386 protein-coding genes, 4 tRNA genes, 2 rRNA genes and 2 pseudogenes (1 of these 394 only partly in view) are annotated in these 461373 nt (G+C 61.8%); 232 read left to right on the top strand and 162 right to left on the bottom strand.

The genetic code is table 11. From position 1 onward, the window contains the following. Positions 1-213 precede the first annotated feature (213 nt). From ACQY7R_RS13895 to ACQY7R_RS13880, 4 genes are all read left to right on the top strand, one after another. Positions 214-1059 (top strand): SDR family NAD(P)-dependent oxidoreductase, encoded by an 846-nt coding sequence (locus ACQY7R_RS13895; protein ID WP_428306189.1) that lies wholly within the window; start codon positions 214-216, stop codon positions 1057-1059. A 467-nt stretch (positions 1060-1526) separates the two neighbouring features. After that, positions 1527-1775 carry a helix-turn-helix domain-containing protein gene (locus ACQY7R_RS13890; RefSeq protein WP_428306188.1) on the top strand — a complete coding sequence of 83 codons (249 nt, stop codon included), beginning with the start codon at positions 1527-1529 and terminating at the stop codon, positions 1773-1775. A 658-nt stretch (positions 1776-2433) separates the two neighbouring features. Then, positions 2434-3369 carry a DUF4142 domain-containing protein gene (locus ACQY7R_RS13885; protein WP_428306187.1) on the top strand — a complete coding sequence of 312 codons (936 nt, stop codon included), beginning with the start codon at positions 2434-2436 and terminating at the stop codon, positions 3367-3369. A gap of 67 nt (positions 3370-3436) precedes the next feature. Then, positions 3437-4111: a Crp/Fnr family transcriptional regulator gene (locus ACQY7R_RS13880; RefSeq protein WP_428306186.1), complete on the top strand. Its 675-nt coding sequence runs from the start codon at positions 3437-3439 to the stop codon at positions 4109-4111. Between the two features lie 384 nt (positions 4112-4495). On the opposite strand, the gene ACQY7R_RS13875 is transcribed toward ACQY7R_RS13880, so the two are convergent. Further along, on the bottom strand, positions 4496-5395 hold the full coding sequence (locus tag ACQY7R_RS13875; RefSeq protein WP_428306185.1) for a family 2A encapsulin nanocompartment shell protein: 900 nt from the start codon (positions 5393-5395) through the stop codon (positions 4496-4498). Between the two features lie 676 nt (positions 5396-6071). Continuing rightward, a complete protein-coding gene (locus tag ACQY7R_RS13870) occupies positions 6072-6257 on the bottom strand; it encodes a hypothetical protein (RefSeq protein WP_428306184.1) in 186 nt (61 codons plus the stop codon). A gap of 258 nt (positions 6258-6515) precedes the next feature. Between ACQY7R_RS13870 and ACQY7R_RS13865 the strand changes: the two genes are divergently transcribed. From ACQY7R_RS13865 to ACQY7R_RS13855, 3 genes are all read left to right on the top strand, one after another. After that, positions 6516-7007, top strand: coding sequence for a hypothetical protein (locus ACQY7R_RS13865; RefSeq protein ID WP_428306183.1), 492 nt, complete (start codon positions 6516-6518; stop codon positions 7005-7007). A 93-nt stretch (positions 7008-7100) separates the two neighbouring features. After that, positions 7101-7499 (top strand): DUF2171 domain-containing protein, encoded by a 399-nt coding sequence (locus ACQY7R_RS13860; protein WP_428306182.1) that lies wholly within the window; start codon positions 7101-7103, stop codon positions 7497-7499. Between the two features lie 118 nt (positions 7500-7617). After that, on the top strand, positions 7618-8130 hold the full coding sequence (locus ACQY7R_RS13855; protein ID WP_428306181.1) for a hypothetical protein: 513 nt from the start codon (positions 7618-7620) through the stop codon (positions 8128-8130). A gap of 297 nt (positions 8131-8427) precedes the next feature. Here ACQY7R_RS13855 and ACQY7R_RS13850 read toward each other — a convergent pair whose 3' ends face one another. From ACQY7R_RS13850 to ACQY7R_RS13835, 4 genes are all read right to left on the bottom strand, one after another. Further along, entirely contained in the window at positions 8428-8670 is a 243-nt protein-coding gene (locus ACQY7R_RS13850) for a hypothetical protein (RefSeq protein WP_428306180.1), read from the bottom strand. An 11-nt stretch (positions 8671-8681) separates the two neighbouring features. After that, positions 8682-8870 (bottom strand): hypothetical protein, encoded by a 189-nt coding sequence (locus ACQY7R_RS13845; RefSeq protein ID WP_428306179.1) that lies wholly within the window; start codon positions 8868-8870, stop codon positions 8682-8684. A 731-nt stretch (positions 8871-9601) separates the two neighbouring features. Next, complete coding sequence (locus ACQY7R_RS13840; RefSeq protein WP_428306178.1) at positions 9602-9838, bottom strand: hypothetical protein; 237 nt, start codon at positions 9836-9838, stop codon at positions 9602-9604. A gap of 319 nt (positions 9839-10157) precedes the next feature. Next, entirely contained in the window at positions 10158-10343 is a 186-nt protein-coding gene (locus tag ACQY7R_RS13835) for a hypothetical protein (RefSeq protein WP_428306177.1), read from the bottom strand. Positions 10344-10575: 232 nt separating this feature from the next. Here ACQY7R_RS13835 and ACQY7R_RS13830 point away from each other — a divergent pair, with 232 nt between their 5' ends. Beyond that, positions 10576-11451, top strand: coding sequence for a Ku protein (locus ACQY7R_RS13830; RefSeq protein WP_428306176.1), 876 nt, complete (start codon positions 10576-10578; stop codon positions 11449-11451). Continuing rightward, positions 11452-14088, top strand: coding sequence for a DNA ligase D (gene ligD, locus ACQY7R_RS13825; protein ID WP_428306175.1), 2637 nt, complete (start codon positions 11452-11454; stop codon positions 14086-14088). 29 nt (positions 14089-14117) lie between these two features. On the opposite strand, the pseudogene ACQY7R_RS13820 reads toward ligD, so the two are convergent. Together ACQY7R_RS13820 and ACQY7R_RS13815 are read right to left on the bottom strand one after the other, a co-directional pair. Beyond that, positions 14118-14402 (bottom strand): annotated as a pseudogene (locus tag ACQY7R_RS13820) (DUF4385 family protein). A 59-nt stretch (positions 14403-14461) separates the two neighbouring features. Continuing rightward, a complete protein-coding gene (locus ACQY7R_RS13815; protein ID WP_428306174.1) occupies positions 14462-14932 on the bottom strand; it encodes a hypothetical protein in 471 nt (156 codons plus the stop codon). Positions 14933-15244: 312 nt separating this feature from the next. Between ACQY7R_RS13815 and ACQY7R_RS13810 the strand changes: the two genes are divergently transcribed. Both ACQY7R_RS13810 and ACQY7R_RS13805 read left to right on the top strand, forming a co-directional pair. Next, positions 15245-16621: a DEAD/DEAH box helicase gene (locus tag ACQY7R_RS13810; RefSeq protein WP_428306173.1), complete on the top strand. Its 1377-nt coding sequence runs from the start codon at positions 15245-15247 to the stop codon at positions 16619-16621. 362 nt (positions 16622-16983) lie between these two features. Further along, the gene (locus ACQY7R_RS13805; protein WP_428306172.1) at positions 16984-17583 is read left to right on the top strand and encodes a CHRD domain-containing protein; all 600 of its coding nucleotides are present in this window, start codon (positions 16984-16986) and stop codon (positions 17581-17583) included. Here the strand turns inward: ACQY7R_RS13805 and ACQY7R_RS13800 are convergent. Continuing rightward, on the bottom strand, positions 17580-18230 hold the full coding sequence (locus tag ACQY7R_RS13800) for a hypothetical protein (RefSeq protein WP_428306171.1): 651 nt from the start codon (positions 18228-18230) through the stop codon (positions 17580-17582). The genes ACQY7R_RS13805 and ACQY7R_RS13800 overlap by 4 nt on opposite strands. Before the next feature lie 297 nt (positions 18231-18527). Next, positions 18528-19478, bottom strand: a complete 951-nt coding sequence (locus ACQY7R_RS13795) for a DUF1559 domain-containing protein (protein ID WP_428306170.1) — start codon at positions 19476-19478, stop codon at positions 18528-18530. 229 nt (positions 19479-19707) lie between these two features. On the opposite strand from ACQY7R_RS13795, the gene ACQY7R_RS13790 reads away from it, so the two are divergent. The 4 genes from ACQY7R_RS13790 (at position 19708) to ACQY7R_RS13775 (ending at position 22938) form a co-directional block, all read left to right on the top strand. Then, entirely contained in the window at positions 19708-20268 is a 561-nt protein-coding gene (locus ACQY7R_RS13790; RefSeq protein WP_428306169.1) for an RNA polymerase sigma factor, read from the top strand. An 8-nt stretch (positions 20269-20276) separates the two neighbouring features. After that, positions 20277-21041, top strand: a complete 765-nt coding sequence (locus tag ACQY7R_RS13785; protein WP_428306168.1) for an anti-sigma factor family protein — start codon at positions 20277-20279, stop codon at positions 21039-21041. A gap of 220 nt (positions 21042-21261) precedes the next feature. Next, positions 21262-22704, top strand: coding sequence for a PQQ-dependent sugar dehydrogenase (locus ACQY7R_RS13780; protein WP_428306167.1), 1443 nt, complete (start codon positions 21262-21264; stop codon positions 22702-22704). A gap of 9 nt (positions 22705-22713) precedes the next feature. Further along, complete coding sequence (locus ACQY7R_RS13775; RefSeq protein WP_428306166.1) at positions 22714-22938, top strand: hypothetical protein; 225 nt, start codon at positions 22714-22716, stop codon at positions 22936-22938. A 147-nt stretch (positions 22939-23085) separates the two neighbouring features. Here ACQY7R_RS13775 and ACQY7R_RS13770 read toward each other — a convergent pair whose 3' ends face one another. Continuing rightward, entirely contained in the window at positions 23086-24984 is a 1899-nt protein-coding gene (locus ACQY7R_RS13770; RefSeq protein WP_428308928.1) for an ATP-binding protein, read from the bottom strand. Between the two features lie 429 nt (positions 24985-25413). Between ACQY7R_RS13770 and ACQY7R_RS13765 the strand changes: the two genes are divergently transcribed. After that, positions 25414-25905, top strand: a complete 492-nt coding sequence (locus ACQY7R_RS13765; RefSeq protein ID WP_428308927.1) for a hypothetical protein — start codon at positions 25414-25416, stop codon at positions 25903-25905. Positions 25906-26001: 96 nt separating this feature from the next. Here the strand turns inward: ACQY7R_RS13765 and ACQY7R_RS13760 are convergent. The 3 genes and pseudogenes from ACQY7R_RS13760 to rho all read right to left on the bottom strand — a co-directional run. Next, a pseudogene (locus ACQY7R_RS13760) lies at positions 26002-26619 on the bottom strand (ATP-binding protein); the annotation flags it as partial. Between the two features lie 4 nt (positions 26620-26623). After that, positions 26624-27868, bottom strand: coding sequence for a metallophosphoesterase family protein (locus ACQY7R_RS13755; RefSeq protein ID WP_428306165.1), 1245 nt, complete (start codon positions 27866-27868; stop codon positions 26624-26626). A gap of 499 nt (positions 27869-28367) precedes the next feature. Continuing rightward, on the bottom strand, positions 28368-29717 hold the full coding sequence (gene rho / locus ACQY7R_RS13750) for a transcription termination factor Rho (protein ID WP_428306164.1): 1350 nt from the start codon (positions 29715-29717) through the stop codon (positions 28368-28370). 1165 nt (positions 29718-30882) lie between these two features. On the opposite strand from rho, the gene ACQY7R_RS13745 reads away from it, so the two are divergent. Then, entirely contained in the window at positions 30883-32151 is a 1269-nt protein-coding gene (locus tag ACQY7R_RS13745; protein WP_428306163.1) for a thioredoxin family protein, read from the top strand. A 232-nt stretch (positions 32152-32383) separates the two neighbouring features. On the opposite strand, the gene ACQY7R_RS13740 is transcribed toward ACQY7R_RS13745, so the two are convergent. Further along, positions 32384-33046, bottom strand: coding sequence for a tetratricopeptide repeat protein (locus ACQY7R_RS13740; protein ID WP_428306162.1), 663 nt, complete (start codon positions 33044-33046; stop codon positions 32384-32386). Positions 33047-33259: 213 nt separating this feature from the next. On the opposite strand from ACQY7R_RS13740, the gene ACQY7R_RS13735 reads away from it, so the two are divergent. After that, entirely contained in the window at positions 33260-34438 is a 1179-nt protein-coding gene (locus ACQY7R_RS13735; RefSeq protein ID WP_428306161.1) for a hypothetical protein, read from the top strand. A 43-nt stretch (positions 34439-34481) separates the two neighbouring features. Here the strand turns inward: ACQY7R_RS13735 and ACQY7R_RS13730 are convergent, their stop codons facing one another. From ACQY7R_RS13730 to ACQY7R_RS13715, 4 genes are all read right to left on the bottom strand, one after another. After that, complete coding sequence (locus tag ACQY7R_RS13730) at positions 34482-34787, bottom strand: polyhydroxyalkanoic acid system family protein (RefSeq protein ID WP_152100578.1); 306 nt, start codon at positions 34785-34787, stop codon at positions 34482-34484. A 206-nt stretch (positions 34788-34993) separates the two neighbouring features. Next, positions 34994-35233 carry a hypothetical protein gene (locus ACQY7R_RS13725; protein WP_428306160.1) on the bottom strand — a complete coding sequence of 80 codons (240 nt, stop codon included), beginning with the start codon at positions 35231-35233 and terminating at the stop codon, positions 34994-34996. A gap of 161 nt (positions 35234-35394) precedes the next feature. Next, positions 35395-36099: a (5-formylfuran-3-yl)methyl phosphate synthase gene (locus ACQY7R_RS13720; protein WP_428306159.1), complete on the bottom strand. Its 705-nt coding sequence runs from the start codon at positions 36097-36099 to the stop codon at positions 35395-35397. Further along, entirely contained in the window at positions 36096-36638 is a 543-nt protein-coding gene (locus ACQY7R_RS13715; RefSeq protein WP_428306158.1) for a hypothetical protein, read from the bottom strand. The genes ACQY7R_RS13720 and ACQY7R_RS13715 overlap by 4 nt, the downstream gene beginning before the upstream one ends. 181 nt (positions 36639-36819) lie before the next feature. Here ACQY7R_RS13715 and ACQY7R_RS13710 point away from each other — a divergent pair, with 181 nt between their 5' ends. Then, positions 36820-38433: a sodium:proton antiporter gene (locus ACQY7R_RS13710; protein ID WP_428306157.1), complete on the top strand. Its 1614-nt coding sequence runs from the start codon at positions 36820-36822 to the stop codon at positions 38431-38433. A 143-nt stretch (positions 38434-38576) separates the two neighbouring features. Next, the gene (locus tag ACQY7R_RS13705) at positions 38577-39758 is read left to right on the top strand and encodes a ribonuclease D (RefSeq protein WP_428306156.1); all 1182 of its coding nucleotides are present in this window, start codon (positions 38577-38579) and stop codon (positions 39756-39758) included. Positions 39759-39866: 108 nt separating this feature from the next. Here the strand turns inward: ACQY7R_RS13705 and ACQY7R_RS13700 are convergent, their stop codons facing one another. Together ACQY7R_RS13700 and ACQY7R_RS13695 are read right to left on the bottom strand one after the other, a co-directional pair. Continuing rightward, on the bottom strand, positions 39867-40745 hold the full coding sequence (locus ACQY7R_RS13700) for a DUF6655 family protein (RefSeq protein ID WP_428306155.1): 879 nt from the start codon (positions 40743-40745) through the stop codon (positions 39867-39869). A gap of 185 nt (positions 40746-40930) precedes the next feature. Next, on the bottom strand, positions 40931-42004 hold the full coding sequence (locus ACQY7R_RS13695) for an anhydro-N-acetylmuramic acid kinase (protein ID WP_152100572.1): 1074 nt from the start codon (positions 42002-42004) through the stop codon (positions 40931-40933). Positions 42005-42367: 363 nt separating this feature from the next. On the opposite strand from ACQY7R_RS13695, the gene ACQY7R_RS13690 reads away from it, so the two are divergent. The 13 genes from ACQY7R_RS13690 to ACQY7R_RS13630 all read left to right on the top strand — a co-directional run bounded on the left by ACQY7R_RS13690 (position 42368) and on the right by ACQY7R_RS13630 (position 64544). Then, positions 42368-43534, top strand: coding sequence for a substrate-binding domain-containing protein (locus ACQY7R_RS13690; protein ID WP_428306154.1), 1167 nt, complete (start codon positions 42368-42370; stop codon positions 43532-43534). An 814-nt stretch (positions 43535-44348) separates the two neighbouring features. Then, positions 44349-45440: a dockerin type I domain-containing protein gene (locus ACQY7R_RS13685; protein WP_428306153.1), complete on the top strand. Its 1092-nt coding sequence runs from the start codon at positions 44349-44351 to the stop codon at positions 45438-45440. 388 nt (positions 45441-45828) lie between these two features. Further along, a complete protein-coding gene (locus tag ACQY7R_RS13680) occupies positions 45829-46710 on the top strand; it encodes a PEP-CTERM sorting domain-containing protein (protein ID WP_428306152.1) in 882 nt (293 codons plus the stop codon). Positions 46711-46972: 262 nt separating this feature from the next. Further along, positions 46973-48694 (top strand): glycoside hydrolase family 10 protein, encoded by a 1722-nt coding sequence (locus ACQY7R_RS13675; RefSeq protein ID WP_428306151.1) that lies wholly within the window; start codon positions 46973-46975, stop codon positions 48692-48694. Positions 48695-48700: 6 nt separating this feature from the next. Beyond that, positions 48701-50572 (top strand): hypothetical protein, encoded by a 1872-nt coding sequence (locus ACQY7R_RS13670; protein ID WP_428306150.1) that lies wholly within the window; start codon positions 48701-48703, stop codon positions 50570-50572. Continuing rightward, the gene (locus tag ACQY7R_RS13665; RefSeq protein WP_428306149.1) at positions 50569-52137 is read left to right on the top strand and encodes a glycoside hydrolase family 3 protein; all 1569 of its coding nucleotides are present in this window, start codon (positions 50569-50571) and stop codon (positions 52135-52137) included. Before ACQY7R_RS13670 ends, ACQY7R_RS13665 begins: the two co-directional genes overlap by 4 nt. 126 nt (positions 52138-52263) lie before the next feature. Continuing rightward, entirely contained in the window at positions 52264-53382 is a 1119-nt protein-coding gene (locus ACQY7R_RS13660; protein WP_428306148.1) for a DUF1611 domain-containing protein, read from the top strand. Between the two features lie 112 nt (positions 53383-53494). After that, positions 53495-54517: a dipeptide epimerase gene (locus tag ACQY7R_RS13655; protein ID WP_428306147.1), complete on the top strand. Its 1023-nt coding sequence runs from the start codon at positions 53495-53497 to the stop codon at positions 54515-54517. A 117-nt stretch (positions 54518-54634) separates the two neighbouring features. Continuing rightward, on the top strand, positions 54635-56653 hold the full coding sequence (locus ACQY7R_RS13650) for a serine hydrolase (protein WP_428306146.1): 2019 nt from the start codon (positions 54635-54637) through the stop codon (positions 56651-56653). Positions 56654-56718: 65 nt separating this feature from the next. Then, positions 56719-57960: a dipeptidase gene (locus ACQY7R_RS13645; protein ID WP_428306145.1), complete on the top strand. Its 1242-nt coding sequence runs from the start codon at positions 56719-56721 to the stop codon at positions 57958-57960. A gap of 125 nt (positions 57961-58085) precedes the next feature. After that, entirely contained in the window at positions 58086-59405 is a 1320-nt protein-coding gene (locus ACQY7R_RS13640) for a DUF5690 family protein (RefSeq protein WP_428306144.1), read from the top strand. 327 nt (positions 59406-59732) lie between these two features. Then, the gene (gene metH, locus ACQY7R_RS13635; protein WP_428306143.1) at positions 59733-63521 is read left to right on the top strand and encodes a methionine synthase; all 3789 of its coding nucleotides are present in this window, start codon (positions 59733-59735) and stop codon (positions 63519-63521) included. Positions 63522-63743: 222 nt separating this feature from the next. After that, positions 63744-64544, top strand: a complete 801-nt coding sequence (locus tag ACQY7R_RS13630) for a hypothetical protein (protein WP_428306142.1) — start codon at positions 63744-63746, stop codon at positions 64542-64544. Positions 64545-64620: 76 nt separating this feature from the next. Here ACQY7R_RS13630 and ACQY7R_RS13625 read toward each other — a convergent pair whose 3' ends face one another. Further along, positions 64621-64746, bottom strand: a complete 126-nt coding sequence (locus ACQY7R_RS13625; protein ID WP_428306141.1) for a hypothetical protein — start codon at positions 64744-64746, stop codon at positions 64621-64623. On the opposite strand from ACQY7R_RS13625, the gene ACQY7R_RS13620 reads away from it, so the two are divergent. The 9 genes from ACQY7R_RS13620 (at position 64746) to ACQY7R_RS13580 (ending at position 76527) form a co-directional block, all read left to right on the top strand. After that, positions 64746-65165 carry a MarR family transcriptional regulator gene (locus ACQY7R_RS13620; protein ID WP_428306140.1) on the top strand — a complete coding sequence of 140 codons (420 nt, stop codon included), beginning with the start codon at positions 64746-64748 and terminating at the stop codon, positions 65163-65165. The two genes, ACQY7R_RS13625 and ACQY7R_RS13620, sit on opposite strands and share 1 nt — an antisense overlap. After that, positions 65162-68137, top strand: coding sequence for a TolC family protein (locus ACQY7R_RS13615; RefSeq protein WP_428306139.1), 2976 nt, complete (start codon positions 65162-65164; stop codon positions 68135-68137). The genes ACQY7R_RS13620 and ACQY7R_RS13615 overlap by 4 nt, the downstream gene beginning before the upstream one ends. Positions 68138-68194: 57 nt before the next feature. After that, positions 68195-69790 carry an efflux RND transporter periplasmic adaptor subunit gene (locus tag ACQY7R_RS13610; protein WP_428306138.1) on the top strand — a complete coding sequence of 532 codons (1596 nt, stop codon included), beginning with the start codon at positions 68195-68197 and terminating at the stop codon, positions 69788-69790. Between the two features lie 59 nt (positions 69791-69849). Further along, positions 69850-70545 (top strand): ABC transporter ATP-binding protein, encoded by a 696-nt coding sequence (locus ACQY7R_RS13605; RefSeq protein WP_428306137.1) that lies wholly within the window; start codon positions 69850-69852, stop codon positions 70543-70545. A gap of 3 nt (positions 70546-70548) precedes the next feature. Beyond that, complete coding sequence (locus ACQY7R_RS13600) at positions 70549-71859, top strand: ABC transporter permease (protein WP_428306136.1); 1311 nt, start codon at positions 70549-70551, stop codon at positions 71857-71859. 169 nt (positions 71860-72028) lie between these two features. Further along, positions 72029-72805 (top strand): lysophospholipid acyltransferase family protein, encoded by a 777-nt coding sequence (locus ACQY7R_RS13595; RefSeq protein ID WP_428306135.1) that lies wholly within the window; start codon positions 72029-72031, stop codon positions 72803-72805. A 524-nt stretch (positions 72806-73329) separates the two neighbouring features. Beyond that, positions 73330-73599 carry a flagellar biosynthesis anti-sigma factor FlgM gene (locus ACQY7R_RS13590; RefSeq protein WP_428306134.1) on the top strand — a complete coding sequence of 90 codons (270 nt, stop codon included), beginning with the start codon at positions 73330-73332 and terminating at the stop codon, positions 73597-73599. 421 nt (positions 73600-74020) lie between these two features. Further along, positions 74021-74524: a Fur family transcriptional regulator gene (locus ACQY7R_RS13585; RefSeq protein WP_152100550.1), complete on the top strand. Its 504-nt coding sequence runs from the start codon at positions 74021-74023 to the stop codon at positions 74522-74524. A gap of 353 nt (positions 74525-74877) precedes the next feature. Next, positions 74878-76527 (top strand): DUF7453 family protein, encoded by a 1650-nt coding sequence (locus ACQY7R_RS13580; protein WP_428306133.1) that lies wholly within the window; start codon positions 74878-74880, stop codon positions 76525-76527. Here the strand turns inward: ACQY7R_RS13580 and purB are convergent. After that, positions 76524-77948 carry an adenylosuccinate lyase gene (purB, locus tag ACQY7R_RS13575; RefSeq protein ID WP_428306132.1) on the bottom strand — a complete coding sequence of 475 codons (1425 nt, stop codon included), beginning with the start codon at positions 77946-77948 and terminating at the stop codon, positions 76524-76526. The two genes, ACQY7R_RS13580 and purB, sit on opposite strands and share 4 nt — an antisense overlap. Positions 77949-78275: 327 nt before the next feature. Continuing rightward, positions 78276-79694 carry an HD domain-containing protein gene (locus tag ACQY7R_RS13570; protein ID WP_428306131.1) on the bottom strand — a complete coding sequence of 473 codons (1419 nt, stop codon included), beginning with the start codon at positions 79692-79694 and terminating at the stop codon, positions 78276-78278. Positions 79695-79830: 136 nt separating this feature from the next. Between ACQY7R_RS13570 and ACQY7R_RS13565 the strand changes: the two genes are divergently transcribed. The 3 genes from ACQY7R_RS13565 (at position 79831) to ACQY7R_RS13555 (ending at position 84594) form a co-directional block, all read left to right on the top strand. Then, the gene (locus ACQY7R_RS13565; protein WP_428306130.1) at positions 79831-81627 is read left to right on the top strand and encodes a PQQ-binding-like beta-propeller repeat protein; all 1797 of its coding nucleotides are present in this window, start codon (positions 79831-79833) and stop codon (positions 81625-81627) included. A gap of 107 nt (positions 81628-81734) precedes the next feature. Next, complete coding sequence (locus ACQY7R_RS13560; protein ID WP_428306129.1) at positions 81735-83435, top strand: hypothetical protein; 1701 nt, start codon at positions 81735-81737, stop codon at positions 83433-83435. A 187-nt stretch (positions 83436-83622) separates the two neighbouring features. After that, entirely contained in the window at positions 83623-84594 is a 972-nt protein-coding gene (locus tag ACQY7R_RS13555; RefSeq protein WP_428306128.1) for an LLM class flavin-dependent oxidoreductase, read from the top strand. Positions 84595-84657: 63 nt separating this feature from the next. Here the strand turns inward: ACQY7R_RS13555 and ACQY7R_RS13550 are convergent, their stop codons facing one another. The 3 genes from ACQY7R_RS13550 to ACQY7R_RS13540 all read right to left on the bottom strand — a co-directional run bounded on the left by ACQY7R_RS13550 (position 84658) and on the right by ACQY7R_RS13540 (position 89852). Then, complete coding sequence (locus ACQY7R_RS13550; protein ID WP_428306127.1) at positions 84658-85743, bottom strand: HEAT repeat domain-containing protein; 1086 nt, start codon at positions 85741-85743, stop codon at positions 84658-84660. A gap of 175 nt (positions 85744-85918) precedes the next feature. Further along, positions 85919-89428: a carboxypeptidase regulatory-like domain-containing protein gene (locus tag ACQY7R_RS13545; protein ID WP_428306126.1), complete on the bottom strand. Its 3510-nt coding sequence runs from the start codon at positions 89426-89428 to the stop codon at positions 85919-85921. A gap of 37 nt (positions 89429-89465) precedes the next feature. Continuing rightward, on the bottom strand, positions 89466-89852 hold the full coding sequence (locus ACQY7R_RS13540) for a BlaI/MecI/CopY family transcriptional regulator (protein ID WP_428306125.1): 387 nt from the start codon (positions 89850-89852) through the stop codon (positions 89466-89468). Between the two features lie 206 nt (positions 89853-90058). On the opposite strand from ACQY7R_RS13540, the gene ACQY7R_RS13535 reads away from it, so the two are divergent. The 5 genes from ACQY7R_RS13535 (at position 90059) to ACQY7R_RS13515 (ending at position 95583) form a co-directional block, all read left to right on the top strand. Beyond that, entirely contained in the window at positions 90059-91171 is a 1113-nt protein-coding gene (locus tag ACQY7R_RS13535; RefSeq protein WP_428306124.1) for a peptidase, read from the top strand. Positions 91172-91305: 134 nt separating this feature from the next. Continuing rightward, the gene (locus tag ACQY7R_RS13530) at positions 91306-92964 is read left to right on the top strand and encodes a carboxypeptidase-like regulatory domain-containing protein (RefSeq protein WP_428306123.1); all 1659 of its coding nucleotides are present in this window, start codon (positions 91306-91308) and stop codon (positions 92962-92964) included. Positions 92965-93111: 147 nt separating this feature from the next. After that, positions 93112-94389 (top strand): phosphopyruvate hydratase, encoded by a 1278-nt coding sequence (eno, locus tag ACQY7R_RS13525; protein ID WP_428306122.1) that lies wholly within the window; start codon positions 93112-93114, stop codon positions 94387-94389. Between the two features lie 31 nt (positions 94390-94420). Beyond that, on the top strand, positions 94421-95185 hold the full coding sequence (locus tag ACQY7R_RS13520) for a hypothetical protein (RefSeq protein ID WP_428306121.1): 765 nt from the start codon (positions 94421-94423) through the stop codon (positions 95183-95185). 35 nt (positions 95186-95220) lie between these two features. After that, positions 95221-95583, top strand: coding sequence for a hypothetical protein (locus ACQY7R_RS13515; protein ID WP_428306120.1), 363 nt, complete (start codon positions 95221-95223; stop codon positions 95581-95583). A 78-nt stretch (positions 95584-95661) separates the two neighbouring features. On the opposite strand, the gene ACQY7R_RS13510 is transcribed toward ACQY7R_RS13515, so the two are convergent. Then, positions 95662-97194 carry an HTTM domain-containing protein gene (locus tag ACQY7R_RS13510; protein ID WP_428306119.1) on the bottom strand — a complete coding sequence of 511 codons (1533 nt, stop codon included), beginning with the start codon at positions 97192-97194 and terminating at the stop codon, positions 95662-95664. Between the two features lie 173 nt (positions 97195-97367). On the opposite strand from ACQY7R_RS13510, the gene ACQY7R_RS13505 reads away from it, so the two are divergent. Continuing rightward, positions 97368-97940 (top strand): hypothetical protein, encoded by a 573-nt coding sequence (locus tag ACQY7R_RS13505; protein ID WP_428306118.1) that lies wholly within the window; start codon positions 97368-97370, stop codon positions 97938-97940. Between the two features lie 141 nt (positions 97941-98081). Here ACQY7R_RS13505 and ACQY7R_RS13500 read toward each other — a convergent pair whose 3' ends face one another. The 3 genes from ACQY7R_RS13500 to surE all read right to left on the bottom strand — a co-directional run bounded on the left by ACQY7R_RS13500 (position 98082) and on the right by surE (position 100782). Continuing rightward, entirely contained in the window at positions 98082-98900 is an 819-nt protein-coding gene (locus tag ACQY7R_RS13500) for a hypothetical protein (RefSeq protein ID WP_428306117.1), read from the bottom strand. Between the two features lie 232 nt (positions 98901-99132). After that, entirely contained in the window at positions 99133-99936 is an 804-nt protein-coding gene (locus tag ACQY7R_RS13495; RefSeq protein ID WP_428306116.1) for a hypothetical protein, read from the bottom strand. A 63-nt stretch (positions 99937-99999) separates the two neighbouring features. Next, on the bottom strand, positions 100000-100782 hold the full coding sequence (surE, locus tag ACQY7R_RS13490) for a 5'/3'-nucleotidase SurE (protein WP_428308898.1): 783 nt from the start codon (positions 100780-100782) through the stop codon (positions 100000-100002). Positions 100783-101102: 320 nt separating this feature from the next. Here surE and guaA point away from each other — a divergent pair, with 320 nt between their 5' ends. Then, entirely contained in the window at positions 101103-102686 is a 1584-nt protein-coding gene (guaA, locus tag ACQY7R_RS13485) for a glutamine-hydrolyzing GMP synthase (RefSeq protein WP_428306115.1), read from the top strand. Between the two features lie 92 nt (positions 102687-102778). Beyond that, the gene (locus ACQY7R_RS13480) at positions 102779-103378 is read left to right on the top strand and encodes a transposase (RefSeq protein ID WP_428306114.1); all 600 of its coding nucleotides are present in this window, start codon (positions 102779-102781) and stop codon (positions 103376-103378) included. A 96-nt stretch (positions 103379-103474) separates the two neighbouring features. On the opposite strand, the gene ACQY7R_RS13475 is transcribed toward ACQY7R_RS13480, so the two are convergent. Next, entirely contained in the window at positions 103475-104023 is a 549-nt protein-coding gene (locus ACQY7R_RS13475; protein WP_428306113.1) for a DUF456 domain-containing protein, read from the bottom strand. A 200-nt stretch (positions 104024-104223) separates the two neighbouring features. Here ACQY7R_RS13475 and ettA point away from each other — a divergent pair, with 200 nt between their 5' ends. The 3 genes from ettA to ACQY7R_RS13460 all read left to right on the top strand — a co-directional run bounded on the left by ettA (position 104224) and on the right by ACQY7R_RS13460 (position 106496). Next, positions 104224-105903, top strand: a complete 1680-nt coding sequence (ettA, locus tag ACQY7R_RS13470) for an energy-dependent translational throttle protein EttA (RefSeq protein WP_428306112.1) — start codon at positions 104224-104226, stop codon at positions 105901-105903. A gap of 73 nt (positions 105904-105976) precedes the next feature. Next, positions 105977-106135, top strand: a complete 159-nt coding sequence (locus ACQY7R_RS13465) for a hypothetical protein (protein ID WP_428306111.1) — start codon at positions 105977-105979, stop codon at positions 106133-106135. 73 nt (positions 106136-106208) lie between these two features. Beyond that, positions 106209-106496 carry a hypothetical protein gene (locus ACQY7R_RS13460; protein ID WP_428306110.1) on the top strand — a complete coding sequence of 96 codons (288 nt, stop codon included), beginning with the start codon at positions 106209-106211 and terminating at the stop codon, positions 106494-106496. 500 nt (positions 106497-106996) lie between these two features. On the opposite strand, the gene ACQY7R_RS13455 is transcribed toward ACQY7R_RS13460, so the two are convergent. The 4 genes from ACQY7R_RS13455 to proC all read right to left on the bottom strand — a co-directional run bounded on the left by ACQY7R_RS13455 (position 106997) and on the right by proC (position 109482). Next, positions 106997-107560: an elongation factor P gene (locus tag ACQY7R_RS13455; protein ID WP_428306109.1), complete on the bottom strand. Its 564-nt coding sequence runs from the start codon at positions 107558-107560 to the stop codon at positions 106997-106999. Between the two features lie 217 nt (positions 107561-107777). After that, the gene (locus tag ACQY7R_RS13450) at positions 107778-108365 is read right to left on the bottom strand and encodes a hypothetical protein (RefSeq protein ID WP_428306108.1); all 588 of its coding nucleotides are present in this window, start codon (positions 108363-108365) and stop codon (positions 107778-107780) included. Between the two features lie 55 nt (positions 108366-108420). Then, positions 108421-108663: a hypothetical protein gene (locus ACQY7R_RS13445; RefSeq protein WP_428306107.1), complete on the bottom strand. Its 243-nt coding sequence runs from the start codon at positions 108661-108663 to the stop codon at positions 108421-108423. A 9-nt stretch (positions 108664-108672) separates the two neighbouring features. Further along, positions 108673-109482, bottom strand: coding sequence for a pyrroline-5-carboxylate reductase (proC, locus tag ACQY7R_RS13440; RefSeq protein ID WP_428306106.1), 810 nt, complete (start codon positions 109480-109482; stop codon positions 108673-108675). A gap of 313 nt (positions 109483-109795) precedes the next feature. On the opposite strand from proC, the gene ACQY7R_RS13435 reads away from it, so the two are divergent. The 6 genes from ACQY7R_RS13435 to ACQY7R_RS13410 all read left to right on the top strand — a co-directional run bounded on the left by ACQY7R_RS13435 (position 109796) and on the right by ACQY7R_RS13410 (position 116714). Then, entirely contained in the window at positions 109796-110236 is a 441-nt protein-coding gene (locus ACQY7R_RS13435) for a hypothetical protein (protein WP_428306105.1), read from the top strand. Between the two features lie 100 nt (positions 110237-110336). Further along, complete coding sequence (locus tag ACQY7R_RS13430; protein ID WP_428306104.1) at positions 110337-110561, top strand: hypothetical protein; 225 nt, start codon at positions 110337-110339, stop codon at positions 110559-110561. An 84-nt stretch (positions 110562-110645) separates the two neighbouring features. Next, the gene (locus ACQY7R_RS13425; RefSeq protein ID WP_428306103.1) at positions 110646-111974 is read left to right on the top strand and encodes a hypothetical protein; all 1329 of its coding nucleotides are present in this window, start codon (positions 110646-110648) and stop codon (positions 111972-111974) included. Between the two features lie 403 nt (positions 111975-112377). Next, the gene (locus ACQY7R_RS13420) at positions 112378-114552 is read left to right on the top strand and encodes a carboxy terminal-processing peptidase (protein ID WP_428306102.1); all 2175 of its coding nucleotides are present in this window, start codon (positions 112378-112380) and stop codon (positions 114550-114552) included. Between the two features lie 355 nt (positions 114553-114907). Further along, a complete protein-coding gene (locus ACQY7R_RS13415) occupies positions 114908-116122 on the top strand; it encodes a choice-of-anchor tandem repeat NxxGxxAF-containing protein (RefSeq protein WP_428306101.1) in 1215 nt (404 codons plus the stop codon). A 124-nt stretch (positions 116123-116246) separates the two neighbouring features. Continuing rightward, on the top strand, positions 116247-116714 hold the full coding sequence (locus ACQY7R_RS13410; protein WP_428306100.1) for a hypothetical protein: 468 nt from the start codon (positions 116247-116249) through the stop codon (positions 116712-116714). Positions 116715-117491: 777 nt separating this feature from the next. Here the strand turns inward: ACQY7R_RS13410 and ACQY7R_RS13405 are convergent. Together ACQY7R_RS13405 and trpD are read right to left on the bottom strand one after the other, a co-directional pair. Continuing rightward, on the bottom strand, positions 117492-118298 hold the full coding sequence (locus tag ACQY7R_RS13405; RefSeq protein WP_428306099.1) for an MBL fold metallo-hydrolase: 807 nt from the start codon (positions 118296-118298) through the stop codon (positions 117492-117494). Positions 118299-118670: 372 nt separating this feature from the next. Next, positions 118671-119693, bottom strand: a complete 1023-nt coding sequence (gene trpD, locus ACQY7R_RS13400; protein ID WP_428306098.1) for an anthranilate phosphoribosyltransferase — start codon at positions 119691-119693, stop codon at positions 118671-118673. Between the two features lie 230 nt (positions 119694-119923). On the opposite strand from trpD, the gene ACQY7R_RS13395 reads away from it, so the two are divergent. After that, the gene (locus ACQY7R_RS13395; protein ID WP_428306097.1) at positions 119924-120853 is read left to right on the top strand and encodes a nucleoside hydrolase; all 930 of its coding nucleotides are present in this window, start codon (positions 119924-119926) and stop codon (positions 120851-120853) included. A gap of 88 nt (positions 120854-120941) precedes the next feature. Here the strand turns inward: ACQY7R_RS13395 and ACQY7R_RS13390 are convergent, their stop codons facing one another. The 5 genes from ACQY7R_RS13390 to ACQY7R_RS13370 all read right to left on the bottom strand — a co-directional run bounded on the left by ACQY7R_RS13390 (position 120942) and on the right by ACQY7R_RS13370 (position 125069). Next, positions 120942-121610 carry a hypothetical protein gene (locus ACQY7R_RS13390; protein ID WP_428306096.1) on the bottom strand — a complete coding sequence of 223 codons (669 nt, stop codon included), beginning with the start codon at positions 121608-121610 and terminating at the stop codon, positions 120942-120944. A gap of 4 nt (positions 121611-121614) precedes the next feature. Further along, positions 121615-122235, bottom strand: coding sequence for an RNA polymerase sigma factor (locus ACQY7R_RS13385; RefSeq protein WP_428306095.1), 621 nt, complete (start codon positions 122233-122235; stop codon positions 121615-121617). A gap of 2 nt (positions 122236-122237) precedes the next feature. Then, positions 122238-123218, bottom strand: coding sequence for a hypothetical protein (locus ACQY7R_RS13380; RefSeq protein ID WP_428306094.1), 981 nt, complete (start codon positions 123216-123218; stop codon positions 122238-122240). 131 nt (positions 123219-123349) lie between these two features. Beyond that, the gene (locus ACQY7R_RS13375) at positions 123350-124519 is read right to left on the bottom strand and encodes a S1C family serine protease (protein WP_428306093.1); all 1170 of its coding nucleotides are present in this window, start codon (positions 124517-124519) and stop codon (positions 123350-123352) included. A 109-nt stretch (positions 124520-124628) separates the two neighbouring features. Further along, positions 124629-125069: a TraR/DksA family transcriptional regulator gene (locus ACQY7R_RS13370; RefSeq protein WP_428306092.1), complete on the bottom strand. Its 441-nt coding sequence runs from the start codon at positions 125067-125069 to the stop codon at positions 124629-124631. Between the two features lie 695 nt (positions 125070-125764). Here ACQY7R_RS13370 and ACQY7R_RS13365 point away from each other — a divergent pair. Continuing rightward, complete coding sequence (locus ACQY7R_RS13365) at positions 125765-128476, top strand: hypothetical protein (protein ID WP_428306091.1); 2712 nt, start codon at positions 125765-125767, stop codon at positions 128474-128476. Here ACQY7R_RS13365 and ACQY7R_RS13360 read toward each other — a convergent pair. Continuing rightward, positions 128473-129483, bottom strand: coding sequence for a sugar phosphate isomerase/epimerase family protein (locus ACQY7R_RS13360; RefSeq protein WP_428306090.1), 1011 nt, complete (start codon positions 129481-129483; stop codon positions 128473-128475). The genes ACQY7R_RS13365 and ACQY7R_RS13360 overlap by 4 nt on opposite strands. A gap of 27 nt (positions 129484-129510) precedes the next feature. Further along, positions 129511-129867 carry a preQ(1) synthase gene (gene queF, locus ACQY7R_RS13355; protein WP_152100509.1) on the bottom strand — a complete coding sequence of 119 codons (357 nt, stop codon included), beginning with the start codon at positions 129865-129867 and terminating at the stop codon, positions 129511-129513. A gap of 102 nt (positions 129868-129969) precedes the next feature. On the opposite strand from queF, the gene queC reads away from it, so the two are divergent. The 3 genes from queC to ACQY7R_RS13340 all read left to right on the top strand — a co-directional run bounded on the left by queC (position 129970) and on the right by ACQY7R_RS13340 (position 132562). Further along, the gene (queC, locus tag ACQY7R_RS13350) at positions 129970-130659 is read left to right on the top strand and encodes a 7-cyano-7-deazaguanine synthase QueC (RefSeq protein ID WP_428306089.1); all 690 of its coding nucleotides are present in this window, start codon (positions 129970-129972) and stop codon (positions 130657-130659) included. Between the two features lie 85 nt (positions 130660-130744). Next, positions 130745-131431, top strand: coding sequence for a 7-carboxy-7-deazaguanine synthase QueE (locus tag ACQY7R_RS13345; RefSeq protein WP_428306088.1), 687 nt, complete (start codon positions 130745-130747; stop codon positions 131429-131431). A 240-nt stretch (positions 131432-131671) separates the two neighbouring features. Further along, the gene (locus ACQY7R_RS13340; protein ID WP_428306087.1) at positions 131672-132562 is read left to right on the top strand and encodes a hypothetical protein; all 891 of its coding nucleotides are present in this window, start codon (positions 131672-131674) and stop codon (positions 132560-132562) included. A gap of 19 nt (positions 132563-132581) precedes the next feature. Here the strand turns inward: ACQY7R_RS13340 and ACQY7R_RS13335 are convergent, their stop codons facing one another. The 5 genes from ACQY7R_RS13335 to purD all read right to left on the bottom strand — a co-directional run bounded on the left by ACQY7R_RS13335 (position 132582) and on the right by purD (position 139945). Continuing rightward, positions 132582-133697, bottom strand: a complete 1116-nt coding sequence (locus tag ACQY7R_RS13335; protein ID WP_428306086.1) for a hypothetical protein — start codon at positions 133695-133697, stop codon at positions 132582-132584. 192 nt (positions 133698-133889) lie between these two features. Then, positions 133890-137264: an FtsX-like permease family protein gene (locus ACQY7R_RS13330; protein ID WP_428306085.1), complete on the bottom strand. Its 3375-nt coding sequence runs from the start codon at positions 137262-137264 to the stop codon at positions 133890-133892. Positions 137265-137707: 443 nt separating this feature from the next. Beyond that, on the bottom strand, positions 137708-137929 hold the full coding sequence (locus tag ACQY7R_RS13325) for a hypothetical protein (RefSeq protein ID WP_428306084.1): 222 nt from the start codon (positions 137927-137929) through the stop codon (positions 137708-137710). A gap of 132 nt (positions 137930-138061) precedes the next feature. Continuing rightward, a complete protein-coding gene (locus tag ACQY7R_RS13320; protein ID WP_428306083.1) occupies positions 138062-138529 on the bottom strand; it encodes a hypothetical protein in 468 nt (155 codons plus the stop codon). 141 nt (positions 138530-138670) lie between these two features. Next, positions 138671-139945: a phosphoribosylamine--glycine ligase gene (purD, locus tag ACQY7R_RS13315; protein WP_428306082.1), complete on the bottom strand. Its 1275-nt coding sequence runs from the start codon at positions 139943-139945 to the stop codon at positions 138671-138673. Positions 139946-140659: 714 nt separating this feature from the next. Here purD and ACQY7R_RS13310 point away from each other — a divergent pair. The 19 genes from ACQY7R_RS13310 (at position 140660) to ACQY7R_RS13220 (ending at position 163545) form a co-directional block, all read left to right on the top strand. Then, positions 140660-141691 (top strand): ubiquinol-cytochrome c reductase iron-sulfur subunit, encoded by a 1032-nt coding sequence (locus ACQY7R_RS13310; protein ID WP_428306081.1) that lies wholly within the window; start codon positions 140660-140662, stop codon positions 141689-141691. 124 nt (positions 141692-141815) lie between these two features. Continuing rightward, positions 141816-142589 (top strand): cytochrome b N-terminal domain-containing protein, encoded by a 774-nt coding sequence (locus ACQY7R_RS13305; RefSeq protein ID WP_428306080.1) that lies wholly within the window; start codon positions 141816-141818, stop codon positions 142587-142589. 130 nt (positions 142590-142719) lie between these two features. Next, on the top strand, positions 142720-143133 hold the full coding sequence (locus ACQY7R_RS13300; RefSeq protein ID WP_428306079.1) for a four helix bundle protein: 414 nt from the start codon (positions 142720-142722) through the stop codon (positions 143131-143133). A gap of 33 nt (positions 143134-143166) precedes the next feature. Beyond that, positions 143167-144585 carry a hypothetical protein gene (locus tag ACQY7R_RS13295; protein ID WP_152100498.1) on the top strand — a complete coding sequence of 473 codons (1419 nt, stop codon included), beginning with the start codon at positions 143167-143169 and terminating at the stop codon, positions 144583-144585. A 110-nt stretch (positions 144586-144695) separates the two neighbouring features. After that, positions 144696-149621, top strand: coding sequence for a hypothetical protein (locus ACQY7R_RS13290; protein ID WP_428306078.1), 4926 nt, complete (start codon positions 144696-144698; stop codon positions 149619-149621). Between the two features lie 44 nt (positions 149622-149665). After that, positions 149666-150457, top strand: a complete 792-nt coding sequence (locus tag ACQY7R_RS13285; RefSeq protein ID WP_428306077.1) for a hypothetical protein — start codon at positions 149666-149668, stop codon at positions 150455-150457. Positions 150458-150530: 73 nt separating this feature from the next. After that, the gene (locus ACQY7R_RS13280; protein WP_428306076.1) at positions 150531-151433 is read left to right on the top strand and encodes a hypothetical protein; all 903 of its coding nucleotides are present in this window, start codon (positions 150531-150533) and stop codon (positions 151431-151433) included. Positions 151434-151518: 85 nt separating this feature from the next. Continuing rightward, complete coding sequence (locus ACQY7R_RS13275) at positions 151519-152898, top strand: c-type cytochrome (RefSeq protein WP_428306075.1); 1380 nt, start codon at positions 151519-151521, stop codon at positions 152896-152898. Between the two features lie 46 nt (positions 152899-152944). After that, on the top strand, positions 152945-153736 hold the full coding sequence (gene coxB / locus ACQY7R_RS13270) for a cytochrome c oxidase subunit II (protein WP_428306074.1): 792 nt from the start codon (positions 152945-152947) through the stop codon (positions 153734-153736). Positions 153737-153831: 95 nt separating this feature from the next. Further along, complete coding sequence (locus ACQY7R_RS13265) at positions 153832-155637, top strand: cytochrome c oxidase subunit I (protein ID WP_428306073.1); 1806 nt, start codon at positions 153832-153834, stop codon at positions 155635-155637. Positions 155638-155775: 138 nt separating this feature from the next. Next, positions 155776-156804, top strand: coding sequence for a COX15/CtaA family protein (locus ACQY7R_RS13260; protein WP_428306072.1), 1029 nt, complete (start codon positions 155776-155778; stop codon positions 156802-156804). Continuing rightward, the gene (cyoE, locus tag ACQY7R_RS13255) at positions 156801-157751 is read left to right on the top strand and encodes a heme o synthase (RefSeq protein ID WP_428306071.1); all 951 of its coding nucleotides are present in this window, start codon (positions 156801-156803) and stop codon (positions 157749-157751) included. Before ACQY7R_RS13260 ends, cyoE begins: the two co-directional genes overlap by 4 nt. Before the next feature lie 66 nt (positions 157752-157817). Beyond that, positions 157818-158861 carry a cytochrome c oxidase subunit 3 gene (locus ACQY7R_RS13250; protein ID WP_428306070.1) on the top strand — a complete coding sequence of 348 codons (1044 nt, stop codon included), beginning with the start codon at positions 157818-157820 and terminating at the stop codon, positions 158859-158861. Between the two features lie 48 nt (positions 158862-158909). After that, entirely contained in the window at positions 158910-159368 is a 459-nt protein-coding gene (locus ACQY7R_RS13245) for a cytochrome C oxidase subunit IV family protein (protein WP_428306069.1), read from the top strand. 231 nt (positions 159369-159599) lie between these two features. Beyond that, positions 159600-160571, top strand: coding sequence for an ATP-binding cassette domain-containing protein (locus tag ACQY7R_RS13240; protein WP_428306068.1), 972 nt, complete (start codon positions 159600-159602; stop codon positions 160569-160571). Between the two features lie 150 nt (positions 160572-160721). Further along, a complete protein-coding gene (locus tag ACQY7R_RS13235; RefSeq protein WP_428306067.1) occupies positions 160722-161531 on the top strand; it encodes an ABC transporter permease in 810 nt (269 codons plus the stop codon). Positions 161532-161631: 100 nt separating this feature from the next. Beyond that, positions 161632-162312, top strand: a complete 681-nt coding sequence (locus ACQY7R_RS13230; RefSeq protein WP_428306066.1) for an SCO family protein — start codon at positions 161632-161634, stop codon at positions 162310-162312. Between the two features lie 267 nt (positions 162313-162579). After that, positions 162580-163182, top strand: a complete 603-nt coding sequence (locus tag ACQY7R_RS13225; protein WP_428306065.1) for a DUF420 domain-containing protein — start codon at positions 162580-162582, stop codon at positions 163180-163182. A gap of 72 nt (positions 163183-163254) precedes the next feature. Further along, on the top strand, positions 163255-163545 hold the full coding sequence (locus tag ACQY7R_RS13220) for a hypothetical protein (protein ID WP_428306064.1): 291 nt from the start codon (positions 163255-163257) through the stop codon (positions 163543-163545). A gap of 23 nt (positions 163546-163568) precedes the next feature. Here ACQY7R_RS13220 and ACQY7R_RS13215 read toward each other — a convergent pair whose 3' ends face one another. After that, positions 163569-164033: a DUF983 domain-containing protein gene (locus ACQY7R_RS13215; protein ID WP_428306063.1), complete on the bottom strand. Its 465-nt coding sequence runs from the start codon at positions 164031-164033 to the stop codon at positions 163569-163571. A gap of 449 nt (positions 164034-164482) precedes the next feature. On the opposite strand from ACQY7R_RS13215, the gene ACQY7R_RS13210 reads away from it, so the two are divergent. The 7 genes from ACQY7R_RS13210 to ACQY7R_RS13180 all read left to right on the top strand — a co-directional run bounded on the left by ACQY7R_RS13210 (position 164483) and on the right by ACQY7R_RS13180 (position 174867). Further along, a complete protein-coding gene (locus ACQY7R_RS13210) occupies positions 164483-165970 on the top strand; it encodes a GGDEF domain-containing protein (RefSeq protein ID WP_428306062.1) in 1488 nt (495 codons plus the stop codon). A 150-nt stretch (positions 165971-166120) separates the two neighbouring features. Next, positions 166121-166459 carry a hypothetical protein gene (locus tag ACQY7R_RS13205; protein WP_428306061.1) on the top strand — a complete coding sequence of 113 codons (339 nt, stop codon included), beginning with the start codon at positions 166121-166123 and terminating at the stop codon, positions 166457-166459. 584 nt (positions 166460-167043) lie between these two features. Beyond that, positions 167044-169959, top strand: a 23S ribosomal RNA gene (locus ACQY7R_RS13200). A gap of 137 nt (positions 169960-170096) precedes the next feature. Then, a 5S ribosomal RNA gene (gene rrf / locus ACQY7R_RS13195) occupies positions 170097-170205 on the top strand. Positions 170206-170405: 200 nt separating this feature from the next. Further along, a complete protein-coding gene (locus tag ACQY7R_RS13190; RefSeq protein ID WP_428306060.1) occupies positions 170406-171512 on the top strand; it encodes a DUF4328 domain-containing protein in 1107 nt (368 codons plus the stop codon). Between the two features lie 266 nt (positions 171513-171778). After that, entirely contained in the window at positions 171779-173524 is a 1746-nt protein-coding gene (locus ACQY7R_RS13185) for a CAP domain-containing protein (protein WP_428306059.1), read from the top strand. A 197-nt stretch (positions 173525-173721) separates the two neighbouring features. Further along, positions 173722-174867, top strand: coding sequence for a hypothetical protein (locus ACQY7R_RS13180; RefSeq protein ID WP_428306058.1), 1146 nt, complete (start codon positions 173722-173724; stop codon positions 174865-174867). Between the two features lie 479 nt (positions 174868-175346). On the opposite strand, the gene ACQY7R_RS13175 is transcribed toward ACQY7R_RS13180, so the two are convergent. After that, a complete protein-coding gene (locus ACQY7R_RS13175) occupies positions 175347-176213 on the bottom strand; it encodes an inositol oxygenase family protein (RefSeq protein WP_428306057.1) in 867 nt (288 codons plus the stop codon). A gap of 331 nt (positions 176214-176544) precedes the next feature. On the opposite strand from ACQY7R_RS13175, the gene ACQY7R_RS13170 reads away from it, so the two are divergent. Then, positions 176545-176694, top strand: a complete 150-nt coding sequence (locus ACQY7R_RS13170; RefSeq protein ID WP_428306056.1) for a hypothetical protein — start codon at positions 176545-176547, stop codon at positions 176692-176694. A gap of 97 nt (positions 176695-176791) precedes the next feature. Here ACQY7R_RS13170 and ACQY7R_RS13165 read toward each other — a convergent pair whose 3' ends face one another. Then, a complete protein-coding gene (locus tag ACQY7R_RS13165) occupies positions 176792-177202 on the bottom strand; it encodes a 6-pyruvoyl trahydropterin synthase family protein (RefSeq protein WP_428306055.1) in 411 nt (136 codons plus the stop codon). Positions 177203-177379: 177 nt separating this feature from the next. Between ACQY7R_RS13165 and ACQY7R_RS13160 the strand changes: the two genes are divergently transcribed. The 5 genes from ACQY7R_RS13160 to ACQY7R_RS13140 all read left to right on the top strand — a co-directional run bounded on the left by ACQY7R_RS13160 (position 177380) and on the right by ACQY7R_RS13140 (position 182629). Beyond that, positions 177380-178462, top strand: a complete 1083-nt coding sequence (locus ACQY7R_RS13160) for a M24 family metallopeptidase (protein ID WP_428306054.1) — start codon at positions 177380-177382, stop codon at positions 178460-178462. A 47-nt stretch (positions 178463-178509) separates the two neighbouring features. After that, positions 178510-179013 (top strand): acetyl-CoA carboxylase biotin carboxyl carrier protein, encoded by a 504-nt coding sequence (accB, locus tag ACQY7R_RS13155; RefSeq protein ID WP_428306053.1) that lies wholly within the window; start codon positions 178510-178512, stop codon positions 179011-179013. A gap of 105 nt (positions 179014-179118) precedes the next feature. Beyond that, positions 179119-180465 (top strand): acetyl-CoA carboxylase biotin carboxylase subunit, encoded by a 1347-nt coding sequence (gene accC / locus ACQY7R_RS13150; protein WP_428306052.1) that lies wholly within the window; start codon positions 179119-179121, stop codon positions 180463-180465. Positions 180466-180661: 196 nt separating this feature from the next. Then, positions 180662-181999, top strand: a complete 1338-nt coding sequence (locus tag ACQY7R_RS13145) for a 6-phosphofructokinase (RefSeq protein WP_428306051.1) — start codon at positions 180662-180664, stop codon at positions 181997-181999. An 18-nt stretch (positions 182000-182017) separates the two neighbouring features. Continuing rightward, a complete protein-coding gene (locus ACQY7R_RS13140; protein ID WP_152100469.1) occupies positions 182018-182629 on the top strand; it encodes an inorganic pyrophosphatase in 612 nt (203 codons plus the stop codon). A 139-nt stretch (positions 182630-182768) separates the two neighbouring features. Here the strand turns inward: ACQY7R_RS13140 and hisB are convergent, their stop codons facing one another. The 10 genes from hisB to ACQY7R_RS13090 form a co-directional block, all read right to left on the bottom strand. After that, the gene (gene hisB / locus ACQY7R_RS13135; RefSeq protein WP_428306050.1) at positions 182769-183362 is read right to left on the bottom strand and encodes an imidazoleglycerol-phosphate dehydratase HisB; all 594 of its coding nucleotides are present in this window, start codon (positions 183360-183362) and stop codon (positions 182769-182771) included. A gap of 168 nt (positions 183363-183530) precedes the next feature. Further along, the gene (locus ACQY7R_RS13130; RefSeq protein WP_152100467.1) at positions 183531-183758 is read right to left on the bottom strand and encodes a hypothetical protein; all 228 of its coding nucleotides are present in this window, start codon (positions 183756-183758) and stop codon (positions 183531-183533) included. Positions 183759-183873: 115 nt separating this feature from the next. Beyond that, positions 183874-184782, bottom strand: a complete 909-nt coding sequence (gene rsmA, locus ACQY7R_RS13125) for a 16S rRNA (adenine(1518)-N(6)/adenine(1519)-N(6))-dimethyltransferase RsmA (RefSeq protein ID WP_428306049.1) — start codon at positions 184780-184782, stop codon at positions 183874-183876. A 59-nt stretch (positions 184783-184841) separates the two neighbouring features. After that, positions 184842-185435, bottom strand: coding sequence for a riboflavin synthase (locus tag ACQY7R_RS13120; RefSeq protein ID WP_428306048.1), 594 nt, complete (start codon positions 185433-185435; stop codon positions 184842-184844). A 3-nt stretch (positions 185436-185438) separates the two neighbouring features. After that, positions 185439-186299, bottom strand: coding sequence for a CDP-diacylglycerol--serine O-phosphatidyltransferase (gene pssA / locus ACQY7R_RS13115; protein WP_428306047.1), 861 nt, complete (start codon positions 186297-186299; stop codon positions 185439-185441). A 51-nt stretch (positions 186300-186350) separates the two neighbouring features. Then, positions 186351-187322, bottom strand: coding sequence for a phosphatidylserine decarboxylase (locus tag ACQY7R_RS13110; protein ID WP_428306046.1), 972 nt, complete (start codon positions 187320-187322; stop codon positions 186351-186353). 4 nt (positions 187323-187326) lie between these two features. Further along, positions 187327-188781: a glucose-6-phosphate dehydrogenase gene (gene zwf / locus ACQY7R_RS13105; protein ID WP_428306045.1), complete on the bottom strand. Its 1455-nt coding sequence runs from the start codon at positions 188779-188781 to the stop codon at positions 187327-187329. A gap of 208 nt (positions 188782-188989) precedes the next feature. Then, the gene (gene gnd / locus ACQY7R_RS13100; protein ID WP_428306044.1) at positions 188990-190432 is read right to left on the bottom strand and encodes a decarboxylating NADP(+)-dependent phosphogluconate dehydrogenase; all 1443 of its coding nucleotides are present in this window, start codon (positions 190430-190432) and stop codon (positions 188990-188992) included. Positions 190433-190692: 260 nt separating this feature from the next. Continuing rightward, positions 190693-192492 (bottom strand): M12 family metallo-peptidase, encoded by a 1800-nt coding sequence (locus ACQY7R_RS13095; protein ID WP_428306043.1) that lies wholly within the window; start codon positions 192490-192492, stop codon positions 190693-190695. 46 nt (positions 192493-192538) lie between these two features. Continuing rightward, positions 192539-193225, bottom strand: a complete 687-nt coding sequence (locus ACQY7R_RS13090) for a transglutaminase family protein (RefSeq protein ID WP_428306042.1) — start codon at positions 193223-193225, stop codon at positions 192539-192541. Between the two features lie 857 nt (positions 193226-194082). On the opposite strand from ACQY7R_RS13090, the gene rny reads away from it, so the two are divergent. The 4 genes from rny to ACQY7R_RS13070 all read left to right on the top strand — a co-directional run bounded on the left by rny (position 194083) and on the right by ACQY7R_RS13070 (position 197817). Continuing rightward, complete coding sequence (gene rny, locus ACQY7R_RS13085) at positions 194083-195687, top strand: ribonuclease Y (RefSeq protein ID WP_428306041.1); 1605 nt, start codon at positions 194083-194085, stop codon at positions 195685-195687. Between the two features lie 41 nt (positions 195688-195728). Further along, on the top strand, positions 195729-196547 hold the full coding sequence (locus ACQY7R_RS13080) for a TIGR00282 family metallophosphoesterase (RefSeq protein ID WP_428306040.1): 819 nt from the start codon (positions 195729-195731) through the stop codon (positions 196545-196547). A 145-nt stretch (positions 196548-196692) separates the two neighbouring features. Continuing rightward, complete coding sequence (locus ACQY7R_RS13075) at positions 196693-197121, top strand: DUF2752 domain-containing protein (protein WP_428306039.1); 429 nt, start codon at positions 196693-196695, stop codon at positions 197119-197121. A gap of 30 nt (positions 197122-197151) precedes the next feature. After that, positions 197152-197817 (top strand): hypothetical protein, encoded by a 666-nt coding sequence (locus tag ACQY7R_RS13070; protein ID WP_428306038.1) that lies wholly within the window; start codon positions 197152-197154, stop codon positions 197815-197817. Positions 197818-197883: 66 nt separating this feature from the next. On the opposite strand, the gene ACQY7R_RS13065 is transcribed toward ACQY7R_RS13070, so the two are convergent. Beyond that, positions 197884-199863, bottom strand: a complete 1980-nt coding sequence (locus tag ACQY7R_RS13065) for a vWA domain-containing protein (RefSeq protein WP_428306037.1) — start codon at positions 199861-199863, stop codon at positions 197884-197886. A gap of 218 nt (positions 199864-200081) precedes the next feature. On the opposite strand from ACQY7R_RS13065, the gene ACQY7R_RS13060 reads away from it, so the two are divergent. Next, positions 200082-201044 (top strand): alpha/beta hydrolase, encoded by a 963-nt coding sequence (locus ACQY7R_RS13060; RefSeq protein ID WP_428306036.1) that lies wholly within the window; start codon positions 200082-200084, stop codon positions 201042-201044. A 107-nt stretch (positions 201045-201151) separates the two neighbouring features. On the opposite strand, the gene ACQY7R_RS13055 is transcribed toward ACQY7R_RS13060, so the two are convergent. The 6 genes from ACQY7R_RS13055 to ACQY7R_RS13030 form a co-directional block, all read right to left on the bottom strand. Beyond that, positions 201152-201703 carry a LysM peptidoglycan-binding domain-containing protein gene (locus ACQY7R_RS13055; RefSeq protein ID WP_428306035.1) on the bottom strand — a complete coding sequence of 184 codons (552 nt, stop codon included), beginning with the start codon at positions 201701-201703 and terminating at the stop codon, positions 201152-201154. Positions 201704-202004: 301 nt separating this feature from the next. After that, positions 202005-205484 carry a protein translocase subunit SecD gene (secD, locus tag ACQY7R_RS13050; protein WP_428306034.1) on the bottom strand — a complete coding sequence of 1160 codons (3480 nt, stop codon included), beginning with the start codon at positions 205482-205484 and terminating at the stop codon, positions 202005-202007. 142 nt (positions 205485-205626) lie between these two features. After that, positions 205627-206025 carry a preprotein translocase subunit YajC gene (gene yajC / locus ACQY7R_RS13045; protein WP_428306033.1) on the bottom strand — a complete coding sequence of 133 codons (399 nt, stop codon included), beginning with the start codon at positions 206023-206025 and terminating at the stop codon, positions 205627-205629. A gap of 219 nt (positions 206026-206244) precedes the next feature. After that, positions 206245-207369, bottom strand: a complete 1125-nt coding sequence (tgt, locus tag ACQY7R_RS13040) for a tRNA guanosine(34) transglycosylase Tgt (protein WP_428306032.1) — start codon at positions 207367-207369, stop codon at positions 206245-206247. A gap of 71 nt (positions 207370-207440) precedes the next feature. Further along, positions 207441-208766 (bottom strand): DNA-directed RNA polymerase subunit alpha C-terminal domain-containing protein, encoded by a 1326-nt coding sequence (locus tag ACQY7R_RS13035; protein WP_428306031.1) that lies wholly within the window; start codon positions 208764-208766, stop codon positions 207441-207443. 122 nt (positions 208767-208888) lie between these two features. Further along, positions 208889-208962, bottom strand: a tRNA-Thr gene (locus ACQY7R_RS13030). A 591-nt stretch (positions 208963-209553) separates the two neighbouring features. Between ACQY7R_RS13030 and ACQY7R_RS13025 the strand changes: the two genes are divergently transcribed. From ACQY7R_RS13025 to ACQY7R_RS13000, 6 genes are all read left to right on the top strand, one after another. Next, on the top strand, positions 209554-209781 hold the full coding sequence (locus ACQY7R_RS13025) for a hypothetical protein (RefSeq protein WP_428306030.1): 228 nt from the start codon (positions 209554-209556) through the stop codon (positions 209779-209781). 265 nt (positions 209782-210046) lie between these two features. Continuing rightward, positions 210047-210967: a bifunctional riboflavin kinase/FAD synthetase gene (locus ACQY7R_RS13020; protein ID WP_428306029.1), complete on the top strand. Its 921-nt coding sequence runs from the start codon at positions 210047-210049 to the stop codon at positions 210965-210967. Between the two features lie 128 nt (positions 210968-211095). Then, entirely contained in the window at positions 211096-212094 is a 999-nt protein-coding gene (locus ACQY7R_RS13015) for a DHH family phosphoesterase (protein ID WP_428306028.1), read from the top strand. A 70-nt stretch (positions 212095-212164) separates the two neighbouring features. Beyond that, the gene (locus tag ACQY7R_RS13010) at positions 212165-212776 is read left to right on the top strand and encodes a ubiquinol-cytochrome c reductase iron-sulfur subunit (protein ID WP_428306027.1); all 612 of its coding nucleotides are present in this window, start codon (positions 212165-212167) and stop codon (positions 212774-212776) included. Then, entirely contained in the window at positions 212773-214734 is a 1962-nt protein-coding gene (locus tag ACQY7R_RS13005) for a cytochrome b N-terminal domain-containing protein (protein WP_428306026.1), read from the top strand. The genes ACQY7R_RS13010 and ACQY7R_RS13005 overlap by 4 nt, the downstream gene beginning before the upstream one ends. Positions 214735-215022: 288 nt before the next feature. Beyond that, complete coding sequence (locus tag ACQY7R_RS13000) at positions 215023-215805, top strand: hypothetical protein (protein ID WP_428306025.1); 783 nt, start codon at positions 215023-215025, stop codon at positions 215803-215805. An 87-nt stretch (positions 215806-215892) separates the two neighbouring features. Here the strand turns inward: ACQY7R_RS13000 and ACQY7R_RS12995 are convergent, their stop codons facing one another. Next, entirely contained in the window at positions 215893-216774 is an 882-nt protein-coding gene (locus tag ACQY7R_RS12995; RefSeq protein ID WP_428306024.1) for a hypothetical protein, read from the bottom strand. A gap of 142 nt (positions 216775-216916) precedes the next feature. On the opposite strand from ACQY7R_RS12995, the gene ACQY7R_RS12990 reads away from it, so the two are divergent. The 6 genes from ACQY7R_RS12990 to ACQY7R_RS12965 all read left to right on the top strand — a co-directional run bounded on the left by ACQY7R_RS12990 (position 216917) and on the right by ACQY7R_RS12965 (position 222637). Continuing rightward, entirely contained in the window at positions 216917-217966 is a 1050-nt protein-coding gene (locus tag ACQY7R_RS12990) for an ABC transporter ATP-binding protein (protein ID WP_428306023.1), read from the top strand. A gap of 13 nt (positions 217967-217979) precedes the next feature. Then, positions 217980-218795: an ABC transporter permease gene (locus ACQY7R_RS12985; protein ID WP_428306022.1), complete on the top strand. Its 816-nt coding sequence runs from the start codon at positions 217980-217982 to the stop codon at positions 218793-218795. Positions 218796-218889: 94 nt separating this feature from the next. Further along, the gene (locus tag ACQY7R_RS12980) at positions 218890-219729 is read left to right on the top strand and encodes an ABC transporter permease (protein WP_428306021.1); all 840 of its coding nucleotides are present in this window, start codon (positions 218890-218892) and stop codon (positions 219727-219729) included. 92 nt (positions 219730-219821) lie between these two features. Further along, positions 219822-220061: a hypothetical protein gene (locus tag ACQY7R_RS12975; RefSeq protein WP_428306020.1), complete on the top strand. Its 240-nt coding sequence runs from the start codon at positions 219822-219824 to the stop codon at positions 220059-220061. Then, positions 220058-220474: a type II toxin-antitoxin system VapC family toxin gene (locus ACQY7R_RS12970; RefSeq protein WP_428306019.1), complete on the top strand. Its 417-nt coding sequence runs from the start codon at positions 220058-220060 to the stop codon at positions 220472-220474. Before ACQY7R_RS12975 ends, ACQY7R_RS12970 begins: the two co-directional genes overlap by 4 nt. A gap of 75 nt (positions 220475-220549) precedes the next feature. Next, entirely contained in the window at positions 220550-222637 is a 2088-nt protein-coding gene (locus ACQY7R_RS12965; protein WP_428306018.1) for a prolyl oligopeptidase family serine peptidase, read from the top strand. An 88-nt stretch (positions 222638-222725) separates the two neighbouring features. On the opposite strand, the gene ispH is transcribed toward ACQY7R_RS12965, so the two are convergent. From ispH to ACQY7R_RS12950, 3 genes are all read right to left on the bottom strand, one after another. Further along, positions 222726-223688, bottom strand: a complete 963-nt coding sequence (ispH, locus tag ACQY7R_RS12960; RefSeq protein ID WP_428306017.1) for a 4-hydroxy-3-methylbut-2-enyl diphosphate reductase — start codon at positions 223686-223688, stop codon at positions 222726-222728. Between the two features lie 249 nt (positions 223689-223937). Further along, positions 223938-224135 carry a hypothetical protein gene (locus ACQY7R_RS12955; protein ID WP_152100438.1) on the bottom strand — a complete coding sequence of 66 codons (198 nt, stop codon included), beginning with the start codon at positions 224133-224135 and terminating at the stop codon, positions 223938-223940. 223 nt (positions 224136-224358) lie between these two features. Continuing rightward, positions 224359-225252 (bottom strand): EF-hand domain-containing protein, encoded by an 894-nt coding sequence (locus ACQY7R_RS12950; protein WP_428306016.1) that lies wholly within the window; start codon positions 225250-225252, stop codon positions 224359-224361. Between the two features lie 560 nt (positions 225253-225812). Here ACQY7R_RS12950 and ACQY7R_RS12945 point away from each other — a divergent pair. From ACQY7R_RS12945 to ACQY7R_RS12930, 4 genes are all read left to right on the top strand, one after another. Further along, positions 225813-226826 (top strand): aspartate-semialdehyde dehydrogenase, encoded by a 1014-nt coding sequence (locus ACQY7R_RS12945; RefSeq protein WP_428306015.1) that lies wholly within the window; start codon positions 225813-225815, stop codon positions 226824-226826. Positions 226827-227005: 179 nt separating this feature from the next. After that, positions 227006-227830, top strand: coding sequence for a tRNA pseudouridine(38-40) synthase TruA (gene truA, locus ACQY7R_RS12940; protein ID WP_428306014.1), 825 nt, complete (start codon positions 227006-227008; stop codon positions 227828-227830). Positions 227831-228085: 255 nt separating this feature from the next. After that, the gene (locus tag ACQY7R_RS12935; protein ID WP_428306013.1) at positions 228086-228970 is read left to right on the top strand and encodes a serine/threonine protein kinase; all 885 of its coding nucleotides are present in this window, start codon (positions 228086-228088) and stop codon (positions 228968-228970) included. Positions 228971-229074: 104 nt separating this feature from the next. Beyond that, complete coding sequence (locus ACQY7R_RS12930) at positions 229075-230049, top strand: acetyl-CoA carboxylase carboxyltransferase subunit alpha (RefSeq protein WP_428306012.1); 975 nt, start codon at positions 229075-229077, stop codon at positions 230047-230049. A 477-nt stretch (positions 230050-230526) separates the two neighbouring features. Here the strand turns inward: ACQY7R_RS12930 and ACQY7R_RS12925 are convergent, their stop codons facing one another. Together ACQY7R_RS12925 and ACQY7R_RS12920 are read right to left on the bottom strand one after the other, a co-directional pair. Then, a complete protein-coding gene (locus ACQY7R_RS12925) occupies positions 230527-231033 on the bottom strand; it encodes an O-acetyl-ADP-ribose deacetylase (protein ID WP_428306011.1) in 507 nt (168 codons plus the stop codon). 16 nt (positions 231034-231049) lie between these two features. After that, complete coding sequence (locus ACQY7R_RS12920) at positions 231050-231763, bottom strand: CvpA family protein (RefSeq protein WP_428306010.1); 714 nt, start codon at positions 231761-231763, stop codon at positions 231050-231052. A gap of 378 nt (positions 231764-232141) precedes the next feature. Between ACQY7R_RS12920 and ACQY7R_RS12915 the strand changes: the two genes are divergently transcribed. Beyond that, positions 232142-233053 (top strand): metal-dependent hydrolase, encoded by a 912-nt coding sequence (locus ACQY7R_RS12915; protein WP_428306009.1) that lies wholly within the window; start codon positions 232142-232144, stop codon positions 233051-233053. 452 nt (positions 233054-233505) lie between these two features. Here the strand turns inward: ACQY7R_RS12915 and dtd are convergent, their stop codons facing one another. Then, positions 233506-233952 (bottom strand): D-aminoacyl-tRNA deacylase, encoded by a 447-nt coding sequence (gene dtd, locus ACQY7R_RS12910; RefSeq protein ID WP_428306008.1) that lies wholly within the window; start codon positions 233950-233952, stop codon positions 233506-233508. Between the two features lie 125 nt (positions 233953-234077). Here dtd and ACQY7R_RS12905 point away from each other — a divergent pair, with 125 nt between their 5' ends. From ACQY7R_RS12905 to ACQY7R_RS12895, 3 genes are read left to right on the top strand one after another with little or no spacing between them, the layout of a single operon-like run. Then, positions 234078-234314 (top strand): ribbon-helix-helix domain-containing protein, encoded by a 237-nt coding sequence (locus ACQY7R_RS12905; RefSeq protein ID WP_428306007.1) that lies wholly within the window; start codon positions 234078-234080, stop codon positions 234312-234314. Continuing rightward, positions 234311-234643 (top strand): type II toxin-antitoxin system RelE/ParE family toxin, encoded by a 333-nt coding sequence (locus ACQY7R_RS12900; protein WP_428306006.1) that lies wholly within the window; start codon positions 234311-234313, stop codon positions 234641-234643. The genes ACQY7R_RS12905 and ACQY7R_RS12900 overlap by 4 nt, the downstream gene beginning before the upstream one ends. A gap of 33 nt (positions 234644-234676) precedes the next feature. Continuing rightward, complete coding sequence (locus tag ACQY7R_RS12895) at positions 234677-235570, top strand: ZIP family metal transporter (RefSeq protein WP_428306005.1); 894 nt, start codon at positions 234677-234679, stop codon at positions 235568-235570. Between the two features lie 479 nt (positions 235571-236049). On the opposite strand, the gene ACQY7R_RS12890 is transcribed toward ACQY7R_RS12895, so the two are convergent. After that, positions 236050-237054, bottom strand: coding sequence for a YheT family hydrolase (locus ACQY7R_RS12890; protein WP_428306004.1), 1005 nt, complete (start codon positions 237052-237054; stop codon positions 236050-236052). Between the two features lie 614 nt (positions 237055-237668). Here ACQY7R_RS12890 and ACQY7R_RS12885 point away from each other — a divergent pair. Beyond that, a complete protein-coding gene (locus ACQY7R_RS12885) occupies positions 237669-238376 on the top strand; it encodes a hypothetical protein (protein ID WP_428306003.1) in 708 nt (235 codons plus the stop codon). 83 nt (positions 238377-238459) lie between these two features. Here ACQY7R_RS12885 and ACQY7R_RS12880 read toward each other — a convergent pair whose 3' ends face one another. The 3 genes from ACQY7R_RS12880 to ACQY7R_RS12870 form a co-directional block, all read right to left on the bottom strand. Beyond that, the gene (locus ACQY7R_RS12880) at positions 238460-238642 is read right to left on the bottom strand and encodes a hypothetical protein (protein WP_152100426.1); all 183 of its coding nucleotides are present in this window, start codon (positions 238640-238642) and stop codon (positions 238460-238462) included. 161 nt (positions 238643-238803) lie between these two features. Further along, positions 238804-239388, bottom strand: a complete 585-nt coding sequence (locus ACQY7R_RS12875) for a hypothetical protein (protein ID WP_428306002.1) — start codon at positions 239386-239388, stop codon at positions 238804-238806. Positions 239389-239409: 21 nt separating this feature from the next. Continuing rightward, positions 239410-239649: a putative signal transducing protein gene (locus ACQY7R_RS12870; RefSeq protein WP_428306001.1), complete on the bottom strand. Its 240-nt coding sequence runs from the start codon at positions 239647-239649 to the stop codon at positions 239410-239412. A gap of 250 nt (positions 239650-239899) precedes the next feature. On the opposite strand from ACQY7R_RS12870, the gene pdxA reads away from it, so the two are divergent. Next, positions 239900-240964 carry a 4-hydroxythreonine-4-phosphate dehydrogenase PdxA gene (gene pdxA, locus ACQY7R_RS12865; protein WP_428306000.1) on the top strand — a complete coding sequence of 355 codons (1065 nt, stop codon included), beginning with the start codon at positions 239900-239902 and terminating at the stop codon, positions 240962-240964. 155 nt (positions 240965-241119) lie between these two features. On the opposite strand, the gene ACQY7R_RS12860 is transcribed toward pdxA, so the two are convergent. Further along, the gene (locus tag ACQY7R_RS12860; protein WP_428305999.1) at positions 241120-242139 is read right to left on the bottom strand and encodes a hypothetical protein; all 1020 of its coding nucleotides are present in this window, start codon (positions 242137-242139) and stop codon (positions 241120-241122) included. 334 nt (positions 242140-242473) lie between these two features. Here ACQY7R_RS12860 and ACQY7R_RS12855 point away from each other — a divergent pair, with 334 nt between their 5' ends. The 3 genes from ACQY7R_RS12855 to ACQY7R_RS12845 all read left to right on the top strand — a co-directional run bounded on the left by ACQY7R_RS12855 (position 242474) and on the right by ACQY7R_RS12845 (position 246221). Then, positions 242474-243817 carry a hypothetical protein gene (locus tag ACQY7R_RS12855; RefSeq protein WP_428305998.1) on the top strand — a complete coding sequence of 448 codons (1344 nt, stop codon included), beginning with the start codon at positions 242474-242476 and terminating at the stop codon, positions 243815-243817. Between the two features lie 101 nt (positions 243818-243918). Then, on the top strand, positions 243919-244689 hold the full coding sequence (locus ACQY7R_RS12850; protein WP_428305997.1) for a hypothetical protein: 771 nt from the start codon (positions 243919-243921) through the stop codon (positions 244687-244689). A 95-nt stretch (positions 244690-244784) separates the two neighbouring features. Next, positions 244785-246221, top strand: a complete 1437-nt coding sequence (locus ACQY7R_RS12845; RefSeq protein ID WP_428305996.1) for a hypothetical protein — start codon at positions 244785-244787, stop codon at positions 246219-246221. A 65-nt stretch (positions 246222-246286) separates the two neighbouring features. On the opposite strand, the gene ACQY7R_RS12840 is transcribed toward ACQY7R_RS12845, so the two are convergent. Next, positions 246287-246589, bottom strand: a complete 303-nt coding sequence (locus ACQY7R_RS12840) for a type II toxin-antitoxin system RelE/ParE family toxin (protein ID WP_428305995.1) — start codon at positions 246587-246589, stop codon at positions 246287-246289. Next, entirely contained in the window at positions 246586-246813 is a 228-nt protein-coding gene (locus ACQY7R_RS12835) for an addiction module protein (RefSeq protein WP_428305994.1), read from the bottom strand. The genes ACQY7R_RS12840 and ACQY7R_RS12835 overlap by 4 nt, the downstream gene beginning before the upstream one ends. A 122-nt stretch (positions 246814-246935) precedes the next feature. Between ACQY7R_RS12835 and ACQY7R_RS12830 the strand changes: the two genes are divergently transcribed. Together ACQY7R_RS12830 and ACQY7R_RS12825 are read left to right on the top strand one after the other, a co-directional pair. Next, positions 246936-247850, top strand: coding sequence for a DMT family transporter (locus ACQY7R_RS12830; protein ID WP_428305993.1), 915 nt, complete (start codon positions 246936-246938; stop codon positions 247848-247850). A gap of 99 nt (positions 247851-247949) precedes the next feature. Then, positions 247950-249062 (top strand): pyridoxal phosphate-dependent aminotransferase, encoded by a 1113-nt coding sequence (locus ACQY7R_RS12825; protein ID WP_428305992.1) that lies wholly within the window; start codon positions 247950-247952, stop codon positions 249060-249062. Between the two features lie 168 nt (positions 249063-249230). On the opposite strand, the gene clpX is transcribed toward ACQY7R_RS12825, so the two are convergent. After that, positions 249231-250511, bottom strand: a complete 1281-nt coding sequence (gene clpX / locus ACQY7R_RS12820; RefSeq protein ID WP_428305991.1) for an ATP-dependent Clp protease ATP-binding subunit ClpX — start codon at positions 250509-250511, stop codon at positions 249231-249233. Positions 250512-251444: 933 nt separating this feature from the next. Between clpX and ACQY7R_RS12815 the strand changes: the two genes are divergently transcribed. The 4 genes from ACQY7R_RS12815 to ACQY7R_RS12800 all read left to right on the top strand — a co-directional run bounded on the left by ACQY7R_RS12815 (position 251445) and on the right by ACQY7R_RS12800 (position 258014). Then, a complete protein-coding gene (locus tag ACQY7R_RS12815) occupies positions 251445-253460 on the top strand; it encodes a hypothetical protein (protein WP_428305990.1) in 2016 nt (671 codons plus the stop codon). A gap of 479 nt (positions 253461-253939) precedes the next feature. Next, positions 253940-254986: a hypothetical protein gene (locus ACQY7R_RS12810; protein ID WP_428305989.1), complete on the top strand. Its 1047-nt coding sequence runs from the start codon at positions 253940-253942 to the stop codon at positions 254984-254986. Between the two features lie 166 nt (positions 254987-255152). Then, positions 255153-256244 carry a DNA polymerase III subunit delta gene (gene holA / locus ACQY7R_RS12805; RefSeq protein ID WP_428305988.1) on the top strand — a complete coding sequence of 364 codons (1092 nt, stop codon included), beginning with the start codon at positions 255153-255155 and terminating at the stop codon, positions 256242-256244. Positions 256245-256358: 114 nt separating this feature from the next. Continuing rightward, the gene (locus ACQY7R_RS12800) at positions 256359-258014 is read left to right on the top strand and encodes a hypothetical protein (protein WP_428305987.1); all 1656 of its coding nucleotides are present in this window, start codon (positions 256359-256361) and stop codon (positions 258012-258014) included. 147 nt (positions 258015-258161) lie between these two features. Here ACQY7R_RS12800 and ACQY7R_RS12795 read toward each other — a convergent pair whose 3' ends face one another. Continuing rightward, the gene (locus tag ACQY7R_RS12795; RefSeq protein WP_428305986.1) at positions 258162-258824 is read right to left on the bottom strand and encodes a hypothetical protein; all 663 of its coding nucleotides are present in this window, start codon (positions 258822-258824) and stop codon (positions 258162-258164) included. A gap of 227 nt (positions 258825-259051) precedes the next feature. After that, positions 259052-260887 carry a cation:proton antiporter gene (locus ACQY7R_RS12790; RefSeq protein ID WP_428305985.1) on the bottom strand — a complete coding sequence of 612 codons (1836 nt, stop codon included), beginning with the start codon at positions 260885-260887 and terminating at the stop codon, positions 259052-259054. A gap of 206 nt (positions 260888-261093) precedes the next feature. Between ACQY7R_RS12790 and ACQY7R_RS12785 the strand changes: the two genes are divergently transcribed. Together ACQY7R_RS12785 and ACQY7R_RS12780 are read left to right on the top strand one after the other, a co-directional pair. Then, positions 261094-261321, top strand: a complete 228-nt coding sequence (locus tag ACQY7R_RS12785; protein WP_428305984.1) for a hypothetical protein — start codon at positions 261094-261096, stop codon at positions 261319-261321. A gap of 41 nt (positions 261322-261362) precedes the next feature. Next, on the top strand, positions 261363-261944 hold the full coding sequence (locus ACQY7R_RS12780) for a tetratricopeptide repeat protein (RefSeq protein ID WP_428305983.1): 582 nt from the start codon (positions 261363-261365) through the stop codon (positions 261942-261944). A 15-nt stretch (positions 261945-261959) separates the two neighbouring features. On the opposite strand, the gene ACQY7R_RS12775 is transcribed toward ACQY7R_RS12780, so the two are convergent. Continuing rightward, on the bottom strand, positions 261960-262472 hold the full coding sequence (locus tag ACQY7R_RS12775) for a hypothetical protein (protein ID WP_428305982.1): 513 nt from the start codon (positions 262470-262472) through the stop codon (positions 261960-261962). Between the two features lie 267 nt (positions 262473-262739). On the opposite strand from ACQY7R_RS12775, the gene ACQY7R_RS12770 reads away from it, so the two are divergent. The 4 genes from ACQY7R_RS12770 to ACQY7R_RS12755 all read left to right on the top strand — a co-directional run bounded on the left by ACQY7R_RS12770 (position 262740) and on the right by ACQY7R_RS12755 (position 267598). Continuing rightward, positions 262740-264122, top strand: a complete 1383-nt coding sequence (locus tag ACQY7R_RS12770; RefSeq protein WP_428305981.1) for a Gfo/Idh/MocA family protein — start codon at positions 262740-262742, stop codon at positions 264120-264122. 445 nt (positions 264123-264567) lie between these two features. Beyond that, complete coding sequence (locus tag ACQY7R_RS12765; RefSeq protein ID WP_428305980.1) at positions 264568-265587, top strand: SMP-30/gluconolactonase/LRE family protein; 1020 nt, start codon at positions 264568-264570, stop codon at positions 265585-265587. A 54-nt stretch (positions 265588-265641) separates the two neighbouring features. Next, entirely contained in the window at positions 265642-266553 is a 912-nt protein-coding gene (locus ACQY7R_RS12760) for a hypothetical protein (protein ID WP_428305979.1), read from the top strand. After that, positions 266546-267598 carry a DUF1559 domain-containing protein gene (locus ACQY7R_RS12755; RefSeq protein WP_428305978.1) on the top strand — a complete coding sequence of 351 codons (1053 nt, stop codon included), beginning with the start codon at positions 266546-266548 and terminating at the stop codon, positions 267596-267598. Before ACQY7R_RS12760 ends, ACQY7R_RS12755 begins: the two co-directional genes overlap by 8 nt. A gap of 115 nt (positions 267599-267713) precedes the next feature. Here the strand turns inward: ACQY7R_RS12755 and ACQY7R_RS12750 are convergent, their stop codons facing one another. The 3 genes from ACQY7R_RS12750 to ACQY7R_RS12740 all read right to left on the bottom strand — a co-directional run bounded on the left by ACQY7R_RS12750 (position 267714) and on the right by ACQY7R_RS12740 (position 271000). Next, entirely contained in the window at positions 267714-268385 is a 672-nt protein-coding gene (locus ACQY7R_RS12750; protein ID WP_428305977.1) for a hypothetical protein, read from the bottom strand. Between the two features lie 364 nt (positions 268386-268749). Next, positions 268750-269841, bottom strand: coding sequence for a glycoside hydrolase family 43 protein (locus ACQY7R_RS12745; protein ID WP_428305976.1), 1092 nt, complete (start codon positions 269839-269841; stop codon positions 268750-268752). Between the two features lie 7 nt (positions 269842-269848). After that, positions 269849-271000, bottom strand: coding sequence for an aminotransferase class V-fold PLP-dependent enzyme (locus tag ACQY7R_RS12740; protein WP_428305975.1), 1152 nt, complete (start codon positions 270998-271000; stop codon positions 269849-269851). Between the two features lie 219 nt (positions 271001-271219). Here ACQY7R_RS12740 and ACQY7R_RS12735 point away from each other — a divergent pair, with 219 nt between their 5' ends. From ACQY7R_RS12735 to coaD, 5 genes are all read left to right on the top strand, one after another. Beyond that, positions 271220-272491 (top strand): protein-L-isoaspartate(D-aspartate) O-methyltransferase, encoded by a 1272-nt coding sequence (locus ACQY7R_RS12735; RefSeq protein WP_428305974.1) that lies wholly within the window; start codon positions 271220-271222, stop codon positions 272489-272491. Between the two features lie 268 nt (positions 272492-272759). Continuing rightward, positions 272760-273800, top strand: coding sequence for a TIGR03000 domain-containing protein (locus tag ACQY7R_RS12730; protein ID WP_428305973.1), 1041 nt, complete (start codon positions 272760-272762; stop codon positions 273798-273800). 237 nt (positions 273801-274037) lie between these two features. Next, the gene (locus ACQY7R_RS12725) at positions 274038-274829 is read left to right on the top strand and encodes a hypothetical protein (RefSeq protein WP_428305972.1); all 792 of its coding nucleotides are present in this window, start codon (positions 274038-274040) and stop codon (positions 274827-274829) included. Further along, positions 274826-275797 (top strand): HTTM domain-containing protein, encoded by a 972-nt coding sequence (locus ACQY7R_RS12720; protein WP_428305971.1) that lies wholly within the window; start codon positions 274826-274828, stop codon positions 275795-275797. Before ACQY7R_RS12725 ends, ACQY7R_RS12720 begins: the two co-directional genes overlap by 4 nt. Before the next feature lie 126 nt (positions 275798-275923). Beyond that, positions 275924-276409, top strand: coding sequence for a pantetheine-phosphate adenylyltransferase (gene coaD / locus ACQY7R_RS12715; protein ID WP_428305970.1), 486 nt, complete (start codon positions 275924-275926; stop codon positions 276407-276409). 107 nt (positions 276410-276516) lie between these two features. Here coaD and ACQY7R_RS12710 read toward each other — a convergent pair whose 3' ends face one another. Then, positions 276517-277680, bottom strand: a complete 1164-nt coding sequence (locus ACQY7R_RS12710) for a substrate-binding domain-containing protein (RefSeq protein ID WP_428305969.1) — start codon at positions 277678-277680, stop codon at positions 276517-276519. A gap of 321 nt (positions 277681-278001) precedes the next feature. Here ACQY7R_RS12710 and ACQY7R_RS12705 point away from each other — a divergent pair, with 321 nt between their 5' ends. Next, positions 278002-279123 carry a Gfo/Idh/MocA family protein gene (locus ACQY7R_RS12705; RefSeq protein WP_428305968.1) on the top strand — a complete coding sequence of 374 codons (1122 nt, stop codon included), beginning with the start codon at positions 278002-278004 and terminating at the stop codon, positions 279121-279123. 84 nt (positions 279124-279207) lie between these two features. After that, complete coding sequence (locus ACQY7R_RS12700; RefSeq protein ID WP_428305967.1) at positions 279208-284538, top strand: PVC-type heme-binding CxxCH protein; 5331 nt, start codon at positions 279208-279210, stop codon at positions 284536-284538. Here the strand turns inward: ACQY7R_RS12700 and hemP are convergent. Beyond that, positions 284522-284710: a hemin uptake protein HemP gene (gene hemP, locus ACQY7R_RS12695; RefSeq protein ID WP_428305966.1), complete on the bottom strand. Its 189-nt coding sequence runs from the start codon at positions 284708-284710 to the stop codon at positions 284522-284524. The two genes, ACQY7R_RS12700 and hemP, sit on opposite strands and share 17 nt — an antisense overlap. Continuing rightward, entirely contained in the window at positions 284707-285498 is a 792-nt protein-coding gene (locus ACQY7R_RS12690) for a tetratricopeptide repeat protein (RefSeq protein WP_428305965.1), read from the bottom strand. Before ACQY7R_RS12690 ends, hemP begins: the two co-directional genes overlap by 4 nt. Positions 285499-285835: 337 nt before the next feature. Between ACQY7R_RS12690 and ACQY7R_RS12685 the strand changes: the two genes are divergently transcribed. The 21 genes from ACQY7R_RS12685 to ACQY7R_RS12585 all read left to right on the top strand — a co-directional run bounded on the left by ACQY7R_RS12685 (position 285836) and on the right by ACQY7R_RS12585 (position 313559). Then, complete coding sequence (locus ACQY7R_RS12685) at positions 285836-286528, top strand: PEP-CTERM sorting domain-containing protein (RefSeq protein WP_428305964.1); 693 nt, start codon at positions 285836-285838, stop codon at positions 286526-286528. 96 nt (positions 286529-286624) lie between these two features. Next, positions 286625-287935: a dockerin type I domain-containing protein gene (locus tag ACQY7R_RS12680; protein ID WP_428305963.1), complete on the top strand. Its 1311-nt coding sequence runs from the start codon at positions 286625-286627 to the stop codon at positions 287933-287935. Positions 287936-287952: 17 nt separating this feature from the next. After that, positions 287953-288927, top strand: a complete 975-nt coding sequence (locus ACQY7R_RS12675; protein WP_428305962.1) for a DUF1559 domain-containing protein — start codon at positions 287953-287955, stop codon at positions 288925-288927. A gap of 74 nt (positions 288928-289001) precedes the next feature. Next, a complete protein-coding gene (locus tag ACQY7R_RS12670; protein ID WP_428305961.1) occupies positions 289002-290717 on the top strand; it encodes a Kelch repeat-containing protein in 1716 nt (571 codons plus the stop codon). A gap of 311 nt (positions 290718-291028) precedes the next feature. After that, the gene (locus ACQY7R_RS12665; protein ID WP_428305960.1) at positions 291029-293971 is read left to right on the top strand and encodes a 2-oxoglutarate dehydrogenase E1 component; all 2943 of its coding nucleotides are present in this window, start codon (positions 291029-291031) and stop codon (positions 293969-293971) included. Between the two features lie 134 nt (positions 293972-294105). Further along, positions 294106-295296, top strand: coding sequence for a 2-oxoglutarate dehydrogenase complex dihydrolipoyllysine-residue succinyltransferase (gene odhB, locus ACQY7R_RS12660; RefSeq protein WP_428305959.1), 1191 nt, complete (start codon positions 294106-294108; stop codon positions 295294-295296). A 385-nt stretch (positions 295297-295681) separates the two neighbouring features. Beyond that, on the top strand, positions 295682-296332 hold the full coding sequence (locus tag ACQY7R_RS12655; RefSeq protein ID WP_428305958.1) for a cytochrome c3 family protein: 651 nt from the start codon (positions 295682-295684) through the stop codon (positions 296330-296332). 55 nt (positions 296333-296387) lie between these two features. Next, the gene (locus tag ACQY7R_RS12650) at positions 296388-299390 is read left to right on the top strand and encodes a TAT-variant-translocated molybdopterin oxidoreductase (protein WP_428305957.1); all 3003 of its coding nucleotides are present in this window, start codon (positions 296388-296390) and stop codon (positions 299388-299390) included. A gap of 28 nt (positions 299391-299418) precedes the next feature. Continuing rightward, a complete protein-coding gene (gene nrfD, locus ACQY7R_RS12645; RefSeq protein WP_428305956.1) occupies positions 299419-300810 on the top strand; it encodes an NrfD/PsrC family molybdoenzyme membrane anchor subunit in 1392 nt (463 codons plus the stop codon). Beyond that, positions 300803-301360: a DUF3341 domain-containing protein gene (locus ACQY7R_RS12640; protein WP_428305955.1), complete on the top strand. Its 558-nt coding sequence runs from the start codon at positions 300803-300805 to the stop codon at positions 301358-301360. Before nrfD ends, ACQY7R_RS12640 begins: the two co-directional genes overlap by 8 nt. A gap of 49 nt (positions 301361-301409) precedes the next feature. After that, entirely contained in the window at positions 301410-302045 is a 636-nt protein-coding gene (locus tag ACQY7R_RS12635) for a c-type cytochrome (RefSeq protein ID WP_428305954.1), read from the top strand. Next, positions 302042-303313 carry a hypothetical protein gene (locus ACQY7R_RS12630; protein WP_428305953.1) on the top strand — a complete coding sequence of 424 codons (1272 nt, stop codon included), beginning with the start codon at positions 302042-302044 and terminating at the stop codon, positions 303311-303313. Before ACQY7R_RS12635 ends, ACQY7R_RS12630 begins: the two co-directional genes overlap by 4 nt. Before the next feature lies 1 nt (position 303314). After that, a complete protein-coding gene (locus tag ACQY7R_RS12625) occupies positions 303315-303782 on the top strand; it encodes a hypothetical protein (RefSeq protein ID WP_428305952.1) in 468 nt (155 codons plus the stop codon). Beyond that, complete coding sequence (locus ACQY7R_RS12620) at positions 303779-304711, top strand: SCO family protein (protein ID WP_428305951.1); 933 nt, start codon at positions 303779-303781, stop codon at positions 304709-304711. The genes ACQY7R_RS12625 and ACQY7R_RS12620 overlap by 4 nt, the downstream gene beginning before the upstream one ends. Before the next feature lie 45 nt (positions 304712-304756). Continuing rightward, a complete protein-coding gene (coxB, locus tag ACQY7R_RS12615; protein ID WP_428305950.1) occupies positions 304757-305815 on the top strand; it encodes a cytochrome c oxidase subunit II in 1059 nt (352 codons plus the stop codon). Continuing rightward, complete coding sequence (ctaD, locus tag ACQY7R_RS12610; protein ID WP_428305949.1) at positions 305812-307458, top strand: cytochrome c oxidase subunit I; 1647 nt, start codon at positions 305812-305814, stop codon at positions 307456-307458. Before coxB (ACQY7R_RS12615) ends, ctaD begins: the two co-directional genes overlap by 4 nt. Next, positions 307421-308122 carry a cytochrome c oxidase subunit 3 family protein gene (locus ACQY7R_RS12605; protein ID WP_428305948.1) on the top strand — a complete coding sequence of 234 codons (702 nt, stop codon included), beginning with the start codon at positions 307421-307423 and terminating at the stop codon, positions 308120-308122. The genes ctaD and ACQY7R_RS12605 overlap by 38 nt, the downstream gene beginning before the upstream one ends. Positions 308123-308188: 66 nt before the next feature. Further along, entirely contained in the window at positions 308189-308662 is a 474-nt protein-coding gene (locus ACQY7R_RS12600) for a cytochrome C oxidase subunit IV family protein (RefSeq protein ID WP_428305947.1), read from the top strand. Positions 308663-308924: 262 nt separating this feature from the next. Beyond that, complete coding sequence (locus ACQY7R_RS12595) at positions 308925-309800, top strand: DUF4189 domain-containing protein (protein WP_428305946.1); 876 nt, start codon at positions 308925-308927, stop codon at positions 309798-309800. A 337-nt stretch (positions 309801-310137) separates the two neighbouring features. After that, positions 310138-310956 carry an ABC transporter ATP-binding protein gene (locus tag ACQY7R_RS12590; RefSeq protein ID WP_428305945.1) on the top strand — a complete coding sequence of 273 codons (819 nt, stop codon included), beginning with the start codon at positions 310138-310140 and terminating at the stop codon, positions 310954-310956. 152 nt (positions 310957-311108) lie between these two features. Next, positions 311109-313559 (top strand): FtsX-like permease family protein, encoded by a 2451-nt coding sequence (locus ACQY7R_RS12585; protein ID WP_428305944.1) that lies wholly within the window; start codon positions 311109-311111, stop codon positions 313557-313559. Between the two features lie 46 nt (positions 313560-313605). Here ACQY7R_RS12585 and ACQY7R_RS12580 read toward each other — a convergent pair whose 3' ends face one another. Beyond that, positions 313606-314577, bottom strand: coding sequence for a hypothetical protein (locus tag ACQY7R_RS12580; RefSeq protein WP_428305943.1), 972 nt, complete (start codon positions 314575-314577; stop codon positions 313606-313608). A gap of 306 nt (positions 314578-314883) precedes the next feature. Further along, positions 314884-317622 (bottom strand): aconitate hydratase AcnA, encoded by a 2739-nt coding sequence (gene acnA, locus ACQY7R_RS12575; RefSeq protein WP_428305942.1) that lies wholly within the window; start codon positions 317620-317622, stop codon positions 314884-314886. Positions 317623-317824: 202 nt separating this feature from the next. On the opposite strand from acnA, the gene ACQY7R_RS12570 reads away from it, so the two are divergent. The 4 genes from ACQY7R_RS12570 (at position 317825) to ACQY7R_RS12555 (ending at position 324077) form a co-directional block, all read left to right on the top strand. Beyond that, positions 317825-319348 (top strand): Nramp family divalent metal transporter, encoded by a 1524-nt coding sequence (locus ACQY7R_RS12570; protein ID WP_428305941.1) that lies wholly within the window; start codon positions 317825-317827, stop codon positions 319346-319348. 102 nt (positions 319349-319450) lie between these two features. Beyond that, a complete protein-coding gene (locus ACQY7R_RS12565) occupies positions 319451-320953 on the top strand; it encodes a Gfo/Idh/MocA family protein (protein WP_428305940.1) in 1503 nt (500 codons plus the stop codon). A gap of 268 nt (positions 320954-321221) precedes the next feature. After that, complete coding sequence (locus ACQY7R_RS12560) at positions 321222-322604, top strand: POT family MFS transporter (RefSeq protein ID WP_428305939.1); 1383 nt, start codon at positions 321222-321224, stop codon at positions 322602-322604. Positions 322605-322640: 36 nt separating this feature from the next. Continuing rightward, positions 322641-324077 (top strand): aldehyde dehydrogenase family protein, encoded by a 1437-nt coding sequence (locus ACQY7R_RS12555; protein WP_428305938.1) that lies wholly within the window; start codon positions 322641-322643, stop codon positions 324075-324077. A 6-nt stretch (positions 324078-324083) separates the two neighbouring features. On the opposite strand, the gene ACQY7R_RS12550 is transcribed toward ACQY7R_RS12555, so the two are convergent. Next, on the bottom strand, positions 324084-324440 hold the full coding sequence (locus ACQY7R_RS12550) for a hypothetical protein (protein WP_428305937.1): 357 nt from the start codon (positions 324438-324440) through the stop codon (positions 324084-324086). Between the two features lie 130 nt (positions 324441-324570). Here ACQY7R_RS12550 and ACQY7R_RS12545 point away from each other — a divergent pair, with 130 nt between their 5' ends. Continuing rightward, positions 324571-325140, top strand: coding sequence for a response regulator transcription factor (locus ACQY7R_RS12545; protein ID WP_428305936.1), 570 nt, complete (start codon positions 324571-324573; stop codon positions 325138-325140). A gap of 11 nt (positions 325141-325151) precedes the next feature. Here ACQY7R_RS12545 and ACQY7R_RS12540 read toward each other — a convergent pair. After that, positions 325152-325223, bottom strand: a tRNA-Gln gene (locus ACQY7R_RS12540). Between the two features lie 179 nt (positions 325224-325402). Here ACQY7R_RS12540 and ACQY7R_RS12535 point away from each other — a divergent pair. Next, complete coding sequence (locus tag ACQY7R_RS12535) at positions 325403-327088, top strand: SpoIIE family protein phosphatase (protein WP_428305935.1); 1686 nt, start codon at positions 325403-325405, stop codon at positions 327086-327088. 138 nt (positions 327089-327226) lie between these two features. On the opposite strand, the gene ACQY7R_RS12530 is transcribed toward ACQY7R_RS12535, so the two are convergent. The 7 genes from ACQY7R_RS12530 to ubiE form a co-directional block, all read right to left on the bottom strand. Further along, positions 327227-327457 (bottom strand): BON domain-containing protein, encoded by a 231-nt coding sequence (locus ACQY7R_RS12530; protein WP_152100361.1) that lies wholly within the window; start codon positions 327455-327457, stop codon positions 327227-327229. A gap of 395 nt (positions 327458-327852) precedes the next feature. After that, the gene (gene serA / locus ACQY7R_RS12525) at positions 327853-329484 is read right to left on the bottom strand and encodes a phosphoglycerate dehydrogenase (RefSeq protein ID WP_428305934.1); all 1632 of its coding nucleotides are present in this window, start codon (positions 329482-329484) and stop codon (positions 327853-327855) included. A gap of 117 nt (positions 329485-329601) precedes the next feature. Continuing rightward, positions 329602-330696 carry a 3-phosphoserine/phosphohydroxythreonine transaminase gene (gene serC / locus ACQY7R_RS12520; protein WP_428305933.1) on the bottom strand — a complete coding sequence of 365 codons (1095 nt, stop codon included), beginning with the start codon at positions 330694-330696 and terminating at the stop codon, positions 329602-329604. Between the two features lie 367 nt (positions 330697-331063). Then, entirely contained in the window at positions 331064-332200 is a 1137-nt protein-coding gene (mqnE, locus tag ACQY7R_RS12515) for an aminofutalosine synthase MqnE (RefSeq protein WP_428305932.1), read from the bottom strand. Between the two features lie 108 nt (positions 332201-332308). After that, positions 332309-333349 (bottom strand): UbiA-like polyprenyltransferase, encoded by a 1041-nt coding sequence (locus ACQY7R_RS12510; RefSeq protein WP_428305931.1) that lies wholly within the window; start codon positions 333347-333349, stop codon positions 332309-332311. Between the two features lie 165 nt (positions 333350-333514). Then, on the bottom strand, positions 333515-334216 hold the full coding sequence (locus ACQY7R_RS12505; RefSeq protein ID WP_428305930.1) for a UbiX family flavin prenyltransferase: 702 nt from the start codon (positions 334214-334216) through the stop codon (positions 333515-333517). A gap of 160 nt (positions 334217-334376) precedes the next feature. Beyond that, positions 334377-335090, bottom strand: coding sequence for a bifunctional demethylmenaquinone methyltransferase/2-methoxy-6-polyprenyl-1,4-benzoquinol methylase UbiE (gene ubiE / locus ACQY7R_RS12500; RefSeq protein ID WP_152100355.1), 714 nt, complete (start codon positions 335088-335090; stop codon positions 334377-334379). A gap of 159 nt (positions 335091-335249) precedes the next feature. Between ubiE and ACQY7R_RS12495 the strand changes: the two genes are divergently transcribed. Both ACQY7R_RS12495 and ACQY7R_RS12490 read left to right on the top strand, forming a co-directional pair. Next, complete coding sequence (locus ACQY7R_RS12495; RefSeq protein WP_428305929.1) at positions 335250-336014, top strand: 2-phosphosulfolactate phosphatase; 765 nt, start codon at positions 335250-335252, stop codon at positions 336012-336014. Positions 336015-336226: 212 nt separating this feature from the next. Beyond that, positions 336227-337849, top strand: coding sequence for a glycine--tRNA ligase (locus tag ACQY7R_RS12490; protein ID WP_428308897.1), 1623 nt, complete (start codon positions 336227-336229; stop codon positions 337847-337849). A gap of 51 nt (positions 337850-337900) precedes the next feature. Here ACQY7R_RS12490 and ACQY7R_RS12485 read toward each other — a convergent pair whose 3' ends face one another. The 3 genes from ACQY7R_RS12485 to ACQY7R_RS12475 all read right to left on the bottom strand — a co-directional run bounded on the left by ACQY7R_RS12485 (position 337901) and on the right by ACQY7R_RS12475 (position 343462). After that, the gene (locus ACQY7R_RS12485; RefSeq protein ID WP_428305928.1) at positions 337901-339220 is read right to left on the bottom strand and encodes a 3-deoxy-D-manno-octulosonic acid transferase; all 1320 of its coding nucleotides are present in this window, start codon (positions 339218-339220) and stop codon (positions 337901-337903) included. A gap of 49 nt (positions 339221-339269) precedes the next feature. Next, positions 339270-342959 (bottom strand): preprotein translocase subunit SecA, encoded by a 3690-nt coding sequence (gene secA, locus ACQY7R_RS12480; protein ID WP_428305927.1) that lies wholly within the window; start codon positions 342957-342959, stop codon positions 339270-339272. A gap of 326 nt (positions 342960-343285) precedes the next feature. Next, entirely contained in the window at positions 343286-343462 is a 177-nt protein-coding gene (locus ACQY7R_RS12475) for a hypothetical protein (protein ID WP_428305926.1), read from the bottom strand. A 123-nt stretch (positions 343463-343585) separates the two neighbouring features. On the opposite strand from ACQY7R_RS12475, the gene ACQY7R_RS12470 reads away from it, so the two are divergent. Continuing rightward, on the top strand, positions 343586-344026 hold the full coding sequence (locus ACQY7R_RS12470) for a GNAT family N-acetyltransferase (protein ID WP_428305925.1): 441 nt from the start codon (positions 343586-343588) through the stop codon (positions 344024-344026). A 135-nt stretch (positions 344027-344161) separates the two neighbouring features. Continuing rightward, positions 344162-345943, top strand: a complete 1782-nt coding sequence (locus ACQY7R_RS12465; protein WP_428305924.1) for a DUF5060 domain-containing protein — start codon at positions 344162-344164, stop codon at positions 345941-345943. Between the two features lie 3 nt (positions 345944-345946). Here the strand turns inward: ACQY7R_RS12465 and ACQY7R_RS12460 are convergent, their stop codons facing one another. Next, positions 345947-347014 carry a class I SAM-dependent methyltransferase gene (locus tag ACQY7R_RS12460; protein WP_428305923.1) on the bottom strand — a complete coding sequence of 356 codons (1068 nt, stop codon included), beginning with the start codon at positions 347012-347014 and terminating at the stop codon, positions 345947-345949. Between the two features lie 114 nt (positions 347015-347128). Here ACQY7R_RS12460 and ACQY7R_RS12455 point away from each other — a divergent pair, with 114 nt between their 5' ends. From ACQY7R_RS12455 to ACQY7R_RS12440, 4 genes are all read left to right on the top strand, one after another. Continuing rightward, positions 347129-348397: a MotA/TolQ/ExbB proton channel family protein gene (locus tag ACQY7R_RS12455; protein ID WP_428305922.1), complete on the top strand. Its 1269-nt coding sequence runs from the start codon at positions 347129-347131 to the stop codon at positions 348395-348397. Positions 348398-349002: 605 nt separating this feature from the next. Beyond that, positions 349003-350532 carry a hypothetical protein gene (locus ACQY7R_RS12450; protein WP_428305921.1) on the top strand — a complete coding sequence of 510 codons (1530 nt, stop codon included), beginning with the start codon at positions 349003-349005 and terminating at the stop codon, positions 350530-350532. Continuing rightward, a complete protein-coding gene (locus tag ACQY7R_RS12445; protein WP_428305920.1) occupies positions 350529-352727 on the top strand; it encodes a hypothetical protein in 2199 nt (732 codons plus the stop codon). Before ACQY7R_RS12450 ends, ACQY7R_RS12445 begins: the two co-directional genes overlap by 4 nt. After that, entirely contained in the window at positions 352711-353769 is a 1059-nt protein-coding gene (locus ACQY7R_RS12440) for a hypothetical protein (protein ID WP_428305919.1), read from the top strand. Before ACQY7R_RS12445 ends, ACQY7R_RS12440 begins: the two co-directional genes overlap by 17 nt. An 84-nt stretch (positions 353770-353853) precedes the next feature. On the opposite strand, the gene ACQY7R_RS12435 is transcribed toward ACQY7R_RS12440, so the two are convergent. The 3 genes from ACQY7R_RS12435 to ACQY7R_RS12425 all read right to left on the bottom strand — a co-directional run bounded on the left by ACQY7R_RS12435 (position 353854) and on the right by ACQY7R_RS12425 (position 355645). Continuing rightward, positions 353854-354291, bottom strand: coding sequence for an RrF2 family transcriptional regulator (locus ACQY7R_RS12435; RefSeq protein ID WP_428305918.1), 438 nt, complete (start codon positions 354289-354291; stop codon positions 353854-353856). A 329-nt stretch (positions 354292-354620) separates the two neighbouring features. Continuing rightward, entirely contained in the window at positions 354621-355211 is a 591-nt protein-coding gene (locus ACQY7R_RS12430; RefSeq protein ID WP_428305917.1) for a signal peptidase II, read from the bottom strand. A 197-nt stretch (positions 355212-355408) separates the two neighbouring features. After that, positions 355409-355645, bottom strand: coding sequence for a TraR/DksA family transcriptional regulator (locus tag ACQY7R_RS12425; RefSeq protein ID WP_232536187.1), 237 nt, complete (start codon positions 355643-355645; stop codon positions 355409-355411). A gap of 353 nt (positions 355646-355998) precedes the next feature. Here ACQY7R_RS12425 and ACQY7R_RS12420 point away from each other — a divergent pair, with 353 nt between their 5' ends. The 7 genes from ACQY7R_RS12420 (at position 355999) to ACQY7R_RS12390 (ending at position 363530) form a co-directional block, all read left to right on the top strand. Next, entirely contained in the window at positions 355999-356205 is a 207-nt protein-coding gene (locus tag ACQY7R_RS12420; RefSeq protein WP_428305916.1) for a hypothetical protein, read from the top strand. A gap of 177 nt (positions 356206-356382) precedes the next feature. Further along, positions 356383-357798: a threonine synthase gene (gene thrC, locus ACQY7R_RS12415; RefSeq protein ID WP_428305915.1), complete on the top strand. Its 1416-nt coding sequence runs from the start codon at positions 356383-356385 to the stop codon at positions 357796-357798. 71 nt (positions 357799-357869) lie between these two features. Next, on the top strand, positions 357870-358331 hold the full coding sequence (locus tag ACQY7R_RS12410; protein ID WP_428305914.1) for a type II toxin-antitoxin system VapC family toxin: 462 nt from the start codon (positions 357870-357872) through the stop codon (positions 358329-358331). A 237-nt stretch (positions 358332-358568) separates the two neighbouring features. Further along, entirely contained in the window at positions 358569-359363 is a 795-nt protein-coding gene (dapB, locus tag ACQY7R_RS12405; RefSeq protein ID WP_428305913.1) for a 4-hydroxy-tetrahydrodipicolinate reductase, read from the top strand. Between the two features lie 4 nt (positions 359364-359367). After that, positions 359368-359718, top strand: coding sequence for a hypothetical protein (locus ACQY7R_RS12400; RefSeq protein ID WP_428305912.1), 351 nt, complete (start codon positions 359368-359370; stop codon positions 359716-359718). Between the two features lie 31 nt (positions 359719-359749). Beyond that, complete coding sequence (locus ACQY7R_RS12395) at positions 359750-360124, top strand: hypothetical protein (protein ID WP_428305911.1); 375 nt, start codon at positions 359750-359752, stop codon at positions 360122-360124. Positions 360125-360266: 142 nt separating this feature from the next. Next, positions 360267-363530, top strand: a complete 3264-nt coding sequence (locus ACQY7R_RS12390) for a hypothetical protein (protein ID WP_428305910.1) — start codon at positions 360267-360269, stop codon at positions 363528-363530. A gap of 210 nt (positions 363531-363740) precedes the next feature. Here ACQY7R_RS12390 and ACQY7R_RS12385 read toward each other — a convergent pair whose 3' ends face one another. From ACQY7R_RS12385 to ACQY7R_RS12375, 3 genes are all read right to left on the bottom strand, one after another. Beyond that, entirely contained in the window at positions 363741-365237 is a 1497-nt protein-coding gene (locus ACQY7R_RS12385; protein ID WP_428305909.1) for a sodium:solute symporter family protein, read from the bottom strand. Between the two features lie 661 nt (positions 365238-365898). Next, the gene (locus ACQY7R_RS12380; RefSeq protein ID WP_428305908.1) at positions 365899-366873 is read right to left on the bottom strand and encodes a PmoA family protein; all 975 of its coding nucleotides are present in this window, start codon (positions 366871-366873) and stop codon (positions 365899-365901) included. A gap of 48 nt (positions 366874-366921) precedes the next feature. Then, positions 366922-368322 carry a glycoside hydrolase family 28 protein gene (locus ACQY7R_RS12375; RefSeq protein WP_428305907.1) on the bottom strand — a complete coding sequence of 467 codons (1401 nt, stop codon included), beginning with the start codon at positions 368320-368322 and terminating at the stop codon, positions 366922-366924. 175 nt (positions 368323-368497) lie between these two features. Between ACQY7R_RS12375 and ACQY7R_RS12370 the strand changes: the two genes are divergently transcribed. Continuing rightward, entirely contained in the window at positions 368498-369655 is a 1158-nt protein-coding gene (locus tag ACQY7R_RS12370) for a substrate-binding domain-containing protein (RefSeq protein ID WP_428305906.1), read from the top strand. A gap of 29 nt (positions 369656-369684) precedes the next feature. On the opposite strand, the gene ACQY7R_RS12365 is transcribed toward ACQY7R_RS12370, so the two are convergent. Beyond that, positions 369685-370980: a tagaturonate epimerase family protein gene (locus ACQY7R_RS12365; RefSeq protein ID WP_428305905.1), complete on the bottom strand. Its 1296-nt coding sequence runs from the start codon at positions 370978-370980 to the stop codon at positions 369685-369687. Next, on the bottom strand, positions 370977-372326 hold the full coding sequence (locus ACQY7R_RS12360) for a hypothetical protein (RefSeq protein WP_428305904.1): 1350 nt from the start codon (positions 372324-372326) through the stop codon (positions 370977-370979). Before ACQY7R_RS12360 ends, ACQY7R_RS12365 begins: the two co-directional genes overlap by 4 nt. Before the next feature lie 645 nt (positions 372327-372971). Here ACQY7R_RS12360 and ACQY7R_RS12355 point away from each other — a divergent pair. The 9 genes from ACQY7R_RS12355 (at position 372972) to ACQY7R_RS12315 (ending at position 383414) form a co-directional block, all read left to right on the top strand. Next, a complete protein-coding gene (locus ACQY7R_RS12355) occupies positions 372972-373781 on the top strand; it encodes an SDR family oxidoreductase (RefSeq protein WP_428308896.1) in 810 nt (269 codons plus the stop codon). Between the two features lie 249 nt (positions 373782-374030). Beyond that, positions 374031-375116: a PfkB family carbohydrate kinase gene (locus ACQY7R_RS12350; RefSeq protein WP_428305903.1), complete on the top strand. Its 1086-nt coding sequence runs from the start codon at positions 374031-374033 to the stop codon at positions 375114-375116. A 155-nt stretch (positions 375117-375271) separates the two neighbouring features. Then, complete coding sequence (locus tag ACQY7R_RS12345) at positions 375272-375856, top strand: DUF3826 domain-containing protein (protein WP_428305902.1); 585 nt, start codon at positions 375272-375274, stop codon at positions 375854-375856. Positions 375857-375982: 126 nt separating this feature from the next. Further along, on the top strand, positions 375983-377608 hold the full coding sequence (locus ACQY7R_RS12340) for a pectate lyase family protein (RefSeq protein WP_428305901.1): 1626 nt from the start codon (positions 375983-375985) through the stop codon (positions 377606-377608). 171 nt (positions 377609-377779) lie between these two features. Continuing rightward, the gene (locus ACQY7R_RS12335; protein ID WP_428305900.1) at positions 377780-379345 is read left to right on the top strand and encodes a serine/threonine-protein kinase; all 1566 of its coding nucleotides are present in this window, start codon (positions 377780-377782) and stop codon (positions 379343-379345) included. 160 nt (positions 379346-379505) lie between these two features. Then, the gene (locus ACQY7R_RS12330) at positions 379506-379925 is read left to right on the top strand and encodes a hypothetical protein (RefSeq protein WP_428305899.1); all 420 of its coding nucleotides are present in this window, start codon (positions 379506-379508) and stop codon (positions 379923-379925) included. Between the two features lie 243 nt (positions 379926-380168). Then, complete coding sequence (locus ACQY7R_RS12325; RefSeq protein WP_428305898.1) at positions 380169-382064, top strand: CocE/NonD family hydrolase; 1896 nt, start codon at positions 380169-380171, stop codon at positions 382062-382064. A 66-nt stretch (positions 382065-382130) separates the two neighbouring features. Beyond that, a tRNA-Val gene (locus ACQY7R_RS12320) sits at positions 382131-382203 on the top strand. Positions 382204-382736: 533 nt separating this feature from the next. Then, entirely contained in the window at positions 382737-383414 is a 678-nt protein-coding gene (locus ACQY7R_RS12315) for a hypothetical protein (protein ID WP_428305897.1), read from the top strand. Positions 383415-383510: 96 nt separating this feature from the next. On the opposite strand, the gene ACQY7R_RS12310 is transcribed toward ACQY7R_RS12315, so the two are convergent. After that, on the bottom strand, positions 383511-384575 hold the full coding sequence (locus ACQY7R_RS12310; protein WP_428308895.1) for a DUF1559 domain-containing protein: 1065 nt from the start codon (positions 384573-384575) through the stop codon (positions 383511-383513). On the opposite strand from ACQY7R_RS12310, the gene ACQY7R_RS12305 reads away from it, so the two are divergent. Beyond that, positions 384465-384878, top strand: coding sequence for a hypothetical protein (locus tag ACQY7R_RS12305; protein ID WP_428308926.1), 414 nt, complete (start codon positions 384465-384467; stop codon positions 384876-384878). The two genes, ACQY7R_RS12310 and ACQY7R_RS12305, sit on opposite strands and share 111 nt — an antisense overlap. Before the next feature lie 117 nt (positions 384879-384995). On the opposite strand, the gene ACQY7R_RS12300 is transcribed toward ACQY7R_RS12305, so the two are convergent. Then, positions 384996-385997, bottom strand: a complete 1002-nt coding sequence (locus ACQY7R_RS12300) for a PEP-CTERM sorting domain-containing protein (protein ID WP_428305896.1) — start codon at positions 385995-385997, stop codon at positions 384996-384998. Positions 385998-386093: 96 nt separating this feature from the next. Further along, positions 386094-387848 (bottom strand): PEP-CTERM sorting domain-containing protein, encoded by a 1755-nt coding sequence (locus ACQY7R_RS12295; protein WP_428305895.1) that lies wholly within the window; start codon positions 387846-387848, stop codon positions 386094-386096. 668 nt (positions 387849-388516) lie between these two features. Here ACQY7R_RS12295 and ACQY7R_RS12290 point away from each other — a divergent pair. Continuing rightward, positions 388517-388699: a hypothetical protein gene (locus ACQY7R_RS12290; RefSeq protein ID WP_428305894.1), complete on the top strand. Its 183-nt coding sequence runs from the start codon at positions 388517-388519 to the stop codon at positions 388697-388699. Positions 388700-388848: 149 nt separating this feature from the next. On the opposite strand, the gene ACQY7R_RS12285 is transcribed toward ACQY7R_RS12290, so the two are convergent. The 3 genes from ACQY7R_RS12285 to ACQY7R_RS12275 form a co-directional block, all read right to left on the bottom strand. Next, positions 388849-391851 (bottom strand): fibronectin type III domain-containing protein, encoded by a 3003-nt coding sequence (locus ACQY7R_RS12285; protein WP_428305893.1) that lies wholly within the window; start codon positions 391849-391851, stop codon positions 388849-388851. Between the two features lie 91 nt (positions 391852-391942). After that, positions 391943-394957, bottom strand: a complete 3015-nt coding sequence (locus tag ACQY7R_RS12280) for an N-acetylmuramoyl-L-alanine amidase (RefSeq protein ID WP_428305892.1) — start codon at positions 394955-394957, stop codon at positions 391943-391945. Between the two features lie 195 nt (positions 394958-395152). Further along, positions 395153-395812 carry a hypothetical protein gene (locus ACQY7R_RS12275; RefSeq protein WP_428305891.1) on the bottom strand — a complete coding sequence of 220 codons (660 nt, stop codon included), beginning with the start codon at positions 395810-395812 and terminating at the stop codon, positions 395153-395155. A gap of 74 nt (positions 395813-395886) precedes the next feature. On the opposite strand from ACQY7R_RS12275, the gene ggt reads away from it, so the two are divergent. From ggt to ACQY7R_RS12240, 7 genes are all read left to right on the top strand, one after another. Continuing rightward, positions 395887-397650: a gamma-glutamyltransferase gene (ggt, locus tag ACQY7R_RS12270; protein WP_428308894.1), complete on the top strand. Its 1764-nt coding sequence runs from the start codon at positions 395887-395889 to the stop codon at positions 397648-397650. Positions 397651-397710: 60 nt separating this feature from the next. Then, positions 397711-399288: a sensor histidine kinase gene (locus ACQY7R_RS12265; RefSeq protein ID WP_428305890.1), complete on the top strand. Its 1578-nt coding sequence runs from the start codon at positions 397711-397713 to the stop codon at positions 399286-399288. Then, the gene (locus ACQY7R_RS12260; protein WP_428305889.1) at positions 399285-400730 is read left to right on the top strand and encodes a sigma-54-dependent transcriptional regulator; all 1446 of its coding nucleotides are present in this window, start codon (positions 399285-399287) and stop codon (positions 400728-400730) included. Before ACQY7R_RS12265 ends, ACQY7R_RS12260 begins: the two co-directional genes overlap by 4 nt. Before the next feature lie 295 nt (positions 400731-401025). Then, entirely contained in the window at positions 401026-402003 is a 978-nt protein-coding gene (locus ACQY7R_RS12255) for a bestrophin family protein (protein ID WP_428305888.1), read from the top strand. A 134-nt stretch (positions 402004-402137) separates the two neighbouring features. Continuing rightward, positions 402138-402737: a universal stress protein gene (locus ACQY7R_RS12250; RefSeq protein WP_428305887.1), complete on the top strand. Its 600-nt coding sequence runs from the start codon at positions 402138-402140 to the stop codon at positions 402735-402737. Between the two features lie 510 nt (positions 402738-403247). After that, positions 403248-404348: a DUF1559 domain-containing protein gene (locus ACQY7R_RS12245; RefSeq protein ID WP_428305886.1), complete on the top strand. Its 1101-nt coding sequence runs from the start codon at positions 403248-403250 to the stop codon at positions 404346-404348. A 62-nt stretch (positions 404349-404410) separates the two neighbouring features. Next, entirely contained in the window at positions 404411-404848 is a 438-nt protein-coding gene (locus tag ACQY7R_RS12240) for a carboxypeptidase-like regulatory domain-containing protein (RefSeq protein ID WP_428305885.1), read from the top strand. A gap of 62 nt (positions 404849-404910) precedes the next feature. Here ACQY7R_RS12240 and ACQY7R_RS12235 read toward each other — a convergent pair whose 3' ends face one another. The 7 genes from ACQY7R_RS12235 to ACQY7R_RS12205 form a co-directional block, all read right to left on the bottom strand. After that, on the bottom strand, positions 404911-407397 hold the full coding sequence (locus ACQY7R_RS12235) for a glycoside hydrolase family 127 protein (RefSeq protein ID WP_428305884.1): 2487 nt from the start codon (positions 407395-407397) through the stop codon (positions 404911-404913). Positions 407398-407581: 184 nt separating this feature from the next. Further along, positions 407582-408832, bottom strand: a complete 1251-nt coding sequence (locus ACQY7R_RS12230; RefSeq protein ID WP_428305883.1) for a hypothetical protein — start codon at positions 408830-408832, stop codon at positions 407582-407584. Positions 408833-409067: 235 nt separating this feature from the next. Continuing rightward, a complete protein-coding gene (locus ACQY7R_RS12225) occupies positions 409068-409445 on the bottom strand; it encodes an RNA recognition motif domain-containing protein (protein ID WP_428305882.1) in 378 nt (125 codons plus the stop codon). A gap of 154 nt (positions 409446-409599) precedes the next feature. Next, on the bottom strand, positions 409600-410352 hold the full coding sequence (locus ACQY7R_RS12220) for an alpha/beta hydrolase (RefSeq protein WP_428305881.1): 753 nt from the start codon (positions 410350-410352) through the stop codon (positions 409600-409602). A gap of 210 nt (positions 410353-410562) precedes the next feature. Next, positions 410563-411711: an esterase/lipase family protein gene (locus ACQY7R_RS12215; protein WP_428305880.1), complete on the bottom strand. Its 1149-nt coding sequence runs from the start codon at positions 411709-411711 to the stop codon at positions 410563-410565. A gap of 299 nt (positions 411712-412010) precedes the next feature. Next, positions 412011-413156, bottom strand: a complete 1146-nt coding sequence (recA, locus tag ACQY7R_RS12210; RefSeq protein ID WP_428305879.1) for a recombinase RecA — start codon at positions 413154-413156, stop codon at positions 412011-412013. 351 nt (positions 413157-413507) lie between these two features. Next, positions 413508-413798 (bottom strand): hypothetical protein, encoded by a 291-nt coding sequence (locus tag ACQY7R_RS12205; RefSeq protein WP_428305878.1) that lies wholly within the window; start codon positions 413796-413798, stop codon positions 413508-413510. 1133 nt (positions 413799-414931) lie between these two features. On the opposite strand from ACQY7R_RS12205, the gene ACQY7R_RS12200 reads away from it, so the two are divergent. The 3 genes from ACQY7R_RS12200 to ACQY7R_RS12190 all read left to right on the top strand — a co-directional run bounded on the left by ACQY7R_RS12200 (position 414932) and on the right by ACQY7R_RS12190 (position 417538). Then, complete coding sequence (locus ACQY7R_RS12200; RefSeq protein WP_428305877.1) at positions 414932-415804, top strand: RluA family pseudouridine synthase; 873 nt, start codon at positions 414932-414934, stop codon at positions 415802-415804. Positions 415805-415897: 93 nt separating this feature from the next. Beyond that, entirely contained in the window at positions 415898-416038 is a 141-nt protein-coding gene (locus ACQY7R_RS12195; RefSeq protein WP_428305876.1) for a hypothetical protein, read from the top strand. A 108-nt stretch (positions 416039-416146) separates the two neighbouring features. After that, positions 416147-417538, top strand: a complete 1392-nt coding sequence (locus ACQY7R_RS12190) for a serine hydrolase domain-containing protein (protein ID WP_428305875.1) — start codon at positions 416147-416149, stop codon at positions 417536-417538. Positions 417539-417619: 81 nt separating this feature from the next. Here ACQY7R_RS12190 and ACQY7R_RS12185 read toward each other — a convergent pair whose 3' ends face one another. Continuing rightward, positions 417620-418222: a TetR/AcrR family transcriptional regulator gene (locus ACQY7R_RS12185; protein ID WP_428305874.1), complete on the bottom strand. Its 603-nt coding sequence runs from the start codon at positions 418220-418222 to the stop codon at positions 417620-417622. Positions 418223-418296: 74 nt separating this feature from the next. Between ACQY7R_RS12185 and ACQY7R_RS12180 the strand changes: the two genes are divergently transcribed. The 3 genes from ACQY7R_RS12180 to ACQY7R_RS12170 all read left to right on the top strand — a co-directional run bounded on the left by ACQY7R_RS12180 (position 418297) and on the right by ACQY7R_RS12170 (position 421200). After that, positions 418297-418662 carry a CidA/LrgA family protein gene (locus ACQY7R_RS12180; protein WP_428305873.1) on the top strand — a complete coding sequence of 122 codons (366 nt, stop codon included), beginning with the start codon at positions 418297-418299 and terminating at the stop codon, positions 418660-418662. Next, positions 418659-419366, top strand: coding sequence for an LrgB family protein (locus tag ACQY7R_RS12175; protein WP_428305872.1), 708 nt, complete (start codon positions 418659-418661; stop codon positions 419364-419366). The genes ACQY7R_RS12180 and ACQY7R_RS12175 overlap by 4 nt, the downstream gene beginning before the upstream one ends. A gap of 193 nt (positions 419367-419559) precedes the next feature. Then, positions 419560-421200 carry a PEP-CTERM sorting domain-containing protein gene (locus tag ACQY7R_RS12170; protein ID WP_428305871.1) on the top strand — a complete coding sequence of 547 codons (1641 nt, stop codon included), beginning with the start codon at positions 419560-419562 and terminating at the stop codon, positions 421198-421200. Between the two features lie 65 nt (positions 421201-421265). Here ACQY7R_RS12170 and ACQY7R_RS12165 read toward each other — a convergent pair whose 3' ends face one another. Beyond that, positions 421266-421688, bottom strand: a complete 423-nt coding sequence (locus ACQY7R_RS12165; RefSeq protein WP_428305870.1) for a VOC family protein — start codon at positions 421686-421688, stop codon at positions 421266-421268. A gap of 345 nt (positions 421689-422033) precedes the next feature. Between ACQY7R_RS12165 and ACQY7R_RS12160 the strand changes: the two genes are divergently transcribed. Next, a complete protein-coding gene (locus ACQY7R_RS12160) occupies positions 422034-423107 on the top strand; it encodes a hypothetical protein (protein ID WP_428305869.1) in 1074 nt (357 codons plus the stop codon). Here the strand turns inward: ACQY7R_RS12160 and ACQY7R_RS12155 are convergent. Further along, the gene (locus ACQY7R_RS12155) at positions 423055-424476 is read right to left on the bottom strand and encodes a peptidoglycan-binding domain-containing protein (RefSeq protein ID WP_428305868.1); all 1422 of its coding nucleotides are present in this window, start codon (positions 424474-424476) and stop codon (positions 423055-423057) included. The genes ACQY7R_RS12160 and ACQY7R_RS12155 overlap by 53 nt on opposite strands. Positions 424477-424816: 340 nt before the next feature. Between ACQY7R_RS12155 and ACQY7R_RS12150 the strand changes: the two genes are divergently transcribed. Next, positions 424817-425986 carry a heparan-alpha-glucosaminide N-acetyltransferase domain-containing protein gene (locus tag ACQY7R_RS12150; RefSeq protein WP_428305867.1) on the top strand — a complete coding sequence of 390 codons (1170 nt, stop codon included), beginning with the start codon at positions 424817-424819 and terminating at the stop codon, positions 425984-425986. A gap of 312 nt (positions 425987-426298) precedes the next feature. Here the strand turns inward: ACQY7R_RS12150 and ACQY7R_RS12145 are convergent, their stop codons facing one another. Then, on the bottom strand, positions 426299-427126 hold the full coding sequence (locus ACQY7R_RS12145) for an endonuclease/exonuclease/phosphatase family protein (RefSeq protein WP_428305866.1): 828 nt from the start codon (positions 427124-427126) through the stop codon (positions 426299-426301). A gap of 144 nt (positions 427127-427270) precedes the next feature. Here ACQY7R_RS12145 and ACQY7R_RS12140 point away from each other — a divergent pair, with 144 nt between their 5' ends. After that, entirely contained in the window at positions 427271-428941 is a 1671-nt protein-coding gene (locus tag ACQY7R_RS12140) for an ABC1 kinase family protein (protein ID WP_428305865.1), read from the top strand. Between the two features lie 115 nt (positions 428942-429056). Here ACQY7R_RS12140 and ACQY7R_RS12135 read toward each other — a convergent pair whose 3' ends face one another. Next, complete coding sequence (locus ACQY7R_RS12135) at positions 429057-429308, bottom strand: hypothetical protein (protein WP_428305864.1); 252 nt, start codon at positions 429306-429308, stop codon at positions 429057-429059. Positions 429309-429538: 230 nt separating this feature from the next. Between ACQY7R_RS12135 and rpsU the strand changes: the two genes are divergently transcribed. Further along, a complete protein-coding gene (rpsU, locus tag ACQY7R_RS12130) occupies positions 429539-429742 on the top strand; it encodes a 30S ribosomal protein S21 (RefSeq protein WP_428305863.1) in 204 nt (67 codons plus the stop codon). Between the two features lie 193 nt (positions 429743-429935). Here rpsU and ACQY7R_RS12125 read toward each other — a convergent pair whose 3' ends face one another. The 3 genes from ACQY7R_RS12125 to nadC form a co-directional block, all read right to left on the bottom strand. Further along, complete coding sequence (locus tag ACQY7R_RS12125) at positions 429936-431135, bottom strand: Lpg1974 family pore-forming outer membrane protein (protein ID WP_428305862.1); 1200 nt, start codon at positions 431133-431135, stop codon at positions 429936-429938. Positions 431136-431592: 457 nt separating this feature from the next. Then, positions 431593-432438, bottom strand: coding sequence for a PEP-CTERM sorting domain-containing protein (locus ACQY7R_RS12120; protein WP_428305861.1), 846 nt, complete (start codon positions 432436-432438; stop codon positions 431593-431595). 657 nt (positions 432439-433095) lie between these two features. Then, complete coding sequence (nadC, locus tag ACQY7R_RS12115) at positions 433096-434028, bottom strand: carboxylating nicotinate-nucleotide diphosphorylase (protein WP_428305860.1); 933 nt, start codon at positions 434026-434028, stop codon at positions 433096-433098. 192 nt (positions 434029-434220) lie between these two features. Here nadC and ACQY7R_RS12110 point away from each other — a divergent pair, with 192 nt between their 5' ends. Both ACQY7R_RS12110 and uvrB read left to right on the top strand, forming a co-directional pair. Next, the gene (locus tag ACQY7R_RS12110; protein ID WP_428305859.1) at positions 434221-434616 is read left to right on the top strand and encodes a ComEA family DNA-binding protein; all 396 of its coding nucleotides are present in this window, start codon (positions 434221-434223) and stop codon (positions 434614-434616) included. A gap of 32 nt (positions 434617-434648) precedes the next feature. Beyond that, positions 434649-436706 carry an excinuclease ABC subunit UvrB gene (gene uvrB / locus ACQY7R_RS12105; protein ID WP_428305858.1) on the top strand — a complete coding sequence of 686 codons (2058 nt, stop codon included), beginning with the start codon at positions 434649-434651 and terminating at the stop codon, positions 436704-436706. Positions 436707-436794: 88 nt separating this feature from the next. Here the strand turns inward: uvrB and ACQY7R_RS12100 are convergent, their stop codons facing one another. Beyond that, positions 436795-436962: a hypothetical protein gene (locus ACQY7R_RS12100; protein WP_428305857.1), complete on the bottom strand. Its 168-nt coding sequence runs from the start codon at positions 436960-436962 to the stop codon at positions 436795-436797. Positions 436963-437446: 484 nt separating this feature from the next. On the opposite strand from ACQY7R_RS12100, the gene ACQY7R_RS12095 reads away from it, so the two are divergent. Further along, the gene (locus ACQY7R_RS12095; protein WP_428305856.1) at positions 437447-437848 is read left to right on the top strand and encodes a hypothetical protein; all 402 of its coding nucleotides are present in this window, start codon (positions 437447-437449) and stop codon (positions 437846-437848) included. A gap of 277 nt (positions 437849-438125) precedes the next feature. Here the strand turns inward: ACQY7R_RS12095 and ACQY7R_RS12090 are convergent, their stop codons facing one another. Together ACQY7R_RS12090 and ACQY7R_RS12085 are read right to left on the bottom strand one after the other, a co-directional pair. Then, the gene (locus tag ACQY7R_RS12090; protein WP_428305855.1) at positions 438126-438464 is read right to left on the bottom strand and encodes a hypothetical protein; all 339 of its coding nucleotides are present in this window, start codon (positions 438462-438464) and stop codon (positions 438126-438128) included. 18 nt (positions 438465-438482) lie between these two features. Next, positions 438483-438821: a hypothetical protein gene (locus tag ACQY7R_RS12085; protein WP_428305854.1), complete on the bottom strand. Its 339-nt coding sequence runs from the start codon at positions 438819-438821 to the stop codon at positions 438483-438485. Between the two features lie 235 nt (positions 438822-439056). Here ACQY7R_RS12085 and ACQY7R_RS12080 point away from each other — a divergent pair. Beyond that, positions 439057-439128, top strand: a tRNA-Cys gene (locus tag ACQY7R_RS12080). Positions 439129-439187: 59 nt separating this feature from the next. Here the strand turns inward: ACQY7R_RS12080 and ACQY7R_RS12075 are convergent. Further along, on the bottom strand, positions 439188-440372 hold the full coding sequence (locus ACQY7R_RS12075) for a tyrosine-type recombinase/integrase (protein WP_428305853.1): 1185 nt from the start codon (positions 440370-440372) through the stop codon (positions 439188-439190). Positions 440373-440470: 98 nt separating this feature from the next. Between ACQY7R_RS12075 and ACQY7R_RS12070 the strand changes: the two genes are divergently transcribed. From ACQY7R_RS12070 to ACQY7R_RS12055, 4 genes are all read left to right on the top strand, one after another. Further along, entirely contained in the window at positions 440471-441154 is a 684-nt protein-coding gene (locus tag ACQY7R_RS12070) for a PEP-CTERM sorting domain-containing protein (RefSeq protein WP_428305852.1), read from the top strand. Positions 441155-441164: 10 nt separating this feature from the next. After that, a complete protein-coding gene (locus tag ACQY7R_RS12065; protein WP_428305851.1) occupies positions 441165-441326 on the top strand; it encodes a hypothetical protein in 162 nt (53 codons plus the stop codon). 350 nt (positions 441327-441676) lie between these two features. Next, positions 441677-441829 carry a hypothetical protein gene (locus ACQY7R_RS12060; RefSeq protein ID WP_428305850.1) on the top strand — a complete coding sequence of 51 codons (153 nt, stop codon included), beginning with the start codon at positions 441677-441679 and terminating at the stop codon, positions 441827-441829. Between the two features lie 91 nt (positions 441830-441920). Continuing rightward, positions 441921-442256: a hypothetical protein gene (locus ACQY7R_RS12055; protein WP_428305849.1), complete on the top strand. Its 336-nt coding sequence runs from the start codon at positions 441921-441923 to the stop codon at positions 442254-442256. 390 nt (positions 442257-442646) lie between these two features. Here ACQY7R_RS12055 and ACQY7R_RS12050 read toward each other — a convergent pair whose 3' ends face one another. Beyond that, positions 442647-443216, bottom strand: coding sequence for a hypothetical protein (locus tag ACQY7R_RS12050; protein ID WP_428305848.1), 570 nt, complete (start codon positions 443214-443216; stop codon positions 442647-442649). Between the two features lie 614 nt (positions 443217-443830). Here ACQY7R_RS12050 and ACQY7R_RS12045 point away from each other — a divergent pair. Beyond that, positions 443831-444052 carry a hypothetical protein gene (locus ACQY7R_RS12045; RefSeq protein WP_428305847.1) on the top strand — a complete coding sequence of 74 codons (222 nt, stop codon included), beginning with the start codon at positions 443831-443833 and terminating at the stop codon, positions 444050-444052. 13 nt (positions 444053-444065) lie between these two features. Here the strand turns inward: ACQY7R_RS12045 and ACQY7R_RS12040 are convergent, their stop codons facing one another. Then, a complete protein-coding gene (locus ACQY7R_RS12040; RefSeq protein ID WP_428305846.1) occupies positions 444066-444338 on the bottom strand; it encodes a hypothetical protein in 273 nt (90 codons plus the stop codon). A gap of 320 nt (positions 444339-444658) precedes the next feature. On the opposite strand from ACQY7R_RS12040, the gene ACQY7R_RS12035 reads away from it, so the two are divergent. Together ACQY7R_RS12035 and ACQY7R_RS12030 are read left to right on the top strand one after the other, a co-directional pair. After that, on the top strand, positions 444659-445015 hold the full coding sequence (locus ACQY7R_RS12035; protein WP_428305845.1) for a hypothetical protein: 357 nt from the start codon (positions 444659-444661) through the stop codon (positions 445013-445015). 89 nt (positions 445016-445104) lie between these two features. Further along, on the top strand, positions 445105-446709 hold the full coding sequence (locus ACQY7R_RS12030; protein ID WP_428305844.1) for an arylsulfatase: 1605 nt from the start codon (positions 445105-445107) through the stop codon (positions 446707-446709). A gap of 557 nt (positions 446710-447266) precedes the next feature. On the opposite strand, the gene ACQY7R_RS12025 is transcribed toward ACQY7R_RS12030, so the two are convergent. From ACQY7R_RS12025 to ACQY7R_RS11940, 18 genes are all read right to left on the bottom strand, one after another. Next, complete coding sequence (locus ACQY7R_RS12025) at positions 447267-447476, bottom strand: hypothetical protein (protein ID WP_428305843.1); 210 nt, start codon at positions 447474-447476, stop codon at positions 447267-447269. Positions 447477-448067: 591 nt separating this feature from the next. Then, positions 448068-448301, bottom strand: coding sequence for a hypothetical protein (locus ACQY7R_RS12020; protein WP_428305842.1), 234 nt, complete (start codon positions 448299-448301; stop codon positions 448068-448070). Continuing rightward, on the bottom strand, positions 448298-450049 hold the full coding sequence (locus ACQY7R_RS12015; RefSeq protein WP_428305841.1) for a hypothetical protein: 1752 nt from the start codon (positions 450047-450049) through the stop codon (positions 448298-448300). Before ACQY7R_RS12015 ends, ACQY7R_RS12020 begins: the two co-directional genes overlap by 4 nt. A gap of 61 nt (positions 450050-450110) precedes the next feature. Further along, entirely contained in the window at positions 450111-450836 is a 726-nt protein-coding gene (locus tag ACQY7R_RS12010; RefSeq protein WP_428305840.1) for a hypothetical protein, read from the bottom strand. Positions 450837-450841: 5 nt separating this feature from the next. Next, on the bottom strand, positions 450842-451558 hold the full coding sequence (locus ACQY7R_RS12005) for a hypothetical protein (RefSeq protein WP_428305839.1): 717 nt from the start codon (positions 451556-451558) through the stop codon (positions 450842-450844). Between the two features lie 37 nt (positions 451559-451595). Next, positions 451596-452048 (bottom strand): hypothetical protein, encoded by a 453-nt coding sequence (locus tag ACQY7R_RS12000; protein ID WP_428305838.1) that lies wholly within the window; start codon positions 452046-452048, stop codon positions 451596-451598. 38 nt (positions 452049-452086) lie between these two features. Continuing rightward, complete coding sequence (locus ACQY7R_RS11995) at positions 452087-452332, bottom strand: hypothetical protein (RefSeq protein ID WP_428305837.1); 246 nt, start codon at positions 452330-452332, stop codon at positions 452087-452089. After that, positions 452325-452771, bottom strand: a complete 447-nt coding sequence (locus ACQY7R_RS11990) for a hypothetical protein (RefSeq protein WP_428305836.1) — start codon at positions 452769-452771, stop codon at positions 452325-452327. The genes ACQY7R_RS11995 and ACQY7R_RS11990 overlap by 8 nt, the downstream gene beginning before the upstream one ends. Positions 452772-452907: 136 nt before the next feature. Then, positions 452908-453114 (bottom strand): hypothetical protein, encoded by a 207-nt coding sequence (locus tag ACQY7R_RS11985; protein ID WP_428305835.1) that lies wholly within the window; start codon positions 453112-453114, stop codon positions 452908-452910. 147 nt (positions 453115-453261) lie between these two features. Beyond that, entirely contained in the window at positions 453262-453690 is a 429-nt protein-coding gene (locus tag ACQY7R_RS11980; protein WP_428305834.1) for a hypothetical protein, read from the bottom strand. Beyond that, a complete protein-coding gene (locus tag ACQY7R_RS11975) occupies positions 453680-454987 on the bottom strand; it encodes a DnaB-like helicase C-terminal domain-containing protein (RefSeq protein WP_428305833.1) in 1308 nt (435 codons plus the stop codon). Before ACQY7R_RS11975 ends, ACQY7R_RS11980 begins: the two co-directional genes overlap by 11 nt. Beyond that, positions 454984-455802, bottom strand: a complete 819-nt coding sequence (locus ACQY7R_RS11970) for a hypothetical protein (protein ID WP_428305832.1) — start codon at positions 455800-455802, stop codon at positions 454984-454986. The genes ACQY7R_RS11975 and ACQY7R_RS11970 overlap by 4 nt, the downstream gene beginning before the upstream one ends. Before the next feature lie 53 nt (positions 455803-455855). Continuing rightward, entirely contained in the window at positions 455856-456107 is a 252-nt protein-coding gene (locus tag ACQY7R_RS11965) for a hypothetical protein (RefSeq protein WP_428305831.1), read from the bottom strand. Positions 456108-456180: 73 nt separating this feature from the next. Beyond that, positions 456181-456390 (bottom strand): hypothetical protein, encoded by a 210-nt coding sequence (locus ACQY7R_RS11960; protein WP_428305830.1) that lies wholly within the window; start codon positions 456388-456390, stop codon positions 456181-456183. Between the two features lie 174 nt (positions 456391-456564). Continuing rightward, a complete protein-coding gene (locus tag ACQY7R_RS11955; RefSeq protein ID WP_428305829.1) occupies positions 456565-457020 on the bottom strand; it encodes a hypothetical protein in 456 nt (151 codons plus the stop codon). Between the two features lie 106 nt (positions 457021-457126). Then, positions 457127-457363: a hypothetical protein gene (locus tag ACQY7R_RS11950; RefSeq protein WP_428305828.1), complete on the bottom strand. Its 237-nt coding sequence runs from the start codon at positions 457361-457363 to the stop codon at positions 457127-457129. 368 nt (positions 457364-457731) lie between these two features. Then, positions 457732-458547 carry a hypothetical protein gene (locus tag ACQY7R_RS11945; RefSeq protein WP_428305827.1) on the bottom strand — a complete coding sequence of 272 codons (816 nt, stop codon included), beginning with the start codon at positions 458545-458547 and terminating at the stop codon, positions 457732-457734. Positions 458548-458827: 280 nt separating this feature from the next. Then, positions 458828-460135 (bottom strand): MFS transporter, encoded by a 1308-nt coding sequence (locus ACQY7R_RS11940; RefSeq protein WP_428308893.1) that lies wholly within the window; start codon positions 460133-460135, stop codon positions 458828-458830. A 301-nt stretch (positions 460136-460436) separates the two neighbouring features. Between ACQY7R_RS11940 and ACQY7R_RS11935 the strand changes: the two genes are divergently transcribed. Both ACQY7R_RS11935 and ACQY7R_RS11930 read left to right on the top strand, forming a co-directional pair. Beyond that, positions 460437-461165: a hypothetical protein gene (locus ACQY7R_RS11935; RefSeq protein ID WP_428305826.1), complete on the top strand. Its 729-nt coding sequence runs from the start codon at positions 460437-460439 to the stop codon at positions 461163-461165. Positions 461166-461208: 43 nt separating this feature from the next. Continuing rightward, positions 461209-461373 carry the 5' portion of an aminotransferase class IV gene (locus tag ACQY7R_RS11930; RefSeq protein WP_428305825.1) on the top strand. It continues 735 nt past the right edge of the window, so only the first 165 of its 900 coding nucleotides appear in the window; it begins with the start codon at positions 461209-461211; its stop codon lies beyond the right edge, outside the window.

The raw sequence follows: 461373 nt of genomic DNA, 5'->3' as shown, positions 1-461373 counted from the left end.
AGACCTTCATCGCCATCTTCTCAGCTCCGGACGCCCCGTACCCTCTCGATTGAAGAGGTACGGCGATTGCGGTCCGCCAGATAACCTAACGCTCCAACCGTACACGGAGTCGTCCAAATGAACGCGTCGCGACCCGCAAATGACCAGACTGGGGCCAAACCCAAGGCGCCGCTCCCGGACCAATCCCAGCCCAAACCAGGGCTGGATTCAAAGATGACGCCTCGGCCGCAGTACATGGCGCCCAACTACAAGGGGTCGGGGAAGCTGGCCGGCAAAGTCGCGATCATCACTGGCGGCGACTCGGGTATTGGCCGATCGGTGGCAGTCCTCTTTGCTCGGGAAGGAGCCAATGTCGCCATTGTTTACCTCCCGACCGAACAGTCTGACGCTGAAGAGGCGGCCGAAGCGATTCGCGGCGAAGGTCGCGATGTGCTCCTACTCCCCGGGGACGTTTCCGAGTCATCGTTCTGCCGCGGTGCGGTGGATAAGACCGTCAAGAAATTCGGCAAGTTGAACATCCTTGTGAACAACGCGGCTTATCAGGAGACGCGAGAGAAGTTCGAGGATGTGAGCGAGTCGGATTGGGATCACACGTTCAAGGTGAACATTTACGGCTACTTCTATATGGCAAAGGCGGCGCTACCGCACCTGAAGCCGGGAAGCGCGATCATCAACTGCGGCTCGATTACCGGGCTTGAGGGCCACAAGACGCTAATCGACTACGCTACGACAAAAGGTGCGATCCACGCCTTCACCAAGTCACTGGCGCAGAATCTCGCCAAGCGAAAAATTCGGATCAACTGCGTATCGCCAGGGCCGATCTGGACGCCGCTGCAGCCTGATTCGAAGCCGGCGTCGGACGTCGCCGAGCATGGCGCCGACAGCCGATGCAGCGGCCGGGCCAGCCGGAAGAGGTGTCGCCTGCATTTGTCTTCTTCGCTTCAGAGGCCGATTCCAGTTACATCAGCGGTGAAATACTCACCGTCCTCGGCGGAGAGACGCGGGCCGCATAGCAGTGCCTGCAGCAATGAGCTAATTCGTCCATCAAGATCACTCTGACAAAGCAGGAATATCATGGTCGCGAGCAATCAAGATTCTCACTGGGGAATGTGCGTCGAATGCAAATGGTGGCAATTGGAGCCGCAGGCTCCCGTTGAGAATTTGACCGCCGGATACTGCATCGAAGAAAGCCTTCAGCCATTCTTACTGAGAGTTACGGGCAACGGCGGGTGCAACAAGTTTGTCAGCGGCAATCCGGCGCGGGGAGAAGGCTCTAGCGAGAAGCCGCCCACGGCCACGCCCGCTAGGTAGGGACGTGGGTGGGTAGGGTGCGAACGACGCCCTTGTGATCGCGACGAGATCACCCCTCGCTCGGGGGCGATATGCTATAAAATGCCAGATTGTCCTGCCATTTCGCCGTGCCTCTGATCTACTGAGACCGTCGCGCCCAACAAGAGTCGGGACTTCAATCACAGAATCTGTTGCCAGATGGTCTGACGGCACCTTCTCTGACGGAGGGTCGTTTGATGAGTGTGCCTTCTATCGAGCAGATAGCCGCCACGTTGGCGAGTGCTGGGTTTGGTGGAGTCACGCTGAGCGCACTGGAACGCGCGGGCATCTTCAATGCACTGCTCTCTAGCCGCGGGAATCGCACGCACGCCGCGCATCAGTTGGGAGTTTCGGTGCGGACGATCCAGCGAAAACTCAAAGCTTCGGATGATGCCAGTTTCCCCGATCAATCGCCTGACGACGTCGAAGGTGCTACCTTGCGATGAGCAAGCGCCCCTGAGTTAGTTCACTGAAGATCGAGTCTGAAGTACAAAGCGAATTTTTCTCGATTGCTCCGCTTGGGCTACGGGTGGATTTGGGCGTCCGCTCTTTAATCCCGCCTCGCCGGCGGGTCGTTGCTCCCTGATCCGCATCCTGCCTGGCAACGGCCGCCGGCGTCTTTTATTTCCGCAGCGACATATTGTCGCAGTGACAACTGTGGGGCTATGTGCATACTGACGAGCGCTTTCGTGTAGCCGCCCGCACTTCGAGCTGACATCTTTGCATCCGCTGGCAGGCCGCTGCAGGTTTTTCGTAGGCCGGTCTGCAGCGGTCGCCAGTGGCGGGCGCAGTCCTTGGGATCTATCGGATGCCCTACGCAGGGCGCCTTTGCCGCCAGCTGGCGTCCATCTTTCCAAAGAAGACGCCAGCTGGTTTTTCTCCGACGCCAATTGCGGAATACCTCAGTGAGGGTCCGACTGCGTGAACTTGCAGAACCTACTCTGCTCGCAGCTGCGACAGCGACAATTTGTCGCACCGCATCTCTCCAGGCCTCTGAAGCCAAGCACGCCCGCATGATCTCAGCGCGATCGCGCGGAGCGACTTAAACGAACCAGTGCGGGGCGGCGGCCCCGTTAGCGGTCGAACGCGAGCACTCCCGATAGAATGCTTTGCCCTCGGCATGTTCATTGCACGGTTAACCAGTCCTTGCTTCGTTTGCACCTGATCACGCAGATCTTCTCGTGGATGCAATCTTTCAGAAGCATATTTCTTGCACTGGAGACTTTTAGTATGTGTCGATTTAAAAACGTAATAGCGTTTACCACCGCAGTAGCGGTTTTCGCATCGCTAGCAGCATGCGCAAGCGCGCAATCGGCAATCGATGCCACCACCGGAAAGCCGGAAGCCCACCAATCCGGAATTAACGACGCTGGAGTGCCGGGATCTCAGCCAGCTGCTTTCAGCGCGGCGCCACGGAATGTGGCAGCGACGAGGGGGCCAGCTAATGGCGTACTCGCCGCAGGGGACCTCAGCGAGAAGATTGCTGCATGCCTCGTCCTCGGCAATCAGGAAGAACTCGCCCTGGCAGAGATCGCGCAGCAACGTGCTGAGCATCCCGAGGTCAAGAAATTCGCTGCTCACATGATTGAGCAACATCAGGCGGCAGTCGCCAAATTGCAGCAGGCTGTGCCTCAAGTCGCTGGCGTCGCTTTGGGCGATACTCAGCATGGCAGCGCTCAGGCGCAGAAGCCGGCCCAGGCGGCTGGCCAAACTCAGCCCGCCCAGCCTTCCCACGAGCTCGAGATGGCGAAAGCCGTCAAGCAGCAGTGCCTACAACTCACCAAGCAAGAAATGGAAGGCAAGCAGGGCGCTGAGTTTGACAAGTGCTACATCGGACAGCAGATCGGCGCCCACGTCGCGATGCTGGCTGAGCTGCGTGGAACGAAAAGCTACGCCAATCCGCAGCTTCAAGCCGTCATCTCGGAGGGAGAGAAGATGGCGACTCATCATTTAGAGCAAGCGAAAGAGATTATGAAAGCTCTCGATGCGCAAAACGCCACGAGCCGTACGACGCAACGGCCGGCGCCGGCGACTCGCTAGTTTCCGAAACGTGAATGAAGAGCGGCGGCAGCTTTGGCTTCCGCCGCTCTTTTTCTTAGGAGCTTCGATGTCAAATTCTCAGAATGCCCCGTTGGCCAAATTGGACGCGAGCTCCCGCGAGGCCCTGCAACTTACTCCTACCGAGTTCGTCGTGGATCAGAGAATCTACGAAGCAGGCCAGCCGCCAGAATGGGTTTACTTTCCCGACTGCGGCGTGATCTCAGTCGTTGAGGTGTTTCACGACGGCTCAATGGTGGAGGTAGAAACGATCGGCAGGGAAAGTATAGTCGGCTCTTTTCTGCTATTGGGTGCAGAGAGCATCCCCTTTCGCGCATTCGTGCAAGTGGCGGGGACCGGCTTCAAAACGACTGCGGCCCGATTTTTAAAGGCAGCGTCTACGGATAGCGCGATTCGGGCCACAGGGTTGGAAGCTGAGTATGCGCTGCGCGTGCAATCAATGCAGAACAGCGCTTGCAATGTGATGCATTCGATTGAGCAACGGTGCTGTCGCTGGTTGTTGATGGCCCGAGACAGAGTCGACTCGAACGATCTGAAGCTGACGCACGAATTCTTGGCGATGATGTTGGGCGTGAGACGGGCAAGCGTGTCCGAAGTCATCCGCCCGCTTCACGATGCGGGGGTGGTTCGAGGTGGTCGAGGAGTGATATCCATCCTCGACCGTTCCGCGTTGGCGAGAATGGCATGCGAATGCTACGTCCGAATTGCCGCTAATGAAGATTAGCTTCCGAATCGCTGGAAAACCCCAGAAGCTCCGATTTGTCGGTACGCTAACGTACAGACAGCTAAAAGCGCGACGACTAATCTTGCCGACTGTTAATTGCACCACGGTCCTCGCGAGTGACGTCTTCGTCATCAGCTCGATATGCCTCGTCCGGTCTTGCGTCTTTCATGCGATTCAGCGATTCGAGTCGATGAACTGAGCGTTTCGATTAGCGTAAAATTGCATTCTGAAGATGATCGAGAAGTTGAACGATTCTTCAGAGAGAGCCCCGATTGCCGTATCATTCACAACGGGGAGTACATTGGCGTGAAGCTGGTGCAGTTCCAAATGAAGGACGAGCGCGTGGTGTGGCTCGCCGTCCCGCGCGCGTGAGCTAATGGCTCGTCACGCTTCGTAAGCCGTTAGATCAGCGTCCTCCAGAACACCGATCGCGTCTTCCGTCAGAATCGCTGCCGAGCAGTAGAGCGTTAGAAGATAAGACGCAATCGCCTTACGATTGATCTCCATAAAACGGACTGAGAGCCCTCGCCCACGCTCGTCCGGAAGGTTGGGCTGATAAAGCCCGACGATGCCTTGTCGCTCTTCGCCGAATCTCATCAACACAATGCTGGACTTGTCTCTAACTGTCGCCAGCTTGTTCGAGGGTATGAGCGGGATCCCACGCCAGGTGAGGAATCTGCCGCTGAAGAGAGGCGTTGTCTGAAGCGTGATTCTCCGCCGAGTGCATTCCCGTCCAAAGGCCGCGATCGTCCTTGGGTGCGCGACGAAAAAGCTCGGTTCCTTCCAGACGAGACTAATGAGGCGATCTAAATCATCCGGCGTCGGCGGACCCGATGCCACGATTCGCTGGGATGGAGCTGCATTCGCAAGTAGTCCAAACTCAGCGTTGTTGAGAATTTCATCTTCTCGACGTTCCTTTAATATCTCGGTGACTAATCGCAGCTGCTCGCCAAGCTGGTCATGCGCGCCGTTATACAGAGCCGACACCCGGGAACTAACGCCGACGGTGGTCGTGACAGCGCTAAGTAAGTGCTCCGGCGGACGCTCCGCGTAATCTACGAAGGTTTCTGGAAGATCATGCTGAGTGCGCTGCGAACAGGCGACGGTGACGCGAGAGGCATCGCGGACTTTATTGACGCGGTAAATGCCCGACTCGACCGGAACCCAAGGGAAAAGCTTACTGAACCAACGGGGCGTGATGTTCGAAAGCTGAGCTCTGGTCTTCGTCGCATTGGCGAGAACTCTCGCTGCTTGATCGTCCAGAGCCAATTGCGGAGCAGACATATCGACCATCGCTCCGCTGTGAGAATGTATTCGCCGTGGCTGTACGCAGGTGGGCAGGATAGCAGGTCGCGTTCTGAAGTATCAATCCCATGACTGCTTTGCGTCCATCGCATTTCACGGGACTATCGACAGCGACTCGATTGTCTCCGCAGAGTCTTTCGCTTGCGGATCTCCCGACGGCTTTGAGGAGTTCTCTCTGCTCACCAGCGAAACCGACTGTTGTCGTTTTACTTCGAGCTTTCTGCTCGTCGCCGGCGCAGGGTTCAACGATGACAGGTTGCTAATGCGCATAGGGGCGTGACTCCCTCCTCTTTTGAAGTTGAGCAAACCTGAATTTCCGCTGGACCCACGAGCGGCATGCCACTAGCAACGCTGATCAACGGAATTTAACCCTCAGGAGGAATTGGCATGTCAAAACCTAAGAAACCACTCGTTGGCAAGGGCGAACCCGGTGTCGGCGTCCCGGCATCTGAGCACGGCGTTCCCACGAAGGTGGTGAAGGTTGGGCAGGATGAAGCTACAGAGGTTCCAATTCGTACAGGTCCTGGTAGCGGGAGAGCTGGCGGCGGCGCCACGGGAGAACTCAGCCCGGGGCGCGATACGGCAGCTCAACGCGGACACGGTGAGAAACGATGATGCGTTGCAGCGCAGCATGCCGAGTCCGGTTGGATGCTGTTTAGCGTTCTTTAATATTACTGGCTGCGATGATTAACGCATTTCGCGCCCAAACGGTGAGCTTCAGCGCAGACTGCGCGGCGGCATCTTCGCAAGCTTGCCGCTCGGATCTTGTTAATCGAATTTGAATTGGGTCGCCACGAAGCTCTTCTGGTGGCTTTTTCGGTGCGCCGGGTTTGTTAGCCATGGCGAATAATGTAGCGCAACAATAGCGACTCTTCGGTACGGTACCGTACCGACTACATGGGCGTAACTCATTGAAAAGTCCGCCCACCAAATTGCTGCTGGCGCAGTCGAGCGGCGTCCATATGCCACACCGTGACGGAGCCGCGTGCGACCGCTATGCCGACCTCTGCGGTCGCTGGCACGATACTTGCCCGACTAATGGGTTCATAAGGGGGTAATGAGAACCTCCGACTCAATGAAAACAAACTAGGGGCGGATCATGTCTACACATCGAGTCGACCAACGAGCTGATGCCAACCGTGATGCGATTACGGGCGAACCTGGGGCTCACCCCGTCGGGGCTGGCCTAGGGGCCGCGGCGGGTGGGGCTGCGGCTGGGATTGCAGCCGGCGCTGTTGCCGGCCCGGTGGGCGCTGCGGTAGGAGCTGTGATCGGCGGCGTCGCCGGCGGCTTGGCGGGTAAAGGCGTAGCAGAGCAAATCGACCCGACGAGGGAAGATGCATATTGGCGGGAAGAATATCCGAAGCGCGGCTACTACGAAGCAGACGTCGCCTACGACGAGTACGCACCCGCCTACCGCTACGGCTGGGAATCGCGTGCACGTTGGCCCGACAAATCTTTCGACGAAGCCGAGCCGACGCTGAAGCAAGAATGGGAAACCGGTAAGACGGAATCGGACCTGCGGTGGGAGAGGGCGAGGCACGCTTCGCGTGATGCGTGGGATCGAATCGAGCGGCGAGAGAACCACTGAGGTGCCTCAGTCGGCACTCCAACCTAGCCGTTTCCTCACTAAGCATGGGATACGGCAGCTCATTGCTGTCGGCCCTTTTGAAGGAGAATCATCATGGCAAATACAATCAAGAACAATGTCGCCGATGTGGGCGACGCAGTGGCAAAGGCAGCGAAGGACGTGGGATCGCGCATCGCCACCGGCGCGGAAGACGCAGTGGACTTCGTGAAAGAGAAGACGGGAATGAGCGATCCCGGCGAAGGAACTGACCGCGGCGTGGCCGCGATTGAAGATCACATGGACGTCATCGCTTCGTGCGGCAAGAAGGTCGGCGTTGTCGACCACGTCGAGGGCGGTGCGATCAAACTAACGAAAAACGACAGCCCAGATGGGCAGCATCATTTCGTTCCCGTGAACTGGGTCGCACGCGTCGATCGGCATGTCCACTTAACCAAGAATTCCAAAGAGACAGAGGAGAATTGGAAGCCCGACGCATCCTCATGTGCATGTTGAACCTGGCCTAGTTCGAGCCAGCCATCTGTCAGCTCTTTACGGGGCCCGGCCAATTTTGGCCGGGTCTTCTTTTATTTGGCTGATGGTGCATCCAAGAGGACCGATAACGGCGCCGAACATGCATCGCGCAGTCGACTGGCGGTTCCTAAACCTCATTAAGGCGAGGATCATCATGGCTAAGAAGTCGGTTCAGAAGAAATCAGCGGCGAAACGCAACCTTCCCGAAGTCTCGAAGCAAACGGCAGGCGGGATCGGCGGCGCCGTTATCGGGGGTATGATCGCGGGACCAGTAGGCGCCATTGCAGGCGGGGTAGCCGGCGCGTTGATCGGGAATGCGTCGGCCGAGGGAAAAAGACCAATTAAGCGAGCCGCCGCCACGGTCACTGCCGAGAATATTGGGAACGCTGCTGCCGTGACGAAGAAGGCGGCGGTGAATGTCGCGTCGGCTGCCACAGCGCTCGTCAAAAAAGCACCAACGAAGAAGGCTGCCAAGAAGATTGCGAAAAAGAAGGCTGCGGTGGCCAAGCCCCGCGCAGCCGTGAAGAACACGAAGAAGAAAGCGAAGGCTGCGAAACTCACAGCGAAGTCGTCGCCGCGCAAAGCGGTAAAGAAGAAGAAAGCTCCTCGCTAGTTCACCTCTTCAAACAGCTTTCACAGCCAGAAGAGCCGGAGATGCAATCGGCCATCGCCGGTCCCACTTTCCCTCTACACCCGTACCGGGCAGTATTCCTCTCGCGCAGCTCGGTTTACTTCTACCGTCAGCAAAAATCGCCGTTCGATGTAATCAGCCGATCGTCTGGGTTATGTACTAATCTCGAATTTGTAAATTGACAGTCGGCCCGGCCATTAACCCTCCAAGAGCGTCCTGGACCGGGCCGACCATCGGTTGCCCTGGGCACCATCCCGCACAGGGCAACTTACGTAGAAGTTAGGGCCGCTCTGCCTCGTCGCACCGCTTCGCCAATTCGGCGGTTAACTGGGCAAGCGAGGTGAGCTCGTACTGCTCACAGACTCGGCTCATCTGAGTTAGTTCGGTCGAGGGATGTTGGTCGCAGTCTGAGCGATGGCCGTCCAATAAGATCGCCGATTGCAGCAGCTTTCGATCGTCGGCTGATTCGCAGGGAATCATTTTGCCCTGGTATTCCAGCGGGTAGAGTGTTTCGGTGTCCATGGCGTATTTCCTTATTCGATCTTCTCGCTGCGGCGGTGCTCGATTTCCTTGACTGCCTTCGCAGCTTCAGATTCAGAATCTTTCGATGCGGTATTTTTCAACTCGCTGAGAAGCGCCTCGCCATCTGAGTCGAGGAACGTGTCACCGCGAACCTTCAGGCGTTCGCGAACTTCGTCGAGGATGGTCTGGGTAGTGGCCATGGTCGGTTCTCCCTGAAGGGCAAAGTCGAGGCGCATAATAAATACGCAGTGCAAGCTGCGCGCCAGGATTCGTGGGAGAATTCCGCAGTCGCAATAGCCCCGGAAGTCCGGACAGCCCTACCAGCAACTTCGAGCTGGGCAACTAGTCAGCGACAGAGACAAACCTCCGAAGATACCGCCCCTGGCAGGCCGAGAGTTCGCTAGAGTCAGTCGACGCCTTGAACAAAGGGTCGTCATCACGGCACCGGCTGATGCAGATGGGTGGTGGATGTACACCCGAAGGTCACTGCCCGTATTCGACGGTAACCGGTAGGGACACACGTGCAAGCACTCGCGGAGGATTCAACCAGAACCGCAGGATCGTAGAGGGTTTGCACCACGTGTCATCGTGAGCAGGCTGGCGTGTTCGAAGCGATGCCGCACCGAGGGGCAGCTCGGTACCGCAATCAACTTCGCAACGCCATCGCCGCAGGAGTGTGGAAGTAGCGGCGACAGTGATTTGTATATCGTATTAGGGTCTGCTGTAGGGTCGAAAAAATTCGCTATTCGGGATGGTTTGCGGCTAGCACTACAGAGATCTCGCGAGCATCTGTACGGAGCCGTACAGTAGAAGTTACTGAAATCGTGAGCCGGTTAAATGAAGAACACCAGCCGCCGTAGTCTTTGGAGAGCAGAAGGACCGACGGCGACTGGCGAGGGTGTACTATCGGTTTCAACGTCGTGAACTACAGCTAAGAGTTATCGCTGATCACGCGCCGTGCGTCAGAGGGTGAGCAGCAGATGATCCTTAGTACAGCCGGCGACTTGCTCTTATCGACGTCAATTTCCGTCACGGTGGCGGAGATAAAACGATCGCCATCTGTGGAGATCATAATCTCGGAGCCATCAACGGGGATAATCGGATCGCCCTCCGCTTGGAACTCGTCGCAGTAAACGCCGTCGAGCAATGTTTTGACAATCCATCGCATTGTTAGTCGCTCCGTTGCTTGTTGGCGTATCCCGTCGCAATTCTCGGGCCGGTTTTCAAATGCTGTGACGCGCGAGTGGCGAACTTGACGTTAAATCCTTCTGCGATCTATCGAAGTATCGTTGTTTGCGATTTCCCCAAGGCCGAGTTGTTCTGGCGTGACAGTTGAGCTTACAGCACCCGCGACATTTGGCGCAGCACACGTTCATTCTCGTCCGCCTCATTCCACTACATAGTCGCGCGGGACGAAAAGTTGCAGGTTCCGCATGTAGGCGCGGTTGGCAATAAAATTGTCGTTCACGCGCCACAGGAATGCCGAGTCACTTGGCATTTGACTTCAGCGCCGCAATCCGACGCGCCATGGGAAGCGCGTGTTGTAAAAACTGCTTCCTTTCAGAAGATCGAAAGGATTGACGACGTCGATCAGGACGAGAGCCGAGACCGGCAACAAACATTCCTGAGCCAAGATAAATTGGCCGTCGAATGCCGGCCAGTTCTTGCTCCATTGGGCACCGCTCAAAATCGGGCGGCGACAGCGGCCATTTGGTCGCCGTAGCGACAAATAGAGTCGCCGCCAACCACGAAGCCGGTGGGCGACACTAGCGAAGCCGCTTTCCGCGGGATACGTAGCGTCGCCCCCGTAGCGAAGAGTTTCGGCACACGCCGTGCTAGCACTGCTGACAGGATGCCGTCGCGTTGCCAGGAGGGTTGCCCCACGCCCAGCCCACGAGCCCTCCCATGCCCCGTCCAGTCTGGAAAGGCCACATCTCCTTCGGCCTCGTCAATGTGCCAGTCGTGCTCTACGCGACCGAACGACGTGCAGAGCAAGGATTCAAGCTCATTGATAGCCGTAATGCCGCCCGAGTGCGCTACGAACGCGTCAACGAAGAGACCGGCGAAGAGGTTCCCTGGGACCAAATCGTCAAGGGCTTTGAGTTTGAAGAGGGCCAGTACGTTCTCCTCAGTAAGGAAGAACTAGAGAATGCTTCCGCGGAGATGACGAAGGCGATCGAGATCGAGCAGTTCGTCGACCGTGAAGAGATTGGCATTCGCTACTTCGACCGCCCGTATCTCATTGCACCGACAGGAAAAAGCGAGAAAGGGTATGTGTTGCTTCGCGAGGCGATCAGCGGCGCTGAAAAGGCGGGGCTCGCACGAGTCGTCATTCGCGCACGACAGTATCTAGCTGCGCTTGTCGTTGAAGGCGATGCGCTGATCCTTGAGCTACTTCGCTACGCCGATGAGTTGCAAGCGATCGACGACTTCGAACTCCCCGGCAGCGATTTGCGCGAATACAAGGTAACGAAGAAAGAAATCGAACTGGCGTCGAAGCTGATCGAAGGAATGAGCGGCGAGTGGGATCCAGCTCAGTTCAAGGATGAGTATCGCAATGCCATCGATAAGATGATTCAGAAGAAGATCAAATCGGGGCAAACCGAAGCGATCACGGACATTGACGCGGATGAACCGAAGTCGGCGCCAGCGAGCGTCAACTTTATGGAAATGCTCAAGAAGAGCGTAGCCGGCGCTACCAAGAAAGGTTCCCCCAAACCGCGCACGAGTCGACGCACAGCCCCGCGGAAACGCGTTGCCAAGAAGAAGCAGGCGGGATAAATGAGTCTTGCCGAATACCAACGGAAGCGCGACTTCCGGCGCTCACCCGAACCAGCGGGCAAACGGACGCGGTCGCGAGGTGCATCAAAGTTCGTGGTGCAGAAGCATGCTGCCAGTCACTTGCACTACGACTTCCGACTGGAAATCGACGGCACGCTGAAGAGTTGGGCCGTCCCTAAGGGCCCTAGTCTCGATCCAGACGTGAAGTCGTTGGCCGTGCAGGTGGAGGACCATCCACTCGACTATGCAGATTTCGAGGGAGTCATTCCTGCTGGTGAATATGGCGGCGGCACCGTGATGGTATGGGATCAAGGCACTTGGCAGCCGGAGGGAGTGGACGATCCGCTTCGGCAATGGAACGCGGGCAAACTGAAGTTCACGCTGCACGGCAGCAAGCTCAAAGGAAGTTGGGCGCTAGTGCGCATGGGAGGGAAGGGGGGAGCTGACGGGAAGAACTGGCTGCTAATCAAGCACCATGATCGCTCAGCAAAGGCCACAGCTGACTTCGACGTTCGCGAGGAGAAGCCTCGGAGCGTCGTCAGTCGCCGGACGATGGAGCAAATCGCTGCATCGTCGGATCGAGTGTGGAGCAGTGGCAAAATGCAGCGTCGCAACCCTTCGTCACCTAGTCGGCCGACGTCGAAGGCTTCAGCCAAGCGTCAAACCACAATCCGTTTCGAAAAGATCGCGGGCGCTCAAGCACGGCAATTGCCGCGACATTTTAGCCCGCAACTCGCGACGTTGGTCAAACAGGCGCCCGAGGGCGAAGAGTGGTTGCACGAACTGAAGTTCGACGGATACCGCATCTTGGCGCGCCTCGCTGCCGGCAAGGTGCAATTATTTACCCGCAACGGTCACGACTGGACGCACCGCTTTCCGTCGCTTGCCGCTGCGGTGGCGGGTCTTCCGATAGGGAGCGGCATCATTGACGGCGAACTCGTCACGCTCGACGACAAGGGCGTATCCGACTTTCAGAAACTCCAAAATCAACTCCGGCACGGCGACGACAGCGGGCTCGCTTACTACGCCTTTGACTTGCCATTCGCCGAAGGCTACGACCTGACGAACGCAACGCTTCTGGATCGGAAGAAGTTGCTGCAAAAGGTTATCACCCCTACGGCCGAAGGCATCATCCGCTTTAGCGAGCATATCGACGGAAACGGCGATGAGGTTTGGCAGCAAGCATGCAGCGGCGGCTTGGAAGGAATTATCAGCAAGCAGGCAAAAGGACGGTACGTATCGGGGAGAGGCTCGGGATGGATGAAGGTGAAATGCGCTCAGCGCCAAGAATTTGTCATCGGCGGCTTTACACAAGCCGAAGGCTCGCGCAAAGGCTTTGGGGCATTACTGCTGGGATATTACCAACGGGATAGGCTTCTCTACGCCGGCCGCGTTGGTACCGGATTCACGCAACAGTCGCTGCGTGACATTCATGGGGCGCTTGCGAAGCGAACGCGAAAGACTGCGCCATTCGCCGTCCCGCCAACGGGTGCCGAGGCGCGCGACGTTACATGGGTAACTCCAGAGTTGGTGGCTGAGGTGCAGTTCACCGAGTGGACGGACGACGGTCACCTTCGTCACCCGTCGTTCCAGGGACTGCGCGAGGATAAGCCGCCAACTTCCATCAAACGCGAGAAACCGATGGCAACCGCAAATCACCGTGATCGCAAGGCGACTTCACCGAAACGGAGCAATCGGCGACCATCTACCACCACATCGACTCGCCTCGTCGTCCACTCCGGCTCCGGCGATGCGAAGGTTGCAGGGATCACCATCACGCATCCCGACCGCATTGTCTTCCCCGACATCGGGCTGACGAAACTCGCGTTGGCGGAATACTACGAACGAGTCGGTGCGTGGATCTTACCACATGTCGCCGGTCGACCGCTCACATTAGTTCGCTGCCCCTCGGGCCAAACGGGGCAGTGCTTCTATCAGAAGCATCTCAACGACTCGATGCCGGATTCAGTTAGAGGGATCGCCATCCGAGAGAAGATCGGAACCGATGAGTACGTGGTCGTTGATGACCTGCCGGGACTGATTTCACTCGTACAGTTTGGCGCGATGGAGTTCCACCCGTGGCCAGCTCGCGAGGATCGAGTCGAACGCCCCGATCGCCTAGTGTTCGATGTCGATCCCGATGAAAAGGTGAGCTGGGCGGCTGTGCGTCAGGCGGCGCTCGATGTTCGCGACTGCTTGGAGTTGCTCGGACTGCAAAGCTTCCTACGGACTTCTGGCGGGAAGGGCTTGCATGTCGTGGCGCCGATCGAACGCCGCAGTGACTGGGACGAAGTAAAGGCGTTCGCGCGTGGCGTGGCCGAGTTGATGGTTCGAACTGCTTCCGATCGTTACGTCGCCAACATGAGTAAGGCGAAGCGTCGTGGGAAGATTTTTATCGACTACCTCCGCAATCAGCGTGGAGCGACGGCGGTGGCGTCATACTCAACCCGCGCCCGCGAGGGCGCCCCGGTGGCCACGCCGTTGAGTTGGGAAGAGCTTTCCAAATTGCAGTCTGCGGATCAGTATGTCGCTACAAATCTCGACAGTCGGTTGGCGCGACTGCGGCGCGATCCGTGGGATGAATTCTTTAGCGTCCGCCAATCGATCTCACGGAAGGCAATCTCACAGCTCAAGTAGGCGAAGATCTTGCGTAAGTGCGGCGCGGCCTATGCAGATGGCTCATTCGTCTCGAACATGCCGATGTGCTGCTGCTTCAGACGCTTATATATCGCGTGTTCGCGTGCCCGCACATACTGTTCGTAGAATACCACCGTCGCTTCCGCCTTCTCGAGATCGTTCACACGAGGCAGAATCGCTCCGGTCGCAAGGTCGTATTTGTTCCCTCCCGTGTGGTTGGCGTACCGTCTCGCTCTAGTCTAGCCCATTCGCAGGAACTTGCGCGCCATGTCAGCTCCCGGGAAGTCTCCCGCCCTCAAGTAGGCGCTAAACATCCGTCCCATCCGTCCCCCCGCCTACTGTAACACGTGAAATCGTGCCAAGCCCCGAACTCTTAGTTGATCAGTGAGGCCGCGTAGGCAAGTCTCCATCGCTCCACTTGAACATGCTGCTGTAGAGCACGCGCACACAACGCATCGAAATCGTGGGTTTGAAGTATCTGGTTGCCCGGCGCAATCGCTAGGAGCGCCTTCCACAATGCCAGCTTGCCGAGGATACCAATGCTCAGCAGTTCCAGCGACTCGAAGATACTGAATCGATCGTCGTCGATCTGCAACTTCGCACGACCCACCTTCTGAGCGAGCCACGCGGATGCGTCCTTGAGAATGCTACGTTTCGCGTCCAGCTGCGAGAGGATCTGCTCCACAACGTGCTCGTCCGATTCAATCTCTTCCAGCAAGTTGCCTGCGAACCCCGCCAGCTCCTTGTCGTAACTCTGAGCCGCCATATCGGCGAGTAGAGACGTGGCGAATTGAGCACCCGCAAGGTGGTCGTGGAGATAGGTTTCCAGATTACCTGGCATCAACCGGCTCCTATTCGAAATCCAGGGCGGGGAAACGGCGTCCGTAGCACCGACATTCGCTCAATCTGTTCGCAGCTTGGAGCGGCGTCCCGCTCACTTCAATGCAAGTGCGGCGCCGCTTTCCCTCAACTCCAGCAGCATCTCTCGCCACCCTTCGCGGCTAGCCGGTCATTGTAGTTAGCCGAGAAAGTGGAGGCGGGCGGCGATGGATGCGGCGATTGACCGTTAACGTATCTCTAGTATTGCCTGGATTTTGTCCTCGCCAGTACACTGGACGCACGTTTAGTGCGACGAAGGAACGATGGGACTGGCGTCATGGATGTTACAGCGCTAATAGAACGCGTGAAGATTCGGCGAGATTACGCCGGGCAGTTGGAGCACATCGAAACGCTGCCGGAACGCGTTGGTAAATATGCGGAACCGTCCACGCCACTGGCAGTGCCGCTTCGGCGTATGCTCGCCAACCGCGGCATCGATCGTCTCTACTCGCATCAGGTTGCCGCCTTGGAGGCCGCCCGCGCTCGTCGCCACGTTGTCGCAGTCACAGGAACGGCTAGCGGCAAAACGCTCTGTTACAACCTTCCCATTTTGGAAACGGCGATTACCGAACGCGGCGCGCGAGCACTCTATCTCTACCCCACTAAAGCGCTAGCGCAAGACCAACTGAAGGTGCTGCTGGAATTGAAGTCCGCAGACCCAGAACTTGCGGCCGCTATTCGTCCTGGCGTCTATGACGGCGACACGCCCACCGCCCAGCGGCGCCGGATTCGCAACGAGGCGAATTTGGTGCTGTCGAATCCCGACATGCTCCATGCGTCGATTCTCCCCTACCATCCAAAATGGGCCGACTTCTTCACGGATTTGCGGTGCATCGTCATTGATGAGGTGCACACGTATCGCGGCATCCTCGGCGCGCACGTTTCGGCAGTGCTCCGGCGGCTGCTTCGAGTTTGCCGGCACTACGGTAGCTATCCGATTTTTCTGGCGACCAGCGCAACGATTGCTAATCCTGGCGAACTCGTCAGTAAGTTGATTGGCCAGCCGGTGGAGGTAATCGACGACGATGGTTCGCCCCGAGGTCGTAAGTACTTCGCCCTGTGGAATCCGGCGCCGTTTGGCGCCGACGCGCTCGCTCGACGGAGCGCGAACGATGACGCAGTGATGTGGCTCGAAGAAACAGTTGAGGCGGAGGGGCAAGCACTAGCGTTCACCCGCACGCGGCAATCGGCAGAACTCATCCACCGCTACCTCCGTGATTCACTGGATGCGAAGCGGTCCAAGCATGCCGACAAAGTTCGAGCTTATCGCGGCGGGTACTTGCCAAACGAGCGCCGCGAAATCGAGCAAGACTTGTTCACCGGCCGGCTCCGCGCAGTTGCGACGACTAACGCACTCGAACTGGGAATCGACGTTGGCTCGCTCGACGTAGCGATTCTCGTCAACTACCCTGGCACGATCGCCAGTTGCTGGCAACAAGCGGGGCGTAGCGGTCGACGTCATGATGAGAGCCTGGCTGTACTGCTCGCTGGCAACGATCCCGTCGATCAGTACCTTCTCCGCCGTCCGGAGTACTTTTTCGCTCAATCGCCTGAGCACGCGGTCGTTGATCCCGAGAATCCCTACGTGCTCGCCCGGCATCTCAAAGCCGCCGCGCAGCCGATTCCGTCGCACGCGACGTCGCGGCGACGATGAGCTGCGTTTCAAGAGGTAGCGGCAGATGGCATGGACATGTCGCTGCCAGACGGCGCCGGGCAATTCGAGGGTCGATACGAGAACGCACGGTCGCCGTCAGGCACACGACGGAGAAGGCGCTCTATCTATTGCGAGAATGCCGAACAAGTCAGGCGAGCGCACCTCTCTCTAGTGCAGATGTGCCGAGCTACTGCACTCCTTGCGGGTAAGCAGAATAAACGTCGAAAAATCGCCGATTCGCGAGCTGCAGTGATTCACTCTGCCGTTTTTAAAAAAAAAGATCTCCGTGGCGCTGCAAGATTTGAGGACTGCGGCGACATACGCTCCGCGTACCCACTTCACTCCACGGAGGTTTCTTGCTTATGAAAATCAAGCTTGTGTTAGGCTGCGCGACAATCGCTTTTGCTTCAATGCAGGGGGCATTCGCGCATACGTCGATCTACACCACCACCTTGAGCGGCCCCAACGAGTTTCCGGCTAACCCATCGCTGGGAACGGGGACTGCGAAAGTCACCGTCGACTACGACCTGCTCACAATGCGAGTGCAAGCGACGTTTAGCGGGCTAACTGGTAACACGACGGCCTCGCACATTCATGGCCCCATTCCGGATCCGCCGGCTAACCCGCTTGCCGGGGTCGCGACGCCGACGCCTTCGTTCCCTGGTTTTCCGCTCGGCGTTCAGTCGGGAAGCTATGATCAGACGTTCGATATGACGCAGACATCGAGCTTCAACCCAGCGTTCGTCACGGCGAACGGCGGTACGGTCGGTTCGGCGATGAATGTATTTTTTGCCGGGCTCGATTCCGGCAAGATGTATCTCAACATTCACACGACGAACACGCCGGGCGGCGAGATTCGAGGCTTCTTCACTCTTGTGCCAGAGCCTTCGGCGTTCGTTCTAGGCGCCATCGGACTTTTGACGAGTGTTGCGTTCCGCCGACGAGTACCGTCAATCACCTAGGAGCTATTTCTTCTTCGCCGTCCACGAAACCGGCCGGCGCTTACTACAGCGACAAACGCCACGGTAAGCGTCGCCGGCTCTGGAACAGCGACCACTGGCGCAGAAGAGCCGAACGCTCGTTGCCAAATCAGGAAATCTGCTCCGTCGGTGTCTCCATCGCTATCGGCGTCTGACTCTTGATTGACGCCGAAATCGCCTTTCCAACGCTCAAGATCGGACCCATCAACGACTCCATCTTTGTTGAAGTCGCCAGCGAGGCTTGGCCCCTGGAGCATGAATTCGAGGCTGTAGCTGACGACATTGTCGGTATCTTGAATCAGCAGCGTATACTCACCGGCGGCTAGTGGTCGCGCAAATCCAGGCGTGAAGGGAGCCACGCTCATGCCGATGAGCAAGTCGGCGCCCACGCCGGAGCTTCCTTCTGCGGCGATGTGGCTCCAGCCCAAAAGTTTTGCCGGATCGACGTCGAAATCGAGTCCCGCGGTCCAGGATGTTCCCGCTCCCAGGCCGATGAAGGAGACGGCGTTAAATGGGTTGACGTACGACGAGAGCCTCAGCGACGTTAGCCCACTCCCAACCGGAATCGAAAAGTGAACCAGATCGAAATCGCCCGCGCCAGCGCTGCCGGCGACGAGATTCGATCCCACGCCGAGAGCGAGCGTAGTGGGAAGGGTTGGCGTCCCAGAGAGGTCTCCCAGCATAGTTTCGTCGTAATTTGCGCCGATCGTCGTTCGTGGCGCGAGAAGCAGACTGGACATCAACAACGGAGCGATAAGAGAGCGGCGACGCATTGGTTTTGGCCCTGAAAGTTTCTCGGAGTACCGATAAAACTATGTCGCTATGAGTCACAGGCATTGCACGCACATGCCGACAACGCCTTTTACTAGCGACGAGTCGGCGTCAGGGCGCCGCTCATCGCGTGTACGCACGCGATAGGAAAGAGATCATTCGTTACCAGAAATCGTCGATTTGGCGCGATAGATTTCTAGATCGATCTGATCTTCCAGAAACTCAACATGTCCATCGCCGAAGGCGAACAGCGCACCGCCAGGATGGTAGCTTCCCATGGCGCCGTTTTGGCGCTCGTACGAGGTGCCCTGGCCAGGCGGAGTGTTGACGGCGTACTCCGTCGTGCGCAGGCAATCAGCATTCAAGCGGGCGTAGGTCCATGTGTTCGAAGACTCCCAAATATCTGACATAAGGACTTCGCCGAGTAGCATCGTCTGGGATAATCCGTCGCCGACCTCGCTTGCGCGTCGCGGGAGCACGTAGAGGAACATGCCGTCGTTTTCGTATTTGGCAACGGCCCGCAACGCCGCAGGCCCTTTCGTTCCTTGGACGAAGCAATAGCTACCGGTGGCGGCTAGGACGGGAGCGTAGACTTCGCTGATGGCCGTCGAGTCGTCGCTTGGGCAAACGAAGATCGAAGGGCGCTGCATGACCCCTTCAGCTTTTTCAGGACTTGAGAACCAACCCAGGTCGTCAATGTTGCGGTTCCATAATCCTCCCTGACTCACGTTAAGTTGCGCGTAAAGCGGCTGCTGTTCCAGGTGCGGAAGGAGCGTCACAAAGCCGCTCGCCGCTGTCTTGCGGGCAGCAGGCAGTCCTGGCGGACAGGCTGAAACGCCGGTCGTGTCGTCGCAACCAACCCGTCCTGCCGGGAAGTGGCGGATCGCAGCCTCGTACTCAGCCGTCGCTAAAGACAACTGCCGGAGATTGTCGCCGCAGAGTTGGCGCCGCGCGGCTTCTCGGGCCGCTTGAATGGCAGGCATGAGGATCGCCGCCAAGCTGCCAATAATCGCAATGACTACTAGCAATTCAACCAGCGTAAAGCCTCGCTTCCCACCGACGTTTCGCCCCCGATCAGCGTTTGTCGTCGCCGTGGAGTTTTTCATCGCAGGCACCGCCGCAACTGTCGCTGTTCGCCCGCGTTAGCGGTGGAGCATGTCGAGACACCTTTCCGTCAGACTAGCAGATTCATCGTTGAAATGCAGGTAAATTCGCCTGCACGGAATTCTGCAAGATCGAAGGCGACTGGGCACATAAGTACGGCGGATCGATAGAATTTGGGCAATGACCCTACCGAGCGACGCCACAGCAGAAGTGCCCGCCGGGGTTCCTGACATGACGGACCCCGTCGTTTTTGCTGCGCATTTTCAGGACGTCTATCGTCGCTTGACGCTTGTCGCGGCGGGCGTCACTGGAGAGCGGCAGTCTGCTGAAGACATCGTGCAAGAAGCAGCGATTGTCGCGTTCGAGAAGATTGAGCAATTTGAACCAGGCTCCAGATTTTCTGCATGGATGGCGGAAATTGTGCGACGGTGCGCATTGAACTATCGACGTAAAGTTCAACATCGGCGGACGTACTCCACCGATCCGGCGATTATCGCGGAAGTGGAAAGCGACGCCTCCGTCGACAAGCGATCGCCGATCGCCAGCAACGGCGGCGAGCTGGTTCCCGACCAGACGGCTTTCGACGACCAAGTCGCGAGCGCACTCCAAACGCTCAGCGCCGAGGCGCGCTCTTGCTTGCTACTCCGAGTCATTGAAAATTTAACGTATGCGGAGATCTCCGAACTGCTGGGCATCCCGGAAGGGACGGCGATGAGCCACGTCCATCGGAGCAAATCGGCGTTGAGAAAGCAGCTTTCTGAAGAGCCTCAAGCGAAGCGTCAGCAGCGATAATTCTTGCTATGTCCCAGAATCAAGCACAACCCGACGACGAATTGCTCGAGAAATTTCTCGACAACTTGATGAACGATGACGAGCGCGCGTCGTTCTCGGGGGCGCTGCAAGAGAATCCGGCACGGCAGGCGGAAGCGAAGCTCCAGCAGCGCATCGACGATTCGCTGCAGCGAATGTTCGCCATCACAACGCCTCCAACCACTAATCCAATCATTACGCCGACGCTAGATGCGAAATCTGGCGAGCGCCTCGCGAGTCGGCCTGTTGGCCAATGGCGGCGAGGCGCCGTTGTGGCATTAGCTGCGTCATTGATGATCGCTGCCGCGCTGACCTTGGCGTGGCAGAGCGCTCGGCGGGGCGGCCTCGACGTCGCAGCGCGGCCGCTGGTTGATATCTACCGCAATGCCGTAACGAGTGGTTTCGAGCCGACGTATGAATGCCACGAACCCGAGCGGTTTGCAGCGACGTTCGAACGTCGACAGGGCGAACCGCTGCGATTGCTCGAACTGCCCGCTAACATGCGCATGCTCGGGTTGGCGTACACGGGCGGCCTAAGCCGTAATGCTACCGCGATGTTGGCGTACGTTGACGATGCGCCTGTTATGGTATTCGTCGATCGATCAGAAAACGATCTGCAGCAAGCAGTTCAAGAGGCGGGCGGTATCCATGTATTCCGCGAAGAAAGGGACGGGTTGGTTTTCTACGAAGTAACGCCGTTGGAGTCGCCGCGGGTGACTCCCTTTCTCGCTAGAGCAACTGAAAACGCCCCGTAGCAAATTTGCCGGGCGAGCTGTTCTGGCGTGAGCGTAGGGCTTCGACCTACTTGCTGAACGAACGTCCCTTCCCTTTGGTGTGCAAGATTCTTCGCCCGTCAGCACATTCTTCATTGCAACGCCGAGAGGTCTTGTCATTCAGCAGAATCTACTAGGGGGGGCTGCCATGCGCCGGAGCAGTGCATGCATCGCGTTGACTGGGGTAATCGTCGCTCTTGCAATGCAGAGCGAGAGCGCTGCTGCGCCCTACACGACTCCGATCGCCAAGGGAGCGATCTCCGTACGACTGGAGCCCGTGGCCACAGGAATGGCGGCTCCGGACTACGCGATTAGTCCGCCGCATGATGCTGCGAGATTGTTCGTCGTCGAACAGAGCGGCCTGCTGCGAATCATCCAAAACGGCGCACTACTGCCCGGCGCAGCGCTCGATATAAGGAGCAGAGTGAGCCCCCCCTTCAACGCCGGCAATGCGAACGATGAGCGGGGGCTGCTTGGGCTTGCGTTTCATCCTGGTTTCAACGACAGCGCGAGCGCCGGCTATCGCACGCTTTACACCTATGCAAGCGAGCCGATTCTAGCCGGAACCGCGCCCACGTTCATCGCTCCGAACAACGCGACGCAGGCGTACAAGAACGTCGTTAACGAGTGGAAGGTCAGCGCCGCGGATCCTAATGTCATCGATCCGGCTTCTCGGCGTGAAGTCGTTTCCTTCGGCAAGAACGCAGGCAATCATAACGGCGGAACGCTCGCCTTTGGGCCCGACGGCTACATGTACATCGGGCTTGGCGACGGCGGAAACGCCAACGACACGGGCGCTAGCCACATCGAACCGGGGGGAAACTCGCAAAATCTTTCGACGCCGCTGGGCAAAATGCTGCGGATTGATCCGGTGAGCCCCGCGCTGACTGCAACCAGCGGCGACGCCGTTAGCGGCAACGGTCAGTATAGACTGCCGACGACGAACCCCTTTCAAGGAGCGAATCAGCTGCGAGAGATTTACGCCTATGGATTTCGCAATCCCTATCGTTTCGCCTTCGATGCGGCAAACGGCGAGTTGATCCTGGCGGACGTTGGGCAAAACAGCATTGAAGAAATCAATCGCATCACGTTGGGAGGCAATTACGGCTGGGCCGTCAAGGAAGGGACGTTTCTGTTCAATCGCTCCAACGGCGCGATTGGAGCCCCTCCAGGCAACAACAGTCCTGGGTCGCCCGCGGGGATGATCGATCCCATTCAAGGAACTCTCGGAACTCTGCAATACGATCACGGCGACGGAATTTCGATCACCGGAGGATTCGTGTATCGCGGCTCAGATATCCCAGCGCTATTTGGCAAATACGTTTTCGGCGACCTCGCGCTGCGTGGGACGCCCATTCGCGCTGACGGGCGGTTGTTCTACGCCGATTTGAGTACGGGAGTGATCAATGAATTTCGCATTCCTCAGTTCGCCAATGATCAATTGCCTAATGGACTGACGGTGCATGGATTCGGCCAAGATGGCGAAGGCGAACTCTACGCGCTGGTGACGAACACTCCCGCCAGCGGCGCCGGAGGCATCGTCTACAAGTTCGCCGCGGTTCCTGAGCCCACCGCTTTGCTGATGGGCTGCTTGGCGGGACTTGCGATAACGCTCGCACGATGGCACCGGCAACAACCGGAATAGGGGCTCGAAATGAGTGGTCAACTCCCTTACGCCAATCTGGAAGGCGGCCCGGTGAACTACTCCCTGTCGATGTACGCGCAAACGGCGTTGAATCTCACCAACCCGGACGAGTTTGCCAAGACGACGTTCGCGGACATTCATTATTCGTCGACGCCGGTTCGCGAACCAACCGCCATCGTGATGGCGGCGCTCACTTCGCTGCGATTGATCAGCATTCGCCGCACCCGGGGGTAGTATGGGCTAGGCGACAAGCACACGCATAGGGCTCCTAGCGGATTCGCGAGGAGCGCTTTTTCGTTGAGATACCGACTGTCTCGAACGCAAGCGTCGCCACTGTAACCACCGCTCCAAAGCCTTGGAATCCGACAAGGAAGCCAACGCCTAAGCGGAAATCGGACGATTCCAGTCGGAAACGACATTGCATTGGGCATCGGCGCCTGTCGATTTGGCGACGTCACGCGCCAGCGAGGCCACATGCGCGTGATGGGTGAAGAGCAGGACCTGAGTCCGCTTCGATAGTTCCAGCAACGCTTCGAGCGCTGCGGCAGCGCGTTCGTCGTCGAAGGTCAAAAGTACGTCGTCCACTATGAATGGAATTGGTTCGTGTCGCTGGAACCAGTGTTCCAACGTCCCTAGCCGCAGCGCAAGATAAAGTTGATCACGCGTGCCTTCGCTCATCGCTTCCACTGGCAGCGGCATGCTACTCTCCCGGACGCCGATCAAGACCTCCTGGCCGGCATCGTCGTAATCCGAGCGAAGGCCTCTGAACGCATCGCACGTCAGCTTCGCAAAGTACCTCGAAGCCTCTGCTAGGACCGGCCCCTGAGATTTCTCTCGATATCTTTCCACCGCGAGTCGGAGGAGGCGGCTCGCTACCGTGGCAACGGCGTACTCTCGCGCATCATCCTCCAGTTGCCGCAGCAGAAACTGTCTTTCGTCGGCCTTCTCCGCGGCGGCTGCAGCGCCAGCGAACTGGCTGAGACTCCCCTTAAGATGCTCGATTGATTTGATCGCTTCGTCGCGCTGCAGGCCCAAGTCGGTAATCTTTGATTCCAACTCGTCGATTGCCGACTGCAAGCGATCCGCGTCTTCGGACTCCGCTTCAGCATTGAATTCATCGAGCGTCTTCCCGGCGCAGAACGGCAGGAGCTGATTCTCCAACTCCTTCAGGCTGGATTGCAGATTAGCCCTGATCGCGGCGTTCGCGATTGCGGCAGGTAAGGCAGCCAGCGATTCGCATCCCGCCTCCTGCAGCAGTACGTCGAGCACCGCCTGAGAAACTGCCAAGTCACTTTCCGCATTGGCCAGATTCTCTCGCTCAGTAAGCAGTTGCTCCTCTAATGATTTGGCTTGCTGTTGGGCCTCTTTGGCAGCAGCGAGGCGGGCGTTGAGGGTCGCCACGATCTGGGCTACTTGGCCTGCTGCTAGGTCAGGGGCTATGGTCGCAGAGAGTTCGACGGCGGCATCAGTAAATTCCTTGGCAGTTTTGTCGATTCCCCAAATTCGAGCCTTGTAACTGTCGCTGCTGTCCAAATCGCGGAACAGATCATCCAAATTCGTGAGGACAGCTTCCGCCTGCTCTGGGAGTGCGTTGGCATCGAGCCGCAGTGGAACTAATGCCGCGTTCCATTCCTGCTGCCAGGCGCCGAGTTCGGTTTGAGCGATTTCAGCCTCGCGCTCCGCGACGGCAATCTCTTCTTCAAGCCGATTCGTTTCCGCTTGAAAAGCGCTGTGCTCGTGCTGCAGGGCTTCCGCCTCGGCCACGCGCTCCGTCGCGCGAGTCAGCAGTGAATCGAAGCCGGAGCCCTGCGGCGGCTGAATGCCGCAGGCAAGAAGTTCGACGGAAAGTCGCGTGCAGAGCGCTTCGATCCCTCTGTCGTCGGCTGCGAGTGATTCGGCTGCTGCTGCAAATTCATTGCTGATCGCCAGCAGTTCCGCGTGCTTGCGGAGCCAAGCGCGCATCTCGCTGGGCGTCGTCGGCTGGATGCTTGCTTCCTTCCAGGCGTGACTCCACTCCGACCGCCAGCGTTCTTGCCGTGAGTCGAACTCTGCAGCCTCTTGGGTGATCGCTTCGGCCTTCCGTTCGAGAGCATGGAGTTGGGCCAGCAAAGCAGACTTCTTTGCCACGCGATCAGATTCGCGACGCAAGCGATCGACGAGGGCATCCGATGTACGGACGCTAGGTTCAAGCGAGGATGCCGCGTCGGCGCCCTCCGCCACGTCGCTAACAAACGCGGCGCTCGCCTCCCGGTCGATTTCCTGTCCGCTCAGCGCCTGCACTGCGATGCGAATTCCGCGATCGCGAACGGCTCGCGCTGTGGATAAGTCGTCCTCAGTAGGGACAGACTCGGTAAGCTCAAGGGTTTCCAGTTCCTGACGCAGCCGCTGCGTTTCAGACTGACAGAATGCTCTCTGCTCGTTTAGGTGCTTGGCAGTTCCCTCAAGCCCTCTCAGCGATTCATCAAAAACCTCGATCGTCTCGACGCTGGGAACTTTGAGTAAGCGAATTTGATCAAGCGAGCCAGCGCAAAAAGGTAGACGGGCAGCAGCGTCGTTCGCAGAGTCCTGCAATTTTTTAACGGCGCGTCGTCGCTCTTCTAGACGACGGTATGTTTCCACAGATGCCGTACCCGCCGCCACCACCTCTTTTAGGGAAGGTGCAAACGACACCGAAGGCATGCCAGCCTTTTTCTTCGCGCACGCTTCGAGTTGGCGCCGCAGTCGCTCGACCGCCTGTTGTTGCGAAGAGCAGCGTTGCGCGACCTCTCCATGCCGGTTGGCGAGCGCGCGAACACGGGCTTTTTTCTCGTCAGGCAGCCTTCGCTCGCCGGCGTCCTCAAGCGACAATGCCCACCCCAGTTTTTCAATCGACTGCTTAGCATTATCGCGAGCCGTTCGCTGTTGGCCCGCGAGAACGGCTCGGTCGGCAACCGCTTTCTCGTGACTTCCGAGCCGTCGATACAGGTCGTCAATCTTTACCGCGTTCTCGATCAGGCTGACCGGCACCTGAACGCCGTCGAATTTTGCTCGCAGGATTTCAATCTGTTTTTCTGCTTTAGCCTTAGAATTTGCCGCGAGGATTCCCTTCTCGCGAGCGGCCTGAAAACGCTTTTCCGCGTCGGCAGGCAACGAAGTTACATTAGCGAGCAAAGCCAACTCGCCCTTCCTCTGCTTCCAGGCGGCAAGCAGCGCAATTGCTGAGTGAATTCTACTGAGTCGCGCTTTCATCGACTCGGACTCGTCGAGTCTCGATTTCAGCGAGCGTTCTAATTCTGTGGCTTGCCGAAGTTCTTCTTCGCGGCGCGACCACTCTTCCGGCGAGCGCTGCAGATCGCGGATCTCGTCGTTCAGTTGCTTAATCTGGGAGAGGGTCGCATTGATGCGAGGGTTTCTTCCCAACGGTTTGTAGAGCGAACTAGCGGCTTCCTCTAGAACAAGCTGCTTCTCGCGTAGATGGGTAACGCCGCCAGCCGCGAACAGCAATTCGCCGATCCGGCCTTGACCTCGCACCACATCCTGGCCGCCTTCTCGCAAGCGGGCATGGTCAATTCCGAAAACCGTGATGAAAAACTCTTCGCTGACGCCCCCGAGCATCGATTGAAGCAGCGCTTCGTCAACGGGCTTATCGTCAGCGGCGTCTCTCAACGTCGTCGTGCGGCCTTTTCGCCGTACGCATTCGAGGCGATTTCCTTTCGAATCGACTAGAACTCCCCCGACCCGCAACTGCTGGTAGTTGTGAATGAAATCATCTGGGGTCTTTTGATCGAAGCCGAACAGCAGCGAGCGGACCGCTCGCAGAGCAGAGCTTTTTCCAGCCTCGTTCGGCCCGTAGAGGACGTTCATGCCAGGCTGCAGCGTTATTTTGCATGCCGTGAATGGCCCGCATGCAGTTAGTTGAAGTTGTTCCAGGCGCATGCCATCACCCCCTCAACTCGGCAAACAACTTGGCTTCCGCATCCGCAAGGATTTTTCGCCACCACTGAGGATCGGCGGTAGTGATCGCCTCTCTAATTTCAGGCGGAAGCTTCCGCTCAAGATCAGCGAAGTCGATCCCGAGTGCGCCGGCCGTATCTTCAGATGCCGCTAACTGAGCAACAATTGAAGCTACTTCGGCAAGCGGCGTGTCGTCGTCTTCGACGGCGGCGGTCTGTCGCGGCGCCGACAGTTGATAGATCACCTTCTCGACCCACAACTTTTCAGCATCGACGTCAATTGCGGTCGCACGAATGTCAGCGCTCCACTGCTTCGGATTGGCCGCAATGTCCGCGGCTAGCGGCGTTGTTCCAGTCAGTACGAGCCGAGTGGCTGTCAGACGATTCTCGGAATCTTGCACGACGCGACGGAGGGCATCGTCGAGGCGTTCAAATGCTGCGTTCTTCTCTTCGATGCCGTCAAGCGAAACCGTCGCGGTCGCCCAGCGCAGCACGTCGAGCGGCACAAACTCAGGCGTCGCCTCGTTTTCATCGTTCACGATGACGCGGAGGCATCCTTTCGCGCCGTCTTCTCGGATATGCCTCCCCTGGATGTTGCCGGGAAACGCGATGGTCGGCCTTCCCGGCAGAACTTCGCGCTGGTGAACGTGCCCCAACGCCCAGTAGTCGTAGCCGCTCTCTCGCAAGCAAGCTTCTGAACAAGGGGCGTAGCTCCCGTGTCCGTCGTGACCGCTCATGCTCGTGTGAAGCACCCCAATGTTGAACCATCCAGGAACGGCCGCGGGATAGTTCCGGGCTAGGTCGGCGGTAGTGCACTGGCTTGCGAAACTCTGGCCGTGAATGGCCACGTTTAATTTCTCGATGCGTTGAGTACCAGGATCGCTCGCCGAAAAGATGTGAACATTCGAAGGGAGCCGAAGACTGCGAGTAATCTTGCTCGCGGCGTCATGATTGCCCTGGACCCCGTAAACCGGGATCTCCGCCTCGCGCAGGCGGCTCATCTGCCGCACGAAGAACAATCCCGTGTCGAAGTCCTTCCAGTCTCCGTCGTACAAATCGCCTGCAAGAACGACGAAATCGACCCGCTCGCGAATTGCGTACTCAACGAGATTTTCAAGGGCTCGCCGACTAGCGCTCCGGATCTCGTCGATCGGCGCACCCTCATAGCGGTCAAGCCCTCGGAGAGGGCTGTCGAGATGGATGTCGGCAGCGTGAAGAAAGGTGAACGTCATGAGCCGGCACCATTGTCATTCTCCCAGATCGAAGATTCAAGGTGCGCCGGCTATTTCGACGAGCTACGGTCGTATTGCAGGCGGTTCCACGTTGCACGCCACAGCTTCACTAAGCAACACCTGACTATCAACGGCCTCGCAGCCGATCCGCGACAAAGCGGGCCGTCACGCCCGCACCGCACTCGGCGTGGCGCAGCTTCCGCTCGATTTGTCGGTGGAGGTGGAGACGATTCTGAAGAAGAAACGTCGCTGGTCAGATGACTTCTTGGCCGTCAAGAATTGTGCGCTGACCGCTGGCTCGTACGTTTGGCCTCGTGCCGTGATCGTGCCTTCGAGACGATCGCGAACATATCGATCCGGCAGATCGTGCATGCCCCGCCGTCATCAGACAAGGTCATTAGGTTTTACGACGCTATGACTTCTCGGATGCCGCCTCGCAACTAAGCGGCGATCGCGTTTAGCCTGAAGCTCGCTCCAGACGCCAACGGTAGGACCGCGATCAGTCGACGCCGCCCTGGATCAACGAGACAAACTCTGAGTTCGATTTGAACTTGCCCAGCTTGCTTGTCAGTTGTTCCATCGCGTCGACGTGGTGCATCGAAGAAAGCGTCCGACGCAGCATCGTGGTGGCGTGCAGCATGTCGGCCGGTAGCAGTTTCTCTTCGCGGCGGGTGCCCGACTGTTCGATGTCGATGGCCGGGTAAACGCGGCGGTCGGAAAGCTTGCGGTCGAGCACCAGCTCCATGTTGCCGGTACCCTTGAACTCCTGAAAGATGAGCTCGTCCATGCGGCTGCCGGTGTCGATGAGGGCGGTGCCGACGATCGTCAGCGAGCCCCCTTCTTCGAACGCGCGAGCCGTAGCGAAGAGCTTCTTGGGGATGTCCATCGCTTTAATGTTCACGCCGCCTGACATCGTAGCGCCGCTGTTGCCGACCCATTTGTTGAAGGCGCGGGCCAGACGGGTAATCGAGTCGAGCAGCAAGAAGACGTCCTTGCCCATTTCAGAAAGTCGCTGAGCGCGAGCAATCGTCAACTGAGCGAGGCGGACATGGCTTTCCACGTCCTTGTCGAGGCTGCTGGCGAAGACCTCGCCGTTAACGTTCCGACGCATGTCGGTGACTTCTTCGGGACGCTCGTCGATTAGCAGCACCATCACGGCGACTTCCGGATAGTTCTGCGAAACCGCTTGGCTAATATGCTGCAGCAGCACCGTCTTGCCGGTGCGCGGCGGAGCGACGATGAGCGCCCGCTGCCCCTTGCCGAGCGGCGTCAGGAGATCCATCACGCGCGTGCTGAGCGGTTGGGCGCCCGTTTCGAGCTGCAGCCATTCCTCGGGATTGATCGGCGTGAGCTGCTCGAACGACTTGACGTTGAGGTAATCCTCGGGGGCCATGCCGTCGACGTCGAGGATCTCGCGGAGACGCGGTCCTTGTTGCTTGCGGTGATGCTGCACCAGGCCGCTGATCAGCACGCCTTCGCGGAGACCGAACTTTTCGATCATCGTGCCGGGGACGAAAGGATCGGTCCGCTCACGATTGAAATTCGTCGCCGGGTCGCGAAGAAAACCGTACCCGTTGGGGTGCATTTCGAGAATGCCCGAGCCCGCCGTCAGCGGCAGGTAGTCGCCGTCTGGGCCGTCGAACTCGCGGCGTTGATCGTTGTTGTTGAACTGTTGCCGGCGCCGCTGTCCTTGACCGCCGCCACGGTTCTGTTGACCGCCGCCGTATCCGCCGCCACCGCCGCCGCCACGATTGCGGTTGCCCTGGTAGCCCCCGCCTTGGTTTTGGCCGCCGCCATTGTTGTTGTTCCGTCCGCGGAATCGCCCGCCAGACCGTTGCTTCTTAGCCATGCGAAAGAAAATCCTAAATCCTGATCAGAAATGCCCGAAGCTCGGGCGGCGTCGCAAAACGCCATGTGTCCTAAAAATGACTCGTTGGCCGAGACGACTCGCGCCTCGAATCAACTTGCCGCTCGCGCGTGCTACGAAAGGTTGGGCGGAGACGCTGCCGCGAAAAAAAATGGCATCGCCGCTGCACCACTCCTCGTGCTCGCGAAGCTAAGCGATCATCGTCTTGGTTCGACCGCCAAAACAATCGCCGATGAAATCCGTTAGCGGACGCCGAGAAATCGCGTCGGCTGTCGCAAACTTGCCTGTCTTCAACTGACGAAGGCTTTCTTCATCGGCTGGCGGCGCGACCGACGTTTTCGACGATCGTCTCACCCAGTCGTGTTGACGTTCGACGCGGGCGGCAAAACCTGATGCCGTTTCCTGCGTGGACGTCCTAAAAACTGCAGCCCGCGACGACTCGAAGCGTTGTGTCTACAAAACGCTGCCATCGCAGATCGCTTCAGTGCGAACGCATGCTCGCCGGAACAATCCGAGCGAATGAATCTGCACCAGATCTGGCGGAGGCCAAGTGCTCGCGGGCGTCCTCTCGACGTAGCTCGCTTACGGGAGCAACTTACCGGTCGCGGACCTTGGCTGGGCGACGCACCATGTGCCCGCACCAAACGCGACCCAATCCCCATGCCCCGTCCACGCCCAACAAGCCGGCGTCTATCGGGGGAGCCAAAGCTGGCTTCAAGAGCCTGCCGCAAACTTGCCAGCAGGGTTCTGAACTACGCGCTAATATTAGCCACGCCAACCCCTTTGTCAAGCTGGCTTAACGTCGACGCCCCATCTCTCCCGGGCCAATCTGCTGGCATGGAACACTCAGAACTCATTGAATGGAAACAAAGGGGATTGGCGCCCCACGCCGGCGGGCTGCGGGGGGGCGCGAATCGCGGTGTAAGTGTTTATTCAGTAAATACTTGCGGGTTTTAGGGGGCGGCGCGGCGGTAGCGACCACCTAGGGCAAACAAGCGGACCATCCGGCGTCGCCATCGCGATTGGTAGAGTTTCCCAAAGTTGCCGAACCGCTTCAGCCGATATCAACAGAGGGCGATAGTCCGTCATCTTCGGCGTTTCGCTCGCTCTTCGCTTCTATTCATCAATTTCAGCGGATGGATTCGCAATGTTCAGCCGACTCTTCGCGCAAGGCGTCGTTGCTCAACTCGCCGTGGCGTCACTTTCGCTCGCCGCGTACGCCCAAGCGCCCTACGGCCAGCAGCAAGCCGCTCCGGGAGTGAATTGGCGGACGAATCTCGACGCCGCAAAGGTTGAAGCGGCGCAATCGAATCGCCATCTGCTTCTCCATTTTACGACGCGCACCTGCGGGCCTTGCAAGGCGCTCGATCAAACCGTTTTCAACCAGCCGCAAGTCGCCGCGGTAATCGAACAGCAGTTCGTCCCTGTGCGGATCGACGCCGATCTCGAACGGGCTATGGCCGGTCGATACCAAATTGACCGCGTGCCGACGGAAGTCGTCATTACTCCAGACGGCACGCCGGTCGCGAAGCCGCCGATTCCGGACAAGCCAGACGCATATGTCGCGCAGCTCCAGGGGCTTGCTCAGCACCTGCAACAATCGCAGGCTCCGAGAAACTCGGTCGGAACGAACCCAGCCTACGCGAACTTGCCGGGCGGCGTTCCGGTCACCCCGGCGGCTGCGATGCAAGCTGCTCAGCAGTCTGCTCCTGTGACGCCCCAGGCCCAAGTAAATCCTTACGCTGCGGCGCCGGCGAATCCGCAAGTGCACGGGCAAGCCCAGAATGTGTACGCTGCTTCGACGCAGGGTACGGCGCCGCCGGTCATGCCGACGCCGTACTTTCCGGCAACCAACGCGCAGCCGCCCGCCGCTCAGCAGCCTTCGATGACTTCGGGCAACGGGACGCCGAACAGCTATCCGAATTCAGAGCAAGGAGCGCCGGCCGCCGTCGCTGCCGCTCATCAAATGGTCGCGGCGAAGCCAGCGGCGCCTGCCGTGAAGAAGCCGACGCAAGCCGATTTGCCGCCCGGGTCGCCTTCGCTCTGCTTCGACGGCTACTGCCCGGTCTCGCTGAAAACGCTCAGCAAATGGGTCGTTGGCAATCCGCAGTTCGGGGCTGTTCATCGCGGCCGCACGTACCTTTTCGCTGGTCCGCAGCAACGCGAGCAGTTTCTAGCCGCTCCTGACAGCTACAGCCCGGTCTTCGCCGGCAAGGATCCGGTGCTGTTGCTCGAGAACCAAGTGTCGCAGGACGGCGTCCGCGACTACGGCTTCAAGTACGGCGACGAGTTCTATCTCTTCTCGTCGAAGGAAACGATGCAGAAATTCCAGGCTTCGCCGCAGACGTACTCAGCGGGCGTGAAGCAGGCGATGAGCCAGCTCAATTCGGCTGGCGATGGCGTGATCCGCCGGTAACAGCGGATCGCGTTCGAGGGGCTGAAATCGCGGCGAATGTCCGCCGAGTTGACCTCACGCGTTCAAACGACGTAGGCTCAATTCGTGGAGCCCTTTCGGCAGCAACTGCCGCCGGCTAACTGGACCAAAGACTCAGTCTGTTTGCGGTCGTGCGGCTCGAGCGCGCGACACCTACCGTAGGCGGCAAGACGAAAGGGCTCCATTCTTTTCGCCTGCCCGCCATTGCAAGCGCTTACTGGTTCTTGAGCGCGCGTTGCAACTGAATCACCCGAGCACGGACTTCTTCCATGTTCGGATTGAGTCGCAGGGCGCGGCGGAACGACTCAAGCGCCGCAACGAGGTTCTGTTGCAACTCGTAGGCTTCGCCCATCACGGCTGCGGCCTGGAAGTGGTAGGGGTTGATCTCCAGCGCCTGGTGGCAATCACGCGTCGCCGCGTCGAACTGCCCCAAGTGGAAATAAGCCTTTCCCCGCTGGAACCAGCTTTGAGCGATCCAGGGGGCGTCCTGAATGATCTTACCCGCCAGCATCGACGCCCGGTCGTAATCGCCGTCGTCAAGCTGCTCGCCGACGGCGGTCAGCCGCCGCTGATGAACCGTTAACCCTACGCGATTCCACACGAGGCCGATGGCATGCTCCGCCAGCGTGCGGACGCCGCGGTCCAAATCGACCATCGCCCGGCCAAGAACCGAGTTTGATTGGTAGTCGCTCAGCCGCCCGAGCGCCAGCACGGCCCCCCGTCGGGCCATCCGTTCGCCGTTCAGGGCGAGCCGCTCGAGCGTGCCGATGAAATAGCGTTCAGAGGTGAGTCGCAGGAACTGCGCGATGTCGTGGTCGTCGAGGTATTGCTCGAAGAAATCGACTAACAACGGGCCTTGGCGAAAATCATCGTTCACGGCGTATACGCTGCAATTCGAGGAGCGGGGATCGTCGCAAAAAAAGCGGGTTTCGCCGACGCGCAGCGAAATCCGTTGGGACGATAAATTCGAGTGTAATTGCAAACTCCATTTGCTCAACGAGAATGTCAAAAAGGGATATTTGCCCCCATCGGCGGTATTGACGCCGTTGAAATGCGAATTACTTTGCCGCGCCGTCGGCGCGATTACCGGATGCGTTGGGAACCTTTGCAAAGTCGTTTCATCAATTCGCTGATCGTCGGCTTTTGTTGGTTGACGATGGTCGGCGGCGATGCAGCGTGCGCGCAGACAGCACGCAGCGGCGCTGGGCGCACAACGCAGCAACTCGCGCAGCCTGTCTCGCTCACTTGGCAAGAAGTGCCGCTCGCAACGGCGCTCGATCGCCTCGCCGCGACGCAGTCGATTGCCGTGTGGCTCGACCGCCGCATCGATCCGAGCATGCCGATCAATCTCACGGTTGCTGATCAGTCGGTCGCCGACGTCCTTAAAGAGTTGGGCGAGCAAGTTAGCGCCGTGGCGATTCCCTTCGCGGGGGTGGTGTACATCGGCCCGCAGCAAACGGCCGACGAGTTGACGACGCTTGCCGAACTCGCTCGCGAGCCGCTCGCCAAGGCGCCGGCAGCGCTGCGCAATGCATGGCTCAAGCCGCAACCATCGTCCTACGCGCGACTGAGTCGGCCACGCGAACTGCTCACGCAACTTGCCAAGGACGCCAGTGCGACGGCAATCGATCTCGAGCAGATCCCGCACGACCTCTGGCCCGCGCGCGAACTACCTGCGATGGCGGCCATCGATCGAGCCGTGCTTCTGCTCGCGGGATTTGATCTCACGTGCCGGCTTTCGGCGGATGGCCGTCAACTCGCCGTCGTACCGATCGAACGGCCCGTCGTCGTCAGTCGCGAGTATCGCGTCGTGCCTTCTCGCGCCGCGGCCTTTCAGGAGGTGCTCTCTCAAATGCCCAGCGCCGCAGCCAGCGGGGAGAAGAGCCGACCAATCGTTGTCGCGCGAAGCGAAGAGCACGATCAGCTCCGGGCAGCGCTGGCGGGACGTTCGTCCGTCGCCGGCGCCTCGAGCGCAGCGGCGCCTCGCCGCCTCGTCAAGCCGAGTGGCGCCGACTCGCTCGCATCTCGTCGCTTCACGCTGACAATCGAGAACAAGCCGCTCGCTCCGGTCCTCGCTCAATTAGCGTCGCAGTTGAATTTGCAAATCAACTGGGATGCTGCGATTCCAGACACAGCCGAGGGCCGTAACACGCTCGTGTCGTGCCAGGTCGACCGAGCGAATCTCGACGACTTGCTGAATGCACTGCTCGCCCCAGCCGGCTTTGCATACGAGCGGCAAGAAGCGAGCATTTCGATTCGACGGCAATAAACGCCGCTGGCGGTGCGGCGTTGCAAGCTCACGCACTACGGGTTCAAGCCCGCATCAGGCGCGCCAGCTGCTCTTTGACTTCGCCTTCAATCTTGCCCTTGAACATCATCGCCGTCAGCGGGATTTCGCCTTTGACGTCGAGCTTCTGATCGAGGGCCTCGATGGCGCCGGCGATCTTGAAGCCAAACGTCTTAAAGCCAAACGACAGTTTGTTGCCGGCCCAACTTTGGTCGAGATCGCTTACCTTGTCGCCGAATCTGGCTTGGAGCGATTCGACGAACCGCTCTAAGCGGGACTTCGCTTCGTCAGCGGACAGAGTGTGCGGGATCTCTACATGAAACTTAGGCACGCGATCGGCTCCTACGGATCTCGGTCAACTCGCCGCAACCATGGCGGCGAGAGAAGGCAAGCGGGCAAGGACTGGCGACAAGGAAGCGGCGCCAGTGACGCTACGCAATCATACGCGAGCGCGTTGCGCACGGTTAGAGGAACTTTGAGCGGGTGGCGCCAGAAACTGTTGTCCCGACACTCAGATCAACTGCCAGTGCGTCGAAACTACGCCCCGCAGTCGTCCAGGTCAGTCCGATCTCGGCCATGCCACAGCGGCAGGCCAGCCCGCACTCTCTCGGCGAGCACCTCGAGCTTTTCGTCAGTTCCAGGCATTGCCCGCGTCGAGTCGAATCGCTTTTCCTCGATCGACTCGGGCTCGAAGTCCCAGTGGCCCTGCTTGATCGCTTCCAACACCGACTTTGGCACGTCTTGATCTCCCCCCACGAGAAATCCGATGAGATCCACGACGGATGGTGACAGACATCCTCCAGGACGTCAGCCCGTCAATATGGCGGAACCGCGCGGGGTGTCAAGGAAATCTCTTGCCATCCGAAAAACGGCGATACTGCGGGACAATTTGCGCCGAGCGGCCCCCTGCGATTGGGGGATACGGCGAGTGGAAGGAACTAGAAGATCGCACAGCCCCGAAGCAGCGTTTGCAATGCGGCGACGCTATGCGTGTTCACTGTTCCGCGACGATCTCCGCCGCAGGCTGCGCTGCGCACGGCCACAACGTCGATCGCGTCCAGCGGCAGCGCCTCGATCGCCGCTGGCGTCAGCCGACCTGCGGCGGCCGTCGTCAGACCGAGCGCTTGGGCACGCTCAAACAATGCACGAAGTTGCGTTGCTTCGAACAATTCGAGCAGCGTACCGGAGCCTTTGTCGAACGTGTCGATCAGCAGCCAGCGCGCCCTAGCCGCAGCGGCAGCTTCCAACACATCGAACGGGGCAGGGGAGTGGGCTCGATCGGCGTCGGCGTACACGACCGCGACGAGTTCCTTGCCAGCGTCGATGATCTCGCGCTGCGCGGCGAGCCACGCTTGCTGCCAGTCGCCGTCAGCACACGCTGACAAGCCGAGCTTCAATTGCGTGACGCCATCTACCGCGAGCAGATCGCGCGCCGCCGAGTGTGGCCAATCGAGCAGCTCGCCCGCCGCAGCCGAGAGCGAAGCCCGTCCCTCAGCGACTTCGGCAACGTTGCGAGCGACGATCGCCGTCACGGCGCCGAGCGGACCGCTGGTCGGTTCTTTGAGGTCGATCCAATCGGCGCCGCCGTCGAGCGCAGCATGTGCTTCTGCCGCGTCGCGCACGCTTACCAGCAGCTGCGTCACGTCGCCTCTCCCGCTGACGCCGCGGCGGCCTCGCGCAACTCACGCAGCCGCCGGTTCAATCGCCGAATAACTTCGACCGTGAGCGGCTCGCACCATGTGCCGCGAATCGTCACGTACCCTTCACACCATTGGCCGAGCGCCGGTTTTACTTCGACGCGCGACCACTCGGGCGCCTTCTCGGATAAGCGTGCGATGAGATTGACGCACTCGGGGATCTCGGAGTGGATCGTCGGTAAGTGAGCGGGGCCTTGGCCAAGGAAAAACGCTTCGACTACTTCAGCAGGGACGGCCGCGGGGGCGCTCCCGCGTAGGTTGAACAGGACTTTGCCGTCGCGGTAAGCGATCCGCGGCCGACGCAACTCGACTGCTGCGGCGCCGACCATCAGCAGCGCGATTAGGGCGAGCAACCCCGCGATAAGCTGCACCGCGATCGACTCGAACTTCCACACCGCAAACAGCGCGAGTCCGCCGAGCGCAGCAAACGTGGCAAGCGTCGACCAAAGTGCGCGGCGGTTGGGGTGAAGCCAGATTTCAGTCATCGTGAGCGGAAGCCGACCAAGCGATGTCCAGGGCGAGTTGAAGGGCCACAGGCGAAGTCTAGCGGAAATTGCCGCCGCTCGCAGGCGGCTAGGGGCATGGACTCTCGTTTCGATTCGATTTACCCTGCGTTTTCATGGAAGCATTCGCACAGCGGCGATGAGGTGAGGAGGAGCCCACAGGATGACGACCCACGCCGAGACGCCGCCGCCGAGCGAACGCAGCAAGATGCTGTGGGCGATTCTCGCGCTGCTCGCCATCTATGGGCTGAGCTTCGCGGCCGGCTGGCCGCAACGGTGGACGGCCGCCGCGCTCGACGGGCATCACGCGGAAGAGCCAGCGGCCAACACGGAGGCGGAACCTCACGAAGCCGCCGATGATGCGGCTCACGCTGCGGACGCGCATCGCGCTGGTTCGCCGCCGCCCTTGTGGGCGGTCGTACCGTTCATACTGTTGCTCGGCGCCATCGCAACATTTCCGCTTATCCACGCGACCGAGCACTGGTGGGAGCACAATCGCAACCGCTTCATCGTCGCGGCGGGGCTGGGCGCGCTCACGCTCGCCTATTACGCGTTCCTCCACCGCGAGCCAGTCGAAGCCCACTGGCCCGGCCATGCCGTCGTCGCTGCGCAAGAGGGACGGCTGCAGACCGGGTTCGTGCATGCGATCCTTGGCAACGCACTGCTGCAAGAGTACATCCCGTTTATTGTGCTCCTCTTCAGCCTCTACACGATTGCGGGCGGCATCCGCATCGCGGGCGACCTAGAAGCGACGCCGACGATCAATGCCGCCTTCATGCTGGTCGGCGGCCTGCTCGCGAGTTTCATCGGCACCACCGGCGCCGCGATGCTGCTCATTCGCCCGTTGCTCGAAACAAATCACGAGCGGAAGCACGTCGCTCACACAATCGTCTTCTTCATCTTCATCGTCTGCAACTGCGGCGGCTGCCTGCTGCCGATTGGCGACCCGCCGCTGTTCCTGGGATACTTACAAGGCGTCGACTTTTTCTGGACGCTCAATCTGTGGCCTGAGTGGCTCTTCGTGAACGGCATGCTGCTCGTCGTTTACTGGTTGATGGACCAGTTCTATCACCACCCTCGCGAAACGCTGCGGGACATCGAACGGGACGTATCCCGGCTTCACCGCCTCCGCGTCAGCGGTCTGAAGGTCAACGGCTTACTCCTGGTTGGCGTCGTGATTGCCGTGGCGATGCTCGATCCGAGCAAGGCGTTCCCGGGAACCGATTGGCATCCGTGGCTCTACTTCCGCGAGGCGGTGCAGTTGGCGCTCGTGGCGATGTCGCTCGCCTTTGGGCCACGCGAGTCGCGGTTGGCGAATCGTTTTACATATGACGCCATCGTCGAAGTGGCGGCGTTGTTCGTCGGCATCTTCATCTGCATGCAGCCGGCACTGCAGATCCTTAAAGCGAACGGAGCCCATCTAGTCGAGCGCTTCGACATGGGCCCCGGCAAGTTCTTCTGGGCGACTGGTACGCTGTCGTCGTTCCTCGACAACGCCCCAACCTATCTCGTCTTCTTCCAAACGGCCCAAGATCCGGAACGCCTCGGCGGGCCTACGGCCGGCGTGCCGGAGCCGTTGCTCGCCGCCATCAGCCTCGGCGCCGTGATGATGGGCGCGATGACTTACATCGGCAACGGCCCGAACTTCATGGTCAAGGCGATTGCCGAGAAGTCAGGCGTGCGGATGCCGAGCTTCTTTGGCTACATGGGGTACAGCCTGCTGATTCTGCTCCCTATCTTGGCACTGATGGATTGGATTTTCATTCTGCGGCCGTGAGTTCCGAGCGAGTTTGATTGCCCGCCAATCGGCGTTCTGCTCGCACAATCGCAGCTTTTCGCGGCCCGCCTATCTATTTAGAATGGTGGTTTCCCGCCCCCGGCCGCCCGCGGCCGCTCTCAGCCCTTTCCGAACTGCTCGCCGTGCCTGCCCCCATCGTCACCAAACAACGCGATCTCGACGAGCTCTCCGAGCGCCTCCAGGCCGCCCCGATCATTGGATTCGACACCGAGTTCGTCTCCGAGGATACGTTTCACCCCGAACTCTGCCTGATTCAGGTCGTTAGCCCTGACGAGATGGCGGTGATCGATCCGCAGACGGTCGACGTCCTGCCATTTTGGAAGGCGGTTGCCGCGCGGGAGAAGACGACAGTTTTCCACGCCGGCCGGGAGGAGCTGAGCTTCATGCTCCGTGCCGTCGGGGCAATTCCGCAGCGGAGCTTCGACGTGCAGTTCGCCGCGGGGTTTTGCTCGAATGAGTTCCCCGCCTCCTACGGGTCGGTCGTCGGCAAGTTCCTCGGCAAGCAGCCGATGAAGGGGGAGCAGCGGACTGACTGGCGCCGCCGGCCTCTGACCGACGCGCAAATCAACTACGCGCTCGAAGACGTCCGTTATCTGTTGCCGTTGTTCGAGCGGCTGACGGAGATTCTCAACAAGCGCGGCCGGCTGACGTGGCTCAAAGACGAACTCGCCAGTTGGCAGCAATCGATCGTTGAAGCCCAGGACCGCAAAGATTGGCGGCGTGTTTCGGGGATCGGGACGCTCAACGCCCGTAACTTGGCGGTTGTTCGCGAGCTGTGGCTCTGGCGGCAGGACGAAGCTCGTCGGCTCAACCAACCGCCCAAGCGGCTGCTCCGCGACGACCTGCTCGTTGAAATCGCCAAGCGTAAGACTGACCAGCCTGATCAGATCCTCGCGATCCGCGGACTGCAGCGGAGCGATCTCCGCCGCAAAGCGACTGAGTTGGCCGAATGCGTTCGCCGCGGGCTCGACGCGCCACTGGAGCGGGGCGAGCGTCTGACCCAGCGTGAACCTCCGCCGCAGCTCAACTTGCTGGGGCAGTTCCTCACGCCGGCCCTCACCTCAATCTGCCGGCAGCACGAAGTCGCCGCCAGCATGGTCGGCACCGCGACCGACGTTCGCGAGCTGATCGCCTATCGCTACGGCTTCGGCGGTATCGACCCATCCGAAACGCCGGTCTTGCTGAAAGGATGGCGGGCTGATCTCGTCGGCAACTTGCTCGATGATCTGCTGAGCGGCAAGAAGTCGATTCGTATCGCCGACCCGAAGAACGAAGACCCGCTCGCCTTCGACGAGGTCAAGTAGCCGCGGGTCAACGACCCGCCGGAGCGGCGCTCAAATGGGGAATGCCGAATGTGGAATAGGGCGAAGCTATTCCTCCCCATTCAGCATTCCACATTCCCCATTCGCTCCTCACCCCGCAGTAGTCGCCGGATCCTCGCCACCTTCCACCGGCTTCGGCGCCTCGGCGATCGGTCGTGCCGGCGGCGGCAGAACGGGCGGTCCGCCTCCCTGGTCGAGAGGAAGTTCCGCCGACGCTTGCACGACGCCGCTCGGCGCACGATGTTGAATCTGCGGCGGCGCGCTGGCGAAGACCGCTTCCGCTTCAACCTCGACGGGGGCCTTGGCGTTGGCGTCTTCGTCCTTCTTCTTTTCGATGCCGGCGAAGCGCGTTTCGTCGTAGATCGTCCCCTTCTGGAACGGCCCGGCGCCGAAGAGCCAAATGTCGTTGGCCGTGCTCTTATTCATCGCCATGCCCGACTGCCAGACTGGTTCGCCCGTCTCGCGGCGATAGGCGAAGACGGCGATCTTAGCCACGCCCATCTGGTCGCGGCGTTTGGCGAACGCGATTTCCGGCACCGACGACGGTATTACGCTGCCCGTCGCGAGTTGCGGCACGCTGAACGCCGGAATGCCGAACATGAGGTCGTGATTGTCAGTGCCGATCACGCCGACGCGCGGCTCGATGATGTACGTCGCATCTTCGCGTTTCTCCTTCATGACGCAGCCGCTCGCGAGCAGATGCTGCCGCATGCAGCTGATTAAGTAGCCTTTGTCGACCACGTCGCCCATCTGCGCCGTATCGAAGAAGACGTTCTCGCCAGCCAGCACCTTGAAGTTGATCTGCTGCACCGTGCGATCGACGGCGTCGGAGATCAGTAACTGCTCGGTCGCCGTGCGGGCCGTGTTGCTGGTGCGCGTCGTGCCGCAACCGCTCGCCGTGCAGACGGCGAGCAGCACCATGGCGATCGCCAGGCGGTTCGGATTGCAGCGGAGCGACCGCGCGTTCATGGAGAGGCAGGGGTTCGGGCATGTGCGAAGGACGAGGACTGTCTCGGCCTTCGTTGGGGGCGAGGAACTATAACGGCCCGCCGCCCGCAGCCAAACCCCAGAACCGCTAGCACCGCCTGCGCATCTTCGCGCACGGCCGCTAGCACGCGTTTACACCCTGCATCCAGGCGAAAAGCCTGAGTTGCTCAACCGAACTTCGTCGCGGTACCGCCGCTGAGGGGGGCGTCGCAGCCGGTCGTTTCGGGGATCGTCAGCGGCAATCCCCGCTGGTGCCGGACGGCGAGCCACGCAAAGCACTCCGCTTCGAGGGTATCAGGGTTCAGCCCAAACTCGCTGACATTCTTCAGCTCTCCCAACCGCTCGCTGAGCTGCTTCATCAGGAACGGATGGTGGACGCCGCCGCCGGTGACCCACGTCTTCTTCGGCATCGCCGGCAGTCGCTTCACCGCGCGGAACACCGCCTCGGCGGTGACGGCGCAGAGCGTCGCAGCGCCATCTTCGACGCTCAGTGCAGAGACGTCGACGTGGTCGAAGTCGAACCGGTCGGCCGACTTCGGCAGCGGCAGATCGAAGAACGGCGAGTCGAGCGCCTGCTCGACCGTCGCCCAATCAACCTTGCCCGCCAGGGCGAGGTGCCCGTCGCGGTCGTGCGGCAAGTCGGCCATCGTTTGGGCCCACTCGTCGATCAGGCCGCAGCCGGGTCCGGTGTCGCCGGCGATGATCTCTTCCTTCTCGCCTAGCCAGGTGACGTTCGCCACGCCGCCAAGGTTGAGGACTACGGTCGGGCGCGGCTCCTTGCTGAACAGGGCGCGATGGAACATCGCCACCAGCGGAGCGCCTTGGCCGCCGCCGGCGATGTCGCAGCGGCGGAAGTCACTGACCACCGGCACCTTCAGGTCGCGGGAGAGGATCCAGGGATTCCCGATTTGCATCGTGATCCCTTCGCTGGCGGAGTGGCGGACGGTGTGGCCGTGAAAGCCGACGACTTCGACCTTTTTGGCGAGCTTGGGGTACTCGGCGAGGAGCTTGCGGACGGCTTCGACGTGATGCTCGGAGATCTCTTTCTCGACGCGGAGCATTTCCGAGATCGGCACGTCGTGCTGCGAGGTCTCAAGCAATCGGCCGCGGAGATCTTCGTCGTAGGGGAGGGTAATCCCGCCCAGGAAGCCGATCTTGTTCTCGCCATCTGTCTCAAGCAGGGCGGCGTCGACGCCGTCGCCGCTCGTGCCGCTCATTAGTCCCACCGCAACGGTCGCCATAGCGCCAAGTCCTTGCCGCGTGTGAAGTTCAGTGCTCCCCGGCTCCCGAAATCGGAGGGATCCCCCGATCGTGGGACGTGGGGCGGAGCCTCGCCGCTGGCCGCGACCCGGCTGCCGGCAGCTCCCAAATTCCCCCGCCTGCACCGCCTCACAGGGCTGGGGGAGGCCAGTTTAGCACTAGCTTAGCGGTTCGTCCGGCCCTAAACAGCAAAGCCTACGCAGATTCCTCTCGAAAATGCGCAGATTTCTCGCTTCTGCGTGCTTACAATGAAACCACTGCCGAGCACTCGCTGTTTAGCGGGCTAGTCACGGCTCTCCGCGGTTTCGCGGTCCCACCTTGCGCATATCCAAGAATTCCTGAGCATGGATTCACGCCCCAAGACTCGCCAAGTCGCCGTCCTCGTGGAAACCGACGATAGCTGGGGATGCAGCGTCATCCGCGGCATCGCCGACTACTCGCAAAACCACGGCCACTGGAACCTCCTCCTCGATCCCCAAGATCACGATCAGCGCTCTGCGCTCCCCGACTTGTGGAACGGCGACGGCGTGATCGCCCGCTTCGGTAATCGATTGCAAGTCGATCAGGTTCGCAAGCGCAAGGTGCCGACGGTCAACGTCGACACGCTGTTCGAAGGCCTTCCAGGCGTGTGCGACGTGATCACCGACGATTCTGAACGCGCGCACCTCGCGTTTCACCACCTGCGCGATCGCGGGTTCGAGAAGTTCGCTTACTTTGCTCCGCCAAATCATCGCTACTCCGTCAAACGAGGCGAAGAGTTTATTCAACTCGTGCGGCGTTCGGGGCTCGAGTGCCACGAATACAAACCTGGCTATCGCGTCGGCCGGAAACTTGGTTGGGAGGAGCAGCAACGTCGCGTGAGCCGTTGGCTGAACTCGCTTCCGCGGCCGATGGCGATCTTTACAGTCGACGCCCAACGCGGGCGGCAACTGGCGGAAATCTGCTACATGGCGGGGATTCGCGTGCCCGACCAGATCGCGATTCTCGCTGGCGATACCGATGACCTGATGTGCGAAGTTTGCACGCCTCCTCTCTCCAGCGTTGCGCTGGCTGGTCGCCGCATCGGGTACGAAGCAGCCGCCGCTCTCGACCGGATGATGAACGGCGAACGCCCGCCGACGCAGCCGATCAAGATTCCACCCCACGGCGTCATCAGCCGGCAATCGACCGATATTCTGGCGATCGACGACGATACGGTCGTGCGAGCGCTCCGTTTCATCCAGCAGCGAGCATTTCAGGATATTGTCGTCAAAGATATTCTCCACGAGGTGCCGGTTTCGCGCCGGAGCCTCGAAATCCAGTTCCGCCGTTATCTCGGCCGCAGCCCGGCCGAAGAGATCCGCCGCGTCCGCCTCGACAAAGGACGCGAACTGCTGGCCCGTACCGACATGTCGATCGGCGAAATCGCCTCGGCGTGCGGCTTTGCCAATGGGACGCGATTCGGCGTCGCGTTCCGCAAACGGTTCGGGAAAACGCCGCTAGCCTATCGGAAGCAGCTCACCCGCAGTTAAGTGAGTGGAACCGCCGATAGACGCAGATGAACGTGGATAAATTTCTCGCGTCTCCGGTCGATCGCGCCAGTAAACGTTGTCGTGGGGATTTGTGTCGCGTTTCGCATTTTTGGCGACACAATCGCAAGTCCTTTATTTGGAACACTTTGCGGTGAATTCTATAGTGACGTTCTTTCGCGGTTGGTCGGCAACCGGCTTCTGGCATCTCGCTAGTTAAAGGTTCGGTGGTTATCGGTCTGGGCGGCTGCGATTGCTTGACGCTTGGGTCCAAGCGAGCGCGCACGAGTGACTGGCCTTTTGTCCACCTTAGCAGAGCGGGCTCGGTTGGGGGCAATCGATTTTCGGCCACCCCGAGCGGGGACGACTGGCTTTGAAAGCCGCCGGCTTTGCCAGTAGACGATGTGCTGGCGAGCGTCGGCATCGCTCGCGCCGGTGGCTTCCCAACGGCGAGCTTACGGCAGTGGGATCACACCGCATGGTAATGGCTAAAAACGTCTGGATTTGGCGTGTGGAGGCGGCGTTTTTAGGCTTTTGTCATATTATTTCGCTGGCGGAACGTCGTTGCCTGGCGAGCGATGGTTGCGCCAAAGCGAGAAAAAATAACGCACCGCTCCATGCGCCTTCCCGCAAGCCCTCATTAAGATGAGATGAGATGAACGATAGCTCCATCAGAGTATGGGATACCCATTCGCGCCGCTCGTAGCAGCGACGCTTTTACTCGCAGCGACGCGCTAGTTGAATTCCGCGTTCAACCTCTTCGCTTGCTTGTCACGCCGACCAGGTCCACAACAGGTTTCTCGGAGGGTAAGGGATAATGGCTTCTAGATTCGCCTTGGCACTTGCGCTTGGCTCGCTCTTCGCATCGTCCGCGATGGCTCAAACGGTGTTGGTGGACGACAAGTTCGATACCTACACCACGCAAGCTGAGTTGGAGGCTGTTTGGCCCGTATTTTTCAATACGACTCTCAACGCCAATCATCCCTCGATGACGTTGTCGACGGAGCAAGCTAAGAGCGGAACCAACTCCCTGAAGAATCCTGGCGTGACGACGGCTGCAGGCACTGCCGCGTCGCCGCGGAACTATCGTTCGTTTACCGATAGCGGTCTGCCGGCAGCAGAGAATTTGGTTCATTTTGAGTTCGATTTTTACGACGCCTTCCCCACGGTTGCGCCGTATCGCGCATTCTCGGGGATGTTCAACAACGCCGCCCCGTCGTCCAGCGGCGGATTGGTCCAGATGGGCCTTAACAATAATCAAGCGTTGGCGGCGAACGGCGGCAATTACTACATGGGGCGTATCTTCGGGTACGATCCGCAAGCCGATGGCGAAGTCATCACCGACGCCAACCCGAACGGCGCATTTTTTAAGCTGAACGGCCCTGGAGCACCGCTTCGTTCGGAAGGTTGGCACAAGCTGGGAGTGACGGTCAGCGACCTCGATTTCAAATTCTACGTTGACAACATTCTGTCGCGGACCGTGCTCCGTTCGAAGGGCGTGGCTTCGACTCCGAACATCACCATTCGAAGCTTCGACGAAATTCGAATCGGCTCCGGCGTTTCTAACGGCGACCACGCTTCGTACGTCGACAACGTGTCGGTCGTACTCAATCCGGTGATCGTCGCGCCGCCGGCTAATAACGCTGACTTCAACGGCGATAACATCGTCGATGGGAAGGACTTCTTGATCTGGCAGAGAGGGTTTGGTTTGACTGGCCAGCCGAATAAGTCGACCGGCGACGCCAATGGCGACCAGAACGTCGACGCGGCTGACTTGGCAATTTGGAAGACGAAGTTCGGCGGTCCGCCCGCGGCAGACGTCGCCGTCGCCGCTGTTCCAGAACCGGCTGCGTTTGCTCTCGCCGGCGTCGCCCTGTTAGCGGGTTTGGCCGTCAAGCGTCGTCGCTAGGTTCGCGTTTGGCGCCCTGGAAGCCGCTTCGCACGATCAGTGCGAGGTGTTGAGCGTCCGGAGCGTCGCCACCGGAAGAAGTTGAATGCACCCAGCCCGCATCGTGGTTTTATCCCGATGCGGGCTTTTTTATGGTTGCCTTCGGAGTCGACGGCGCGCGCCGAGTATGAGAACGCATGGTGACGAATCATCGAGCCGTGAATAGTTATCCGCCAATCGGGTCTGGCTTTGCGCAAATTGGAGAAAATGATGCGCGTAGATTCTTGAGGTGGGGGAAAGCCGCAAATAGACTGCAGAGTGGCTGAACAGAGCCGCGGGCAATTACTTTACTTACTTATCCGTTTTTGGTTTTTGCAGCGCTGAACAACATCAGCAGGAGGGGAGACTAATGAAGGTTACCCGGTGCGTTAAACTCTTCGCGGTCGCCGCGCTGGCGACCGTCGGCATCGCCGCCGATTCGTCCGCGGCGATCATCGTCAGCGAAAATTTCGACGGCTACGCCAATCAGGCCGCGTTCGAAGCTGCTTGGACTCCGATCGGGACGGTGGCGCCGATTAGCGGCGAACTATCTTCCGCTCAATCCGTGAGCGCGTCGAATTCCATCCGGTTTGCCGGAACGGGGACGGTCGGCCAGAATCGCAATCGCAAGACGTTCACTGACACGACGTTGATTGGCGTCGGCGATCAACTCGTTTTTAGTTTCGATTTTTACGATTCGGCTCCGACGGGTGCGCCCCAGCGGAACTATGCGAACTTGCAAGACACGATCGCGCCTGGGTCGACCAACCAGCTCATTTCTATGGGCATGAATAACAATCAAACGGGTGCGAACAGCGGCGGGCAGTTTTATATGGCCCGCATTCTCGGCTACACGGTTCCGACGACCGCCGATCCCGATGGCGGGCCGGCTGAATCGGTTGGCGGCGCCGGCATCTACTTCAAGCTGAACGACTTTGGCGCTGGCGCCCGTAGCCTGGGCTGGCACAACTTGAAGGTCATCTTGAGCACTGACGATGGCCTGAGCACCGACTACGCTTTCTATGTAGACAACGTGCTTGCTGAGCGAGTTTCCAATCTGGGCACCGCTGCCTCGATCCGCCAGTACGACAATATCGCGATCGGCTCCGGAAACTCGAATGCCAATACCGAGGCGTTCATCGACAACGTCCGTTTGGAGTTCATTCCGGCAGTTCCAGAACCCGCCACGCTGAGCTTGGCTGGCTTGGGAGTGCTAGGCCTGGTTGCCGCTGGTCGTCGCAAGAACGCTTAGCTTTCGACTCGCGACCGACGTTGGATAGATAACGCAACAGCCGCTCGAGCGCATGGCTCGGGCGGCTGTTTTTGTTGTCAGTCGTGAGTCGGTAGCGGCGGCTTTGTGGGTTGCGGTAACTTGCGGGTGCGTTCGCAAATGCGCGAGCAGCGTGCGCATGCGACGGCCGGCTGACTGTCGCGATGCATGCGTGATATGATGGCCTTTCTAAGCTGCGAATGCGGATCGCATGCGAGTGCAGGAACCAATGGAGAGTTTGGTCGTGATTCATCGAACGGTAGGTTGGCTGGCGGCGCTCGCAACTGTTGTGGCGATGTGCGTGAATGTCGCGGCAGTGCGTGCGGACGAGATTCCGGCGGCGCCGCGGGAGTTTCGCGCGGCGTGGATTGCGTCGGTCGCCAACATCGATTGGCCGTCCAAGAAGGGGCTGTCGACCGAGAAGCAGAAGCAGGAATTGATCGCGCTGCTTGATAAGTCGGTCGCGCTCAACCTCAACGCCGTCATCCTGCAGATTCGCCCGTCGGCCGACTCGCTCTATGCGTCGCGGATCGAGCCGTGGTCGGAGTATCTGTCCGGGCACATGGGCCAGCCGCCGAAGCCGTTTTATGACCCGCTGCAGTTTGCGGTCGACGAAGCCCACAAGCGGGGGCTGCAACTGCACGTGTGGTTCAATCCGTACCGTGTGCGCAACACCGATGCGACGAGCGAGCCGACGCCGGCCCATGTGAGCCGTTCGTACCCGGAGATCGTGCGCGAGTACGGCAATTTCTTGTGGTTTGATCCGGGCGAGCCGGAGGCGCTCAAGCGGTTCATCGACGTCGTGACCGACGTGGTGAAGCGATACGACATTGATGGCGTCCACATCGACGACTATTTCTACCCGTACCCGATCAACGACGAGCACGGCAAGCCGTTGCCGTTCCCTGACGATGACAGCTACGCCCGCGCGATGGCGGCGCTGGAAGCGGAAGGAGCGCACGGTGAAGGCGGACATGGCGCCGAAGCGGGCCATGGCGAAGCGGCCGCTCATGGCGAGGAAGCGGCGCACGAGGAAAAGCCGGCTCATGGTGAAGAGGAAGCCGCCCATGGCGAGGACGCGGCCCATGCGGAAGCTCCGGCTCATGGCGAAGAGGCCGCGCACGGCGAAGCAGCGGCCAAACCGAAGATGTCGAAGGATGATTGGCGTCGGAACAATTGCGATCGTCTCGTCGAAGAGATGTATAAGGCAGTGAAGAAGGAGAAGCCGTGGGTGCTAGTGGGGATCAGCCCGTTCGGCATTTGGCGGCCGGGACATCCGGAGGGAATCGCGGGGCTTGATCAGTACTCGGTCTTGTACGCCGATGCGAAGAAGTGGCTCAACGAAGGTTGGGTCGATTACTTCACGCCGCAGCTTTATTGGCAGATCGAAGGGGCGCAGAGCTATCCGAAGCTGCTCGAATGGTGGGAGAGCGAGAACACGAAGCACCGCCACATGTGGCCGGGCAACGGGGCGCACAGCGTCCGCAAGTCGGCCGAAGTGACGCCAGCCCGTGGTGCGTGGCCCGCGGAGGAGTTGCTTAAGCAGATCGAGATCACGCGCGAGATCGTGAAGGATGGTCCGGGCAACGTCTTCTTCAGCATCAAATGCATCTTCGACAACCGCGATGGGCTGACGGAGAAGCTGGAAGATGGTTTGTACAAGGAGCAGGCGCTCGTGCCCGCGTCGCCGTGGCTGGGCGAAGAGACGCCGGCTAAGCCGGAAATCGTCGCCAAGAAAACCGGGAAGGGCGTGGCGCTCAATGTAAAGTCGAGCGACGGCAAGGCGTCGTGGCTGTGGGTGGTGCGCACCCGCACGGGCGACACGTGGGCGACGAAGATCGTTCCCGGTCGCGAGACGCGCCAGGTGATCGAAGCCGCGGGCGATGCGTCGCCGGAAGAGATCGCGGTGTCGGCTGTGACGCGGCTCGGCCGCGAGGGCGAGGTGGTTCGCGCGGAGGTGAAATAGCTGCTGGTGGAATCGCCGACTTCCAACGCCGAACGAACGCGCAGCCCCTGGGCTTGGGTGCCGAGCCTGTATTTCGCGCAGGGGATTCCGAATATCGTCGTAACCGGCGTTTCGGTCGTCATGCTGAAGCGGCTGGGGTTGGAGAATGCGCAGATCGCATTCTATTCGAGCATCCTCGGCCTGCCGTGGGTGCTGAAGCCGCTGTGGAGTCCGATTGTCCAGCGTTTTGGCACGCGTCGCGCGTGGACGGTGGCGATGCAGTTGTTGGTGGCCATCGGGTTGGGCGGCGCGGCGGCGACGCTGCCGTTGGAAAGTTGGGTGACCTACCTGATGGCAATGTTGGCGTTCGTCGCGTTGGCGTCAGCAACGCACGACGTCGCCGCCGACGGTTTGTATTTGCTGGCGCTATCGAGCCATGAGCAGGCGTGGTTTGTCGGGATTCGCAGCACTGCGTTTCGCTTGGCGGTGATTACCGGATCCGGCGTGCTGGTGATGCTGGCGGGGAGTTTGGAATCGAGCACCGGCCTGCCAACGGTGCCCATTCATGCGTCTGCCGTCGATAAGGCGGCGAGTGCAATCCTGTTCGCACCAATCGCGGACAGATTGCAAGCGTCCGGCCAGGCCGGCATCGTCGTGCTGAACGATCGCGTCGAACTGAGTCTCGGCAATCAAAAGTTGGAAGACGTTGAAGCGCTCGCGATGCAAGTGCGGCGCTGGAACGTGGAACATGGGTTCTACAACGCCTCGCTTGAGGATAAGAAGAAAGCGGCGGATGCACCGCCGCCCACTGGGTTTGTGGCTGGGCTTGAGGCTTGGATCAAAGAGCGATTCGGTCCGCCGAAGCCTGATCCTAACGCGCTGGCTCGTGCCGGCGACGCCGCTCCGGTGTTGATGAAGCTGGCGAATCCGGTGCCTCCCGGCGAAGAGCTTGTCGTTCAGTTTGGTCTCTCGAAGGGAGATCCAGGCTTCAAGGTGATCGAGGGCGAGCGGTTCGTCATTACGGCCAAGAATTGCGATGAGCCGTTTGCGGCGGTGATTCAGGTTGAGGACAAGCTGGATCAGCCGTCGGAGGCAGAGTTCGAGATTCGGTCCGGCAACATCACGCTGGCCTGGATGACAGCGCTCGGAATTGCGGCGGCTGTGTTCGGCGGGCTTTGCCTCTATCACTACGTTGTGCTGCCGCGGCCGGCTGGCGACGTTCCAGTGATCGGCGGCGAAGATAACGCGGCGATTGGTTTTCTTGAGCCGTTCATTTCGTTCTTCCGCAAGCCGCGGATTCTCGCGCTGCTGGCCTTCCTGTTGCTGTACCGATTGCCTGAAGCGCAATTGATGAAGCTTGCTTCGCCCTTCCTCATCGACTCGCGCGAGAAGGGGGGGCTCGCCCTCACGACAGGCGAGTTGGGATTCGTGTACGGCACTGTTGGCATCGCGATGCTGACGCTGGGGGGAATCGTCGGCGGCATGGCGGCTGCGAAGGGGGGGCTGAAACGGTGGCTCTGGCCGATGGCGCTCGCGATTCATTTGCCGAACATCGCTATCTTGCTGCTCGCGCTCATCCAGCCCGACAACCATTGGGTGATTACGGCGGCCATTGGCATCGAGCAGTTCGGCTACGGCTTCGGCTTCACGGCGTACATGCTGTACTGCATCTACATCGCGCGGGGCGAGCATCAGACCGTCCACTACGCACTCTGCACTGGCTTCATGGCGCTTGGGATGCTGATTCCTGGCATGTGGAGCGGCTGGCTGCAGGGTTTGATTGGCTATCAGAATTTCTTCATCTGGGTGATGCTCTGCACGATCCCCAGCTTCGCGAGCGTGGCGTTCATTCCGCTCGACGGCGATTTCGGTAAGAAAAAGAGGGAGGAAGCGGCGTGACCGCGAGCAAGCAAGCATTTCAGTTTCCCGCCGACGCAACGCTGCGCGACAAGCTTGCGCAGCTAATGTTCGTGCGGATCGGCTCGAACTTGCCGCCGGTGAAAACGGTGGAAGAAGATGAAGCCCGCGTCGCGCAGCTGCTGACGGAATGCCCGATCGGCGGGCTGATCGTGTTCAACGGCAGCTACGCCGCGACGCCGGCGACGCTCGCGCGGTTGCAGGCGCAGAGTCGTTATCCGCTGCTCGTGTCTTCTGACTTGGAGCGTGGCGCTGGGCAGCAGCTGCGTGGCTACCCGCTGTTTCCGCATGCGATGGCGTTTGATGCACTCGGCGGCGGGGCGGGCGAGGCGGTGTTCAAGTTCGCCGAGTTGACGGGGCAAACGTCGCGGGCGGCGGGCGTGCATATCACGTTTGGGCCGGTGGCCGACGTGAATTCCGATCCGCGCAACCCGATCATTTCGACGAGGGCGTTTGCCGTGGATTCGACGCGAGCGGCGGAACTGGCGGCGGAGTTCGTGCGCGGTTGCGGCGCTGCTGGGTTCCTGTCGACGGCCAAGCACTTTCCCGGCCACGGCAACACGCACGAAGATTCGCACCACGCGCTGCCGACGGTCGACGCGACTCGCGAGGAGATGACGGCGCGGGAGTTCCCCCCGTTCCAGTCATCGATCGGCGCGGGCGTGCCGCTCATTATGTCCGCGCATGTGCGCTACCCGGCGCTCGACCCGGCCGGCGAAGCGGCGACGCTGTCGAAGCCGATCCTCACCGACGTGCTGCGCGGGGAACTGGGCTTCCAGGGCGCCGTCGTCAGCGACAGCTTGCTGATGGAAGGGGTGAAGGTCGGGTGCGCCAACGAAGGCGAGCTCGCGCTGAAGGCGGTGAACGCCGGCATCGATATTCTGCTCGACGTGGCTGATCCAGTCGGTACGTTGGCGGCGCTTGAAGCAGCGGTCGCGGCCGGCAAGTTGAGCGAAGCCCGCGTCGACGAAGCACTCGGCCGCGTGCTGCGGCTGAAGAACGCTGCGTTCAACGGCCAGCCGGCGCATGCGTTCGACGTCGCGGAGAATCGCCGGCTGACCGAGTCGATGGCGCTCGACATTGCCCGCCGAGCGACGGTGACGCCGCGCAACGACGGCGGGTTGCTGCCATTCAAGCCAGAGCGGTCGCTCTGTGCGGTGCTCGTGAATCCGTTCCCGCTGCCGTCGAACGCCGAGGCGCCGCCGCTGGGGAAGATGTTGGCGGAGAAGTTTCCGCAGGTCGACTATTTCGAACTCGGCGCCGAGCCGAGCGACGCGGAACTCGCGCGGATCGCAGACCTCGCGGCCAAGGCTGACCAATTGCTGGCGGCGTTCGTGGTGAAGCCAGCGGCGTGGCATCGGTTTGGGCTGCCGCCGCGACTGCGCGATTGGCTGGCGGGGCTGATGGCGAAGCGGCCAACGGTGATTGCCTGCCTGGGAGCGCCGCAAGGTTTGGACCCGCTGGCGGAGGCGCCGGTGCAAATTTGCACCTTCAGCGACGTGCCGGTGTCGCAGGCGGCGCTTGTCGAGCGGTTGCTGGAGGCTTGATTCCCCGGAAAACAGCGGCCGGAGGCGGTTGCTTGCGCGAAAATTGATTCGCCTTGCGCACTGCGTACCTTTCCCGCCGGCAGCGGCCCTACTACACTCAATTTGGTTAGCGCAAACGGAGGAGCGATGCTCCCCTTCGCGCAAACGTATTTCGTAAAACCAGCGTTACCAGAGAGCGAGGCCTTCGTGGCAGTGGAACAGAGCGGACGTCGTTTGGCGATTCTTACCGAGGGGTATACGGAACCGGTCACCGGGAAGACGGCCTCGAGCGTTCTGCGTTACCGTCCGGAAGAGGTCGTGGCGCTGATCGACAGCACCCAAGCCGGCCGCACCACGCAAGAATTGCTTGGCGTCGGCGGCAACACGCCGGTCGTGGCCACGCTGGCCGAGTGCAAAGGCGCCAATGGATTGATGATCGGCATCGCTCCCTCGGGCGGCCGCATCCCGCCGGCGTGGAAGGCGATCATTCTCGACGCGCTCAACCAGGGGATGGACGTCGTTTCCGGTCTGCACGAGTTTATCTCGAACGACCCCGCCTTCGTCGCCGCGGCGGCGAAGGGCGGCGGCAAAATCATCGACGTTCGCAAGAACGACGAACATGAAGTCGCTCACCGCCTCAACATCCGCGAAGAGTGCCTCCGCATTCACACGGTTGGCCAAGACTGCTGCGTCGGCAAGATGCTCGCTGCGATCGAACTGACCAACGCGGTGAAGGCCCGCGGCGTCGACGCCAAGTTCATCGCCAGCGGTCAGACCGGCATCATGATCGAAGGGGACGGCGTGCCGGTCGACTGCGTCGTGGCCGACTTCGTCAATGGCGCCATCGAGAAGCAGATCCTCGCCCACCAGCACCACGAGATGCTGTTCATCGAAGGGCAGGGGAGCCTTGTTCATCCGAAATACTCGGCCGTGACGATGGGCTTGCTGCATGGTTGCGCCCCGCACGGCATGGTGATGTGCTACGAAGCGGCTCGTCCCGCGATGCACGGCATGGAGTACATCGAACTGACTCCGCTGCCGAAGCTCGTCGAAGTCTTCGAGATGATGGCCAACTTGATGGGCCCGTCGAAGGTGATTGGCGTCGCAATGAACAGCCGCCTGCTGAACGCTGAGCAAGCCGAAATCGAACGCGAGAAGGTTCGCAAGGAACTCGGCGTGCCAGTGTGCGACGTCATTCGCCACGGTTCGGACGAGTTGGTCGAGGCGGTGTTCGCGCTGCGTGCGGAGCGAGCGAAGGCTCGCTAGTCGCTTTGAAAGCCACCGGCTCCGCCGGTGGACGCAGTACTAGACGAGTCTGGCGATAGTTCGTCCACCGGCGGAGCCGGTGGCTTTCATTTTGGACGACTGATTGGACGCCATGATCACGCTGAAGACCTACGACTTCCAGTTGCCGCTGCGGCATGTGTTCTCGATCGCTCGCGAATCGACGAGCGTTCAGCCGACGCTAATTGTGGAGCTAACGGACGGCGTTCATCGCGGCTTCGGCGAGGCGACGACGAACAAGTATTACGGCGCCACGCTGGAACTGATGCGGGAGTCGCTGGAGTCGGTCCGATCCATCGTTGAATCGGCTGAGCCGCTCGATCCCGAGAAGCTGTGGGACAAGACCTGGCCGCTGCTCAAGGGAAACCCGTTCGCCCAGTGCGCACTCGACCAGGCGGCGAACGACCTGTGGGGCAAGCAGCAAGGCGCCCCGGTTTACAAGCTGTGGGGTCTCACGACCGATCGCATTCCGCAGTCGAACTTCACCATCGGCATCGACACGGTCGAGGTGATGGTGAAGAAACTGCTCGAAATGCCGGGCTGGCCGATCTACAAGATCAAGCTCGGCACGAAGTACGACCTCGACATCATGCGCGAGCTGCGCAAGCACACCGACGCGGTGTTCCGCGTCGACGCCAACTGCGGCTGGACCGCCGATCAGGCGATCGAATACTCGCACGAACTTGCCAAGCTGAACGTCGAATTCATTGAACAGCCGTTGCCGGCCGACCAGTGGAGCGAAGTCAAACGCGTCTACGAGAAGTCGGCCTTGCCCATCGTGGCCGACGAGAGCTGCATCTGCGAAGCCGACGTGAAGCGCTGCGTGGGCCATTTCCACGGCGTCAACGTCAAGCTGACCAAGTGCGGCGGCCTGACGCCGGGCCGGCGGATGGTGACGGAAGCTCGGCAGCTTGGCCTGAAAACGATGGTTGGCTGTATGACCGAGTCGACGGTCGGCATCTCGGCGATCGGCCAACTTCTGCCGCTGCTCGACTACGTCGACATGGACGGCGCGGCGCTCCTGGCGAGCGACATCGCGACCGGCGTCGTCGTCGATCACGGCAACTGCATCTACCCGGCGGCGAACGGGACGGGCGCCCAGCTCACCGCGAGCTAAGGCGACGCTCCCCACAATTCGAAAGTACGTCGGCGGCACGACGGACGCGGCGACAGGCATGACGAATGCCCTGGGCGGCGATCCGTCGAGATTCCTTTGGACCTGCGAGGAACTCCGATGCGATGCTTCGTTAGCGCTGTGGCTTGTCTGCTCCTGCTGCTTCCTGCGGCGGCCCCGGCCGAAGATCTGGCCGAAGTGGTGCAACCGCTGATCGACGCCCACCGGGGCGACGTCGCCGTGAAGATCAAGGATCTCGCCACGGGCGAGACCTTCGAGTATCACGCCGACAAGACGATGCCGACGGCGAGCCTGATCAAGTTCCCGCTGATGATCGCGTCGTTTCAAGAGTTCGCAGAGGGGAACGTCACGCCCGACGCGATCGTCGAACTCGACGAGAAGGACAAGGTGCCCGGTTCGGGCGTGCTGACGGCCCATTTCTCCGGTGGCGCCAAGATGCCGCTGCGAGACGCGATTCGGCTGATGATCGTCTACTCCGACAACACCGCGACGAACCTCGTCGCGAAGAAGGTCGGCCTCGACAAGACGGCGAAGCTGATGGAGAAGCTCGGCTATCCGGAGACGAAGCTCCATTCGTACACGTTCAACCGGCCTTCGTCGCTCTTCCCGGAGCGGAGCGTGAAGTACGGCCTAGGTAGCACGACGCCGGCCGACATGGTCTCGCTGCTCGAGAAGCTGTGGAAGAAGGAGCTTGTCAGCGAAGAGGCGAGCGAGAAGATGCTGACGAATCTTTACGCCTGTGCCGATAAGTCGACGTTCCCGCGGTATTTGCCGGATGTGAAGTTCGCGCACAAGACGGGCGCCACGGAGCTGGTGCGGACCGATGCTGGACTGATGGAACTCCCAAGCGGCGGTCCGATCGCGATGTGCGTGATGACCAACGAGAACGAGGACCAAAGCTGGAGCCCCAACAACGAAGGGGACGTGCTGTGCAGCAAGATTGCTCAGGCGGTTTATCGCTACTACACCGAAGGGTCCAAATCAGATTCGAACATGCTGAAGAAGGGATCGGCCGGGCCGCTTGTCGCATCGCTGCAGCGAACCTTGAACGAACAACTGAAGCCGTCGCCTGAGCTTGATGCCGACGGCGATTTCGGTGCGATGACCGAGACGGCCGTTACTGCGTTTCAAAAGGCGAAGAATCTGAAGCCGACGGGCGTTGTCGGACCAGAGACTTGGGAAGCCCTCGGCCCGTTGGTGGAAGAGGGCCCGAAGGCGCCGGCGCCCGCTGTCGCCAATGCGGAAGTCTTCAAGAAGGCTGACGCGGAAGCGCTCGATGGTCCGCCCATCGTCGGCTGCCGAGTTTGGGCGATCGCCGACGGCAAGACAGGCGAAGTGTTGTGGGGCTTTAATGAAGAGAAGCCGGTCGATATCGCCAGCACGACGAAGATGATGACGGCGTACCTCGTCGGCAAGTTGGCTGAAAAGCATCCCGAGGTGTTGAAGGAAAAGCTCACTTTCTCGAAGCGGGCCGATGAAACGATTGGCTCGACTTCCGATTTGCGTGCGGGCGAGGTCGTCACGGTTGAAGAGTTGCTCTACGGGCTGATGTTGCCGTCGGGGAACGACGCGTCGGTGGCGTTCGCCGAGCACTTTGGGTCGCGCGCGGCGCCGGGCGGCGACGGCAAGGCCGGCAAAAAAGAATCGGCGAAGGAAGCGTACGACGAGTTTATCGAAGCGATGAACGCCGCGGCGAAGGAGTTGGGAATGGAGCATAGCCACTTCACCAACACGCACGGCCTGACTGACAAAGAGCACAAGGCCAGTGCGGCCGATCTGGCGAAGCTGGCACTCGCGGTGAAGCAGATTCCCATTCTGCAAAAGGTCGTCGCCACGCCGCAGCATGGCGCCACCGTCACAGGCCCCGGCGGGTACGAGCGCAACGTGCTGTGGAAGAATACGAACAACCTGCTAAAGATCGAAGGTTACGACGGCGTGAAAACCGGCACCACCGATGCGGCGGGTGCGTGCTTGGTGTCGAGTGCGAAGCGCGGCGATGATTCGCTGATCGTCGTGGTGCTCGGCGCCCCGTCGAGCGATTCGCGGTACGTCGATTCGCGGAATCTCTATCGCTGGGGATGGTCGCAGTTGGAGAAGCAGAAGTCGGAAGGGAAGTAGCGGCGGTCCCTCGGCTCGGCTGCTTCATTCTTCAATTAACCAGCACTTCACTCGAGAGTCGCAAGATGAACTCGCTTCGCGCGTTGGCAGTCGTGATGGTCGTTTCAAGCACCTGGGCGAGTGTGTCGTCAGCTGAAGAGCCGGCCACCAAGCCGCCGATTGTGCTGACGGACGAAGCTCGGAAGCTGCATGCCGAGACGCTGCTGATCGACGGGCACAACGACCTGCCGTGGGAACTGCGGCAGCAGGCTCGCGGACAGTTCGACAAGCTCGACATCTCGAAGGACCAGAAGACGCTGCAGACCGACATCCCGAAGCTTCGCAAGGGGGGCGTTGGCGCTCAGTTCTGGTCGGTGTGGGTGCCGGGCGAAACCTCGAAGCGGGGAGCGGCGCTGTCGACGACGATCGAGCAGATCGAACTCGTCAAAGCGATGATCGCGCAGTATCCGGATACGTTCGAACTCGCCCTCACGGCCGACGACATTGAGCGGATCGCGAAGACGGGCAAGATCGCGTCGCTCATCGGCATGGAAGGGGGCTACTCGATTGAAGAGTCGATTCCCGTGCTGCGGCAGTTGTACGCGCTTGGCGCCCGGTACTTGACGCTTACTCATTCCGATTCGCTCGCTTGGGCCGACTCGGGGACCGACAAGCCGCGCAGCGGCGGGCTTTCGCCGTTTGGCGAAGAGGTCGTCCGCGAGATGAATCGGCTGGGGATGATGGTCGACATTTCGCACGTCTCGCCCGATGCGATGAAGGCGGCCCTGCGGATCACAAAGGCGCCCGTCATCTTTTCGCACTCTTCGGCTCGCGGCGTCGCCGATCATCCGCGCAACGTGCCGGACGACGTGTTGAAGCTGACCGCCGAGAACGGGGGCGTCGTGATGGTGAACTTCTTCTCGGCGTTCATCGTGCCCGAATCGGCCGAACGCGACGTGCGGAGGATGGCTTACCGACGCGAGATCGACGAGAAGCTCAAGGACGAGGGCGAGATCGAACAGGCGATGAAGCGGTGGGATGCCGAGAATGGCCGCGGCAGCCGCGGGACGGTCCACACGCTGCTCGATCACATTGATCACATTGTGAAGATCGCCGGCGTTGACCATGTCGGCATCGGTTCCGACTACGACGGCGTGACGATGCTGCCGGAGCAACTCGAAGACGCAAGCACCTACCCGTACATTACGCAGGGGTTGCTCGATCGCGGCTACAGCCATGAGGACATCAAGAAGATTTACAGTGGGAACATTTTGCGGGTGATGCGGGCGACTGAGCAGGTGGCTCGCGAGATTCAAGCTGCGAAGTGATTGCGAGCCGCTGGCATCTTGCCAGCGGGATTCGAACGTTTGGAGAGGGGCGTAGTTTGTCGGAACGCGAAACAACTTCATCCCTCGCGCACGCTCCGCAACGGCCGCTCACGCGTTGGCTCGCCGTGGCTCCGCCGGCCGTGCTCAACGGCTATGCGATCATCTGCTCGTTCGCGGCCTACTTCGCGATGTTCGCGTTCCGCAAGCCGTTCGCGTCGGCAACTTACGAGCGGGCATCCGCGGAGGTGGGCACGCTCGGTTTGAAGAGCGCGCTGGCCATTGGCCAAATCGTTGGGTACGGGCTCGCGAAATGGATTGGCGTGAAGTTCGTCTCCGAGACAAGCCGCTCGCGCCGGGCGCCGCTGCTCATCGCGATGATCGTCGCGGCCGAAGCGGCGCTCCTGATCTTCGCCGTGGTTCCGGACGGCTGGCGGCCGCTCGCGATGTTTTTCAACGGGTTGCCGCTCGGTATGGTCTGGGGGCTCGTGGTGTGGTACCTCGAAGGCCGCCGCACGTCGGAAATTCTGCTGGCGGCTCTCAGCTGCTCGTTTATCATCGCGAGCGGCGCCGTGAAGGACGTTGGCCGCGCGGTGCTGGCAGGCGATCCGCTGCCGCTGCTGGGCGCGACGCTGCCGAACCCGTTCACCGGGCCGATCGGCGAACTCTGGATGCCGTTTGCCGTCGGGGCGCTCTTCTTTATTCCATTCGTCGTCGCGGTCTGGTTGCTTGACCAACTTCCCGAGCCGAACGCCGCCGACGTCGCGAGCCGCTCCATTCGCGAGCCGATGGACCATCGGCAACGGATCGAGTTTCTCGCGAGGTTTTTCCCTGGGTTGATGCTGCTGTTTGCGACCTACTTCTTCATCACGGCATTCCGCGACTACCGCGATAATTTTTCCGTCGATCTGTTCAACGAGCTCAAGTACGCTTACGAGCAAAACAAATCGATCATCACCCGTTCCGAGCTGTGGGTCGGCCTCGGCGTGGCGGCGGCGATGGCGATGATCTACCTCGTTCGCGACAATCGGCGGGGCTTGCTAGCAGTGTTCGGCGTAATCGCCGCCGGTCTCGCGCTGCTGGGAGTCGCCACGTGGTTGCGAACGCACGGCGTGATCGATGGATTCTGGTGGATGATTCTTATCGGCCTTGGTTCGTATTTGGCCTATGTTCCGTATAATTCGGTCCTCTTCGAACGGTTGATTGCATCGACTCGCATCGCCGGCACCGCCGTCTTCGCCATCTATGTGGCCGATTCGTTAGGCTACGCCGGCTCGGTTTCGATGTTGCTCTACAAGGAGTTCGGCGCCAGCTCGGCGACGCGGCTCGAGTTCCTCGATTCGTTCTGCTATGCCCTCTCGATCGGCGGCGCTCCGGTGTTGCTCATCGCGGCGATCTACTTTATGCGGGTGACGCGGCCGCAGAAGGTCGTCTCAGAAGATGCGTGAGCGACTGCTCAATGATCGGTGGGGCGACGCCGATGCGGTCGCGGCTTAGGGCCCACAGTAGGGCCGACTCTCCTGAAAGCTGTAACGCAGCGGCGATCTGTCCAACGCCAATGGCCCAGTTGCTGCTTTAGCCTTGGGCTCTGCCAAGAGTGCCGCAACGCGAGATTATGCCGATCGGAATGGAGGCCGACCCCCCGGGCGGAGCCCAGGGCTAGGGGCGACAATAGCCGGCGCGGGCTCCTTGAACCTTCGGCCTCCCTGTTGGCTCTTGTCTCGTATAGATATGATGGAGGGTCCTTTCAACCACCGTCCTCAGCCGACTCTGCCATGCCGACTCCGACTGTCGAAGACAAGACCGCTCAACTCGAAACGCTCCTCGACGAGCGAATCTTGATTCTCGACGGCGCGATGGGGACGCAGATCCAGGATTTGAAGCTGGACGAAGCCGCCGTGCGCGGCGAACGATTTGCCGGCCACGACAAAGACCTCAAGAACTTTGCCGATATTCTCTGCATCACTCGGCCGAAGGAGATCACGGCGATACACCGCCGGTATCTGGAGGCGGGCGCCGACATCATCGAGACGAACACCTTCGGCGCCAGCCCGGTGGGGATGGAGGAGTTCGGCCTGCCGCTTAATTTGGTGGCCGAGATCAACGCCGCCGCGGTGAAGTGCGCCCGCGTCGCCGTTGAGGAGATGAACGCGAAGACGCCCGACCGGCCGCGGTTCATCGCCGGCTCGATCGGTCCGACGACGAAGCAAACGGCGATCAGCACGAAGGTCGACGATCCCTCGTACCGCGGGACGACGTTCGACGAAATGTCGGAGTCGTACTACGCCCAGGTGAAGGCGCTCGTCGAGAGCGGCGTCGATATCCTGCTGCCCGAGACTTTCATCGACACGCTCAACTTGAAGGCGTGTTTGTTTGCGATCCAGCGTTACTTCGACGAGTCTGGCAATCGCGTCCCCGTGATGGCGTCGGGGACGTTCGACAAGGGCGGGGCGACGTTCGTTTCGGGGCAGTCGATCGAGGCGTTCTGGAACGCGGTCTCACACTTCCCGTTGCTGTCGATCGGCATGAACTGCGCACTCGGCCCCGATATCATGCGGCCGCACATCGAGGCGCTCGCTGGCGTCTCGTCGACGCGGATCAGCTGCCACTCGAACGCCGGTCTGCCGAACGAGATGGGCCTGTTCGATCTTGGCCCTGAGGCGATGGCCAAGATGGTCGGCGAGTATGCCGACAATGGCTGGGTGAACATCCTCGGCGGCTGCTGCGGCACGACGCCCGATCACATCGCGGCGTTTTCGCGGCGTTTGGCGGGGCTGAAGCCGCACAAGCGGACGACCGTGGCGCCGTGGCTACGGCTCAGCGGGACGCAGCCGATGACGCTGCGCCCTGAAAGCAACTTCATGATGGTTGGCGAGCGAACCAACGTCACCGGTTCGAAGAAGTTCGCCAACCTGATCAAAGCCGAGAAGTACGAAGACGCAATCGAAGTCGCCCGCCAGCAGGTGGAGGGGGGCGCCAACGTCATCGACGTCAACATGGATGAAGGTCTGCTCGACGGCGAAGCGGTGATGACGAAGTTCCTTCGTCTGGTCGCTGGCGAGAACGACATCGCCGCCGTGCCGGTGATGATCGACAGCAGCAAATGGTCGGTCCTCGAAACGGGATTGAAGGCCGTTCAAGGGAAGTCGATTGTCAATTCGATCAGCATGAAGGATGGCGAGGCGGAGTTCATCCGCCGCGCACGGCTCTGCCGGCAGTATGGCGCCGCCGTCGTCGTGATGGCGTTCGATGAAGAGGGGCAAGCCGCGACGGAGGACGACAAAGTTCGCATCTGCAAGCGGGCCTACAAGATTCTCACCGAGCAAGTCGGCTTCCCGTCGCAGGACATTATCTTCGATCCGAACATCCTCACCGTCGCGACCGGCATTGAGGAACACAATAACTACGCGGTTGATTTCATCAACGCCACGCGGCGGATCAAGGCCGAGTGCCCCGGCGTACACGTCTCGGGCGGCGTGTCGAATGTCTCGTTCTCGTTCCGCGGCAACGACGCGGTGCGCGAGGCGATCCACTCGGCGTTCCTGTACCATGCGATCAAAGCCGGCCTCGACATGGGCATCGTCAACGCCGGGCAACTGGCGGTGTACGAAGATATCGAGCCGCAGCTAAAAGAACTCGTCGAAGACGTCCTGCTCAATCGCCGGCCCGACGCGACGGAGCGGCTCGTCGATTTCGCTGAAACGATCAAGGGGCAGGGGGCCGGCGCTAGCTCCGCAGCCAATGACGCCGAGTGGCGTAACGGGCCGGTCGAAGAGCGGCTCAAGCACGCGCTCCTCAAGGGCATCGTCAAGCATATCGACGAAGACACCGAAGAGGCTCGCCAGAAGTACCCATCGTGCTTGGCGATTATCGAGGGGCCGCTCATGGCCGGCATGAGCGTCGTCGGCGATCTGTTCGGCGAGGGGAAGATGTTCCTGCCGCAGGTCGTGAAGTCGGCCCGTGTGATGAAGAAGTCGGTCGCTTACCTCACGCCGTTCATGGAAGAAGAGAAGGCCGCCGCCGGTTCGGCCGGGCAACCACGCGCCCGCGTGTTGCTCGCGACGGTGAAGGGCGACGTTCACGACATCGGCAAGAACATCGTCGGGGTGGTGCTCGGTTGCAATAACTTCGAAACGATCGATCTGGGCGTGATGGTTTCCTGCGAAAAGATTCTGGAAACCGCCGTCGCCGAGGGCGTCGACCTGATCGGCTTATCGGGACTCATTACGCCGAGCCTCGACGAAATGGTGCATGTCGCCCGCGAGATGAAGCGGACAGGGATGACGATGCCGCTGCTCATTGGCGGCGCCACGACCAGTGCGAAGCACACGGCGGTGAAGATCGCCCCGGGGTATGACGGCTGCGTGGCGCACGTGCTTGACGCGTCGCGTTCCGTGGGCGTCGTCGAAAAGCTGATCAATCCCGAAGCTCGCGAGAAGTTTTACGCGGAAAATCGCGAGTTGCAGAAGCAACTCGTGGCGTCGTACTCGCAGCGGCAGGCCGTCGATCTCGCTCCCTATGCGGAAGCCAAGTCGAAGCGGCTTGTCACCGATTGGAAGACCGTCGACGTCCCACGCCCAGCCTTCATCGGAGCCCGGGTCTTATCGTCGGCGCCAACGGCGACCGCGCTTGGCTCGAACGGCGATGACGCCGCGGCGGTGAAAAAGGTCGACCTGAGCGAACTCCGCGCGTATATCGACTGGTCGCCGTTCTTCATGACCTGGGAGATGAAGGGGAAGTACCCCAAAATCTTCAAAGATCCGAATCTGGGCGCGGAAGCGAAGCGGCTGTTCGACGATGCCAACGCGCTGCTCGATCGCATTATCGACGAGCAACTGCTGGAAGCCCGCGGCGTTTACGGCTTCTGGCCGGCGGCGGCCGATGGCGAGGATATCATCGTCTACGCCGACAACACTCGCACGGCCGAGCGGACTCGCTTCCACGGCCTGCGGCAACAGTGGCGTCGCAAGGGGCAGGAGACGTTCTACTCGCTCGCCGACTTCATCGCGCCCGTTGGCGCCGTCGATGGGAACAAGCGTCCGATCGAGGATTTTGTCGGCGCGTTCGCAGTGACCACTGGTTTAGGCTGCGACGAATTGGCGAAGAAATTCGACGCCGATCACGACGACTACAACTCGATTATGACGAAGGCGCTAGCCGACCGCTTGGCTGAAGCGTTTGCCGAATGGCTCCACCAACGAGCCCGCCGCGACTGGGGCTACGGCGTGACGGAGGAGTTCAGCAACGAGCAATTGATTGAGGAAGGTTATCGCGGCATTCGGCCAGCGCCGGGCTACCCGGCGCAGCCCGACCATACCGAGAAGCCGATCATCTTCGATTTGCTCGATGCCCCGAAGCAGACCGGCATGATTCTCACCGAGTCGCTGGCGATGCACCCAGCGGCGAGCGTCAGCGGGTTGTACTTCGCTCATCCGCAGTCGCGGTACTTCTCGGTCGATCGCATCGATCGCGAGCAGGCCGAAGACTACGCCCGCCGCAAGGGAATGACGCTGGCTGAGGTGGAGCGGTGGCTGTCGCCGAATCTGGGGTACGAGCCGTCGTAAGTTTGGCGATACACGGTCGCGCGTTCCTCTAGCCCCTGGCTCCGCCAGGGGGTGGCGTCACGTGTGGCAATGCCTACCGGAATGGCGGGCGACCCCCTGGCGGAGCCAGGGCTAGAGCGCTGCGTAGCTTATTTTCTGCGGGCGGAGCAGCAGCGTACGCATAAGGTATGCTTTTCCGAAGTCGCCCAGTGGAACCATGGCGATGCGTAGGAAGCTGCCCCCATGCTTGAGTCAACGCTCAGTTACATCTTCGCCAGCCAATGGCGCGTGCTGCCCGTCTGCTTGGTGCTGCTCGTTGCGGTGACGGAGCTTGGCTATCACTTCGGCTTGAAGCTGCATCGTGCCGACGACGGCGCCCGCAAGGGGCAGATCGCTGGAATCCAAGGGGCGATCTTGGGGCTGCTCGCGCTGTTGTTGGGTTTCACGTTTGCGCTCGCGGTGCAGCGTTACGAAACGCGCCGCACGCTCGTCGTCGAAGAGGCGAACGCCATCGGCACGACGTACTTGCGGGCCGGTTTTTTGTCGGACGAGCAGAGCGATGCAGTGAAGAGCTTGCTCCGCCGTTACGCCGACGTGCGGATTGAGTACTACGAGGCGGGGCAGAATGAGACAGAGATTCTTGCCGCTGAAGACCAGGCCGCGATTATTCAAGCGGAACTCTGGACGCACGCCGTCGCGGCCGCGAAGGAGGCGCCCAATCCAGTGGTCGCCACGTTCATCACCTCGCTGAACGAACTGATCGATCTCGACGCGACGCGGCTGAACGCGCTCCGCACGCACGTGCCGGGCGCTGTGTGGATCATTCTTGTCGTAGTCGCGGGCTGCGGATGTTACGTGAGCGGCTACGGCTCCGGCGCTAGCGGGGCTCGCACGACGTTTTCAAGCTTCGTGCTGCCGGTGCTGATCGCACTGGTGATCTCGCTGATCTCCGACATCGACCGTCCTCGCGGCGGACTGATCAGCATCAAGCAGCAGCCGATGTTCGATTTGCAGGACGCGATTTCAGGCGAAGTGGCTCCCTGATCCCCGTGCGCGGCGACGCCAGCGGTTGCGGGAAGCCAAAAACCGTTCAAGTTCGAACGATTCACCGCCGAATGATTTAGAGGCGAAGCGTCGCCGGCGCCGGTTCAGCCTGCGCGACGACGCCGAGCAGGGCGAATGCTCGCCTCTCATCACTCATCCCCGCGGCGGTAGGGACTTGGCATGTCGTTTGGCGGCGATTCATTGGCAGAAAGCTTCCGGCCGTTCGTTGCTAGCGGGCTGACGGCGGCCGAGCGGGTTGACGCTGCTTGCCGGCTCGCGATCGTCGGCAAGCTAGCATGCCGCGACATCGCGACGTGGTTGCGTGGCGCGGCGATCAACGAGCCGGAGTTCCGGTTGCTGTGGCTCCTGTCTGGGAGCGGAAACGGCGCCGCGGAGTGTTCGCTAGATCAGGCCGATCTCGCGGAGCGGCTCGTCGTGTCGCCCGCGCAGGTGAGCGGGGCGGTCGAGCGGTTGCGGAACTTGGGGTTGCTGGAGCGGGTGCAGCATGAACGCGATCGTCGCCGTCAGTTGTGGCGGGTGACGAACACTGCCGGCGAGTTGCTCGGCCAAATCGTGAGCCAAGTTGCTTGCCCCCATGAACGACGGGAGGAGGCGGCATGAATACCAGCCTGCGACTTCTGCTCGTCGTCTCGATGCTGCTGGCCAACGGCTGCAGCCGCCCATTTTATCGCAAGCAAGCTGACGCCGATGCGTATTGTCTGACGGATCAAAAGGCGGCCGTCATCGGTTCCGATCCGCAAGAGTTCCGGATCAACATCGATCCGCGCTCGCGCATGTACGATCCGAATAATCCCGACATCGAGCCGCAGCCGCCCGACGATCCGGCGTCGCATCGCTACATGGAGTGCGTCGACTGCAAGAAGGGTTCGAAGTGTTGGAAGTGCCTACCGCGGACCTCGTACGTCGACAATCCAAACTGGCAGGAGTATTTGCCGCGCGACGGTTCGGGGCGCGTACTGCTTGATTTGCGCAATGCGGTCGAAGTAGCGCTCCGCGATTCGCCGGAGTACCAATCGAATCTGGAAGATCTGTACCTGTCGGCGCTCGACGTTAGCTTCGAGCGTTTCCGCTTCGACACGCAATTTTTCGGCGGAACGTCGTTGTTCCTGACGTCGCAAGGGCGTGACGCGACGGGCACTGGCAACTCGTCGACGGAGTTCGTCGTCTCGCCGAGCAATCCGGCCAATCGCCTCCGCGCCACGCGGCTCACCGCGACGGGCGGCGAACTTGTGACAGGCGTCGCCAACTCGTTTGTCTGGCAGTTTGCCGGGCCGAACGATCAGACGAGCACAACGCTGCTTGATTTCTCGTTGCTGCAGCCGCTGTTGCGCTTCGGCGGGCGGACGCGGGTATTGGAACGGCTGACGATTTCCGAACGGGCCTTGCTCGCCAACGTGCGGCAGATGGAACGCTATCGCCGCGGCTTCTATCTCAACATCGCCACGGGCCGCGATTCGGGCGGCGGGCCGTCGCGTCGCGGCGGTTTCTTCGGCGGCAGCGGTCTTGACGGCTTCGCCGGCGTCGGTGGCGGCGGCTTCGGCAACGTCGGCAATTTTGGCTTTGGCGGCGGCTTTGGCGGTTTCGGCTTCAACCAAGGCGTCGGCGGCGGCTTCACCGGCGGCGCGGGAGCCGCGGGAGCGGGCGGTTTTATGGGTCTGCTGCAAACGCAGCAAACGATTCGCAACCAGCGTTCGAACGTCGGATCGCTGCGAGATAGCTACGAGCAACTTCAAGCGTCGTACGATGCCGGCCGCATCGACTTGTTCCAAGTCGACCTCGCGCGCCAGGCCCTTTACAACGCGCAGAGCCAGTTGCTCACCGCCGAGGCTGGCTACCAAACGACGCTCGACGGCTTCAAGATCACGCTCGGCTTGCCGCCGGAGCTCGACGTGCGCATCCAAGATCCGCTACTCGAACGTTTTAATTTGCTCGATCCACAGCTAGAGAAGGTCGAAGAACGCGTCACCGATGCGCTCGTCGGGCTGCGTGAGTTGCGGCAACGGCTTCAAGACGAGAAGAATCCGCTCGATCCGAACTCGCCCGAGGCGGCGCAACGATTCGAGCGCTGGCTCAACGAATGCGTGGCGCTCGAATCGCTCGCCAACGAACGGCTGATGGCGGTCGAGGCCGACATGAAGGCGGTCGAGGCGTCGCTGCCGAAACGCCGCGAGTACCTGCGGGCGCTCGCTGGCCGCGAGGAAGTGCAGAACGCCCAGATCGATCCGCGGCTGTTCAGCGTCGAGGAACTCGACCGCCGCGTCGCCAAGCGGCAGGCCGAGTACGAGATGCTCAAGGGAAATCTGGCCCAAGTGTGGGCGGAACTCGATAAGCTCGACCAAGCTGGCGCCGCCGATATGGCGACACTGTTGCCTGGGGTGATCGACTCGATGGCCGATCTGTCGGGCCGGCTGCTCGAACTCTCGCTCGTGCAGGCGGCGGCGCGACTCGATGCAATTTACTTCGCGCCAGTCGAGCTGACCGATGACGAAGCAATTCTGATCGCCAGCGCGTATCGCCGCGACTGGCAGAACGCGCGGGCCGCGCTCGTCGACTCGTGGCGGCTGATTTACTTCAACGCGAACGCGCTGCTCAGCGACCTCAACTTCATTTTCAGCGGCGATATCAGCAATGTCGGCGACAATCCGTTCCGCATCCGCGACACGACGGGCCGGCTCCGTGTCGGCATGCAGTGGGATCCGCCAATGACGCGGCTCGCCGAGCGGAACATCTACCGCCAGTCGCTTATCGAGTATCAACAGGCCCGCCGCAACTATTACCAATACCGCGATCGCGTCGCGCAGGGGCTGCGGGCGAACCTGCGGCAGACGCGGCTCAACGAGATTAACTTCGAGTTGCGCCGTGCCGCCGTACTCGTGGCGATCTCGCAGGTCGATCTGACGCAGCTGCGGCTTTCGCAGCCGCCACAGGTTGGCGTCGAAACGCAGTTCGGCGACACAACGGCTCGCGACTTGGTGCAGTCGCTCTCCGACTTGCTCAATGTGCAGAACGACTTCCTCAGCGTGTGGGTGAACTACGAAGTCCAACGCCAAGCCCTCGATTTCGACCTCGGCGTCATGGAACTCGACTCGGCTGGCATCCGCCGCGAGCACGAGGCGCCGTTGACTGCGTACATCGCGGGGGCGGTAGCGATTCGGGCGCAGCTTTGCAGTTCGTCCGACATCGTGCCGACGCTCGCGAAACCGTTGGCGAAACCGCAGGCCGAGCCGATTCAGCCGTTGCCGCTCGACATGCCCGATTCGCTGCTCCCGGGCGAGGATGGCCCGCCAGACAGTCCGTTGCCGCCGGGCGAGTTGCCGGTTCCATTGCGGAATCCCGCGGCGGGCTACAAGGATCTCAATCCTGCGGACGCTCAGCGGATTTCGCACGACCGAATTTCCGCTAGCGATGGCCGGATTGCCCTGGCACTGGCCGAAATGCCGGGATTCAAGACGGCGGACGAGGCTCGGGCGGCCCGCGACGGAGATGGCGGGGTTTCAGCTAAGCAGACGGCCGAGGGTGAAGCGGTTCGCGATGACGCCGTTCAGCCAGCCTCGTATAATGAAGCCGAGTGATTGGCCCAAGGGTCGGCCGACTCAAGAGGCTGATCTCCAGCGTTCGCAACGATCATCATGAAGCAGTTACAGGCGGATCGGCAAAACCCCAAGCATCATCTACGTGCACGGCATGTCGCGCAGCGCCGCGGCTACGTGTTGTGGGTAGTGCTCGCGCTGGTTGCCTTAGTCGCCGTCGCCGGCTGGTCGTACTGGGGCGCCAGCGATGGTCGGCCCAAAGATTACAACATCGTGCTCCACAACGTGGCGCGTGATGATTTTACGCTCAGCGTCACGGAGCGTGGCGAGGTCGAATCGGCCGGCGTCACCGACGTGATCTCCGAGGTGAAGGCGAAGAACACGCCGGGTCTCAGTATTCTCCGGATCGTTCCTGAGGGAACGGTCGTGAAGAAGGGGGACTTTCTTGTCGAGCTCGATTCCTCGGCCCTGCGCGAAGAACGCACCGCTGAGCAAATTCTCGTCAATACGGCGGCGGCCCTGGTGGTCCAGTCGCGGAATATCTACGAGACCGCGCTGATCGCGAAAGAGGAATATCTCAACGGCACCTACGTGCAAGAGCGGCAGACGATCGAGAGCGAAGTTTTCGTCGCCGAAGAGAATCGGAGCCGGGCCGAGGAGTACCATGAGTTCAGCAAACGGCTCGCCGCGAAGGGATACATCAACCAGCTGCAACTGGAAGCCGACAAGTTCGCCGTCGAGAAGTCGCAGAAGGAACTCGACGCGGCGAAGACGAAGCTGAACGTTATCGACAACTACACCAAGGCGAAGATGCTGAAGACGCTGGAGAGCGACATCGTCATCGCGAAGGCGAAGTGGGAGTCGGACAAGAATAGCCTGGAGCTGGAAGAGGGGAAGCTCAAAGAGATGGACGACCAGATTGCCAAGTGCACGCTGGTCGCGCCGAAAGACGGCACCGTCACCTACGCCCACAATCGCGAAAACTGGGGGGGCGACGAGTTCGTCGTGAAAGAGGGCGCCGTCATTCGCGAACGACAGGCGGTGATTCGGCTTCCCGACCCCGCCAAGATGCGGGTGGCGCTCAACGTCAACGAATCGCTCATTCAGTATGTGCGCCCCGGCATGCCGGCGACGATTTCGCCGATTGGCACCGGCGGCCGCGCGTTGCGTGGCAGCGTCGACAAGATCAATCAGTACGCCGAGCCGGGCGGCTGGCGGAAGGCGAACGTCAAGGAGTACAAAGCGCTGGTGACGATCGACGATCCGGGCGCTGAGCTACGTTCGGGGATGACTGCGTCGGTGACGATTCGCTGCGAAGAGATTCCGGAAGCGATTCAGGCGCCGGTGCAGGCGGTCTACGCTCACGGCAAGGACTACTACGCGTTCGTTTTCAACAACGGTAATTGGGAAGCGCGGCCGATCAAGGTCGGGCCGACGAACGATAAGTTCTTCGTGATTGAAGAAGGGCTGGCGGAAGGGGATCGCGTTGCGATGAATCCGCGGGCTTATCTCGATCAGGTGAAGCTGCCGCAATTGGCGCCTGAGAGTAAGCAGCAAGTAGTGAAACTAACTCCGGAACTGCCGGCAGCGAAACCTGTGGCAGGCGGTGCAGCCGTGGCGTCGAAGGACGAAACGCAGCCGAAGCCCGCCGCCGAATCGGCCGACGCCACCACGACCGAACCCACGGCCGGCTAGGGCGTGGAGAGCGCCGTTATCGACTTCCCATTCAGTATTCCACATTCCCCATTCACTGAGTGCCCGCCACCGCCATCCTCGCCGCTTCAATCCGCGAACTCCGCAAGGACTACGTCCTGTCGGGCGAGACGGTTCACGCGCTGCGCGGCGTCTCGTTCGACGTGCCGGAGGGGGATTACATCTCAATCATGGGGCCGTCGGGCTCTGGGAAAAGCACGCTGCTCAACTTGCTCGGCTGCCTCGATCGCCCCACGGCCGGCAGCTTTCTGCTCGGCGGCGAGGACGTCGCTCAGATGAACGACGATCAGCTCTCCGAAACGCGAGCCAAGCGGATCGGTTTCGTTTTTCAGTCGTACAACTTGCTGCCGGCGCTCACGGTCGTGGAAAACATCGAGATGCCGCTCTACTACGGCGGCCGGCTCGATAGCGATACTCGTGACCGCTGCGTTTCGCTCGCCAAGCTCGTCGGCCTCGGCAACCGGCTCGATCACCGCCCGTCGCAGCTCTCCGGCGGTCAGCAGCAACGCGTCGCGATCGCCCGCAGCCTGGTGAACGACCCGCGGTTCATGCTCGCCGACGAACCGACCGGTAATCTCGACTCGGTGATGACCGCCGAGATTCTCGATTTGCTCGCGTCGCTTAACGCCGAAGGACGGACGATCATCCTCGTGACGCATGAAAACGAAGTCGCCGAGCGAACTTCCCGTACGATCGTCCTGCGCGACGGCCACATCCTCACTGACGAGAGACGGTAAGCGATGACGCGCTGGTGGCGAACGCTGAAGCTCTCGATCAAGAGCCTGCTGCTCCATCCGCTTCGCTCTGCGCTGACGGTGCTCGGCATTTTCATCGGCGTCGCCGGCGTCATTTGGTTGCTGTCGATCGGCGAAGGGATCGGCCGCGCTGCGGAAGAGCAGATCGCCGGCCTCGGGGCCCGCAACATTATCGTCCGCACGATCAAACCGTCGGCCGACGAGGTGCAAGACGCCGGCTACGGCCTCACTCGCGACGACTACATTCGCCTGCTCGCCACGGTGCCGACGATCGACAAGGCGATCCCGATCCGCGAAGTCTCGCGCGAGTTTCGCCATGGCACCCGCAAGTTCGAAGGCCGCTGCGTCGGCTGCACGCCCGACTATGCTGAGGTAACTCGGCTCATCCCAAGCCAGGGGCGATTCCTCACCGACGGCGACCTGATCAACCAAAGCAACTTCTGCGTGCTGGCGGCCGAGACGGCCGACCGCCTCTTCCCGTATGGCGATCCTATCGGCCAGAAGATCATGGTCGACGAGCACTTTTTCGTCGTCGTCGGCGTGATGCAGTCGCGGGCCCCTTCGGCCGGCATCGGCGGCTCAGTGGCGGCGGAAGATTTCTCCCGCGACGTCTACATCCCGATCACCACCATGGAGACCCGCATGGGCGACATGGAAGTGGTGATGAAGCCGGGCCAGTTTCAGCGCGATCTCAAAGAGCTGAGCCAGATCACGATCCAGGTGAAGGATCGCGATCTCGTTCTGCCGACCGTCGATGTGGTGCGCGATACGATCGCGCGCAACCACACGCTCGCCGACTACGGCGTCACCGTACCGTTGGAACTACTGCAACAGGCGCAAACGACGCGGTTGATGTTCATGCTGTTTCTAGGGTTGATCGCGGCGGTGTCGCTCGTGGTCGGCGGCATCGGCATCATGAACATCATGCTCGCGACCGTCACCGAGCGGACCCGCGAGATCGGCATCCGCCGTGCCCTAGGCGCCAAACGCCGCGACATCACCCAACAGTTCCTGGCCGAGGCGGTCGTCCTGTCGGTCGTCGGCGGCCTGCTCGGCATTATCGGCGGCTTGCTTTGCCGGCCGATCTCGATCCTCATCCGCGGCCGACTGCTGGAGTGGTTTCCCGAGCAGATGTCGACGCTGCCCGAGGTGGTCCGCACGGTAGAGCCGATGATGGTCTCTTGGTCGATCCCGCTGGCGTTCGCGATTAGCGTGATCGTCGGGGTCACCTTCGGTGTGTACCCCGCCATCCGGGCGGCTCAACTCGACCCGATCGAAGCTTTGCGGCACGAGTAATGTAGTAGGCACACTGAGCGTGCCTGGTACAAACATCCTGGGCAACCGCTACCGGTTGTGGTAGCCTGCGGCCCATGTCGTTTGTCGAGTTTTCGATCCGCTGCCCCGCTCCGATCGCGATTGTTCGCGGCGTGGGGGATTGCGCGTGCTGAAACGGTGGTGGACAGCTTTGCGGCTCTGGTTTCGCCTGTTCGCGTTCGTCGTCGGGACGATCTTCTTTTGGTGCTGCATGGAGGTCGACTTCCTCCTCCACCGCCGCACGCCGCGGATCGACCTCATCAATAAGTGGGTCCCCCGCTGGGCGAAGACGCTGCTGTGGTTTTTCGGCATTCGCGTCGAGGCCCGCGGTCCGCATGCCGACCAGGGCGAAGTCTTCCCCGGACGCGACGCCCGCGGCGTCGGGCGCATCTTTGTTGCGAACCATCAGTCGGGCGTTGACATCCCCGTGCTGCTGTCGGTCATTGCCGCGCACGCGATCAGCCGGCATGACTTGGCGAATTGGCCGCTCATTGGCGCCGGCGGCAGGCGGATCGGCACGTTGTTCGTCGACCGCGAGTCGCGTCGCAGCGGCGCCGCTGTGCTGCGGCAAATCGCCGACGCCCTCGCGGCAGGGGAGGGGATTCTCATGTTCCCCGAGGGGACTGCGTTCCCCGGCAACGGCGTTCACGAGTTCAAGTCGGGCGCGTTCAACGCCGCCCAGCGTAGTGACGCCGAAATCATTCCGATCGGCGTCGCCTATGGCGATCCGGCTGCGTACTACTTCAAGGAACCGTTCCTCAACCACATGAAACGCATCGGCAGTTGCCGGCGGTTGCGGGTGGCGGTCGAATTCGGGACGCCGTTGTTGCCCGGCGCCGAGGGTTCGCTCGAGATGAAAGACCACGCTCGGGATGTGGTCGAGTCGCTAGTGGAGCGAGCGAAGCAGCGGCTTGAAGCGGAGGCTTAGGCGGCCGCCGCAGCCCGTGTTCTCCCGCCTCGCCAATCTGCCCACACTTACTGCCAACTGATGTCGACGGAAACGCCATTTGTAGAAATGGCATGTCAGGTTCACCGTTGAGCGCGACGTTTCTACCTGCCGAAAAGTCTCAACCCGCCCCGCTAGCATGCGAATCGTGCGGAAAAAGCGGCCTGCGATCATTCTGGCGCCGGTCTCACAGTCACATTCCACGCCCTAGTCGTAGACGGTATAGGAGTTGCTTAAGTACTGATCCGACGTTCAACGATTTCGGTCGACTGCTAGCACCGAGATCGTCGATATCAGGGGTACCAACGCTGAATTCAGCCGGAAATTCAATCTCCTCTCCAGGCTGACATTGAGCGATCGGACCATTCTCGTACACAATGACTTTTCAGGCATCGACTGGGCTCGCCGGATCGAACTCGACTCGAACCGTTGACGCCGCCTGATCGAATGCCGCCCGGCTGCTGCCGGCAGACCTAACGACGCTCGCTGAGCGGGGAACACGAATCATGCAAATTTACGGCGCTACTCAACTTCACGGTGCTCAATCGCTCCAAGGTCCGCACTGGAACCGTTCGACGACTCCTGCGTCGAGTACCCAGGCGGCCGACACGGTGGAATTTTCGGCTGCGGCCGAAGCGGCCCTCAGCGCTGCCGACGGCGGCGACTTCCGCGCCGACCTGGTCGCCCGCGTGAAGGCTCAGATTGCCGACGGCACCTACGACACCGCCGACAAGATGGCGATGGCGTTCGATTCGATGCTGGACGAAATGGCGTAAGCGGCGGAGGCCGACGCCCCTGGCCCGGCAATTTCTTGAAGCGCCGCTATGCCTTCCAAGCCGCCGGACCCATTTACCCGCGTGCGATAGCCCGCGTGTCCTGCGCCGATCTGGCTCACCCAGCCCTACAGCGCTCCCCGCCCGCCGCGAGCGGCGGGGCTAAATGGCCGTGGCGACGTGGTGAGGGGGATTCGCGGGCGGATATTCCCGTATGACGCCCACAATTCGACCCCGGCATATGTGCTGCCGGCCCTGCATCTTGAGACTGCAGCGGCAATGGGGTAGAATCAATAAGCTCCGCCGGACATGGGTGGATGTTGCTGTTTCCCGCGATTCTCGTGGGTTGGTTCTCTCCGTCGTGTCTCAATTAGCTGCCGAGGATGTGGCTTCCTGAGACTGAAAGGTCTGTCGAAAGCCCGTCATGGAAGCTGATTTCGCGTTAGGCGCCGTCCAGGTCTCCAGCTCCCCCCAGGAGCGGTTCTCGGAGTACCTCCAAAGCCGCGGCAAGCGGATCACCCAGCAGCGGCGAGCCCTGATCGACCATGTCTTCGAACGGCACGACCATTTCGACGCTGACGAGCTGATTGCCAACCTCTCCCGGACCGAACTCGGCGATAAGGTGAGCCGGCCAACCGTCTACCGCACCCTCAACGAGCTGGTCGAAGCGGGCCTCCTCCGCCGCATGAACCTCGGCGGCCGCGCCGTTTACGAGCACGACTACGGCTACCCTCAGCACGACCATCTCCACTGCACGATGTGCGACACGCTCATCGAATTCCAGAGCGACGAGCTGCAGCGAATCCGCGACGCCGTCGGCCGCGAACATCGCTTTCGCGTGACGGGCCACCGGCTGATCGTCAGCGGCGTCTGCCAAGAGTGCAGCACGAAGCGCCATCGGCGGGCCAGCCCGCTCGACTTGGTGTAGTTCGTCGCCACTGCGTGATGATCGCATTTCCGCGGCCAACAAATGCCCGATTTGTGGGTATTTAGGCGATCGGTTGTTGATTGGGGATGTTACGATAGCCATTCGTCCCCTCCGCAACCTCTCGTGACGGCTGAGTCTTCGTGATGCGATTGTCGTTTTTGTGCAGCGACTACGGTCGGGCCCTTGTCGTTCTGTTGATGCTAGTCGGCGGTCCCGCTTCCTTTGCTAGCGAATACCGACTGGTCGCTCGCTCGGGGCAAGTATGGGGATTTCCATCTCGCCCGTCACCGGCGCCTGGAGGTCCCGAATCACCGCCATTCACCGGAGCGTTAGGACGCATCGATTCATTCTCGATGAACTACTCCGGTCATGTTTCATTTGCTTCTTCGGGAGGCCCCTCCGCCGTGTGGAGCGAACTCAGCGGCTCCACTGCCATTGCTGCAGGACAGAGCAGCGCTCCCGGTTTGTCGCCGAACTCGGTGTTCAGTCCGTTTTCGTTCATTGGGCTGCCGATCAGTCCGTGGGTTCGCCTCGACGATCATGGACGGACGCTTATCAGCGGTCTTTACGATACCAGAGGGACTGGCGCCAGCGTCTACAGCGCGGCAGGGTTCTGGTCATATGACGGCGACAAGCGAGAATTGATTGCTGCTGAGTACGCTCAGGCGCCTGTAGGATACCCTGGGCTCTACTTTAATAACTTCGGACCACTGCAATTTAGCAGCCAGCTACCCTCGTTGACCCCCTCCGCGTTCGGAGGATCGTACTGGACGGTCAATGCGCAGCTTCGACAAATCGGCTCAAACTCGAGTTTTGACATTCCGTCGTACTGGCTAATGGGGCCAGAGGGAGCGAGGCTGCTCTACATGCCTGCGACGACGGTCCCAGCTTATGCGACGTTGGATACGGCTTCCAATCGCCTGGGCGAGGCTGCCTACGAAACGTTCGACGCCCCCAATAGTCCAACGCTAGTGCGCGAGCATGCAGGCCTAACGCAAACGATCGTCGGGCCGTCGACGCTTCTACCTGGATTCTCATCGACGCTGGAAGGGGGGGAAGTCAGCAGCCTCAAGCTAAACGATGCGGGTTCGCTCGCCTTCGCTGCAAGGAAATATCATCCTCAGCAATCAGTGGTGGAAGGCGTCTTCGTTGCCGATGCCGCCGGGACGATCCGCACCGCGCTCATCGACGGCATGCCCGTGCCGGGCGTGCCGGGATCAACGTTCTCATCGCTTGGTTCCCAAGGAACTACGCTCTCAATCCTGGCGCAAGAGGAGCATGACGAGTTGGTGATCAACGCTCGCGAAGTCGTCACGGCGACGCCGTCGACGTCGCGACGCTCCCTGTGGCTGGAACGCAACGGCTCGCTCCAATCACTGGCGACGGAAGGTCTCACGCTGCCAGGTTTAGACGCTGCTGAAATCATCAAAGGGCAGGGGAGCGTCCCTATCTTCAGCCAAGCACAGGTGAATGGTCAGGGACTTGTTGTGTTTGGCGCCGGCATTCTGAGTACGACGCGAGCCGGAACTGGCGTCTGGGCGCTACTGCCGGGGGCAAGCGAAGTGACGCCGATCGCTCTGCCCGGTCAGACGATCACCCTCTCAGACGGATCGGTCGAGACGCTAGGCTCGATTGCCCTGGGCGACGTGAACGATCGCGGCCAAATCATTCTGAAGTCGCGCCGGAACGACGTCGACGTTCTTTTCGTGGTCAATTCGCTCGCTACGCTGAGCGACTTCGACGGCGACGGGAACGTTGATGGAGATGATCTCGCCATTTTGAAGGCAGGCTTCGGCGGAGAGATCCCGACGCTCGCCACAGGCGACGGCAACGGCGACGGCGTCATTGACGGGGCCGATTTCCTTCGCTGGCAGCGCGAGGCGACGATCACGGCGCCGCCCGCGGCCACGGCGGGAGTTCCTGAACCGCCGTCACTAACGCTTCTCGCCGTGGCGGCGCTGGTGGGACATTGTTCGCGGTACCGCCGGCGAGCTGGCGGTTAGACCCGTAGCGATTCGCGTTCCGTGCCCGCGGCATAGCGATGGCGAATCGGCGCCACAACTTCCGCCAGGAATTCATCGACCTGTTCCGCGCTCCGGCCGGTGAGCTTCGACGCGTCAACCGCTTCCGCGAGGTCGACGCCGGCGAATGCTTTGTCGCCCGCCAGCCGTTCTAGCAGGTCGTTCGAGCGGCCATGCTGCTTCACTTCGGCGGCGGCCGCTTGGCTGTGCACGCGGATTCGTTCGTGGAGATCTTGCCGGTCGCCCCCCGCCTGCACGGCAGCCATCAGGATGTTTTCGGTCGCCATGAAGGGCAACTCTTCACGAAGGTTGCGGGCGATTACCTCGGGGTAGACGACCAGCCCCTCGGCGACGTTGCGGTAGAGGAGCAGCACCGCGTCGACGCCCAGGAACGCCTGCGGCAGCACGAGCCGGCGATTCGAACTGTCGTCGAGCGTCCGCTCCATCCACTGCGTGGCGAGCGTATCGCCGGGGTTGGCTTGCAGACTCAGCACGAAGCGGGCGAGGCCGCAGATCCGCTCGCTGCGCATCGGGTTCCGCTTGTAGGCCATCGCCGAGCTGCCGATCTGCTGCTTCTCGAACGGCTCTTCGAGTTCCTTGCGATGGGCGAGGATCCGCAGATCGGTCGCCGCCTTGTGGGCCGACGCGGCAACGCCCGCCAGCACGTCGATCACCTGGGCGTCGATCTTGCGCGGGTAGGTTTGGCCCGTGACGGCGTAGGTCGCTTCGAAACCCATCTTTGCGGCGACGCGGCGTTCGAGTTCGCGGACCTTCGCGTGGTCGCCGTCAAACAGATGGAGGAAACTGGCCTGCGTGCCGGTGGTTCCTTTCGTGCTGCGGGCCTTTAGCTGTTCGATGCGGTGCTCAACTTCGGCGAGGTCGATCGTGAGGTCGTAGCACCAGAGGGCGGCCCGCTTGCCGACCGTCACCGGCTGGGCCGGCTGCAAATGGGTGAACCCGAGCGTCGGCAGATCGCGGTACTTCTCGGCGAACGTCGCGAGCGCATCGATCGTCGCCGCCAGTCGCCGGGCGACGAGTTCGAGCGACTCGCGAATGAGCATCAACTCGGCGTTGCAGTTGACGTACTGGCTCGTGGCGCCGAGGTGAATGATCGGCCGCGCCGTGGGGCACTGATCGCCGTAGGCGTGGATGTGGGCCATCACGTCGTGCCGCAACTCGCGCTCGTACTTGTCGGCCGCGGCGAAGTCAATCGTGTGGATGTGGGTCCGCAGTTCCTCGATCTGCGCCTGCGAGACTGGCAGACCCATCTCCGCTTCGGCCTCGGCGAGCCAGACCCACAGTTGCCGCCAGGTGCTGTGCTTGCGCTGAGCGCTCCACAGTTGGCTCATCTCAGCGGAGGCGTAACGGGTTTCGAGCGGATTTTCGTAGCGATCGTGCGACATGAATCAGAGCGGTGGGATAGAAGTAGCCGCGGGTCAACGACCCGCCGGAGCGGTGCGGGAAACGCTCCATTCTACCCGTCTCGTGCGGGATCTGATACCGCCGCCTAAGTCGCTGAAATACGTAGTTTGACGGACTGACCACTGAGGCACGAAGATCGCGAAGGAGCACAAAGGAAGGCAAGGAAAAGATAGATCACCAACTAGGGGAACGAAGCCCATGCGTAGATTGGCGTTTTCTTTCCCTTCTCACTTCTTGGTGCGTCTTAGCGCCCTTCGTGTCTTCGTGGTTCGCTATTCTCACCGCTCCGGCGGGTCGTTGACCCGGGGCTACATGTTGGTGAGGTCGTCGTCGCCGCCGCTGCCGACGAGTTGGTCAAGGACTGCGCCGATTGCCGCCCGCTGCTCGCGCGTGGCGTCCTTCCGCAGGTAAACGCGGCACATTCGGTGCGACACCGGCAGCTGACGAAAGAGTTGATCGTCATCGAGCCGCCGCGTCGCGCCGGCGGCGGTGTAGAGAAAGTTCTGCCCGGCGGTCGCTTTGCCTTCATGGGGGCGGTAGATATGCCGCGGCAGGTCGATCTGCATTTCGATGTCGGCGATCTCGCTCGGCAGTTTGCTGCGGATGGCATGCTCAACCATCTTCGCATCGCTAAAGATGCTCGTTTGCTCCGAATCGCCGGTTCCGAATGTGAGGTTGCGATCATAAACCGCTTCCCAATCGACTTGCCGTTCGAGCAGCCGTTGCCAACGCTCGCCGAGGGCCCGCTTCGCCACGTTGTCGCTCTTATGCCAGTGGGCGACGTCGACGAGCAGAGACCACTCCGTAAAGGTTTTATAGTCTTCGAGATGCTCCAGCGGATTGCCTGGGAATAGGAGTCCCTTGCTGTCGCGGAACAACCCTTCGAGCGTCTTGTCGATCGCCCGCACCGTGCGATGGAAGTAGACGGCGCGGAACAGCTCACTCTTTGTCTGCATGAACCGCAACAGCGCGTTCAGCCCGCGGTGGTGGATCGTGAGGCCACGCTCGCTGAAGAAGCTGTAACGCAGCAACCGGTCGAGATCGTACGCCTTCATGCTGTAGCCCGACATGAAGGCGTCGCGCAGCACGAAGTCCATGTTGTCGACGGTGTAGAGGCCGCAGAATAAACTTCGCAGCAGCGCGAGCCAGCGCGGATGTTCTTGCCCGTCGTGCTCGGTTGGTCGCGTGATGAGCCACGCGATTTGCTTGGGATCAATCCGTTCGTGCTCGAGCAACTCGCTGTTGGGGCAACGGCGGATGCCGCGGAGCGTTTCGCCGAGTTCGTCGATAATGATGTGGGCGCCGAGCGTTTCGTGCGTGAGCCGCGAACCGTCGGCCTGTCGGAACGCACTCAAAAAATGGGCGTCGAAGAAGTGTCCAAATGGCCCGTGGCCCACGTCGTGCAACAGCGCGGCCAGCCGCATCGTGCATTCGACGAAGCCTCGGCTCGGCACGTCGGGGCAAACTTCCTTGAGGCTCGCGTACAATGCCTCGACCGCGCGGCTGGCCATGTGCATCGTGCCGACCACGTGCTGGAACCGCGTATGCTCGGCCGACGGGTAGACCCACCACGCCGTTTGCAGCTGGTGAATTTGCCGTAGCCGCTGGAGCCAGGGGTGGTCGAGCAACGTCCGCTCGGCCGTTTCGCCCGGTTCGGCGACCGAAATGAACGGGATGTAGCCGTGGATCGGGTCGTGGATCAAACTTTCGCGCTGAATGTGCTTCATGGCCGCCATTGTGCCGGTCGTTCGGCAGCCTTGCAACGCTTGCATTCGTTCGGCGCCGCCATATCGGGCCGCGAGCGGCGAACGGTATATTGAACGGCGTCCACTACGTTAAATGCAATCGAGAGTTTCACGCGATATGAACGAACAGCAACTAAGCGAGACGACCGCCGCTAAGCCGCGAGCGATCAGCCCCGTCATCCCGCTGGCGATTCTCGCCCTCTACTGGGGGGCGTTTCTGACGATCAACTATCTGGAACTCGCGGTCTTCCAGACGTTTCTCTACCGTCTCGCAACGACGCTCGCGCTGGTGATCGTCTTCGCCGGCTGGTGGGTGTTCAATCGCGGGGCGTCGTGGCGTGAAAAGCTCGCCATTCCGCTAGTGGCGATTGCGAGCCTCTTCGCCACCATGGCGATTAGCAGTCCCGAGTTGGAAGCAAAACCGCTCGTCGCGCCAATCATGTTCATCATCGGCGGCGCCGTGACGCTCGCGACGTTGTGGATTGTCGTCACCCGCCACGCGAGCCCCGCCACGCGGCGGTGGGGCTTTATCGCGCTGGCGATCCTCATGTGGTCGCCGCTCGCGCTGATCCGCACCAGCGGCATGAGCGGCGGCGCCCTCCCCGAAATGCACTGGCGCTGGACTCCCACGAGCGAACAGGAATTCTTGGCGTCCCGCCAACAAAAAGCCGCGACCGCCGGTCGCGGCGAACCCTCCACCGATTCAGCGATCAAACCAACTGCCCCACTAGTCGCCAACGAAAACGACTGGACCAACTTCCGCGGCCCCAACCGCGACGCCGTCCTCCACAACATCAAGCTAAACACCGACTGGAAGCAGACGCCGCCAAAAGAACTGTGGCGCCATCGCATCGGTCCCGGCTGGTCGTCGATCACTACCGCCGGCGATCGTCTCTTCACGCAAGAACAACGCGGCGATCTAGAAGCGGTCATCGCGATCGATGCGAAGACCGGCGAAGAGGTCTGGTCGCACGAAGACACGGCGCGCTTCTCCGAAGAACTCGGCGGCGACGGTCCCCGCGCCACGCCGACGTTCGCCGACGGCCGGCTCTACACGCTCGGGGCCACCGGCATTCTCAACTGCTTCGACGCTGCTAACGGCTCACTCATTTGGACTCGCGACATCGCGAAAGATTCTGGCGCGAGAATTCCCGAATGGGGCTTCACGAGTTCGCCGCTTGTGGTCGACGGAAGAGTGATTGTCTTCGCTGGCGGCGCTGAAGATCAAAGCCTGCTAGCTTACGCCGCCGATGACGGCCAACCGGCGTGGAACATCGCCAGCGGCGGGCATAGCTATTCGTCGCCGCAACTCGCATCGTTCGGCGGCGTGCAGCAAGTCCTCTATCTCAGCGATAAGGAATTTACGTCGGCTGATCCAGCGACCGGCAAAAAGATTTGGGGCTTCCCCGCCGGCCAAGTCCGCACCGGCATGCCGGCCACGCAGCCACACCTCATCGGTCCCGACGAAGTGATGATCGCCTTTACCGAAGCGGGCGGCACGATGCTGCTCGAACTCGAACCAGGCGCCGAAGGCGAGGAATGGAAGATCGACCCCAAGTGGCAATCTCGCGATCTGAAGCCTTACTTTAACGACTACGTCCGCTATGAAGACGCAGTCTACGGTTTCGATGGCAACATCTTCGCCTGCATCGATCTCAAAACCGGCAAGCGACACTGGAAGAAAGGCCGTTACGGCGCCGGGCAAGTGCTATTGATTGCCGACCAAGGACTGTTGCTCGTTCTGTCAGAAGAAGGGGAAGCGATCCTCGTTGAAGCAAATCCCGAAGAGCTGAAGGAAGTCGCTCGCTTCCCCGTGCTTGAAGGGAAGACTTGGAACCATCCCACAATCGTCGGTGACCGGCTTTACGTTCGCAACGCCGAGGAGATTGCTTGCTACGAGCTGAAGCTGCAGTAATTCGCGGCGTTCTAGGCCCAAACTTCACTCTGGCGACTTCGCGGCTATCATTCACCGGTGCTTCGGCGCCGCTTCGGTTCCACACCTCGCCCGCAGGCCCCACCGCAATGGCCAATCGCCAGACTCTCGGCGGCGTCATTCACGCCTACCAGCAGTACGACCCCAAGCGGTTTCCCAGCCCGACGCAGCCGCCGCCCGATATGACCTCGGCCGCGTTCGAGCACATGCTCATGTATGGCCAGCGTCGCGAATTGACGCCGGAGCAACTTGCTCGTGCCATCAAGATCGACCCGAGCCAGATCTCCGGCCTCGGTCCCAGCATCGACGCGCTCATCGCGATTCTCAAAGAGCGAAAGCGAAAGATTCTTGAACGCTTCGAGACGAACCGCGTGAGCAAGTCAGCGGAGCGCGCGGTCGCCGAGGAAGCCCAACAACTAAAGCCGCCGAAGAATCTGCGCGAGCGGTTCTACTCGGCGGTGAAGAACGAACAGATCCGCGACCTCGAACGGCTGTGGTACGCAGCGGGGAACGACCAATCGGCATTCGCCCGCGGGCTCGTGTCGCTCATCGAAACGCTGGGCGACAAATACCTCGTCGAGCAACTGGCCGCGAAGTACGAGTTCACCGGCCGCGAGTCGCTTACCGTCCCGCAAGCGCTGCAGGTGAAGGAAGAGCTCGAAAAGATCGACGACCTCATCAAGCAACTCGAAGAGGCCCGCGAGACAGCGCAAATTGGCCTCATCGATATGGAGGCCCTCGCCGAGTTCACCGAGCCGGGCGACGTCGACCAACTCAGTGCGCTGCAGCAGCAGATTCAAGACTATCTTCGCGAGATGGCTGAGCAGCAGGGGCTCGAACAGCGCGGCGGCAGTTTTCAGTTGACGCCGAAGGCGTATCGCATCTTCCAAGCGAAGCTGCTCGAAAAACTCTTCAGCGAGCTGGCTCCTTCGCGCAGCGGCCGGCACCAGAACAACGTCATCGGCGAAGGCGCCGTTGAACTCCAGACGACGAAGCAGTACGAGTTCGGTGACTCCGTGGCGAACATGGATATCACCTCCTCGTTCGTCAACGCCCTGATTCGCAAAGGCCCCGGCACGCCGGTGCGGCTCGATCAGGAAGACATCGAGATCCACCGTACCCGCAACACGCCGAAGTGCGCCACCTGCGTGCTGATGGATATGAGCGGCTCGATGCGCTACGACGTGCAGTACATCAACGTCAAGCGGATGGCGCTCGCGCTCGAAGGCCTCATCCGCGGCGAGTACCCGGGCGATTACCTCCAGTTCATCGAGATGTATAGCTTCGCCAAGCCGGTGCCGCGCGGCAAACTGATCGAACTGATGCCCAAACCGGTGACGGTGCACGACCCGATCGTTCGACTCCGCGCCGACATGAGCCGCGACGACGTGAGCGAGCACCAAGTGCCGCCCCACTTCACGAACATTCAGCACGCCCTGTCGACCGCGCGGCGGATGCTCTCGACGCAAGATACGCCCAATCGGCAAATCGTCCTGATTACCGACGGGCTGCCGACCGCTCACTTCGAGCAGCAGATGCTGTATCTGCTTTATCCGCCCGATCCCCGGACCGAAGAGGCGACGCTCCGCGAGGGGCAGCTCTGCCGACGCGACGGGATCACGATCAATATGTTTCTGATGCCGAGTTGGTCGCAGACGGAAGAGGACGTGCGTTTCGCCTACCGTCTTGCCGAGTCGACGAAGGGCCGCGTCTTCTTCACGGCAGGGCGTGATCTCGACCGGTATGTGGTGTGGGATTACCTCAGCCGGCGGCGGGATATTGTGAGCTGATCGCCTAGGTTCTCCATTCGATTGTGGGAGGGGGCTCCGACCCCGAAAACGCTCTGCGACTGTAACCGCCACGCCGTGGTAACCGTTATCTGCGTCGGAGACGCCTCCCACACAATTTGTTAACTAGCACTTCGTCCACCCGCCGCGGCGGGTGGCTCGGATTGCTCCCGGCCAACAACTTCCCGCCATGCCTCCCCTCTCGATTCTCGATCTTGCCTTCATCCCCGCCGGTTCGACTGCCGCCGTCGCGCTGCAGCGTTCGCTCGACCTGGCCCAGCATGCCGAACTTTGGGGCTACCGCCGCTTCTGGCTGGCCGAGCATCACAACATGGTCGGCATCGCGAGCGCCGCGACCGCCGTCGCCATTGGGCACGTCGCCGCCGGCACGCAGACGATCCGCGTCGGGGCCGGGGGCGTCATGCTGCCCAACCATTCGCCGATGGTGATTGCCGAGCAGTTCGGCACGCTCGAGTCGCTCTTCCCTGGCCGCATCGACCTCGGTCTCGGTCGCGCGCCGGGAACCGATCAACTGACGCTGCGTGCGTTGCGTCGCGATATCAACGCAGCGGACACGTTCCCGCAAGACGTGCTGGAACTGCAACAATTCTTCGCGCAACCCGAGCCCAACCAGCGGATTCGCGCTGTCCCCGGCGCCGGGCTCGAAGTGCCGCTGTGGATTCTCGGTTCCAGCCTGTTCGGCGCCCGCCTCGCGGCGATGCTCGGCCTGCCGTACGCGTTTGCCTCGCACTTCGCTCCGGCGGCGCTCACCGACGCTGTGAAGATTTATCGCGCCGAATTCAAGCCGTCGAAGCAACTGCAAGAACCGTACGTGATGGCCGGCGTCAACGTCGTCGCGGCCGAAAGCGAAGCCGACGCCCGCCGCCACTTTACGAGCATCCAGCAGCAGTTCACCAACCTCCTCCGCGGCACGCCAGGCCAACTGCCGCCGCCGATCGACGACATCGACGCCTACTGGTCGCCGGAAGAAGAACTGCGCGCGGCGACGATGCTGTCATGCTCATTCGTGGGCACGGCGAACCAAGTCCGCGAGCAGCTCGAAAGGTTTGCGGTGCAGCACACGCTCGACGAACTCATCGTCGCCTCCGCCATCTACGACCACGCCGCCAGACTCCGCAGCTACGAGCTCCTCTCCCAGTAGCCGCGGGGCAACGCCCCCGCCGGAGCGTTTTTAAAAGTAGTCACCCCCGCTGCAGAGGTACGATCAATCGCCATCCCCATCACTGCTCTTATCTTGAAAGCTCTCGATCGCGCCGTTCGCTTCTGCTCGAACAAACGCGTCGTCGTCCGCAAGGAACGGTTTGATTTGAGGAATCGCTTCTCGGCCGCTGATCGCTGCAAGTGCCGAGACCGCGCCGCCGCGTACGTACGGGTTGCGATCGTGCAGGCAGGCCGTGACCTGCGGCAATGCGCGCGACGCGACAGGGCCCAGTTCGCCTAGCGCAAAGAGCAGGTCACTAACGCGCATTGAATCTTCGTCGACTGGCCGGTCATCGAGCGTTTTGATCAAAAAATCTAATCCCGTCGAATCGGCCCCTTCGATTCGCGCGAGTGCCAGCGCGGCTTCTTGCTGCACTCGCGAGTCGTCGTCTTCTCGCATCATCCGCAGCAACGACGGCGTCGCCGACTTGGCTTTGGGACCGATCATTCCCAGCGCGGAGGCCGCGCCTTGCCGCACTGGCCGACTATCGAGTGCGTGGTCGCTAATAGCCACATAGTAAGGCGCGTCGTCTCCGAGCAACGCAACCAATTGGTCGACGGCGGGCAGTGAGTCGGCGCCGAGCTCTCCGAGTAGTTTCGCCGCGTGGGCTCGCATGCCGGGCAATTCGTCTTTGAGCCGCGCCGTAAGGTACGCAACGGCGTCGGCGTTTTGTTCCCGAAGCGTTGCCCACGCCACGAGCGCCGCGTACCGGATCGATTCCGTTTCGTGAGTTTCGACCAGTTTCTCAAGTCGGGGGACCGCTTCCGGCGCTGGACCGCCGATCTTTCGAAGCGTTTCCAAGACGCTGTGCAGTTTGGCCTCGTTCGCAGCCGCGTTCAACTGCGCTACGAGTGCTGAAGTCGCCGGCTTGCCAATCTTGACTAGCGACTCTGAGGCCGCGACGCCGACCGTCCGGCGTGGGGCGAAGGAAGGATGGCCATCGCCCACATATTCCCTGTCGTCGAGCACAGTGATGAGAGCGGGGACGACGACTTCCGCCTCCGCGGCACGCTCTCCGAGCGCCTCCGCCGCCTGCAGTCGCTCGCCAACGTCGCTCGATTTGAGCTGCGTAAGGAGCGTGTCGGTCACGACAGGCTCAGTGGCTGAACCAGTCGCGCTGCCGACAAGTGCGGCCAATGCCAGAACTGCTCGAATGTAAGCCACCCAGGATCGCATGCTCAGGTTCTCGGGTGACTCGATCCTAACGCCTCGCGGCGCCAGGTTCAAAGTGAGCCGCGCTCGAGCCTGGAAGTCGCGCTCGAACCTAGGGCGTTTCTCTATCCTTCAAGTTGACGGTAGTCGTCTCGCCGGACTTTACTTCGACAGGTTGCCGATGGATCACCTCGATGTCGTAGCCATCGGTCTGTCGGGCAGGGGCGATTGGCTTGCGGATATAAACCTGCAGCTCGTACTTGCCGGGCGGCGCGTTGCCGATCTCGTACGACTTGCCGTCTGGCGAGATCTCTCCGCTAATGATGTCGTCGCGGCCGCTGATCGCCACATCGTTGAGGCGCGGGTAGGCCGCTGGATCGATCGTGCCCGCAACCGTCCCGGTCGCCGTGGCGGTGAAGGTCGTTCGCTGTTGAGTCGCGTCGAACGGGCTTTTCGCTCCGCCCAGCCGCGTTTGTGCGACTCCCGGTCCCCAATAGACTAACTCGACGTCGCGGGCGGGGAGGACGTCGCGAAACTCGAAATTCCCCTGAGCATCAGTCACCGCCGTGAGGAATTGCTTCGCATCGGCTTGGTCAGCGAGTTGACCGGTGCGAATCATCGTCCAATTGAAGGGGAACGGATCGTCTCGCCGCCCGTCGCGGATTCGATCGGACATGATCAAGCGCACTTCAACGCCGGCGATGCCTTGGCCGGCGTTGTCGACCAACTTGCCGGCGTACGTTCTAAGTTGGCTCTTGTCGATTGGCTTGAGCGAGAACTCGACTGGCTCCGCAACGTCGGCGGCCGCCGCGACGACGCGCCGGACGACTTGCCGCTGATACCCAGTGGCGTCGACCGTTACTTGCAGCGGCATCCCGCGGGTGAAATTCCCCACTTCGAACTCGCCCTGGTCGGAAACAAAGGTCTCGCCGCCGCCGACGGCGGGACCCATCAACGTGCCGTTGGGATCCTCTGGGGTGCGGTCGGGCGAGAACGTGACGTGGACGATGAACTTTTTAATGCTTTCGCCGGTGACGGCGTCGACGGCCCGGCCGCGGACAACTCCCTGCGAGGCGAACTTGATGACGATCTCTTCGTCGCGATCGAGCGGCAAGGCCTCGTCATTGATCGGCGAGAAGCCTTGCTTGCGCAAGTTAAACCGGGCGCCTGCGGGGAGCGTGTCGAATACAAAACGACCGTCGTCGGCGGTGACGACCAAACTGCCGTCGTCGCGCCCCGCCATGCCGAAGCGGCCCCCTTGCTCGACGTAAACGCCGGAGATGGGCGCGCCTTGTTCGTCGACGACGCGCCCTACCAGGCGATGCCCTAGCGATAGTTTCACGTCGACGACGGTTGGCTTGTCGTGCGAGCCGGGGGAAAACTCAACGATCCCCGGCGCGTAACCTGGCAGCTTGAAGATCGCGACGTGCCCTTGCGATCCTTCGAAAACGTCGTCGAGTCGGTAGCGGCCCTCGGCGTCGGTGGTCGTTTCGCGGAGGTCGCGAGAGGAGTTGCCGCTATTGGTGATTTTAACTCCCGCCAATGGTTTGCCGGCGTTATCGACGACCTGTCCCGTGATCGAGCCGCCGTCGGGGCGCTTCAGCAGCGTAAAGTTGCCCTCCTGCGTTTCTCCTGCTGTCACCAACGGCGACATATCGAGGCGCAGATCGCTGTACCCGGTCTTGTCGAGGTACAGTTTCAATCCGCTCAGCGGCAGATTCGCAAAGCGATATTTTCCAGCGTCATCTGTTTTTAGATACTCGATCTGCGGGCCGCGATGATCGCCGGGGAAGACGCTAATCCCCACCCCTGCGAGCGGTTGCTGCTGTTCGTCGGCCACGACGCCCGACAATTCAAAACCGGGATCGAGCGCGATCGTTACCGGCGTTTGCCCGACTCCTTGCAATTGAATTGCTTCGTTGCCCTCAGCATAGCCTTTCGCGAAGACTTCCAGCGTCCAAGTTTCGTTGGTCAGTCCGCGAATAGTGGCGATGCCCTCGGAGTCGGTATGGTAGTCGCGCGGGATGTCGGCCCAGGTGAGTAGCACCATGGCGTCCTTGAGCGGTGCTTGAGTCGCGCGGTCGATCACCTGCACTTGCAAGCCGGGGGCCGGTCGCATGCGTAGTTCGACCGCTTCGTCGCCAGCGTTCACCTGTTGGCCCTTGTAGAGCGACGTGCGCGAGGCTGTGTCATCTTTCAAGGCGATGATTTGCAGCTTGCCGGTCGGCAACTCGTCGATGCTAAAACGCCCTTCACCGTTGGTTATCGCCGTTTTCGTATCGTATCTAGTCCGCCCTTTGTTCCAGCCAGAAAGGCGAACTTCGGCGCCGGCCACTGGCTGGCCGTCGGCGTCGTTGACCACTCGGCCCGCGACGTGCGGCGAAGTCGCAGGCGGGGTCTGCGCTGGCTGCTCAGCTTTTTCCTCCTCGGCCTTCGGTGAGGTTGTTTCGCTGACTGCTGCTGGCTTTGGGGCGTCGGTCGGCGGTGTATCGGCGCCATCCGCCGGCGAGGGGCCGAGCATCGCCGTTATTGCGATGAGCGGGGCCGCTAAGGCGCCCAGCACGATCGTGCGGCCCCTTCCAAAGCGCTGCGCGAGAGGGCGCGTCTCGTCGATGATCGCGATAATCCGCTCCTCGACTTGCGCTTGCCGGGCCATTGCGACGAATGGCGCACAGACCCAGCCGCCCCCCGCCAGTCGACTCGCTATGGTCAGCAACGTTTGGGCGTAAGCATGCCGATCTCGATGCTCGCGCAGCACTTCGTCGTCGCAGGCTTGCTCCGCAAGGCTGGCTAGCTTGCGACGTAGGAACCAGGCCAACGGATTGAACCAGTAGAGCGCCGAATTGACGTGCGCCGCGAGGGCGATCAGCGCGTCGCGACGATTCGAATGGATCGTCTCGTGTGCGACGACCAAACGCAGCGTTTCGTCATCCCAGGTACTCCAGTCCCGCGGCAAGAGAATGGCCGAACGCCAGAAGCCGACAGTGACTGGAACTCGCACGTCGGGCGACTCAAGCACGGTTGCAGGGCAGGGGGTTGAGAACGCACGGATCCGTGACTCGGCGTCCAACGAGCGTCCTCGACGGACTAACCGGCGCGCCATCGCCAAGCCGAGAATTAATCGACCGATGCGGCTGGTGGCGACGATCGCGTAGAGCATCGCGAGCAGGCCGCTCCATGTCATCGGTGCGCGCTTGACGTCACGAGTTGCCGTTGCAATCGGACGAGCGTGCTCAGCGCTAGATGGCGCCTCATCGGAGGCGCCAACAGCTGCGGCGGAAGCACTCGCGACGTCGTCGTTTGCTGTCGCCGGATACGGAACGTCGATCGCGGCGACCGGCGTCGCGGCGGTTGTTGCTGCTTGCTGCCATGCGCTCGTGCTCGAGGTGTACGCCGTTTCTGTCGGCAACCAAACGGGCGCTGAGAGTCGTGGCAACGCAGCGGTGAACAGCGGCATTCCGAGCATCGCCGCCAACATCAACGTCCAGACGTGGTGGCGTGCGTTCGCATCCCTTGTACGCGTGACCTTGAGGCCGGCCCAAGCGATTGCCGCCACCAGCAACGACTTGAGCGTTACGTCAACGAGAAACCAGCAGAACTCGATCGAGCTAGCGGCAACCATGGCGGCCTCGGGAATGTGAAAAGGAGAAACGAACGCTTCAACCTCGACGCTTGCTGTCCGCGATCTTCTGCGCAAGTTGCGCGAGCTTCTTCGGTGAAATCACGGCCCCGTCGACCATGCCAACCAGCAAATTCTCGACAGAGCCCTGGCAAAATTGGTCGATGACCTTCCGCACGGCGGCGGCGGCGACGGTTTGCGCGGGCGCCGTTGGCGAGTAGCGATACGTCCGCCCCTCGATCGAATGTTGGGCGTATCCCTTCGCCTCAAGCCTGCGCAGGACCGTGCGAATGGTCGAATCTTTCAAGCTGTGGCCCGGCTCTAAAGCGAGCCGCACTTCCTCGGCAGTCGCCGCTTGGCGCTGCCAGATCACTTGCAGAATGGCGTTTTCCAACGCACTGAGCGGCGGTTTGCCGATTTTAGCCATAGGGATCGCTCTCCGTGACGCGGTGTAGCGTTACATTTTGTAACATATTGCGCTCCGCCGTCAAGAGCGGCAGGCAAGCAACGTGTTACAAGTTTTTAGCGCAGCTCCTATTCAGCCTGCGCCACTCCATGCCGCGATTGCTGTACAATCAATCTCGACCGCCTTCTCAAAAAAACTATTTCAACGACGCATTAGGATCAAACCTCATGTCGCAGTCTGACTCTTCTCTCAATCGTCGCGCGTTCACGAAGCAAGCTGCAGCGGGCTCGCTGGCCGCCTTGGCCGCACCCGCCATTCTTTCCGCCGCGAAGACCGATTCAAAACGCCCCATCGTCGGCGTCGGCGAACACCAATACGAAGTCGATCACCAGTGGGCGAAGCTGCCGGAGAAGTTCACCTGGCAGACGACCCACAACGTCGCCGTCGGCAGCGACGGGTCGGTTTACGTCATCCACGAAGGTCGCGCGAATCAGCCGGAGCATCCTGCGATCTTCGTCTTCGACCCCCAAGGAAACTACATCCGTTCATTCGGAAGCCAGTTCCAAGGGGGCGGCCACGGCCTCGATCTTCGCAAAGAGGGGAACGACGAGTTCGTCTACGCCACGGCGTACCATGCGAAGCGATCGTTCGCCAAGCTGACGCCGGAGGGCGAAACGGTGTGGCATAAATTTGCGCCGATGGAATCGAAGCGTTATGCCGAGGGCGAAGACAAACCGCCGGTAAAAGACAACCCGTGGGGCCGCGATCGATTCCTGCCCACGAACTTTGCGTTCTTGCCGGACGGCGGCTTTTACCTTGCCGATGGATATGGCGGCTACTGCATGCATCGCTACGACGCCGACGGCAACTGGAAGAGCAGCTTCGGCAAAGTTTCCGACGGGGCGAAGCCGGCTGACGGCACGTTCAACACGCCGCACGGCGTTTGGATCGACGCTCGCGGCGCGGAACCGCTCGTCGTCGTCGCCGATCGCGCGAATGCGCGGCTGCAGTGGTTCACGCTCGATGGCGAACATCGCCGCACGCAAGACGGCTTTCTCCTGCCGGCGAACGTCGATTCGCAAGGCGAACTATTGCTAGTTCCTGATCTCGTCGGCCGCGTGACGCTGCTCGATGGCAAGAACGAAGTGATTGCCCACCTCGGCGACGACAGCGAGCGGATGAAGGCCGACGCCAAGCATGCCATCCGCGGCGATGAATCGCAGTGGCTCGACGGCAAATTTGTCCATCCTCACGACGCCTGCTTCGACGCCGACGGCAACATCTACGTCGCCGAGTGGGTCGGCAGCGGGCGGGTGAGCAAGCTGACGAAAGTTTCGTAACGGCTGCAAACGCTGCTCACTTCCGATCGGCGCGGCCATCTGGTCCGAAATATAATCGCATTTCGCATCGCGAATGTGTAATATGGCTGGCTGCTGAGATCTGTTACCACAACGATCGCGGGAGCGTGCGCCGCATGAAATCTACCCACATCTTGCTTGCGTTGGTTGCTCTTTCAGTGATTGCGACGCCGGCCTCCGCGCAGCAGGAAGTCCGCTTAAAGTCGGGCGGCGTGCTGCTCGGTTCCGCCACCATCGACGGCGAGCACGCGATCGTTCTAGTGGGCGATTCGACGTTGAAGGTGCCGCTCGCCAATGTGGCGGAGATTTCCGCGGTGGCGAAGGCCGACCAGCCGCAGCCGCGGCGCATGCTGCTCACTGCGCTCGAGTCGCGAATCCTCAACGGCGCTAGCAAGGAAGTCGTCGGCATTTTGGCCGAGGCTTCTAGGCTCTCGCCGGAGGATCCGCAGATTGCCTTTTGGTATGCCACGAGTCTGCTCGACGCCGGTTACGGCAAAGCGGCTCACGAGGCGCTTCAGTCGAACCTCGCGGCGATTCGCAAAGCGTATCCCGGCGCCGCGGATCAGTTGGCGTCCCGCGTCGAGCAGCGCCTCGCCATCGAGAAGCTGCCCGGCGATTTAGTTCAGCGGCTCGACCATCTTGCTGCGCATGGGCGGCAGCGCGAGTCGGGCGGCAGTCGAGATCAGCGCGCCTGCTATGCGGTGTTCCGCGTCGTCGATCAGCGCGGCGCACCGGTGCAAGTCACTCGCCAAGCAATCCAGGCAAGCGGCAACGACGAACAGCTCGAACCCTTTTCCGGCGGTTACTACTTGTTCAGCTTTTTTCAATATTCAAACAATCATCACGAGCCCTGTCTGTTGAATATTCGCGACATTGGCGTTCGCCAGGAGACATTGCAATTGCGCATCGGCGAGTCGGCATATCGATTGCCGCAGGAGATCGCCGTTCACCGCTTTGACGAGAGCGACAAGCGTCAACTCCTGGTTAAAGCAGTAGGCCGTGACGGCAAGCCGTTGAAAGGAGCGCGAGTCGTCCTGACTCCGCTCAGTTCCAACGGCAACGTCAGCGACCAGGAGCTTGATTTCAAAGCCAATGCAAAGGGAGAAGCGAGCGTCCAAGCCTTCCCCGGCTCGTACCAAGTTCGCGTCGAGCGTCCTGGGTTCGTCTCCGTTGCGGAAAACGTTCAAATCCGGAATGAAGACGATTCCCAGCAGCAAGAATTCAAGCTCTATCCGCAGATTGCCGCCGCGGCAGACGTCGAATGGCGTTGGCTGTCGATGGTTGGCGGCGAGACGCTGCAAGGCGAAGTCAGAGCGGCGTTTTCCACCATTTCCGGTATGCAGCAACAGTTTCCTTTCCCCATTCGTTTTGAGCAGGAAGCAGACTCCCTCTTCATTCACATGATGGGTCCGCAGATGGGGAGTTGGAACGGCCGTCCGCATAGCCGCATTCCGTCGATTAAGGAAATGGTCGTCGAAACAGACAACGACCAACCCGCCGATAGAGAGGCCCAGCAGAAGGCGTTTGATGCGCTCGATCTCAAGAAACTGAGCGACTCGTCGGCCAAGTTTAAAGAGATTGAGTTCAATCAGGGACGCACCAGCACTCGGGCGCCGATTGAGATCGGGAAAATCTACGTCGTGACCGTTACCACGATCAACCATCAACGTGGCCAGCCGGGAGAGTTGGCGTTCAAGGTTTGGGTCGATCGAGACACCAGCGTGCGAAGCGAAGGGGCCGCGCGAGGCGAAGACAGCCCCTTCAGCGGGTTCTAGGCGAGAAGGGTTGCCGGCGGCGGTGATTTCCGGGCCTTTGGCGCCCGCTCGACAGCCGCCCGGCAAACCCTAAAATGGCGGGTTCTACGCATCTCGAAACAGATCGCTAAGCGAACCAACCCACCGTCCATCCAAAAGGACCCCGCCATGAGCACGATTGTTGACATCCGCGGCCGCCAAATCCTCGATTCCCGCGGCAACCCGACCGTGGAGGTCGACGTCACCCTGTCGGACGGCACCACCGGCACCGCCGCCGTGCCGAGCGGCGCCAGCACCGGCGCCCACGAAGCCAACGAACTTCGCGACGGCGATAAGGGCAAGTGGGTCGGCAAGGGCGTCTCGAAGGCCGTTGCCAACGTCAACGACAAGATCGCCGACGAGCTGATCGGCATGGACGCGATGGACCAGATCGCGGTCGATCGCCGCATGATCGATCTCGACGGTACGCCGAACAAGAAGGAACTCGGCGCCAACGCGATCCTCGGCGTCTCGCTCGCAGTCGCCCACGCCGCGGCCCGCTACTGCGAGTTGCCGCTGTTCCGCTACCTCGGCGGTTCGAACGCCCGCGTCCTGCCGGCGCCGATGATGAACATCCTCAACGGCGGCCAGCATGCCGACAACTCGGTCGACGTCCAAGAGTTCATGGTGATGCCGCTCGGGTTCGACAACTTCAGCGAAGCTCTTCGCTGCGGCGTCGAGATCTTCCACAACCTGAAAAAGGTGCTCCACGATAAGAAGCTGAACACCTCCGTCGGCGATGAAGGCGGCTTCGCTCCCGATCTGGCTGCCAACGGCGATGCGTTCGGCATCATCCTGAGCGCCATCGAGAAGGCTGGCTACAAGCCGGGCGAGCAAGTCTGGCTCGCGCTCGACGTCGCCAGCACCGAATTCTACGACACGAAGAAGAAGGTCTACACGATCGACGGCAAGGAACTCGACTCGGCCGCCATGGTCGACCTGCTCGCCGGTTGGGCCGAGAAGTACCCGATCTGCTCGATCGAAGACGGCTGTGCCGAAGACGACTGGGCCGGTTGGAAGCTGCTGACCGAGAAGCTCGGCGACCGTTGCCAACTGGTCGGCGACGACCTGTTCGTCACCAACGTCGAGCGTCTTCAGAAGGGCATCGACGAAGGGATCGCGAACAGCATCCTGATCAAGGTGAACCAAATCGGCACGCTCACCGAGACGATCGACGCGATCAACCTCGCCCACCGCAACGGCTACTCGAGCATCTCGAGCCATCGCAGCGGCGAGACCGAAGACGCGACGATCGCCGACCTGGCCGTCGGTTTGGCCACCGGCCAGATCAAGACCGGCTCGGCAAGCCGCAGCGACCGGATGGCGAAGTACAACCAGCTGCTCCGCATCGAAGAGATGCTGGGCGATGGCGCCATCTACGGCGGTCCGCTGTTCAAGAAGAAGTAGTCCTGCTTCACCGCTGAATCACGGAGGGTCGATGCGTGAAGCCATCAAAGTGCTGAGCGTCGTGGTGCTTGCCATCGCGGTGATCGTTACCGCTTTGGCGTGGATCGATGATCGACCTAATCAAACGACGTGGCTGCTGCGGACGATTCCCATCGCCGTGGCCGTCGCGTCGGTGATCGTGTTTTTGTCGATGCATTTTAAGAAGGATTTAGCCCCCGATCTGCTGCATCGGAATTTCGGCGGTTACTTCGAACGTGATGGATTTTGCTTCGTGGTTTTCCCAGATGCGGAGGATGGTCGTTGCATCCTCCGCATCTTTTTTCAAAATCGGTTCGAGCGTGAGTGCGAGGCGAGGATTGCCCTACGGCCATCGAAACTTGTTGGCTTCAAAGGTCCGCCAATTCTTAAGATTGCCGTCGCATGTCCAGGGGCTGCGTTCGGCGTTGTGGAGCGGGCCGTCGCTCTGCCGGAGGAACTGCAAGGACGACTCGTCAGCTTGGACGTCGGCGCAGATACGACCTATCCGCACGGCAAGGGGGCGATGGTCCGTTTCAGAGATGCACTCGTGCTGCGCAGCGACGTCAACTTCGTGGACAATTTCGCAACGGCGACGTCAATCGTGGGACTGGTCACCGGTAGGATCACCTTTCACCGTCCCGCGCATGTGAAGGCGAGGATGCCTCGCGACGTCGCGACGCTGCTGGCCGATGACGAGCAGCAGCGAATGGAGATTCTCTGGCAGCCCGGTTCTCCCGCTGCCGAGGCCGTGGCGACCGGCCCCGCCAATCTGAGCTGACCCGCTGCTCAATCAACATCCAAGGCGATCTTCGCGTGAACGCATCAAGCAAGCCGCCGATCACGGATTCGCCATGGCTGTGGTTCTCGCTGTTCACGGCCGTGGGCTTGGCGGCGCTGCTCGCCACCGGCGGCAAGTTCGGCAAGCGGCAGGCGAGCATTGAGAACAAGTACCAAGCCCGCACGGCGATTGCGAGCGGATCGCTGGAGATCAAGGCAGACGGCGACGGCGAGAAGCGGGCCGTGGGCACGCCGAACTATTCGACGCCCGACAACCCGGTGATTCCGATCTGGCCGCTGGAGATCTTGCTGGCGGTGATGTTCACCGGCTCGCTCACCATGCTGTTACGTGAGCGATTTCGTCGATTGAATAATGGACAGGATAACAGGATGTCATAGATCGACAGGACAAGGCGATGCGACGCTTAGATAACATCCTGTCGATCGAATCAATCTTGTGATCCTGTCCAGTCTTCCTCAAAAGTCTTCGCCATTGCGTAGCGCCTCGGCAAAGTTGCCCCCTTCGCTCAGCACCTGCTGGGCGAGCATTTTGCGAATGTGATCGCCGCCGATGCCGTTCTGGTCGAACGCTTGCAGGTAGTAGTAGAAGTCGAGCCGTACCACTTGCTCTTCCTCAGGATGCGTCGCATTCCATCGGCGGACGAAGTACTCGGCCATGGGTTGCCGGTAGGGCGTGCAATTGTCGGAGCAGATCCGCAGGTGGAGTTTCCGCCAGCGATGGTTGGCGAACTGCCGCGATGAGAGCGCGGGCTTGTGGTCAAGGATCTCGCTGCCGCCGCTGAGCAGATCGACCGACTCGCCATTCTTCAGACGTGCCTGATACACGAACCAGCGGTCTTCACGCGGCGGCCGGCCGAAGACGCCCCAGTTTTGCCGCAAGTTCGTCAAATGAGCAGCAGCCCGCATTCCCCAGTCGAATTTGTTCATCGATCGAGGCGAAATCTCGCTGGTGACGTTCCAGTAGATTGTCACGAAGAGCAGCGCCAGCACGCCGGCCGAACCGGCCCAACGAAGTTTTCCTCGCGTCGGTAAAGCCTGAGCGGCGCAATCGACCGGAGCCAGTGAATCGAGGCGGAATCTGCTCCAACGATTCCAAAAATCGCTGGGCAGCATCCCCATCCACACGGCAATCGCCGCGTACGAAAACAGACCGACCGTCATCGTCACGGCAATGCCGACGTGCAGCAGCACGAAGCCGATGATCGCAATCATCCGCAGCCGAGTCGTTTGCCAGGGGATGAACAGTAGCAACGGCCCAAGAAGTTCAAACCAGACCGTCGCCCGGCTGAAGAATAGCGTCAGGGCAGGGTAGTCGCTCAGCGCCGCCCCCAGCGGCAGGCCATAGAGCCCAAACTTAAATACATTCCCCAGGGCATCTTCCTGCAGCCAAGCATCGTTCCACTTCGCCCACCCCGCGAACCAATAAACGAGTGCTAACTGCACGATAAGCGCAAATGCCGCCGCCGAGAAAAACGGATTTCGGTAACGACTCAACAATGAAGCGTCAGGCGAGCCTGAGGGTTTATCCCTCTGGTCTTTACCCCTACGGTACGAATCCAACGACCAAACCGCCCCCAGAGGCAAGAACATCCCCCAAAACAACGCCACCCGCAGCAGCGTATCGCCCGCATTCAGCACCAGCGGCATCCGCACCTGCACCGACGACAGCAGAATCCACGAACCAACCACCGCCAACCGCGTTTGCCAGCCAACAAGCAGCGCGACCGCCAGCAGGGCCGCAATCACAAACAGCGTCGCCTGCCACGCGTCGGAACCGCTCAATAGATGCAGCGACCAAGCCGGAACCCGTTGCAGGCTGCGCACCATCTCCACGGGCGCCATGCCGCTGGAGGAATACATCGCGCCGAAGTCGCTGAACCGGATCGCCAAGTCGGTGAGTACGACGCTGGCGAGGCCAACGCGCATGACGGCGAGCGACCGGAGGTCGAGACTAAAGACGTCGCGGAAGGCTTCGCGTGCTGCTCGCATCGTAACTTCATTCTATTCGGTTGCCGGCAGTTTGATTTTGCGGCAGCGTCCGTTTCGGGACGAAAGATGTGGCGGCGGCTGGCCAATCGTCCTATCATCGGTAAGGGCCGCACGATGCGACGAATGAATGCGATCGCACCGTCCGCTGCGGCGAGGAATCAGGAGGCGAGGCGATGACGTTCTTCACCGAAAACGAGTTGGGAATCGCGGTTATTGGCGGGCTGGCGATTACGTTGACGCTGATCTTTTTCATGACGCGGCGGAGCGGCGAATCGCTGGGCGCGTTCGCGGCGGCCGTCGGGGCTACGATCGGGTTGCTGGCGATCGAATGGTTTGTTCAGACCGACCGCGAGCAAGTTGCCGCCGCCGTCCATGGCATTTATGCCGCGATCGACCGGAATGACGTCGACGGCGTTTTGGCGCTGATCGACCCTGGTGCTACTCAGATTCGCGCTGATGCCCAGGCGGTCATGCCGCAGTACAAGGTGGAGAGCGCCGGCAGCGGTCGGAACATCGAAGTCACGTTGAATGAAGCGGCCAGCCCGATGACGGCAACGTCCTCGTCGAGGGCGTTTGTCAATGGAACTCACGCTCAGGCTGGTCACATTCCCTACGTCAACCAACGAGTTGACCTCGAATGGGTGAAAAGCGGCGACGGCTGGTTGGTGACAGGCTACACCGCGTACCACGACGGCAAACCAATCAACGTTCGCGCGAGTGTCAACGCGAATCGTCCGGTGCCGTGAATCGAGAGAGCTGAACCGCGCTGTTCGTTTGTGGGAGTTGGCTCCGACCCCGCTGCCGCGCTCCACTCCCGCAATTTTGCGGTCGGCGGTACGTCATCGGCGTCGGAGACGCCTCCCACAGAACCGTCACGGTAACCATCCTCAATCGTGATGCCCGCCGCCATGGTGGCCGCCGTTGCCGAAATCTTGAGCTGGCGTGTCGTAGTAAAACTCACGATTCGGCGTGCGGTACTGCGGTTCGCGGTAGCCGTCGGCGCCATCGGGGTCGAGCCGGCCAGCATCCGGCACGCCATAGCCCGGGCCGTACCCGTAGCCATACCCAGCGCCGCCGGGACCAGCCCACGGCGGCACGCCGCCCGGACCATAACCTCCGCCTCCGCCCGGTCCATACCCGCCGCCGCCGTAACCCCCGCCGGCATAGCCACCGCCTCCGTAACCGCCAGCGCCGCGGTATCCCCCGCCGCCGCCAAACCAGCCGCCGTATCCCGGGATGTACATCTGGCTCTGGCCGCCGGCGATCGTTGAACCGCGCCACGCGTCATGAAAACGTTCCCACTCGGCGTCCATCCCGCCGCGGCCGTTGCCGAAGCTGGTAACGCGATAGATCGTATCGACCGAGCCGTCGCCGCCGCGGAGGATGATCCGATTGCGCGAGTAACCGCTCGTCACTTGGCGCGGATCGCCCAGCGGTTCAATCGGCGGCTTCATCGCGTATTGTGCGACGCGAGCCCCAGTGGCCGGATCATGGGTGAACCGGCTCGGCATGAAGATCCAGCTATCTTGCGCGGGCGGGCATGCGGGTGGCGCTGGCGGCGTCCGCAACGGCGTCACGGCACAGTTGTCGGGAGCGGCCGCATCAGCGCGGTTGAACAACATCACGGCGAGCACCGCCGCGGCGAGGATCAACTTCCACGCGAATGTGGGAATGCCGAACAGTGAATTGGAGTCGGAGCGATTCATGGCACGTCAAGGAAGCGAAGTCTTGGGGGACGAGGCGTTCGCTTCCGTGCGGCTTGTAGGAGAAGGCTGCCGGCTTTCAGCGTCGGCGGCTGCCAGACCTTGGTGCATTCGCGGCGTGCGAGCACCCGTCTGGCAAGGCAGCCGGCGGCCAAGAGCCGATAGCCCCCTCCCAGTTCTCTCCGTATCTCTCTCACTCCATGCTAATCAGCGCGGAGCGTTGTTCAGAAAAGCGTTATTCCGACAGTCCGTCGGTTGGCGAGACGCCGCCAAAGCCAGCGGCCCGTTCGCGTAGATCGAGCGGATTGCCGGCGTCGTCGCGGCCACCCTCGGGTTCGCCGGGGGCGGGTTCAGCGGCCGGTGCCGCTGCGGCGGGGGCAGTTGCAGGATCGGCCGGAGGCGGGCTGATTTGAGTGGTCGGCGGGACGTAGGCTGGTTCTTCTGGTTCGAGGCTGCCGCCGAGTTGTGCGATGGCTTGTTGCGGCGTCGTACCGGCTGCCACTTTCGAACGCGGGCTGCCCGGGACGAGGCGAATCTGCAGGCCGATTTCGCCTTGTTCCGGCACGTAGCAATACTCTTCATCCTCCGGAATCTTCGGCAGTGGTTGCCCGTTGAGCGCGAGAGCGACGACGTCCTTCATGAACGATTCTTGCGTCTTGGGGAACTCGAAGTCGTGTTGCGGATTATAGAGCTGATTCGCATGATCGATGGCGACGATCATCATTTCATGCTTCGCATAGAAGCCGGCGGCGGCAGTCGTGCCGAGGCCAAAAGCATTCGTTCCCTCAGCCTGGCGACGTGAACGGCGGCCCTGGATTGGATCATGCGAATTGAACTTTCGCGGAATGTCGGTGACGGGAGTTTCGTCCTCCGGCATCTCCTCGCCGGGAACGCCGGCAACGATCGGCTTCGGCTTTTCGACCGGAGCTTGAGCCGCCGGCGGCGCCGCCGGTCCAGTCGGCAGAGCAGGGGCGCCGCCGCAGCCTAGCGAGGCGGCGAAGGCGAGAGCGACGGCGGAGCGATAAGTCGAGGCGTTCATGCCAATACTCCTGAAATGTCCTGAATGTGTCTGCCTGGGGAGGCGTGATTTGTGTCGATCGAACTAGGCGGTCGTTTGATTTCCAGCGTTCGCCGCGAATTGCCAGCGTCGCATCTCGGCCAGCTTGTCGCGGCGAGTGAGGTCAAAGTCGAGCGGCGTCAGCGTAATGTTTCCAGCACGAAGTTCAGCCAGGTCGGTTTCCGCGTCGTTCGCCGGCGCCGGTTGTTTGCCCGTGGCCCAGTAGTAGGGGCGACCGCGGGGATCGTCGCGGCGCTCGTAGCTTTCGCCCCAGGGGGCGATGCACATCGGCGTCACGCGAACTTCCGACGGCCGGTTCAAGGCCGCGAGCGGAATGTTCAGGTTGTAAAGTTGTGGTTCCGGTCCCTTTTGGGCGAGGATTTGCGAAATGATCGGCACCGCCAGTTGGGCCGCGATGTCGTAACGAGCTTGCTCGTCCCACTCCAGCGAGACGGCGACGCTGGTGACGCCGAAAAAGGCGCCTTCGATCGCCGCCGACACCGTGCCGGAGTACAGGACGTTGATTCCCGCATTCAGTCCGCTGTTGATCCCGCTAACCACGAGCTGCGGGCGAGCCGAGCACAACTCGGAGATCGCCAGCTTCACGCAATCGGCGGGACTTCCTTCGACCGCCCACCCTCGCTGCCGCGTCCCGTCGTAAGCTTCGCGGGCCATCAGCGGCGTGCGGTAGGTGATCGCGTGGCCGACGCCGCTCTGTTCGGTCAGAGGGGCGGCGACCTCGACGGAGCCGATCTTTCGCAACTCGTGTTCCAGGGCCGCCAAGCCCGGTGCATAGATGCCGTCGTCGTTCGTAAGCAGAATCTGCATGCCGTAAACCGCGGTGAAATAGGGCGTTACTTCGCTGGCCGTTAAAATCACTATAAGCGTTCGCGTTGCGGAGAAGCAACGTGGCGTGGCAAGGAGGCAACAGTAGCCGCGGGTCAACGACCCGCCGGAGCGAATACAAATGGGGAATGCTGAATCGGGAATGGGGGAGGGGAAGGCCTTTCCCCATTCCCCATTCGGCATTCAAGTCACCGCTCCGGCGGCTCGTTGAGCCGCGGCTACCAGGAAACCCAGGCGCCTAGACCTTCCCCGCCCGCAGGCCCTACAATCACTGGTTTTCCCGAAAGCCAACGGCGAGATTCATGACGACCGCCTCTCCCAGCTCCGTCGAACCGCGAGGAGGCGCTGCCGGGCAGCGCGTGCTCGTTCTCGATTTCGGTTCGCAGTACGCCCAACTGATCGCCCGCCGCGTCCGCGAGCAGAACGTCTACTGCGAGATCGTGCGGCATAGCATCACCGCCGAGCGGGTGCGGGAACTGGCGCCGATCGGCATCATCCTGTCTGGCGGTCCGTCGAGCGTGTACGCCAAAGGGGCGCCCCTCTGCGATCCGAAGCTGTTCGAGCTCGGCATCCCGGTGCTCGGCATCTGCTACGGCATGCAGTTGATGTGTCAGGCCCTTGGCGGGAAAGTCGACAGCGCCCCCGCCCGCGAGTATGGTCGCGCCGAGTGCGACATCGTCGAAGCCGACGGCCTGTTCGCTGGCGTCCCGAAGCAGACGCAAGTGTGGATGAGCCACGGCGACCAAGTGGCCGGCATTTCGAACGATTTCACGCCGCTCGCCAAGACCTCGACCTGTCCCTACGCCGCGGTGAAGCACAAGCGGCTGCCGTTCTTCGGCCTGCAGTTCCACCCCGAAGTTACCCACACGCCCGAAGGCTCGACGGTCCTCCGCAACTTCCTCCACGGGGCGTGCGGCGCCGAAGGAACTTGGAAGCTCGGCGACTTCGCGGCCGAGACGATCGAGCGGATTCGCCAAGAAGTCGGCAACGACCGCGTCATCTGCGGCCTCTCCGGCGGCGTCGATTCGTCGGTGGTGGCGGCAATGCTCGCTAAGGCGATCGGTCCGCAGCTTTCCTGCATCCTTGTCGACAACGGCTTGCTGCGTCAGGCCGAGGAAGAGGCGGTCGTCGCCGAGTTCACGCAACACTTCAAGACCGACCTCCATGTGGTGAAGGGCGAAGAGCGCTTCCTCTCTGCCTTGGCTGGCATCACCGACCCGCAAGAAAAGCGTCGCCGCATCGGCCACACGTTCATCGACTGCTTCGTCGACGAAGCGAAGAAGATCAAAGGCGCCAAGTTCCTCGCTCAGGGCACACTCTATCCCGACGTCATCGAAAGCGGCGCCGCCCCCGATGGCCCGGCCGATACCATCAAGCTCCACCACAACGTCGGCGGCTTGCCGGCGGAGCTCGGGTTCGAGCTGATCGAACCGCTCCGCGATCTGTTCAAGGACGAAGTCCGCCGTCTGGGCCTGCAACTCGGCCTGCCGGAAGAAATCGTCTGGCGGCATCCATTCCCCGGCCCGGGCCTCGCGGTCCGCTGCCTCGGCGAAGTCACCCGCGAAAAGCTCGACACGCTGCGGGCGGCCGACGCGATTGTCGTCGGCGAAATTAAGGCGGCCGGCCTCTACCGCGGCACGTCGCAAGCCTTCGCGGTGCTGCTGCCGGTGCAAAGCGTCGGCGTCATGGGCGACAGCCGCACCTACGACAATGCTCTGGCCGTGCGGTGCGTGAACACCGACGACTTCATGACCGCCGACTGGAGCCACCTGCCGTACGAAGTGCTGGCACGAATCTCGACGCGGGTCATTAATGAAGTGAAGGGCGTGAACCGCGTGGTGTACGACATCAGCTCGAAGCCGCCGGCGACGATCGAGTGGGAGTAGAGGAGGGCGTTTTTCGGGTTTGAAGTGCGGAAAAGCCGGAAATCAGGGTTCGGACTGGTCGCTTAAGCGACCAGTCCGGTAGATTTTCCGTTATGAGCGACTTCAAGCCTATTCGAAAGAGTTCCTCCTCTTCGGTTGAGCACTTCAAAGGCCGCCACCGTTTCGAACACTGGTACATCGACAATCAGGTCTACTTTCTCACCGCCCGCTGCCGCGACCGCCGTCCCGTTTTCGCCACCGAGCAGGCAAAAGCGATCTTCTGGGACCGCTTCGACCATTACGCCGCGAAGTACGGCTTCGTCCCGTGGATCACGAGCCTCCTCGACAACCACTACCACACGCTTGGCTATCTGCGCATCGGCAAGAATCTCGGCCCGATGATGCAGCGCATTCGCGGCTCGGTGGCAAAGCTCGTGAACGACACGCTCCCGGAACGCCGCGTTCCATTTTGGAGCGAAGAGGGGCACCGCGATTACTTCGACGGCGCCATTCGCGATGAGAAGCAATGCCGGCGGGCGTACAAGTACACGCTACAGCAAGCGGTGCGGCATGGCATTGCGGCGGATTGGGGGGACTATCCGCACACGAGAGTAGCGATCGATCTCGACCGTGGCGTTAAGCGGGCGCTGGAGTTAAAAGCCTTCCTCGAAGGCGTCCCCTACAAGCGGTACCAAAACCGGAAGCCTCGTTAGCGCTTCAATAATGCTTCGGCCTAGAGGCCGCATTGGACTGGTCGCTTAAGCGACCAGTCCGAACCCTCGTTTGACTGCGCCTTCCCAAGCCCCCTGTCACCCCACCAGCGCATCGACTGTCATCACCCCCAGCATGACGGCCCCGACCGCAAACTTCCCCACCGTCCCCCACAGCCGCCCCGCGAACGCCCCGCGCGCCACCGCCATGCTCTCGCTATGCGGCCGCTCGATCGATTTCTCGCCCAGGTAGGCGCCGGCGAACGCCCCCAGCGATCCCCCCAGCAGCGCCGCAATCACCGACCCGATGATCGGCACCGGCAGCCCCAGCATCGCTCCGCCGATGCTCCCCGCCATCCCGCCGATCAGCGAGAAGATGATCGACCGCCGGCTCGCCCCCTGTTTGGCGGCGCCAGCAGCCCCGGCGAAGAATTCGATCACCTCGCCCAGCACCGCCAGACCCGCCATGATACCGACGGTCGTCCAGCCGATGCCGTGCCCGTCGATGTCCGACGCCAGCCAGGCGAACAGCGCCGCCATGCCCAGCAAGATCCAGTTGCCCGGCAGGCTAAACAGGTTCGTCAGCCAGCAAAGGCCGCCGCAGCAGATCAGCAAGATCGCCAGAGTGTAGTAAAGCCAGGGATTCACGGCGCCTGCACTTCGGGGAGAGAGATTGGTAAAATCACATCCTGCGCGGCCAACCGCGCGGCGTGAGCGATTGTACCCATTCATTCGCTCCGCCGCGGCCCGTCTTGGCTGGCAGTCCTCCGAACATCGCTCCCGCCCGCGGCGCGTCTGCCGCCAGAGTCGCACACCACCTCCCCACACAAACGAAACAGTCGCTTCGCATGGGTCAGAAATTCATCTACCAAATCTCGAATCTCACGAAGAAGATTGGCCAGCGCGAGATTCTCAAAGAGGTCTATCTGGCGTTCTACCCGGGCGCCAAGATTGGCGTGCTTGGTCGCAACGGCGCCGGCAAAAGCACCCTGCTGCGGATCATGGCGGGGATCGACAAGGAGTACGACGGCGAGGCGAAGCTGACCGAAGGCTTCACCGTCGGCATGCTGACGCAAGAACCGCACTTGAACCCTGAAAAGGACGTTCGCGGCAACATCGACGAGGCGGTGGCCGGCACGCTGGCGCTGCTGAAGGAATTCGAGGAGATCGGCGACAAGTACGCCGAAGTCGCCGACGATCCCGACGCGATGGAAAAGTTGATGAACCGTCAGGCGGTGCTGCAAGACAAGATCGAAGCCTGCAACGCCTGGGAACTCGATCGGCAGATCGAAATCGCGATGGACGCGATGAATCTCCCGCCCGGCGACGCCGACGTGACGAAGCTCTCCGGCGGCGAGAAGCGCCGCGTCGCCCTCTGCAAGCTGCTGCTCGAACATCCGGACTTGCTGCTACTCGACGAACCGACGAACCATCTCGACGCGGAGAGCGTCGCATGGCTCGAACGCCACTTGGCCGACTACACCGGTACGATCGTCGCCGTGACCCACGATCGTTACTTCCTCGACAACGTCGCCGGCTGGATTCTCGAAATCGAATATGGCCGCGGCTTGCCGTTCGAGGGGAACTACACCTCGTGGCTCGAGCAAAAGGCCAAGCGGCTGAAGCTTGAAGAGAAGCAAGAATCGGCCCGCCAACGCGCGCTGGCGAAGGAACTCGAGTGGATCCGCATGGCGCCGAAGGCTCGCCAAGCCAAGAGCAAGGCCCGCGTGAACGCTTACGAGAAGATGGTCGCCGAGCAGATCGAGCAGAAGGTCGAAGAACTCGAAATCCAAATCCCGCCTGGCAAGCGGTTGGGCGATCGCGTCGTCGACGCCGTCAACCTCGGCAAGTCGTACGGCGACCGCGTGATTTTCGAGAACGTCAACTTCAAGCTGCCTGCGGGCGGAATCGTCGGGATCATCGGCGCGAACGGCGCCGGCAAGACGACGATGCTCCGCATGCTCATGGGACAGGAGAAGCCCGACACCGGCGAACTGATCATCGGCGAAACGGTGGAACTCGGCTACGTCGACCAGTCGCGCGACGATCTCGACCCGAACAAAACTGTCTACGAGGAAATCTCCGGCGGCCTCGACAACCTGCAGATGGGCAAAGTGACGATGAACTCGCGGGCTTACGTCTCGCGGTTCAACTTCACGAAGACCGACCAGCAGAAAAAGGTCGGCGTCCTCTCCGGCGGCGAGCGCAACCGCGTTCACTTGGCGAAGCTGCTCCGCAAAGGAACGAACGTCCTGCTGCTCGACGAACCGACGAACGACCTCGACGTCGACACGCTGCGATCGCTTGAAGAGGCCGTGGCGAACTTCGTCGGCTGCGCCGTGGTCGTGAGCCACGATCGCTGGTTCCTCGACCGCCTCGCAACGCACATTCTGGCGTTCGAGGGCGACGGTTACGTCCACTGGTGCGAAGGCAACTTCCAGATTTACGAATCGCAACGCCGTGAGCGCCTCGGCGTCGACGCCGACTCGCCCCACCGTTTCAAGTACAAGAAGCTGCAACAGGGCTAAGCCGCCGTTTCACCCAGTTCATCCCCCTTGAGCCCCCGGTTCTTCAAACCGGGGGCCGGAGCGCATAAACCCCATGAGCATCATCCGCGTCGGTTCCACGCAAAAGTTCTCCGACAACTGGGAGAACATCTTCAGCGGCAAGAAGGCGAAGCCAGCCGAAAAGGCGACCGCCAAGAAGGTCAAGAAGAAAGCCGCCAAGCCGAAGGCGGCGAAGAAGAAAGCCAAAGGCTAGCGGCAACGAAAGTCCGTTCGGCCCTATGCTCTCGCCCGCAAGGCGTGAGCATGCGTGGCCTAAGGATGTTGAGATGGTGCTCTCCAAATACGGCAGCATCGCATTGTTCCGCGATGCGAATGCAGCGATGTCCGAGCTTCGCGTCGTCATGCTCGACGCCAGCAGCTTAGAGGACGCCGCTCAAAAAGCGCTTGAGCTGATGGAGAAGTACGCAGCCGACTGCGACATGCAGTTCGACGGCGTTAACGTCTACGAATGCGACATGGACTCGCTCAAGGAAGAAGGCGAGATTTTTTCCATGACGTGGGAGAGCGACTCCGATTTCGACCGTCAGTTGGAGCATCGAATCGTCGGAGATTAGCGGCTGACTGCAGAGGGGGCCAAGCCGCTGCAGCATGGAGACGCTCCTTGACGACATGCCGCAAGCTTCGCGGCATGAGAGCAAAACGTTGTCTTATCTAATTTCTATCGCCGTTTTCGTCATAGCGGCGCTTGCCGTCGGTCCGAGCGTCTTACGCATGCACCGCCGTACGAAGGTGGTTTGGAGTCGAGCCGAACTGCGAATGAGAGGTCGCGAACGCCTTTCCTCGCAGGAATTTGCTGGTAAATTCTTTGCGCCTTCCCAACGCGATGCGGCGACAAAAGCCCACGAATTCCTTGGGGAGGAGTTGCTCGTTGACGTCGGGCGAATCCGCCCTGACGATAGGATTTACGTCGATCTCGGGTTAGGCGCCGTCGACTGCCTCGATGGTCCGTTCTTCGCTCGCCGCGTGGAGGTTGCGTTCGCCGCAGACTTGAGAACGATCCTGCGCGACGAAAACCTCACCGTGCGGCAGCTAATTGAGGCAGTTGCGCCCGATTCTACGCCCGCCCCAAAAACGCCCCCGTCCGCGTGTCGACCTTAATCGACTCGCCCTGCTTGAGATATTCCGGCACCTGCACAAAGAAGCCCGTCGAGAGCTTCGCCGGCTTATTGCGAGAAGTCGCCGAGTTGCCCTTGATGCCCGGATCGCACTCGATGATCTCTAGCGTCACCGCTGCCGGTAGTTGCAGGCCGACGCACTGGTCGTTGTAGATCAGGGCGAGCATCCCTTCGAGCGATTCGGTCACATACTGCATCTCGTCGGCAATGTCGGCGAGGGGCAAGGCGTACTGCTCGTAGTTCTCCGCGTCGAGCAAGTGGACCTGCTCGACGTCGCTGTACATCAGCGTGACGGCCCGCTTTTCGAAGTCGGCGTCGGCGAGATTATCGGTTCCCTTGCAGACAAGGTCGACCTTTTGCTTCGTTACCAAGTTGCGGGCGCGGAACTTGTAGAGCGTCGTGCCGCCGCGAGCCGATGGCGATTGAACCATGATGGTTTCGATAATGATTGGCGCGTCATCATGTTTGACAATTCCGCCTGGCTTGAGATCTTTTGCGAGCATAATAAAAGCCACCCGGCTTTGCCGGTGGACGAATTAATTTGGAGTGAGTGTTTGACTTCTAGCCCCTGGCTCCGCCAGGGGGTCGGTTCCCATTCCGATAAGCGTCGCCTTACGCGGCGCGACCCCCCCGGCGGAGCCGGGGGCTAGGGAAGCGGAACGCTTTAGTTTATGGGCGCCGTTTGCCACCGCAAGTCGGGCTGAAAGCGCAACCCACGTGTTAGACGATTTCGCCGGAGGCGGGGTCGAAGATGATCCCCTTCGTCAGCCCCTGCAGGGCGTCGACCACCGTCAGCAGGCAGGTTGGGTCGAACACTTCCATCGCCGCTTCCATGTCGACTTCGTCGTCGTCGCCAAACTCGGCGTCATCCCAGGACAACTCCGATGCAAACTCGGCGACTTCCGCCTCGCGGGTGACCGGCTTCGGCTGCGAACCGGCGCCACCCTTCGGCACGCGCTCGAAGTGGGCCACGTCGAGCCGGGCATCGGCCGAGACGATCGCTTGCAACTGCTTCGGCGTCATCTTCGACTGCAGTTCCTTCGCCCACTGCATATTCTGTTCGGCGATCGTGTCGCCCATCTCGAAGCTCACCTCGACGGCGGCGTTGTCCTCGGGCGATTCAATGAGCACCGAGGCGAACAGCCCGTCTTCGTCGGCCAAGAGATTCTCAAGCCGCAATCGCGGGTTGGCCTCGGTGAGCGCGCGTTCCACTTGCGTGAGCGTCGGCCGCCGCTTGGCCGGGAACAAGATGAAGTAGGTTTCCAGCCAGAGGAGTTCATCTCCCTTGCCGCTTGATTGTTTTGCCATCGCTCTTCTCCTGCTGACGTTCCTTTGCCCAGGGCGTCGTTACCAGGGCCCGGGTTTACCAGGGCTCTTCGTCCCCTTCTTCCTCGGGGCCGGGGTCGCCTTGCCACGCCTCGATTTGGGCGAGCATCTTGTCGCGTTCTTCCGGCTTCGCCCACACCGATTCATCTTGCTCCAGGCGAATCTCGTAGAAGCCTTCACGCTGGCATTCTTCATCGCCGCAAAAGTGGGGCACTGCCGCGATCCACATGACGCGGTAGAGGGGAACGAACTTATCGTCGATCTGACAAAAGATGGACATGAACAACCCTTACGCTTTTCCTAACTCAATTGAACGATTCGTAGCCGCCTCGACCGCCGCTTGGATCGCGGCGGCTCCGTCGCGTGCAGCAAGCGCGTTGAGCCCGGCGAGCGTCGTGCCGTTAGGGCTCGTCACATGGCTCCGCAACTCGGCGGGCGAGAGCCCCGTTTGCGATACCATCGCCGCGGCGCCTGCGGCCGTTTGCGTGGCGAGTTCCAGCGCCAATTCCGGCGACAACCCGCCAGCCACGCCGCCCGCGGCCATCGCCTCGATCACGGTGTAAATGAACGCCGGGCCCGAGCCGCTTAGGCCCGTCACCGCGTCAAGCAGCGGCTCTTCGACTTCGTACGACTTGCCAACGCTCTCCAGCAGCCGTTCGACGGTCGCCGCATCGTCGGCGGTGGCGGTCGTGTCGAGCGCGAACGCGCTGGCGCCGAGTCCAATCAGGCAGGGCGTGTTCGGCATCACGCGAATGATGCGCGTGCCGGCCGGCAGTTGCTCGGCCAGCCGTTGGAGCGTCACGCCCGCGGCGATCGATACCAGCAGGTGCCGCGGCTCGACGTGCGGTTTGATGCCCGCCAGCACGCCCGACATCATCTGCGGCTTCACGGCGAGGACGACCGTATCGCAGGCGGCGAGAATCGCGGCGTTGTCGGCGGTAACTTGGGCGCCTTCCAACTGACTAGCGAACTTCGTGCGCGACTCTTCGTGCGGATCGCTCGCTAGCACTTGCTTGGCGGCGACCAAATTTACCTCGACGCACCCGCGTGCTAGTGCAGTCGCCATGCGGCCGGCGCCGATAAAACCTATGTTTTTCATGCAGTGTGGCGGATGACGCAGCTCGTCGCTGCCGACGAAGCGTGAATTACGAAGGATGGGGGCGGAAGCGGGCCGATTTCTACGGCATTCGCCACGCTTTCCGACGGACTTATCAACGAGATCGCAGAGGCCATCGTAGGCCAATTGGGCGGGGGGGACAATCGCCCGATCGCCTCCCTTTCCTAACCGCCCTGGAACAATTCCAGGGAATTTGGAACACTTCGCCGCCGCTCGCTGGCGTCTCCGCTCGGAGACCGCGCCGCAGGCCTAGCGTCACACTCAATTTCGAGTCGAGAATTCAAGGAACCACGACATGAACGTCGCACGACTTCTGCTGTGGATTGGCATCACGGCGGCCATCGCCGCACCCCGGTTGGCCGTCGCTCAAGAAGCGCCGGCCCAACAGCAAGCCGACGACATCACTCCGACCGAGGAGTCGGCGAGCCCATGGGGTTGGATGAAAATGCCAACCATGACCATGCCGAAAATCAGCTGGCCCAAAATGCCGGCTGATCCGCTGGCCCCCATCAAGTCGAGCGCCAAAAAGGTGAGCGACGGCGGCAAGAAGGCCTGGGAAGGGACCAAGGAAATCTTCACCGGCGGCAAATCGGACGAGCAGCCGGCCACTCGCGTCGCCGATGCGAGCGCTTCGCCCTCGTGGTGGGAACGCATGACCGGCGGCGGCGAGAAAAAGCAAGAACCTGAAGGCCCCGCCACGATCAACGAGTGGATGGCCCAAAAACGCGTCGAGTAGTTCCGATGCAGCGAACTCCTCCAGCGAGCCGGGGCGTCCTCGCCCCCGGCGCACTCTTTTCAAGCTCAAGATCGCCTCGTCGCCGTCCAGAGGTCCCAAGATGCAACGCCTGCAGTTCAACGCCGCCCGCTTTTATCGCACCGCGGTAAGCTGCGGCCTGCTGGCCGCGAGCTGCGCGTTCATCGGCTGCCAAAGCATCGCCCCCAAGGGCCTCGGCAGCCTCACCGCCCACCAACGCGACCAAAAGGCGATCAAGCAGGCGAAGAACGATCCGTTCCCCTCGCCCAGCGACGTCGGCCTCGGCGAACGGTCGAAGACTTTCTGAGCCGGCCGATAGACGGCGCTCCTGCGGCAGCGGCATAATCACGGGCAGACGATTTGCCCGTAATCCTCCGTCGCGGCGCCTGCCATGAAGTTCGAGCCCCATCTGCCGCAGCTCCCCTCGCTGAGCGAGCTGCTGGAACACCCCCGCGTCAAAGGCGCCGTCGAACGGATCAATCGTTCGACCGTCGCACAACGGGCTACCGGGTTCCTTGACGAACTCCGCGCCACCGTCGCTGATCGCGCTGGCCGCCTCGAAGTCCCGTCGGTTGGCCACCTGGCTGAACGCCTCGTCCGCCGTCTGCTCGGCGAACCGGCCGGCGGCGGACTCGCGATCAACGCCACCGGCGTCGTCATCGGCGCAGGCGACCTGTCGCCACCGCTCGCCGACGCTGCGGCGCAAGCGATGCTGCAACTTGCCGGCGAATTCCACCACCAGGGGGGAGCGTTGCCTCACGCCGCCCAGCGCGAGCTGGCCCAACTCGTCGGCGCCGAGGCGGCGCTCGTCGTCAGCAGCTTCGAAGCGGCGCTCACGCTCGCCGTCGCTTGCAGCACCGGCGGCCGCGACGCGCTACTTGTCGGCGGGATCGATCAAGCCGCCATCGGCATTGATTGGCGCGGCATCGCTGCTCGCAATGGCGTCGTTCTTCGCAACGTCGCCGACGCTGGCACGCTCGCCGGAGTCGACCCCGCTCCCGCCGTCTTTTTGCGGACGCCCGACTCTGAACCGTGGCTCACGATCGAAGCCGCGGCCGCCGCTGCCAAACGCTTCAGCGCCCCGTTCATCGACGTCGCCCCGTTTGCGGGCGTAATCAATCCGCAAGCGCACGGCCTCGCCCCGGTCGAGACGATTGCCGAACGCCTCGCCGCTGGCGCCGATTTGGTTGTCATCGACGGCGGCGGCCTGCTCGGCGGCCCCTCATGCGGGTTGCTTATCGGTAAACGCAGCCTTATCGACGCGGCCGCCGCTCATCCGCTCAGTCAACTCGCTGCGGCGAACTCGCTCATCGCGGTTGCGCTCCACACGACGATTCACGCCTACCGCGACGACCCGCAGCAGGCCATCTTCAGCATCCCGGTCTGGCAGCTCCTCTCGGCGCCGATCGCCAATCTGCAACAGCGGGCCGAACGCCTGGCTGCGCTCATCGCCGCCCTGCCAAACATCGAGTCGGCAACTGCCGCGTCGATCGAGTCAACCTGGCTCCGTCTGGGCGAAGTCGAACGCCGCGACGCCGATTGGATCATCGACGTCCGCCCCCGCGACAAATCGGCCGCGAAGGTCGTCGCCGAACTCGCCGCCGCGTCGCAACCGATCGTCGCCGCCGAAGCCGACGGCGCCGTGCGGCTCCACCTTCGCTCGCTCTTCCCGCGGTCGGATCAGCGGCTGGTCGCCGAACTCGAACGCTGTACCGCGTGACGAGCTGTCTGGTTCGTAACGACTGATTGCGGAAAACGGATCAGAATCGCGTGGCGCCGCTGGCACGCGTGCCCAGCCGGGGCCGATTCTCCCCGGCGTTTGCGACGACCCGCAAGGCCCGCACAGCCTGTAAAACCTGCGCGATTACAGCGATCTTGCCGCCACTGGAGGGCCCCGTTACGATGCCCCATAGATTCCGCAACTGGTTGCCGCGTAAGGGGCATCGCACCGTTCAGCCCCCTTTTCGGTCCCGCCAAGAGTCGCGGACGGAGAGCCCCCTCTCCACCCTTTCCTGAGCCTCGTGCCGGCGCTGGCCGATCCACTTCGCTCCTGATCGCGTAGAGGGATAGCATAGCCGCTGCTACCTGCACAAATTCTCGTTTACTTGAAGAGGCACATACACATGTTTCGATCAGCCATGAAGGGCGCCGGAGCGAAGACGCGCCGGAGATTGCTGGGACTCGCTCTCGTCGGCGTGGCAACGTCGACCCTCGTCGCGCCGCTCGCGACGGCTCGTCCGACCGATCCGGACGCGCGTGAGAAGATCAAGCAGAAGAACATCACGATGTTCGTCTCGGGTCTGATCGGCAAGCGTCACATGGCCCAGCTCGGAGTCGACGACGAAATCTCCCGCCGCGCGCTGGAGATGTACTTCAAGACGCTCGACCCGATGAAGCTCTACTTCTTCCAGAGCGACATCGACCAATTTGCTCCCGAGTCGACCAAGATCGACGACTACATCAAAGCCGGCGACGTCACCCTCGCCAAGAAGATCTTTGATCTCTTCCTGACTCGCGTCGCCGAGCGGACGGCCGTTGCCCAAAAGCTGGTCGACGCCCCGCACGATTTCACCGTCGACGAATCGATGGAACGCGACCCCGAAAAGCTGTCGTGGTTCAAGACCAAGGAAGAAGCCGACGAACGTTGGCGCAAGCGGGTGAAGTACGACCTGCTTCTCCAAACTACCGACAAAGAAACGCCCGCCGACCAAACGCTCGATCGCCTCCATAAGCGTTATCGCAGCATCGACAAGCGTTGGGATCAAACGAGCAACGACGAACTGCTCGAAATGTTCCTCACCGCGGTGACGATGAGCTTCGATCCCCACAGCAGTTACATGTCGCCGGAGAATCTCGAGAACTTCTCGATTCAGATGCGGCTGGAGCTCGACGGCATCGGCGCGTCGCTCGAATCGAAATACGGCGAAACCGTCGTTCGCCACATCGTTCCTGGCGGCGCTGCCGACAAAGACGGCCGCATCAAGGTCGACGACGTCATCACCGGCGTCGCCCAGGGTCCTGATGGCGAGATGATCGACATCACCGACATGAAGCTCAACGACGTCGTGATGAAGATCCGCGGCAAACCGGGGAGCGTCGTTCGCCTCGAAGTGAAGAAGGCCGGCGGCGCCGAGCTCGCCAATTACGACATCACTCGCGCTCGCATCGAACTGAAGGACAGCGAAGCCCGCAGCGCCGTCGTCGAACGCGGCCCGAAGGGCGAAGTCGTGAAGGCCGCGGAAGGTTCGTCGCTGAAGGTCGCCGACGATCCGAACGCCGCCACCGGCAACGTCATCGAGCAGAAGAGCGCTGACGGCACGGTGTTCCGCATCGGCGTCGTCAACTTGCCGAGCTTCTACATGGACATGGAAGGCCGCCGTAACGGCCGCGAGGACTACAAGAGCGCCGTCCGTGACGTTCGCCGACTCCTCGAAGAACTGAAGCAACAAAAGGTCGACATGATCGTGATGGACCTCCGCTTCAACGGCGGCGGTTCGCTTCCCGAGTCGGTCGAAATGACCGGCCTGTTCATCGACCAAGGTCCCGTCGTGCAGGTGAAGGGTCCCGATGGCCGCGTGATCCCGCACGACGACGACAAGCCAGGCGCCGTTTGGGATGGCCCGCTGATGGTCGTGATCAACAAGTTCAGCGCCAGTGCCAGCGAGATCTTCGCCGGAGCGATCCAAGACTACGGTCGCGGCATCGTCGTCGGCGACAAGGCGACGCACGGCAAGGGCACGGTTCAGGAACTTGAAGAACTCGGCCGCTACGTCAACCAGTTCGCTCCGCCGAACTACGGCGCCCTGAAGATGACGATCCAACAGTTCTACCGCCCCGGCGGCGACAGCACGCAAAACCGCGGCGTCGTCTCCGACGTCGAACTGCCCTCGCAGACCACCCACTGGCCGGTCGGCGAATCGGATCTCGACTACGCGTTGAAGTTCGACAGCGTGCTGCCCCGGCCGCACGAGAACTATCCGAACGCCTCGCCGAAAACCCTCGACGAACTCCGCAACCGCTCGACCGCCCGCGTCGAGAAGAGCAAGGACTTCGACAAGGTGAAGAAGCAAATCGCTCGCTACCTGGAACGGAAGGACGAACCCCTCACGCTCAACAAGGAAAAGTTCATCGCTGAACGCGACGAGCTGAATACCGAAAAGGAGCAGGAGGAAATGTTCGACGACCTGGCGGCAGGCGACAAGCCAGTCTTCCCGCAGAACTTCTATAACGACGAGCTGATCGCGATCGCTCTCGATTATCTAGAACTGCTGGGCGACGGCCGCTTGGCTGCTCGCTAAGCAACGAGCCGGTTGTTAGTTTTCAAAAGGACCGCGAACGAGCCATCGTCCGCGGTCTTTTTTTGCGCATAGTAGCCGCGGGTCAACGACCCTCCGGAGCGTCACGTAAACTGGTTTCGACCGCATCGGACGGGTGGCATGCTTTCGCCCCCAAAGGCGTAGGCATGCTGAACCCAAATTCGAGGCGACGCGCCGCTACCATGTCGACGCTCCGCGACGACATGCCGCCCGCCCGCTTCTTCCGGCTGGCAGATCGCTGGCTTGGTCGCGTACCAGAATAGTTTGACTTTTGGTGCGCCATCTTCTAAATTCGCACTTAGCTGTCCGTGGGGGGAACAACACGGGAGCTAGAGGCATGAGATACAATCTTTTCTCGACGACTTCTTCGTCAACTGCGCCAGTTTGGTCGCGATTAAGCCATATAAGGTTATGGCTCATCCCAGTCATCTTCGCAGCGACGCTTTGCGCGACTTTAGGCGATCTCAAAGCGCAGCCGTACAAGTTCACTCGCATCGCGGACACCGCATCCGGCTATCAATGGCCTGTAACTCCTGCCATTACCAACTCGGGAAGCGTGGTGTTCAAAGCGAAAATGTCAGACGGTAACGTGGGGATTTTTCGTAGCAGCGGCGATGGCGTCGAGACCCTCGTTAACGGCAGTGGCGTCTTTGATGATATCGGCGAGTTTGCAACCAACGACTCTGGCCATGTAGTGTTTACTGGCCGGAATGCTTCGGCATACGGCGTCTACAAGTTCGTGAATGGGATAGTCAGCTTAGTTGCGGATGAATCGGGAGGGATGAGCCTGTTCCGCGGAGTTACGATTAATGATTCGGGCGAAGTGGCCTTCGTCGCTCAGGTTGCGAATGGATTCGGCATTTTCACTGGTCCCGACGTGACGACCGATCGAGTAGCCCGCGATAACGGCATTACATTGCATCCTTGGTATTCATTTCCAGAGATGGATGATGACGGTTCGATTGTATTTCGCGCTAGGAGGAGTCAACCTTCGCGCACCTTCGGCGTTTTTCGCGCGTCGGGCGACTCGGTTGATCTGATCGCACCAATGCCGGGAGAGGCTAACGAAGATATTGCGATTGGAACCGATGGCAATGTGCTGACGCTTTCGAAAGACGAATTGGGTGTTGAGAGCATACTCAGTCATCGCAGCGGAGTTGTCCAAACAATAGTAGACAATTCGGGAGAGTTTTTGGTTCTTCGGTCGCCTCAGATGAACGCCAAAGGCCAGGTTGTGTTCCAAGCTCAACTAGATAACCACGCGAGAGGAATCTTCATGGGGCCGAATCCGACTACGGATAAGGTGATACTCTCCGGTGACTCACTCTTCGGCGGAGTCGTCGACTATTTTCAACTTGGCAGCGGCTTCAACGACGCCGAACAGGTTGCTTTTTCCTACGTTCTAACGAACGGAGTAAGCGGAATCGCACTAGCGACACCTGTGCCAGAGCCTTGCGCGGCAGCCCATTCGGCGTTTCTCTTCATGTTGATTGCATGGCGGCGATGCGTGGCGCGCCCTAATCTTCGATCATGCAAGCTTGACGGCTTTTGAACACTTGGATATCGCCGGAGTGTTCAATTCCTTCACAAAGCCAGCGAGTTTGCTAACATCCACTAATCGCCGCCCCATTAAAAAGCGGCCGATCGCGCTTGCCAAACGTGAGGAGGATCTCGCCATGACGACGTTACTACTCGCCGTGTGGATGATTTGGCCCGGAGCCGCCGCCGCTCCCCCCACGCAAAGTCCCACGGCCACCGTGCTCGGCCCGAAGAACTACTGCGACGGCGACGTCATCGAGATCACCGACGTCCGCTCCACGTCCCCCCGGCTGGAGCAAGGCGATTCGATCACCGTCCGCGGCCGCTACCGATTGGACAGCCACGCCGACGCTCAACTGGCGCTCTACCTCACTCAGACGGAAGGCGACGGCCACGAAGAAACCGAGCGGACGCAAACGATAAACGTCAAACAAGGCTCCGGCGAGTTCGAACTAAAAATCACCATCAAACACCGCGGCGCCCTCCATCTCTCCTACTACAACCTCAAGAGCGGCAAACCCTTCGGCGGCGTCTACTTTGGTACCGCCGAACAGATGGAGCGCATCAAAAGCTGGGAACTCGGCCCATACGCGGTCAATGATTAGCAACGGCTGTTTGGGTTCGATGGGTTAATCGAACAGGTGCCACTGCTGGCTTGTCCAGCAGTGCGAAGCGCGTACCAGGAGACCACTGCTGGGCGAGCCAGCAGCGGCACGCATTCCACTGCTCCACTTGCCTAGCACTTCGGACTGGTCGCTTAATCGACCAGTCCAATGCGACCTCCATCCCAGATTCGCTCGCGCTTGGCGAACTCAGGCATGGGTGGCCGAAAATAGCAAATTGTCGACGCCCGCTCGATTCGCTAACGTGAATCAAAGAGAGTGCCGCGTTGCCCCATGCCTGCAGGCGTAGCCTGCGGACCGACCCGCAAGCAAGGGCACGCCGTGCGATTAGTCTTTCGTCAAAGGGGATCGCTTAGGGGCGTTTTGTGAGAGGAGCAACGCTTCATGTCGCGTTCCAAGATAATGTCGCCGCGACAGTCGTCGCCGCAACTCACGTACGTGAAATCACTTATGCTTAATGTCGCCAGAAATGAAAATGCGACACAACGCGACCAACTCACGACAGGCAGGTTTGTGTCGTTCACTTCGCTCGTTGCAATTCCAGTCCCTAAAGCAAGTTAGGAGTTCTGTCGCCAAAAACGCGATTCGCGACAAAATGCGACGCGACAAAGTGGGAGGAGCTTAAGAAGATTTTGACAGGATCACAGGATCACAGGATCACGCAGGTTAACAGGATAGGACGTCGGGTTGAGCGTCCCTATAGCTTTCATCCAGTCGATCCGCGAAATCCTGCAATCCTGTCGAAAAAATAAACAGGCGTCACGTCAGTTCGATTTCCAACCCGTCGAACGCCAGTTCGACTCCCGCCGGCAACTCGGCGTTCATCGTCGCGTGATCAAAATAATGCGACAAGTGCGTCAGCAACATTCGCCGCGGCTGCAACTCGCGCCACACGCCGAGCGCTTCGTCGAGGCCAAAGTGGGTTGCGTGCGGTTCGCGTCGCAGGCAGTCGAGGATGAGGACGTCGAGGCCGCGCAACCGTTCCATGCTCTCAGCCGGGATCGCGTTGACGTCGGTGCAATAAGCGACGTTGCCGATCCGAAAACCGAGCACCGGCACCCACGGCCCATGTTGCAACCTTACCGGCGTGATCGTCGCCCCAAGGACGTTGAAGGGTTCCAGCCCGATGGTTTGCATCGTGAGTTGTGGAATCGCCCCGGCATGCAATCGCTCGGGCGATTGAAACGCATAATCAAACGACTTGCGAATCCGCGCTTCGACCGGCGGCTCGCAGTAGAGCGGCACTGGCCCGCCCAAATAAAACTGCATCAACCGCAGGTCGTCGAGGCCGAAAATGTGGTCGGCATGCTCATGGGTATACGCGACGGCGTGAACGAGCCCGATCCGCTCGCGCAGCAATTGATGCCGCAGATCGGGCGGCGTGTCGATCAACAGATTCCCTTCGGGAAGGCCGATCGCGAGTCCGCAACGCGTACGGTTGTTCCGCGGATCGCTGCTCGTACAAACGTCGCAGTCGCAGCCAATCGCCGGCACGCCGACGCTGGTTCCCGTGCCGAGAAACACCAGGCGTCCGGAAATATCTCGGCTGGCAGGCTGACGCGACACGGCGGCGGGAACTCACAAGGTGCGGGGGCGAGGCGGGATGTCCCCAAAGTCTAACAGCCGATCCCCCCGGAGAAAATCACGGCAGGCACGTCAAAATACTTAACCGCCAAGGACGCCAAGAGCGCCAAGGAAATTACGGGGAATTATTGAACCACGACGGAACAACGAGCACGACGAACGGCAACAACTCAATCCACTCCAACTCTTCGTCTTCCTTTGCGCCTCTGCGCCTTTGCGTGAGATCTTTCTTCGGAATTTAAAAGCGCACGCAAAGGCGCAGAGGAGATGCAGGAAAGCTGGACTCCACCTTGGCGCTCTTGGCGTCCTTGGCGGTTCAATCTGCGAACTCAAGCAGCGGCAAAAGTAGCGAGGTTAGTCCGCATGCGAAACCGCGACCAACTTCTGCAGCAGTTCGGCGGCGGCGCCCGAGTCGATTGCCTGCGCCGCTCTGTGCGCGGCGTCGATTGGTTGCAACGCCGGCTCGACGGCGATCAGTCCTGCCGCCGCATTGAGGACGACGATGTCGCGGCCCGGTCCCGCTTCGCCCGCCAGCACGCGGCGGACGATCGCGGCACTCTCCGCGGGGCCGTCGATGCGGAGCGAATCGAGGGACGCCGGCTGCAGCCCGAACTCCTCAGGCTTGAAGCTCAGCTCGCGCGTCGAGCCGCGCGTCACTTCCGAGACGTTCGTTTCGCCAGCGATCGTCAACTCGCCCAGTCCGTCAGCGCCGCTTACCACGAGTGCTCGCTCGACATCGAGCAATTGCAGCGCCTCAGCGAGCAGCGGCCGCAGATGGGGCAAGCCGGCGCCGAGCAACTGATGCGACGCGCCCGCCGGGTTCGACAGCGGCCCCAGCATATTAAAAATCGTGCGAATCCCGAGTTCCTTCCGCACGGCCGAGACATGCCGCATCGCCGGGTGCATCAGCGGGGCGAAGCAAAAGCAAATGCCCAACTCATCGAGGCAGCGTTCGATCTGCGGGACCGAGGCGGCGATGTTCACGCCCAATTCCGCCAGCAGGTCGGCCGAGCCGCTGCGGCTGGTGACGCTCCGGTTGCCATGCTTGGCCACCGGGACGCCCGCCGCGGCGATGACGATCGCCGCCGTGGTGCTCACATTGAACAGATTGCTGCCGCTGCCGCCGGTGCCGCAAGTGTCGAGCAGTACCTTGTAGCGGCTGCGGATCGGCGTCATGTGCTCGCGCATCGCCCGGGCGGCGCCCGCCACTTCCTCGGCCGTTTCACCCTTCGCGGCGAGCGACGTGAGGAACAGGCCGATCTCGCCGGCCGGCCGTTCGCCCGACATGATCGCTCCCATCGCTGCAGTCATCTCGCTGGCGGGGAGATCTTCGCCTGCAGCGAGGCGGCCGAGAAGCGTCGTGAAAGTGTCGGGCATGGGCGAGCCGATGATGGGCGTAAGCAAAACAGGGCGGAAGCTTCCATTCTAGCTGGCTGGAACTCCAGGCAGTATGGGGGGAAGGGCAGGGCGGGCAGGCTCGCGGAGCGGCGGCAGTCGGGGCGGGCCAAGCCGCCCGTCGGGTTGTTGCCGTGCTGGCATCCTCCTAGAATGCGCAGCCAAACCGTCGGCGAATTCCCGCTCAAACTGGCCCCTACGGCACGAAGCCCATGCCTCGCAAAGTGATTCTCGACGTCGACCCCGGCGTGAGCGACGCCCTCGCCGTTTGCTTGGCGATCGCCCATCCCGACCTGGAGGTCGTGGCCGTCACCGCGACCGGTGGCAACGTGGCGCCGCGCCAGGCGAGCCGCAACGTCCAGGCAATTATCGAGCACCTCGATCCGCCCCGTTGGCCCCGCATCGGCGTCGCCGACGAAGAGCAACCGCTGCGGACCGATGGCCGTGAGCTATGGGGCGCCGACGGCTTCTGCGGCGCCACGCTCGGCATTGCTGAGCTCCACCAGCAGCATCCGGCGCTGAAGGTGATTGCCGAGGAGATTCGCAACGATCCGGGCGGCGTGACGATCATCGCCGGTGGGCCGCTTCACAACATTGCGGCGGCGTTCCAGCTTGATCCTGAACTCGCGCTGCAGGTCGGCCACCTGATCATCGTCGGCGGCACGCTCGAAGGCCCCGGCGACGTCACCGCCGCGGCCGAGTTCAACATGTACTGCGACGCGGAATCGGCGCAGCGGGTCTTCCGCTCTCATGCGACGACGACGCTGCTGCCGCTCGACGTCACGAGCCGTGCGGCCCTTACCTACGAACTGCTCAGTAACTTGCCGAGCGAAGGCTCGTCGCTGGGCCGGCTGCTGCGAACGCTGCTGCCGGGCGCCTTCCAGTCGTACCGGCAACGGCTCGGGCTTGAATCGATGTACGCTGCCGAAGCGGTCGCGGTGATGTCGATCCTGCGGCCCGAACTGCTCGTCACCGAAGCGATGCCGGTCGACGTCGAAACCGAGGGGATGATCACCTACGGCGCCACCGTCATCGATCGTCGTCCACGCACGTTAGATCGACCAAACATGGACGTGGCCGTCGAGATCGACGCGCCGGCGATCGTCGAGGGGATCATGCGCGGCCTGCGGGCAGGCTTCTAGCCCCGGGCTCCGCCCGGGGGTGGGTTTCCATTCTGGAAGACATTGCCGCGCGTGGTGCGACCCCCGGGCGAAGCCCGGGGCTAAACCATCAGTTGATCGTCTCTGCCGTCGCTCCCAGCGGCAGACCGACGACCTTAGCGGCGCTGTTCGGCAAGCGATACGCAAAGAACGCCAGCGAAGCGTTCACCTGGCTGCCGAGTGCATCGCGCTGTCGGCGGACCTGATCGTCGACGGCTGCCAGCGCGCGTCGCGTGGCGGCGCCGGTCGCTGCTCCCAGCGTCGCCGCGGGCGAGCCGTGCAGCGGCGGTTCGAGACGCGGCCACTCGGCGAACGGCTCTCCGAATGGCAGCAACTCGTCGGCGGCGAACCAGCCCTCTTCGACGACCGCGACGAGCAGCGCGGCCTCTGCCGGCGTGGCGGCGATGCTGCGTGGCTGTGGTTCCGCTGGTCCGCTCGTCGCGAGCCACAGGGCGCCGATGACAGCGGCACTGCCGGCTAGCAGGCCCGTCGCCAGCCAGCGGCGTGGTTGTGGCGCATTAGCGGTGACTGCGGCCGCCTTCCGCTCGCGGCCTGCTGCGGGATCGACGGCACGCCACGAGGCGGCGTCGGTACGGAGCGAGGCCGCCAGCGTGCGAGCATCGTCTTCAAAGCGAGCCGCTTCCTCGTCGCGCTGCAGCCAGCCTCGCAACCAACGAGGCGGCTCTCGGCCCGCGTCGAGCGAGCGGCTAACCAACCATTCGGCAATGAGGCGACGCATACGTTTACCGCTCCCGGCGGGCAATTTGCCTCGCCTCCTCATGGGCCGTTTGATGGGCCGACTCTCGCACCAAGATCACCCGCGCTCGATGGAGCAGCACTCGCACGCCGATGCGGCTGCGGCCCATGCGGCGGGCGATTTCCTCAACCTCGCAACTCTCGGCGAAGCGGAGCCAAGTGGCCGTGAACTGCGGCTCCGTAAGCACGGCTCGCGCCAGCCGCCAGATGTTCCCCGCTTCCTCGCGTTGCTCGACGATTGCCGTCGGATCGTCCGCCGCGTGGGCGGGTTCGATCTCCGTCTCCGCCAGCGAAACATGCTGCGGCCGGCGGTTCCGTTGCCGGACGCGATCGATTGCCGCGCGGCGGGCAATCGTGTGGATCCAGGTCGAGAATTGGTATTGAGGATCGAACTCGTCGAGCCGCTGGTGCGCGCGAGCAAATGCCTCCTGAGCGAGATCTTCCGCCTCGTGGCTGCTAACGCTGCAGCGGCTCTCGAGGAACGCGATCACCCGCGGCCGGTAGATGTGGACGAGCGCCGCAAACGAATCGACGCAGCCCCCTTGCGCGCGGCGAACCAATTCGCCGGCGTCGAGGGCTGCGTCGGAATCCGAACGCTCGATCAGCATCGCTACTTGTTCTTCAGCTTCTCTTCGAGCAACGCCGTCACTTCGGCCGCGGGGATCTGCAGGCCGACCTTGACGGTGGCGCCATCGCGGGAAGTCACGGCGTCGTTCACGAGGCCGCTAATCTTCTGCAGTTTGTCGTCGTCGGGGTTGGCCGTTTTGGCGAACTCGATCATCGCGACGAACCCTTGCGCCATCTGGCGGAGTTGCTCGGCTTGCTGCTCGTTGCCGGCAACCAGCGCGAACTCGATCGCCATCCGGCCATCGGCCTCGTCGATGTTCATCGTGGCGTCTTTGAGGATCTTGGCAATATTGGCCGGCGGGCCTTCTTCCTGAAAATCTTCCGGCAGCTTCACCGTCTTCAGCGACAGCAGGCGGTCTTCGGCCTGCTCGATAACGAAGTCACGCGACGCTTCGCTGCTGGCCGCTTTGCCGGCCGCCTGATCGATCAACCCCGTGACCGCCTCGCGTTTCGGCGAGAAAAGGATGCGGCGATTGCCCGCTTCGTCAGTGACGAACGCGACGTACAGCGTTTGCCCAGCATCCGGCGCGGCTGAGTGGATCTGCTGGCCTTCGTATTCGGTCACCTGATATTCCGGCAGGCCGAGGAGCAGGCCTTCCAGATTGCCGGTCGTCTTGCCGAGTTGCACGACGGCGATGAGCGACGTTTCAGGCTTCTCATAGTCGGCCGCCGAGACGGCGAGGGTCTTCACCTCTTCGAGCGGGTTGAAGCCAACGATCTGCTCGACTTGCCGCAGGGCTTCTTCACGGCTGGTGTTGCCTTTTTGAGCGAGCTTCTCGACCGCCTTCTCCATGGCTAAGTCGAGGATCTTGCCGCCGACTTCGGAGTTGCGAACGGCCTGCAGGTTGAGCTCCAGTAAGAACGCCGAGTCGCTCGGCAGGCGGTAGGTCGTTTCGGCTGCGAGCGCCGTGCCGGCCCAGGGGCCGTTGAGGAGCGCGAATGCCGCGAGGAGGAGATATCGCATCATGGACGCCTTCCAAGTGAAAACCGTGGGAAAAATCGGCTCGGCTACCGGTATTCGCCGGGCCGTACGCGATCTTTTACGCCAGGCGGGGAAGGGCGTTACAGAATCTGAGAAAATTCCCGGCTGCGCTGCTAGCGGGCTTCTTTGAGGGCCGCTTCGGTGTCGGCAGTGAAATCGTCGAGCCGGCCGATCTGCGCCTTGATGTTCAGCATCTGGCCGTTCCGCAGGACGACGAGGTCAACCGGCCGGCCAACGTCGGAAAGCTTCACCAGATTGATCAGGTGCTGATCGCTCTCGATGTTCGAGCTGTTGAAGCGAAGGATGACGTCGTTCGTCTGGACGCCCGCGAGCGCGGCGGGCGAGCGTTCCGTCACCTGTTTTACGAGGGCGCCCATCAGACGTGGCAGGCCGACTGTCTTGGCGGCATCGAGGTTGAAATTGCCGTCGAGCATCACGCCGAGAAAACCGCGGTCCACCCGGCCATGCTCGACGAGCTGACGGGTGATGCTCATCGCGATGTTCATCGGAATCGAGAAGCCGATGCCATCGTTGCCGCCCGAGTTGCTGGCGATCGCTGTGTTGAGGCCGATCACTTCGCCGCGGAGGCTCACGAGCGGACCGCCGCTGTTGCCGGGATTGATCGCGGCGTCGGTCTGCATGAAGTTTTGGTAATCGACGCCGCCGTCGCCGAGGTCGAGGTTCGAGCGTCCCATCCCGCTGATGATGCCGCGGGTGACGCTCTGGCGGAGGTTGAACGGATTGCCGAACGCCATTACGACGTCGCCGATCTCGCACTGGTCGCTGTCGCCGACGCGAGCAGGAATGAGGTCGGGCGCATCGACGGCGAGCGCGGCCACATCGGTTTCGGGATCGGTGAAGATCTCGGTCGGCTTGATCTCGCGGCCGTCGTGAAGCTCGAGGCGAATATGCTCGGGGTCGGAGTGCTTCACCACGTGCCGGTTGGTAAGCACGTAGTTCTTACCGCCGACGGCGATGATAACGCCGGAGCCCGCTTCTTCGACCTCGCGACGGAAGCGGAACTCCGCGAGCGGCTTCGCCTGCACATGCACGACCGAGGGCGCCACGAGGCGAACGACCCGCTTGTAGATGCCGAGCTCGCGCTCCATCGCGGCGACGTCGCGGTGGAGTTCGTCGAATAGCAGATCGCGTTCGGAGGGGAGCGTCGCCGGCGGGGGCGCCTGCTGGGCGCGCAGCGTTGCCGGCAGCAAAAGCGTGCTAGCGGCTGATAGCCCGGCAAGTAGCGACAGCCGAACCAACGGGGACGCAAAACGGTGCGACATCAGCCGACGACTCCATCGAGAACGAGCTCGCGCGTCGACTCCGACCGACGCGTTTTCTGCGTCGATTGTAACCCCCCGGAGGCATGCCGGGAAACGCTGGCAGCGATTTTCAGCCGGCTTCGAGGTCGCTGAACGACACGTCGACGTCGGCGCCGCCGTCGAGGACGCGGCTCCAGTCGCCGGCATAGCCGCTGCCGCCGCCCGAGGATTCCATCGCCCGCTGGCATTCGATGCAGCTGGTGGCGTAAGGGAGGGCGTTCAGGCGAGCGAGCGGAATCTTGCAGCTGCAGATTTCGCAGACGCCGTAGTTGCCGGCACGCATCCGCTCGAGAGCGACTTCGATGCTGCCTAGCTCGCGGCTTTCCACCTCGGCAAGCTTCGAGCTGATTTCATCCTGCGCGGCGTCGAGTGCAGCGTCGACGACGTCGCCGCCCGATTGCTCGCTCAGCGATTTGAGCATGCTCAAGTCACCGGCCAGCGCACGCCGGAGGGCGTCGCGGCGCTTGACGAGCACTTCGCGCATTTTTTGGATGGAGTCGTTGCGAGCCATGGTGGTGTACCTTCTTAGTAGCGGTGCGACGCTTGATTCATTCGCAGGGCAGTACGTCTCCGACTGCCAATCGCATCGTTGTCCGCCTCGTTCGAGTGCCTCTTCGTTCAATCAGTTTGATCGCGGCGACTGTTCCGATTCGCCGCGACGCCAGCTTGGTTAAACCGCCCGAATGGGGGATACCGCCGCTGGCACCGTAACTATAGTACGCACCTCGACGCAAAAGGGTCGCAGCCCCCGTTGAGAATCGAGTTCCTCCGTTGCAACCCCCAATTCTGGGGAAACATTGCTTGTTTTTCCGGCCAATTCGTGCGGTTCGATCCGCAAGTCGTGGATTGCGGTCGCCCGAACCTCTGGACTGGACATTCGCCGTTGCGTCGGAATTTACGATTCTTCCGCGCGATCCGACGGGCTTCGCCGTCTCGTTCCATCGGCTTTATCGTCAGTGGGCGTGAGCGAATTTTACGGTTTTAACCGCGCGTCCGAATGTGCTGGCTTTGGCAGCAGGTGAAATGAGCGTCCGGTGAGCAAATTCACTCCCAGGTCGCAAATCGAGCCTTCAATTCCTGAACTAACCTTTCTTGACTTGTTGGCCTCTCTCTAGGGAGCGGACCGCCGAGCCTGCGCTCGCACTCCGTCTCTGGCGGCGCCGGCGCATGATCGAAATCAATCGCCCACCTGAAATTTGCACTCTGATGTCGCTCCTGACGAAGCCTGAGAATTCGACGACCGCCACGACGCCGTTGCGGAAGCCCGATTCGCTGCGCATTCGCCAGTGTGAGGGAGATGCTGCGCGCGTCGTGCCGCTGAGCGACGGCAAGATGACGATCGGGTCGAGCCCGCAATGCACGATTGTGCTGCCCGCGAGCGAATGCCGGCCGCTGCAGTGCGTCATTTCGCTCGATGCGCATCGCGCCGAAGCGACGCGTTGGGGCGCTGGCGTACAACTCAATCGTCGCGACTTTACGAAGTCGATCGTCGGCGTGGGCGACAAACTCAACATTGGCTGCTGCGAACTGGAGTTCAGCGCCGCCGAAGTGGTGGCGCCGAAACAAAGTGAACTTCAGCAGCCTAAGACTGCCGTCGCCGCTGAACCAATTCAACCACCGGTCGCGAAGCTTGAGGCCGCACCGCAGCCTGAACCCGCGGCGCTTCAGCCTCCGACGCCCGCTGCGGTCCCGCTGGCTTCGGCTCCGGTACGCACGGAAGTGAAGCTACTACCAGCGCCGCCGGCTCCAGCGTCCCTTGCTGTGGAACCTAAGGCCTCGCTTCCTATTGCTGAATCAGCCGCTGCGACAGAGGCCTCTCCGGAACCAGCCGTAGAGCAGGCGCCTAACGTTCACGCGGCCGCGCTGCCCAAAGCGATCACCATACCGGTCCTGTCGTCGCCGACGCTTGTGGCTCTGGTCGCTCCGTTGGCTCCGCCCGCGCCGCAGTTGCCGTCCGCGCCGGCTCCGACGGCAACGGCGGCCACCGAGACGCCGGTGACAACGCCCGCCGTCGAGGCGCCGAAGACGGCTTCTCCAGCGGCCGAACCGCAAGCAACCTCCAGCCACCAATTCGCCGACGAACTGGTTCTGCAGCTTTGGCAAACGGGCGATTCGTCGCGCCGACGCGCCCGTTCGCTAGTAGCCGCGGCGCGCGACGCACGCTTGCGCGCCGACGCGATGAACGACGATCTCTCGGCGATGGAAGTCGAACTCGACTTGGCACGCGCTGCTTACGACTCGCACGCGGCGAACCACGAGAAGCTCCATCTCGAAATCATCGAGCGCGATCGGCAAGCTGCTGAACGCCTGGCGCCTCTGGTCAATGAAGTCGAATCGCTCCGCTCGCAACTGCAAGAATCGCAGATCGAGTTGGCCGAGCAGGCCGCTCGTTGCGACGAACTGAGCGCGACGCTCGACGTGCAGGCTGCTGACAAAGCGGCCACCGACGCCCAAGCCGCTGAAGCTCATCGGGCCAGAGAACTTGAGCAGAGCCTCGCTGTTCAAATTGAACAAGCCACGCTGCTGGCCCATGAACTCGGCGCGGTTCGGACTGAACTTGAATCAGTTCGCAACGAGCTGGAACAACGCTTCGCTCGTCAGCAGGAGCTAGAGTCCGAACTTGCCGGCGCCCGCGAGCAGCACGAATCGCTGCAGCACGCGGCCGGTCAGCTGGCCGATTGCGAAGCGACGATCGCCCACCTCCGCGGCGAGGTTGAGGGACTGCACGGCGAGCGTGAAGAACTGCACGGGAAGCTGGCTGACTCGGAAATCGAGTTACACCGGCTTGCCGAGATGTACCTGGCGCACAGCAGTCAGGCGGTCGTTGAAGATCAGCATGCAAGCGTCGCCGAAGAACACGCCGCACTGACGGAGCCGGCCGACCAGCTTCCGGAATCGAAACCGGAAGTGAGCGCCGAGCTCCCCGAGTCGCACGAGTTCGCCGACCACCAGGAATTCCCAACGCACGAAGCCGAACCAGAGTACGCTCCAGTCGCCGAGGAGTCGTTCGACCACTCGGCATGGCCGGCGGCGACCCCGCTCGACCTAGAGCTCGACGCAGAGCCCTACGCTGAATCGCACGCGGAAATCGAGCCGACGCCGTCGGTGTTCGCGCCGCTCGCTCCGTTTCCGCTCGTTGCGGAGCCAACGCCTGAGCCCGCGCCTGCGGAAGAAGAATCGCACGAGGCAGCCGCATTCGCACCGCCGCCAGAAGTGAAGACCATGCCAGTCGAGTCGGAGGTCGCGACTTCGTCGTTCATCGACAAGTACCGCCACCTGCTCGACGACGAACCGAGCGAACCGACGCCGGCCTCGCTCGCGTCGCCGCTCGGTGCATCGCGCCCGATGCTCGACGACGAGTTTCTGTCGCCCGCGAAGGCAGCGGAACGGACGGCTCACGCTGATGATTCGGACGAAGCGCTCGAAGCGTACATGGCGAACATGATGGCCCGCATGCGCGGCGTCTCGGCCAGTTCGATGGTCGAACCGGCGCTACCGGAGCCGGTTGTGGAGCTGCCCGTTGTGGAGGAAGCTCTCACGTACGACCCGAGCGTGCCGTTTGAAATCGAATCGATGAAGCAGGGCCGTCGGGCGCCGATTTCAACCGATCTCGCCGCGTTGCGAGAGATTGCCAACACCTCGGCCCGCACCGCCATCGCCACGCATCGCAACAGGCGGAAGGTCGAATCGGCGATCGGCAAGATCGTGATCGCCATCGCCGCGTTCGGAGCCTCGGGCTTCTTGATGTCGAGCGCTCCGTCGCTTACCGGGTGGCAGTTTGGCGCAGGGGTCGCCGTAGCGATCATCGGCTGCGGCGCTGCGGCGCTCGCCGTGCGAGGTCGTTCCGACGTCGACCACTTGGTCGATTCTCACCGGGCATACTTCGCCCCGGACGAGTCGGCCCACGGCGACGCCTAGAACCCGCGGGCGGCTTTGACGTCGTCGAAGTCGCGCAGGTGGTAGTCGATGCCGACGAAGTCGAGCACTCGCTGCAGGGCCTTCAGCGCGATCGCCATGCCGTCGGGGCCGCTGAAACCGCCGTACTGGCCGCCGCCTTTGAGGTGCGGCTCGAGGTCGAGAATCACGCCCGGAATGCCACGTTTGGTGAGCATTTTTTCGAGGGCGGGGATCTCACGGGCGAAGTCGGTGAGAATCTGCACGTGCCCCGAATCGCCCTGGTCGCACGGCACGAAATGGCTCAGCGCGTCTTCCTCGACGTGGCCAATCGGCTTGTCGACGCGCGGGTCGAGGTAGTCCTTGATGTGCATCCAGCCGATGCTCGGCTTCATCACTTGGTACTGCTCGAACGTCGCCATCGTGTCGTAGCCTTGGCAGACGATGTTGGCGCCGTCGAAGATCGTCACCAGGGCGGGGTGGTTCACGCGGCGGTGGAGTTCGGCGACGAGCTGACCGTTCTGGCCGACCAGATTCGCTTCGACCTCGAGGCCAAAGGTGAGGTCGCTGCGGTGGCAGGTCTCGGCGATTTGCGCGAGTTGCTCTGCCGCTTGCGGCAGGTACTCCCACGGATCGCCGCCCTTGGGATGGTAGAACGAGAAGCCGCGGATCAGCTTCGTCTCGAAGGCATGAGCAAGCTCGCACGCCTTCTTCACGTCGTCGAGATACTTCTTGAACGGGACGAAGCGGTTCTTTGTACCGTCTTCCTGGTCGAGCAGCTTTACCTTGCCGATCGGCGAGCCGATCGAGGCGACGTTCATGCCGTACTCGTCTTCGGTGTGGCGAAGCTTCGTGACCTCGGCCTTCGTCAGCTCCATGACATTCTTGATGCCATTGCCGACGTCGATGAACCGCAGGCTGTAGTATTGCAGACCCAAGGCGGCGAACGCAGCAAACTGCTCGACCGCCGTTTTGTTGTTGGCAGCCTCGTCGGCGAACCCAGAGAGAATCACGCGGGGCTTGCTGGACATCGTCTTCTCTCTTTTGGCTTTTAAGGTTTAGACCGCCGACGCGTGCTGCACGATGATCTTCGACGAGATCCCGCCGCGGGGCGTGAACGCCGCTTCGATTTTCATCCAGCGAGGCTGCAGCACCGCCGTGAAATCGTCCATCATCGCGTTGGTGACGTTCTCGTAGAAAATGCCCGCATTGCGATAGCTTTGCAGGTACATCTTCAGGCTTTTCAGCTCGACGCACTTCTTGTCGGGGGTGTAGATGATCGTGATCGTCCCGTAGTCGGGCTGGCCCGTTTTGGGGCAAACCGACGTGAATTCCGGGGCGACGATCTCGATTTTGTAGTCGCGCTGCGGGTACTGGTTGTCAAAAACTTCGAGCAAACTGCGGGAATCTGGCATGCCGGACGGCTCCTTTCGACGAAACGGCCATTGTGGCATGATGGAACGGCGGCGGAAAGTGCCCCGTTCGCCTCCCACCAGACGCTTAACGCCCACCAACCGATGAAGCCCGCCGTCGTCCTGCTTTCAGGCGGTCTCGATTCCGCCACCACCGCCGCCGTCGCCCGCGCAGAAGGGTTCGCCATTCACGCCCTGAGCGTCGACTACGGCCAGCGGCATCGGTTTGAACTCGAATCGGCGGCCCGCGTTGCTGTTGCGCTCGGAGCGGCGGAACATCGCGTCGTGGCGATCGATTTGGCCGGCTTCGGCGGCAGCGCCCTCACCGCGGACATCGACGTGCCGAAGGATCGCCCGGCCGACGAAATGTCGGCCGGCATCCCGATTACCTACGTGCCGGCTCGCAACACGGTGATGCTGTCGCTCGCCCTCGGTTACGCCGAAGTGATCGGCGCCGCCGACATTTTCATCGGCGTCAACGCGGTCGATTACAGCGGTTACCCCGATTGCCGGCCCGAGTTCATCGCGGCGTTCGAGCGGGTGGCGAACTTGGCCACGAAAGCGGGGGTCGAGGGAACGCTGAAGTTCCACATCCACACGCCCTTGATTCAGCTCACCAAGGCCGAAATCATTCGCCGCGGAGTACAATTGGGAGTCGACTACGCCCTCACGCACACCTGCTACTCGCCGGATGCCAAGGGCGTGAGCTGCGGCCGCTGCGACGCGTGCCAACTCCGCATCAAAGGCTTTGCCGAAGCAGGGCTCACCGACCCCATCACGTATCAAGCGTCCTAACCGCCTAAGCGCGAACCGCCGTTTCTCCTTATTGATCCTTTCGTCGTGTCCTTTGTGCCGTCGTGGTGAGTCTTCGCCGAATTGAATGAGAATCGCCGAGCTATACAAATCGATTCAAGGCGAAGGGCTCCTTACCGGGATGCCGAGCGTCTTCATTCGCGCTAGCGGCTGCAACCTCCGCTGCTGGTTTTGCGATACGCCGTACGCCTCATGGCAGCCCGAAGGGCAGGACTACGCGGTCGACGAGATTATCGCGGAGGTCGAGGAGTGGGACGTTAAGCACGTCGTCATCACCGGCGGCGAGCCGATGTTGTTTGCCGAGATGATTCCGCTCTGCCGCGAGCTGCGGCGTCGCGGGCGGCACATTACGATCGAAACGGCCGGCACGCTTTACCTCGGCGTCGCCTGCGATTTGATGTCGATCTCGCCAAAGCTTTCGACCAGCGGACCCGATCCGGAGCGCCACGCCCATTGGGCCCGCCGGCACGAACGGCAACGCTACCAGCGCGAAGTCCTCATGCGGCTGATGGCCGAGTACGAGTATCAGCTGAAGTTTGTCGTCGACTGCGTCGACGATGTGGCGGAAGTCGATGCGATGATCGCGGAATTGCCGGGCGTGACGGCCGACCGCGTGCTGCTGATGCCGCAGGGGCGGACAATGGAAGAGATGGCGTCGCGTTCGCTGTGGCTGGCGGAACTCTGCCACGAGCGGGGCTGGCAGCTTTGTCCGCGCCGGCAACTGGAATGGTTCGGCCCGGTCCGCGGCACCTGATACAATCATCTTCTGCTCGCGACGTCCGCCCAGCCGATCAGAAGGTCCAGCATGCCAGGAAGTTCTCGTCTCGCTAACCGCGCACACGCTTGGGCATCGTCTAATCTAAGCGTGGTGCAGTGTCGGCGTGGTATCGCAGCGATTGTGATTTTGGCACTTAGCTCGCAACCAGCGGCTGCTTGGTGGGGGCAAGTTCACTCGCATATCACGGTTGGGGCCATTTCCCATTTGCCTGAACCGTTGCGTGGTTTTTTCGCAGAGCATAGCGGCTACTTGAGTAGCCAGGCGGGCCTAGAGCCGCCCGGTTCGCACTACATCGACATCGACAACTATCCGTCGTTCTTAGCCGGAACCTTCCCTCGCAATTACGACGATTTGGTCGCCCTGCATGGCGAGCAGTATGTGCGATCGCAGGGAACGGCACCTTGGACTTTCGCCGGTCAAGTCGAATCGCTCGCCAGCTCGATGGCCGCCGCCGTCGACGTCGATGATTGGGAAGAATTGCTTGATGCCGCAGCCGCGCAGGCGCACTACATCGAGGACTTGCACAATCCGCTTCATCTGACGCGGAATTACAATGGGCAGTACACCGGCAACTCCGGCATTCACGCTCGTTACGAAGGCGAGATGATCTTACGCCACTTCGATCAAGTAACTTACTCGCCCGCGAGTGCAGAGTACCTCACCTCGCCGCTCGACTTCGTCTTCGACGGCATCGATGAGCACTACCCGTATGTTGCGGATATTTTGGCGGCCGATGATCGTTACAAGGGACGACCGGCCGCGGAATACTACGCGGGCATGTGGTCTGATACGGGCGAGTTCACGCTTGAGTTGCTGCAGGAAGCGTCTGAAGCCGTCGCCGCGTCGTGGTCTACCGCCTGGGTCGACGCTGGCTCGCCGATGACGTTTTTGCCTGCCGTCGAGGGGGACTTCAACGGTGATCGCTACGTCGACGGCGCCGACTTTTTGGTCTGGCAACGCGATCCGAATGTCGGCGAACTATCTGTTTGGAAAGCCAACTTTGGCGGTGGTTCGAGCCCGCCCGCCGCAACGAACGTACCCGAACCAAGCGGACTGGCGCTGGTCGCGGTGAGCGGCCTGTTGATGTTGGCTCGTAAAACCCGGTAGCGGCTGGAAGTTCCGCGGCTCACGCGATGCCGGTTTCTCCGGCGCCAGGCTTTTCTTCTTCGACCGGTTTGGGCTCGGGCTTCGGAACCGGCTGCGGAGCTGGCGGGTGGCTCTTCGGGGCGAAGACGAGCACCATCGCGGCGCCGGCGATTACCAGCATCAAACCGGCGATGAAGAACGAGTTGATCTCGCCCCATAGGCCGTTCACTTTCGTCGTGATCAGCGTCGAAACGACCGGCGCCCCGCCGAAAATGAGGGGCATCACGAAGACCGGTTTGCCGCCAAAGTTAAACGCCATGATGATGCCGAGCGCCCCAAACGCTCCCGCGGCGCCGGCCAGCAAACTCCACATTGTGCCGGAGAAGCTGTACTCGCTGGCCTCGGGACTCACGACGAGGAACAGGTTCGGCACGATCACCGCAATGATGAAGTACGCCATGCCGACGCAGATAAACGGCCGCAGCCGGCTGTGCATCATCGCCGCTTGCCCCTTGTGGAGCGTCGGGCCGTAGGTTCCCCAGCAGACGATCGCGGTGGCGATCGATGCCAACAGCAGTGCGTAGCTGGTGCTGCGACTGCCGAGCGACGGTCGCGCGGCGGGAGCGACTGCATCCGCAGCAGCCACGGCTGGGGCATCGGCGGCGGGAGCCGCAGGCTTCGGCTTCGTCGGGGCGCAGGTCATCACCACCACGGCGCCCATGATCACCATCACGAGGCCCGCGAGGAAGAACGGGCCAATCTCGCGCATCTTGCCGGCGAGGTAGATCGTCATGAACGAGTTCACCACCGGCGCCCCGCCGAAGACGAGCGGCATCACGAACACCGGCTCGCCGCCGAAGTTGAATGCCAAGATGATGCCGAGCGCTCCGCCCGCGCCGAGCGCGCCGGCGATGAGGCTCATCACGATGCCGCTCATCGTCCAGGAGCCCTTCTCGCCCTTCATGGCGAGGATCGCCATCGGCACGAGCACGCCGATGAGGAAATAAGCGAGTCCCACGCAAACGAACGGCCGCATCCGCGCGAAGCCGCCAATGGTCGACATGTCGTGTTGCCCGTTATGGAGCACCGGTCCGTAGATCCCCCAGCACAAAATCGTGAGAAGGAACGAAGCGACGATTAGCAGCATGCTACGCATGAAGGAAACTCCCGGTATGATCGATGCGGCGACCGCAACTAAGAAAACTGTAAACGGGCCGCTGGACGCCCGCTAGGGCAGGTTTCAGCGACGGCAGGCCGCAATCGGTCATTCCGAGCGAAGCGGGGAATCTTACAGCTCGTTTGGGACGCCAGATCTTTCGCTCCAGTCAGGATGACCATTTAGTAATTCTCAATCCCCCCGCAACGCCGGCAGCAGCGGCGCCCGCAGCACCGCTCGCGAGGCGAGCCATCCCGCCAGCGACCCGACGCCGGCGATAATCGCGAGCAGCGTCGCCAGCGTCAGCCAGGGCGTGCCCGCTTGCCCCGCGAGGGCGTGGGGCAGTACCGCCGTGAGGGCAGCGAGGCTGCCGATCGCCAGGCCGCCGACGAGCAGCACTAGGTTTTCCGTGAGGACCATCGTTGCCAATCGGCGGCGGCGGAAGCCGGTCGCTTGCATCAGCGCGAGCTCGCCGCGACGTTCAACGATGCTGCGAAGCTGCACCACCGACAGGCCGACGCCGCCGAGCAGCAGCCCGAGGGCGCCGAGGCTTTGGAATGTCGATAAATAGGTGTTTTGAACGGCGAGCAATTCGGCGAGCCGTTGGCGAGCATCGACGGCGTCGAAGCCATAATCTTCGAGCTGCGTTTCGAGGAGAGCGGCGAGTTCTGCGGTCGGCGGCGAGTTCGCGCCGCGGCGGATGAGGAAGAAGCGGCGGCCAGAGGTTTCGGGGAAGAGTTTGATGAAGTTCTTTTCGCTGATGAGGACGTCGCCTTGGAGGACGCTGTTTAGCAGCATAAAGCGGGGGTGTAGCGACACAGGCTGATTCGCTTCATCGCGTACAACCAGCGAATCGCCGGGGCGATAAAGCTGGAGGCTGTAGTAAGCCGTGTTTCTGTCCAAAATCATCTCTACGTCTGAGCGATTTTCAGGGCCGCTATCTCCAGCAGAACCTAGGCCCTGCCACATCTTCTGATTGATGGCTCGATTGCTGGCGAAGTCGGCAGGAAATCCAACCCAGTCGAACTGCGCAACGTCGGCTAGCTCAAGCGGCACGCCGAGGATCCGCGGTTGCGTTGGCTTGTAGAGATTAAGACAGCTCGCATCCTGCCCGTCGCGGACGCGGAAGCTGATGATCGTCGCATCTTTTAGCTTCGCTTCGTCGTCGGCGGAAAAGCCAAGCTCGCGGCGGCCGGCTTCGCTGCCGAGGTCGAATAGCACCGGCAAATCGGCGGTCGCCAGCAGATCAAAACCGCCGACGCCGCGTTCGGTAGGCGCCAAGCGAAACGCGCTCATCGCGACGATCAGGAAGCTAGCCGTGGCGGCGAGACCGAGGGCGAGCATGGTGCGGCTCGGGTTTCGCCGGGCGTTGCGAGCAGCTAAGCCGCCGAGATTCAGCGACGTCGGCCGACCGACCACAGGCCGCCGCAACCTGCCGCGTATGGCGGCGAGGATGCCGATCAGCACCAGCGTTCCGCTGCCGAAGAAGGCGCCCCCTTGGGCTTCCCCCTCCAGCTTCGAGGCTGCGGTGGCGAGTCCGAAGGCTGCCACGATGACGCCGATGGGGAGCCAGGTTCCGGCCCAACGGCTGGCGCCCTTCGTCGCTAGCGCCGGTTCGGCATCGCCGGCTAAGAGTTGCCGGGCGGGAAGTTTCGAGAACCTCCGCAGCGACCAGGCGATCGTCGCGAGCGCGACCAACACCCCGACGGCGAACCCGATGGCAAGGCTGCGCGGCGTGACGTGCAGCCTCAAAAATGGCTCCGCCGTCGCCGCGACCCACCACGTGTTGAGCCCGTGGATCATCAGCCGTGCGTAACCGACGCCGAGCGCAACGCCGACGAGGGCGCCGACGGCTGCGACAATCGCAGCCTCGGCGAGCAGCAGTCGGCGGAGCTTTTTCAGCGGCGTGCCGAGGGCTTCGAGCAGGCCGACTTCGCGGGCCCGTTGTTCGACGCCGAGGCGGAAGAGGAGGGCGGTGAGCATCACCGCGGAGGCCATCAGGAAGAAGCTGAAGCCGAGGAACAGCCCGTCGAAGGGCGTCGTGCCGCTGGAGGCGGCGAGCGCGTTTTGCCGCACCGCGACGAGCGACATGCCGAGCTTCCCGGGATTGAGGCTTTGCTCAAACGCCGTTGTGACCGATGCAACCGTCGCGCCGTCGGCCAGCGGCAAACGCAACACGCTGTCGGTTCCCCAGCGGGTGCTCCAAAGCTTGGCGGCCAGCGTGTGAGAGACAAACGCCTTCGGCGTCGTGCGGTAGTCGTCCCAGTATTTTTCGTCCTCGTCGCGAACCGTTTCGACGAGATCGAACGGCAACTCCCAGTCATTGATCGACGCCTGGTCGGTCACGCCGGGAAGTTCGGGAGCGAAGTCGGGATCGGCAGCGGCCGTTGGTTTGCCGTTGGCGTTGGCCAGCGGCAAGATCGCACGCACCTTGAGCGTCAGCGGGGCGTGCTCGCGCAGTTCGCCATGCGTCGTTTCGGGATCGTACCAAGTGAACGTCACCTCGTCGCCGACGGCGACGCCGAGGTCGTCGGCAGTCCAATCGTTGATCGCGACTTCATCGACGGCGAGTTCGATCGGCTGGCCTTGTTCGTCGACGACCGGGCCAAGAGCGGCGGTGGAATCGACGCCGGCAATCGTCGAGTAAGGGACGCGGCGGTTGCCGGCCGACATGCGGTTGGCGAGGTAGGTGACGACCGGCTGCAGGCCGCGCTGGCCGTCAAGCTGTTGGGCGACCGCGACCAGTGCCGGTGGCAGCACCAAGCGGTCGGCGGCAATTTGCAGATACCGCGGCTCGCCGGCGATGGCGACCTCTTTTACGGTGACTCCGAAGTCGGCGAGCGTTGGCCGCAGGTTCTCGAACGAAACGTCGCCAGCGATGGCCAGGCCGTTCGCTTGGTCGGGCAGATCAAGCAAACTCTGCATCGTCGCCAGCGGCACGAAGGCGTTGCGCGGCGCCGTTTGGTTCGGACGCATCGAGAACCGGGCAAGCGACGCCTGATCGTCCGCGTCGAGAATCGCCGACACGGTGAGGCGGCGGGTGGCGGCCGTCTCTTCCTTCTCGCCGAGCGTGCTGTCGGCGGGAATGCTCTTCATAATCGGAATCCGCAGCAGCACCGCATCGCCGACGGCGACGCCGAGTTCGTCGGCGACGTCGGCGGTGAGCGCGATCTGGTTGCCGCGCTCGACGGGGGACTGCATGGGTGGTTCGGCGAACTGCCAGAACTCGGGCGTCACGCCGAGGACTTGCAGCTGAGCGGCGCGGTGCGACTGTCCCTCCTTATCGCGAAAGAGCGCCGAGCCTTGCGTCAGCAACAGCGGCGCGGCTTCGACGTCAGCGTCCTCAGCCAGCAAGCCTTGTTCGCGGAACGGGTGCTCGGCGATGAGCACCGAGTCGATCCGCCCCAGGCTGCCGAGGGCCAGATCGCGGAGGCTGCCGCGCATCGAATCGCCGACCAGCAGAGCGCCGGTGATGACGGCGGTCGTCACGGCCACGCCGGCAGCGACGGCGAGGTGAACCCGTCTGTATTGGCGCAGACTGGCGGCGATGTACGTCCAGGAGTTCACGTTCTAGACCTTTAATTCGGCCATTCCCCAGGCGAGGGAATTTTGAGTTTTGCACGCCGGCCGGGGGGCCCCATTAAAACGGTGCAAAAGTCGGGAGCTGGTAAGACGCTAGTCTTGCAGTTCGCACGGCGTTTATCGAGGTGAAACGGCGGTTGGCGGGGGGCGCAGGCGATGCGACTTTTGCGCTTTTCGTTCGCTGAGTTTGGCGTGCAAAAGTCATCGCGGGCAGGGCGCCACGTCGTTTCGCTCAGCAGACGCTTGGCGTGCGAACTCAATCCATCGCACCATAGCAGATTGGGGAGCGGGGGTGTGGAGCGATTTTCTGCCGCGTTGGGGCGAAGGGCCGCTCGTGCCTGGCAACGAAAACGCCCCTCGACGGATCGGGCCGTCGAGAGGCGTCGTTACGAACTCAACAACAAGCGAACTACCCGCAGGCCGGTCGCTTACTTGCCGCAGCTGTCGCCGCAGTTGCAATCTTCGCAACCGCAAGCGTCGCATTGGCAATCGGTGCACTTGCCGTCGGCGCAACCGCAATCTTCGCACTTGCAGTTATCGCCGCAGCAGCACGCCGCGGTCTTGGCTTCCTCGGCTGCATTGACTCCGGCGGTCAGGCCGAGAGCACTGGCGGCAAGGGCGGCGACGGCGGCAAACATGAACTTTGACATGATAGATATCTCCAATGTGATGCGAGGCGCGCAGCCTCGCGTTTGGTACGAAAACTTGAAACGTACAAACGAACGGAATCAGAAAGGACGCGACCGCTCACGACGCGAAAGCGTTGAGAGGCCGTGGCGCTGTTAATTCCGCCACACGGAGAGTAAGGCGTGAAGCCTAATGCTGGGCATGCCGCCCGACGATGCGAGATCAAACGCATTGTGCCACGCCAAGCCGTTCAGGCCGGCATGGGCGACAACCTCGCTGGGGGCAATATACGCGAGTGCCAGGTGGCTGTCGTCCGCTTGAACCGTCGTCGGAGACGCTGGCAGCGGCGATTTGTCGGCGGCGACGCAGCAGTCGCAATTGTCGCAATTCGAGTCAGTGTCGCCCGGGCTGCAGCAAGTGGCAGACGTGGACTCGCTGTTCGATTCGGTCGAACAGCAGCTACCGCCGCAGGTTTCGAGCTCAACCGCTTCCTCTGCAAACGACTGCGGGATCGTGAACCCACAGGTGCAGGCCGAAAGCATCGGCTGCACGCCACCCATGACCACAATGGCCAGCAGGGCGACGCAGCGAAGCATCAGGCGGTGGAGTGTGGAGCGACGCATGGGACGAGACTTAAGGGAAACGGCGCTAAGAGACTGCTCCGGTATTGGCCGTACGGATCAAGCTTAGGAAAGGTTCGCTCGGCAAGGCAAGGGGATTTTGTGGCAGCAGCATTTGAAAGCCACCGGCGGAGCCGGTGGCTTTTATGCGTTGGCCTTGTCGGAAATATCCTTTCGGCCCCAGGCCCCTTCCCAGCGGATGCACTTCACCGCAGTGTAGGCCGCCAGCTTCGCTTGCGCGATCGTATCGCCGAGCCCGGTAACGCCCAGCACGCGGCCGCCAGTGGTGACGATTTGATCCCCCTTCATCGCCGTGCCGGCGTGGAAGACTTTTACGTCCGGCACCTTCGCGGCATCTTGGAGCCCGCGGATCGGCCGGCCCGTTTGGTACTTCCCAGGGTACCCTTCGCTCGCCATGACGACGCAGACCGAAGGGCGATCGTCCCAAACCATCGGGGCAATTTCGTCGAGCTTGCCGTCGACGGTCGCTTCGAGCACGTCGACCAAGTCGCTCTTCAGCCGCATGAGAATCGGCTGGCACTCGGGATCGCCGAAGCGGACGTTGTACTCCAGCACCTTCAGGCCATGCTTGGTAACCATGATTCCCGCATACAGAATGCCGCGGAATGGTCGCCGCGAGCGCTTCATCTGATGAATCGTGGGAACAAGGATCCGCTCCTCGATCTGCTGCAACATCGCCGGAGTGACGAGCGGGGCAGGGGAGTAGGCGCCCATGCCGCCGGTGTTGGGCCCTTGGTCGCCGTCGTACGCCGCCTTGTGATCTTGCGCGGCGGGAAGCGTAATGATGTGGCGGCCGTCGGTGATGGCGAGCACGCTCGCCTCTTGGCCCACGAGCCTTTCCTCAACGACGAGCTGGCTGCCCGCGGCGCCAAACTCACGGTCGCCGGCGATTCTCTGCACCGCTTCGAGCGCCTCGGCCTTCGTGTCGCAAACGATGACGCCCTTGCCGGCGGCGAGGCCGTCAGCCTTGATGACCATCGGCTGGTCTTCGCGCTCGACGAGGTAGGCGGTGGCGCTGGCGGCGTCGCGGAAGGTGCGGAAGTCGGCCGTGGGGACGTCGGCGTGGCGGAGCAGGTTCTTGCAGAAGACCTTGCTCGCTTCGAGTTCCGCCGCCTGTTTGCTGGGGCCGAACGCCTTGATGCCCGCGTCGCCGAGCGCATCGACGATGCCGACGGCGAGCGACGATTCCGGGCCGATCACCGCGAGGTCGATTTGGTTGTCCTTGGCGAATTTCACAAGCGCCGGGACGTCGGTATCGCTGATGGCGACGTTCTCGGCGTCCATGGCGGTGCCGGCGTTGCCGGGAGCCACGAAGACGCGCTTCACGCGCGGGCTTTGCTTGATTTTCCAGGCGAGGGCATGTTCACGCCCGCCGCCGCCAACGACCAATACTTTCATCGAACCAACTCCTACGCCGCCTGCGGTTCAGGCTAGCCACTCAATTCATTCTAAACTGCCAAGGACGCCTGGACGCCAAGGGAAGGCGGGAAGTACGCACCACTAATGGACGCTGATGCGGCGCTAACCAGAGAAAGGAATTCATACCTTTCAATTAATTAACGCTGCTCAGGGTTTATTAGCCGTGAGGAAATTCCTTTGCGCCTGCTCGGCGGTCCTCGCGGTTTGTCTTTAGTAAGCTGCGTTCAGCAAATTTCGAACAGACGATTCTAGGCGGGGCAGGGGAGTCGAGATAGGCGGTGCGCGTGCCGGTAGTTCGCAGTTTGATGGCGATGTCGCGTGGACAGAGCGGAGCGGCGCGGTTTTGAGTCACTCCGCGCAGAAAGTTCTCGATAAAGTTGCCGCGCGCCCATGGCATGGCGCGGCGGCGTTGGTAGAATCCGGACCGACTCGCATGATGCAGCGCTCTTCGGTTTGATGCGCACCGCCTCAAGGGAGTTGACATAAGTCGAGCGCAGGGGTTACCTTAGGTCCCGGTTACATTGTGAAAATGATCACAATGTGGTGGAACCAGTTTCGGCGGTGCCTTTTCCGCTTTCCCATCGCAGCGGGCGAAGATCGATGGGAGCGGCTTTTTGAAGGTCGGCGGCGGCGGACGATCTGCCGTAGCGCGACAGCGGTGGTCTAGGCAGCGCCTCATCGAAAGCGCCACCCATGGCTGACAAGAAGAAATTGACGGTCGCCGAGATGCTCGCGGCCGCCCGAGCTGTCGATGGCGGCGCGGCGAAGCCGGCCGATGCCCCGCCGTCTTCAGAGGTTCCGCCAGCCGCAGCCACTCCCTCTCCCGCTGAATCAGCGGCCGCCCCCGCGGCGCCGATCAAACCAGCCGTTGGTCCCGGCGGCGCTCGACCAAGCGTGGCCGACATGCTCGCCGCGGCTCGAGCCAACAAAGGGGGCGCTGCCCCGGCGCCCGCCGAGCCTGCGGCCGCTGCTCCCAAGCCAAAACCAGCCGCAGCCGTCGCCAAGCCAGCTGAACCGACCGCTCCAGCGGAACCGCGCGACACGGCCAGCATTCTCGGCGCTGCCCGCAAGGGCGAGAAGGCGGGCCCGATTAGCAAGGCCGAGGCTGCCGCGAAGGCCCCCGCCCCCGCTCCGCCCAAGCCGACGATTGTCGTGCCGCCGATGCCGCTGAAGCCCGACTACGCCAAGCCGAAGGTCGCCGTCGCTGCCAAGGCGATCGACGACGAAGCCGATCGCCGCGATTTCGTCGGCATCATGCTCGCCGTCGGTTTTTGGATGACGGGCATTATCGGCACGCTGTGGACGCTGCTGACCGTGAAGTTCATGTTCCCGAATGTCCTGCGGGAACCGCCGAGCAAGTTTAAAGTCGGCTTCCCTGACGCTTTCCCGGGCGGGCAGGTGCAGGAGAAGTTCAAAGCCCAGTTTGGCATCTGGGTCGTCAACGCCGAATACAACGGCCAGCAACAGATCGTCGCCCTCAAGTCGGTCTGCACTCATCTGGGCTGCACGCCCAACTGGCTCGAAGCGGAGCAGAAGTTTAAGTGCCCCTGCCACGGCAGCGGTTTTTATAAGGATGGAATCAACTTCGAAGGTCCGGCGCCGCGGCCGCTCGAGCGCTATGCGATTCGCTTAGCCGACGACGGGCAGATCGAAGTCGACAAGAGCCGCACTTTCCAGGAAGAAATGGGCGCCTGGACCGATCCAGGGTCGTTTATTCCGGTGTAGGGCTGTCAGCTATCGGCTCTCGGCTGTCGGCCAGACAGTCGACAGGGCTGGGCTGCAGCGAGGATGCAGAATTCGTTGGACGACACTTTTCTGGCCGAGAGCTGCCAGCCGATAGCCAAAAGCCATGCCTCTAAGCGACACAATCCGCGAATCGCAAATTTGGAAAAGCATCTTCCGGCATCCCATGCCGGTCGATCGCCGCAATCGCATTGTGGTGATGCTGACCAACTTCTTCCTGCATCTTCACCCGGTGTCGATCAAGAAGCAGGGAATCGCGCTCAGCTACACGTGGTGCATGGGCGGGGTGACGTTCTTCCTGTTCCTGGTTGAGACGGTCACCGGCGTCTTGTTGATGTTCTACTACCGCCCGACCGTAGAGTGGGCGTACACCGACATTCAGGCGCTCCGCGACGTCACTTCGCTCGGCCTTTTACGGGAAATTCATCGCTGGGGCGCCCACGCGATGGTCATTACCGTTTGGCTCCACATGTACCGCGTTTTCCTCACCGGCAGCTACAAGCCGCCGCGGGAATTTAATTGGGTGATCGGCGTCATCCTGCTGCTGCTCACGCTGCTGTTGTCGTTCACCGGCTACTTGCTGCCGTGGGATCAGCTCGCCGTCTGGGCCATCACGGTCGGTTCGAATATGGCCCGCGCAACGCCGGTGCTCGGCCACGAAGGTCCGCTACAGCAACTCCTCTCGGTGGGAGGGGTCGACATGATTACCAACGCCTCCGACGCCCGCTTCGCGCTCCTCGGCGCCCGCGAGGTCGGCGAAGAGACGCTCAATCGGTTCTACATTTTGCACTGCATCGCGATCCCGCTCGGCGTGGCATTGCTGCTGGCGATCCATTTCTGGCGGGTGCGTAAAGACGGCGGCATTAGCGGGCCGTTGTAGGGTTCAGGTGTTGGGGTTCGGAGTTCAGGAAGAACAAAAGGCAGGAGGAAGAGGAGAAACATCGGAGCGAAAGGAAGCATTTGGGGAAGGATCGTAGACGGCGGCTAGTTGTTTTGCCGGAGGACGATCGATGCCCGACTACTTGCGAATCGAAGATTTGCTCGTCTACCAGAAGCTTTGCGATCTCCATTTGGACGTTTGCGAATTAACCAGAAGTTGGCCTGCGGAAGAACGCTTTGAACTCGCGTCGCAAGTGCGGAGGTCGTCGAATAGCGCCCCGGCCCAACTCGCGGAGAAACACAGCGATCGGCACCTGAAGAACAAAATCGAAGGTACTAACCGAGCCCGCGGAGAAGCGGCTGAGACGATACATCACCTGTTCATGGCGAAGCGAAAGAAGTATTTGACAGAAGAAGCGTTCGAAGTTTTTCGGAGTAGGTACCACGAGTGCATCAGGATGCTGAACGGCCTGGAGCGAAAACTGGAGATGCAACTACCCCCAGAAGCTCGCCGGTTCACCCCCGCTCCCTCGTCTTCATCCTGAACCCCGAACCCTGAACCCTGACCACTCCCGTCCATGACTCACGGACTTACAGACGCGCAGTTCTTGAATATGGTCGCCTCCTTCTTGGGGCCATATTACCTCGTGCTTGCGCTGATGAACGGCGTCGCCGCCTTGTACCTGTGGCAATCGGGGACGGCGAAGACGTGGTACAACATTCGCGCCGGCGAGCAGACGTTTCCGTTCACCAGTGCGATCGTCTGGCTGTTGCTTGGGTTCATCTTTGTGATCCTTGCTCCTCTGGCTTGGAGCGGCCACGGCGCCTGGATGCCTTCGTTGCCGGAGTCGGTTCGCGAGGCGATCAATCGCAGCACTGGCCCGGTTGTTTACAGCGTCGGCACCGTGGTGCTGCTCAGCATCTTGTTCTTTTGCCGGCGGTTCTTCGTCCAGCCGACGGTCGCCTGGATTGTCTGGAACTTGATGCTGTTGCTGCTCGGGCTGTCGATGCCCGATCGCGACTTCTACGAAATCATCGCGAAGCCGGACAACGTGCCGATCGTGATGCTCGTGTTGCTGCTTGCCTATTTTACCTGGCTGGCGACCTACCGCGCGGTGATCAACGATGATCGAATTGCCCGCGGCGAAGCGCCGCTTGAGGCGCTCGACAACGAGAAGGTGCTCGTCTGGCCCGATCTCGTCTACACCGAGCTGATCTGCATGATCGGCCTGACCGCCTTCCTCATCTTCTGGGCGATTGCGCTCCCCGCGCCGCTCGAAGAGCCGGCCAGCAGCGTGAAGACGCCGAACCCGTCGAAGGCCCCGTGGTACTTCCTCGGCTTGCAGGAAATGCTCGTCTACTTCGACCCCTGGATGGCGGGCGTCGTGCTGCCGAGCATGATCGTCGTCGGCCTGATGGCGATTCCCTACATCGACTTCAACAAGGCTGGCAACGGTTACTACACGATCAACCAACGGAAGTTCGCCTACGTGATCTTCCAGTTCGGGTTCCTGGTGATGTGGGTCACGCTGATCGTGCTCGGCACGTTGCTACGCGGCCCCAACTGGAACTTCTTCGGGCCGTACGAATTCTGGGATTCGCACAAGGTCGAGGCGCTCAACAACGTCAACCTGTCCCAGATTTTCTGGGAGCAGTGGCTCGATCGCCCGCTGCCAGCCAAGCCAGAAATGGCTTTCGTTCCTGCATACCTACCATCGTGGCTGCATTGGCTTCAGCCTGTAGGTCAGTTCTTTGGTGTCGTCTTCGGCCGTGAAATTCTTGGCACGCTGCTGGTGCTTTTCTACTTCATTGCGTTGCCGCCAATCATGGCGCTCACTGTGTTCCGTAAGTATTACCAACGGATGGGACTGATCCGTTTCATGTTGATGGCGAACCTGATGCTCTTCATGGCGTCGCTCCCGATCAAGATGGTCCTGCGTTGGGTCTTTAACTTGAAATACATCATTGCGATTCCGGAGTACTTCCTGAATTTTTAGCACGCAGCGGTTAGTAGTGAGCGATCAGCGGTCAGCCACAGGAAATGGCATGGCGGCTAATTCGACCTCTGGCTGACCGCTGAAAGCTGATAGCTGAAAGCTTTCTTCCTATGCCCGCGACGGAACAAACTTGGCGCAATCAACGGACGATGCACGTCATCTTTGGCGCGAGCGCCATCGTGATGGCGATCGCCACGGTGATGCTGATGGCCCGCGATCACAATCGCGAGTGGAAGGACTGGACGCTCAAAGACCGAAAAAAAGACGCCTGGATGATCGAGTCGCGCCGTGACGCGATCGCCGAGCAGTACGCCAAGGAGATGAACTCGTACGAGGACGAACTGCGGAACTACGACAGCCAGCCGATTCCGCGGAATTTTATCGACCAGTTTGAATCGCTTGTCGACAAAGAGGATCAGCGCCTCAAGAGCAACCCGGCGGCGAGCGAGCCGAAGCCAGCGTCGAACGACTCCGTGAATGCGGCTCCTCAGTCGGAGATCACGCTGGTCGCTTTCCAAGAGGAAACTGCCGCGAAAGCCGAGCCGCAATTTGACGGACTGGAACAGGCCTACGCCGATCTTGCCGCGACGGCTCCCGGCATCGCTGAGGCCCAGGCGACGCTCGTCAAGCTGAAGGCCGATCTCGACGCAGTAAAGAAGCAAGCGGCCGAGCGGGCCGCGGCTCCGGCGCCGAAGCCCGAGGAAGCCGAAGCCGCCGCGCAGGCCGCCGCCGAACTCACCGAAAAAGAGCAAACGCTGACTGACGAGATCAAAACCGCCCAGTCGGCGCTGTGGGCCGCGCAAGACAAAGGCGTCGTCGCCCGCGGCAAGGTCTTGGGGCAGTTCAACGATTTCATCCGCGCCGCCCGCTTCCGCGAGAATACCCTGGTCGCCCGCAAGAAGTCGCTCAACGGCGAACGGACCGCCAAGGTGAGCGAGCTCGGCATCAAGATCGGCCACAGCAGCGATGAGCAGGTGATCGCGGATCTGCAGGCGAAAGTCGACGATCTCGACGCGGGCATCGCCGAGCTGACCGCCGGCATTGCCGCCGCCAAAGAGTATCGGATGAGCCTGGAGCAGGTCGTCTCCGAGGTCGGCGCCGAAAAGGTCGTTGCGGCGAAAGAACTCGACGCGATGAAGACCGAGCTCACGCGGCTGGACGAGCAGGTCGCGCTCAACACGTCGAACGCCGGCGAATGGTTCACACGGTTGCCGATTCTCAACGCCCTCTACAGCGGCAACGTGAAGATCGAGCAGAACTGGCTCCCCGATCTGACGATCAACTACAACTTCTCGCAGGTCGCGCGGTTCGATCGCTGCATCACCTGCCATCGCGGCATCGCGAAGACGGCGCCCGGCACGGCCAGCGACCCGATGTACCCGACGCTGCCCGAAGAGCTGCGTAACCTCACGGTGCAGATGATGACGCCGGAGACTCAGCCGCTCGCAGGGACGACGCTGCTCGAAGCTTACGGCATGCAGCTATCGCCGACCGGTATCATCAATGACGGCGACGTCACGGTGCACTTTGTGATGCCGGAATCGGCCGCCGCGAAGGCGGGAATTGAATCGGGCGACGTGCTTCAGTCGATCGCCGGCTCCCGGGTGTACAGCCCGGCCGAAGCCGATGAACGTCTGCTAACGCTCGTTGATTGGAACAAGCCGGTGGCGATCTCACTTCGCCGCGGGTTGAATCATCCGTTCACGAGCCATCCGCGACTCGACCTGTTCCTCACCGACACCAGCCCTCATCCGCTGAAGGACGTCGGCTGCACCGTCTGCCACGACGGCCAAGGAAGCGGTACGTCGTTCCCATGGACCTCGCACACGCCGAACGATGCGAAGGAACAGAACCGCTGGGCCCAGGAATACGGTTGGTTCGACAACCATCACTGGATCTTCCCGATGAAGCCGGCCCGCTTTGTCGAGAGCAACTGCCTAAAGTGCCATCACGACAAGGGCTCGCTTGAGCCGAGTCAAGAATTTCCCGAACCGCCAGCGCCGAAGCTCGTCGAAGGTTGGTCGCTGGTCGAGGAGTTCGGCTGCTTCGGTTGCCACGAAGTGAACGGTTGGGACAGCCCCACCGCCAGCGTCGGCCCCGACGTTCGGTTGGAGCCGAACTACGCCGAAGTCGCTGCCGCCGTTCTGCGGAGCAAGAATCTCTCGGACGGTCAGCGCGAGTTGGCTCAGCAGCTGCGATTCCAACCGAGCAACAACGAGATTCGTTTGCAGCTGCTCAGTTCGATCGCCGCGAAGCCGACGCCGCCGGGCGAAGACGCGGAAGGGGCGGACGAGCAGACTCCCGAACAACAGCAGGCCAGCGCCGATCTGCAGCGGCTTTCGACGTTGCTGAAAGACGTCGAGATCCCCGGCGAGTACCGCAAGGTTGGCCCCAGCCTCCGCTACATTAAGTCGAAGGTTGACTACGAGTGGCTCTACAGCTGGGTCCGCAAGCCGGCCGACTTCCGGCCGTCGACAAAGATGCCGCAGTTCTTCGGGCTGTACGAGCATCTGAGCGAAGTGAGCGACGCTGCTCAGTTGGCCGATAGCGAGCGTTTCGAAGCGATCGAAATCCGCGCGATCACCGAGTACCTGCTGAACGCGAGCGACGAATTCCAGTATCTTTCGCCGCCCGAAGGAATCACCGAAGAACCGTCCGCCGAACGCGGCAAGTGGGTCTTCGAATCGCGCGGCTGCCTGGCGTGCCACTCGCATGATGAGTTCCCCGGCATCGCCTCAACGCAAGGGCCGAATTTGTCGCGGCTCGGCGCCAAGCTGAATACGGAGAAAGGCCGCCGCTGGCTCTACTCGTGGGTGAAGGAGCCGAACCGCTACCACGCCCGCACGGTGATGCCGCAGCTCTATCTCGACAAGATCGTCGAGAAGAACGCCCAGAATCAGCCAACCGGCGTCGTCAGCGACCCGGCCGCCGATGTGACCGCGTTCCTGCTCAGCGTGCCGACCGATTGGCAGCCGCACGACGTTCCGGCCGCTGGCCAGTGGACCGACAAAGAAAAGAACGACCTCGTCGATCTCGCGCAGCTGTGGCTCACCAGCGACGCGATTCCGAAGGCCCGCGCTCGCAAGTATCTCGAAGGCGAAGGGTTTGCCGAGTCCCAACGGGCCAAGCTGAAGACCAACGAACGACTGCTGATCGGACTCAACGACCAAAACCGTACGGAGCGGCAGTTGGAGTTCGTCGCCCGCAGTACGATTGGCAAGTACGGCTGCTTCGGCTGCCATGACATTCCGGGCTTCGAAGATGCGAAGCCGATCGGCACCGCGCTCGCCGACTGGGGCCGCAAAGAGACGTCGAAGCTTGCGTTCGAGAACATCCACAAGTTCCTCGAAACGCACGGCATCAACCCCGAGAATCCAACGCACGACGCTCAGGCGATTGTCGATGCCGAAGCTTCCAAGCAGACGGCGACGATGCCCGAGGGCGCCGATGGTCACGACGCCGAGCATACGGCTGAGGGCGATGATGCCCGCGCCGCGAGCCATGGGCACCTCGATCCGGCGACATTCAGCGCCGACGACGGGTACTTCGTCCAGTCGCTCAACAGCCACGGTCGCGACGGCTTCATTTGGCAGAAGCTTCGCTATCCCCGCAGCTACGACTACAAGACGACGCGGAATAAGAACTTCAACGAACGGCTGCGCATGCCGAAGTTCCCGTTCAACGACCAGCAACGGGAAGCGATCATCACGTTTGTGCTCGGCCTCGTGAAGGAACCGCCGGCGACGAAGTTCTTGTTCAATCCCAACGACCGCCAGCGAGCGATCGTCGACGGCCGGCAGGTGCTGGAACGCTTCAACTGCGGCGGCTGCCATACGCTCAAGATGGAGCAGTGGGTCTTCAACTACGGCAGCGACACGTTCGAGGATGCCTCGGAAGTGGTCGATTTCCCCTTCCTCGATCCGAAGTTCAGCCAGCAGCAAGTTGCCGCGTCGCTCGCGAAAGACTTCCGTGGGCTGATGCACGCCAACATCGCCGGCCAGCCCGTCTTCGACGAGGAAACGGGCGAACCGACGTGGGTCGACGAAGATCGCCAGCCAATCACCGCCGAGGAAGTCCTCGAAGCGGAACGCGAAGATGGCGAGACGATTCCGGTCTTCTACCGCTTCGGCCTGTGGGCCAACGAGTTGATCAACGGCCAGCCGCGACTGCGCGGCATCGACGAACTGCTGATTCCCGCCGATCGAGCGAAGTACGGCCCGGCCAACGGCAACGCCTACCCGGCTTGGGGCGGCGACTTGGCGCGGTACCTCTTCCCGAAGGTGATCGAGCGAGCCAAAGAGAAGAATCCGCAGGTCAACGGCCGCGAGGCCTGGGGCTGGCTCCCGCCGCCGCTGATGGACGAAGGGAAGAAGGTGCAGACCGACTGGCTACACGGCTTCTTGATGGACCCGTCGGCGATTCGTCCCGCCGTCGTCATGCGGATGCCTAACTTCCACATGTCGAGCGAGGAAGCGGAGAAGCTGGTGAACTACTTCGCCGCGATGAGCGACGCGAAGTACCCCTACGAGTACAAGCAGCAGCAACGGGCTAGCTACCTGACGAACCTCAACGCTGCCGGCGGCGACCCGCTCGGCGAGGCGATGACGATCGTCACCAACGGCAACTACTGCGTGAAATGCCACGCCGTTGCCGACTTCGCTCCGCAGGGCGATCCGAACACGTTTGGGCCGAACCTAGCGGATGCGCAACGCCGCTTACGGCCGGAGTTTACGCGCAATTGGATCGCGAATCCGGCCCGAATTCTGCCGTACACCGGCATGCCGGTGAATATCCCGTACCGGCCAGACGACCCCCACCTGGGGGGAGTGGCCCAAGACCTGTATCATGGAACTAGTATCCAGCAGCTCAACGGATTGGTTGATTTGCTGATGAATTTCGACGCCTACGCCCGCCGCAACACCTCGGTCAGCTCGCTCGTGGAGCAGGCCGTCGCTGCCCAGTCGGCGAGCGGGGCGAATTCGCCCCCGGCCAATGGCGGTTCTGCGGCCGACGCGTCGGGCGAATCCACGCCATAAGGGCTCCCGCCTTCCGGCCCGAAGAAACGAAAGTGAGTGATTCGATGAATTGCATCATTGCCAAGCGTTTGCTCTCCGCCTGTGCCGCGGCCTCGCTGCTGGCCGGCTCGACGTCGTTCGCTGCTGATTGGGGAACGATCAAAGGGAAGTTCGTGTTCAAGGGCGACGCGAAGGCCGAGAAGATTGTTCCGAACAAGGACACCGCCTATTGCTCGGCCCACCCGCTGGTCGACGAAGCGGTCGTCGTCGGCAGCGAGGGCGAACTGGCCAACGTGTTCGTCTTCCTGAACGCCGGTCGCGGCAAGAAGGTTGACATTCACCCCGATTACAAAGCTGCGGCCGAGCCGAAGGTCCTCGACAATCACTTCTGCCGGTTCGAACCGCACGCGATGACGCTCTGGACGGCCGACAAGCTGGAGATCCGCAACTCGGACCAGGGGATCGGCCACAACACGAACGCCTCGATGCTGTTCGCGAATCCGAAGTTCAACGAGCAAGTCACCGTCGACGCGCCGATCGTCAAAGAGTTCACGAAGACCGAAAGCTACCCCTCGAAGGTCGCTTGCAACGTTCACCCGTGGATGAACGCCTACGTCCTGATCCGCGACAACCCCTACGCGGTGGTCTCGGCGGCGGACGGTACGTTTGAAATCAAGAACGTCCCGGCAGGCAAGCACGACTTCGCCTTCTGGCACGAAGCGAAGGGCAACCTCAAGGACCTCAAGGTCGGCAAAGAGAAGGCTGATCGCAAGGGCCAGTTGCAAATCGAAGTCCCAGCCGGCGAAACGGTCGACCTCGGCGTAATCGAAGTCACCCCCGCCATGCTCGGGAAGTAGTAGTTACTGACGACACTCGGCGACTAGCCCCGACCAAACTTGGTCGGGGCTAGGGCCACAACTTCACGGCGCCATGAACCTTATTCCCGCTGATCGCTTGTCCGCAGCTTTGGCATTAGCCGTCGTTACGCTCAGCGCGGTCGGCTGCTCGCGATCAAGCGACGAGCCGGTTTATGCCAACCTCGCCGCGGCCGAGAAAATTCGCGTCGCGCTTGGCGGCGAAGCGGGAGCCGTGGAAGAAGTCGCCGCGACCGGCACCGGCTGGGCGACCCTCAAAGGGAAATTCACCTTCGACGGCGATCCGCCGACGATGCCTCCTTACGGCGTGAACAAGGATCAGGCAACCTGCGCTCCCGGCGGGCAGGCCCCGCTGCAGCAGTACTTGCTCGTCGATCCCAACAGCAAGGGAATTGCAAACGTCGTCGTCTTCGCCCGCAAGGCGTCGCGCGTCCACGAGGGCTCCGGCCCGAAGACAGATTCGATTCTCTTCGATCAGAAGGTCTGCCTGTTCCTCACGCACGTGCAGGGAATGACGACCGGCCAGTCGCTCGACATTCGGAACAGCGACAACGTCGGCCACAACACGAACATTTCGGGCCAGAACGGCTTCAACCAGACGATCGCCAGCGGCGCCACGACGCCATTCCTCGTCAAAAAAGAAGAAGCGGCGCCAGTGCCAGTTCGGTGCAGCATTCACCCGTGGATGCTCGCTTACCTGTTGCCGCGCAGCAACACGTACTTTGCCGTGACGGCGGAAGACGGCTCGTTCGAAATCCCGAATCTGCCGGCGGGCGAGAAGCTCGAGATTCAGGTCTGGCACGAAAACGCCGCCGGCGGCAACGGTGCGTTGTTCGTCAACACGCCCGAAGGCAAGAAACTCAACTGGTCCAACAAAGGCCGGTTTATCGTGACGCTCGAAGAAAACGAAGAGCGTGATCTGCCGATCGTCGTCCCCGCCGCCGCGTTTGGCGGTTAGTCGATCGCGCGGATGCGGGCGGCGCTGTCGCAGGCGGCCGTCAATCGTTTCACTACAAATCAACTCCGCGGTCGACGATCGTGCAATGAAGTCACTCCCTCACATCTCCGGCTTGCTCACCGTCGTCGCCCTCTCGGCGGCGCTCATCGGCTGCGAACAGGCGCCTCCGCCGCGGTTCGGACTGAACCCGGTCGTGATGGTCAACAATGAGATCAGCCCCGAGTATCAGCAAGAAATCGCCAACGTCTTGGCGGCGATGTTCGGCACGCCCGACGCCCCGTATGCCTTGCCGGAGTCGGGGCTCAACCAGCAACGCCTCACGCTCGCCGCCGGCGCCGCCTGGAGTGACAAGCAAGGGGTCGATCGCGGTCTCTACCGCAAACACTGCGTCCACTGCCACGGCATCAACGGCGACGGTCGTGGCCCGACGGCCCGCTTCCTCAACCCCTACCCGCGCGACTACCGCCAGGGGGTCTTCAAGTTCAAGACGACCTATAACCCCGCGAAGCCGACCAATGGCGATCTCCGCCGCGTGCTCAACAACGGCGTCCCCGGCACCTCGATGCCGTCGTTCTCGCTGCTCACGGAATCCGAACTCGACGCCTTGCTAGAGTACGTGAAGTACCTGTCGATCCGCGGCGAGATGGAAACGCAGCTTTCGCAGTACGTGTACGACGAACTCGGCGAAGCAGAAAAGGAAGACGCGAACGGCGATCCCGTCCTCGACGACGACGGCAACCCCGTGATGGAGCGTCCGCCGCTCGATCCCGCCACCAACGCCGAACAGGCCGAGGTGGTGAAGGAACTGCTGGCCAACGTCCTCGGCCCCTGGCAGGAAGCGAACGATCAGGTGATCAATCCGGCCGAGGAAGGCCTGCCCGCCGACAACCGTACGCCGGAAGAAATTGGCGAGTCGATCGCGAAGGGCCGCGAACTTTTCTTCGGGACGAAGGCCAACTGCTTTACCTGCCATGGCCCGACCGGCCTCGGCGACGGCCAGCAGAACGATTTTGACATTTGGGCCAAAGAGCAGAACACCTTCGATATCGCCAACAAAGATCTCGCGGAGTCGATCAAGAGCCAGCACAAGGCGATCGCCGCATTGGTGCGTGAGGGCAAAGACGTCGCCGAAGATGAGGCGACGCTCGAAGGCGACGAGGCTCGCCTCGCTTTACGGGAGCCGATCGCGCATGAGTTCTACCCGATTCGCAATGCCATCCCGCGGAACCTCCGCAAAGGCGTCTATCGCGGCGGCCGCCGTCGGCTCGACATTTACTGCCGCATCGCCGCCGGCATCGCGGGCACGCCGATGCCAGGCGTCGGCGCCGCCGGGCCCGGCGCCCAAGGCACGCTCAGCGAAGAGGAGATTTGGAACATCGTCGACTACGTGTTGAATCTCCCCTACGAGCCGGCGAGCAATCCGCAGCCCGCGCTCCCGTGGAACAGCGACCAGATCGCCAACTAATCACCGACCGTAACGCCCATTCAGCCTCGGGCCAACCGTACCAACCATGATCAAGCGATTCCTACGCTGGATGCCCAATTTCTGGGCGCTCCTCTTCCTCGCCGTGCCGGTGATGGGCGTCGCCACGTTCGTCCTTGCCGATCGCTACAACATCTGGCTGCCGCGCGACGTCTCCGAGCATGGCCGCACGATCGATCAGCTCTTTTACTTCATCCTCTACCTCACCGGCGTGGTCTTCATCGTCACCGAGGTCGTGCTCTTCTATTTCGCTTGGAAGTACGAAGCGAAACACAACAACAAACCGGTTGAGTTTTCGCACGGCAGCCACTCGCTGGAAGTCGTGTGGACGATCTTGCCGGCAGTGACGCTGCTGTTCATCGCGATTTACCAGATGGACGCCTGGGCCGCTGCGAAGATGCGTCCGCCCGAAATCCCGTTCACCTGCGAAGTGACCGGCCGGCAGTTCAATTGGGACTTCCGCTATCCGGGCCCCGACAACGTCCTGTATACGCCCGACGACATCGTCCGCACCGACGGCAACCTCTACCTGCCGTACGGCGAAGAGGTGCTGCTGAAGATCACCAGCGCCGACGTCCTTCACAGCTTCTTCCTGCCGAACCTACGGTTGAAGCAAGACGTGATACCCGGCATGGATCAGAAGATGTGGTTCCGCGCCACTGACGGCGGCAGCTTCGACATCGTCTGTGCCGAGCTGTGCGGTTGGGGCCACTACAAAATGAAAGGCCGCATCCACCTGCTGAAGCCCGAGGAATACCAGGCGAAGCTTGAGGAACTGCGGCAAGAACAGAACACGATGCGCGTTGCGGAAACAAAGTAGAAGCAGGTCCGTGGTCAGTCGTCCGTTGTCAGTCGCAACGGATCCTGAACCTACGAGGCAACTGACGACGGACAACTGACTACGGACAAATAAACATGAGCACCGTCCCCTACGATCATCAACACGAAGCGCATGGCCACGCCGCTCACGGGCATGGCCACTCGCCGAGCTTCCTGTCGACGTACGTATTCTCGCTCGATCACAAGATCATCGGCCTGCAGTTCCTGTTTAGCACGCTGATCTGGTTCATCGTCGGCGGCATGCTCGCGCTTGGCGTCCGCTGGCAGCTCGCGTGGCCCTGGAGCCCGATGCCGATCATCGGCAACCTTGTCGGCCATGCGGAAGGCGGCCAGATTCCGCCCGAAACCTACACGATGCTCGTCACCATGCACGCGACGGTGATGATCTTCTTCGTGATCATTCCGGTGCTTGCCGGCGCCTTCGGCAACTTCCTGATTCCGCTGATGATCGGCGCCGACGACATGGCGTTCCCGACGCTCAACATGCTGAGCTACTGGTTCATGTGGCCGGCGTTCATGGTGATCGGCGCCAGTTTCTTCGTGGAAGGAGGCGCCGCCCAATCGGGCTGGACGTCGTATCCGCCGTTATCTGCGCTAACAACTGCCGCGCCCGGTAGTGGGACAGGGCAGACATTGTGGCTGATCGGCGTCACGTTCGTCGGCGTCTCGTCGATGATGGGATCAGTCAATTACATGACGACCATCATCCAAATGCGGGCGCCAGGCATGACGATGTTTCGTCTGCCGATGACGATTTGGGCGATGTTTATCACCGCGACGCTGCAAGCCTTCGCGCTGCCGGTGCTCACCGCGGCCGGCTTCATGCAGGTTACCGACCGGCTGATTGGCACCGGCTTCTTCCTCGCGGACGGCGCCACTGCGAACAACGCCGCCGCCCAAGCCGGCGGCGGACAACCGTTGCTGTGGCAGCATCTCTTTTGGTTCTACAGCCATCCGGCCGTGTACATCATGATTCTGCCGGCGATGGGCATGGTCTCCGACATGCTCAGCTGCTTCAGCCGCAAGCCGCTGTTCGGCTACAAGCCGATGGTTTACTCGATCGCCGGCATCGCGGGCCTCGGGTTCATCGTCTGGGGCCATCACATGTTCGTCTCGGGGATGAACCCCGCGCTCGGCCTGACCTTCATGGTGTCGACGATGATGATCGCGCTCCCCAGCGCGATCAAAACCTTCAATTGGCTCGGCACGATGTGGGGCGGCAAGATCCAGTTCACCACGCCGATGCTCTTCTCGATCGCGTTCGTCTCGATGTTCATCATCGGCGGCCTGTCGGGCATCTTCATGGCTGCCACGCCGGTCGACATTTTCATTCACGACACGTACTACATCGTCGCCCACTTTCACTACGTGCTGTTCACCGGCACGGCGATGGCCGTCCTCGGGGCGATTTACTTTTGGTTCCCCAAAATGTTCGGCCGGATGATGAACGACTCGTGGGGAAAGGTCCACTTTTTCCTGACGTTCGTCTTGATGAACTGCGTCTTCTTCCCAATGCACATTCTCGGCATGCGGGGCTTCCCGCGGCGGCTGGCCGATCCGTACCACTACGACACGTTCCGCGACCTCATGCCGCTCAACCAGTTCATGAGCTGGTGTGCGTTCATGCTGGTGGGAGTGCAGATCATCTTCGTGATCAATTTCTTCTGGAGCATTTTCTTCGGTCCCCGCGCGGGCCGGAATCCTTGGCACGCGAACGGCCTCGAGTGGCAAGCCCCGAGCCCGCCTGGCCACGGCAACTTCGATTTCCAACCCGTCATCTACCGCGGCCCGTACGAGTACGGCTCGCCGGAGGTTGACGTTGATTACTACCCGCAAACGCAACCGCCGACGGGGCGAGATGTTCCGCCGCCGAAGCACTAGCTTGCTGATTAGTTCATGTTGAAAAGATCTCTCGCAGAGACGCAGAGACGCAGAGAGGAACAGAGAGTAACAACTCTCTGCTGAATTCCTCTGCGTCTCCGCGCCTCTGCGAGAGACAGTATTTGCCGCCGTTAAAGAATGTCCTCCACCCTCACATCGCCGCCGTCTCGTTGGCCCCATCGTTGGGCTTGGGCGCTCGCGTGCGCGACGTTTCCGCTGGTGTGGTGGGGGGGCTTCGTCACGGCGACCGGTTCGGGGATGGCCTTCAAGGATTGGCTCACCTCCGACGGCGTCTTCATGCCGATCTATCCGTGGCTCAGCGCGACGGGCGATAAGTTCATTGAGCACGGGCATCGCCTGCTTGGGATGTTAGCCGGCATCCTCACGATTGCGCTAGTCGCGTCGTTGTACCTCGGCGAGCCGCGCCGCTGGGTTCGCCGTTACGGCATTGCATTGCTGATTGGCGTGATCGCTCAGGGCGTGCTGGGCGGGATGCGCGTCATGCTCGACGAGCGCGTGCTGGCACTCATCCACGGGTGCACCGGGCCGCTCTTTTTCGCTGCTGCTGCGGGGATGATTCCGGTGACGTCGCGCCGCTGGCTCGCTGAAGCGATGCCAGCCGAGGGCGTACCAGTTGAGAGTGCAGCATCGAAGGCGACGCCCAAGCTCCTCCGCCTCGCCATCCTCACAACCGCCCTCGCTTACCTACAACTCTGCGTCGGCGCCGTTGTGCGGCACAGCCCGCTGATGCTTACCGAGGGCGCTCCGCGGATCTTCCAGATTGCTGTCTACTTCCACCTGTTGCTCGCCGCAGCGGTCACGTTTCACGTCCTGCTGCTCTCCCACAAATGTTTTTGGGGGCGGGTTTGCCGCATTCCGGCCGTTTCGCTGGCATTGCTCATTGGCTTGCAGTTGCTGCTTGGGGTCTCAACCTGGATGATGAAGTATGGCTTCCCGCAATGGGCGGCCCGCTACGTCGGCGAGACCGGGCACTTCAACCAGGCAGACGGCATGGCCAGCGCGGTCATCGTTACTGCGCATGGCTCCGTCGGTTCGTTGATCGTCGCGCTCGCCGTGGTCGTCGCTCTGCGCGTCGGCCGACAACTTGGCATCCACCATCCCGCCTCACGCCCCAGCAGCATCCGCGTCGCCGGGGTCCTCGCATGAACCGCCCAAACCGTCCCCAAATCATTGCCGAAGCCGCCTCTGCTGACCCCCGTTCGGTCGGCGTCGTGAGCGTGCTCGCCGCCGTCGCCGCCCGACTGGCCGACTACCTGGAGCTGACCAAGCCGCGCATCGTCGTGCTGGAGTTGATCGTCGCCGGCGCCGCCGCGGCCCTCGCTTCGCCGCAGGGGATGAACGTCCCGGTGGTGATCCAGGCCCTCGCCGCCACGGCCCTCGTGGCCGGCAGCGCGAGCATCGCCAACCAGTGGCTCGAACGCCGCATCGATCTCCGCATGCGGCGCACCGCGAACCGGCCGTTGCCGGCCGGCCGCGTGTCGAGCGCCGAAGCGCTCGTCCTCTCCGCCGTGACGCTCATCGCCGGCGTCGCTTGGCTCGGCGTGCAGGTGAACTGGACGACCGCGCTGCTGGGCATCGCGAGTTGGATCACCTACGTCGTGATCTACACGCCAATGAAGCAACGCTCGTCGGCGAACACCGCCGTCGGCGCGGTCGCGGGGGCGATTCCGATTCTCATGGGCTGGACCGCCACGGGGGCGCCGCTCACGCTCACCGCGTGGACGCTTGCCGGCGTCCTGTTCCTCTGGCAGTTCCCGCACTTCATGGCGATCGCGTGGCTCTACCGCAGCGAGTACGCCAAGGCGGGGCACCAGATGCTCACCGTGGTCGACCCAACCGGCGCCCGCCCCGGCGCGCAGGCAATCCTCGGCGCCGCGCTGTTGATTCCCGTCAGCATGATCCCCGCGACGCTGCCAACCAGCGGCAGCCCGGTCCTCTACAGCCTGTGGGCGATCGCCCTCGGCGGCACGCAGCTCGCCATCGCCACGCGGTTCGCCCTCCGCCGCGACGACGCTTCCGCTCGCTGGCTGCTCCGCGCGTCGCTCGTGTATCTGCCGGCGTGGATGACGTTGTTACTCATGGTCTCCGTTTAACGTTCACTCTCCAGGAATCGGTTTCGCCGCCTCTGAACCCCGAACCCTGAACCCGAATCTCTTCTTATGAGCGATCACGCCCATCCCCCGAAGCTCGAGTACCAGCCGGCGCTGCCGATTCCCAACGGCAAGCTCTGCCTGTGGCTGTTTCTCTCGACTGAAATCATGTTTTTCGCCGGGCTGATCGGCGCCTACATCGTGCTCCGCTTCGGCGCCCCCGCTTGGCCGAGCACGCACGACGTTCATCTCGTTGAATGGATGGGCGCCGTCAACACGGGCGTGCTGATCGCTTCCAGCATCACCGTGGTGCTCGCCCTCGAAGCGGCCAAACAAAACAACGCCTCGCTTGCCAAAGGCTGGATCTTCCTGACGCTGGTGCTCGGTTCGATCTTCCTCGGCGTGAAGGGTTTTGAGTACCGCGCCAAGTTCTCGCACGGTATTTATCCAGGGCTGCCGCACAGCCAGATCTACGAAAGCGCGAACGTCAACTACGCAGCCGCCGTGCGATTGCGCGTCGCCGAGCTGAAGAACCCGCTTGCCGCCGAGCAGAAGCGGACGCCCGAGCAAGACGCTCAGATCCAGGTGCTCGATTCCGTCGCCGCGGAACTCGACGCCGCGGAAAAGCTGCTCCGCGACGAACCTGAATCCCCCGCCGGCCGCGTCGCGCTGTTGCGGTTGGCCGATCGAATCTACCCGCGGGCGAGCGTCCACTCGCATCAGCACGAAGTCGAAGAGCAGCAGATCGAAGACAATCGCGACGAACTCGAAGAAGAAATCGAAAAGGCCGCCTCCGCCAGCGCGCCCGTCCTCACGCTCGCCTCAGCCGAAACCAGCCACGCCGACGCCGGCCACCTGCTCGGCCTCAACGACCTCCACCCGTGGCTGAAGCTGCCGATCATGATTCCCGGCGGCAACACCTGGGCCAGCACCTACTTTTTGGTCACCGGCTTCCACGCGATCCACGTGATCGTCGGCCTGCTCGCCTTCGCCATCCTTTGCACGAAGACGCTTGGCGCCGCGAAGGTCGGCGTCATCGAGAACGTCGGCCTCTATTGGCACTTCGTCGACCTCGTCTGGATTTTCCTGTTCCCGCTCCTGTACCTCTTCTAGAACCGCCCATCAGCCGCGGCTCAACGAGCCGCCGGAGCGATCACCGCCATGGCCAACCTTTCTCACGATCCGGCCCATCAGTCGTTCGACGCCAACGATCCGCACGGCGCCGAGCATGGCCACGGCGGCAGCATCCGCACCTACGTGATGGTGGCCATCGCGCTGGTGTTCCTCACCGCCTGCTCGTACTGGACCTACACGCCGTTTTGGCCGTTCGGCGACAACATCTCCATCAAGCGGATCTGGATGATGGCCGTCTCCTGCACGAAGGCAATGTTGGTGATCCTGTTCTTCATGCACTTGAAATGGGAAGCCAACTGGAAGTGGATCCTCACCGTGCCGGCAAGCATGATGTCGCTGCTGCTGGTGCTGGCCCTGGTCCCTGACGTCGGCCTACGGATGAATCACGCCTCCCGCGAACGCTTGAACAACGCCGCCCAGCAACCGGCCCCCGAAGCCGCCGGTAAGCCGGGCGCGGCGCCGCATTCAGTCGGCGAAAAGCACTGACCTCTTCCACTTTGTATGCTCCGGCTCCCTCCCCCTGGAGGGGAGGGCTGGGGAGGGGGGCTGCGCTAACAGACGCTTCGATCACCCCTCCCTAACCCGGTGCTCCGCACGGACTACCGCCTGCGCTAGGTCGCCTCTGGCGATCGTGCTCGTTGCTTCCCTCAAGGGGAGGGAACCGGAGGTCGGGACTAAGGCCTTGCGTTGCCACTTGCCGGCATCGACATTAGTACGATGCCCGCCATCTCCGCCCACCACGTGTCTTACCGCTACGGCGACCGCCTCGCCGTCGACGATCTCTCGCTCGACATTGCCGAGGGCGAAGTTTTCGCCTTCCTCGGCCCCAACGGCAGCGGCAAGACGACGCTGTTCCGGCTGTTGTCGACGCTCATCCCGCTGCAGCAGGGCGAGATCGCCATCCTCGGCCACGACCTGACGCGCGACGCGACCGCCGTCCGCCGGCAACTTGGCGTGGTGTTCCAGTCGCCGAGCCTCGACAAGAAGCTGACGGTGGCTGAGAACCTCCGCCATCAGGGCCGGCTTTACGGACTCTCGACGAGCGAACTCGCCGCCCGCCGCGACGAACTCCTCGCCGCCGTCGGTCTCACCGAACGCGCCGGCGATCTCGTCGAAACGCTCTCCGGCGGCATGCGGCGCCGCGTCGAACTCGCCAAAAGCATGCTTCACCGTCCGCGGCTGTTGTTGCTCGACGAGCCGAGCACCGGCCTCGACCCCGGCGCCCGCAGCGATCTCTGGAAGTACCTCCGTCAGGTGCGCGAACGCGAGGGAACGACAATCGTCCTCACGACGCACTTGCTGGACGAAGCCGACCGTGCCGATCGGATCGCGATCATGCACCAAGGCAAGCTCGCCGCGCTCGACGCCCCCGACGCCTTACGGGCCGCGCTTGGCGGCGATGCGATTACGATCAAGACCGAGCGGCCGGAGCAACTCGCCGCCGGCATCCGCGAGAAATTCGGCTGCGAAGTAAAAATCATCGACGGCGCCGTGCGACTCGAACAGGCCGACGGCCACCAGTGGATCCCCCGGCTGGTCGAAGCCTTCCCGGCCGACGTCCAAACAATCACCCTTGGCAAACCAACGCTCGAAGACGTGTTCATCGCCCGCACGGGGCACCGCTTCTTCGGCGATGTTCCCGCCGATGCCGAAACCTCGGGAAAGAAGAAACGAAAGGGACGCGGATGAACGCGGATTTAGCGGATCGACGCGGATTTTCATTCGAGTCGCATCTGCCCGATCCGCGAAAATCCGCCAAATCCGTGTCAATCCGCGTTCTATTCGTCGAAGAGTCATATGAGTAACGCAGCTGCTGCCTCTCCGTCTTTGCCAGTCATCATGACGCTCGCACACCGCGAGCTTGTCCGCTTCTTCCGCCAGCGGAATCGCGTCTTCGGCGCCCTCGGCCAGCCGATTATTTTCTGGCTGCTGTTCAGCGAAGGGCTCCGCGGCAACCAGCTCGACTACGCCCATTTTTTCCCGGGCACGCTGGTGATGATTCTGCTCTTCACCGCGATCTTCGCGACGATCACGATCATCGAGGACCGCAACGAAGGGTTCCTGCAATCAGTCCTCGTGGCCCCAGCGCCGCGGTGGGCGATGGTGCTCGGCAAAGTCTTTGGCGGCGCCGCGATCGCGATGATCCAGGGGCTGCTGTTCCTGCTGCTCGGGGCTCTGACGCTTGGGCTCGATAGTTCGCTGGCGGAGATCGCTTTAGCGATCGTCCTGATGGCGCTCATTTCCGTAGCGCTCACCGCGCTCGGCTTTACAATCGCGTGGCGGATGGAATCGACGCATGGCTTCCACGCCATCATGAGCGTCTTCCTGCTGCCGATGTGGCTCCTCTCGGGGGCCTTTTTCCCCGGCGGCGGCAGCGGGTGGCTGGCTTGGATCATTCGCTTGAACCCGCTCACCTACGGCGTCGCGGGACTTCGCCACTACCTGCAATTTGCCCCCAACGCGAGCCGGGGCGTCCCCGCCCCCGGAGCCGCAGAATCAACCGCTGCAGACGTAGCCGCAGCCATCCCCCCCGTCGACGCCCTCCCGCCCCTCGCCTTATGCTGGGGAGTAACGATCGCCTTCACCCTCCTAATGCTCGCCGCCGCCTGGCGGATCGCCGCGACGCGAACGACGGGAGACATGAAGTAGGGGGTTCAGGTGCGAGGGTTCGGGGTTCAGTAAAACCGCTGACACCGCTCCCGACTCGCATTTCCTGAACCCGAACCCCACCCCCTGAATCCTCCCCAAAATGAAAACCTCCGCCTTACCCTACTGGCTCGCATTCGCCGCCGCGGTGGGCGCTCTTTACGCCGGCTTCACGCTCTACCGCCATGAGCAACAGCGGCAGGCCCTCATCGCCGCGGAGCAGGAGATCAGTCTCCCGCCGCTCACCGACTTTGAACTCACCAAAAGCGACGGCACGCCCTTCCGCTCGGCCGAGATGAAGGGGAAGGTTTGGGTCACGACCTTCTTCTTTTCGACCTGCCCCGGCAGCTGCAAGCGGCTCAATCAGAACATCAAATACCTCACCTCGCTCGACGAAGTCGCCGACGCCGACTGGGTGAGCATTAGCGTCGACCCCGAGACCGACACGCTGCCGGTCCTTGCCGCGAAGGCGAAGGAACTGAACGCTGACCCCGAGCGTTGGTTCTTCTGCCGCGGCGAATTTGACGACGTCCGCCGCATCGCGCACGACTACCTCCACGTCGGCGGCGTGAGCCTCAAGGGGCACAACGACTTTGCGGTGATCATCGACAAGCAGGGCGAAATCGCCGGCATGTTCAACGCGGTGAGCACGCAAGAATCGAAGAAGGGACTGGAGATTATCAAACGCGAGCTGGCGAAAGAGTACGTGCCGCCAAAGGAGTCTGAAGCAACTCCACCAGCCACGGATGAAAAGCAGCATAAGGAAGTCGCGGCAGCCAATTGAGGGCGGAACGCACCCGAATCGGTATTAGCCCCGTGAGGGGCGAAATGATGTAGCCGGGGGCGTAAGCCCTCGGAAAGCATCGCTACAAAGGCCGTGAGCCCCGGAGGGGCGGCACAACTCCCGCATCAACCACGAATAGTGCCGCCCCTCCGGGGCTCGATTCAATTCTTAGGACGCACCGGGGGCTCACGCCCCTGGCTACAACATGCCGCTCCTTCGGAGCTAATCCAGAAACGCGGGATTCCAACGCCCGCCCAAAAACCAAACATGCCCGCAACTCTCGAACTCGCCGCGCTATTTCCCATCGGCAGGGCAGGGGAGTGGCTCCCGACGCTCCCCCTCGCCGTCGGCGGCCACCCGCTCGTCCACCTCAACGCCGCCCTCAACTCGATTGCCACCGTCCTGCTGATCGCGGCGCTGATCCAAATTAAGCGTAAACGCGAGCTAGCCCACGGCCGCCTGATGCTGGCGGCTCTCGCCGTTTCGGCTGCGTTTTTGGTCAGCTATGTGACGTACCACCTAATGGTCGGACGGGTCAACTTTACCCATCCGGGCGTGGTTAAGCTGATCTACTACGTCATCCTGGCAACGCACGTCGTGCTTGCTTTCACCGTGCCGTTTCTGGCCATCGCCGCGACGATTTACGGCGCCAACGCCGTCGGCTGGGGCCGAGCGGCCGCGTGGCCGGCGGAGAAAAAGGCCGAATCTCGGGCCAAACACCTAAAAGTCGTCCGCTGGGCCTTTCCGATTTGGCTTTATGTCTCGGTGACCGGGGTGGTCGTGTACCTGATGCTGTACCACATCTGGCCGTCAGCCGAGCTAACGCCTACACTAAACGCTGATCCGCCGCCGGTTTCGGCCCCCGGCTGATCGACGTTTTGCAGCCCTCGGCTCCGCGGCTTTTTTTAAGCGGGCCAGGGGTAGCCCCGCGCGAGGCTTCCCATGCTCAAGCGACTCTTCATCAATCACCGCTCACGGATCACCGATCACCTCGTGGCCGGCGGTCTTGCCCTACTCGTTGTCACGCTCCTCGCCAGCGACGCCCACGCCTGCCCCACCTGCCGCGAAGGCCTCGCCGAGAACGACCCCCACGGCCAATCGATGGCGGCCGGCTACTACTACAGCATCCTCTTTATGATGTCGATGCCCTTCATCATCATCACGACGTTCGGCAGCTTCGCCTACCGTTCGGTGAAGAAGGCCGAAGCCGAGCGGGCAGCCACGCAACAGTAGCCGTGCGCTGGAGTAGCCGCGGGTCAACGACCCGCCGGAGCGTCCGTACCTTCCGCTCCAGCCCTAACATCCTTCTCCACGCGCCGAGCCTCTTCCTCATTCGGCCAAGGATCCCAGCGTTCATCAAACGCGATCCACAGTCCCCGCGCATACCGGAAAAACCAGAGCGGAAACACCACCCCGAACGCCGTCAGCAACCACAGCAGCTGTTTGCCGCTGAGCGTCTCGGTAAAGTACAGCGAGAAGTAGGCAATCACGACCAACACGGCCGTCACGCCGTAGTTGAAGTAGATCGACCCCAGCAAATAGCCGGGCGCCCGGTCGAATAGCCTGCCGCATTCAGGACAACGTTGGTTCATCGTGAACCAACCGCGAAAGATGGCGCCCTTGCCGCAGCGGGGACAGCGGAGTCGCATTCCCCGCACCATCGTTGCGAGGCCGCCCGCCGGAATAATCGAATCATTCCGCTTCTGCTTGATTTCCGCCATCACTCGCTCCCTTCCAAGCGGTCGCCAAGGAATCAGCGGCGTCCTGAACCGTCCTAAGAGATCCGGGACGCCAAAATGGCTTCCCAGCGTCTCGAATTCGCGCATCGCCAGCCCGCCCGCCGCGCGTTGCCGCAACCAATTCAACGCCCCTAGCTGTTTTACTCTTCGAAATCGTCGGGAAACAGGTTTCCCCGTTGTGGATTCGTGCGGCGCCATGCGGGAAGTCCCCTAAATAGGCCCCGATTTGCGCGATTGTGACGGGCTCCCGCGGCGCGGCAAGACTCGGTGCGGAATTGTGCATTGGCGACGTTTGACTCCCCCCCCATGCGTCGTATCGTTGCTGAGCCGCGTGCTTTTGCACCATCAGAAGCCGCAACTATAGCCAGCCGACAAGCGTGCGAAGGCGCTGTCGCTAGCCATGCGTTGATTCACGACTATTGAGCCGTTGCATGAACCTGTTACTAGCTGTCACCGTTGCGAGAGTCGCGTCTGACGTGGCGTTGGCGTTTGCTGCCTTCTTCGTGGGATTCTGCGGCGCAGTGATCTACATGCGGTTCATCGCCGCTCGCCACGCTGCGCCCGCCATCCCGAGCGAAACCGCTTCCGGCGAGATGTCGGCGAACGACGCCGCCCGTGCGAGCATGGCCGCCCAACAGTTGCGTGACTTGGCCCGCAACGTCGCGTACGACGTCGGCGCGCACAATTCATTCGTCGAATCGATCACCGATCAGCTCGAAGAGATCGAACAAGGTGGCGCTGGTGGCGGCGCTGTCGTGATGGACGTCGTCGCCAAGATGCTCGACGCCAACAAACGGCTCCAAACCCGCCTTGAGGACGCCGAACAGAAAATCGCAACGCAGGCCGAAGAAATTCGCAATCAGCAGTTCGAGGCCCGCACCGACGCGCTGACGCGACTGGCCAATCGCCGCGCTTTCGATGCCGCGTTGCTTGAATCGACTGAACTGTTCGCCTCGAAAGGCCAATCGTTCGCGTTGATCATGCTCGACGTCGACAACTTCAAGCAATTCAATGACGTCCACGGTCATCCGGCTGGGGACGAGGTGCTTCGCACGGTTGGCCGTACGCTCGGCCGTGTCGTGAATCCCGGTGATCTCGCCTGCCGCTACGGCGGTGAAGAATTTGCAGTGATTCTCGCGAATGTGACGCTCGACGACGGCCAATTAGCCGCCGAGCGGATTCGTAAGGCGATCGAGGCAATGAACGTCCAATTCGGCGGCAACGCCCTCCGCGTGACGGCCAGCGTCGGCGTCGCCGGCTGCTTTTCCGAGGAAGAGACCGCCGCCCTGGTTCGCCGTGCCGACGAAGCCGTTTACGGCGCTAAGAAAAACGGCCGTAACTGCGCCTTCTGGCACGATCGTGAAATCGCTCGTCTGATTTTGGCCGCCAAGACTGCCGAACCAGCGGCCAAGACGCCTGCGGCGACTGAAGTGAAGAAATTCCCGAATCGGGCGATCTTCACCGACGAACTCCACCGTCGGATTGCCGAGAGTCGCCGCTTTGGCGTGCCGATTACGCTCGTCCACTTCCGCGTGCGAGAGTTCGCGGAGCTCGAGCACAACTACGGCAATGCCGTCGGCATGTTGCTGATTGATTCGCTCGCGTCTTTCGTCCAATCGACGCTACGCGACATGGATCTGCTCGCCCGCCTGGAAGGGGGCGAACTAATCGTGATGCTTCCCGGCAGTTCGGCCAGCGCCGCGAAGATCGTCGGTCAGCGAGTTCGCACGTCGATTTCGCTCTGCCCGGTTCCGCTTGGCGACCATCAGATTCGCCTGGAACTCGATATGGGCGTTTCGAGCGTGCAGCCGGGCGAAGACGCCACCGGCGCCATGGAGAGTGCTCGCGCCGATCTGGATGCCACCGCGGCCGCTGAAGCCCAGCAACGGCTGCAAGAAGCCGATTTGGCCGCCGTTTGAGCTGCCGTCTCGCCGTGGTAGGCTGCCCGCACGATGGACGATCGCCCAGCTAAGTCAGCAGCCGCGCCGCCGAAGCCCCCACATGGGCCCCCAATTCGGTCGACTAGGTCTCGAAGGCCGCAGTTCAGCCTACGAGCGATCTTGATCGCCATGGCGGCGTTTGCCGTCGTCGCCACCGCAATGCGACTGATTGGCCGCGAGGCCGTTGAGTTGGCGTTTCTGCTGTTCACGCTCTGCACGCTGCCCGTCGCGGTGGGCACGCTCGCGGTCTTTTGTCAGGGCTATCGCCGCACCTTCTTCGGCGGAGCCTTGGCCGGGCTCATTTTGCTGTTGCCGTTTGCTGATTCGGTTTACCGCGGTTGGTTCGGCGGAATTATTTCGGCCCTGATTCTTGAGATTGCGGCGATCGGCGTGGGAGGCGCGACGGCTTATTGGTGTCGGCGACTAGTCGAACATCGCGGTTGGGATCGCGAGCATCAAGACGAATAGGGCAGGGGCCAAAGCCCCCGGAATGCTGTGCGCAAAAAATAAAGTCGCACAATCTTCACACCCCCCTTGTGGCCAAGCCGTCCCGCCCTACAATTGCCTCTTCACCGGCCAAAATGACCTCAACTTGAGGATCAGAACTGGCCGATGATCGGTGGTCAAAACAGTTTTGAAATTTTCAAAACACCCTTTGACAGCCACGACGAAGTCCCTACAATACGGGACTCACACCCAGTCGCGAGGATCAGCTGGTTGCAGTTGGTTTGAGCGGCCGGGTTTTCGCGGCTCCCTTGCGGAGTCGCGCCGATCTCTGGTCGGGTCCGTTCTTTGACAATTTGGTGTTTTGAGCAAGAGTGGCATCTGAAACCCACTACTAGCCAACGGGCTTGTCCCTGCGGTGAAGTATTTGGGTCTCCTTTGCCTTAGACAACGAAGATCAAGCGTTACTCGAAGTGATCTGTTTGCTAGTTGGGTCTTTTCGGCCCCGACTAGTAACGCAGGTCGACTTCTTTGTAGCAGCATTTATCTTTGCTCAAGTTCCCCTAACTCGTTCGCGGGTTAGCTGTTCGAGAGCGTTAGATAAATGTGGCCAAGCTACGAAGGGCGTATGGGGGATGTCTTGGCATCAGAAGGCGATGAAGGGCGTGGAAGTCTGCGAAAAGCTCGGGGGAGTTGACAAACAAATGATGATCCCGAGATGCCCGAATTGACGTGCGGTGAATACATAGCCGTACGTGGCTAACCCAGGAAACTGAAACATCTAAGTACCTGGTGGAAGAGAAAGAAAAATCGATTTCGTTAGTAGCGGCGAGCGAAGGCGAAACAGCCCAAACCGCGGAGGTTTCCTCTGCGGGGTTGTAGGGCTTCTCACATGAGAGTTACAAAACTGCCAACTAACAGAATGGCTTGGAAAGGCCAACCACAGAGGGTGACAGTCCCGTAAGTGAAAGATGAGCAGTCTCTCGAGGAGTACCTGAGTAGGTCGAGCCACGTGGAATCTCGACTGAATCTACGGGGACCATCCCGTAAGGCTAAATACTCTCTGATGACCGATAGTGAACTCAGTATGGCGACTGAAAGATGAGAAGAACCCCTGCTAGGGGAGGAATGTGAACCTGAAACCATACGCCTACAAGCGGTCGGAGCACTATGCCCTTCGGGGAATGTGTGACGGCGTGCCTTTTGCATAATGATCCGGCGAGTTACCGTTAGCGGCTCGGTTAAGGCCTTACGGGCCGAAGCCTCAGGGAAACCGAGTCTTAATAGGGCGATCATTGGTCGCTGGCGGTAGACGCGAAACCACGTGATCTACCCATGAGCAGGTTGAAGCGCAGGTTATACTGCGTGGAGGACCGAACCCACTTGGGTTGAAAACCGAGGGGATGACTTGTGGGGAGGACTGAAAGTGTAATCAAACGTGGAGATATCTCGTTCTCTCCGAAATAGCTTTAGGGCTAGCCTTGAGCCACTACGCAGTGGGGGTAGAGATACTGATTTGGTTTGGGGCCCTTCCCGGGGTACCCTGCTGAGCCAAACTCCGAATACCATTGCGACTATCTCAGGAGTCAGTCCGCGAGGGATAAGCTTCGCGGTCGAGAGGGAAACAACCCAGATTACCTGCTAAGGTCCCGAAGTCGTACTCAGTCACTAAGGAAGTTGAATTGCCGTGACAACCAGGATGTTGGCTTAGAAGCAGCCACCATTTAAAAAGTGCGTAACAGCTTACTGGTCAAGCAATTCTGCGCCGATAATGAACGGGAGTAAGTACGACACCGAAGCAGTAAGTTCGTCGCAAGACGAGCGGTAGGAGAGCGCTGTACGTCAGATACAAGCGGTACCGTAAGGAGCCGTGTCGGGGCGTACAGGTGATTATGCCGGAATGAGTAACGATAAGACAGGTGAGAATCCTGTCCGCCGAAAACCTAAGGTTTCCTGGGGAAGGTAAATCCGCCCAGGGTTAGCCGGTGCCTTAGTCGAGGCCGAAAGGCGTAGACGATGGACAGCAGGTCAACATTCCTGCGCTAGCTATGTGGACCGATGGAGGGACAGCGTCCGAAAGGTGAGCGGTACGACTAGAAATGTCCGTCACCCCTTGCAAGATGCCTGGTAGGTAAATCCGCCGGGGTAATTCAAGTTTGGGGTGCGAGCGCGTTTATGTTCGCGAAGTCATCGGAAGGACGTTCAAGAAAAGCTTCTAAGGGTTGAAGCATAGCTAACCGTACTAAAACTGACACAGGTAGGTGAGACGAGTAGTCTAAGGCGCTCGGGAGAATACTGGTTAAGGAACTCTGCAAAATGGCCCCGTAAGTTCGCGATAAGGGGTGCCCTCGGCGGTGCAAGCTGCTGGGGGCCACAGTAAATCGATTCCTCCAACTGTTTATCAAAAACACAGGTCTCTGCTAACTCGCAAGAGGATGTATAGAGACTGACGCCTGCCCGGTGTCGGTAGGTTAAGGGAGTAGGTTAGCCGTAAGGCGAAGCTTGCGACCGAAGCCCCGATAAACGGCGGCCGTAACTATGACGGTCCTAAGGTAGCGAAGTTCCTTGTCGGGTAAGTTCCGACGTGCATGAAAGGCGTAATGAGAGGAAGACTGTCTCAACCAGTAACCCGGTGAAATTGTAGTCGTGGTGAAGATGCCACGTTCCCGCAGCTAGACGGAAAGACCCCGTGAACCTTGACTGTAGGCTGATATTGGGCTCGTGTATTGACTGTGTAGGATAGGTGGGAGGCTATGAACCTTGGGCGCAAGCTTGAGGGGAGCCATTGGTGAAATACCACCCTTTTAATGCATAAGTTCTAACGCTGATTCCTGTGAATCCAGGCAGCGGACAGTGTCAGTTGGGCAGTTTGACTGGGGCGGTCTCCTCCTAAAGAGTAACGGAGGAGCCCAATAGGCGACCTCAGCCTGGTTGGCAATCAGGCATCGAGCGTAAAGGTATAAGGTTGCTAAACTGCGAGACCCATGAGTCGAGCAGATGTGAAAGCAGGGCTTAGTGATCCGGTAGTCCCGTATGGAAGGGCTATCGCTCAACAGATAAAAGGTACTCCGGGGATAACAGGCTTATCGCTCCCGAGCGTCCATAGCGGCGGAGCGGTTTGGCACCTCGATGTCGGCTCATCACATCCTGGGGGTGGAGAAGCTCCCAAGGGTTTGGCTGTTCGCCAATGAAAGTGGTACGTGAGCTGGGTTCAGACCGTCGTGAGACAGGTCGGTCCCTATCTACTGTGGGCGCACGAGACTTGAGGAGGTTCTTCTTTAGTACGAGAGGATTTAGAAGGACGACCCTCTGGTGTTCCTGTTGTCGCGCTAGCGGCACGGCAGGGTAGCTAAGGTCGGAACGGATAAACGCTGAAGGCATCTAAGCGTGAAGCCCGCTCCAAGATTAGGTCTCGTTGGGTAATACCCGAAAGTCCCCTGGAAGACGACCAGGTTGATAGGCCGGATGTGTAAGTGCAGTAATGCATTCAGCTAACCGGTACTAACGGACGAACGCTTGGCCACATTTATCAAACGCTCTCGATTTTCGATCGAAGGCAAAGGCTGATTCAGATTGAGTTGAGGCTCACCCCTCGACTGCCACTCTTGCAAATACACCAGAATGTCAAGCTCGTGCGGGCTTTACCGCCCCACGAGCTTTTTCTGGCGACCATACCGTAGTGGAAACACCTGTTCCCATTCCGAACACAGTAGTTAAGCACTCCGGGCCGATGATAGTGAGAGCACTCGCGAAAGTAGGTATCGCCAGATTTATCAAAAACCCCGTGGGGATCACCTCACGGGGTTTTTGTTTGCGCTGAAATGACAGTTCGATTGTGGTATATTGGCGATTTTCGAGCTCACGCATATTGCTTGAGCGCGACGGCCTAATCATGCTCGGAAGCGGCTAACTATCCGAAGGCATCTGCTTCCGGGGCTAATTCCCATCTTCTTGTCTGCGGCGTGTTTCGATGGCCGACCCTCCCGCACGTATTAGCTTCGTCTGCAAGAGTTGCGGAAAGAAGTACGCGGTGAAGCCCGAGCTAGCGGGCAAGTCAGCGAAGTGCGGCTGCGGCGCGAAGCTCGTTATTCCCACGCCGCCGTCGCCCGCGACTGCGGCCCTAGCGTCGAGCTCGAATCTGAGCACCGAATTGGTGCTGCCGCCAGATATCGTTGGCAAGCCCGATCCCTCGGACGATGAGTATGAGATTGAACCGCCCGTCGCGCGGCCGGTTCACGAAGCGCTCCGCCGCGCCGCCGAGGATTTAGCCGCGTCCGATGCAGCACCGTCGGCAAGTGAGGCGAGCCCGACCCGCGCATTCGAAAGAACTTCGCAGCCAACCAATGGTCCGTCTCTCGTCGGCAGTTTTTTTCTGGCCGCCATTATCCTCGTGAGCGTCGCTACCCTAGCGGAAGCTTGGGCCGGCTGGCGGCTGACGAGCGCCGTCGATGAATTCTCCGCGGTTTATCGGAAATTGCCTTCCCCGCCGCATTTGCAACTGTGGCGTGTTAGCGAGCAACAGACGGAGGTCGATCGCGCGTTTACAAAGTTCGCGCTTGTGGGCTCGATAAAATCCCTTGTTTCGCTCGTCGCATTCATCGCCTACCTCGTTTGGCTTTATAAGTCGCACTCAAGATTGCAGGGCATGAGCGTTGCGAATCTCCGATTTACGCCAGGGTGGGCAGTGGGGTATCAGTTCATACCGTTCTGGAATCTCATCCGTCCGTACCAGATCATGCGTGAAATCTGGCACGGCAGCGATCCGGATGGCGAGCCGCTCAATGATTGCAGCCCGGAGGAAGTCCGCTCAAGTTGGCTGGTTCGCTTATGGTGGGCGTCCGTATTCGTGGGCGGAACCGTTTGCACCGTGATGTTTTTCAATATCGCCAGCGCAAGCAGCGCACTTCCGCCGCCGCAGAACCATGCTCAAGCGCTCGCTGCCGCGACTCGCTTCGTTCCCGTCCAGCAGGTTGGCCTGCTGTTCACGCTAGCCTACTACGTTCTGCTTGGCCTGGTTGTATGGAAAATTGAACGCCGACAGGCCGAACGCCTCGCCGCGTTGTATTCGATCGCTTAGTCGGCGGAGCCCGAAGCCCGGTTCGCCGGCGAGCATTGCCCACAGACAGCTCCGACCTGGCCGAAGCCATCTTTCGAACGACTCGATCGGTGGGGCATTTTCGGCCTCGGGAAATCTTGCAGGCCCCTGCAAACGGGCCAATTTCCGGCCGTTTTCCCCCATTCCAGTCCTTCAAGGCGACCCCGCGCTTGCAGTCTCGCCCACTCTTCGCCACGCTATAGAAACCGTCCTTTTCGCCCCGAATGCCGTCTGGCGGAGACCAGCCGATGCGATCTCGTCATTTAGCCGCATTGCTTTTGCTCGCCGTTACCGCGCCATGGTGCATCAGCACGGCGCGGGCGGACGTTCTCTGGACCGAAAACGCCGAATCGGGCGTCGGCGGGATTACGACGAACGTTGTCCCCGCGAACTATTCGCTGATCCAATCGTCGATCGTCGGACAGGGCGGCAATTCCTTCCACCTCGCCAACCCTGGCTTCGCGGACAATTGGTTTGCCAGCAATTCGGCGTTCACGATTCAGGCCGATTCAAAACTCTTCTTCCTCAGTCGACTAGGCTTCGCCGCCTCGGGACAGGTCGCGCGCGTCGAGATGTCGACGAACAACGGCGCCACTTGGCCGATATCGCTCTACGCGCAAACCGGCACGAGCACTGGCTCGGCGCCCGTCGAAAGTAACTTCGCCCTGCGAACGGTCGACCTTTCCGCCTACGCAGGCCAATCGGCGAAGTTCCGCTTCAACTTGGACTTCATCGGCGGCACCGCCTTCACGCAAACGAGCGCCGGCGTCGGTTGGTACGTCGACGATATCCAACTCGCCGATCAATTCCAAAAGAGCCTCTACTCCATCGGCCAACCCTCCGCTGAAGAGCAGCTTTATCTTGAGTACGTCAACCGCGCCCGCGCCGACGCGATCGTCGAAGCTAACCGCTTGAAGAATGAGAACACCCCCGGCGTGCAGAGCGCGTACAGTTTTTTCGTCATCAATCCGCAGAACATCGTCAATCAGTTCACTGCTTCGGTCTCCAATGGAGTGATCGATCAGTTCGCACAACCTCTATCGTTCAATGCAGCGCTCAATCAAGCCTCGGAACTTCATTCGCAAGACATGCTCGCGAAAGGATTCCAAGGGCACGTCAGCTCGAACAGCCCGCCGGCGCCATTCACCTCAGGCATGACGCTCGGCCAGCGTGCCCAAGCGGTCGGCTACGTCGGGAGCCTGGGCGAAAACGTCTACTCCTACAGTTCGAGCGTCGCAGAAGGGCACGCGGCATTCGACGTCGATTGGGGCAGTTCGGACAATTCGCTCGATCCGAACTACAACCCCGCCTTCGTCGGCCAGGGGATGCAGAACCCCGCCGGCCATCGCATCTCGATTCACAACAACGATTTTAAGGAAGTCGGCATCGGTCTGGTGACTGGCAGCGGCCCGAACGGCGTCGGCCCGCAAATCGTCACGCAAGATTTCGGCAACGCCGGCCCCGGCTCCTTCATTACGGGCGTCGTTTACGAAGATCTCAACAACAACAATTTCTACGACGTCGGCGAAGGCCGCTCCGGCGTTCGAGTCGACGTTCCCGGTTCCGCCTACTATGCCCTCTCGTCGCTCTCAGGCGGGTACTCGATTCCTGTCACCGCGAACGGCGTCTACGACGTCCTTTTCAGCGGCGGCGGCTTCGCGAACTACGGCACGTCAATTACCATCGCCGGCGGGCTGAACGTGAAAGTCGACTACCACGCAGTCGCCGCCCCGTCGTACGCCGCCGACTTCAACGACGACGGTCGCGTCGACGGCCTCGATCTTGCCAAGTGGAAAGGCGATTTCGGCGTCAACGCATTCAGCGACGCCAACAGCGACGGCAAAACGGACGGCGCCGACTTCTTGGTGTGGCAGCGACAGTTCGGTTCCGGCGTAACGCCCGCCGCCGCGGTCCCTGAACCGGCCGGCGGGGCACTCCTCGCATCCGCCGCGCTCGCTCTCTGCGCCGGCTGCAACGCCCGCCGTCGTAGCTAGTCGCTGCGGGCAAGCATCTTCTCCCAGCGAGCCGGGGCGTCCCGCCCCCGGCGATCCTCTTTTCGCGCCAACCCCCAAACACAATCTATCTCCCTCGTTCTGCCATCGAGGAAATCGAACCCTATCGGATCGAATTGATTGAAATCTTCACGCCGAGCCTCTACACTCGCGGCTCACCCCCAACAGGCGTTTGAAGCATGAATGTCAGCCGTTCAAGCATCTTTTCCGCATCGTTTGCCACCGCGCTCGCCATCCTGACGGCGGTTAGCATAACTTCGCAGCTCCAAGCGTTCGAAGTAACGTCGCAGACGCAGACCCAAGCTGCATGGAGCGGGTTTGGCTCGAGCTTCAATCCTCAGTGGTATGGCGTTACCAAACGTGTTGACTGGCAGCCCCCGAGCAGCTCAAGCGGCGTCATTCTTTGGGCAGGAGGGGGCGGCATTACTTTCGGCCCTCCAGCCTCCCCTAAGCCTATTCGGCTGGTCTCCTCGACTCGCCAGCAGAGTTACACGGCGCAGTCGTCCGTTTTTAGCGTGATCGCTGAGACGGGGAACACGAGTACGAGTAAGGAGGCGGGCGTTTACGGTAGCAACGTAGCGCAATACTCGCAGATATTGAACCTCCAGAACCTCGAACTCGCGAAAGCCCGGACCGTCAGCGAGCAGAGTTCAACGCTCACCGACAACTCAATTTCAGCCAGCGGCCGAGTGAGCACGTCGGCAACGCTTCACGCGCAGCTAGCCGGTCAGGGCGAGTCGATTGCCTACAGTCAATCGCTTCTCTCGGCGAACTATTATGTGACGGAGCGCATGCCGTTCACGCTGAGCGGTTCGCTCGCCGGCGCCGGGGCGTTGGATATCGAGTTTTCCATCGTCGATCAAACGTCTGGGAAGTCGATCTTCCAAGTGAAGCCCACGATTGCCAACGTCGGACGTTCGTGGAACTTCGACTTGTCAGGCTCGTTGGTTCCAGGCAGCTACCAAATCAAAGTCGACGCCCATACTTCAGCCTCTTCGAAGACTCCACTGCAGTCGGCTGGCGGTTCCGGCGAATATAAGTTGGCGTTCTCGGCCATCGTGCCGCCGGTGCGGGGAGATTTGAATGGCGACTCCGAAGTCGACGCCGCCGACCTCGGGCTCTGGAGATCGAACTTCGGGAAGAACGCATCCGGCGACTTGAATGCTGACGGTAGAACCGACGGCGCCGACTTTCTCGTGTGGCAGCGTAGCCGTCGCAATAGCACCCCTACTGCTGACGTAATCGCAATCGCAGTTCCCGAGCCGGCCGCACTGTCGCTTCTCGCTTGCGGTCTGGCAACGTTCGCCCTCACCCGCAAGCGGTAACGGCGTCGCTTGCCCCGGTCTGCGAGCCGGGGCGTCCCCGCTTCCGGTCGAAGAGCCGCTCGCTCCGCGCCGACGGATTCGCTGGTCAATAAGGCTAAAAGCTCGACCGCCTCGGAACCATCGCCCTCAACTTTTGGCATCGCACCGAAGGCTTCTCGGCGCACGATGGCGCGTGGCCGAAAATCGCAGCTAGAAGTGGCCACGCTTTTTGCTAAGCTCGCATCTAGGGGCTATTTGTCCTGTATCCTCGCCGCGCAATTGTCGGATCCAGCGTCACGACTAACGAAAGGGTGCGTAGGGTCGCGTTGCGTCGGCCGGCAGAGCGCAAACACTCTGCTGGCGGCATTGACTGTGGCCCCGTTTTGTCGCCGATTGGTTCGCCGTAAAGCGTTGTCGACAAGCGGTTTGCGAATTCTGTCGCCAAAATCGCGGATCGCGACAAAATGACAAAATAGCCGAGCTTTCCGCCAAAACGTCCATTAAAACGCAATCGCCGCCGGCAGGTACTTGTTGATCAAGTCGGTGTAATACGGCCGCAGTTGTTCCCAATTCGGCGGGTTCGGCGACTTCGAATAAAGATCGTAAGGGTTGAATTTCTTCACCCACGGCAGCATCGCCCGGTCGTGATCGTCGCACAGCCAGTCGTACTCGTGCTCGCGGTGCCACGCGTAGAACGAGTGGTACCGGATCATGTAGAGGGCCGGTTCCGGCAGGTAGTCTTTCATGACGTGGTAGAGGTACTCGTCATGCCCCCACGACATCAAGATGTTCCGCAGGCCGCACCCCTCGCGGTAAACGCCCAGCTTCGTGTTGTAGCGCGGATCGCGCGAGTCGGGGTTCTGGTTGAAGTATTCGGAGTAAACGATTCGCTCGCTGAAGCGGCAGCCGACGGGGAACGTATCGCCGACGACGCACCACTGCGGCTCGCCATAGAGGCAGAGGACTTTGCCGAGGTCGTGCAGCAGGCCGACGAGGACGAACCAGTCTTCATGGCCGTCGGCGCGAATCGCTTCGGAAGTCTGCAGCAGGTGCTGCAACTGATCGAGATCGATATCGGGATCGGAATCGTCGACGAGCGTATTGAGATAGTCGCACGCTTCGAAGACGCTCATTTGGCTGCGATTGAGCTGCAGGAACTCGGCCCGCTTGCCCTGCACGAATTCGTAGGTCTGCTTGCGATGGTTCTCTTCGTAGAACGCCCGTACCGTCTCGCGAGCGGGATTCTCATAGTTGCGGTAATCTTCCTTCGCCTTCGTCCCAGGCTCGGGATAAACCTGCTCTTGAACGAATTCTTCCCAGGCTTCGCCGACTTGGTGAGGCGAGACGCCCTTGGTCGATTCACTCATCGAGAACTCCGGAAGAGAACAGGCTGCCGACACCGTACTTCGCAGCGTTGGCTGAAGGCTGTGAACGAGTTTCACACTAACACGTTCCCACTGGAGCGACAACATGAGCGATGCGGGCGGCTCATCCTACCTTTGCGGCATTTCACAGATTCTCTACGCGAAAACTTGCAGACTCTGGGAAGCAGCGTTACAAGTGGGCTGGGGTCCCCCGGCGGAGGGGGATGGACACCCCCGGTTTACGGCCAGCTCCCAGCCAGAGACCACCAACCATGCGTTACTTCATTGACGTCACTGTGGAGACGACCCGAAGCGTTCAGTCGAGTTGAAAGGAATGCCCGCGATCCCCTCAGCCGGAGATACCGTAGCCATCGAAGCGCCAGGAGTGACCGCCTATGGAGTCGTACAGCACCGGCACTTTCAGTACGAGTCGCCGAACGTCTGCCGCGTGTCGCTCGTTTGCCGACATGACAATCCCGAGTGATCGGAGCCGGAAAGTGGGGCAGGACCGCAGGTTTGATCCGATCAGCAAGATTAAGATCCTGTCGATCCGCCCGTGATCCTGTGATCCCGTCCATCTTTCAATCAGGTCGATAGGTCGCGAAGCACTTGGGCGTTTCCCAAAGCTTCACTTCGATAATTGGCACTGGCAGCTTCAGCTTCAGGCTCTCGTCGTAAATCAGCCGGGCGATGTTCTCGGCCGTTGGATTCTGGTCGAGTAGATAGAGCGGCTCGCCCATTTCCTGCAGCGTCGGCACCACGGGATCCTCGCGATGGAGGAGCATCCGGTGGTCGAGGTTATCGTCGATCCAAGTGCTCACCGCCGATTTGATGTCGGAGAAGTCGACCAGCATGCCGCGGTCGTCGAGGTCGGGGCCCTCGATCGTGATGATCGCAACTCCGTTGTGGCCATGGAGATAGCGGCATTTGCCGGCGTAGTTCAGCAGGCGGTGGCCGTAGCAGAATTCGATCTCTCGCGTGACGCGAAACATGGCGGTTCCGAAGCGATGGGGGCGGGGTAGGGGAGGGCGTGAGCGGCTCCACTTGGGTTCCATTCAGGATGACGCGCCCGGGCTGCCGGTTCCACCCCATTTCCCGAGCTTGCCAGCATCTCCTTCTACTCCGATACTGGGGCCAACTCAGCATTCACCCTTAGGGAAGAGGCCACCATGTCTGATCGCCGCCAGAAGCTTCGCCGCCAGCTCAAGCAGGAGGGGCTCGACGCCCTGCTGGTCACGAACTTCAAGAACGTCACCTATCTCACCGGCTTCACCGGCGACGACAGCTACCTGCTCGTCGGCAAGCAGGGCGACGTTCTCATCAGCGATCAGCGCTACACCACCCAGCTGGAGCAGGAATGCCCAGGGCTGGAACTGGCGATCCGCGGTCCGGGCTCGAAGATGCTCGAGTTCACCGCCAAGGCCATCGAGAAGTCGAAGGTGACCCGGCTAGGGATCGAAGGCGATTCGATCACGGTGGGAGTCCGCAATGCCCTGGCCGACGCCCTGCCGAAGGTCGAACTCGTCCCCACTTCCGGTTGGGTCGAGGAACTTCGCATCATCAAGGATAAGGAAGAGATCGACCGCACCCGCCGGGCGTGCGATCAGGCTCGGCGAGCCTTCGAGGTCGTGCGGGCCAAGCTAACCCCTGAAATGACGGAACTCCAAGTGGCGGCAGAGCTTGAGTACCAGGCCCGCCAGTTCGGGGCTAAGGGGCTCAGCTTCGAGGCGATTGTCGCCGTGGGGACCCGTGCCGCCCTCCCGCACGCCCGCCCGACGACCAAGCGGATTGGGGAAGATGACTTTACCTTAATCGATTGGGGCGTGAACGAGGGGCTCTACATGAGCGACTTGACGCGTATGGTGCCCACAGCTAAAATTTCGCCCAAACTCCGTAAGCTGTATGGAGTTGTGTTAAAAGCACAGTTGGCTGGCATCGAGGCAATTCGCCCCGGAGTCACCTGCGAAGAGGTCGACCGCGCCGCCCGCAGCGTGATCGAGAAAGCGGGCTACGGCAAGCAGTTTGGCCATGGCCTGGGACACGGCGTCGGGCTGGAAATTCACGAGGCGCCCCGGCTAGCCCAAGGCCAAACCAGGGAACTGAAGCCGGGGATGATCATCACGGTCGAGCCGGGGATCTACTTCCCCGAGTGGGGCGGCATCCGGATTGAGGACGACATTCTCGTCACGCGAACCGGCCACGAAGTGCTGACCTCGGTGACGAAAGACCTCGACGAATGCCTCGTCGCGTAGCGAACCTGCAAGTGTGTTGAATGAACGACAGCAAAGGTACAAGCAACATGGCTAGTAGTGGATCGAATTCTGAGGACGTCTTCGATGTGCGTCGCGTGCGGCGGCTCGTCGAATTGATGCAGGAGTTCGAACTCGCGGAGATCGATCTGCGGCAAGCAGAGCAACGGATCCGCCTGCGGAAGGATCAGGAGCCGGTCGTGGTCCAGGGTGGTTACGCCCCGGCGCCGATGGCGGCCGCTCCAGCGCCCGCACCCGCGGCAGCAACTCCGGCGGCCCCTGCGGCTGCCGCCCCCGCGGCGCCTGCCGTCGAGACGGGCCACTTCATTGTCAGTCCGATGGTCGGCACGTTCTACGTTTCATCGAGTCCCGACACGCCCGCCTTCGTGAAGATCGGCGATCAAGTCGGCCCCGAGACGGTCGTCTGCATCGTCGAGGCGATGAAGGTCTTCAACGAACTGCCGGCAGAATGCTCCGGCAAGATCGTCGCCGTGCTGGTCGACAACGGCGCCGCCGTCGAATACGGCCAAAAGCTGTTCCGAGTCGAGAAGTAAGCGTCGGCCTCTGGTCTCGCCGCCGACGATCAACGTAACGGACGCGGCGGCAAGCTTCGGCCGGGACGAGCTCCCCGCCTCCACCTACCGTCTAGTTAGTTCGCTATGTATCAACGCATCCTAGTCGCCAATCGAGGGGAGATCGCGCTGCGGGTCATTCGCGCCTGCCGCGAACTCGGAATCGAGACCGTGGCGATCTACAGCGAGGCCGATCGCGGTTCGCATTACCTTAGCTTGGCGAACGAAGCCTACTGCGTCGGCCCGGCGAAGGCGTCGGAAAGCTATCTGCGGATTGCCAACGTGATCAGCGCCGCCGAAGTGGGGAACGTTCAAGCGATCCACCCTGGTTACGGCTTCCTCGCGGAAAACGCCCACTTCAACGAGATCTGCCGCAGCTGCAACATCGACTTCATCGGCCCCTCGCCCGAGGCGATGGCCCAACTCGGCGACAAAGACGCCGCCCGCAAACTGGCCAAGAAGGCTGGCGTGCCGGTCGTCCCCGGCAGCGCGGGGATCATTACCGATCCCGAAGAAGCGCTGCGATTTGCCCACGAGGTCGGTTTCCCAGTGCTGATTAAGGCGGTCGCCGGTGGCGGCGGTCGCGGCATGCGGGTCGCGGCGAACGACCTCGCGCTGAAGTCGGCCCTGCAGCAAGCCCAGCAGGAGGCGGAAGCCGCCTTCGGCAATGGCGCCGTGTACCTCGAAAAGTACATCGAACAGCCGCGGCACGTCGAAGTGCAGGTGCTCGCTGATAGCCACGGCAACGCGGTCCATCTGTGGGAACGCGATTGCTCAGTCCAGCGTCGCCATCAGAAGTTGATCGAGGAAAGCCCCAGCCGCAGCATCTCGCAAGAGACGCGCCTGGAAATGTGCGAAGCAGCTCGTCGGCTGATTCTCACCGCCAACTACGTCAATGCGGCGACGGTCGAGTTCATCGTCGATAAGGATGGCAAGTACTACTTCATCGAAGTGAACGCTCGCATCCAGGTCGAACACCCTGTCACCGAAATGGTCACCGGCATCGACCTGATCAAGCAGCAAATCTTGATCGCCTCGGGCGAGCCGCTGCCGTTCAAGCAGGAGGACATCGTTCACCGCGGCGCTGCGATCGAGTGCCGGATCAACGCCGAAGATCCGAAGCGCAAGTTCCAGCCGTCGCCGGGCAAAATCGAGCGGCTCATCGCACCGGGCGGCTTCGGCGTGCGGTTCGACTCGCACGCCCACAGCGGCTACGTCGTCCCGCCGTACTACGATTCGATGATCGGCAAGCTGATCGTCCACCGTCCCACCCGTGAAGAAGCCATCAGCACCATGCTCCGCGCCCTGGCGGAAATGCGGGTCGACGGCATCAAAACGACCATCCCCATCCACCAAGAAATCCTCAGCCACAGCGCGTTTGCCGAAGGTCGCATCGATACGACCTTCGTCGAGCGGACGTTTGGGGCTGATTGATCGACCGAAGGCGAGGGCGTCTGGCCCAGCCATTCTCGGTTTGTCTCCGGCGCCTTAGAATGCCGGGCTTCCACGAACAGAAAAGACCCGACCAGTCGTCGAGCGAACCTTTTCGCCTCGCCGACGCGGTCCGCCGCTCGATGGTATCCTGCGATGCGTTCGACGGCGTTGAGCAAGTGAGAGAAGAGAGAGACCCATGGCTAAGAACAGCACGCTTTCCAGCCCGCCGCGGACCCCGCATAACTTCCGTCGCGCCGCGATTTTATTCGCTGGCGGGCCAGCCCCGGCGGCCAACGCCGTGATTTCCGCCGCGGCCGTTTCGTTCCTTCGTGACGGCATCGAAGTCGTCGGCGTGAAGCACGGCTACTCGCAGCTGCTGCAGTTCGGCCCCGATCGCCCGCTGGTCGAAGGGCAAGACTATGTGATGATCGATCACAAGATGCTCCGCCGCACCCGCAACTCGCAGGGGATCATCATCGGCACCGCCCGTGCGAACCCCGGCAAGAATGTCTCCAGCCCGGCTCACTTGGACGACGTCGAACGCGTTGCTCCGCTCAAGACCGTCTACGATGCGCTCCGTTCGCTCGGCGTCGACATGCTCGTCTCGATCGGCGGCGACGACACGTTGAAGACGGCGAACAAGTTCCGCTTGTTCCAAGAACGGCTGCCGCTCGAAGCTCCGCGGATCCCGGTCGTCCACTTGCCGAAGACGATCGACAACGACTATCGCGGCATCGACTTTACGTTCGGTTACTTCACTGCCGTTGATTTTCTCGGAACCGAAGTTCGCAACATGCTGGCCGACGCCGAGGCCAATCGCAGCTACTTCCTCGCTGAGTCGATGGGGCGCAGCGCAGGCTGGCTCGCCTACGGCGTGGCGATCGCCGGCGAAGCGAGCTTGGTGATCAGCGTCGAGGACATTGTCGGCAAGTATCGGATGTCCGAAGAATCGGTCAATCCGACGACAGGCGAGAAGAAGGTTCGTGAGATCATGAACCTCGACGAAGTGATTCCGCGCATCGTGGCGACGATTACCGCCCGCGAGAAGGAAGGCAAAGAATACGGCGTCATCGTCATCGCCGAAGGTTTGGCAGAATTCCTGCCGAATAAGTTCCTGGAAGGCGTCGGCCGCGACGACCACGGCCACATCAACATTTCGGCGATTAACCTCCACGATTTGTTCGCGGAGCTGATCGCGAAGGAATACCATAAGACTACTGGGAAGAAGCGTAAGATCACGCCGGTGCAAATCGGGTATGAAGGACGTTGTGCGAAGCCGCACGCGTTCGACGTGATGCTCGGCAGCCAGCTCGGCGTCGGCGCCTACCGCGCCTTAGTCGAGAAGCGACTCAACGGCGTGATGGTTTCCGTTTCTGGCCAGCTCCAACTCGAATACGTGCCGTTCGACGACCTCGTCGATCCGCAAACGTTGGTCACCGTGGTACGGTACATCGAGACGGACAGCGATTTCCACCGATTGACGCGTTTCCTGGAAACGCATGTGCCGGAAGGCGAACCCGGCGGGCCTCTCTAAGCGACTGCAGGATCAACCATGAAGTTTCCCTCGCCGTTCTACCGCTGGCGCCCCCACCCTTGGCACGGCCTCGACGTCGGCCCTGCGGTGCCAACGGTTGTACACGCTTACATCGAGCTCACCCCGTTCGATCGTATCAAGTACGAACTCGACAAGCAGACGGGATACTTGCGGGTTGATCGCCCGAACCGCACGTCGTCGTTTTGCCCGACGCTGTACGGCTTCGTGCCGCGGACGTTCTGCGGGTCGCGCGTCGCGGCGCTGATGCCCGAGGCGAAAGCCGGCGATCACGATCCGCTCGATATTTGCGTGATCAGCGAGCGGCCGATCACGATGTCGGAAATCATCCTGAAGGCGCGGATCGTCGGCGGCTTGCCGATGTGCGACAACGACGAGGCCGACGACAAGATCATTGCCGTCCTCGAGAACGACAACATGTGGCAGGACGTCACCGACGTCACCCAGTTGCCGAAGGTGATGGTCGACCGGCTGCGGCACTACTTCAGCACCTACAAGATGCTGACGCCGGATGACGCGAAGGTCCACATCGCCGACGCTTATGGTCGCGAGCATGCCGAGGAAGTGGTGAAGGCGGCGATGGCCGATTACCTCGACCACTTCGGCGAGTAAGCGACGGCTGGTTGCGCTGATCTAGCCCCGGGCTCCGCCCGAGGGTCGCGCACCACTCCGGTGGAACGTCGCCTCTACTTCACGCCAACCCCCGGGCGGAGCCCGGGGCTAGGGGAGCGGGCGGACTCGTGAAGGCGTCTCAGCCGTCCAGCGAGCCTTTGGTGCTCGGCACGCCAGTCATCCGCGGGTCGGCTTCAACCGCCATCCGCAGCGCTCGGGCCGTGCCTTTAAACACCGCCTCGGCGATGTGGTGGCTGTTCCGCCCGTAGTGCAGGAGCACGTGCAGGTTGCAGAGCGTGTTTGCCGCGAACGACTGCCAAAAGTCTTCGAGCAGCTCGCTATCGAACGCCCCAATCTTCGGCGACGGCAGCGGGGCGTTGAAGGCGAGCGCGTATCGGCCGCTCAGGTCGACGGCGACGGTCACCAGCGTCTCTTCCATCGGCAGCGTGAAGTGCCCGTAGCGGCGGATGCCACGCTTATCGCCGAGCGCCTCGCGAAACGCCTGCCCGAGGCAAATACCGGTGTCTTCGACCGTGTGGTGCTGATCGACATGCAGATCGCCGCGAGCGGCAACGTTGATATCGAACGCCCCGTGCTTGGCCAGCAGCTCGAGCATGTGATCGAGGAAGCCAACCCCCGTTTGCACGTTGGCGACCCCGGAGCCGTCGAGGTTCACTTCGACGACGATTTCGGTTTCGGCGGTCTGGCGTTCGATGCGGGCGGTGCGACTCATCGGCTCTTCGGCGGGCTAGGGCGGAGGCGGGGTTTGTAGCGTCCTCACGACTCTACCATGGAGCGGAGCCGCGCACGAACGGTTCGCCCAGTCGGAACGAGCCGATCCGCCGGCAGGGGCCGGAGCAGGCTGCGAGTCTGCTATAACCGGCAAAAAACGCCCGGGAAACTAGGCCCAATCCAGGCCCGTCTCCTCACGAATGCGGTCTTCAAACCCGCCCAGCAGCCCGCCGACGACTTCCCAGCCACGTGGGCGGCGAACCTCGACGTCCCCTTCGTGATTCACGCGGACAATCGTTTCGTCCGAGACGTGGGCCCGCTGAAACTCGTCCCCTTGCAACTCGTCTTCGTGGAGGGCGCGGCGGAGCGTGGCGCCGGTCATTTCAATGAAACTCATCGCGGGGGCTCCTCGCGGCCTGGGGACTGTCTGAATGGGTAAGCCCCGATTTTACTTACCGGCTGCGGCCGCGGGTAGTTCCCTGCAATCCCGTCGAATTCAGCAACCGCCCTGCCTAGCTCATCGTCCAATCAGGCGCCAGCTTGCGGACGAGTTCTGTCAGCTTCAATAGGGTCGGCACGTCGAGCTGCTCAGTCCGCACATCTTCAGCGAACTCCATCTCGGCCATCACCTGATCGACCTGAGCTTTGTTGAACACGCCTTTCATCGCCGCGACGATGTTCGCCCGGAGGAACTTCCGGCGATGCAGGAAGATCGCTTTGGTGAACTGATGGAAGTAGCGGAGATCCGGCACGGCGGCCCGACGCTCGGGATCGATCACCGTCTTCACGATCGCCGAGTCGACCTTCGGCTCCGGCCAGAAGACCGACGGCGGCATGATGCGGACGATCTCAACGGTCGCTTGGCACTGGAACCAGGCGCTCAGCGCGCTGTAATCCTTCGACCACGGCTGGGCCGCCATCCGCTCGCCAAGTTCCTTCTGGATCGTGGCGACCATCGAGTGCGGCGTGAACTCCCATGACAGCAGGTTGCTGAGGATCGGCGTGGCAATGTTGTACGGCAGATTCGCCACCAGCTTGAACCGGCTGCCAGGAATGGCCGCGAGTTGGGCGCCAACCGCTTCGATCACGGCCGGATTGAAGTTGTTCTTGTTGCGGAGCGCGTCGACGTGCAGCATCGTCACGTTCTCGCGGTCGATCAGCATTTCGCTGGCGAGCTCGAACATATGCCCGTCGATTTCCACAGTGACGACGGCCCCGGCGCGATCGGAAATCATCTGCGTGATAGCGCCGGTGCCGGTGCCGACTTCCAGCACGACGTCGCGGGCGTCGAGTTCCGCCGAATCGACGATGAGGCGATGGAGATTGAGATCGATCAGGAAGTTCTGACCATGCCGCGTGGCGGGGCGGATCCCCATTTCGCGGAAGCGGGAAATCAAAAATGACTTAGTTTGACGGCTCATCAGTCGCGGGCGAACAGGCCCAATTCTTTCGTTAAACGTGTTGGCTGGCGGCGTGGCAGCTATGACTTCCACGCGAGTTGTCGTTCGACGTACTTCGCCAGTAGATCTGTTTCGAGGTTAACTTCATCGCCTGGCTTCAGGCGGCCAAGCGTGGTGACGCTCAGCGTGTGCGGAATGAGGGCGACGCTGAACGCGTCCCGCGTCACGTCGACGAGCGTGAGGCTGACGCCGTCGATCGCGACTGATCCCTTCGACGCCATTTGGCGAGTCAGCTCGCCGGGGACGCTGAACCACATCGTCGACCACTGGGAGTCGTCCTCGCGGCGGGCGAGCTTGCCAACGGCGTCGACGTGTCCTGCAACGAGATGGCCGCCGAGTTCGTCGCCCACTCGCAGGGAGGACTCCAGATTCACCGCGGCGCCAGGCTGCAGCTTGCCGAGGTTGGTGCGGCTGAGCGTTTCGGCGCCCGCTTCGAACGCCATGTCGCCGCCATTCAGCTCCACCACCGTCAGGCAGCAACCGTTGATGGCGATGCTGTCGCCGATCTTCGCGGCGGCGGCGATCGCTTCGTCGCGAATCGTTAGCCGCACGCCGGGGCCATCGGGCTCGATGGCACGCACCGTGGCGAGGCTTTGCACAAGGCCGGTGAACATCGCTCAGCCCGCCTTCCGATGGAGCAAGTGGCGGCGACGCCAACTCCAGCGCCAGCCGTGGATCGCCGGCGGCGTCAATGCGTACAGCACGCAGAGCATGGGAATCGCATACTCGCCCACGGTCAGCACGGCCATGATCACGAAGACCATCGCCACGAGTTGCGGAAAGCTCTTCTGCCCGCGGATCATGTGCGTGACGAGATGCGGGTAGCGAATCCGCGACACCATCAGCATCGCGATCGCCAGAGCCACTAGCGGCATGAACCGCTGAAGCCACCAGTCGAACCCTTCAAAGTTGGCGAAGTTCGTTTCGTTCCGCACCTTGTAGGAGAAGATCGCAAAGCTTGCGATCACCGCCGCCGCGGCGGGGGAGGGCAGTCCTTCGAAAGACGAGTGGTCGTCTTCGTCGTCGGTTTCGACGTTGAACCGGGCGAGTCGCATCGCCGTGCAACAGGCGTAGAACGCGGCGATCGTCCAGATGCCCATCGGGTGGATATGCGTGAACTGCGGGCACATTTTCACGAGCAAGATGCCGGGCGCGACGCCGAACGAAACGACGTCGCAGAGGCTATCGAGCTGGGCGCCAAAGTCGCTCGTCACCTTCGCCAAGCGGGCGACTTGGCCGTCGAACATGTCGCACAGCATGGCGATGAAGATCAGCGTGCCGCACAGCATGACGTTGTGCGTCGGATCGGAGCTAAGGAAGAGCTCGCTAGCCGAATCGAGCTTGGGCGACGGCACAGGGACGAACGTATCGCCCGGCTTGGCAATCCGCGAAGCGGCGACGATCGCGAAGAATCCGCACACAAGATTCCCCAGCGTGAACAGCGTGGGGAAAGCGGAGATGGCTCGAATGCGTCGCATAGAAAAATCACCGGGCGAGTTCGCCGCGGAGCATGCCGGCAAGCGGCGGTTTTACTTCAGTCGGGCGAGAATGGTAGCGCCGGCCAGCACCTTCTGGCCCACGACAACGTTCACCGTCACGGCGTCGCGGGGGAGGATGAGTTCGGTCCGCGAGCCTAGCTTGATCATACCAAAGTCTTCGCCCCGCTGGACGGCCTGCCCGGGCCGTAGGGCACAGACGATGCGGCGGGCGAACAGCCCCGAAATCTGCCGGACTGCGTATTTCAGACCGGGGCGGTCGGCGTCTGCGAAGCCGATCCACATGAACTCGTTGCGGATCGCGCTCTCGGGGTTCATTGCGTTGAGGAACTCGCCAGGCTTGTAGTCCATCGCGACGACGCTTGCGGCCCGCGGCGCGCGATTGATGTGGACGTTGAAGATCGACAGGAAGATGCCGATCCGCACGGCGGGGCCATCGAGGAAATCGTAATGGTCGAGCTCCGTCACCTCGGCAATGACGCCGTCGGCGGGCGAGATGACGGCGTCGGCGTCGGTCGGCACATGCCGCCACGGATCGCGGAAGAAGTAGAGGATTTCCGCGAGGATCGCCAGCGGCACGACGGCGGTCCACTTCCACGGCGAGTGGAGCGAACTGATCATCAGCACCGCGACGAACAGCGGCCAACCCATGAGCTGCAGTTCCGCGAGCCCCCAGCGGGCGAACGGCAGATTGCCACGCCAGCGGAACGGATCGTCCTCGGGGGCCCAGTGGGCGGTGCACTGGTTCGAGCAGAACTTCAAATCACGCGGATCGAGCACCTCGTGCGGCGCGCCGGCCAAGCTGCCGCGGCGGAGTTCCGCCATCTTCGCGACGTACTCGCCGCGGAAGGTTTTGAGGAACCAGCGGCGGACATGCCCCCAGGCGAGTTCGATGCTGTAGCAGACGCCGCCGCCCGGCTGCACGCTGCGGATGTTCTCGGGAAGCGGCGGATAGGCGGGATCGGCGTCGATGGCGGGGGCTCCGGAGGCGGGAGTCGAATCCACCAGTTTACGCCAGTACCGGGCAGGTGTCGAACCACTGCCGACCCTGGGCCTCCAGCCACTCGTTGCACTCCACGGGGCCCCAGGCGCCGGGTTCGTAGGTCAGCAGCGGCGGGGCGTCTTGCTCGGCCCAGGCCTTCAGAATGGGGTCGCAAACCTTCCAGGCGGCCTCGACCTCGTCCGCCCGAGCGAACAGGCTGGCGTCGCCCTCGAGGGCGTCGAGCAGCAGCCGTTCGTAAGCCTCGGGCATCGGCCGGCGGAATTCGCGGAGGTAGTTGAAGTCGAGATCGGTCTGCCGCAGCTTCATCCCGGCGTCGGGAACCTTCGTCTGGAAGTGCAGTTGAATCCCTTCCGATGGTTGCACCTGGATGATCAGGCGGTTCGAGCCGCACAGCCCGCTGGCGCCATTGCTGAAGAGCCGTTGCGGCGGTTCGCGGAATTGGATGACGATTTGTGTCGTGCGGCACGACATCGCCTTGCCGCTGCGGAGATAAAACGGCACGCCTTGCCACCGCCAGTTATCGATCGACAGCTTCAGGGCGGCGAACGTCGCCGTCTTGCTGCCGTTAGCGACTTCCGGCGAATCGGCGTAGCCTTGGTACTGCCCGCGAATCGTGTCGGTGGCCACCGCCTCGGGCGAGAGCGACCGCAGGGCATGCAGCACCTTCACCTTCTCGTTGCGAACGGCGTCGGCTTCGTATTTGAACGGCGCTTCCATCGCCGTGATCATCAGCAACTGCAGCAGATGATTCTGAAACATATCGCGCATCACGCCGGCCGTGTCGTAGTAGCCGGCCCGCTTGCCGACGACCACTTCCTCGGCCACGGTGATTTGCACGTGGTCGATGTAATTGCGATTCCAAACCGGCTCGAAGATCGTGTTCGCGAACCGCAGCACGAGCAGGTTTTGCACCGTCTCTTTGCCGAGGTAGTGATCGATGCGATAGACCTGATGCTCGCTGAAGACCGAGTGGACGATCTTGTTCAGCTCCTTCGCGCTCTGCAGGTCGATGCCAAAGGGCTTCTCGATCACGACGCGGCGCGGGCCGTTTGCTTCGTCGGCCAAGCCGCTGCGGCCGAGCTGCTCAACGGCGGGACCATAGAACTGCGGCGCCGTGGCGAGGTAGTAAACCCGCGTGGCCGCGGCGCCCTTCTCGAGTTCGCCGAGGAACTTTCCGAGCGAATCGAAATCGCCTGGCACGCCGATGTCGCCGGCATGGTAGAAGATGTTTGCCGAGAACTCTTCCCAAGTCGCATCGTTGAACTCGTCGCCGGCATACTTCTTGGTGGTCGCCGTCAGTTCCTTGCGCCACTCTTCGTGCGTAAAGGGCGAGCGCGAGAAGCCGATCACCCGCAGGCCGTCCTTCAGTCGCTTCTTGCAATGGAGCTTGTAGAGCGCCGGAATGAGCTTGCGGCTCGTGAGGTCGCCCGAGGCGCCAAAGATGACGAAAGTGGCCTGCATCGTGTCGATCCTTCAACGGGTGGGGGGCTGCGTGCTGAGAACTAGCAGAGGTGATCAATCCGACGCCGCGTGGCACATAAATTGAATCTTTTGGTTCCCTCCCCTTGATGGGGAGGGTTAGGGAGGGGTGATTGAAGCCGTGTACCAGCGTTCCACCCCCTCCCCAGCCCTCCCCTCAAGGGGGAGGGGGCCAGAAGTCGGTAGGGACTTACGCCTGTGGTTCCTTGCGCAACCGCAACCAATCGGCGTGGAACACGCCTTCCTTATCCGTCCGCTGGAACGTGTGCGCCCCGAAGTAATCGCGTTGCGACTGCAGCAGGTTCGCCGGCAAGTTCGCCCGGCGGTAGCCGTCGTAGTACGCCAGCGCCGTCGAGAACGCCGGCGTCGGCAGGCCGAGCAGCGCGGCCGAGGCGATCACATGCCGCCAGGCGTCTTGCGCCTTGTCGACCGCTTCGGTGAAGTACGGCGCGAGCAGCAAGTTCTCCAGATTCGGATCGGCGTCGAACGCTTCCTTGATGCGGTCGAGGAACACCGCCCGAATGATGCAGCCGCCGCGCCACAGCAGGGCGCAGTTGCCAAGATTAAGCGGCCAGCCAAGCTCGTTCGCCGCGGCTTGCAACTGCACGAAGCCCTGGGCGTAGCTGCAGATCTTCGACGCGTACAGGGCGTGGCGAATCTGCTCGATGAACGCCTTCTTGTCGCCCGTATACTTTTGCGACGGGCCCTTCAGCTTCTGACTTGCGCGAACGCGGGCGTCCTTCACGTCGGACAGGCTGCGAGCGAACACCGCTTCGGTCACCAGCGTGCTCGGCACGCCGAGGTCGAGGGCGTGCTGGCTCATCCACTTGCCGGTCCCCTTGGCGCCGGCGCGGTCGAGCACCTTGTCGACCAGGAAACCGTCGCCTTGGTCATCCTTCACGCTGAAGATGTCGCGGGTGATCTCGATCAGGTAGCTATCGAGCTCGCCCTTATTCCACGTGTTGAAGACGTCGTATAGCTCGTCGTTCGTGAGGCCGAGCGCTTCCTTCATCAGGAAGTAGGCTTCGCAGATCAGCTGCATGTCGCCATACTCGATGCCGTTGTGCACCATCTTCACGTAGTGCCCGGCGCCGCGGGGGCCGACCCATTCGCAGCAGGGGATGTCGTTCTTCGGTCCGACCTTGGCGGCGATCGCCTGGAAGATTGGCTTCAAGTGGGGCCACGCCGGTTCGCTGCCGCCGGGCATCATGCTGGGGCCGAGCAGGGCGCCCTCTTCGCCGCCCGAGACGCCGGTGCCCGAATAGAGCAGGCCTTTCTCTTCGACGTACTTCGTGCGGCGCTCGGTGTCCTCGAAGAAGCTGTTGCCGCCGTCGATGAGGATGTCGCCCTTCGACATCAGCGGCAGCAGCGAGTCGATCAACTCGTCGACCGGCTTGCCCGCCTTCACCATCATTAGAATCTTCCGCGGCGACTTGAGCGAGCCGACCAACTCTTCCAACGAATGACAACCGACGAAGTTCTTTCCTTTGGCCCGGCCGTTGATGAAGTCGTCGACCTTTTCGGTCGTCCGATTGAACACCGCCACCGAGTAGCCGCGGCTTTCGATGTTCAGGGCGAGGTTCTCGCCCATAACGGCCAAACCGATGAGCCCGATGTCACATTGCTTCGACATACGCGTCATTCCTTGAGCAGGAGAGTGTTGTATGGTGAGCGCTGGCGGTCGATTGGCCTTTCAAATTTGGCCGACCGAGCAAGCGTGTTTATTCGCAGTAATGGTGTGCGGCGTGTGCGGCAACGGCCGGACCACGCGCCTTTCCGTTGTGCGGAGAAGGCCGAAGTCGAATCGCCAGCGTAGGGGAAGCGGAAGGCCTAAGACCTCCCGGCAAGCCGGATAGAGTTTATCGTTGCCGGCGGGCAATCACAATTGACCGGCTATTTGGGCAAGGCAGCCGGCTGCTGCTGATAGATGGGCAGCGACAGAATGCTCGTTTCGATCCGCCCCAGTTCGGCTTCAAGTCGCTGGTCCCCGACGCCGCCGAAGGCTTCGGTGAACTCCTTCGCCTGCAGCCCTTCCCGCAATCCGTCGATGGGGGGCACGACGGCTGCGGTGGTGAACTTGCGGGCGACGTCGTCGAGCGAGAGGCGGTCGGTGAGCAGCGCGATCGCGAACGAGATGCCTGCGCGATTAGCGGCCATGTCGGCAAAGCTGAAGCCGGAGCCGCCGTTCGAATCGAGCATCTCTTTCACCATCCCTGCACCGCGTGCCGGTTGGCTACCCAACAGCGCCACGAGATGGGCCGACACGACGAAGTGCTTCACTAAATCGGAGCGGCCGTGGATCGAGAGAGGCGGCATTCCCGCGAACGCCGCCTGCCGTGCCGCTCGGCGGGCCTCCGGTTCGATCGCCTCAATGGCGCCGCTCGCCATTGGCAACTTTCGCAGCGAATCGGTCGAATCGAACGCGATGCCGAGCGCCAAGATAAAGGCCCGCGCGGCGTTTTCCTTCCGAACTTGCTTGGCCGCGAGCGCGGCCTGCCGCACGTACAGCTGTAGCAACTCATCGCCCGTCGGCGGCGGCTGGTCTTTCGCCTGCTCGACCATTTTCTTCTTGAGTTCGGCGACGCGGACGATTTGCTGCAAGACCTTTGCCGTGTCTTCGATCATCGGCCGCGCTCCCGCGACTCCCATAATCTGCACATATTGCGCTGCGGCTGGATCATCAGGCAGCGCCGGATTCACCGAGGCGTAGATCTCCTGCATCCGCCGGCGAGTTTCGGGGGAGAGCCCCGTCACGTCGGCGATGTTCTTCTGCCGGAGTTCTTCGGCGAGCATCGACATCAAGAGCGCGTTCGGCGCATCGTACTGTAGTCGGGCGCCGGCGACGCGCTGCACCCCTTGGCCGATCACCGGCCGCATGACGCTCTTCGGCTCGGGGCTATGCGTGGCGCCCAGGTAATGGCCGAGTTCGTGCGCCAGCAGTTCGGTTCGCTCCGGTTCGAGCACGTTGCGCGAGCGTTCCTTCAACAAAATGTGCGTGTGCAGCGGCTGCCGAGTGCCACCGAGGTGGACCCGCCCGCTGGCGATGTCGTACTGGCTGCTGAACGCGATCGCGACGTCGGCCGGCGCCGGTAGCACCTCGCGTTCGAATTCGCCCAGCGTCGTGAAGAAGTCGCGTTGCGAATCGTCCGAATCCCATTCTTCGATGGCAACGACGCGCAACCTCATGCCGCAGGTCGCTTCGAGCGCCGCGGAGACCTTGTCGATCCGCGCGCGGATGATCGGTTCCCAGACGCGGCGATGTCGAACCTCGTCGTCGTCGACGACGATTTTCACTTTGATGACGTCGGAATCGGGAAGCTCTAGCGGAGTCGTCGGCGTCGCGGACCAAGCGGCCGGCGGCGTTTGCCCGAGCTGAATTGGCTGCAGCGTCCGCAGCCCACCCGCAGGGTTCGTCGAAATCGCATAGGCCGAGTTCGGCGCGAGCGCTTGCTCCGGCGTGCGAATGGCGCCCTCGACAACGCTCGCATGCACGCCCGAGGTCGCGACAAGCGAGATACTGTCGCCTGGTTCGATTCTGCGCCGCACGGCGGGCGCATCGTCGAGGCGGGCGTCAACCTCGGCGGGACGATCGGTCCGGTTCGTCAGCACCACGACGTCGGCCCGCGCATCGGAGCACGCCGTGCACCACATGGCGGTGCACAAGAGAATCAGGAGTGAGCTGCGGCGTCTCATCAAATCCATTTTACACCGCGGCGCCGCCAGGGCGACGGCGGGCGAATCAGAGCAATCCCTGCATTTCCTGCATTGCGTACATGTCGCGTTCGCGGCCCGTCGAGGCGAAAACAGCTTGCAGGTTGTTCAGCATCCGGCCGAGCCACTGCCGAGGCGTCGCCCGGGCGAGGTGGTTGCCGCTGCGAGCGAGCTTGCGGCCAGTGGCCTGCAGGATCCGTTCGTAGACTTCCTCTTCGTGCAGTAGCCCGCCGCCGAAGAACGGATCGACGTAAATCGACTGGCCGCTTCCGCTGTCGGTTTCCACCTCGGCGAGAAAGTGCCCAGGGGCGTTTACGCCATGGACAGTCAGCCCGATGCCCTGCGCCACCTGCCGGTAGAGCAGGGTGAGCGTGATCGGCAAGCCGCGGCGCGTCTTCAGCACGTCGCCGAGGTAGCTGTTCGACGGGGCGTAGTAGTCGTCGATGTTGCCGCGGAAATCGAGCAGATCGAACATCACGTCGTGCAGGTGGGCGAGCTTCGCCTCGACGCTGTTCGAACGGACGCGCCGCTCGATCGTCGAGATCATGTTTGCGAGCGTTGCTTCGCCCTCGGCAACGTCGGCATCGGGATGTTCATGCTGCGAGATCGCCCATGCGGCGCGGAACAGACCGTCGGCGGAGTTGATTTCCGACAGCTCGTCGCGAAACGAACGGTAGGCAAGCGTGCGGCAGTAAGCTGGGCGCGACAGGTCCATGCCTACAATCATGCTTGGATTGGCGGACGGGGCAAGAATTCGGCTGGAGGAATCGGCAACTTTGTCGATGGCGCAGAAACGGGCGCGTCGTTCCACCGCGCCGCCGCTCTAAAGTGGTCGCTGTGCGTAGTTTGGAGAGACTTGTACGGCATGGCCTCTGGTTGAAGTCTGCCGCAATTTTGATACGATAGCGGTCTCTCCTCGGCAGGCGTCACGGCGCACAAAACGGTCGTCGTAAAGCTTGGCTAGACGCTGCTTTAAGCGTTAGCTGCGTGGAGGGGATTCACTTTGCGTATTTTTACGCCTCCATCGCTGGCATTGAGTTGCTCGGCGCGGAAAGCGTTGCGGTTTTGAGTTCGTTGAAGAGTCTCGTTTAGACGCTCGCTCGTTAAGTTGTCCTTGGGATTGTGGTGCTGACGTGTTAGGGATTCTGTGGATCATCGCGACGCTGGCGACATGCCTATTGGCTGTTCGCTCGCTGCGCGGCCCGAGTGAGAGCAACGCTCTCGCTCCGATCCGGTCCGGCGCACAGGCACGATGGGTTTGCGGCGACGTTCATCGCAGTGGCCACGGCGGACCTTGGTCCCCGGGGCGGGAGCGGTGGACGGAGCTGGCCGCGGCGCTTGCTCGACCAGCGCCATACCGGCAACGCCCCTAGCTCGATTCCATCAGGCTGCTTAATTTCGCGGGAGCTTCCGTCGTCGACTTGTCGACGGCTCGGGACTTCAACGCGTACTTCTTAGCCGCGACCGTTGCGCACATTCGCGACGGTTGGCCCGCTCGGCGGGTCGACGCTTCTCTGGTCGCCGGCGCTCGCCCTCCAGCGCGCGATTTATAGGGAAGGATACTCGGGACGCATGGCTCATCTCATGGCAATGGCAGTAGCGCTGCCGCTTCCCCCGCTGGCTGATGTCAGCCAAACCGTTCTGATTGTCGCCGTCGGCATTTCAGCGGTGGCGGGGTTTGGCGTCGTCAAATTCCTCGACTACCTGCGTAAGCGCGACGCCGACAAAGAAGCGGCGCAAATCATTGAACGCGCGGAAATCGAGGCCGCAACGCGACGTAAAGAAGCCGCCGTCGAAGCGCGCGAAATGGCGCTTCAAGAAAAGTCGAAGCTGGAAAAGGCCAACGAAGAGATCCGCCGCGAACTCCACGACCGCGAACGGAAGCTCGACAAGTCCGAAGACGCGATCCAGTCGCGCAACGATCAACTCCTCAAGCAGGAGAAAATGGTTGAAAGCAACCAGCGGCGCTTGGCGGAGAAGATGGACGACGCCACCCGCCGGCAGAAGGAGCTCGACGATCTGCTCGACCTCGAACGGCAGACGATGCACCAACTCAGCGGCCTGAGCCGCGAGGAAGCGGAATCGCGGCTGCTTGGACGCCTTGAAAAAGAGCTGATGAAGGAGCAGGGCGCCATGATCTTGCGTTACGAACGCGAGGCCGTGGAAAAGACCCAAGCCAAAGCGAAGGAGATGCTGATCACCGCCGTGCAGCGGTTCGCCGCCGCTCACACCGCCGAGTCGACCACGAGTACGGTCGATATCCCCAACGACGAAATGAAGGGCCGCATCATCGGCCGCGAAGGCCGGAACATTCGCGCCCTGGAAAAGGCGACCGGCGTCGATGTCATCATCGACGACACGCCTGGCGTCGTCATCGTCAGTGCGTTCGACCCCGTCCGCCGCGAAATCGCTCGCATCGCGCTCAACAAGCTGATCGCCGACGGTCGTATTCACCCTTCGCGGATCGAGGAGCTCGTCGCCGAAACGGAGAAGGAAGTCGAAGGCGAGATTCGCCGCCACGGTGAAGAGGCGATGCAGGAGGCCCAGGTCTTCGGCATTCACCCAAAGGTGGTCGAACTGCTCGGCCGGCTCCGTTACCGCACCAGCTATAGCCAGAACGTATTGCGGCACTCGATCGAAGTTTCGTTCATTACCGGCATGTTGGCCGAAGAGATGGGCCTCGATGGCGAACTCGCTCGCCGCGCGGGCTTGCTGCACGACATCGGCAAAGCGGCCGACCACGACTTAGAGGGCGGCCACCCGAAGATCGGCGCCGATCTGCTCAAGCGTTTCGGCGAAGGCCCGGAAGTCGTCCATGCCGCGCTCGGCCACCACGACGACATCCGCCCCGACATGCCGTACACGGTGCTGTGCGCCGCCGCCGACGCATGCAGCGCGTCGCGGCCAGGCGCCCGTCGCGAGACGCTTGATCGCTACATCAAGCGGATGCAGGAACTTGAATCGATCGCGACGAGCTTTGCCGGCGTGCACCAAGCGTTTGCGATTCAAGCCGGCCGCGAAGTGCGGGTCATTGCCAGCTCGCGCGACACGACGGACGAGTCCGCGGCGAAGGTTTGCCGCGACATCGCCCGCGCGTTCGAAGAACAGTTGACGTACCCCGGCGAAATCAAAGTCACGCTCATCCGCGAGACCCGCATCATCGAAACGGCCCGCTAGACGTTGCCGCTGTTGTTCGACGCCATTCAGGTGGGCCTTTCATGCGATTGCTGTTCATTGGCGACATTGTCGGGCGGCCAGGCCGCGACATCGTCCGGCGCGGCGTGCCAGGGCTGATCGTTGATCGCCAACTTGACCTGGTGATTGCGAACGCCGAGAACGCCGCCGGCGGATCGGGGCTCACGCCCGAGATCTATAAGGAACTGGTCGCGGCCGGCGTCGACGCCGTCACGCTCGGCGACCACATCTATCGCCGCCGCGAGATCTTTCCGATCTTGCAGCGCGAAGAGAACATCGTCCGTCCCGCGAATTTGCCCGACGAAGCGATCGGCCGCACCTGGGCGACGGTGAAGGCTCGCAACGGCTCGCTGGTCGGCGTCGTTAGCCTGATGGGGCAGCTCTACATGAAGCCGATCGACAGCCCGTTCACGGCCGCCGACCGCGTGCTGGCGGAAATGCCGTCCGACGTGAAGGTTCGCTTCGTCGACTTCCACGCGGAAGCGACCGGCGAAGCGCAACTGTTAGGACGGTTTCTCGATGGACGCGTATCCGCCGTACTCGGAACGCATACGCATGTGCCGACGGCGGACGAGACGGTGTTTCCAGGCGGCACGGCGTTCCAATGCGACGTCGGCATGACCGGTCCGTTTGATAGCGTCATCGGTCGGCGAATCGATCGCGTGTTGGAAACGCGTTTAACGGCCAACCCGACGGCGTTCGACGTCGCGACGGGCGATGTGCGGCTTTCCGGCTCGATCGTTACGATCGACGACGAATCAGGAAAAGCGACCGCCATCGAACGGATCTGCGTTCGCGAGGAGGAATTGCCTGCTCTCGAAGCCGCCGCCAAACGGAGCTAGCACCCAGCGGCGCCGCACTTCTTACTCTGAACTCTGAGCCCCAGCGCCTGAATCCTCCTGTTCCCAACTAACCTTGTCGCGCGGCGGACCCTTCGCTACCCTCCGCGTCGTTTGTAGCGGGCGTTCCGCCTGCGGCGGTGATTTGGTGAACAAACGAAGGCTCTTCTCGCTTCGATTGCGACTCGCACTCGCGGGAATTAGCCTCGTCGGCGCCATGCTGTTGTTCACGGCATGGCGATTGGCGCCAGATCCTCGCGGCTACGGAACGCACGAGCAACTCGGACTCGCCCCCTGCGCCTTTTACGCTTGGACGGGGTGGAAGTGCCCGAGTTGCGGCATGACGACGGCGTGGGCTCACGCAATGCACGGCGACTTGCCGAACGCATTGCACGCTAACGCCGGTGGAACGCTCCTGTGCGGATTCGCCGCCGTGACGACCGTGTGGGCCGCGGCTTCGGCCGTCATGGGAACTTGGTTTATCGTACGACCGTCGCCTCGTTGGCTGCTAGGGATTGGCAGCGTGGGGTTGATGATCACCATACTCGACTGGGTGCGCCGCCTTGCGGCCGACTAGTCGAGGCTTCGAATAAAGAAGGAAAGAAGCATGGATCGTGCTTTCCGACTAATCAGCGGCTGGGCGATGCTCGCCTGCATCGGCCTGGGATGCGTCGCGTCGACCGGATGCATTTCGATGCTGATGGCCACCGGCATCTACATGTGGAACGGCGGCAACACGGTCGAAGCCGAGTGCGACAAGCTGGAAAAGGAGCGGGTCGTCGTCCTTTGTCGCCCGCCCGCCTCGCATGAGTTCCGCAACGCCGGCGCTGCACGTTCGATCGGCTCGACCGTGAGCGGCCTCATCGCGGAGCACGTGAAGGGCGCCGAAATGGTCTCGCCCAAGGAAGTCGACAACTGGGTCGACGAGCAAGATTGGGAAAACTTCAAAGACCTCGGACGCGCAGTCAAGGCGACGCGCATCGTCTATATCGAACTCGATGACTTTGAACTCTACAAAGGCAAAACCCTCTATCAGGGTCGCGCGGAGATCACGGTCAGCGTTTACGACATGGAAGACCGCGAACGCCTCGTTTTCGAGCGTCAGTTGGGACAAGTCCTCTTCCCCCGCAACAGCGGCATTCCCTCCTCGGACAAGCCGGTCCAGCAATTCGAACGTCAGTTCGTCGACGTGATCTCGGTTCAGATCGCCGAGCACTTCTACCGGCACACGGCGAACGCCGACTACGCTCTCGACTCGGTCGCCAATCACTAAGACGCTTCTAGCCCCGCGCTCCGCCGGGGGGTGGCTCGCCATTCAGCAGGGCCTCGCCCCTCCCACTCACAGCGGCGGCGGGTCGCGCCGCGGCGGACCTTGCGGCTCCGGCCGCGGCGGTCGCGGGGGATTGTTGTTCGGCGGTTCGACCGGCGGCAGCGGGGTGAACGCCTCCTCCCAACGCCATCCTAGCGGCGTCGACAACTCCCGCTCGGCGAGCGCCGCCCACGGCGTGCCGGGATGATCCGTCGTGACGCGCGTCAGATACTCGTTGGCTTTCGCAGCGAGTTTTTCAAGCGAGGTATTGGCAAACGCCTTGTCGGGACGCAGCACCCAGGTGTTGTTCCGTTCGTCCTTGAACGACTTTCCCTGCTTCACTTCGGCGAGCAGCACGTTGTAGCCGTCAGTCCGCGTTTTGACCGCTAGCGCGCGGCCAAGGGCCAAATCGTACCCCGCCTGCCAACGCGGCTCCTCGAGCTTCGCACGGTCCGTTTCGCCGGCGAGCAATATTTGGCAAATTGCATCGAGCTTCGGCTGCAAAATCGCCGCCGAGCGTTGGGCCAATGAAAGCGCTTGTGCGAGTTCCGCTTCATCGCGCTTGGGGAACCGCAGCCGTACGTTCTCCATCGGCGAGGTCCACGACATTTGCGCGGCTTGAATCAGGGCGCTGCGCGCTCGGTTCGTTTGCAATAGTCGCGAGTACTCCTGCGCCGGCACGTAGTCGGGCTGGTAGCGCCGCATTGCGTCGGCGTCGAAGAACATCGCGATATGCGCCGAAAGGTTGCTCGTTTCGTCGCCGCTCACTCGACGGCCGACGACGCGGTTCGGATGCGACGTGAAGTAGAGTCCGCCCGTTTCGTAGCAGAGTCGCGTCAACGCGTACGGGCCGAAGCCGGAATCGAGGAGTTCCTCGTCGTTCCCCTGATCGGCGAAGCGGAGCCGTAGCGCTTCGGGCATCAACGACTCCGGCCCCAACGACACCGGCACCCACTGCGGCCGTTGATCGAACTTAGGGTCGGGATCGATGTACTTCACGTACGCCGTGTCGCGCCCAAACGGCGCCGGCCGACCGACGACGTACACCGGCATCGCATACTTGCGGCAGACGCTTACCGTGTCGTCGACGAGCGGAACGTCGTCGCCGGCTTCGTCGGTGAAGACGACGATCATGACATGCCGTTTGCCATTCTTCGCGGAACGGTACGTGCGAAACTTCTCCGCCACCATCCCCACAGCGCGGAAGACGTTTTCCTGCCCTGTTTCGTCGTCTTGGATTTTATCGACCGCCGCGCTGATCTCCTCCATGCGGTCCGTCGGCTCTTTCGTCAACATCGTCGGTTCGGCCCCGAAGCCGACGACGGCCGTGAGCAATGGTTTGTCTTGATGGCGTCGGAAGGCCGGATTGTCGGCGGCGTCGATCACCCCCAGCTCTTCGTAAATGCGCTGAAAGCGTTTGATGACGCGTTTGCGTTCCTCGCGCAGACTGCCCGATTGGTCGAACATCCAGACGACCATCGTCGGGCGTTGCTCCAGCGAGGTAAGAATCTCGTGCGTGAGGCGATCGATGGCGCCCTCCGCTCCGCTCGAACCAACGCTGCCGGCGCCTTGTACGGAGACGCTGTTCAAAAATTGCGGCCCCTGCGAAATCTCCGTGCCGAGCTCCACCGCTACGCGGTCGCCCGTGTCGGCGAGCAAGTCGGCCTGTTCCATCACCACCGACTGTTCGCTGAAGCTGACTCCCGATGCCAACGCCCCGTCGAAGCCGCCGCTCCCCATGGCGCCGATCGCCGGACTCGGGACGTCGCTGGAGGCAAACTCTTCCGATAGCGGAACCGGTTCAGGGATGTCGAAGCTTTCGAGCGCCAAGTCGACCGGCGCCTGCACGATGGGGATCGCCAGCGACGCGACGGTCATCGCCGTCAGCGCCGCAGCATGGACGATCAAACTCGTGGCCCACGCCGCCGAATCACCCCGAATGAAGCGCGTCGATCGAGGAATATCGACGTCGCCATCGGCCAACGGCGGAGCGATAAGATTGCCGGCCATGGGCGAACTCGAAAGAGAAGGGCGTGAATACTTCCATTTTGCCTGTTGGGAGGCGATCCGGCAAGAAAAGTCGCCTACCCCGGCCGTGGCGGCGGGAGGTTCTCGACTTTCGTGAAACAGAGCAGGCGGCGCGTTATCATGGACGGCTCCGCCAGCGTTGCTTGTCGCCGGTTCCATGCGGTGATGAACGCTCGCGGATTCAGCCGTTGGAATGAACTATGAAATCGCCGGTCCGTCGTCACTTTTGGGTTTTCGCGTTCGCGCTCACGGCCGTTGCGGCGGCGCCGGTCGCCGCACAGCCAGCCCGGCCAAAGGTTCCCGACCCGGTGGAGGTCACGCTGCCGACCAAGGACGGCGTCCAGCTGCGGGCGACGTACTACGCCAGTTCTGCAGGACAGCAGGCGGTGCCTGTGGTCATGCTGCACGACTTCAACGAGACGCGGGCCGTTTTCGACCCGCTCGCACGGCGGCTGCAAAATCCACCCGTCTCCGAGAATCCGGCGGCGCCGCGAGTCGCTTCGCGGGCCGTGTTGACGGTCGATTTGCGCGGTCACGGTGGCAGCAAAATCGCCCAATCGACGAGCGGAGCGGCGCAGGAACTCGAGTCTAACCGCTTCCAGCAGCAAGACTTCCGCGCGATGGTCGACCTCGACATGGAGGCAGTCCGCGCGTTTCTCGTGAGGGAGAACGACGCAGGCAAGCTGAACCTGAACGCGCTCGGCATCGTCGGCAGCGGGATGGGCGCCAACGTCGCGGTGATCTGGGCTGCCAAGGATTGGTCGGCGCCGCCGCTGCCCGTTCGTAAGCAAGGCCAAGACGTGAAGGCTCTCGTCTTGCTGTCGCCGCATTGGAACTTTAACGGACTGCTGCTCCGCGATGCGCTAAAATTCCCGCCGATCCAGCGGCAGCTCTCGGTTTTGATCGCCTACGGTGCGGAGGACAAGGCGATCGCGAAAGACTGCCAGAACATGATCAACATCTTCAGCAAGTACCACCCCGAGCCGGCGGCGGATCGCGTCGAGCAGCTGAAAGACTTTTTCGTCTACGCACCCGAGACGAAGCTGCAGGGGACGAAATTGCTGACGAGCGACGCCTTCGGCATTGGTCCGAAGATTGTCAGCTTCTTGGAAACGCGATTGGGCAGCCAACCGTTCCCCTACTCGATTCGCAAGCACCCCTGAGAGTCTCTAGCCCCGGGCTCCGCCCGGGGGTCGGTTTCCTTCGCGCTGAGCGTTGCGGCACCCGGGCGGAGCCCGAGGCGAGGCATGCCGCACGAACGCGACGCGTTCTAGTGGGCCTGCGCCGTCGCCGCGGTTTCAGAATTGGCTGGGATCGCCAACTCCGCTCCGATGGGCAGGAGATGGGGATTCTCCAGCACCTCGCGGTTGAGGTCGAACAGCTCGAGCGCTCGCGCTTCGTCGCCGAGGTAGCGTTTCGCCAGGCTTTCGAGCGAATCGCCGGCATGGACGACGTGCGTCCGTTCCGTCGGGACCGTTTCGATCTCTGGTAGTGGCGCGAGCGCGAAGGGCAGGGGAGCAACGCCGTCGGCAACCGGCGGCTTTGCCGTCGTGTGGAGCTGCGGCGCCTGCAGGCTCACCGATGCGAAAGGATTTTGCTCGGGCGGGGCGGCCAGTTCAGCCAACGCGGCCGGCGATACGTCGGTGGGCGACGCGGCCATGAGATCTTTCGACGGCGCGGCGGTCGCATTCGGAGCGACGGTTGCCGGAGACGCTGCCGGCACGACGTTCGTCGGGCGATCGCGTCTCCAGGGCCAAGCAAGGCAAACGCCCACGCCGAGAACAGCGCAGGCCGCGATCAGTTTGGGTGTGCGCGGGACCACAGCGAGCCGCCTCTGGGAGAGAGGGTAGACGACGAACCGCCCGGCGGCGCCGGCCAGTTCCCCTCTAAGATTCCCATCGGCGTTGCGTGCTAGCAGCCATCAGTGACGGATCGCCAAATGACGCAGAGCCGCGCGATGCAACGCCGGATGACGCCGGCTAGGCAAAGCCTAACGCTCCCGCTCTGAATGTTGTGACGTCCCGCTCCTAGCCCCGGGCTCCGCCCGGGGGTGACGCAACGCATGGCAACGCTTAGCGAGATGGAAACCGACCCCCGGGCGGAGCCCGGGGCTAGAAAACGCTTTAGCTCTTCGTTGGGGTGCTCGGCGCCGGGCCGCTTTCGAACCGCTCCGCCAGCCACAGCAGCACCGGATTGGCGATGAAGATCGTGCTGTAGCAGCCGGCGATGAAGCCGACGAGCAATGCAAAGGCGAAGGCATGGATGCCGTCGCCGCCGAAGATGTACAGCACGACGACGCTCGTCAGGGTGGTGAACGACGTCAGAATCGTCCGCGCCAACGTCTGGTTGACCGAGAGGTTGATGATCTCCTTCGTCAGTCGCGGGCTCTTTCCCTTCACTTCGCGGATCCGGTCGAAAATAACGATCGTATCGTTGAGCGAGTAACCAATGATCGTCAGGAACGCGGCGACGAGCACCAGGTTGATCTGGAACTTGTCGACCAGGAACATCGACGCCACGCCCTCGGCGCCGTTGACGAAGTACGCCGACAGGGCGACGAAGCCGAGCGTCACGAGCACGTCGTGAAGCAGCGCGATCACCGCGGCGATGCCGTAGATCACGCCGTGGAACCGGAACCAGACGTAGGCGATGATGCCGACTAGGCAGAGGATCATCGCCGCGGCCGCCGAGGTGGCCATCTGGCCGGCGACGCGGCCGCCGATCTTGCTGGAGAGCGGGAAGATCGGCTTCGCGTTGGTTTCGGTCGCGATCTGATCGAAGATCGCCTGAGCTTCCGCCGGCGGCAGGGCGATGGAGACTTGCCATTCTTCCATCGCGCGGTTGCTGCCCTGGCGATAGTCTTCGTTGGTGATTTCGTACGCTACTTCGCCCTTGCCAGCTTTCTTCAGGGCGTCGCCGATCATCTGATCGAGCGTGTCGTGGCTTACGCCCGAGGCGTCGCCATCTTTGTCGGCGGCGAACTTGAGCTTCGCGGTGGCGCCGCCGGCATAGGGATTTGCTTCCGCATTGGCGGCCGCAGGTTCCGCGGGCGTCGCGGGAGTCGTCGTCGCTGCCGGAGTTTCCGCAGCAGGCGCCGGCGGCTCGGTTGCTGCGGGCGTTTCGGCGGCTGGTTCCGCAGCGGGCGTTTCCGCCGCCGGAGCAGCTTCCTCGGCGGGCTTCGCTGCTTCAGCGGCTTCGCCTTCCGGCGCCGCGGTCACCGATTCATTTTCGGCGGGCGGCGTCGCTTCTTCGGTTTCCGCCGGTTGCAGCAGCGTGATGTACGACAGCGGCGAGGCGAAGCCCAGGCCGCTCACCACGTCGAGCGACTTCACAGCCGGCAGCAGCGAAGTCTGCTCGGCCGGGGCAAATTCCTTCACCTCTTCGACGTTGACCTGGTACTTCTTCAGCTTGTCGCCGAACGCTTCCTTCAGAATGTTTTCGACCTCGACGACATCGTCGTTGATCGTCGTCACGGTATAGCGGGTGTCGTCGTCGCCCATCTCGACGAGCGAGAGATTCTCTTCGCCGAGCGGAGTCCCTTGCAGCGTTTCGTAGACCTCGGCGTAAGGCGTCGGCTTGTCGTCTTCGAACACGATCGTCACCGAGCTGCCGCCGGTGAAGTCGATGTCGAACAGGTCTTGGCCGCGCTTGGCGACGGCGAACAAGCCGATGCCGATGACCACCAGCGAGGCGATGATGCTCGGCAGGCGCCAGCCGACGAAGTCGAAATTCGTTTCGCCAATGAATTCCCGCATGCTCATGTTCTTGAGCCAGCCGCGGCGTTCGGCGACGTCGAACACGATGCGAGTGAGGAACACCGCCGTGAAGACGCTCATCACGATGCCGAGCACGAGCGTGACGCCGAAGCCCTTCACGCTGTCAGGAGCGATTTTGTAAATGACGACGCCGGTGATCAGGTTCGTCACGTTCGAGTCAATGATCGTGATGCTCGCCCGGTCGAAACCGTTGCGAATCGCCATCCGCAGCGCGGTCCCCTTCTTGAGCTCATCGCGGATGCGTTCGTAAATGAGCACGTTTGCGTCGAGCGACATACCGACGGTGAGCACCAAACCAGCGAGACCAGGCAGGGTGAAGGCCGCCTTGATGAGCACCATGCTGCCCAAGATCAGCAGCATGTTCGCCGCGAGGCCGAGCCACGAAATGAAGCCCGCCTTCTTGTAGTAAATGACCATGAAGATCGCGACGAGCACGAGCGAGATGAGCAGGGAGTTCTTGCCCTTCTCGATCGTCAGCTGGCCGAGCGTCGGGCTGATCTGAGCGCGGCTGATCGGCACCTTGTTGAGCGCGGCAGGCAAGCTGCCGGCGTTGAGAATGCCAACCAGGAAGTCGACTTCGCCCTGGTCGTCGAGGCCTTCGATGATGCCGCGATCGGAAATGACGGCGTTCAGATTCGGGGCCGAGAGCAGTCGGTTATCGAGCAAAATGCCCAACTGGTACTTCGCTCCCGACGGCGCCGGTTGATGGGCGCGGGTCAGGCGTTCGAACCGACGAGCCCCTTGGCTGTTGAACGTAAACGAAACCGCTGGACGCCCCGATTGATCGATGTCGCCCGCGGCGCTCCGCAAGTACTCGCCCGTCACGTCCCAACCGTCGTTCGTCATGACGAGAACTTGCGGCACCTTCGAGGTCGTCCGCACGACCAGCGCGCGACTTGCTTGTTCCGGCGTGCCGAACTGCTTCTCGTCGAACTCGATCCAGCGGGCGACTTCCTTGCCGTCGACGCGGACGATGTTCTGATTAGCCGGCAGACGCTCGGCCAGATCGATGATCGCCCGGTGCTGATCGAACTGCCGCGAGGCCGTGATCCGGAACTCAAGCACGCCCGCCGTGTAGATGCGGCGTTCGATCGCTTCCAGCTCGGCCTTCTCGGCCTTCGGAATGATGATTTCGATTTGGTCGTCGCCGAACCGCTTGATCGAGACTTCCTTCGTGCCAGCCGGATCGACGCGCTCGATAAGCGCCTTGATCAGCGCGGCCATCGTGTCGCTGCGGCTCAGGTTGCCATACGACTGGCCGTCAGTGGCGGCCTTCTTCTCTTCGGCGACTTCCTCGGCGCCTTCGCCTTCAAGTTCCGCATCGTCGAGTTCCGTGTCGTCGACGGCGACGTCCTTCTCGCCCTCCGTAGCAGCAGCGTCGTCGGTCTTCGCCGCCGGCTCTGGGGCGGCCCCTTCGCGCTTCTCGACTTCGTAAATCAGCGTGATGCCGCCACTCAGATCGGGACCGAGCTTGATCTCGCCAAGGGCGACGATGACGCCCGCTGCGGCCAGCACGCCGATTGCGACCGCAAACTTCCAGGCGTAGTCGGGCATGCGCAGCGACTTCGCCAGCATGTTACCGATGAGGATCGGCACGACGAACAACGCGATAATGATCGCGATGTTACGGACGGCGATCATGTTCACGCCGCCTTCGACGGGGGCGTCGGCAGGGGCCGCGGCCGTCGCCGGCGTGCCGCTCGGCGCCGCTTGCGCGAAGCAGGGCGAGGCGAGCCACGTCGATGCGAGAACGACAGTCGCGGCGAGCAGACCGCGAAACGCCTTCATGGCGGGCGACGAGCGGCGGACGAGAGACTCGAATTCCATGGCCTAAAACCTGTCTATAACTTGCTCAGGTGACGTTCGCCGGGCGGGCAACCTTGCCGGGCAGGCGACGCATGCGTTGAGTTGTGATGATTTGTGTTGTTAGGAGGCGAGTCCGCAGACCCGGCACATTGCTCTCGCGAGATTAGGCTGACTTCTCTTCATCCGTCAGGACGCGGGCGATCGCCGAGGCGCCGACGCGAATCTTGGCGCCAGTCGACTCGTCGACGCGAATCGTCACGATCGCGCCGTCGGGATTGCGTTGGACGTTGGTGACGATCCCGTGGATGCCGCCGATGGTCACCACGCGATCTGTTTCTTTCAGGCTGTCGAGCAGCGACTTGAACTGCTGATCCTTCGCCTTCTGCGGACGCAGAATCACGAAGTAGAACAGCACCATGATCAGCGATATGGGGACGAGCAGGCTGCCAAACGGCGAGGCAGACTGCTCCGCAGCGGCGCCATCGGCGGCCGGCGCTTTCGGCGCCTCAGCCGTTGCGGCCGTTTCAGCCTGTGCGAGTAATCCCCACGACGTAAATTCCATCACTTGCACCCAATTCGCCGCGCGCGGCCGGAGCCGCAAAAGAAGACGGAGGCAGGCGCAGCCGCTGATGGCCGCGGAACCCTAGACACCAAGATGACTTGCGCCGTAGAAAACCGCCGCCGGCGGATTGGCCGAGATCGCCGCGAAGCGCCTAGCGACCCTGCTGGCCAGCCTGCAAGCGAGCCATCATAAGTCTTGGCGGCGCAACGAACAAGGGCGTCAACCCGCCTCATTCCAACCCCTCATCCGCTCCTCCCGGAAGGGGGCAAACGAGTCCGCTGCGATCGCCTCCCGGGCGCGGGTCATCAGGCGTTGGTAGTAGGTGAGATTATGGATCGAGGCCAGAATCGGCCCCAGCATTTCGCCCGCCTGGAACAGGTGCCGGATGTACCCGCGGCTGTGTTGGCAGGCAGGGCAGGGGCAGTCGGCGTCAATTGGCTGGCGGTCGCGTTCGTGGGAGGCGTTCCGCAGCCGCACGGGGCCCCGATCGGTGAAGACCAGGGCATTTCGCCCGTTACGGGTCGGCATGACGCAGTCGAACATGTCGATCCCGCGGGCGACCCCCTCGATAAGATCCTGCGGCCGGCCGACCCCCATCAGGTAGCGCGGGCGATCGGCGGGGAGTTCGGGGACGACCACGTCGAGGGCGGCGTACATCTCGGCCGGCGGCTCGCCGACGCTCAGGCCGCCGACGGCGTAGCCCTGGAAGTCCATTGCCACCAGTTCCTGGGCGCACCGGCGGCGAAGGCCCGGATCGAGGCCCCCTTGGACAATCGCCAGCAGCATCTGGTCGCTGCGTTTCGCGGCCTTGCGGCAACGCTCGGCCCAGCGGACGCTCCGCCAGGTCGCCTCCTCAACCACCGACGCCTCGTTCGGCAAGGCCACCACATGGTCGAACGCCATGATGAAATCGGCGCCGAGGGCTTCCTGGATCGCGATCGAGCGCTCCGGCGAGAGTTGGATCTTCGAGCCGTCGATGTGCGAGCGGAATTCGACTCCCTCTTCGCTCAGCTTGATTCGATCGGCGAGGCTGAAGACCTGGAACCCGCCGCTGTCGGTGAGGATCGGCCCCTGCCAGCCGGTGAAGGCGTGCAGGTCGCCGAGCGCTGCGACGGTTTCCTCGCCCGGGCGAAGCGCGAGGTGGTAGGTGTTCGCGAGGATGATCTGGGCGCCGGTCTCACGGACGCGGTGGATGTCGACGCCTTTCACCGTGCCGAGCGTACCGACCGGCATAAACGTCGGCAATTCCACCGTGCCGCGCGGGGTGTGCAGGCGGCCGAGTCGCGCCGCCGTCTGGGCGTCGGCGTGGAGGAGTTCGTAGCGAAATGGCGATGAATTGGTCATGAAATGAATAACCCCCGGCTTGAAGAGCCGGGGGCTAAGCGTTGGTTTTTAAATTGTCGCTTCGCGCGAGATCAGTCGCCGCGGAGCTTCAGGCTGTTCGCGGTGAGCTTTTCGCGAACTTCGTTGAGGCTCGTCACGCCGAAGTTCTTGCACTCCAGCAGATCGTCGCCGGTGCGGCGAACCAGTTCGCCGATCGTCGTGAGGCCCAAGCGGACCATGCACTTGCGAGCACGAACCGACAGGTTGAGGTCGGCGATCGGGCGATCGAGCAGGGCCCGTTCGTCGTCGCTCATCGGATTGGCTTCGTAAACGGGCTCTTCCTGCCACTTCGTCGAAGCGAATTGGCCGAGTTCCAGGCCCTTCGACGACAGCATTTCGCGAATCTCGACGAGCGAGGTTTCGCCAAAGTTCTTGCTGGAGAGCAGCTCTTGCTCGGTCGTCTCGGTGAGATCGCCGAGGGTCATGATCCCCATCTTCTGCAGGCAGTTGCGGCTGCGGACGGAGAGTTCGAAATCGGTGACCGGCACGCTGAGGATTTGCGACAAGCGATCCTGACGACGGCGGGCTTCCTCGTCGTAGTACATGTCGCGCGAGGCGTCGGCGTCCTTGAAGTAGAGCCGAGCCCGTTCGTGGCCGGGGAAAATGTCGAGGATCCGCAGATAGCACTGCTTGGCCCGTTCGAAGTGTTCGATGTCTTCGTACAGCAGGCCGAGGTTGAGCAGCGTGCCGACGTTGGTCGGAAACTGCTTGGCGGCCCGCTCGTAAAGCTGACGAGCGTAGTCGTCGTTGCCGTGGCGATCGTTCTCAAGGGCGAGGCCGAACAAAACGCCCGCGTGGGTCGAATCGGAGTCGATGGCCCGTTCGAGCAACGCGATCACTTCGCCGCGATTATCGCCCATGGCGGCGACGGCAGCCGAACGCTGGTAGAGATATTCGGCGGTTTGCTCGACGGCGCCTGAGAGGCCGTCGAGAACCTTCAACGCGCCGGCGGGGTCGCCGTTGTAGCGCATCGCCTCGGCCTTGGCGAGGTTGACGTCGTCTTTGTTGTAGCCGGCCCGCTCAGCCGATTCGTAAGCCTTCAGGGCGTCGGCGTACTTGTCGAGCGCGAGGTAAGCCTTGCCCAGGTAAAAGTGCGTCAGCGCGCCGCCGTCGGCGCTGGTGAGCGTTTGGATCGCGTCGGTGTAGCGGCCGATCAGGAACTGGCAGACGCCCAGGCGGGCGGAGGCGGCGGGGGTGCGGCCGCTCTGCTGAGCCAATTCGTTGGTCGCGTCGCGCAGAGTGCGGAAGTTGTTGTAGTCGCTCGAGATAGCCTGGGAGATCTGCTTGATCTCGTTCGGTCCGAACGTGCTATTGGAAATGACAGTTTGACGCAGGTCGAATTCCAAAACTGGCGACATCTTCGAATCTCTCTCCGTGTGAGTCAGGCATGCTTGCCCGACGGATCTCCGCTCCGGGCGGTGCGTAGGCCGGCAACCCGATCTACGCACCGGTCAGGCTCGGAAGCCTGACCGACGGGAAGAGCCAGCGGTCGGAGTCGAACCGACAACCCCCGCATTACGAATGCGGTGCTCTGCCAATTGAAGCTACGCTGGCGTGGCGAGAGCCGGAGAGACAGACGATAGTCGCCGTCAGGCCAACCCGGCCAAGCTACGCATTGTGGCGCAGCAAGGGCGGAAACGTCAAGGCGGCGTCTCGTGAGTCTGAAATGTAGGTCGTAGCAACGCCTTGCGGCGATTGCCCGACGGGAGAGAAAGTCGGCTGGCGATGGGCCAGGACTCGTGGATTTTTTCTCGGATTCGGTTCTGACGGCTGGAAGGCAGGGGAGAGCGCCAACATTGATGTCGCGTCGCTCCGTCGGCAGGAATGCGATTTTAGGCGACATCAACGACTTTTCCTAAGTTGTTTGCTGGTAATTGCTTGCGATTTTATGTGGCCGCTAAGTGTCGTTTTTAAGGCGACATGGGCCTGTGCTAGCGTCTTTTAGGCCGTTTGAAGCTTGTTGGCCCACTGGCTAAGGGTTTTGCATCTGAATGTTTAAATGGCAGCCAATTTAGGTGCAGGCGTTAGATTGAAGGTGCCGCTTAACGACGGGGCGATGCCGAGCGAGTGTTTAGCCCCGGAATCGGAGTTAACATGTCCACCTGAGAATCGCGGTGCAGTCGCTGTTCTAGGGGAGGCATTCTGATGGGGGAGCCAACGGTACTTGAGTTAACTAGCGACGAAGCGCTCGTGCTCTTCGAGTTCCTCTCGCGATTCTCTGAGAATGACACGCTCGCGATTGAGGACCAAGCCGAGGAGAGGGTGCTATGGAAGTTACTCGGCCTGTTAGAGGAGCGACTAGCTGAACCATTTGATCCCGAGTGGGCGGCCATCATCTCGGCAGCGCGGAATAGGCTTCGGGGCGAGATTTAGCTCGCGAATTTAGGTGCAATGCCACTGGTTGAGTGGACGTCTGTTCATTGTGGCGGGTTGGGTGGCCGAAAGCAAGTCGCGAAGTGGATGTTTTCTGGGTGGCACGCGGGCTGCGCCACGCGGCTAAATGGCCGGGAGGTTGTAGGGCGTCGCGCTTAGGGCAGTTGCGGGCGGTCGTTGACCGCTCGCGTGGGCAATTCGATAATCGCTAGCTTGCTGCGGCGCTTGCCGCATCCTGCCCACGAATTCCCGCCGATTTTGCCGCGTGCCGATCATTCGACATCTTGAGCAACTGCCCGCCGCCGCTCGCGGGGGGGCGATGGCGATCGGCAATTTCGACGGCGTTCACCTCGGGCACCGGCGGATCGCCGAGCGGCTGCTCGAACGGGCCCGCGAGGTTGGCGGGCCAGCGGTCGTCTTCACCTTCGACCCCCACCCGGTACGGTTGCTGCGGCCGAGCGAATCGCCGCCGCCGCTTACCTGGACTGAGCGCAAAGCCCAACTGCTGAAGGAGATAGGCGTCGACTGGGTCGTCGCCTATCCAACCGATCAACGGCTGTTGCAGCTTACGGCTCAGCAGTTTTTCGACCAGATCGTCGTCGACGCCGTCGGGGCGAGGGCGATGGTCGAGGGGCCGAATTTCTACTTCGGTCACAACCGCGAGGGGACGATCGAACGCCTCGGCCAAATGACCGAACAGGCCGGAATGACGCTCGATATCGTGCGACCGGTCAAACTCGATGGGCAACTCGTTTCGAGTTCGCTGATCCGCCGATTGATTGGCGCGGGCGAGGTCGCCGCGGCGGCCACGATGCTCACGGAGCCGTACCGAATCCGCGGGATGGTGACGCACGGGGCAGGGCGGGGGAGTCACATTGGCTTCCCGACCGCCAACCTCGAAGCGATCGACACGCTGCTGCCGGCGGTGGGCGTTTATGCGGGGCGGGTTCCGCTCGGCGGGAAGTTAGTGGGAGCTGCGATTAACATTGGGCCGAATCCGACGTTTGGCGAGCACGCCCACAAGGTCGAAGTTCATCTGATCGACCGCGAGGAGTCGTTGTATGGCGAGCCGCTGGAGGTCGAGTTTCTAAGTAAACTGAGAGACGTGCGGGCGTTTGGTTCGAAGGACGAATTGATCGCCCAGCTGCGCGAGGACGTGTCGCGGGCGCGCGAGATTGCAGGGTAAAGTTTTTAAACCACGAAGGCACGACGGCCACGAAGGAGCACTAAGCAACGCATTCGCTGCCTCGCCTATCCCTTCGTTACTTTCGTGGTCAATCGCATTTCAAATCCCATCAGCAGTAAGAAACAGATATGAAGATCGATTGGCAGCCGCTGGTGGAGATTATTCAATCGCATGAGCGATTCTTGCTGACAAGCCATCAGCGCGCCGATTGCGATGCGGTGGGTAGCGAGATGGGCCTCGCGCTCATTTTGGAAACGCTCGGCAAGCAGGTGGCGATCGTCAACTCCGACGCCGTGCCTGAGCACATCGCGTTCATGGACCCATACGGTCGCGTCGCGGTGATCGGCGCGTCGGCGCCGCTCGAAGCGATGCGGGCGTTTGAGGTAATGATCGTCGTCGACACCAGCGCTTGGGGGCAGCTTGGCGGCATGGCCGAGGTGCTGCGAAGCTTCAAAGGAGTGAAGGCGGTCATCGATCATCATGCGAGCGAAGACGACCTCGGCGCCATCGTGTTCAAGGACAGCACGGCGGAAGCGACGGGCCGGTTGATTCTGCAATTGGCGAAAGAACTTGGCGTGCCGATTACGCCGGAGATTGCGGCGCCATTGTTCGCGGCGATCGCCACCGACACCGGTTGGTTCAGGTTCCCATCGGTGACGGCCGATACGTTCGCGGCCCTGGCGAAGCTCACCGCAGCTGGCGCGAGCCCCGCGCAGACGTTCTCGCTGCTGTACGAGCAACATAGTTTGTCGCGTCTGCATCTTCGCGGCCGGATTCTCGATCATGTCACGCCGGAGTGCGGCGGGCGGATGATGTGGACGCAGGTCTCGGCCGCAGACTTCCGCGAAACGGGAGCGCAGAAGACCGACACGGAAGATGTGATCAACATGTTGCTCACCGTGAAGGGTGTCGAGATCGCGGTGCTGTTCGTCGAACTCGAGCCGGCGGTGACGAAGGTGAGCTTGCGGAGCCGCAGCGGTTTCGACGTCAATCAATTCGCATCGCAGTTCGGCGGCGGCGGGCACAAGGCCGCGTCAGGCATCAGTTTTCCTGGGACGATGGCCGACGCGCAGCAAGCGGTGCTTTCCGCTCTGAGAACGGCCGTGGAACAAACTCCGCAGAAATAGCGTAAAAAACGGGGCACTCGCGCCGTTACCGAGTATCAAATCCTCGCATCGCCAGACGAGCAATCTCTTTATGTCTGACCATGGCTTCGAAGTTCCGCCGCAACTGGCAAGCAAGCCGACCGCGCCGCCGGCCAACAGTCGCCGATCGTTCTTCGCGATCACCGCGGCCGTCGTTACCGGCAGCATTGCCGTGCTGACGCCGATTGGCGTCGGTATCGCCGCGTTTCTGACGCCGCTGTTTCGCAAGAGCAAGTCGCCCGAGGTGCGGATCGCGCTGCTCGATCAGGTACCCGACGACGGCATGCCGCGTTACTTTCCCGTGGTGGCTGATCGCGAAGATGCGTGGACGCGCTATCCGGCGCAGCGCGTTGGCGCGGTGTACCTCATTCGCAACGCCGGCGAAGAGAAGCCGACGGCGTTCACGGCGAAGTGTCCTCATGCGGGCTGCTTCATCGGCTACACGCCGGGGGCGAAGATCTTTCAATGCCCGTGCCACACGAGCGCGTTCAAGCTCGACGGCTCGCGGGTGAACGGCGACGCCGAGGTGGCGCCGCGCGGGATGGATACGCTTCCGGTGTCGATTCGCCAGGCGCAGACCGGCGACGGCAATTCAATCGCTGAGGTGTGGGTCGAGTTCATCGACTTCCAGACCGGCCACAAGGAAAAGATTCCGACGGCATGATGAAGCTCTTTCGAAGCGTTGGCGACTGGCTCGACGATCGGGCCGGCGTGCGGAAGCTGATCCACGAATCGCTCTACGAGCCGATCCCCGGCGGCGCGCGGTGGCGCTACGTCTGGGGAAGCACGCTCGTGATGGCGTTCATGACGCAGCTGATCACCGGCATCTTCCTGTGGATGGCGTACAGCCCGAGCACGCAAACGGCTTGGGAAAGCGTTTTCTACATCCAGTACGAGATGAACGGCGGCTGGTTGCTGCGCGGCATTCACCACTTCATGGCCCAGGCGATGGTGGTGCTGCTGGCGATTCACTTCCTGCAGGTGGTGTGGGACGGGGCGTACCGCGCGCCGCGCGAGCTGAACTTTATTCTCGGCCTCGTGCTGATGTTGATCGTGCTGGGGCTCGCGCTCACTGGCTACCTGTTGCCGTGGGATCAAAAAGGATATTGGGCGACGAGCGTCGGCACCAACCTCGCCAGCCAGACGCCGGCCGTGGGGCCGGAGGTGAAAAAGCTCGCCATCGGCGGCAGTGAGTATGGGCACCAAACGCTGACGCGGTTCTTCGCACTGCACGCGGGCGTGTTGCCGGGGGCGCTGATGGCGTTCCTGGTGCTGCACATTGCGCTCTTCCGGCGACATGGCTTGCACGCGCGGAAGCCCGATCCGGCGAAGGATGCGATGTTCTGGCCCGACCAGGTGCTGAAGGACAGCATCGCGGCGCTCGCCGTGCTAACGGTGGTGCTACTGCTAACGATTTACTTCGGCGGAGCGGAACTGACCGCGCCGGCCGATCCGGCCAATCCGTACGACGCCGCGCGGCCCGAGTGGTACTTCTTGTTCTTGTTCCAGTTTTTGAAGTGGTTCCCGGGGGAACTCGAAGTCTGGGGGGCGTTCATCATCCCTGGGCTAATCATGACGGTGCTGTTTCTGATGCCGTGGATCGGCCGGACCCGCACCGGACACCTGATCAACATTGCGATGCTCTGCGTGCTCCTCGGCGGCGCTGCGGCGCTGACGGCGCAGGCAATTCACGAAGATTACTTCGCGGCGTGGAATTCGAAGGAAGAGATCCTCAAGGCGGGCGATCCGGTGCAAGAGGCTCGCTACGAAGCGTCGGAGCGGTTCCTCAACGCGAAGGAAGAGGCCCATCGCGAGGCGCAGCGGGTGATCGAGCTGGCCGAGTCGCCAATGCGGATTCCGCCGGCGGGGGCGCTGTCGCTCATGTACGACGATCCGCTGCTGCAAGGGCCGAAGCTGTTCGCGCAAAACTGTGCGAGCTGCCACAATTACGTCGACCCGAGCAAGCCGGCGGAGGAGCAGCCGCATGCGATCGTCAACGCCGAGCCGACGGCGCCGAATCTGTTCGGCGTCGGCAGCGAAGCGTGGGCGCTGGGGATTCTTAATGCCGAGACGATCGCCAGCAAGCACTATTTCGGATACCCAGGTTCGCCGTTCGTCGACGGCGACATGGTGACGTACGTCACGGAAGCGGTTGGCCCCGACGTCGACGACGAACAACGGGCGAAAGCCAAAGAGGCGTTCGCCAAGATTGCCGAGACGCTGGAAGCCGAAGCGGCGCTGCCGACGGCGCCGAAGACGAACCAGGAGCGGCAGAACCGGATTGCCGAGGGCCGCGAATTGATGACCGGCGGACTTGCCGACATGCTCGACAGCGGCATGAGCTGCACAGACTGCCACAAGTTCCACGACGCGGGCGACCTCGGCCCGGCGCCCGATCTCACCGGCTACATGTCGCGGGAGTGGCTGCTGGCGTTCGTGCGGAACCCGTCTAGCGAGCGGTTCTACGGCGACAACAACGACCGGATGCCGGCGTTCGGGCCGCACGACAACCCGCAGCTGAACCAGCTGGACGACAAGTCGCTGGGGCTGATCGTCGACTGGCTCCGCGGCGACTGGGTGCGCGTGAGCGAGCCGGCGGAGAAGTTTGACGAGGCTCCTTAAAGATCTCTCGCAGAGTCGCAGAGACGCAGAGGAATTACAGAGAAAGTCCGTCACTAAGTGAGTGAAGGGGAGGCGATCGAGGGCCTTCTAACGTTTCCCTTCAGCTCCTCTCTTTGCATTTCCTCTGCGCCTTTGCGCCTCTGCGAGAGACTTCTCTCCTCGCCATGCTGTTCGGCGGGAAAGTTCGCGGAATCGTTACAGCTTCACACCCCGCCCACCCGATAGCAGGGGAGGATGCCGCCCATCGTGCGCGGTGCTTGCACTCGTTTCCTCCTCGTGTTGACCGCCATGTGGTGCCGCCATTGCCAGCAAGACGTTGCTGCCGCTCGCGAGGCGAGTGGTCCGGCGGCGTGCTCGCGCTGCCGGCGGGAATTCGTGGCGTTGCCGGGCGGTTCGCCGCCGACGCTCAAGCTGGCCGACGTGGCTGATTGCGGCGTCGCGCTCGAAGAGTTCGATCGGGCGGCGAGCGAGCGGGCCGCGTTGGTGCGGCCCAAGCTGGCCGGGGGCGAGGACGAACTGCGGCGGCTCGAACGGATGTTGCGGCCGACGCTGCGGAGCGATTTTTCGCATGGCTCGCCGCTGCTGCAGGAGCCGACGCCGCTTGATTCGAACTACGGCGAGCAGGCGTTCGCGCTGCCGCCGACGCTTCGTGTTGGTTCGCATCAATCTACGGCGGAAGGCGGCGCATACAACAAGCCAAAGTCGGCGTGGGGCGTGACGCTGTTGCTTACGCTCGGGGCGCTCGCCTTCTTTGCGGGCGTGGGGCTGCTCGCACTGGCGAATCTCTCGGGTGATGCGTTCGCCGCACGTTGGGGCCTGCCGGCGACGCTTGCCGGTGAAGGGTTGCTCACGTGCGGATTGGCGTCGCTGGCCGTACGACTGTGGCGTCGCGGCCGCAAGGTCGACGTGCGACTCGATTCCATCGACGAACGCCTCGGCGACGTGCAGGCGACGCTTGACCGGGCCGTCGGCGGAACGCTGCTATGGGGCGACAACACGCTGCGGATCGACGCCGTCGAACCGAACGCCGGCGGACTGCGGCGTTCTGCTCTGGGTAGCAGCAGCTTCTAGCCCCGGGCTCCGCCCGGGGGTAACGTCGCGTCAGGCAGCGCGTTGCCCTGTGGTGCAAGACCCCCGGGCGGAGCCCGGGGCTAGTAGCTACACCACCGGTTCTTTGTCGACCACGTGCTCGTGGTCGCGGATGTGATCGGGGCAATAGCAGCGCTGGCCGGAGCACTTCGAGCAATAGCGAAACAAAGTCCGCGGCGATTCCGCGCTCGAGAGTCCGCACACGGCGCATGCGTGCTTCGCCGGCGAGACGGCCCGCTTGGCGGCCGACTGAAAGCTCCGGCGGCGGTGCCCCTGTTTCCACTCACGGATGTGATCGCGGCCGAAAAATACGAGGTAGTTCAGCACCGACGCGAGAATCAACATCCGCGCCATCCAATCGCCGCGGATCATGCCGTAGGCGTAGACAATCCACATGAGGAGCGCCAGCCACTTGATCCTCAGCGGCAGCAGCAAATAGAGATTGAGCGTGTAGTCGGGGAAGAGCCGCGCGAACGCCAAAAAAATACTGCCGTAGAGAAACCCGTTCGATGCGGTAATCGACGCGAGCTGCAGCGTCTCGTTGACCTCGTCGCCAAGTTGTTGCTCCAGCACATAGTAAGCGATGAACGCTGCAGCAACGTTCGCGACGTAACCAATCAGCAAAAAGAAGTTGAACTTAAACGCCCCCCACTGAGCCTCGAGAATTGACCCGAAGCGATACAGCAGGATGAAGTAAAACAACGCGAAGAGAGGAACTTGCGTCGGCGGGGTGAACATAAACGTCGCCAGCCGCCAAACTTCGCCCTGCATCACCTTGGCCGGATCGAGTTCGATTCGATCAAGAGAAATGCCGATCGGGAGACCGCCGCTGCTCGCCAGATAGCTCGCGACGAATAGCACCGCCTGCCCCACGATCAGCGTGATCATCACATGCGGGACGGCAAGCCAGCCGAAGCGGCGTTCCAAACGATCGAGGAGAGTCAGCGGCATCGTAGTCAAGCAGGGGAGGGGAGGGCGGCGCCGCGTGACGACGCTGCGACCAACCAGCCATTATGGGCCGTCGCGCACGCATTGACCACCTGCCTCGCGGGCGTTTGCCGCCCTGCACAGTGGCGCCTATAATCACCTCCCTATGAGCGTCATCGAGATCCGCGGACTGCGCAAGTCCTATCGCGTTTATCAAAAGAAGGAGGGGCTGCTCGCCTCCTTTCGCGGGCTGCTTCACCGGGAGTACCGCGAAGTCCACGCGGTGAAAGGGATCGACCTCAACGTCGAGAAGGGCGAATTCGTTGCGTTTCTCGGCCCGAACGGCGCCGGTAAGACGACGACGCTCAAGCTGCTTTCCGGCGTGATTACGCCAACTTCCGGCGAGGCGAAGGTTCTCGGCTACGTGCCGTGGGAACGCGACAACGACTATCGCCGCCGCTTCGCCCTGGTGATGGGGCAGAAGAACCAGCTCTGGTGGGACTTGCCCGCGCAAGAGTCGTTTCAGCTTCACCAAAAGATCTACCGCATCGATCCGGTCGCGTTCAAGCAAACGAAGGACGAACTGGTCGACCTGCTCGACGTAGCGAAACTGCTTGGCCGACCGGTTCGCGAGCTGTCGCTCGGCGAACGGATGAAGATGGAACTCATCGCCGCGCTGCTGCACTCGCCCGAGGTGTTGTTTCTCGACGAGCCGACGATTGGCCTCGACGTCGTCGCGCAGCACAACATTCAGAAGTTCCTGAAGCACTACCAGCAAGTGCGCGGCATCACGATCTTGCTGACCAGCCATTACATGAAAGACATCGCGGCGCTCTGCAAGCGCGTCGTGATCATCGCCGGTGGCGAGATCGTGCACGATGGTTCGCTCGAAGGGGTGATCGATCGCTTCAGCGACTACAAGATTCTGACCGTCGACTTTGCCGACGATCGCATGCCGAGCGACCTCGCGCGCTTCGGCGAGATCCGCGAAATCGCGCCGCCGCGGGCGAAGATCGAAGTTGATCGCAACCAAATTGCCAGCGTGCTCACCAACGTGCTCGCCAATTACTCGATCCTCGACGTCAGCGTCGAAGACCCGCCGCTCGAAGAGGTGATTGCCAGTCTGTTCGCGCTCAGCGAAAAGAAGGACGGCGATTCATCCGACTCCAACATCGCGGCCGCCGCGGCCAACGTCGCCGCCGCCGGCAATCGGTAGGAACCTCGCCCGCATGCTCGCCCGCGCTCATATCTGGTGGACCATCTTCACGATGTGCGTCGCCGAACGGCTCGCCTATCGCGGCGACTTCGTGCTTGGCACGACGATGCGGTTCTTGCCGATCATCACGCAGATTTTTCTGTGGACGGCGGTCTTCGCCTCGTCGGGCAGCGGCACGATGGTCGGGTTCACGCGCGACGACATCGTCGCCTACTATCTGCTGACGATGGTCGCCCGCGCGTTTTCGAGCATGCCGGGGCTGGCGAGCGGCATCGCCGGGCAGATTCGGAACGGCGAGATCAAGAAGTTTCTCATCCAGCCGATCGACCTCATTGGTTTTTCGTTGCTCGCGCGGCTGGGGCACAAGATCGTCTACTACGGCGTCGCCATCGGGCCGTTTGCGCTCGTCTTTTGGCTGTGCCGCAGCTACTTCCCCGGTTGGCCGCCGGGCGAGTACTTGGCGGCGTTCCTGTTGTCGCTGGTGATGTCGTTCTTGCTCGGCTTCTTTCTCGAAGCGTCGCTCGGGCTGGCTGGGTTCTGGACGCTCGAAATTAGTTCGCTGCTGTTCGTCTACATGCTGTTCAACTTCTTCTTCTCGGGACACATGTTCCCGCTGGAGATTTTGCCGGAGCCATGGCGGACGTGGGTTGGCTGGATGCCGCTGAAGTACCTCGCGTACTTCCCGGCCGCGGTGTTCTTGCAGAAGATTCCGGCCGATCAGCTCTGGCAAGAGATGGGCGTGATGGCGCTTTGGACGTTATTCTTCTTCGTCCTCTGCCGCCGCATGATGCACGCCGGGTTCAATCGTTACAGCGGATATGGAGGATGAGAGTGAATGTCGAATGCTGAATGGGGAATGGGGGCAGAGCCTCCGTCACGTTGAATCGCCCCATTCCACACTCCCCATTCCCCATTAATTTCCGATGCACCGCCCCTCGTATCTCGCCGTCTTTTGGATGTTCGCGCGGAACAGTCTCATCCGCGACATGACGTTCCGGACGAACTACATCATCGAGGTGATTTTTGGCGTCTCCTGGGCGCTGATGAACCTCGGTTTCTACACGCTTATTTACCGGCTGATGTACGCCGACGGCGATGGCCACGCGAGCATCGCCGGCTGGTCGCAGTACGAGTTTTTCGTCTTCATCGCGACGACGATTCTCGTGAACAGCCTCGTCGAAGGGCTGTTCATGGCGAACGCCGAGGAACTGAGCGAACTGACGCGCACCGGCGGGCTCGACTTCGCGCTGCTCAAGCCAATCGACACGCAGTTTTTGGTGTCGCTGCAGCGCATTAACTGGTCCGCGATCCCGAAGATTGTCCTCGCGATCGCGTTGCTCGCTTATTCAATTCCGCGAATTGAGGGGCTCACGCTCAGCCCGATTCAGTTCGTGCTTTATCCGCTCTACGTGATCATGGGGACGCTCATCCTCTACAGCGTGATGATCGCGCTTGCTGCCACCAGCATCTGGCTCGGCCGGAACCAGTCGCTCTACGACTTCTGGTTCTACATCACCAACTTTTCGCGCTACCCGATGGAAATCTACGCCGGTCCGTTCGGCAGCCCGCTGCGGTATGCGTTTACTTACTTCATCCCGATTCTGGTGGTGATTAACGTTCCTGCCGCGACGCTGGCGAAGCCGCTGAGCGCCGCCGACTGGCCGCTCGCCGGCTTCGCCCTGTTCGCAACCGTGGCGAGCCTCGCCTTCAGCCGTTGGGTTTTTCAGCGGGCGCTGTTGAGCTACCGCAGCGCGAGCAGTTAGTGCCGGTTTGGGCCTAATTTTGCCATTTGCAACCGGTACGGTACAATTTAGCCGTTGTAGAACACCGCTCCTTTCGTCTCTCAGGATTCCCTATGGTTCAGACATTTGACGCCATCGTCGTCGGGGGAACCCTCCATCCAATTGGCACGCCGCAATTGGCGGAGAACGAGCGGCTGCGAGTCACAGTCGAGCCAGCTACCGCTGCTGAACCGGCGATCGAGAAAACGATCCCGCCGGGAGTCGATCCGCTGGCGGGCCTGGCTTGTGATACAGGAATCAGCGACTTGGCGGAAAACTTCGACGACTACCGCTTCGGCAGACGCCAACCTTGAGTCCGGTTTTTCTCGACACCTCCGGGTTGATCGCCGTCGTCAACGCAGACGATTCCATGCGCGCCGACGCACTGCAGGTTTGGCATCGCCTGATCGCGGCTCGCGTCCCGCTCATTACGACCTCGCTGGTATTGGTTGAACTTGGCGACGGTCTCTCTCGAGTCCGCCTGCGGCATCTAGCCATCGAAACTCGTCGGCGCCTCTTAGAATCCCCGACTTGCGATGTTATACAGGTGACTCTTGAACTTGAGGCGGAAGGTTGGGACTTGTTCGTCAATCGCAACGACAAGTCTTGGGGCGTCACTGATTGCATTAGCATGGTCGTCGCTAAAGAACGTTCAGCTACGAGCGTATTCACATCTGATCGTCACTTTGAACAAGCCGGTTTCGAAGTTCTACTTCGCCAACCGTAAATCTCTTCGCAGCAGAGGTAGGTCATGCATAGAACGACTCTCCGAATCCTGTTCCTTGTTGCGATGAGCTTTAGCATGCCAGCCGCCCACGCCGAGGACGCCAAGTTGAAGTACCCCGACACCCGCCGCGTGGAACAAAGCGACGACTTCCACGGCACGAAGGTTCCCGATCCTTACCGCTGGCTCGAAGACGACGCCCGCACTTCGCAGGAAGTCGCCGAGTGGATCGCCGCCGAGAACGAGGTGACCCGCGCGTATCTCGACGCGATTCCGGAGCTGCCGGTCATCCGCAAGACGCTCGCCGACATGTGGAACTTCGAGCGGTACTCCGCCCCCTGGCAGGAAGCGGGTAACTACTTCTACTTCAAGAACGACGGCCTGCAGAATCAATCGGTCCTCTACGTTGCCGATAGCTACAAGGCCGACGGCCGCGTGCTGCTCGATCCGAACAAGTGGTCGACCGACGGCACGATTGCGATGGGCCAAACGGTCGTCACCGACGACGGCAAGCTGCTCGCCTACACCCGCCAGGAGGCTGGCTCTGACTGGTCGAACATCCACGTCATCGAAGTCGCCACCGGCCGCGAACTTCCCGACGTGCTGAAGTGGGCTCGCCACGGCAACATCGTTTGGAACGCCGCGGGCGACGGGTTTTACTACGCTCGCTATCCGGAACCGGCGAAGGACGAGGTCTACCAGGCCCTCTCGCTGAACCAGTCGATCTACTTCCACAAGCTCGGCGAGCCGCAGTCAGCCGACACGCTGATCTACAAGAACCCCGAGAACCCGACCTGGAGTTTCTGGATCGCTCGCACCGAGGACGACAAGTATCTCGTCCTCTCGATCGCCCGCAGCACCGACCCGCAGAATCAAGTGCTCATCCGCCCCGTCTCCGCCGCGGCCGACGCGCCGTGGACGACGCTTATCGGCGACTTCGACAACGAGTTTGGCTTCGTTGGCAATCTCGGCGACAAGTTTTTCTTCCTCACCGATCTCGACGCTGCGACGAAGCGGATCATCGCGATGGACGTCGCGAAGCCAGGCCGCGAGCATCTCGATGAAATCGTCGGCCCCGTGAAGGCGACGCTCGAAAACGTCAGCCTGCTGGACGGCAAGCTGATCCTCCAATACCTCGAAGACGTCGCCACGCGCGTTGAGCTCTTCACGCCGACGGGCGACCCGCTCGGCGACGTGACGCTTCCCGGCATCGGCACGGCAAGCGGCTTTGGCGGCGACCAGGACGACAAAGAAACGTTCTACACGTTCACCAGCTACACGACGCCGCCGTCGGTTTATCGCTACGATCTCACCGATGGGAAGTCAGAGCTGGTTCGCGCTCCGCAGGTGGCGTTCGATCCCGAGGCCTACGTTTCGAAGCAAGTCTTCGCCACAAGCAAGGATGGCACGAAGGTCCCGATCATCATCGCCCATCGCAAGGGGCTGAAGCTCGACGGCCAGAACCCGACGCTCCTCTACGCCTACGGCGGGTTCAACATCTCGATCACGCCGGCGTTCTCGGTCGAGTACGCGGCGTGGATGGACCTCGGCGGCGTGATCGCAGTCGCCAATCTCCGCGGCGGCGGCGAGTATGGCGAAGAGTGGCACCAGGCGGGCAAGCAACTCAACAAGCAAAACGTCTTCGACGACTTCATTGCCGCGGCCGAGTGGCTGATCAAAGAAAAATACACCTCGTCGCCGAAGCTTGCGGTGATGGGGGGGAGCAACGGCGGCCTGCTCGTCGGCGCCGTCGAAACGCAACGGCCCGACCTGTTCGGCGCCTGCCTCCCGGCGGTCGGCGTGATGGACATGCTTCGCTACGACCAGTTCACCGCCGGCCACTTCTGGCGGGACGAGTACGGCGTCTCCAGCGATCCCGAGCAGTTCAAGGCGCTGTACGCCTATTCGCCGTACCACAACATCAAGCCGGGGACGAAGTACCCCGCGACGTTGATCACCACGGCCGACACCGACGACCGCGTCGTGCCGATGCACAGCTTTAAGTACGCCGCGGCGCTGCAGGCGGCCCAAGCGGGCGACGCGCCGATCCTCATCCGCATCGAAACTCGCGCGGGTCACGGAGCGGGGACGCCGATCACAAAGCGGATCGACCAAGCGGCGGACAAGTGGGCGTTCCTGTGGAAAGCCCTCGGCATGAGTAAGTGAAGCCCATGAAAGCCACCGGCTCTGCCGGTGGACGTATTTCGATTGGCTATCGTTTCCGTAGTTCGTCCACCGGCGGAGCCGGTGGCTTTTAACGCGTTAGCCCCGACACCACATCCCGCGGCGCTGCAATCGACCGCAACTCCCGCGGCAGCGGAAACGACACCGCCTCCTCGCGGAGCGACCGGACTTCCACGGTCGCTTCGAACTTCTCGCGGAGAAAATCGAGCACGCTCTCGACGACAATTTCCGGCGCACTCGCCCCGGCCGTGACGAGCACCGTATTGATCCCCTCGAACCAGTCGAGATGAATGTTCTCGGCGCCGTCGATGAGGTACGCCGGGATGCCGCGTTCCGCCGAGAGTTCCGCGAGCCGTTGGCTGTTCGAGCTGTTTTGGCTCCCCAGCACAAGCGTCAGCTCTGCCTCGGGCGCTAGCTTCGCGACCGCTTCTTGGCGATTTTGCGTCGCGTAACAGATGTCGTCCTTCGGCGGCGAATTGATCTGCGGAAAGCGTTCTCGCAGCTTCGTGATGATTCGATTCGCGTCGTCGACGCTAAGCGTCGTTTGCGTCAGGTAGGCGAGTTTCGCCTCGTCGGAGACTTCCAGCCGGGCGACGTCTTCGGGCGATTCGACTAAGAGGATCGCCTCGGGCGCCTCGCCCATCGTGCCGATCACCTCGTCGTGCCCTTCGTGACCGATGAGCAGAATCGTGTAGCCGTCGCGGGCGTAGCGAATCGCCTCGAGGTGGACTTTGGTCACTAGCGGGCAGGTAGCGTCGATCGCTTTCAGATCGCGGTCGCGGGCGACCTGCCGGATCTCGGGCGACACGCCGTGGGCAGAGAAGAGCAGGGTGGCGCCGTGCGGTACCTCGGTCAGGTGGTCGACGAACGTGACGCCGCGGGCTTTGAAGTGCTCAACGACGTACTTGTTGTGGACGATCTCGTGGTAGACGTAGATCGGCGGCGGCAACGTCTGCAGGGCCAGCTCAAGCGCCTCGATCGCCATGTTGACGCCAGCACAAAAACCACGCGGACTGGCGAGAATAACTTTCATGGCGGCGAGCAGTTGCGAACGGCGGGGCAGGGCAGGGCAGGGGGCGAAAACCGCCCACCGCTTCATGATACCCCCGCCCGATCAAACCCGTCCATTAGCCCCAGGTTCTTCAAACCGGGGGCGAGCGGCCAACCATCACACGGCGTCTCGCCCCATCCCCCGGCATAGAGTGCCGGGGGCTAGTAAACAAAAAAAGCCGCCGGCAATTGCCGGCGGCTTTTAAGTGATTTCAACGCGATAAGCTACCGTTCAGCGCGGCCGGCGCGAGGCCCCGCGGGCTTCGCCCAAAAACAAACGCGGATGTTGCCGGGGAACGACGAACCGGGCTTCCAGGTCCTTCAGCTGCACGCGCATCTCGCGGCTGAACTTCAACAATGCGCCGTCGCTGAATTCGAGCGGCGGCAAGCTCCTGTAGGCCCCTGCGGGGAGTGGTATTTGATCCGACATGATAGTGCCCTTCTCGTTCGAGCTGGCCGGGACTTGTCTGCTAGATGAAGCGTGCAAGTGCTGCCAGCGTTACCGTCTGTACGGTAGACACTCCGCCGGTGTTCGCGGTTCGGAGGGGTTCCAGTCCCTCTAAACGGACGAGCGCCGACGCAGAAAGTTCCGTAGCAAACGAGCCGAAGCGTTGTTCCGAAAAGCGCTTCGCCAGGGGCGGAAAAGAATTGCCCTAAATCGGGCCGTTTTTCTTCGACCGCTCCGACTTCTTTAGCTTACGCAGAGATTTCCCACTTGGCGAGTCTTCGTTCGCTGCGGGACGCCCCGGCGCGTTGCGGGTTTCCGCGTTCGGCGCCATGCGGGCCATGCGGTCGCCGACCTTCGCCAATTCCTTGTCGCGAAGTTGGCGGTCGCCGTCGGCGTCGAACTTCTCGAATTGCCGCTTCAGTAGCGGCGGCGCCTCGCCCAGCGAGATCGCACCATCCTCATTGCGGTCGAACTGTTTCAGCAGCCGCGCGACCGCGAGTTCGCCCGGCTTGGGGTAAGCGTCCATCTGCTCCATCGACGCCATCGTCTCTTCAGGGATCTCGCTCATCTCGGCCGAGACGTCGAGCCCCATCCGCCGGGCGGCGAGGTTCGCCACGGCCGTCAGCCGCGGCGAGCCCTGGGCGATTTCCCGCCGATCGAGCCGGCCATCCTTATTGCCGTCGGCCGCGGTGAGCATTTGCTGGAACGCCCGTTCGCAGTTGGCTGGAATTTCGTCGGCCTTGAGTTGGCCGTCGGCGTTCGCATCCATCCGGGCAAGCAACACGACCAGGGCGTCGGCGCCCGGCAGCCGGCTCCCCTGCTTTTCGACCGTCGGCTTCTCGGCCCGCACCGGCTGGATCGCCGTAGCGAATTCCTCCGCGGTCAGTTGGCCATCGCCATTTTCGTCGCCTGTGCGAAGGAGGCGTTTGAAGAGCAGCTTGTGATCGGCCTCGATTTCGCCCGCCGCGAGTTGGCCGTCGCCGTTGGCGTCGAGCTTGGCGAATAGGCTCACCTGGCCTTTGTCTGCCGCCGAGATCACATGCGGCAACGCCAGCATCCAAGAAATCGCCAGCAGCGTCGAAATTACCATACGCGACATCTATCACCTCCTAGGGCAGGGCGGTAAGTCTATTCTATCAACCCCGCCGCCCCGGCACTGTCTCGCCTTACAGCTAACTGCCGCAGCAAGCCCTCCATCAGTCACTTAAAGCAGTAGGTGAAGGCATGAAAAGCAAATACCTCGCCACGATTTGCATCGCGATCTCACTCTGCTGTCTCCTTGGCTTAATGGGCGGAAGCCTCACGTCATACGCTCCCACCGTTTCTGCCACAACGATGCAGAACCTCTACCTTTCTCGCATCTTTTGGTTGGGTGGCGCCTCTCTATTCTTCCAGGCCTTGGCTCTGGTCGCGGTTTTAAAACCATCGACGCGCCCCTAGGGCGGATCCTGGTATACACCGACCCCTTCAACGCCGCGATCCGCAACGGCCAATTTGCCAACTCGCCAGCAGATCCAACGGCTCGCGCGAACATTGTCCGGCCTAGGCGGGTCGCCTATACTGCGAGGTTTACTCGATCGAGCCAGGATGAAGCTGTAGGCGGCCCGCCCAGGTTCGAGCATCACTTTGGTCGCCCCGCGTCCTGGGAGATTTTTCGCCGTGTTCGAGACGATCGCTATCGTGGGCGCCACCGGCGCCGTCGGACGCATCATTCGCCAGCTCCTTGAGGAGCGCGAGTTCCCCTACCGGAACATCCGCTTTCTCGCCTCGAAACGCTCGGCCGGCACGAAAATCACGTTTAAGGGCGAAGAGCACGTCGTTGAGGAGATGACCCCCGAGATCTTCTCCGGGATCGACCTCGCCATCGGCAGCACCCCCGATGAAACCGCCAAGGAGTTTTGTCCCTGGGCCGTCGAGCGCGGCTGCGTCGTCGTCGACGAGAGCGGCTACTGGCGGATGGATCCGAATGTCCCGCTCGTGGTGCCGGAAGTGAACCCCGAGGCGCTCGAAAATCATCGCGGTCTTATTAGCAGCCCGAACTGTTCGACCACTCAGATGGTCGTGGCGATGAAGCCGCTCCACGACTTCGGCCGCATCCGCCGCGTCGTCGTTAGCACCTACCAGGCGACCAGCGGCGCCGGCGTGAAGGGCCAAGAAGATTTGAAGGCGGGCGCCCGTGCGTTCCTCGCTGGCGAAGATTACCAGTATCAAGCCTTCAAGCACCCGATCGCGTTCAACCTGGTTCCGCAGATCGGCTCGCCGAAGTACCAGGGGTACACGAGCGAAGAAATGAAGATGGTCCACGAGACCCACAAGATCTTCGGCGACGATTCGATCCGCGTTTGCCCCACCTGCATTCGCGTGCCGGTCGATAACTGCCACAGCGAAAGCATCCTCGTCGAAACCGAGAAGAAGATCACCGTCGCCCAGGCCCGCGAGCTGTTCGCCGCAACGCCGGGCATCAAAGTGGTCGACGATCTCGACAGCGGCAAATACCCGATGCCGGCCCAATGCGACGGCGACGACGCCGTGTTCGTCGGCCGCATCCGCGAAGACCTCTCCAGCGACAACGGCCTCGCCTTCTGGTGCGTGAGCGACAACCTCCGCAAAGGGGCGGCAACGAACGCGGTGCAAATTGCTGAGTTGCTCGTCAAATCGCAGGCGGCGGTTTAAAAGACTTACCACGAAGGCGCGGAGAGCACGAAGAAGTCACGAAGGGCATGAATCGCGGTCGTTAATCGTATGTTTCATTAGCGGCAATTCGCGAAGATTCGCGGGCTCTGCTTTGGAATTTCTTCGTGCGTCCTCTGTGTCGTCGTGCCTTCGTGGTTCTCCCCGATCCGCCAAGCCAAATGGCAAGTTTCAAGATCACGCTCGCCTACGACGGCGCCGAGTTTTCCGGCTGGCAAGCGCAGCCCGGGCGGCGGACGGTGCAGGGGGAGCTCGAACGGGCGTGGCTTGAGATCACGGGCGAAACGGCGCGCCTCAATGCCGCCGGCCGCACCGACGCCGGCGTCCATGCGGCAGGGCAGGTCGTGAGCGTCGAGTCGGCGACGAACATCCCGCCTGAGTCGCTCGTTCACGCGCTCAACTCGAAGCTTCCCGACGACGCCGCGGTGCAGCTCGTCGAATGCGTCGCCGACGGCTTCCACGCCACGCACGACGCGAAGTTCAAACGCTACCGCTACACGATCTTTAACGATCCGCGGCGGCCTGTCTTTGCCCGCAAGTACGCGTGGCACATCCCGACGCCGCTCGACGTGGCGGCAATGCAAGTCGGCGGCGCCCACATGGTCGGCACACACGATTTCGCATGCTTCCAATCAGTCGGCTCCGAGCGCGAGTCCACCGTCCGCACGATCTTCGCTGCAGAGATCACGTCCGCTCTAGCCCCGGGCTCCGCCCGGGGGTCGGCTCGCCTCTCGAATACGCTCGACCCCAACGAACTGCATGCCGACCCCCGGGCGGAGCCCGGGGCTAGAATCGTCACCATCGACGTCGAAGGAGATGGTTTCCTCTACAATATGGTCCGCACGATCGCCGGCACGCTCGTCGAAGTCGGCCGTGGCCGACGTTCCCCCGAGTGGGTCGCCGAAGTGATCGCCTCCAAAGACCGCTGCACCGCCGGCCAAACCGCCCCCGCCCACGGCCTCTGCATGCAATGGGTCGCCTACTAACGCAATTGCACTGAACGCGAGTAGCCGCGGGTCAACGACCCGCCGGCGCGAAACGAGAAAGACTCACCACAAAGCCACAACGGCCACAAAGAGTCGCAAAGTACACATGAGCAGGGCAGGGGAGCGCATTCGGGCGAGAAAGCCCCAACCCACGCCCGTATTTCGCCATCCGACTCTACCGGTTAAACTGGTTATACGTCGTCGGCTGCAGTTGCGTCCGGCTTGTCGAACCCAGCCTCGATCCCAGCCGTCGCCATGTCTGCCGGTCGCGAATTCGTCGGTCCTTACCGGATGTTTCATCTCATCCGCGCCGGCGCTATGTTCGAAATTTGGGCCGTCCGCCCGATGGCCGAGACGACGGCGCTCGCCATGAAGTGGCTGCCGCCCGGTTCGCGGTACGACCGCACGACCGTCGCCCAGCTGAAGCACGAATACGAGGTCGGCAAAGCGCTCGATCATCCGTCGATCATCAAAACGTACGACTACGGCGACAGCAAAAAGGATGGGGCGTTCGTCGTCATGGAACTCTTCAAGACGCCGAACTTGAAGCAGCAAATCCACGACCAGCTCGACAGCCTTCACTGGCGGCTCGATACGATCCTGATGGAGTGCGCCCAAGCCCTCGAGCACATGCATCGCCAGGGGTGGGTCCATCGCGACATCAAGCCCGATAATTTTCTCGTCGACGAGAACAACCACATCCGGCTGATCGATTTCACGCTGACGATGAAGATTAAGACCGGCATCAGCAAGATGTTCGGCAACAAGATGCCAGTCGCCGGCACGCACAGCTACATGCCGCCCGAGCAGATCCGCGGCCAAGCGTGCGACGCCCGCGCCGACATCTACAGCTTCGGCTGCATGGTGTACGAACTGATCACCGGCAAGCTGCCGTTCACCGCCACCAGCCCGGCCGAGTTGCTCAACAAGCATCTCAAGCTGAAGGCGCCGTCGGTGCAAATGCTCAATCGCAACGTCCACAACGACTTCGCGAACTTAGTCTCGCGCATGCTCGCCAAAGAACCCAAAGACCGCCCCGAGTCGCTCATGGAATTCATGCGCGAGCTCAAAGCGGGCCGAGTCTTCCAAATCAAACCCAAAAAGCCAGTTCCGAAGGTTGAAGAACCTAAAGACGATTAGCAGCCGCAGAGCCCTCAGGGTTCAGGTGTCAGGGTTCAGGGATTCGCTGAACCCTGAACCCCGACACCTGAACCCTCGCGCTCGGCCCAAACGAGACTCCACAAATGGCCAGCAGCTTCCAGCTCCCGTTCGAACAGCCGATTCACGAGATCGAAGCCCAGATCCGCGATCTTGAGAGCGTCGATCCGAAGAGCGACGACGTCCGCGAGCAAATTCGCGAGCTGCGCAAGCAGCTCAACGAAACAATTCGCTCGATCTACAAGAATCTCGATCCGTGGGAAACGGTTCGCGTCTCGCGCCACCCCCAACGCCCAATGTTCACCGACTACGTCGACCTCGTGTTCGACGAATTCGTGGAACTCCACGGCGATAAGTTCTTCGGCGACGACCGCGCGCTCCGCACCGGCTTCGCGAAGCTCGATGAGTTCAAAGTGATGCTCGTCGGCCACCAGAAAGGCAAAACGCTCAAAGAGCGGAACGAGTGCTATTTCGGCTGCGCCCATCCTGAAGGCTATCGTAAGGCGATGGAAAAGATGGAGCTCGCTGCCAAGTACGGCCTGCCGATCATCGCGATGATCGACACGCCCGGCGCGTACCCCGGGATCGGCGCCGAGGAACGCGGCCAAGCCCAAGTGATCGCCGAAAGCATGCTCGCGATGTCGCGACTGCCGACGCCGATCATCTGCATCGTCATCGGCGAAGGCGGCTCCGGCGGCGCACTCGGCATCGGCGTCGGCGACCGAGTCGCCGTGCTTGAGAACGCTTACTACTCGGTGATCAGCCCCGAAGGCTGCGCCGGCATCCTCTGGAAGAGCCACGACTACGCGCCCCAAGCCGCCCGCGCGCTGAAGATCACCTCGAAGCATCTGCTCGAAATGGGCGTCATCGACGACGTCGTCGAAGAACCCTTGGGCGGCGCACATCGCGACCACTACCAAATGGCAGCCAAGCTCAAGCAGTATCTCACCAAGACGCTGCGCGAACTTCAGAAGTTGCCGACCGCGGAACTGCTCAACCAGCGGTACGACAAGTTCCGCAAGATCGGCCCATACATCGAGAACGGCGTCGCCAGCGCCTAGCCGTTCGCGGCTTAGGCCGGCACGTCACCGGCATCGTGTGCATTCCTAGCCCTGGGCTCCGCCCGGGGGTCGGTTCGCAGTTCGTCGAAGCCAAGCTTTTTCGTAAAGCTGGCCGACCCCCGGGCAAAGCCCGGGGCTAGAAACGCGACCGATGTTCAACCAAAACGAGCACCCAAAGTTCAACTCGCCGCCGTCGCCAGCGAGCAACACTTTGCGCCGCGAACATCGCGCCGAAGCATTCTGAATCGTCGCCGCGAACGTTAATTCTCAGAGTTCAACGCGACGCAAATTCAGCGTGCGTAACAGCCCGCCAAGAGCCCGGGCAGGGAAGGCGCCGATGGCCGGCATCCCGGCTGCGAGCCCCTGAAACCTCCATACCAGCAACGTCCGATAATCGTTGTTATGTTCGTTTTTGGGCGGTTTTCGCCCGGGAAAACGGCCCCTGCACTATTTCGCTTCCCGCCACGCTGGTCTTCATCAGGCTTCACTGCGGGCCTTTTCAAAAGTCGTTAGCACGTCGTACTCAAAGCAAACAACGACGACGGAAAGCGACGCCTGTTCCTTCAGCCCTGCCATCAATTCTTCCACGGCGATTCGAGCTGCGGCGCGGAGCGGATAGCCAAATGCTCCGGTGGCAATCGCAGGAAAAGCGATCGATTGCACGCCTAACTTCCCTGCCGTCTGCAGCGAGTTTCGATAGCACAGGCGCAAGGTTTCTTCCTCGCCAGACTTGCCGCCGCGCCACCGGGGGCCGACTGTATGGATTATCCACTTTGCTGCCAGATCGTATCCAGCGGTTGCTTTTGCTTCGCCAGGTCGGCAACCGCTGAGTCGGCGACATTCGTCGAGCAGCCGAGGCCCAGCGGCGTCGTGAATGGCTCCGTCAACGCCGCCGCCGCCTAGCAGCGTTTCATTAGCAGCGTTGACGATTGCGTCGACGTCGATCTGAGTGATGTCGCCGTGAATGATGGAGAAGCGGTCCATTGAACTTCGCTTCCGCTTATCGGCGTTCCCCGCCGCTGGAGATCGGCCACACCGGCGTGCTTTGCGGCGGCGTTGGCGATGCGTTGTTCGGCGCCGTCGGCCAGCCGATGTTCGCCCCGGCCGGCAGCAAGCCCCCTGCCCCGGCGGCCCCCCCTGCTCCTTCGCTCCATAGCTTCTGGAGGTCCTGCAGGTCTTGCTGGGGGTTCGGTTGGTAGCCGGGAGTCATCCGCTGGTTGATCTTCTCGATGTACGGGCCGATCACCCCTTGGATCTCCGGCGGCGCCACGGCGTCGGCCTTGTCGAGCACCTGGACGATGTAGTGTCCGCTCCGCGAGGCGATGATTTGATCGCGTTGCTGCTGGCCAAGCAAGGTGACCGCGACGCAGGTGATCGCGATGCACAGCAGCACGCCTTTGGCGAAGCCAACCAAGGCGCCCATCTGGCGATCGAACTCTTTCAGCTTGATCCCGTCGATGACGCCGGCGACGACGCGGAACAACATCCAAATCGCCAGCGAGCTGCCGGCGTAGATGATCAGCATCGCGGCGAATTTGTTGAATGGGGCGTGCTCGCTCACCATCGGCGCGAGCCGATCGGCGAACTTCAGCGCGGCGAAGTAGCTCACGACGAGCGACGCCAGCGAGGCGACTTGCCAGGCGAGTCCTTTCCAAAATCCGAAGATCGTGGCGAACCCGAGCACAGCTAGCATCGCGATATCGTAGGTCTGCATGACGCACCCAGGGACGGGCAAGGTAGGGGGTGATTGCGGGACGGCGAAGTATATCGACGCATGGCAGGGGGGCGAAGATCAGTTGTGCTAGCAGCACCATCCCCGATAGCCGCGGGTCAACGACCCGCCGGAGCGAACCTCGAAAGGCTAACCACAAAGACACAACGGCCACAAAGAATCACAAAGTAAGCAGAAAGCAGGGGGCCTATCGCACGCATTCTGTCGTCGCTGCCAGCAAAGCTAGCGGCATCCGCCACTGCGCATTTTCCTTCGTGCGTCGTCGTGCTCTTAGTGTCTTCGTGGTTGCTCCTGTAAAGAATTCGCCACGCCACGGCTGCACTTGGCGGAAACGCCACGTTTTGCGACATTCCGCCCCCCATGGCCGGCTTCAAAACCCACATCACGACCAGCTGCTCGCTCGGCGCAGGCTACGCCTGTCTCGGCGTCTATCACGGCTTGTCGGTGGAAGCGAGCCTGGTCGCCGGTTGCCTGTGCGGCGTTGGCGGGATGCTGCCCGACATCGACAGCGACTCGGGCGTGCCGCTTCGCGAGACGCTCAACTTCTTCGCCGCCGTGGCGCCGATGATGCTCGTCGACCGCTTCCAGCACCTCGGCTGGAACTACGAGCAAATGGTGCTGGCAGGGGCCGTCACCTATCTGACGGTCCGCTTCGGCATTGGCAAATTCATTAAGAAATACACGGTCCACCGCGGGATGTTCCACAGCATCCCGGCGCTTCTCATTTTTACCGGGCTAGCGTTTCTCTTAAGCAACTCGACAAATCTTCATTTGCGATATTTTAAGGCAGGGGGCGTCTTTCTAGGCGTCTTCTCGCATTTGATGCTTGACGAGATTTGGGCGATCGAATGGGGCCGCGGGCGCTGGCGCTTCAAGAAATCGTTCGGCACGGCGCTCAAGCTGTGGGGCGACGACATGTGGGGCAACTTTTCCGTCTATTGGAAACTCGCCCTCATCGTCGTGATGATCCTTAGCGAGCCGATGGTCATGGAGCGCTACGGGCAGCTCTCGCCGATCGTCATCAACAGCGAGGTTCTGAAGCAACGCGCCGTTCACGGCATGATGCCCGACCAAGCGCTGCCGCAACTCGCCGACGGCGCGAACGGCACGGCGCCGCGAGCGTTTAGCATCGGCTACCAACAGCAATGGGCGACAGCCAATGGGGTCGCGCCCACCGGCGGCACCGCGCCCGCGGTCGACGGGCCGCAACCCGACCGCAACATTTACGACACCGCCCGCCGCATCATGCGGCGCTTCAACTGGACCAAGTAGCCGCGGGTCAACGACTCGCCGGAGCGACGCTCAACAGGCGCACCACGAACAGCGAACCACAAAAGCACAACGGCCACAAAGAAGCACTAAGCCCGCGTAAAGAATTTCGAAGTGAATTCTCAACGCCAACGGCGTTGCATCATCCAGCCCAGGGTTCAACGCGCAGCGTTGTACCCTGGGATAGCCGTCGCGTTAAGCACGCCAACCCTGAAAGGGTTGCAGCACTCTACAAGGTCTTTCGATTCAACCCTTTCAGGGTTGTTAGGAGAATCACCAAATCTAACCCAGGGTACGCCACTGCGCGGCGAACCCTGGGCTGAAATCTTTAACGCTTTCAGCGTACTAGCCCCTCGCGGAGCACACGTCCCCGCATCCCTTCGTGCGTCTTCGTGCCCGTCGTGTCTTCGTGGTTCGTTTTCCGGTACTCGCTCCGGCGGATCGTTGACCCGCGGCTACCGGTCGGTTGAGTCGATTAAGATTGTGACCGGGCCGTCGTTTACTAGTTCGACTTCCATGTTGGTGCGGAACCTGCCGGTGGCCGTCGTCACGCCGGCTGCTCGCGCCGCGGCGACGAACTCGTCGTACATCCGCTCCGCCATCTCCGGCGCTGCCGCGCCGATAAAACTCGGCCGCCGGCCCTTGCGGCAATCGCCGAGCAGCGTGAACTGACTCACCACGAGCAACTCGCCGCCGACGTCAGTCAGCCCGAGGTTCATCTTCCCCTCGCCGTCGTCGAAGATCCGCAGGCCGAGCACCTTGTCGACCATCCACCGCAGCTCTGCCGGCCCGTCGTCCGCCGCGACGCCCAACAGCACGAGCAGCCCGCGGCCAATCTCGCCGACCGTCTCGCCCGCGACCCGCACCCGGGCCGAAGAAACGCGTTGAATGCAGGCTTTCATGAGTGGGTTATCCATCGAAAATGGCGATTTGCAGCTAAACCGTCTATGATGAAATGATCGGTAAGCGGATTCAACGTCCGTCTGCCGGCGGCCAGATGATCTAGCGTAGCGCGAGGGAATGTCGGATGTCAGGCGAAATCTCATCAGCCAACGAACTCTTCATCCAGGAAGCGATCGTCGCTGGCCGCTACCAAGACCGGGCCGAACTACTCGACGCCGCCGTGACACTGCTGCGTGATGAAGAAGAGACGCTGACCGCCATCCGTGCGGGCTTGGAATCGATCGATCGCGGCGAAGGAATTTCGCTTGCGGAGGCCGACCTCCGCTTGCGCACCAAATTTGGCTTCGCCCCCCGCCAATGACTTATCGCGTCATCATTCAGCCGAGTGCTTTCGCCGACTTGGAAGAAACGCTCGACTATTTGGCGAAGCACTATTCTTCAGCGTCCTCGGAAGCGTGGTATGAGGGTTGTCTCGTCGCCATTGAATCCCTCGCTGAAAATCCCCATCGCTGCCCCTTAGCGAAGGAATCCGCGAAAATCGGCGTCGAAATCCGCCAATGCCTCTACCGGCGTCATCGCAGCGTCTACCGAATCCTGTTCACAATTCGTGACGACGCCGTTCGGGTCCTTTACGTCCGTCATTCGGCACGCGACGATATGACTCCCCGTGATCTAGGCGACCAGCCATAGCGCCCCGCCAACCGCACCAGCCAACCGCACTCCATGTCCCCCATCGTCCCCCTCGCCTACTACTCGATCATCATCCTCGCCGCCTCCGTGGTCGGCGGGATGCTGCCGTTGTGGTTCCGCCTCACTCACCGCGGCATGCAGCTGGCCGTCAGCTTCGTCGCTGCGATGATGTTCGGCGTCGGCATGCTCCACATGCTGCCGCACGCTCTGGCCGAGGCCCACGCCGTGAAGGCCACCGCCGACGAAGCGGTCGACTTCACCGTGATGATGTGGGTCGTCGCCGGCTGGCTGACGATGTTCTTCATCGAACGCTTCTTCTGCTACCACCACCACGATCTCGAAACCGACGCCGCCGGCGAGTTGCACGAACTTCACGAGCATGAACACGACTGCGGCCACGATCATGGCCATCATCATCACGACATCACGTGGAGCGGCGCCGCCTTTGGGCTGACGATCCATAGCGTGATCGAAGGGGTCGCGCTCGCCGCAAGCGTCTACCACCGCCACGATAATTTGCCGCTGGCCGGCTTCGGGACGTTTCTGGTGATCGTCCTGCACAAGCCGTTCGATTCGATGACGATCGCGATGCTGATGGCCCGCGGCGGCTGGTCGCCGCAGATTCGCTACGCAGTGAACGGCCTGTTCGCCTTGGCGATCCCCGTCGGCATCGCCCTGTTTCTGCTCGGCATCGGCGCCGAATCGTCGACCGGTCCCCTGCTCGCCTACTCGCTCGCGTTCTCGGCAGGGACGTTCCTCTGCATCTCGCTGAGCGACCTGCTGCCGGAACTGCAGTTCCACGACCACGACCGCGGCAAACTCTCCGTCGCGCTCCTCTTAGGCCTAGCGCTCGCCCTCGGGGTCGGCAAACTGGAAAGTCTAGTCCACCGCCACGCCGCCAACGCCACGACAACGGCCCCTCAGTAGCCGCGGGTCAACGACCCGCCGGAGCGGCGCTCAAAAGGCGCACCACAAAGAGCTAACCACAAAGACACGACTGCCACGAAGAAGTACAAAGGACGCAAAAATGTGGCGGTGAGTGGCATGTCGTCTGCCAAGCCCCAACGGGGCGTCAGTTAATAGCCAGGGGCGCAAGCCCCTGGTCCCGGCACGCAACGCAGAACCGGAGCCCCGGAGGGGCGAAAGAACTCCCGCGTGCGGCGGCCGATCGCACTACCGCCCCTTTGGGGCTAGATGCAACGCTCGACGCGAAATTCCAGGGGCTGTCGCCCCTGGCTATTAACGCTCGCCCCGTTGGGGCTTAAAACGACATTCTCGGCCATTTAACGGAATCGCACTCATTCGCTTAAGTCTCGCGCGAACTCCTTCGTGCGTCTTCGTGCCCGTCGTGTCTTTGTGGTCCGTTTCTTCGATCACCGCTCCGGCGGGGCGTTGACCCGCGGCTACTAGTGGCCGGTCTCAAGCCACTCAATGATCCGCCAATCGAGCCACCGCCGATCGGGGTCGCCGTTGCCGCCGCCGATGAAGCCGAGGTGCCCGCCGCGCGGGACGATCACCGCTTCGACGCCCGGCCCGCGATCGTATTCCAACAGCGGCGCCGTCGGCACCACGGGGTCGTCTTCCGCGGCGATGATCAGCACCGGTTGCGAAATGCGGTGCAGCTTCGGGCCCGGCTGCGTCTTGGTGTAGTAGTCGTCGGCGCTGGCGAAGCCGCCCGACGGCGCCGTCACGGTTTCGTCGATCTGCCGCAACCGCTTCGGCTGCGGCGGAATCACCGCCGGCGCGATCTCCGGGTAGCGGGCCCAGCGCGCCGTGATCTGCTGCCACAGTTTGAACGTGAAGAACTTGTCGTACGCCCGGCCGCCGCGCGAATCGAACCGCCGCTCGACCGCGAACAAATCGATCGGCGGGCAAATCGCCAGCGAGCGGACCAAGTTCCCAACCCTCTGCTCTTCTGCTTCGGCGAGCAGGTTCAGCGTGAGGCAGCCGCCTAGCGAAAAACCGATCGCGTACGTCGGCGACTCGGGATGCTCGGTCGCGATGAACCGCAGCGCCGCGGCGACGTCGCCCGAGCGGCCGCAGTGGGTCGGCAGTTTGGCGATCCCCTCCCCTGCCCCGCAGCCACGCATATCCATCCGAAACACGCGATACCCGCGCGCCGTCAGCCGCTCGGCCATCCGGCACATGTAGGCGCTCGTATGGCAACCGGCGAGGCCGTGCACCAGCAGCACCGACGGACCGTTGGGCTGCCAGTCCTCGGGGCAATCGTCGTGCAGTGCGAGACGATCGCCGCCCAGTTCAGGCGCCACGTCGTCGGCTTGAATGAAGTGCAGCTTCGCGCCGTACGGCGCGTGCTTCCGCGGCAAGTAGACCGCGGCGAACGTTTGCAGATGCCCGCCCCGCAGCAACAGGTGGGGACGAAACTTCCAATGTTCCGTGCGAACCGGCATAGCAAACTCGACAAGGGAGATTCCAGCTGTCAGCCCACCGCCGGCAGCGCGAGCCAACAATTTAGCAGACATTCAGGCACGATAACACCGCGGTCCGTCTCGTTCCCACGCTCCGCGTGGGAACGAAGATTTAGCTCCGGAGGAGCGGCATCTTGTAGCCAGGGGCGCGAGCCCCTGGTGCAAACGCCAAGTAGAACCTTCAGCCCCGGAGGGGCGAAACAGCTCCCCGGGGCGTTGCTGTGCCGCTGCGAGTGCCGCCCCTCCGGGGCTCCGTGCCGTTCTCGGCGTTCGGTCCAGGGGCTTACGCCCCTGGCTACAACATGCCGCCCCTCACGGGGCTAGTTATTACATCCTGTCGATCCAACCAATCCTGTGATCCTGTCTAGCTTTCAATCCACTCACTACGCCAATCCTTCCGGTGCGTCACGCGACCCCCGAGCAGAGCCCGGGGCTAGGAAGATCGTCACCCCTTCCCCAATCGGCGCCCTTCGCCTCACTCGGGCGACCGCTGCGTGGCACGATAGCATCGAGTCGGAACCGACCGACGCCCGATCCTCCTACATGGCGGCCAAGGGAGTTTGGCCTTCGCTCGCGACCACCCGAGGGATCACGCTATGTCGAGCACCCCGCGCAATGCGCCCCCTGTTTGCCTAGTCATTCGCTGGTCAAACCACGTGGCGGCCGACGCCGGCCCGGCTCGACTTCTACGCCGGCTCATTGAAGCCCGCCTTCCCGCCACGTGGGCGATCGAGCAGCCCGCGCAATCCGCACACCTTGCCACGGCGCCGCAATTGGTCGAACACGCGCTGCTGCTGCCGCGGGTCGACGTGAACTTCAGCGATGCCCTCGCCGACGGCCTCCACCGCTTTAGCGCCGCGGGGCACGACGTCGCCACGCTTGCCGTCGCCGGCCAACCGCCGCGCGGCCAGAGCGAACGGCAACTCGCACAACTTGGCGTTCGGGCGATCGTCACCGAGTCGAATGCGAGCGGCTCGGGGTCGATTCGCCCCCTTCCCTTCGGTCTCTGGCAGGCCTCCGCACATGGCACGCTCCCATCGCGACGGCGCTGGCTCCGCCGTGTTGGGGGCGTGCCTCAGGAACTCGTCGCCGGCGCCGTAGGTCCGGCGATCATCACGGCCGACGCCGCCGAACTGATTCGCCAGGGCGCCCGCGCCTGGAGTGAGCTGGAACTGGCGATCGATCAGCTGGAAACGGCCAACGAACGGGGCGCGATCCGCATCGCCACCGTCGCTGACCTTGCGGCGGAACTCACCCGTCAGGCTGCGCCGAAACCGCAGCGTTCAATCCTCCGCGCGGCGTAAGGGCTGGCCGTTCCGCGCAGCAGCGACCGCAGCGAATCCATCGGGGGCTCGGAGGGAACAGACGGCCCAAAGCAAAAACCTGCCTACCGCACGTCTTTCATGGCGTCCCAGCTCAGATAGCCGAGGAGCCCGGCGCCGAGAAGTGCGCCGAGGTTCATCCGCCAGTCGGCCCCATGAAAGGGGAAACCGGCCACCCAGTCCACGGCGAACAACAGGCCAATAAGCCCTGCGACGACCATACCAACGATCGTCAAAGCCTTCGACATGGGCGACCCAACCTGCAACCGCGGCGCGAAAGTGGAGAATCCAGGGGAACTATTCATAGTCTGCCGGAACTCCCAAGTATAGTTACTCTCGCTAGCATGTCATGGCCCGATTTCAGCGAGATTCTCGCTTCCAGTGGCGATTCTAGCGAATATGCCGGCTCCTAGCCCGCAGAGGCGGAAATCGCCTCATTTGCGGCCGGCGAATCGAGTCCCCGTTCGTCCCGAATACGCCGGACTTGGGCCACGATTCGCTCGATCACCTGCTGATTATCGGCAATGTTCAGCCACGCCCGGTAGTAGGTCCAGGCCACCAGGCACAGGCCGCCGATCGCCGCGGCGAGGTGAATGTCCGTCCAGTCGGCGGTATCGGCCCGGCCGGTCCCGGGGTCGGAAGCCGCCCCCAGCGAGCCGACGGCCACGACCGTCAGCATCCCCAGCACGCACCAGGGGAAGGTTCGTCGCTTGAGCCGGTTGCTTTCCTTCAGATCCTCCGGCGGCAGGCGGTAGGTTTCCGTCACCTCTTTGCACCACCGGCTCGTTCCGATGAAGTAGGTGACCGCGATGCATTCCACCAGGACGACGGCGAGCGCCGCCGCGACGCCGGTCATCATGTGCCGGCCCCGCCAGTCCAGCGTCGCCTGCGTCACCGGCTCGGCGTAGAGGTCGCCGATCGTGAACCCCATCGCGACCGCCACGCCCATCAGCATGAGCGACAACGACGCGAGCATCGGGAAAATACGGGTCATTCGAGCCGCTCCGCTGGGCGATTACTCGTCGTATTCCTGCCGCCACTGCTCGATGAGCGGCTCGGCCTTCCCGCGGTCCTCGCCCGCCACCCACACCTCGACCGTGTCGAGATTCCCAGCGTCGATGCCGGCAAACGCCCCCTGCAGAGCCTCGCCGAGGACGCGGGCCTCGATCCCTTCGTTCGCCAAGAACGCGGCCAAGGCATGGGCCTCGATCGCGTTCGCGGCGGTGTAGGCCAAAATCGACTCTGAATCAGACACAAGAAGCTCCTTTCCCAGCGCCCCGACAAGCCGCTCGCGGCTTAGCGCTCTGCAAGTTCCAGTGACAAGTTTCCACATTCTACCCCCCCGCCCTCCCCCGCGGCAGGCCGTTGCCCGGGGGGCTGGAAAACCTAGAATCACAACGGGCCCCGGGCGGCCGCGACCCCCGATTGCTCCGCTCCGGCGGGTCGTTGACCCGCGGCTACTCGCTCCGATCACCAGTCACCGATCCCCGATCACTTCCTCCCGCATGCCCGACCCCGCTCAAAAGCCGCTCCTCGCGATCACCCTTGGCGACCCCGCCGGCGTCGGGCCCGAAGTCGTCGTCCGCGCCTGGAACGATCCCCGCATCCACGAGGTTTGCCGCCCCGTCGCCCTCGGCCATCCCGAAATCCTTCGCCGCGCGGTCGCCCTGACCGGCTCGTCGACCCGCGTCGAAGTAATCGACTCGGTGAGCACGATCGCCCAGCTCGGGCTCGATCCCTCGGCAACGCACAACATCCCTTGCCTACCGGTCGGCAGCGACGACGTCCTCGATGCCCCGCAGGCGAAGCTCGACGCCCGCTCCGGGCAGGCCGCGTACGAAGCGGTCGTGCTCGCCACCCGCCGCTCGATCGCCGGGCAGTTCGCCGGCATGGTTACGGCGCCGCTCAGCAAAGCCGCACTGCACGCCGCCGGCCATCACTACCCCGGCCACACGGAACTCCTCGCTGAGCTTTGCGGCGTCGACGACTTCGCGATGATGCTTTACTTGCCGAAGTCGGAACTTCCCGACTCGCGCGCGGGGCTCGGCGTCGTTCATACGACGCTCCACTGTTCGATCCGCTCGGTGCCGGGCCAATTGAATCCCGGCCTGATCGCCGCCAAGTGCCGCCTCGCGAACGCGGTGATGCGCGACGGCTTCGGCCTCGTCGATCCGCGCATCGGCGTTTGTGCGCTCAACCCCCACGCCGGCGAAGAAGAACTCTTCGGCAACGAAGAAAATCTGATCATCTCGCCCGCCGTCGGGATGGCCCGCGCCGACGGCATCCTCGCCACCGGCCCGCTGCCGGCCGACACGCTGATGGTCCGCGCCCGCGACGGCGAGTTCGACGCCGTGGTGGCGATGTACCACGACCAAGGCCACATCGCGCTGAAACTGCTCGCAATGCATCGCGCGGTGAACATCACGCTCGGACTGCCGATCGTCCGCACGAGCTGCGCCCACGGCACGGCGTTCGATCGCGCCTGGCAAGGCACCGCCGAAGGGAGCGGCATGGTCGCCGCGATCCTTGCCGCCGCGGAGTTAGCCCGCCGCAACTTCCGCTTCCGGTAGCCGCGGGTCAACGACCCGCCGGAGCGCCACTGATTGACGCTTGCCCCCAGCATAAAAGCCACCGGCTCCGCCGGTGGACGCAGCGGGTACATGCCGAACCAGCACTTCGTCCACCGGCAGAGCCGGTGGCTCGCATTCCCGAAGTACAGCCGCCGCTACTGCCGCAACGTCCCGTCGCGCTGCGTCATCTGCTCCGCCGGCTTCGCCACGGCCCGCAGCTCCTCAATCACCCGCCCCGTCACATCGGTATACGACGGATCAGGCGGCGTGTACTGAAACAGATTCGGCGGCATCGTCGCGCCAAAAAATTGGACGTCGTGGAACTCAAACAACGCCAGCGGATTGCGTGTTGCGAACACGCCGCTCGGATCGGAAACCAATCCCGCATCGATCCCCGCGCGGTACTCGATCAAGTAGGGAAACAACTCGCTGCTGTCGATGTACATCAGCACGTGATGCGGCAGATGCGCGGGCCACTCATCGGGCGGCTTCGTGGAAAGGCCGGCCCATTCTTTTTCGAGTTGCTCCGGCCGCCAGGTGCCTAGCACCGCGAGCATCGTCCGCTCGCCCAGCTGCATCGCCTGCGGGGCCGAAAAGGTGTAGCAGCGCGCTAGGCTCGCCACCAACTGGGAGAGTCCGCCCCGCGCCGCCGCGTCGCTGAAACTCGGCAGCCCGCCCCCCTGCCCTGCCGGCTCTTGCCCCACCAGGGCCCGCCGCACGCCTTCGAGGTGCACCCGCGTCACTTTGCGCGTGCCGGGGAGCTTGCGGTCGGTCCACACATACTCGCCGTCGTAAACCTGAGTGACATAGGCGGCGTCGGCGCCGACCATTGTTTCCAGTTCCCACCGCGTTCGCCGCAGGTTGCCGACTCCTTGCTGCCAGTAGCTTCCCTGGCCGCTGAGTCGTTCGTCGTCAACGCGAACAACCTGCCGCACCTGCGCTGCGATGTTCGGCCGCCGCTCCAGCGACCGGTTGATCACTTCTTGCACCAATTGGTCGCCCGAGGGGCCGACGCTTGGCACGCTAGCATTAGTGATCGTGGCGCTCGGCGCCGCGGCGGTCACGGGGCCTGCTGGCTGCGGCTCCCTCAGGAGCGGCGCCACTGTTTGGGCCACCCAAAATCCGCCGCCGATCGCTAGCACCGCGATGACCAATTTGGGTGTTAAACGGCGCAAAGTTTTCTTCCTCTGCCGGTTTTAGCGGATTTGCCAAAGATTCCGGCTCGCGTCTGTCGACTTTTTACCCGGAAGCGTCTCGCGCCAGTCCGGCTGCAGATGCTTACAGGCTCGTGGTGCGGGCAGGATTGTAATGACGGACGGCCAACACCGTCCATCGCAACTCTCCTCACCCCCCGGCGAGTCTGGTCGCGCCGTCCACACACTTTTCAAGTTCGACGACTTGCCCCTTCGGGCCGACGCCATCGCGGCGTCGCCGAGGCTGGCCTTTCGTCCGGCTCGCGTCGCGGGAAACAGTCAGATGGCCTGGGTGCCAGTTTTGAGGGGGAAAACCATGAGAGTTCAGAGGTACTTATTGACCTTCGCAGCGATCGCCTGCGTTGCGTCAATTGGGTGCGTGGGTGGCAAAGCCGCCTACAATCTGCCGCCCGCCCAGCGGCTGCTCGAACCTGGACCCGGCGTCGACGGGCCAGGCCCGGGCGTCATCCAACCAGCAGGCGCCATGATGCCGATGGGCCCCATGGGCGGGATGGGCGGTCCTCCGATGGGCCCGGGCTGCTACTGCGGCCCAGGCGCCGGTCCGATCGCGCCCTGCATGGCCATTGGCGCCGGCGGCACCTCGCAGATCGCCTTCCTGGGCGTCGAAGGGGCTGAAGTCGCCTGGGACGTCAGCGGTACCTGCATGTTCGACTCGGCTCCGCTCGTGATGCCGGGCCGGCAGAACTTCCAGCAAGGCGCCATCTATCGCCTGAAGCTCACCAACATCCCGGATCGTCCGGGCGTCGAACTCTATCCGACGCTGGAAGTCGCTCCGGTGACGCCGCGGACCGATGCGTACCTGTCGCACTCGCCGATTCCGGTGCAGTTCACCGACGAAGATCTCGACCAAGTGCTGGCCGGCAACTTCGTGACCAAGGTGATCTACCTGCCGGATCCCGAGTTCCAAGACCTCGCTCTGGCTGGCGTCGAAACGCTCGTCAGCACGCGGCTTGATCCGGGCGTCGATCCGATTGCCGAAGCTGACCGCCGCGGCTCGATCCTCGCGATCTTGCGTGTTGGTAACCTCGACCTGCAGTTGCCTGGCCAAATGCTGGCCGCCAACGGCGGAGTCGAAACGGCCGACTACAATCCGGGCGCCCCGGGCGTAGCTCCTGCTCAGTATGGTCCTGGCTGCCAAACGTGCCCGACGGGCCAAGGCGGCTACGGGATGGGTCCGCAAGGGATGCCGACCGCCGGATTCGCTCCGCCGGTGACTCCCCCGCACTACATCTCGGGAGTGAACGGTCCGCAATGGGGCATGCCGAGCGTCGGCACCCCGATTGGTCTGCCTGGTCCGCCGCACATTCCGCTGGGTCACCAAGCTGGTTTGAAGTCGCATACGATGACCAATCGTACGCGGGTCCTGATGCCGCCGCCGGTCGCTCACATGAAGATGACCGTCAAGCAACGTCCGGGCATGAACTATCCCCGTCCGGTCAACCACGTGAAGGTGAGCGAAACCAATCGTGCACCGTTCAAGTTGTTCGGCGGCACCTTGCCCGGCGCCGTGCCGAGTGCGATCCACCAACTCGGAGCCCACAAGCACGCCGAAGGCGAGCCTTGTAACGACGAGTGCTACGAGGGTGGCGCCTACGAAGGCGAAGTCCAAGGCCCCTACGAAGGCCAGATCGTCGAGTAAGTAACGCCAGGTCCAAGTTGCGAGCGACAGGGTGAAACCTGCTCGCTCGCAACAACGACCTAACTAATAGCCGGAGGGCCACGCCCTCCGGAAAAGAAGTCATGACAACGGTTCGTTCCACAACACGCCCAGTCGAAGGCAAACTGCGATTGGCAGTCTTGCTCGCTCTGACGCTCGCTGCTCCGGCAGCGGCCCAAGAGCCGGTAAGACACTGGACCCATGCTGGGGCCATGCCACCGGGAGCGATTGGCCGCCAACGACTGATGCGCGGCGAACCGTTGTCAGGGTATTGTCAGGCCGTCGAACTTCGCGCTCCGCAAGGAGCGCGGGTCGCGCCGGCCGCGGGAGCCGGGTTTGCCGAAGGGCAGCCCGACTCGCTGATGGTCGGACTGGTCGTCGGACCCGTCTACCGTTTTCGCGTGACCGACATTCCCGAGCATCCGGGGCTCGAAGTTTTCCCGACCGTCGAAATGGTCGACCGCATTTATCCGCCGGAGGGCGAATCGCTTCGCTTCCCGGTGCCGGTCGATTTGACGCTCGATGAACTCGTGATGGCCTCGGAAGGGAAGTTCGTCACTCGCGTCATCTATGTCGAGGATCCAGATCTCGCCGTGCCGATCGCGGAGAAGACGCCGAGCGAAACTCGTTGGTTCGAAGTTCGAACCGGCGAAGACCCGCTCGTCGCCGCCGACGAACTCGGTCGACCGATCGCGATCCTCCGCATCGGCGGACGCGTGCCGGAAGCGGATCAGAATGACGTGAATTTCGTGTACGGTGCGGCGCCAGCAGTCGTGTACGACCGGGCGAACCGGGGGGCTCGCCCTGGCGTAATGCTGACGCCGCATGAGGAACAGATCGTGCCCGTGCAATAACGGACGATCGACATGCTGCCAGCACTTCACTGCTGGCGCACCTTTTCAAATGTTCTTGTCAGTGGTCAGTAGTCCGTAGTCAGTGGTGAAGACAGATGAGCGATCAACGGATTCACAACGGACCACTGACGACTGATAACGGACCGTGCAGTGCACCGGCTTGGTTCCGTTACGGCATCATCGCCGCCGCGGCGATCATCATGTGCTCCTGCCGCGCGGCCGAGCCACGCTATCGCATTGCCGGCAATCAACCGGCGACTCCGCCGCAATTGCCGTCGCCGTCGTTCATGACCGACGACGTGCAGTATTACGCTCCTGGCCCGAGCAACTCGGACATCCAGCAAGTCGCCTACGCCGAAGACTCGGCCGAGGCGTCGCTCGAACTCCAGCAGCCGGAAGATCTCGAAGCGATCGTCATTGCCGACGATTCCGAGCCGACTCCCCCGCTGCAACCAGCGCCGAAGGCTTCGCAGCCCGGGCCTCCGGCTCGCTTCGCTGCTTCGCAGCTGCCGACGCATCTCACCAGCGCCCAACTGAAGCAGGCCCAGTGCCTGCCCGAAGGAAACTGGCAGCCGATGTGCAGCGGCTCGGGCTGCGGTTGCTGCAGCCATGAACCCGCGACTGGCCCTTCGGACGAATATCTCTGCGACGGCGGCGACATGCACCTGCCCGCCGGCGTCAACGTCGACTGGAAGATCACCGGCCTCGAACAAGAAGACACCGTCGCTCACTACGACACGATCGACGGCCGCACGATCATCACGCCGAGCAACAAGGTTTGCTTGTACGCCCCGCGCTTCGCAGCGGCTCGGCAAGTGGTCGACCTTCGCGCCTACGCTCGCATCGACGCTCCTGGCGGCACGATCCAACAGATCAACCCGATCAAGATCGAAGAGACCGAAGACGTTTCAACGTCGCTCGCCGAGATCAAGCCCGACATCCATCGCGAGAAGGAACCGCCGAGCCTGTTGCGTGAACGCGAGCAAGCGGGCGAACTCGACCGCGATCGCCGCGTCGCCGTCACCATCGGCACGCTGCAGCCTTACTGCAACGTGCAGTTGATTCGCAGCGGCGAAGTGATCGGCACCGACATCGTGAAGATCGCCCGCGCTTCGCTTGCCGCGATCGCGTGGTCGAACGTCGAAGCCGCTCAGGTGGTGCTCGACAATCGTCAGGCTCAAGCCGCCGTCAGCGAGCTGACGCCCGGCACGATCTACCACACCTTCGAACCGAACAACCCGAAGCTCCGCCTCGTGAAGCTCGCGTCGAAGGGCTCGGCCCTACCTGGCGAAGAGGTCGAGTTCACCCTGCGGTTCGACAACGTCGGCGACAAGGTCATCGGCAACGTCGTGATCGCCGACAGCCTCACGACGCGGCTCGAGTACGTCGAGGGAAGCCAAAAGACGTCGCTGCCGGCGAACTTCACCACGCAAGCGAACGACGGCGAGTCGCTCGTCCTGCGGTGGGAACTGACCGAACCGCTCGAAAAGGGCAAAGGCGGCGTGATCCAATTCCGCTGCAAAGTTCGGTGATCGAACGGCCACGTCCCTCAAAAAGCCGCGACCGGTGGTCGCGGGCATTCGAACCGCCGGCGTTCTCACCCAACGCGCCCCTTCCAGTACCCCGGCCGCCGTTTGCAATGGGCGACGGCAACAACCTGAATCAATTCCGGTTGTTCGTTATAGACAACAGCGTAAGGGTATCGCTTCAGCAAGCAACGACGCGTGCCATGTAAGTAGCCGACGAGTAGCTGCGGCTGTTTGCTGATTCGAGCCACCGCCGCGTCAAGCTCAGCGATGAATCCATCTGCTGCTCGTTGACTCCGCTTGGCGTACCACCGATACGCCTCCTGGGCCTCGGCGATCGCCTCAGGATCGAACTCAACGCGAACGTGGCTCATCGCTCGCCAATAATCCGGGCACGAGCCTCGCTCCACGGCACGGTTTGCGTCGCTCCGCTTTTCAGCAAAGCCAATCGCCGGGCGATCTCGTCCCCCCAAGCAGATTCATGATCCGCGTCAAACGCGGGATCAAGACTGTCGATAAGTTCGGCCGCCAGAACCGCGCGTTCGCGGTCGGGAAGCGTGAGCGCCGTATCGAGAAGTTGTCGACTGAGTGCGTCCATGGCCCAATTATAAGCTCAGGGGGCGCATGCTCGGCAACCCGAACCTGTCTTACCGCGTGAGAAACCGCTAAATTGCTACCGATTACCAGTCACCGATCCCCGATCACCTCTCCTCCCGCCCCGTGCCCTACCTCGCTTTCCTTTTCATCTGTCTCTGCTGGGGCACGAGCTTCATCCTCATGGATCGCGCGTCGCTCGCGTTCGGCCCCGCCGAGATCGGCATGTGGCGGATGACCAGCGGCGCCGCGACGCTCGCCGCGTATTGTTTGCTCAAACGGCAGTGGACGCGGCTCACGCCGACCGAGTGGCGACAACTCGCCGTCATCGCGTTCTTCTGCAACGCCTACCCGTACGTCGTCCAACCGTTCGCGATGCAGTCGACTGGCGAGCATGGCTTCATTGGGATGATGGTGACGCTGGTCCCCATCGCGACGATCGCCGCCGTGGCTATCATGCTGAAGCAGTGGCCGACCCCAAGACAATGGGTCGGCGTCCTCGGCGGACTCGGCTGCGCCGCGCTGATCGTTTTTGACGGCACCGAGCGCGGCATCGCACCGTGGCTGCTCGCCCTCGCACTCAGTTCGCCGATTAGCTACGCCATCGGCAACACCTATCTCAAGTGGAAACTCGCGCACCTGCCGACGGCGCCGCTGACGGTGCTCTTCCTGCTGATGGGCGCCTCGCTGGTGGTGCCGTTCGAGTTCATCCCCGCGCTACGCGAAGGAATGCACCTCGGCCCGCCCGAAACGCCAGAGCATTTTTGGTATGCCCTCGGCTCGCTGCTGCTCCTGGGCGTCGGCAGCACCGGCGTCGCCATTTTGCTGTTTGTGTGGCTGGTGCAAACGCAGGGCCCCCTCTTCGCCGGCATGGTGACCTACGTCGTGCCAATGATCGCCCTCCTCTGGGGCCAGGTCGACGGCGAACGCCTTACGAGCCGGCAATTGGCTGCGATTGGCGGGGCGCTGGCGATGGTTGCCATTGTGCAGTGGCGATCGGCGAAGCCAGTGGTTGCCGCGACGGCTGAACCTCCTGCGTGACGGTTTCGTCGGTGCGGGCGATGGCGTAAATTGTTGGGGCGCCCGCGACCACCGGTCGCGGCTTTTTCCCGCATTCAGCATTCCCCATTCGGCATTCGCATGTCCCATCCTTGGCTCGCCGCTCGCACCGCTCAATTCGATAGCTCCGGCATTCGCAAAGTCTTCGACCTCGCGGCGAAGATGAAGAACCCGATCAACCTATCGATCGGCCAGCCTGACTTTCCGGTGCCCGACGCGATCAAGAACGCCGCCTGCGAGGCGATCCACGCCGACCGCAACGGCTACAGCCAAACGCAAGGCATTCCCGACCTGCGCGAACGCCTGCAAGCCGACCTACAGGAGGAGTACGGGCACGACGACCGCCGCGTATTGGTCACCAGCGGCACGAGCGGCGCGCTCGTCCTCGCGATGATGGCGCTCGTCGACCCCGGCGACGAAGTGATCGTGTTCGATCCCTACTTCGTGATGTACCCGGCGCTCGTCGCGATGGTCGGCGGCAAAGCGGTGATGATCGACACTTACCCCGACTTCCGGATCGATCTCGACAAGGTCGCCGCCGCGATCACGCCGCGCACCAAACTCATCCTCTTTAACAGTCCCTCGAACCCCACCGGCGTCGTCGCCAGCGAAGAGGAAGTCCGCGGTCTCGCCGCCCTCGCCGCCAAGCACAACATTGCGCTGCTCAGCGACGAAATCTACCGCCTCTTCTGCTACGACGCCCCCCTCCCCTCCCCTGCTCATCACAACCCCGACGTGATCGTCGTCGACGGCTTCAGCAAAGCGTACGGCGTCACCGGCTGGCGTCTCGGTTGGGTTCACGGCCCGGCCGCGATCATCGACAAGATGACGATGCTGCAGCAGTACACGTTCGTCTGCGCGCCCCATCCGCTGCAGTGGGCGGCCGTGGCGGCGCTCGACGTCGACATGAGTCCGCAAGCCGCCGAGTACGCCCAGCGCCGCAACCGCGTCGTCGACGGCCTCCGCGACGCCGGCTACGAAGTCGCCGACACCGGCGGCGCGTTTTACGTGTTCCCGAAAGTGCCGAAGGGCCGCGGCACTGCACAAGAGTTTGTGGCCAAAGCGATCGAAAACGAACTCCTCATCATCCCCGGCGGCATCTTCAGCGGCCGCGACACGAACTTCCGCATCTCGTACGCCGCGAGCGAAGCGACGTTAGAACGCGGCCTCGAAGTACTGCGAAAGATTCGTTAACCGTAGGTTGGGCTTTCAGCCCGACAGCGCCACGCACGACGTCGCCTCAAGCAAATTGCTAACCAAACAGAAAAACGAGCCCGGCTGGATCGCATCCAACCGGGCTCGTTCGTTATACGCAGCGCGACTCGAACCAACAGGACCCTACAAGCCCCGCCAGCCTGAACGTCACGCGCTTTTGGCCGTCGATTCGTCGCTGAACAGCTTGGTGCGTCCTTCGACGATGTCGTCCGTCACCACGTAGCGGCTGCCGCGTGGTTGGTCGGGCAATTCAAACATAATGTCGAGCATCACCCCTTCGATGATCGACCGCAGGCCGCGGGCGCCCGTCTCGCGTTCGGCGGCGCGGTTGGCAATCGCCTCGAGCGCCTTGTCGGTGAACTTCAGGTCCGCCTCTTCCATCGCAAACAGGTGTTGATACTGCTTGGTGAGGGCGTTCTTCGGTTCCTTCAGCACGCGAATGAGCGTGTCGGCTTCGAGCGGACGCAGCGAGCTGATCACCGGCAACCGGCCGATCAGTTCCGGAATCAACCCGAACTCGATCAAGTCGTCGCTGTTCACCTGAGCCAGCAAATCGCCGACGCTCAGATCCGAGGCGTTGTCCGTCGATTGGCCGAAGCCCATCGAACGCTTGCCGAGCCGCTTGCTGACGATGTCTTGCACGCCGTCGAACGTACCGCCGCAGATGAACAAGATGTTCGTCGTGTCGATCTGGATGTACTGCTGTTCGGGGTGCTTCCGCCCGCCTTGCGGCGGCACGTTGGCCGTGGTCCCTTCGAGCATCTTCAGCAGGGCTTGCTGGACGCCTTCGCCCGAGACGTCGCGGGTGATCGAGACGTTGTTGCTCGTCTTGCCGATCTTGTCGATCTCGTCGATGTACAGCACGCCGCGCTGGGCCGCTTCGATGTCGAAGTCGGCCGCATGCAGCAGCTTCAGCAGCAGGTTCTCGACGTCTTCGCCGACGTAGCCCGCTTCGGTCAGCGTGGTCGCGTCGCCAATGGCGAACGGCACGTTCAAGCTGCGAGCCAGCGTCTTGGCCAGCAGGGTCTTGCCGCAGCCGGTCGGGCCGACGAGCAAGATGTTTGACTTGTCGATATCGACTTCGGCCTCTTCCTCAGCGGCCATCAGTCGCTTGTAGTGGCTATGCACGGCCACCGCCAGCACCCGCTTCGCCGCATCTTGCCCGATCACATACTGATCGAGCTCGCCGACGATCTCGCGAGGGCTGGGGACTTTGGTGAAGAGCGTTTTGCTCGACCCGCGGCGCTTGCGCTCCTGGTCGAGAATCGATTGGCAAAGCTCAATGCATTCGCCGCAGATATAGACGTCGCCCGGTCCTTCGACCAGCGGTCCCACATCGCGATAGCTTTTGCGACAGAACGAACAGAAGGCGTTCTTTTTCGAGGCGCCGGTCCGTCGTCCGCCGGTTAGATCCCTGCTAGAGGGCATGCGAGTCTCCTTCCGAGTGTGCGGTGCTCGAGGGGCATCACCGACCCTCTTGCTTTCGCGATTTCGTCCAAAGTTGTCGCTCGATGGGAGTCTCGTCAGCCAGCCGGGACGTTTCCCTTTTCAGGAAGCCCCCGTTCAGAAGAGCCAGGCTCCTCCGCCGCTATCTGCCGTTTCGCTCCGTCATCTGGCCTTGCGCTTCGTCCTTGGTTGCGCCGGCTTCGAGCCCTACACGCGTTCAACTACGCAGCACCTGTGCGAGTCGTTCATCGACTCATCTCAGACGTTGCATCAACATCTGCTTCGGCCGCCGAACAACCGCGATAGGCGGCTTTGGCGGCAGCACGGGGGTTTTAGGCCTAACCCGCGCCGCTGTTATCCTTTAACTCTGCTCGAAGTTCCGTTGCTAGCTTCGACTTTATTGTTCGGAATTCTTCGTCGCTCAAACCACCCCGGTCATACAGTTCCCGGAAGTTTGACATCATCTCGTGCGGGTCCAGCTTGTCTTGTGCGGAGCGACCCCGATACCTTCGCGCAACGGCGAGCACTACCGCCGTCAAACCGAAGATGGCTGCAAACAGTAGCGCCGCCTGAACCAGGCTATCGTACGCCGAGGACATGCCGTTGCGCGCCGCCGTCTGGCGCGCCTCATTCTCTGGAACCGCTACTTCTTGCCCTAACTCACATTATGGCGGCGCCGCCAGCACGAGTCCAGCGCAGCCACCGTCTCCCCTCCCCGCTCTTCTCTCTACATCTCCCAGCGAGCCGGGCCGTCCCGGCCCCGGCGTCCCCACGCTCACTCCTACCCAACCCGCAAGCGCCCCAACCCGCCCCCGAGACTTATCTGTAAATGCCCCCTTCGCACTCGCCGATACACGCCATGAGGCGCTGCCACTGCGCGCACCGCCCCCCTGCCCTCCCCCGCCCGGACCCGCCATGCGACGCCCCATCGGCGATTCGCTGCCCTTCAAGCCAATAGCCGGAAGCGCAAGCGCCCGGATCGGCCATCCGCGCGCGCATCTACTACTAGTAGTCACCCTCACGCTTGCCGCCACCCTCGCCGCAAACGCTAGCGTCCACGCCCAGCTCACCGAACCGAGCTACTGGCGGACCCGCGTATTTTTCATCCCCTACCAATCCACCGCTCCCACCGTTGGCTTCGCTAACCCGGTCGACAAGGTGCAACTCCTGGTCTCCCGTGGCGGCGACACCCAGTGGGCCGTCCTCCAAGAAGCCGAACCCCAAGTCCGCGGCTTCAGCTATCACGCCCCCGTCGACGGCGAGTATGCGTTCGCGGTCCGCACGATCAACCGCAAAGGCGAAGCGAGCCCCGCGACCATCTCGCAACCGCAGCTGCGCGTCGTCGTCGACACCGTGCCGCCGACAATGCAACTTACTGCCGCCGCCGACGCCAGCGGCCGAATGGTCCTCCGCTACGACGCGAGCGACCAGCAACTCAAACCCGAAACCGTCCGCCTCGAAGCCTCGACCGACGGCGCCACCTGGCAACGGATCGCCACCGGCCCCCCCGACGTGTCGCAGCCCGACCGCGTCGCCGGCCAAGTCGCTTGGAAGCCGCCGACCGCCACCGGCGCCGTGAAGTTTCGCGCCACGGTCGACGATCGCGCGGGCAACCAATTCAGCGCCACCGCCGACGCCTCGATGGTCGGCGCCTTCGCCCCCACGCCCCAGTACGGCGGCGTCGCGCAGTCTCCCACGCCCCCGCAACTCGGCCTCGCGCTCAACGCCCCCGCCCAATCCAATCCCTTCGTATCCCAACCCACGAGCGAGCCGGGCCGTCCCGGCCCCGGCGCCCCCTCCACACCCCCCGGCGCGCAAGAATGGACCGCCGCCACCCCCGCTCTCTCCGCCCCCAACAACGCCCCAGACAGCAAGAGCGTCTTCCTCAATAACGCCCCCCAAGCTCCACAAAACAACAACCCCTTCGCCGCGGCCCAACCGCTCGGCGCGAACTCGACGCCTCCGCCCCCGCTCTGGCCCGAAGACCGCACCCCCGCGCGGCTCGTCGCCGACAACGGCGGCGCTCCAGCCAACAACGGTTCGAACAACGGCGCCAACCACCCCTTCGCCGCCCCGCCGCTCGTCGGCGGTCCAGCGAATGGCATGAACAACTCCTGCGGCTACAACAGCCAGTTCCAATCGGCTAGCGCACCGATGAACCCGCCAGCGCCGTTTGGCAGCCAGTTCGGCAATCAAACGCCCCCCGGCCCGCCGAGCTGGTCGGCCGTCCCCACCGAACAACCCGCCGACGCCACCGGCACCCGTTGGGTCAACTCGCTCACCTTCGACGTCGACTACGACCTCCAAACCGTCGGCCCGTGGGGCGTCTCGAAGGTCGAACTCTTCGGCACCCGCGACGGCGGCGCCACCTGGACCAACTTCGGCGCCGACCCCGACAACCGCAGCCCGATGCGCGTCACCGTCCCCGCCGCCGGCCTCTACGGTTTCTGCCTCGTGGTAAACGGCGCCAACGGCTCGCAAGCCCCCACGCCCACCGCCGGCCAGCAACCGGAACTCGTGATCGGCGTCGACCTCGCGGAACCGCAGGCCCAGCTGAACGCCGCCGAAATCGGACAAGGCAATCTCGCCGACCACCTGATCATCCGCTGGACCGCCGCCGACGAGAACCTCGACAGCCGACCCGTCGGCCTGTTCTTCGCCAGCAGCCCCGACGGTCCCTGGTCGACGGTCGCCACCGACCTCGACAACAACGGCCAATACGCCTGGCGACTGCTGCAGCAAGTTCCCGAACGGCTCTTCCTGCGGCTCGAAGTTCGCGACAAAGCGGGCAACGTCGCGATCCACCAATCGCCCGCCCCGGTCGCGCTCAACCTGCCGCAACCGACGGGCAAACTCCGCAGCGTCCGCCCCGTGCAAAGCGAACCTCAACGCTTCCGCACCGCCACCGGCCAAGCGATCCGCAATCAGTAGCCGGTGCCCTTCTCGCGCCCCTCGCTCGCCAGTAGCCGCGGGTCAACGACCCGCCGGAGCGAAACTCGATTCGCGTCGCTCCCTCCTCCGATCGCCAATACTCAATTCTCAGCCGCGCATCCGTTTTCATTAGCCCCCGGTTCTTCAAACCGGGGGCGCGACGCTACGCCAAACGGGGTCGGGGGCCTTTTGCCACTGGGTGCGTTCCACTGGATTGACGCCCCCTAGTGGCAAAAGGCCCCCGACCCCTTCTCACGCCGCCAAAAAATACGAAGTGGCCAAATTTCATTGTCGAAACTGGGCCACTACTTTTGCTAACGTGAACTCGCGTCCGCAAGGTGCACATTCTAGCCCCGGGCTCCGCCCGGGGGTCGGTCGCCACGCCGGCCATCGTTGCCGTAGCGTCAACGCCAACGTCATCCCCGGGCGAAGCCCGGAGCTGGCGACTCATATTCACACAGAGCCAGGGGGTGAAAAAGATGATCCTAGAAAACCACATCCGCGGCCGGCGCCGCGTTCTCGACGAGGCCAAGAAGGCCCGCCTCTGCGAGCTCGTCGCGCTGGAAAGCTACACCGTCGAATCCGCGGCCGAGTCGCTCGACGTGTCGCTGCGAACCGTTCAGCGCGAACGCCGCTCCGATCAAGATTTCGATCATGAACTACGGCTCGCGCTCCAACAGACTCCCGATCCGCGCAAGCTGATGGAGCAAGCGGCCCGCACCCACTGGCGAGCCGCCGCGTGGCTTCTCGAACGAACGAAGCCCGAAGAGTTCGCCCGCAAGCCGGTCAACATGACGAGCCTCAAACTTGTCGCGACCGCGTTCCGCTACATCCAAGAAGCGGCCCTCGCGGCCGTTCCCGCAGAATGCCGCGAAGCGCTCTATCGGCAAACGCAAGCCGCGATCGAAAAGTCGACCGACTGCTGCTTCCCGATGCGCGGCCCGTGGGGCGACCCGCGGGTGAAACGGCTTCCGTTCGAGACGCCGCTGGCCGACGTCGAGTGGCGGAAGGGTTGGGGCGACGAAGTCGGCGGCGTGCTGCACGATCGTGACGACCAAGGGAACGTCCTCACGCCGCCGGCGGATCCGACGGAGGTCGCTGCGCGCCAAGCGCGAGAGGCGGCGCTCGCGGCGAAGCGCGTCGAACTCCGCTGGCGTCTCGCGGAGCGCTTCCGCGTCCCGACTCTCGACGAGCAGTCGGCCGAGGGAGTTTTGTCGCCAGAAATCGCTGAAACGACAAAAAGCGACGCGACAAAACAACCGGAGGCGGCCAATTCTCCGTCCGCCGGCTATCTCGAATTCGTCGTCGCGACGGTCGAGCGCACGATCGACGACGAATGCCCGGAGGTTTGGCGCGATACGGACGAACTCGAGCATCCCGACGCCCAAGAGCCGCGCGTCCGGCTGCAACTTCTCAGCGAGCGGCTGCACCGTCATCGCCGTCGCGAACGACGCGCGCAACGGGCCGCCGAGAAGAAGGCCAAAGCCGCCAGAAAACGCGCCGCTTACTCGCGCCGCGCGGCGTAGCTTCATGGCGTCTTGCCGACCATTGCCGACGTCAACTAGCCCCGACCTGGCTAGGTCGGGGCTGACGCCCAGCGCGCTGCCGGCGCGATCACGCCACTCAAACGCACCGCCGTCGGGCTAAAAGCCCAACCTACGCAGCGCCGCGCCGTCGCGGTATGATGTCGCCATGGCCAAAAAGTCCGCCGCCACGCTCTCGGGATTCGACGTCCTCACCGACCCCAAGTCGGTGACCGTCCCCGCTGTCGTCGCGATCGTCGGCGACGACGGCTTCCTCCAGCACGAAGTCCGCCGCGCCCTCGTCGCTCAACTTTGCGGCGACGATCCCGACGCGGCGGCCGAGCATCTCGACGGCAGCGAGATCGAGTACCGCGACCTCCACGACGCCCTGTCGGAACTGTCGCTCTTCGGCAGCGGCCGCCGGGTGATCGTCGTCGAAGAGGCCGACGACCTCGTGAAGCACTACCGCGATCGACTCGAAGATTACGTCGCCAAGCCGCGCAGCGACGCGATTCTCATCCTCGAGGTCACCACCTGGCCGAGCAACACGCGGCTCGCCAAAGCGGTCGCCGAGTCGGGGCTCACGATCCGTTGCGCCACCCCCGCGCAAGGCAAAGAACTCACTGAGTTCACGAAGCAGCTGAAGGATTGGCTCGTCGTCGTCGCCCGTCGCGAGTACAAGTGCGAACTCGTCCGCGCCGCGGCCGACCAGTTGCTCGAACAGATTCCGCCCGAGCCGGGCATTCTTTACCAGGAGATCGCCCGGCTCTCGCTGCTGGCCGAGCCAAGCCGTAAGATCGATGTGAAGCTTGTGCAAGAGAACGTCGGCGGTTGGCGGGCTCGCAAGACGTGGGACATGATCGACGCCGCCGCTGAAGGTCGCGCGGCCGACGCGCTGCAGCAACTCGACCGCTTGTTCGCCGCCGGCGAAGAAGCCCACGCGTTGCTGCCGCAAATGGCGTCGACACTTCGCAAGTTCGCCCTCGCGGTGCGGTTGTTCGACCAGGCCGAACGTCGCCGCCAGGCGATCTCGATTCGCATCGCGCTCGAACGGGCCGGCATGCCGCCGTTCAAACTCAACGACGCCGAGCGGCAGCTCAAGCAGATCGGCCGCCCCCGCGCTCGTCAGCTCTACCGCTGGCTGCTAGCAGCCGACCTGGAGCTGAAGGGCTACAACTCGACGAAAGATCGAGCCCGCCGGGTGATCGAAACGCTCATCATCCGCCTCTCGCAGCACGCCGCCCCCGTTGCCGGCCGCTAGCACTTCGCTGAACTTGCCCACGTTACGGCGTTCCACTACCATCCGCGGCCGCGCGGACCGGCGAACTGCCCGCCGTTCGGCGCGCCGTGCATCGATGTCCAACCTCGACTGAGCATGACTCAATCGCCAGCCACACGACCGTCGCATCTCGCCGCACTGTTGCTCGCGGTGTTCGCGAGCGGCTGCGCCGCGCCATTGGGCTCGGCGTTCAAGCACGATGCGAAGTCCGAGCAGGTCGTCATGCATCGCGACGGCGTCGAAGAGCAGGCTGCCGCCGAGCTCAAGGCCCACGCGCTCGAGAAGGCGATGGCCGGCGGCGTCGATCCGCCGCTCACGGCCTCGGCCGACGTCCTGCAGCAGTTGCAGGAAATCCGCGAGATCGATCCCGCCGCCGAGCGGCAGTTACTCGCCGATCTTAAGGAGGCGAATCCTGAAAACCATGCGATGATGGTCAACACGTTCCGCACGGCGCTTGCCTACCGGCAGCAGCTGGCCGAGCGCGAGCGGACCGCGTTTGCGGGCGAGACGCCGGAGAACGAGTTCGACGTCGCGACCCAGCAGATGCGGAGCAACGCCCCGCCAACGCAGCCGAAGATTCAACGCATTTCCGCAGCGGTCGACCCGTCGCAAGAAGTCGATCAGGCCGACCACGCGCATCACGAGGCGGCGCCCTCCCCCGCCGCCGCGAACTGGCCGCCGTCGCAGTCGCCGCAGGCGGCGATCACGGCCGATCCGCACGTCTCACCCGCTGCTCATCAAACTCCCGCCGGCGCTCCGCCTACAGTTGATGCGATCCATCCGCAAACGCCCGCTGCCGTGCGCTCCATGCCGCCCGCCGCGATCAGTTCTCTCCCAGCGACGACCGACGAGCCCGACGAACCAGACGCCGCCGATGTAGCGATCGCCTCGGACGATCAACCGCTGCCGCTCCCCGCCGCCGCCGTCGCCGCGCTGCCGAACTCGACGCCGCAACAGCCGCTCACGCCCGTCTCCGTTCCGACGGCTCCCGGCGACTGGCACGCTCAGCTCAACGCCACGATTGCCGACCTGCAGCAAACGGTCGCGCCGCAGCCGACCACCGTCGCCGAGCTCCACGACCACATGCGGCTGCGAACGTTGCAACTGCTCGCCGGCAACGAGAAGGAAGCCTACAGCCCGATCCCCGGCGCCTCGCCCGCTCAGCAAGATTTCTGGTCGAAGCAACTCTTCGCGATCTCCGCCTACCTAAGCGCAACGACGCAACTCGACGAGAAGCAACGGGCCATCGCCGCGCTGGCGCCGCTCGACGAAGCCCGCTCGCGGCTTTCGGAACTCGCCTCGCTCCGCGTGCGCAACATCACGTTCGTCGACAAGGTCGACGGCTTCGGCGCGTACGAACCGAGCAAAGTCACCACCTTCCGTCCCGGGCAGAAGGTGATGTTGTACGCTGAAGTCGAGAACTTCACGAGCAACGCTTCGGAGCAAGGCTTCGCCACCTCGCTCGGCACGAGCTTCAAGGTGCTCAACGAATCGGGCCGGCTCGTCGACGGCAAGCAGTTCCCCGACGTGCAGGACCAGTGCCGCAATCGCCGCCGCGACTTCCACATGCAGTACGAGCTCGCCCTGCCCGAGCGGATCTATGCGGGGCCGTACGAGATTGAGTTGACGATCACCGACCACAACTCGGGCAAGCTCGGCCAAGCGACGATCTCGTTCGAGATCGCCGACGACGCGCCACAGGCGAACGTCGCCGCTGCCCCTGCCGCTCCCGCCGCGAGCGCAAGAAAATAGCCCGGCCATCCTAGGCGGGCTATCAAGCGTTTGTATTCTAGCCCCGGGCTCCGCCCGGGGGTCGGTTACCATTCCGAGCGACGTCGCCCCGCGAAATGGCTACCCCGGCTTGAAGAGCCGGGGGCTAATTGGCTCTTTGGGTTCGGTTTAGTGGAAGTGGTAGTGCACCCCGCCGTAACCATACCCACCGTAGCCGCCATACCCGCCGTAGAACGGAGCCGTCTCCAGCGAGGTGTCGGCCGCGTCTTGGTCGGCAGTCTTCTGCAGCGAGTTCTCCTGAGCAAACTCTTGTTGCTGCTTGATCGAACCTTCGGCGGTCTTGGCAGCCGCCGTCTCGTCGGCGTTGATGTCGGCGTCCGCCTTCTTCATCTGCTTGTGCAGCGCCATCGCCTGGCTTACGTCGGCCTGACGCGAGTTGTTGAACATCTGTTGCTGCTGCTGGATCATCTCTTCTTCGTGCTGGAACTTCAACAGCCAGAGCTTCATCTGCTTCGGCGAGAGGTTCGCGAGTTCGGCCTCGTATTCCTTCGCTTCCGCCGGCGTGATCTTCGCCGAGTGCGAGGTGTAGTCCTTCACCCAAGCGCGGGCCCGCAGCATCTGGGGGCTGTCCCAAATCTTCTCGCGCTCGGCGTCTTGAGCGGCGTTAGCGCCTGGGTGATACGGAGCCGGCGCGGCAGTCGTCGCAGTCGGCGCGGCAGCCGGTTTGACCGGCGGCAACCCCGCCGGAGCAGCGGGCTGACCTACAGCGAAACTTGTGAAGCTCACACCCACCGCCGCCAACATCGCAGCAGCCACCAGCAGACGTTTCATGGCAGACTCCTCAGCTAAAAACCATCTATGTCGATTGGAAACGAGCGACCACGGGCGCACGCGCCGCGCGGTTGGCCGCCTCCGGGATCAGCGGCAATCTCGCTAAGTGTAGCTCCACCGGCGCACGCGGGGCCGCTGTTCAGCCTATGCCGATTGTAACGGCCGTTGCCAGAAAAGAGGGAGCGCTGAGGGATTCGTGGGGCGATCCGTAGCTTCACTTCCCAGCGTCATATGCCCACATCATAATGCGGCGCGAACCCATCCTCTTCGATCCGGTGCACCCCCAGCTCCTGCTGGATTCGCCGCACCTCGCAAGCCACCCGCTCCGGATCGGCGCCGACCTCGCTGAGCAGCAGCTTCGCCAGCCCCACGGCAGTCTCGGCCTCCTCGATGCAAATCTGCGTGGCGCCGACCTCTTCAAGCCACGCCCGTTCCTTGAGATAGCGGGCCCGCGCGAAGACCTTCAGCTCGTTGTTGAGCTCCTTCGCCGAGATGATCACCAGCGTCCGCACGAGCACGTCGGGCACGGTCACGAGCAGGTACTTCGCTTCCTTGATGCCGGCCGCTTCGAGGATATCGTGCCGAGTCGAGTCGCCGTACACGCCGAGCTGGCCGTGGTTGGCCAACTCGCGGATTGTGTCGATGTTCAGGTCGACCACCACCGTCTCGACGCCGAAGCCGCGCAGAATCCGCGCGGCCGTCTGGCCCACCGGTCCGTAACCGACGATCACCGCCCGCGTCTTCGGAGCGCTCGACTCGCCATTCGCCGCGAGCCGTTCAGCCATCTCTTCATTCAAGCGCAGGCCGCCCGCTTCGGCGCGGCTCCCCAGCACCTTCCATAGTTTGGGGCGTGAACGGAGCCAGCCTTCCATCGGGCCGATCAAGCGGAAGATCAGCGGGTTGAGCGTGATCGAAATGATCGCCGTTGCCACGAGCAGGCTGCGGCCTTCCTCAGTCATCAACTTGTGATCAATCGCTTCGGTCGCCAGCAGGAACGAGAACTCTCCCACCTGAGCCAGTGCGATGCCAACGGTAAGGGCGTTGCGGAACGAGTAACGCAGCATCCAGACGATGCCAATCGCCGTGAGCGGCTTGGCCACCAGCACGATCGCCAGCAGCACGGCCAGATAGACGGGCTGATCTCGGATCACCGCCGGGTCGAACAACATGCCGACCGAAACGAAGAACACGACCGCGAAGGCGTCACGCATCGGCAAGGCGTCGGCCGCGGCCTGATGGCTCACCTCGGTTTGCCCCACGACCATGCCGGCGAGGAACGCCCCGAGGGCGATCGACACGCCCAAGTAGAACGCCCCCGTGGCGATAGCGAGCGCCAGCGCCAGCACGCACAGGGTAAACAGCTCGCGCGAGCGAGTACGAGCCACGAAGTTCAGCAGCGGCGGAATGAGCCGCTTGCCGGCGCCCAGCACCAGCGCCGCGAGCAGGCCGATCCGCAGCACCGCCATGCCGAGCGCCTTCGCAATCCCGCCGCCAGCCGCATGCTTCGCCGCTTCGCCCACGACTTCGCCGCCGTCGTTGAGAATGTCGGCCACCGCCGGCAGCACGACGAGCACGAGCACCGTGAAGATGTCTTCGACGAGCAACCAGCCGACCGCGATATGCCCCTGCGAAGTGTGGAGCACGTCGTTATCGGTAAGGACGCGAATCAGCACGACCGTGCTCGCCACCGAAATGGCGATGCCAATCACCACCGCCTCGGCCGCCGGCCAGCCGAGCGCGATCGCCCCTACAGCTCCGAGCGCGGTCGCCACCAAGATCTGTCCCACGGCGCCCGGAATGGCGATGTTCTTCACCGCGAGCAAGTCGCGCATGTCGAAGTGCAGCCCGACGCCGAACATCAGCAGCGCGACGCCAATTTCCGCGAACTGCAGCGCGATGGCGGGATCGCCCTCGATCCCCGGCGTGTGCGGCCCGAGCACGAATCCCGCGAGCAGATACCCCACGATCGGCGAGAGCTTCAGCTTCTGGGTCACGAGCCCAAACGCGAGGGCGACGATGAGACTGACCGACAGGCTAATCAGCAGGGCGTATTCTTCGTGCATCGATCCTGCAGTGGGGGTAGATGTTGCGGCGGGCGGTTAGCAGGGGCCCCCAGTGTAGCAGAAATCGGCCGAGTTTTGTTGCGATAAATTGCCGCACGCCAGCTTGGGGCGGTTCGTATCGTTAACATAGCGGCAGCCTGGCCGAATAAATTAGGTCGACGTAAGCCATTCCGTTTCCCCGCTATTGTTCTTTGTCGAGTTTCATGATGCCCAACCCCACCGGCCATTCATCGAAAGTGACGCTCGACTTGCTCGTCAACGGCGCTAAGCTTGGCTTGAGCCAAGTCTGCCCCGACGAACTTTTCTTGGAAAGCGCTTGCGAACCTGTCCCGCCGATGGATGGTCAGGTGGTCATCGGCATCGACGGCGTCACCAAGATTATGGACGTTTTCCTCCCCCACGGCATCACCGGGCGGCGGATTTCGTACTACTAAGCTTGCGTGACGAGCAGCCAGCACCCTCTCGCATCAATCGCATGTCCCAAGCTGCGCGATTAGCACGCCTCAAGCGTCTTTCTCACAGCCACAACACGGCCCTAACAATTTGTTACGGGCGGCGTTACCTGCGCGCCTTTCCGGAGGATGGCTTAGCTTGGCTTTACGTCGGAATTGCCTTGGTAGAAGTCGCTCGCTACGAAGAGGCGGAACAGGCTATTGCCCGCGCCATCAGTCTTTGCCCGACGGAGATGCGGCATCACCCTCTGTCGCACATGGGCCACCTATTTCGCGAGGCGGGGGACTACGATCAAGCCGCTGAGTGGTATCGTCGAGCGATCGCTGCGGGGCCCGATCTCCCGCATCATTACATCTTCCTCGGAGCCCTACTGGCTAAGCAAGGTCGATTCGCAGACGCTGAAGAAGCGCACCGCAACGCTATCGCCTGCCCCGAAGGCGAGCTAGACGAAGCCTACCTCAACCTTGGCTTCGTCCTCCGTGCCCGGGAACAGTTCGTTGAAGCCGCCGAGTGCTTTCGCGAAGCTCTTCGCCTTGATCCCGAGTACCGTGCCGCTCGACGGGCGCTTCATGATGTCGAGCGTTGCATTCGCTACAAGCACTGAGGCTGAAGCTGGGAGTTAGCCTCCGACCATTCTTCCTCCGTCCTCGCAGTAACTGACGCAGAACTGCAACTGACGCTGATAACTGAAACTTGCCATGTTGTTGGCCGCGCCCCTAGTTCTCGCCGGTATTGCCGCCTTCTTGCGCCACCACATGAAGAGCCAGTCCCAAGGTCTACTCGTCACTTCGCTGCAGTAGAGCCCACGCAGCAAGAGTCGCCCGGATTCTAGAATCGGCGACGCCGCTGGGAGTGCGTGCCGGACGACCACATCAGGAAACTCCCGACTGACAAACTCGCAGCCCGACCATTCGTCGCCTTGCCAGAAGGCTGATTGCAAACGCCGATTCAGGTCGGGGTCGTCCGTCATTGGTTCGACGATGTAGCTGTCCCAGAACATCTCCTCATGCTGGCAGTCGCTAAGCGATGCAATCCGCTCGCCATCACGGATAACGAACCACCCGAAATCGCGACCATAGTCGCTTTCGATAATCCGCAAGCGTCGCTCATGTGATTGGGAAAGAACCTTCATGCCCTGCTTTCGCGCGTCGCCGGAGGAGAACTGCCGTACTAACTGACACAGAACTGCAACTGCCACTCGCAACTGACTCAAGCCCCGCCGCTCGCAGCATCCACTAGTTTTAGCGGACCTTTCGCTTCAGGGGAAAGCGAATCGAGGTCACTACGCTGAGAATCGCCACCCGGCCGATTCCAGTAACTTGCGAACGCCGCCGTCCCCCTTCACAATGAACGGATCGCTTGGCGAATCCTTTTCAACATTGCGGAGCCTCTCCCGGTTATGAGCCAGAACAAGCGTCTCTCATCGCGTCGGTCGTTCTTCAAGCAAACTGTCGGCGCTGCCGGCGCCGCGGCGACTGGCGGCGGGTTGGTTCCCTACTTCCTCACTGCCTCGCGGGCTCAGGCGGCGACCGCGTCGAGCGACCGGCCGCTGATTGCCTGCATCGGCAACGGCGGGCAAGGGAATCACAACATGGGGCTGGCGATGAACTTTGCCGACGTCATCGCCGTGTGCGACGTCGATTCGGGACGCGCGGCCGCGGCGAAGCAGGCCTCCGGCGGCAAGGCCGACGTGTACGACGACTACCGCAAAGTTCTCGATCGCAAAGACGTGCAGGCGGTGAGCATCGGCACGCCCGATCACTGGCACACGAAGATCGCCATCGAAGCGATGAAGGCGGGCAAAGACGTCTACTGCGAGAAGCCGCTCACCCTCACGATCGACGAAGGCAAGAAAATTTGCCAGGTCGTGAAGGAGACTGGCGCCGTGTTCCAAGTCGGCACGCAACAGCGGAGCGACTTCGACCGGTTGTTCCTCCGGGCGGTGGCGATCATCCAGAGTGGCCGGCTCGGCAAGGTGAGCAAGGTCTCGTGCGCCATCAATTCGGCGGAAAGCTCGCCGCAGCTGCCAGTCATCGCGCCGCCGAAAGAACTCAACTGGGAACGCTGGCTCGGCCAAGCGCCGCTCGTCGACTACCGTTGGCAAGGAGGCAAAGACGCCGAGGGCGCCGACATTCCGTACAAGTCGCGCGGCCACTACGAGTTCCGCTGGTGGTACGAATACTCCGGCGGCAAGATGACCGACTGGGGCGCTCATCACGTCGACGTCGCTTGCTGGGCGCTCGGCCTCGACCAGACCGGTCCCAACTCGGTTCGCGTGGAACTTTGCGAACATCCCGTGCCGTTCGAGAAGGGCTATCCCACGCGCGACGACATGTACAACACGGCGACCGCGTTCCGCGTGGTGAACACGTTTGACGACGCGGGCGTCGAACTGACGATTCGCCACGATACCGACAACGGCGTCCTCTTCGAGGGGGACAAGGGCCGGCTCTTCGTCAGTCGCGGCAAGCTCGCTGGCAAGCCGGTCGAGGAACTCGCCGAGAACCCACTGCCAGTAGACGCACTGCGCAAGGCCTTCAAAGGTTCGGAACCAGTGAGCCATATGCAGAATTTCTTCGACTGCGTGCGCAGCCGCAAGGAACCGCAGTCCGACGTCTTCTCGCACCATCGTTCGCTGTCGAACTGCCACTTGGCGAACATCGCGCTGCGGCTCAATCGCGACCTCAAGTGGGATCCGGTGAAAGAAGCGATGATCGGCGACAACGAGGCCCAGTCGTTCGTCGCTCGCGAGCAGCGGAAGGGGTACGAGATCACGGTGTAGCACGGCTCAGGCACTGAGCCGAATCCAAGCCACCGGCTTTGCCGGTGGACGAAGTACCAGCTCGCTCTCTTGTTGCTGCGTCCACCGGCGGAGCCGGTGGCTTTTATCCAAGAAGCGGCGTTGATCCGACGCTTGGAGGCAGCGGCTGGCGAGAAAATCGACAGCGCGCTGCTGCTATCGCCAGGCGCGTGCGGTTCCCCCCCAGCGCCGCCGGCGGCGGTTTGTCCCCAGCTGCGCCCGCAGGTATACTCGGTTCCGTTCGTGAGGCGGACTTCCGCCAGCCTACCGCCGCGTGTGGAACATCGCGGCAACCTTCCCCGCAGATCGCGATCGCTAGGATCCTGCATTCGCCAGGCAGCCAGCGTTCAGCCAGCCGCGTCTCGCGATCTCAATTGGCGCACCCTTCCGCTTCACCCTCAGTCTCACACCCAGGATCGCTACTGAAATGAAAACCTCCACTCTGTTGGCTCGCGCTTTCGCCTGCGTGGCGGCGCTTGCCTCGCTCAACATTCTCGCTGCCGCCAGCCAGGCGCAGCAGCAACTTCTCGTCGCCGACCGGCTCAGCAACAGCGTCTTTCGCTACAGCGCCAGCGGCACGCTTCTCGGCACGGTGTTGACCGACAATGTCAACTTGCTCGGTCCCTCGGGCATCACTCTCTCGCCAGACCAAACGAAGCTGTTCGTGACGAGCACGGGCAACAACGTGGTCGTCCAGTACGACTACAGCGTCGCCACCGGCTTGGCGACGAACGGCTCGGTCTTCGCCGACGCGGCTGACGGGCTCTCCTTCCCGAGCTCAGTGAAGTACAGCCAAGATGGCTCGAAGGTCTACGTTTCGAACCTCGGCGGCACGGGCGTCGCTCAGTTCAATCTGAACGGCACGAGCGCAGGCGCCCCGATCAACGGCCTCATTGGCGGCGGCACGTACTTCCAATTCTCTGGATTGGAATACGCACCGAACGGCGAACTCCTCGTTGGCGCCTTCCAGAACTTCCCCGCGGGTAACGCTGGCGCCGTTGCAAAGTCGAACGTGCCGATCACCGGCCTCTCGGAATTCATCCCGGGCTCGGCATCGCTCAACGGCGCGTCGGGCCTGTTGGTCCGGGGCAACGACCTCTACGTCACCGGCATGTTCGCTGGCACGATTGGTCGCTACAACGTGCTCACCGGCGCCGTCGATCCCAGCTTCGGCGTCTCGGGCCTCGCGTTCCCCCAAGGATTGATCGCTTCGCCGGACGGCAACGGCTTCCTCGCCGGCATCTTGGGCGTTTCGAACGGCAGCGGGAACATCTCGCACTACGCCTACGATGGCACGCTGATCGGGACGTTCGCGCTCCCCGGCGGCGGCGGTTTCATCGAGCCGACCGCCTTCGCCACGGTGGCGATTCCCGAGCCGGCCACGCTTGGCATGTTGACCGTCGCGGTCGCTGCGCTAGGCTTAACGGTGCGTCGCCGGATGGCCTAACGCCATCGCCCTGCCCTGGCGGCATCAACTAGCCCTGGAGAATCGACAGTGCGGATGCGGATCGAATGCGTCGTTCCCGTTTGCCTGGCGGCGCTCGTCGGCTGGGGCGTGCTGCCAGCAGTTCACGCTGAAGTAACTCCGTACTTCGGCGGACCCGATGCTTCCAAACTGACGATGACGAATTCGAGCGCCGCCAGGAACCAGTTCCTGGCGGCGCTTTCGTCGTATGGCGTCGAAGACTTGGAAGACAACTCGGGAGCGAACCCGACGCTCACGTTCGGCGCGACCGGCGTCACGGCGACGACCGGTTTCCCGAACGGCGTCAATTCGCTTGTCACCTACTCCGTGAGCGGTCAGCGCTTCCTTTGGGATACCGAGGGCGTCGACGACTGGCTACAGTTTTCCGAGCCGGTGACGGCGTTCGGCAGCTACATCGTGCAGGGAGGCGACGGCTCCTCGGCGCCGCCCGTATCCGCTCCTGCCAATCGGCTGACTTTCACGCTGCAGAACACCGCGCTCGGCACGTCCAAGGAAGTGGTCATTCACGACCTCGGCCCCGACTGGCCCTTTTACAATGTGATCTTCGTCGGCGTCACCGACACTCAGCCGTTTGATCGCATCTCGTTCCACGAGTCGTACGACTACGACGGGCTGCTCTGGGACGATCTCGTTGCTGGGCAGTTGAAGCAGCCAATTCCCGGCGACTTCAATGGCGATGATCTCGTCGACGCCGCGGACCTCGGCATCTGGTACGAAAGCTTCGGATCGAGTGGGATGCCCGCGAACACGCTTGGCGACGCGAACGGCGACGGCATTGCCGATGGCGCGGACTTCCTCGTGTGGCAGCGGAACTACAACGCGCCGGCCGCGCCTGCAGCGGTTGCGGCCGCTGCCGTACCGGAGCCGACTGGGCTCTGTCTGCTACTCGCCGGGCTCAGCATTGCGAGGGCCTTCCGCCGTGCGTAAGCCCGCCGGATTTACGTTGGTCGAACTGCTGGTGGTGATCGCCATCATCGGCGCCCTCATCGCCCTGCTCCTCCCCGCCGTGCAAAGCGCCCGCGAGAGCGCTCGCCGCGCGCAGTGCCTCAACAACCTCAAGCAAACCAGCCTCGCGCTGCAGAATCATCACGCGGCCAAAAACGCCTTCCCCTCGGCTGCGATGTCGAAGTCTTACCCGCCGGACGAGCGACATCCCCATAGCTTCTACCGCTGGTCGGCGCTCGCCCAGTTGTTGCCGTACATGGAGCAGCAGTCGCTCCACAACCTGCTCGACCTTTCGTTGCCGCTCTACATGCCCGGCGGCGGGTATCCGATCTCGACGCCGAACAAGCCGGCCGTCGTGCAGATGCTGCCGGTGTTCCTCTGCCCTAGTGACTTGCAGGAGCGCGTGAAGCCGGAGACGGGGCCGACGAACTACGCCGTTTGCGGCGGATCGGGCGCCGGGGGGGGCACGCCGTTCGATACCGACGGCGTTTTCTACGTCAATTCGGCGACGACCTTCGGCGACATCACCGACGGCTCGTCGAACACGATGGCGGTTTCGGAAAGCCTCATCGGCGCCGACACGGTGCTTGATGGCCAGGGCGCCTACAACGGCGCCACGCCCGAGCGGAGCTACAAGTTCGTCCTTTCGTTCGCGGGGCCGACCGATCTCTCCGACTTCAAATGCAACGGCTCGATGAACTTCAACTCGTCGGCGAGCACCGGCAACGATCCCCGCGGCTTCGCGTGGGCGAGCGGCGAGTATCGCAGCGCCACGTACAACCATTACTACCCGCCGAACTCCCAGCAGTTCGATTGCGCCGCCTCCGCGACGAGCGACCCGACGCCGCCTCCCGCGCAGCCTATTCTCTACTCGGCCTACGGCTGGCGTGCCGCCCGCAGCGCCCACCCCGGCGGCGTGAGCGGCTCGACCGCCGACGGCGCCTGCCGGTTCTACAACGACGGCGTCGACCCCGTTGTGTGGAAAGCCTTGGCCACTCGCGCGAGCGATGAAGTCGCTGCGGAGTAAAGCCAGTGGGTTGATTTCTCCCCGTCAATAAGAAGAGCGACCTGCAGCCGTAGCCGTAGATCGCTCAGTGGGGGGCGAAATCACGAATCGGTCTTCAGGATGATTGCCGGCACGCTTACTTCATCGCGAACTGGCGTTGCTCCCACTGGTGCGGGAACTCGCTCGGCGACATCATCGCCAGTTGGTGGAGTTGCTTGATCGCCCGCACCGCGTCGACGCGGCTGGTGAAGTCGAGGCTGCGGTCGGCGGTGACGCGAGCCTTCAGCACGCCCAGTTCCGTCGCCAAGGCGGAGCGGTAAACGTCGCTCGACGGATGCTCGGGCGACCAGTTGCGAAGCAGCGAGCTGACCGTCGCGACCGAACCGGCGTAGCGAGCTTGCGTCAATGCGGTCGGCCAGGCCCCGGCGCCCCGTTGCACGGATTCATATAGCTTGAGGGCGGCAGCTAACTCGGCGTTCGCGTCGGCTTGCTGCTTCGCGCGATTCGCGTCGGCCTTCTGCTCGCGGTTCTCGGTTTCCATCCGCTTCACGTCGTTGCGGTAGGTCGCGCGGTTGTATTGGATTTGGTCCTGGGCTGCGGTGACGCGAGTCCAGGTTTCGGCGGCGTCGGCTTCGTCCTTCAGGAACTGGCCATTGGCTCGGACGAGTTCCGAGGCGCCGGCGAGGTGGTCGCCGAGCACGGTGCTGCGGTGATCGTAGGCAATGGTTTGGGCAGAGGCGTGTTGCTGGAGACCGACGGCGGCGAACGTGGCGACGGCGGCGAGCGTGATGACGGCTGTGCGTGGCATGACATGGTTCCCTTACTCGGCTACTCATCCGGCTGCAGGCGGCGCCGGTTGATTGTGCGAGGAGGTGAACGCAAGCGCGGCGCCAATTCATTTCGCGGTGCGAATGGCGCTCTTCATGCAGTCAGTTGACTGCATCAATCGCGGGGAATCATGCGAATCTGCAGAATCTTTCGGCGAGCGCGTAACATCCGCGTTTGAGCGCGGGAATCCGTTTGACGACGACGGTTTTGCATTTTGGGACGAGCTATGGATCGCCGTCGGCAACCGCATCCCTAGCCCCGGGCTCCGCCCGGGGGTCGCGCTCCATTCCGGTAAGCATCGCCCCGCGTTGCGCCACCCCCGGGCGGAGCCCGGGGTTAGAACGCTAAGGCGCTGGCTCGTCGGTGCCGCGCGTCACCTTGCCGTGCAGCACGCCATCATCGTCGAACCAGAGAGGGTCGATTGCTAGGAACCGCCGCCAGTTGATCTCGCCGTCGTGCTTCTGGTGGTAGATCATCCACAGCTTCCCTTCGGGCGTCGCGACGACGCAGTGGTGGCCGGGCCCGAAGAGTGTTTCGCTTTGCGAGACGATCGGGTTCTTCGCGTACTTTTCGAACGGCCCGAGCGGCGATTTCGACGTGGCGTAGCCAATGGCGTAGTGGCGGGAGTCGGCGCCGCTGCCGGAGAACATCAGGTAGTACCGCCCGTCATGCTTGAGCACGAACGGCCCTTCGGTGACGTGGCCCGACGCCATTTCCCACGGCTCGGTCGGCTGGATGAGCAGCACGCGTTCGCCCTCGGGCGTGACGGGATCGCTCATCTGCTGGCCGTAGATCTTGAAACCGTCGAGGATCTCGACGTAGTAGAGGTACAGCTGCCCGTCGTCGTCCTGGAACAAGTGGGCGTCGATTGAACCGGGGGCGAGCACCGCCTTATCGACGAACGGCCCGCGCGGGCTGTCGGCCACGGCGACGCCGATTTGCTTCCGCGCGCCACCCTCGTCGTGGGCGGGGTCGTTGTCGGTGTAGTAGAGGTAGAACTTGCCGTCGCCGCGGACGTTGTGGAAGACGTCGGGCGCCCACGCCCCGCCGCGAGGGTCGTCGAACGCGCTCCCCTTGTTTTTCCAGTGAACGAGGTCTTGCGACGTGAGGACGTCGTAGCCGCGGCCGTGCGTCGTCGCGTAGAGGTAGTAGGTATCGTCGACGCGGATCACGTGCGGATCGGCAGGATTACCGGTGGTGACGATCGGGTTTTTGTAAGTGGGGGGTGCCGACTCATCGGCGACTGCTTGAGCGGCTGCGAGCAACCCCACCGCGAGCGATGCCGCAAGCAGGATTTTGTGGGAGGCGTCTCCGACGCCGAGTACAGATCGCCTGCTGAAGCAACTTAATTGGCAACGCGAAATCGGCGTCGGAGACGCCTCCCACAATCGATCGCTCTTGGAACCGCTGAGGGCTGGGTATTCATCGGTCTTCATCGGGCGTTTATCCTTGATAGCTGCGCAGCGCATTGATCAACTGCGCCACGTCGTCATGGCTGTTGTAGGCGTGCGGGCTAACGCGAATCCGCCCGGCACGGGTGGCGAGGGCCACGCGCTGCTCGAGGCAGTGCCGCCGCACGGCGAGCAGGTCGGCGCCGGGGAACTCGAACGAAACGATGCCGCTGCGCTGTTCCCCCGCACGCGGCGAGATCACCCGCATGCCGAGCTGCTGTAGTTCGCTTACCAGATGATCGCTGATCTCGAGCACCGACGCGGCGACGCGGTCGATGCCGAGCGACTGCAGCAAGTCCAGGCTCGCCCCCAGCCCGAGCATGCCGGGAACGTTGAGCGAACCTCCCTCGTATCGTGAGGCGTCTTGCTTCAGCTTCAACTCGATGTGGGCGTAATCCTGGGCGTGGACGACGCTGTGGGCGCCGACGGCGATGGGGGTCAGCAGCGGCAGGCGGTCGCGGCGGATGTAGGCAATGCCGGCGCCTTCGGGGCCGAGCATCCACTTGTGCCCGTCGGCGGCGAGGAAGTCGATTGGCGTTTGGCTCACATCGAGCGGGAAGGCGCCAAGGCCTTGGATTGCATCGACGAACAGCAGCGTCCCCTTCCGGGCGGCGACCTCGGCGATGGCGTTAAGATCGCGGCGGCAACCGTTCGAGAAGGCGACCCAGCTGACGGTGATGATTCGCGTTCGCTCGTCGCAGTGAGCGGCGAGTTGGTCGTAGTCGACGACGCCGTCGGCAGTCGGCACGCGGCGGGTTTCGACGCCGTGGTCGGCGAGGTTCATCCAGGGGTAGAGATTCGACGGATACTCGTCGGCGAGCGTTACGACGTTATCGCCGGCGCGCCAATCGAGCCCCTCGGCGACGAGGTTGATGCCGGCCGTCGTGTTGGGGACGAGCGCGATCTCCGCCGGCGTGGCGCCGATGAGCGTCGCCGCCGATTGGCGGACTTGCTTCAGCTGCCGGGCCCACTCGGGCCACATCGTATCGCCTTCGTGGAGCGACTGATCGATCCAAGTGCGCATCGCCGCGGCGGCAGGCGCCGTCACGGGGGCGACGGCGGCGTGGTCGAAGTAGGCCCAGTTTTGGGCCACGGGCATCGCCGCGCGAAGTTCGTTGCGTACCGCCTCAATCTCGCCGTTCACGCCCAATCTCCGGTTTATGCGGCTGTGCTAGAATCTATGAATGCACGGCCTTGCCAAAAAATCTGTGGGAGGGGTCTCCGACCCCGAAGCGGCGCTGAACTGTCACGACCGTATGTGGCGGTGACCTATTTCGGCGTCGGAGACGCCTCCCACAAAATTCTGATCGCTTCCTGCAAAAGTTTATCGTAGCCGTTTAACGCCTCGTTCGTGAGTCCGACCATGCGGAAGCCCACCGCCAGCACTCTGAAAAACGCCTGTTTTCTGCGGGTTTTTGCGATTGTCGCGCTGCTCTGCCTGGGGCGATCAGAGGCGATCGCGCAGTCCCCTGCCCCAATCGAGCAGGAGTATGCCGCCAAGCGCGCGAAGATGGTCGCCGAGGAAATCGAAGCGGCTGGCGTCAAAGATCCGCGCGTCTTGAAGGCGATGCAGGCGACGCCGCGGCATCAGTTCATGCCAGCCGCGTATCGACCCTACGCCTATCTCGACGGGGCGCTGCCGATTGGGGATCGGCAGACGATCTCGCCGCCGTTCGTCGTCGCCTACATGACCGAGCAACTGCGGCCCAAGTCGACCGACCGCGTGCTCGAAATCGGCACCGGCAGCGGCTATCAGGCGGCGGTGCTCAGCCCGCTCGTGAAAGACGTCTACACGATCGAGATCGTCGAACCGCTTGGCAAACGGGCGAAGCGAGCGCTTGAGCGACTTAAGTACGACAACGTCCATGTCCGCGTGGGCGATGGTTTCAAGGGTTGGCCCGAGGCGGCGCCGTTCGACAAGATCATCGTCACCTGCTCGCCGGAGAGCGTGCCGCAGCCGCTCGTCGATCAGCTGCGCGAGGGGGGCGAGATGATCATCCCCGTCGGCGAGCGCTATCAGCAGAACCTCGTGCGAATGACGAAGCGAGACGGCAAGCTGGAGAGCGAACCACTGCAGGCGACCCTGTTCGTGCCGATGACCGGCGCCGCCGAAGATTCGCGAAAGGTGCAGCCCGATCCGCTCCACCCGACCGTTCGCAACGGCGGCTTTGAGAAGGTCGTTGGCAAAACGAGCGACCCGGTCGGCTGGCACTACTTGCGGCAGGCGACGACCGTGGATGGTTCGGCTGGCGAGCCAGCTCCCGAAGGCAAGCGGTGGATGCGGTTCACCAACAGCGAGCCAGGGCTCATCAGCCAGGCGCTTCAGGGGACGGCGATCGACGGCCGGAAGGTGAGCCAAATCGAGGTGAGTTGCCAGGTCGCCGCCAAGGGGATTACGGCCGCCGCTGGCGAGCATCCGGGCGTGATCGTCAATTTTTACGACGAGCGGCGGGCGGTAATCGACATGATCGAGCTCGGACCATGGACAGGAACATTTGCGTGGCGGAACGAACAGCGAACGTTCCGCGTGCCGCTCGCAGCGCGCGAGGCGATCGTTCGCATCGGCCTCAATGGCGCGACTGGGCAACTCGATCTCGATGACCTCGAATTGCGCGCGGTGCAGGCCGGCAAATAGGCTAGCGGAGGGCCGTTGGCGCCGGTCGTAACGACCGTGACGCCAGCATGGGATCAATACCCCTATCGCCCAATATTAGCTGGATTTCCTAATCGCCAGAACCGGTTAATTCTTCGCAAGTTCCTTGAATTACACCCCCCCGCTGCTATGTTACCGATGTGTCGGTCGAGTGCGGTTATCCGCTCGGCGTCTTGCCGTCGACCAGGCAGGGATCGTTGCCCAATTTGAAATGATCCAAAAATTCAAGGTCCTCAGGGGGAATGAAGAGATGAGATTCGGCAACACTAAGCTGGTCGCGGTGGCGGTCGTTGCGGCAGGGATGGTCGCGGTTGCTGCTGGCGAAGCCTCGGCTCGTTCGCGCGGCAGCTATGGTTCCAGCGGAAGCTACGCCTCGAGCGGCAGCTACGCGTCGTCGGGCAGCTATGCCTCAAGCGGCAGCTACGGCGGCAGCTATGCCACCTACAGCGCTTACAGCAGCTCGGGCAGCTACGGCTCCTCGTCGGGCAGCTACGCCAGCTACAGCAGCAGCGGTTCATCCGGCAGCTACGGCCGTCCGGGCTTGTTCTCGCGTTGGCACGCCCGCAAGGCTGCCCGCTACTCGTCCTCGGGCAGCTACGGCTCCTCGTCGGGCAGCTACGCCAGCTACAGCAGCTCGGGTAGCTACGGCTCGTCGTCGGGCAGCAGCGGTTCGTACGGCGGCGCCGTTTACGAGTCGTACCCCGCCGAAGGCGAAGTGACCTCGCCGGAAGTTCCGGTTGAAGCCACCCCCGCCACCCCGAGCGCCTCGGCCACCGAAGCGACGATCTTCGTCAACCTGCCGGCCGACGCCAAGGTCTTCGTCAACGACCTGGCCACCAGCAGCACTGGCGCCGAGCGTCACTACGTGTCGCGCGGCCTGAAGCCGGGTCGTTCGTACTCCTACAAGCTCCGTGTTCACTTCGAACGCGATGGCAAGCCGATGACCGAAGACAAGGTCGTCCGTCTGACCGCCGGCGAGAACGTCCAGCTGGCTTTCGGCGGTGCCGATAGCAGCGACAAGACCGCCCAGACCGAGCTGAAGCTCAACGTCCCGGCCGGAGCCAAGGTCACCTTGGCTGGCGCCCCGACGGAGCAAACCGGCGAAGTCCGCAGCTACACGACCAACAGCCTGAACGCCGGCCAGATGTGGAACGGTTACACCGTCCGCGTCGAGCTCGAGCAAGACGGCAAGACCTTGGTCGAAGAGAAGACCCTCGACATCGAGGGTGGCAAGACCTACGAGCTCGCCTTCGAGCTCGCTGGGAACGCCCTGAAGGTGGCGGCTAACTAAGTTCGCCATTTTTCGCTCTTGACGCAGTTTTACCCCCGCATCGGCGTTGACCGATGCGGGGGTTTTTCGTTTGCTACACACATACGGAACTGCAGCCTTTTTTAGCCCCGGGCTTCGCCCGGGGGTGGCGCACCAGTCGACGAGCCAACTCGTCGCGGCGAACAACCCCCGGGCGAAGCCCGGGGCTAGAAATACGGTCTGGAACGCCCTCAACGGGGCGTCGCACCTGTGGCATTCATGAGTAAGCAACGTCCTGAAACTCCCCCTCAGCCGGCGGCAGGCGAGAAAAAGCCTGCGCCCGCCCCTGCGCCCGAGGCCAAGCCGAAGCCGGCCAAACCTGCGAAGCCAAAGACTCCGTCGCCGTGGCCGTGGGGGCCGTTCGCGCGGGTGCTGGTGAGCATGCTGGTGGCGTTTCACTTGGTCGCCGTGTTCGTCTCGCCGTGGCATCTGCAGCTGAGTTCGTCGGTGGTGCCGATGATCGAGCCGGGCGGCACGCCGCTGAACGCTCAGGGGCAGCCGATTCCGCTGGAGCAACTCGACCCGCAGCAATACCCGCCGCAGTTGCCGGTGATTCCGATCGCGCTGGCTAAATACCTCCATCACTACGCGAACTTGGTGTTCGTCAACCACGGCTACAACTTCTTCTCGCCCGATCCGACGGCGAGCCATCTGATCAAGTACGAGGTCTACAACGCCGCCAACGAAAAGATCGCTGAAGGGCGCTTCCCCGATCGGCGCGAGCAGTGGCCGCGGCTATTTTATCACCGGCACATGATGCTGGTGGAGCAGTCGCGCGATCAGGCGACCGCCGGTATGGGGTGGGAGAACAAAATCGCCGAGTACCTGATCAAGAAGCATGACGGCGAGTGGGCGAAGCTGACCATGTTTCGGCATCACCTGCTGACGCCGCAGCAAGTGAAAGACGGCATGCGGATTGACGCCCCGTCGACCTACGAAAATCTCGGCGAGTTTCAGCATCGGCTCCCCCCCCGTCCCTCGGAACCAGCTCCCGCAGGAGGGACGCCATGACGACGCTCGTCGCTTCGACTCGCAACTATTTCGCCGAGCTTTGGCGGGCGTGGAACAACTTTTGGTTCACGCCGACCGATCCGGCGACGCTCGCGCTCATCCGGCTGCTGGCCGGCGGGATGATGTTGTACACCCACTTCATCTGGTCGTTCGACTTGGCGGGGTTCATCGGCCGCGACGGCTACACGCCGGTCGAGATGCTCAAAAGCATGCCGGGCCGCGAGGTGACGGTGTGGAGCATCTTCGATTGGATCGGCCCCAACTGGCTGCTGTGGACGGTGCACATTCTGGCGCTGTGCGTATTCGCGTGCCTGTTCCTGGGGCTCTTTTCGCGGGTGTCGGCGGTGCTCGCCTACTTGCTCGCGGTGTCGTACGTTCATCGCGTCACCCCCGGCGCGTTTTACGGGCTCGACAAAGCCAACTGCATGATGGCGATGTACCTCATGCTCGGACCGTGCGGGGCGCGCTACTCGCTCGATCGGCTCTGGCGGCTGCGACGTGGCGATGCGAGCGAACCGGCGCCGAGCACTGCGGCGAACGTTGCAATCCGGCTGCTGCAGTTGCATCTGTGCGTCGTTTACTTCTTCTCTGCCTTGGCGAAGATCGAAGGCAACACCTGGCGCGTCGGCACGGCGATGTGGTGGGCCGCGGCGAACTACGAGTACCAATCGCTGCCGCTCACCTGGATGGCTGATTGGCCATTCCTGATTGCGTTCTTCACCCACCTGACCGTCTTCTGGGAACTCTCGTACGCCTTCCTGGTGTGGAACCGGTTCACCCGGCCGTGGATGATTTGGACAGCCGTGGCGGTGCATGGCGGCATCGCGATGTTCATGGGGATGATCACCTTCGGACTGGCGATGATTTTTGCGAATTTCTCGTTCCTCAAGCCGGAGACGGTGCGGCGGTGGGTCGATCCGGTGGCGAGTCGAGTCTCGCTAGCGCTGGTTGGGAAGAGGGTGGGCTAAGAAGCAAGCGGCGGGGACCGCGGGGATGAACGCCGCGGCTCGCTGGAAGCGATTGCGAAGTGGCGTTGCGACAACGAGAATGGGGTTTGACTCCGCTCCATCCCCCCTGCCCTGGAACTACCGCGCATGGCCCGTCGCGCCGTTTACACTGGCTCGTTCGACCCCATTTCCCTGGGGCACCTGAACGTCATTGAGCGGAGCAGCCGGCTCGTCGACGAGTTGATCGTCGGCGTCGGTCACAACATCGACAAGCAGTCGCTCTTCACGGCTCAAGAACGCGTCGATTTGATCAAGCTTGCGACGCGGCATCTGGCGAACGTCGAAGTGAAGATGTTCTCAGGACTGGCCGTCCGCTTCGTCCGCGAATGCGGCTCACGGGTAATCGTCCGCGGCGTCCGCTCGCTGGGCGACATCGAGTCGGAGTTTACGATGACGCTCGCGAACCGACAGCTCGACTCCGACATCGAGACCGTTTTTCTGATGGCTGACGATCAGTTTTCGCACGTGTCGAGTTCGCTCATCAAGCAGATCGCGTCGCTCGCGGGGGACGAGGAATTGGCGCGGTTCGTACCGAGCGTGATCATTCCGCATTTGCGGGCGAAAATCGGCTGATCGATTTGGTGGCCATAAAGCCGCGACCGATGGTCGCGGTGGCAGCGCGAACTGGCAACGCCGATCGTGGGGATCGCGACCACCGGTCGCGGCTTTGTGGGGGCGTGTTACCGCACCGAAGTGCGGCTGTCGCGGCGGTAGCCGCGCGGGGTTTGGCCTGTTTGGCGTTTGAACGCCACCGACAGATATTCCGCGTGCGGGAACCCCGTACGGGTGGCGATTTCCGCCAGCGTGAGGTCGGTCTCACGGAGCAATCGCGAAGTTCGCTCAATGCGGATCCGCATGATCTCGGCGTGCGGCGTGCGGCCGATGAGCTTCTGAAAGCGGTGCTCCAGCATCCGCCGCGAGAGAGGCACGACGCGGAGGACGTCGCCGACTGAGATGCCGTCGCAGGCATGCTCGCGAATGAACCGCAGGGCCGCGACGACGTCGAGGTCATCGACCGCATAGACGTCGCTCGATTGCCGCTGTGCCACCCCGCGGGGTGGAATGAGGATCGCCTCGCCAACGATCCGCTCGCCGCTCATCATCCTATCGAGGAGTTTAGCGGCCTCGTAGCCGGCGCGGTGAGTATCGGGAATGACGCTGGAGAGCGGCGGCGTGCAAAGCCGGCAGAGGCGGGCGTCGTCGTCGACGCCGATCACCGCCACCTGCTCCGGCACCGCGATGTCGAGTTCGCGGCAGACGTCGAGTAGTTGCTGACCGCCAAAATCGTAGCAGGCCATCACGCCAATCGGCTTCGGCAACTTGCGGACCCACGCGATCAGCCGTCGACGCTCGCGAGCCCACGAGAAGCCCTTCTCCACGCGCGAGGCGGCGCGGAAGACCTGGCAGTTGCAACCGCTCTGTCGCGCGAAATCAGTGAAGTGGTCCTCACGCCACTGTGACCAGTTGAAGACTGGCTCGCCGTAGAAGGCGAGTTCCCGGAAGCCGCGCTCAATGAGGTGCGAGGCGGCGAGGCGCGCGATTTCGCGGTCGTTCGTTTCGACCCACGGCAGGTGAGGAACGCTGCGGGCGGCGCTGACGTCGACGGCGGGCAGGCCCGAACGCTTCACCGCGGCGGCGATCGCCTCAGTCTCGATGCGGGCGATAATGCCGTCGCCTTGCCAGTTGCTGAACCACGCCGGCGGCTTCGCGCCACGCTGTTGCTCGCCGATGTAGATCGACCAGAGTTCATGCTCGCGCTGGTAGGCGATGATGCCGTCGAGCAATCCGCGCGAATAGGCATTCGACGTTTCCAACAGCAGGGCGACGGAGCGTCGTTTGCGCATCGAATCAGCCAAAACACGCGGCGAGTTGGTGAACGTTAAGGTCGAGGGCAAGCGCGTGCGACTCCGTGGATGCGAGCCGCCCTGTAGTGGGCGGCCCTAGCTTCCGAATCCGGCGGGCAAAGTTGCATTTTCTGCCGGCGGATGCGAGTCTACAGCGCTCTCTCCTAGTCTAATCGCGAAAGTGAAAGATCGAAGCTCTTCTGCGCTATTTCTCATTCTGGCTTGCGAAACCGGCAGTTAGTATCGATATTTTGGGGACTTCTATACTCCTCGCGGCGATGGGCCGCAAACTCTCTCTTGGACTGAAAAAGGGGCGGCGACATGGCAACCCGAAGACCAGTGCGCGTAGCGATGGTCGGTCTCGGATTCGGGGCCGAATTCTTACCGATCTACAAGAAGCATCCGGACGCGGAAGTGGCCGCCGTCTGCCGCCGCGACGTGGCGGCGATGAACACGCTGGCCGACGCGCTCGAGATCAATAAGCGATACGCGAAGTTCGAAGAAGTTCTCGCCGATCCGGAGATCGACTTCGTCCATATCAACAGCCCCATCCCCGATCATGCGTGGATGAGCATGGAGGCCCTGAAGGCCGGCAAGCACGTCATGTGCACCGTGCCGATGGCCACCAACATTGCCGACTGCGAAAAGATCTGCCAGTTGGTCGCCGACACCGGCCTGAAGTACATGATGGCCGAGACCGTGGTCTACAGCCGCGAGTTCTTGTTCATCAAAGAACTTTACCAAAAGGGCGAGCTCGGCGAGATCCAGTACATGCAGGCCTCGCATCCGCAAGATATGGACGGCTGGCCCGATTACTGGGAACGGATGATTCCGATGCACTACGCGACGCACGTCGTCAGTCCGGTGCTCGGTCTCGTCGACGGTCGCGCCGAGTACGTCTCGTGTTTCGGCTCAGGCCGGGTGCGCGATGACATCCGCGAGAAGTCGGGGAACTCGTTCGCCGTCGAGTCGTGCCACATCAAGATCGCCGAGAGCGACGTGAGCGCTCACATTTGGCGGTTCCTGTACGACACGGCCCGCCAATATCGTGAAAGCTTCGACGTTTACGGCACGAAAAAGTCGTTCGAGTGGTCGCTCGTCGAGAACGAACCGCACGTCCTGCACACGGCCAAGAAGCCGGAGCCGGAGATTGCCGAGAAGGTGGAAGTCCCCGACTACGCCCATCTGCTGCCGGCGGAAATTCAGAAGTTCACCAAGTCGATCGAAGACGCCGACCATCTTTCCTTCCTGCAAGGGGGCGGTCACGGCGGTTCGCATCCGCATTTGGTGAACGAGTTCGTCCGCGCCTTGGTCGACGACCGCGATCCATGGCCGAACGCCGTGACCAGCGCTAACTGGACCTGCGTCGGCATTCTGGCCCACGAATCGGCCGTGGCCGGCGGGGCGATCAAGCATTTGCCCGAGTTCACCCGCACGCGATAGTTCAAATGCCGCCCCGCTGCGTCGGGGCGGCGTTTCATTCCTTTCCGCGATGCGGGAAGGTGCGCCTCTCAAGGAACTTCTGCGATGATGAAGCTTTCTCGCGCGTGCTGCGCGCTCTTGTCGTTCGTTGCTCTGACCTCGCTCGCGACGGCCCACGAAGGCCATGCAGGGCACGACAAGTTCGTGAAGCACTCCTTCAAGAAGGAGCAACTCTCGAAGGAGTTTTACGGCGAGGGCGCCAACTTCGGCGACTTCAATCATGACGGCGTCAACGACATCGTGTCCGGGCCCTACTGGTACGAAGGGCCGAAGTTTCTCAAGCGGCACGAATACTACCCGGCCAAGCCGTTCGACATCGCTGGTTACTCCGAGAACTTCTTCGCATTCACGCACGATTTCAACGGCGATGGTTGGGACGACATTCTGATCATCGGCTTCCCCGGTGCGGAAACGTCGTGGTTCGAAAATCCGCAAGGGAAAGAAGGCCCCTGGAAGCGGCACATTGCCCTCGCGGTGACCGACAACGAATCGCCGACCTTCACCGACGTCACCGGCGACGGCGTGCCCGATCTTGTCTGCATGAGCGGCGGACAAATTGGCTATGCCGAGATTCCGCAGGATCCGACCCAACTCTGGAAGTTCCATCCCGTCTCGCCAGTGCGCGGGTATCAGCGGTTCACGCACGGCATCGGCGTCGGCGACGTCAACGGCGATGGCCGCCTCGACCTGCTCGAACAAAACGGCTGGTGGGAGCAACCCGAGAAGGTGACCGACGAGCCGTGGGCGTTCCACGAGGTGAAGTTCAGCGAGCCGGGCGGTTCGCACATGTTCGCCTACGACTTCGACGGCGATGGCGACAACGACGTTCTCACCGCGAAGGCGGCTCACTCGTACGGCCTCGCCTGGTTTGAGCAGGTGAAGAACGGCGACAAGATCGAGTTCATCGAACACAAGATCATGGGCGAGAAGCCCGAGGAAAACGACTACGGCGTCGCCTTCTCGCAACTCCACGCGGTCGACCTCGTCGACATGGACGGCGACGGCGTGCTCGACATCGTCACCGGCAAGCGGTGGTGGGCTCATGCGGAGCATGACCCCGGCTCGCTGGAGCCGGCGGTGCTGTACTGGTTCCAAACGGTGCGCGACAACGGTTCAGCCCGCTTCGTGCCGCATGAAATCGACAACAACTCGGGCGTCGGCACGCAGGTCGTCGCGCGCGACATCAACGGCGACAAACTGCCCGATGTCGTCGTCGGCAGTAAGAAGGGGACGTTCGTCCTGACGCACAAGGCGGAAGAAGTCGACGAAGCGAAGTGGAACGAATCGCAGCCGAAGCTGCGCGACGGCGTCGAGAAGCCGACGCTGCCCGAGCACGCTGCCGACAAGAAAGCGGAAACGGCGGCCAATCCCGATGGCTTTCCCGCGACGGCAGCCGACGGCCGGCGGTTAAATCTCGACTTTGAAAAAGGCGACCTGAGCGACTGGACCGCCACCGGTACCGCGTTCGCGGAGCTTCCGGTCGAAGGCGATACGGTCGGTAAGCGGTTGGTCGATCAGACGAGCGGCCAGAAGGGGCAGTATTGGATCGGCACCTACGAGCGCAAGGGCGACGGTCCCCAGGGAGAGTTGACCAGTATTCCGTTCAAGGTGACGCACCCCTACGCCAGCTTTCTGGTTGGCGGCGGTTCCGGCAAAGCGCTCGGCGCGCAGATCGTCGACAAGCAATCAGGCGAGGTCATCTTTCACGCCAGCGGGCGGATGACTGAACTGATGTCGCAAGCCGCGGCCGATTTGTCGAAACATCTCGGCAAGGAGGTCTTCATTCGCTTGATTGATCACGGTAGCGCTGGTTGGGGACACGTTAATTTCGACCACTTCCGCTTTCACGATGAGAAGCCGGCGATCGCGAATCAACCGGTCGGCGAATTGACGGACGACCTCTATCCCTACGCTGGTCTTTCCGGCGAAGAGGCGGTTGCGGCCATGAAGCTACCGGCGGGGTTCAAGGCGATTCTCTCCGCCCAAGAACCCGACGTGAAGCAGCCGATCGCGATGGCGCTCGACGACCGCGGCCGGTTGTGGGTCGCCGAGGCGTACGAGTACCCGATTCGCGCTCCGGAAGGCAAAGGGACCGACCGCATCCTCATCTTCGAAGACTCGGATGGCGACGGAAAGTTCGACTCGCACAAGGTCTTCGCCGACAACCTGAACTTGGTGAGCGGCATCGAGCTTGGCTTCGGCGGCGTCTGGGTCGGCGCGGCCCCTTATCTGTTGTTCATTCCCGATCGCAACGGCGACGACGTGCCGGACGGCAAGCCGGAGATTTTGCTCGACGGCTGGGCGTATCAAGACACGCACGAGACGCTAAACACGTTTATCTGGGGGCCGGACGGCTGGCTCTATGGCTGCCACGGCGTGTTCACCCACTCGCGCATCGGCAAGCCGGGAACGCCGGACGACAAGCGGATTCCGCTAAACGGCGCCATCTGGCGATACCATCCTACGCAGCACGTCTTCGAAATCTTCACCGAAGGGACGAGTAATCCGTGGGGAGTCGACTTCGACGACAACGGCCAGGCGTTCACCACCGCCTGCGTCATCCCTCACCTCTACTACAACATTCCGGGCGCACGCTACCAACGTCAGGCGGGAACGCACTTCAATCCGTTCACCTATGCCGACATCCAGACAATTGCCGACCATCGCCACTATCTCGGCGAGAATCCCCACGGCGGCAACGGCAAGTCGGGCGACGCCGGCGGCGGACATGCCCACTCCGGCGCGATGATTTACCTCGGCGGTGCGTGGCCCGAGGAATATCGCGGTCGCATCTTCATGAACAACATTCACGGGCAGCGGCTCAACACCGACATCTTGAAGCCGCAAGGCTCAGGCTTCATTGGCAGCCACGGGCCCGACTTCCTGCTGACGGGCGACTTGGCGTCGCAGATTCTCAACTTCCGCTACGGGCCAGACGGGAACTGCTTCCTGATCGACTGGTACGATACGAACGCCTGCCATCACAACAACGTCGAAGGGCACGATCGCAGCAACGGCCGCATTTACAAGATCGTCTACGGCGAGAAGAAGGCGGGGAAGGTTGATCTCGGCAAGCTGAGCGACGTCGAACTGGCGAAGCTCGCTCTCGACAAGAACGATTGGTATGTCCGCCACTCTCGCCGCATCCTGCAAGAACGGGCCGCCGCGGGAAAGCTAAGCGTTGACGCACGAAATGAACTCGTTTCAATCGCCAAGAACAATGCCGATTCGAGCCGCGTGCAACGGGCGATGTGGGCCCTGCACGTCACCGGCGGCATTCCGTCCGACCTCGCGGCGACGCTGCTGAAGCATCAGTCGCCGTACGTTCGCGGCTGGGTGATTCAATTCACCTGGGATGGCGGCAAAACGCCCCAGCGAGACATGGTGCAGCAGTTTGCCGCGATGGCCCAGCAAGATTCTTCGCAGGTGGTGCGGCTCTATCTCGCCGCGGCGCTGCAACACGTGCCGCTGGCCCATCGGTGGGAGATCCTTGCGGCCCTCACGCGGCACGCCGAGGACGCCGACGATCACAATCTTCCGCTCATGTATTGGTTCGCCGCCGAACCGCTCGCTGCGGAGAATCCCGAACAGGCGCTGAAGTTTGGCCTGTCGTGCGGCAAGACGATTCCGCTGCTGAGGAAGTTCATGATTCGCCGCATCGCGAGCATCGACTCGCCGGAGGCGCTCGCCACGCTCGTGCAGGCCGTCGCCGAGTCGGACAACGCTGGCGAGCAACTTGAACTCATCGCCGGCATGCGCACCGCCCTGCAGGGCCAACGGCAAGTCGCCCAGCCGAAGAGCTGGCCTGCCGCGGCTGCCAAGGCGGCGAAGAGCAGCGATGAAAAAGTCCGTCGCGAGGCAACGGCACTCGGCGTGACGTTCGGCGACAAGGATGCGATGGCCGCACTGCGGGCTGTCGTTGTCGATGGCAAGGCGAGCGACGGGGCTCGTCGGCAGGCTCTCGACGCCCTACTCCGCGTGAAAGACCCGGGCCTGGCGCCGGTGCTGCTCAAGCTGCTGGCCGACCCCGGCCTGTGCGAGCCGGCCCTTTCCGGCCTCGCGCTCTACGAGGACGCTGCAGTTCCTGCCGCCGTTCTGAAGATTTACGGCAACGCCTCGCCAGGGGCCAAACGGGCGGCGCTGGCGACGCTCTGCTCGCGTCCCGGCTATGGCGTCGAACTGCTTAAGGCGATCGAAGCCAAGCAGATTCCGGCCGCCGACCTGTCGGCGGACCTCGTGCGCCAACTGCAGAACCACAAAAACGCGGATCTCGACGAACTGCTCGCTAACGTCTGGGGGCAGGTGCGCAGTACGCCGGCCGACAAGGCGGCGATGATCGTCGCGCTCCGCGAGATGCTCAAGCACCCGCCGGCGACGCCCAACGTGGAGGTTGGCCGCGCCGTGTTCGTGAAGACCTGCCAGCAGTGCCACACGCTGTACGGCGTTGGCGCCAAGATCGGTCCCGATCTCACGGGTTCGAACCGCGCCGACGTCGAGTACTTGCTGTCGAACGTGATCGATCCAAGCTCCGTGATTTCGAAGGATTACCAACAAACGGTCATCCTGACGGTCGACGGTCTCGTCATTTCAGGTCTCGTGAAGGCGGAAGACGACAAGTCGGTCACGATTCAAACCACGACCGAAACGATTGTTGTCCCCCAGGATGAAATCGAGGACCGCCAATTGAGCGACGCCTCGATGATGCCCGAGGATCAACTGAAGCAGTTTTCGCCGCAGCAAATCGCCTCGCTGTTCGCTTACCTGCAGGCTAAGGGCCAGAACCCGATCCAAGCGCAAGCCGACAACCAAGAGCTGTTCTTCAATGGCAAGGACCTCGCCGGTTGGAACGGCAATCAGGAGCTGTGGTCGGTCGAAGAGGGCGAACTCGTCGGCCGTAGTAAGAATGGGCTAGCGAAGAACGAGTTCCTGTTCAGCGACTTCGCCGTGGGCGATTTCGAGCTGACGTTCCAAGTGAAACTTGTCGACGACGCCGGGAATAGCGGCGTGCAGTTCCGCAGCCAGCCTGCCGAAGGGGGCGAAGCGAAGGGCTACCAGGCCGACATCGGCCCCGACTGGTGGGGCAAGCTCTACGAAGAGTCGGGTCGCGCCCTGCTGTGGGACAAGTCGGGCGAGGAGTTCGTCCGCAAGGGCGAGTGGAACGACTACAAGATCGTCGCCGAGGGAAGCCACATCCGCACGTGGATCAACGGCAAGCCGTGCGTCGATCTCGACGATCCCGATGGCGACCGTCGCGGCGTGTTCGCGCTGCAACTCCACTCGGGCGGGCCAACCGAGGTTCGCTTCCGCAACCTGAAGCTGAAGGTGCTCGACGCCCCTGCTGCTGCCGAGGCGGAGAAGGTTACTTCTGCAGAATAAGGCGGTTGTTCCGCGTCAGCAGCAGTCGATAGGTTTCGCCCGAGTGGGTGATTTCGACGACGCGCGCGCCTTGGAACAGCTCGGCAGATTGCAAGTTGCGCGGCTCGCTTGCTGGCTGGGAAGGGACGACTGGCGCGATCGACGGGGTCGGCGGAGTGAACGATTCAGTCATTGGTGGCCCTCCTGAGCTTGGGAGTTTGGCGCGGCCGCACTCCGCTTGGCGAGCGAGATCATCGCTAGTCGGCTCGCGAGCCACGACGATCGGCCGGCGTCGCCGCGATCGATGCAAAGCTGCAGCGCCTTCTGCAGGCAGCAGCGGCAGCTGATGCCCTCGACCTCGTCGCGCGTCAGCTCGCAGAACGTGCGGTAGGCATCGTCGATCTGCCCCATTCGCACCAGCTGCATTGAGAGCGAGACGCGATAGCGCGGCTCGGCGGGGTTCAGGCCGATGGCCCGCCGAAGCATCGCGAGCGACAGTTGCGGCGGGCGGCCCAGGCGGGCGAGCGTGTTCGCGGCGGCGAAGCAGATCGCGTCGTCGTCGGGGCGTAGACGAGCGGCCCGGCGGCAGACAGCCAGCGCCGCTTGCCACCGCTCGATCGCGCAAAGCGAGTTGTAGAGCGGTTCCCACAGCTCGGCGGGGAAATCGCCATCGGCCGTCAGGTCGGTCAGCAGGCTTGCCGCCGAGGCCCGATGCCCTTGCCGCAAGTAGCCGGCCGCCAACACGAGCAACCCCTCGTAGCCGAGCGGAACCAGGGCGAGTGCCCGCTGAATGTTGTCGAACGCCTCATCGAGCCTCCCTTCGCGTTGCAGCATGACGGCGCGCAGCCGCCACAAAGCCCCGGCTTCGGGTTGGAGGCGAAGCTCGGTCTCAAGAACGTCAATCGCCGCCCGCGAAAACCCGCGTTCGTAGAGGTCTGCCGCCCGTAATGCGGCGTCTGGCTTGGTCGCCGGCTCGGTCATAGGTAGCTCACTTCGAGAGGATTTTGCTGGCTGGCGGCGGCCGCTGCAGGCTTCAGATAACGAAAAATACAGGGCGAAACACGGGCCGCCCCCATTGACGCGGCCGTCAGGTCGGATAATCTATCGCTACTGAGACTCGATATCAAGACCGCCGATCGCAAGATCGCTTCGCCCGGACGCCGGTCTCGCAGGAGCACATAGGAGACTCGCCGTTTAGTAGCCAGCCAAATGCATTGCTGATCATTCGCATGCGTGAGGGCCGGTTCCGTCAATCCACGCACTCGTTCGTTCAAGGTTAGCGAGCTTGTGCACCCACCCACTCTGGAGTGACCGTCTAATGATTCGCCGCTTTGCTCTCGCCTCGATCGCTTGCGCCGCCATGTTCGCCGTTGCGAACGTCGTTTCGGCCAACACGCTATTCACCGATCAGGCCGTTCCTTCGACCGGTTCGTTCGAATGGGACAACTTCGTCGTGACGACGAACGCCGTCTCCGACTACTCTGCTTCGCATGCTCCGAACCTTTCGTCTGGCGTTGGCGCCGCGACGGTGAAGGGCGGCGTGGTTCCTCCGCCGACGTTCGCTCCGCCGGCCCAGGTGGCGACCGGATCGCTCTACACGGGCAGCAGCAAGGGGCGTTTCACCACCTCGTTGACCGGCGCCTCGACGACCGAAGCCAACACGACGGTTGTACTGCAAATCGCCTTTGACTCGGCGGGCAACAACTCGATCACCAACTCGACGCTGCTGCTCAATAGCACCGCCCCGACGGAATTCATCGATCGCGGCGTTGCCAGCGGATTCCACTACTACTGGGCCGAGTGGCAGCTTCCGGCTGCTGCGGCCTACACCGCCCTCTTCGACACTGCCGCCAACCACTCGGCGCTCGCAGGGGTGCAACTCGATTACTACAACGGCGCCACGACGTTTAACGCCGTTGCACCGGCGATCGTTCCTGAACCGGCCACGCTGGCGATGGCTGGCTTTGGGCTGTGCGGCCTCGCGGCGCTTCGCCGTCGGATCGCCGGCTGATTGACACGACAGCTTTGATTGGCATTCAAGCCGCCGGCGTCGAAGTCCTTTCGACGCCGGCGGCGGTTGCGTTTAACGAACAGACGACACTGCGACATGAACCACCCTGCACAGACTGGCCGCCGACCGCACGTTGCGATGCTGACGCTCGCCAGGGCGGCGCTCGCAATCGCTGCGTTCTGCTGCTGCGACGCTACGAAGGCGTCGGCGCAGACCATCGCCTACTTCAACGACCTTCCTGAAATCCAGATGTGGTCGTACCCAGTGCCGAGCGGGAACGGGCCCGGTTCTGTCCGCGATCGCGGATCGCTGTTTACCGCTTACTCGTCGACGCAGGATGGCACGCCGACTTTCTTTCAAGGGACCGGCTCAGAGCCAACCCGGCGCGGCAGCGTCTTGGTCGCCGCCAATACCTCGACGACGGTTCCGGTGGTCGCTGCGTCGCGATATCAAATCAATTCGCTCAAAATCAAGATGACCCTGCTCGGGTCGCTGATTCTCCCCGAGTTTGGCTATACGCTGGCGTACGACGGCACGCTCGACGAATCGGCCGCCGTCGTGGCGGGAACGGATAGCGACGTCGATCACCCGATCGAAATGTACGGCGTTGCGTTTAACAACGGACTAACGACGTTCGGTTTCGGCTCCAATCCGGCTACCGGAACGTATTCGCTCCGGCAGCCGCGCTGGGCGGGCTCCGCCCCTTACAACTACTACGCAATCGACTTGAATGGCCGCGATGCAGAAAACTCGCTCGTCGGCGGATACAGCGCGACGGAAGCGACCCATACGACGGCGGCGTTCACGCCATCGCCTTTCGCGATCGGCAAGGCGTACAACAGCCAAGGGACGGAACTCCAGCCCGGCGACATGCTCAGCAGCGGCGACTTGTTCGAGTTCACGCCGAATCTGAGCAACCCGGCGGTGTTAGCCTACATTCAGAATTCGCTCGCCCAGGGACACCTCGGGTTTACGTTTTCGTCATTGTTTGAGCCCGATGGACAAAGCAGTTCAGTCGCCTATCCTGACTTCTATCTGGATGATCTCGACGTTGGCGCCAACCCTAACGGCGCTGGCCCGACGATCGCGTTGAACGTCACGATTCTTCCTGAGGGACCTGCAGGGCTTGCCGGCGACTACAACGGGAATGGATCGGTCGATGGCGCCGACTTCCTGGCCTGGCAGCGCAGCTTTGGGACCGCGGCGTCGCCCGCTGGGTCTGGTGCGGATGGCAATGGAAACGGAAGCGTTGACGCGGGCGACCTAACTGTTTGGAAGGAACACTTCGGGCAAACGACCAACTCGCCGGTCGCCTCTGTCCCGGAACCGACCGCCGGCTTGCTGGCAGTGTGCGGCGCCGCCGCACTGCTGCGAGGCCGCCGGTCACGATTTTCCTCTCGCGGGTAGATTGCGCAGGATTATCTATGCAACAGGGAAGCCGATCGAATCGCGGGTTCACGCTCGTCGAGTTACTGGTGGCAATTGCCATCATCGGCGCGCTCGTCGCGTTGCTGCTTCCTGCTGTGCAAGCGGCTCGCGAGGCGGCCCGGCGGACGTCGTGTCGCAACAATCTGAAGCAGATTGGCCTCGCAACGCTGAATTTCGAAAGCGCTCAAAAAACGCTGCCGCCTCCCCAGGTGCTAGGCGCGGGCGGCGGTTTGGCGGCTGGCGATACGTTCTACGAGCATCTGGGAAGCACCTTCATTTTGCTTCTCCCCTACTTGGAGCAGGGAGGGCTGTACGCGCAGTACGACGTCACGAAGGATCCCTCGGCTCAGGACCCCGCCAACGGCGTCAATAACCGGAAGTTCACCGAAACGTCGCAGCCGATGTATATGTGCCCCGGGATGAATCTGCCGCGTAATGTTCCCGATGCGTGCGGCGAAAAGCTGGGGCCCGGCAGCTACGTGATCAGCACGCGCGTGATGTACAAGCCGGAAGCTCTGTTGAACGGGGCGTTCACCGCCCCCCCCACGGCCAGGGGGAAACGTTACGACCTCGGCATCGAGATGATTACCGACGGGACGACCCACACGCTGCTAGTCGGCGAAACGAACTACGCGTGGGAGGGTTACCACTGGGATACCCACTACGAATCGAGTTGCACAGGCAACGGCGGATCGTGCTACGGCGACTTCGCGTGGGCCCAGGGATATTGGCACCATGCTTACGGGCATTTAGGGCTGATGACCGGCCAACTGGCGAATTACAATTTCAACGATTCCAATCGTGAATGGGATACCCGCTACCGTACGACGTTCCGCAGCGATCATCCGGGCGGCGTGCAGTTCGTTTTGCTCGATGGTTCCGTGCAGTTCATTCGCACCGAAATCGATCGCGATGCGATGACGGCGCTGGTGACCCGCAACGGCGAAGAAGCCAATCCTGAAATCAATTAGTCCCCGCAGCGGCTCGACGACTTTGTGCGGGCCGTGGGCGCGACGCGTGTTTTTCTAATGTTTGAGGAATGAAAATGTCTCTCTCGGCGGTTCGTTTCCGCTTTGCTCTGGCCCTGTCGGCGCTGTGCCTTGCGGTTGGTCAGGCTCAGGCCCACTTCCCTTGGCTGGCCGTTGACGGCGAGGGTCGGGCGCTTGTGTTCTTCGGCGAGAGCCCTGAAGAACGGAACTATCATCTGCCCGAGGCCCTCGCTGAAGCGAAGCTGGCGGCCCGCGTCGGCGACGAGGCGGCCGACGTCGCGCTTGAGAACCTGGAAGAAGACGATTTCGTCGGTCGCCGCTCGGAGAAGCCGGTCGCCGAAGACGCGGTGCTCGAACTGACTGCTCAGTACGGCATCTACCACGGCATGCTGCTGACCTACTACGCGAAGGAAATCCCGGGGACGACCGTCGCCGCTTGGGAGAAAGCCGGCCCCTCGAAAGGCCTGAAGCTCGACGTTTCGCCGAAGGCGTCGGACGAAGGGCTCGCTCTGCTCGTCACGTGGGAAGGCCAGCCGCTGGAAGGCGCCGGCATCGCACTGACCGACTCGAAGGGCGACACGCAAGAAGCGAAGACCGACGCCAAGGGCATCGCGACCTTCGAAGAACCGGCTTCGGGGCCGGTAAGCGCCATCACCAGCTACATGAAGAAGGGTGAAAAGGGCGAGCACGAAGGCAAGGCCTACACGAGCGTTGGCAACTACGGCACGCTTCTCTTTAACCACAAAAGTGCGACCGCGGAAAAGAAGAACCCGCACGGTCACGCCCACGGGGGCCATGGCGGTCACGGCCAGAACGCCAAGAAGAAGCCTGCTTCCGACGAAGCGCTGAGCGCCTACCCTGCCCTGCCGGAAGCCGTCTCCAGCTTCGGCGCGGCGGTGAGCGACGGTTACCTCTACGTCTACAGCGGCCACACCGGCGGCGAGCACGAGCACTCGAAGGAGAACCTGTCGCAGAAGTTCCTCCGCATCAAGCTCGACGGCGGCAAGGAATGGGAAGAACTCCCCATGGAAACGCCGCTGCAGGGTCTGCCGCTTGTGGCCCACAACGGCAAGCTCTACCGCGTCGGCGGCCTGAACGCCAAGAACGCCGACGGCGAGGATGAAGATCTCCACTCGGTCGCCGAATTCTCGAGCTTCGATCCGGCCACGCAAAAGTGGACCGCCCTCGCCCCGCTGCCGGAAGCCCGCTCGTCGCACGACGCGGTGGTGATCGGCGACAAGTTGTACGTCGTTGGCGGCTGGACGCTCGATGGCGACCGCAAGGGAACTTGGCTCGACACGGCCTGGGCGTTCGACCTAACGAATCCGCAAGGTAAGTGGGAAGCGATCGCCAAGCCGAACTTCCGCCGCCGCGCGCTGGCCGCCGCTCAGTGGAACGGCAAGCTGATCGCCCTCGGCGGAATGGACGCGGACGTCAACATCTCGCGGCAGGTAAGCTTGCTCAATCCCGCCACCGGCGAGTGGACCGAACTGGCGGAACTGCCGGGCGAGGATATGGACGGGTTCGGCGCCTCGGCGTGGAACCTCGACGGCAAGCTGTTTGCGAGCGGCACGCAAGATTCGCTCTACCGCCTTTCGGACGACGGCAAGTCGTGGGAAGCGGTTGTCGAGCTGAAGCAACCGCGGTTCTTCCACCGGTTGGTTCCGGCTGGCGGGGAGATGCTGCTGTCGATCGCTGGCGCCTCGTTTGACGGACACTTGGCGAACATCGAAGAGATGTCGACCGCCGGCCAAGCGAAGAAGACCAATTAGTTTAGTGGCAAATCGAGGGGCGGAAGTTTTTCCGCTGACAGACTGGCTAACCAGCCAGTCTGTTAGTGGCTGAAAACTTCCGCCCTTTTGTCGTTTATCAGTTTCGCGTCGCTGCGCTAGGGCAGCGAATCGTTGCGCAGCGGCGGGAGCTGGCGTGAGCGATGTCTAGCGCGGCTGCGCAAAAAAGCGGCAAAAACATCCCTCAATCCGGCCCAATTGCCGGGTAGTGCGGTTCCAGGGGCGGGGCAAAAAATATAGTATACTTATTGCTCAACCGGCACCTCTTACCGCAATGCCCGACTCCATAGCAAATGGCCACTCCTGCCGCGGACGTCGACGGTCCGCAACTTCAACTCAATAGTCAGAGCCTCGACTACGTCGAACAGCTCTACGCTCTTTATCAAGACAATCCCGACGCTGCGCCGGCCGACTGGCGTGCGCTGTTCGGAGAATTGGCCAATGGGACGGATCACAAGCCCTCCACGCCGAGGCTGACTGCGCAGGCTTTGCCTGCGCCGGTCGTCGACGCGCGGCTCGCTGATCCAACGCTGGCCGCGTCGCAATTGGGCGAGCCGAAGCTGGTGCTCGAATCGCACCGCGTGCCGGGGCTCGCTCCGCCGACGGCGCCATTCAGCCCCGCCTACCCGGTGAACGGAAACGGCAGCGGCAACGGGAAGCACGAAGAGCTCGCCGCTCGGCAAGAACGCGTCGACCAGCTGATTCGCAACTACCGTGTCCGCGGTCACATCATTTCTGACATCGACCCGCTTGATCAGTTCCGCCCGCGGCCGCCGGAACTCGATCCCGCGTACTACGGCTTCACCGAAGCTGACTACGATCGGGTCTTCTCGACTCGCACGATGCAGGGGCCGAAACAGCGGACGCTCCGCGAGATCGTCAGCTGGTTGCAAAACACCTACTGCCGGGCGATCGGCGTGCAGTTCATGCACATTGACGACCTGGTGATTCGCGAGTGGCTGCAGTCGCGGATGGAAGAGACGGAGAATCGCACGGAGCTGTCGCGCGACGAGCAACTCCGCATTCTCAAGAAGCTGAATGAAGCCGCTTCGTTCGAACAATTTCTGCAGACGAAGTTCACCGGCGCCAAGAGCTTTTCTCTCGAAGGAGGCGAGAGCCTCATTCCACTGCTCGATATGGCCCTGGAAAAGGCTGGCAACGACGGCATTAATGAAGTCGTCATCGCGATGGCTCACCGCGGCCGGCTAAACGTGCTGGCCAACGTCATCGGCAAGCGTCCACGCGAGATTTTCCGGGAATTCATGGACCTGGAGTCGCCGCAACGGACCGGCCCCGGCGACGTGAAGTACCACCTCGGCTACTCGGGCGACTGGGTCACCGGCAAGGGCAACAAGGTTCACTTGTCGCTCTGCTTCAACCCGAGCCATCTGGAGTACGTCGACGGCGTGGCGATGGGACGCATGCGGGCCAAGCAAGATCGCTACGGCGACGCTCAGCGTCAAAAGGGGATGGTCGTCCTCGTCCACGGTGACGCGGCGTTTGCCGGCGAAGGCGTGGTGCAAGAAATTCTCAACATGAGCGAGCTGCCCGGCTATCGCGTCGGCGGCACGCTGCATGTGATCGTCAACAACCAAATCGGCTTCACGACGACGCCGATTGAAGCCCGTTCGAGCGCCTACGCGACCGACGTGGCGAAGTTGCTGCAAATCCCGATCTTCCACGTCAACGGCGAAGATCCTGAAGCGGTCGCGCAGGCCGTTCGCCTGGCGCTCGACTTCCGTAAGGAATTCCAGCGCGACGCGGTGATCGACATGTACTGCTACCGTCAGCGCGGGCACAACGAAGGCGATGAGCCGTCGTTCACCCAGCCGTTGATGTACCAAGCGATCGGCGCCCAGAATTCGGTCCGCGAAGGCTACCTGAAGCGTCTGCTCGCTCTCGGCGGCATTACTGCCGATGAAGCGGAGCAAATTGCGAAGGACCGTCACGCGAAGCTCGAAGCCGATTTCGCCTCGGCGAAGGCCCGCGACTTTCAATTGGCCAACCCAACGCCGACCGGCCCCTGGGCCAATTACTACGGCGGTCCATTCGAGAAAGCGCCGAACGTTGTTACCGGCGTCGAGCAAGAGCGACTCGTCGAATTGCTCGAAAAGCTGACCGTGGTGCCGGAAGGTTTCCATATTCATCCGAAGCTCGTGCGGGCGATGGAGCGGAAGCGGCAGATGGCCTCCGGTGAAGAACCGCTCGATTGGGCCACGGCCGAATCACTGGCGTTCGCCAGTCTGGCGGCGCAGGGCGTTCGCATTCGGCTGAGCGGTCAGGACTGCGAACGCGGCACGTTCAGCCAACGCCACGCGGTGCTGCACGACGTGAAAGACGGCAACAAGTTCATGCCGCTCGCCCACCTGTCGCCCGAGCAGGGGCCGGTGGAAATCGTCAACAGCCCGCTGTCGGAAGCCGGCGTGCTCGGTTTCGACTATGGCTACAGCCTCGACTGCCCCGAAGGGCTCGTGGCTTGGGAAGCCCAGTTCGGCGACTTCGCCAATGCTGGGCAGGTGATCATCGACCAGTTCATCGCGAGCGCTGAAGTGAAGTGGCGCCGGTTGAGCGGATTGACGCTTCTCTTGCCGCACGGTTTTGAAGGACAGGGGCCAGAGCACTCCAGCGCCCGCTTGGAGCGATTCCTCACCCTCGCGGCTGACGACAACATTCAGGTCGTTTGCCCGACGACGCCGGCGCAATACTTCCACTGCCTCCGCCGTCAGGTGGTTCGCCCGTGGCGGAAGCCGCTGGTGATCATGACGCCGAAGAGTTTGCTTCGTCATAAAGAGTGCGTCTCGACGATGGCCGAGCTGTCGCGCGGTCGCTTCCACGGCGTGTTGCCGGAGTCGACGAGCCGGCTGAGTGATCGCGATACCCGCGTCATCCTTTGCTCGGGCAAGGTCTACTTCGATCTGCGTGCACGACGGCAGGCGCTCGGCATCGATGGGCCGCCGATCATCCGCATCGAGCAGCTTTACCCGCTGCCGATGAATCAGCTGCTCGCCGCTTTGGCTCCGCTGCCGAAGGGGACGCCGTTGGTCTGGGTGCAGGAAGAGCCGGAAAACATGGGCGCTTGGCGATTCCTCCGTTCGATGTGGGACGACAGTCTGTGCCTGCAATACCCGCTTAAGTGCATCAGCCGCCCGGCATCGGCTTCGCCGGCCACTGGTTCGAAGACGGCTCACGAACGTGAGCAGGCCGAACTAGTTGATCGCGCTCTGCTGCGTGAATAGACACTGCTTTCAGCGACCGGCGCTCAGTTTACTGACGAGCCGGTCTTTTTTGTTGGCTTCGACGCCAACTGACTTACATACATCCCCACCGCGGCTCCGATTGATCGCTGGCCGCCCATCGTCAGAGAGTTGAAATGCCCATCGAATTGAAGGTCCCGGTAATCGGCGAGTCGGTTTCCGAAATTTTCATTGGCCAATGGTACAAGGGCGAAGGCTCCACGGTCGCCGTCGATGAGAACCTCGTCGAGCTGGAATCGGAGAAGGCGACGCTCGACGTGCCGTCGCCGAGCGCGGGCGTGATCACGAAGATCTTGAAGCAAGCAGGCGACACGGCGGAAGTCGGCGAGGTGATCGCCTATCTCGATGCAGTCGAAGCCGCTCCCGAAAAAAAGGCTCCCGAAAAGGCCCCGGAAGCTCCGGCTCCAGCGCCCGCTCCTGTCGCCGAAGCGCCCAAGCCGGCTCCTGCCCCGGAGCCGCCGAAGCCCGCCCCGGCACCCGCGCCCGCCCCGGCTGCGAAGGCCGAACCGGCCAAGGCCCCTGCTCCGGCGCCGATCGTCACGCAACCGGTCAATCACACCGCCAAACCGGCCAACTACTCGCAGTCGCTGCAAGTTGGCGCCGGCAATCGGACCGAAGAAGTCGTCTCGATGAGCCCCGTGCGTCGCCGCATCGCGGCGCGGTTGCTCGACGCGACGCAGAACGCCGCGCTACTCACTACCTTCAATGAAGTTGACATGACGGCGGTGAAAGAGCTTCGCGGCGGCCTCGGCGAAGCGTTTGAGAAGCGGCATGGCGTGCGTCTTGGCTTCATGTCGTTCTTCGTCAAGGCGGCCGTCGACGCGCTGAAGCAATGCCCCGAGATCAACGCGATCATCGAAGGCGATAAGGTGGTCTATCGCCGTTACTTCGACGTCGGCGTCGCGATCGGCAGTGAACGCGGGCTGTTTGTGCCGGTTCTCCGCAATGCGGAAGAAATGTCGTTCGCCACCATCGAGAAGTCGATCAACGATCTCGCCAAGCGGGCCCAAACCGGCAGCCTCCGCGTCGAAGAACTGCAGGGCGGCACGTTCACGATCACCAACGGCGGTGTGTATGGTTCGCTGTTGTCGACGCCGATCGTCAATCCGCCGCAGAGCGGCGTGCTCGGGATGCACTCGATCGTCAATCGCCCCGTCGCCATCGACGGCCAGGTGGTGATTCGTCCGATGATGTACCTCGCGCTCACGTACGATCACCGCATCGTCGACGGTCGCGAAGCGGTGACGTTCCTTCGCAGCATCAAAGAGGCGATCGAGAACCCAGCCCGCATTTTGCTCGAAGTTTAAAGTCAGGGCGTTGCGGCGTCCGACTGATTGAATTCCTTGGGTGCGCGCGGCGGTTGAGTCGGTTTTCGCCGGTCAGATTACGCGCTCGTAATCCCGAGCTGCTCGGCGCCGCATCAGACGAGCCGCTCGATCAGCGAGACTCGATCTCAAGAACAGAGGGCTCTTGCGTGACGATGAGCGGATCATCGTTTCGCTGCTCGCGGCTTTACGCAATGAATTGAAAAACCCGCGGAAAGTCGAGCCTTCCCAGCCCATTTGGCCCTTGCAGACATTACCCTTCGCCGCGCATTATAGTGCTTCGGCGCAACCCACCTGAATTCATCCCACCTGCCCGCAGAACAGAGAGCTCCGCGTCGCATCGATGGCTCAGATATTTCATCCCAGCATGAACACAATTGCCCGCGCCAGCATTTTTGGCGCGGTGTTCATTCTCGCTGGCGCCGGCGGAATTTTATGGACCCTGCTTCGTTCGTCCTACGCGACGCAAGTCGGCGTGGTGCGACCTCAGCCGGTTGAATTCAGCCACGAGCATCACGTCTCCGGCCTCGGCATCGATTGCCGCTATTGCCATACGTCGGTCGAGTCGAGCCCGTTCGCAGGCATCCCGCCGACGGCGACTTGCATGACCTGCCACTCGCAGATTTGGGCCGACAGCCCGAAGCTGGAAGTGGTGCGAGCGAGCTTCCGCAGCGGCGAATCGATTCCGTGGACGCGCGTGCACGACCTGCCCGACTTTGCTTACTTCGACCACAGCATCCATGTCGCCAAGGGCGTCGGATGCGTGTCGTGTCACGGTCGCGTCGACGAGATGCCGTTGATGTGGCGTGCGAAGACGTTGCACATGCAGTGGTGCATTGAGTGCCATCGCAATCCCGAGCCAAACATCCGCCCGCGAGACAAGGTATTTTCGATGGAGCCGCTCCCCTCGGCCCCGGAGAAGACCGACGCCGAACCAGGCGTTTCCAACGTCGCTATCGATCTGATGCAAGTTCATCAGATTGCCAGCGAGACGAATTGCTCCGTTTGTCACCACTAAGAAGCGGTGGCCGTCGTTCGATTTAAGCGACGGTGAGCTACTAGAAGGACCAGTCGTGAGTTGCCATCATAAGCCGCCCCAGAGCGAGGCTCCCCAAGAGTCGTCGATGCCGAAGTTCTGGCGGAGCTTCGAGGAGTTAGCCGGAGATCCCGCCTTCGAGGAACGCCTCGTGCGCGAGTTTCCGCGCCTGGCCTCGGTGTGGGAGCAATCGCCGACAGATCGCCGCCGCTTTCTGCAGTTGATGGGCGCCTCGGTCGCGCTGGCTGGCGCCACGGGTTGCAACCACAGTCCTTCCGAACAAATTATGCCGTACGTCCGGCAGCCCGACCGGATTACCCCGGGCTTGCCGAATTACTTCGCCACGGCGATGCCCAACAGCGACGGCGCCATCGGCCTCGTCGCGACCAGCAACATGGGCCGGCCGACGAAGCTTGAAGGCAACAAGCTCCACAGCGCCAGCCTCGGGGCGACCGACGCGTTCGCTCAGGCCTCGCTGCTAACGATGTACGATCCCGACCGTTCGCAAACGGTCAAGCATCTCGGGATCATTGCCACGTGGGGCGATTTTGTCGGCGCCATCCGCGGCGCTCTGCCGGCCGGCGGCGATGGCGCCGGCTTGCGGATCTTGAGCTCGCCGGTGACTTCGCCGACGCTGGCTCGCCAACGCGAAGCGCTGCTCGCCGCGTTGCCGCAGGCCCGTTGGCATCAGTTTGAGCCAGTTAGTAACGACAGCGCTCGCCAGGCAGCGCAGCTTGCCTTCGGCGCCGATCTTGCGCCGATCTACGATTTCACCAATGCGGATGTGGTCGTCGCGATTGATTCGGACTTCCTGTCGCGCGGCGGCGCTTCGGTGCGTTACTCGCACGACTTCATGTCGCGCCGCGGCGTGGAGAGCGAGACGCAGTATCCCGGCCTGGGGCCGAATCGTCTTTACTCGATCGAGAGCACCTACACGCCGACTGGGGCCGCCGCCGACAACCGGTTGCCGCTGAGCCCGTCGCAGTCGGAGCAGTTCCTCCGGGCGCTCGCTCGCAAACTCGAGATTGCCGGGGCTCTGCCCGCCGACCTGCCGGGCGGCGTCGACGTGAAGTGGCTCGATGCGGTGGCCAGCGATCTGCAGAGCAAGCGCGGCCGCTCAATCGTGATTGCTGGCGACCACCTGCCGGCGTCGGCGCATGTGTTGGCCTACGCGATCAACGCGGAACTCGGCAACGTCGGCCCGACGGTTAACTATATCGAATCGATCGCCGCCGGCGGGGAAGACTCGGCCGCCTCGATGCGCGAACTGACCGACGCCCTGAACGGCGGTCAGGTGCAGGCGCTGATCATTCTCGATGGCAACCCGGTCTACGACGCTCCGGTCGACCTGAACTTCGCCCAAGCGATTCGCAAGACACCGCTCGCCGTTCACCTGAGCCTGTTCGAAGACGAAACGTCGGAGTTGTGCCACTGGCACATTCCTGCGGCTCACTACCTCGAGTCGTGGAGCGACGCTCGCGGTTACGACGGCACGGCGGCGATCGTGCAGCCGATGATCGCCCCGCTCTACAACGGCAAGACGTCTCACGAAGTGGTCGCGGCGATTGCCGACCCGACGATCGAGTCGAGTTACAATCTGGTCCGCGCCACGTGGCAAGCGGCTTTGGGCGGCGGCTTCGAAGAAGGCTGGCACAAAGCACTCGCCGACGGCGTCATTGCCGATACCAAGTTCAAAACGCAAACGGCGACGGTCCAAGGCGACGCCGTGGCGAACTTGCCGGCGATTCCGGCGGTCGCGGGCAACCTCGCATTCGAGATGGTGCTGCTGCCCGATCCCACGATCGGCGACGGTCGTTACGCCAACAACGGCTGGCTGCAAGAAGCGCCGAAGCCGATGAGTAAGCTGACTTGGGATAATGCCGTCCTGATTGGCAAGGCGGACGCCGACGAGCTGAATCTAAAGACCGGCGATATTGTCCGCATCGAATCGGGCGGCCAGGAGGTGAAGGCCCCCGTTTGCATCATGCCGGGCCACGGTCCGGGCAGCATCACTTGCCACTTCGGTTACGGTCGAACGCTGGCAGGGAAGATTGGTTCGAAGATCGGCTTCGATGCGTACAAGTTCCGCACGTCGCACGGCGGTTACATTGCCCGCGACGCCGAGCTGAAGAAGACCGGCGAAAAGATGGCCCTTGCCATCACGCAGACGCATCACGAAATCGACGGCCGCAACATCGTTCACTCGACGACGGTCGAAGAGTTCAAGAAAGACCCGCAGGGGATTTTGCCCGACGCCGTTCGTGGCCCATTCGCGTCGTTGCTTCCGCTGTGGGAAGACTACGACAAGGAAAACTTCGCCTGGGGCATGGCGATCGATCTGACCAAGTGCTCGGGCTGCAACACTTGCGTCATGGCCTGCCAAGCGGAAAACAACATCCCGATCGTCGGCAAAGAGCAAGTGCTCAACAACCGCGAGATGGCCTGGATTCGGATGGACCTCTACTATTCCGGCGATCCGGAGAGTCCCGAGGCGATTCACCAGCCGATGCTCTGCCAGCATTGCGAGAAGGCGCCGTGCGAAGTCGTCTGCCCGGTCGCTGCGACGACCCACAGCGACGAAGGTCTCAACGAGATGACCTACAATCGCTGCGTCGGTACGCGGTACTGCTCGAACAACTGCCCGTACAAGGTTCGCCGTTTCAACTTCTTCCAATATTCCGACACGACGACCCCGGTGCTGCAACTGATGCGGAACCCGGAGGTAACGGTTCGCAACCGCGGCGTGATGGAGAAGTGCACCTACTGCGTCCAGCGGATCAATCACGCTCGGATCGACGCCAAGAAGGAAGGCGTCGAGAAGGGTGAGAAACCATCGCTAGTCGACGGTACGCTGCAGACGGCTTGCCAACAGGCATGCCCGTCGCAGGCGATTGTCTTCGGCAATATTAACGACTCCGAGAGCCGCGTCGCCAAGTTGAAGCAGGACGCCCGTAACTACGGAGCGCTTTCGGAACTCGGCGTTCGTCCCCGCACCACCTACCTGGTCCGCTTGCGGAACCCCAACCCAGCGCTCGCTTAGTTAGAGCGGATACTTGAAGGCGCCCTCGATGGCCACATCCCATAGCGATCAACGATCGGCGACAGCCGCAGCGGCGGAAATCCCCGTTCTTGCGCCGGGCCATAGCTACGGCTCCATCACCGATCAGATCAGCTCGATCGTCCTTACCAAGGGGATGTCGCGCGGCTGGTTGTTCGGTCTGGCGGTTTCGTTTCTGCTCGTTCAAGTTTTGCTGGTCAGCGTCGTTTATCTGATTGCTCGCGGCGTCGGCATCTGGGGCATCAACGTCCCGGTCGGCTGGGGTTTCGCGATCATCATCTTCGTCTGGTGGGTCGGCATCGGCCACGCTGGAACGCTGATCTCCGCTGTGTTGTTGCTGCTGAACCAGTCGTGGCGGACGAGTATCAATCGCTTCGCTGAAGCGATGACGCTGTTTGCCGTCGTGTGCGCCGGCATGTATCCGCTGCTTCACTTGGGTCGCATCTGGCTCTTCTACTGGCTGATGCCGATTCCGAACACGATGGGCATTTGGCCGCAATTCCGCAGCCCGCTGCTGTGGGACGTGTTTGCCGTTTCGACGTACATGACGGTGTCGTTCTTGTTCTGGTACACCGGTCTGATTCCCGACCTCGCGACCCTTCGCGATCGGGCCCAAAGCAAGGTCGGCAAGTACACCTACGGCATGTTGTCGTTCGGCTGGCGGAGTTCGGCCCGCCATTGGCGCCGGTTCGACGCCGCCTACCTGCTGCTCGCCGGCATCGCGACGCCGCTCGTCGTCTCCGTGCACACGGTGGTCGGTTTCGACTTCGCGATGTCGATCATCCCCGGCTGGCACAATACGCTGTTCCCCCCCTACTTCGTCGCCGGCGCCATTTACTCCGGCTTCGCGATGGTGCTGACGCTCGCCATTCCGCTGCGAGCTGCTTACGGCCTGCAAGACTTCATCACTGATCGCCATCTCGACAACATGGCGAAGGTCATGCTCGCGACGAGCCTAATGGTGTCGTACGGCTATGTGATGGAAGTCTTCTTCGGGTTCTACAGCGCGAACACCTACGAAGAATATCTGACGATGAATCGCATGGTCGGCCCCTACGCTCCGGCGTTCTGGTCGCTCATTCTGTGCAACACGTTGACGCCGCAGTTGCTGTGGGTTCGCAAGATCCGCCTGTCCCCAGTACTGCTGTGGTGCATCGCGATCGTGGCGAACATCGGCATGTGGCTCGAGCGGTTCGTGATCGTGATCACGAGCCTCCATCGCGACTACCTGCCGTCGTCGTGGGGCATGTTCTACCCGACCTTCTGGGACTGGTCGACGTACATCGGCACGATTGGCGTCTTCCTGTTCTTGCTGTTCCTGTTCATCCGCTTCCTGCCGGTGATTTCGATCTTCGAAATGCGCGAGCTCCTGCATAAAGAGGAGGAGCACCACCATGAGTGATCACCACGGCGCCCCTGAAACTCCCGCTCTGTACGGCGTCCTCGGCGAGTTCGCCGACGCCGACCACCTGCTGGCAGCGGCCCACAAGGTTCGTGAAGCGGGCTACGTGCGGACTGACGCCTACGCTCCGATGCCGGTCCACGGCCTCGCGGAAGCGCTCGGCGCCAAGCGGACGAAGCTGCCGTTCCTCGTGCTGCTCGGCGGCATCGTCGGCGGGTTGGCCGGGTTTGGGCTCTGCTACTATTGCTCGGTCATCGCCTACCCGATGAACATCGGCGGCCGTCCGGTGAACACCTGGCCGGCGTTCATTCCGGTGACGTTCGAAACGACGATTCTCGGCGCTGCGATTACGGCGGTGCTCGGCATGTTGGCCCTCAACGGGCTGCCGATGCCGTACCATCCGCTGTTCAACGTTCCAGAATTCAGTCAGGCGTCGCAGAGCCGGTTTTTCATTTGCATTGAGTCCAAAGATAAGAAGTTCGACGAGGTCGCTGCGAGCGATTTCCTCCGCAGCATCGGCGCCACGCATGTGACGACGGTCGACAACTAACCGCATCCCATTTTTCAACAAGCGCCCAGCGCCCAACCACCAGCGCCCCATGGTTTCGCGACCGCGACAACTCGCACGCCCTTCCCTCGCGTGGGCGCTTTCTCTGCCGGCGCTGCTCGCGCTGGCTGGGTGCCATCGCGATATGTACGACCAGCCGCGCCTTGAGCCGCTGGAGAAGAATACGTTCTTCGACGATGGCCGTTCCTCGCGTCCGCTCGTCGAAGGAGTGGTCGAGTACGGCGCGATCTCGCCGAACGACGTCTTTAACAGCGGCAAGGTCAACGGTCAGTTCACCGACGAACTGCCCGAGTCGATCGAGTTGAACGCCGCATTGCTGAAGCGGGGCGAACAGCGATTCAACATCTTCTGCAGCAACTGCCACGGCTTCTCCGGCGACGGCGACGGCATGATCGTCCTCCGCGGTTACCGCAAGCCGCCGACGTATCATAGCGATCGTCTCCGCGGGATGCCGCTTGGTTACTTCTTCGACGTCGCCACGAACGGCTTCGGCGTTATGCCGAGCTATGCGTCGCAGATTCCAGTGAAGGATCGTTGGGCGATGGCCGCTTATGTGCGAGCGCTGCAACTCACTCAGTACGCCAAGCTTGACGACGTCCCCGAGGCCGAACGTCAACAACTCGAAAACGCCCAGCCAGCTACCACCCAGTCGCCGAGCGCTCCGTGACCGCCGCATCGAACCCACAACCCGCCGCCCGTTCGCCGCTGCCATTCGCCGCCGGCGCGATTGTCGTCGGCGCTATCGTCGGTGCGGTCGGCTGGTCGCAGAACCATCACCAGTTCTTCGCGTCGTACCTAGTTGCGTGGCTGTTCTGGAACGGCCTCGTACTGGGCAGCATCGCGCTGCAACTGCTCCACAACCTTTCGGGAGGCAAGTGGGGCGACGCGATTCGGCCCTACCTGCGCGCCACCACCGGGTTGCTGCCGGTCACGGCGATCTTGTTCATCCCGATCGCGTTGAACTTGTCGCAAGTCTACGAATGGGCCGACCCCGCAATCGTCGCGGGCGACGCGATGCTGCAGTACAAGGCGAAGTTCTACCTCAACGTCGAATTTTTCCAGATTCGCGCAGGGATCTACTTCACCCTCTGGTTCCTGCTGCTCGGCCTACTCAGTTGGCAGGCTCGCACGAACGCCGCGCCTGATAGCCCCGCGCACCATCGCTTTCGTCGGTTTAGCGGCGTTGGTCTGGGCCTGCATGGCTTGGCGGTGACGTTCTCGGCGATTGACTGGATGATGTCGCTTGAGCCGCACTGGTTCTCGGCGATTTACGGCGTGATCATCTTCGCCGCGCAAGGCGTCGGCGCCTTGGCGCTCGCGATCTTCCTCGCCACTCGCGACGCTCGCCGCGCTCCGTCGATCACTCCGTACCAGATCGATCAATTCCACGATCTCGGCAAGCTGATGGCCGGCTTGATCATGTTCTGGATGTACGTGAATTTCTCGCAGCTCTTCATCATCTGGTACGGCAACCTACCAGAAGAGGTGGTCTGGGTGATCCGACGCCTAGATCATGGCTGGTTGTGGGTCGCGATCTCGCTGCTGGTCTTCCACTGGATCGTGCCGTTTTTCGGTCTACTCAATCGCGACTGGAAGCGGGATCCGGCCCGGCTCGGCTTCATGGCGCTGCTCGTGGTCTGCATGGAGTGGGTGATGTACGTTTGGTACGTCGAACCCTCCGCTCAGGCCTACTTCGCACATCTTGCTCACTTGGCCCACGAAGCTAGCCACGGCGCCGCGGAAGCCGCGCACGATGGCGCCCATGCGGCCGCCGAGCACGAATATCACGGCTTCTTCCCCTGGATCGACGCTGGCCTGACGGTTGGCATCGGCGGCGTCTGGTGGCTGGTCTTCAATCGTCGCCGGCCGAAGACCTTCGCTCAGGCCGAGGCCGCTGCTTCGAAGCAGAAAAAGAAGAAGGGGGGGCACCACTAAGATGTCCGACCACAAGACAGACGACCAACGTCACGAAGAAGAACTGCCGCATCTCCATACGACGGCTGCGCACGTCCATGAAGATAGCGACGTCAGCATTAGCTCGCTCGGCATGTTCCTCGGAGCGCTCGCGATCACGATGGTCGTGACCGGCGCCGTGGTGGTGGGCCTATTCGATCTCTTCCTCGACCAAGCAGAAGAGGCCGACATTTCGCCGTCGCCGCTCGCCGAGTCGGGCGAGCCGCCGGCGCCTCCCGGACCGCTGCTCCAAGTTGCCGAGCGGCTCGACTTGCGGCTCTACCGCGCGTCGCAGGAGAAGCAGATTCACGAAACCGCCTGGGTCGACCGCGATCGTGGCATCGTTCGCATCCCGATCGAGCGGGCGATCGAAATCACCGCCGAGCGCGGGCTCCCCGATTGGCCCCCCGTCGCGCAAGGCGTCGCGGCCGAATCTGGAGCCGCCCAATGATTACCCACATAGCGAATTTGAACTCGCGTGCTGCACGGCTCATCGGCATGGTTGCTCCGGCGATCATGCTTGCGATCGCCCTGTTCGCAGCGCCGCTCCAGGCGGCGACCGATGAAGAACTCTCGCCGATGTTGATGTCGCCCGATGCGGTCGCCATCAAGGAAGTACAGTTCCATCAACGCCTCGACAACCAAGTCGACGTTGACGCCAAGTTCACAAATTCTGACGGCAAAGAAGTCACGCTCGCCGACTGCATGGACGGTAAGCCGACCGTCTTCGTGTTGGCTTACTACCGCTGCCCGCGGTTGTGCAACATGGTCCTCAATAGCGCGGCGAAGACGTTGCAAGCGATCGACTTTGAAGCAGGTAAGGATTTCAACATCGTCGTCGTCAGCTTCGACGCTACCGACACAGTCGAGATCGCCGCCGACAAGAAGAATTCAGTCGTTCATGCGTTCAATCGCAATGGCGACGCAGCCGGCTGGAACTTCCTCATCGGCGATCAAGAAACGGTGAAAGCCGCAGCCGATTCCGTCGGTTTCCAATACGTCTACGACAAGAAGAGCAACGAATACGCCCACGCCAGCGGGATCGTCATCCTCACGCCCGAAGGTCGCGTTTCACGCTACTTCTACGGCATCGATTACCCGACGCGCGACGTGCGGCTCGGCTTGGTGGAAGCCTCGCAGGGGCAGATCGGTTCGCCGGTCGATGAACTACTGCTGCTTTGTCTGCATTACGATCCAACGAATGGCAAATACGGCTTGGCGATTTTGAACTTGGTCCGCGCCGGCGGATTGCTGACCGTCGCTGCGATGGTGGGCTTCATTGGCCTCTCAATCCGCCATGATCGGCAGGCAGCGCCCGTAGCCAAGACGCCATTCGAAACAGACTCGCAGCCTGGCGCTCCGCCCAGCCACGATAACTAACGTCAGGAAACGCTAACCCCTTCCTTCAGGAGGGGGGATTGTGGAATGAATACTGAATTCCAAATATTCCCCGACGCCGCCTCCACCGCCGCGGGCCAGGTCGACGCGCTCTACCTGTTCCTCGTCGTGCTGTCGGTCGTGCTGTCGGCGTTTGTCGCGGGGCTGATCACCTACTTAGCGATCCACTATCGCCGCGCGAACAAGGTGAATCGCGAGTACGTTGACCACGGCAACACGATCGAATTCGTCGCGATGGCGATTTCGTTCCCCATCCTGATGGGCATCTTCCTGTGGGGCGCCAAGGTTTGTTTCTTCCTGTTCCGTGCTCCTGAACACGCGATGCCGATCACCGTCGTCGCGAAGCAGTGGATGTGGAAATTCCAGCACGCTGACGGCCGCCGCGAAATCGACACGCTCCACATTCCGACCGGCCAGCCGGTGAAGCTGACGATGGTCAGCCAAGACGTGATTCACAGTTTCTTCGTGCCAGCCTTCCGGACGAAACAAGACGTGCTGCCGGGGCGTTACACTTCGACTTGGTTCGAAGCGACTGAGCCGGGCGAGTATCGCCTGTACTGCGCCGAGTATTGCGGCACGAACCACAGCCGCATGATCGGCAAGGTGATCGTCCAGTCGCCCGACGACTTCGCTCGTTGGATGAGCGGCGACGCCGCCAGCGACGAACCGCCGGCCGAAACGGGCCGCAAATTGTTCGAGCAGTACCAATGCGGCACGTGCCATCGTCCTGCCAACGAAGAAGGCGCTCGCGGCCCGACGCTTGAGGGGCTCTTCCAAAGCCGCGTCCCGCTGGCTGGCGGCCAGACGGTGGCTGCAGACGAAACGTACATCCGCGAGTCGATTCTCCGCCCCGCTCAAAAGCAGGTTGCCGGCTACCAGCAGATCATGCCGACGTATGAAGGCCAGATCAGCGAAGAAGGAGTCATGCACCTGATCGCTTACATCAAAACGCTGGGAGCGCCTGCTGCGACGTCGTCGCCGGCAGCGGCCGCTGCGGGAGGCCAACCGGCTGCTCCTGCCGCGGAGCCAACTGCTCCCGCCACCCAAGACAACGCAGCTAACGACAGCGAAGGGACCACGCCATGAGCGCCGTTATCGAACACGAAACGGCCCCCGCCCCGACTGACCGGGAGCCTAAAAACTATCTGAATGCCGCGTGGACGGTCCGTTCGTGGTTGCTCACCGTCGATCACAAGCGGATTGGGTTGCTGTACTTGGCTGGCATCAGCTTCTTCTTCTTTCTAGGCGGCGCCGCTGCGGTGGTGTTCCGTTTGGAGTTGATGACGCCCCAGTCTGATCTCGTGGAAGCGGAGACTTACAACAAGCTCTTCACGCTCCACGGCATCATTATGATCTTCTTTTTCTTGGTCCCCGGCATTCCGGGCGTACTAGGAAACTTTCTCGTGCCGATCATGATCGGCGCGCGCGATATGGCGTTTCCCAAGCTCAACTTGATGAGCTGGTACTTGTTCATGATCGGCGGGTGCTTCACGCTGTTCGTCACCGTCTCGGGCGGCGTCGACACCGGTTGGACCTTCTACACGCCGTACAGTAGTACCTACAGCAACACGTACGTGATGGCGACGGCGGTCGGTATTTTCATTACCGGCTTCTCGTCGATTCTCACCGGTTTGAACTTTATCGTCACCGTTCACAAGATGCGCTGCCCGGGCATGACCTGGTTCCGGCTGCCGCTGTTCATTTGGGCCAACTACGCCACCGCGCTCATCATGGTTCTCGGCACGCCGGTGCTGGCGATCACGATCTTGCTGGTCGCGCTCGAACGCGGCCTCGGCATCGGCATCTTCGATCCCCGGCTCGGCGGCGATCCGGTGTTGTTCCAACACTTGTTCTGGTTCTACTCTCACCCGGCCGTGTACATCATGGTGCTGCCGGCGATGGGCGTGATCAGCGAGCTGGTCGCCGCGTTCTCGCGGAACCGCGTCTTCGGTTACAAGCTCGTCGCCTTCGCGAGCCTCGCGATCGCGGTCCTCGGCTTCCTTGTCTGGGGCCATCACATGTTCGTGTCAGGCCAAAGCTTGTACGCCGGTATGGTGTTCTCGGTCCTCAGTATGCTGATCGCGATTCCGTCGGCGATCAAAGTCTTCAACTGGGCCCTGACGTTGTGGCGCGGCGAGGTCTCGTTCAACACGCCGCTACTCTATGCCTTGGGCTTCTTGGGCCTGTTTACGATCGGCGGTCTGACCGGCCTATTCCTCGCCACGCTTGGTGTCGACGTTCACGTTCACGACACCTACTTCGTCGTCGCTCACTTCCACTATGTGATGGTCGGCGGCACGGTGATGGCCTACCTCGGCGGCATCCACTACTGGTGGCCGAAGATGACCGGCCGCATGTACCCCGAAGGTTGGGCACGCTTCTCGGCGGTGCTGGTCTTCGTCGGGTTCAACCTGACGTTCTTCCCGCAGTTCATTCTGGGCTACCTCGGCATGCCGCGGCGGTATCACGTTTACGACGAAGGCTTTCAGGTGTTGAACGTCATGTCGTCAGCCGGCGCTTCGATCCTCGGCATCGCGTACTTGTTCCCGATTACCTACCTAATTTGGTCGCTGAAGTACGGCGAAAAGGCCTCGGCCAATCCTTGGAACGCCGTTGGTTTGGAGTGGATGACCTCCTCCCCTCCCCCGACCGAAAACTTCACCGAAACCCCCATCGTCGATTTCGAGGCCTATGAGTACCACCGCAACCCTGCCGACGCCCACGGCTAAAAAAGGCCCGGTCGTCGCGCATCACTTCGACGACTGGAACCAACAGTACGATGCCTGCGTCCTCGGGATGTGGGCGTTCCTGGTCTCCGAAGTCATGTTCTTCGGCGGCGCGATCGCCGTCTACATGATCTATCGGTGGCAGTATCCGATGGCGTTTGCTCACGCGAGCAACACGCTCGATCCGTACCTGGGAACGTTCAACACGTTCATCCTGCTGACGAGCAGCCTGACGGTCGCGCTCGGCGTCCGCTACGCCCACACCGGCGAGAGCCGTAAAGTCGGTTGGATGTTGCTCTCGACGATCGTGCTCGGCACGGCGTTCCTCGGCATCAAGATGTTCGAGTACTACACCAAGTTCCATCACAACTTGGCGCCGCTCTTGAACTTGCCGTTCGACTGGGCGGGCGAAGATCCGGGGCCGACGAAAATCTTCTTCGGCCTCTACTTCGGCATGACCGGCATCCACGCGCTGCACATGATCATCGGCGTCGTGTTAATGGCCCTGTATATTCCGGCCGCGTTCCGCAATGAATACCGCGACGGCAATTCCTTGGCGGTCGAAGTGATTGGCCTCTATTGGCATTTCGTCGATCTGGTTTGGATCTTCCTGTTCCCGCTGCTGTATTTGGTCGACCGCGCGATCACGACGCCGCCGGCGTTGTAAGCAGCGTTCAGCGTTAGCGACCGGCGATTGCCCTGACTTCCGACCTCTGACCTCTCCCGCACTCCCATGTCCAACGCAGACGAACATACTGGCCTCGGCGCTTACTTCCTCGTCTACGCCTTGCTGATGGTCGGCTTGTTGGCGACGGTGGCGGTGGCGTTTGTGCCGCTGGGGAATTGGAATCTTGTCGTTGCGCTGACGATTGCCTTCACCAAGGCAATCCTCGTCGTGCTAATCTTCATGCACGTGTTAAACTCACCGCGGCTGACGTGGATCGCGGTGTCTGCTGGACTGATCTGGCTGGCGATCATGCTCAGCCTGATGATGGCTGACTATCTGACTCGTTCGTGGCTCCCGACGCGGGCGCCGGCCGACATGGCTCTGCCGACTTACCGCGAGCTTGTCCCGCTGTCGGAGAATGCCGTTCACGCCCCGCATGGGCACGATGAGCACGCCGAAGAGAAAGATGGCGCCGCCGCCCATGCCGATGAAGCCCACGAAGAGGCGGTCGTCGATCCGGCCAATGCCGACGAGGAATAACCTCACGGGGGCTTTCCCACTACGGGCCTCTTTTCGCCTCAAACGGGCGAGGTTACCCCGCGAATTACGCTAAGCGATGCAAATTCGGGGGCGGGAGTTCTGTTGGAATTTGCGATAGTTTGCGGCATTCGTGGGCGAATCCGTTGGTTCGTCGCTGATTGCCTCCCGCCGCTATCGGGCTTATCATAGCGGGCGTCTGGCATTCTCTTCTCCTTTTCAGACCGCCTCCCGACTCTCTCTTCCTCGTCCGTGGAGCATCTTCATGTCGCATGCTAGCCGCTGCGCGCGTTTTGCCGCGCCCCTCTCGACCTTGCTGATTGCTGTACTCGCCGCGTTAGCTGTTGCCGCGCCTCAAGCGGCGCACGCTCAAACCGGCTACGTCGCCGCAATCGCTTACTCGCAAAGCACCGGTAAGGTCGGCCACTCGGCCCGCCAGGCCCGCACCGAGCAAGCGGCCAAATCGCTTGCCATCCGTGCGTGCAACGAGCCCGACGCCAAAGTCTGGATGTGGGCGCAAGACCAATGGGTGGCGATTGCGACTGCCGATAAACTTATCGGCGCCGCTGGATTCGGCCGAGGCAAGACGGCCGAAGAAGCGCAGCAGAAAGCGCTCGACGAGTGCGCCAAGCGGGCCCACGGCGCCCCCTGCAGCGTGGCGCTCTGCACGCACAGTAGCGGCGCTCGCCCCCGGCAACTTCTGAAGCGCGAGGGCGATCCGGAACTCGTCGCCGCACGGCAAGCCGGCTATGTCGCCGCGATCGCTTATTCGCCCAAGACCGGTAAGATTGGCTCTAGCGCGGGCGTCGCGCGCTCGAAGAAAGAAGCCCACGAGTTCGCGCTCAAGGAGTGCGACGCCGACGATGCGAAGGTTTACATGTGGGGGCCTGAGTGGGTCGCCGTCGCCACGGTTGAAGATCGGCCCGGCGTCGCCGGGTTTGCCCCGGGCGCCACTCGCGAAATCGCGGAACGCGCCGCGCTTGAGCAGGCGCAAAAGCTTTGCCGCGACGGCAAGTGTCAAATCACGCTCGCCGTTCACGCCGCCGGCGAACCGAAGCCGAAAACAGCCGCTAAACCTGTCGCGGAGAAGGTTTCGACCGAAGCCGAGGCGCCCACGCTCAGTTTCCCAGCCGGCAACTAACGCGAGTTGCATGAAATAACGTCACCATTCTGAGCGGAGCGAACAATCTCGACGCTTGTTCGCTCCGCCAGTTTATTTCTACGCCTGGTATCGGAAGTATTGCGGCCAGCCGCGATCTGTTGCCGGACCTCCGCGAGTTGCATTCAGCTCGTCGCAGCACCTTCGCCAAACCCCGCAAAGCGCACATCTCCACGGCGGAGCGTCCCGCGGCCCATTACGGCAACACCACCCAGCCGCGCCATCCCTGCTAAACCGGCATGATCCTTGCTAAATTGATGGGCTAGGAGTGCAGCTCAATGGCTGTCGTCCTCGTGCAACTTACCGCCTCGGATCCACCATGCCGCCCGTCACTGCCGCCGCTGAAACTCGTCAGGTCAAGAAATCGTTCGCCTCCGGCGAGGCGGCGGTTCAAGCCGTTCGCGGCGTGACGGTCGCCATCCATTCGGGCGAACTCACCGCAATCGTCGGCCCATCGGGTTGCGGTAAAAGCAGCTTGCTGAGCATGCTCGGCGCCATCGACACGCCAACCTCTGGCCAAGTTCTGATCGGCGGCGTCGACGTCGCCACGCTCAGCGATTACGAGCGGACCCTCCTCCGCCGGCGGCAGATCGGATTCGTTTTTCAAGCGTTCAACCTGATGCCGACGCTTTCTGCATTGGAGAACGCGGCCCTTCCTTTGGAACTCGACGGGGTCTCGCAGCGCGAGGCCCATGAACGCGCCCGCGTAGGACTCGAACAAGTTGGCCTTGGCAAGCGGGTTGACCATCTACCGAGCCAGATGTCCGGCGGCGAGCAGCAACGCGTCGCCGTCGCTCGCGCGTTGGTCACCAATCCGACGATCCTCCTGGCCGACGAGCCGACCGGTAATCTCGACACCACCGGCGGCGAGCAGGTAATGAAGCTCCTCCGCGAGCTCGTCGGCGAACATGGCCAGACTGTCGTTATGGTGACGCACGACAATGAAATCGCCGCCGCCGCAGATCGCGTGCTGCGGATGCGCGACGGGTTGCTCGCCAGCGACTACCGCCCGAGCGCGATCGCCGCCGTCCCGGCGCCGATGTCGATCGTTCCGGCCGCCAAATCGGCGGTTGGGCAAACGGGCTCGAAACCCGCGCCGCAGACGCCGAAGAAGAAAACCACGAAACGCCGTAAGTAGGCATTAGTTCCGACGCCGACGCTTCCGGTTCGAGAACATCCTGCGTCCTGTTTCTCCGCACTCCCCCCATTTCCGCGTTTCGCCCCGCCATGATTTATAAGCGCTTAGGTCTGCGTGAAGCCCGTCAGCATCCTGGGCGCGCGATCCTCACAATGGCGAGCGTCGCCATCGGCGTGGCGGCGTTCGTGGCGGTGACGTTTACGACACGTTCCACGCAAACCGCGTTCGACGAAATCTTCCAATCGCTCGCCGGTCGCGCTTCGCTGGAAATCGTCGCCCCAATCGGTCAGGCCATTCCGGCATCCGTCGCGGCCGACGTCGCCGGCATCTCGGGAGTCGAGGCGATCGCCCCGCGGCTGCAGCGGCCGGCGATCATGATCGTCAAGGAAAAGGACCGCGTTCAACTCGTCGCCGCGGCGATCGACTTGCAGCGGGACGCGAAGGTTCATGAGTACAAAATCGTCGATGGACAGCCGCTGACCGATTCCAAAGGAGCCCTGCTTAGCAAGCTCCTCGCCGAGAGCCTTGGAGTTAAAGTTGGCGACGAGGTGGGGCTGCTCACCCGCAGCGGCATGATTCCGCTGAAAATTGTCGGCCTGTTTGCGTCGAATACGTCGACGATGTCGGCTCAAGGCGCCGGACTGTTGATCCCCCTGCGCGGCGGCCAGGTCTGGTTCCGCGCGAAAGGCCAACTCGACACGATTCAAATCGTGCTGGACAAAGAGGCTGACGAGGAACAGGTCAAGAAAGAGATCGAATCGCGCCTGCCAAACAACGCCGAGTTACGGCTGCCGACCGGCCGTAGCGAAATGGCCAAAGCGACGGTCCTGTCGACGAATCAGGCGCTGTTCATGGCGCGAGCGTTCATTCTGCTCGTCGCCGTGTTCGTCATCACCAACACCTTTTTAATCAGCGTGACCCAACGCCGCCGCCAACTTGGCATCTTGCGAGCAATTGGCGGGGCCCGCGGGCAGATTGCGGCGCTGGTGATGAGCGAAGCGTTCGTCATGGGCGTCGCCGGTACGATTGTCGGCTCGGTAATTGGCGTGCTTATCGCGCGGTATCTCAACATGGCGATGGGAGCAATGTACGGAACGACGCTTCCGCCGCTTCACCTTGATAAAGAGCCGTTCCTGCTGGCGGCCTTATTCGGCATCGGCATGTCGATGGTCGGCGCTATTGTGCCGGCGCTGAAGGCCTCGCGGCTCAATCCGCTCGATGCTCTCCGCGATGTGCTGCCGGATGAAATCGAAGGCGGATCGCGCTGGTTGGTTGCGTTCGGCTTTTTCACGGTTTTTGTCTGCGCCGTTTTGCTCGCGCTCAGCATCACCGGGTACCTACCCAGCAGCGTCGCCGTCTACGCCGGCGTGCTAGGCCTCGTTGGATTGGTGCTCATTCTACCCGCCGCGCTACCGACGATCACGCGCACCGTCGCGGCGATCCTCCCGCCGCGGATGCGCGTCGAAGGCCGCATCGCGAGCCGGCAATTGCTGATCCACCGTTCGCGGACGACGCTCACGGTGGGCGTCGTATTTATCGCTGCCAGCGCGGCCATCGGCCTCGCCAGCACGGTGCTCGACAATGTCCAAGACGTGAAGGATTGGTACAACAAAACGTTGATCGCCGACTTCTTCATCCGCGCGACGATGCCTGACATGGCGACCGGTTTGGCCGCCGACTTGCCGGACGGTCTGGGCGACGAAATCCTGGAAGTCGACGGCGTCGAGGGAATCGACTCGATCCGCCTGATTAGTGCGAAGGCGGAAAAGGAAAACGTGATCTTGATCGTCCGCGGATTCGACGACGATTCATTGCAGCAGTTCGACGTCGTTCGCGGCGACGAATCGAAGATTCGCGAGCAGATGGCCGACGGCGAAGTCGTCATCGGTTCAGTTCTCTCGCAACGTACGAATCTGAACGTCGGCGATTCGCTGCCGCTCGAAACGGACGAGGGAATCAAGCCATTCCGCATTGCGGCGATCGTCACGGACTACCAGGCGGGCGGCCTCACTGTCTACATGGATCGCGGCACGGCGGAGAAGCAACTCGACATTGGCGGCGTCGACGTGTACGTCGTCAAAGCCGACCGCGAAAAAATCGATACAGTGCGGCGAGACCTTTTGGATCTCGTGCAAGACAAGGGCCTGATTTTGCAGTCGTTCTCCGAATTGCAAACTCAGATCGAGGGCATGATGGCCGGCGTCGACGCCGGCCTCTGGGGGTTGGTGGCGCTTGGGCTGCTGGTGGCGACCTTCGGCGTCGTCAACACGCTGATGATCAGCGTGCTGGAGCAAACGTTCGAGTTCGGCTTGCTTCGCGTCGTCGCCGCCACGCGTGCTCAGATTCGAAAGATCATCTTCGCTCAGGCGTTGATCGTCGCGGTGATGGCAATGGCGCCGGCGGTGATCACTGGTATGGGCATCGCGTACCTCATCAACTTGGCGACGTACTCCGTGACTGGGCGCATCATCGACTTCCAGTTCCACCCCTCGCTGACGTTCGGAGCATTCTTCGCCGGGTTACTGACGATCGTGATCGCCGCCTGGGCGCCGGCGGAACGGGCGTCGCGCGTGCCGCTGGGCGGGATGTTGCGGGTGCGGTAGTCGAGGAACCCTCGGCCGCTTGTCGATGGTCGATGGTTAAGGGTGGCTATTCGTTGAGTGCTGGGGCGTTCGGAGCGACTAGCTCGACGCCTGCTCGGCGGCTAGTTCGCAGCGTCATCGACATCAGCAGCACCGTGAGCGCGAGCAGGACGCACGTACGATAAGTTTGCCGTCGATCGCTGCCGCCCCACGCAAGCGCGGCGAGCGACTGCATCACGCCGAGGGCGACCCACACGCCGCCTGCCAAGCCGACAGTTGCGAGCCAGTTCTCGCCCATCATCGACTGCTGAGCGGCCTCGTCGCTCGCGAGCAGCAGCCAGATGCCGACCGGGATCTGCAGTGCGGTGGCGCCAAGGGCCCAGGCCGCCAATCGTCGCGTGGTGAGGTCTTCGTCGGCCGCTGTTGACGAAGCTTCAGCTGTGTCAACAGCGCGCATGCCGGCGAGCGCGATCACCGCCGTGCAACCGACGGCGACTGATGCGAGGGCGAAGTGGGCCCATAGCGAAAGAATCTCCGGTCGCCCCCAGAGCTTGAGAAGCGCATCGCGATCGATCACCTCCACGTCGGTCCAATCGGCGTCGGCCGCGAGTTCGCCGATGACGCCCATGAGCGGCGGGAAATGGTAGACGAGGTTGCTCGTAGCGAAAAGCGCGAGGAACCAAGTCGTCTTTGGCCAGCGCGTTAGTTTCCAAGCGGCGCCGAGGCTGCCTAGCGAGACCAGGATTTCCGCCCCGGCGAACCAGTAGGTGTTCTCGGGGAATCGCGCGAGGGCTGCACGCATGCCTGCGCTCGGCGCTAGGAGCATCGCCCCGCCGACGATGGCTCCGATGGCGAGGGCGCCGATAGAGGCGGCGAGGGCTCGTCGCGCGCCGCGTTCCAGGCGCTCGCGGCGTTCCCCTTCATCATTCGGCAGCCGCAAGCTCCGCCGCCGCAACCACGCCCCGGCAAGCGGCGCCGTCGATGCGATGTTCATCGCCAGCAAATGGACCGCCAACAAGAGCGTCGTCAACGCTTGCACTTCTCTTTGCTCCGCATGCTGTGAAAAGAACCATTGTAGCAGCTGCCGTAGAGTCTTTTTGAGCGTAGGGAAGAAGTCTCTCGCAGAGACGCAAAGGCGCAGAGGAATGCGGGAGCTCTGGTATGTGTCGAACGTTTTTCGTGTCCTTTCGTGTATTTCGTGGTTAAATCTCCTTCGCTCAATGACCGAATAGACGCGGCGATTAGGGTATGAAAAAAGCGATCCTGGAGACTCGCTCCAGGATCGCTCGATACTCAACTCAATTAAACTTCAAACCAGCGCCCAGCATCCAGCGCCTCGCAACTTCTACCCCTTCAGCAACTTCCGCGTCACCGTGTGCAGAATGCCGCCGTTGCGGTAGTAGTCGAGTTCCACCGGCGTGTCGATGCGGACCGTCACCGGGAAGGTGAGGGTCGTCTCACCGTCGGTTCCGAGCTTGCGGTGGGCGACGACGTTCATCGTTTGCCGCGGCTTGAGGTCGTCGTTCAGTTCGGGGAAGTCGAAGATCTCTTCGCCCGTGAGTCCCAACGACTGCCACGACGTGCCGGCCGGCAGTTCCAGCGGCAGCACGCCCATGCCGACGAGGTTGCTGCGGTGGATCCGCTCGTAGCTCGTCGCGATCACCGCACGGACGCCCATCAGGAATGTTCCCTTGGCGGCCCAGTCGCGGCTCGAACCGGTGCCGTACTCAGCGCCGGCGAGGATCACCAACGGCGTCCCCTCGGTTTTGTACTTCATCGCCGCATCGTAGATGCTCAGCACTTCGCCGTCCGGTAGGTGGCGAGTGACGCCCCCCTCGGTGCCGGGAGCCATGTGGTTGCGAATGCGGATGTTTGCGAACGTGCCGCGGGTCATCACGCGGTCGTTGCCGCGGCGGGCGCCGTAGCTGTTGAAGTCGATCGGCTCGACGCCGTTCTCGACCAAAAACTTGCCGGCCGGGCTCGCCTTCGCGATCGAACCGGCAGGCGAGATGTGGTCGGTCGTCACCGAGTCGCCCAGCGCCGCCAAGCAGCGGGCGCCGGTGATCGACTTGATCGGGCTGACTTCGGGGGTGAGATCGACCAGGAACGGCGGTTCCTGGATGTAAGTGCTCTTCGGATCCCACTCGTAGAGTTCGCCGCCCGTCACTTGGATGGCGTTCCACTTGGGGTTCTTTTGCCAGACGTTGTCGTACTGCTTCTGGAACATCTCCGGCAGCACGCTCGCGTCGACGACCGACTTCACTTCGGCGTGGGTCGGCCAAATGTCGCGGAGGTAGACCGCCTTGCCGCCGGTGCCCGTGCCGAGCGGCTCGGTCGCCATGTCAACGTCGGTCGTGCCGGCGAGGGCGTAGGCCACCACCAGCGGCGGGCTGGCGAGGTAGTTTGCCTTCACGTGGGGATTGATGCGGCCTTCAAAGTTCCGGTTGCCCGATAGGACGCCCGAGACGATGAGGTCGTTCGACTGCACCGCGTTGGCGATCGGATCGGGCAGCGGACCGCTGTTGCCGATGCAGGTGGTGCAGCCGTAGCCGACCGTGTTGAAGCCGATCTTGTCGAGGTACGTGTCGAGGCCCGCCTTCTCGAAGTAGTCGGTCACGACGCGGCTACCGGGGGCGAGGCTCGTCTTCACGTGCGGCGGCACGGTGAGACCGTGCTCTACGGCCTTCTTCGCCACGAGGCCGGCGGCGATCATCACCGACGGGTTGCTCGTGTTCGTGCAGCTGGTGATCGCCGCAATGACGACGCTGCCATGCTCCACGGGGAAGGTCTTGCCGTCGAGTTGCACGTCGACGGCGGTGGCATGACCGTTCGGCGCCGGCTTCTTGTAGGTTTCGACGAGGTCGCGCGACCAAGCCGACTTCATCGAGGCGAGCGGAATCCGATCTTGCGGCCGCTTCGGACCGGCGAGGCTCGGCTCGACCGTCGAGAGGTCGAGTTCGACCGTTGACGTGAAGACCGGCGCCGGCGAATCGTCGGTGCGGAACAGCCCCTGCTCCTTGGCGTACCGCTCAACGAGCTGCACTTCCGAGGGCGTGCGCCCGGTCCGCTCAAGGAAGCGGAGCGTTTCGTTGTCGATGGGGAAGAAGCCCATCGTGGCGCCATATTCGGGCGACATATTTGCAATCGTCGCCCGATCGGCGAGCGACATCGTCGAGACGCCACTGCCGTAGAACTCGACGAACTTGTTCACCACGCCATGCTTGCGGAGCTGTTGGGTGACCATCAGCACGAGGTCGGTCGCGGTCGCCCCCGGTGGCAGCGAGCCGGTCAGCTTCATGCCGACGACTTCGGGCATGAGCATGTAAATCGGCTGGCCAAGCATCACGCCTTCGGCTTCGATGCCGCCGACGCCCCAACCAACGACGCCGAGGCCGTCGATCATCGTCGTATGGCTGTCGGTGCCGACGAGCGAATCAGGATAGGCGACGTTGCCGGCGTGATCTTGGCCGATGAAGACGCCCTTGGCCAAGTATTCCAGGTTCACTTGGTGAACGATGCCGGTCCCCGGCGGCACGACGCGGAAGTTATCGAACGCCGTTTGGCCCCAGCGGAGGAACTCGTAACGCTCGGCGTTGCGGGAGAATTCAAGCTCGATGTTCTGGTCGAGCGATTGGCCGGTGCCGAAGAAATCAACCTGCACCGAGTGGTCGATCACGAGGTCGACCGGCACGAGCGGATTGATCTTCTTCGGATCGCCGCCGAGACGCTGCATCGCAGTTCGCATCGCGGCGAGGTCGACGACGCACGGCACGCCGGTGAAGTCTTGCAGCACCACGCGGGCAGGCTTGAAGGGAACTTCGACGCCGTCGCTGCCGGGGGCGAGGACGCCGCGGCTCTCGGTCCAGTTGGCGAGGTTCTTGACGTCTTGTTCGGTGACGACATAGCCGTCGCAGTTGCGCAACAGCGATTCGAGCAGCACGCGAATCGAGAAGGGAAGTTCGGCCACCTTGGTCAGGCCAAGTTGTTCGAGCTTGGAGAGCCGGTAGATTCCCGCTTGACCGGCGCCGGTGTCAAAAGTGTCGCGAGCTTGAAAGGGATCTTGCTTGAGGGTGGGGGCTGCCATCGAGGCGCATCCTTCCGAGGACCGAAGAATCAACTGGTAAGAGGTAGCCCCCCATTTTATCGCGAAAGCCGGGCCCTGTCTGGTCCTTCTTCTAGGCTGTTTTCGGGGCTTTGGGCGGCTTGTTGGCTGCCTCTCGGCCGCCTAGATTCGAGACCAGCGTTTTCGCACTCTTCTCCCCCTGCTCTCCTCGCCGCCAAACGCCATGCCTGCGCGCGACCCTTACGTCCTCGATCCGTCGCTTGTGGAAGATCCGCCGACCCGTTGGCGGGACAAGCTGAAGTTTCTTGGCCCGGGGCTCGTCCTCACCGCGTCGATCGTCGGCTCTGGTGAGTTGATCGCCACGACCTCGCTGGGAGCAAAGGCCGGATTTACGGCTCTCTGGATCATCCTGGCGAGTTGCGCCGTGAAGGTGGCCTTGCAACTGCAGTTTGGCAGGCACACCATCCTCACTGGCGAGACTTGCCTTACGGCATTCAACAAACTCCCTGGCCCCTCGTGGCGCGGCGCCCACTGGACGATCTGGTGCTGGCTGTTGATTCAGCCGCTGAAGCTGCTGCAAATGGGCGGCATCGTCGGCGGCGTGGCGATGATCATGCACCTCGTGCTGCCGCAGGTGGGAGTCTTTTGGTGGTGTTGGATCACGGCGATCGTCTCCGCAATGATGGTGAGCGGCGAGAGTTATCGCTTCATCGAGCGCGTTTGCGTGGCGCTCGTCGCCGCGTTTACGGCGACGACGCTCATCAGCGTTTTTTCGCTGCAGTGGACCGAGTACGCCATTTCAAGTGGCGACCTCGTCGATGGCCTGCGATTGAAGCTGCCGAGCGACCTGATGATTGCGATGGGGGCCTTCGGGCTCACCGGCGTCGGCGGCGACGAGATCATGCAATACACCTACTGGTTGATCGAGAAGGGTTACGCCGCCCGCACCGGCCCCCCTTCCCCTGGCGACGCCGCCTGGGAACGTCGCGCTCGCGGCTGGATCAACGTGATGTATCTCGACGCCCTCGTTTCGATGGCGGTCTACACCACCGTCACCGCGGCGTTCTACGTCTTGGGCGCCGCGGTGCTGCATGCCCGTGGAGAAACGCCGCAAGGGTACGCGACCATCAACACGCTCGCGCTCATGTACACCGAGTCGCTCGGCGAGTGGGCCCGCAGCATTTTCATGCTGGGGGCGTTCGCCGTGTTGTTCTCCACCGTCTTCTCCGCGCTTGCGGCGTGGACGCGGGTTTTCGCAGACGCAGGCGGCAAGCTGGGGCTGCTTGATTTTCAGAACTCCGGCCAGCGGCGGCGCGCGATCACCATCCTCGCCTGGTTCTTTCCGATCTCGTGGGCCGTCGTCTTCCTGGCGTACAAAGAACCGGTCTACATGGTCACGCTCGGCGGCATGGCGACGGCGGCAATTCTGTTGGTGATCGTGTTCGCAGCGATTGTCTTCCGCTACCAACGCGAAATCCCCGCACTACGTCCCAGCCGGTTCTACGATCTCGCCCTCTGGCTTAGTATTGCGGCCATCGTGGCGATGGCGCTGTATGGCGCTCAGGACGGCATTCGCAAATGGCGAAATGAGAAACCGGCGCAAAACGAGCAGCTTGAACTGCCGCCCGCAGCCGGCATCTCCGCAAAAACGCAAGCATTGGGTTCGAAATCGCAACCGAAATACGACCTGCTCATGCTGGCAACTAGCGGCGAATTGACTCACAATGGCTATTGGCGTCCGCACTAACGCGACGCGATGCGACGTGCATCGTAGATGTTCGACCTATCCTCCGCGCAGCCCCTTCCTCGTCACGAGCGCTCGCGGCCACTCGACAGGAGTTCGACGACCATGCAACGGCGGCAATTCATTGGAACCGCGATCGGAGCTGCAGCTGCGGCGGGAATGGTGTGGAGCAGCCGCGCCTCGGCCGCCAGCGACGTCGCCGACATCCGCGTCGCGCAAATCGGCTTCCGCGGCCAAGGCTCGGGGCACATCAACAACCTTGGCAAGCATGTGGTCGCCCTGTGCGACGTCGACGCCGACGTGCTTAATAATAAGGCCGCCGAACTCAAAGAGAAGCACAATCAAACCGTCGATAAATTCTCCGACTACCGCAAGCTGCTCGAGCGCAAAGACATCGACGCCGTTTCGATCGCCACGCCGAATCACACCCACGCCCTTATCGCGATCGCTGCGGCCCAAGCCGGCAAGGACGTGTACGTCGAGAAGCCTGTCTCGAACAACATTTGGGAAGGCCGACAATTGGCGGCGGCCGCGCGGCGGTTCGACCGCGTCATTCAATGCGGCACGCAGTCGCGGTCGAGCCCGAGCCTGAAAGAAGCCGTCGCCTGGGTGCAAAAAGGCGAACTCGGCCCGATCAAGTATGCCCTCGGCACCTGCTACAAGGGGCGCCCCTCGATCGGCAAAAGCGAAACCGCGTTCAAGTTCCCGTCGACGATCGATCGTGATCTCTGGATTGGCCCCGCCGCCGACGTGGCGTTCTATCGGCCGGAAAAGAATTCGCAGGGGGGCAAGAACCCGCACTACGATTGGCACTGGGATTTCAACACCGGCGCCGGCGACCTCGGCAACCAGGGGATCCACCAGATGGATATCGCCCGCTGGTTCCTCGGCGAAGCAGGCCTCGCGCCGCGGGTCTTCAGCGTTGGCGGCCGCGTTGGCTACGACGACGCCGGCAACACGCCCAACACGCAAATCGTGTGGCAAGGATATGAGAAGGCGCCGCTGCTGTTCGAAGTCCGCGGCCTGCCGCGAGCAAAGCAGTTCCAAGCGAAGGGTTGGGGCGACAACATGGACCGTTTCCGAGGTTCAGGCGTCGGCGTCGTCGTGCAGTGTGAGAACGGCTACGTCGTCATTCCCAGCTACTCCGACGCGATTGCCTTCGACAACAAGGGTGAGAAAGTGAAGGAGTGGCACGGCGGCAGCGGCCATCACGACAATTGGCTGGAAGCCGTCGCCGCTCACGATGCGAAAAAGCTGAATGCCGAGGTACTCGAAGGGCACCTGTCGAGCGCGCTCTGCCATACAGGCAACGTTTCCTATCGCCTCGGGGCGAAAACGCCAACGCGCGAGATTGCCGACCAGCTTGCCGCCAACGAGTTGCTCTCCAACTCGTTCGAACGGATGCTCGGCCACCTGCGGGCGAATGACGTCGACGTCGATGGCGACGCCGTCCTCACGATGGGCGAGTGGCTCACCCTCGACCCGGAATCGGAAAAGTTCGTCGACAACGACAAGGCCAACGAACTGCGGACGCGCGTCTATCGCAAGCCGTTCGTCGTGCCCGACGTGGAGAGCGAACTGGCGTCGCAATCGGCTGCCGCGAGCTGAGCCAAGGGGGTCGGGAGCCTTTTGCCACTGGAGGGTTTGCCTTCGGTGGAACATCGCTAGTGGCAAAAGGCTCCCGACCCCGTCATGCGTACCACGCAATATCATCATGCGGCGTACTAAAGCCCTCGGTCGACGACCGGGGGCTACTTTTTTGCATCGCCGCCAATCGAAATGCGAGCGCCCGCCTCGAACCAAGGCTGCGATCGCATCGCACATGCGGTAGACTGGCGACGCGGCCCGTCCCCTGCCCTCCACCGCGAATCACGCCATGTCGAACTCCGCCTACCGTACGACGCCCCAGCAGATCGAAACGATGCCCCCCGGCATTGGCTACATCATCGGTAACGAGGCGGCGGAGCGATTTAGTTACTACGGCATGGGTGCCGTGCTCTATCAGTTTCTCACGGAGTACCTGCGTGATTCCTCGGGCGCCATGGCGCCGATGACTGCCGAGATGGCGAAGGCTTGGCAGCACTATTTCTACGCGGCCGTTTACGCGTTGCCGCTGTTGGGCGCCATTCTGAGCGATTGGTGGCTCGGCAAGTACAAAACCATTGTGCTGATCTCGCTGCTGTACTGCGTCGGGCACGGCGTGCTCGCGCTGGTCGAGGTTCCCGGGCTGACCGGCTTCGAACCGAAGTGGCTCATTGCCGCTGGGCTCGTCTTGCTCGCCATCGGAGCGGGCGGCATCAAGCCGTGCGTCTCGGCTCACGTCGGCGATCAGTTCGGCGAGCGCAATAAGCACCTCATCAACAAAGTCTTCGGCTGGTTTTACTTTTCGATCAACGCGGGTGCCGTGGTTTCGACGCTGCTCTGTCCCTGGCTGCTAAAGCACTACGGGCCCGGATGGGCGTTCGGCATTCCCGGCATCATTATGGCGGTCGCGACGTTCGTATTTTGGCTGGGCCGATATAAGTACGTTCACATTCCGGCCGGCGGCGCGAAGTTCGTGCAAGAGACATTCAGCGGCGAGGGCCTGCGAGCCGTCGCGAATTTGATTCCGTTGTATCTCTTCATCTTTCCGTTCTTCATGCTGTTCGACCAAACCCACACGGCTTGGGTCGAGCAAGCCAAAAGCATGAACGGCAACTTTGGCCTCTTCACGATGTTGCCGGCACAACTGCAGGCGGTGAACCCGTTCCTGATCCTCTGCTTTATCCCCCTCTTCGCCTACGTGCTCTATCCGCTGATGGGGCGCTGGTTTGAGCCGACTCCACTACGTAAGATCGGCATCGGCCTGTTCCTGACGGCGCTGTCGTTCGTGATCATTGCCCTTGCCGAACAGCGGATTGTCGACGGCGAGCGGCCCCACATGCTGTGGCAGATCATCGCGTATGTCGTCATCACCGCCGGCGAGGTGATGGTGTCGGTCACTGCGTTGGAGTTCTCGTACACGCAAGCCCCCAAGAAAATGAAGTCGCTCATCATGGGCGTCTATTTGCTGGTCGCCATCGCGCTCGGTAATATCCTCACCGCGAAGGTGAACGAATACATCGACGCGCAGAAGAAAGTCGGCGCCACCATCCTCGACGGCGCCAACTATTACTGGTTCTTTGCCGCCGTAATGCTCGTCTCGGCAGTGATCTACGTCATCTGGTCGCAGTTCTACCGTGGCCGCGTCTATATTCAGGGCGATGAAGGCGTCGCGTAGTCAGCGACAATCAGCGGTCCACGGAGGCGATCAACGATGCAGCTTCAAACCAAGTACCCTTATTACCTCGCGAATAAGCCGGAGCAGCCGAACGCCGACTTGGAAGTGATCGACAAGTTCACCGGCCAAGTCGCCACGCGCGTCGCCCAAGCCGATGCGAAGGCGATCGATTGCGGCATAGCCGCCGCCGTCGCCGCTGCGGAGCCGATGGCCCGCTTCGCCCCCTACGAACGCCGCGCCGTGCTTGAGCACTGCGTGAAACGTTTTCGCGAGCGCCAAGACGAACTCGCTTATTCTCTTTGCGTCGAAGCGGGCAAACCAATCCGCGACAGCCGCGGCGAGGTCGCGCGGCTCATCGACACGTTCGATTACGCCGCCGCCGAGGCGCTCCGCTTCGGCGGCGAGGTCCTCAACCTCGAAATCTCCGCTCGCGCCCGTGGTTACGCTGGCATGACGAAGCGCGTGCCGATCGGCGCCTGCTCGTTCATCTCGCCGTTTAACTTCCCGCTGAACCTCGCGGCGCACAAAATCGCCCCCGCCATCGCCGCCGGTTGCCCCTTTGTGCTGAAGCCAGCGAGCCGCACGCCAATCGGGGCGTTGCTTATTGGCGAGATACTGGCCGAAACCGATCTGCCGCCTGGCGCCTTTTCGATCCTCCCCTGCCACCGCGACGGCGCCGATCTCTTTACCACCGACGAACGCTTGAAGCTGCTCAGCTTCACCGGCTCCCCGTCGGTCGGTTGGGATCTGAAGGCCCGCGCCGGCAAGAAGAAGGTGATCCTCGAACTCGGCGGCAACGCCGCCTGCATCGTCGATGGCGACGCCGACGTCGCCGATGCCGTGAGTCGGCTGATCACCGGAGCCTTCTACCAATCGGGGCAAAGTTGCATCTCGGTGCAACGGATTTTGGTGCATGACGCCATTTACGACGAGCTGCGCGAGCGACTCGTCACGGCGACCAAGTCGCTCAAGATGGGCGATCCGAAACTCGAAGAAACTTTCATCGGCCCGATGATCGCCGAGAGCGAAGCCAAGCGACTCGACGAGTGGATTCAAGCCTCGGTGAAGGCGGGCGCCAAACTCCTCTGCGGCGGCAAACGCGAGGGAGCCATGCTGCAGGCGACGCTCCTCGAAAACGTGCCGCGCGATCAGCCCCTTTGTGCGAAGGAGGCGTTCGGCCCCGTCGCAATCCTCGACCGCTTCAGCGACTTCGACGCTGCCCTCGACGAAGTGAACGACAGCGTCTTCGGTCTGCAGGCTGGCCTCTTCACCCGCGACATCTACAAAATCCAGCGGGCGTGGGATCGTCTCGAAGTCGGCGGCGTCGTCATCGGCGACGTGCCGAGCTGGCGCGTCGACAACATGCCCTACGGCGGCGTGAAGGACAGCGGCCTCGGCCGCGAGGGCGTTCGCTATGCGATGGAAGACATGACCGAACCGCGGCTGCTGGTCATTCGCACGCCGCAGAACTAATCGATGTTAGTCGCCGGAATTCGCGCGGTGGATGGTCGTCAGAAGCAGTTCGCTACTGCAAGGCTTGCTCAGGATGGCGAACGCCCCCGACTCGCGCCACGCCGGCTCAACGGACTCGGTGGCGAGGACGATCACCTGCAATCGCGGGGCGCATTCGCGTATCGCAGCGATCATCGCCGGGTCGTCGATCGCTCCGCCTGTCAGATTGACGACGACGCATCCCTTTTGTCGTCCGGGCAGCAGCGATAAGAACTCTGCGAAGGACGCAAAACATTTCGGTTCGTATCCGCCCGCGACTAGGACCGTCCGCAGACGCTCCAGCGAGTCGATGTTCTCGCTGAGCACAAATAGGGGTGACTTCATTCGGGGCGAAACAGCGGCGATGCTGCGATCTGGTCGTGAGGCGTTAGAATCAAGATGACCGCTGCGGCGAACCGTATGTTCCGTTGAATCTGAAGCAGATTCGGCGCGATCGTTTGGGAGATGCACACAAGTGAATCAAGAGAACCCATTGCAGCGGACTTCGTCATCGCAACTGACGCCATCGAACGACCTGCTCGTGGCGCCTGGCGCGATGATCAGCGATAAATTTGTGCTGCTATGCGACTGGCAAGGTCGCGCGGTTTGGGGCAGCATGCCGTTCGATCAATTGCGAATCGGCGAGTACGCTTGGGAGCATCTCGCTCCCGAGTACCGTGAGCCGGCGAAGACCGCGATCGCGCGAGCATCGTCATTGCGCGAAAGCCAGACGCTCGAACTCGCCAACATGGCAGGCCGGCGATTCCGCGTGTGGGTCTGGCCGCTTCTGCGACCCGACGTGGCCGTGTGCGTTCTAGCCGTGCGCATCCCGGCGAACTTGGAACTACTCACCGAGCGCGAACAAGAGTGCCTCGAATGGCTCGGAATGGGGCACTCGACGCAGACGATCGCCGACCAATTAGAGATTGGCCTCACGACGGTGCACACGCACTTACGCCGCTGCCGAGAGAAGTTAGGGTTGGACACCCACGAGGCGTTGATCGCCTTCGCCGCCAAACACTGCCCGCCGACGGACGGGCGCTAGAGAGGCGGAAGCTGGGGCGTAAGGACTCGAACCTTAAATGACAGAGTCAGAATCTGTAGTGTTACCAATTACACTACGCCCCAAGACGCTGCTGCGAAGCCTTCAACGGTAGGTTGCCAGGCAACGGTGGTCAAGGGCGAATGGGGGGACTATTTGGGGAGGCATCGCCCCCGCCGCTTGTTGACGCCCGCCGCGCAGGCCCCCTAAAATCGAGCGGAACCCCGCAAGACCGCGGGAAAAACCGCATTGGAACCACCGCGCCATGGCCACGCTCACGATCATCCAAGGCGGAGAAGTCGGCAAGCAGTTCGAAATCTCCAACCGCGAGTCGGTCATTGGCCGCAGTCCTGAGTGCGATTTTGTGCTCGACGTCGCCGCCGTCAGCCGCCGCCATGCGGCCGTCCTCCGCGACAAAGACCTCTACTTCATCCAAGACAATGGCAGTCGCAATGGCACAATCGTCAACGGCCATGCCATCGACGGCCAGGCCCAGTTGCGCGACGGCGACCAGATTCTGATCTGCGACGTACTCATGCAGTTCCACCATGTGGCGCCGCGGAGCCTGCTGGGCGGCGGAGCGATCGAGGGTTCGTCGCTGCTCTCACCGATCGACGCCGCCGAACTGATGGACGATGGCGACGCTTCGGAGATCGTGGCCACGTTCGACGTCGGCCGCGAGGCGAAGGCCACGTGGCAAGTTTCGGCGAAGCCCGAACAGCAGCTGATGGCGATGATCGAAATCTCGAACAACCTTAGCAACACGCTCGAGGTGAAAGAGATCCTGCCGAAGATCCTCGACAGCTTATTCAAGATTTTCGTCCAAGCCGATCGCGGCTTCATCATCATGCGGCCCAAGCCGGGCGGCCCGCTGGTGCCGGTGGCGACGAAGGCCCGCCGCGACAGTGACGAAGAGACCCGCCCCAGCCGCACGATCGTCGAACGGGCGATGAACGAGAAGAAGGCGATCCTCTCGGCCGACGCCGCCTCCGACGCGCGGTTCAACATGGCGCAAAGCATCGCCGACTTCCACATTCGCTCGCTGATTTGCGCTCCGATGGTCGATTCCAACGGCGAGTCGATCGGCGTCGTGCAGCTCGATACCCGCGACCAGCGAAGCCGGTTTACCGATCTCGACCTGCAGGTGTTGGTCGGCGTTGCCAGCCAAGCGGCTCACGCCCTCGACAACGCAAAGCTCCACGAACAAGTCGTTCAACAACAAGCGCTCCACCGCGACCTGCAAGTCGCCCGCGAAATGCAGACCGCCTTGCTGCCGAAGGCGGCCCCCGACGTCGGCGGGTACCACTTCTTCCAGCACTACCAAGCAGCCTACGAAGTCGGCGGCGACTACTACGACTACATCCAGTTGCCGGAAGATCGCTTCGCCGCGGTCGTGGGCGACGTCGCCGGCAAGGGCGTCTCAGCGGCGATCCTCATGGCGAAGCTTTCGAGCGACGTTCGATTCTGGCTCGCCCGCGAACCTGATCCCGCGAAGGCCCTCGCCAAGATCAACTCCGCCTTCTCGCAGCATGGCTGGGATGATCGCTTCGTGACGATGGTCGTCGCCGTGGTCGACCCGCAGGCGTGCGAGCTGACGCTGGTTAACGCCGGCCACATGCCGCCGCTACTACGTACCGGCGAGGGCGAAGTGCTCGAAATCGGCGGCGACGAAGCCGGCCTCCCGCTGGGCGTGGCTGACGACTACGAGTACGAGTCGTACAAACGCGAATTCCTCGCCGGCGACTTCCTGACAATCTTCACCGACGGCTTCAGCGAGGCGATGAACTCGAAACGCGAACTCTACGGAATGGAGCGGCTAACTGCCCTCTGCGCCGACAAAACGGTGAAGCCGCGCGACCTCGGCCCCTGCATTCTCGACAGCGTGCGGAAGTTCGCCGGCGACTTCCCGCAGAGCGACGACATGTGCCTTGTCTGCTTCGGTCGGGAATGAACCCGCTCGCCAAACGAAACTAGCCGGATCGCCACGCGGTCCGGGACGGCGGCGCCATCCCGGAAGGCGTGGCCTTCCGGCTAGAACGATTCGTCTATTTTGAGAACGTGGTTTAGCGGCGAAATGATCGCCGGCCGTTTACCACTGCACTTGCAGGCAATTCTCGATGCGTTGCACGCCGTCGACGCGGCGGATTAGTTCCTGAGCCATCTGCTTGTGGAAAAACGACCGCACGGCGCCCGACAGGCGGACGACGCCTTCGCTCGCTTCAACGGTCATTTCATGCCCAGAAACATAGGGGCTGCGGCGGAGAGCGCCATGGACTTCGTCGATCAATTCGCGGCGCGGCGGCGCAAGCACGGCTTCCATGTTCTGATTCCTAGTTTCGGGCGAAAGACTTGGCGGGATAGCTTCAGGAGGGAACGCCCGAGCGGGGCCGAGAGGCTACTGGCTGGGGCGTTATGAGGAAATATCGGTTGCGATTCGCCGCCGATTTCAGAAGAGCTCGTCCGTTAAGCGAGGAAATATCCGAAAGAGTTGCGGGTTGTGCCGTTTTTGCCGGAAACACGCTAGCACTGCACGCTAAATATGCAGTGGTTGGCCGCCGCCGGTAAGATTTTCACCCCACGGCGCAGGTACGCGGCGCCGCCGCGGGTATGCGGAGGGATGAGGCCGACTTCGCGGGTCGAGGCGCAAAAAAAGAGGGCGAAGATTCCGTTCGGAAGCCTCGCCCTCTTAAGTTCGTAGCAATCCGCGTCTGCGAATTAGCCCTGCAGCCAAGCCGGCAACTCGCCCGCGCTCGGCAGGTGGATCACCTTCGCACTGCCAATGGCCGGCAGCTTGCGAACGGCCTCGAGCGCCGCGGCCGGCGGTTCGCAATCGAGGTTGAGGATGCCGACCGCCTCCCCGCCGGGGACGTCCCCAGCCCGGCCGACGGCCATCTGGCCGATGTTGACGTTGTGCCCGCCGAACGCCATGCCGACGCCGCCGATGATCCCCGGCACGTCTTTGTGGGTGAAAACGAGCAAGCAGCCATCGAGATAGGCTTCCAGGCGATAGCCGTCGAGCGACACGAGCCGCGGCATCGATTGGCCGAACACGGTGCCGGTCGCCTTATGCTTCTGGCCGTCGGCGCCTTCGATTTCGAAGCTCATCGCGCTGCGGAAGGCGCCCATGTCGGTGCGGGCTTCGCTGCTCAGCTTGATGCCCCGCTCTTCGAGCAGCAGGCTCGCGTTGACGAGGTTCACGTCGTCGGCCATCGCCCCTTGGAGCAACCCGGCCGAGAAGGCCGCGGTGAGGACCTTCGTATCGCGGGCGGCGATCTCGCCACGGTAGGTCAGCTTGCACGACTTAAGGCCGCTCGGGATCAGCCCGGCGGCGAGCTTGCCGAGGCGGAACGCGACGTCGAGGTAGCCGCGAAGCTGCTCGAGCATCTTCGCATCGAGCGAGGCGATGTTCACGGCGTTCTTGATCTGTCCGGTCGATAGGAAGTCGGTCAGCAGCTGAACTGCTTCGACCGCGACTTGCGTTTGGGCTTCTTCGGTGCTCGCCCCAAGGTGCGGCGTGCAGAGGACGCCCGGCATGCCGAACAGCGGGCTGTTGGTGCAGGGCTCTTCGGCGTAAACGTCGAGGGCGACGCCACCGATCTTGCCCGACTTCAACCCTTCAACCAGCGCCGCTTCATTGTAGATGCCGCCGCGGGCCGCGTTGATCAGCCGCACGCCCGGCTTCAGGCGATCGAGCTGCGGGATGTCGATCAGATTACGGGTCTCTTCCGTGAGCGGAGTGTGGACCGAGAGGTAATCGACGTGCGGCAGCATGTCGTCGACCTTCTCGTACCATTCGATGCCGAGCTCCTTCGCCTTTTCCTTCGACATGAAGGGGTCGTACCCGAGCACTCGCATCTCAAGAGCTTGCGCTCGCTTCACCACCGCGAGGCCGATGCGGCCAAGGCCGACGACGCCGAGCGTCTTGCCGGCGACCTGGGCGCCCATGTACTTCGCGCGATCCCAGCGACCTTCGATCAACCCCTGGTACGCCGGGGCGACGTTCCGCGACAGGGCGAGCATCAGCGTCACCGCATGCTCGGCCGTGCTGAGCGTGTTGCCAGCCGGGGTGTTCATCACGACGACGCCGGCCCGCGTGGCGGCGGCGCTGTTAATGTTGTCGGTGCCGACGCCGGCCCGCACGATCGCCTTCAGTTTTCGATTCCCCTCGAGCGACTCGGGGGTGATCTTCACGCCGCTGCGACAGATGGCGCCGTCGAATTCCGCGAGGGCGTTGCGGAGGTCGTCCCCCTTCAGGCCGGTGCGAACTTCGTAAGTGATGCCGGGCGCGGCGTCCAGCAGATCGAGACCTTCTTGCGAGAGCGTGTCGAGAACGATGACCGAGGGCATGATGTTATCGCGTGATGAAAGTTGTAGATGGAGTGTGATCAACAGCGAGCCGCGGGGTTTATCCCCGCGGGACGTGCAATACCGCAGGGACAAGCCCCGCGGCTCGCGGGAAGAACGCTACTTCGCGTTTTTCTCCTTGAACTCCACCATAAAGTCGCGGAGCTTTTCGACGCCGGCCACCGGCATCGCGTTGTAAATCGAGGCCCGAATGCCGCCGACGCTGCGGTGGCCCTTCAGGTCGGTGAGGCTGAGCTTCTTCGCTTCACCCACGAACTGATCCGTCAGCTCATCGCTCGGCAAGCGGAAGGTAACGTTCATCAGCGAACGATCTTCCTTCTGGGCATGGCCGGCATAGAAACCGTTCGACGCATCAAGCACGTCGTACAGCAGCTTCGCCTTATCTTGATTCCGCTTGTACATCGCGTCGAGACCGCCGACGTCGTTCAGCAGCCAATCCGTCACGAGCTTCAGCACGTAGATGCCAAACGTCGGCGGCGTGTTCCACATCGAACCGTTGTCGGCGTGGATCTGGTAGTTAAGGTAACCCGGCATGTTCGGATCGCTCTTCTTCAGCAGATCCTTGCGGATGATCACCACCGTCACGCCCGACGGGCCGGCGTTCTTCTGGGCACATGCGTAAATGAGACCGTACTTGCTCACGTCGAGCGGCTTGTACAGAAACTCGCTCGACGAGTCGCACACCAACGGCACGTCGCCGACTTCCGGCTCGCTCTGGAACTGCACGCCTTGAATCGTTTCGTTCGACGTGTAGTGAACGTACGCGGCTTGCGGGTTGAGCTTCAGGTCGCCCTTCTTCGGCAGACGATCGTAGTTCGTCGACTTGCCGTCCCACGCGACGCTCGTCTCGCCTTCCTTCTTCGCTTCCTTGAGCGCGTCGTTGCCCCACGAGCCGGTGAGGATGTAGTCGGCCGACTGCCCTTCGCCGAGCAGGTTCATCGGGATCATCGAGAACTGCAACCGGCTGCCGCCTTGCAGGAACAACACGGCGTAGTCGTCTGAGATCGAGAGCAGCTTGCGCAGGTTGGCTTCAGCCGCCTCGGCGATGGCGACGAACGTGCCGCTGCGGTGGCTGATCTCGAGGATTGAGGCGCCGACGCCTGGCAGGGCGAGCATGTCGCGTTGAATTGATTCGAGAACAGGGACCGGCATTGCGGCGGGACCGGCCGAGAAATTGTAGACCCGTTGGGTCATGGCGAATCCTTCGTGGGAGTTTCTACTTAGGGTCGCTTCACTGCAGATGACTGCCGGAGGCTCTGGATGACGAGCGACAACCGGCAAAGTGAAAACGAGTATTTTAGCCCTGCCAGCGCAAGTTGGCGATGGGGTGGCTGGGTGAAGAATGGCAGGCTTTTTCGCCTGCAGTAAGTGAAGATTATCGATTCGTAAGCGGAGGAACCGCAACCTTTGCGATATCTTTCTAGTCCCCTCCCCTTGAGGGGGAGGGTTAGGGAGGGGTGGCAGCGGCTGGTACCAGGTTCATCCCCCCTCCCCAGCCCTCCCCTCCAGGGGGAGGGGGCCAGAGAGAACACGGGAGGAGTTCGTGGCCCCTGATCAACGGCTACTTCGCCGCAGCAATCGCCTCGCCCGTCCGCCAAGTATTCCCTTCGCGTTCCACCCGATGATAGAGCGTATCCCGCTCAATAGGTTCGCGGCCCGCCTCTTCGATCAGCTGGCGGATTTGCTCGACGGTGAGAATCTCCGGCGTCTCGGCGCCGGCGTCGTGATAAATGAGCTCGTGCCGCACGGTGCCGTCGATGTCGTCGGCGCCGTAGGCGAGCGCACACTGGGCCGTGCCGATGCCGAGCATGATCCAGTACGCCTTCATGTGGGCGATGTTGTCGAGCATCAGCCGGCTCACCGCCATCGTCCGCAGGTCCATCAGGGCGTTTGGCTTCTTGATGTGCGACAGCCCCGTGTTGTCGGGATGGAACGCCAGCGGAATGAATGTCTGGAACCCGCCCGTCTCGTCCTGCAGTTCGCGGAGGCGAATCAGGTGGTCGATCCGGTGATACGCCTGCTCGATGTGGCCGTAGAGCATTGTGCAGTTCGAGCGGAGCCCCAACTGGTGCGCGTTGCGGTGCGTCTCGAACCAGCGCGACGAATCGGCTTTGTGTTCGCAGATCTTGTTGCGAACTTCCGGATGGAAGATTTCGGCGCCGCCGCCGGGCAGGCTGCCGACGCCCGCGTCGATCATGTCTTCCAGCACGGCGCGAATCGGCTTCTTCGTCTGCCGTGAGAACCAGTCGATTTCGACCGGCGTCCAAGCCTTCAAATGCAACTCAGGAAAGCTTTCGTGCAGCGTGCTGATGACGCCGCGATACCACTCGTACTTCGCCTGATGATGCAACCCGCCGACGATGTGGAGCTCGGTGCAGCCGTTGTCGACCGCCTCCTGCCCGCGGGCCCGCACCTGCTCCTCGTCCATCAAATAACCCTTGGCCGAACGGAGGTCGGCCCGGAACGCGCAGAACGTGCAGCGGTAGACGCAAACGTTCGTGGGGTTCAAGTGGGTGTTGATGTTGTAGTAGCCGGCGTTGCCGTTCTTGCGCTCGCGTACGAGATTGGCCAACTCGCCGACTTCCGGCAAAGGCGCAGCGTCGCTGTAGAGCGTGAGCCCATCGTCAAACGACAACCGCTCGCCGGCTTCGACTTTTTCGCGAATCGACTGCAACACCGGTGACGACGTTCGAAGCATGTTCTTGCCGGACCTATGAAGGTCTCTCGCAGAGGCGCGGAGGCGCAGAGGTGTTCAATGTTCTTCCTCTGCGTCTCTGCGTCTCTGCGCGAGCTTTATTCTTTTCTGTTAGGAGAGGACTAAATCTACCGTTCCGACTACCAGCAGCCCCAGGCTGATGATGGCGTTCACGTTGAAGAACGCCGTGTTCACCCGGGCGAGGTCGTCGGGCCGTACCAAGGCGTGTTCGTACACCAGCAGCGCGGCCACCGAGGCGACTCCCGCCCACCATAGACCACCAAACGGCGGGTAGATTAACGGCAGCAGCGCCAACAACGCTATTGTCACGAAATGGCAGCCGGCCGCCAGCCGGAGGGCCCCGGCCACCCCCAGCCGCACCGGAATACTATGCAGCTTCGCCTCCCGGTCGTAGGCGAAATCTTGGCAGGCGTAGATGATGTCGAACCCCGCCACCCACGCCGCCACGGCCGCCCCCAGGACAATTGCCGGCAGCAAATCGGCCGGATGCCGGGCGACCGTCTCCCCCCGAATGGCGATCCAGGCCGCGATCGGCGACATCGCTAGGGCCACCCCCAGCCAAAAATGTGCCAGCGAAGTAAACCGCTTGGCATAGCTGTACCCGCACAAAAACGCGAGCACCGGCACGGCGAGATAGAGCGGCAACCTATTTGGCAGGAACAGCAGCGTGCTCGCCACGAACCCCGCGCTGCACGCGATAGCAAAGAACGTCACCTGGCCCGCGCTCAGTAGCCCCGCGGGAATATGCCGTCCAGCCGTCCGCGGATTGAGGGCGTCAAGCTTCCGATCGACCAACCGATTAAACGCCATCGCCGCGCTGCGGGCGAAGACCATGCAGAGCAAGATGCCGACGAGTTCCTGCCAGCGGATTTGGAACTTCGACGATCCGGGCCAATCGAATGGAATGATTTGGAACCCCAGAATGTTGAGGTACGGGTCGTGGATGAAGGTTTGCGTCGAACCGGCGCCAATCGAGTAGGTTTTGAGATTGTACGGATCGAACGCTGGCGCGGGATTTTCAATCGCCTGCATCCGCCAAGCCATCAGCGCCGCCAATAGCGCAAACGGCAACGCAAACAGCGTATGGCTGAACCGAATGAGCGAAAGAAAATGGCGGATCGTTTGGAGCATGCGTTACTGTCAGAAGAAATCTCTCGCAGAGGCGCGGAGGCGCAGAGAAAGTCGCTGAGACAATGCCAGCTTGGGCGTCGACAAGCGTGAGCTTTCTGAATCAACTCTCCTGTCTTCCCTCCGCGTCTCTGCGTCTCTGCGAGAGCTCCCTCTTCTAAAATTTGATTACTTATCCGCGCCCCAGCGGTTGATGAGGGCGTTGTCGATGCCAAGTTGGTCGCAGATCCGCGCCACCATAAAGTCGACCAGATCCCGCAGCGTGTTCACCCCGTGGTACCACCCGGGCGACGCCGGCATCACCACGGCCCCTGCCTCGGTCGACTTCCGCAGGTTGTCGATATGCGGCAGCGACAGCGGCGTCTCGCGGGTCACAAGGATCAGCTTCCGCCGCTCCTTCAAATGAACCTCCGCCGCCCGCTGGATGAGGTTGCCGGACGACGCATGAGCCACGGCGCTGAGCGTCGCCCCCGAACATGGCGTGACCACCATCCCCTGCGTAAGGAACGAGCCGCTCGCAATCGGCGAGTTGAAATTCTGATAGTGGTGGTAGTGCAACTGCCCCACCCGCCCCGCGTCGACCGAGAGAACGTTGCTGTCCGCCGTGCCGATGCCGGCGCTCGCCTGCAGCATGCGGATCTTGCTGTCGGAGGCGTTCGTGACGTCTTCCAGCATCAGGTCGGCCGGCTGAAAGTCGTTGAGATCGACCCGCAGGTCCATCTCTTCGTGAATCACCTGCGCCCCCGACGGACTGATCGACAGATGAACGTCGTATCCCGTCGCGAGCAGCACTTCGATCAACCGCAGCGAGTAAACCGCCCCGCTGCCGCCGGTAACGCCGATGCAGATGTTTTTCGGTTTGCTGGCCATGGTATTTCAGTGGGCAGTGGGCAGTGGGCAGTGGGCAGTAAGTATTTTCAGCCCCCGGCTTCGCCGGGGGGGTAGCCTCACGCAAGAGATCTTTGGCTTATTGACAGTCGAATAGCGAGAGGCAAACTGCCCACTACCGACCGCCCACTGCCCACTCTTCCTACGGCTTCTTCCCAACATAAAGCGTCGCCACCCCCAGTGTAAGCGGCCGATAGCTTACCTCCGTCAGCCCTACCCGCCGCATCCGCTCGGCCAGGGCCTCTCCCTGGGGAAACTCGCCGACGCTCTCCGGCAGGTAGCTGTAGGCGCTCTCCGCATTCCGGGCGAGCATCTGCCCAATCCGCGGCAACACGTTGCGGAAATACCAGCTGTAGATTCCCTTGAACGGCTGCCACTCGGGCGAGGAAAACTCGAGCACCGCCACATGCCCGCCGGGCGAGCAGACGCGAGTCATCTCGGCGAGCCCCGCATCGGTGTCGGCAACGTTCCGCAGCCCGAACGCCACGGTGACGATGTTGAACCGGTCGCTCGGGAACGGCAGCGACTGCGTGTCAGCTTCGATAAACGTCAGCCGATCGCCAGCTCGCGCCTTCATTCCCTTTTGATGGCCGATGGCGAGCATCTCGTGGCAGAAGTCGGCGCCGACGATCTCCGCTTCGCCCTTGGTCGCCTTATGGTAGGCCAGTGCTAGGTCGCCGGTCCCAGTGCAGACGTCGAGAATCCGATCGCCGCTCTTCGGCGCCACCGTCCGCACCGTCCGCCACCGCCAGTAGCGGTCGATGTTCAGCGACAGCAGGTGGTTCAAAAAGTCGTACTTGCCGGCGATCTCGCCAAACATCCGACGAACGCGCGGGCCAGATTTGTCGACGGTCATATGGGGCAGGAATCTGGGGTGTGCTCTTGAGACCGACGAATGGACCGCGCATTAACACGGGGAAGCGGTGGGGAGATCGCCAGTATCGCAGTAGAATGTCCCCCTCGCTAGCCGCTCGCGGCTTCGCGTATCCCGCTCCCCTGCCCTGCAGATTCACCGATGCCCAAGCTCCACGTTCACTTCCTCCCCGCCCACGTCCCGGCTGAAGACTTGGCCGGCAGCGTCGTGATCGTCATCGACCTGCTGCGGGCCTCGTCGACGATCTGCCAGGCCCTCGCGTCGGGGGCGACCTGCGTGATGCCATTCCTCGAAATCGACGACGCCCGCCGCGCCGCCGAGCAATTTGACCGCGCTGCCATCGTCCTCGGCGGCGAACGCCATGGCCGGATCATCGACGGCTTCGACCTCGGCAACTCGCCGCTGGAGTACAGCCCTGTCGCCGTGGCTGGCCGGCCGCTGCTGTTCACCACCACCAACGGCACGCGAGCCCTCCACCACGCCCGACTCGCCCGCCGCACGCTCGTCGGCTGTGCCCTGAACCGCCAGGCGATCGCCGACGCCGTGGCCGCCGAGCCGTGGGTCGACATCCTGTGCGCCGGCACTGACGGTGCCATCACCGGCGAAGACATCCTCGCCGCCGGCGCGATCGCCGACGCCCTCGTGGGCCCCGCGAACGCCGCAGGCTGGGAGCTGAATGCCGAGGCCCAGAGCGCCCTCGACCAATGGCGATCTCTCCTCGCCCTCGCCGCCGCGACCGGCCGCACGCCCTCCGACCAATTCGCCGTCGCGATGGAACAAACTCCCGGCGGCAGCAACCTCCTCGCCATCGGCCACGGCATCGACCTCCCCGCCTGCGCGGAACTCGACATCCTGCCGATCGTCCCCGAACTCAACCACGCCACCGGCGAAATCCGCCCGGCGTAGACGGCCCGCGGAATGCGCAGCTAGAATTGTCGGCTTTCCCGATAAAAGTCTCTCGCAGAGGCGCGGAGACGCAGAGGGGAGCCGCGAACTTGCGATTCGCCGGCCGCCTCCTGCTTAGAAGATTTCTCCGTATTTCCTCCGCGGTCTCTGCGCCTCTGCGAGAGATCCGCCTTTGCATTTAAGAAGAATCAGAATCGAGTCTCGCGATGGACATGGACAAGCTCGTCTCGCTCTGCAAACGCCGCGGATTTCTCTTTCAATCGAGCGAAATCTACGGCGGCCTCAACGGCTTTTGGGACTACGGCCCCCTCGGCGTTGAGCTGAAGCGAAACATTAAGGAAGCGTGGTGGCAGGACATGGTCCGCGGCCACGACGAGCTTGGCGTCCCCGCCGGCGCCCCCGAGGCCTACGAAATGACCGGCCTCGATTGCACGATCATCATGCACCCGCAGGTATGGAAGGTCTCCGGCCATTACGACCTCTTCTGCGACATGATGGTCGACTGCAAGGAGACGAAGAAACGTTACCGCTTCGACCAACTCCGCGGCCGCTGGGTCACGGCGAAGGGCAAGCGGATTTTCGTCACCACGCTCGCTGAGGCGGAGCAAGAAGCCGAGGATCTCGAGAAACGCGCGTTGAAGGCATTCAACCTCCGCGGCAAAGATGCCGAAAGCCTCGAGTGGGAAGGCGCCTCGATGTCGCTCGACAAGGTCGAGGAACTCGCCAGCGTTTTCGCCCCCGAAGCGAAGGAAGTCGGCACGCTCACCGAGCCGCGCGAATTCAACCTGATGTTCAAGACCATCGTCGGCGCGATGGGCACCGAAGAAGACGCCGCGTTCCTCCGCCCCGAGACGGCCCAAGGCATCTTCGTCAACTTCAAGAACGTCCTCGACAGCACCCGCGTCAAGGTTCCGTTCGGCATCGCCCAGATCGGCAAAAGCTTCCGCAACGAAATCACGCCGCGGAATTTCACCTTCCGCAGCCGCGAGTTCGAGCAGATGGAAATCGAGTTCTTCTGCAACCCAAAGGATTCTCGTAAGTGGTACGAGTACTGGCGCGACCGCCGCATGAAGTGGTACACCGACCTCGGCCTCGCCGGCGAACGGCTGATCATGCGCGAACATGCCGCCGATGAACTGAGCCACTACTCAGTCGGCACCGCCGACATCGAATACGCCTTCCCCTTCCTGCCCGCCGGCGAGTATGGCGAGCTTGAGGGCATTGCCCACCGCGGCGATTTCGACCTTCGCAGCCACATGGAAGGCAAGCTCGTGAAGAACGCCGAGGGCTGTCTCGAAGTCGAGATGATCCCCGTCGAAGGCAAGCCTGACAAGATGCGCCCGAAGCACCGCGGCAGCGGCCGCGATCTCACCTATCGCGACGAAGTGACGAACGAAAAGTTCGTCCCGCACGTGATCGAGCCATCCAGCGGCGCCGACCGTGCGACCCTCGCCTTCCTCTGCGAGGCCTATTACGAGGATCAACAGCCCGACGAAAACGGCGAGCTGCAAACCCGCGTCGTGATGCGGTTCCACCCGCGGATCGCTCCGATTAAGGCCGCCGTCTTCCCGCTCGTGAAGAAAGACGGCATGCCCGAGATCGCCCAGGAGATCTACCGCCAGCTAAAGGCGAAGTTCTCGGCGTTCTACGACGAAAAGGGCGCCGTCGGCCGCCGCTATCGCCGCCAAGACGAAGCGGGCACGCCGTACTGCATCACCGTCGACGGCCAAACGCTGACCGACAACACCGTCACGATCCGCGACCGCGACACGCTCGAGCAGTGGCGCGTGAAGGTGGATGAGGTGGTTGAAGAGATCTCAAAGCGGGTGATGTAAGCGAGCGGAAACCCTCGCTTACAGCGAGGGAAGTTGCCGTTAGCTTGTAGCCTAAGCAGCGCTGCGCGCTTTAGGCGATGCTTGCGCATCTTCTAGCTTGCACAGCAGTTCCACTGTCCGCCGCGTGGCGCCCTGCTGGCTGAGCACCAGCCGCTGGGCCCGTTTGCCCAGGGCGAGCGCCGCAGGCGGCGATTCGATGGCGTTCGCGACAAACGTAGCCAATTCCGCCTCGCTGTGGACGACTTCAGCCCCCTCAGCGGCGAGGAGTTGGGCCACGATGTCGCGGAAGTTCCAGGTGTTCGGGCCGAAGCAGGTCGCCACGCCGTAAGCGGCCGGTTCGAGCATGTTCTGCCCGCCGCGGCTGCCGAAGCTGCCGCCAACGAAGCCGACCGCGGCCGTGCCCCACCAGGCGCCCAATTCGCCAATCGTATCGACGAGCAGTACCCGCCACTGTTGCCCGCTATTCGGGTACAAGTGACTCCGCCGGATCCACTCAACGCCGCTCGCACTGAGCAGTGCGGCGACTTCATCAAATCGCTGCGGGTGACGCGGAACCAAGATCAGCCGCAGCCCGGGGTGAGCCGGCGCGAGTTGCTTGAAAATATCGAGGGCGTACTGTTCCTCAGGATCCTGCGTGCTCCCGGCGAGGAACACCGTGTGGCTCGCGTTGAGACCAGCGAGCTGTTGTAGGGCGACGGTCTTCGCGTTGTCGCGGCTCGTTTGGGCGCCGTCGAACTTCAGCGAACCGGTCGAGTGGACAGTCTCGCGACGGGCGCCAAGTTGCCGAAACCGCTCAGCCGTCTCTTCGTTCTGGGCGGCGATCAGATCGAGACGTTCCAAGCTGGGAGCGACGAGCGCCCGAATGCGGCGGTAGCCACGGAAGCTCTTATCGCTGAGCCGGCCGTTAATGATCGCCACCCGGGCGCCATGGCGTTTGGCGGCCGCGACGAGGTTGGGCCAGAGCTCAAGCTCCGCGAGCACTAGCAGCGTGGGCCGAACGCGACGCATTGCCGCCGCGGTCGACCAAGTGAAATCCAGTGGGCAGTAGAAGACCGTGTGAGCGGCGTACTTCTTGCACGCCAGGTCGTAGCCAGTTTTGGTGGTCGTCGAGACGACGATTTCCCAATCGGGCCGATGACTTGTGAACTCGGCGATGGTCGTCGCCAGCAGATTCACCTCGCCGACGCTCACGGCGTGGAGCCACGCGCAGGGACGCTCACCGGTACGGAGCGGGGCTCGCCCCAGGAACTTGCAGCCAAACCCCTCGCGGTGCTTACCGTGCCGCACCGCCGACCAGATGATCCACGGCGATGCGACGGCGAACAGCAGCAAATAAAGGGCGTTGAGCGCCCAACCGGCGAGTCGCGACATGGGAATCCTTTCCCGACCGTTGCTCAATCAAGTTTTCGCAGCCAGCAAACTAGTTCGCACCGTGGCAATTCTTGTACTTCTTCCCGCTGCCGCAGGGGCACGGCGCGTTGCGGGGCGTTTTGTCATCCATGTTGCGGATCGGCTCGAGTTTCTCAGCCGATTGCGAACCGTCGATCGCGGATTGCTGATCGGGATCCATCATTGGCGTCGCGGCTGGTGCGTCTTCCTTAATCGCCTTTGGCTCGACCCAAGTGCTGCCGACGAAGTTTTCGTCGAGCTGCTCCATTTTGAAGACGAGGTCGGTTACATAATTGGCGATCGACTTCCACATTGTCTCGAAGAGCCGCATGCCCTCACGCTTGTACTCGACCTTCGGGTCGATCTGAGCATAACCGCGGAGCCCGACGCTTGAACGCAGGTGATCCATCGTCAGTAGATGTTCTTTCCACGCCTGATCGAGAATCTGCAGCAGCAGCGTCCGCTCAAGGCGACGCATCTCAGGGCGATAGCGATCTTCGACGAGCTGCGAGACGCGGCGGCGCGCTTCGGCGTGATCGAGCTTCGCGAGCTCGTCCTGCGTCAGGTCGCAGTGGCACGATTCGCGCAACCATGTCGTCAAGTCGGTCAGCTTGCCGTTGTTGCCCGTGGCTTGGCCGAGCGTCACTTTGGCGCCAGCGTCGCTGAAGAGGGCGTCGACCTTCTTCTGGGCTTCGGCGGCGACCTTCGTCGCCAGCACATTGTTCTCACGACTATGAACGAGCAACACCTCGCGGATTTCGTCGCGTTGCTTGTTCTTCAGGTCTTCGAGCGAGAGTTCAACGCCAAAACGGCGCTTCGCCCACTCGACGAGATCTTCGCGCTGAAAGCCTTGCTGCTGCCCGGCGGCACGGCCGGAGAAGCGGTAGAGGCCGGCGAGCACGGGGAACTCTGACTCACGCTCTGCATAGGCGGCAGCGGCGCGATCGAGCGCCAGCTTGCGGAACTCACGGGCGTCGAGCTTGCTCATCTCGGCGGGTGCGAGCTCAATGCCGAATTTTTCGTGAAGCCACGCACAGGCGGTCTTTACGCCGAAGTCGGGCTCAAGATAGCGAGCACAGCTGCTGAGATCGACCTTATCGATCGCTTTATGGGCGTCTTCAATAAGTTGCTCATCGAGCTTGTCACGGCCGATCTTCTTCAGGTCGCGATCGCGATAGTTCGTACCCCAACGGGTATTCGACCAGTGGGCCAATGCCACCCAGTTCCAGTCTTGTTCGTCTTCCGATTCCTCGGGCAGATTCTCTTCGATGGCGTCGAGAACTTGCGACTCCGCCTTGCGGGTCGCTTCATCGAGGGCGACGCGCGACGCGTCCTCGAAGCTAGAGTTACGGTAGTCGCGGGGTTGGAGCTCGACGGTAAGCATATTGCCCGCGGCGGCGGCGAACGACTCGGCGCCGTAATCAGCGTCAAGGAAGGTCGTCATTGCCGAGTCGACCTGCTCGTTGATCATTGTCATGATCAGGTCGCGGCTGTTGTCGCCGTCGAGAATCCGCTGGCGATAGCCGTAAACGCGCTTGCGCTGCTCGTCCATCACCTCGTCGTATTCGAGGAGGTTCTTGCGAATTTCGAAGTTGCGTTCTTCGACCTTCTTCTGGGCGCCTTCGATGCGACGTGAAACCATCCGGCTCTCGATCGCTTCGCCTTCCTTCATGCCCAGACGGGTGAGGACGTTCTTCACCCACTCGCCGGCGAAGATCCGCATCAGGTCGTCTTCGAGCGAGAGGTAGAACCGGCTGCTGCCGGGATCGCCTTGACGACCGCAACGGCCGCGAAGCTGAAGGTCGATGCGGCGCGACTCATGGCGCTCGGTGCCAATGATGTGCAGGCCGCCCAGCGTTTTGACGACCTGCCCTTGTTCCTTCATCTTCTCGCGGCGTTCGATCGACGTGACGAGTTGCTCCCACTCTTCGTGGGGGACTTCGAGTCGCGTCGGGTACTTGTCTTGCAGTTGAGCCCAAGCCATCGTGTCGGCATTGCCGCCGAGGATGATGTCGGTACCGCGGCCGGCCATGTTCGTCGCGATGGTCACGGCGCCGAGCCGACCTGCCTGCGCGACGATTTCGGCTTCGCGCTTGTGGTGCTTCGCGTTGAGAACCTCGTGCTTGACGCCGCGCTTGTTCAGCAGGCTCGACAGCCGTTCGCTCTTCTCGATCGACACGGTGCCGACAAGGATTGGGCGGCCGGGCGCCTGGATCGAGGCAATGCGATCGCGAGAGATCGTTTCGATCTTGCGCGTCTCATCGAGTTCGAGCGTCACGGCGCCTTGGTCTTCACTCTTCAGCTTGCCGATGAAGAATTCGCCGTTCTTCAGCTGGACAGTCGTGTGGCGGTTGAGCCGTTCGATCTCTTCGGCGAGCGCGACGAACTTTTCCTTCTCGGTGCGGTAAATGACGTCGGCGTGTTCGATCCGCTGCATACCGCGGTTCGTGGGGACGCCGATAACGTCGAGGTGGTAGATCTTCCAGAATTCACCCGCTTCCGTGAGCGCGGTGCCGGTCATGCCGGAGACCTTCTTGTAGAGCTTGAAGAAGTTCTGCAGCGTGATCGTGGCGAGCGTTTGGTTCTCGGCTTTGACCTGGACGCCTTCTTTCGCTTCGACGGCTTGGTGGAGGCCATCGCTCCACTGGCGGCCTTCCATCAGACGGCCGGTGAACTCGTCGACGATGACTACCTTGCCGTCCTGGACGACGTAGTTCACGTCGCGCTTGTAGAGGAAGTGAGCCTTCAGCGCGTTGTCGATGAGATGCGGCCACTGCATATTGCCGGCCGTGTAGAAGCTCTCGACTCCGGCGAGCTTTTCCGCCTCGCGGACGCCGGCGTCGGTCAGGTGAACGCTATGTTCCTTTTCTTTCGCCTCGAAGTGAAGTTCCGCCTTTAATTGGCGGGCAATCTTGTCGGCCTTGGCGTACTTGGTGACGTCGTCGTGGGCCGGGCCGGAGATGATCAGCGGCGTTCGGGCTTCGTCGATGAGAATATTGTCGACTTCGTCGACGATCGCGAAGTTAAGAACGCCTTGCGCTTGCTGATCGCGCTTGGGGAACTTATCGTCGTCGCGGGCGGCGACCCGCATATTATCGCGGAGGTAGTCGAAGCCGAACTCGTTGTTCGTGCCGTAGGTGATGTCGCAGGCATAGGAGACTTGGCGTTCACCCGACTCCATGCCGCCTTGGATGTTACCGACGGTGAGGCCAAGGCCCGTGTACAGCGGCGCCATCCACTCCATATCGCGGCGGGCGAGGTAGTCGTTCACCGTGACGACGTGAACGCCCTTGCCGCTGATGGCGTTGAGGTACGCCGGCAGAGTCGCGACGAGCGTCTTACCTTCGCCGGTGACCATTTCGGCGATGTTCCCCTCGTGGAGAATCATGCCGCCGATGAGCTGCACGTCGTAGTGGCGCATGCCGAGGAAGCGGCGGCCCCCTTCACGACAAACGGCGAAAGCTTCGACCAGCAAGTCGTCGAGCGATTCGCCCGAGTCGAGGCGGCGGCGGAACTCTGCGGTTTGATTTCGCAGTTGCTCGTCCGCCATGCCTTGGTACTTAGTTTCGAGCGCATTGATCGCATCGACCTTCGGCTGCAGCCGACGGAGGACACGTGCATTGGCCGAGCCAAACAAGGCGGTAATGCCACGCTCAAAACGGCCAAGGATGCCGTTAAAAAAGCCAGCGACGATTTCCCAAATACGTTCCAGAACTTCCATCGTCTACTCTATACGCTCGAAATGGCTTGGGCGGTGCGGCAACCTTGGCGGCCGAGGACGTCGAGTGGCTTTCCACGGCGAAGGGGGTCGGTAAATCCAACGCACCTCTTCGCAACGACGCCCTGGCAAGGGCTGCAAGCAGTGAGGGCGACCCCATCGCCCGAATCACGAATTCTATGAGAATTGCGTCCGCGGGCCGACAGCGATTGTTAGGCCCACGCGCGCAAAATCAGCGCAACGTTATCGCAGCAAAAAGTTTACAGCTACAAAAAAACAGGGTCAAGGCGAGCTGACGAGCGCGATGCGGTCGGTCACGCCGTGAAACGTTAGGATTTACGAGGGCCGTAGACCTGGAGGATGTACCCGGCGCTGAAGAGGCAAACGGCCACAACCAGGAACTGCAGCATCTGTCCCGCGCGGATGCGATTCATGAGCTGGGCGACCATCGCCAAGGGCGGGATGGTTAGGCCAGCGAGTTGGAGGAGACGCGCGACGACTTGCATGGCCCGCACGGTACCTGCGGCGAGCCGAAATGGCAATCGAGGCCCTTGGCGAACTGCCGGTTGGAAACATACTAGGGCTTCCGTCGATCTCCATAACTTCAGTCCTGCTAAGCATTAAGCCGCATGGAAGTCACGACGCCCCGCACTCCTGACGAATTTGCCCGCTACTTCGAGCTGCGGTGGCAGGTGTTGCGCGATCCGTTTGGCCAGCCTCGCGGGAGCGAGCGCGACGAACTCGATGCCGAGGGCTCGGGGACCGAGCACGCCGTCATTTTCACCGATTCCGGGGAGGCGGTTGCCGCGGGGCGGATCCAACTCAACACCCCGGAAGAGGCTCAGGTGCGATACATGGCGGTCGCCGAATCGCAGCGTGGCCTGGGGCTAGGGCGGCTAATCGTCCGCCGGCTGGAGGAAATTGCCCGCTCGCGGGGGGCTACCTACGCGGTCCTGAATGCCCGCGACGAGGCGGTCGGCTTCTACCGCTCGCTGGGGTATGAGGTGGTTGGCGTCGGGCCGACGATTTTCGGGTCGGTGACCCACTCGCGGATGCAGCGGACGCTGTAGCGGCGAAGCCGCCCCTTCTTCGCATCAGTCAAAAGGCGATGGGTGTGTCTCGCGGGGAGAAGTTGTTAAAGTACTTGAATTGAGACGTTTCATGCCAACCTAAACTTGTGCTCTCTCTCTCGACCATCCCAAACTATGCCACGATTCCTGCTCACTATCGCTCTGCTGCTAGTCGCCCCCCTGGCTGGGGGGGCGCCGCCCGAATTCGTTTCGGTCGAGCCAACGGTTTACCGTGACGCTTGGTACGCCCGGCAGCAGTCGGCGGGGCGAGATTTCCGCCCGCGGGGCATCGCCAAGAACGAAAAGTTCGAGCTCGAAATCGATCTCAAAGCAACGTTCGAAAACCCGTTTGACCCCGAGCAGGTCGACCTGTGGGCGGAGTTCACGGCCCCGTCAGGCAAAGTTTGGAAAATCTGGGGCTTCTACAACCCCAGCGGCTGGGACAGCGAGTGGATGATCCGCTTCACGCCGACCGAGCAGGGCAACTGGTCGTACGTCGTGAAGGTTCGCGATAGTGACGGAACGGCTGAGACCGTAGCGGCAGAGTTCCGCGTCGAGCCGAGTCGGCGCCGCGGGTTCGTCAGGATCGCCGAGAACCGTCGCTACTTGCAATATGCCGACGGTTCGAGCTTCTACGGCGTTGGCCTTTGGTACAACGACGACTACCATCGCCGCGGGCATGGGCAGATCACCGAGCAGGCGCTCGACGAACTTCACACGCTTGGCGTGAATTTCATTTGCTTCTACCCGACGCCGCTCGAAACGCACGGCTCGGGCGTCGGCCGCTACGACCAAGATCGCGCTGGCAGGCTCGATGAGATCTTCGCCTGGTGCGAAGCCCGCGACATCCACATCGCTTGGAACCTCGTGTTCCACTCCTACATCTCCGACGCCATGTGGGGCGGCGGCAACGATCGCTTCCGCAGCAACCCGGCCCGCAACATCGTCGACGCGAAAGATTGGTTCGCCAGCGACGCGTCGTGGAAGCAGCAACAAAATCTTTACCGCTACATCATCGCGCGGTGGGGCTACAGCCCGTCGCTCTACATGTGGTTCGTGGTGGACGAGATCAACGGCACCGAAGGCTTTCAGGCCGACGAAGCGGCGGCGCTTGCGTGGTGTCGGCGGATGAATGACTACTTCCACGCGAACGACCCCTACGGCCGCGCGACCGCCGGGACGCAAAGCGGGCACGTCGTTCATTTCTGGAAGGAAGGCTACGAGATCTTCGACGTCGCGGCCCGAGAGATCTACGAAGCGCAAGAGTTCCCGATGCCGGCCGGCGGTAAGCCTGATCTTATCAATGATCACCCGCTGCGGGCGTCCTACCGCAACTACGCCGCGCAGACCGCCAAGTTGTGGGCCGAGTTTCACAAGCCGGCGATCATCGGCGAGTGCGGTTTCGATCACACCTACTACGAACCAGGCATGCCCGGGTACCTGGCGACTTACCACAACGCCCTCTGGTCGGCGCTGGCGAACGGAAGCTGCGCGACGCCGTTCTGGTGGAATTACTCGCCGTATCTCAACGACGGAATCGTCACGGGGCAGATTCGTTCGTTCGCGCGCTTCGTCCAGGAGATCGACTTCGCTGGCAGCGAGTGGGAGCCGGTCGCAGCCACCGCATCGAGCGGCGATGCGTGGGCGATGCGAAGCTCAAAGCTGATCTACGGCTGGTTTGCGAATCCGACGAACGGCGTGGCGAAGGAATCGTTCACCATCACCGGCGTCGAGCCGGGCGACTACGAAGTCCGGCTCTACCGTACCTGGCGGGGCTTCTTCATGGATGCAGAGACGGTCGCCGCTGTGGACGGCAAGCTGACGGTGACCGTGCCGGAGCTCGTCCACGAGAATGGCCGTGCGCAGCACATGGGCGACGACGTGGCGTTTCAGATTGTGCGGAAGGGCACGCCGTAAAACTTACGGCCGTATCGCGGTGATGATTGCGTAATTCTTGCTCGGCCAGTGTTCCACCGCGTTCCACGCTTGCGGCATCGTCTCCGCATACCAATCGGCCCGCTTCGCCACGATCACGATCTGACCGTCGGGACGCAGCGACCGATGCGCGGCGTCGACGAACAGTTCCGCAATCCGGTTGTCGGCGTAGTAGGGAGGATTGGCGACGGCCAGATCGTACTCCCCTGCCCCGCGGTAAACGCCGCTGCAGTTAATTTCGGTGGTGATGTTCACCAACTGGTTGAGCGCGGCGCCAGCAAGCGTGCACTCCACAGCGCGAGCGTTGCCATCAACGGCATGAACATGAATCGACGGCTCGCGCGCCGCGAGGGCGATCGCCACCGTGCCGGCCCCGCAGCCGATGTCGAGCACGCGCATACCCGGCATCACCTCCGTCGCATCGATCAGTTGACGTGCCCCCGCATCGAGCCGCCTATGCGAAAACACGCCGGGCCGGCTCACTGCGTGCAGTAAGCGGCCCTGATTGCGGAAGGTGAACTCGCAGCGGAAGTCGCGGATCTTGCGAAGTTCCTGCTGCTTGCGAGCGATGTAGACCGTCGCGTCGTCGTGCGTCTGCACCGTAACCTTCGCGAAGAGGTCGCTCAATTGCTCGCGCAACCACTGGTCGCGCGGGTTGTCGACCGCCGCGACCAGTGTGCCGCCGATCTCGAGCGCCAGCACCGCCGCCTGCAACTGGTCGCGTGCTAGCTCCGCCTCGCCCGATTTCGACACCGGCAGCACTGCTAGCTGGCACGGCCCGGCGGGAGCGTCGGCCTGGCAGACCAATCGCAAGTTGGGGGCCGTCTCGCCGATCGCTTGTTGAGCGAGCGATTGCTGAAATTGATCGAGAAACCAGCAATCGACCGTCGCTTGCGGCTGGTTCAACGCGAGCGTCGCGGCCGCTTGCGCTCTTCCAGTAGTGGTGCAAAGCACCCGCTCAATCGCGCGGCCCGCAGCGATTTCCAGCGCCGCCGTTAGCGCTCGCGCCTCCGCAGGGCGCGAGGGAGGCAGGCTAGGCAATTCGGGCGGCATCGCGGCGTCAGGTCGGGTTGTGCGGAAATCGGCTGGCGATTATACACTCCGCCCGCCGCGCGTGAGCAGCTATTAGCGACGCGCCAGACCTCCACCTACAAGGTCCGAAGCCTTATGTCCCGCAGTCGCAAGAATCCCGTCCTCGCTGCGCTCGACGCCTCGTTTCTGATTGGGGCCGTTTGCTCCGCGATTTTTTACGCGATCATGCTCAGCCCGGCGATGAAGGACTCGACCCTTCACCGGTACACGACCGAGCATTTAGTCGAATACGTCGTCGTCATCCTCACCTTCTGGGGATTGGCCGACGTGCTGCGAAAGCTCGCCAGTTTCCCGCGAGAAATTCTCGCGCTGCGGCAAAAATGGGTGCCGGAACGCAAACGCCGCGTCCCGGCGATGGTCGCCACGAGCTTGCTCGAAGACGTCGAAGCGAAGCCGAAGTGGCTGCGAGAATCGCGGATCGGCCGTCGCTACGTCGATGCGTTCAGCTATGTCATCGAGAATGGCGCCGACAGCAACTTCCGCGACCATCTGCAGTTGCTCGCTCATCACGATTCCGAGCGGATGAATGGCAGCTACACGCTCATTCGCTTCGTCGTTCGCATTACGCCAGTGCTCGGCTTCTTGGGCACGGTGGTTCACTTCGGCACCGCACTCAACGGCATCACGCTCGACAAAATGAGCGACCAGCTCGGCGTCGTCGTCAGCGAGATGGGCCAGGCGTTCAACGCCACGACGGTCGCTCTCGCCGCGGCGATGTGCATGATGTTCTGCCAATTCGTCTGCGAGTGGATCGAAAAGGCGATCCTGCAGAGCGTCGACCGGAACGTGGAAGAAGAACTGTTCAACCGCTTCGAGCTGAAGGATGCGAGCATCTCGCCGTTCCTGAGCGTGATCAAGGAAGCGAACGAAGACGCCAACAAGCTGATGGCGGCGAATCTCGAAACGCAGACCGCCACCTGGATCGAAGCGTTCGAAATGATTCTGCAGCGACTCGACGCCCGGCAGAAGCAAGAAGGCCAGGCGTGGACGCAGGCCCTCGAAACGCTCCACAGCCGGCACGAAAGCTACGACGCCGTCCGCGAAGAGCGGCTGCGGCAAATTCTCGACGCGATCGGCGAAAGCCAAGATCGCTTCATGGGGCAGATTCACGCCACCATCGATAAAGCAGCCCTACTGCGGAACGATTTCTCCGAAGTCGTGCGAACGATTCACGGCATCGCCCAGGGTGAAGGCCGTCTGCTCGAACTTCAGGCGACGCTTTCAGACAACCTGCGTCTCATTCACGAGACGCGGCAGTTCGAAGACGCGGTGCATGGCCTCACGGGTGCCATCCACTTGCTCACCGCCCGCCACGGCGGCGATGGCCGCAAGAGCGCGGCGTAGCAGGGCCAGGATAGTTCAGCACGGTGGAATTGTTGTGGGAGGCGTCTCCGACGCCGATCCCGCGCTCCATTCCGTATGAGCAAGCAGTCCGCAATCGGGGTCGGAGACCCCTCCCACAGTCAGCTTCCAAGCAGCCTTACAGCCCGCGCAAACAACAACAGCCCGGTCGGCGCAAGGCCGACCGGAGCTGCTGTCTCCCCCCTGGGATGATTTGATAGACGACAGGCGTGCGAAACGCCGCGCCCTCATTAATCTCGCGGCCGAAGCGGCGAGTGAAGAGTCCCCCCACATCAGACGGCCGACATGGGACCGTCTTCGAACAAGCATCCGCAGCGGCGACGATTAGCGAAGCCCCTCGGACGGTTGAAGTTATCGACCAAGCCCGGAGCCGGCTTGTGGCAAAGTTTATGGATTACGGCGACGCTCCGGAGGGAGTCGATTTCTCCAACACGAGAGGATGCCGGCGGCGCCAGCATGACGATTTACCAGATTCGACTGCATCGAGTTTGCCGGTTGGGCCGATTCTATGGAGAAGAGAAACTTTGCGCTGCCGTCGTGCGCCGCTGAGGCGCCTGCCGGCGAAGGCTTGCTAGAGGGGATTGAACGTGTCGCGAATCACTGCATTCTGTGAATGGCTGCTCCGCCAACCGCTCGTCTGGGGCGGCATGGCTTGTTTCGCCTTTCAAGCGCTCGTGGTGCGCGGCCTCTCGCCGAGCGGCAACCTCTATCGTTGGTTCGCTGGCGACGGTGCCACGCTTAAAACGGCGGTCACCCTACTCTTCTGCGTCGGGGTAGCGTCGCTCGTGATGCGGGCGTTCAATCTGCTCGTGCAATACGGTTCGCTCGGCAGCGTGCTGCCCCGGCAGCACGACAGCGACGACGTGTTGCAGAAGACGGCGACCGAGCGTCTGCACGAACTCGCCGAACTGCCGGCGTCGGTCCAGAACAGCTACCTAGTCAGCCGGATGCGAAGCGGGCTAAGCGGCGGTTCGTCCGCCGAGCCGGCCGCGGCACTCGCGGCTCGCTTGCAGCAACTCTCTGCTGCCGATCGCAACAGCGTTGCCGGCAACTACAGCGGCGTGCGAGCACTCACTGCCGCCATTCCGGCGATTGGCGGTCTAGGGGCCGTATCCGCCGTCGCCGCGGCGATTCCTGCGTGGAGCGTCATCACCGATGGCGTCGCCGCCGGAAGCTCGGCGATGCAATTTGCCCTCGCCGCGATTGGCCAGGCGATCGTCACGACGACCATCTTGGCCCTCAGCCGCATCGGCGTCGAACGCTTCGAACAGCGGCTCCTCGATGCGGTCGACACGAAAACTTACGAACAACTCGCCGGCGCGACGGGCTATATCGCTACCGCTGCCGACCCGCACGCTGCCGCGGTAGTACGTCAATGCGAGCGGCTGCTTGACGCGGTCGAACAAGCGGTCGCGCGCCACGACGCCTCGCTCAGCAAGACGCTCGTCACGGCGGGCCGTCGCTGGGAGGAAACCGCGTCGGCCGCTGCCGCCATGCTCCATAAGACAGTCGGCGACGCGCTCGCGATGGGGATGACTCGTCACGCCGAGTCTCTGAACGCCGGCGTCGCCAAGCACACCGAAGATCTACAGGGCGTTCTCGTCCGGCACGCCGAGATCCTCAGCGACAACATCGACCAGCACACCGGCGCCCTCGCCGAAGCGCTGGAACACCACACAGCGGTGATCGCTCACACCGAAACAAAGTTGGCCGAAGACAACCACCGCCACATCGGCGAGCTGGAAGCGGCTCTCGGCGAAGCGGTGCTCGTGGCGGTCAATCGCCAAGAGAAGCTCATCAAGCAAAGCGAGGAGTTGCTCCGCGAGATGCAGCAATCGCTCATCGAGTCGGCCGGCTTGGCCGTCGCGCATCAGGAGCAGCTGACGCGGCAGAGCGAGGTGCTGCTGAAGGTCGTAGACGCCACGGGGCAAGTCCGTCGGCTGGAAGAGGCGCTCAACAGCAACCTGACGACGCTGGCCGAGTCGCACCGCTTCGAAGAAACGGTCGTCAGCTTGTCTGCGGCGTTGCAACTGCTAAGTGCGAACTTGGGCCGACCGACGTTGGCTCGCGATGAAATCAACCTGATGAGCGTCCCCCGGACGAGCCACGCAGCATGATCCGACGACGGACGAGCGAAGCGGGTGGCGGCGTCCTGTCGTTCACCTTTCTCGACGTGCTCACCTGCACCATGGGGTCGCTGGTGTTGCTGCTGGTGGTGCTTGCGCAGCGTTCGAGCAATGTTTCGCTCGAAGAGGCGCTGGCGAACGCCAAGAAGCCGCAAGCCAAGTCGACCTCCGCAGCGCCCAAACCTCCTGCCGCCGCTGCTGGCGAAAAGTCGCCGGAGCAACTCGTCGAGAGCGACCCAGTCGAGCCGGCCGTTGAAGCTGCCAAAGAAGACAAGCCAGCCGTTGAAGTGAAGGACGGCATTACGCCCGAGGAGCTCGAAAAGGAATTGGCGTCGCTTCGCGAGCAGATGCCGAAGCTTGAAAAGCTCCGCGCCGACGCAAAGCAGCGCGTCAAGGATGAAGAGGATCGCGTCAGCCACCTCGAAGAACACGAGCGGCGGCTGGAGCATGAACTGCTCAAACTTCGCGAGGCGCTCGCGCACCTCGAAGAAGCCGAGAAGAAGCAAAGCGTCGACCAAGAATCGGCCGAGGCCAATCTCAAACGGCTGAAGCAGCTCGTCGTCGATACGGAAAAGGAAATCGAGAAGCTTCGCAAAGAGACGACCGGCAAGAAGTCATACGCCATCGTGCCCTACCAAGGCGCCAACGGCACGATGCGGCGGCCGATTTACATCGAGTGCACCAAAGATGCGGTCACGATCTATCCTGAAGGGATTCGGTTGACGGCCGCCGACTTCGACGGGCCGCTCCGTTCGGGCAACCCCTTGGCAGCAGCGATTCGTGCCGCTCGCGAAGAACTGAATGCTCGCGCGAAGGCGGCCGGCATGACCGACCTGCCCGATCCTTACCCGCTTATTATCGTTCGCCCTGACGGAGCTTACGCCTACAGCGCTGCGTTGAGCGCGATCAGCTCGTGGGATGCCGACTTCGGGTACGAATTCGTCGACGAGGATTGGAAGCTCGAGTATCCCGATCCCGATCCGCGGCTAGACCAACTCATGCGGCATGCGGTCGAGCAGGCGCGGCAGCGGCAGGCGATGCTCGCCAAGGCGGCGCCGCGGCAGTATGGCAGTCGCTTGATCGCCGGCTCCGGCGAGGGTGGCGGCGGCGACGGCGGCGGTGGCATGGGAGGCGGTTTCGAAGGGGTCGCCCATCCGGGCGGCGATGGCGATCGCATCGGCGATCATAGCGGCGAGAATTGGATGCAGGCTGGCGGCGGCCAAGACTCCGGCTCCGGAAGCGGCACAGGAACCGGCAGCCAAGCCGGCAGTCAGCGGTACGCCGAAACCGGCGCCAACGGCATGTCGACAAGCGGCCTAGGGGGCACGGGCGGCGGCGCGGCCGGCAACTTCAGCGGCCAACCTGGGCCGACTGGAGCTGGTGCAAATGGACAAACCGCGGCGGCTGGTCAGCAACAAGCAGGCGGCAACACGATGGCTGGCGCCGGCGGGGCTGCAGGCTCCTCCGGACCAGCCGGCACGCAACCAGGACAAGGCGTTGCAGGCGGCACGGAAGCGTCGGGATCAACGACGCCAACCGGCGGCTCGACCTTCGCCGGCGCCTCCACTCCAACCGGCGCAGCCGCGGGAAAATCGGGGCCGTCCGGCGGCGCTGCGAGTTCGAATGCGACCGCGTCCAACGGTGCAGCGGGTTCGGCAGGCGGTTCGGAATCGTCTAGCGGTTCCTCGGGTGGTGCGAGCAGCAGCTCGGCCGGCAGTGGAGCCCAGGGGGGCGCCTCTGGAGGAGTGGTGAGCTATACGGCTGGGCAAACCGCTAGCGCCGCAGGTGCGCGTGGCGCCAACTGGGCGAACGAAGCCGCGTCGCGGCGCGCCTCGGCAATCAGTCGGCCGATTCGCGTCGTCGTGAAAACTGAGCAAATCAACGTCATGCCGGCCAACCAAGGCGGCTCCGGACCCGCCGAGCAGCCCATGGCGATCTCGTTCCACCAACCGACCGATCGCGTCCTCGATCAACTCGCCGCCTCGGTCAAAGAGCGGATGGCCGATTGGGGGCAAGCGGGAAACAACATGTACTGGCGGCCGACGCTGCTACTGCAGGTCGAACCAGGCGCCGAGCAGCACGCGATTCGCCTCAACGATTTGCTCCGCGACAGCGGCATCGACGTGAAATTCCAGGAAGTCGCCGCGCGAACCGAGGAAGGAGCCGGCAGTGGAACAAAACGATGACGACGACTCGATGCCGGGGCAAGACTCCTTCATCGACGTCGTTTGCAATATGGTCGGCATCCTGATCGTCCTCGTGATGATCGTGGGCGTGCGCGCATCGCGGCCCGAAGAGTTCGACGCGGCGATGACGCCAAAGAAGGCTCAACCCAAGCCGCAGCAACAACTCGTCGAGCAGCCGCAACTTGTCGACGCCTCTAAACTAAAAGACGAACTCGCCAAGGCGCTGAAGGCCAAGGAAGAGATCGAAGCCGACATGGCGCGAATCGCCGATCTGAGCGTTCAAGGCGCTCTGACGGAGGGTCGGCGAGAGCAACTGGTGCTACTGCAAGCCTCGGTCGAAGAGCAAATTGCCGAGCGACGGGCGAAGCTCGATGCGAGCGGCCAGAATCAGTTCGATGTGCAACGCGCGATTGCCGAGGCTGAGATCAAGCTGACGCAACTGACGCAGGAACAGGTATCGCTCGTCTCGCAGACCCCCGACGTCGAAGAGGTCGAATGCGTCCCGACGCCGCTGGCGAAGACCGTCGAGGGAGATGAAGTTCACGTCCGCATCAAACGCGGTTTGCTGGCAGTTGTTCCCGCGGACGCCCTCCTGGAAGAAGTGCGGGCCCGCGGCGGCGACTACATTCGCAGCGGGTTACGCGATCGCAGCGCGGCCGAAGACGTGTACGGACCGATCGACGGTTTCCGCATGCGGTTGTCGGTGAAAAAGCACATGGTCTCGGTCCAGGGGCCGCCCGGGATGCCGATGCCGCCGCAAGCGACCGTCGAGTTGCAGGGCGTCTTCCTGCCAATTTCCGAAGATATTGGGCAGTCGATCGATCAGGCCCTGTTGCCGACGTCGCCGTTTATGCGGCAGCTTAAGGGGCGGCGGACGGCGACCCCGGCTGTCACGGCTTGGGTCTATCCCGACAGCTACGGCGAATTGCGGACGCTCAAGCGGGCGATGTGGGAAGCGGGCGTGCTGCTCGCGATTCGGCCACTGCCGCACGGGCAGCCGATTATCTTCTCGACCTCGGGCACAAAGTCGAGCGCGCAATAAAAAACGCCCACCCGCCGTGGCGAGTGAGCGTTCTTCAGGATATCGATCGAGTCGAACTGTCGCGCGAGCGACCGTGACTCGAGATTAGTTGCTGCGACGCGGCTTCGAGCCGTTGGCAGCCGTGCTGGCGATTGGCTTCAACTGCGCGAGCGTGACGCTGGCGAGCCGCTTCTTCGCGTCGCCGGCGACGTCGCCGAGTACCTCAGCCAGCTTCTTCTGCGACTGCGGCTGCAGGCCGCCGATTTGCGGCAGTTCGGGTTGAACCGGGCCGTCGATTGCTTCCACGATTTCTAGCATCGTGATCTGCGACAGAGGCTTCGCCAGGCGATAGCCGCCATCAACGCCGCGGGTTGACTTCAGGAGGCCTTCGTTGACCAAGTTACGCAGTACCTGGAGCAAGAAGCGCTCGGGCATGTCGCCTAGCTGAGCCAGTTGGCTGCAGGGGATTGGCGGCGCCGCTGGCGAATCGCTCAGTTGGACTGTCGCGAGTAGAGCATAGGTGGATGCGCGCGAGATTCTCAAAATACTTCTCCGTAAACCGTATCAAATAAACAAGACGCTGCCCCGCCCGCTACTGAAGCGGTACGAAATTGACCACCGAATGATTGCAAACCTGATGCCGGATGATTCAGTTAGCAAAATCGAAGGCCGTTATTAAATCAAAGCTTGGCCTAGACTTAGGAGCAAGGCCCTTTGCGGAAGACCGTAGGAAATAAATTGGAATAATAGCGACCGACAAACTGGTTTCTTACGAATCAGCGTGGACGTTTTCAGATCAATCGCGAGAAACAGTTAATGCGAATAAACTTTCATGCATCCACCGTTCGTCGCCATGCGTAGCGTTTCGAACTTCAGTTCGTCACCGCCGCTTCCGGCTGTTCCGTTGTGACGGGCCGCTTCCACGAGAGTAGGAACAACGCGACTGCGCCACAGACGAGTAGCGCATCGGCGATGTTGAAGTTAGGCCACACGTCGAACTGCCCCTGCGGCGGCCAGCGCCGCACGACGAGGATGAAGTCGCGCACCGCGTGTACAGTTCCTGGACGCGCGGGATCCCAGTCAGACCATTGGAGCCCCGGCAGGCCGAGCCGATCGTACAGATTCCCGACGACTCCGCCGAAGATGCAGCCGAGTGCGATGGTGACGGATCGATCGCGCGCGGCGCCGAGGATGAACAGCCACACCGGAATCGCGATCGCAGCAGCGGTAGCCGCGATGGCGAAGATCCAGACTTTGCCGTAGCCCATGCCGAAGAGGGCGCCCTCGTTCAAGCTAAGTTGAAAACCGACATGCCCTGTCCACACCCAGCGGACGTCATGGGCAAGCAGATCGGGTTGGCTGAACATGTAGTACTTCGACCAGAGGTCGATGGCCAACCCGCCGAGCGCCAGCGACCAGAAGAGCAGGTGGCGGGTCCACGGAAGCGGAGATCGCACGTCCATCGCGATAGAGACTCCCTGCCCTGCCGTTCATGACGGGGCGCTGTGACTACAAACGCTGCGAATACAAATATGGAGCCCCGGCCTCCGGCCAGGGGTCGTCACTGCCAGCGGAGAGCTTCCGGGAAGCAAGCCGACCCCCGGCCAGAAGCCGGGGCTGTGTTGTCGTTCAACGATTCAATTCGACAATGATGCCGCGACTAGTCCAACGGAGCCCGCTGATCGCGCGACTCAGCGCACTTGATGCAGACGGGCGTGTAAGGGATCGCGTTCAGTCGCGCTTTGGGAATGACTCCCTCGCACTGTTCGCATTGCCCGTACTCGCCCCCCTCGATCCGCTGAAGCGCCATCTCGATCATGCCGAGACGGTCTTCTTCGTTCGCGAGCAAGCTGAGTGTGAACTCCTGCTCGTAGTTTTCGCTCCCGAGTTCTGCCATATGAATTGGCATACTGGAACTACTGGCTCCATCCGCCCCACCCTTGCGCAACGCAGCGTGAGTCATTGAGGTCACATCGCCGCGAAGCCGGGCCCGGATATCGATCAATCGATCCCGGTACACCTTCATATCCGCTTTCTTCATGTCGTTCCTCCGGAGCGAGGCCCCCGACCGTCACGGCCGAAATGGGCCAAGAACCGATATTGTAAAGCGAATTATCGATACCGTCAAATTAATGCCACCTATGCCCTCCGATTCTAAGTCGTTGTGTGCAATGGCGTTGTGCAATTTTTGAACAGCCGATTCACTGCCTCGCCGCACCCGCCCCGCCCCATTTTTGCGGATTAAAAACAATGCTCGATCTGCTTTTCGACATCTTTGGGACGGCACTGCTACGGCCGCTGGTGTGGGGAGTTATCCTTCCCGTCAGTTGGGTGATCGCAACCCCTGTTATTTTGGCGGCGGCCTTGTTTCAGAGCGAAACGTACGGTCGCAACGTTCAGGCCGGTTACCGTGCGGTCTACGAATATTGGGAGCGGCTGCTGACAGAGGCCGGCTAATCGCCCTAGGCAGACCCGGGCTGCCAGATGCCGCGACGCCCGCTCCGTTGCTGGTCGCAGCTTGCGCGGATAGACTTGGTAAGTCGTTTTCCCCACTAAGCTTACTGCGAGTCTGTCTCGGCCCGGCGTCACACGCGGGGCTCAGTCGGCCTCGATCTCCGCGGAGCATCGGATCAGGTGGCAACTTCGGCCGACATCGTTACCGACCTGGCACATCAAGTTTGCCTTTCGCCAGACTGCGGCTCCACGTTTGACGTGGGCGAAGTCCATACCGCTTGTCCAAAATGCGGATCGCTCCTCGACATCGCCTACGACTGGGAAAGGAGCCAAGTCCCCGATTCACTGCGGTGGTTCGAAAAGAAGTGGTCCCGTCGCAACGAGCCCCTGTGCCGCAGCGGCGTCTGGCGGTTCTCCGAACTACTGCCATTCGCCCCGCCTGAGAAGATCGTCACGATCGGCGAAGGCCAAACTCCGCTCATCGCCACCGACGGCGTCGCCAAGTACGTCGGCACCAATCCCGGCACGCTGTTTTTGGAGTACGAAGGGATGAACCCTTCAGGCAGCTTCAAAGACAACGGCATGACCGCGGCGTTCACCCACGCCCACATGATCGGCGCCAAGCGGGCCGCCTGCGCCTCGACCGGCAACACCAGCGCCTCGCTCGCCCTCTACTGCTGCAGCAGCAAGCTGATGCAGGCCGTCATCTTCATCGGTTCGGGCAAGATCTCGTACGGCAAGCTCTCGCAAGCGCTCGACTACGGCGCCCTGACGATCCAGATCGCCGGTGACTTCGACGACGCGATGCACCGCGTTCAACAGGTGAGCAAAGAGCTTGGCATCTACTTGGTGAACAGCGTTAATCCGTTCCGGCTCGAAGGCCAGAAGACGATCATGTATCGAGTGCTGGAAAGCCTCGATTGGCAGGTTCCCGATTGGATCGTCGTGCCCGGCGGAAACCTCGGCAACAGCAGCGCGTTCGGGAAGGCGTTCCATGAACTTCACTCGCTGGGGCTGATCGATCGCATCCCGCGGCTCGCCGTCATCAACGCCGCCGGCGCTAACACGCTCAACTCGCTGTACAACAGCCACAATCTACGCTGGAACGGCGGCCGGCCCGATCAATCGATCATCAATAAGTACTACGCCGGACTCGACGCGGCCTCGTCGAAGGCCGATACGATCGCCAGCGCCATCGAGATCAACCGCCCGGTGAACCTCACCAAGTGCCTGCGGGCGCTTGAATGGTGCGACGGCGTCGTCCGCGAGGTGACCGACCAGCAAATGCTTGACGCCAAGGCCCAAGTCGGCGCCAACGGCCTCGGCTGCGAACCGGCCAGCGCCGCGAGCGTCGCCGGCGCCAAGCTGCTCCGCGAGGAGGGCGTCATCGCCCCCAGCGATCGCGTCGTCTGCATTCTCACCGGCCATCAACTGAAAGACCCGACCGCGACGGTCGCCTACCACACCACCGACCAAGAAGAATTCAATCGCGTCCTCGGCAAGCGCGGCGTCAGCCGAGCCGCATTCGCGAACCGCGCGGTGAAGGTCGAGAACGACCTCGACGAAATCGTGCGGGCGATTCAGCTCAACAGCTAACAGTCGAGGCAGCGTCAACGCAGAAGGTTAGGTCTCGCATGCCGAAGCCGCTAATCTACGTTGAAACCTCTGTGATCGGTTACCTCACGTCTCGACCAAGTCGAGATCTAATCGTCGCCGGACATCAACAAGTGACGATTGAGTGGTGGGCTGCCGCTCAGTCGCAGTGCGAGCTGTTCGTCTCCGAGCTTGTCGTCGTCGAGTGCTCAGCCGGAGATGCGGAAGCCGCGCGAGAGCGACTACTCGTTCTCAAAGATCTACCTCGCCTCGCTGCCACCGAGGCGGCCGCTCAATTAACTTTGGCGCTGCTCCACAGCAAAGCAGTTCCGGCATCCGAACCGCGCGATGCAGCGCATATAGCCCTAGCGGCCGCGCACGGTGTAGAATTCCTGGCGACTTGGAACTTTCGGCACATCGCGAATGCAACTTGTCAGGCACTAATCAAACAGGCCTGTCGAGATGCGGGTTTCGAACCGCCGTTGATTTGCTCGTCAGACAACTTATTAGGGAAGGAGGTTGGTGATGTGGTCTGATCCGATCGTCGGCGAACTTAGATCTAATGGGGTGGTGTGGGGGGCTCAATTCGGCGGTGATGTCGCTGCGATGTTCGCCGAACTGAGGCGACTCGAGAAGGAGTCAGGCGTTTCGAGCGTTGTTTTGCCTCCGCGTCAGCCTGATGGCTCGCGCGCAACAGTTGTTCCATTGCCTTCCAGTCAGCCGCAAAATATCGCCGCCCCTCATCAAACCAGTTAGTTAAAGTTCTCCATCGCATGCCCACCAAACTAGCCATTCACGGCGCCGCCGGGCGCATGGGCCGTCGCGTTGTCGCGATCGCCAGCCAAGATTCGCAAATTCAAATCGTCGCCGCGCTCGAGTCGGCCGGTTGTCGGTTGCTCGGTCAAGACGCGGGCGTCGTCGCCGGCGGCGAGAAGCTCGGCGTGCCGCTATCGGTCGTCGGCGAGAGCGCGGCCGACGTCGTGATCGACTTCTCGGTCCCCGACGCCGGCATCGCCATCGTCGACCACTGCCTCAAATTCAAGAAACCGCTGGTGATCGCGACCACCGGCTTCGAAGGCGATCAAAAGGAATTCATCGCAAAGGCCGCGCAGCAGATCCCGATCGTCTTCGCGCCGAGCATGAGCACGGCGGTCAATCTGGTGATGAAGCTCACCGAAATCGCCGGCAAGGTGCTAAAGGACTATCCCTCGGGCGTCGACGTCGAGATCATCGAGCGCCACCACCGCTTCAAGGAAGACGCCCCCAGCGGCACCGCGCTGAAGTTCGGCGAGATCGTCGCTGAGGCGATGGAGCTCACCGATCACGTCCATGGTCGCGAAGGCCGCACCGGCAAGCGAACTGCCCAGGAGATCGGCTACCACGCCGTTCGTACGGGGGACAATCCGGGCGAGCACACGATTGTCTTCGGCATGCTCGGCGAAACGATCGAACTCCGCGTCGCCGCCAGCAACCGCGATTGCTACGCCCAAGGCGCGATCCTCGCCGCTAAGTGGCTCGTCGGCAAACCGGCGGGTATGTACGGGATGAAGGAAGTGCTGGGGCTGTAATCCAGTGAGTGGCTTACCGATCGTCATTGCCGAGATCGTGTTTCTCACTGAGGCCGAAGGGGGACGGCGGTTGGCTGCGAATGTCGGCTATCGTCCCCATATCGTGGTGCAAGATCGGTCTATTCGTTCTTCAACCGTCGACGAACGCGGTATGGGAAACGAAGAGTATCTCGGCGTGATGTTCACTGCGTGGCCAGATGGCTACGTGAACGGCGCTAGCAGTGAATTCCAGATGGAGCTGTGGTACCACCCTCGCGTCGACTACGCGAAGGCAATTCCGGGAGCGACGTTCACGATTCGCGAAGGCGGGCGAATCGTGGGGCACGGAGTCATCAATTCGCGGGAGCTCAACTGAGCTGACGCAATTTCCCAACATAGGCGCCATCATGGCCAAATGCGACGAAGGCTACCTCTGCGACGTCTGCGGCCAGGATGTTCCTGAGCTTACCGACAGCGACATGTACCTGCGGTACGTCGTCGGCATGCTCGATCCCGAAGTCCTCCACACGACGCCCGAGCGCCACATCCGCTGCAATCCGGTCCTCGCTCAATACATTGTCGCGCCCGACTTCGCGCCGGTCGTCGTCGAAGGGCCGTTCGACAAGCGGACACTCGACCCTGCGTACGTCGCCGAGCAAGAGGGGCTCGTCACCCGGGGCTGGCGGCGGCTCAACGAAGTGGCGAAAAGCGAAATCCCGATCATCCAGTATCCGCTGCCGGAAGTGCTAAACGAGATCGCTCGTCGCAGTGCGCATAGCTGATTTCGCAACATCTACCATCGGCGTTGCCGCCCAAGGCGCGGCGCTCACGACGAGCGATCGGCGCCGCCGCTTGCTAGAATATGACGCCGGCGCCATGTCGTTTGCGGCGCCCTCTCTTCCTGGTCGCTCGAGCACGCTCGCTATGATCCGATCTCGCGTCCACATGGTATCCGCTGCGCTCATGGTCATCGTCACGTCAATGACGTACGGGCAATCCGGATTCGCCGCTGCGCCGAGTTGGGCCCGTCCGCTCCGCGTCGACCTCGGCATGAACACCGGCCGCAACGACACCGGCACGCCCGGTTGGCAAGAGTGGCAAGTCGTCGACGGCCCGGAAGCGACACAAACGTTCGACGGCGTGACGGTCACGCTCCGCGCGGCGAGCAGCGACGACAAGTCGCCGGCTTCGCTACGCGGCGTCTGGAACAAGAAGGGGCTCGCCAGCGGCGCGACCATGGCGACCGACGGCGTGCAATCCAGTGGCGAGAACGCGGCGGCATCGCTAGAGGTCGCAATCGAAGGGCTGCCAGCCGGCCAGCACTCGCTTGTCACGTACCACAACTTGCTCGGCGATGCGGCGAACGAGACGTACCGCGTCACGGTCGACGGCGCCGCAGCCGAGAACTCCGACTACCAGACAGTAGAACCCTCACGGCAAGCGGCCGACAATCTCTCCGCAGCGAGCGCCTACATCCCGTTCACCGTCGGCGACGGCGGCACGGCCCTGATTCGCATCGCCGCAGCCAACCCGCACGCCGGCGCGCAGGTGATCCTCAACGGTTTCGAAATCGGCGCCGTCGATCCTGCTCGCAAGTGCCGCGCCCCCTCCCCTGCCGACGACGACGTTCACGTCGACGGCGACGACGGCCGCGTGCGCCTCGAATGGCGCTCTCCCGCTTCCGCTGTGAAGTACGAGCTCTATTTCGCCGCCGACGACTCCGCCGATGCGGCGTTCGAAACAATCGCCGCCGCCGTCAGCGGTTCGCCTGCGCATCTCGGCACGATTGACGGCAGCAGCATCGAGGTAAGCGTTGACCCGAACAAATCGCTGCTCCATCACGCGTGGCGCGTCGACGCCATCGACGCCGCCGGCCACATCACGCCGGGGGACGTCTGGACGTTTCGCCCGCGCCATCTCGCCTTCCCCGGCGCCGAGGGCTACGGCCGCTTCGCCATCGGCGGCCGCGGCGGCGCCGTTCTCAAGGTGACGAACCTCAACGACAGCGGCCCCGGCAGTTTCCGCGCCGCGGTCGAAGCCGACGGCCCGCGGACGATCATCTTCGACGTCGGCGGCAAGATCGTCCTGCAAAGCAAGCTGATCATTCGCAACCCGTATCTCACCATCGCCGGCCAAACCGCGCCCGGCAAAGGTATCTGCCTCGCCAACTACAACCTCGGCATGCTCGGCACGCACGACGCAGTTATCCGCTACCTCCGCGTTCGCCCCGGCGACACCTCCGGACAAACGCTCGACGGCATGGGGATGGCCTCGACCGATCACTCGATCATCGACCACTGCTCGATCAGCTGGACGCAAGACGAAGCCTTCAGCTCGCGCGGCGCCCGCAACGTCACGCTGCAGCGCACGCTCATTTCTGAGGCCCTCAACATCGCCGGCCACAAGAAGTACAAGAAGGGAACGCAGCATGGCTACGCCGCGAGCATCAGCGGCGACGTCGGCAGCTTTCACCACAACCTGCTCGCCCACTGCTCGGGACGCAACTGGAGCCTCGCCGGCGGCCTCGACAAGGCGACGCGCCACGCCGGCCGGCTCGACATCCGCAACAACGTCGTCTTCAACTGGGGCCATCGCACTACCGATGGCGGCGCCCGGCAAGTCAACTTCGTGAACAACTACTACAAGCCCGGCCCAGCTTCCGATGTGTTCCACGTGCTGATGGCCGAACGCGAAGCCGTCCCCGCCTTCGGCCCGCAAGAGTATTTCGTCGCCGGCAACGTGATGGAAGGCCGCTACGGCGCCGACCAACCGCTAGCGGGCGTCTTCGAACGCGGCGGCGAGCCTCACGCCAACTTCATCGTCGAGAAGCCGTTCTTCGAATCGTTCGTCGCGACACAGACGGCAGAGAAAGCCTTTGATGACGTACTGCAGAACGTCGGTTGCGACATTCCCATGCTCGACGACCACGATCGCCGCGTGATCGATGAAGTCCGCGGCGGCGCAGCCAAGTTCGTTGGCAGCGTCTCGGGCCTGCCAGGCTTACCCGACAGCCAGAACGACGTCGGCGGCTGGGAGGACTACCCCGAAGTCCACCGCGAAGCCGATTGGGACAGCGACGACGACGGTATTCCCGATGCATGGGAAGAGATCCACGGCCTCAACCCCCGCTCACCCGCGGGCGACCTGAGCGACGCCCACGGCGATCGCGATCACGACGGCTATACGAACCTGGAGGACTACCTGTCGAGCGTCGTCGCCGAAGCGAACGCGAAACGGCACGCAAGCGAAGATACCGCCGGCACGAAGACGAGCGTTAGCCTGCCCGCCGATGCCGTCGAGCAACGCAACGCCCAGCACGCCAACGACCCCGAAGAGACGTATCTCTTCACCTCCTTCCGCGAGAACGACGACAGCGGCTTGCACTTCCTCGCAAGCGAAGACGGCCTCAAATGGATTGAAATCCCCGGAACCTTCCTCAAGCCAACAGTCGGCAAGCACCAGCTGATGCGCGACCCCAGCCTCGCCCGCGGTCCCGACGGAACGTTTCACCTCGTCTGGACCACCGGCTGGAAAGACGACCAAGGCTTCGGCTACGCCAACTCGAAGGATCTCATCCATTGGAGCGAACAGCGGTTCATCCCCGCGATGGAGCACGAGCCGACCACCGTCAACGTCTGGGCGCCCGAAATCTACCACGACGAACCTAACGACCAGTTCATCATCTGCTGGGCGTCGACCATCCCCGGCCGCTTCCCCGACAATGGCGAACCGCACGACAACAACCAACGGATGTACTACACGACGACGCGCGACTTCAAAGAATTCTCTCTCACGCAACTTTTCTGCGATCCCGGCTTCAGCGTGATCGACGCGACGATCGTCCGCGACGCCGACCGTTACGTTCTCGTGCTCAAGAACAACACGCGTCAGGGCCACCAACTCTACACGGCCGTCGGGGACACTCCGCTCGGCCCGTGGCGCGACGTGACCGGCCCGTTCACCGACCACTTCAGCGAAGGCCCCACGGCGCTGCGCCTCGACGACGAGTGGCTCGTCTACTACGACGCCTATCGCAAAGAAATCTACGGCGCCGCACGGACGAAAGATTTTAAGGCGTTCGCGGACGCCACCGGCGACGTCTCATTCCCCAAGGGTCACAAGCACGGCACAGCGCTGAAAGTTCCGCGCAGCATCGTCGAGCGGCTGATCTCCACACCCGCCCCATAAAAGCCACTGGCTCCGCCGGTGGACGAACTACACGCAAGTCGTGCCCTAGCAACGTCCACCGGCAAAGCCGGTGGCTCTCGTACGCTCTCCGCACAGAGCTTCAATCCTCGTCCCGCCGAAAAATCCGCCGCAGATCGCACAAGAACCAAATAAAAATCGCGATCGATCCCGGCCCCAACGCCGCAACGCTCAACCATGTGACGATCTCAATCATCGCGGCGCTTCCTTTCCAAACACGTTGCCCGCGATGAATCCCGCGAGCGACACCGGCAGTGCGCAGAGCACCGCGTAGTCTTGCCAAAGTTCCACGCCGCCGATGCGCCAGACGAACGTTTGTTCGTCGATGTCGAAAGCGCCTTTCGTGAAGAGCAACGCGTAAAACGAGGTCAGCCCGATAAACCCGCCAATCGCGCCGCCAAGCCCCGCCGCTGGCTTGGGCCGACTAAAAAACGCCCCCATCACCGGCACAAGCACCACCGACGCCATGATGCCCGACATAAACTGCCACGTGTCGCGCATCCGCTCGAATAGCAAACTGATCAGCGCCGAGGCGATCATGACCGCAAAGACGCCGACGCGCGTCATCACCAGCAGTCGGCGGTCGGACGCCTGTGGGTTGAACACCGGCCGGTAAACGTCGTATACGACGTTGCCGCTAGCGAGCAGCGAATAGCTGTCGATCATCGACATCGCCGCGGCCAGGATGCCGCCGATCATCAGTCCTCGCAGCCCCGTCGGCAACATCTCCATGCAAATCGTCAGCAGCGCGGCCTTGCCTTTGAGATCGGCAGGCAGCATCCCCTGCTCCACCGCCGAACGGGCAATGATGCCGATCAGCGTGACCCCCCAATCGTACGCAGCCCACAACACAATCCCGGTCAGTAGCGCCCGCTGCACGCTGCGAGTATCGGCCGCCGCGAACGTTCGTTGATAAAACGCTGGCTCGACGAGCACCGTGAGGCACGTCATCGTCCACGCGGCCAGCATCCATCCGCTCAGGCCCCCGTGATGCGAAAAGTGGTGAGCCGTCTCATCTGCCGCTTTCATCTGCTCGACGAACGCCCAGCCGCCGATCCACTCGACGGCGAACGGAATCGCGATCGCCAGCGACACGCACATCAACACGAACTGCATCGTGTCGCTAATCGCATCGGCCCACAATCCGCCGAGCATCGTGTACGCCGCGCAAATCGCAATCGCCGCGAGCAATCCCCACACTGTCGGAATGCCGAGGAATTGCATGAGCGTCATCATGCCCGCCATCGCAATGATCGGCGCCGAGTAGAGGAAGCAAGCGATCGCCCCCACCACCCGCGTCGGCTGACCGTAGTGCCGCTCCAGAATATCAGAGAGCGTCATCGCCCCTTCATACCGCCGTAGCCGCGGGGCAATGACAAGCGCAGCGAACGTGATGAAAACGTAAAACGGCAAGCTAAACCAAAACCACGCGGCAACGCCGTAGTAAAATCCCGACTCGCTCGTGCCGAACATCGCCTCGATGCCGTAGTACGAGCTCACCAGCGTGCAAATGAGCAGCGGCGTCGTGAGCGCCCCGCCGGCGAGAAAGTAATCTTTAAACACCTTGATCCGCGAAGAAAGAATCGCCCCGAGCGCGAGCATCGCCGTGAGATACAGCCCGATGATTACATAGTCGAAACGATCAAGCTGAGCGTGATTGAGCGCGGCGAAGAGAGCGAGCAAAGACACGGCGACGACCGACGGGGCTGACTGCGGCAGGAATGTTGCCGCAGCCTAGCGAGAACTCTTCGCTCACGGAAGAGATGCGGCCGGCGAGCAGCAGGCGGCCGACCGTCCGCGGTGGCGCCGTTCATCGCGCACCACGCCTGCGGCCCCCTTTCTAAAACTGCGAACTGGCCGAAATCGCGCGTTGAAAACGGCCACGAGAATTGCTGGTGTGAACATGCGTTCATTCACATGGCTGCGCCGCAGACTAAGCCTTGTACCAAGAGTCTGTTTCGAGCGAGTTGCGTCTTCTTCTCCCGAAGGGAGATTCGACAATAGCCCAGCAATTCATTGCTGGGTAAAAGCCCGGGCGCATCCAGAAGTCCCGTAGGGACGACTGAATGAGTTTGCGGATCATCCAATCGGTCACCTCACGGTGCGTGAATCTTTGTCGCCAGTGATGAAGTCAGAAACTGACATGACGATAACCGAACGACAGCGAGCAAAACGACTTACGAATTGTGTCGCTAAAAATGCATCAGGCGACACAATTCTGTCGCGACAAAATTGTCGCCGGCGCAGCGCAGCAGAAACTCCGCAGCACTAAGAGGTTACGAATTCTGTCGCCTGAACGGTGTTTCGCGACAAAATTCGCTCGGCGACAGAATGCCGCCCGCGACGCCACTCACTTAGCGAACGCTTGGTACGCTTCGGCAACCTTCCCGGCGACTTCATCGCCGCGATGAAGATAGATGCGATAGCGCAGGTCGACCGACTCGCCCGCCGGCACAACGAGGCCTCCCTTCTCGTTGGCATCGCCTGAGTAGGCCGCCTTGCCAAACGGGTTCGCCGCGTGGAGGCCGTAGGGACGGACGTGCCAGCGCGGCATGCCGTATTTTGATTTCGGATCGGCGAAGATCGCGATGCCAACCTGCTCGCCGTCGACCGGGCCTTGATAGTCGACCCACTCCGCTTCCTTGCCCCATGTTGCTCCGTCAGTTTCACCGCGACTGTTAACGATCCGACCTCCTTGCTTCGCGTCGACCCGCATCGTGCTGCCGACGCGGACCGCGAACAGACCTTCCTTCGTATCGCCGATCGTCAACGGTCCGTCAGCCGACCACAGCCGAATCCGAAAGTCGATGCAGCGGGCGTCGCTGGTCGCGCCGAATTCCACCAGCCGTTCATCGTGAGCGATCGCCTTGCCGCTGGGGTTGAGCCAGTCGTTGCGGGCGCCAACCACCGCCGTTTTGTCGTTGCTGTCGAGCCGCACGAACTCGCGGTGAGCGATCGTCCCCGCGGGATAAGGCCGCTTCACGCCCGGCTCCGGCTCATGCCAGAAGTCGAAACCATTGACCCCTTCGTAGCCGAACCAAGCCGAACGGTGATGAACATGATCAATCTCTTCGCCAGGCCCGCGGCCGCCGACGGGATAGCGACGCGTCACCGGGGCGCCCGTCGGCCCGTTGATTGGCCACAACGCGGGCCGCGTGCCCGAGCGTTTGAGATAGCGGGCGAACACTTCGCCGTCGACATAGACGGTGGCGCCGTCCGGCTCTTCGCTGACGGTCAGCTTCGGCTCCGCGGCAGAGATCGCAGCGGCGAGCGCACCAACGAGACAGAGCGCACTCAAGAGGGTCTTCGAAACAGGGTGAATCATGTTGCTCGATCATCAGAAGACTTGTTGCCTGCCGCGGAACGTCCAGCGTCACTCAGGCTGCATCACATTCAGAAGCTGCAAGCTTTCGACATGCTCAATAATACTAGGCTCGGCAGCCGTTTCGAATCGGCAGTTCGTGATGACGACTTCCCGAATCGGCGACCTCGCCGTGCCCAAGAAGTAGAGCGGTCGGCCGCTTTTCTTAGACGTAATATTGTCGATATGCAGGTTCCGCACGACCGGCGGATGCTCGCCTGTTTCGTCGAAATAGCGCAAGTCGATGTGAATCACCGCGTCGCTCACCTCGCCGACGCGGATGTTGCGAACGAACAAATTCTCCAGAAACCCGCCGCGGAGCGAGTTCGACTTCAAGCGAATCGCCCGCTCCAGGTTCGGGCTGCTCATCTCGCATTCCTCGACGTACACGTTGCGAATGCCGCCGCTCATCTCGCTGCCAAGCGTCACGCCGCCGTGGCCGTCGCGCATCGTGCAGCCGCGGATGACGATGTTCTCGCTCGGCACGTTGAGCCGGCGGCCGTCGGCGTTGCGGCCCGACTTGATCGCGATGCAATCGTCCCCGGTGTTGAACTCGCAGTCCTCGATCAGCACGTTGCGGCACGACTCGGGATTGCAGCCGTCGTTGTTCGGCCCGTGACTGCGGACGCTCACGCCGCGGATGATCACCGACTCACAAAGGACGGGATGCACGATCCACATCGGCGAGTTGATGATTCTCACCCCGTCGATCAGCACGCGGCGGCAACGGTAGAACTGCACGAAACTCGGCCGCAAGAGATCGTCGGCGTCGAAACGGCGCTCGGTCGGCGACGTCCCCGCGTCGGCCAGCTTCCCCAACCGTGCGACGGCGGCCGTCTGATCAGGATCGCCCGGTTGCCAGCCATGGTCGATCTCGCCTCCCCATTTCCCCTTCCAGGGCCACCACGCCTGCGGCCCCGCTTGGCCGTCGAGCGTCCCGTTGCCGGTGATCGCGACATTCTCCTGGTCGATCGCGTAAACGAGCGGCGAGAAATTGACCAGCTCCGTCCCTTCGAACCGCGTGAACACCGCCGGCAGATAATGACGCGGTTCCGGAGAGAACTTGAGCGTCGCGTCGCTTGCCAAATGAAGATTGACGTTCGAGCGGAGATGGATCGGCCCGTTGACGAGCCAATCGCCCCGCGGCACGACGACGCGGCCGCCCCCCGCAGCGCTGCATTCGGCAATTGCCGCGTCAATTGCCGGCTTGCAGTCGGCATCGCCCCCTTCGCGAGCGCCCCACTCACGAGCGCCGTAATCGACAATCGAGAAGTCTCGACTGGGGAATTCGGTAGTCCCGATCGCCTGGACGATCGCCGGCAACTCCTCCCAAGCCCCCTCCCCTCCCCACGCGGCGAGGCGGCAAATCAAGACCGCAACGATACCGACGCAGCTCGACCTGACGGCTTGCATGGATCGACCTATTTCAGAGGTGATTCGCCCGAAAAGCGATCTTTCTGCATTGTGCTTGGGCGATCTGGTTGCAGTCCAGTCTCGCTCCTTGCAATAATAGCCGGAAAATCGCAGCTGGCAGCTGGGACTTCTCTTCTCTACGCATCGCCGCCAATCTATACGGCCGAGTCTCCTCATGAAACGCATACGCGAAATTGCCCTGGCATTCCCGCGCGGAGCGCACCAGGAAGTCTTCATCGAAGGCGTGCTCCGTTATGCCCGCGATCAAGAGTGCGATTGGTCTTATATTACGGCCCCCGAGTCGCTGTCGCTGTCGGTGCTCGATCTCGTCGGCTGGCCAGGCGACGGCATCTTGGCGGCGATCAACACCGCGCAAGAAGCGGCGTGCGCTGCTTCGCTATCAATTCCGCTCGTCAACATTTCAAGTGCGCTACAGCGGTCGCCAGTGCCGCGGTCGATCGTCGACAATCACGCGATCGGCTCCCTCGCAGCGGATCATCTTGTCGGCAAAGGATTCCAAGCCTACGCCTTCTACGGACTGAGCGACGTTCAGTATTCGAAGGACCGACAAGCGGGCTTCGAGGAACGCATCACCGCGGCCGGTTATCGCTGCGTCGAGTTCCTCTCGAAGCCAACGTTCGGCTTAGGCGGCAACCAATGGCTGCTGCAGTATCGCGTCCTCGCCGAATGGCTAGCCACGCTGCCGACGCCATGCGGCCTGTTCGCCGTGTCGGACTACCGCGCGCGGCAGGCGATCGATGCGTGCCGGCAAGTCGGCCTGCAAGTGCCGGAGCAGGTCGCCGTGATCGGCGTCGACAACGAGCAAATCATTTGCGAGCACTCAGCGCCAACGCTCTCCAGCGTCGCGCGAAACGACCAGCTAGAAGGCTACCGCGCGGCGGCGATGCTCGACCGCTTGCTGAACGGCAAGAAAGTCTCGCTCGAAGAAGCGCCAATTCCGCCACTGCAGGTCGTGGAACGCGAATCAACCGCGACGTTTGCGGTCTCCGATGCGCGCCTCCGCGACGCGCTCGCGTTTCTGCACCAGCACATCGAAAAGCCGATCACGATCGACCAGATCACCGAGCATGCCGGCGTCTCGCGGCGTTGGCTCGAGTATGCGTTCCGCGACGTACTTGGCGAAACGCCCTATCAGTATCTACGCCGCCAACGGCTCGCGATGGCGCGCCGGCTGCTGGCGGAAGACCCGGCAGTGAAGGTCTATTCGATCGCCCAGCAAACAGGTTTCTCGTCGGCAAAGCAGTTGGCGATCGCCTTCCAGCAAGATTTCGGCATGAGCCCGCGCGAATACCGCAAGTCGACGCTGTCGTAGATCTGTCTCGTCTTCGAGCGACCTTGTCACTACCCAGCGTTCAGCGGTTGCAGATGCCGCACGAAGTGCTGACACAAGATCTCGCAGTGCTCCTGCGGGTGAGCCTTCAGCAACGAGACGAGCCGCGGGCCGAGTTTGGCGTTGGTGATCACCGATCCAAACGTGCAGTGCAAAATCTGCCGGCCTGGTTCAGTGAACCCGCGCCCCGGCGCCACGTCTTCCCAGCGGTCGAGGTAGAGCCGTTCGAGGATGACGGGGTCTTCGACTTCCTCGGGCGCGGGGATTTCATTGACGACGGCCGAGACGTGATAGCTCGCCTTGTCTTCGTCGAATCGGCTGCGCGAGAAGTCGATGATCTCGCGGAAGAGGGACGGATCGTGCTGGGCCGCGACGCGGAGGGCTTCGAGGTAGCTCGTTCCCGCGGTCTTCACGTGGAACTTGCCGCCGGTGACCCGCGCGAGCACTGGGTACATCGAGAGCTTATCCGACCCGCTATGGAGCGAGATTTTGTACGGCCCCAGACGTCGGGCAATCTCGGCGTGGATTCGCATCGACGCTTCGAGCTTAGTGAGATCGCCTTTGTAGTCGACGCCTTTTTCAAAATCGCCGATGAATCGCGGCGCGAGGCTGACGAGGTTAACTCCTGCCTGACGGCACTGATCCGCGATGATGTAGTGCTCGGCCAGCGTCGTCGGATGAGCCGTTTCGTCGATGCTCAGCTCGATTTCGAACGGTTGATCGAGTCGATTGGCTTCTTCTTCCGCGCACTGGGCCAGCGAAATCGCACGGCGGATGGCTCGGCCGTATTTCACGGCAGCGCGTGTGAGAGTACGCTCGTCGAACTCAATCACTCCGGAGTCGAACTGCACCGACTGTCCGCGATACTCATCGAACCACGGCGCGAATTCCCGCGCGGCGGCAAACTTTTCGGCGAGCGTGCTCGCGTCGTAGTCGTCGGCCGATTGATCGACCTCTTCCGAGGGGTCGAGCGTGAACATCACGAAGCCCGCAGCCATCGTGCGGCGGATGTCGGCGGGCGTCTTCAGATGGTCGCCGTCGGCCGACCAGGGATCGGTGAAGCGAAGCTTCGCGAGGGCGTCGACCGCGGCCGCCATGATCGTTTCCGCGCTGCGGCCGGTTCGCGTCATCTCGCGAATCGACTGCTGAGCGAAGATGCCGCGAATCGGCCCGCCAGCTTCGCGCAGCGCCGCCACATGGCCCGGCGTGCCGAGGCCCAAGCGGTCACCGAAGCCGATGCTCGGCTCCATGCCCAGCGGGCTGGGGGCGGGACGGGTGGTGACGACGGCGACGGGGCCTGCACTCATGGCGTCGGAGTTCCGAGGAAGTTGGACATATTTTCGTGGAAGAAAAGGCGGACGTCGCGGCGGATCTCGTTCTCGCTCGGCCGCCAGCCCGTCGCCGCAACATCGCGGTACTTGTCGACGAGGACGTTCGCAATCAGGTCGCGACTATGATCCCACTTGTAAATCAGCTGATCGAGCACGCGGGCGTCGGAGTGTTGCGGAATGAAGCTCGTTCCCAGCAGCTCGACCCGCATCCGCGTGATCTCGTCGATCAGCGATGGATTGTTCACGAACCACCAGCAGCCGAAGACCATCAGGTTGCCGAACTTGCGCGCGGCTACGGCGAGTTCGTGCTGATTCTCGCGAGCGAGCATCGTGCAGAAGAAGCGGTTGTGCGGGAAGTCGCTGCAAATGCGGGCGACGCTGGCGACGTCGGCGAGGCCGACCATATCGCCGCCATCGCGGAGCTCTGGGTTCACCCGCAGTCGCGAGCCAATCATCATCGCGAACGGCAAGTCGCGCTCGGCGAGCACTGGCAGGATGATCTTTCGCAGCACAGCGCTGCTGGTGCGCGGGTCTTCAGGCCCCTCGTAGCGGAAATCGGGCGGCAAGCTGACGGCGCAGTAAAGGGCCTGCACACGGTCAATCCAGTCGCGAATGAACTTGCGGGCTTGCTCGACCGTTTGATCGTCGAGCGTCTTGTTCACGGGGTAACCCCAGCGAACAAGTTGCGCTGCGGCGGCAGGCCAGTCGCGCAGCAGCGGATCGAACCGCAGCACGCCAGCGAAGCGCGGGTCGTCGCCGACGTGGCGATTCTCCAGCCAGCGGAGGCGTTCGTTGTCGTCGAACACGGCGTTGGTCATCGTGATCCGCGAGACGCCGGAGATCTCCATCACGCGATCGATGTGGCGATCAGGATCTTGCTCGTTGAACCATTGCCGATAGCCAGCGAGATCGCGGTCCGCGGGATCGAGCCCGAGTCGCTGCAGCGTCGTCAGCACGCCGCGGCAAGCTTCGCTGATCGGCGAGCGTTCGAGGAACAGATGCTTCCAAATGTGGTCGGCCTGCTCGCGCTTCGTCATGCGCCAGAAGTCGTCGTACGACAGTTGCTGCGGCGTGACGACGCGGAAGACTTCAGCGACGAGGTAGTGGTAAGTGAGAAGTTCGTCGATGCCCCACAGCATCAGCCCCTTTGGGTCGGCCGCTTTGCCGGCGCCGGCGAAGGGGGTGCCGAACGACGGCGGGTAGAGATGGGTGTGGAAGTCCCACACCGGTTGCTCGCGAACGGCGTCGCGGACCGTCGCCTCGAGGGCGGCGAGGTCCTGCGTTCCGCCGGATGTGTTCTCTTGATTTTGCGCGATGAGCATCGATCTTCCTTATCAACCAATCCACGAACCAGGGCCGCCAAGCCACCGGACGACGCCCGCCTGAACTCGCCGAGGCGGTTTGGAGGCACCAGGGGCACTCACACGATAAGGATTTTGGGGACAGTGCGCTACGCCTGGATCGCGGTTTGAACCGCTTCAACCCATCTTACGCACCCTTTTGTTTGCATCCAGGAGGCTTTAGTTGCAAAATGTCTTCCAAAAAACGCAAGGTGTGGGCAAGTCGGGGGGGCAACAGCCATTTGCTTTCGGGCGAGCCGGCCGTCGTATCGGGTAACGACGATGGGCGGCGACGAATGGGTCAGCCGAGCAGTCTTGGCCGTCGGGCAATTCTACGGGAGTCGTCGTCGTCGCCGGGGTCGGCCATTGTGCGAAGCGTTGCGGCAGCGCGACGCCGCGTGGCGGTCGGAGTCCAGCTGACGATGTCGGTTCTCGATCCAGATCCGTTGATGGTTGGTGAGCCGTGACTCACGCGTGAGCGAAGACGACTCTGTAGCACCGACCGTCGACAATCAAATTTCTTTCATCTATCCTCGACCTCAACCCATGACTCCGAACGCTGCGCTACAGGTTTGGTTCAGAACGGTTCGCTTTTAATATCCGCTCATCGCTAGGTCGCTCTCTATGCTGTCTGATCTGTTTCAACTTGATGGTGAGGCTGCCGTTGTCATCGGTGCGACGGGCGCTCTTGGCGGGGCGATGGCCGATGCTCTCGCGGCGTATGGCGCGCGAGTGGCGGTCGTGGGGCGCAGCGAAGATCGCGGTCGGCAACGAGTGCAAGCGATCGAAGCGGGCGGCGGCACGGCGATCTTTCAATCGGCCGATGCGCTCGATGCCAACTCGTTGCGTGCGGCTCGCGACGCGATCGCTGCGCAACTGGGGCCAGCTTCAATCTTGGTAAACGCTGCGGGCGGCAATCGCCCTGATGCTACGCTCCCCCCTGGAAGCGACTTCTGCAAGCTACCGGTCGAAGCTTGGCAGAACGTCTTCGACCTCAACCTCGTCGGCGGTGCCCTGCTGCCGTGCCAGATTTTTGGCGAGACGATGGTCGCCGCCGGTCGTGGCAGCATCATTAACATCGCGTCGATGGCGGGGATGACGCCGCTGTCGCGCGTCGTCGCTTATTCCGCGGCGAAGGCAGCGGTGATCAACCTCACGCAATTTCTGGCCCGCGAATGGGCGACGCGCGGCGTCCGGGTCAACGCCCTTAGCCCAGGGTTTTTCCCTGCGGAACAGAATCGCGGCCTCCTCTTCAAAGAAGATGGAAGTTACACCGAGCGCGGCGGGCAGATCATCGGCCACACGCCAATGGCCCGCTTCGGCGAATCGCACGAACTGGCCGGCGCCACCGTTTGGCTGGCGTCGCATCGTGCGGCGTCGTTCGTCACGGGTCAAAACATCGTTGTCGACGGAGGTTTCTCGGCGACGACGATCTAGTTCCTTGCTCCTGAAAGAGCGAGAAAATGCGTTTAAACAAGAAACACACGAAATGTACAAAAAGGGTAAATGCAGCCCGCGACTAACGCGAATCGACGCGAATGATTGTTAAGTAAATGAACGTAGCTAAGTTATTCGCGTCACTCACGGGCGAAAATTGAATTTGTATTTGTCCTGGTTTCGTTCCTTTCGTGTGTTTCGTGGTTAAAAATCCCCCACACTAAACTCTCAGCTCACAATCACCAGCCGATGCCGCTCAATATTCGCCAAGACGCTTGTGCCCTCGACTTCCTCGCCCTCGGCGCCGTGGTGCATCGGCTCGACCCGGGCGTGTTGCCGTTTCGCAAGGCCCGTTCGTTCGAGGTGCATGTTTCGGGCGGCGAATACAACGTCGCGGCGAACCTCGCCAGCTGCTTCGGGCTGAACACCGGCGTTGCGACCGCAATGGTCGACAACGGCATCGGCGAATTGGTGCAGGCTCAGATTCGCGAGATGGGCGTGCGGCCGTTCTTCAAGCACTTCAAGCATGACGGCGTGCGCGGGCCGAACATCGCGACGGTTTACAGCGACCGCGGCCACGGCGCTCGGGCGCCGGTCGTGTTTTACAATCGCGCGAATGAAGCGGGCGCATTGCTGAAGCCGGGCGATTTCAATTGGAGTGAAATCTTCGCCGGCGGTGTGCGGTGGTTCCACTCGGGGGGCATCTTCGCATCGCTATCCGAGACGACGTCGCAAGTGATTCTCGAAGGGATGCAGGCTGCAAAGGCGGCCGGCGCCATTCGCTCGTTCGATCTCAACTATCGCGCGAAGTTGTGGGCGACGCTCGGCGGCTCCGCGAAGGGGCAAGAAGTCTTCCGCCGCATTGCCAGCGAGGTCGACGTCCTCATTGGCAACGAGGAAGACTTGCAGATGAGCCTCGGCATCGAAGGGCCGAAGGTCGACGCGCACGACAAGTCGAAGCTCGACACGCAGGTGTTCTTCGCGATGATCGAAAAGGTGCGGCAGGAGTTTCCGAACATTCAGGCGGTCGCGACGACGCTCCGCGAGGTGCACTCGACCAATCGCCACGATTGGGGCGCTGTGCTGTGGCTCGACGGCAAGAGCTACGTCAGCCCGACGATGCATCTCGACGTGATCGACCGCATCGGCGGCGGCGACGGGTTTGCCTCGGGGCTGATTTACGGACTGATCAACGGCCGACCGCCGGAAGAGGCGTTGCGGCTCGGCTGGGCGCATGGGGCGCTGCTCACGACGTTCCCCGGCGACGTGTCGATGGCGCGGCTGCATGAGGTGGAGGCCCTCGCCAAGGGCGGGACGGCTCGCGTGCAGCGGTAGTCTTTGCTCCTGCTGCCAGGACGGAAGCCGCGTGCGGCACATTCGGAAGCTACACCCTTCCCAGTCGCTCGGCAGGTGGAGAGCGGCCTGGCGCTCGCCTAGAATGAGGGCGTTCTTATCGCTTCTCACTCTCTTCGGCTTTGCGAGCGACTGGCATGCTCACTTCGTTTCGCCACATGGCGGCGGCGGCGGCGGCTTGCGCCGCGCTAACATTTGCTAGTCTCACGCAAACGGCTGCGGCTCAGGATGCCGCTGCGGATGCTCACCTGCAGGTGCTCTGCGAGCGCGCGGCCAAGATCGTTACGGCGCTGCAATTAGAAGATGCCGAGCAGGCAACGCGCGTGCGAGATCTCATCGCGCAACAGTACCTGTCGCTGGGTAAGATTCACGATGCGGGCAGCGCGCAAGTAACGGAACTTGACGCCCTCCACCGCCGCTTTCTTGCACGGCTTGGCGCCGAGCTTTCGCCTCAGCATGTTGATGCGGTGAAGGATGGAATGACCTACGGCGTGGCGCCGCTCACGTTCAATGCGTACCGAGAGCTACTGCCGCAGCTGACCGCCGATCAGCGTCGAGAAGTTCATGCGCAATTACTCGAAGCCCGCGAATACGCGATGGACGCCGGCTCTTCGGAGGCAAAGCATGCCATGTTTGGAAAGTACAAGGGACGCATCAATAACTACCTGTCGCAAGCGGGGTACGATCTCAAGCAAGCCGAACAAAGTCGCGCCGCCCGCTAATTCCCCCTCCCTGGCAGGGAGGGGTTAGGGGAGGGATTAAGTCTTCTCACAACGCTGAACCCCTCACCCAACCTCTCCCCTCGGGGGAGAGTGCACCCCTCTTCACCTCTCAACGTAGCGTCGACTATGAAGCTCGTTCTCGCCATCACCGTGTGCACCTTCGTCGCGATCGCCGCGCCCGCGGCGCACGCCGCGTACCCCAAAGTGCCGAAGGAAGTCCAAGAAGAAGCGAACGCCAAGCTCATCGCCTTACGGCAACGCTCTGACGAGATTTGGAAGGCAGTTCAACCAACGATTGAAGAATGGGCCGCGAAAGGAAAGCCGTACATTCCTTGGGCGGCCAAGCCGGAAGATTTGCCGCAAGCGAGCATCCCCGCGTTTCCCGGCGCTCAGGGAGGCGGCATGTACAGCTACGGCGGCCGCGGGGGCAAAGTGTACGTGGTGACGAACCTCAACGATAGCGGTCCCGGCAGCTTTCGCGAAGCGCTCGAAGCGGCCGGGCCGCGGCTCGTCGTCTTCAACGTCGCCGGCGTGATCAAGCTCAGCGAGCGGATCATCGTGCGGGCGCCGTACATCACGATCGACGGCAGCAGCGCTCCGGGCGATGGCGTCTGCATCGCTGGCGACACGGTGGAACTCGAAACGCACGACGTGATCATCCGCCACATGCGGTTCCGGCGCGGTGCGACGTGGGTTGGCGATCGCAACGACTCGATCGGCGGCAACCCGATCGGCAACATCATGATCGATCACGTTTCGGCAAGCTGGGGACTCGATGAGAACATGTCGATGTATCGCCACATGTACCAGCCGCCGGACGGCTCGAAGGAACTTAAGCTGCCAACGGTGAACATCACGATTCAAAACTCGATCTTCAGCGAATGCCTCGACACCTACGAGCATTCGTTCGGCAGCACGCTCGGCGGGTATAACAGCACGTTTCACCACAACCTGTGGGCGTGCAACACGGGCCGCAATTCGAGCGTGGGGATGATCTACGACTTCACGTTCGCGAACAACGTCGTTTACAACTGGCGGCATCGCACGGTCGATGGCGGCGACCACCGCAGCTACTACAACGTCATCAACAACTACTTCAAACCGGGGCCGGCGACGCCGCGCGAGGAGGAGATTTCCTACCGCATTCTCAAGCCCGAGTCGCGCCGCAGTCCGCACTTCAACGCCGATTTTGGCCGGGCGTACGTTGCGGGGAACATCGTCGAAGGGAACGACGCCGTCACGGCCGACAACTGGGCCGGCGGCGTGCAGGTTGATCTCGCCGATGGCTTTGAGCCCGATCTCGTGTTGCCACAAGTGCGAATCAACAAGCCGTATCCTGGTTCGTTTTTAGAAATTGAGTCGGCGCAAGATGCCTACGAGCATGTGCTCGCGAACTCTGGCGCGACCAAGCCGCGGCGCGACGCGGTCGACGAACGGATTGCCAAGATGGTGCGCACCGGCACGGTGACGTACGAGGCGGGCCAAGGGATCATCACCGACGTGAAGCAGGTTGGCGGCTATCCCGACTACAAAGGCGAGCCGTACGCCGACGCCGATGCCGACGGCATGCCGGATGAGTGGGAACGCCAGCACCGCCTCAATCCGAACGATGCGTCTGATGCGAGCACCGACGCCAACGACGATGGCTACACGAACATCGAGGACTTCCTTAACGGCCTCGATCCGAATGCACCGAAGCAAGCGTGGCCGGCTTCGCGGACGTACGTCGATTTGTTTTGGAACATTCCGTGAATGCGTTAAACCGCCGATTGCTCGGAAAATACCGCTTGTAACGGCCAAGTTTGCCCCTCCCCCTGCCCCGCCTATAATGGAGCGAATCTCCCAGCTTTTCCGCGAACCAGGCGGCCGCCCCCACGCACGCGTGCGGCTTCCTTCCCTTGGCGCCTGCCGAACGACCGTCGTATGGACCACGACTCAGCCCACGAGCCGCTTGGCGCCGACGGCGATTTTCCCGATTCGCTAGAGAGCGACGTCACCGTCATCGGCTCGGCGTCGTCGGTGACGCCGCAGGTCTTTCCGTTGGGGCTGACGACGCGCGAGCTGTCGCATGCCCTGCGCGGCGAGATGCTGGGCCATTTCCTGCTGCAAGATTTTATCGGCGGCGGCGGCATGGGGGTGGTGTTCAAAGCCCTCGACACCACGCTCGATCGCATCGTCGCAGTGAAGGTCGTCGCTCCGCGGCAGGTTGGCGACGAAGATTTGCAGCGCCGCTTCCTCGTGGAAGCTCAATCGACGGCGCGGCTCGACCACCCGAATATCGCTCGCGTCCATTACATTGGCCGCGACCGCGGGCTGCCTTACATCGTTTTCGAGTATATCGACGGCGAAAACATTCGCGACGTCGTTTCGCAGCGCGGTCCGCTGCCGGTGGCGGAGGCGATTAGCTACGTCTATCAGATCGCGCACGCCCTCGCCCATGCGTGGCAGCGAGAGGTAGTGCATCGCGACATCAAGCCATCGAACATCTTGGTCACCATCGACGGGCAGGCGAAGCTCGTCGATATGGGACTCGCGCGGCTGCGGCAGATCAATGACGAGACTGAGCAAGAGCTAACCGCCACCGGCATCACGCTCGGCACATTCGATTACATCTCGCCGGAACAAGCCCGCGATCCGCGGCTTGCTGATACCCGCAGCGACGTTTATTCGCTCGGCTGCACGTTGTTTTACATGCTGGCGGGACAGGCGCCGTTCGCCCAGGGCACCGCCTTACAGAAACTGCTGCAGCACCAGAGCGATCGTCCACCCGACCTGCGTAGCTTCCGCTCCGACATTCCCGACTCCGTGTCGCGCGTCGTGCGTCGCATGCTCGCGAAGGCGCCGGGGGATCGGCATCAAACGCCGATCGATTTGATTGCGGAGCTCGCGGAGATTTTGGAGAGCTTGAACGCTCCCCTTCCTTTCGCGGCGACGACGTTGCCGTGGACCATGCCGCCGCGGACGTCGCCGCGTTGGCGGAAGCATGCGCTGTGGGCCATCCCGCTGGCAGCGTTGATTCTGTTCGGACTGGTCGCCGATCGCGCTGGTCGAAGCGGCGTCGCGCCAGTGAGCTTCCCCGAACTGCGGAGCCCGCCGGTGGTGGAGTTCGAGGATCTGCCGATGGGGGCTTCCGCCGATCCGACCACGACCGAGCCGGTTGCCCCGCTTTCCGCAGCGCAGGATCCCGGCGTCGGCGCGTCGGGAACTTCGCCTTCCATCGGCGGAGCAACGACGCCAACTGCGGCACGAGCAACGCCGCTCGAAACGGGCCCCGCGTTCTCGCTGGAGCAGCCCTGGCAAGCCGGCCGGACGCTCTGGGACATCGTTTCGGATTGGCCCGGCGCGGAAGGAGCGCCGCCGTCGATTGCGGGCGACGCGCCGGCTCTCTCGAAGCCAGTTGTCGGTGTGCCGGGTCCGCTGGCCGAGACGCCGCCAGCCCCGCTCGCCGCTCCGCCGGCGACGACGACAGAAGAAGCTGTAAAGCCCTAGCCCCACGGCACTTCCTGCGCAGCTTGACGCGCCGCTGGCAGCTAATTCTATTAAATGCTGCCTACCCATGGGATTGGTCGCTGCGGCGACTGCCTAGCGCGGCGATGGCGGCATGCCTTCCTTCCCGCTGCGTTCAATCGATGACCAGGAGCTTCCCCACATGCGTACGTTCGCTCTGATCTTCTGCGCCGTCGCCCTTAGCGCCCTCGGCGCCGAGTCGGCCAGCGCCATCGCCCCCTTCCAGGTCGAGTTCTACAAGCTCTACGTGAACGACCATCCGGACAAAGAGTTCTCGGCTTACGTCAAGAAAGAGGCCAAGTGTAACATCTGCCACCAAGGCAAGAAGCCAGGCCCGCACCGCAACGCCTATGGCAAGCAACTTGCCGAATTGCTCGACGCGAAGACCGACAAGAAGGATAAGGAAAAGATCCAAGCCGCTCTGGCGAAGGTCGCTGAAATGCATAGCGATCCGGACGACGACAAGAGCCCGACCTTCGGCGAGCTGATCGCCGACAGCAAGCTGCCGGGCGGCGACTTGGAGAAGTCGCAGGAAGAGCCGAAGGACGAAGAAAAGAAGTAGCTCGATCGAGCTTGGCTGCTTTCGAGCAGCATTTGCTTGCGACCCAGAAGGTTGCCTTTGCTTGCGGAGGCAACCTTTTTTTGTGCGCCGTTCGCGGCGACATCGTTCGAATGGCGCCGGCTGAGTTTGCATCGCCGCGGCGACGTTTTAGCGCATCTTCAGCCTCTATACTTGGCAGTCGCCCATGAGCAGTGTGAGATGGAGGCGTTACGCGTCGGTTTGATCACAAGCGTTGGAATCAATATGCCTGCGTTGCTGCTGATTATTGTGTCGCTGTTCAACGAGTTGAGTGCACCGGCCATGCCGCCCGCGCTCCCGCAGCCTGCCGTCGAGTACGTGAAATCGGAAGCGATGATTCCGATGCGCGACGGGGTTAAGCTCTACACGCAGATCTACGCGCCGAAGGAACAGGAACAGGATGAGTTGCCCATTTTGTTTCTCCGCACGCCCTACGGCGTGACGAATCCCGACGGCGAGTTCACCACGCACTTCGCCACCACGTTCCGCGAACTGGCGCCGCAGCGCTACATCATCGTTGTGCAAGACGCTCGGGGGCGGCATAAGTCGGAAGGCCAGTTCATTTGGAATCGCCCCGTCACGCATCGCGACGATCCGGAGAGCGTCGACGAATCAACCGACGCTTGGGATTCGATCGATTGGCTTGTGAAGAACGTCCCTCGCAACAACGGTCGCGTCGGCATGCTGGGCGTCTCGTACCCGGGGTGGTACGTGGCGATGGCGCTCGTCGATCCGCATCCGGCCCTCAAAGCCGCCAGTCCCCAGGCTTCGCCGAGCGACTACTTCATGGGGGACGACTTCTTCCACAATGGCGCCTTTCGCCTGTCGCCGAGTGCGGAACTCCCCTACCTATTCGACTTCGATCCGAAAACGAACGCGAAGTTCCCGTACGACCAAGTCGACGTCTACGAATTCTTTCTCGATCTCGGCCCGCTGAGCCAGATGAACGAACGGTACATGAAGAACGCGTCGCCGACGTGGAATAGCTTCATGGCTCATGCAACCTACGACGAGTTCTGGGAAGCGGGCTGCACGCTGCCGCAGCTGACAGAGGTCGCGGTGCCGACGCTTAACGTCGTCGGCTGGTGGGATGCGGAGAATCTCGGCGGGGCGCTCGACCTCTACGCTCGGCTGGAAACGCTCGACAAGCGCGACCTGAACCGCCTCGTCGTCGGCCCTTGGTTTCACGGCCAATGGTCGCGCGGCCCGGGCGATCGGCTCGGCGAGTACGAGTTCGGCGGCGACTTGACGGCGTACTACCAGCAGAAGATTGAGGCGCTGTTCTTCGCCCGGTGGCTGAAAGACGAAACCGCTGAGGAGCTTCCCGAGGCGACGATGTTCCAGACCGGTTCGAACGTCTGGAAAACGTACGACGCTTGGCCGCCGCGCGTCGGCGTCGCGCCGAAGGAACTGTTCTTTCACGCCGACGGTGAGCTTACCTCGAATCCCCTTGCCGCTGATGAAAAGAGCGTCGCAACCTACGTCTCCGATCCCGCGAAGCCCGTTCCCTACTCGAAGCGGCCCATCCAAGGCTTTTGGCAAGGTCTCAAGGATAGCCACGACCCCCGCTTCGACCGTGCCGGCCGGCTGTGGAAAGTCGAAGATCAGCGTTTTATCGCCGATCGGCCCGACGTATTGAACTTCACCACCGAACCACTGGCCGAGGATCTGGAACTCACGGGCGCGATTGCCGCGAAATTGTTCGCTGCAACCACCGGAACCGACGCCGATTGGGTGGTGAAGCTGATCGACGTTTATCCAGAGGACTATCCCGACCGGCCAGAGATGGGGGGCTACCAATTGATGGTCGCCGACGACGTGCTGCGCGGAAAATTTCGTCGCAGCATGAAACGCCCCGAGCCACTTACCCCTGGCCAGGTCGAGGAGTTTACGATTGATCTCCGGACCCGCAACCACCTGTTCCGAAAGGGGCACCGGATCATGGTCCAGGTCCAAAGCAGCTGGTATCCGCTCATCGACCGCAATCCACAGACCTTCGTGGACATCCCTCAGGCGAAGGCGGAGGATTACCGGCCGGCAGAGCAGCGGGTTTACTGCTCGCTTGAGTATCCGTCGCGGATTGAGTTCACGGTCGCCGAGGCGGCTGCGAGCGGCGATTGACGCCCCCCGCCCGGGAAACTACGATCGCAGCAGCGGCCGTAACAACTGTGGGGCCGCGAAACGTGCGGGCGATTAGCTCAGTTGGTAGAGCGTCACGCTTACACCGTGAATGTCGGGGGTTCGAGCCCCTCATCGCCCACTTAACGTAACCTCTGTTCGCAGCTACTCTTAGCATCCGGCGTTTGACGCTGAGGCGCGGCAGCAGGCCCCTTTCCTTGGGTGTAGTACTACACCCATTGCATCAGGAGGTTTGCATGGCGCGAAAGAATCCGATCCCTACCTATCGTCTCCACAAGGGCTCGGGCCAAGCGTTCGTTTACCACCGGTCGATCAGTTCCTGCCACTTGTAACTGGGCGTCTGGACGTAGGGCGGCTCCCCCCGAATGGATGCCGACTCCTGGGCAAAGCCCGGGCCTGGGGCACGCAAGCGACTCCCACGATGTCCCTACGGCGGGCCGCAATTCTTGGCGGCTGACGCACTGAAGCAGCGATCGCGCGAGAGCGATAAGCAAGTGCGCAGTTTCACGCTGGCGGGCGCGTAGATCGACCGGCGGGCGTGAGGTACAACGAAAGATGGCGGCGCCCACGGGCGTTTCGTCGCTTACAAATCACTCTTACGCCAGGCGGCCCCACCTCGACGCGACGACTCGTCGCACAAGGAGCTTTGAAGTCATGTCTCGGTTTAATCATGTATCGTTCTTCCGCCGTTGGACGGTTGCCGTTCCGACGACGAGCGCTCTGGGCGTGAGCCTGCTGGCCGCCCTGGCTGGTTGCAGCAGCGGCCCGTCGCGGGTGCAAGCGCCAAGCATCAGCGCCTCGGGCGCTGCGTCGGAAGCGATGACGGCTTACGACAAGGATGGCGATGGGTTTATTGCCGGGGCGGAGCTCGACGCGGCTCCCTCGTTTAAGGCAGCGATGTCGACGCTCGATCTCAATAAGGATAGTAAAGTCTCGGAGGACGAGATTCGGCAACGGATCGAAGCGTGGCAAGTAAAGCCCGTCGGCCTAACGTCAATCATGTGCAGCGTGACGTTAGACGGGCGGCCGATTGATGGCGCCACGGTGACGTTCGAGCCAGAGGCGTTCCTCGGAAGTAGCTTGAAGGCAGCTATGGGGGAGACGAGCGGAGGGCAACTGTCGCCGAGCATTCCGAAGGCTGAACGTCCGGATCCGACTTGGCCGCCGGGGCTTCAGGTAGGTTTTTACAAGGTTCGCGTTTCGAAGCAGTCGGGAGGCAAGGAGTCAGTTCCAGCCAAGTTCAATACAGAAACGGTACTGGGTGCTCAAGTAGCAATGGATGATCCATCCTTTCTCAAACAGATGTACAAGTTCGACTTGAAGAGTAACTGAGACGACACAGAAAAATTATTAAGCAACGACAAAAAAAGGGCGCTGAATCAAGTTGATTCAGCGCCCCTGCTTACTTCGGCGAACTCAATCCAATCGCTATGGTGTGGCGACTGCATTGCCATCCTGGCGATCAGCAAGGCTGCCGTGAGTCACCACGTCGATGTCGTACGAAATGGAATGAACCGAGCCATCGCAGTAGACCATGTTAAAAGCTGCGGCATGAGCGCTGCCGAATGGCCGCTCTGGCGTTACGCCGGTCACGCCGCTCCGATCCTGGCTGGGTTGGAAGTTCTCCTGTTGGTCAACTGGCCAGACGGAACTCCAGGCAACGCGTTGGTTGTCCCATTCGAAGCCCGAGTACATTCCTTGGTTCTCGCCCCATGATGGGAATCCTACTCCCGCCATTGCGGAACTCCCTGCGTACACGTCTGCAGGTATGTACTTTTCACCGATCAGATATGTATTGCTGGTGCCGTCTTCGATCCGATTCTCAGCAACTTCGCTTCGATAATGGACGACACCGTTTTGAAAGGCTGGATTCGGGCTGCTGTTGCGATCACCCATGCTGGTAGAGTCGGTGTCAGACCAAGCGGCAGTCTTGCCCCCCGCGATAGTGTCGGGTTGCACAAGTAGGCCGCCGGGCGTGTTCGAGGCGAAGATTCGGCTAGTACCCGCACTCGCGGCGTAATCGCTTTTCACGATGCCAGTCGATTCGGCGATTGCCTGAAGAAATTTCAATTCAGTCTTCAGCGCTCCCATACCCATCGCAACCGATGGGCTAGCTGGGCGACGCGAAGGGCAGCTGAACGCCGGCACAGGCGTCGTGTTCACCTGGATAATAGCTTGTTTGAATGCGTCTGAATTCGTTGCCGCGCCCGTCCCCAGCTTGCGAATGCTGCCGAGTTCCATGAATTCCAACAAGCTATACTGCCACGAACCAGGTTGGTTCTTACCATAGCCGTTATCGGGAACCCCGACGAAGCCGTCGCCCCAGCCACCCGAAGGATACGCCTTCTGTGAATCAAGGTGATTTAGGGATGCGATGCCCATTTGCTTGAGATTGTTTTGGCACTGCGCCCGTCGGGCCGCCTCGCGCGCCGCTTGGACGGCCGGGAGCAGCAGCGCTACCAAGACGCCGATAATGGCAATCACTACAAGCAGTTCGACCAGCGTGAAGCCGGCGCTGCGACGCGACCGCGACAGACGACGGCCAGATTGAATGCCCAGGAAAATCATTACTTAGTTGCTCCTAACCCAGTTCCAGACGCCAACGCCCAACTGCCCGCCACGACGCGCATCCGCGCATTCAGCAATTACTTATTGTTCTCATCGTCGATGCCGCAAGCAACTCGCATTGACGGGATATTTACCCGTTTCTGCGCAGATCACGGCGAACCGCATTCGATCTGCGTTGCTCTGCGGAAACGTGACTACGGCATGCGTCGCCGCGCCACCTTCCTGTAATCAAAAAATCCCAGGCCGACGGAACGTCGGCCTGGGATTCGTAAAAAACGTCACTGACGACTTAAGGAGGCTCCGCGAACTCGAGGAGGCTGCGTCAGCAATGACTACGGCTAACGCTTAGGCACGACGCCGACGAACGGCAACCAATCCCAAGCCCGCGAGGCCAACCAACGCCAGGGAGGTTGGCTCCGGGACGTTGTCGGTGACCCGCACGTTGTCGATCAACGTGAAATCAACCGCGGCGAAGGTGGCCGCCGGGGTGCCGGCGCCGAGGCTCGTGTCGGCCATGCCGAACAGGATGTTCCCGCCGCCCATCGTGATTCCCGTGGTGTTAACGGTTGCTACGAGCGTGCCGTCGATCGTCCAGGTGACGATGGCGCCGACCTTCTCGACAATGACGTTGTGCCAGCGGAAACCAGCGGCGCCTGCCACCGACGTCCCGAACTGCGTGGTCGGGAAGGCGGTGTTCTGAGCAGCTGGCACCGTGGCGCCTGCCGGGAATAGCGTTTGGTAGAGAGCGGCGCTGCTGTTCGTGCTGGCGGCAGCGTAAGTGACCGCGGCGTCGCCAACGACGTAACCAGCCGTCTTCGCGGGGGAGTAGGCGCGGAAGTCTGCAGAGGAAGCTCCGTCGCCCGTAGCGCCGAAAAAGGTGCCGTCAGCGGCGCCGGCATAGTTGGAAACCGTACCCGACGACATGATGCCGTAGGTGGAAAGCTGGGTCGATCCCGAACCGCCAGCGGTGTTTGCAATGCCGCCCGTGGTTCCGCCGATCCAGTTATGCCACCAATCGAATTGCAGCTTGTAATCGCCGGAGAACGACTGCCCCGTCGGCGATACGCTAATTCCGGGGATGATTCCACTGGCTGGGCCCGTTCCACTGATGTTGGCCTGCAGCTTGAGGCCCACGGTGCTTCCGCCCGAGTTCGGCGCCGAGGGAATTCCCATGACGCTGTAGTCGTAGAAGAAATTAGCCGCGTTCGTTCCTGCGCCGTTGCTGTTAACGGTCCAGTTGGGCGTCACGTTGACGTCGAAATTTTCGCTGTAGAGCGTCGCCGCTTGCGCGGAGGCGCCTGCCAGGGCGCACAGCCCGCAGGCTAGCGCCAGGTTCCTCAGAGTCATTAGACATGTCCTTTCTCAGAAGTTGCTACGCACGAAGTACGTTGGAAAACGATTTGCCGCCACTACTGCTCAAACAATTGTCGTTGATCTCAAAAGTTACTTCTTCACTTGCCGACGACGGAGCGCCAGCATGCCGAAGGCTGCTGCGGTCAAACCGCCGACTATGCTGGCGGGCTCCGGCACTGCCGAGGCCGCAGGAGTCGCGGCCGAGGTGCCGAAGTTCGCCTTCCAAGTATCGAGGTCGGCCGTGCTGAGCGGAGTCGGCGAACCGCCGCGCTGCCACAGGAGGAAGTCGGCCCCGTCGACCTTGCTATCGCCATTGAAGTCGCCAGGCAGACCAACGGGGGGCGTGATGGTTTGCACATTGAAGGCGTACGAAGTCCCGTTCCACGTCGTCGTGGCAAGCGAGTGGCCGCCGGGAGCGATGACCCGATAGAGGCCTTGTCCGCTGCTGACGTAGTGGATGTTGCCAGCGGCATCGAAGGCGATGTCGCGACCCGAGACAATGTCAGGCGCAGTCCCTACGACGCGTCGGTTGGCCAAATCCGGAACGCCATCGACCAGCGGCAGCACAGCAATGTCACTATTATTCAGGACCAGCGCGAGCCAGTTTTGGTCAGGCGATACAGCCATGCCCTGCGCATACTGAAGGATATCGCGGTCCGCAGTTGGGTTAGCGGTGAGGGTCCGTGTCGCCAGGAGGGAATTGAAGAGGACCGTCGAGCCATCCGGAGACAGCACAAACAGCGTCGGCGAATTGAGAGCTCCCGCGCGGTATTGCGAGAGGTACCATTTACCGTCAGCACCCCGTTGCATGTCCGTCGCAGCGCCGGGAGTCAGCACCGACGCAATCTTGGTCGGCGTAACTGCTGACGGAAACGGCCCGCTGCCGATATCGTACTGCCACAACGAGTTTGAATCGGTCGTCGAGCCGGCACCGGTCAGATGGTTCGTCGTCAGATCTTCGTCGACGGTGAAGACTTTTAAATTTCCGCCAGCGAGGGAGCCCTCAACGTGGACGGACGTCGTGCTGCCGTGATTCTGGCCGCTCGGCAACGGAGTTACTCCCGTGAATCCCGGGAGGACGTTGATTCCGGTGGAAAGATTCGGAGCGATCTGGATGACGCTGCCGTTGAGGTCGGAGTAGTCCGAGACGTAGACGCTGCCGTCGGATGCGACGTACGGACGGAAAGGGCTGTTCAATCCAGTCGGAGCCGTCGGGCCAGGATTGGTCGACCAAGCGGGAAAGCCGTCGATCATTGGATTTTGGCCGGCATCCGCGAAGCCGTAGGCGTCGCTGCCATCGCTCCGGAGTGCATAGAGTCCTTCTCCGGCAAGAGTGCGGGCCGGGTATGTACCGGACGCGACCAAGGCGCCGGTATTCGAGTTCGCAACGTACGTCGTGCCAAAATTCGGAGCGTTAGGATTGTTACTAACGCTGATTCCGCGGGGGCTGTTGAAACGATTGAGAACGCTCGTGTCATCGCTGATCGTCCGCAAGCCGCCTTCATCTGAGGCAGCAAACAGAGCACTGGTCCCGCCTGCGATCGTGTTGCCGGTCTTCACTGAGTAACCGGTCGCGTCCGTCCGATCAGCAATGATCGAAAACGTGTCGGATGCCGACGTGAGGTTGAACGTCTTCGCGCCCTTGGTCGTGCCGTCGAGGGTTACAGGGGCTCCCCCGTTGATGCTGTAGCTAAGGATGTCTGCCGGCGAATTGAGAATGAAGTTGACCGTTGTGCCGGTCTTCGTCACGTTCGAGGCGTACGAAACGGCCAATGCCGGCGATGCAATCGCGGCTACTCCCGAGGCCGCGACGGCGGCGGCTACTAACTTGATGCGGTGCTTCATCATAGTCTCCTTAAACTTCTCCGATCCGACGGGATTGGCCTAACGCTCGACAAATTCCAGAGGACCACGTTTCGGTTGATTGAATCTCAAATGTCGTTTCTGTAATCGCTGCTCGGCTTACGATGCGAATACGAGTTCGAAGTGCTGGCTCTTCACGATTCGTAGCGACAATTCTTCATTGAAGGATTGCGCAAATTTCACGGTAAATTCTCGTTGCGCGGATCACGCGCTATCTATTCAAACTAATTGCAAATACAGCTTTCTACAACGCGCGCGTCGTCCCTACTCGGGGATGATTTTCTGTTTCCCCGCCTTGCGAAAACACTAGCAGAATCGTGGGAAATTGCGGACGTTCCCGCACAGTCGCGTGCGTCAGCGAAGCTTTCTGAATTGTCAGCTTCGGGGCGTGCGTAGTCACACCGCGACGCTCGTCTGATTGCGGCAAACCACTGTCGTTCCCCGCACGGCGCATCCCGTTCGGCACGCCGTCGGTTCCATCAACCTTGCGCGGCGAGGACATGAGCTGACTCATTGCGGAGAATCGTGGAAAGATCATAGAGCCGGGTCGAATCATGGCACCGCAATTCGGCGGGCCGAGATCGACAATGTGCGATGCTACTGCAGGCTGATTTGACGCATATGAGATACGGCGAACACGACGAACCGAATTGTCCACTGCACATTCGACCGCCGCGCCGGCCGCCACAGCAGGCACGTCGAAAAGGGGGCGGCAAGCCGCCGGCGGCTTCCTCAATAATGAGGAAGCCGCTGGTGCGGCCGCTTTGTCGGATCACTGCCCCCGCAAGATCCAACAAGCCGCCTACGACCCTCATCATAACTTCAGCCCGTAGAAACACGAAACTTTGGTGCGCAGTTTTTTCACTACTTTGCGCAACCATCAACCGCTTTTCCCCGGAAAAGGCGAATTGAGGCAGTCGCGATGCGCATATCAAAGGTGGACCCAAAGTGCGCACATCCACGGAAGCGAGTCAGCGAGATGCTACAACGCGAACGCTGAATCGAACGGGCCGCTACCGATCTCTTCGAAAATCGCTGTGCGGATTGTTTCTTGGCTCTCGTGTTCAGGGGCAAGTTCTAACTCTGAGGAATGCCTCTTCTGGGCTTCGGTTGATGCTCTGACAGCGGCGCCCGATCGCATGAACTGAGTTGATGCGGAAGGTTCCGCCCAAAGTGCACTCTGGGGAGCCGCTCGTCGCTGCGGGGAGTCGCTTGCCGCCCTCAACCTAGGAATGCCCGCGAGACTGTCGAGGTTGGCGGTGGAACGCTCTGTTGGCGCTTGGAAAGATTTCGGCAGTGGCGAGGTCGCGGGCTCCCCTTCTGCGCTGCGGAGGGCGGCTGAAGCCACGGCAGATGGCTGTTGGCTCGCACTGCCGAATTGAGATTTCCAAACATCCAGGTCGCTGCCACTAACCGTGCCGTCGAAGTCGGCGTCGCCATCTGTCTGGGCGGCGTTAGTCTTGCCGAAGCCGCGTTGCCAGGCCAAGAAGTCGGCACCGTCGACGACGCCATCGCTGTTGAAGTCGGCGACGGGAGCCGGCGGGGCAAGGAGGTTGAAGTAGTCGACGACTCGCTGCATGACGGAGTTGCGCGTCGTTGCTGATGTGATGGTTTCAAAGGGAAACGCCAGCATCACGACCTGCGAACCCGAGACGCTATCGGTGTGTTGAATGGCTGCCGCGCCGCCTGTTGCGTAGTTGAACGCCGCCGTAGAGCCTCCGAGTGGTGCGATGCGATCGGGATAGTCGACGTTGTAGAATTGCGTTCCGTTGTCGAAGGCCACGGAGAGGCCCGCGAAAATCGAACCAGCCACGCCTGTGGCGTTGTAGCTGGCTGCATCGTCGGCCACATAGTCGGCTTTCAGAACGTTGTTGTAGAACGAGACGCCGCCGCCTTGCGAGTCGAGATCCCAGCCAATTTCAGAACCGGATAGGAACAACTTGCCCCCATTCGCCAGGTAGGCGGAGACTGCTGTCTGTTCGAGAGCGTCGAAGGTGCGCGTGGTCGTTGATTCCTCGCCGAGAATCCAGAACACGGCTTCATAATCGGAAAGATTGATCGCGCCTGAAGAGACGTACTCGTTCGACGTGGCGTCGATTTGCACATTGGGAGCATTCGCTCTGATGGCGGAAGCAACCTGCACCGCGTAGTCGAACGAATTACTCTGCTGGGGCCGCACGCGTTCGACAATGCCGCCGCTGGCCGTCTGTGTGGGATTCATGTTGCGATCGAGGCGATCGAATCCGTTGACGATCAGCACTTTTTTAGCAGACGCCACCGGCGTCGCCGCCACGACTTCCGATCCGGCGCCTTCGCCCCCAGCGTTGACCGCGACGACCTTGAAGTAGTACGGTCCGGCGGCCGCATCAAGCCCCGTCATCACAAAGCTGGCGGTCGCCCCGCCGGCTACGTAGGTTCCGCCGTCGAAGCCGTAGCCGTTGGTAGAACCGTAAATGCGATACCCGATGGGCGCATCGCCGTTGTAGGAGTTCGCCGTTGGCGGCGTCCAGGAAATTTTTACGGACCCGGCGGACGCGCCTTCAGCGCGGACTTGAGTCACTTTCCCGGGCAGCATCGTAAGCGGCGTTGAGTTGCCGTCCACCGCGCGGAAGTACTTTACGATTCCCTGATAGCTGGCTTTGGCGGCCGCGTCGCGGACGCGAGCGTCGCGCAGCAGCTCCGCATCGAGTTGGTTGTCGTGGAACGCGATTTCAATAATCGTGGCGTCGAATTCCCCGTTGATATAGCTGTTGTTCAGTTCGCCGTAGTTGAAATCAGCTTGGTAGGTGATATTTGAGCCGCGATTGTTCCAGGCGTGCTCGAACTGACCATTTTGCGCGACTAGGTCGCCGTTGATTTCAGTTCCTAGGATCTGCGCGAGTTGGAGCTGATTGGGAGTTGCGCCGCCCGAAGCTGTGTTGTGCAGCACGGTGACGCCGCGACCGCCGCCGGCATTGCTGTGGTAGCTAATCAGAAGCCGATCAGCGAGAGTTCCTTCCTGTTCGCGGTTCATGTACGCCGCGTATCGGGGGCTGGCGCCGACGTTGGCCTCGCCGTCGACGTTCGTGCTCGACGAACGGTAGGAACTGAGGGGTACGCCTTGCGAATGGTCGACCTGCCACTTGATCCAGTAGAGCGAGAGCTCGTCCTCGCGGCTGCGGCCCGAAACGCCCGCGCCCCGGTCTGTGTCGCCCATGCCGTTGCCAAAGCGAATCATGTCGGCGATGACGACGCGTCCCGACTCGCTCGACCGGTTGCTGATTTCCACTGAGCCGGAAGTTCCCGCTTCGAAATAGTAGGTGCCGAGGTAGATCATGCCGTTGCCAACCATGCGGTGGTTGACCGTAACCTCGGTGCTGCCGCCGGAATGGTTGACGCGGTAGAGTTGGTCGGCCGCGCGATCTGAACCGGAACGCGTCCAAGCGTAGACCGGATAGTTTCCAGCAACCGTAATGGTTGGCCGATAGGTGGCGACGGCGGTTTCGGTCGCTGAAGTCGAAGCGTAACGGTAGGGCGTCTCGCCTGCGTCGCCGAAATAAATTGTCGAGTTGCTGTTCGACCACGCCCCAGAGAATGTGACCCCAACGTCGACGTTGTCGAGCACCACCTCGTTCGGCTGGTAGCCGATGGGGCGCATTGGGACGACGGTGGCGCCGGCGCGGAACAAATAGTCGGCGAGGAACGACATCTGGTCTTGATTTCCCAGATCTTCGATCATATTGAGGAGCCGCGTGCGCTGCCAGGACCAAGCGCCGCTGCCGGTGTTGGCTGCCTGGTTCCCGTGGCCCGCGTTGAGGTAGACGATTTTCCTATCTAGGCCGCCATCGGGTTGAACGCCGACGTCGACGAGTCCTGCCGCTGCGAGGGTGACGCGCGATTCGAGCGATTCCATCGATAGCGAACGCGCTCGCCGGCCGCGGGTTGCGTTCGTCGAGAAACGCTGGCGTTTCCGTGCGGTGCGATTGGCGATCCAGTTCCAACTCATGTGGTTTTCTCTTCTGCCCAGAAGGCGTTCCGCGGCGACGGCGCGGCGCGAATAGCAAGCGTGCTCGCTGATCAACCGGTCAACGCCGGAATTACAGGAGCGTGACCCAATCGCCGTCCAGGGGATGATCGTCGAAAGCCTGGTCGACTGCTTCGGCGACGGTTGTACTGCGGGAGCATCCCAACTCGATGTTGCGGTTATCTCGCGGCTGCATCGACTCCGCGACGCTGTCGATTTGTCGCAGTGCAGAAGTTTGTATGGCAAGGCGGCTCTTCGCTGATGCGAGGGAGGGGGCAATGCCCCTGGCCTTGTCCGTCGAAGCCCGTTGACTCAACCAGCCAAACGACATCGGAACGGCGGACGCTGCAGCCGGTTCTTCCGTAGCATCGGGCGCTGCCAACATCTCTGCCGAGGCGCCGCTTAGGGCGAAAGATGTAGCTGGCGGCGCCGCAACGTTGCCGTACTGCGACTTCCAGGTTTCCAGGTCCGCGCTATCAACGGCGCCGTTCTGGTCGGCGTCGCCTTGGGCCAGCGTCGGAGCGGCGGCGCCGAAGCCTCGCTGCCACGCGAGGAAATCAGCGCCATCGACAACGCCGTCGCCGTTGAAATCGCCTGTGGGCGTCGGCGGAGTGACAGCGCCGACGCCGAAGAAATCGAGGACGCGGTCCATCACTGCAGCGCGATTGGCGGCGGTGGTGATGGTTTCAAAAGGAAAGCCGAACACGACAATGTTGCCGCGACCGCCGGTTCCGGCGACCTGGACCCCTGCACTGCCGCCGGTTCCGCCGCTGTAAGTCAGCGCGGAAATCGCTCCGGCTTGCGGCGCGATCGCATCGGGGTAGCTCACGTTGTAGTACTGCGAGCCATCATCGAACGAGAAGGTCAGACCGGCGAATATCCCGGCCGCAGGAGCGACGACGTTGTACGTGTTCGCATCGTCGGCGACGTAGTTAGATTTCAGAGTTCCTTCAAAGAAGCTACGGCCGTTGTTGGCTTGATCAAGATCCCAGCCGATTTCGCTGCCAGTGACGAACAGATGTCCGCCGCCGGCGATGAATGCTTCAACTTTCGTTTGCTCCGTCGCGTCGAATGTGCGGTTCGTCGTCGACTCGTTGCCGAGAATCCAAACTACGGCGTCGTAGTCGGCCAAATTGACGGCGCCGCTGACAATCGCCTCGTTGCTTGCGCTGGCGACGTTCACGCCGCTAGCAGAGGCTTGAATCGCCTCTGCAACTTGCACGGTGTAGTCGAAGCTATTGTTGTAACGGGCCCAAACGCGATCGACCAAGTTGCCGGTTGGTTCATAGTAGGCGTAGCGGGCGTTCTGCGTGCGGTCGAAACGATCGAAACCGCTGACGACGAGAATTTGCTTTGGCCCGCCGCTGGGCAAGACGTTTAGGACCTCGGAAGACTTTGATTCGCCGCCGGCGTTGACGGCGACAATCTTGAAGAAGTACGGAATGGTTGGATCGTAGCCGGCCAGCGTTGCGGTCGTCGTGCCGGCGCCCGAAACGAGCGTGCCGCCGTCGAAGCCATAGCCGTCGGCCGAAGCGTAAATGCGGTAGCCCGTGGCCGCAGCGCCATATACGCCTCCGGAGGGCCCGGCAGACCATGTGAGCGTCACTTCACCTGACGCATTACTGACGGCGGACGCAATCTTCGGCGCCGAGGCCACCGTGGTGGGAGCGTTCAATCCCCCCCAGGCGTCGAAGTATTCGAGAACGGCTTCGTACGTGGAGCGGCCGATTTGATCGCGAACCCTGGGGTCGCGCAGCATCTGCGAGTCCAGCGTGTTGTCGTGGAAGCCGACCTCGATGATGGTCGCGTCCATCTCGGCGGAGGCGCCCAGATCGATCTCGCCGAAGCCGCCCGAACTGGAGTGGGTGGTTCGATTGCTCCAGTTGTTTTCGAAGACGCCGTTCAGCGCCTGCAGATCCTGGTTGATTTGTCGGCCGGTGAAGAGCGCCAAGTCAGTCTGGTGAGGGGTTGCGGCGTCGGAGTCGTAGACCCCCATCGCGCCGCGGGCGGTCGCCGTCGCCGGATTGCCCGTCGTGCCGTTGGAATGGAAGCTGATGTAGACGCTGGTTCCAAACGGGTTGGAGTTCTGATTCATGTACTGCGCCATGTTGGATGGCGCCGAGACATTGCCCGTCCCCAATACTGACGAGGGAGTGATCCCCATGCCCATGCTGCGGTACAGCCAAAAGTACGAGCTTTCGTCCTCGCGCGGGTAGCCCGAAACGGTTCCTGTTCCGAACCCGCCGGCGCCCTCGCGGAGGTCGCCCATGCCGTTACCGAATCGAATGGCGTCAGCGATGACGACCTTGCCGGCCGCACCCTCGTTGCTGATTTGGACCGAGCCTATGCTGGCAGAGCTGCCAGCATCAAAGTGGTAGGTACCTAGGTAGACCCAGCCGCTGCCAACTTTGCTGTGGTCGACGCGGATCTGCGTTTGCCCGCCCGTATGATTGATTTTGTAGAGCTGCGACGTCCGATCCGTTCCCGCGAGAACCCATGTGTAAACCGGATAGAACCCCTCTTCCGGGATGTTCGGGGTATAGGTCGCGACGGCGGTTTCAGCGCCCGCGGCCGTGCTCGCATAACGGTACGGAACCGTATCGGCCGTTGCGCCGTAGTCTTCGTCGTAGTACCTGGTGCTGGTGCTGTTCGACCACGCCCCGGTGTAGGTCACGGCAGGCAAGTCGTTATCAAGCACCACTTCATTTAGTTGGTGCCCCACCGGCCGCATCGGCACAACCGTCGCTCCAGCGCGGAGCAGGTAGTCGGCAAAATAGGTGAGCTGGTCCTGATTGCCGAAGTCTTCAACGATCTCGTTGTAGTCTGGCCGGTCGGAGAGCCAGCCGTTGTTGGTCGACCCGCCCTCGTACTCGATGCCGTGACCGCCTGACGTATAGACGATTTTGCCCGTCAGCGGGCCAGTTGGCTGGTAGCCAACGGGAACCAAGCCGTCTGCCGCGAGGGCGACCCGAGGCTCCAGCGTTTCGAAGCGAAAGCTGACGTTGGGGGCGACTGCCGGCAGCTTGCGACGACGCCCGCGCGTAAGTTGACGCGCAGCAAAATTGAATAGATCAAACGAACGAGCCATGCCGTCGTGCCTTCCTCTGTCTGTTCCGAAACGAGAAGGGATCGTCGCACGGCTGCACAACGACCCACTGCGCATTGTAATCGCCGCAGCCATTTTCGGAACAAAAGAACGCGAGTAATTGCTCGCTTCTGCGCAGCCTTTAGGGTGGCATGCGCATTTTTAGCCCGTTGCGGTGAAGTGCAACTTGCTCGTCGGCTACTCGAGCATCGGGTCGAGACGGGCGACGTAGGTCCGCCTGCGATCGACCTTGCCATCGTGTCCTTTGGCGTCGGCAAAGTATTCGACGCGATCACCAACGCCGTTGGTCGACTTTTGCGAACTGCGGTATTTCAGGCCGACGACGGTTTCGCCTTCACGAACCCAATCGACAAAGACGACGCTATGGCCCGTCTTGTTGGTCCGCCAGATTTGGACGAAATCGCCCGGCCGGGCGTCCATGAGATCGGTGATTTCCTTACCGATGCCGAGCCGTTCGACGGCCAGCGCGCACTGCCGTTCAGCGGCTTCCTTGGTCGAGCCGTACCACTCTTTTTGAAACTGTCGCACGGCGTCGGCACTCTTACCGCGGAGCAGACCGCGCTCGCGGGCCGCCTCCATCGCCACGGTAAACGTGAAGCCGCTACAGTAGGTACCCTTCTTTTGGGCCGGCAGAATCGTTTCGCCTTCGTGGCGAATTTCGTGCGGGACGCCGCTCCCGCCGTCCCAGACGTAGGTTCCGCCGTCGGGAATTGCCGCGGCAACCGCTAGGACGTCCTCGGCCGGTGGCGCCGATTGTTCCGCTTGTAGGGGAGAGATTCCGAGCCAGCAGAGTAGGCACAGAAGCGTGCCGCTGGATGTTTGGATCGATCGCGTCATTTTCAGTCCCAGCTTCTATCGCCTACAATCGTTGCTGCCGTTTTCGCTGTCCCATAGGACCATTCTAAACCGTGATGAACTTCGCAGCCACGTCGCCCTTCTACCGCGTCGCCTTGATTCTTACTCTGGCGACGTTGCTCGCCGGTTGCTCGCAAACAGCCGCTCCGGCGAAAGAAAAGAAGAAGGCTGCCGCGTCGGCGCCGGCCACTGAACAGGCGGCCGTTTGCATGGTGGCGTCGGTCCAGCCGCTTGCCACTGAAGCGGGCGTGGCCGCGTTCGAGGCCGGCGGCAACGCGATTGACGCGGCCGTGGCGACCGCCGTCACCTTGGGCGTCGTCGACAATCACAACTCTGGCCTTGGCGGCGGCTGCTTCATTCTGATTCATTTGGCTGATGGAACTCTGGTCGCGATCGACGGTCGTGAAGAGGCCCCCGCTGCCGCCACGCGCGACATGTTCCTTCGCGACGGCGAGGCCGATCCCGAACTGAGCCAAACTGGCCCGCTCGCGATAGGCATTCCTGGCGCCCTCGCCGCCTACGATCTGGCCGTCACTAAGTACGGCAAGCTTCCACTGAAGCAACTCCTTCTCCCTGCCGCCAAGATCGCCGAAGAGGGGTTCCCCATCGACCGCATCTACGCCGGCAAGCTGAAGGCCTCGGCCAAGACGCTCGACAAATTTGCTGGCAGTCGCGGAGCATTACTACAGGCCGACGGTGGCGCCTACAACGAGGGCGACATCCTCAAGCAGCCTGATCTCGCCCGCTCGTACCGTGCGATGGCTGAGGAAGGGACCGACTGGTTTTACCGCGGCGGCTACGCCGAGAAAGTTGCCCGCTGGATGGCCGACAACGGCGGCATCATTACCACGGCCGATTTCGCCGGCTACAAGCCCGTCGAGCGCGAGCCGCTGAAGACGACCTACCGCGACTGGACAATCGTCGGTTTTCCGCCGCCGAGTTCTGGAGGCGTGCATGTTGCGCAGATGCTCAACATGCTAGAGACCTTCGATTTAAAGAAGGAGTACAAAGAGGATCCGGCCCAAGCGCTGCACATCATCGCTGAGTCGATGAAGTTGGCTTTCGCCGACCGGGCGTACTGGCTGGGCGATCCCGATGAGGTCGGCGTGCCGCGCGGGTTGATCGACAAGGGGTACGCAGTCGCGCTGGCGGAACGGATCGACCCGAAGAAGGTAACGGCGGTTCCGAGTCATGGCGAGCCGCCGGCTGCAGCTGAAGACGTCTTCGGCAAAAAGCACACGACGCACATTACCGCCGCCGACAGCGATGGAAACTGGGTGGCGATCACGGCGACCGTGAACACCACATTCGGCTCTAAGGTGATCGTCCCCGGCACGGGCATCGTGCTAAACAACGAGATGGACGATTTCTCGGCCCAGCCCGGCAAGCCGAACGCTTTCGGGTTGGTCGGCGCGGAAAACAACGCCGTGGCGCCGGGCAAGCGACCCCTCTCCAGCATGACGCCGACGATCGTGCTCAAGGGCGGTAAGCCAGTGATGACCGTCGGCGCCGCGGGCGGGCCGAAGATCATCACCTCCGTGCTGTTGGCAATCTTGCGTCGGCTCGACTTCGAGCAGTCGCTGGCCGACGCAGTCGGGTCGCCGCGCATCCATCAGCAGTGGATGCCTGACGTGCTGACAGTTGAAAAAAAGATGCCCGAAGAAATTGTCAAGGAACTCGAAGAGCGAGGCCACAAGATTGATCTGATCGATTCCGGCGCCGTCGCTCAGGCGATTGAAATCGACGGTAACGGTCAGTTCATGGGCGTGCATGACCCGCGCGTTCCCGGTAAGGCCGCTGGGGGCAAACGGCCGAAGTAACACGCATTCAACCCTGCCGTTTCCGTTCTATCGCTCTGACGTGCAGGTGGAGGCTCGCCGATGAATCCCTTCACTTACAAGCTCGGGCAGCGGATTCGTACGGCCGATCGCATTACCGTGCTGATCGTCGTCGTTAGCTTGCTGCTGCTGGCGGTGGCTAGCTACGGCGCGTGGCACGTGAAGCAACTGCAAGACAGGTCGGAGGCGATGCTCACGCAGAACGTTGAGAGCATCCGCGCGGCCGTCGAGCTGGAACTTCACATCCAAGAACTGCGTCATCAGCTCGATCTGTACCTCTGGCGGCACAATCTCTCCGATTTGGAGAAGACGAAATTCACCGACTCGAAGGCATTCAAGACCGAGCGGGCCGATATCGATGTTTGGCTACATCGCGCCGAAGCGTCTGCCCATACGCGGAAGGAAGAGCAGCTAATCCTCAAGGTCCACGATGGTCTGGGGATGTTTTACCGGCAAATCGAACTACTCGCGAAGGCGTCGAACCTTGACGCTGAGAAGCTCGCACTAGCGGAAGAAGCCGAAGCAATCTTAGCCGAGGAAGTATTGCCGCCGGCGCGCGAGTACCTGAACGCCGACGAAGCGCTGCTAGAGGCCAATCGGCAGAAGGCGGCAAGCCAGTCCCATCGACTCGCCCGCATGTTGCTGTTGCTAGGCGTGTTTGGTTCGTTGGCAGCGCTTGCTGCCGGGTATGCCATCGCGCGGACGATTCACCGATCGCTCGTGCAACTGCACATTCCGATGCAGAACGTTGCGGGGAAGCTCAGCGAGGTCGCCGGCGATTTCGTCGTTTCCACGAAGCTCGACCTCGACGACCTCGGCCCTGCCCTGCAACGCGTCTCGACGGAAGTGACTGAAGTCGTCGAGCAACTGCATGCTCGGCATCGCGAGATCGTCCGAGCTGATCAGCTTGCGAGCCTCGGCCAGTTGGCGGCTGGGCTGGCGCACGAGATTCGCAACCCTCTGATGGCGATGAAGATGCTCGTCCAGACGGCGCAGCAGCAACAAGGCCCGGGCGGGCTCGATGGCCGCGACCTGCAAATCATGGACGACGAGATTCGCCGATTGGAGCACCTGCTGACCGAGTTCCTCGACTTCGCTCGACCGACGCCGCTGAAGCGAACGATCGTCGACGTTCGCGGCATCGTAGAGAGCACCGTCGATTTCGTCCAGCGGCAGGCCGACGCCCGCGGCGCTACGCTCCACTGCCATCTGCCCGCCGAGCCCGTGATGCTTGAAATCGACGCGCCGCGGATTCGACAGGTCGTGCTCAACCTGTTGGTCAACGCCATCCATGCCGCGCCAACCGGAGGCAATATCTGGATTACGATCGAGCCGACTACGGGGGGTAAGCCCTCTGGCTACCGGATCAAGGTCGCCGACGACGGGCCTGGCATCGGTCCTCGCGAAACGACCCGAATTTTCGAACCCTTTTACAGCACGAAAGAAACAGGCATGGGCTTGGGACTGGCTGTTAGCCAGCGAATTGTCCGGTCTCATGGCGGCGAGCTGGCCCTCGACCGCGGCGACTACAGCGGCGCCGTCTTCGTTATCGAACTTCCCCTGCCGACTGAGCGTGCGAGAATCGAGAGTACGACGGGAGAATCGGTGGAAGCCAAATGAGTCAAAAATTACTGATCATCGACGACGAGCCCAATCTGCTCTATTCGATGACCAAAGCGCTCCGCCGCGAAACGTTGGAAGTGCTTAACGCTTGTACCGCAGCGCAGGGCATCGAACTTGTTCGGTCCGAGCGCCCGCATGCCGTCATTCTCGACGTTCGTCTGCCGGATGGCTACGGGCTCGACGTATTCAACGAAATTCACGAGATCGATCCTCGCGTGCCGGTGATCATCGTCACAGCCTATTCCAGCATGGAAACCGCCGTCGAGGCGATGAAGCGCGGGGCGTACGAGTATCTGCTCAAGCCGATCGAACTCGACAAGCTCCGCGAGCATGTCGAACGGGCGCTGGAGATCAGTCGCACCAACGACGCGTCGACGATCCTCGCCAGCGAGGAGCCCCGTTCACAGCAGCGGATCGTCGGCCATTCGCCCGCCATCCAAGAAGTCTTCAAGGCAATCGGCCGCGTCGCGCAGCAAGACCTCACCGTGCTTGTTCAAGGTGAGAGCGGCTGCGGCAAGGAACTAATCGCCGAGGCGATTTGCGCGCACAGCGCCCGCGCCGACGGTCCGTTTCTTGCCATTAATTGCGCCGCCATTTCCGAAACGATTCTCGAAAGCGAACTGTTTGGTCACGAGAAGGGCTCCTTCACAGGGGCCGATCGACTCCGCATCGGCAAGTTCGAGCAAGTCGACGGCGGCACGCTCTTTCTCGATGAGATCGGGGACATGTCGGGCGTGATGCAAGCGAAAGTCTTGCGGCTACTGCAGGACGGTAGTTTTCAACGCGTCGGCAGCAATGAAACGCTCCGCGCCAACGTCCGCATCATCGCCGCGACCAATCGCAAGCTGGAGACGATGGTTGCCGAAGGGACGTTTCGGGAGGATCTTTACTATCGGCTGCGCGGCTTTGTGATTGACGTGCCGCCGCTCCGCGATCGACTCGAAGACCTCGAACCGCTCGTCGCCCATTTTGTGGGGATTTTCAACGGCGAGCTCGGCCGGCAGGTTCGCGTCGTCTCGCCCGAAGCGATGCGGCGGCTTGAGATGTACCGTTGGTATGGCAACGTCCGCGAACTGCAGGCGGTTATCAGGTACGCCCTGCTACACGCGGTCGGCGACACGATCACCTCCGGCTCGTTGCCGCCAATTGTTCGCGGCGATCATGACGACGCCCACTCCGCCGCGGGACCTTCGGACGGCGTCGCGGCGATCGCCTCGATGGTTCGCGAGCAACTCACACGCGCAGATCGCAACCTCTACCGCGATGTTCACTCCGCAGTGGACCGCATCTTGCTCGATCAGGTGCTGGCCCACGTCGACGGCAACCAGGTTCAGGCGGCCCAGGTGCTGGGCATCTCGCGGACGACGCTTCGTAACCGACTGAGCGAGCTGGAAATTGGCGTGAACTCTCCGAATCGCCCAGAAATCTCCGCCGACTGAGCCTGATTAGGGCGCAGGTTGGCCGTACAGAATCTGAACAGTCGCTCACGGCCTGTACAAATTATGGCGCCGGCCGATGGCCGGTCGCGTGGTTTGTTGCACTGGTTGTGCGGCCGGGCCGGGCGTATCGGCACTTTGCGATGCCTGGGGGAGCGTTTTTGCGGCTATCGCTAGCTCTTAGCTGATCGGCATGATTGCTGCGTTGAGATCCAGGCCAGCCTAAACCTCTCAGTCGCCATGCGACTCGGCGGGTTTCAAGCTCCAACGAACTCAACTCGCGAACAGGCGGATCAGTATGGAACGGAGAGACTTTTGGCGTGAGGTCACGGCCCTCAGCGGGTCGGTCACGCCGTTCATTTTGAAGCGGGTCGTCGTCTTCGGTTTGTATGGCGCCTTTGTGTGGTGGGTCGCTAACTACACCCACGTGCAGACTGGCCTTGGCGTGGCGCCTTACGAGATTATCGGCGCCATCTTGGCGCTAGTACTCGTGTTGCGGACCAACTCCGGCTACGACCGTTGGTACGAAGGTCGCAAGCTGTGGGGCGGCATCGTCAATCAGTCGCGCAACTTGGGCGTCATTGGCTCGGCGTACGGACCAGACGACGCGGCATGGCAGAATCGCTTTTTGCGGTGGACGGCGGTGTTCCCGCACTTAGCTCGTCATACGCTGCGCGGCGAAACGGATTTCTCCGACATCGACGATCTGATGACTGCCGAGGAAATCGAGCAACTCGAGCGGGCGGACCACGCGCCGCTCTATTGCTCGCTGCAAGTCGCGCGGATGTTGCAATCGGCCCGCCAGAGCGAGGCGATGGACGGATTTGCCTTCATGCGGGCCGACGACCAACGCGCTCAGCTGATCGATCACATCGGGGCCTGCGAACGCATTCTCGCCACGCCGCTGGCGAAGGTCATGTCGATCAAGGTTCGGCACTTCATCTTTCTGTACCTCGCCGTGCTGCCGCTGGCGATCGTCGACAAATCGGGGATGCTGACGCCGTTCCTTACAATGCTCGTCGCGTTCCCCCTGTTGTCGCTCGATCAGATCGGCATCGAGCTCGAGAACCCATTCTCCGTGCGTCGCTTGAGCCATCTGCCGCTGGGAGATATCAGCGACAAGATCCAACGCAACGTGATGGCGATAGAAAACGCGGGCGACCCTCTACTCGACGAGGAGGCCGGCGATTCGGTCGTTTCGATGCAAAGCGGCAGGCGCAACTTTGGTGCTGATGGAGCCGGAACAGCTCAGCAGCTTGCGTCAACTGGTCGTTAAGGCGCTTGTAGGGGGCGGCGGCGCCTGTGCCGCCGGCCCCCGCTTGAAGATCGAGAGCAAAACGAGACGCAGGCGCGGCAGACCGGCTTACATGCGCGTTCGTTCGCCGACAGCGCCGCGACGAGGAGTTCGCCATGACCCGTTCGCACGAAATTATTGATTGGAAGAGCGGCGATCCCGAGGCGTCGAACGACCCGAAGCAGCTGCGAATCTTGGCGCCGATCAATTTCGACGACGATTCCCGGCGATCGCGGCTAACTGCTATCGAATTGGCCGCGCAGTGGGGGGCTAACGTCACCTTCCTTCATGTGTCGCCGTTGGAGCGGGTGCTTCCGGAGCGAACGGGGCTCGACGCAATCGGATTGCTTCACTCGGTACTGCGGGCGCCGGCTGGGCCCGCAATGTCGCACGGTGATCAGGAGTTGCAACTTCACCGGCTCGAAGGGGCGGCGATCCGCCGCATGAAGCGGATGATCCCCGCGGCCTGGAGCGATAAGATCCGAGCGACTTTCGCTTGGCGGTCGGGCGAGGTGCATGTGGAAATCGTCGCCCACGCGATGGAGCACGAGATTGACGTGATCGTACTGGGAACCCGCGACCAGCCTCGACCATGGCGTCTTAGCCGCGGCGTCGCGCGACGCGTCATCCAAACGGCGCCATGCCAAGTCTTGGTCGCCTATCCCTCGGGCCAGGCCTCCGTCGATTGCCTGCCCGTCGACGCGGCCGCATCGTGAGCCGCGAAATAGGCCGTGCAACTGCTTGCCCTGCTCTTACGCTGAATCCGCCAACATTTCGTGAGAAACTCTGGTCGAGCCAAAGTCGTTCTCGGCGATCGCAAAATCAGCCCCGAGCCAGCGACGCGCGGAGCTCACGACGGTGAACTGTCCACCTGGTACGCTTGCGCAGCGGTGTCGCTGGCTGTCTGTTATTGCAATGCGGTTGGCCGCTTTTTCGCTCCTCATTGTCGGCTGTTGCACCATCTTCATCCGCATTCCTTCACTGAATTGCGTACGGAGAGGAATTCTTTCGCGACGGATCGACATTCCGAAACCTTGGGCGCCGGCAGCGGTTTCGTTATAATGAAGAGCGTCTCGTCAAAGTCTGTTCATCCGAGCGAATGATCGCTCGACTCTCTTCGAATCATCGCTTGCAGTGATGCAAGCGGTCTCGGTTTGCAAGTTACCTCAGTCGGAGTGCAAGCGATGGTCGCGTTTTCGCCTCATTCGTCGGTCGGTACTGCGCTCATGTCACGTGTTGGACGCGAACGTCAGCAGTCGCGGGCGTTCACTTTGGTGGAACTGCTCGTCGTCATCGCAATTATTGGCGTCTTGGTCGCACTGCTGCTTCCCGCAGTCCAGGCGGCGCGCGAAGCAGCGCGGCGCAACCAGTGCCTGAATAATTTGAAACAGCTCGGTCTGGGGATGCTCAACCATGAGACCTCTAAGAAACGATTTGCTCAGAATGAGCAGTTTATCTATCCCAGCAAGACCGGCTTAGTGAAACGCGACTTGGCCTCTCATCTAGTGATGGTGACGCCCTATCTGGAAGCTTCGGGGCTTTATGGGCAACTCGATCTCAGCATCAAGGCGACTACAGTTGTTCCCGGCGATCAGACTGTGCAAGGGGTGAAGCTGCGGCAGATTCCGCTGGCGATCCTCACCTGTCCGTCGGACGATCTAACGGGCGTCGTCGACCCGGCGGAGTTTCCGAATAAATGGTCGATCAACTATCCGGGCCCAGTGGCCACGACGAGTTACGCTGGGTCGATGGGAGCCCAGCTAATGGGGTGGCAGAACTTTCGCGTCAAGGATGTCGTCGGCTACACCGGGAATGAGAAGTATGGCACCAATTCCAAATATCCAGGCGACGATTGGTTCAACACGACCGCCCAGCCGGATAGCTGCGGAAATCCCATGAACGAGCGCGGCGATTGTCCTGATCCAGCGACGATCAGCGGCGTATTTAGTCGCAGCGCTTGGGCAGCAGCGCTGAAGGAAATTGAGGACGGCACATCCAACACGATTATGATGGGTGAAATCCGGCCATCCACTGCGGCTCACAATTGGATTAACGGTTGGACGCTATCCGAAGGGATGTGGTTCGCGACGACCGCCCCTCTGAACTACGAGACTTCTCCGGCAGTTACCGGGGTGCCGCAGCCGGAAAAGAGGCGTTGGGACGACGACTTCAACGCTGCACACGGATTCAAGTCTCGCCACGCAGGCGGCGTTAACTTCGTGTTTTGCGACGGGTCAGTCCATTTTCTCAGCGAATCGATTGACTATACAAATTACCAACGCCTCGGCGCTCGCTCGGATAGTGAATCCGTCACGGAAGCGTTCTAGCGAAGCTGTTTATCACTGTGGATAAGGCTCTAGTCTCAGGCTCTGTTCAGAGGACTATTTGTATGGCCGAGACGATTCGCCCGGTGGCGCTATTGATACTTGCCGTTGCCGTGGGCTGTGGATCTGGTTCGTCCGAGCCGGTGACTTACCCAGTGACAGGCAAAGTGACCATCGGAGGAGCACCGGTTGCGGGGGCAGACGTTACCTTTGTTCCACAGTCTGCCGACCTTGGCATCGGCGGCGCGACCGCTCAGACGGGGCCGGATGGTTCGTTCAACGTGAAAGTTATGTACGACTTGGGAAAGTCTTCGAAAGAAGGGCTGCCTGCCGGAGACTATCGAGTTTTTGTCATCAAGCTAGAGCAACCAAGCGGACCGCCGTCGCTTTCCAAACCACCGAAAAACACGCTGCCCCAAAAGTATGCTTCGCCAGACACGAGCAATCTTTCAGCGACGGTGAAAGCTGACGGTGAAAACTTAGTCGAGCTAAAGCTTGAATAAAGCCACGACAGCGCGGCCCCTCTCGTCATCTCACATCATCTCGATCTGTTGAGAACCTCAAACTATTCTTCAGGTTCGACGACGACCTCCAAAATGCCCACTGCCGCCTCTCCCTTCGGCCACAATTGCAGCCGCAACCTGTCTGTGGTGGTTGGAGCAGCAGGGTGAATGACATTGTACTGGTCGGGTGAGACGCCATACGCGTCTGTATTGTAGAGATCGAATGGCTCCCATTCGCCATTTTGCCAGATCTCTAGCGCCCACCGTTCAGGGACCTGCACGCCGCCGTGGTCGTCGTACCAGTAGACTTCCACGGTGCGTATGTCGGTCGACTTGGCTAGTTCAAGCTCGACCGTTTGTGGCTTGCCGCGCTCAGGCCAACTCGTCCAACGGGGAATCGACGCGTCGAACGAATTTTTCGGCAACCGGCCATCAATGATCGCCGTTACGCGATCTTGATCGAACGTGTGGCTCGCGCGGGCCGATTTGAATCGCTGTGCGTTGTCACTCACCTTGATTTCGTTTGCGTGAAGCGTCGCCTCGTTTTCGGGAATCCAAACCTCCATTGAGGCCGTCCCGCGATTGTCCCAAGCAAAGTAGGGAATCAGCGTGAGCCGCGCAGGTTCGAGCGCCTCTGCCTTCGTTGATCTCATCGCGTCGATCGCGACGCTGAGGACCTCGGCGCCAGCGATCGGTTCGAACTTTTCGGTCGCGGTCGTTGCCACGTTTTCCGGCGTGACGAGGTAGTTGAATACGTGCCCCTGGTTGTCGGGCGATTCGGCACAGTAGACGAGCGGACCCCGCGTCACGGCAATCCGACCGCGATCAGCGGCGACTTCGTTCCGACAACGACTCGCCCGCACCGGCATCGGCAGCAGCAGTTCGATGCGATCGTCGGCCTGCCACTCTCGCTCGATGATCGCGAAGCCCTTCGCTGTTTGGAACTCAACTTCCTTGCCGTTCACTTTCACGCTCACCGCTGGGGCGGTTTGGCCAGTGTCAGCGAAGCGATAGAGTTCTCCCGGAACGAACCGATCGGTCGTCCACGTTGGAATACGCAGCCGCACGGCGAACTTGGTCGGCTGTTCGGGGCGCAAGGTGACATCGACGCGGCCGTCGTATGGATACTTAGTCGCTTCGATGACCTCCGTCGGCGTGCCGGCGAGCGTGAGCTTCGTCCGGCTCGCGGCGTAGAGGCCGAGGTAGAGCCCACCGTCGTCGCTGGCGAAGATCATACCCGGCACTTGCGGGATGAGTCGCGCCAGATTCGTCGGACAGCAAGCCGTACCGAACCACGGCGCACGGCCGGCATGCCCATGGTTGAACGGACGGGCGCCGTCGGCTGCGAGCGGATTAACGTAGAAGAAGCGGTCGCCAGCGAAGTTCACCCCCGCGAGGACATTGTTGTAGAGCGCGACCTCGGCCACATCGAGGTACTTGGCGTCACGCTCAAGGAGAAACATGCGGAAGTTGAAAAAGACGTTCCCCACAGCTGCGCACGTTTCGTTGAACGCATCCGCATTAGGGAGATCGAACGCCGGTCCAAATCCTTCGATGCCATGCACCGCGCCCAGTCCGCCGGTGATGTGCATCCTCGTGTCGACGATATTGGTCCAAATCTTGTTGAGCGCCTCGTCATATGCATCGATCCCGAGCATCGCTGCAACGTCTGCCATGCCTGCGTAGAGGTACGTCGCACGGACGGCATGCCCGACGGGCTCCGTCTGCTTCGTCACCGGCGCATGTTGTTGGGCGTACGTTGGAGAGAAGACGCCCTCCCCTTCCGGCCGATGTGTCACGCCGCGAATATCGAGAAATCGCTGAGCAAGTTTCAGGTAGCGTGGGTTCTTCGTCGCTTCCGAGAGTCGCACCAAGGCAAGCTCGATTTCTTCATGCCCCGGCGCCTGGTTCACCGGCTTGCCGCCGTTGTACGCCGGGTCGCCCGTGAAAAAGACGCGCTCAACGTGTTGGGCGTTCTTCTCGGCGACGTCGAGTAACGCACGTTTCCCGGTTGCATGGAAGTAGGCTACGGCGGCTTCGTAGAGGTGGCCGCAAATATAAAGTTCGTGGCTGTGGTCTTCGTAGGCGTACTTACCGTCGCCCATCATGTCGATCTTCAGGTGGGGATAGAGCGTGCGAGCCGGGTGAAGGTAGCCGTCAGGCTCCTGCGCAGCGGCAATCACCTTGACGATCTCATCCATTTGTTGCTCAAGCTGCGGGTCGCGCTCGATCGCGAGTAGATAGGCCGCGCCCTCCATGACTTTGAAGAGATCGGAAGTTCGGAACCGCTCCGGGCCCGGCAGCTTTTCAGGCTTATCGCCGGCGAGGATCGCGGCCGCGACTTTCAAATCGCCGAGCGCCTGCTCGGTTTGCTGAAACGAGTAGGGGACTAGGACCTTGCGCTGTGTCTGCAGGCGGGGCAGCCAGAACTGGTCGGTTAACGTCACCCGCTCGAACGGCGCTGGCGTCAATGGATAGCCGGTTTGTTCGGCGTGAATCACCGTCGCCGAGCTCACGACAAAAAGTAAGCAAAACGAAATGCGTAACATGAGAGAACTTCTCGTTAGGAACCGATGTGCCGTCAACGTGTATTCTATCCGGCCGGAATCTCCAACGAATTGAGTCTCTGCGTCCCTCGGCGAATTCTCCATGGAAGCTGTTGCAAGATCGGCTGAAACTTAGCGGCGGACACTCGAGCGCGTAACGAAGAAGAGCCCTCGGTGAATGATAAATTTACGGCGATGCCTGTTCCTGCGCCGCTACGGAGTCTGCGGCAGGCGACGCCTCAGATTCCCCCGTTAGCGTGAGCTGATATGAGAACGCCCCCAATAGTTCTCCACGCTGGACATTGTGGCAATCGAGGCACTGCTTTGCTGCTCTGAGCGAGCCTAGCATCTGGACCTGATTTCCGTTCTCTGCCACGACGAGGTCTTCGTCGGTTTGAAGCTTCTGCAGCGCCGAGGCTTCAAACTCGTTGAGCGGCCGCGTCGGTATTGTATCGCTGCTGAGTTGATCCATCCGCGGCAGGTGATCGAGGACGTATACTCGCGGCTCGTTGAACTTTAGCAGGCTGATGAGTTCTATGCGGTCTAGCAACCACTTCGGTCTATTGGCCGTTTGCAGGGGATGCCGGTGGAACGCATGCTCGATGAAGCCTGCAACTTGGTTGCGAGGCGAAATGACGGCTCCATAACCCTCCGGATGAAGGAAGTCACTGCGGCTTGATTCGTGCACATACTCAATCGCATCAGCGGGGCCGAGAGGCTGACCGATCCTCCAAGGATCGTCAGCCAAATCTTCCTTCGTCTTTACTTGCCGTTCGTAGGGAACATCTCGGAGCGTAGGTGTTTCAATCGACTGCAGGCGTGGACTGGCCATGCGGACGGGACCAAATCCGATTGCACGCGCGAACTGATCGTATTGCCGCTGGTGAATTTTCTCGAGCTGCCAACGACGCCAACCTTGTTCTTCCAATGCCGATTCGACGGTAGCGAGCTGTTGGGCGACGGCAGGCTGTAGGGCTGGGGGCGAAACTAGAGGAGTCTTCGCTTCATATGCGAGGCGATCGTTAAGCGACACGATCGGAAATTCGCGACGCAGTTTCTCTAAACGTTGATGCTCGATTTGCCCAGGGATCATTGAGAGACCGATGCCGCAGGCGATGCACGCCATCGCTATGTAGTATCGCGCGCGTGTCGAGGCCGGCGGGCCAATCCGACATGCAATGGCTGCTAGCAACAATAACCCGCCGACAACGACCGTCGCGAGAGTGCCCAAGCAGAGAGCACAGAATGCCGAGATCACTACAGCAGCTGTGACATTCATGCCGCCGTTTGAGCACCTAATAAATATCCATCCCAGGGCGAACGAGATGGCTACGGTGATCCAGTAAAACGGGTGGATGAATCCTGTCTGCCCAGCAAAGACTGCGAGGATGGCCGTGAACGCAACTGCGGCGAGGAGGTCGCGCGTGGTGAATCGCATGCGCGTCGTTCAAAAGAGAAGGTGCGAAGAGGTCTACGTTGATCTCTATATCGTATCATCACCTCGGCGATGGCGGTGAGTGCATTTCAGATTCTCCCGGCGAGCGCAAAAAAGAAACCGCCTGCTGGAAGCCAGCAGACGGTTCTTTGGTTTTTCAATCTTTCAGCCACTGCCCGAGGCCGATGCGATATCCAGATGGCTGTGAAGCAGCAGTGCAGCTTCGTAGCAGCGTCGCTTAGTAACGGCGACCGCCGCCACCGCCGCCGCCGTAACCACCACCGCCGCCACCGCGCTTGCCGCCACCGCCGCCGCCGCCGTAGCCGCCGCCGCCACCGTAGCCGCCGCCACCGCCGCCGCTGCGGGGTTCCTTCGGACGAGCTTCGTTAACGGTCAGCGCGCGACCTTGCGATTCCATGCCGTTCAGGCCGTTGATCGCAGCTTGCGCGTCTTGATCGGAACCCATTTCGACGAATCCGAAACCCTTCGAACGACCGGTGTCGCGGTCCATGATCACCTGAGCAGACTGCACGGTGCCGTAGGCCGAAAAGAGCTGCTCGAGATCGCTGTCGCCGATACCGTAGGCCAAGTTGCCTACGTATAACTTCTTGCCCATGATTGGGACTCCCTGAGAAAAACGAAAAACCGTGCCTCGGACCATGCCGCGGACTAGACCGACAGTATAACGGCCGCTACCACCCTGGATAGATAGCAGATTGAGGCTATTTCGGGATTCGCTCTTGACACACTTGCAGCTCTGACAGGTCGCCTCAAGGCGGCGGACCGTCGCCCAACAGTGCCGAATTTGGGCTAGTTTCTAACCAGCGACGTAAAAAACGGAGAATCGATTCATCGTAAAGCGCGGGATTGGCGGCCATGAGGTCGACGTGGGCGACGCCGGGGAATTCGACCAACTCCTTCGGTTCGACCGCTGTTTGATAGAGCCGCCGCGTCTCGATGATGGTCGTATGTTCGTCCTCCGTGCCCGACATGATGAGCACCGGACAGCCGACCGCCGCGATGTGGTCGATAGGACGCAGCGTCGAGCAAGCGATGCCCAACCGCGGCTCAACTTGGCAGAGCAGCAGCGGAGCCGTGACGCCGGCGAACGGCCCGAGCCACATGCGTAGCCGGTCGTGGATAGCTTCTTCGATGGTCGGGTAGACGGACTCGAGCACCAAGGCGTCGATGCCTAGCGGCGAGGCAAGTAGCGCCGCGGCTCCTCCCAACGACCGGCCGACAACGCCGATGCGATGAGCGGGGCTGCGACGCCGCGCGTAGGCTACGGCAGCCGTAACGTCGTCGGCTTCGAGGTAGCCGAGGGTGATTCTTTCGCCAGGCGTTTCACCGTGGGCCTGCATGTCGATCAGGAGCACGTCGAAACCATGCTGATGCAGTAGCCTTGCTCGGCTGAGCATGGTGAGCCGTGAGCCGCGAATCGGATGGAGCAAGATCACCGTTGCCGTTGAGCCGGGCGCCGCCAGATGCCACGCGGCCACCGGCGTCTGTCGGGCGGTCTGCAAGGTGATCGTTTCGAACGGTAGTTCGGCTGGAGGCGGTCCAACCGTTGTATTGGCCGATGCTAAGAGGCTACCTCCCAAAAACCACGCAGTGGCAACTGTTCCCAGCAGTAGCGCTGCAGCGAAACCTGCGGCCCAGCGGATCCAGCGGCGCTTCGGCGGCAGCGAGGGCTGTTCCAGCTTCGAACTCCTCCAAGTGAATTGCAACGCATGCTACTTGAGCCGAGTGAGCAGTTCCGATTGGAGTTGCTCAACCGCTTCGCAATCGCACACGCCGGTGCAATTGAGATGGCCGAACGGCAGGATGACGACATCGTCGACGCCGTCGAGGCGACCTCGTTTGAGGGCAACGACGCCGTCGCCCTTCCCTTCAACAAGCTCTTCCATGTCGGCGAGCAAGCTGTCGACGCGGCCGGTGCAGTCGCGGAAGCCAGGGCAACGGCCGCCTGTTTCTTGGAGGGCGGTGCGCATCCACTTCACTTCGCCATCGGTGACCTTGGCTGAAGTGCCGAGGAAGATCGCGTAGCGGACTTTGGGATTACGGGGACGAGCGTTGAGTTCGGTGAGGAACGGCGAGCCGGGAACCATGTCGTCGGCCGCTTCGCCGAGACCGTCGATCACTGAATCTCGCCAACGGGTCCAGCCGCCCCCTTCTGAACGGCCGATCCAATGCTCCCAAACGTCGGTGGCGACCGCGACGTGGGCGAGCATCGTGCCATGAGTCGGGGGGGCGATCATCACCAAGCGGTCGACATTGCCTGGATCGAGTTCAGCGCTTTCCAGGCACGCGCGAGCGACGAGACCGCCCATCGAGTGGGTAACGATCGCGAGCCGCTGGCCGGGATGTTCGGCGGCGATCTCTTTCAGCCGCTGCGACAAGCGGGCGGCCGATTCGTTGATCTCCCAGTCGTTGGGATACGCGAACGTCGCACACGGATAGCCGGCCTTGCGGACGGGTTCCATCACCGCGGCATTCTTCAGCGGGTTCGAGTTGTAGCCATGAACGAGCACGACCAGCGGCAGCTTGGGATTGGCGGCGGCCGTTACTTCCCAATCGTCGTCGAAAGTCATGCCGTAGCGGGCTTCGTCTTCTTCGTCCCAGACGCGGGTGCGGAGCCAGCGGCGGAAGCTGTAGTCGGTGGCTTCGCGGACGACGGCCTGCGAGACGGCGAGAACTTTGCTTTCCTCAGAATCGGAGGCGGTCGCCTCAACGTCTTCGGCCACCTTGAGGGCGAGGTGGACAGCAGCGTCGGCGGCGATCGCAACTTCCGCCGAAGTATCCTCAGCGGACGCTGCAGCCGGGAAAAGCAGGGGAAGTAGTGCGGCGAACAGCGCCCAGCGCCGGAGAGTTTGAGAGATCATTCTCAGTTCAGAGCTCCGCATGGGATGACGCGATGCCGGCGAAATGCCTAAGCAGGAAAGCGTCAACTTGTCGGGAATGCTACTTTAGTTACGTCCTTGCCACATTATAGGGGCTCGGTCTCCGTACGGGGCAAGCGTGAGGCGGGTTCGGTTGTCCGCGATGCTGCCGGCAATCGCGTCGACGGCGTTTGGTAAAACAGGGGGATTAAAGCGAACGGACGGGAGGCGTTGATCGCCTCCCGCCCGTTGGCAGGTTTCGCAGTCGAATTTTTCCAAGGTTCCGCGGGCGCGGACGAATACTAAAACTCGTCGCCAGCGTCTTCCTCGTCGTTGGAGCTGGAAGCTTTGCCGACGGGCATGTCTTCCATGCCGCCGGAAGCCATGATCTTTTGCTTGATCTCCTCGGCGATTTGCGGGTTCTGCTTGAGGAACTCGCGGGCCTTCTCCTTGCCTTGGCCGAGCTGCATCTCGCCGTAGCGGAACCAGGCGCCGGTGCGGGCGACGAACTTCTTCTCCATGCCGAGGTCGAGGATGTCGCCCTCGTAGCTAATGCCGTCGGTATGCATCATGTCGAACTCAGCGACCCGGAACGGCGGGGCGACCTTGTTCTTCACGATCTTCACGCGGACCCGCTGACCGACGACGTCTTCGCCTTCCTTCAACTGGCCGATGCGACGGACGTCGATGCGGCAGGAGGCGTAGAACTTCAGAGCACGACCGCCCGGGGTGGTTTCGGGGCTGCCGAACATCACGCCGATCTTTTCGCGGATCTGGTTGATGAAGATGACCGAGGTCTTCGCCTTGGCGATGGCGCCGGTCAGCTTGCGAAGCGACTGGCTCATCAGACGGGCCTGCAGGCCGACGTGCGAGTCGCCGATTTCGCCTTCGAGTTCACGCTTCGGCACCAAGGCGGCGACCGAGTCGACGACGATGACGTCGACCGCGTTGCTTTTGACGAGCATTTCGGTGATCGTCATCGCCTCTTCGCCCGAGTCGGGCTGGCTGACCAGGAGCGTTTCGAGGTCTACGCCGAGCTTCTTGGCCCAGGTGGGGTCGAGGGCATGTTCGGCGTCGATAAACGCCGCGATGCCGCCTGCTCGTTGGGCCTGTGCAATGACGTGGAGGGCAAGCGTCGTCTTGCCGCTCGATTCGGGGCCGAAGCATTCGATGACGCGGCCGCGGGGGATGCCTTGGCCGCCGAGGGCGAGGTCGACCGACAGGCTGCCGGTGGGGATGCCCTCGATTCGCCGCTGCTTGTCGGCGCCGAGGGGCATGATCGAGCCTTCGCCATACTGCTTTTCGATGGCGGCGACGGTGTTGCGAAGCTCGGAGCTCGCTTCGAGCATGATGTCGGCGGCCGACTTTTTGGCGCTCTTGTCGACGCCAGCTTTGCCAGCCTTCTCGCCCTTCTTGGCGGGAGCCTTTTCTTTTTCCTTCTTAGCCATGCCGTTTCTCGATGCGGTCGTTGGATTGGCGGTTGTAGCGGCAACCATGAGTTGGGGTCCCTATTAATAGCAGAATAGAAGGGAGATCGGAATTGGCCGGCTACGACCGCCGGGCGTTCATCTTTGTACTGTACGCACGGATACTATATGAGTGTTCAGTGGTTGGTGCAAGAGAAATTCAGGTTTTTTGTTGGAACGCTAGCAGCAGCCAGTAGCCGCGGGTCAACGACCCGCCGGAGCGGCTTTTCGACGGGCATCTACAAGGAGGAAGCGCAGGAAGAGAAGAATGGGACGCGGATTTTCGCGGATTAGGCGGATGGACGCGGATTGTTGGCGGGGCTGGTGGGAGTTTTATGTTTCGGGGAGCTCGCAGAGTTCAACCGTGCCGCCGTGGGCGATGACGGGGTGGGTGTGCAGGAGGTCGAGCAGCGGCTGTTTGTCGTCGGCGTCGAAACGCATGTAGCCGACGATGTGATCGCTCGGTTGGGCGTTGGCGGCGTCGCCTAAGATGGTCCGGCCGCCGATGGCGCTGCCGCCGCGGAACAGGCCGCTCTGTTCGGCAGTGTGGAAGAACGCGGCCCACTCCGCAGGCGAGGGATCGCTGCGAGCGTTGCCGTGGATGAGGAGGAGATAGTGAGTCATGACGCGCCCCTCGCTGCGTGTTGGAATGGCATTTTGTCGCGAGTCGCTATTTTGTCGCGAAACGCATTTTTGGCGACATAATTCCTAAGTCTTGAAATGGTTGGAAGATGCGCGGCGACAGGCGGGTGACAAAATGGATGATGCGGTGACAAAATGCTGTTGGTCATGCGAGGTGTCGGTTACTTCGGCGCGCGGACGTAGCTCAGGCGTTCAGCCTGACGGAGGCGCCGAGAGATATTGGCGGCCGCTGCGTGGTGCTTGTCGGGCTGAAAGCCCAACCTACGTACGAGCCTAGCAATTTGAACGGCTCCTATCAGCAACTATTTTCGGCCACCCGGCGTCCATCGCTTCGAGTTCTCAGCGCGTTGCCGTGCATCTACGGCTTATAGTTTCGCTGTGCTAAGCGAGTATTCCAACGAGCGTGAAGACTGCTCAGGAGTTCCAACTCGATCAAACCTTGAGCTTCAAGGTCGTCAGAAAGATAGACAGCCAATCTTTCTGGATGGGTAGGTGATGTGGTCTCCGAATCTGGAATCAGAATGTCACACGGTAGATCGCGTGCGTCAGGCGGCTCATGGCAGCGACGAGTATTGGGATTACCCAACGTGATCGCCACGTTGGCCCAAACTGCAGCCACGGCAATCGCCCGGAGCGAGTTTGCATCCGTGCATCTAAAGCGAATGCGAATTGCGTCCGTTTCCGGAGAGTGAAACGCTGCCGCAGATGTCACTCCTGGGTACCGGAGAAGCAGCATTTGGATGTCGTCGAGCGATTGTTGGCTTGTCATGAAATTGAGGACCGATGGTCGCATGTGGGGGTGTTAGTCGATTGCGCATGGAAGGTACTGTGCTTGGGCCATGTGCCAATTTATTTCTAAGCCTGCTTGCGAGTCGTTAGGGACGCGTGTCATTGCGATACTTCTGCACTGGCGGCACGCCAGTGGCACCCCGTGCTCGTCGCCTCTTGCGGCTGCGCCGCCCCGGTAGCCGCTGGGGGCGGCAACCGGGGCTACCCAGAGCGGTGATATATCGTACCGACGCAGAGGAGCGGCGGAGTGGTTAGACTGGAGGGCTTGCCGGTTGGTAAACTCTCGCCGGCCTTACGCCCTGCCCCGCCTCGCTCCACGACCCGCCATGCCTGCGCCTCAAGTTGTTGACCAACCTGCCGAACTGTTGGCCTTTCTGTTTGCGAGCCATGCCGACGTGAAGAAAGCCAAGGTGCGGCAGTGGCTGAAGCATGGGGCGATTCAGGTCAACGGTCGGTCGACCACCCGTTTCAATCATCCGCTGCAGGCGGGGGACGTCGTCTCGATTCGGGGGAAGGAAGAGGTTCGCGCCGAAGCCTTGTTGCCGTTTGGCATGAAGATTGTGTTCGAGGATGCGGCGCTGATCGTCATCGACAAGCCGGCTGGTTTGTTGAGCATGGCGAATGAGACGGAGCGGGAACGGACGGCTTACGCCCACCTGACGGAGTATGTGCGCCACGGCAAGCCGCGGAGCCCTGAGCGGGTGTGGATTGTTCATCGGCTTGATCGCGAGACGTCGGGGCTGATGGTCTTCGCTCGGTCCGAAGAGATGAAGCAGGCGCTGCAAGGTAAATGGAACGAGGCCGACAAACGTTACTTGGCGGTCGTCGAGGGGAAGCCGGCGGCTGGCGAGGGGGTGATTTCGTCGCACCTCGACGAGAGCCAACCTTACCTGGTCTATAGCGTGCGGCAGCCCAACGAGCAGACGCGGCCGGCGGTGACAAACTATCGCGTGCTGAAGCGCGGCGAGGAGTACGCGCTCGTCGAGTTGACGCTGAAGACGGGGCGGCGGAATCAGATTCGGGTGCACTTGGCCGATGAGCGATGTCCGGTTGTCGGCGACGGCAAATATGGCGCGCGAACTAACCCAGTGCGGCGGCTGGCGCTCCACGCTGGTATGCTGCAGTTCCCGCATCCGGTGTCGGGGGAATTGCTGAGGTTTGAGTCGCCGTTGCCGGCAGAGTTGGCGGGGTTGGTTTGAGTTGCGAGTGACGATTGAGTGGGCGGTGAGCGGTGAGCGGTGAGCAGAATCACGGCGTCGGCGATTGATTCAACTTCTACCTATGGGAAAGCTATGAAAAAATCAACCAAGGTCACGATCGCGTTGGTGGCGATTTTGGCGTTCACCTTCAGCAGTTGGTTGTGGTATTCGAAGTACCGATTCGGACGTGCGGTGGAGAATCGGGCGACGCCGGAAGCGACGGTTCCCCAATAGTTTTCTTTGAGAATGACGCGGCGTCGGTGAGGCTTTCGGGCTAATGGAGTCGTCGAAGCAATGTTGGCCGCCGTGTGCTGCTTGCGAGGTTGAAGGCCTCACTCGCTGATGAATTACCAGTCGATTGTTGAAACGCAGCTTGCCGATTATTCGCAGAAGCATTCCGCGCCGTATGCCGTAGCCGCTGTTTGTTGCGATGGCGAGTTGGTTGCGACGGCCTCGCAACGTGATGCTGCGTTTGGAGAGCTGATTGATCCGGCGCGGACTCCGTTTCGAATCGCATCGATGACGAAGTGCTTTGCTGCGGCGGCCGTGCTGAAGTTGCGGGATGCGGGGCGGTTGCAACTCGATCGCGGCGTGGCGGAGTACGTACCGGAGCTGCGGCTTGATGAGCGGTGGAAACGCGTGACGGTGCGGCGGTTGCTGAGGATGCGGTCGGGGCTGCCTGCGGCGGATGATCCCTGGGCTGATCGGAAGCTGGGGGAGTCCGCCGCGTTTTTGAATGCGGAACTGTTCGCCGGAGTGCAGTTCAGCAACGACGCGGGCGAGGAGTATCAATACTCGAACTTGGGGTACATGCTGCTTGGGCGGGTCCTTTCGAATGTCGCGGGCGTGAGCGCGCTGGAATACATTTCGCGCGAGTTGCTGCGGCCGCTGGGGATGAGCGACACGAGTTGGAATTATGCTGCGCGCGACGGAAACGCGCCGCGCGGCGCCGGTGGGTTTCGGCGGACGGGCGATGGCTTTCAGGCGGAGACGGAGTTTCGCGTCGAGTCTGACTTGGCGGTGTTCGGCGGGCTCTGCTCGACGTTGCGCGATCTCGCGCGGTGGGTGGGGTTCTTCACGGATGCACATGGAACGCCGAGCGCGCGCCGTTCGCAGTTCGAACAGGTGCTGGCGGCGAGTTCGCGGCGCGAGATGGAGCGGTTGACGGCTGTGATGCATCCGATCGACTCGGTTGGCAAGGCGACGAATGCGATGGGGTATGGCTACGGGCTGCGCGGCAACTTCATTGGGCAGGAGTGGTTCGTGGGGCACTCCGGCGGGCTGCCGGGGTTTGGGAGCCACATGAGTTGGTCGCAGACTCGCGGGATCGGCGTGATCGCGCTCGGAAACGTCACCTACTTCCCCGCGAATGAATTGTGTCGTGGGCTGTGGCTGGATATTCAGGAGCAATCGCCGCGCGTAATCGCATCGCTGCGATACGGCGAAGAGACGGTTGTGAGTCGCGGGCTAGCGCTCGTGGCGGCGGTGCGGAGCGATGCGGCGTCGCTGCCGGCGGAACTGTTCGCTGACAATGTGGCGCTCGATGAGGATCTTGCCGAACTGCTGGAGAAGCTGCGACACGCGCTATCGCGAAGAGACGCGGCGGCAATTGAGGTGCGGGCGGAACGCGGGCTCGCGGGGCGGATCGAGGTGAATGGCGAGCCCGTGGTGTTCTTTTCGCTGGCGCCGGCGGAGGGGATGGGGGTTCAGCGAGTTGATTTTTATAGCGCGTAAGCGCCCAGCCCCAAAATCGAGCGGCGTCTTGCGGTTGCGCCGCCCTGGTAGCCGCTGGGGGCGGCAACCAGGGCTACTTAATTAGTTCGATAGCAATCGCACCGCGGCGGCGGCGACTTCGCGGGCGGCGGCGGGAGTGAGTCGCTGGTTGGTGGCCATGCGGTACCAGAGAGCGCCGTAGATCATTTCGACGACCTCGACGGGGACGTCGCGTGCCTCTGCTTCTTCTGCGCTGCCGGAGAGGACCGTCTTCAGGTCGTCGACGCGGCTTTGCAGATACTCGTCGTAGAACTGCTGCGCGAAGTCGGCGTTGATGAGCGCCTCGGAGAGGAGGCTGCGGAAGACGACGCCGCGGGGGCCGGCGAGGCGGCGGTAGGCGGCGATGAGAAATTTTTCGAGGTCGATCTCGAGGTTGCCGGTGACGCGGACCTTCACCACGGCGCGGGCGTCTTGCGAAAAGGCTTCGAGTACGAGGGCGGCCTTCGAGGGCCACCAGCGGTAGACGGTTTGTTTGCCGACGCCTGCTTCGGCGGCGATCCCTTCGATGGTGAGTTGGGCGTAGCCGACGCGCTCGGTGAGGCGTAGCGAGGCGGCGAGGATGGCTTCTTGCGTGGCGACGCTGCGGGGGCGGCCGGGGCGAACCTCATTACGAGACGATGCGTCTTGTTTTTGCATGCGGTTCATTGTACGATCTCCGCTAGCAATTGCACGCGGAAATCCCCCTCCCGCCCACCCACCCCTGCCTTGGCCTGTCTGGTATGAATCTTTCCGCGGTGTTTCCGTTCATGGTGCTGGTTTCGGCGCAGTATGCCGGCGAACTGGTCGCGCGTGGTTGCGGGTTACCCGTGCCGGGGACGGTGATTGGCGGCGTGGGCCTGTTTGTGGCTCTTTGCCTTGTTCCGGGATTGCACACGCGAATCGCGCCGTTTGCTCACACGCTGTTGCGGAACATGCTCTTGTTCTTTGTGCCGGCGAGCGTCGGCGTCATGGCGATCTTCGGCGATCTTGCGAGCCACGGGCCGTTGCTGTTGGCGGTGCTGGTGGCGACCACCTGGGCGACGGCTCTCGCAGCGGCGCTGACGTTTGATGCACTGGGCGGGCGGCGAAAGGATGGGGCGTCGTGATTTCGCAACTCGCACTGTTCTCGCTCACCGTCACATTGGTTTGCTACGAACTTGCCGAGGCGCTATTCCGCTGGTCGGGGCGGCGCGCGGTGTTCAACCCGCTGTTGTGGGCGGTGGCGTTGATTGTGCCGTGCCTGTTACTGCGTGGGATTGAGTACCGTGATTATTTTGCCGGCGTCCAGTTGCTGCACTTTTTGTTGGGGCCCGCGACGATCGCGCTGGCGGTGCCGTTGTACGAGCAGCGACAACGTGTGCGAGCGGTGCTCGTGCCGCTAGCGGGCGCGACATTGGCTGCTGCGGTGACGAGCTTGGTCGTCACCGTCGGGATGTTGCTCGCCGCGCGGGCGGGGAAGTCGCTCATCGCATCGCTGGCGCCGAGGAGCGTCACGACGCCGGTGGCGATGGCGGTGGCCGAGCAGTTTGGCGGCAACCCGACGCTGACGGCAAGCATCGTCATCATCACCGGCGTGTTCGGCGCGATCACGATCCCAGGCGTGCTGGCCGTGACGGGGCGACTTGTCGGCCGGCCGTCGGCCGCCGCGGAGGGGCTAGCGCTGGGGATGTCGGCGCATGGGGCGGGCGTGGCGCGGGCGTTTCAAGATGGAAATGAAACCGGCGCCTTCGCGGGCCTGGCGATCGGGCTGCATGCCGTGGCGGCGGCGGTGCTGATTCCGCTGGCGTTAAAAGTCATTGGCTTGGCGTGACAACCGGCCACGCTGCCGGCCTGCCGTATGGAGCGAGCCTCGGCACGAAATCGATCGGCAACATCCGTCGCCTTTTGAGTGAATATCAGTCGACTGTAGCGAGGACTGGGCTGGCGATGGCGGTCGAACCTAATCAGCTTGACCTTATCACACTCGGTTGAGATGATGGCGCCTCCATCCTTATCAAGAGTTCATGATGCGCAACTTCGGTTTCATTGCTTCCGCTCTGCTCTGCACATTGAGTCCGACGGCGTTCGGCCAGTTCACGACGATCCTTAATGTTCCGCCAAATCCGGCGCCAAGTTTTTTGGCGTCGAATACTCAGGTGAACGTGCTGCCTGGCGGCGTGGTTGGCGATGATCTCCTCGTCGGCGCTTCGGACGGATCTAAAACGAATGTGGAGTTCAACCTGCTGGGCGGGCAAATCGGTTGGCGTCTGAGGGTTCAAGAAGGGGGAACCGCCAATATTTCTGGCGGCAGCAACGGGAGCGGCGTCTTCGTTGAAGGAGGCGAGCTGAATCTTTCCGGCGGTCGCGTCTTGGGACGGGTCGACGTCACCGACGGCGGGAAGCTTAATATGTCCGGCGGTATTCTTGAGTTGACCAGCTTCGGTTCGTTGGAGATTGGCGACGCCGAGGTGAATCTCAGCGGCGGCGTCGTTGGAGAGGGGATGGTGACGGGCGGACTCGTCAACATCTCCGGCGGCCGATTCGGACCGCGTGCGATATTGAGCAGCGGAACGGTCAACTTTTTCGGCGGCGAGTTCAAGCTCGACGGCATACCGATCGCTGGGCTTGATGCGATTGGCGCATCAACGCCAATCAATGTACCAGCGGGGAGCTTATTGACTGGAACCCTTGCCGACGGATCGACGTTCTCGATCGGCGATTTGCCTATTTATCATCGCGATAGAATCGGCGACGGAGTGATTCAACTGCATCGCGCCGCGATTCCGGCTCTCGGGGCAAGCACTATTGAGTTTCCTCCGCTACCAATTCCAACTGGAGTGCGTGGAGGGCAGACGCTCAGTGTTGGCCCCCGCGGGGCATTGGGAGAGTCGTTCAGCGTCGCTCCAGGCGGGACGCTGAACGTGAGAGGGGGCTCCGTCGCATCCGGCCTGGAGGCGGTGAAAGGCAAGATCACACTGACGAATGGTTCGATTGGCTCGGTAGCGGCCCTGCTAGGGAGCGAAGTGGTTGTCTCCGCTGGAACGATGGGCGCGCTGGAACTTGTCGGCGGGTCCACGGCGCGGATTACGGGCGGAAGCGTTTACGAACTCAATGCGCTCAATAGCGACGCGACGATTTTTGGGGGACGCGTCGATCGGCTGATATTGCGCTCAGGTTCGACGGCGAATGTCGGCGGTACGACGAGATTCCTAGCCGGGGTATACGGCGATGCATCGTTGCGAATCGCCGGTGGAACCAATCAGGGGGTTGCCGTCGATAGCGGCGGCCGAGTGGAGATTCTGGGCGGGGTGTTTGAAAAGGGGCTCAGCGCCACGGTGGGCAGCGAGGTGAGCCTTCTGGCAAAGTCGTTTGCTCTGGATGGCGTACCTATTAATGACCTCCCGCCCGGAGCGTCAAGAGATCTCACTGGAATACGCGGTATCCTGACCGGCCTCTTCGCAGACAATACGCCGTTCGAATTCCGCCTAGGAGTTCCGTGCGACCGTGGGTGCAACGTTGGGTTCGTTGCTATGGGAGCGACGGTGACCATTGCAGTACTGGCTGTACCAGAACCAACCACCGCGGCGACGATGGCCGTCGCCCTATCAGTCGCCTTATTGCGGAAGCGTCGCGAGCTCCGTGCGTCGGCGATGGGCGTGCGCTGAACAATCGCTGAACATAGCGGCAGCTTTTCTTTGCCCAATTTCTCCCGTGCGAACTACTTGCCGCTTCAGTCGTCAGGCAGCAGATTCGGATTCCACGCCACTTCCCAGAGGTGGCCATCGGGATCGGCGAAGTAGCCGGCGTAGCCGCCCCAGAAGGTGTCTTGGGCCGGTTTGATGATCGCAGCGCCGGCGGCGACGGCCTGCTGCATGAGCCCGTTGACTTCGTCGCGCGAGGCAACATTGTGAGCGAGCGCGAATTCGGTGCTGCTGCGCGGGCCCGGCCGAATCGTGGCGTCGCGGGCGAGGCTGGCGCGAGGAAAGAGCGCTAGCTTCAGACCCGGCTGCATATCGAAGAACGCGACGGCGCCATGTTCGAATTCCTGGCCGATGATGCCGGGCGTCGCGAGGCCGAGGCCATCGTGATAAAAGGCGACGGCTCGTTCGAGGTTGTCGACGCCGAGGGTGATGAAGGTGACGCGTGGTTTCACTGGTGGGTTCTCAGGAATCGCTGCTTCGAAACGAGAGTCAGCTAGCGGGGCTGTCGGACTCAATGGCCAACCTACTTTTCTTGCACAAATTTGGGTCGGTGGCCAATCATCTTAACGGATGCGTTGCGCTGCCATTCATTTTGAGGAAATGCCGGGAAGTATCGCGGCAAGTGGCTGGAAACTTCGCGGCGCGGAATACTGCCAATGTCTGGCAGCGCAGCTCGAATAGGCGGGGGACGCATCTTTCGCCTACAGATCGTGGGAAGCAGGCTGCTGAAAGCGAATCAGCCTGCGACTCGCGACAACGTTCGGCATTGCGTCAGTTCACTTCCGTGGAGACCAAACATGCCTGCAATCATTGAACGCCCATCAGTTCGGCCGCGCGTCACGCGCAGCGTCCTGCCCTCGATTCTCGATCCGGCCTTTGACGAGCCGTTTACGCTCGACCAAGAGTTAAAGCCGTTCGGAGCGTGGGTTGGCAGTCCGATTTGGGTGCCGCCGAAGGATGGCCGCGCCGCGATGTCGGAAACGATGTTGCAAGAGACGCGGCCATTTGCCGGCAGAGACGCGCGTTGGAATGCGGTCATCAAAAAACACCGCAGCGACTTCACGCAGGTCCGCGAGTTGGATTTGTACGAGGCGTCGATTCGGTTGCCGAAGGGGAAGTTTTTCGTCACGGTGACCGAGCGCGAGCACTTCGACAAGATTACCGACGCCATTCCCGCCTGCGTGCAAACGCGGCTCGACGAATTCATGGACGGTCCGGGCAAAAAGCCGGGTGTGAAAGTTTATTACCTCAAGCCACTCTGCGTGGAGATGGGCGACGAGTTGATTCTCACGACCCGCGACGACTTGATGGCCGCGATCGAGAAGGTGCAAGATGAGGTCTTTGCCGAGTATCGCCGGCTCGCGCTTTACCGCCGCCCGCTGCAAGCGATGACGGCGGCCGTCAATCTGGGACTCGCCGGGCCGCGAGCCCTAGTGCAGTATGCCGTGAACCGGAAGCAACGGGCCATTGCCGCATACCACGCGCAGTTGGAGTTCAAGCGGCGGAAACTCGCGCTGAGCGTAGCGAAGAACTTTCGCAAGGTGCGCACTAGCGGTTGCACGTTTGACGAAACGCTGGAACTGACGACGCCGCTCAATCGGTTCGACGTCATCGAGCAGTTCTGCATTGAGCAGGAACTCTCGCGGGCCAAACGGGACCAGTTGGTCTGTATCGCGGCCGGGACGATTCCGTGGTTCGTCGCATTGTCGCTGACGATCTCGTACGTGTCGGCGATGGCGATGGTCGTCTCGACTCCGCCGATTGTCGTATGCGATCCGGCGTTCGTCGCCGAGATGCCCGGCTCGCCTGGCGTGCTGCTCAAGATCGGCCACTTCGACGAAGTGGGGGGCGTGACGCACGTCGAGATCTGACGAACGAAAGCAACGATGCACCGCTGGCTAGCAGCAGCGGCGTGCTCGGTTCCGGGACGCTCTGCACGGCAACTTCAGCGCCAATTACCGGCTGGCTACGGCCGAAGTTTCGCTGCCAGGTGAGGAAGTCGCCGCCGGTGAAGTTGGCGCCGACGTACTGCTCCCATACGGCGAGGTCTTGCGCGTTGACGACGTCGTCGAGATTAAAATCGCCGGCGAGGTTTGCGCGGCCGGCGACGCGCGTTGGCGGGCCGACGTCGATGTGCAAGTGGTCTTGATGGCCGCCCGAGGTGTCGTAGTACAACGGCACGCTCGGTCGGGCGGCGTGGATGCCGTCGTAAATATCTTGGTTCGACGTGATGAAGCGGATGACGTGGCCGCTGGCAACGGTGTCGGCGAACGCCACGGCGTGCTTAATGACGTTCGCTTCGTCGGTGCTAGTGACGCCGTTGCCCCAGTTGTGGGTGGAAGCGTTCGTCGCCAGATCGATGTCGGTGCCGACGAGATGCGTCGAGTGCCACTGAGACGAGCCATAGCCGTCGACCGTTGAAAGAGCGGTAATGCGTTGCGTGATGCCCGTCGCGGCCTTCGCGTTGATCGATCCCTTGGCGATCAGGTCGAGCGTCCAGCTGGTGGCATAGCTTTCTGACACTGCGGAGACGGTGTATGCCGACGTCGGCACGATTTTTTGGAAGGTCGGCGCGTTCTGTGCGTTCAGCCAGCCGGCCGTGGTGGGGCCGATGATGCCGTCGGCGTTGGCTTGCGTCGTGTTGATGCCGCCGATGAAGGCGCCCTGAAAGGTCTTGAGCGCCGTCGCCGTGCCTGCGCCGAAGTCAGCGTCGACGGCGACAGCGGCGCCCCCTTCGCTCACGAATCCAAAGTAGCGGAGCCGCTGTTGCTGTTGAGCGACGAAGAGCGGGTTGTTCGCGGCTCGCCCTTGGCTTTCGGAGCTTTGCCCAACCGACCCGGCGCCGGCGCCCGTGTAGCCGGGTTGCACCGTGACGCTGAACGTCTGCGACACGCCGTTGACGAGTAGGCTGCCATTTAGCACGCCCTGGAAGCCGCGCGCCGTCGTGTTCACGTCACCAAGTGCCGCGGTGTTGCGGGCGGGATTGGGAAAGACCCAGAACCGTCCGGAGTTGGCGAATGGTTGAGCGGTGAGCAAATCGCTCGTGAGGACGGTGTGACCGGTGAAGCCGCTGAGATTGAGATCCGAGAACGTCGAACCAGGCGAGATGCCGGGGAGGCTGGCAAGATTAATTTCGATCCCATCGCCGCTGCGGCCGAAGAAGCCGAAGTCGGCGGCGAGCGCGTTCGGGGCGGGAACGAGCGCTGCGGCGAGCGCGAGAAGACGTAGCCGTTGAACCATGCGAGACCTCGGAGCCGCCGGCGTCGATCAGGGAACTAAATGTAGTTTACTCGGGCTGAGGGTGGGGGGCACTCTCACTGGTGCGCAGGGGATGCTCTGCGTTGCGACGGGGAACTGGGCGTGGCGCCGCCTGGTAGCTGAAGCGACTCAGGCCGATCAGAGGAGAGACGCGGGGCGGAATTCGTCCGTTGTGGAGTGGGGAATTGCTGTGGCTGCGGGTATCGGCATGCGCGATGATATTCCGCGTGAAGGCATCGCACGCGTGACGTGCCGAGCGTCGTTACGCGAAGTGATAAATCCCTCCCCCGGCCCCTCCCTTCAAGGGAGGGGGACATGAACGATGGCAGCCACTGGCCGGATTGAATCGCTTGATCAGTTCCGCGGGTATACCGTGGCGGGAATGTTCGTGGTGAACTTTCTCGGCTCGTACGACGCGATGCCGCTGGTGCTGACGCATCAGAACAACTTTTGCAGCTACGCCGACGTGATCATGCCGCAGTTTTTCTTCGCGGTGGGGTTTGCGTTTCGGTTGACCTTCGGGCGGCGCGCGCAGGCTGCAGGGCTGCGGCAAGCGTACGGGCATGTGGTGCGTCGATTGCTGGGGCTCGCGCTGGTGGCGCTGGCGATATACACGGCGCCGACGATGGCGGAGCGTTGGAGCGAGCTGGTGGAGCTAGGTCCGCTCGGCGTGCTGCAGCGCAGTCTGCGAGCATGGTTTCAAACGCTGATGCACATTGCGGTGACGTCGCTGTGGATTCTGCCCGTGATTCGCAGCGGCGCGCTGGTGCGCATGGCGTATGCCGTGGCGTCGGCGGTAGCGTTCGCCGTGTTGTCGCACTGGTTTTATTTTGAGTGGGTGCAGCACAACGGGATCGACGGCGGCGTGCTCGGCTTCCTGGCATGGACGACGCCGATGGTCGTCGGCACGCTCGCGTGCGATGCGGTGGTAGGCGGCGACTCCGCGGGGAGGTTGCGAAAGCTGTTTGGGTGGAGCGTCACGCTGATGGCGTGCGGTTGGCTGCTGTCGTGCGGTTCGTCGCTGTACGACATCGCGCCGGAGCGACCGGATTCAAATCCGCAAGAAAAATGGGCGATTGACCCGGTGGCGCCGGGGGCGGAGCGGTGGGCAACGCACTCGCTGGACGCGATCGAACCGCCCTTCGTGCCGCCGCCGGGGCCGGAGTTGCGGGAAGAGAATTTTTGGATGATGGGCCAACGCTCGGCGACGCTGAGTTACCACGTCTTCGCCGCCGGCGTCTCACTTGGCGTGTTCGCGTTGTTCCTCATCGCGTGCGACGAGTGGGGCTGGCGGCTTGGGCTGTTCCGCACGTTCGGGACGAACGCGCTCGCGGCGTATGTGCTCCACGGGATTGTGGGGAACTCGGTAGAGCGGTTCGTGCCGGGGGATTCGCCGGGGTGGTACGTCTTGGGCGGGTTCGTGGTTTACCTCGCGGTGACGTGGGTGTTTTTGCGGAAGTTGGAGAAGGATGGGATCTATCTCAAGTTGTGAGTGAATTACGTTATCGTGCTGAGCATTGCATGCAATAAATATGCGTCCCAGCGGGACGACCGATCGTAGCCCAGCAATTTATTGCTGGGTTGCGATAGCGCCCTCCCCGAGTTTGCAGTCCCGGAGGGACGGTTGAGTAAGGCAGCAAATCTTCAGTTGTCCCTCTGGGACAAACGGCACCGTGGTCGGCCGTTAACCCAGCAATAAATTGCTGGGCTACTATCGAGTCTCCCTCCGGGAGAGGAAGGCTAGCGCACCGTCGCTCTAAATTTATCAACGCTTAATGGCAGGCCATCGGGTTAAAAGTGCAGCTTACGGGAGTTCAAGCGTCGCCGTCACTGGGTAGTGATCCGACGGATAACGATTGCCGTCATGCGTGCGGATGATCGTGGCGTCTTTTACCTTCCACTGCGGAGAGACGAGGATGGCGTCGATCTTGGGGCCCTTCTCGACGCGGCCGAAGCCGTGGAATGTGCCGGTGTTTTTTTCTTTGGGGTGAGCGACGCTCAGCGTGTCGCGTAGGCCCCCCTGCTCGATCAGCGCGGCCATCGCCGGGTTTTCGGGCGTGGCGTTGAAGTCGCCCGTGACGATCACTGGCTCGTCGTCGCCGCTGATTTTCTTAAGTTGCTCGCAAATTAGCTTCGCACTGTTGAGGCGCGCTGGTTGCGACTCGTGATCCCAGTGGGTGTTGAGGACGATGATGCGACGTTTGTTGGCCTGATCGAGCAACCGGACCCAGGTGGCGATACGCGGCAGGTTGTTGCCCCATGACCGCGAGCCGGGCACTGTTGGTTCGTCGGAGAGCCAAAACGTGCCGGCGTCGCTGAGGTGGAAGCGATTGCGGCGGAAGTAGACTGCCGAAAACTCATCGCTGCCGTCGGCGCGGCGGCCGACGCCGACGTTGATGTACTCGGGAAGCGCGGCGTTGAGCTCTTCAATTTGGATCGGCTGGGCTTCTTGGACGCCGAAGACGTGCGGTTTCTCGTCGCGGATGACGCCGATTGCCAAGTCGCTCCGTTTTGACCAGACGTTTTCGCCGTCGTCGCCGGTGGCGAGGCGGATGTTGAACGTCATCGCCTTGAGGGGCTCGCCAGCGTTGGCAGTGGAAGCGATTGCGAGAATCGTAAGGGCCGCGAGCACAGGAAGCATTCTCGTAAACATCGGGATTCCTCGAAGACAAGTCGATCGGCAACGGCCTGAAATAGCGACCCCACGGCCAGCCGAGTACAATGGATTCCATCGCTCGTCGGCGTGCAAGCCGTGGAGCCCACACGAGACCATCGCATGCGTATCGGCGCCATCCCCCAGGTTTATCGCAACGTCAATCGTTGGCGGGAGATTCTGTCGATCCTCAGCAAGTATGGGCTGGCGGGCTGGCTGAGCCGATTCGAATTTTCATTCGGCCGCGGGTTGCTAAAAAATCGCGAAGGTCAAGTCCTCGCGGATGCGAGTCGCGAGGTGCGGATTCGGCTCGCGATGGAAGAGCTGGGACCGACGTTCATCAAGCTCGGCCAGATCATGAGCACGCGGCCCGATATGGTTGGGGCTGAGCTGGCCGAGGAGCTAGAGAAGCTGCAGACGAGTGTGCCGCCCGATGCGTCGGACGTGGTGACGCAGTTGGTGGAAGAAGAGCTGGGCTGCGCGCTCTCTGATATGTTCACGGAGTTCAACACGACGCCGGTTGCGTCGGCGTCGATTGGGCAGGTGCACCACGCAAGGTTGATCACTGGCGAAGAAGTAGCAGTAAAAGTGCAGCGGCGCGACATTGCGCGTCGCGTGCGGGTCGACCTCGATATTCTGCAGGGGCTCGCACAGCTTGCCGAGATGATTCCGGAGCTCGCGCCGTATCAGCCGGTGGCGAGCGTGGCGGAGTTTCAGCGGGCGCTGCGGCGGGAACTCGACTTCGATCGCGAACGCCGTCACATGGAAGAGTTTCGGCGGAATTTTAATGGCAGCCCGCTGGTGCGGATCCCAAAGCCGTTTGCCGACTACTCGACCGATCGCGTGTTGGTGATGGAGTGGCTCGAGGGGATTCCGCTCTCGTCGCCGCAGCAACTGGCAGAGTGCGATATTCAACTCTCGGCGATTGCGCGGCAAGGCGCCGACTTGTACCTGGAGATGATTTTCAAGAACGGCTTTTATCACGCCGATCCGCACCCGGGGAATTTAGTGCTGCTGCGGAACGAGGGAATCGGGCTGCTCGACTACGGCATGGTCGGGCGGATCGACGATTCGCTGCGGGAAGAAATCGAAGAGTTACTGCTGGCGATCGTCGAGCAAGATAGCCAGCGGTTGGGGGCGATCGTGATTCGCGTTGGCGCGACGCCGCCGGGACTTGATGAATCGGCGCTGCAAATCGACCTGGCCGATTTCATCGCGCAGTTTGGGCATCAGCAGGTTGAGGGGTTCGAACTCGCCGCGGCGCTGCGCGAGATGTTCGAAGTGATGCGGCGGCACCGTATCGTCTTGCCGGCGCCGATGACGATGCTGCTGAAGGTGCTGGTGATGCTTGAGGGAACCGGCCGGCGGCTGGTCCCCAACTTCAGCTTGATGGAGATCCTCAAGCCGTATCGCAAGAAGATGATGGCTCGGCGGATTTCGCCGCGGCGGCAGTTTCGCAAAGCGCGGCAGATCGCTTACGAATTGGAGCAGCTGGCGGAGGTTTTTCCGCGGCGGATGCGCGACATCTTGCAGCAGGTGCAGACGGGGCGGTTCGACGTCCACCTCGATCACCGCGGGCTCGAGCCTTCGGTCAATCGGCTCGTGCTAGGGATGATGACGAGCGCGCTGTTTATTGGGTCGGTGCTGCTCGTGACCAACAACGTTTGGCCGTTTTGGTTTTGGCCGATTGAAGGGGTGTCGGCGCCGGGCGTCGCGGGGATGGTGCTGAGCGGGATGCTCGGGCTGCGGCTGCTACGGGCGATTAATAAGTCGGGGCACCTCGATCGGCGGTAGTTGGCTGCTCTTAGCCCCGGGCTCCGCCCGGGGGTGACGCTGCGAGCCACAAGGCGTCGCGGCGTGGAAGCCGACCCCCGGGAGGAGCCCGGGGCTAGGAATGCGGCCGAGCGCTCTACGCGGCTGCGGGCTTCTTGCGCGGCGGCTGGGCGGGCTGTTCGTGCGTTTCCTTCGCCGCTGGCGGGCGGATGATCGCGATCGCCGCATCGACCTGTTGATCGAGGTCGGCGAGCATCTGGAGCAGCTCGTCGTGGCGTAAGTCGAGCTGATGCAGTTGGTTAAGGCGTTCGGAGTCGCTCATCGCCAGCTTCCGCTTGGGGAGCGGCAATCGGTAAGGCGATCGCCGGCTGGTGAGTTGAATCGACATGGCCGCGGCGGGCGGAGAACCCGAACTGGCCCCGGTGCGCTTCGGTTCCGCCCGGGAAATGCGGGTTGTTCCGGCTGCGGGGAGTTTTCGGCGGGGGCCCGGCGGTCGGCGTTTCCTCGGGCTTTACGGTCTGGAGCGCCGATGCTACCTTAGTAGTTTCCCGTCAACGGGTTAGCCCTCGGTAGGGCGCGTTGGCGGCGTAAGTCGATTCGGACGAAAGGCAATTCGGCGTGGTTAAGCTGACACTGCGTGACAAAGAGACGGCCCAAGAGGCTGTCCGTCGGTTTCGGAAGCTGGTAGAGCGTAGCGGGATCAAGAAGGAAATCCGCGTCCGCGAGTTCTACGAGAAGCCGAGCGAGACGAAGCGTCGCGCCCGCCTTCGCGCCCAGCGTCGCGCTCACCGCGACCGCTTGATGGCGTCCTCGACTCGCTAAGCATCTGTCGCACTCTCTTCTGCGAACATCGTCGGCTGGGTTGCTGCGCGCTTGATGGCCGCGGAGCGCTAGTCGCCGCGAAGCACAAAACAACGAACAGGGCCAGTCACTCCCGCGGAGCGACTGGCCCTGTTTTCGTTTGCGATCGTTAGCTCAGCTATCGGCTGGGCCCGTCAGCTGAGAGCGGTCGAAGTTAGAACGCGACTTCGACGCGGCCGAACAGACCATTCCAGCCGAGGATGTTGGCATCGTCGTAGTGGCTGATCTGGAACTGATCGAAGTTGTACTCGGGGCTCATGCCGAGGTCATGCCACGCCGACCAGAAGTAACCGGCCGAGATCGTAGCGTGTTGGCCAAGGTGGGCTGAGGCGCCGAGCTCGATTTCGGTGACCGGGACGGTGATGTCGTTGCTGGTGCGGAGGAAGGCCGAACCGGCTTGGTTGGTGATGATCGTGTCGATGTCGACGTTGCCGAACAAGAGCGACCAATCGCCGCGACCGTAGACGCTGAACAGACCGCGTTTGCCGATGTAGCGGCGACCCATCAGGCCGACGCGACCGCCAAAGCCGTCGAAGTTGAGCGAGGTGTTGGCCGAGTCGATAAAGGCGCCGTTGAGCGGGTCGGTGGCGGTGAGTCCGTTGTTCCAGCCGACATTCGCATAGCGAATGCCGCCCGACCAAGTAATATCCCACGCGGGGCACCATCCGCCGCCGCAACCGTTGCCGCACGAACCGTCGCCGCAGCAGGAGTCGTCGCAGCAGTCGCCGCAGGGGGCTCCGCCGAGGAGGCAGCCGAGCGGAATCGTCTTGGCGAACGACAAGTCGTACGACTTGAGGTCGACGCTCGCGTGGCCGTCGATGTTGCCGTCGATTTCAAACGGGCCGAAGATGTCGACGCCGGTCGTCTCGCTGGCGGAGTAATCGCCGTCGCTCGTCATGCGGGTGAAGTCGAAGATGACCGAGCCGCCGCAATCAGGCAGGTAGATCCCGCCGTAGAAACTGTACGAAGAGTTGTAGTTGAAGTCGATTTGGTGCCAGGTTTCGCCGCCGTCGATGGCGTTTTGTTCAACGTAAGCGAGCGCTTCGCTGAAGGTGGCCTGAGCGTAAATATACTCGGCGCCGAAGACGAGTTGCGCGTTGCGGTCGACGAGGCTGAACAAGCCGGAGCTGCCGGTCGAGCAAGATCCGCCCGAGCTATACGAGCCATAGCCGGAGTCGTCCATGGCCGAGCCGAAGTCGGAGGCGCCGAGCGATCCGCCGCCGCCGATGCCAACACCACCGCCGACGCCACCGCCAATTCCGCCGCCGCCCACGCTTTGAGCGTGCAGTTGCGCAGCGCTCCCCATGGCGAGACAAACTGCGAGCGCAGCGCTCCCCCAGGTCAGAAGTTTCATTCCAAATTCCCCCCTAAAAGTTCGTATCAGCCCCGACGTTTCCCCCGACTCGATGCAGGGCCGCCCGAGTCGTCGTCAGGGCCGTGGTCGTCGTTCGATGCGATTACGGGTTCGCAGCGCGACCTACGGTTTGCCCATTCGAATAATCGGAAAGCGGCGCGGCCGCACTTATCGCATTTCCGGAGAAATCCGCAGAAACGGCACGATAGGAGCAACCGTTTCGACCGGTTGAAGCCGCAAAGTTTACCGGCGTTTCCTAACCGGAACTTGGAGGCGAATGAGGGGCGTGCTAGCGGCGCGCGATACCGCGTGAGGAGCGAGCGCACTAACGGCGCAAAGAAAAAGGCGGGGCAGCAAGTGCTGCCCCGCCTCGGGAGTGATCGTTTCAAGCTGGTCGCTAGCAGGCGTGCAGAAGTTCCGCCGGCCTGTGGCGTCCGCGAACCAGCCCGGGGTCGCGTTAGGCTGCCGTCCGGATGCGGCGGACGGCCAGCAAGCCGAGGCCGCCGAGTGCCAGCACGAGGCTGCTCGGTTCCGGAACTTCACCGCCGCCGCCAGGGATGATCTCAACCTTGTCCATGACGCCGTAGGGGCGGATGACCAGGTCGTGGTAGCTGGGGGTTTCAATCACCTGCGTGAAGGTGTTCGACAGGGTTTGAGCATTCGGTACCGGGCTGGCGGCGTTCGTGAACGTGGCGCCGTAGGTGGCGGGCGTCGTGGGGTTCTCGCCCGGGTACGGCGCGCCCAGTAGAGCCATCCGGTAGTCGGGGAACGGGAACATGCCCGGGTCGACCGCGTCGAAGTCGACGTTGAAGATCGCCTTCTTGCCGGCGGTGAGGCCGTCGAAGTTCACCGTCAGCGTCTTGCCGTCTGGCGAGATCGAGCTGCCAGTGATCGAGACGCCAGCGTCGGTGTAGATCGTGTCTTTGATGTAGGCCGTGAAATTGTCCGTGCCAGCGTCGCCGGTTCCGAAGAAGTAAGGCTGCGATGAATCCATGCTCAGCGTGAAGCTAGTAATCGGCGCCGCCGAATCAGCGTTGTTCGATAGCATGATCGCCGGCTTGTTGCGAGCGCGGACGCGGAGGTGGGGATTGTCGCAAGACTCTTCCCAGAGCACGTCCATGAACTGCGGCGTGCCGAGATAATCGAGCACGCGAGCGTAAGGAGAGACGTTGAGCGTGAAGCCGGTGGGGGTCGGTACGACGGCCTGCGCTTCGCCGGCACTGAGGCCAACGCCGACGGCCGCTGCGGCCGCCACGAGCAACGCGAACGAACGTACAGATTCAAAGATGCTGACTCGCGACATAGTGAGGTGTCCTCTACTCCACTGCCGATCACCTGCGACGCCTTGCAGCGCTGATCAAGCAGTCTTCGATCACTCCGGTGCACGGAAGCGATCAGGAGCGGGTCTCAAGGGGTCCCCTCACGGCATTCATGCCGAGTGGGGCCGCATTCGATCGGCCAACCGCGTCGATGGATCGACACAGCTTCTTCGAGCGCGCATCGCTAGATGCGCGAGCTAAGTTGGGGCCGAGAAGTCAGGTAGTGGTGCGCCGCATGTCCTGGCAGAACGCGAAGAAAGTCTTCGCAGCTCATGAATTGGCGGCAACGCGACCCGTACGCGGGGGATACTTCGGAGAGTTAGCCTCGAGGAAGCGGTGAGACTAACGATCGTTCTTCCAAGAAGGTGAAGCGGACCCAGGCGAGGTCAAGTTGCCTGTTCGGACAGCAGCCGAGTCCTGACGACTCGCCGCCGATCGAATGTTCATGAGGTCCACTTCCCGATCAGAACGATAAAATAAAACGTTTGACGAATGCGTGCGGATTGCTGCCCACACTCTGCCTAGGATATTCGGGGAAACGGGGAGTGTCAACCAGAATGTAGCGGACAAGGTACGAATTCTGACGGGGGGGAAGAGGCGGATTGTGCCGGTCGTCCGGCGGGATGTTGCGAGCGTCCGGCCTACGCGTGCCAGTCTAGGCCGACGTCGAGCGACTTGGCCGCGTGGGTGATGCCGCCGACGCTGATGCGATCGACGCCCGTTTCGGCGATGCCGCGGACCGTTTCCAGGTTCACGCCGCCCGAGGCTTCGAGCTCCACCTCCGGCGCCAGCGAGTTGCGCAGCGCAACGCCGGCGCGGAGCTGTTCGAGGTTCATGTTGTCGAGCAGCACAATATCCGGGTGTTCGGGTAGCACCGCGGCGAGTTGCTCGAGCGAATCGACCTCGATCTCGATGAGACCGCCGGAGGGAAGTGGTTCGATGTCGCCCAGTTCGGCGAGGAACTGGCGCGCTTGCCGCACCGCTCGCGCCGCCGTCGCCGGTTGCGATTCGCCTGCTGCGGCGAATTGTGCGAGGTGGTTGTCCTTGATCAGCACGGCGTCGTAGAGGCCGAGACGATGGTTGTACGCGCCGCCGCAGCGGACGGCGAATTTTTCGAGTCGCCGCCAGCCAGGCGTTGTTTTGCGGGTGTCGTAAATGCGGGCGTTCGTGCCGGCGACGCGCTCCACATATTGGCTCGCCAGCGTGGCGACGCCCATCATGCGGCCGAGGATGTTCAGCACGATCCGCTCGCAGGTGAGCAGGTCGCGGACGCTGCCGGAAAGCCGGCCAAGCGTGGTGCGGCCCTCGATGCGATCGCCATCGGCGGCAAACGCTTCAAACGTGAGGCGGCCCCCCATCTCGTCGACGACAACGGCTGTCGCTTGGATGCCGGCGGCATAGCCAGCTTGGCGAGAAACGATGTCGGCGGCGCCGCGGCGTTCGGGGGCGACGGTCGCGAGCGTCGTCCAGTCTTGCTGCCGTTCGAGATCTTCGCGAACGGCCAGCCGCACAAGTTGCCGGCAATCCTCGATGGTGGCGGCATCCCATTCAATTTGCTGAAAATCGCGTTTCATTGGGGGGCTTTCGGAGATGGCTGGCAGAGACGGGGTCGGGGGCATTTTGCCACTGGGGGTTCTTTGCTCGCTGACACGCCGCCAGTGGCAAAATGCCCCCGACCCCTTTCCGCACTTCGCAGGGGCGGTTCGCTATAATTGCAGATTCGATTTTGTACCGCGCTCGGAATGCTTGCGTCCACGACCGGCCCAATGCCCTCCCCTGCCCCACCGCGGAACGACCTGCTAATTCGACCGGCGGAACGCCGCACGGCGACCGTGTTGGCGGCCGGCGTTTTGGCGTTGTTGGCGGCAGGTTGGTGGCGGCACTCGCGGGAGCCGGGCGGCGTGATCGACATCGACCGCGCCCCGCCGCTCACCGCTCAGTTCCAAGTAAACGTCAACCAAGCCGATTGGCCCGAGCTGATTCAGCTGCCGGGCGTCGGCCGGACGCTCGCCGAACGGCTCGTCGCCGAGCGTGAAGAACATGGCCAGTTTCGCAGCTTGGAAGAATTGAGCCGCGTCGACGGCATCGGTCCGCGGACCATCGATCGGATTCGACCCTACCTCCTGCCCATTGCAGATGAATCGGAGGTTGCCAGTCGCTAAGCGTCGGGCAACGCCGTTAGAAGGATCACCACGTGCAGTTCCAACTTGAATCCCCATTCAAGCCCGCCGGCGACCAACCGGCGGCGATCAAAGCGCTGGTGCAGGGCCTAAAGGATGGCCAGCGCGAGCAGATGTTGATGGGCGTCACCGGCTCGGGCAAGACGTTCACGATGGCGAACGTCATCCAGCAGGTGCAAAGGCCGGCGCTCATCCTATCGCACAACAAGACGTTGGCGGCGCAGCTCTACTCCGAGTTCAAAGAGTTCTTTCCGCACAACGCGGTGAGCTACTTCGTCAGCTACTACGACTACTACCAACCGGAAGCGTACATTCCGCAGCGCGATATTTACATCGAGAAGGATGCGTCGATCAACGAAGAGATCGACCGCATGCGACTGGCGACGACCAGTTCGCTGGTGAGTCGCCGCGACGTGATCGTTATCGCGAGCGTGTCGTGCATTTACGGCTTAGGTTCGCCGGAAGACTACAAGCAGATGATGGTTGGGCTAAGCGTTGGGCAAACGCTCGATCGCGACGACGTTCTCGCCCGGCTGGTCGATATTCAGTACGACCGTAATGACGCCGATCCGGCCCGCGGCAAGTTCCGCGTCCGTGGCGATTGCGTCGAGATTTGGCCGTCGTACGAGGAGTTCGCCTACCGCATCGAGTTTTGGGGCGATGAGATCGAACGGCTATCGATCATCAATCCGGTGAGCGGCGAGGCGGTGAGCCATTTGGAGCAGATGTATATCTACCCGGCCAAACACTTCGTGCTGCCCGAAGAGCGGGTTCACAACGCCGTCGATTCGATCCGCAAAGAGCTCTCTGATCGACTCGAACAGTTCCGCAGCAACGGCAAGATGCTGGAAGCGCAACGGCTCAACGCGCGGACGCGGTTCGACATCGAGATGATGATGGAGGTGGGCTACTGCCCGGGGATCGAAAACTACAGCCGACCGCTCAGCGGCAAGCCGCCGGGGTCGGCGCCGTCGACGTTGTTCGACTTCTTTCCGAAGGACTATCTGCTGTTCATCGACGAGTCGCATGCGACGATCCCGCAGATTGGGGCCATGTACGCCGGCGATCGGAGCCGCAAGGAAACGCTCGTGGAGCATGGTTTCCGGCTGCCGAGTGCGCTCGACAACCGGCCGCTGAAGTTCGACGAGTGGCGGGAGCGGGTCGATCAAGCGATTTACGTTTCGGCAACTCCGGGTAAGTACGAGCTGGGGCAAACGGGCGGCGAGGTGATCGAGCAAGTGGTGCGGCCGACGGGGCTGCTCGATCCGGTGATCGAAGTCGTTCCCGCGCGCGGTCAGGTGCCGCACTTGCTCGAAGAAATTCGGGCTCGCGTCGCGATCGGCGAGCGGACACTGGTGACGACGCTGACGAAGCGGCTTGCCGAGGACTTGGCGAACTACCTGCAGGAGCAAGGCATCGCGTGCAAGTGGCTCCATAGCGAGCTCGATGCGTTCGAGCGGGTGGAGCATTTGCGCGACTTGCGTGAAGGAAGGTTCGAGGCGCTCGTGGGCGTTAACCTGCTGCGGGAAGGCCTCGACTTGCCGGAAGTTTCATTGGTGGCGATTCTCGACGCCGACAAGGAAGGCTTCCTCCGCAGCGAGACGTCGCTGATGCAGACGATCGGCCGCGCCGCTCGTAACGTCAACGCGAAGGTGATCTTGTATGGCGACCGGATGACCAACTCGATGCAGCGTTCGATCGACGAAACCGAACGACGTCGTAAGCTGCAGCAAGAATACAACCTCGAGCACGGCATCACGCCGGAGACGATCAAGAAGGCGATCCATCGCGGGATCGAATCGGTTGCCGCGGCGCACGCCCAGGCGAATGCGGCCGTGGGGCGGACAGACGAAACGCAGTACATTACCGCCGAATATCTGTCGGAACTCGAAGAGGAGATGCTCGCGGCGGCCGATGCGCTCGAGTTCGAACGGGCGGCGGCGATTCGCGATCGCATCGAGAAGATGCAAGATTCGATCGGCGAGACGGTCGATTCGGTGAAGATCAAAGAGCCGAAAGGGAGAGGACGCGGCGGCAAGGGCCGCGTGCCGCGGCCCAAGAAGAACGCCTAGAACCCGCTAGCGGCGAATCCACAAACGACGACGGGGCGGCTTCCAGAGGGAAGCCGCCCCGTTTACATTTCGAGATGTTAAACCAGCTTTAGTGAGCCGGAGCTTCGGCGGCCGGTTCGGCGGCGGGCTCAGCAGCGGGGGTCGCTTCCGGGGTCGTGGTGGCGGCTGGTGCGGTCGGCTTGGTCTCTTCCTTCTTGCAGCCAATGGTCGCGAAGGTCAGGGTCAGGCAGCACACGAGCAAAGCGAACGTCTTCATACCAAAAAACTCCTGTTTGTGAGCACCCCGTGAGGGGCAACCAAATCGACTCGTTGAATGGGACGGCTTCATGCGGAATGCCGTCGTTGCGTAAGTATACCCGCCTCCGGCGCACCTGCCGGCGAGGCGACGAATTCTCCGCGATCCAGCGGCGGCGAACGTCCAGTCGCGCAAACTTTGCGGCCCCCTGCCCTGTCGAACGAACCGCCGTGGCGGAGCGCGCGAGGGGCCAAAAGCCGACGTTGGCGCGGCAAAGTTCCGCCAGATTCGCCAAGCGGAACTGCCATCGGGTCAAGGTTGGGAAACTGCGCCTGTCGCAGCGATCGGTCTGAGCGCCATGCCTGCTCGCGACCGAAGAAATGTTTAGCGAACCAATGTCGGGATCCTACGCGACCCAGATTCGCCCCCGCCTCGACCCGATCGGAATCCATCCGAGGGTAGTTCGCCCCCGCCTTCGATATCTTGGCAGGAGACGCCCCGTCCCATGAAATCTCTCCGTACCTTCGGGTTCAAACTCGCGACGATCTCCGCTTTGGCCGCGTTCTGCACCGGCTCGCCCGCTGTGGCGCAGGAATTCGACGAGCCGGCTGCCCCCGAGGCGACCTCGACCGCCCCCGATTCGTTCTACCCGTCGACCTACAAGCGGAGCATGGAGCCGACCATCGCCCAGCAGAAGGCGATGGAACGGGCTGCCCAGCGGATGGCTCGGCTCGATTCGATGCGTTGGTACGGCTTCTCCGGCAGCCGCCCGACCGCCTCGGGAATGCCATTTACGACGATGTATAGCCCGGCGTGGCAGCAACCGGGCGGACGGCCGTTCGCTTGGTACACCAGCAGCCGCCCGATCATGATCTACAATCTCGGCGCCGAGAGCGTCGTCCGCTAACGAGCGGATCGCTTCGCGACGAGAATAATTCACCGCCTCGAGCCGCCGGTCGTTTGACCGGCGGTTTTTTTTGTAGGTTAGGCGTTCAATACGCCTAGCGATTCGACTAGTCGGCTACACTAAACCACATGGGTTACTTCATCGCGATGGTGATGGCCGTCCTTGTGGTGGCGCTCTACGTCTTCGAAAACCATTGGCCGCGGTAGAAAGACGCTCCGCTGCGATTGGGAATTAGAGCGGCGGCGCGGCTGGTATTTGCCGGGAAGGCTAAAACGCCTTATCTAGCTGGCGAGCCGGACTGGCGGCTCCGGCAGGCCGAGAGGAGTTCCGCCAAGCGGACGGAGACTTTTGCTCCAGAGGGATCGCGGCGGAGCTGATCGCAGAGTTGCTCGGCCGAGCGAACCACGCTGGCGTCGGCGGGGTCTTTCAAGCGGGCGATGAGGTGCTCGCTGATGGTGAGAACCGACGACCAGTCGCTGACGGCGGCAGCGCGGAATAGCCGCTCGACGCCGTCGAGCTGCTCGTCGACGATGCTGCTGACGAACTGGTTCTGGCGAGCGAGCTGCGCATTGAGCACGGCCAGCCGCCCCAGCGAGGGGTAGTCGGTGGTATCCATGGCAATCTGCGGCGGAGTCTAGGCGGCGCGGCGTTGCGGCATTTCGCAACTCTGGCGAATGGCGGCGAGTTGCCGCATGGCGAGCGGGACGACCCGCTCGGTCGAGCGGACAACCACCAGCAGCTCCCACGAGGGATCAACGCCTGGCTGCTGCGAGAACGCGAGCCGCGTCTGTTGGCGGATTTCGCGGGCGGCCCGGGCCCGGACGTAGCCGCGGGTCTCGCAGGGGCCCATGGCTTCGACGCGTTCTTGGACGAGCCGACAGATGGCTTCGACGCTGGCCTCGGCGACATGGCGGACGAGGGCGTCGAGGGTCCGGCGCCGCCGCGCCGCCACTCCGAAGGATCGTTCGAGCATCGTGCGAAATCCTTTCGAGAAAAATCCGGGGAACGACGGGCGCTCCTCGGCCGGGTTTCCTTTCCGGTGATTGCTCATCGAATTTTTGTGATGTGTCGCTTCAAACCAATCCGATAAACAAGCACTACCGCTACGCACGGCAAGGCGAACCCTGTTTGCCAAGTCGCCGCAACCGGCAAAAGACCTGCACTTGACCAGGTCGGTCAGATTGCATAATTTCCTAAGAGTCAGTGACGGCGCCGTAGCCAAGTGGCTAAGGCATCGGATTGCAAATCCGACATCGTGAGTTCGACTCTCACCGGCGCCTCTTGTTGATACGAAAGGGGTTACGTCTACACGACGTGACCCCTTTTTCGTTTGGTGTACCTAGGTACGCTCCAACGCCTCGCGGATGATGCTAGCAGAGCGTTGCACGTTGCCCGGCGAGTAGTGCCGACGCGTCGTCTCAACGCTCGCGTGACGCAACACGGCAGCAACTTCTCGCTCTTGCAGGCCTGCGGAGATCAGCCGATCGGCGCAGCTCCGGCGGAGATCGTGCGCACTGGCGAACTTGCCGTCGTCGTTCACGACGATTCCAGCTTTCTCGCCGATGTCGCTGATAATCTTGCTGACCCACCCGACGCGGGGCCGGGCGCTGCGAGTCTTCCGCCCTGCTCTGCCGTCGAGTGATAGCGGATTAAACACCCAGCCGGTTCGCTGATCGTCGGGCGTCTTCAGCAGCAACCGCTCGAATTCCGGGAGCAGCGGAATCGACTCCTCAGTGTCGTTCTTCTGCATCGCGGCGGGGATCATCAGCACGCCCAGACCGTCAGTTGGCCACGCCGGGACGATGTACTTCTTGTTGACCCAGTGGACGTGCAATAACTCGCCAAGACGCAGCCCCGACGCCCAGAGGCCTCGGAGGGTGTGGCGCCACGACGGAGCGGCAGCCGCCCCCACAATCGCCTCGGTGGCCTTGAGCATCAACGCAAACTCCTCCGCCGTGAGCGGTCGCCCCTTCATCTGTTTCATCTTGGCGATCTTCAGTTTCTTGAGCTTCGGCACGCTCGGCAGCCATTCCATGAACGCGGCCCAGTTCAACGCTCCGGTGATGACGAGCATGTAGTTGCGCGCCGTGACCTTCGACCGCGGCCGCTGGAACCTGCTCTCGGCGCCCTGCAGCAATTGTTGCTGCAGATAGTGGAGCGATTCGCTGTTCGCCACGTCGCCTAGCGTTCGCGGCTTCAGGATTCGCTCGGCAACGTCGAGACGACTCTCGGCGTCAACGGCTGACTTCTCACGCAGCGTCGAGAGATGGAGATCGGTGTATCGTTCGCGGAAGTCTTCCCAGAGCATCGTGGCGCCACCCTTCGCGCGCCGTCGCGGCTTGGCTTCGAGGCCGAGCAATAGTTTCGCCTCAAGCTTCTGCTTTTGCTCCAGCGCGTCGACTTCGTTCGTCGTGCCGGTTGAAATGCGGATCTCGCGCCCCTCTTCAGGGCAGGTATACCGTAGTTGGATGGGGCGGCCCTTGGGCTTTGCCATCCGCACGGTCGGGGGTTTCTTAGTTGCCATTGGTGGGTCTCCAAAGGGTTAGGGGGAAATATTGACTCGAATCTCTTGTGGGCTTATGCTCGCTCTCGCGGCCGTGGGGCAAACACGGACACCGATTAATGAAGCGCTATCTTCTTGCCGCTCTCTCGTCGGCTTCGATTTGGTCATTAGCCTTCGCTGCAGGTCTTTTTGCCCCTGAACCTGCGGAGGCGCAATGGATCGAATACCACTTCGTGATTAAGGCGGGGATGCACGAACCAGAGTCGCCCCTCGCTGGGGCTGACCTCAGTCTCGTAGCTTCTTGGACGCCGGAGCTCGAATCACCGAGATTTGGCAATGGCGTAATTGGGTGGACCGCCGCACATTCGAAAGCACAGCTTTTCGTTAGCGGCACTTCGGATTCGAACGGAATCTACGAAGGGCACTTCCCGGATTCGATTTACTTCGAACCGGAAACCCCAAGCGAGTGGACGTACCTCGATGATGTCAATCACAACTACGGTTATGACGCGATTTTCCTGCCGACGATGGTGTTCGAGATTAATGGCAGATCTGTCGCGATCCCAACTATCGTTGCACACTTCGACGACGGGCATTTTGATGGGGATCGATTTCCAACAGAACGAGGATTCTCTCCGGGGGTAGCGGACTGGAGGCTCTTTGCGATGAGGGACACCGCTACGAACTCTGGCACAATTTGCACCGTCGTTTCCGGTTACGCTACCGTCGTACCCGAGCCTGCCTCTGCGGTTACGCTAATAACCGGCTTGTTTGGAGCCATACTCTTCCGCCGTCGCAAATAAACCCGCCGCCATGCAAGCAATCAGCTGCTCCATCGTCGTACTGTCCGGCGCCATGATCTGCTCCGCGGCAACGCTCTCGGCCTTCAATCCGATCGCGTTCGTGATCGGCCTGGGGGTGCTCGCCATTGGGCTCTACGGCTGGGCGCTCAGTTGCTCCCGACCGAACAAATAACCCCGCCGCCTGCCCGCGGCGGTGTGCATGGTGAGAAGGCCCTACGGTAGCCTCATTCCTCAACCGACTTCGCGTCGCTTATTTGCATCGGTCTCGGTGCCAATTAACATCGGATATGGGTGGTGACCCGTCCGTGTGCATCCACCACCCCTTCTTGTACAGCCGGCGTCGAACGCATCTAGCGACGCCGGCTGTCTTTTTTTGCTCGCCCGATGCTCCTGATCGGCCCAGCATGCCCGCCGTGGCTGAACATGATGCGGCGGTTGCCCGCCTTGTTGGTACTTAAACTTGCCATTGGTCCTCCAGATAATTAGAGTCTGAACGTCTCGAAAACCCTTCAGGGAATATCTATGCTCGCTGTCGTCCACCTAGATTTGATCGCAATAACGCTCGCCTCGATTCTCACGGGCTTGTGGGCGTGGTCGCTCAAGCAGACGAACGAACGGATCGCCGCCCTCGAATCGACGGTGGCGGAGCTGCAGCAGGCGTTGTCTTCGAGTTAGGGGCATTGGGGTTAAAGTCGCTTTAGCTACAAAGCAGCCAAAACAGGCCGTGCGGGTTTCACCGACGCCATCGAGCCAAGAGAGCATCGTCATGCGACGCAAATTGACCGTTCAGTTCGGCAACACAGAGGTCGACGTCGATCTGGATGAATGGATCGAACTCGCCTCCGCAAGTTGCAAGAAAGAAAAAGCGCCGGGTGAGTTCGTTGACCACGCAATGACTGTTGCGAGGCATGCTGATGGACGAATAATTATCTACGGCAAGGATGGGTCGCGCGACCGTTTCGGCGGCTACATAGTTCCCAACGGCAAAGACATTGGTTGGATTAGACGTAAAATTAGCGACGCCGCCGAGTTCTACGGACTGCCAATGGAGTCAGCGGAACTGTGCTTCGCCGGTTGCACGAATCATCCGCGTGCCAATTGATGACAAGAAACCCCGTCGTTTGCCCGCGGCAGGTGGTGAGCAACGTCCTCCCAAAAGGTAGCGCGATGTGGTTCTTTGTTCCGATGGTGTGCGGCGGCGGTTTCTTCTGCGTCCTCGCAGCCGCAATCGGATATGGCCTCGGACACTGGTTGGCCGGACCGGGCAACAAGAGAACCGCGGCTATCTTGGGCGCATGTACTGGTTTTAGCGTAATGGCCATTGTGTCGTGGATAGTAGCGAGCCGTTTTATCGAGCAACTTGGACGGGCGATGAGCCACTGACGGCCGCTTGCATCATGCTGCTACATGCCGTGCCGCCGCTCGGGGTGCGAGAAATGAACCGCCGCGCCTGCCCGCGCGGCGTGAACCCTGTGGTAATTCGCCACAGGGCCTATTTCCGCTTGCTGCGGAACGAGCGCACGTCGCGGTGCGTCTTCGGCTCAGTCTTCAGCCGAAACGCGATCGGCTTGGCGTTCGCCTCTTGGAACTCCGCGAAGGCGTTCGGCTCCAGGTCGACGGTTTCCGGATCGATGGCGCCGAGCGTGTACTGCTCTTCGTCGCAGTCGGGAATTGAGTTCAACACCCACAGACTGCCGATGTCGACGTTGCAGATGTCCGCCTTCGACATTTCCCGCGGTTCGGGCTTCGGTCTGTCGACGAGCACCTGCTCGACGATGACTTGGCAGTTCGCGAACGGCAGACGCTTCAGGTGGTCAGCCAAGTCTAGCGGTTCAGTTTCGTCGCGCTGACTCAATGCGGCGTTCGTCTCGACGAGCAGCCGAAACGGGTCGGCGCCGGTGATGCGTGCCTCGTCGTAGCAATCGGCCATCAGCATCGAATGCTCAGCGAGCAGCTCGTCGACGGCGGCTTGTTGCCGTGCAAGAATCTCAGCCTTGCGGGCTTCGATTTCGAGCATCGTGGGATCGGACGGACGACGAGCGGTCGAAAGAATAGCGGCCATGTCCATGACCCTTCCTCGCCACCGGAGAGGTGGCGGAATAAAGAAGTCCTAGCCCGAGCAACTTCCGAAAAGAGGGCACTACCCCTCTGGTCACGGTCACCCGTTCGCGCAGCAGTTGCCCACTGGCACGACCGAACTTGCTGGGGCTAGGACTCCGAAATAGTGGTTAGTAGTTTTCGACTACAATTTTTCAGACAAAGGGCCGGCTAAACCGAGAGTGTAGTGTTTGCGCCACCGGCGGACGCTTGGCTTTTCGAGCCGTCGCCCATTGTGCGAATTCAAGGCGTTTTTGCAAGCCAAATTCGCCGCATCGCCCCAGAGCCGCTAGCGTCACCCATGGGTGACAGGCCTCAACGGTCACGCCCACCGCTCCAGTTGCGCGAGCAAGCCAATGGCGAGGCCGCTCCGCAAATAAGACCCGCGAGGTGACAGCCGGGTTTTGTTCCCGGACAATCGATCACTTGTAAATGGCTCGGCGTCAATCTTAAATGGGTTTTACCCAATGCGAGATCGTGCCTGGGGCATCCGATGGCCGTGCCCAGTCCAGCACGCCTCAGGAGGGCTACTGGTAGGACCGGCCGTCACAACTCAGCGATGCGACATCCTTGAAGACCATGAACGGTTACAACCACCTCCACCCGTTTTCCCCAGCCGAAGGCGAGCAGTTCCGCGCAGAGATTGCTCAAATCTTGGCCCAGCTCCCCGCCGAGCAATTCATCGCCTTACTAAACGACGTGCGCGAGGCGCAGTTTAACCGGCTGAGCCCGCAATTCATTCGTGCGTGTATCGCGGTGCAGACAGTAGACGAGGGGATGCGAAGGGCCGAATCGCTTTAGAGAAGGAGCCGCTCTAGGCTGCGTCCCTCGCATGCTTCCACAACTCTTTGCTCAAAGAGTACGGCCCGCGAGCCCCTGCGATGAGTTGCTGGCGAAGCTCGCCATGCTTCGGGTGACGCTTCAGAAACACGTCAATAGCGTCCTCTTTTGACACCGTTTCCACCTCGCCAGGTGTGCCGTCGGACGCTCCGACCAGAGAGACGTTTTTAGCTCGCATGTCGCGAAGTTTACTAACCCAAACGTCGAATTCACCACGGGCCATTTGAAGCGGGTAAGCGGATTTCATTGATACACTCAAGTAAGTGAGAGTTTGGAACAGCATCGACCCTAACACTTCCGGAACACCGAAAGGCAGTCCCAAACGACATCTTTTCAGGAATTCTCCCGCGGCATGGGATTTCAGCAGCGATTGCGCCCCGCATTCCCCCCCAGCCGCTAGCGTCGCCCTTCACGCACTCCACCTCCCGCTGGGGTGAATCCCCTTCGCGACAGGCGGAAATGAACTCGCGTGGCGTTGAGAGCCGCGTTTCTTCGGCGACTTGCAATTAGTAGGTAAGCCGGGGAGATTGACGCAAATAGGCTATCGACATTTAACCCGAGCACTAAATGGGCAACCAAGTCAGGTTCAACTTCCCACTCTATACGCTCACAAAAGGGATTTCGTTAAACGCGCTCTCACCGATTCAAATGAATGGAGCAGACCACCTAGCTATTTTCACTAGCACTGAGTGCGCCAGAAGCTTCCTCGAGTTATCCAAGCTTCAAGGCGTCGGCGTAGCGAGAATCGACACTGCAGATGATGCACGCAAGGTGATCCATAACCTTAATGCCGCTGGCGAACCATTCACGGACTTCCAGCTCTTCGTCGATCCTGTTTCAACTGGTGACGGCGAGTTCATGTCGATGGGCCGCGACGAGTTTTTGAACGCACTCACCATATCGTCGACAACCGGCAAATTGTGACGCAAGCGGGCATCAGAGTGAGGGAGTCATCACAGGTGATTTGCCGAACGGTTGAAATCACAAATTAACACCTTGGGGAAAGAACAACGATGAGAAGAACCAAATACAAACTCTTCCTGTACGCATGCGTCGCAACCGTGCTCGCAACGGCCATTGCCGCACGTGCTGAGGCCAAGCAGCCGAATATCATCTTCATCATGGGAGATGATATCGGCTGGTCGAATATCGGCGTCTATAACCAGGGGATCATGGCTGGGCGGACACCGAACCTTGATCGAATGGCCGCCGAGGGAATCCGATTCACAGACTATTACGCGGAGGCGAGTTGCACGGCAGGCCGCGCTAACTTTATTACTGGCCAATTGCCGATTCGCACCGGCATGACGACTGTCGGACAAGCTGGCTCGCCGATCGGCTTGCCGGCGCAGGCGCCCACGATCGCCACCGCGCTCAAGTCGATGGGCTATGCGACCGGGCAGTTTGGCAAGAATCACCTTGGCGATCTCAACGAGTTCCTCCCCACAGTTCACGGCTTCGACGAGTTCTTCGGCTACCTCTACCATCTCGACGCGATGGAAGACCCCAGCCACCGCAACTATCCGCAAGAATTAAAGGACACGATCGGCCCGCGGAACATGATTCACTCTTGGGCTACCGACAAGGACGATCCGACCGAGCAACCGCGCTGGGGCAAAGTCGGCAAGCAGAAGATCGAAGACGCCGGCGAACTCTATCCCGAGCGGATGGAGACTGTCGACGACGAGATCCTCGGCAATGCGCTAAAGTTTTGCGATAAGGCGCGCGAGGAGAAGAAGCCTTTCTTTTTGTGGCTCAATCCCACCCGAATGCATGTCGTCACCCATCTTTCTGACAAATACGAAAACATGCGGACGGCCGAGAATGGCTGGAGCATTCAAGAGGCGGGGATGGCGCAGCTCGACGACGTCGTCGGAGAAGTGCTGAAGTACCTCAAGGACAACAATCTTGAGGGCGATACGATCATCGTTTTCTCGACCGACAACGGCGCCGAGAATTTCACGTGGCCCGATGGAGGCCAGACGCCGTTCGCCGGTGGCAAGGGAACGGCGCTCGAAGGGGGATTCCGCGTCCCGTGCATCGTGCGCTGGCCTGGCAACGTGCCGGCCGGCAAGATTGAAAACAGTATTTTCTCCGGGCTCGATTGGTTCCCGACGTTCGTCGCCGCGGCCGGCAATGCGAACATTAAGCAGGAACTAGTGGCCGGCAAGAAGCTTGGCGACGCCAACTACAAGGTTCATCTGGATGGCTACAACCAACTCGACTTGATCACCGGCAAAGGCCCTTCGCAACGAAACGAGATCTTCTACTTCACTGAGGGGACGCTCAGCGCGGTGCGCATTAAGGATTTCAAGTATCGCTTCACCGATCAGCCCAGCGGCTGGCTGGGAGCGACCGTGAAAGTCGATTGGCCGATTCTAGTCAACCTCCGCCTCGACCCGTATGAGCGGACCGGCATGTACAACGGCAAAGACACCGGCTCGATTGCCTACTACGATTGGTTCGCTTACGAATTCTGGCGGTTCGTCTTCGTCCAGCAAGAAGTTGCTAAGTACGCCCAGAGCTTCATCGAATTCCCGCCAATGCAGGAAGGCGCCAGCTTCAACATGGAAGCGGTGAAGGCTCAGATTGAGAAGGCGATTCAATCGCGGAATTAGCCAATTGATGACCCTCAGCCCCGCCACGGCCCGCAACTTCCGTGGCGGGGCTAACATTTTCAACTGTCAACGACCCCAAGGTCCAAAGGTTGGAACGCTGCCTCACTGGTCCCCTGCAGACTCGTCGATCTGCTCCGGTTCTACACATTCTGTACGCTACCGCATCAAGCCCGCCCCCGCGTTTGCACACGGACCAGATTCGCACTCAACGAACCGAGGTCTTCGTGGACAAGCCTAGTGACGCATACCCCATCGAATGCATCCAATACACTGCCGGCGGCCTCAATTATGACCTGATAGTCTTCCGCTTAGGCGCCGCCTATTATGCCGCGTGGTATTGTCGACGCTGCCTGACTCGGACCGAAACGGTTACGAATAAAGAGTGGAATGCAGCCAAGGAGGACGCTCAGGACGCTATTGGCGCTCACCACTTCGACAAGCACACAAGGGGAAAACCGCCCTTGGCCTCCAGGAACTGATTCTCCCGCGGGTTATCAACAATCAGCCGGTGGTGCGGTTGCGAGCGATCTCGCCTTGTAGCTGGCGAGAGACGGAGATTACTTAGGCCGCCGACGAAGCGGGGTGGAAGCATCCTCTGAATAAGCAGAGATGAACTTAAGTCGGGCTAGCGGGATCGAGACGATGCCTGAGTTGCGCCAAATACCGGGAACTTTGACCATCACGGAACGATGTTCGTTGCTCCGCGAGACAATCTCGCCTTCGACGCCGCCGGTAGATCGCACCTTGTCGCCAATTTTTATTTTCATGCGGCGCATCCTCCCCCGTCGGAAGGCGAATAGATAGGGCAGGTTTAAGGCGGTAGCTTGCTATGCATGCGAGCCAAGAAGTTATTAGCCCTTCACCAGTCGATCAATGGTATAGTGGCACCCGCACTCGCTGATCTCGCTTGGCAACCTAAGCCGTTACTTCTCGCCACGGCCGATTGATCTTTCATCGCCTGCCAAGTTCAGCACACGCCTCACTGTAGGCAACTCGCATGGCGTTTTCGCCCTGTGTCTCGTGCAATGGCACGGGGCGCTGCTCCGATTGTTCCGGGATCGGTTCGTTTCCTTCTGAAGATCCTCAGCGCCCCGTCAACCGTCGCGCCTGTAAAGCGTGCTACGCCAGCGGACGATGCATGAAGTGCAAAAGCATGGCGACGCGTCCGGGCGGCTACTTGGCTGGGACATACCCCGCTGTGGCGTCCACGCCACACGCTCCAAACCAGCCGGCGGAAGGTTAGCTATCCGCATCCGCCGGCGCGTGAATTGTCAAAGAGCAGCCAGGCTATTCGCCCAACTCGTCAACATCTACTTCCGGCGCCGCCCACCGCGGGTTCGTCGCCCAGGCTGATCGCTTCACCCTTCCAACTCTTCCAGATCCTGCCGCCGCGCCAGCTCACGCAGGATCTGCAGCGACGCCAGCGACCGCAACACCTCGTCGACAGTCACGCCGTTGCAATACTGCTCCAGCGGAAGGCCCTTGTCGCAGTCGTATGCGAACAGCGTGAGGTCGGGCGTTGGGATGTCTTTGAGTCGCGCGAAGACTTCGAACTCGCGCGTTTTGATGAAATGTTCTAATTTGGCGTTCACGGTACGACAGGAATCCCGCCTCCGTTGCGATTCTGCTTCTTGAGTTCCGCAACCATCTGCCGCTGCAGTCTGGTCTGCTCGTCGATCTGTCGGCCGCCGTACATCTGACGGCTGAACCGAGCATCGAACGTCGCTACCGCCTGCATCGCTTCATTTTTGCCAATCTTGTCGTCAATGTTGCCGATTTCGATGCCTTGAAGTTCGAGCAGCTTGCCGCGAAGCTCGTCGGTCAGGTATCCGCGGGCCTGAAGGTCACGCATGCGGATATCGGTCTCTAGCTTGATGAGCGCCTCCTCCTTAGCGATGCCATCTTCCATGGCTTGAAGCTTGCCGCGTGCGATCTCGTCGTCAACCTGTTGCTGCTCAGCGAGGATGTCTTTCGCACGGTCCAAGTGCATCTGCATGCCATTCGCCCAGACTGGTATCCCGGAAGTTGCTGCTTGAGCGTCGAGCATCGCAGTGTTCGCGGCGTTCATGCCCTTCGACACGAGCGATGAGCCAAAAGCACCGATGTCGAAACCGCCGGAGCCAAACGAAACGCCGCTCTGAATCCGTTTCGACACGTCGGGCATCGCCAGCATCATGGCGCCGCCCATCATCAGCGAGTTCGGGCTACCGCCTTTGACTTCCTCTTTGGGCATCAGACTGCTGATATCCGGCAGCCAGCCTTCCGGGACCATCTTCCGGAGCAATGCCAGTTGAGGAAGAAGAAGATCAAAGGCGCCAACCTGCTTGAGAATCTTGGAGTTGGTCGAGTCGATGATTTTGTCGAGCGCGAAGTACGACCCAACCAACGCACCGACGGCAAGGCCGAACGGATTCAGCACGAGGGCCGCGGCACTGAGGGCGCTACCGAAGCCGATCATCGCGAGGCTGGCGACTCCCAAAACGCCGGCGACTTTCAACGTCGTGTCGAAGGACGTTTTGTTCTGCTCAATCCATTCGCCGACGTTGGCTGCAACTTCATTCGTCTTCTCGATGAACTCGACGACGTGCGGCAGCACCGCCGAGCCAATCGCGATTCCCATGTCTTTCATTTGCCCCTGCAATTTTTTGAGCTGATTCGCGAAGCTACCCGACTCGCGAACAGCGGCGCCGACTGCCCCCTGGTCGGTCATCGCCTCCATAATCACGTCGAGGCGGGCAATCGCCTTTTCTTGTTCCGTGACGGCCGTCCAGCTCTTTTTGATGCCTCGCTCCATCAGCTCTTGTTCAAGGGCGGCTTGCCGTGTGTTAACGCCGAACTTGTCGAGCACCTCCGACGACCCCGACAGCGCCGAAATGAATCGCTCCATCGCCTCTTCGTCCGTGAGATTGTGGAACGCGGCGAAGTCGTGCGACAGCGACTGCATCTTCTCCGTTAGTTCGCGCGCTTCGCCGTTCGCAAAGCCAAGGCCGACGAAGAAACCTTGGAACGCGTTCATGCCGCTGCGGATGTCGCCGGCGCTGCGACCAATGGAGCCTGCCAGCGCGTCCGCGAATTCATTGGCGGCCGTGGTCTGATCGCCGAAGACCGACTTAAACTTGCTCATCTCTTCCTGAGCGTCGGCGGCAAGCTTAGCGGCGCCCAAGAGCGGCGTGATGATCGCGGCGCTGAACTTGAGGCCGGTCGAACCGATCGAAGAGATCGCCTTGCCGGTGTCGCGGATTCCTTGCTGAACCCGCTTCAAATTCTTCTCGACGTCGCCGGTGAGTAGCGATAACTCGATGACCGCTTTGCCGAAACGCAACGCTCTTGCTGACGCCATAACTACTCCTTTGTCTTAAAACCCGCCAACCGCCCTCTTGTACGGCCGGCGGGCTGCTGCGTCACACGACGCCGCATGGGTGTTCGTCGTCGATCTCCGCCATCAGCCGCTCCACATCGGCCTCGTACTGCTCAACAAGCCACTGCAGCGGCGGCAGTGCGTCGATCGCCTCCATTGGCTCCTCACGCATGCGCAACGCCTCTTCCAGCAACTGCGGCAGATAATCCTGCGAAGCGAAGTCGCAATAGCCACTGTGGAGCAACCGAAGGTGAGGCAGGCTGTAGCCGCGAAACGCAGCACGGACGTAGAGATGGCACGTTCGCCGAATCCACTTCCAATCGTGCCCCTCGTCGTTCGCCGGCTTGGCGAGGTTTACTGGATTGAGGCTGTAGCGGACGACGGCGTCCTGCAACTCGGCAATTGCCGACGCCACTCGCGGGGTACGCTCGCCTGGCATCCGCAGCGGAAACGCCAAGTGCCCAAGCTCGTGCACTTCGACCCCAAGAACAGCTCGCTCGAATTGCCCCGGGTAAGCATGTCGGCGTAGCCAGGTCAGGTTCAGGAAGATCGCCGGCCCCGGTCCCCGCCAGTCGGCGCCGAGATATCGCGGCAGCAATTCGGAGACGTTCGCCGCCTGGGCCGCCCAACCAACAAGCTCGTCGTGCGTGTACGCCGATTCGTTATTGAGCGCATCGGAATCGAGAATGTAGTAAGTCGTGCCCTGAAGCTCAGGGATCACCTGATCGGCGAACCGGCGGCACTTCTCAAGCATGGCTGCGTTGTTCATGGTGATCACCACTGGTACTGCTTATCGCGGATCTCGTCGATTTCCTGCCGGTACGTCGCTGCCTGGTCATCCAACTGATCGACGACCGCGTGTGCACGCAGCACGCGACGCTTGAATTCGGCGCAAGGATCAGAGTCGGGAACTTCCGTTGGCAACGGCAGGGAGTTGGCGTTCCGGTCGTACCACAGCTTTTCGAGCTTCTCGTCGGAGTGCTGCCGCAAGACGGCCTGCTGAATGTGCAGGTTGCGGACGGCGTCGCTTTGCTCCCGGCGATTCGACTCGAGATAAATTGCGAGCGATCGCGCCCGGCCGTTCAGTGATTCGTCGCTGCAGTCTTTGACCAACCGCGGCTCGATGCCGTTGAGCTCCGTCAACTGAGCGATCAACTGGTCGCGGAACGGAGCAAGGCGCCATGCTTCTTGGGTATGGGCAGCTTGCGCCGCCACCAGTCTCTCGTTGTTCGCCGCGATCTCGGCGTCGATCCCGGCCAACTCCCGACGAACTTCCGGAAGCGTATCGAAACGCTCCCGTTCCTTCGCCCGTTCCTGCCGTTTGCGGATGAGTTGTGCGAAGTCGCCAGGATCGCGGCTCGCCTTAAGGCACGCTAACTCGATCTCGTCGGCAGCAACCTGCTCACCGGCAAGCACCCAGTCGGCCAGGCGGTGATACTCTTCGAGTCGCTGCTCTTTGAGGCCGCTCAGACTGTCCAAAACGTCGTTCATCGTCGTTAGTCTCCGGTTAGTTGTTCAGAAAATGCGATTACACCGACAGGCTCGGGCGACTGACACGCTGCATTTCGCTAACGTCGTGATCAAAGTCCCCCAGCGACTTGCCGAGGACTTCCAGGAGATCAGCGGCGTACTCAAAGTTGGCGTCTTGCCCATCGGCGACGGCACACACGAGTTCGGTGTATCGAGCCTCAAGTCGCTGACGGGCATCGGCCATCTCTTGAGTATGTTGCTCCCGTCTTTCAAGCTCTTCCGCCGTCTCTTCCGCCCGCTGTTCGATCTCCATCCAATCGCTAGTGGCTCGGCGCTTTCCCGGACTTGAAACATCGGCGCGAACGCTCGAGCCGATCGTCACATTCGCTTCGACGCACCAGTTGCCGGAGGCATCGGCTTTGGTCGTCGCGATAACCTCGCCCTGTCGATCGACGACGTTCACTTCGGCGTTGCCGCGGCACGTGCCAAAGATGTTCTGAAGTTGGTTCATGGTTTCCTCGGAATTGAGTTGCGTGTGACCGAATTATCTCAAGTGCGATTCGATTCGTCGAAGGAGCTCTGTACGTTGTTAAGTACAGACTCGGAAGTTTTCCTGCGGCGCGCGACGTACTGCTGCGGCACGAAGATCTTGTTGTTCGCAGGCTTGGCGCGGCAGCGATCGCAGCAGAGATACTTCACTCGAAGCGAGCCAACGTCGCGACCGGCGTAGACGATGAGCCGTCCACCGTTGCATTCCGGGCACGGGTCGCCGCTGATAGTGGGGCGATCAGCCATCAGTCGGCGCCTCCGGAATGCTCTTGGGTCCTCCCGGACCGTCGCCAGCCAACGTGCCTACCGGAAGAGGTGCACTCTCCAGTAATGTTGCCCTCTCAACACTCAACAGTTCACGAGCGACCCGTTCGCCCTCCGGCGTTAGTCGCAGGTGCGTCGTGTACTTATCGCTCCAGGCTCGTGCGCACCGCATGACGAATCCTCGGTCCTGCAACTGTGCGTAGCAGCGGCTCACCATGGTGGCGAGCGAGGGGTTCATCGGCTCGCCCAGCCACTTCGACGGGTCGGTGGCCACGATGTTCGCCTTCGCGTTCTCGATCGCCTCACGCTCGCGGCAGAGAGCCCAGTTACCATGCTCGTAGCGCGGAACCAGGGACGAGAAGTGGTCCAGGTCTTTTACGATGCCGATCAAGACGGCCTGCTGTCGCTTTGAGAGTGTCATGGGGTGTTGAGTGTTGAGTGTTGAGTGTTCCGGATTTTGTATTATGGTGGCTCTTCCGGTAGGCAGGAGGTCCAAGAGAGCCCGCCAAGGACCCAAATTTTTTTCTCATGGTTTTTGCTGCAAAATTGAACAAATCTCAAAATGAGACTGTTCTGTCGTTTTGGCGGTCGCGGGCTGCCACCTGCTCCAACTCGCTTGCGACGTTAACGGGCACGGCCGTCACGCACCGCAGCCCGAACGATCGCAGCAGCCGCTTGAGGACCAGCCGCAGACGCCGCGTGCCGTCCGGGTCGTCCGCTTGGTGGTTGGCTTCGATCAGCAAATTGAATCGTGGTTTGGTCATCGTGGGGTCTTCGTTTCTGTGGGCTGACGACACCCGAAGTGGCGTCATGCCCTTCTGTCTTCTGATATAAGTCACCTACGGGTGACCAGTGAAATGCTCTGTAGGTGACCAGTGCTGGTAACCTAGGGGTGTCCAGTGCTTGGTCACCTACGGGTGACCAGTGGGGTGAACTCGGTAGACGGACGAACCGCGGTTGATTGCGCCGATCTTCACCCTCGTCAGCAGTCGCTTCTCAATGAGCGACGCAATGGCCTTGAGGGTGTGTTGCTTGCTTGATCCTGTCGCCGCGGCGATTGCCTCGGCGCTCGCTTGGGCCGTTCCGACCCGTGAGTCCACGTAGCGGAACAGCGTCAACCATGTCGTGACTTCGATCCGAGTGAGCTTTGCCATCGTGGTGTCGACGAACGCGTTCAACTCTCCAAACCTCCCCGCCACTAGCGGATTCTTCTTCCATTTGGCGGTGCGCTTCGGCGCCGCCTCGACCGTCGGCGGCATCGTGCCCGGCAACACCCCGCCGTTTCTCATCTGCTCGTAAAGCCGTTGCGCCTCAGGCGACAACGTTCCGTTACTGCTCATCCGCAAACTCCGCGTAGAAGTTTGGCGCCGGGCTAACGAACCGTTGGTACGGCCCCTCGAACTCAAGCTCGATGTCCTCGATTGGCCCGCTACGATTCTTCAGGGCTACCAGCGTCGCCGCTCTCGAGGCGCGGTCGCGAACAAGGGCGTAGACGGCGTCGGACGAATACTCGACTTCTGAGCTTTCCCTGAAAGATGCCAGGCTCACGCTGTCTTTCGTCCAGTCGCCGCCGCCCGACGGTCGGTTGAGGGCGCTGATCGCCACGACGGCGACGTTGTCGCTGGCGATGAGTCGCAGGGCGTCCATCGTCCGGTTGATTTGTGCACGCAGGTCGAGCTTCTCGCCCTCGGCGCCAATCCGCTGCAAGTAGTCGCAGAGCAGCATGTCGGGTGAAAACTCCTGCACTTGCGTCAGCATGCGGCTGATCGTGAACGGGCCGGTAGCGAACCGTGTACGACGCAGGACCGGCCGCAACGCCTCGCAGGCGGCTTCCAGGCCTGCAAGCTGGTTATCGTGGAACGTGCGTCGCTGAATCGCCGTGCAGTCGACGCCAGCCACACGAGCGAGTTGACGCTCGATAATCATCCCGGGCGGCATTTCGACGTTGAGGCAGAAGAACTTCAAGTCAGCTTGGTGCGGCATCCGCATCGCGTCGAACACGCCTTGGAGCATCGCCGCCGTTTTGCCGGAACCGGCTTGGCCGCCCACGGTGATCACGGCGCCGCGCCGTATCGGGACTCGCGACAAGTTGCACGACGACCAGCCGAAGTCGATCGAGGCGGCGACGTCGCGGTTGACGATTGATGCGAACGTCTCGTCGAGGATGGTCTCGCCGGTCACTTCGTTACATTCCAGGCTGCGGCTGTAGGAGTCGAGCTCCGCCTGCAGGTCCATCAGTCCGGCGCGAGGGTCGACGCCGTTACGGAAGTGGCCAGCGGCTTCGTCGGCAATCTGCGCCAACCGCCGTTTGTGGGCCAACCTTTCGATCGTGTGGGCGTACTCGGCGGCGTTTGTCGGCAGAGGACCTGGCCTCGCGACTTCGGTCAAATACTCAGTCAGGTCGATGTTGCTGAATGCACTGCGAATTCGCAGGCGAGGAAGGAGCAGCACGACGTCGGCGGTCGCTCCGCTCCGGTGGATCGTGAAGATCTCGTCCAGCGTCGCGCGGTTGGCTGGGTCCCATGCGAAGTGCGGTCGAAAACTTTTTGGGAGCCGCGAGATTGATTCGGGCCAAGCTAGGAGCGTCTGGATCAACCCACGCTCGGCTTCCATGTCAGCGACGGGGGCGTCGGTCACAGCTCGCCCCCCATGTTCGAAATCAAAGTCGCCAACGTGTCTCGTTCAGCGTTCTCGACCTCCCGCATCCTGTAGTATGAATCGAAGTCGATGTGCCGCCGAATGCAGTCGTCGCAGATTTGGCAAAGCGTTTCCGGGTCGATGGCGTCTACCTCGACGCTCTCGCCTTCGAACCCCTTGCTCCGCGAATCGGTTTTCTTGGTGGGCCGCGTCGGGAGACTGAGTTCGGCGATCTGCGCTTCGGTTACGCCAACCCGTTCGAAGTGCAGGTCGGCGTCCGGCGCCATCTCGCGGATCTGCTTCTCGACGCACCTGTCAATGTCGACGCCGGAAGGATCGCGATCACCGAAGTAGTACAAAAACGCCGGCTTGCCCTGCGCTGCGATCGCTTCCGCCGCCTCGTGCAAGTAGCTGATGCTGGGGTAACCCCGCGTCACCATCAGCGGAACGTCCCACTTCCTCGTTACCTCCCACAGCACGCCGGCGAGGGCGTCTTTCTCCAACCAGATTTCAACGTAGGCGGGCTGCTCGTCCCAGATGGCACGACGGTAGGTGCGCTGCGTGTTCTCCAGCATTTGCTCCAGACCCGAGAACGTCGTCGGCTTCCTTTGCCACCGAGTGTTGTCGCTGAGCTTGTGGTATGGGATCGTGCCGTCGCGCCGCATGTCGGCCAGCAGCCGGCAAACGGTGCCCTTGTACTCCTGCTCCGTTTTGTCGACGACGCCGCGGCCCACTGCCTGATAAAAACACTGGCGAACCGTCAAGCTGGTGTACTCGTCGACGATCTCTTCCAGGGCATCGCGGATCGCCGCCATGTCCGACTTCGATCTTCGCGGACGCCTTGTAGGACTTGCCCCATAAGTTGCGTTCATGCTGCCACCGCCTGCGACATGACGCTGCTGATCGCCGGTACAAACTCGTCGGCAAGATGGTAGGCGACGCCGAAGTATTCGTGGGCACGACCTTCGAAGGATTCGACGTCGATCAGGTCGGCGGCCTCGCAAGGGAGAAGTTTGCTACCCGCGCCGACAGCGAGGACGGCGTAGAGTTGCTGCTGCTCCAGCATCAGTCCCGTAATTCGGACGGGCGTGTAGTCGACGTCGGGGAAGTCGCGTAACATGGGGATGTCTCCAGAATTTGGCCGCGCTCCCCGCTGAGATTTGCCGTCATGGCGGGGGCCGGCCTTTTTTTGGTTAGGCCGGGACGGCAGACGCTTTGATGACGCGAATCAACTCACGCCCATCAATCCAGGTCTTGCGACCGCAGCGATGGGTGACGAGTCCGTGTTTGCGTCTGGCCGCTCTAATGGCAGCCGTGCCCCAGCCGAGCGGCTTGAGGGCGGCGAGGTCATACATCTGACCTTCGACGATGACGTTGCCCGTGGCGACAGCACTGTTGGGCATTGCAAAAGCTCCGTAGCTTGGAGTTTGAATCTGACTCGCAACGGCTGCGAATCACTCAGCTACGGGCATTAAAACAACGCAGAATCGCCTGAAAAAGCCGTCGATTTCAGATTGGTTCGCAACCGTTCGCGACAGTTCGCAACCGTTCGCGAAATCGTCAAAAAAAGTTGGCGGCTAGCCCTGGTTTCTCGTCTGAAACAGGGTTTTGTCCACGACAAACTTCTTGCCGCATCGCTCGAACTGATAACCGGAGTCCTTGAGCCACTTTGACGGGTTGGTGTGCTCTACGCCGTGGGCGACGGCTATCTCTCCAGCAGTCATCGGCGAGGAACGCTTGTCCGATGCAATGGTCCCGTCTGGCACTTCATTACCGACCAGCCGCCGCCGTACTTCGCCTACCAAGTCACGAGCAGGGGCCGCCCCGCTGGCGTTGACTTCGATATCCCGGCCCATCATGCCGAGCATGAACATCGTCAGCCAGATATCGTCCCACTCCTTGCCATCCATCGCAGTCCACAAGCGAGGGTCGGCCCAGATCTCTGTGAGCTCAGTCGGCGGGTCGGTCGCCCGCGCCAATTCGCCGATTTGCTGGATCATCTCCCGCAACTCGGTCCTGGCATCATCTGCCATTGAGAAGTTCTCCATTGTTCCAGCCTGCCCACTCGCGGCCGGCGAATGGAGACGCCTTGCCGCGAGCGAGCAACGGGGTTAATTAGGCCCCTGGCTGGTGTGCTAATTACTCGTCACGCGTTAATTCCCAACCTGACTCCGTCGAAGCTACCGTCTTATTGGCGCCGGTGAACCGATTGACTTGGAGCAGTATTTCGTGGGTTTCCTCCCGCGCAGTACCGTTTGCCTCTGAGACCCAAGTCTTCTGCAGCGTCTTGTACGTGTACGGCGTCGGCCACACGAACACGAACAACAGCAGCAAAGCGACGCCAAACCACGACCGGTGACCGAACCGACGAAACATTGCAAACCCTCAGACTGCCAGCTGGCTATTCGAGTGGGTACATTCGAAAACATGTACCCAGTTTTGATGTCCAGCACCTAATTATGGGTCTGTTCATCGGTTCAGGCAACTATCACGAATCCCCGGTTCGGAGCGTGTTCGCATGGTGTCGGAATCCTGAGTAAGGATTGCAAATCCGACATCGTGAGTTCGACTCTCACCGGCGCCTCTCATAAAAAAAGGAGTTACGTCCAACGGACGTAACTCCTTTTTTCGTTTTTGCGTCGTTGGTGGGTTTACGACCTTCAACGTCGCGCGGCGCATGCTAGCAGCCCCGGGCTCCGCCCGGGGGTAGGCGACCATTCCGGTAGACGTCGTCCTGCGTGGTGCTACCCCCGGGTGGAGCCCGGGGCTAAAGAAGCGCTGCGACGTACTGCACGGCGGCAGTAGGCTGCCCAAGCTCCGCATGCAGCGAGGCAGAGCCACCAGGCTTGCGGCTCGGGGACGGCCACGGCGGCACATGGGAGCGGGGCTGTGCCGGACGGGCTCGAGACTCGGAACAAGAGTTTCACGCTGTTGTTCGCGAACGTTCGCGTGCCGAATGCCGGAGGATTGGGGATGATAAAATGGACCGGCACTTGCGTCGGCATCGTCCACTCGAAGATGAACTTGCTGCCGGTCTGCGGCGTCGGTTCTACGAAGTTGCTGGCCACCTCGCTGCGAAGTTCCGCCCCCCACAGATCGTTGTTCGACGGGTTGACGTACAAGAACGACGGTGGCTGGGTTTCCAGGGCGAGATTGCCAGACGAGTCGAACCAGTCGGCCCGTCGGCCGGGGTTGGCCACGTCGATCGACACCGATTGTTCGGGGCGAGCGTTCTGCAAAGACAAGCCATAGTAGAAGACGGCGAATACGTCGTCTGGCGGGGCGATGCGTTGGAAAAACTGCCCGTCTGCGAAGTCGACGGCGACGCGAAGCGTGTCTCCGCCGGCGAGCGTCACCGCCGGCAAGGGAATCTCGAGCGACGTCAATACGTGCGGGGGCGATTCCATTTCGACTTCGGGATGCACGACGCTTACTAAGTTGAGCGCGGCGGTGACCTGTAGGTCGATGGTGACGCCGTTAGAAGGCTGCGCTCCTCCAACTATCCAGGCGAGCGCGAGCAACGAGATCGCCAGTTTCATCGCACGCAATTGATCCGTCATCGAGGCGTTCCTATTCCTGATGGATTAACGCAGGGAGCGAGCCGAGCTTCCGCGAGGCTCGCAAACTGGCGGAAAGGCGGCGCTATTGCCGCTAAGATTCCCCAATTAGATTGTTAGGAGCGCGCCGTGTCCATCGCACCGCGTCTTTAGCTTCAGGAGCTTGCTCCGCTGCGTTCGCAGGACGAAAAAAGCCGCTGGTCCCTCTCTCGGGAAAACCAGCGGCTTTTGAGCGATTCAGGTGCTACCGTCGATCTTGCTGCGCCAGCGGGGCGGAAACTGCTTACGCCGTTTCTTCCGTGTCGATCGGCTTCGTAGTGTCGCGATCATGGAACGCCGCGAGGAAGATGACCAGGATGACGGCGGCCATTCCCGCGGGGAGCAGCCAGAATTCTCGCCACTGGAGCATCGTTTCGCGAAGTAAATCGGCGTCGACCCCTTTGCGATCGGCGACCGAGAACATCTGCGTCAGCGATTCGATGAACGTCGTTTTCGATTCTGGCGTAATCGCTTTGATCGCGTTGACAAGTTCCTCGTACTTAGGAACTGCTTGCGTAAATTTTGCTCCGGCAATCCAAAAGCCGAAGAACATGCCGATCCCTTGGGTGAAGAACACAAGCATGCTTTGGGCTTGGCCGCGGATTTCTTTCGGGGCCTTGCTGTCGGTGTACATGAAACCGGTGACGAAGAAGAAGTCGTAGCAGACGCCGTGGAGTAGGACGGCGCCCAGAATCATCCAAATCACTTGATCAGACGCACCGAATGCGAAGAGCAAGTAACGAACGACCCACGCGGCCATGCCGACGACAATCATCCACTTCACGCCCAGGCGACGGAAGAAGAAGGGAACAAGTAGCATGAAAACGATTTCACTCATTTGCCCCAGCGTCATCGTCGAGGCTGGTTCTTTGAAGCCAATCTGACTGAGATAGTTCGCGGTGTTGCCGTAGTAGTAGGCGAGCGGAATGCAGATCAGCGTCGAGCAGAGGATGAACACGAAGAACGGCACGTTCGTGAGCATCTTGAAGGCGTCGAGCATGAGCAGCGAGCGAATATCCATTGGCTTGCCCTTCGCCGGCGCGGGGGTATGCGGCAGCGTGAAGCAGTAGACGCCCAAGATGACGGAGCAGATGGAGGCGAGCTTGAAGATGTTGAAGCTAGACGACCACCCCAGATAGCCGACGGTGAGGCCCGCGACGATCCACCCGATGGTTCCCCACACGCGAATCTTGGGGAACTGCGATTGATCGGCGACGTTGGAGAAGACGATCGTGTTGCCGAGGCCTAGCGTCGGCATGTAGCAGAGCATGTGCCCGCGCAAGATCCATACGAGTGCATCGCCATTTTTCGCGGCGGCGTATTCCGGCGCCATCCAAAGGATGCCGCCGCCAATCACCATGAGCGCGCCCATCACGATCTGAGAAGCGAAAAAGCGATCAGCGATGAGGCCCAGGAAGAGGGGCGCCACGATGGCCGCAATCGGGGCGCTTCCATAGGCCCCGCCTCCGAAGTCTTTCAGGCCGTTCTCCCCTAAGCACTGACCGAGCGTGACGAACCACGCCCCCCAGGTGAAGAACTGGAGGAACATCATGATCGATAAACGAGTGGCGACCAAAGCAACATCCTCTTATGCGGGATGGAGGAGCGAGGCGGCTGCCGCGCTGGCATTTGCGCAAATCCTTTGCGCGCAGATTGCCGGCGCTGCTAGCTAATGGGTAAAAGTGTAATTTGCCCGCCCCGGCGATGTAAGTCGGGGCGAGGGGAGAAATGGCGAATGGCGGAGCCCGAATGACGAATGGTCGGATCTCGCCGTCGCTCGACTTGCCGGTTGAGTTTCGCTAGTCGTCAATGTCTGCCGCTTTTCGTTGCGCAAATTGGTTTGGGGTGAACGCATGTCGCTTCGTTTGGCCATGTGGTCGGGACCGCGGAACATTTCCACGGCGATGATGCGCTCCTGGGGGAGCCGGGCCGACGCCGTGGTGTGCGACGAACCGCTTTACGCCCACTACCTCACGAGGACGGCCGACCGACGGCATCCTGGCTACGACGAAACGCTTGCCAACCATGACGCGGAACTCTTGAGCGTCATCCGCTGGCTCACCGGGCCCATTCCGCAGGAGCGGCCGATTTTCTACCAGAAGCAGATGGCCCACCACCTGCTGCCTGAGGTGGAGTTGGAGTGGATCGACGGGCTCACCAGCGCCTTTCTGATTCGCGATCCGCGCGAGATGCTCACGTCGCTTTTGGAGTTTCTGCCCGATCCCCGCGTCGAAGACACTGGCCTGCCGCAGCAGGCGGCGCTGTTCGAGCGCGTGCGGCAGCGCACGGGGCTGACGCCGCCGGTGCTCGACGCGGCCGACGTGTTGCGGAACCCGCGGCGGATGCTCGCACTGCTCTGCGACGCGGTCGACGTGCCGTTTCGCGAGGAAATGCTCAAGTGGGCGCCGGGGCCGCGCGACACCGACGGCGCTTGGGCGCCATTCTGGTACGCGAAGGTGTACGAGACAACGACATTCGCGCCATACAAGTCGAAGGGCGTCGACGTGCCGGAGCGACTGGCGGGCGTCTTGGCCGAGTGCGAGCGGCTTTATCAGCAACTTTACACGCATCGACTGCGTTGAGTTTTTGGAGTTTCGAGAGCTAACTGTTTTTCAGGATCGCGCCATGCTGCAGAAGTACGACGAACGCAACCGCAACTTGCAAGTGAACGTCAACGGCCGACTGGTTCATCGCGACGAGGCGGGGATCAGTCCGTTTGATTCCGCAGTGCAAGGAGGCGACGCCGTCTGGGAAGGGCTGCGGCTCTACAACGGGCGGATCTTCAAGCTG

The organism is Lacipirellula sp. (assembly GCF_965279485.1).
Taxonomy (GTDB): domain Bacteria; phylum Planctomycetota; class Planctomycetia; order Pirellulales; family Lacipirellulaceae; genus Lacipirellula.
This window is presented reverse-complemented; position numbering and strand designations above follow the sequence as displayed.

Excerpts from the sequence above, each read along its gene's own strand:
- ACQY7R_RS13580 (WP_428306133.1), top strand. The coding sequence starts at position 74,878 with ATGAACTACTCCGGTCATGTTTCATTTGCTTCTTCGGGAGGCCCCTCC.
- ACQY7R_RS12800 (WP_428305987.1), top strand. The coding sequence starts at position 256,359 with ATGACTCAATCGCCAGCCACACGACCGTCGCATCTCGCCGCACTGTTG.
- ACQY7R_RS13555 (WP_428306128.1), top strand. The coding sequence starts at position 83,623 with ATGCCTCCCCTCTCGATTCTCGATCTTGCCTTCATCCCCGCCGGTTCG.
- ACQY7R_RS12565 (WP_428305940.1), top strand. The coding sequence starts at position 319,451 with ATGCAACGGCGGCAATTCATTGGAACCGCGATCGGAGCTGCAGCTGCG.
- ACQY7R_RS12770 (WP_428305981.1), top strand. The coding sequence starts at position 262,740 with ATGAGCCAGAACAAGCGTCTCTCATCGCGTCGGTCGTTCTTCAAGCAA.
- ACQY7R_RS12240 (WP_428305885.1), top strand. The coding sequence starts at position 404,411 with ATGGCCGAGACGATTCGCCCGGTGGCGCTATTGATACTTGCCGTTGCC.
- ACQY7R_RS12185 (WP_428305874.1), bottom strand. The coding sequence starts at position 418,222 with ATGAACCGCATGCAAAAACAAGACGCATCGTCTCGTAATGAGGTTCGC.
- ACQY7R_RS12345 (WP_428305902.1), top strand. The coding sequence starts at position 375,272 with ATGCTCACTTCGTTTCGCCACATGGCGGCGGCGGCGGCGGCTTGCGCC.
- ACQY7R_RS12470 (WP_428305925.1), top strand. The coding sequence starts at position 343,586 with ATGGAAGTCACGACGCCCCGCACTCCTGACGAATTTGCCCGCTACTTC.
- ACQY7R_RS13565 (WP_428306130.1), top strand. The coding sequence starts at position 79,831 with ATGAACGAACAGCAACTAAGCGAGACGACCGCCGCTAAGCCGCGAGCG.
- ACQY7R_RS12245 (WP_428305886.1), top strand. The coding sequence starts at position 403,248 with ATGTCACGTGTTGGACGCGAACGTCAGCAGTCGCGGGCGTTCACTTTG.
- ACQY7R_RS12810 (WP_428305989.1), top strand. The coding sequence starts at position 253,940 with ATGATCCTAGAAAACCACATCCGCGGCCGGCGCCGCGTTCTCGACGAG.
- ACQY7R_RS12895 (WP_428306005.1), top strand. The coding sequence starts at position 234,677 with ATGTCCCCCATCGTCCCCCTCGCCTACTACTCGATCATCATCCTCGCC.
- ACQY7R_RS11940 (WP_428308893.1), bottom strand. The coding sequence starts at position 460,135 with ATGATGTTCCTCCAGTTCTTCACCTGGGGGGCGTGGTTCGTCACGCTC.
- ACQY7R_RS13360 (WP_428306090.1), bottom strand. The coding sequence starts at position 129,483 with ATGTCCAGCAAGCCCCGCGTGATTCTCTCTGGGTTCGCCGACGAGGCT.
- ACQY7R_RS12680 (WP_428305963.1), top strand. The coding sequence starts at position 286,625 with ATGAACCACCCTGCACAGACTGGCCGCCGACCGCACGTTGCGATGCTG.
- ACQY7R_RS13840 (WP_428306178.1), bottom strand. The coding sequence starts at position 9,838 with ATGCGATGGATTGTCAAAACATTGCTCGACGGCGTTTACTGCGACGAG.
- ACQY7R_RS12555 (WP_428305938.1), top strand. The coding sequence starts at position 322,641 with ATGCAGCTTCAAACCAAGTACCCTTATTACCTCGCGAATAAGCCGGAG.
- ACQY7R_RS13860 (WP_428306182.1), top strand. The coding sequence starts at position 7,101 with ATGGCAAATACAATCAAGAACAATGTCGCCGATGTGGGCGACGCAGTG.
- ACQY7R_RS12855 (WP_428305998.1), top strand. The coding sequence starts at position 242,474 with ATGAGAGTTCAGAGGTACTTATTGACCTTCGCAGCGATCGCCTGCGTT.
- accB (WP_428306053.1), top strand. The coding sequence starts at position 178,510 with ATGGCTAGTAGTGGATCGAATTCTGAGGACGTCTTCGATGTGCGTCGC.
- ACQY7R_RS13845 (WP_428306179.1), bottom strand. The coding sequence starts at position 8,870 with ATGGCCACTACCCAGACCATCCTCGACGAAGTTCGCGAACGCCTGAAG.
- ACQY7R_RS12090 (WP_428305855.1), bottom strand. The coding sequence starts at position 438,464 with ATGGATACCACCGACTACCCCTCGCTGGGGCGGCTGGCCGTGCTCAAT.
- ACQY7R_RS13695 (WP_152100572.1), bottom strand. The coding sequence starts at position 42,004 with ATGGCGACCGTTGCGGTGGGACTAATGAGCGGCACGAGCGGCGACGGC.
- tgt (WP_428306032.1), bottom strand. The coding sequence starts at position 207,369 with ATGACCAATTCATCGCCATTTCGCTACGAACTCCTCCACGCCGACGCC.
- ACQY7R_RS13870 (WP_428306184.1), bottom strand. The coding sequence starts at position 6,257 with ATGGCTAACAAACCCGGCGCACCGAAAAAGCCACCAGAAGAGCTTCGT.
- ACQY7R_RS12085 (WP_428305854.1), bottom strand. The coding sequence starts at position 438,821 with ATGCTCGAACGATCCTTCGGAGTGGCGGCGCGGCGGCGCCGGACCCTC.
- ACQY7R_RS12455 (WP_428305922.1), top strand. The coding sequence starts at position 347,129 with ATGTCCCGCAGTCGCAAGAATCCCGTCCTCGCTGCGCTCGACGCCTCG.
- ACQY7R_RS13755 (WP_428306165.1), bottom strand. The coding sequence starts at position 27,868 with ATGACGTTCACCTTTCTTCACGCTGCCGACATCCATCTCGACAGCCCT.
- ACQY7R_RS13380 (WP_428306094.1), bottom strand. The coding sequence starts at position 123,218 with ATGCGATATCTCCTCCTCGCGGCATTCGCGCTCCTCAACGGCCCCTGG.
- ACQY7R_RS12625 (WP_428305952.1), top strand. The coding sequence starts at position 303,315 with ATGTCCGACCACAAGACAGACGACCAACGTCACGAAGAAGAACTGCCG.
- ACQY7R_RS13510 (WP_428306119.1), bottom strand. The coding sequence starts at position 97,194 with ATGCGAGCAGCACGCGAAGCCTTCCGCGACGTCTTTAGTCTCGACCTC.
- ACQY7R_RS12640 (WP_428305955.1), top strand. The coding sequence starts at position 300,803 with ATGAGTGATCACCACGGCGCCCCTGAAACTCCCGCTCTGTACGGCGTC.
- ACQY7R_RS12760 (WP_428305979.1), top strand. The coding sequence starts at position 265,642 with ATGCGGATCGAATGCGTCGTTCCCGTTTGCCTGGCGGCGCTCGTCGGC.
- ACQY7R_RS13480 (WP_428306114.1), top strand. The coding sequence starts at position 102,779 with ATGAGCGACTTCAAGCCTATTCGAAAGAGTTCCTCCTCTTCGGTTGAG.
- eno (WP_428306122.1), top strand. The coding sequence starts at position 93,112 with ATGAGCACGATTGTTGACATCCGCGGCCGCCAAATCCTCGATTCCCGC.
- coaD (WP_428305970.1), top strand. The coding sequence starts at position 275,924 with ATGGCCCGTCGCGCCGTTTACACTGGCTCGTTCGACCCCATTTCCCTG.
- ACQY7R_RS13065 (WP_428306037.1), bottom strand. The coding sequence starts at position 199,863 with ATGGCCGGCAATCTTATCGCTCCGCCGTTGGCCGATGGCGACGTCGAT.
- ACQY7R_RS13080 (WP_428306040.1), top strand. The coding sequence starts at position 195,729 with ATGCGATTGCTGTTCATTGGCGACATTGTCGGGCGGCCAGGCCGCGAC.
- ACQY7R_RS12160 (WP_428305869.1), top strand. The coding sequence starts at position 422,034 with ATGCCTGCAATCATTGAACGCCCATCAGTTCGGCCGCGCGTCACGCGC.
- ACQY7R_RS13300 (WP_428306079.1), top strand. The coding sequence starts at position 142,720 with ATGCCCGACTACTTGCGAATCGAAGATTTGCTCGTCTACCAGAAGCTT.
- ACQY7R_RS12985 (WP_428306022.1), top strand. The coding sequence starts at position 217,980 with ATGCTCGCCCGCGCTCATATCTGGTGGACCATCTTCACGATGTGCGTC.
- ACQY7R_RS13395 (WP_428306097.1), top strand. The coding sequence starts at position 119,924 with ATGCCTCGCAAAGTGATTCTCGACGTCGACCCCGGCGTGAGCGACGCC.
- queF (WP_152100509.1), bottom strand. The coding sequence starts at position 129,867 with ATGCCAGATTCCCGCAGTTTGCTCGAAGTTTTTGACAACCAGTACCCG.
- ACQY7R_RS11970 (WP_428305832.1), bottom strand. The coding sequence starts at position 455,802 with ATGGCGGCGATCCGCGATGCCCTGGAAGAGATCGTCGACGAGTACACC.
- ACQY7R_RS12745 (WP_428305976.1), bottom strand. The coding sequence starts at position 269,841 with ATGAAGACCGATGAATACCCAGCCCTCAGCGGTTCCAAGAGCGATCGA.
- ACQY7R_RS12665 (WP_428305960.1), top strand. The coding sequence starts at position 291,029 with ATGGCCACTCCTGCCGCGGACGTCGACGGTCCGCAACTTCAACTCAAT.
- ACQY7R_RS11985 (WP_428305835.1), bottom strand. The coding sequence starts at position 453,114 with ATGACCAAACCACGATTCAATTTGCTGATCGAAGCCAACCACCAAGCG.
- recA (WP_428305879.1), bottom strand. The coding sequence starts at position 413,156 with ATGGCTAAGAAGGAAAAAGAAAAGGCTCCCGCCAAGAAGGGCGAGAAG.
- ACQY7R_RS12095 (WP_428305856.1), top strand. The coding sequence starts at position 437,447 with ATGAAATCTCTCCGTACCTTCGGGTTCAAACTCGCGACGATCTCCGCT.
- ACQY7R_RS12350 (WP_428305903.1), top strand. The coding sequence starts at position 374,031 with ATGCCGCTCAATATTCGCCAAGACGCTTGTGCCCTCGACTTCCTCGCC.
- ACQY7R_RS12530 (WP_152100361.1), bottom strand. The coding sequence starts at position 327,457 with ATGGAAGCCGTGCTTGCGCCGCCGCGCCGCGAATTGATCGACGAAGTC.
- ACQY7R_RS12965 (WP_428306018.1), top strand. The coding sequence starts at position 220,550 with ATGCCAGCCGCCCACGCCGAGGACGCCAAGTTGAAGTACCCCGACACC.
- ACQY7R_RS12015 (WP_428305841.1), bottom strand. The coding sequence starts at position 450,049 with ATGGCGTCAGCAAGAGCGTTGCGTTTCGGCAAAGCGGTCATCGAGTTA.
- ACQY7R_RS13325 (WP_428306084.1), bottom strand. The coding sequence starts at position 137,929 with ATGTCAAAGTTCATGTTTGCCGCCGTCGCCGCCCTTGCCGCCAGTGCT.
- ACQY7R_RS13365 (WP_428306091.1), top strand. The coding sequence starts at position 125,765 with ATGTCGCTCCTGACGAAGCCTGAGAATTCGACGACCGCCACGACGCCG.
- ACQY7R_RS13280 (WP_428306076.1), top strand. The coding sequence starts at position 150,531 with ATGAACCTTATTCCCGCTGATCGCTTGTCCGCAGCTTTGGCATTAGCC.
- ACQY7R_RS12900 (WP_428306006.1), top strand. The coding sequence starts at position 234,311 with ATGACTTATCGCGTCATCATTCAGCCGAGTGCTTTCGCCGACTTGGAA.
- ACQY7R_RS12930 (WP_428306012.1), top strand. The coding sequence starts at position 229,075 with ATGGCCAGCAGCTTCCAGCTCCCGTTCGAACAGCCGATTCACGAGATC.
- ACQY7R_RS13495 (WP_428306116.1), bottom strand. The coding sequence starts at position 99,936 with ATGAACGCCTCGACTTATCGCTCCGCCGTCGCTCTCGCCTTCGCCGCC.
- ACQY7R_RS13445 (WP_428306107.1), bottom strand. The coding sequence starts at position 108,663 with ATGTCCATCTTTTGTCAGATCGACGATAAGTTCGTTCCCCTCTACCGC.
- ACQY7R_RS12975 (WP_428306020.1), top strand. The coding sequence starts at position 219,822 with ATGGTTCAGACATTTGACGCCATCGTCGTCGGGGGAACCCTCCATCCA.
- ACQY7R_RS12620 (WP_428305951.1), top strand. The coding sequence starts at position 303,779 with ATGATTACCCACATAGCGAATTTGAACTCGCGTGCTGCACGGCTCATC.
- ACQY7R_RS12365 (WP_428305905.1), bottom strand. The coding sequence starts at position 370,980 with ATGAGTGCAGGCCCCGTCGCCGTCGTCACCACCCGTCCCGCCCCCAGC.
- ACQY7R_RS12475 (WP_428305926.1), bottom strand. The coding sequence starts at position 343,462 with ATGCAAGTCGTCGCGCGTCTCCTCCAACTCGCTGGCCTAACCATCCCG.
- ACQY7R_RS12070 (WP_428305852.1), top strand. The coding sequence starts at position 440,471 with ATGAAGCGCTATCTTCTTGCCGCTCTCTCGTCGGCTTCGATTTGGTCA.
- ACQY7R_RS13180 (WP_428306058.1), top strand. The coding sequence starts at position 173,722 with ATGAATGTCAGCCGTTCAAGCATCTTTTCCGCATCGTTTGCCACCGCG.
- ACQY7R_RS13685 (WP_428306153.1), top strand. The coding sequence starts at position 44,349 with ATGGCTTCTAGATTCGCCTTGGCACTTGCGCTTGGCTCGCTCTTCGCA.
- ACQY7R_RS13625 (WP_428306141.1), bottom strand. The coding sequence starts at position 64,746 with ATGAATCGCCGCCAAACGACATGCCAAGTCCCTACCGCCGCGGGGATG.
- ACQY7R_RS12135 (WP_428305864.1), bottom strand. The coding sequence starts at position 429,308 with ATGTCGATTCAACTCACCAGCCGGCGATCGCCTTACCGATTGCCGCTC.
- queC (WP_428306089.1), top strand. The coding sequence starts at position 129,970 with ATGAAGCCCGCCGTCGTCCTGCTTTCAGGCGGTCTCGATTCCGCCACC.
- ACQY7R_RS12330 (WP_428305899.1), top strand. The coding sequence starts at position 379,506 with ATGCGTACGTTCGCTCTGATCTTCTGCGCCGTCGCCCTTAGCGCCCTC.
- ACQY7R_RS12600 (WP_428305947.1), top strand. The coding sequence starts at position 308,189 with ATGTCCAACGCAGACGAACATACTGGCCTCGGCGCTTACTTCCTCGTC.
- ligD (WP_428306175.1), top strand. The coding sequence starts at position 11,452 with ATGAGTCTTGCCGAATACCAACGGAAGCGCGACTTCCGGCGCTCACCC.
- ACQY7R_RS12010 (WP_428305840.1), bottom strand. The coding sequence starts at position 450,836 with ATGAACAACGCAGCCATGCTTGAGAAGTGCCGCCGGTTCGCCGATCAG.
- ACQY7R_RS12730 (WP_428305973.1), top strand. The coding sequence starts at position 272,760 with ATGAGATTCGGCAACACTAAGCTGGTCGCGGTGGCGGTCGTTGCGGCA.
- ACQY7R_RS12995 (WP_428306024.1), bottom strand. The coding sequence starts at position 216,774 with ATGCCGCTGACTCTCCTCGATCGTTTGGAACGCCGCTTCGGCTGGCTT.
- odhB (WP_428305959.1), top strand. The coding sequence starts at position 294,106 with ATGCCCATCGAATTGAAGGTCCCGGTAATCGGCGAGTCGGTTTCCGAA.
- ACQY7R_RS12980 (WP_428306021.1), top strand. The coding sequence starts at position 218,890 with ATGCACCGCCCCTCGTATCTCGCCGTCTTTTGGATGTTCGCGCGGAAC.
- proC (WP_428306106.1), bottom strand. The coding sequence starts at position 109,482 with ATGAAAAACATAGGTTTTATCGGCGCCGGCCGCATGGCGACTGCACTA.
- ACQY7R_RS13185 (WP_428306059.1), top strand. The coding sequence starts at position 171,779 with ATGCGATCTCGTCATTTAGCCGCATTGCTTTTGCTCGCCGTTACCGCG.
- ACQY7R_RS12505 (WP_428305930.1), bottom strand. The coding sequence starts at position 334,216 with ATGGCCAGCAAACCGAAAAACATCTGCATCGGCGTTACCGGCGGCAGC.
- surE (WP_428308898.1), bottom strand. The coding sequence starts at position 100,782 with ATGCAGATTCTGCTTACGAACGACGACGGCATCTATGCACCGGGCTTG.
- ACQY7R_RS13460 (WP_428306110.1), top strand. The coding sequence starts at position 106,209 with ATGGTGCTCTCCAAATACGGCAGCATCGCATTGTTCCGCGATGCGAAT.
- purB (WP_428306132.1), bottom strand. The coding sequence starts at position 77,948 with ATGTCGCACGATCGCTACGAAAATCCGCTCGAAACCCGTTACGCCTCC.
- ACQY7R_RS13795 (WP_428306170.1), bottom strand. The coding sequence starts at position 19,478 with ATGAAAAACTCCACGGCGACGACAAACGCTGATCGGGGGCGAAACGTC.
- ACQY7R_RS13015 (WP_428306028.1), top strand. The coding sequence starts at position 211,096 with ATGAAGATCGATTGGCAGCCGCTGGTGGAGATTATTCAATCGCATGAG.
- gnd (WP_428306044.1), bottom strand. The coding sequence starts at position 190,432 with ATGTCGAAGCAATGTGACATCGGGCTCATCGGTTTGGCCGTTATGGGC.
- ACQY7R_RS13855 (WP_428306181.1), top strand. The coding sequence starts at position 7,618 with ATGCATCGCGCAGTCGACTGGCGGTTCCTAAACCTCATTAAGGCGAGG.
- ACQY7R_RS12495 (WP_428305929.1), top strand. The coding sequence starts at position 335,250 with ATGCCCAAGCTCCACGTTCACTTCCTCCCCGCCCACGTCCCGGCTGAA.
- ACQY7R_RS12705 (WP_428305968.1), top strand. The coding sequence starts at position 278,002 with ATGGCAACCCGAAGACCAGTGCGCGTAGCGATGGTCGGTCTCGGATTC.
- ACQY7R_RS12100 (WP_428305857.1), bottom strand. The coding sequence starts at position 436,962 with ATGAAGACGTTCGCTTTGCTCGTGTGCTGCCTGACCCTGACCTTCGCG.
- ACQY7R_RS13875 (WP_428306185.1), bottom strand. The coding sequence starts at position 5,395 with ATGTCTGCTCCGCAATTGGCTCTGGACGATCAAGCAGCGAGAGTTCTC.
- ACQY7R_RS13310 (WP_428306081.1), top strand. The coding sequence starts at position 140,660 with ATGGCTGACAAGAAGAAATTGACGGTCGCCGAGATGCTCGCGGCCGCC.
- ACQY7R_RS13415 (WP_428306101.1), top strand. The coding sequence starts at position 114,908 with ATGAGATACAATCTTTTCTCGACGACTTCTTCGTCAACTGCGCCAGTT.
- ACQY7R_RS12235 (WP_428305884.1), bottom strand. The coding sequence starts at position 407,397 with ATGTTACGCATTTCGTTTTGCTTACTTTTTGTCGTGAGCTCGGCGACG.
- ACQY7R_RS12065 (WP_428305851.1), top strand. The coding sequence starts at position 441,165 with ATGCAAGCAATCAGCTGCTCCATCGTCGTACTGTCCGGCGCCATGATC.
- ACQY7R_RS12075 (WP_428305853.1), bottom strand. The coding sequence starts at position 440,372 with ATGGCAACTAAGAAACCCCCGACCGTGCGGATGGCAAAGCCCAAGGGC.
- ACQY7R_RS12850 (WP_428305997.1), top strand. The coding sequence starts at position 243,919 with ATGACAACGGTTCGTTCCACAACACGCCCAGTCGAAGGCAAACTGCGA.
- ACQY7R_RS12635 (WP_428305954.1), top strand. The coding sequence starts at position 301,410 with ATGGTTTCGCGACCGCGACAACTCGCACGCCCTTCCCTCGCGTGGGCG.
- ACQY7R_RS12550 (WP_428305937.1), bottom strand. The coding sequence starts at position 324,440 with ATGAAGTCACCCCTATTTGTGCTCAGCGAGAACATCGACTCGCTGGAG.
- ACQY7R_RS13250 (WP_428306070.1), top strand. The coding sequence starts at position 157,818 with ATGAGCGATCACGCCCATCCCCCGAAGCTCGAGTACCAGCCGGCGCTG.
- ACQY7R_RS12325 (WP_428305898.1), top strand. The coding sequence starts at position 380,169 with ATGCCTGCGTTGCTGCTGATTATTGTGTCGCTGTTCAACGAGTTGAGT.
- ACQY7R_RS13530 (WP_428306123.1), top strand. The coding sequence starts at position 91,306 with ATGAAATCTACCCACATCTTGCTTGCGTTGGTTGCTCTTTCAGTGATT.
- ACQY7R_RS11955 (WP_428305829.1), bottom strand. The coding sequence starts at position 457,020 with ATGGCAGATGATGCCAGGACCGAGTTGCGGGAGATGATCCAGCAAATC.
- mqnE (WP_428305932.1), bottom strand. The coding sequence starts at position 332,200 with ATGCTTCGAACGTCGTCACCGGTGTTGCAGTCGATTCGCGAAAAAGTC.
- nrfD (WP_428305956.1), top strand. The coding sequence starts at position 299,419 with ATGGCCACATCCCATAGCGATCAACGATCGGCGACAGCCGCAGCGGCG.
- ACQY7R_RS13745 (WP_428306163.1), top strand. The coding sequence starts at position 30,883 with ATGTTCAGCCGACTCTTCGCGCAAGGCGTCGTTGCTCAACTCGCCGTG.
- ACQY7R_RS13615 (WP_428306139.1), top strand. The coding sequence starts at position 65,162 with ATGAATACCAGCCTGCGACTTCTGCTCGTCGTCTCGATGCTGCTGGCC.
- ACQY7R_RS12785 (WP_428305984.1), top strand. The coding sequence starts at position 261,094 with ATGCCCAACCCCACCGGCCATTCATCGAAAGTGACGCTCGACTTGCTC.
- ACQY7R_RS11965 (WP_428305831.1), bottom strand. The coding sequence starts at position 456,107 with ATGTTACGCGACTTCCCCGACGTCGACTACACGCCCGTCCGAATTACG.
- ACQY7R_RS13240 (WP_428306068.1), top strand. The coding sequence starts at position 159,600 with ATGCCCGCCATCTCCGCCCACCACGTGTCTTACCGCTACGGCGACCGC.
- ACQY7R_RS12590 (WP_428305945.1), top strand. The coding sequence starts at position 310,138 with ATGCCGCCCGTCACTGCCGCCGCTGAAACTCGTCAGGTCAAGAAATCG.
- ACQY7R_RS13570 (WP_428306131.1), bottom strand. The coding sequence starts at position 79,694 with ATGAAGCACATTCAGCGCGAAAGTTTGATCCACGACCCGATCCACGGC.
- ACQY7R_RS13235 (WP_428306067.1), top strand. The coding sequence starts at position 160,722 with ATGACGCTCGCACACCGCGAGCTTGTCCGCTTCTTCCGCCAGCGGAAT.
- ACQY7R_RS13560 (WP_428306129.1), top strand. The coding sequence starts at position 81,735 with ATGGCCAATCGCCAGACTCTCGGCGGCGTCATTCACGCCTACCAGCAG.
- ACQY7R_RS12395 (WP_428305911.1), top strand. The coding sequence starts at position 359,750 with ATGGCCAAATGCGACGAAGGCTACCTCTGCGACGTCTGCGGCCAGGAT.
- hisB (WP_428306050.1), bottom strand. The coding sequence starts at position 183,362 with ATGAGTCGCACCGCCCGCATCGAACGCCAGACCGCCGAAACCGAAATC.
- guaA (WP_428306115.1), top strand. The coding sequence starts at position 101,103 with ATGACGACCGCCTCTCCCAGCTCCGTCGAACCGCGAGGAGGCGCTGCC.
- ACQY7R_RS13680 (WP_428306152.1), top strand. The coding sequence starts at position 45,829 with ATGAAGGTTACCCGGTGCGTTAAACTCTTCGCGGTCGCCGCGCTGGCG.
- ACQY7R_RS13810 (WP_428306173.1), top strand. The coding sequence starts at position 15,245 with ATGGATGTTACAGCGCTAATAGAACGCGTGAAGATTCGGCGAGATTAC.
- ACQY7R_RS13320 (WP_428306083.1), bottom strand. The coding sequence starts at position 138,529 with ATGCGTCGCTCCACACTCCACCGCCTGATGCTTCGCTGCGTCGCCCTG.
- ACQY7R_RS12825 (WP_428305992.1), top strand. The coding sequence starts at position 247,950 with ATGTCCCATCCTTGGCTCGCCGCTCGCACCGCTCAATTCGATAGCTCC.
- ACQY7R_RS12775 (WP_428305982.1), bottom strand. The coding sequence starts at position 262,472 with ATGAAGGTTCTTTCCCAATCACATGAGCGACGCTTGCGGATTATCGAA.
- ACQY7R_RS13190 (WP_428306060.1), top strand. The coding sequence starts at position 170,406 with ATGGCCGACCCTCCCGCACGTATTAGCTTCGTCTGCAAGAGTTGCGGA.
- ACQY7R_RS12445 (WP_428305920.1), top strand. The coding sequence starts at position 350,529 with ATGATCCGACGACGGACGAGCGAAGCGGGTGGCGGCGTCCTGTCGTTC.
- ettA (WP_428306112.1), top strand. The coding sequence starts at position 104,224 with ATGGGTCAGAAATTCATCTACCAAATCTCGAATCTCACGAAGAAGATT.
- truA (WP_428306014.1), top strand. The coding sequence starts at position 227,006 with ATGGCAAGTTTCAAGATCACGCTCGCCTACGACGGCGCCGAGTTTTCC.
- ACQY7R_RS13805 (WP_428306172.1), top strand. The coding sequence starts at position 16,984 with ATGAAAATCAAGCTTGTGTTAGGCTGCGCGACAATCGCTTTTGCTTCA.
- ACQY7R_RS12670 (WP_428305961.1), top strand. The coding sequence starts at position 289,002 with ATGTCTCTCTCGGCGGTTCGTTTCCGCTTTGCTCTGGCCCTGTCGGCG.
- ACQY7R_RS13170 (WP_428306056.1), top strand. The coding sequence starts at position 176,545 with ATGCCCGCGATCCCCTCAGCCGGAGATACCGTAGCCATCGAAGCGCCA.
- ACQY7R_RS12390 (WP_428305910.1), top strand. The coding sequence starts at position 360,267 with ATGATCCGATCTCGCGTCCACATGGTATCCGCTGCGCTCATGGTCATC.
- ggt (WP_428308894.1), top strand. The coding sequence starts at position 395,887 with ATGAACTTCGCAGCCACGTCGCCCTTCTACCGCGTCGCCTTGATTCTT.
- ACQY7R_RS13645 (WP_428306145.1), top strand. The coding sequence starts at position 56,719 with ATGAACTCGCTTCGCGCGTTGGCAGTCGTGATGGTCGTTTCAAGCACC.
- ACQY7R_RS12045 (WP_428305847.1), top strand. The coding sequence starts at position 443,831 with ATGAACGGTTACAACCACCTCCACCCGTTTTCCCCAGCCGAAGGCGAG.
- trpD (WP_428306098.1), bottom strand. The coding sequence starts at position 119,693 with ATGCCCGACACTTTCACGACGCTTCTCGGCCGCCTCGCTGCAGGCGAA.
- ACQY7R_RS12170 (WP_428305871.1), top strand. The coding sequence starts at position 419,560 with ATGATGCGCAACTTCGGTTTCATTGCTTCCGCTCTGCTCTGCACATTG.
- ACQY7R_RS12275 (WP_428305891.1), bottom strand. The coding sequence starts at position 395,812 with ATGACGCGATCGATCCAAACATCCAGCGGCACGCTTCTGTGCCTACTC.
- serA (WP_428305934.1), bottom strand. The coding sequence starts at position 329,484 with ATGCCCTCGGTCATCGTTCTCGACACGCTCTCGCAAGAAGGTCTCGAT.
- ACQY7R_RS13630 (WP_428306142.1), top strand. The coding sequence starts at position 63,744 with ATGCTTGAGTCAACGCTCAGTTACATCTTCGCCAGCCAATGGCGCGTG.
- ACQY7R_RS12190 (WP_428305875.1), top strand. The coding sequence starts at position 416,147 with ATGAATTACCAGTCGATTGTTGAAACGCAGCTTGCCGATTATTCGCAG.
- ACQY7R_RS12055 (WP_428305849.1), top strand. The coding sequence starts at position 441,921 with ATGCGACGCAAATTGACCGTTCAGTTCGGCAACACAGAGGTCGACGTC.
- ACQY7R_RS13540 (WP_428306125.1), bottom strand. The coding sequence starts at position 89,852 with ATGGCTAAAATCGGCAAACCGCCGCTCAGTGCGTTGGAAAACGCCATT.
- ACQY7R_RS12880 (WP_152100426.1), bottom strand. The coding sequence starts at position 238,642 with ATGTCGAAGGCTTTGACGATCGTTGGTATGGTCGTCGCAGGGCTTATT.
- ACQY7R_RS13790 (WP_428306169.1), top strand. The coding sequence starts at position 19,708 with ATGACGGACCCCGTCGTTTTTGCTGCGCATTTTCAGGACGTCTATCGT.
- ACQY7R_RS13140 (WP_152100469.1), top strand. The coding sequence starts at position 182,018 with ATGAAGTTTCCCTCGCCGTTCTACCGCTGGCGCCCCCACCCTTGGCAC.
- ACQY7R_RS12890 (WP_428306004.1), bottom strand. The coding sequence starts at position 237,054 with ATGCCGGTTCGCACGGAACATTGGAAGTTTCGTCCCCACCTGTTGCTG.
- ACQY7R_RS12380 (WP_428305908.1), bottom strand. The coding sequence starts at position 366,873 with ATGATTCACCCTGTTTCGAAGACCCTCTTGAGTGCGCTCTGTCTCGTT.
- ACQY7R_RS11945 (WP_428305827.1), bottom strand. The coding sequence starts at position 458,547 with ATGACGGATCAATTGCGTGCGATGAAACTGGCGATCTCGTTGCTCGCG.
- ACQY7R_RS12060 (WP_428305850.1), top strand. The coding sequence starts at position 441,677 with ATGCTCGCTGTCGTCCACCTAGATTTGATCGCAATAACGCTCGCCTCG.
- ACQY7R_RS12935 (WP_428306013.1), top strand. The coding sequence starts at position 228,086 with ATGTCTGCCGGTCGCGAATTCGTCGGTCCTTACCGGATGTTTCATCTC.
- acnA (WP_428305942.1), bottom strand. The coding sequence starts at position 317,622 with ATGGCAGCCCCCACCCTCAAGCAAGATCCCTTTCAAGCTCGCGACACT.
- secA (WP_428305927.1), bottom strand. The coding sequence starts at position 342,959 with ATGGAAGTTCTGGAACGTATTTGGGAAATCGTCGCTGGCTTTTTTAAC.
- purD (WP_428306082.1), bottom strand. The coding sequence starts at position 139,945 with ATGAAAGTATTGGTCGTTGGCGGCGGCGGGCGTGAACATGCCCTCGCC.
- ACQY7R_RS13890 (WP_428306188.1), top strand. The coding sequence starts at position 1,527 with ATGAGTGTGCCTTCTATCGAGCAGATAGCCGCCACGTTGGCGAGTGCT.
- ACQY7R_RS13145 (WP_428306051.1), top strand. The coding sequence starts at position 180,662 with ATGGCTAAGAACAGCACGCTTTCCAGCCCGCCGCGGACCCCGCATAAC.
- ACQY7R_RS13010 (WP_428306027.1), top strand. The coding sequence starts at position 212,165 with ATGTCTGACCATGGCTTCGAAGTTCCGCCGCAACTGGCAAGCAAGCCG.
- ACQY7R_RS13505 (WP_428306118.1), top strand. The coding sequence starts at position 97,368 with ATGACGTTCTTCACCGAAAACGAGTTGGGAATCGCGGTTATTGGCGGG.
- ACQY7R_RS13375 (WP_428306093.1), bottom strand. The coding sequence starts at position 124,519 with ATGTCGCACCGTTTTGCGTCCCCGTTGGTTCGGCTGTCGCTACTTGCC.
- ctaD (WP_428305949.1), top strand. The coding sequence starts at position 305,812 with ATGAGCGCCGTTATCGAACACGAAACGGCCCCCGCCCCGACTGACCGG.
- ACQY7R_RS12875 (WP_428306002.1), bottom strand. The coding sequence starts at position 239,388 with ATGACCCGTATTTTCCCGATGCTCGCGTCGTTGTCGCTCATGCTGATG.
- ACQY7R_RS13285 (WP_428306077.1), top strand. The coding sequence starts at position 149,666 with ATGAATTGCATCATTGCCAAGCGTTTGCTCTCCGCCTGTGCCGCGGCC.
- ispH (WP_428306017.1), bottom strand. The coding sequence starts at position 223,688 with ATGAAAGTTATTCTCGCCAGTCCGCGTGGTTTTTGTGCTGGCGTCAAC.
- ACQY7R_RS13600 (WP_428306136.1), top strand. The coding sequence starts at position 70,549 with ATGACGCGCTGGTGGCGAACGCTGAAGCTCTCGATCAAGAGCCTGCTG.
- ACQY7R_RS12750 (WP_428305977.1), bottom strand. The coding sequence starts at position 268,385 with ATGCCACGCACAGCCGTCATCACGCTCGCCGCCGTCGCCACGTTCGCC.
- ACQY7R_RS12150 (WP_428305867.1), top strand. The coding sequence starts at position 424,817 with ATGGCAGCCACTGGCCGGATTGAATCGCTTGATCAGTTCCGCGGGTAT.
- holA (WP_428305988.1), top strand. The coding sequence starts at position 255,153 with ATGGCCAAAAAGTCCGCCGCCACGCTCTCGGGATTCGACGTCCTCACC.
- secD (WP_428306034.1), bottom strand. The coding sequence starts at position 205,484 with ATGGAATTCGAGTCTCTCGTCCGCCGCTCGTCGCCCGCCATGAAGGCG.
- ACQY7R_RS13450 (WP_428306108.1), bottom strand. The coding sequence starts at position 108,365 with ATGGCAAAACAATCAAGCGGCAAGGGAGATGAACTCCTCTGGCTGGAA.
- ACQY7R_RS11990 (WP_428305836.1), bottom strand. The coding sequence starts at position 452,771 with ATGACACTCTCAAAGCGACAGCAGGCCGTCTTGATCGGCATCGTAAAA.
- ACQY7R_RS13835 (WP_428306177.1), bottom strand. The coding sequence starts at position 10,343 with ATGGAGCAAGAACTGGCCGGCATTCGACGGCCAATTTATCTTGGCTCA.
- ACQY7R_RS13545 (WP_428306126.1), bottom strand. The coding sequence starts at position 89,428 with ATGGTTGCCGCTAGCTCGATCGAGTTCTGCTGGTTTCTCGTTGACGTA.
- ACQY7R_RS12535 (WP_428305935.1), top strand. The coding sequence starts at position 325,403 with ATGGCCACGCTCACGATCATCCAAGGCGGAGAAGTCGGCAAGCAGTTC.
- ACQY7R_RS13295 (WP_152100498.1), top strand. The coding sequence starts at position 143,167 with ATGACTCACGGACTTACAGACGCGCAGTTCTTGAATATGGTCGCCTCC.
- coxB (WP_428306074.1), top strand. The coding sequence starts at position 152,945 with ATGATCAAGCGATTCCTACGCTGGATGCCCAATTTCTGGGCGCTCCTC.
- ACQY7R_RS13690 (WP_428306154.1), top strand. The coding sequence starts at position 42,368 with ATGGATTCACGCCCCAAGACTCGCCAAGTCGCCGTCCTCGTGGAAACC.
- ACQY7R_RS12700 (WP_428305967.1), top strand. The coding sequence starts at position 279,208 with ATGATGAAGCTTTCTCGCGCGTGCTGCGCGCTCTTGTCGTTCGTTGCT.
- ACQY7R_RS12560 (WP_428305939.1), top strand. The coding sequence starts at position 321,222 with ATGTCGAACTCCGCCTACCGTACGACGCCCCAGCAGATCGAAACGATG.
- ACQY7R_RS12195 (WP_428305876.1), top strand. The coding sequence starts at position 415,898 with ATGAAAAAATCAACCAAGGTCACGATCGCGTTGGTGGCGATTTTGGCG.
- ACQY7R_RS11995 (WP_428305837.1), bottom strand. The coding sequence starts at position 452,332 with ATGGCTGATCGCCCCACTATCAGCGGCGACCCGTGCCCGGAATGCAAC.
- ACQY7R_RS13655 (WP_428306147.1), top strand. The coding sequence starts at position 53,495 with ATGATCACGCTGAAGACCTACGACTTCCAGTTGCCGCTGCGGCATGTG.
- ACQY7R_RS12370 (WP_428305906.1), top strand. The coding sequence starts at position 368,498 with ATGAAACGCATACGCGAAATTGCCCTGGCATTCCCGCGCGGAGCGCAC.
- ACQY7R_RS12510 (WP_428305931.1), bottom strand. The coding sequence starts at position 333,349 with ATGCTCCAAACGATCCGCCATTTTCTTTCGCTCATTCGGTTCAGCCAT.
- ACQY7R_RS12490 (WP_428308897.1), top strand. The coding sequence starts at position 336,227 with ATGGACAAGCTCGTCTCGCTCTGCAAACGCCGCGGATTTCTCTTTCAA.
- ACQY7R_RS13850 (WP_428306180.1), bottom strand. The coding sequence starts at position 8,670 with ATGGACACCGAAACACTCTACCCGCTGGAATACCAGGGCAAAATGATT.
- ACQY7R_RS12280 (WP_428305892.1), bottom strand. The coding sequence starts at position 394,957 with ATGGCTCGTTCGTTTGATCTATTCAATTTTGCTGCGCGTCAACTTACG.
- ACQY7R_RS13425 (WP_428306103.1), top strand. The coding sequence starts at position 110,646 with ATGAAGTTCGAGCCCCATCTGCCGCAGCTCCCCTCGCTGAGCGAGCTG.
- ACQY7R_RS12955 (WP_152100438.1), bottom strand. The coding sequence starts at position 224,135 with ATGTCGGATCAAATACCACTCCCCGCAGGGGCCTACAGGAGCTTGCCG.
- ACQY7R_RS12790 (WP_428305985.1), bottom strand. The coding sequence starts at position 260,887 with ATGCACGAAGAATACGCCCTGCTGATTAGCCTGTCGGTCAGTCTCATC.
- accC (WP_428306052.1), top strand. The coding sequence starts at position 179,119 with ATGTATCAACGCATCCTAGTCGCCAATCGAGGGGAGATCGCGCTGCGG.
- rny (WP_428306041.1), top strand. The coding sequence starts at position 194,083 with ATGGCTCATCTCATGGCAATGGCAGTAGCGCTGCCGCTTCCCCCGCTG.
- ACQY7R_RS12720 (WP_428305971.1), top strand. The coding sequence starts at position 274,826 with ATGACGACGCTCGTCGCTTCGACTCGCAACTATTTCGCCGAGCTTTGG.
- ACQY7R_RS13220 (WP_428306064.1), top strand. The coding sequence starts at position 163,255 with ATGCTCAAGCGACTCTTCATCAATCACCGCTCACGGATCACCGATCAC.
- ACQY7R_RS13005 (WP_428306026.1), top strand. The coding sequence starts at position 212,773 with ATGATGAAGCTCTTTCGAAGCGTTGGCGACTGGCTCGACGATCGGGCC.
- metH (WP_428306143.1), top strand. The coding sequence starts at position 59,733 with ATGCCGACTCCGACTGTCGAAGACAAGACCGCTCAACTCGAAACGCTC.
- ACQY7R_RS13865 (WP_428306183.1), top strand. The coding sequence starts at position 6,516 with ATGTCTACACATCGAGTCGACCAACGAGCTGATGCCAACCGTGATGCG.
- ubiE (WP_152100355.1), bottom strand. The coding sequence starts at position 335,090 with ATGACCGTCGACAAATCTGGCCCGCGCGTTCGTCGGATGTTTGGCGAG.
- ACQY7R_RS12425 (WP_232536187.1), bottom strand. The coding sequence starts at position 355,645 with ATGGCAGAACTCGGGAGCGAAAACTACGAGCAGGAGTTCACACTCAGC.
- ACQY7R_RS13610 (WP_428306138.1), top strand. The coding sequence starts at position 68,195 with ATGAAGCAGTTACAGGCGGATCGGCAAAACCCCAAGCATCATCTACGT.
- ACQY7R_RS13385 (WP_428306095.1), bottom strand. The coding sequence starts at position 122,235 with ATGCTGATCGAGCGTTCGGATTCCGACGCAGCCCTCGACGCCGGCGAA.
- ACQY7R_RS12735 (WP_428305974.1), top strand. The coding sequence starts at position 271,220 with ATGCGGAAGCCCACCGCCAGCACTCTGAAAAACGCCTGTTTTCTGCGG.
- ACQY7R_RS12420 (WP_428305916.1), top strand. The coding sequence starts at position 355,999 with ATGCTCGATCTGCTTTTCGACATCTTTGGGACGGCACTGCTACGGCCG.
- ACQY7R_RS13025 (WP_428306030.1), top strand. The coding sequence starts at position 209,554 with ATGGGGGAGCCAACGGTACTTGAGTTAACTAGCGACGAAGCGCTCGTG.
- ACQY7R_RS12040 (WP_428305846.1), bottom strand. The coding sequence starts at position 444,338 with ATGAAATCCGCTTACCCGCTTCAAATGGCCCGTGGTGAATTCGACGTT.
- ACQY7R_RS12885 (WP_428306003.1), top strand. The coding sequence starts at position 237,669 with ATGTCGAGCACCCCGCGCAATGCGCCCCCTGTTTGCCTAGTCATTCGC.
- pssA (WP_428306047.1), bottom strand. The coding sequence starts at position 186,299 with ATGCGACGCATTCGAGCCATCTCCGCTTTCCCCACGCTGTTCACGCTG.
- ACQY7R_RS12120 (WP_428305861.1), bottom strand. The coding sequence starts at position 432,438 with ATGTCGCGAGTCAGCATCTTTGAATCTGTACGTTCGTTCGCGTTGCTC.
- ACQY7R_RS13160 (WP_428306054.1), top strand. The coding sequence starts at position 177,380 with ATGTCTGATCGCCGCCAGAAGCTTCGCCGCCAGCTCAAGCAGGAGGGG.
- ACQY7R_RS12710 (WP_428305969.1), bottom strand. The coding sequence starts at position 277,680 with ATGCGCAAACGACGCTCCGTCGCCCTGCTGTTGGAAACGTCGAATGCC.
- ACQY7R_RS13060 (WP_428306036.1), top strand. The coding sequence starts at position 200,082 with ATGAAATCGCCGGTCCGTCGTCACTTTTGGGTTTTCGCGTTCGCGCTC.
- ACQY7R_RS12570 (WP_428305941.1), top strand. The coding sequence starts at position 317,825 with ATGCCTGCGCGCGACCCTTACGTCCTCGATCCGTCGCTTGTGGAAGAT.
- ACQY7R_RS12375 (WP_428305907.1), bottom strand. The coding sequence starts at position 368,322 with ATGCAAGCCGTCAGGTCGAGCTGCGTCGGTATCGTTGCGGTCTTGATT.
- ACQY7R_RS12360 (WP_428305904.1), bottom strand. The coding sequence starts at position 372,326 with ATGCTCATCGCGCAAAATCAAGAGAACACATCCGGCGGAACGCAGGAC.
- ACQY7R_RS13830 (WP_428306176.1), top strand. The coding sequence starts at position 10,576 with ATGCCCCGTCCAGTCTGGAAAGGCCACATCTCCTTCGGCCTCGTCAAT.
- ACQY7R_RS13370 (WP_428306092.1), bottom strand. The coding sequence starts at position 125,069 with ATGGCTCGCAACGACTCCATCCAAAAAATGCGCGAAGTGCTCGTCAAG.
- pdxA (WP_428306000.1), top strand. The coding sequence starts at position 239,900 with ATGCCCGACCCCGCTCAAAAGCCGCTCCTCGCGATCACCCTTGGCGAC.
- ACQY7R_RS13305 (WP_428306080.1), top strand. The coding sequence starts at position 141,816 with ATGCCTCTAAGCGACACAATCCGCGAATCGCAAATTTGGAAAAGCATC.
- ACQY7R_RS12300 (WP_428305896.1), bottom strand. The coding sequence starts at position 385,997 with ATGACTCTGAGGAACCTGGCGCTAGCCTGCGGGCTGTGCGCCCTGGCA.
- ACQY7R_RS13070 (WP_428306038.1), top strand. The coding sequence starts at position 197,152 with ATGGATCGTGCTTTCCGACTAATCAGCGGCTGGGCGATGCTCGCCTGC.
- ACQY7R_RS12585 (WP_428305944.1), top strand. The coding sequence starts at position 311,109 with ATGGCGAGCGTCGCCATCGGCGTGGCGGCGTTCGTGGCGGTGACGTTT.
- ACQY7R_RS12050 (WP_428305848.1), bottom strand. The coding sequence starts at position 443,216 with ATGGCCGCTATTCTTTCGACCGCTCGTCGTCCGTCCGATCCCACGATG.
- ACQY7R_RS12200 (WP_428305877.1), top strand. The coding sequence starts at position 414,932 with ATGCCTGCGCCTCAAGTTGTTGACCAACCTGCCGAACTGTTGGCCTTT.
- ACQY7R_RS12315 (WP_428305897.1), top strand. The coding sequence starts at position 382,737 with ATGTCTCGGTTTAATCATGTATCGTTCTTCCGCCGTTGGACGGTTGCC.
- ACQY7R_RS13165 (WP_428306055.1), bottom strand. The coding sequence starts at position 177,202 with ATGTTTCGCGTCACGCGAGAGATCGAATTCTGCTACGGCCACCGCCTG.
- ACQY7R_RS13090 (WP_428306042.1), bottom strand. The coding sequence starts at position 193,225 with ATGGACCTGTCGCGCCCAGCTTACTGCCGCACGCTTGCCTACCGTTCG.
- ACQY7R_RS12990 (WP_428306023.1), top strand. The coding sequence starts at position 216,917 with ATGAGCGTCATCGAGATCCGCGGACTGCGCAAGTCCTATCGCGTTTAT.
- ACQY7R_RS13095 (WP_428306043.1), bottom strand. The coding sequence starts at position 192,492 with ATGAGACGCCGCAGCTCACTCCTGATTCTCTTGTGCACCGCCATGTGG.
- nadC (WP_428305860.1), bottom strand. The coding sequence starts at position 434,028 with ATGAAACGCGATTTTCAGCAAATTGAATGGGATGCCGCCACCATCGAG.
- ACQY7R_RS13520 (WP_428306121.1), top strand. The coding sequence starts at position 94,421 with ATGCGTGAAGCCATCAAAGTGCTGAGCGTCGTGGTGCTTGCCATCGCG.
- ACQY7R_RS13715 (WP_428306158.1), bottom strand. The coding sequence starts at position 36,638 with ATGACTGAAATCTGGCTTCACCCCAACCGCCGCGCACTTTGGTCGACG.
- ACQY7R_RS12000 (WP_428305838.1), bottom strand. The coding sequence starts at position 452,048 with ATGAACCAACTTCAGAACATCTTTGGCACGTGCCGCGGCAACGCCGAA.
- ACQY7R_RS12485 (WP_428305928.1), bottom strand. The coding sequence starts at position 339,220 with ATGTCGCGACTCGCCGGTTGGGCGCTCAACGCCCTTTATTTGCTGCTG.
- hemP (WP_428305966.1), bottom strand. The coding sequence starts at position 284,710 with ATGACTGAATCGTTCACTCCGCCGACCCCGTCGATCGCGCCAGTCGTC.
- ACQY7R_RS13535 (WP_428306124.1), top strand. The coding sequence starts at position 90,059 with ATGTCGCAGTCTGACTCTTCTCTCAATCGTCGCGCGTTCACGAAGCAA.
- ACQY7R_RS12655 (WP_428305958.1), top strand. The coding sequence starts at position 295,682 with ATGAACACAATTGCCCGCGCCAGCATTTTTGGCGCGGTGTTCATTCTC.
- ACQY7R_RS13205 (WP_428306061.1), top strand. The coding sequence starts at position 166,121 with ATGGCGGCGTTTGCCGTCGTCGCCACCGCAATGCGACTGATTGGCCGC.
- ACQY7R_RS12920 (WP_428306010.1), bottom strand. The coding sequence starts at position 231,763 with ATGCAGACCTACGATATCGCGATGCTAGCTGTGCTCGGGTTCGCCACG.
- ACQY7R_RS13735 (WP_428306161.1), top strand. The coding sequence starts at position 33,260 with ATGCGTTGGGAACCTTTGCAAAGTCGTTTCATCAATTCGCTGATCGTC.
- coxB (WP_428305950.1), top strand. The coding sequence starts at position 304,757 with ATGAATACTGAATTCCAAATATTCCCCGACGCCGCCTCCACCGCCGCG.
- ACQY7R_RS12795 (WP_428305986.1), bottom strand. The coding sequence starts at position 258,824 with ATGAAACGTCTGCTGGTGGCTGCTGCGATGTTGGCGGCGGTGGGTGTG.
- ACQY7R_RS13700 (WP_428306155.1), bottom strand. The coding sequence starts at position 40,745 with ATGAACGCGCGGTCGCTCCGCTGCAATCCGAACCGCCTGGCGATCGCC.
- ACQY7R_RS11960 (WP_428305830.1), bottom strand. The coding sequence starts at position 456,390 with ATGCCCAACAGTGCTGTCGCCACGGGCAACGTCATCGTCGAAGGTCAG.
- dapB (WP_428305913.1), top strand. The coding sequence starts at position 358,569 with ATGCCCACCAAACTAGCCATTCACGGCGCCGCCGGGCGCATGGGCCGT.
- ACQY7R_RS12675 (WP_428305962.1), top strand. The coding sequence starts at position 287,953 with ATGCAACAGGGAAGCCGATCGAATCGCGGGTTCACGCTCGTCGAGTTA.
- ACQY7R_RS12340 (WP_428305901.1), top strand. The coding sequence starts at position 375,983 with ATGAAGCTCGTTCTCGCCATCACCGTGTGCACCTTCGTCGCGATCGCC.
- ACQY7R_RS13335 (WP_428306086.1), bottom strand. The coding sequence starts at position 133,697 with ATGCGTAGCATGCTGCTAATCGTCGCTTCGTTCCTTCTCACGATTTTG.
- ACQY7R_RS12005 (WP_428305839.1), bottom strand. The coding sequence starts at position 451,558 with ATGAACGACGTTTTGGACAGTCTGAGCGGCCTCAAAGAGCAGCGACTC.
- ACQY7R_RS12835 (WP_428305994.1), bottom strand. The coding sequence starts at position 246,813 with ATGGACGCACTCAGTCGACAACTTCTCGATACGGCGCTCACGCTTCCC.
- ACQY7R_RS12215 (WP_428305880.1), bottom strand. The coding sequence starts at position 411,711 with ATGATCTCTCAAACTCTCCGGCGCTGGGCGCTGTTCGCCGCACTACTT.
- ACQY7R_RS13785 (WP_428306168.1), top strand. The coding sequence starts at position 20,277 with ATGTCCCAGAATCAAGCACAACCCGACGACGAATTGCTCGAGAAATTT.
- ACQY7R_RS12250 (WP_428305887.1), top strand. The coding sequence starts at position 402,138 with ATGACCCGTTCGCACGAAATTATTGATTGGAAGAGCGGCGATCCCGAG.
- dtd (WP_428306008.1), bottom strand. The coding sequence starts at position 233,952 with ATGAAAGCCTGCATTCAACGCGTTTCTTCGGCCCGGGTGCGGGTCGCG.
- ACQY7R_RS12595 (WP_428305946.1), top strand. The coding sequence starts at position 308,925 with ATGTCGCATGCTAGCCGCTGCGCGCGTTTTGCCGCGCCCCTCTCGACC.
- ACQY7R_RS12465 (WP_428305924.1), top strand. The coding sequence starts at position 344,162 with ATGCCACGATTCCTGCTCACTATCGCTCTGCTGCTAGTCGCCCCCCTG.
- ACQY7R_RS13230 (WP_428306066.1), top strand. The coding sequence starts at position 161,632 with ATGAAAACCTCCGCCTTACCCTACTGGCTCGCATTCGCCGCCGCGGTG.
- ACQY7R_RS13275 (WP_428306075.1), top strand. The coding sequence starts at position 151,519 with ATGAAGTCACTCCCTCACATCTCCGGCTTGCTCACCGTCGTCGCCCTC.
- yajC (WP_428306033.1), bottom strand. The coding sequence starts at position 206,025 with ATGGAATTTACGTCGTGGGGATTACTCGCACAGGCTGAAACGGCCGCA.
- ACQY7R_RS13390 (WP_428306096.1), bottom strand. The coding sequence starts at position 121,610 with ATGCGTCGCCTCATTGCCGAATGGTTGGTTAGCCGCTCGCTCGACGCG.
- ACQY7R_RS13245 (WP_428306069.1), top strand. The coding sequence starts at position 158,910 with ATGGCCAACCTTTCTCACGATCCGGCCCATCAGTCGTTCGACGCCAAC.
- ACQY7R_RS13265 (WP_428306073.1), top strand. The coding sequence starts at position 153,832 with ATGAGCACCGTCCCCTACGATCATCAACACGAAGCGCATGGCCACGCC.
- ACQY7R_RS12905 (WP_428306007.1), top strand. The coding sequence starts at position 234,078 with ATGTCAGGCGAAATCTCATCAGCCAACGAACTCTTCATCCAGGAAGCG.
- ACQY7R_RS13000 (WP_428306025.1), top strand. The coding sequence starts at position 215,023 with ATGTGGTGCCGCCATTGCCAGCAAGACGTTGCTGCCGCTCGCGAGGCG.
- ACQY7R_RS13210 (WP_428306062.1), top strand. The coding sequence starts at position 164,483 with ATGAACCTGTTACTAGCTGTCACCGTTGCGAGAGTCGCGTCTGACGTG.
- ACQY7R_RS12155 (WP_428305868.1), bottom strand. The coding sequence starts at position 424,476 with ATGGTTCAACGGCTACGTCTTCTCGCGCTCGCCGCAGCGCTCGTTCCC.
- ACQY7R_RS13175 (WP_428306057.1), bottom strand. The coding sequence starts at position 176,213 with ATGAGTGAATCGACCAAGGGCGTCTCGCCTCACCAAGTCGGCGAAGCC.
- ACQY7R_RS13660 (WP_428306148.1), top strand. The coding sequence starts at position 52,264 with ATGCTCCCCTTCGCGCAAACGTATTTCGTAAAACCAGCGTTACCAGAG.
- ACQY7R_RS12035 (WP_428305845.1), top strand. The coding sequence starts at position 444,659 with ATGGGCAACCAAGTCAGGTTCAACTTCCCACTCTATACGCTCACAAAA.
- ACQY7R_RS11935 (WP_428305826.1), top strand. The coding sequence starts at position 460,437 with ATGTCGCTTCGTTTGGCCATGTGGTCGGGACCGCGGAACATTTCCACG.
- ACQY7R_RS13590 (WP_428306134.1), top strand. The coding sequence starts at position 73,330 with ATGCAAATTTACGGCGCTACTCAACTTCACGGTGCTCAATCGCTCCAA.
- ACQY7R_RS13585 (WP_152100550.1), top strand. The coding sequence starts at position 74,021 with ATGGAAGCTGATTTCGCGTTAGGCGCCGTCCAGGTCTCCAGCTCCCCC.
- ACQY7R_RS12260 (WP_428305889.1), top strand. The coding sequence starts at position 399,285 with ATGAGTCAAAAATTACTGATCATCGACGACGAGCCCAATCTGCTCTAT.
- ACQY7R_RS12140 (WP_428305865.1), top strand. The coding sequence starts at position 427,271 with ATGCGTATCGGCGCCATCCCCCAGGTTTATCGCAACGTCAATCGTTGG.
- ACQY7R_RS12925 (WP_428306011.1), bottom strand. The coding sequence starts at position 231,033 with ATGGACCGCTTCTCCATCATTCACGGCGACATCACTCAGATCGACGTC.
- ACQY7R_RS13650 (WP_428306146.1), top strand. The coding sequence starts at position 54,635 with ATGCGATGCTTCGTTAGCGCTGTGGCTTGTCTGCTCCTGCTGCTTCCT.
- ACQY7R_RS12765 (WP_428305980.1), top strand. The coding sequence starts at position 264,568 with ATGAAAACCTCCACTCTGTTGGCTCGCGCTTTCGCCTGCGTGGCGGCG.
- ACQY7R_RS13780 (WP_428306167.1), top strand. The coding sequence starts at position 21,262 with ATGCAGAGCGAGAGCGCTGCTGCGCCCTACACGACTCCGATCGCCAAG.
- ACQY7R_RS13420 (WP_428306102.1), top strand. The coding sequence starts at position 112,378 with ATGTTTCGATCAGCCATGAAGGGCGCCGGAGCGAAGACGCGCCGGAGA.
- ACQY7R_RS13130 (WP_152100467.1), bottom strand. The coding sequence starts at position 183,758 with ATGAGTTTCATTGAAATGACCGGCGCCACGCTCCGCCGCGCCCTCCAC.
- ACQY7R_RS11950 (WP_428305828.1), bottom strand. The coding sequence starts at position 457,363 with ATGTTTCGTCGGTTCGGTCACCGGTCGTGGTTTGGCGTCGCTTTGCTG.
- ACQY7R_RS13465 (WP_428306111.1), top strand. The coding sequence starts at position 105,977 with ATGAGCATCATCCGCGTCGGTTCCACGCAAAAGTTCTCCGACAACTGG.
- ACQY7R_RS12950 (WP_428306016.1), bottom strand. The coding sequence starts at position 225,252 with ATGTCGCGTATGGTAATTTCGACGCTGCTGGCGATTTCTTGGATGCTG.
- ACQY7R_RS12460 (WP_428305923.1), bottom strand. The coding sequence starts at position 347,014 with ATGCCGCCCGAATTGCCTAGCCTGCCTCCCTCGCGCCCTGCGGAGGCG.
- ACQY7R_RS11980 (WP_428305834.1), bottom strand. The coding sequence starts at position 453,690 with ATGAGCAGTAACGGAACGTTGTCGCCTGAGGCGCAACGGCTTTACGAG.
- ACQY7R_RS12265 (WP_428305890.1), top strand. The coding sequence starts at position 397,711 with ATGAATCCCTTCACTTACAAGCTCGGGCAGCGGATTCGTACGGCCGAT.
- ACQY7R_RS13260 (WP_428306072.1), top strand. The coding sequence starts at position 155,776 with ATGTCCTCCACCCTCACATCGCCGCCGTCTCGTTGGCCCCATCGTTGG.
- ACQY7R_RS12295 (WP_428305895.1), bottom strand. The coding sequence starts at position 387,848 with ATGAAGCACCGCATCAAGTTAGTAGCCGCCGCCGTCGCGGCCTCGGGA.
- rsmA (WP_428306049.1), bottom strand. The coding sequence starts at position 184,782 with ATGAGCCGTCAAACTAAGTCATTTTTGATTTCCCGCTTCCGCGAAATG.
- ACQY7R_RS12110 (WP_428305859.1), top strand. The coding sequence starts at position 434,221 with ATGCCCTCCCCTGCCCCACCGCGGAACGACCTGCTAATTCGACCGGCG.
- ACQY7R_RS13885 (WP_428306187.1), top strand. The coding sequence starts at position 2,434 with ATGCTTTGCCCTCGGCATGTTCATTGCACGGTTAACCAGTCCTTGCTT.
- ACQY7R_RS12685 (WP_428305964.1), top strand. The coding sequence starts at position 285,836 with ATGATTCGCCGCTTTGCTCTCGCCTCGATCGCTTGCGCCGCCATGTTC.
- ACQY7R_RS12230 (WP_428305883.1), bottom strand. The coding sequence starts at position 408,832 with ATGCGATTCACCACGCGCGACCTCCTCGCCGCAGTTGCGTTCACGGCC.
- ACQY7R_RS12815 (WP_428305990.1), top strand. The coding sequence starts at position 251,445 with ATGCGACGCCCCATCGGCGATTCGCTGCCCTTCAAGCCAATAGCCGGA.
- ACQY7R_RS12255 (WP_428305888.1), top strand. The coding sequence starts at position 401,026 with ATGGAACGGAGAGACTTTTGGCGTGAGGTCACGGCCCTCAGCGGGTCG.
- ACQY7R_RS13880 (WP_428306186.1), top strand. The coding sequence starts at position 3,437 with ATGTCAAATTCTCAGAATGCCCCGTTGGCCAAATTGGACGCGAGCTCC.
- ACQY7R_RS13455 (WP_428306109.1), bottom strand. The coding sequence starts at position 107,560 with ATGCTCGCAAAAGATCTCAAGCCAGGCGGAATTGTCAAACATGATGAC.
- cyoE (WP_428306071.1), top strand. The coding sequence starts at position 156,801 with ATGAACCGCCCAAACCGTCCCCAAATCATTGCCGAAGCCGCCTCTGCT.
- ACQY7R_RS12125 (WP_428305862.1), bottom strand. The coding sequence starts at position 431,135 with ATGAAACTTCTGACCTGGGGGAGCGCTGCGCTCGCAGTTTGTCTCGCC.
- ACQY7R_RS13345 (WP_428306088.1), top strand. The coding sequence starts at position 130,745 with ATGAGAATCGCCGAGCTATACAAATCGATTCAAGGCGAAGGGCTCCTT.
- ACQY7R_RS13500 (WP_428306117.1), bottom strand. The coding sequence starts at position 98,900 with ATGAATCGCTCCGACTCCAATTCACTGTTCGGCATTCCCACATTCGCG.
- ACQY7R_RS12915 (WP_428306009.1), top strand. The coding sequence starts at position 232,142 with ATGGCCGGCTTCAAAACCCACATCACGACCAGCTGCTCGCTCGGCGCA.
- ACQY7R_RS12205 (WP_428305878.1), bottom strand. The coding sequence starts at position 413,798 with ATGACTCACTATCTCCTCCTCATCCACGGCAACGCTCGCAGCGATCCC.
- ACQY7R_RS12690 (WP_428305965.1), bottom strand. The coding sequence starts at position 285,498 with ATGACCGAGCCGGCGACCAAGCCAGACGCCGCATTACGGGCGGCAGAC.
- ACQY7R_RS13435 (WP_428306105.1), top strand. The coding sequence starts at position 109,796 with ATGAACGTCGCACGACTTCTGCTGTGGATTGGCATCACGGCGGCCATC.
- zwf (WP_428306045.1), bottom strand. The coding sequence starts at position 188,781 with ATGCAGGCCACTTTCGTCATCTTTGGCGCCTCGGGCGACCTCACGAGC.
- ACQY7R_RS12840 (WP_428305995.1), bottom strand. The coding sequence starts at position 246,589 with ATGAGCCACGTTCGCGTTGAGTTCGATCCTGAGGCGATCGCCGAGGCC.
- ACQY7R_RS12225 (WP_428305882.1), bottom strand. The coding sequence starts at position 409,445 with ATGGGCAAGAAGTTATACGTAGGCAACTTGGCCTACGGTATCGGCGAC.
- ACQY7R_RS12285 (WP_428305893.1), bottom strand. The coding sequence starts at position 391,851 with ATGAGTTGGAACTGGATCGCCAATCGCACCGCACGGAAACGCCAGCGT.
- ACQY7R_RS13120 (WP_428306048.1), bottom strand. The coding sequence starts at position 185,435 with ATGTTCACCGGCCTTGTGCAAAGCCTCGCCACGGTGCGTGCCATCGAG.
- ACQY7R_RS13895 (WP_428306189.1), top strand. The coding sequence starts at position 214 with ATGACGCCTCGGCCGCAGTACATGGCGCCCAACTACAAGGGGTCGGGG.
- ACQY7R_RS12180 (WP_428305873.1), top strand. The coding sequence starts at position 418,297 with ATGAATCTTTCCGCGGTGTTTCCGTTCATGGTGCTGGTTTCGGCGCAG.
- ACQY7R_RS12335 (WP_428305900.1), top strand. The coding sequence starts at position 377,780 with ATGGACCACGACTCAGCCCACGAGCCGCTTGGCGCCGACGGCGATTTT.
- ACQY7R_RS12845 (WP_428305996.1), top strand. The coding sequence starts at position 244,785 with ATGAGCGATCAACGGATTCACAACGGACCACTGACGACTGATAACGGA.
- ACQY7R_RS13710 (WP_428306157.1), top strand. The coding sequence starts at position 36,820 with ATGACGACCCACGCCGAGACGCCGCCGCCGAGCGAACGCAGCAAGATG.
- clpX (WP_428305991.1), bottom strand. The coding sequence starts at position 250,511 with ATGCCCTCTAGCAGGGATCTAACCGGCGGACGACGGACCGGCGCCTCG.
- ACQY7R_RS13775 (WP_428306166.1), top strand. The coding sequence starts at position 22,714 with ATGAGTGGTCAACTCCCTTACGCCAATCTGGAAGGCGGCCCGGTGAAC.
- ACQY7R_RS12725 (WP_428305972.1), top strand. The coding sequence starts at position 274,038 with ATGAGTAAGCAACGTCCTGAAACTCCCCCTCAGCCGGCGGCAGGCGAG.
- ACQY7R_RS13290 (WP_428306078.1), top strand. The coding sequence starts at position 144,696 with ATGCCCGCGACGGAACAAACTTGGCGCAATCAACGGACGATGCACGTC.
- ACQY7R_RS12030 (WP_428305844.1), top strand. The coding sequence starts at position 445,105 with ATGAGAAGAACCAAATACAAACTCTTCCTGTACGCATGCGTCGCAACC.
- ACQY7R_RS13410 (WP_428306100.1), top strand. The coding sequence starts at position 116,247 with ATGACGACGTTACTACTCGCCGTGTGGATGATTTGGCCCGGAGCCGCC.
- rho (WP_428306164.1), bottom strand. The coding sequence starts at position 29,717 with ATGGCTAAGAAGCAACGGTCTGGCGGGCGATTCCGCGGACGGAACAAC.
- ACQY7R_RS13215 (WP_428306063.1), bottom strand. The coding sequence starts at position 164,033 with ATGGCGGAAATCAAGCAGAAGCGGAATGATTCGATTATTCCGGCGGGC.
- ACQY7R_RS12025 (WP_428305843.1), bottom strand. The coding sequence starts at position 447,476 with ATGAAAATAAAAATTGGCGACAAGGTGCGATCTACCGGCGGCGTCGAA.
- ACQY7R_RS12605 (WP_428305948.1), top strand. The coding sequence starts at position 307,421 with ATGAGTACCACCGCAACCCTGCCGACGCCCACGGCTAAAAAAGGCCCG.
- ACQY7R_RS13035 (WP_428306031.1), bottom strand. The coding sequence starts at position 208,766 with ATGTCGCCAGTTTTGGAATTCGACCTGCGTCAAACTGTCATTTCCAAT.
- ACQY7R_RS13225 (WP_428306065.1), top strand. The coding sequence starts at position 162,580 with ATGCCCGCAACTCTCGAACTCGCCGCGCTATTTCCCATCGGCAGGGCA.
- ACQY7R_RS12430 (WP_428305917.1), bottom strand. The coding sequence starts at position 355,211 with ATGGACGTGCGATCTCCGCTTCCGTGGACCCGCCACCTGCTCTTCTGG.
- ACQY7R_RS13430 (WP_428306104.1), top strand. The coding sequence starts at position 110,337 with ATGCAACGCCTGCAGTTCAACGCCGCCCGCTTTTATCGCACCGCGGTA.
- ACQY7R_RS12780 (WP_428305983.1), top strand. The coding sequence starts at position 261,363 with ATGTCCCAAGCTGCGCGATTAGCACGCCTCAAGCGTCTTTCTCACAGC.
- serC (WP_428305933.1), bottom strand. The coding sequence starts at position 330,696 with ATGACCCAACGGGTCTACAATTTCTCGGCCGGTCCCGCCGCAATGCCG.